Annotated in this window: 393 protein-coding genes, 4 tRNA genes and 12 pseudogenes (2 of these 409 cut by a window edge); 224 read left to right on the forward strand and 185 right to left on the reverse strand. The window is 62.7% G+C overall.

From position 1 onward, the window contains the following. From OVA12_RS20175 to OVA12_RS20200, 6 genes are all read left to right on the forward strand, one after another. On the forward strand, window positions 1-30 hold the 3' portion of the coding sequence (locus OVA12_RS20175; protein WP_268140438.1) for an acetyl/propionyl/methylcrotonyl-CoA carboxylase subunit alpha. The gene continues 1,743 nt to the left of window position 1, outside the view; only the last 30 of its 1,773 coding nucleotides appear in the window; the start codon falls outside the window, past its left edge; the stop codon is at window positions 28-30. After that, window positions 27-1,874, forward strand: coding sequence for an ABC transporter ATP-binding protein (locus OVA12_RS20180; RefSeq protein WP_442793903.1), 1,848 nt, complete (start codon window positions 27-29; stop codon window positions 1,872-1,874). The genes OVA12_RS20175 and OVA12_RS20180 overlap by 4 nt, the downstream gene beginning before the upstream one ends. 40 nt (window positions 1,875-1,914) lie before the next feature. Next, window positions 1,915-3,450, forward strand: a complete 1,536-nt coding sequence (locus tag OVA12_RS20185; RefSeq protein ID WP_268140439.1) for an ABC transporter substrate-binding protein — start codon at window positions 1,915-1,917, stop codon at window positions 3,448-3,450. 364 nt (window positions 3,451-3,814) lie between these two features. Continuing rightward, on the forward strand, window positions 3,815-4,738 hold the full coding sequence (locus tag OVA12_RS20190) for an ABC transporter permease (protein WP_106751809.1): 924 nt from the start codon (window positions 3,815-3,817) through the stop codon (window positions 4,736-4,738). Between the two features lie 5 nt (window positions 4,739-4,743). Continuing rightward, window positions 4,744-5,592, forward strand: coding sequence for an ABC transporter permease (locus OVA12_RS20195; protein WP_268140441.1), 849 nt, complete (start codon window positions 4,744-4,746; stop codon window positions 5,590-5,592). Window positions 5,593-5,596: 4 nt separating this feature from the next. Continuing rightward, complete coding sequence (locus OVA12_RS20200; protein WP_268140443.1) at window positions 5,597-7,336, forward strand: peptidase M14; 1,740 nt, start codon at window positions 5,597-5,599, stop codon at window positions 7,334-7,336. A gap of 87 nt (window positions 7,337-7,423) precedes the next feature. On the opposite strand, the gene OVA12_RS20205 is transcribed toward OVA12_RS20200, so the two are convergent. The 5 genes from OVA12_RS20205 to OVA12_RS20225 form a co-directional block, all read right to left on the reverse strand. Then, complete coding sequence (locus OVA12_RS20205; RefSeq protein ID WP_326493927.1) at window positions 7,424-8,290, reverse strand: sugar transferase; 867 nt, start codon at window positions 8,288-8,290, stop codon at window positions 7,424-7,426. 329 nt (window positions 8,291-8,619) lie between these two features. Then, window positions 8,620-10,755, reverse strand: coding sequence for a GumC family protein (locus OVA12_RS20210; protein ID WP_268140444.1), 2,136 nt, complete (start codon window positions 10,753-10,755; stop codon window positions 8,620-8,622). A 97-nt stretch (window positions 10,756-10,852) separates the two neighbouring features. After that, window positions 10,853-11,653 carry a metallophosphoesterase gene (locus OVA12_RS20215; RefSeq protein ID WP_268140445.1) on the reverse strand — a complete coding sequence of 267 codons (801 nt, stop codon included), beginning with the start codon at window positions 11,651-11,653 and terminating at the stop codon, window positions 10,853-10,855. Window positions 11,654-11,675: 22 nt separating this feature from the next. Then, window positions 11,676-13,112, reverse strand: coding sequence for an O-antigen ligase family protein (locus tag OVA12_RS20220; RefSeq protein WP_268140446.1), 1,437 nt, complete (start codon window positions 13,110-13,112; stop codon window positions 11,676-11,678). Window positions 13,113-13,145: 33 nt separating this feature from the next. Then, the gene (locus OVA12_RS20225; RefSeq protein ID WP_268140447.1) at window positions 13,146-13,850 is read right to left on the reverse strand and encodes a hypothetical protein; all 705 of its coding nucleotides are present in this window, start codon (window positions 13,848-13,850) and stop codon (window positions 13,146-13,148) included. 299 nt (window positions 13,851-14,149) lie between these two features. On the opposite strand from OVA12_RS20225, the gene OVA12_RS20230 reads away from it, so the two are divergent. Next, a complete protein-coding gene (locus OVA12_RS20230) occupies window positions 14,150-14,563 on the forward strand; it encodes a hypothetical protein (RefSeq protein WP_268140448.1) in 414 nt (137 codons plus the stop codon). Window positions 14,564-14,878: 315 nt separating this feature from the next. On the opposite strand, the gene OVA12_RS20235 is transcribed toward OVA12_RS20230, so the two are convergent. Then, complete coding sequence (locus tag OVA12_RS20235; protein WP_268140450.1) at window positions 14,879-15,508, reverse strand: transglutaminase-like cysteine peptidase; 630 nt, start codon at window positions 15,506-15,508, stop codon at window positions 14,879-14,881. Between the two features lie 303 nt (window positions 15,509-15,811). Here OVA12_RS20235 and OVA12_RS20240 point away from each other — a divergent pair, with 303 nt between their 5' ends. Together OVA12_RS20240 and OVA12_RS20245 are read left to right on the forward strand one after the other, a co-directional pair. Further along, window positions 15,812-16,825, forward strand: a complete 1,014-nt coding sequence (locus tag OVA12_RS20240; protein WP_268140451.1) for an NAD-dependent epimerase/dehydratase family protein — start codon at window positions 15,812-15,814, stop codon at window positions 16,823-16,825. Between the two features lie 156 nt (window positions 16,826-16,981). Further along, entirely contained in the window at window positions 16,982-18,982 is a 2,001-nt protein-coding gene (locus tag OVA12_RS20245; protein WP_268140452.1) for an O-linked N-acetylglucosamine transferase, SPINDLY family protein, read from the forward strand. A gap of 366 nt (window positions 18,983-19,348) precedes the next feature. Here OVA12_RS20245 and OVA12_RS20250 read toward each other — a convergent pair whose 3' ends face one another. From OVA12_RS20250 to OVA12_RS20445, 40 genes are all read right to left on the reverse strand, one after another. Continuing rightward, complete coding sequence (locus OVA12_RS20250) at window positions 19,349-20,350, reverse strand: tyrosine-type recombinase/integrase (protein WP_268140453.1); 1,002 nt, start codon at window positions 20,348-20,350, stop codon at window positions 19,349-19,351. 568 nt (window positions 20,351-20,918) lie between these two features. Then, the gene (locus tag OVA12_RS20255; RefSeq protein ID WP_268140454.1) at window positions 20,919-21,374 is read right to left on the reverse strand and encodes a hypothetical protein; all 456 of its coding nucleotides are present in this window, start codon (window positions 21,372-21,374) and stop codon (window positions 20,919-20,921) included. A 29-nt stretch (window positions 21,375-21,403) separates the two neighbouring features. Further along, window positions 21,404-21,607: a hypothetical protein gene (locus tag OVA12_RS20260; protein ID WP_268140455.1), complete on the reverse strand. Its 204-nt coding sequence runs from the start codon at window positions 21,605-21,607 to the stop codon at window positions 21,404-21,406. 86 nt (window positions 21,608-21,693) lie between these two features. Then, window positions 21,694-22,566: a matrixin family metalloprotease gene (locus OVA12_RS20265; protein WP_268140456.1), complete on the reverse strand. Its 873-nt coding sequence runs from the start codon at window positions 22,564-22,566 to the stop codon at window positions 21,694-21,696. A 413-nt stretch (window positions 22,567-22,979) separates the two neighbouring features. Beyond that, window positions 22,980-23,489, reverse strand: coding sequence for a hypothetical protein (locus tag OVA12_RS20270; RefSeq protein ID WP_268140457.1), 510 nt, complete (start codon window positions 23,487-23,489; stop codon window positions 22,980-22,982). Window positions 23,490-23,543: 54 nt separating this feature from the next. Then, a complete protein-coding gene (locus OVA12_RS20275) occupies window positions 23,544-23,759 on the reverse strand; it encodes a hypothetical protein (RefSeq protein ID WP_268140458.1) in 216 nt (71 codons plus the stop codon). 2,173 nt (window positions 23,760-25,932) lie between these two features. Next, entirely contained in the window at window positions 25,933-26,553 is a 621-nt protein-coding gene (locus OVA12_RS20280; RefSeq protein WP_268140459.1) for a DUF4214 domain-containing protein, read from the reverse strand. Window positions 26,554-26,935: 382 nt separating this feature from the next. Beyond that, window positions 26,936-27,238 (reverse strand): hypothetical protein, encoded by a 303-nt coding sequence (locus tag OVA12_RS20285; protein ID WP_268140460.1) that lies wholly within the window; start codon window positions 27,236-27,238, stop codon window positions 26,936-26,938. Continuing rightward, entirely contained in the window at window positions 27,235-29,079 is a 1,845-nt protein-coding gene (gene terL, locus OVA12_RS20290) for a phage terminase large subunit (RefSeq protein WP_268140461.1), read from the reverse strand. The genes OVA12_RS20285 and terL overlap by 4 nt, the downstream gene beginning before the upstream one ends. A gap of 66 nt (window positions 29,080-29,145) precedes the next feature. Further along, entirely contained in the window at window positions 29,146-29,463 is a 318-nt protein-coding gene (locus OVA12_RS20295) for a hypothetical protein (protein WP_268140462.1), read from the reverse strand. A gap of 191 nt (window positions 29,464-29,654) precedes the next feature. Then, window positions 29,655-32,015, reverse strand: coding sequence for a phage tail fiber domain-containing protein (locus tag OVA12_RS20300; protein ID WP_268140463.1), 2,361 nt, complete (start codon window positions 32,013-32,015; stop codon window positions 29,655-29,657). Window positions 32,016-32,070: 55 nt separating this feature from the next. Beyond that, the gene (locus tag OVA12_RS20305; RefSeq protein WP_268140464.1) at window positions 32,071-33,102 is read right to left on the reverse strand and encodes a hypothetical protein; all 1,032 of its coding nucleotides are present in this window, start codon (window positions 33,100-33,102) and stop codon (window positions 32,071-32,073) included. Beyond that, entirely contained in the window at window positions 33,062-35,299 is a 2,238-nt protein-coding gene (locus tag OVA12_RS20310) for a hypothetical protein (protein ID WP_268140465.1), read from the reverse strand. The genes OVA12_RS20305 and OVA12_RS20310 overlap by 41 nt, the downstream gene beginning before the upstream one ends. 46 nt (window positions 35,300-35,345) lie before the next feature. Continuing rightward, window positions 35,346-38,576 (reverse strand): cell wall hydrolase, encoded by a 3,231-nt coding sequence (locus OVA12_RS20315; RefSeq protein WP_268140466.1) that lies wholly within the window; start codon window positions 38,574-38,576, stop codon window positions 35,346-35,348. After that, entirely contained in the window at window positions 38,577-39,092 is a 516-nt protein-coding gene (locus tag OVA12_RS20320) for a virion core protein, T7 gp14 family (protein ID WP_268140467.1), read from the reverse strand. A 3-nt stretch (window positions 39,093-39,095) separates the two neighbouring features. After that, window positions 39,096-41,483 carry a phage nozzle protein gene (locus tag OVA12_RS20325; protein WP_268140468.1) on the reverse strand — a complete coding sequence of 796 codons (2,388 nt, stop codon included), beginning with the start codon at window positions 41,481-41,483 and terminating at the stop codon, window positions 39,096-39,098. Between the two features lie 2 nt (window positions 41,484-41,485). Beyond that, window positions 41,486-42,100, reverse strand: coding sequence for a hypothetical protein (locus OVA12_RS20330; RefSeq protein ID WP_268140469.1), 615 nt, complete (start codon window positions 42,098-42,100; stop codon window positions 41,486-41,488). Window positions 42,101-42,160: 60 nt separating this feature from the next. Continuing rightward, window positions 42,161-43,135: a hypothetical protein gene (locus OVA12_RS20335; RefSeq protein WP_268140470.1), complete on the reverse strand. Its 975-nt coding sequence runs from the start codon at window positions 43,133-43,135 to the stop codon at window positions 42,161-42,163. 73 nt (window positions 43,136-43,208) lie between these two features. Next, window positions 43,209-44,054 carry a hypothetical protein gene (locus tag OVA12_RS20340; protein ID WP_268140471.1) on the reverse strand — a complete coding sequence of 282 codons (846 nt, stop codon included), beginning with the start codon at window positions 44,052-44,054 and terminating at the stop codon, window positions 43,209-43,211. 3 nt (window positions 44,055-44,057) lie between these two features. Continuing rightward, window positions 44,058-45,629, reverse strand: coding sequence for a portal protein (locus tag OVA12_RS20345; RefSeq protein ID WP_268140472.1), 1,572 nt, complete (start codon window positions 45,627-45,629; stop codon window positions 44,058-44,060). Between the two features lie 166 nt (window positions 45,630-45,795). Beyond that, window positions 45,796-46,062 (reverse strand): hypothetical protein, encoded by a 267-nt coding sequence (locus OVA12_RS20350; RefSeq protein WP_268140473.1) that lies wholly within the window; start codon window positions 46,060-46,062, stop codon window positions 45,796-45,798. After that, the gene (locus tag OVA12_RS20355; protein WP_268140474.1) at window positions 46,062-46,502 is read right to left on the reverse strand and encodes a GNAT family N-acetyltransferase; all 441 of its coding nucleotides are present in this window, start codon (window positions 46,500-46,502) and stop codon (window positions 46,062-46,064) included. The genes OVA12_RS20350 and OVA12_RS20355 overlap by 1 nt, the downstream gene beginning before the upstream one ends. Beyond that, the gene (locus OVA12_RS20360) at window positions 46,499-46,774 is read right to left on the reverse strand and encodes a hypothetical protein (protein ID WP_268140475.1); all 276 of its coding nucleotides are present in this window, start codon (window positions 46,772-46,774) and stop codon (window positions 46,499-46,501) included. Before OVA12_RS20360 ends, OVA12_RS20355 begins: the two co-directional genes overlap by 4 nt. Next, a complete protein-coding gene (locus tag OVA12_RS20365) occupies window positions 46,758-46,925 on the reverse strand; it encodes a hypothetical protein (protein ID WP_268140476.1) in 168 nt (55 codons plus the stop codon). The genes OVA12_RS20360 and OVA12_RS20365 overlap by 17 nt, the downstream gene beginning before the upstream one ends. A gap of 33 nt (window positions 46,926-46,958) precedes the next feature. Beyond that, window positions 46,959-49,382, reverse strand: coding sequence for a DNA-directed RNA polymerase (locus tag OVA12_RS20370; protein ID WP_268140477.1), 2,424 nt, complete (start codon window positions 49,380-49,382; stop codon window positions 46,959-46,961). A 23-nt stretch (window positions 49,383-49,405) separates the two neighbouring features. Then, entirely contained in the window at window positions 49,406-49,792 is a 387-nt protein-coding gene (locus OVA12_RS20375) for an endonuclease domain-containing protein (RefSeq protein ID WP_268140478.1), read from the reverse strand. Window position 49,793: 1 nt separating this feature from the next. Continuing rightward, a complete protein-coding gene (locus tag OVA12_RS20380) occupies window positions 49,794-50,840 on the reverse strand; it encodes a hypothetical protein (protein ID WP_268140479.1) in 1,047 nt (348 codons plus the stop codon). Next, window positions 50,840-51,775, reverse strand: coding sequence for a hypothetical protein (locus OVA12_RS20385; protein WP_268140480.1), 936 nt, complete (start codon window positions 51,773-51,775; stop codon window positions 50,840-50,842). Before OVA12_RS20385 ends, OVA12_RS20380 begins: the two co-directional genes overlap by 1 nt. A gap of 106 nt (window positions 51,776-51,881) precedes the next feature. Next, entirely contained in the window at window positions 51,882-54,119 is a 2,238-nt protein-coding gene (locus OVA12_RS20390; RefSeq protein WP_268140481.1) for a DNA polymerase, read from the reverse strand. 42 nt (window positions 54,120-54,161) lie between these two features. Further along, window positions 54,162-55,028, reverse strand: a complete 867-nt coding sequence (locus OVA12_RS20395; RefSeq protein ID WP_268140482.1) for a hypothetical protein — start codon at window positions 55,026-55,028, stop codon at window positions 54,162-54,164. Further along, the gene (locus tag OVA12_RS20400; RefSeq protein ID WP_268140483.1) at window positions 55,021-55,377 is read right to left on the reverse strand and encodes a DUF4406 domain-containing protein; all 357 of its coding nucleotides are present in this window, start codon (window positions 55,375-55,377) and stop codon (window positions 55,021-55,023) included. Before OVA12_RS20400 ends, OVA12_RS20395 begins: the two co-directional genes overlap by 8 nt. Further along, a complete protein-coding gene (locus OVA12_RS20405) occupies window positions 55,328-55,936 on the reverse strand; it encodes a dATP/dGTP diphosphohydrolase domain-containing protein (protein WP_268140485.1) in 609 nt (202 codons plus the stop codon). The genes OVA12_RS20400 and OVA12_RS20405 overlap by 50 nt, the downstream gene beginning before the upstream one ends. Then, the gene (locus OVA12_RS20410) at window positions 55,924-57,573 is read right to left on the reverse strand and encodes a hypothetical protein (RefSeq protein ID WP_268140486.1); all 1,650 of its coding nucleotides are present in this window, start codon (window positions 57,571-57,573) and stop codon (window positions 55,924-55,926) included. The genes OVA12_RS20405 and OVA12_RS20410 overlap by 13 nt, the downstream gene beginning before the upstream one ends. A 1-nt stretch (window position 57,574) precedes the next feature. Continuing rightward, on the reverse strand, window positions 57,575-58,831 hold the full coding sequence (locus tag OVA12_RS20415) for an AAA family ATPase (RefSeq protein ID WP_268140487.1): 1,257 nt from the start codon (window positions 58,829-58,831) through the stop codon (window positions 57,575-57,577). Continuing rightward, window positions 58,743-59,654 carry a toprim domain-containing protein gene (locus tag OVA12_RS20420; protein WP_268140488.1) on the reverse strand — a complete coding sequence of 304 codons (912 nt, stop codon included), beginning with the start codon at window positions 59,652-59,654 and terminating at the stop codon, window positions 58,743-58,745. The genes OVA12_RS20415 and OVA12_RS20420 overlap by 89 nt, the downstream gene beginning before the upstream one ends. Then, window positions 59,654-59,830, reverse strand: a complete 177-nt coding sequence (locus OVA12_RS20425) for a hypothetical protein (protein WP_268140489.1) — start codon at window positions 59,828-59,830, stop codon at window positions 59,654-59,656. The genes OVA12_RS20420 and OVA12_RS20425 overlap by 1 nt, the downstream gene beginning before the upstream one ends. Window positions 59,831-60,232: 402 nt before the next feature. Continuing rightward, window positions 60,233-61,228 carry an N-acetylmuramidase domain-containing protein gene (locus OVA12_RS20430; RefSeq protein WP_268140490.1) on the reverse strand — a complete coding sequence of 332 codons (996 nt, stop codon included), beginning with the start codon at window positions 61,226-61,228 and terminating at the stop codon, window positions 60,233-60,235. Then, on the reverse strand, window positions 61,228-61,704 hold the full coding sequence (locus tag OVA12_RS20435; RefSeq protein WP_268140491.1) for a hypothetical protein: 477 nt from the start codon (window positions 61,702-61,704) through the stop codon (window positions 61,228-61,230). The genes OVA12_RS20430 and OVA12_RS20435 overlap by 1 nt, the downstream gene beginning before the upstream one ends. A gap of 77 nt (window positions 61,705-61,781) precedes the next feature. Then, window positions 61,782-62,195, reverse strand: coding sequence for a hypothetical protein (locus tag OVA12_RS20440; RefSeq protein ID WP_268140492.1), 414 nt, complete (start codon window positions 62,193-62,195; stop codon window positions 61,782-61,784). 289 nt (window positions 62,196-62,484) lie between these two features. After that, window positions 62,485-62,559, reverse strand: a tRNA-Thr gene (locus OVA12_RS20445). 219 nt (window positions 62,560-62,778) lie between these two features. Here OVA12_RS20445 and OVA12_RS20450 point away from each other — a divergent pair. The 13 genes from OVA12_RS20450 (at window position 62,779) to OVA12_RS20510 (ending at window position 75,846) form a co-directional block, all read left to right on the forward strand. Continuing rightward, window positions 62,779-63,030 carry a hypothetical protein gene (locus OVA12_RS20450; RefSeq protein ID WP_268140493.1) on the forward strand — a complete coding sequence of 84 codons (252 nt, stop codon included), beginning with the start codon at window positions 62,779-62,781 and terminating at the stop codon, window positions 63,028-63,030. A 177-nt stretch (window positions 63,031-63,207) separates the two neighbouring features. Continuing rightward, window positions 63,208-64,497, forward strand: coding sequence for a UDP-N-acetylglucosamine 1-carboxyvinyltransferase (gene murA / locus OVA12_RS20455; RefSeq protein ID WP_268140494.1), 1,290 nt, complete (start codon window positions 63,208-63,210; stop codon window positions 64,495-64,497). Between the two features lie 178 nt (window positions 64,498-64,675). Further along, window positions 64,676-65,116, forward strand: coding sequence for a DUF2948 family protein (locus OVA12_RS20460; protein WP_106751817.1), 441 nt, complete (start codon window positions 64,676-64,678; stop codon window positions 65,114-65,116). Window positions 65,117-65,193: 77 nt separating this feature from the next. Beyond that, on the forward strand, window positions 65,194-66,492 hold the full coding sequence (gene hisD, locus OVA12_RS20465; RefSeq protein WP_268140496.1) for a histidinol dehydrogenase: 1,299 nt from the start codon (window positions 65,194-65,196) through the stop codon (window positions 66,490-66,492). A 61-nt stretch (window positions 66,493-66,553) separates the two neighbouring features. Beyond that, window positions 66,554-67,075, forward strand: a complete 522-nt coding sequence (locus OVA12_RS20470) for a UPF0262 family protein (protein ID WP_268140497.1) — start codon at window positions 66,554-66,556, stop codon at window positions 67,073-67,075. Between the two features lie 5 nt (window positions 67,076-67,080). Beyond that, window positions 67,081-67,533: an arsenate-mycothiol transferase ArsC gene (locus OVA12_RS20475; RefSeq protein WP_268140498.1), complete on the forward strand. Its 453-nt coding sequence runs from the start codon at window positions 67,081-67,083 to the stop codon at window positions 67,531-67,533. A 230-nt stretch (window positions 67,534-67,763) separates the two neighbouring features. Next, window positions 67,764-67,982, forward strand: a complete 219-nt coding sequence (gene infA / locus OVA12_RS20480; RefSeq protein ID WP_019962913.1) for a translation initiation factor IF-1 — start codon at window positions 67,764-67,766, stop codon at window positions 67,980-67,982. A gap of 34 nt (window positions 67,983-68,016) precedes the next feature. Next, the gene (locus OVA12_RS20485) at window positions 68,017-68,658 is read left to right on the forward strand and encodes a Maf family nucleotide pyrophosphatase (RefSeq protein WP_268141457.1); all 642 of its coding nucleotides are present in this window, start codon (window positions 68,017-68,019) and stop codon (window positions 68,656-68,658) included. Window positions 68,659-68,665: 7 nt separating this feature from the next. Next, on the forward strand, window positions 68,666-68,887 hold the full coding sequence (gene yacG, locus OVA12_RS20490) for a DNA gyrase inhibitor YacG (protein ID WP_268140499.1): 222 nt from the start codon (window positions 68,666-68,668) through the stop codon (window positions 68,885-68,887). Between the two features lie 235 nt (window positions 68,888-69,122). Further along, complete coding sequence (locus tag OVA12_RS20495) at window positions 69,123-70,736, forward strand: bifunctional metallophosphatase/5'-nucleotidase (protein WP_268140500.1); 1,614 nt, start codon at window positions 69,123-69,125, stop codon at window positions 70,734-70,736. Between the two features lie 353 nt (window positions 70,737-71,089). Then, window positions 71,090-72,403, forward strand: coding sequence for a tetratricopeptide repeat protein (locus OVA12_RS20500; RefSeq protein ID WP_268140501.1), 1,314 nt, complete (start codon window positions 71,090-71,092; stop codon window positions 72,401-72,403). Window positions 72,404-72,414: 11 nt separating this feature from the next. Then, window positions 72,415-75,540, forward strand: a complete 3,126-nt coding sequence (locus tag OVA12_RS20505; RefSeq protein WP_268140502.1) for a FecR domain-containing protein — start codon at window positions 72,415-72,417, stop codon at window positions 75,538-75,540. Window positions 75,541-75,770: 230 nt separating this feature from the next. Continuing rightward, a tRNA-Phe gene (locus OVA12_RS20510) sits at window positions 75,771-75,846 on the forward strand. A gap of 67 nt (window positions 75,847-75,913) precedes the next feature. On the opposite strand, the gene OVA12_RS20515 is transcribed toward OVA12_RS20510, so the two are convergent. From OVA12_RS20515 to OVA12_RS20555, 9 genes are all read right to left on the reverse strand, one after another. Then, window positions 75,914-76,900 (reverse strand): tyrosine-type recombinase/integrase, encoded by a 987-nt coding sequence (locus OVA12_RS20515; RefSeq protein ID WP_268140503.1) that lies wholly within the window; start codon window positions 76,898-76,900, stop codon window positions 75,914-75,916. 99 nt (window positions 76,901-76,999) lie between these two features. Further along, window positions 77,000-77,236 (reverse strand): hypothetical protein, encoded by a 237-nt coding sequence (locus OVA12_RS20520; protein ID WP_268140504.1) that lies wholly within the window; start codon window positions 77,234-77,236, stop codon window positions 77,000-77,002. After that, complete coding sequence (locus OVA12_RS20525) at window positions 77,233-78,447, reverse strand: phage portal protein (protein WP_268140505.1); 1,215 nt, start codon at window positions 78,445-78,447, stop codon at window positions 77,233-77,235. The genes OVA12_RS20520 and OVA12_RS20525 overlap by 4 nt, the downstream gene beginning before the upstream one ends. After that, window positions 78,444-78,983: an HK97 family phage prohead protease gene (locus OVA12_RS20530; protein WP_268140506.1), complete on the reverse strand. Its 540-nt coding sequence runs from the start codon at window positions 78,981-78,983 to the stop codon at window positions 78,444-78,446. Before OVA12_RS20530 ends, OVA12_RS20525 begins: the two co-directional genes overlap by 4 nt. Continuing rightward, a complete protein-coding gene (locus tag OVA12_RS20535; protein WP_268140507.1) occupies window positions 78,980-79,252 on the reverse strand; it encodes a head-tail connector protein in 273 nt (90 codons plus the stop codon). The genes OVA12_RS20530 and OVA12_RS20535 overlap by 4 nt, the downstream gene beginning before the upstream one ends. Window positions 79,253-79,254: 2 nt before the next feature. Next, on the reverse strand, window positions 79,255-80,493 hold the full coding sequence (locus tag OVA12_RS20540) for a phage major capsid protein (protein ID WP_268140508.1): 1,239 nt from the start codon (window positions 80,491-80,493) through the stop codon (window positions 79,255-79,257). 189 nt (window positions 80,494-80,682) lie between these two features. Beyond that, window positions 80,683-81,276 (reverse strand): hypothetical protein, encoded by a 594-nt coding sequence (locus tag OVA12_RS20545; RefSeq protein WP_268140509.1) that lies wholly within the window; start codon window positions 81,274-81,276, stop codon window positions 80,683-80,685. 76 nt (window positions 81,277-81,352) lie between these two features. Next, window positions 81,353-81,610 (reverse strand): hypothetical protein, encoded by a 258-nt coding sequence (locus OVA12_RS20550; protein WP_268140510.1) that lies wholly within the window; start codon window positions 81,608-81,610, stop codon window positions 81,353-81,355. Between the two features lie 2 nt (window positions 81,611-81,612). Then, the gene (locus OVA12_RS20555; protein WP_268140511.1) at window positions 81,613-81,786 is read right to left on the reverse strand and encodes a hypothetical protein; all 174 of its coding nucleotides are present in this window, start codon (window positions 81,784-81,786) and stop codon (window positions 81,613-81,615) included. A gap of 91 nt (window positions 81,787-81,877) precedes the next feature. Between OVA12_RS20555 and OVA12_RS20560 the strand changes: the two genes are divergently transcribed. Both OVA12_RS20560 and OVA12_RS20565 read left to right on the forward strand, forming a co-directional pair. Then, window positions 81,878-82,117: a helix-turn-helix domain-containing protein gene (locus tag OVA12_RS20560; RefSeq protein ID WP_268140512.1), complete on the forward strand. Its 240-nt coding sequence runs from the start codon at window positions 81,878-81,880 to the stop codon at window positions 82,115-82,117. Between the two features lie 79 nt (window positions 82,118-82,196). Next, window positions 82,197-82,985, forward strand: coding sequence for a DUF4145 domain-containing protein (locus OVA12_RS20565; protein WP_268140513.1), 789 nt, complete (start codon window positions 82,197-82,199; stop codon window positions 82,983-82,985). 20 nt (window positions 82,986-83,005) lie between these two features. Here OVA12_RS20565 and OVA12_RS20570 read toward each other — a convergent pair whose 3' ends face one another. From OVA12_RS20570 to OVA12_RS20590, 5 genes and pseudogenes are all read right to left on the reverse strand, one after another. Beyond that, on the reverse strand, window positions 83,006-83,839 hold the full coding sequence (locus OVA12_RS20570; protein ID WP_268138618.1) for an IS5 family transposase: 834 nt from the start codon (window positions 83,837-83,839) through the stop codon (window positions 83,006-83,008). Window positions 83,840-83,949: 110 nt separating this feature from the next. Continuing rightward, window positions 83,950-85,578: a terminase large subunit gene (locus OVA12_RS20575; RefSeq protein ID WP_268140514.1), complete on the reverse strand. Its 1,629-nt coding sequence runs from the start codon at window positions 85,576-85,578 to the stop codon at window positions 83,950-83,952. Beyond that, complete coding sequence (locus OVA12_RS20580) at window positions 85,578-86,021, reverse strand: HNH endonuclease (RefSeq protein ID WP_268140515.1); 444 nt, start codon at window positions 86,019-86,021, stop codon at window positions 85,578-85,580. Before OVA12_RS20580 ends, OVA12_RS20575 begins: the two co-directional genes overlap by 1 nt. Next, window positions 86,021-86,815, reverse strand: a complete 795-nt coding sequence (locus tag OVA12_RS20585) for a helix-turn-helix domain-containing protein (RefSeq protein ID WP_268140516.1) — start codon at window positions 86,813-86,815, stop codon at window positions 86,021-86,023. Before OVA12_RS20585 ends, OVA12_RS20580 begins: the two co-directional genes overlap by 1 nt. Before the next feature lie 617 nt (window positions 86,816-87,432). Then, a pseudogene (locus tag OVA12_RS20590) lies at window positions 87,433-87,546 on the reverse strand (integrase core domain-containing protein); the annotation flags it as partial. 898 nt (window positions 87,547-88,444) lie between these two features. Here OVA12_RS20590 and OVA12_RS20595 point away from each other — a divergent pair. From OVA12_RS20595 to OVA12_RS20655, 13 genes are all read left to right on the forward strand, one after another. Further along, window positions 88,445-89,161 (forward strand): hypothetical protein, encoded by a 717-nt coding sequence (locus OVA12_RS20595; protein WP_268140517.1) that lies wholly within the window; start codon window positions 88,445-88,447, stop codon window positions 89,159-89,161. Continuing rightward, window positions 89,155-89,607, forward strand: coding sequence for a toxin-activating lysine-acyltransferase (locus OVA12_RS20600; protein ID WP_268140518.1), 453 nt, complete (start codon window positions 89,155-89,157; stop codon window positions 89,605-89,607). The genes OVA12_RS20595 and OVA12_RS20600 overlap by 7 nt, the downstream gene beginning before the upstream one ends. Beyond that, window positions 89,604-90,725 carry a cupin-like domain-containing protein gene (locus tag OVA12_RS20605; RefSeq protein ID WP_268140519.1) on the forward strand — a complete coding sequence of 374 codons (1,122 nt, stop codon included), beginning with the start codon at window positions 89,604-89,606 and terminating at the stop codon, window positions 90,723-90,725. Before OVA12_RS20600 ends, OVA12_RS20605 begins: the two co-directional genes overlap by 4 nt. A 156-nt stretch (window positions 90,726-90,881) precedes the next feature. Further along, a complete protein-coding gene (locus OVA12_RS20610; RefSeq protein WP_268140520.1) occupies window positions 90,882-91,199 on the forward strand; it encodes a hypothetical protein in 318 nt (105 codons plus the stop codon). A gap of 317 nt (window positions 91,200-91,516) precedes the next feature. Beyond that, window positions 91,517-92,830, forward strand: a complete 1,314-nt coding sequence (locus OVA12_RS20615) for a hypothetical protein (RefSeq protein WP_268140521.1) — start codon at window positions 91,517-91,519, stop codon at window positions 92,828-92,830. Further along, the gene (locus OVA12_RS20620; protein ID WP_268140522.1) at window positions 92,827-93,318 is read left to right on the forward strand and encodes a hypothetical protein; all 492 of its coding nucleotides are present in this window, start codon (window positions 92,827-92,829) and stop codon (window positions 93,316-93,318) included. Before OVA12_RS20615 ends, OVA12_RS20620 begins: the two co-directional genes overlap by 4 nt. A 67-nt stretch (window positions 93,319-93,385) precedes the next feature. Next, window positions 93,386-94,192 carry an insulinase family protein gene (locus OVA12_RS20625; RefSeq protein WP_268140523.1) on the forward strand — a complete coding sequence of 269 codons (807 nt, stop codon included), beginning with the start codon at window positions 93,386-93,388 and terminating at the stop codon, window positions 94,190-94,192. Beyond that, window positions 94,189-95,853, forward strand: coding sequence for a peptidase domain-containing ABC transporter (locus OVA12_RS20630; protein WP_442793905.1), 1,665 nt, complete (start codon window positions 94,189-94,191; stop codon window positions 95,851-95,853). Before OVA12_RS20625 ends, OVA12_RS20630 begins: the two co-directional genes overlap by 4 nt. Continuing rightward, the gene (locus OVA12_RS20635) at window positions 95,850-96,248 is read left to right on the forward strand and encodes a biotin/lipoyl-binding protein (protein ID WP_268140525.1); all 399 of its coding nucleotides are present in this window, start codon (window positions 95,850-95,852) and stop codon (window positions 96,246-96,248) included. The genes OVA12_RS20630 and OVA12_RS20635 overlap by 4 nt, the downstream gene beginning before the upstream one ends. A 9-nt stretch (window positions 96,249-96,257) precedes the next feature. Then, window positions 96,258-97,175 carry an HlyD family type I secretion periplasmic adaptor subunit gene (locus OVA12_RS20640; RefSeq protein ID WP_268140526.1) on the forward strand — a complete coding sequence of 306 codons (918 nt, stop codon included), beginning with the start codon at window positions 96,258-96,260 and terminating at the stop codon, window positions 97,173-97,175. Between the two features lie 627 nt (window positions 97,176-97,802). Continuing rightward, window positions 97,803-98,141: a hypothetical protein gene (locus OVA12_RS20645; RefSeq protein WP_268140527.1), complete on the forward strand. Its 339-nt coding sequence runs from the start codon at window positions 97,803-97,805 to the stop codon at window positions 98,139-98,141. Window positions 98,142-98,167: 26 nt separating this feature from the next. Next, the gene (locus OVA12_RS20650) at window positions 98,168-99,382 is read left to right on the forward strand and encodes a methyltransferase family protein (protein WP_268140528.1); all 1,215 of its coding nucleotides are present in this window, start codon (window positions 98,168-98,170) and stop codon (window positions 99,380-99,382) included. Beyond that, complete coding sequence (locus OVA12_RS20655; protein WP_268140529.1) at window positions 99,358-100,671, forward strand: cytochrome P450; 1,314 nt, start codon at window positions 99,358-99,360, stop codon at window positions 100,669-100,671. Before OVA12_RS20650 ends, OVA12_RS20655 begins: the two co-directional genes overlap by 25 nt. On the opposite strand, the gene OVA12_RS24020 is transcribed toward OVA12_RS20655, so the two are convergent. Then, window positions 100,645-101,091, reverse strand: a complete 447-nt coding sequence (locus tag OVA12_RS24020; protein ID WP_442793906.1) for a thiol-disulfide oxidoreductase DCC family protein — start codon at window positions 101,089-101,091, stop codon at window positions 100,645-100,647. The genes OVA12_RS20655 and OVA12_RS24020 overlap by 27 nt on opposite strands. Before the next feature lie 85 nt (window positions 101,092-101,176). Continuing rightward, window positions 101,177-101,815: a TetR/AcrR family transcriptional regulator gene (locus tag OVA12_RS20660; RefSeq protein WP_268140530.1), complete on the reverse strand. Its 639-nt coding sequence runs from the start codon at window positions 101,813-101,815 to the stop codon at window positions 101,177-101,179. A 115-nt stretch (window positions 101,816-101,930) separates the two neighbouring features. Between OVA12_RS20660 and OVA12_RS20665 the strand changes: the two genes are divergently transcribed. Further along, window positions 101,931-102,545, forward strand: a complete 615-nt coding sequence (locus tag OVA12_RS20665) for a hypothetical protein (protein ID WP_268140531.1) — start codon at window positions 101,931-101,933, stop codon at window positions 102,543-102,545. 40 nt (window positions 102,546-102,585) lie between these two features. On the opposite strand, the gene OVA12_RS20670 is transcribed toward OVA12_RS20665, so the two are convergent. The 3 genes from OVA12_RS20670 to OVA12_RS20680 form a co-directional block, all read right to left on the reverse strand. Next, window positions 102,586-103,602 carry a helix-turn-helix domain-containing protein gene (locus tag OVA12_RS20670; RefSeq protein WP_268140532.1) on the reverse strand — a complete coding sequence of 339 codons (1,017 nt, stop codon included), beginning with the start codon at window positions 103,600-103,602 and terminating at the stop codon, window positions 102,586-102,588. A gap of 166 nt (window positions 103,603-103,768) precedes the next feature. Further along, the gene (locus OVA12_RS20675; protein WP_268140533.1) at window positions 103,769-105,769 is read right to left on the reverse strand and encodes a copper amine oxidase; all 2,001 of its coding nucleotides are present in this window, start codon (window positions 105,767-105,769) and stop codon (window positions 103,769-103,771) included. A 124-nt stretch (window positions 105,770-105,893) separates the two neighbouring features. Then, window positions 105,894-106,541, reverse strand: coding sequence for a YitT family protein (locus OVA12_RS20680; RefSeq protein WP_268140534.1), 648 nt, complete (start codon window positions 106,539-106,541; stop codon window positions 105,894-105,896). 200 nt (window positions 106,542-106,741) lie between these two features. On the opposite strand from OVA12_RS20680, the gene OVA12_RS20685 reads away from it, so the two are divergent. From OVA12_RS20685 to OVA12_RS20700, 4 genes are all read left to right on the forward strand, one after another. Then, entirely contained in the window at window positions 106,742-109,477 is a 2,736-nt protein-coding gene (locus OVA12_RS20685) for a cation-transporting P-type ATPase (RefSeq protein ID WP_268140535.1), read from the forward strand. Window positions 109,478-109,666: 189 nt separating this feature from the next. Further along, entirely contained in the window at window positions 109,667-111,760 is a 2,094-nt protein-coding gene (locus OVA12_RS20690) for a 3-hydroxyacyl-CoA dehydrogenase NAD-binding domain-containing protein (RefSeq protein WP_268140536.1), read from the forward strand. Window positions 111,761-111,921: 161 nt separating this feature from the next. Next, window positions 111,922-112,686, forward strand: coding sequence for an enoyl-ACP reductase FabI (gene fabI / locus OVA12_RS20695; RefSeq protein ID WP_268140537.1), 765 nt, complete (start codon window positions 111,922-111,924; stop codon window positions 112,684-112,686). An 11-nt stretch (window positions 112,687-112,697) separates the two neighbouring features. After that, the gene (locus tag OVA12_RS20700) at window positions 112,698-115,130 is read left to right on the forward strand and encodes a DUF3141 domain-containing protein (RefSeq protein ID WP_268140538.1); all 2,433 of its coding nucleotides are present in this window, start codon (window positions 112,698-112,700) and stop codon (window positions 115,128-115,130) included. Between the two features lie 357 nt (window positions 115,131-115,487). Here OVA12_RS20700 and OVA12_RS20705 read toward each other — a convergent pair whose 3' ends face one another. The 3 genes from OVA12_RS20705 to OVA12_RS20715 form a co-directional block, all read right to left on the reverse strand. Beyond that, window positions 115,488-116,255, reverse strand: a complete 768-nt coding sequence (locus OVA12_RS20705; protein ID WP_268140539.1) for an ABC transporter permease — start codon at window positions 116,253-116,255, stop codon at window positions 115,488-115,490. Next, the gene (locus OVA12_RS20710; RefSeq protein ID WP_268140540.1) at window positions 116,252-117,043 is read right to left on the reverse strand and encodes an ABC transporter ATP-binding protein; all 792 of its coding nucleotides are present in this window, start codon (window positions 117,041-117,043) and stop codon (window positions 116,252-116,254) included. The genes OVA12_RS20705 and OVA12_RS20710 overlap by 4 nt, the downstream gene beginning before the upstream one ends. Before the next feature lie 86 nt (window positions 117,044-117,129). Then, a complete protein-coding gene (locus OVA12_RS20715; protein WP_268140541.1) occupies window positions 117,130-118,140 on the reverse strand; it encodes an ABC transporter substrate-binding protein in 1,011 nt (336 codons plus the stop codon). On the opposite strand from OVA12_RS20715, the gene OVA12_RS20720 reads away from it, so the two are divergent. Beyond that, window positions 118,139-118,450: a hypothetical protein gene (locus OVA12_RS20720; RefSeq protein WP_268140542.1), complete on the forward strand. Its 312-nt coding sequence runs from the start codon at window positions 118,139-118,141 to the stop codon at window positions 118,448-118,450. The genes OVA12_RS20715 and OVA12_RS20720 overlap by 2 nt on opposite strands. Here the strand turns inward: OVA12_RS20720 and OVA12_RS20725 are convergent. The 3 genes from OVA12_RS20725 to OVA12_RS20735 all read right to left on the reverse strand — a co-directional run bounded on the left by OVA12_RS20725 (window position 118,396) and on the right by OVA12_RS20735 (window position 121,944). Next, window positions 118,396-119,928, reverse strand: coding sequence for an alkaline phosphatase family protein (locus tag OVA12_RS20725; protein WP_268140543.1), 1,533 nt, complete (start codon window positions 119,926-119,928; stop codon window positions 118,396-118,398). The genes OVA12_RS20720 and OVA12_RS20725 overlap by 55 nt on opposite strands. A gap of 97 nt (window positions 119,929-120,025) precedes the next feature. Beyond that, complete coding sequence (gene phnX / locus OVA12_RS20730; protein WP_268140544.1) at window positions 120,026-120,811, reverse strand: phosphonoacetaldehyde hydrolase; 786 nt, start codon at window positions 120,809-120,811, stop codon at window positions 120,026-120,028. Beyond that, window positions 120,808-121,944: a TIGR03364 family FAD-dependent oxidoreductase gene (locus tag OVA12_RS20735; RefSeq protein WP_268140545.1), complete on the reverse strand. Its 1,137-nt coding sequence runs from the start codon at window positions 121,942-121,944 to the stop codon at window positions 120,808-120,810. The genes phnX and OVA12_RS20735 overlap by 4 nt, the downstream gene beginning before the upstream one ends. 490 nt (window positions 121,945-122,434) lie before the next feature. Here OVA12_RS20735 and OVA12_RS20740 point away from each other — a divergent pair, with 490 nt between their 5' ends. The 4 genes from OVA12_RS20740 (at window position 122,435) to OVA12_RS20755 (ending at window position 126,456) form a co-directional block, all read left to right on the forward strand. After that, window positions 122,435-123,538: an ABC transporter substrate-binding protein gene (locus OVA12_RS20740; protein ID WP_268140546.1), complete on the forward strand. Its 1,104-nt coding sequence runs from the start codon at window positions 122,435-122,437 to the stop codon at window positions 123,536-123,538. 205 nt (window positions 123,539-123,743) lie between these two features. After that, on the forward strand, window positions 123,744-124,616 hold the full coding sequence (locus tag OVA12_RS20745; protein ID WP_268140547.1) for an ABC transporter permease: 873 nt from the start codon (window positions 123,744-123,746) through the stop codon (window positions 124,614-124,616). Further along, window positions 124,613-125,395 carry an ABC transporter permease gene (locus OVA12_RS20750; protein ID WP_268140548.1) on the forward strand — a complete coding sequence of 261 codons (783 nt, stop codon included), beginning with the start codon at window positions 124,613-124,615 and terminating at the stop codon, window positions 125,393-125,395. Before OVA12_RS20745 ends, OVA12_RS20750 begins: the two co-directional genes overlap by 4 nt. Beyond that, window positions 125,395-126,456 (forward strand): ABC transporter ATP-binding protein, encoded by a 1,062-nt coding sequence (locus OVA12_RS20755; protein ID WP_268140549.1) that lies wholly within the window; start codon window positions 125,395-125,397, stop codon window positions 126,454-126,456. Before OVA12_RS20750 ends, OVA12_RS20755 begins: the two co-directional genes overlap by 1 nt. 67 nt (window positions 126,457-126,523) lie before the next feature. On the opposite strand, the gene OVA12_RS20760 is transcribed toward OVA12_RS20755, so the two are convergent. Then, on the reverse strand, window positions 126,524-127,429 hold the full coding sequence (locus OVA12_RS20760; protein WP_268140550.1) for an alpha/beta hydrolase: 906 nt from the start codon (window positions 127,427-127,429) through the stop codon (window positions 126,524-126,526). Window positions 127,430-127,781: 352 nt separating this feature from the next. On the opposite strand from OVA12_RS20760, the gene OVA12_RS20765 reads away from it, so the two are divergent. Next, window positions 127,782-128,486: a ParA family protein gene (locus OVA12_RS20765; RefSeq protein WP_268140551.1), complete on the forward strand. Its 705-nt coding sequence runs from the start codon at window positions 127,782-127,784 to the stop codon at window positions 128,484-128,486. Window positions 128,487-128,592: 106 nt separating this feature from the next. Here OVA12_RS20765 and OVA12_RS20770 read toward each other — a convergent pair whose 3' ends face one another. Continuing rightward, entirely contained in the window at window positions 128,593-129,225 is a 633-nt protein-coding gene (locus OVA12_RS20770) for a class I SAM-dependent methyltransferase (protein WP_268140552.1), read from the reverse strand. 94 nt (window positions 129,226-129,319) lie between these two features. On the opposite strand from OVA12_RS20770, the gene OVA12_RS20775 reads away from it, so the two are divergent. Continuing rightward, a complete protein-coding gene (locus tag OVA12_RS20775; protein ID WP_268140553.1) occupies window positions 129,320-130,213 on the forward strand; it encodes a LysR family transcriptional regulator in 894 nt (297 codons plus the stop codon). 12 nt (window positions 130,214-130,225) lie between these two features. Here OVA12_RS20775 and OVA12_RS20780 read toward each other — a convergent pair whose 3' ends face one another. Then, window positions 130,226-130,783 carry a DUF2585 domain-containing protein gene (locus tag OVA12_RS20780; RefSeq protein ID WP_268140554.1) on the reverse strand — a complete coding sequence of 186 codons (558 nt, stop codon included), beginning with the start codon at window positions 130,781-130,783 and terminating at the stop codon, window positions 130,226-130,228. A 244-nt stretch (window positions 130,784-131,027) separates the two neighbouring features. Between OVA12_RS20780 and OVA12_RS20785 the strand changes: the two genes are divergently transcribed. The 7 genes from OVA12_RS20785 to OVA12_RS20815 all read left to right on the forward strand — a co-directional run bounded on the left by OVA12_RS20785 (window position 131,028) and on the right by OVA12_RS20815 (window position 138,759). Further along, window positions 131,028-132,626 (forward strand): peptide chain release factor 3, encoded by a 1,599-nt coding sequence (locus OVA12_RS20785; RefSeq protein ID WP_268140555.1) that lies wholly within the window; start codon window positions 131,028-131,030, stop codon window positions 132,624-132,626. A 244-nt stretch (window positions 132,627-132,870) separates the two neighbouring features. Continuing rightward, the gene (locus OVA12_RS20790) at window positions 132,871-134,553 is read left to right on the forward strand and encodes a methyl-accepting chemotaxis protein (protein ID WP_268140556.1); all 1,683 of its coding nucleotides are present in this window, start codon (window positions 132,871-132,873) and stop codon (window positions 134,551-134,553) included. Window positions 134,554-134,628: 75 nt separating this feature from the next. Continuing rightward, the gene (locus tag OVA12_RS20795) at window positions 134,629-135,972 is read left to right on the forward strand and encodes a DUF2157 domain-containing protein (protein ID WP_268140557.1); all 1,344 of its coding nucleotides are present in this window, start codon (window positions 134,629-134,631) and stop codon (window positions 135,970-135,972) included. Further along, the gene (locus tag OVA12_RS20800) at window positions 135,969-136,556 is read left to right on the forward strand and encodes a GDYXXLXY domain-containing protein (protein WP_268140558.1); all 588 of its coding nucleotides are present in this window, start codon (window positions 135,969-135,971) and stop codon (window positions 136,554-136,556) included. Before OVA12_RS20795 ends, OVA12_RS20800 begins: the two co-directional genes overlap by 4 nt. Before the next feature lie 60 nt (window positions 136,557-136,616). Beyond that, on the forward strand, window positions 136,617-137,663 hold the full coding sequence (locus OVA12_RS20805; RefSeq protein ID WP_268140559.1) for a class I SAM-dependent methyltransferase: 1,047 nt from the start codon (window positions 136,617-136,619) through the stop codon (window positions 137,661-137,663). After that, window positions 137,660-138,361, forward strand: coding sequence for a pseudouridine synthase (locus OVA12_RS20810; protein ID WP_268140560.1), 702 nt, complete (start codon window positions 137,660-137,662; stop codon window positions 138,359-138,361). The genes OVA12_RS20805 and OVA12_RS20810 overlap by 4 nt, the downstream gene beginning before the upstream one ends. 98 nt (window positions 138,362-138,459) lie before the next feature. Next, window positions 138,460-138,759: a hypothetical protein gene (locus OVA12_RS20815; protein ID WP_268140561.1), complete on the forward strand. Its 300-nt coding sequence runs from the start codon at window positions 138,460-138,462 to the stop codon at window positions 138,757-138,759. A gap of 37 nt (window positions 138,760-138,796) precedes the next feature. Here OVA12_RS20815 and OVA12_RS20820 read toward each other — a convergent pair whose 3' ends face one another. After that, on the reverse strand, window positions 138,797-140,623 hold the full coding sequence (locus OVA12_RS20820; RefSeq protein WP_268140562.1) for an ABC-F family ATP-binding cassette domain-containing protein: 1,827 nt from the start codon (window positions 140,621-140,623) through the stop codon (window positions 138,797-138,799). A gap of 395 nt (window positions 140,624-141,018) precedes the next feature. On the opposite strand from OVA12_RS20820, the gene OVA12_RS20825 reads away from it, so the two are divergent. The 4 genes from OVA12_RS20825 (at window position 141,019) to OVA12_RS20840 (ending at window position 146,452) form a co-directional block, all read left to right on the forward strand. Then, window positions 141,019-142,605: a peptide ABC transporter substrate-binding protein gene (locus OVA12_RS20825; RefSeq protein ID WP_268140563.1), complete on the forward strand. Its 1,587-nt coding sequence runs from the start codon at window positions 141,019-141,021 to the stop codon at window positions 142,603-142,605. Between the two features lie 161 nt (window positions 142,606-142,766). Beyond that, window positions 142,767-143,690 (forward strand): oligopeptide ABC transporter permease OppB, encoded by a 924-nt coding sequence (oppB, locus tag OVA12_RS20830; RefSeq protein WP_268140564.1) that lies wholly within the window; start codon window positions 142,767-142,769, stop codon window positions 143,688-143,690. A 12-nt stretch (window positions 143,691-143,702) separates the two neighbouring features. Next, entirely contained in the window at window positions 143,703-144,830 is a 1,128-nt protein-coding gene (locus tag OVA12_RS20835; RefSeq protein ID WP_268140565.1) for an ABC transporter permease subunit, read from the forward strand. 11 nt (window positions 144,831-144,841) lie between these two features. Next, complete coding sequence (locus OVA12_RS20840; RefSeq protein ID WP_268140566.1) at window positions 144,842-146,452, forward strand: ABC transporter ATP-binding protein; 1,611 nt, start codon at window positions 144,842-144,844, stop codon at window positions 146,450-146,452. 110 nt (window positions 146,453-146,562) lie between these two features. Here OVA12_RS20840 and OVA12_RS20845 read toward each other — a convergent pair whose 3' ends face one another. Together OVA12_RS20845 and OVA12_RS20850 are read right to left on the reverse strand one after the other, a co-directional pair. Further along, window positions 146,563-147,330, reverse strand: coding sequence for a GntR family transcriptional regulator (locus OVA12_RS20845; RefSeq protein ID WP_268140567.1), 768 nt, complete (start codon window positions 147,328-147,330; stop codon window positions 146,563-146,565). 253 nt (window positions 147,331-147,583) lie between these two features. Next, complete coding sequence (locus OVA12_RS20850; protein ID WP_268140568.1) at window positions 147,584-148,654, reverse strand: dipeptidase; 1,071 nt, start codon at window positions 148,652-148,654, stop codon at window positions 147,584-147,586. 257 nt (window positions 148,655-148,911) lie between these two features. On the opposite strand from OVA12_RS20850, the gene OVA12_RS20855 reads away from it, so the two are divergent. Then, window positions 148,912-149,691, forward strand: coding sequence for a L,D-transpeptidase (locus OVA12_RS20855; RefSeq protein ID WP_268140569.1), 780 nt, complete (start codon window positions 148,912-148,914; stop codon window positions 149,689-149,691). Window positions 149,692-149,766: 75 nt separating this feature from the next. Here OVA12_RS20855 and trhA read toward each other — a convergent pair whose 3' ends face one another. Beyond that, window positions 149,767-150,417: a PAQR family membrane homeostasis protein TrhA gene (trhA, locus tag OVA12_RS20860; RefSeq protein WP_268140570.1), complete on the reverse strand. Its 651-nt coding sequence runs from the start codon at window positions 150,415-150,417 to the stop codon at window positions 149,767-149,769. A gap of 333 nt (window positions 150,418-150,750) precedes the next feature. Here trhA and OVA12_RS20865 point away from each other — a divergent pair, with 333 nt between their 5' ends. Further along, a complete protein-coding gene (locus tag OVA12_RS20865; protein ID WP_268140571.1) occupies window positions 150,751-152,238 on the forward strand; it encodes an ATP-binding protein in 1,488 nt (495 codons plus the stop codon). A 56-nt stretch (window positions 152,239-152,294) separates the two neighbouring features. Here OVA12_RS20865 and OVA12_RS20870 read toward each other — a convergent pair whose 3' ends face one another. Next, on the reverse strand, window positions 152,295-154,328 hold the full coding sequence (locus OVA12_RS20870; RefSeq protein WP_268140572.1) for a methyl-accepting chemotaxis protein: 2,034 nt from the start codon (window positions 154,326-154,328) through the stop codon (window positions 152,295-152,297). A gap of 175 nt (window positions 154,329-154,503) precedes the next feature. Further along, window positions 154,504-154,758 carry a hypothetical protein gene (locus OVA12_RS20875; protein WP_268140573.1) on the reverse strand — a complete coding sequence of 85 codons (255 nt, stop codon included), beginning with the start codon at window positions 154,756-154,758 and terminating at the stop codon, window positions 154,504-154,506. Between the two features lie 160 nt (window positions 154,759-154,918). Here OVA12_RS20875 and hmgA point away from each other — a divergent pair, with 160 nt between their 5' ends. The 9 genes and pseudogenes from hmgA to OVA12_RS20920 form a co-directional block, all read left to right on the forward strand. Next, window positions 154,919-156,235, forward strand: coding sequence for a homogentisate 1,2-dioxygenase (gene hmgA, locus OVA12_RS20880; protein ID WP_268140574.1), 1,317 nt, complete (start codon window positions 154,919-154,921; stop codon window positions 156,233-156,235). A 128-nt stretch (window positions 156,236-156,363) separates the two neighbouring features. Then, window positions 156,364-157,374, forward strand: coding sequence for a fumarylacetoacetate hydrolase family protein (locus OVA12_RS20885; protein WP_268140575.1), 1,011 nt, complete (start codon window positions 156,364-156,366; stop codon window positions 157,372-157,374). Then, window positions 157,367-157,882: a hypothetical protein gene (locus OVA12_RS20890; protein WP_268140576.1), complete on the forward strand. Its 516-nt coding sequence runs from the start codon at window positions 157,367-157,369 to the stop codon at window positions 157,880-157,882. Before OVA12_RS20885 ends, OVA12_RS20890 begins: the two co-directional genes overlap by 8 nt. Before the next feature lie 157 nt (window positions 157,883-158,039). After that, window positions 158,040-158,990 carry an MBL fold metallo-hydrolase gene (locus OVA12_RS20895; RefSeq protein ID WP_268140577.1) on the forward strand — a complete coding sequence of 317 codons (951 nt, stop codon included), beginning with the start codon at window positions 158,040-158,042 and terminating at the stop codon, window positions 158,988-158,990. Between the two features lie 124 nt (window positions 158,991-159,114). After that, a complete protein-coding gene (locus OVA12_RS20900; RefSeq protein ID WP_268140578.1) occupies window positions 159,115-160,725 on the forward strand; it encodes an FAD-dependent oxidoreductase in 1,611 nt (536 codons plus the stop codon). Window positions 160,726-160,741: 16 nt separating this feature from the next. Then, window positions 160,742-160,948 (forward strand): DUF2783 domain-containing protein, encoded by a 207-nt coding sequence (locus tag OVA12_RS20905; protein WP_268140579.1) that lies wholly within the window; start codon window positions 160,742-160,744, stop codon window positions 160,946-160,948. 99 nt (window positions 160,949-161,047) lie between these two features. Beyond that, window positions 161,048-161,590, forward strand: a complete 543-nt coding sequence (locus OVA12_RS20910; protein WP_268140580.1) for a VOC family protein — start codon at window positions 161,048-161,050, stop codon at window positions 161,588-161,590. A gap of 1,539 nt (window positions 161,591-163,129) precedes the next feature. Then, a pseudogene (locus OVA12_RS20915) lies at window positions 163,130-163,378 on the forward strand (HAMP domain-containing protein); the annotation flags it as partial. 433 nt (window positions 163,379-163,811) lie between these two features. After that, window positions 163,812-164,300: pseudogene (locus tag OVA12_RS20920) on the forward strand (methyl-accepting chemotaxis protein); the annotation flags it as partial. Window positions 164,301-164,390: 90 nt separating this feature from the next. Here the strand turns inward: OVA12_RS20920 and OVA12_RS20925 are convergent. Together OVA12_RS20925 and OVA12_RS20930 are read right to left on the reverse strand one after the other, a co-directional pair. Beyond that, window positions 164,391-166,058, reverse strand: a complete 1,668-nt coding sequence (locus OVA12_RS20925) for a methyl-accepting chemotaxis protein (protein ID WP_268140581.1) — start codon at window positions 166,056-166,058, stop codon at window positions 164,391-164,393. Between the two features lie 310 nt (window positions 166,059-166,368). Further along, window positions 166,369-166,445: transfer RNA gene (locus OVA12_RS20930), tRNA-Pro, on the reverse strand. Between the two features lie 278 nt (window positions 166,446-166,723). Here OVA12_RS20930 and OVA12_RS20935 point away from each other — a divergent pair. Continuing rightward, window positions 166,724-166,798: transfer RNA gene (locus OVA12_RS20935), tRNA-Gln, on the forward strand. A gap of 22 nt (window positions 166,799-166,820) precedes the next feature. Here the strand turns inward: OVA12_RS20935 and OVA12_RS20940 are convergent. The 3 genes from OVA12_RS20940 to vapB are packed head-to-tail and all read right to left on the reverse strand — an operon-like array spanning window position 166,821 to window position 168,088. Then, a complete protein-coding gene (locus OVA12_RS20940; RefSeq protein WP_268140582.1) occupies window positions 166,821-167,375 on the reverse strand; it encodes a hypothetical protein in 555 nt (184 codons plus the stop codon). Then, window positions 167,375-167,800, reverse strand: coding sequence for a type II toxin-antitoxin system VapC family toxin (locus OVA12_RS20945; RefSeq protein WP_268140583.1), 426 nt, complete (start codon window positions 167,798-167,800; stop codon window positions 167,375-167,377). The genes OVA12_RS20940 and OVA12_RS20945 overlap by 1 nt, the downstream gene beginning before the upstream one ends. 51 nt (window positions 167,801-167,851) lie before the next feature. Continuing rightward, window positions 167,852-168,088 carry a type II toxin-antitoxin system VapB family antitoxin gene (gene vapB / locus OVA12_RS20950; protein WP_268140584.1) on the reverse strand — a complete coding sequence of 79 codons (237 nt, stop codon included), beginning with the start codon at window positions 168,086-168,088 and terminating at the stop codon, window positions 167,852-167,854. Window positions 168,089-168,528: 440 nt separating this feature from the next. Here vapB and OVA12_RS20955 point away from each other — a divergent pair, with 440 nt between their 5' ends. The 3 genes from OVA12_RS20955 (at window position 168,529) to cysQ (ending at window position 170,267) form a co-directional block, all read left to right on the forward strand. Next, window positions 168,529-168,732 (forward strand): hypothetical protein, encoded by a 204-nt coding sequence (locus OVA12_RS20955; RefSeq protein ID WP_268140585.1) that lies wholly within the window; start codon window positions 168,529-168,531, stop codon window positions 168,730-168,732. A gap of 85 nt (window positions 168,733-168,817) precedes the next feature. After that, window positions 168,818-169,117, forward strand: coding sequence for a hypothetical protein (locus OVA12_RS20960; RefSeq protein ID WP_268140586.1), 300 nt, complete (start codon window positions 168,818-168,820; stop codon window positions 169,115-169,117). 256 nt (window positions 169,118-169,373) lie between these two features. Beyond that, window positions 169,374-170,267, forward strand: a complete 894-nt coding sequence (gene cysQ, locus OVA12_RS20965; RefSeq protein ID WP_268140587.1) for a 3'(2'),5'-bisphosphate nucleotidase CysQ — start codon at window positions 169,374-169,376, stop codon at window positions 170,265-170,267. A 6-nt stretch (window positions 170,268-170,273) separates the two neighbouring features. Here the strand turns inward: cysQ and galE are convergent, their stop codons facing one another. Then, a complete protein-coding gene (galE, locus tag OVA12_RS20970; RefSeq protein WP_268140588.1) occupies window positions 170,274-171,263 on the reverse strand; it encodes a UDP-glucose 4-epimerase GalE in 990 nt (329 codons plus the stop codon). A 69-nt stretch (window positions 171,264-171,332) separates the two neighbouring features. After that, entirely contained in the window at window positions 171,333-171,806 is a 474-nt protein-coding gene (locus tag OVA12_RS20975; RefSeq protein WP_268140589.1) for a YbaK/EbsC family protein, read from the reverse strand. A gap of 153 nt (window positions 171,807-171,959) precedes the next feature. Between OVA12_RS20975 and OVA12_RS20980 the strand changes: the two genes are divergently transcribed. Further along, window positions 171,960-173,438 (forward strand): hypothetical protein, encoded by a 1,479-nt coding sequence (locus OVA12_RS20980; RefSeq protein WP_268140590.1) that lies wholly within the window; start codon window positions 171,960-171,962, stop codon window positions 173,436-173,438. Between the two features lie 21 nt (window positions 173,439-173,459). On the opposite strand, the gene OVA12_RS20985 is transcribed toward OVA12_RS20980, so the two are convergent. After that, on the reverse strand, window positions 173,460-174,605 hold the full coding sequence (locus OVA12_RS20985) for an NAD(P)/FAD-dependent oxidoreductase (protein WP_268140591.1): 1,146 nt from the start codon (window positions 174,603-174,605) through the stop codon (window positions 173,460-173,462). A gap of 70 nt (window positions 174,606-174,675) precedes the next feature. On the opposite strand from OVA12_RS20985, the gene mnmD reads away from it, so the two are divergent. Then, window positions 174,676-175,461: a tRNA (5-methylaminomethyl-2-thiouridine)(34)-methyltransferase MnmD gene (gene mnmD / locus OVA12_RS20990; RefSeq protein ID WP_268140592.1), complete on the forward strand. Its 786-nt coding sequence runs from the start codon at window positions 174,676-174,678 to the stop codon at window positions 175,459-175,461. On the opposite strand, the gene OVA12_RS20995 is transcribed toward mnmD, so the two are convergent. After that, window positions 175,445-176,203 (reverse strand): SDR family oxidoreductase, encoded by a 759-nt coding sequence (locus tag OVA12_RS20995; RefSeq protein WP_268140593.1) that lies wholly within the window; start codon window positions 176,201-176,203, stop codon window positions 175,445-175,447. The two genes, mnmD and OVA12_RS20995, sit on opposite strands and share 17 nt — an antisense overlap. 181 nt (window positions 176,204-176,384) lie before the next feature. Between OVA12_RS20995 and OVA12_RS21000 the strand changes: the two genes are divergently transcribed. The 11 genes and pseudogenes from OVA12_RS21000 (at window position 176,385) to OVA12_RS21050 (ending at window position 188,245) form a co-directional block, all read left to right on the forward strand. Further along, window positions 176,385-177,797: an MHYT domain-containing protein gene (locus tag OVA12_RS21000; RefSeq protein WP_268140594.1), complete on the forward strand. Its 1,413-nt coding sequence runs from the start codon at window positions 176,385-176,387 to the stop codon at window positions 177,795-177,797. 157 nt (window positions 177,798-177,954) lie between these two features. Next, entirely contained in the window at window positions 177,955-178,821 is an 867-nt protein-coding gene (locus OVA12_RS21005; protein WP_268140595.1) for an FAD binding domain-containing protein, read from the forward strand. A gap of 11 nt (window positions 178,822-178,832) precedes the next feature. Next, window positions 178,833-179,342 (forward strand): (2Fe-2S)-binding protein, encoded by a 510-nt coding sequence (locus tag OVA12_RS21010; RefSeq protein ID WP_326493928.1) that lies wholly within the window; start codon window positions 178,833-178,835, stop codon window positions 179,340-179,342. Continuing rightward, window positions 179,339-181,759 carry an aerobic carbon-monoxide dehydrogenase large subunit gene (locus OVA12_RS21015; protein WP_268140596.1) on the forward strand — a complete coding sequence of 807 codons (2,421 nt, stop codon included), beginning with the start codon at window positions 179,339-179,341 and terminating at the stop codon, window positions 181,757-181,759. The genes OVA12_RS21010 and OVA12_RS21015 overlap by 4 nt, the downstream gene beginning before the upstream one ends. Window positions 181,760-182,077: 318 nt before the next feature. After that, complete coding sequence (locus OVA12_RS21020) at window positions 182,078-182,956, forward strand: AAA family ATPase (RefSeq protein ID WP_268140597.1); 879 nt, start codon at window positions 182,078-182,080, stop codon at window positions 182,954-182,956. Window positions 182,957-182,963: 7 nt separating this feature from the next. After that, window positions 182,964-184,169, forward strand: a complete 1,206-nt coding sequence (locus OVA12_RS21025) for a vWA domain-containing protein (RefSeq protein ID WP_268140598.1) — start codon at window positions 182,964-182,966, stop codon at window positions 184,167-184,169. A 70-nt stretch (window positions 184,170-184,239) separates the two neighbouring features. Continuing rightward, window positions 184,240-185,049 carry an XdhC family protein gene (locus OVA12_RS21030; RefSeq protein ID WP_268141461.1) on the forward strand — a complete coding sequence of 270 codons (810 nt, stop codon included), beginning with the start codon at window positions 184,240-184,242 and terminating at the stop codon, window positions 185,047-185,049. Window positions 185,050-185,095: 46 nt separating this feature from the next. Next, a complete protein-coding gene (locus tag OVA12_RS21035; protein WP_268140599.1) occupies window positions 185,096-185,650 on the forward strand; it encodes an SRPBCC family protein in 555 nt (184 codons plus the stop codon). Window positions 185,651-185,683: 33 nt separating this feature from the next. Beyond that, window positions 185,684-185,905 carry a hypothetical protein gene (locus tag OVA12_RS21040; RefSeq protein WP_268140600.1) on the forward strand — a complete coding sequence of 74 codons (222 nt, stop codon included), beginning with the start codon at window positions 185,684-185,686 and terminating at the stop codon, window positions 185,903-185,905. Window positions 185,906-186,138: 233 nt separating this feature from the next. Further along, window positions 186,139-186,403, forward strand: a pseudogene (locus OVA12_RS21045) (helix-turn-helix domain-containing protein). 81 nt (window positions 186,404-186,484) lie between these two features. After that, window positions 186,485-188,245: a SulP family inorganic anion transporter gene (locus tag OVA12_RS21050; protein WP_268140601.1), complete on the forward strand. Its 1,761-nt coding sequence runs from the start codon at window positions 186,485-186,487 to the stop codon at window positions 188,243-188,245. Between the two features lie 66 nt (window positions 188,246-188,311). On the opposite strand, the gene OVA12_RS21055 is transcribed toward OVA12_RS21050, so the two are convergent. The 3 genes from OVA12_RS21055 to OVA12_RS21065 form a co-directional block, all read right to left on the reverse strand. After that, entirely contained in the window at window positions 188,312-188,443 is a 132-nt protein-coding gene (locus OVA12_RS21055) for a hypothetical protein (protein WP_268140602.1), read from the reverse strand. A 262-nt stretch (window positions 188,444-188,705) separates the two neighbouring features. Continuing rightward, complete coding sequence (locus OVA12_RS21060) at window positions 188,706-190,016, reverse strand: adenylate/guanylate cyclase domain-containing protein (RefSeq protein ID WP_268140603.1); 1,311 nt, start codon at window positions 190,014-190,016, stop codon at window positions 188,706-188,708. 34 nt (window positions 190,017-190,050) lie between these two features. Beyond that, complete coding sequence (locus tag OVA12_RS21065) at window positions 190,051-192,228, reverse strand: malate synthase G (RefSeq protein WP_268140604.1); 2,178 nt, start codon at window positions 192,226-192,228, stop codon at window positions 190,051-190,053. Window positions 192,229-192,503: 275 nt separating this feature from the next. On the opposite strand from OVA12_RS21065, the gene OVA12_RS21070 reads away from it, so the two are divergent. The 3 genes from OVA12_RS21070 (at window position 192,504) to OVA12_RS21080 (ending at window position 196,661) form a co-directional block, all read left to right on the forward strand. Next, the gene (locus tag OVA12_RS21070; protein WP_268140605.1) at window positions 192,504-193,427 is read left to right on the forward strand and encodes a DMT family transporter; all 924 of its coding nucleotides are present in this window, start codon (window positions 192,504-192,506) and stop codon (window positions 193,425-193,427) included. A 145-nt stretch (window positions 193,428-193,572) separates the two neighbouring features. Then, window positions 193,573-196,128: a cation:proton antiporter gene (locus OVA12_RS21075; RefSeq protein ID WP_268140606.1), complete on the forward strand. Its 2,556-nt coding sequence runs from the start codon at window positions 193,573-193,575 to the stop codon at window positions 196,126-196,128. A gap of 134 nt (window positions 196,129-196,262) precedes the next feature. Then, entirely contained in the window at window positions 196,263-196,661 is a 399-nt protein-coding gene (locus tag OVA12_RS21080; RefSeq protein ID WP_268140607.1) for a (R)-mandelonitrile lyase, read from the forward strand. On the opposite strand, the gene OVA12_RS21085 is transcribed toward OVA12_RS21080, so the two are convergent. Both OVA12_RS21085 and OVA12_RS21090 read right to left on the reverse strand, forming a co-directional pair. Further along, window positions 196,658-198,109, reverse strand: coding sequence for an ATP-binding protein (locus OVA12_RS21085; protein ID WP_268140608.1), 1,452 nt, complete (start codon window positions 198,107-198,109; stop codon window positions 196,658-196,660). The two genes, OVA12_RS21080 and OVA12_RS21085, sit on opposite strands and share 4 nt — an antisense overlap. Then, window positions 198,106-198,843 (reverse strand): response regulator, encoded by a 738-nt coding sequence (locus tag OVA12_RS21090; RefSeq protein ID WP_268140609.1) that lies wholly within the window; start codon window positions 198,841-198,843, stop codon window positions 198,106-198,108. The genes OVA12_RS21085 and OVA12_RS21090 overlap by 4 nt, the downstream gene beginning before the upstream one ends. A gap of 225 nt (window positions 198,844-199,068) precedes the next feature. On the opposite strand from OVA12_RS21090, the gene OVA12_RS21095 reads away from it, so the two are divergent. The 3 genes from OVA12_RS21095 to OVA12_RS21105 all read left to right on the forward strand — a co-directional run bounded on the left by OVA12_RS21095 (window position 199,069) and on the right by OVA12_RS21105 (window position 202,367). Then, window positions 199,069-200,067, forward strand: coding sequence for an EF-hand domain-containing protein (locus OVA12_RS21095; RefSeq protein ID WP_268140610.1), 999 nt, complete (start codon window positions 199,069-199,071; stop codon window positions 200,065-200,067). Between the two features lie 600 nt (window positions 200,068-200,667). Next, window positions 200,668-201,798 (forward strand): type III PLP-dependent enzyme, encoded by a 1,131-nt coding sequence (locus OVA12_RS21100; protein ID WP_268140611.1) that lies wholly within the window; start codon window positions 200,668-200,670, stop codon window positions 201,796-201,798. Between the two features lie 11 nt (window positions 201,799-201,809). After that, window positions 201,810-202,367, forward strand: coding sequence for a GNAT family N-acetyltransferase (locus OVA12_RS21105; RefSeq protein ID WP_268140612.1), 558 nt, complete (start codon window positions 201,810-201,812; stop codon window positions 202,365-202,367). A gap of 9 nt (window positions 202,368-202,376) precedes the next feature. On the opposite strand, the gene OVA12_RS21110 is transcribed toward OVA12_RS21105, so the two are convergent. Both OVA12_RS21110 and OVA12_RS21115 read right to left on the reverse strand, forming a co-directional pair. After that, on the reverse strand, window positions 202,377-204,191 hold the full coding sequence (locus OVA12_RS21110) for an adenylate/guanylate cyclase domain-containing protein (RefSeq protein ID WP_268140613.1): 1,815 nt from the start codon (window positions 204,189-204,191) through the stop codon (window positions 202,377-202,379). A gap of 167 nt (window positions 204,192-204,358) precedes the next feature. Further along, the gene (locus OVA12_RS21115) at window positions 204,359-204,739 is read right to left on the reverse strand and encodes a hypothetical protein (RefSeq protein WP_268140614.1); all 381 of its coding nucleotides are present in this window, start codon (window positions 204,737-204,739) and stop codon (window positions 204,359-204,361) included. A 229-nt stretch (window positions 204,740-204,968) separates the two neighbouring features. On the opposite strand from OVA12_RS21115, the gene OVA12_RS21120 reads away from it, so the two are divergent. The 6 genes from OVA12_RS21120 (at window position 204,969) to meaB (ending at window position 210,443) form a co-directional block, all read left to right on the forward strand. Then, on the forward strand, window positions 204,969-206,150 hold the full coding sequence (locus OVA12_RS21120; protein WP_268140615.1) for an aminotransferase: 1,182 nt from the start codon (window positions 204,969-204,971) through the stop codon (window positions 206,148-206,150). Between the two features lie 34 nt (window positions 206,151-206,184). Continuing rightward, window positions 206,185-207,222 (forward strand): asparaginase, encoded by a 1,038-nt coding sequence (locus tag OVA12_RS21125; RefSeq protein ID WP_268140616.1) that lies wholly within the window; start codon window positions 206,185-206,187, stop codon window positions 207,220-207,222. A gap of 6 nt (window positions 207,223-207,228) precedes the next feature. Beyond that, window positions 207,229-208,005: a phytanoyl-CoA dioxygenase family protein gene (locus tag OVA12_RS21130; RefSeq protein ID WP_268140617.1), complete on the forward strand. Its 777-nt coding sequence runs from the start codon at window positions 207,229-207,231 to the stop codon at window positions 208,003-208,005. Then, on the forward strand, window positions 208,005-208,586 hold the full coding sequence (locus OVA12_RS21135) for a TIGR00730 family Rossman fold protein (protein ID WP_268141463.1): 582 nt from the start codon (window positions 208,005-208,007) through the stop codon (window positions 208,584-208,586). Before OVA12_RS21130 ends, OVA12_RS21135 begins: the two co-directional genes overlap by 1 nt. 184 nt (window positions 208,587-208,770) lie before the next feature. After that, the gene (locus OVA12_RS21140; protein WP_268140618.1) at window positions 208,771-209,382 is read left to right on the forward strand and encodes a DUF1131 family protein; all 612 of its coding nucleotides are present in this window, start codon (window positions 208,771-208,773) and stop codon (window positions 209,380-209,382) included. Between the two features lie 56 nt (window positions 209,383-209,438). Then, window positions 209,439-210,443, forward strand: coding sequence for a methylmalonyl Co-A mutase-associated GTPase MeaB (gene meaB, locus OVA12_RS21145; RefSeq protein WP_268140619.1), 1,005 nt, complete (start codon window positions 209,439-209,441; stop codon window positions 210,441-210,443). Here meaB and OVA12_RS21150 read toward each other — a convergent pair. Next, entirely contained in the window at window positions 210,440-210,727 is a 288-nt protein-coding gene (locus tag OVA12_RS21150) for a hypothetical protein (protein ID WP_268140620.1), read from the reverse strand. The genes meaB and OVA12_RS21150 overlap by 4 nt on opposite strands. Window positions 210,728-210,888: 161 nt before the next feature. Here OVA12_RS21150 and OVA12_RS21155 point away from each other — a divergent pair, with 161 nt between their 5' ends. After that, a complete protein-coding gene (locus tag OVA12_RS21155) occupies window positions 210,889-212,262 on the forward strand; it encodes a TIGR03808 family TAT-translocated repetitive protein (RefSeq protein ID WP_268140621.1) in 1,374 nt (457 codons plus the stop codon). Window positions 212,263-212,307: 45 nt separating this feature from the next. Here OVA12_RS21155 and OVA12_RS21160 read toward each other — a convergent pair whose 3' ends face one another. From OVA12_RS21160 to OVA12_RS21175, 4 genes are all read right to left on the reverse strand, one after another. Further along, entirely contained in the window at window positions 212,308-213,696 is a 1,389-nt protein-coding gene (locus tag OVA12_RS21160) for a dipeptidase (protein WP_268140622.1), read from the reverse strand. Between the two features lie 165 nt (window positions 213,697-213,861). After that, the gene (gene panC / locus OVA12_RS21165) at window positions 213,862-214,713 is read right to left on the reverse strand and encodes a pantoate--beta-alanine ligase (protein ID WP_268140623.1); all 852 of its coding nucleotides are present in this window, start codon (window positions 214,711-214,713) and stop codon (window positions 213,862-213,864) included. Further along, window positions 214,710-215,570, reverse strand: a complete 861-nt coding sequence (panB, locus tag OVA12_RS21170; RefSeq protein ID WP_268140624.1) for a 3-methyl-2-oxobutanoate hydroxymethyltransferase — start codon at window positions 215,568-215,570, stop codon at window positions 214,710-214,712. Before panB ends, panC begins: the two co-directional genes overlap by 4 nt. Window positions 215,571-215,719: 149 nt before the next feature. After that, entirely contained in the window at window positions 215,720-217,270 is a 1,551-nt protein-coding gene (locus OVA12_RS21175; RefSeq protein ID WP_268140625.1) for a helicase HerA-like C-terminal domain-containing protein, read from the reverse strand. Between the two features lie 169 nt (window positions 217,271-217,439). Here OVA12_RS21175 and OVA12_RS21180 point away from each other — a divergent pair, with 169 nt between their 5' ends. The 4 genes from OVA12_RS21180 (at window position 217,440) to OVA12_RS21195 (ending at window position 219,543) form a co-directional block, all read left to right on the forward strand. After that, complete coding sequence (locus OVA12_RS21180; RefSeq protein WP_268140626.1) at window positions 217,440-217,826, forward strand: DUF2267 domain-containing protein; 387 nt, start codon at window positions 217,440-217,442, stop codon at window positions 217,824-217,826. Between the two features lie 54 nt (window positions 217,827-217,880). After that, window positions 217,881-218,288, forward strand: coding sequence for a DUF4332 domain-containing protein (locus OVA12_RS21185; protein WP_268140627.1), 408 nt, complete (start codon window positions 217,881-217,883; stop codon window positions 218,286-218,288). Window positions 218,289-218,700: 412 nt separating this feature from the next. Continuing rightward, window positions 218,701-219,063 carry a hypothetical protein gene (locus OVA12_RS21190; RefSeq protein ID WP_268140628.1) on the forward strand — a complete coding sequence of 121 codons (363 nt, stop codon included), beginning with the start codon at window positions 218,701-218,703 and terminating at the stop codon, window positions 219,061-219,063. 33 nt (window positions 219,064-219,096) lie between these two features. Next, window positions 219,097-219,543, forward strand: a complete 447-nt coding sequence (locus OVA12_RS21195) for a hypothetical protein (protein WP_268140629.1) — start codon at window positions 219,097-219,099, stop codon at window positions 219,541-219,543. A 291-nt stretch (window positions 219,544-219,834) separates the two neighbouring features. On the opposite strand, the gene OVA12_RS21200 is transcribed toward OVA12_RS21195, so the two are convergent. Continuing rightward, window positions 219,835-220,536 (reverse strand): helix-turn-helix transcriptional regulator, encoded by a 702-nt coding sequence (locus OVA12_RS21200; RefSeq protein ID WP_268140630.1) that lies wholly within the window; start codon window positions 220,534-220,536, stop codon window positions 219,835-219,837. Between the two features lie 424 nt (window positions 220,537-220,960). Between OVA12_RS21200 and OVA12_RS21205 the strand changes: the two genes are divergently transcribed. Both OVA12_RS21205 and scpA read left to right on the forward strand, forming a co-directional pair. Continuing rightward, window positions 220,961-222,943 carry a methylmalonyl-CoA mutase family protein gene (locus OVA12_RS21205; RefSeq protein ID WP_268140631.1) on the forward strand — a complete coding sequence of 661 codons (1,983 nt, stop codon included), beginning with the start codon at window positions 220,961-220,963 and terminating at the stop codon, window positions 222,941-222,943. Then, entirely contained in the window at window positions 222,940-225,102 is a 2,163-nt protein-coding gene (gene scpA, locus OVA12_RS21210; RefSeq protein WP_268140632.1) for a methylmalonyl-CoA mutase, read from the forward strand. Before OVA12_RS21205 ends, scpA begins: the two co-directional genes overlap by 4 nt. A gap of 360 nt (window positions 225,103-225,462) precedes the next feature. On the opposite strand, the gene OVA12_RS21215 is transcribed toward scpA, so the two are convergent. The 10 genes from OVA12_RS21215 to OVA12_RS21260 form a co-directional block, all read right to left on the reverse strand. Then, window positions 225,463-225,753 (reverse strand): type II toxin-antitoxin system RelE/ParE family toxin, encoded by a 291-nt coding sequence (locus OVA12_RS21215; RefSeq protein WP_268140633.1) that lies wholly within the window; start codon window positions 225,751-225,753, stop codon window positions 225,463-225,465. Then, complete coding sequence (locus OVA12_RS21220) at window positions 225,746-226,021, reverse strand: type II toxin-antitoxin system ParD family antitoxin (protein WP_268140634.1); 276 nt, start codon at window positions 226,019-226,021, stop codon at window positions 225,746-225,748. Before OVA12_RS21220 ends, OVA12_RS21215 begins: the two co-directional genes overlap by 8 nt. Window positions 226,022-226,508: 487 nt before the next feature. Further along, window positions 226,509-227,102 (reverse strand): GNAT family N-acetyltransferase, encoded by a 594-nt coding sequence (locus OVA12_RS21225; protein WP_268140635.1) that lies wholly within the window; start codon window positions 227,100-227,102, stop codon window positions 226,509-226,511. A 122-nt stretch (window positions 227,103-227,224) separates the two neighbouring features. Then, a complete protein-coding gene (locus OVA12_RS21230) occupies window positions 227,225-227,680 on the reverse strand; it encodes a DUF1330 domain-containing protein (protein WP_268140636.1) in 456 nt (151 codons plus the stop codon). Next, window positions 227,661-228,344 carry a DUF2239 family protein gene (locus OVA12_RS21235; RefSeq protein ID WP_268140637.1) on the reverse strand — a complete coding sequence of 228 codons (684 nt, stop codon included), beginning with the start codon at window positions 228,342-228,344 and terminating at the stop codon, window positions 227,661-227,663. Before OVA12_RS21235 ends, OVA12_RS21230 begins: the two co-directional genes overlap by 20 nt. A gap of 257 nt (window positions 228,345-228,601) precedes the next feature. After that, window positions 228,602-229,096, reverse strand: coding sequence for a DUF4274 domain-containing protein (locus OVA12_RS21240; protein ID WP_268140638.1), 495 nt, complete (start codon window positions 229,094-229,096; stop codon window positions 228,602-228,604). Window positions 229,097-229,384: 288 nt separating this feature from the next. Further along, window positions 229,385-230,128 carry an imm11 family protein gene (locus tag OVA12_RS21245; RefSeq protein WP_268140639.1) on the reverse strand — a complete coding sequence of 248 codons (744 nt, stop codon included), beginning with the start codon at window positions 230,126-230,128 and terminating at the stop codon, window positions 229,385-229,387. A gap of 111 nt (window positions 230,129-230,239) precedes the next feature. Continuing rightward, entirely contained in the window at window positions 230,240-230,986 is a 747-nt protein-coding gene (locus tag OVA12_RS21250) for an imm11 family protein (protein WP_268140640.1), read from the reverse strand. Beyond that, window positions 230,986-231,852: a DUF4261 domain-containing protein gene (locus tag OVA12_RS21255; protein WP_268140641.1), complete on the reverse strand. Its 867-nt coding sequence runs from the start codon at window positions 231,850-231,852 to the stop codon at window positions 230,986-230,988. The genes OVA12_RS21250 and OVA12_RS21255 overlap by 1 nt, the downstream gene beginning before the upstream one ends. 280 nt (window positions 231,853-232,132) lie before the next feature. Beyond that, window positions 232,133-233,548, reverse strand: a complete 1,416-nt coding sequence (locus OVA12_RS21260) for an aminotransferase-like domain-containing protein (protein WP_268140642.1) — start codon at window positions 233,546-233,548, stop codon at window positions 232,133-232,135. Window positions 233,549-233,878: 330 nt separating this feature from the next. Between OVA12_RS21260 and OVA12_RS21265 the strand changes: the two genes are divergently transcribed. Then, entirely contained in the window at window positions 233,879-234,739 is an 861-nt protein-coding gene (locus tag OVA12_RS21265; protein WP_268140643.1) for a DMT family transporter, read from the forward strand. 169 nt (window positions 234,740-234,908) lie between these two features. Continuing rightward, window positions 234,909-237,086, forward strand: a complete 2,178-nt coding sequence (gene katG / locus OVA12_RS21270) for a catalase/peroxidase HPI (protein ID WP_268140644.1) — start codon at window positions 234,909-234,911, stop codon at window positions 237,084-237,086. Between the two features lie 67 nt (window positions 237,087-237,153). Here katG and OVA12_RS21275 read toward each other — a convergent pair whose 3' ends face one another. The 4 genes from OVA12_RS21275 to OVA12_RS21290 all read right to left on the reverse strand — a co-directional run bounded on the left by OVA12_RS21275 (window position 237,154) and on the right by OVA12_RS21290 (window position 240,342). Then, window positions 237,154-238,854, reverse strand: a complete 1,701-nt coding sequence (locus OVA12_RS21275) for a GGDEF domain-containing protein (RefSeq protein ID WP_268140645.1) — start codon at window positions 238,852-238,854, stop codon at window positions 237,154-237,156. A gap of 177 nt (window positions 238,855-239,031) precedes the next feature. Then, window positions 239,032-239,367, reverse strand: coding sequence for a hypothetical protein (locus OVA12_RS21280; protein WP_268140646.1), 336 nt, complete (start codon window positions 239,365-239,367; stop codon window positions 239,032-239,034). Window positions 239,368-239,510: 143 nt separating this feature from the next. Next, window positions 239,511-239,729, reverse strand: coding sequence for a helix-turn-helix domain-containing protein (locus tag OVA12_RS21285; RefSeq protein ID WP_268140647.1), 219 nt, complete (start codon window positions 239,727-239,729; stop codon window positions 239,511-239,513). 10 nt (window positions 239,730-239,739) lie between these two features. Further along, on the reverse strand, window positions 239,740-240,342 hold the full coding sequence (locus OVA12_RS21290; RefSeq protein WP_268140648.1) for a DUF2975 domain-containing protein: 603 nt from the start codon (window positions 240,340-240,342) through the stop codon (window positions 239,740-239,742). Between the two features lie 175 nt (window positions 240,343-240,517). On the opposite strand from OVA12_RS21290, the gene OVA12_RS21295 reads away from it, so the two are divergent. Beyond that, complete coding sequence (locus tag OVA12_RS21295) at window positions 240,518-241,222, forward strand: outer membrane protein (protein WP_268140649.1); 705 nt, start codon at window positions 240,518-240,520, stop codon at window positions 241,220-241,222. A gap of 222 nt (window positions 241,223-241,444) precedes the next feature. On the opposite strand, the gene OVA12_RS21300 is transcribed toward OVA12_RS21295, so the two are convergent. Both OVA12_RS21300 and OVA12_RS21305 read right to left on the reverse strand, forming a co-directional pair. Then, window positions 241,445-242,107, reverse strand: a complete 663-nt coding sequence (locus OVA12_RS21300; protein WP_268140650.1) for a haloacid dehalogenase type II — start codon at window positions 242,105-242,107, stop codon at window positions 241,445-241,447. 195 nt (window positions 242,108-242,302) lie between these two features. Next, window positions 242,303-242,731: a VOC family protein gene (locus tag OVA12_RS21305; protein WP_268140651.1), complete on the reverse strand. Its 429-nt coding sequence runs from the start codon at window positions 242,729-242,731 to the stop codon at window positions 242,303-242,305. A 185-nt stretch (window positions 242,732-242,916) separates the two neighbouring features. Between OVA12_RS21305 and OVA12_RS21310 the strand changes: the two genes are divergently transcribed. Beyond that, window positions 242,917-243,774 carry a branched-chain amino acid aminotransferase gene (locus OVA12_RS21310; protein WP_268140652.1) on the forward strand — a complete coding sequence of 286 codons (858 nt, stop codon included), beginning with the start codon at window positions 242,917-242,919 and terminating at the stop codon, window positions 243,772-243,774. Between the two features lie 14 nt (window positions 243,775-243,788). Here OVA12_RS21310 and OVA12_RS21315 read toward each other — a convergent pair whose 3' ends face one another. Then, the gene (locus OVA12_RS21315) at window positions 243,789-244,961 is read right to left on the reverse strand and encodes a YbfB/YjiJ family MFS transporter (RefSeq protein WP_268140653.1); all 1,173 of its coding nucleotides are present in this window, start codon (window positions 244,959-244,961) and stop codon (window positions 243,789-243,791) included. A gap of 141 nt (window positions 244,962-245,102) precedes the next feature. Beyond that, window positions 245,103-245,831 carry a thermonuclease family protein gene (locus OVA12_RS21320; RefSeq protein WP_268140654.1) on the reverse strand — a complete coding sequence of 243 codons (729 nt, stop codon included), beginning with the start codon at window positions 245,829-245,831 and terminating at the stop codon, window positions 245,103-245,105. A 317-nt stretch (window positions 245,832-246,148) separates the two neighbouring features. On the opposite strand from OVA12_RS21320, the gene OVA12_RS21325 reads away from it, so the two are divergent. The 3 genes from OVA12_RS21325 (at window position 246,149) to OVA12_RS21335 (ending at window position 248,674) form a co-directional block, all read left to right on the forward strand. Then, the gene (locus OVA12_RS21325; protein WP_106751928.1) at window positions 246,149-246,751 is read left to right on the forward strand and encodes a superoxide dismutase; all 603 of its coding nucleotides are present in this window, start codon (window positions 246,149-246,151) and stop codon (window positions 246,749-246,751) included. A 463-nt stretch (window positions 246,752-247,214) separates the two neighbouring features. After that, complete coding sequence (locus tag OVA12_RS21330) at window positions 247,215-248,174, forward strand: IS110 family transposase (protein ID WP_268134003.1); 960 nt, start codon at window positions 247,215-247,217, stop codon at window positions 248,172-248,174. A 74-nt stretch (window positions 248,175-248,248) separates the two neighbouring features. Further along, window positions 248,249-248,674 (forward strand): DUF1284 domain-containing protein, encoded by a 426-nt coding sequence (locus OVA12_RS21335; protein ID WP_268140655.1) that lies wholly within the window; start codon window positions 248,249-248,251, stop codon window positions 248,672-248,674. A 104-nt stretch (window positions 248,675-248,778) separates the two neighbouring features. Here the strand turns inward: OVA12_RS21335 and OVA12_RS21340 are convergent, their stop codons facing one another. The 3 genes from OVA12_RS21340 to OVA12_RS21350 all read right to left on the reverse strand — a co-directional run bounded on the left by OVA12_RS21340 (window position 248,779) and on the right by OVA12_RS21350 (window position 251,281). Next, window positions 248,779-248,979, reverse strand: a complete 201-nt coding sequence (locus tag OVA12_RS21340; protein WP_268140656.1) for a YgaP family membrane protein — start codon at window positions 248,977-248,979, stop codon at window positions 248,779-248,781. Between the two features lie 132 nt (window positions 248,980-249,111). Then, entirely contained in the window at window positions 249,112-249,783 is a 672-nt protein-coding gene (locus OVA12_RS21345; RefSeq protein ID WP_268140657.1) for a Crp/Fnr family transcriptional regulator, read from the reverse strand. Between the two features lie 208 nt (window positions 249,784-249,991). Continuing rightward, window positions 249,992-251,281: an esterase-like activity of phytase family protein gene (locus OVA12_RS21350; RefSeq protein WP_268141465.1), complete on the reverse strand. Its 1,290-nt coding sequence runs from the start codon at window positions 251,279-251,281 to the stop codon at window positions 249,992-249,994. Window positions 251,282-251,640: 359 nt separating this feature from the next. On the opposite strand from OVA12_RS21350, the gene OVA12_RS21355 reads away from it, so the two are divergent. The 4 genes from OVA12_RS21355 (at window position 251,641) to OVA12_RS24030 (ending at window position 254,458) form a co-directional block, all read left to right on the forward strand. Further along, the gene (locus tag OVA12_RS21355; protein WP_268140658.1) at window positions 251,641-252,498 is read left to right on the forward strand and encodes a DMT family transporter; all 858 of its coding nucleotides are present in this window, start codon (window positions 251,641-251,643) and stop codon (window positions 252,496-252,498) included. 163 nt (window positions 252,499-252,661) lie between these two features. Then, entirely contained in the window at window positions 252,662-253,882 is a 1,221-nt protein-coding gene (locus OVA12_RS21360; RefSeq protein ID WP_268141467.1) for an MFS transporter, read from the forward strand. Between the two features lie 43 nt (window positions 253,883-253,925). Further along, window positions 253,926-254,159 (forward strand): hypothetical protein, encoded by a 234-nt coding sequence (locus OVA12_RS24025; protein WP_442793907.1) that lies wholly within the window; start codon window positions 253,926-253,928, stop codon window positions 254,157-254,159. Beyond that, a complete protein-coding gene (locus OVA12_RS24030) occupies window positions 254,156-254,458 on the forward strand; it encodes a type II toxin-antitoxin system RelE/ParE family toxin (RefSeq protein ID WP_442793908.1) in 303 nt (100 codons plus the stop codon). The genes OVA12_RS24025 and OVA12_RS24030 overlap by 4 nt, the downstream gene beginning before the upstream one ends. A 60-nt stretch (window positions 254,459-254,518) precedes the next feature. Here the strand turns inward: OVA12_RS24030 and OVA12_RS21370 are convergent, their stop codons facing one another. Beyond that, window positions 254,519-254,902 carry a hypothetical protein gene (locus OVA12_RS21370; RefSeq protein ID WP_268140660.1) on the reverse strand — a complete coding sequence of 128 codons (384 nt, stop codon included), beginning with the start codon at window positions 254,900-254,902 and terminating at the stop codon, window positions 254,519-254,521. A gap of 175 nt (window positions 254,903-255,077) precedes the next feature. Here OVA12_RS21370 and OVA12_RS21375 point away from each other — a divergent pair, with 175 nt between their 5' ends. The 3 genes from OVA12_RS21375 to OVA12_RS21385 all read left to right on the forward strand — a co-directional run bounded on the left by OVA12_RS21375 (window position 255,078) and on the right by OVA12_RS21385 (window position 258,672). Further along, the gene (locus OVA12_RS21375) at window positions 255,078-257,162 is read left to right on the forward strand and encodes a S9 family peptidase (RefSeq protein WP_268140661.1); all 2,085 of its coding nucleotides are present in this window, start codon (window positions 255,078-255,080) and stop codon (window positions 257,160-257,162) included. 122 nt (window positions 257,163-257,284) lie between these two features. Beyond that, complete coding sequence (locus tag OVA12_RS21380; RefSeq protein ID WP_268140662.1) at window positions 257,285-257,734, forward strand: c-type cytochrome; 450 nt, start codon at window positions 257,285-257,287, stop codon at window positions 257,732-257,734. Window positions 257,735-257,754: 20 nt separating this feature from the next. Continuing rightward, a complete protein-coding gene (locus tag OVA12_RS21385) occupies window positions 257,755-258,672 on the forward strand; it encodes a c-type cytochrome (RefSeq protein WP_268140663.1) in 918 nt (305 codons plus the stop codon). A 36-nt stretch (window positions 258,673-258,708) separates the two neighbouring features. Here the strand turns inward: OVA12_RS21385 and OVA12_RS21390 are convergent, their stop codons facing one another. Beyond that, a complete protein-coding gene (locus OVA12_RS21390; RefSeq protein WP_268140664.1) occupies window positions 258,709-259,563 on the reverse strand; it encodes an NmrA family NAD(P)-binding protein in 855 nt (284 codons plus the stop codon). Between the two features lie 128 nt (window positions 259,564-259,691). Here OVA12_RS21390 and OVA12_RS21395 point away from each other — a divergent pair, with 128 nt between their 5' ends. The 11 genes from OVA12_RS21395 (at window position 259,692) to OVA12_RS21445 (ending at window position 269,202) form a co-directional block, all read left to right on the forward strand. Next, window positions 259,692-260,129, forward strand: coding sequence for a winged helix-turn-helix transcriptional regulator (locus tag OVA12_RS21395; protein ID WP_268140665.1), 438 nt, complete (start codon window positions 259,692-259,694; stop codon window positions 260,127-260,129). 284 nt (window positions 260,130-260,413) lie between these two features. Continuing rightward, a complete protein-coding gene (locus OVA12_RS21400) occupies window positions 260,414-262,804 on the forward strand; it encodes a putative monovalent cation/H+ antiporter subunit A (RefSeq protein WP_268140666.1) in 2,391 nt (796 codons plus the stop codon). Next, the gene (locus OVA12_RS21405; protein WP_268140667.1) at window positions 262,804-263,223 is read left to right on the forward strand and encodes a Na+/H+ antiporter subunit B; all 420 of its coding nucleotides are present in this window, start codon (window positions 262,804-262,806) and stop codon (window positions 263,221-263,223) included. Before OVA12_RS21400 ends, OVA12_RS21405 begins: the two co-directional genes overlap by 1 nt. After that, window positions 263,223-263,600 (forward strand): Na+/H+ antiporter subunit C, encoded by a 378-nt coding sequence (locus tag OVA12_RS21410; RefSeq protein WP_268140668.1) that lies wholly within the window; start codon window positions 263,223-263,225, stop codon window positions 263,598-263,600. The genes OVA12_RS21405 and OVA12_RS21410 overlap by 1 nt, the downstream gene beginning before the upstream one ends. Window positions 263,601-263,603: 3 nt before the next feature. After that, window positions 263,604-265,202: a Na+/H+ antiporter subunit D gene (locus tag OVA12_RS21415; RefSeq protein WP_268140669.1), complete on the forward strand. Its 1,599-nt coding sequence runs from the start codon at window positions 263,604-263,606 to the stop codon at window positions 265,200-265,202. Next, a complete protein-coding gene (locus OVA12_RS21420) occupies window positions 265,199-265,675 on the forward strand; it encodes a Na+/H+ antiporter subunit E (protein ID WP_268140670.1) in 477 nt (158 codons plus the stop codon). Before OVA12_RS21415 ends, OVA12_RS21420 begins: the two co-directional genes overlap by 4 nt. Continuing rightward, window positions 265,672-266,028 carry a cation:proton antiporter gene (locus OVA12_RS21425; RefSeq protein ID WP_268140671.1) on the forward strand — a complete coding sequence of 119 codons (357 nt, stop codon included), beginning with the start codon at window positions 265,672-265,674 and terminating at the stop codon, window positions 266,026-266,028. Before OVA12_RS21420 ends, OVA12_RS21425 begins: the two co-directional genes overlap by 4 nt. Then, entirely contained in the window at window positions 266,025-266,384 is a 360-nt protein-coding gene (mnhG, locus tag OVA12_RS21430; RefSeq protein ID WP_268140672.1) for a monovalent cation/H(+) antiporter subunit G, read from the forward strand. Before OVA12_RS21425 ends, mnhG begins: the two co-directional genes overlap by 4 nt. 532 nt (window positions 266,385-266,916) lie before the next feature. Further along, a complete protein-coding gene (locus OVA12_RS21435; RefSeq protein ID WP_268140673.1) occupies window positions 266,917-267,333 on the forward strand; it encodes a MucR family transcriptional regulator in 417 nt (138 codons plus the stop codon). A 640-nt stretch (window positions 267,334-267,973) separates the two neighbouring features. Beyond that, window positions 267,974-268,408 carry a helix-turn-helix domain-containing protein gene (locus tag OVA12_RS21440; protein WP_268140674.1) on the forward strand — a complete coding sequence of 145 codons (435 nt, stop codon included), beginning with the start codon at window positions 267,974-267,976 and terminating at the stop codon, window positions 268,406-268,408. Between the two features lie 146 nt (window positions 268,409-268,554). After that, window positions 268,555-269,202, forward strand: coding sequence for a DUF6456 domain-containing protein (locus OVA12_RS21445; RefSeq protein ID WP_268140675.1), 648 nt, complete (start codon window positions 268,555-268,557; stop codon window positions 269,200-269,202). On the opposite strand, the gene OVA12_RS21450 is transcribed toward OVA12_RS21445, so the two are convergent. Both OVA12_RS21450 and OVA12_RS21455 read right to left on the reverse strand, forming a co-directional pair. Beyond that, window positions 269,147-269,575 (reverse strand): SufE family protein, encoded by a 429-nt coding sequence (locus OVA12_RS21450; RefSeq protein WP_268140676.1) that lies wholly within the window; start codon window positions 269,573-269,575, stop codon window positions 269,147-269,149. The genes OVA12_RS21445 and OVA12_RS21450 overlap by 56 nt on opposite strands. 268 nt (window positions 269,576-269,843) lie before the next feature. Continuing rightward, entirely contained in the window at window positions 269,844-270,347 is a 504-nt protein-coding gene (locus OVA12_RS21455; RefSeq protein WP_268140677.1) for a DUF5330 domain-containing protein, read from the reverse strand. Between the two features lie 346 nt (window positions 270,348-270,693). Here OVA12_RS21455 and OVA12_RS21460 point away from each other — a divergent pair, with 346 nt between their 5' ends. The 3 genes from OVA12_RS21460 (at window position 270,694) to OVA12_RS21470 (ending at window position 273,824) form a co-directional block, all read left to right on the forward strand. Then, window positions 270,694-272,448 (forward strand): sensor histidine kinase, encoded by a 1,755-nt coding sequence (locus OVA12_RS21460; protein ID WP_268140678.1) that lies wholly within the window; start codon window positions 270,694-270,696, stop codon window positions 272,446-272,448. Between the two features lie 13 nt (window positions 272,449-272,461). Further along, window positions 272,462-273,346: a peptidoglycan-binding domain-containing protein gene (locus tag OVA12_RS21465; protein WP_268140679.1), complete on the forward strand. Its 885-nt coding sequence runs from the start codon at window positions 272,462-272,464 to the stop codon at window positions 273,344-273,346. 133 nt (window positions 273,347-273,479) lie between these two features. Continuing rightward, entirely contained in the window at window positions 273,480-273,824 is a 345-nt protein-coding gene (locus OVA12_RS21470) for a DUF1491 family protein (RefSeq protein ID WP_268140680.1), read from the forward strand. 28 nt (window positions 273,825-273,852) lie between these two features. Here OVA12_RS21470 and OVA12_RS21475 read toward each other — a convergent pair whose 3' ends face one another. Next, the gene (locus OVA12_RS21475; RefSeq protein ID WP_268140681.1) at window positions 273,853-275,022 is read right to left on the reverse strand and encodes a DUF2336 domain-containing protein; all 1,170 of its coding nucleotides are present in this window, start codon (window positions 275,020-275,022) and stop codon (window positions 273,853-273,855) included. Window positions 275,023-275,206: 184 nt separating this feature from the next. Here OVA12_RS21475 and OVA12_RS21480 point away from each other — a divergent pair, with 184 nt between their 5' ends. Together OVA12_RS21480 and OVA12_RS21485 are read left to right on the forward strand one after the other, a co-directional pair. After that, on the forward strand, window positions 275,207-275,440 hold the full coding sequence (locus OVA12_RS21480) for a hypothetical protein (RefSeq protein ID WP_268140682.1): 234 nt from the start codon (window positions 275,207-275,209) through the stop codon (window positions 275,438-275,440). A gap of 142 nt (window positions 275,441-275,582) precedes the next feature. Further along, on the forward strand, window positions 275,583-276,353 hold the full coding sequence (locus tag OVA12_RS21485; RefSeq protein WP_268140683.1) for a hypothetical protein: 771 nt from the start codon (window positions 275,583-275,585) through the stop codon (window positions 276,351-276,353). 15 nt (window positions 276,354-276,368) lie between these two features. Here OVA12_RS21485 and OVA12_RS21490 read toward each other — a convergent pair whose 3' ends face one another. Genes OVA12_RS21490 through OVA12_RS21500 form a run of 3 tightly spaced genes read right to left on the reverse strand, consistent with a single transcriptional unit; the run spans window position 276,369 to window position 279,822 of the window. Beyond that, window positions 276,369-276,950, reverse strand: a complete 582-nt coding sequence (locus tag OVA12_RS21490) for a DUF1254 domain-containing protein (RefSeq protein WP_268140684.1) — start codon at window positions 276,948-276,950, stop codon at window positions 276,369-276,371. Then, window positions 276,947-277,609: a DUF1214 domain-containing protein gene (locus OVA12_RS21495; RefSeq protein WP_268140685.1), complete on the reverse strand. Its 663-nt coding sequence runs from the start codon at window positions 277,607-277,609 to the stop codon at window positions 276,947-276,949. Before OVA12_RS21495 ends, OVA12_RS21490 begins: the two co-directional genes overlap by 4 nt. Next, complete coding sequence (locus OVA12_RS21500; protein ID WP_442793909.1) at window positions 277,606-279,822, reverse strand: transglycosylase domain-containing protein; 2,217 nt, start codon at window positions 279,820-279,822, stop codon at window positions 277,606-277,608. The genes OVA12_RS21495 and OVA12_RS21500 overlap by 4 nt, the downstream gene beginning before the upstream one ends. 87 nt (window positions 279,823-279,909) lie before the next feature. Here OVA12_RS21500 and OVA12_RS21505 point away from each other — a divergent pair, with 87 nt between their 5' ends. Continuing rightward, entirely contained in the window at window positions 279,910-280,422 is a 513-nt protein-coding gene (locus tag OVA12_RS21505) for a YcgN family cysteine cluster protein (RefSeq protein ID WP_268140686.1), read from the forward strand. A gap of 190 nt (window positions 280,423-280,612) precedes the next feature. Further along, window positions 280,613-282,175 (forward strand): methyl-accepting chemotaxis protein, encoded by a 1,563-nt coding sequence (locus OVA12_RS21510; RefSeq protein ID WP_268140687.1) that lies wholly within the window; start codon window positions 280,613-280,615, stop codon window positions 282,173-282,175. A gap of 131 nt (window positions 282,176-282,306) precedes the next feature. On the opposite strand, the gene OVA12_RS21515 is transcribed toward OVA12_RS21510, so the two are convergent. From OVA12_RS21515 to OVA12_RS21525, 3 genes are all read right to left on the reverse strand, one after another. After that, window positions 282,307-282,927 carry an alpha/beta hydrolase gene (locus OVA12_RS21515; protein ID WP_268140688.1) on the reverse strand — a complete coding sequence of 207 codons (621 nt, stop codon included), beginning with the start codon at window positions 282,925-282,927 and terminating at the stop codon, window positions 282,307-282,309. Between the two features lie 3 nt (window positions 282,928-282,930). Beyond that, a complete protein-coding gene (locus OVA12_RS21520) occupies window positions 282,931-283,863 on the reverse strand; it encodes a VOC family protein (protein ID WP_268140689.1) in 933 nt (310 codons plus the stop codon). Window positions 283,864-284,043: 180 nt separating this feature from the next. Further along, the gene (locus OVA12_RS21525; RefSeq protein ID WP_268140690.1) at window positions 284,044-284,589 is read right to left on the reverse strand and encodes a DUF3833 family protein; all 546 of its coding nucleotides are present in this window, start codon (window positions 284,587-284,589) and stop codon (window positions 284,044-284,046) included. A 505-nt stretch (window positions 284,590-285,094) separates the two neighbouring features. Between OVA12_RS21525 and OVA12_RS21530 the strand changes: the two genes are divergently transcribed. The 15 genes and pseudogenes from OVA12_RS21530 to OVA12_RS21600 all read left to right on the forward strand — a co-directional run bounded on the left by OVA12_RS21530 (window position 285,095) and on the right by OVA12_RS21600 (window position 295,728). Continuing rightward, window positions 285,095-286,579, forward strand: a complete 1,485-nt coding sequence (locus OVA12_RS21530; RefSeq protein WP_268140691.1) for a methyl-accepting chemotaxis protein — start codon at window positions 285,095-285,097, stop codon at window positions 286,577-286,579. A 389-nt stretch (window positions 286,580-286,968) separates the two neighbouring features. Next, on the forward strand, window positions 286,969-287,688 hold the full coding sequence (locus OVA12_RS21535) for a hypothetical protein (protein ID WP_268140692.1): 720 nt from the start codon (window positions 286,969-286,971) through the stop codon (window positions 287,686-287,688). Continuing rightward, window positions 287,612-288,894 (forward strand): annotated as a pseudogene (locus OVA12_RS21540) (DNA-packaging protein). Before OVA12_RS21535 ends, OVA12_RS21540 begins: the two are co-directional and overlap by 77 nt. Before the next feature lie 205 nt (window positions 288,895-289,099). Continuing rightward, window positions 289,100-290,356, forward strand: a complete 1,257-nt coding sequence (locus tag OVA12_RS21545) for a phage portal protein (protein WP_268140693.1) — start codon at window positions 289,100-289,102, stop codon at window positions 290,354-290,356. Next, on the forward strand, window positions 290,349-290,546 hold the full coding sequence (locus tag OVA12_RS21550; protein ID WP_268140694.1) for a hypothetical protein: 198 nt from the start codon (window positions 290,349-290,351) through the stop codon (window positions 290,544-290,546). The genes OVA12_RS21545 and OVA12_RS21550 overlap by 8 nt, the downstream gene beginning before the upstream one ends. A 131-nt stretch (window positions 290,547-290,677) precedes the next feature. Next, entirely contained in the window at window positions 290,678-290,878 is a 201-nt protein-coding gene (locus tag OVA12_RS21555) for a hypothetical protein (RefSeq protein WP_268140695.1), read from the forward strand. Beyond that, entirely contained in the window at window positions 290,875-291,303 is a 429-nt protein-coding gene (locus OVA12_RS21560) for an HK97 family phage prohead protease (RefSeq protein ID WP_268140696.1), read from the forward strand. The genes OVA12_RS21555 and OVA12_RS21560 overlap by 4 nt, the downstream gene beginning before the upstream one ends. A 52-nt stretch (window positions 291,304-291,355) precedes the next feature. Then, window positions 291,356-292,585, forward strand: coding sequence for a phage major capsid protein (locus OVA12_RS21565; protein WP_442793927.1), 1,230 nt, complete (start codon window positions 291,356-291,358; stop codon window positions 292,583-292,585). A 183-nt stretch (window positions 292,586-292,768) separates the two neighbouring features. After that, complete coding sequence (locus OVA12_RS21570; RefSeq protein WP_268140698.1) at window positions 292,769-293,338, forward strand: head-tail connector protein; 570 nt, start codon at window positions 292,769-292,771, stop codon at window positions 293,336-293,338. Next, window positions 293,335-293,658: a phage head closure protein gene (locus tag OVA12_RS21575; RefSeq protein ID WP_442793910.1), complete on the forward strand. Its 324-nt coding sequence runs from the start codon at window positions 293,335-293,337 to the stop codon at window positions 293,656-293,658. Before OVA12_RS21570 ends, OVA12_RS21575 begins: the two co-directional genes overlap by 4 nt. Beyond that, window positions 293,655-294,056, forward strand: coding sequence for a DUF3168 domain-containing protein (locus tag OVA12_RS21580; RefSeq protein ID WP_106751966.1), 402 nt, complete (start codon window positions 293,655-293,657; stop codon window positions 294,054-294,056). Before OVA12_RS21575 ends, OVA12_RS21580 begins: the two co-directional genes overlap by 4 nt. A gap of 100 nt (window positions 294,057-294,156) precedes the next feature. Then, window positions 294,157-294,570, forward strand: coding sequence for a phage major tail protein, TP901-1 family (locus OVA12_RS21585; protein ID WP_268140700.1), 414 nt, complete (start codon window positions 294,157-294,159; stop codon window positions 294,568-294,570). Between the two features lie 14 nt (window positions 294,571-294,584). Next, the gene (locus OVA12_RS21590) at window positions 294,585-294,929 is read left to right on the forward strand and encodes a gene transfer agent family protein (protein WP_268140701.1); all 345 of its coding nucleotides are present in this window, start codon (window positions 294,585-294,587) and stop codon (window positions 294,927-294,929) included. Then, a complete protein-coding gene (locus OVA12_RS21595; protein WP_268140702.1) occupies window positions 294,926-295,141 on the forward strand; it encodes a phage tail assembly chaperone in 216 nt (71 codons plus the stop codon). Before OVA12_RS21590 ends, OVA12_RS21595 begins: the two co-directional genes overlap by 4 nt. Next, on the forward strand, window positions 295,141-295,728 hold the full coding sequence (locus OVA12_RS21600) for a phage tail tape measure protein (protein ID WP_268140703.1): 588 nt from the start codon (window positions 295,141-295,143) through the stop codon (window positions 295,726-295,728). The genes OVA12_RS21595 and OVA12_RS21600 overlap by 1 nt, the downstream gene beginning before the upstream one ends. 22 nt (window positions 295,729-295,750) lie before the next feature. On the opposite strand, the gene OVA12_RS21605 is transcribed toward OVA12_RS21600, so the two are convergent. After that, window positions 295,751-296,005, reverse strand: coding sequence for a YdcH family protein (locus OVA12_RS21605; RefSeq protein WP_106751971.1), 255 nt, complete (start codon window positions 296,003-296,005; stop codon window positions 295,751-295,753). 96 nt (window positions 296,006-296,101) lie between these two features. Here OVA12_RS21605 and OVA12_RS21610 point away from each other — a divergent pair, with 96 nt between their 5' ends. The 18 genes from OVA12_RS21610 (at window position 296,102) to OVA12_RS21695 (ending at window position 314,322) form a co-directional block, all read left to right on the forward strand. Further along, window positions 296,102-296,740, forward strand: a complete 639-nt coding sequence (locus tag OVA12_RS21610) for a DUF2460 domain-containing protein (RefSeq protein WP_268140704.1) — start codon at window positions 296,102-296,104, stop codon at window positions 296,738-296,740. A 233-nt stretch (window positions 296,741-296,973) separates the two neighbouring features. Beyond that, complete coding sequence (locus OVA12_RS21615) at window positions 296,974-297,885, forward strand: DUF2163 domain-containing protein (protein ID WP_268140705.1); 912 nt, start codon at window positions 296,974-296,976, stop codon at window positions 297,883-297,885. Next, window positions 297,875-298,339: an NlpC/P60 family protein gene (locus tag OVA12_RS21620; protein WP_442793911.1), complete on the forward strand. Its 465-nt coding sequence runs from the start codon at window positions 297,875-297,877 to the stop codon at window positions 298,337-298,339. The genes OVA12_RS21615 and OVA12_RS21620 overlap by 11 nt, the downstream gene beginning before the upstream one ends. Beyond that, a complete protein-coding gene (locus OVA12_RS21625) occupies window positions 298,327-302,178 on the forward strand; it encodes a baseplate multidomain protein megatron (protein ID WP_268140707.1) in 3,852 nt (1,283 codons plus the stop codon). The genes OVA12_RS21620 and OVA12_RS21625 overlap by 13 nt, the downstream gene beginning before the upstream one ends. Then, a complete protein-coding gene (locus tag OVA12_RS21630) occupies window positions 302,171-302,896 on the forward strand; it encodes a DUF2793 domain-containing protein (RefSeq protein ID WP_268140708.1) in 726 nt (241 codons plus the stop codon). Before OVA12_RS21625 ends, OVA12_RS21630 begins: the two co-directional genes overlap by 8 nt. A 31-nt stretch (window positions 302,897-302,927) precedes the next feature. Beyond that, the gene (locus tag OVA12_RS21635; RefSeq protein ID WP_268140709.1) at window positions 302,928-303,842 is read left to right on the forward strand and encodes a glycoside hydrolase family protein; all 915 of its coding nucleotides are present in this window, start codon (window positions 302,928-302,930) and stop codon (window positions 303,840-303,842) included. After that, a complete protein-coding gene (locus OVA12_RS21640; protein ID WP_106751977.1) occupies window positions 303,839-304,051 on the forward strand; it encodes a hypothetical protein in 213 nt (70 codons plus the stop codon). The genes OVA12_RS21635 and OVA12_RS21640 overlap by 4 nt, the downstream gene beginning before the upstream one ends. A 98-nt stretch (window positions 304,052-304,149) precedes the next feature. Beyond that, window positions 304,150-304,548, forward strand: coding sequence for a VOC family protein (locus tag OVA12_RS21645; protein ID WP_268140710.1), 399 nt, complete (start codon window positions 304,150-304,152; stop codon window positions 304,546-304,548). Between the two features lie 6 nt (window positions 304,549-304,554). Further along, window positions 304,555-305,250 (forward strand): helix-turn-helix transcriptional regulator, encoded by a 696-nt coding sequence (locus tag OVA12_RS21650; protein WP_268140711.1) that lies wholly within the window; start codon window positions 304,555-304,557, stop codon window positions 305,248-305,250. Window positions 305,251-305,342: 92 nt separating this feature from the next. Further along, a complete protein-coding gene (locus tag OVA12_RS21655) occupies window positions 305,343-305,600 on the forward strand; it encodes a PepSY domain-containing protein (RefSeq protein WP_268140712.1) in 258 nt (85 codons plus the stop codon). Between the two features lie 64 nt (window positions 305,601-305,664). Then, the gene (locus OVA12_RS21660; protein WP_268140713.1) at window positions 305,665-306,327 is read left to right on the forward strand and encodes a response regulator; all 663 of its coding nucleotides are present in this window, start codon (window positions 305,665-305,667) and stop codon (window positions 306,325-306,327) included. Beyond that, the gene (locus tag OVA12_RS21665) at window positions 306,324-307,721 is read left to right on the forward strand and encodes a sensor histidine kinase (protein ID WP_268140714.1); all 1,398 of its coding nucleotides are present in this window, start codon (window positions 306,324-306,326) and stop codon (window positions 307,719-307,721) included. The genes OVA12_RS21660 and OVA12_RS21665 overlap by 4 nt, the downstream gene beginning before the upstream one ends. Before the next feature lie 274 nt (window positions 307,722-307,995). Next, on the forward strand, window positions 307,996-308,445 hold the full coding sequence (locus tag OVA12_RS21670) for a lipoprotein LipA (protein ID WP_268140715.1): 450 nt from the start codon (window positions 307,996-307,998) through the stop codon (window positions 308,443-308,445). Window positions 308,446-308,614: 169 nt separating this feature from the next. Continuing rightward, window positions 308,615-310,048 (forward strand): hypothetical protein, encoded by a 1,434-nt coding sequence (locus OVA12_RS21675; protein WP_268140716.1) that lies wholly within the window; start codon window positions 308,615-308,617, stop codon window positions 310,046-310,048. An 85-nt stretch (window positions 310,049-310,133) separates the two neighbouring features. Next, window positions 310,134-311,261: a c-type cytochrome biogenesis protein CcmI gene (ccmI, locus tag OVA12_RS21680; RefSeq protein WP_268140717.1), complete on the forward strand. Its 1,128-nt coding sequence runs from the start codon at window positions 310,134-310,136 to the stop codon at window positions 311,259-311,261. A gap of 74 nt (window positions 311,262-311,335) precedes the next feature. Then, complete coding sequence (gene ccmE, locus OVA12_RS21685) at window positions 311,336-311,785, forward strand: cytochrome c maturation protein CcmE (protein ID WP_268140718.1); 450 nt, start codon at window positions 311,336-311,338, stop codon at window positions 311,783-311,785. A 42-nt stretch (window positions 311,786-311,827) separates the two neighbouring features. Then, on the forward strand, window positions 311,828-313,813 hold the full coding sequence (locus OVA12_RS21690) for a heme lyase CcmF/NrfE family subunit (RefSeq protein WP_268140719.1): 1,986 nt from the start codon (window positions 311,828-311,830) through the stop codon (window positions 313,811-313,813). A gap of 11 nt (window positions 313,814-313,824) precedes the next feature. Beyond that, window positions 313,825-314,322 carry a cytochrome c-type biogenesis protein gene (locus OVA12_RS21695; protein WP_442793912.1) on the forward strand — a complete coding sequence of 166 codons (498 nt, stop codon included), beginning with the start codon at window positions 313,825-313,827 and terminating at the stop codon, window positions 314,320-314,322. Window positions 314,323-314,344: 22 nt separating this feature from the next. On the opposite strand, the gene OVA12_RS21700 is transcribed toward OVA12_RS21695, so the two are convergent. Further along, on the reverse strand, window positions 314,345-315,421 hold the full coding sequence (locus tag OVA12_RS21700) for a DUF2336 domain-containing protein (protein WP_268140720.1): 1,077 nt from the start codon (window positions 315,419-315,421) through the stop codon (window positions 314,345-314,347). A gap of 289 nt (window positions 315,422-315,710) precedes the next feature. Between OVA12_RS21700 and OVA12_RS21705 the strand changes: the two genes are divergently transcribed. From OVA12_RS21705 to OVA12_RS21720, 4 genes and pseudogenes are all read left to right on the forward strand, one after another. After that, window positions 315,711-317,237, forward strand: a complete 1,527-nt coding sequence (locus tag OVA12_RS21705) for a Do family serine endopeptidase (RefSeq protein WP_268140721.1) — start codon at window positions 315,711-315,713, stop codon at window positions 317,235-317,237. A gap of 209 nt (window positions 317,238-317,446) precedes the next feature. Next, window positions 317,447-318,127 (forward strand): annotated as a pseudogene (locus OVA12_RS21710) (response regulator transcription factor); the annotation flags it as partial. Between the two features lie 14 nt (window positions 318,128-318,141). Continuing rightward, window positions 318,142-319,563: a sensor histidine kinase gene (locus tag OVA12_RS21715; RefSeq protein ID WP_268140722.1), complete on the forward strand. Its 1,422-nt coding sequence runs from the start codon at window positions 318,142-318,144 to the stop codon at window positions 319,561-319,563. Then, window positions 319,550-322,540 (forward strand): bifunctional [glutamine synthetase] adenylyltransferase/[glutamine synthetase]-adenylyl-L-tyrosine phosphorylase, encoded by a 2,991-nt coding sequence (locus OVA12_RS21720; protein ID WP_442793928.1) that lies wholly within the window; start codon window positions 319,550-319,552, stop codon window positions 322,538-322,540. The genes OVA12_RS21715 and OVA12_RS21720 overlap by 14 nt, the downstream gene beginning before the upstream one ends. Before the next feature lie 3 nt (window positions 322,541-322,543). Here the strand turns inward: OVA12_RS21720 and OVA12_RS21725 are convergent, their stop codons facing one another. From OVA12_RS21725 to OVA12_RS21735, 3 genes are all read right to left on the reverse strand, one after another. Then, window positions 322,544-324,883 carry a sensor histidine kinase gene (locus OVA12_RS21725; protein ID WP_268140724.1) on the reverse strand — a complete coding sequence of 780 codons (2,340 nt, stop codon included), beginning with the start codon at window positions 324,881-324,883 and terminating at the stop codon, window positions 322,544-322,546. Window positions 324,884-325,063: 180 nt separating this feature from the next. Then, window positions 325,064-327,706 (reverse strand): aminopeptidase N, encoded by a 2,643-nt coding sequence (gene pepN / locus OVA12_RS21730; protein ID WP_268140725.1) that lies wholly within the window; start codon window positions 327,704-327,706, stop codon window positions 325,064-325,066. A 58-nt stretch (window positions 327,707-327,764) separates the two neighbouring features. Then, entirely contained in the window at window positions 327,765-328,832 is a 1,068-nt protein-coding gene (locus tag OVA12_RS21735) for an SAM-dependent methyltransferase (RefSeq protein ID WP_268140726.1), read from the reverse strand. 190 nt (window positions 328,833-329,022) lie between these two features. On the opposite strand from OVA12_RS21735, the gene OVA12_RS21740 reads away from it, so the two are divergent. The 7 genes from OVA12_RS21740 (at window position 329,023) to OVA12_RS21770 (ending at window position 339,019) form a co-directional block, all read left to right on the forward strand. Next, on the forward strand, window positions 329,023-330,189 hold the full coding sequence (locus tag OVA12_RS21740) for a CaiB/BaiF CoA transferase family protein (protein ID WP_268140727.1): 1,167 nt from the start codon (window positions 329,023-329,025) through the stop codon (window positions 330,187-330,189). Between the two features lie 129 nt (window positions 330,190-330,318). Beyond that, entirely contained in the window at window positions 330,319-332,190 is a 1,872-nt protein-coding gene (locus OVA12_RS21745; RefSeq protein ID WP_268140728.1) for an adenylate/guanylate cyclase domain-containing protein, read from the forward strand. 153 nt (window positions 332,191-332,343) lie between these two features. Further along, window positions 332,344-334,227: an ABC transporter ATP-binding protein gene (locus OVA12_RS21750; RefSeq protein WP_268140729.1), complete on the forward strand. Its 1,884-nt coding sequence runs from the start codon at window positions 332,344-332,346 to the stop codon at window positions 334,225-334,227. Beyond that, entirely contained in the window at window positions 334,224-336,131 is a 1,908-nt protein-coding gene (locus tag OVA12_RS21755) for an ABC transporter substrate-binding protein (RefSeq protein ID WP_268140730.1), read from the forward strand. The genes OVA12_RS21750 and OVA12_RS21755 overlap by 4 nt, the downstream gene beginning before the upstream one ends. A gap of 52 nt (window positions 336,132-336,183) precedes the next feature. Continuing rightward, window positions 336,184-337,209, forward strand: a complete 1,026-nt coding sequence (locus OVA12_RS21760) for an ABC transporter permease (RefSeq protein WP_268140731.1) — start codon at window positions 336,184-336,186, stop codon at window positions 337,207-337,209. Then, a complete protein-coding gene (locus tag OVA12_RS21765; protein ID WP_268140732.1) occupies window positions 337,206-338,378 on the forward strand; it encodes an ABC transporter permease in 1,173 nt (390 codons plus the stop codon). The genes OVA12_RS21760 and OVA12_RS21765 overlap by 4 nt, the downstream gene beginning before the upstream one ends. A gap of 47 nt (window positions 338,379-338,425) precedes the next feature. Then, window positions 338,426-339,019 (forward strand): class I SAM-dependent methyltransferase, encoded by a 594-nt coding sequence (locus OVA12_RS21770; RefSeq protein ID WP_268140733.1) that lies wholly within the window; start codon window positions 338,426-338,428, stop codon window positions 339,017-339,019. Window positions 339,020-339,109: 90 nt separating this feature from the next. On the opposite strand, the gene OVA12_RS21775 is transcribed toward OVA12_RS21770, so the two are convergent. The 5 genes from OVA12_RS21775 to OVA12_RS21795 form a co-directional block, all read right to left on the reverse strand. Next, complete coding sequence (locus OVA12_RS21775; RefSeq protein ID WP_268140734.1) at window positions 339,110-340,756, reverse strand: ABC transporter ATP-binding protein; 1,647 nt, start codon at window positions 340,754-340,756, stop codon at window positions 339,110-339,112. Beyond that, window positions 340,753-341,574 carry an ABC transporter permease gene (locus tag OVA12_RS21780; protein WP_268140735.1) on the reverse strand — a complete coding sequence of 274 codons (822 nt, stop codon included), beginning with the start codon at window positions 341,572-341,574 and terminating at the stop codon, window positions 340,753-340,755. The genes OVA12_RS21775 and OVA12_RS21780 overlap by 4 nt, the downstream gene beginning before the upstream one ends. Further along, complete coding sequence (locus OVA12_RS21785; protein WP_268140736.1) at window positions 341,571-342,518, reverse strand: ABC transporter permease; 948 nt, start codon at window positions 342,516-342,518, stop codon at window positions 341,571-341,573. Before OVA12_RS21785 ends, OVA12_RS21780 begins: the two co-directional genes overlap by 4 nt. A 213-nt stretch (window positions 342,519-342,731) precedes the next feature. Beyond that, complete coding sequence (locus OVA12_RS21790; RefSeq protein ID WP_268141472.1) at window positions 342,732-344,231, reverse strand: ABC transporter substrate-binding protein; 1,500 nt, start codon at window positions 344,229-344,231, stop codon at window positions 342,732-342,734. A 36-nt stretch (window positions 344,232-344,267) separates the two neighbouring features. Next, entirely contained in the window at window positions 344,268-345,539 is a 1,272-nt protein-coding gene (locus tag OVA12_RS21795) for an acetylornithine deacetylase/succinyl-diaminopimelate desuccinylase family protein (RefSeq protein WP_268140737.1), read from the reverse strand. Window positions 345,540-345,850: 311 nt separating this feature from the next. Here OVA12_RS21795 and OVA12_RS21800 point away from each other — a divergent pair, with 311 nt between their 5' ends. Further along, window positions 345,851-346,906 carry a DUF6030 family protein gene (locus OVA12_RS21800; RefSeq protein WP_268140738.1) on the forward strand — a complete coding sequence of 352 codons (1,056 nt, stop codon included), beginning with the start codon at window positions 345,851-345,853 and terminating at the stop codon, window positions 346,904-346,906. Here OVA12_RS21800 and OVA12_RS21805 read toward each other — a convergent pair. Continuing rightward, window positions 346,884-347,810, reverse strand: coding sequence for a pirin family protein (locus OVA12_RS21805; protein ID WP_268140739.1), 927 nt, complete (start codon window positions 347,808-347,810; stop codon window positions 346,884-346,886). The two genes, OVA12_RS21800 and OVA12_RS21805, sit on opposite strands and share 23 nt — an antisense overlap. Window positions 347,811-347,926: 116 nt before the next feature. On the opposite strand from OVA12_RS21805, the gene OVA12_RS21810 reads away from it, so the two are divergent. Beyond that, window positions 347,927-348,490 carry an AAA family ATPase gene (locus OVA12_RS21810; RefSeq protein ID WP_268140740.1) on the forward strand — a complete coding sequence of 188 codons (564 nt, stop codon included), beginning with the start codon at window positions 347,927-347,929 and terminating at the stop codon, window positions 348,488-348,490. On the opposite strand, the gene OVA12_RS21815 is transcribed toward OVA12_RS21810, so the two are convergent. After that, on the reverse strand, window positions 348,462-349,343 hold the full coding sequence (locus OVA12_RS21815; protein ID WP_268140741.1) for a LysR family transcriptional regulator: 882 nt from the start codon (window positions 349,341-349,343) through the stop codon (window positions 348,462-348,464). The genes OVA12_RS21810 and OVA12_RS21815 overlap by 29 nt on opposite strands. Window positions 349,344-349,537: 194 nt before the next feature. Here OVA12_RS21815 and OVA12_RS21820 point away from each other — a divergent pair, with 194 nt between their 5' ends. Then, the gene (locus OVA12_RS21820) at window positions 349,538-351,037 is read left to right on the forward strand and encodes a CoA-acylating methylmalonate-semialdehyde dehydrogenase (RefSeq protein WP_268140742.1); all 1,500 of its coding nucleotides are present in this window, start codon (window positions 349,538-349,540) and stop codon (window positions 351,035-351,037) included. A 365-nt stretch (window positions 351,038-351,402) separates the two neighbouring features. On the opposite strand, the gene OVA12_RS21825 is transcribed toward OVA12_RS21820, so the two are convergent. The 3 genes from OVA12_RS21825 to OVA12_RS21835 all read right to left on the reverse strand — a co-directional run bounded on the left by OVA12_RS21825 (window position 351,403) and on the right by OVA12_RS21835 (window position 354,301). Beyond that, entirely contained in the window at window positions 351,403-351,864 is a 462-nt protein-coding gene (locus OVA12_RS21825) for a glyoxalase superfamily protein (RefSeq protein WP_268141474.1), read from the reverse strand. Between the two features lie 400 nt (window positions 351,865-352,264). After that, complete coding sequence (locus OVA12_RS21830) at window positions 352,265-352,690, reverse strand: hypothetical protein (protein ID WP_268140743.1); 426 nt, start codon at window positions 352,688-352,690, stop codon at window positions 352,265-352,267. 324 nt (window positions 352,691-353,014) lie between these two features. Next, window positions 353,015-354,301: a DUF4214 domain-containing protein gene (locus OVA12_RS21835; protein WP_268140744.1), complete on the reverse strand. Its 1,287-nt coding sequence runs from the start codon at window positions 354,299-354,301 to the stop codon at window positions 353,015-353,017. Window positions 354,302-354,520: 219 nt separating this feature from the next. Between OVA12_RS21835 and cydD the strand changes: the two genes are divergently transcribed. The 6 genes from cydD (at window position 354,521) to cydX (ending at window position 361,052) form a co-directional block, all read left to right on the forward strand. Continuing rightward, window positions 354,521-356,326 (forward strand): thiol reductant ABC exporter subunit CydD, encoded by a 1,806-nt coding sequence (cydD, locus tag OVA12_RS21840; RefSeq protein ID WP_268140745.1) that lies wholly within the window; start codon window positions 354,521-354,523, stop codon window positions 356,324-356,326. After that, window positions 356,323-356,742, forward strand: coding sequence for a hypothetical protein (locus OVA12_RS21845; protein WP_268140746.1), 420 nt, complete (start codon window positions 356,323-356,325; stop codon window positions 356,740-356,742). The genes cydD and OVA12_RS21845 overlap by 4 nt, the downstream gene beginning before the upstream one ends. A gap of 6 nt (window positions 356,743-356,748) precedes the next feature. Further along, window positions 356,749-357,999: an ATP-binding cassette domain-containing protein gene (locus OVA12_RS21850; RefSeq protein ID WP_268140747.1), complete on the forward strand. Its 1,251-nt coding sequence runs from the start codon at window positions 356,749-356,751 to the stop codon at window positions 357,997-357,999. A 190-nt stretch (window positions 358,000-358,189) separates the two neighbouring features. After that, a complete protein-coding gene (locus OVA12_RS21855) occupies window positions 358,190-359,770 on the forward strand; it encodes a cytochrome ubiquinol oxidase subunit I (protein WP_268140748.1) in 1,581 nt (526 codons plus the stop codon). 4 nt (window positions 359,771-359,774) lie between these two features. Beyond that, window positions 359,775-360,929, forward strand: a complete 1,155-nt coding sequence (gene cydB / locus OVA12_RS21860; RefSeq protein ID WP_268140749.1) for a cytochrome d ubiquinol oxidase subunit II — start codon at window positions 359,775-359,777, stop codon at window positions 360,927-360,929. 12 nt (window positions 360,930-360,941) lie between these two features. After that, window positions 360,942-361,052, forward strand: a complete 111-nt coding sequence (cydX, locus tag OVA12_RS21865; protein ID WP_106754869.1) for a cytochrome bd-I oxidase subunit CydX — start codon at window positions 360,942-360,944, stop codon at window positions 361,050-361,052. Window positions 361,053-361,110: 58 nt separating this feature from the next. On the opposite strand, the gene OVA12_RS21870 is transcribed toward cydX, so the two are convergent. The 9 genes from OVA12_RS21870 to OVA12_RS21910 form a co-directional block, all read right to left on the reverse strand. After that, the gene (locus OVA12_RS21870) at window positions 361,111-361,656 is read right to left on the reverse strand and encodes a peroxiredoxin (protein ID WP_268140754.1); all 546 of its coding nucleotides are present in this window, start codon (window positions 361,654-361,656) and stop codon (window positions 361,111-361,113) included. A 187-nt stretch (window positions 361,657-361,843) separates the two neighbouring features. Then, a complete protein-coding gene (locus OVA12_RS21875; RefSeq protein ID WP_268140756.1) occupies window positions 361,844-363,127 on the reverse strand; it encodes a hemolysin family protein in 1,284 nt (427 codons plus the stop codon). Between the two features lie 103 nt (window positions 363,128-363,230). Further along, a complete protein-coding gene (locus OVA12_RS21880) occupies window positions 363,231-364,115 on the reverse strand; it encodes a MurR/RpiR family transcriptional regulator (RefSeq protein ID WP_268140757.1) in 885 nt (294 codons plus the stop codon). A gap of 35 nt (window positions 364,116-364,150) precedes the next feature. Then, the gene (locus OVA12_RS21885) at window positions 364,151-365,188 is read right to left on the reverse strand and encodes an ABC transporter ATP-binding protein (protein ID WP_268140759.1); all 1,038 of its coding nucleotides are present in this window, start codon (window positions 365,186-365,188) and stop codon (window positions 364,151-364,153) included. Further along, window positions 365,185-365,934 (reverse strand): glycerophosphodiester phosphodiesterase family protein, encoded by a 750-nt coding sequence (locus tag OVA12_RS21890; protein ID WP_268140760.1) that lies wholly within the window; start codon window positions 365,932-365,934, stop codon window positions 365,185-365,187. The genes OVA12_RS21885 and OVA12_RS21890 overlap by 4 nt, the downstream gene beginning before the upstream one ends. Window positions 365,935-365,951: 17 nt before the next feature. Continuing rightward, complete coding sequence (locus OVA12_RS21895) at window positions 365,952-366,788, reverse strand: carbohydrate ABC transporter permease (protein WP_268140761.1); 837 nt, start codon at window positions 366,786-366,788, stop codon at window positions 365,952-365,954. After that, entirely contained in the window at window positions 366,778-367,647 is an 870-nt protein-coding gene (locus OVA12_RS21900) for a carbohydrate ABC transporter permease (RefSeq protein ID WP_268140762.1), read from the reverse strand. Before OVA12_RS21900 ends, OVA12_RS21895 begins: the two co-directional genes overlap by 11 nt. Window positions 367,648-367,717: 70 nt before the next feature. After that, entirely contained in the window at window positions 367,718-368,974 is a 1,257-nt protein-coding gene (locus tag OVA12_RS21905; protein ID WP_268140764.1) for an ABC transporter substrate-binding protein, read from the reverse strand. A gap of 109 nt (window positions 368,975-369,083) precedes the next feature. Next, window positions 369,084-370,238, reverse strand: coding sequence for an ROK family transcriptional regulator (locus OVA12_RS21910; RefSeq protein WP_268140766.1), 1,155 nt, complete (start codon window positions 370,236-370,238; stop codon window positions 369,084-369,086). Between the two features lie 115 nt (window positions 370,239-370,353). Here OVA12_RS21910 and OVA12_RS21915 point away from each other — a divergent pair, with 115 nt between their 5' ends. From OVA12_RS21915 to OVA12_RS21945, 7 genes are all read left to right on the forward strand, one after another. Continuing rightward, entirely contained in the window at window positions 370,354-371,664 is a 1,311-nt protein-coding gene (locus OVA12_RS21915) for an extracellular solute-binding protein (RefSeq protein ID WP_268140768.1), read from the forward strand. Between the two features lie 64 nt (window positions 371,665-371,728). Beyond that, window positions 371,729-372,610 carry a carbohydrate ABC transporter permease gene (locus OVA12_RS21920; RefSeq protein ID WP_268140770.1) on the forward strand — a complete coding sequence of 294 codons (882 nt, stop codon included), beginning with the start codon at window positions 371,729-371,731 and terminating at the stop codon, window positions 372,608-372,610. Between the two features lies 1 nt (window position 372,611). Continuing rightward, a complete protein-coding gene (locus tag OVA12_RS21925) occupies window positions 372,612-373,499 on the forward strand; it encodes a carbohydrate ABC transporter permease (protein ID WP_268140772.1) in 888 nt (295 codons plus the stop codon). A gap of 1 nt (window position 373,500) precedes the next feature. Beyond that, window positions 373,501-374,550: an ABC transporter ATP-binding protein gene (locus OVA12_RS21930; RefSeq protein ID WP_268140774.1), complete on the forward strand. Its 1,050-nt coding sequence runs from the start codon at window positions 373,501-373,503 to the stop codon at window positions 374,548-374,550. A gap of 16 nt (window positions 374,551-374,566) precedes the next feature. Beyond that, the gene (locus tag OVA12_RS21935; RefSeq protein ID WP_268140776.1) at window positions 374,567-375,406 is read left to right on the forward strand and encodes a glycerophosphodiester phosphodiesterase family protein; all 840 of its coding nucleotides are present in this window, start codon (window positions 374,567-374,569) and stop codon (window positions 375,404-375,406) included. Next, window positions 375,403-376,236 carry an inositol monophosphatase family protein gene (locus tag OVA12_RS21940; protein ID WP_268140778.1) on the forward strand — a complete coding sequence of 278 codons (834 nt, stop codon included), beginning with the start codon at window positions 375,403-375,405 and terminating at the stop codon, window positions 376,234-376,236. The genes OVA12_RS21935 and OVA12_RS21940 overlap by 4 nt, the downstream gene beginning before the upstream one ends. A 162-nt stretch (window positions 376,237-376,398) precedes the next feature. Further along, a complete protein-coding gene (locus tag OVA12_RS21945; RefSeq protein ID WP_268140780.1) occupies window positions 376,399-376,617 on the forward strand; it encodes a hypothetical protein in 219 nt (72 codons plus the stop codon). Between the two features lie 209 nt (window positions 376,618-376,826). Here OVA12_RS21945 and OVA12_RS21950 read toward each other — a convergent pair whose 3' ends face one another. After that, a complete protein-coding gene (locus OVA12_RS21950) occupies window positions 376,827-379,472 on the reverse strand; it encodes a TrlF family AAA-like ATPase (protein ID WP_268140782.1) in 2,646 nt (881 codons plus the stop codon). 370 nt (window positions 379,473-379,842) lie between these two features. On the opposite strand from OVA12_RS21950, the gene OVA12_RS21955 reads away from it, so the two are divergent. Next, entirely contained in the window at window positions 379,843-380,463 is a 621-nt protein-coding gene (locus OVA12_RS21955) for a type IV toxin-antitoxin system AbiEi family antitoxin domain-containing protein (RefSeq protein WP_268140784.1), read from the forward strand. Window positions 380,464-380,629: 166 nt separating this feature from the next. After that, a pseudogene (locus OVA12_RS21960) lies at window positions 380,630-381,058 on the forward strand (nucleotidyl transferase AbiEii/AbiGii toxin family protein); the annotation flags it as partial. A 51-nt stretch (window positions 381,059-381,109) separates the two neighbouring features. On the opposite strand, the pseudogene thiC reads toward OVA12_RS21960, so the two are convergent. Further along, window positions 381,110-382,529, reverse strand: a pseudogene (gene thiC / locus OVA12_RS21965) (phosphomethylpyrimidine synthase ThiC); the annotation flags it as partial. A gap of 1,016 nt (window positions 382,530-383,545) precedes the next feature. Between thiC and OVA12_RS21970 the strand changes: the two are divergent. From OVA12_RS21970 to OVA12_RS21980, 3 genes are read left to right on the forward strand one after another with little or no spacing between them, the layout of a single operon-like run. After that, complete coding sequence (locus OVA12_RS21970) at window positions 383,546-383,743, forward strand: MbtH family protein (protein WP_268140786.1); 198 nt, start codon at window positions 383,546-383,548, stop codon at window positions 383,741-383,743. A 45-nt stretch (window positions 383,744-383,788) separates the two neighbouring features. After that, window positions 383,789-385,780: an AMP-binding protein gene (locus OVA12_RS21975; RefSeq protein ID WP_268140788.1), complete on the forward strand. Its 1,992-nt coding sequence runs from the start codon at window positions 383,789-383,791 to the stop codon at window positions 385,778-385,780. Window positions 385,781-385,820: 40 nt separating this feature from the next. Then, on the forward strand, window positions 385,821-387,134 hold the full coding sequence (locus OVA12_RS21980; RefSeq protein WP_268140791.1) for a condensation domain-containing protein: 1,314 nt from the start codon (window positions 385,821-385,823) through the stop codon (window positions 387,132-387,134). Here the strand turns inward: OVA12_RS21980 and OVA12_RS21985 are convergent. After that, window positions 387,063-387,896 (reverse strand): IS5 family transposase, encoded by an 834-nt coding sequence (locus OVA12_RS21985; RefSeq protein ID WP_268138618.1) that lies wholly within the window; start codon window positions 387,894-387,896, stop codon window positions 387,063-387,065. The genes OVA12_RS21980 and OVA12_RS21985 overlap by 72 nt on opposite strands. Before the next feature lie 110 nt (window positions 387,897-388,006). On the opposite strand from OVA12_RS21985, the gene OVA12_RS21990 reads away from it, so the two are divergent. The 5 genes and pseudogenes from OVA12_RS21990 to OVA12_RS22010 all read left to right on the forward strand — a co-directional run bounded on the left by OVA12_RS21990 (window position 388,007) and on the right by OVA12_RS22010 (window position 418,436). After that, window positions 388,007-403,060 carry a non-ribosomal peptide synthetase gene (locus OVA12_RS21990; protein WP_268140794.1) on the forward strand — a complete coding sequence of 5,018 codons (15,054 nt, stop codon included), beginning with the start codon at window positions 388,007-388,009 and terminating at the stop codon, window positions 403,058-403,060. Further along, window positions 402,957-403,607: a SagB/ThcOx family dehydrogenase gene (locus OVA12_RS21995; protein WP_268140796.1), complete on the forward strand. Its 651-nt coding sequence runs from the start codon at window positions 402,957-402,959 to the stop codon at window positions 403,605-403,607. Before OVA12_RS21990 ends, OVA12_RS21995 begins: the two co-directional genes overlap by 104 nt. A 1-nt stretch (window position 403,608) precedes the next feature. Continuing rightward, a pseudogene (locus OVA12_RS24035) lies at window positions 403,609-403,995 on the forward strand (hypothetical protein); the annotation flags it as partial. Between the two features lie 142 nt (window positions 403,996-404,137). Then, window positions 404,138-408,247, forward strand: coding sequence for an amino acid adenylation domain-containing protein (locus OVA12_RS22005; protein ID WP_268141476.1), 4,110 nt, complete (start codon window positions 404,138-404,140; stop codon window positions 408,245-408,247). After that, the gene (locus tag OVA12_RS22010) at window positions 408,237-418,436 is read left to right on the forward strand and encodes a non-ribosomal peptide synthetase (protein ID WP_268141478.1); all 10,200 of its coding nucleotides are present in this window, start codon (window positions 408,237-408,239) and stop codon (window positions 418,434-418,436) included. The genes OVA12_RS22005 and OVA12_RS22010 overlap by 11 nt, the downstream gene beginning before the upstream one ends. A 191-nt stretch (window positions 418,437-418,627) precedes the next feature. Here OVA12_RS22010 and OVA12_RS22015 read toward each other — a convergent pair whose 3' ends face one another. The 4 genes from OVA12_RS22015 to OVA12_RS22030 form a co-directional block, all read right to left on the reverse strand. Beyond that, on the reverse strand, window positions 418,628-419,341 hold the full coding sequence (locus OVA12_RS22015) for a thioesterase II family protein (protein ID WP_268140800.1): 714 nt from the start codon (window positions 419,339-419,341) through the stop codon (window positions 418,628-418,630). 2 nt (window positions 419,342-419,343) lie between these two features. After that, window positions 419,344-421,023, reverse strand: a complete 1,680-nt coding sequence (locus OVA12_RS22020) for a cyclic peptide export ABC transporter (protein ID WP_268140802.1) — start codon at window positions 421,021-421,023, stop codon at window positions 419,344-419,346. Between the two features lie 162 nt (window positions 421,024-421,185). Further along, window positions 421,186-422,484 carry an alanine racemase gene (locus tag OVA12_RS22025; protein ID WP_268140804.1) on the reverse strand — a complete coding sequence of 433 codons (1,299 nt, stop codon included), beginning with the start codon at window positions 422,482-422,484 and terminating at the stop codon, window positions 421,186-421,188. A gap of 87 nt (window positions 422,485-422,571) precedes the next feature. Then, a complete protein-coding gene (locus tag OVA12_RS22030) occupies window positions 422,572-423,309 on the reverse strand; it encodes a 4'-phosphopantetheinyl transferase family protein (protein ID WP_268140806.1) in 738 nt (245 codons plus the stop codon). Between the two features lie 89 nt (window positions 423,310-423,398). Between OVA12_RS22030 and OVA12_RS22035 the strand changes: the two genes are divergently transcribed. After that, window positions 423,399-424,655, forward strand: coding sequence for an ATP-grasp domain-containing protein (locus tag OVA12_RS22035; protein ID WP_268140808.1), 1,257 nt, complete (start codon window positions 423,399-423,401; stop codon window positions 424,653-424,655). Window positions 424,656-424,799: 144 nt separating this feature from the next. Here the strand turns inward: OVA12_RS22035 and OVA12_RS22040 are convergent, their stop codons facing one another. After that, on the reverse strand, window positions 424,800-425,870 hold the full coding sequence (locus OVA12_RS22040) for a site-specific integrase (protein WP_268140810.1): 1,071 nt from the start codon (window positions 425,868-425,870) through the stop codon (window positions 424,800-424,802). A gap of 144 nt (window positions 425,871-426,014) precedes the next feature. Between OVA12_RS22040 and dusA the strand changes: the two genes are divergently transcribed. After that, window positions 426,015-427,049, forward strand: a complete 1,035-nt coding sequence (gene dusA / locus OVA12_RS22045) for a tRNA dihydrouridine(20/20a) synthase DusA (RefSeq protein ID WP_268141480.1) — start codon at window positions 426,015-426,017, stop codon at window positions 427,047-427,049. A gap of 12 nt (window positions 427,050-427,061) precedes the next feature. On the opposite strand, the gene OVA12_RS22050 is transcribed toward dusA, so the two are convergent. After that, window positions 427,062-428,615, reverse strand: coding sequence for a sensor histidine kinase (locus tag OVA12_RS22050; RefSeq protein WP_268140812.1), 1,554 nt, complete (start codon window positions 428,613-428,615; stop codon window positions 427,062-427,064). A 148-nt stretch (window positions 428,616-428,763) separates the two neighbouring features. Between OVA12_RS22050 and OVA12_RS22055 the strand changes: the two genes are divergently transcribed. Then, window positions 428,764-429,396, forward strand: a complete 633-nt coding sequence (locus tag OVA12_RS22055; RefSeq protein ID WP_268141482.1) for a uracil-DNA glycosylase family protein — start codon at window positions 428,764-428,766, stop codon at window positions 429,394-429,396. Between the two features lie 154 nt (window positions 429,397-429,550). Next, window positions 429,551-430,036, forward strand: coding sequence for an Lrp/AsnC family transcriptional regulator (locus OVA12_RS22060; RefSeq protein WP_268140814.1), 486 nt, complete (start codon window positions 429,551-429,553; stop codon window positions 430,034-430,036). Between the two features lie 251 nt (window positions 430,037-430,287). Here OVA12_RS22060 and OVA12_RS22065 read toward each other — a convergent pair whose 3' ends face one another. The 6 genes from OVA12_RS22065 to OVA12_RS22090 all read right to left on the reverse strand — a co-directional run bounded on the left by OVA12_RS22065 (window position 430,288) and on the right by OVA12_RS22090 (window position 436,177). Continuing rightward, entirely contained in the window at window positions 430,288-431,169 is an 882-nt protein-coding gene (locus OVA12_RS22065) for an NAD(P)-dependent oxidoreductase (protein WP_268140816.1), read from the reverse strand. 51 nt (window positions 431,170-431,220) lie between these two features. After that, window positions 431,221-432,045, reverse strand: a complete 825-nt coding sequence (locus OVA12_RS22070) for an ABC transporter permease (RefSeq protein ID WP_268140818.1) — start codon at window positions 432,043-432,045, stop codon at window positions 431,221-431,223. Beyond that, entirely contained in the window at window positions 432,042-432,755 is a 714-nt protein-coding gene (locus OVA12_RS22075; protein ID WP_268140820.1) for an ABC transporter permease, read from the reverse strand. Before OVA12_RS22075 ends, OVA12_RS22070 begins: the two co-directional genes overlap by 4 nt. 135 nt (window positions 432,756-432,890) lie before the next feature. Continuing rightward, the gene (locus tag OVA12_RS22080) at window positions 432,891-433,670 is read right to left on the reverse strand and encodes an ABC transporter substrate-binding protein (RefSeq protein WP_268140822.1); all 780 of its coding nucleotides are present in this window, start codon (window positions 433,668-433,670) and stop codon (window positions 432,891-432,893) included. Between the two features lie 427 nt (window positions 433,671-434,097). Continuing rightward, window positions 434,098-435,222: a DUF4214 domain-containing protein gene (locus tag OVA12_RS22085; RefSeq protein WP_268140824.1), complete on the reverse strand. Its 1,125-nt coding sequence runs from the start codon at window positions 435,220-435,222 to the stop codon at window positions 434,098-434,100. 52 nt (window positions 435,223-435,274) lie between these two features. Next, entirely contained in the window at window positions 435,275-436,177 is a 903-nt protein-coding gene (locus tag OVA12_RS22090; protein WP_268140826.1) for a LysR family transcriptional regulator, read from the reverse strand. 133 nt (window positions 436,178-436,310) lie between these two features. Between OVA12_RS22090 and OVA12_RS22095 the strand changes: the two genes are divergently transcribed. Beyond that, the gene (locus OVA12_RS22095; RefSeq protein WP_268140828.1) at window positions 436,311-437,342 is read left to right on the forward strand and encodes an MBL fold metallo-hydrolase; all 1,032 of its coding nucleotides are present in this window, start codon (window positions 436,311-436,313) and stop codon (window positions 437,340-437,342) included. Window positions 437,343-437,359: 17 nt separating this feature from the next. Here OVA12_RS22095 and mobA read toward each other — a convergent pair whose 3' ends face one another. The 4 genes from mobA to OVA12_RS22115 all read right to left on the reverse strand — a co-directional run bounded on the left by mobA (window position 437,360) and on the right by OVA12_RS22115 (window position 442,663). Beyond that, the gene (gene mobA / locus OVA12_RS22100; RefSeq protein ID WP_268140830.1) at window positions 437,360-439,237 is read right to left on the reverse strand and encodes a molybdenum cofactor guanylyltransferase MobA; all 1,878 of its coding nucleotides are present in this window, start codon (window positions 439,235-439,237) and stop codon (window positions 437,360-437,362) included. Window positions 439,238-439,338: 101 nt separating this feature from the next. Then, window positions 439,339-439,791 (reverse strand): BLUF domain-containing protein, encoded by a 453-nt coding sequence (locus OVA12_RS22105; protein WP_268140832.1) that lies wholly within the window; start codon window positions 439,789-439,791, stop codon window positions 439,339-439,341. A gap of 129 nt (window positions 439,792-439,920) precedes the next feature. Beyond that, on the reverse strand, window positions 439,921-440,607 hold the full coding sequence (locus OVA12_RS22110; RefSeq protein ID WP_268140834.1) for an SDR family oxidoreductase: 687 nt from the start codon (window positions 440,605-440,607) through the stop codon (window positions 439,921-439,923). Between the two features lie 76 nt (window positions 440,608-440,683). Further along, window positions 440,684-442,663, reverse strand: a complete 1,980-nt coding sequence (locus OVA12_RS22115; protein WP_268141484.1) for a bifunctional 2',3'-cyclic-nucleotide 2'-phosphodiesterase/3'-nucleotidase — start codon at window positions 442,661-442,663, stop codon at window positions 440,684-440,686. 267 nt (window positions 442,664-442,930) lie between these two features. Here OVA12_RS22115 and OVA12_RS22120 point away from each other — a divergent pair. The 3 genes and pseudogenes from OVA12_RS22120 to OVA12_RS22130 all read left to right on the forward strand — a co-directional run bounded on the left by OVA12_RS22120 (window position 442,931) and on the right by OVA12_RS22130 (window position 446,496). Beyond that, a pseudogene (locus tag OVA12_RS22120) lies at window positions 442,931-444,119 on the forward strand (Mrp/NBP35 family ATP-binding protein). Window positions 444,120-444,306: 187 nt separating this feature from the next. After that, window positions 444,307-445,197: a DMT family transporter gene (locus OVA12_RS22125; protein WP_268140836.1), complete on the forward strand. Its 891-nt coding sequence runs from the start codon at window positions 444,307-444,309 to the stop codon at window positions 445,195-445,197. A gap of 60 nt (window positions 445,198-445,257) precedes the next feature. Then, window positions 445,258-446,496: a multidrug effflux MFS transporter gene (locus OVA12_RS22130; RefSeq protein ID WP_106754878.1), complete on the forward strand. Its 1,239-nt coding sequence runs from the start codon at window positions 445,258-445,260 to the stop codon at window positions 446,494-446,496. Here the strand turns inward: OVA12_RS22130 and moaA are convergent, their stop codons facing one another. Then, window positions 446,497-447,486 (reverse strand): GTP 3',8-cyclase MoaA, encoded by a 990-nt coding sequence (moaA, locus tag OVA12_RS22135; protein WP_268141485.1) that lies wholly within the window; start codon window positions 447,484-447,486, stop codon window positions 446,497-446,499. Between the two features lie 244 nt (window positions 447,487-447,730). Between moaA and OVA12_RS22140 the strand changes: the two genes are divergently transcribed. After that, a complete protein-coding gene (locus OVA12_RS22140; protein WP_268140839.1) occupies window positions 447,731-449,182 on the forward strand; it encodes a cryptochrome/photolyase family protein in 1,452 nt (483 codons plus the stop codon). Between the two features lie 29 nt (window positions 449,183-449,211). Here OVA12_RS22140 and OVA12_RS22145 read toward each other — a convergent pair whose 3' ends face one another. Next, window positions 449,212-450,237, reverse strand: a complete 1,026-nt coding sequence (locus OVA12_RS22145; RefSeq protein WP_268140841.1) for an FkbM family methyltransferase — start codon at window positions 450,235-450,237, stop codon at window positions 449,212-449,214. Between the two features lie 160 nt (window positions 450,238-450,397). Here OVA12_RS22145 and OVA12_RS22150 point away from each other — a divergent pair, with 160 nt between their 5' ends. Further along, window positions 450,398-450,757, forward strand: a complete 360-nt coding sequence (locus tag OVA12_RS22150; RefSeq protein WP_268140844.1) for a DUF971 domain-containing protein — start codon at window positions 450,398-450,400, stop codon at window positions 450,755-450,757. A gap of 282 nt (window positions 450,758-451,039) precedes the next feature. Here OVA12_RS22150 and OVA12_RS22155 read toward each other — a convergent pair whose 3' ends face one another. Next, window positions 451,040-451,633 carry a L,D-transpeptidase gene (locus OVA12_RS22155; RefSeq protein WP_268140846.1) on the reverse strand — a complete coding sequence of 198 codons (594 nt, stop codon included), beginning with the start codon at window positions 451,631-451,633 and terminating at the stop codon, window positions 451,040-451,042. A gap of 591 nt (window positions 451,634-452,224) precedes the next feature. Here OVA12_RS22155 and OVA12_RS22160 point away from each other — a divergent pair. Beyond that, complete coding sequence (locus tag OVA12_RS22160) at window positions 452,225-453,184, forward strand: IS110 family transposase (RefSeq protein WP_268140849.1); 960 nt, start codon at window positions 452,225-452,227, stop codon at window positions 453,182-453,184. Window positions 453,185-453,266: 82 nt separating this feature from the next. On the opposite strand, the pseudogene OVA12_RS22165 reads toward OVA12_RS22160, so the two are convergent. After that, window positions 453,267-454,121, reverse strand: a pseudogene (locus OVA12_RS22165) (FumA C-terminus/TtdB family hydratase beta subunit); the annotation flags it as partial. On the opposite strand from OVA12_RS22165, the pseudogene OVA12_RS22170 reads away from it, so the two are divergent. Continuing rightward, window positions 454,109-454,240 (forward strand): annotated as a pseudogene (locus OVA12_RS22170) (DUF3363 domain-containing protein); the annotation flags it as partial. The pseudogenes OVA12_RS22165 and OVA12_RS22170 overlap by 13 nt on opposite strands. A gap of 18 nt (window positions 454,241-454,258) precedes the next feature. Here OVA12_RS22170 and OVA12_RS22175 read toward each other — a convergent pair. Beyond that, window positions 454,259-455,125 (reverse strand): LysR family transcriptional regulator, encoded by an 867-nt coding sequence (locus OVA12_RS22175; protein WP_268140851.1) that lies wholly within the window; start codon window positions 455,123-455,125, stop codon window positions 454,259-454,261. Window positions 455,126-455,225: 100 nt separating this feature from the next. On the opposite strand from OVA12_RS22175, the gene OVA12_RS22180 reads away from it, so the two are divergent. Then, on the forward strand, window positions 455,226-456,611 hold the full coding sequence (locus OVA12_RS22180) for an MFS transporter (RefSeq protein ID WP_268140853.1): 1,386 nt from the start codon (window positions 455,226-455,228) through the stop codon (window positions 456,609-456,611). Between the two features lie 55 nt (window positions 456,612-456,666). On the opposite strand, the gene OVA12_RS22185 is transcribed toward OVA12_RS22180, so the two are convergent. Continuing rightward, window positions 456,667-457,293 (reverse strand): substrate-binding domain-containing protein, encoded by a 627-nt coding sequence (locus OVA12_RS22185; protein ID WP_268140854.1) that lies wholly within the window; start codon window positions 457,291-457,293, stop codon window positions 456,667-456,669. On the opposite strand from OVA12_RS22185, the gene OVA12_RS22190 reads away from it, so the two are divergent. Continuing rightward, window positions 457,283-457,741 (forward strand): transposase, encoded by a 459-nt coding sequence (locus OVA12_RS22190; RefSeq protein WP_268140855.1) that lies wholly within the window; start codon window positions 457,283-457,285, stop codon window positions 457,739-457,741. The genes OVA12_RS22185 and OVA12_RS22190 overlap by 11 nt on opposite strands. 82 nt (window positions 457,742-457,823) lie before the next feature. On the opposite strand, the gene OVA12_RS22195 is transcribed toward OVA12_RS22190, so the two are convergent. Beyond that, window positions 457,824-459,461 carry a fumarate hydratase gene (locus OVA12_RS22195; protein WP_268140856.1) on the reverse strand — a complete coding sequence of 546 codons (1,638 nt, stop codon included), beginning with the start codon at window positions 459,459-459,461 and terminating at the stop codon, window positions 457,824-457,826. A gap of 660 nt (window positions 459,462-460,121) precedes the next feature. Between OVA12_RS22195 and OVA12_RS22200 the strand changes: the two genes are divergently transcribed. Then, window positions 460,122-461,081, forward strand: a complete 960-nt coding sequence (locus tag OVA12_RS22200) for an IS110 family transposase (RefSeq protein WP_268139841.1) — start codon at window positions 460,122-460,124, stop codon at window positions 461,079-461,081. Window positions 461,082-461,267: 186 nt separating this feature from the next. Here the strand turns inward: OVA12_RS22200 and OVA12_RS22205 are convergent, their stop codons facing one another. Then, a protein-coding gene (locus OVA12_RS22205; RefSeq protein ID WP_268140857.1) for a YceI family protein crosses the window boundary here: on the reverse strand, window positions 461,268-461,373 show its final stretch. It continues 443 nt past the right edge of the window; the window shows 106 of its 549 coding nt (coding positions 444-549); its start codon lies off the right edge, out of view — the gene reads right to left on this strand; the stop codon is at window positions 461,268-461,270.

Consider the following 461,373-nt stretch of genomic DNA (forward strand, 5'->3'; position numbering starts at 1 on the left):
CGGCAGGAACCGGCGGAGACGCAGGCATGAGCACCATGACGCCCCCTGAGAAGACGCCCCCTGAGACGTCCACCCCGCTGCTCACCGTTGACGGGCTCAGCGTCAGCTTCGGCGGCAACCGGGTGATCGAGGATCTGTCCTTCTCCGTCCAGCCGGGCAAGACGCTGGCCATCGTGGGCGAGTCCGGGTCCGGTAAGTCGGTGACATCCCTGTCGATCATGCGGTTGGCCGACATGATGGGCGCGCGCTACGACGCAGGCCGGATCCTGTTCGGCGCCCGCAACCTGCTCACTGAGACGCAGAAGGACATGCGCGCGATCCGTGGCAAGGACATTGCCATGATCTTTCAGGAGCCGATGACTTCGCTCAATCCGGTCTACACCATCGGCGACCAGATCTGCGAAACGCTGATGCTGCACGAAAAGATGAGCAAGGCGGCGGCGCTGGCGGAGGCCATCCGGCTGCTCGGCATGGTGCGCCTGCCGGACGCGGCCGAACTGGTGAAGCGCTATCCGCACCAGCTTTCCGGCGGCATGCGCCAGCGGGTGATGATCGCCATGGCGCTGGCCTGCCGGCCCAAGGTGCTGATCGCCGACGAGCCGACGACGGCGCTGGATGTGACCATCCAGGCCCAGATCCTCAACATCATGCGCGAGTTGCAGAAAGAACTCGGCATGGCGCTGATTTTCATCACCCACGATATGGGCGTGGTCGCCGAGATGGCGGACGACGTGGTGGTGATGTGGAAAGGCCGGAAGGTCGAGGAAGGCAAGGTCACCGACATTTTCGCAAGCCCGCAGCATCCCTACACCCGCGCCCTGCTGTCCGCCGTGCCGAAGCTGGGTTCAATGGCGGGCGAGGACTATCCCAAGCGCCTGCCGCTGACGGTGCTGGAAGATGGCGAGCCGAAGACCGTGGGCGTGGAGCGGGTGCAGAACACCGCCCGCACCGACGGAGCGCCGCTGTTGTCGGTACGCGACCTGTTCGTGCGCTTTGACGTGCGCAAGACGATCCTTGGCAAGGTCACCCACCGCTGCAGCGCCGTGTCGAATGTGTCCTTCGACATCTATCCGGGCGAGACGCTGGCGCTGGTCGGCGAATCCGGCTCGGGCAAGTCGACCATCGGCCGGGCGGTGCAGCAGCTGCAGGCCGCCCACTCCGGCGACATCAGCTTCAAGGGCAAAAGCCTTGCCGGCATGTCGGCGGCCGAGCGCTTCGCGCTGCGCCAGAAGGTGCAATACATCTTCCAGGACCCGTTCGCCTCGCTGGACCCGCGCAAGACCGTCGGGTTTTCGATTGCAGAACCGATCACGACGCACGGGCTGATCAGCGACCGCAAGGCGATCCAGCGGCGGGTGGATGAACTCCTTGAACGGGTGGGGCTCACCTCCGCCCATGCCAGCCGCTATCCGCATGAGTTCTCCGGCGGCCAGCGCCAGCGCGTCTGCATTGCCCGGGCGCTCGCGTCCGACCCGGAACTGATCATCGCCGATGAGGCCCTGTCGGCGCTGGATGTGTCGATCCAGGCGCAGGTGATCAACCTTTTCATGGACCTGCAGGCCGAACGCGGGCTGGCCTATCTCTTCATCAGCCATGACATGGCGGTGGTGGAGAAGATGAGCCACCGCGTCGCCGTGCTCTACCTCGGCCAGATCATGGAAATGGGCAGCCGCCGCCAGGTGTTCGAGACGCCGGCGCATGACTACACCCGCCGCCTCCTGTCCGCCGTGCCGGTTGCCGATCCGACCCGCGCCCGCACCTCCGCGATGCTGGAAGGCGAGATCCCCAGTTCAACCCGGCGCGTGGGAGACGAGCCGGCTCTCCTCGTTCGCGAGGAAATCCATCCAGGCCACCTTGTCGCCAAGAGCGCCTGAACCCTGCGAAATCCGCAGTCATCAGCAGAGGAATGGGAACATGAAAACAAAGAAGTGGGGAATGAGCGCCGCCCTCGTAGCGCTTGCCATGTCCGGTGTCTCTTTTGTCGCCCAGCCGGCGCTCGCCGCCGGCAAGCTGACCGTTGCTTCGCCGCTCGATCCGGGCAGCTGGGATCCGATCGACACGTTCCTGGTGGCCTGGGCGGCCGTTTCGACCAACGTGTTTGAAGGCCTCACCTATCGCGGTCCGGACCTGAAGCTGGTGCCGGGCCTTGCCGAGAGCTGGGAAGAGCTGGACGAGGGCAAGCGCATCCGCTTCAAGCTGCGCCAGAACGTCAAGTTCCACAACGGCGAGCCGTTCAACGCCGAAGCCGTCAAGTTCACCTTCGACCGCCTGCTCGGCGAGCAGGGTGCCAAGGGACCGCAGCGCTCGAACTACACCGTGATCGACAGCGTCGAGGTCATCGACGAGAACACCGTCGACCTGAAGCTGAAGAAGCCGGATCCGGTGCTGCTGACGAAGCTCGCAGGCTATGGCGCGATGATCGTGCCGCCGAAGTACATCGCCGAGAAGGGCGAGGACCACTTCAACGCCAACCCGGTCGGCACCGGCCCGTTCAAGGTCGTGTCCTACGCACCGAAGGTCGACGTCAAGCTGGCGGCAAACCCGGATTACTGGGGCGGGGCGCCGAAGCTGGACGAGGTGGACTTCCGCTTCATTTCCGAGCCGGCAACGGCTGTCGCCGAACTGCAGTTCGGCCGCGTTGATCTCATCATCCCGCCGATCATCCCGATCGGCATGGTCGAGACGATCAAGTCGGATGCGAACCTCGAGATCCTGAGCGTCCCCGGCCCGACCGTCGACGCGCTGCGCTTCAACACCCGCGACGGCATCACCGCCGATGCGCGCGTGCGCAAGGCGATCATCATGGCTGTCGACCGCTCGGCCATCGTGCAGTCGATCCTGGCCGGCCACGCTTCGGAAATCGCGACCTTCCAGAGCGCGCTGTCCTTCGGCCATGACGAGACGCTGAAGCCGCTGCCGTTTGATCCGGCCGCCGCGAAGAAGCTCCTCGCCGAGGCTGGCGTGAAGCCGGGTGCGGCGCTGCAGATCGACGTGCGTGGCAATGACGCGACCATGAACGAAGTGGCCCAGGCCATCTCCTTCTACCTGCAGGCCGTCGGGCTCAATGCCACTGTGAAGCCGTATGAAACCAGCGTGCTGATTAACGACATCATCCCGCAGGGCAAGACCGGCGCCATGTTCCAGCAGAAGTGGGGTGGCTGGACCTTCGATTACGACAACACCGCCTACGCCATGTATCACACCGGCGAAAAGTGGAACCCGTATGACAAGGACGAAACGCTCGACAAGCTGCTGGAATCGCAGCGTCCGATGACGGATCAGGCGGCCCGCGAGAAGGTGCTGCAGGAGATCGGTGCCTATGTCGCGGACAAGGCGCTCGAGCTGCCGCTCTACAACACCAACGCCATCTACGGCATCAACAAGCGCGTGAAGGGCTTCGTTCCGGCTCCCGACACCCGCATCAAGCTGAACGAAGTCAGCGTCGACTGACCCGTACAAACAAACCCGCCCGGCGCGACTGGGCGGGGTTGTGACTTGCTGACACGACCAGAAGGCCGGCGTGACACGACGGACCATGCGTTTGCGCCTCTCCCCCCATGAGGGGGAGATGCCCCCGGCAGGGGGCAGAGGGGGGTATGCGGCGGTTCAATCGATCACCACGCAGAGTATGTCGAAGCGCTGTTGCCCCCCTCTGTCCGCTTCGCGGACATCTCCCCCTCAAGGGGGGAGAGGGGGCGTAGCGAAACCGGGCATCTGTCAGGGGCTAATCCCTGGCTGATCTTGGTGTGTCAGCAGTTTCAGGTTCCGCCCGGCATGGCCGGGCGGAGCCAATCCGCACCAGTAGGAGAAGAACGTGGCCGGTTTCCTCATCAAACGCCTGCTTCAGGCCATCTTCGTGGTCATCGCCATCACGCTCATCGTCTCGTTCGCCATCCGCCTCACCGGTGATCCGGCGGTGATGATGTTCCAGGGCGGCGGCAGCATGACGGAAGAGGATCTGATGCGGATCCGCGCCGAGCTTGGCACGGACAAGCCCTTCCTGGTGCAATATCTGAGTTTCATGCAAGGTCTGGTGACCTTCGACCTCGGCAAGAGCTTCGTTGGCGGAACGCCGGTCGCCCGGCTGATCGGCGACGCGCTGCCGGCGACCCTGATGCTGGCCTTCGTGTCGATGGCGGTTTCCATCGCCCTGTCGATCCCGCTCGGCATCAAGGCGGCCACCTCCCGCGGCAAGCTGGCGGATCAGGTGATCCGCGTCTTCTCGCTGGTTGGCTTGTCGTTTCCGAATTTCTGGCTCGCCACCATGTTGGTGCTGCTGTTTGCCATCACCTTCAACCTCTTGCCACCCAGCGGCATGTCGGGACCGGAGAGCTTCATCATGCCCGCCGTGACCATGGGCGTGATCCTGACCGCGACCAATGTGCGCCTGGTGCGCACGGCGATGCTGGAAACGCTGCAGTCGCAATATGTCATGGTCGCCCGGGCCAAGGGGCTGAGCGAGAGCAAGGTTCTCTACAAGCACGCCCTGCGCAACTGTGCCATTCCGCTGATCACCTATTTCGGCCTGCAGTTTGGCGGCCTGCTCGGCGGCATCGTCGTCATCGAGCGGGTGTTCAACTGGCCGGGCATGGGCACGCTCGCCTTCGAGGCGGTCGGTGCGCGCGACTATCCGGTGCTGCAGGCCGTGATCACCGTGCTGTCACTGATGATCGTCGGCATCAACCTTCTCGTCGATATCGCCTATGGCCTCGTCGACCCGCGCATCCGGACGGAGTGACGCTCATGGCCGCAAAGACCTCTCGCCCCTCGCAGTTTGCCAGTCTCGAGTTCATCCTCGGAGCCTGCCTGACAACCGTGATCTGCCTCGCGGTGGTGTTCTCGGACGTGCTGTTTCCGGGCGGGGCCGACAAGATCGACCTGATGGCCCGGCTGACCAAGCCCTTTGTCAGTGCAGCGCATCCGCTCGGCACCGACCCGCTCGGCCGCGACGTGCTGGCCCGTGTGGTGGCCGGTGGCAAGATCTCGCTGCTGGTCGGTTTTACATCGGTGATTGGCGCGGTCGTCTTCGGCGTGCTGATGGGGCTGATCGCCGGCTACTACCGTGGCTTCTGGGACATGGTGGTGATGCGCTTTGCCGACCTGCAGCTGGCCATGCCCTTCATCCTGCTCGCCATCACCTTCATTGCCATCGTTGGCGGCAGTCTGACCAACACCATCATCCTGCTGATCATCTCGCAGTGGGTGCAATATGCCCGCCTGGTGCGAGGCTCCGTGCTGACCCTGCGCGAGCGGGAGTTCATCCTCTCCGCCCGTGCCATCGGCGTGAAAGACTGGCGCATCATCCTGCAGCACCTGCTGCCGAACCTAATCGGCCCGGTGATCGTGCTGATGACGCTGAATGTCGCCAACAACATCCTGCTCGAAAGCAGTCTGACCTTCCTCGGCCTTGGCGTTGATCCGACGATCCCGAGCTGGGGCGGCATGCTGGCGGATGGGCGGACCTACCTGCAGACCGCCTGGTGGGTGAGCGTGTTCCCCGGTGTTGCCATCCTGCTGACCGTGCTGGGTCTCAATCTTCTCGGCGACTGGCTGCGCGACAGCCTCGACCCGACCGGACGAACCTCGAGGTAATCCGATGACCGTGCTTGTCGACCGCAGCTTTGCCCGCACGCTGGACCAGATTGCCGGTCTTGCCCGCCCTGGCGAGACGCTGGAGGTGTGGAGCTTCGATGACCGCCGCAGCCGCGAGGACTGCGAAGCGCTGCTGAAGCAGAAGGGCATCACGGCCCGCATCCGCAGCGCCTACAAGCCGCTGGTGCATGCCTTTCTGGAGGAGATCGATCTGGCCGGAGTGACGGCAATCGAGCTGCACTATCCGGTGCATCCGGCTGCGCCCGACAACCGGTTCCGACTCGAGGCCTATCCGCTGGCCGCGATGACCGGTGACATTCCGCTGCGCTTCGCGCCGAAAGCCGACGCGGGCCTGCAGTATGATGTCGTGCTGACCCGAGTGGACGGGACACGTGAGACCCTGGCCGTGCTTGCCCCGAACCGGCTGCATGTGGACGCGGCCGGCGAGACGAGCCTGTCGCCGACCGGCTGGGTCCGGCGATCCGGCGAGGAAGAGGGGGAGCGGATCGAGACGGACTTCGAGCAGCTGTTCGAGACGGCCATCGCCACGGTGAAGTCCGCCCCCTGGGGCACGCAGGAGCCCTATTTCGAGGAACTGCATATTGCAGCTTCCCTCCCGGCGAAAGATGCGCCGATGTCAGTCGGCGACGAGGTGATCAGCCTGCCCGAGGCCCTGCATGAGGACCTTTATTTCTCGCTGCTGGAGGTGTTCCAGAAGCGCTCGGGGCGTCCGCTGGGCGACCGGGGGCTGAAGCCGGGGCAGATCGTTCCGGCCGTGACGGGCGGCGCGGCGCGGTCCTCCCTGCGAATTGAACTCAAGGCCCTGTCGACCGGCTATATGGACGATCCACGACAGGATCTGGACCGGGCGGAGACGCCTCTGGCCGTTGCGCAGGTGACCGAAGAACTGGCAAGCCACGGCGGTGTTGCGTTCGAGGCAAGCACCCGGTCGGGCCGGACGGTGCGCGCGACCTATGTCGCCGGAACGGCTGCACCGGTGATGATCAGCGCCGGGCAGCATGCCAACGAGACGACTGGCGTCGTCGGTGCGCTTCGGGCCGCGCGGCGTCTGGCGAGACGTGAAGGGGCGCATTTCAGCCTGTCGCCGCTGGAAAACCCGGATGGCTATGCGCTGCACCAGCGGTTGCGCCTCGGCAATCCGCGTCACATGCACCACGCCGCGCGCTACACGGCGCTCGGCGATGACCTGGAATACCGCACACGCGAGAACTCGGGGGCGAACCTCCTTGAAAAGGAAATTCGCCTCAAGGCCGAAGCGCTGAGCGGAGCGGGGCTGCATGTGAACCTGCACGGCTATCCCGCGCACGAATGGACCCGGCCGCTGTCCGGCTATGTTCCGCGCAACTTCGCCATGTGGACTTTGCCGAAGGGCTTCTTCCTGATCCTGCGCCATCTGCCGGGCTGGGAAGCGGCGTCCGAAGCCCTGCTCGACAAGGTGACGCGCCATCTGGCGGCGATCCCGGGGCTCGTTGGCGAGAACAGCCGGCAGATTGGGCTGTACGAGGCGCATGCCGGGGAAACCGGCTTCCGCATGATCAATGGTTTCCCGTGCCTGTGCTCGCTGGATGACCGGCACACGGTGCCTGTGACCCTGATCACCGAGTACCCGGATGAGACCATCTACGGCCCGGCCTTCCGCACCGGCCACACGGCACAGATGGAAACCGTACTTGCCGCCTATGATGCCTGGCAGGAGATCATGACCGGACTTGGCATGGCGTGAGGCAGGGCTGCGGGAAAAATACGCAAATGAAAAAGGCCCCGGTTTTCCGGGGCCTCGTTCATATGATGGGCGGCGAGCAGGGCGAAGTCAGTATCCGGTGCCCTTGGTGAACTCCTTCCAGACGGTCTGGAACAGGATCTTGAGGTCACCGCGCGTCGACTGGCTGCGGATGTATTCGAGATCGTAATGGACGCGCATGCGGGCGTGGTACTCCTCGGTGGTTTCACCGCGGAAGCCGTTGACCTGTGCAAGGCCCGTGATGCCCGGACGGACCTGGTGACGATCCATGTAACGGGTGTCGAATTCCTCGTAAGGCACACCGGCGGCAAGCATCCCCGGGACATGCGGACGCGGACCGACCAGGGACATATCGCCCTTCAGAACGTTCCAGAGCTGCGGCAGCTCGTCGAAGTTGGACCGACGCAGGAAGCGACCGACTGGCGTGATACGCGGGTCGTTCTTGCGCGTCTGGGCGACACCGGTGGTGTCCTGTTTGGCGACATACATCGACCGGAACTTCAGGGTGTAAAACAGCTCGCCATTCACGCCATAACGCGCCTGGCGGAAGATCACCGGACCGGCACTGTTCAGCTTGATCGCAGCCGCAATGCCGATAAGCAGCGGGCTCAACAAGACAAGTCCAGCAGCACTGCCAACCACATCCATGGTCCGCTTGAGTGGCGGGCGGGCAACTGCGCGCAGTCGGGCAATCGCGCCTGCGTCAACAGCCAGTTCGGAAGCCGGTGCAATACCTGTGAACGCAGGATGGCTCAAGGCACCCCGCGGGTCAGCAATCGCGGCGCTGCCGCCCTGACGCCCCAATGACATCGGACCAACATGCCGGTCTGCTGCCAGATTGCGTTCGGAAAGTGATCTCGAAAAGAAAGCGATCCGCCGAAATCCGCGCTTTCCACCACGTGTATCGCGCTCACGATCAATATACTCGTGCACCATGACAGGCCCCAAAAACTAGGTTTTAAACGCGAGCCCAAAAGAAAAATGTCCGGGCCCGTACGCAGCACACCGAATTAGGTCGTTTCAATTTGTATAGAATTTTATCTTTTACGTTACCGGATTCCTAACACAGCTCTTGGTGCGCTGCAAATAGGATTCTTTGTGGCGGATTGCGCGAACTCAGGGGAAGGTGATGGCTTTCAACAGCTTGACCCTAAGTGGCAACGGCGTGGGCTGCCGAGTGCTAGATATCTGACTGCAGTATAGTTCATCGCAATAAATAAATTCCGCTGCCGCCAAAACTGCGGAGGCAGCGGAAGGGAAGTATCCTATTCCGAATAATAGTCGGAATAGGCTGTATAGTACCCGCTCTTGCCTTCTTGTTGGTTCAGAAGGGTCAAGATTCGGCAATGATCCGCCTTGGTTTGCGACAGTCGTTGCAGCGAATGCACGCAAAGACGCTGCGGGGTCTTCGCCCAGCGGATGACAAATGTGATCACATCGGCATATTTTGCCAGATACAGACCATCCACGACCGGCTCGATCGGTGGCGAGTCCAGCACGACATAGTCGAAGCGGGTCCGGGCGGTCTGGACCAGCCGGGCAAATCTCTCTTGCGTGATGAGCTGATCGGTTGGAACGTCCGACCTGCGAGCGCCAATCACGGCGGTCAGAGAAGTTTTCGGATCAGCCTTGACGATGTTCTGCAAGAGGTCATCGGAGCCTGTGTCGCCAACCAGGAAGTCGACAAGACCGTTCGACGGCTCAAGGTTGAGGTGACGCTGGATGCTTGGTTTGCGGAAGTCACAGTCGATGATCAGTGTGCTGGCGCCAGAGAGCGCAAGCGTGCGCGCCAGGGACAGGGACATAGTCGACTTGCCTTCGCCCGGCAGCGCCGAGGACATCATGATGACGAAGCCCTGACGCCCCCGTCCATCTGCCGGCTTTGGCACATTCGCCTGCAGGGTGTTGTCGATCGTGGCTCTGAGCCGGCGGATGGATTCCGCATACATCGACAATGGACTTTCGATCAGTGCATCGGACACAGAGAACTGCGCTGTCGTGGCCGAATGACGGGGCACCACGGTTGCCAAAGGCAGGCGCGTGATTGCCTGGACCTGCTCTTCGCTGGTGAAGCCGCCAATAAAGTTCTCGAAAATGAACGCAAGCGCAAAGCCGGCACCGATTGCGAACAGCGTCGCAACCGCAAGGATCAGCATCACCTTTGGCGAACTGGGACCGGTGGGAGGGTAGGCCGGTGAGACAACGCGGCTATCGGCGATCTGGAGCGCGCTTTCGGTTTCCAGGGTCTGGGAGCGGGCGAGCAGGGCCTGATACTGGGTCGCCGCGTTGCGCGACATCTGCTGCAGGCGATAGATCTGCGCCAGTGTATCGGCCGGGAGATTGCTGCCAAGAATGGCGGTATTCAGGTCACGTCGCAGCGTGCTCGCCTGCTTGTCGTAGTCGCCGATCGACGCCTGCAATTCACCTAGGGCCGTCTCTGTTTCTGTCGCAAGGTTGCGTTCGATTGCTGCAAGTTCCTGTCGGAGATTGACTGCGCGGGCTGACCCGGCGGCGACCTCTCCGAGTGCGCGCTGCAGATCGAGGCGCTGCTTGTTCAACGCGGCCACGGCCTCGTTTTCGAGCTCTGCGGCCAAGGTTTGATAATCTGCGCTCTGAAGCTTCTGGCGCAGGCCAGCGACGCGAGACTCGGCTGAAGTCCGTTCGGTGGTCAGCTCGTCAATGCGGTTGCGCATCTCGACAAGGTCGGATCTCCCGGTAGCATCTACGAAGGCATTGACGTTGCCAAAGATGTAATCATCGAACGCTTTTTCTGCGAAGACGACGGCCTTTTCCGCGTCCACAAGCTGGCGTTGGATGATGTCGCGCGATTCGCGGGTGGTCGAGGTCTTAGATTCAATCTGGCTGCGAATATAGGTTTCAGCGATCGCATTTGCGAGCTCTGCAGACCTTGCAGCGTTCTCCGACCTGACGGAAACGGCAATCAGATAGGTGAGACCCCGGCGAGAGACAGAAATGTTGTCCTTGAACCGGGACAGTACAATTCCAAGAGCTTCCTGACCGGTCGGAAGGCTCAATTCGCGAATTCGCAAGGCAGCCAGAATGCGGTTCTTGAGGCTGATCTTGATGCCGAACTCAGGGTCGGTAATGAGACCCTTGTCAGCGATGACCGACAGAAGCACGGCATCGGAATCAACGATCTCGACTTCGCTTTCCACGCGAGCACTGTCCGTCGCAGACGAGCCTGAGACGTTGGTCGGATCCAGCAGGTTCTTCCGGCTGGGATCAACGAGGATCAGTGTCGTGCCGGAATACATCGGCGTGATGGAAAACACGGCAATGATCGCGATTGCGAGAACGACCGCTATCGTGGCGGCAATGAGTTTGATCTGGCGGCGAACGATGCCGAAGAGATGACGAAAATCGATTTCTGTCTCGTCCATAAGCGAAAGTCTTTCCTAATGGATCCGCAGCGAAATGCACCGGGACATCATCGTAATCTATTGAAGAAATCCAAACTGGCTCCTCACATACCGGAGCTTACGCGGCGCGTCCAGCGCCGGTCTGGAGAAACGCCGGCCGCTGTCCCGGAGCCAGGCGAAGGGCGGTCAGGACGCCGGTTGCGTAAGCGCCGGTATCGATGGCAATCCGGTTGGGTCGGACTTCCGGAAATTTGACAATGCTATGCCCATGAATCACGATCATGCCATGATCGACGTCGCTGTCGAGAAACTCGCCCTTGATGCGCGTCAGGTCCAGATCGCTCTGCTCGGCTATCGGCGTCCCGGGTCGAATTCCGGCATGAACCAGCAGCAGGCCAGGATAGGCAAGGCCCGTGTCCAGCCCCTCAAGAAATGCGATGTGCTCTTCGGGGACATAAGATTTGAGAAGACTGGCTGAGCGGGCCGGATCGCGGCGAATATGCTCGATCTCACTTGCCTTCAAGCCATACGAGAACAGCGTTTCTGTTCCGCCGAAGTCGAGCCAGGCAAGGTTGGCCTTTGGCTTCTTCAGGAACCCCAGCATCATCAGTTCATGGTTGCCAGCCAGGAACTGCCGCGACCAACCGCGCGGTGCTGGACCCGTTGCCATGTCGAGCAGCTGCGCTGATGCTGGCCCGCGGTCTACAAGGTCACCGAGATAGACGACATGTGGCTGCAGCCCAAGCGATGTTGCGTCCTGATCAATCAACCGATGGAGCTCGTCGGTGAGATCCTTGCGCCCGTGAATATCGCCTACAACATACAGAAGATCCGGACGCCTTTCGACACTTCGGACCCTGTTTTTTTCTTGATTGTCTACGGATGATGATCCGAAAATGCGATCGAAAATCCTGCGCATTGCAAACTCTGCCCGGCCCGCATCACGAAGTCTGGTTTACCTGCTTTCGTCCGCGTTCGTGAGCGGTGGCAACGCCCATCGCAAGGAGCGTGACGAACAGGAAAGTGACCGCCTCAATCTCGAGGCTAAAGTCTACGATTGAATGAACAGCTGCGATCACTATTGCGGCCAGTGCTGCGCATATCTCAGTGTCACGCAGTCCCTGGCCGATGCGGCCTTGAAGAAGACGAAAGCCGATCAGGGCAATGATCAGGATCGGAACGGATCCGAAAACGACGCCAAGCTCACTCCAGTGGGTCAGATAGGTCGAATGGGCCTTGTCGAATGTAAACGCGCTGTTGGCCGGATCGGTGTCATAAAGCGTGAACGCGTATTCGAACGACTGCGCCCCAAAGCCGATGAGCGGGCGGTCAGCAATCATGTCGAATGTGTCTTCATAGAGCGTCAGACGCGAGTCAGAATCCCGTTCAACAGTGATCATCCGTTCAAGCGTGCCAGCACCATAAATCGACAGAAACGCCAGGCCACCGACGACGAGCGCCGCCACCGCCACCAGGCGTGAGCGCCAACTTGAGAGCCGGAGCAGCACTGCAGTCGTCACACCGCAGAACGTGGCAAACAGGCCCATGCGTGATCCGGTCGCCACAATGGCGGACAGCAGAATGAGCAGAGCGATCATTGCAAGGATTGTGTTCGATTTGATCGAAAGATCGAACGAACGCTTTCGCGAGCGTCTGCGGGGGCCAGCGGAGACACCCGTTTCCTCCAGCGGGGGGTTCGGCAGCGCAAGTAAGGCCGCGAGCACAGCGCCCAAGCCGAGATAGGTTGCGAGCGTGTTGCGATTGATGAAGGTGCCGGTTGCTTCGCCGAGGTATTGGGTCTTCTCGACCACCAAAACCTGATCAGCAAGATACAGCATCGCGACCAGGGCATAGGCAGCCTGTGCTGTTACGAAGATCAAAATAAACAAAGTCAGTCGCCGCGCGCGTTGCTTGCGCACGCTTGCCTGAAGTGCCAGGAAAAACAGGACGCCGTAGCTGAGCCAGCGCAGCAGGGCTAGCAAGGTGTCGCCTGGAGTCAGGCTGATGCTGGGAAAAGAAAAGCTGTAGCCTGTCGTAGATTGGACCTGCGGCAAGGGAATGACGCTGCCGATCGGGAGGACCTGCAGACCCATCCAGATGGCGACCAGAGCAAAAAGGATCGAAATGCCGGTAATGACCGAAAACGGAAGTCTGAGCCTGAGCGCATTTCGGTACAGCACAAAGCCATAGGCGCATAGAATGACCCCAAGCACCAAAGCCCAAAGGGCCCAGAAAAAAGGCCGATTGCTGCCAAGAGGGATCGGCGCCAGCATGAGCACGAACAGAACCGCGCGGCCTGTCATGTCATTGAGGCGAGAGGTGCTGCTGCGACCCGAAGCGGTCAGATCGTCCGATGCGGACGTAGGCGAAAAGCGCATGGGGCGTACTTTCTGGGGCGTCTGGATTCGCGTTCAGCGCAAGGACGTTGCCGTCCGGATCTCCGCAAGGACATTGCCCTTTGAGGCGTCGGGCAAGGTATCGAGGATCTGCAGCAGGACGTCGGGGCCTTTCTCCTTGCGCAAGTAAAGTCGCGCGAGCCAGGCGGCGCTTCGACGGGAGGAAGCAAGCACCGCAACGTCGGCAGCAATCGCTTTCTGCAAGGCGTCAGGAAGATCCATGTAGAGCGGCAACGCGAGACGAAGCCGGCCGTCGGCAATCCAGCCCTCCTGTGGCGCCAGAGCCTGCGACAGGCGAAGGGCGTCGATCATGCCGTCCCGGTTCTCGAGGAACGCGTATGCGTTCGCCTTCACCAGATAGGCGAGCCCATCCGTAGGCCTGCGCGCCAGGACGTCATCCGCCGCTGCGATGCAGCTTTCAGCGTAACTGCGGCGTACCGCTGATGGCTGCAGCCGTCCGAAGGTCGAGGTCAAGGCTTCGTCGCAATCAAGCATCAAGGTTCGGTTTGAGAATACCGACACGCCCGTCGTGTAAGTGCCGTTGGTAAGCGGAGCCAAGCGGGCGCCCCGGCCATCGCCGCTCTTCAGGAAGAGCGCAGCCTCGTTCCATAGAAGCACGCCACCGAGCAGGGCCAGGACTGCACCCAGAACGACGATTGTCAGCGCAAACGACCGATCTGATATGGTGCGATGGGTGGCGGTGTTGAGGGCAGGGGTCAACGTGGCATGTCCGCGATCAGGCGTTTATAGGGAGTTGCAGCGGCAAACGCGCGAGATGCCGAATATATCGCTGCTATTGACGTTGAGTGAATTAACATTAATTTGCTAAAAACAGGTGGTGTGAAGCGCCGGGCTCTCGCTGCTGTCGGGAGAGGGTTTTCGCCGTTGTCGCCTGAAGCTGTGGTTAAGGATACCTTTAAATTCATGTGACACGATAGCCGGTATATGGTAATCCTTCAACAAGGCTGCTCGTTTGAGCGCGATAGTTGCGTCGCATGTTTCATTTTCGGGAGAATATTATGAGCTTTTCCAACACCTTGAAGGTAGCGCTGGCCGCAACCGTCCTGTCGATTTCCGCGCCGGCATTTGCACAGGGCCTTTCCGTAGCGTCGGTCGTTGCAGCGTGCGGCGCCGGTTCTCCGTGCGCACCGCTGGTGACCGCTTACCTCGCAAGCGTTCCGGCCGCACAGCGCGCTGCCGTGGTTGCTGAACTTGCAGCTTCCCTCGCCGAAGTGCAGGGCGCTGGTGCAAACATTGCCGAGGGTCTTCGGGCGGCTGCAGCAGCTTCCCCGGATGCTGCCCAGGCTGAACAGATTTCCGCTCTGGCTGATTCGATCAGCGGTGGCGATGGCGGTATCGACACTCCGGTTGCCGCCGGCCCGGCAGCTGGTGACGATGCTCTGGACGGCCCGGATGGGGGCAGCCAGAACTGAGTCTGAGGCCAAACAGTCTCGATTGCTTTTTCAAAGCCCGCATACGTGCGGGCTTTGTTGTTTTTGGGCGGCCTTGATGCGCGCGGCGACTCAAAGCGCTGACCTGAGTGCTCAATCGAGCACGATGATTTCCAGAGTGTCGCGCGCCTAGACTTGGCCACGTGTCAGTTCAGCAATTCTGTTATCCGGTCAAGTGAGCGCTTCGCTTCCCGGACAAAGAGATGCCGCCTTGCGGCGGCATCAGGCCATTTGGGGCAGGTGATTTCGTTCAACACGCTGGCCGGGTCAGTCGACCCGGCGGGGCTGGCAGGACGCTTAAAGCTTCTGCCAGGCCGACGGGTTCTGGCTGGCGATCGCAATCCAGCGGTAGTCGGTCTGCTGGCGCGAGACGATGGTCTTCTTGATGTTGTCGAGCACCAGGTCGCCCTTCGAGGTCTTCACGACCAGAACCGCGTGACCTTCACCCTTTGAGGTTCGGACGACGGCCATGCGCAGGGCGCCAGCAGGAACGCCCAGCTGGATCAGCTTGCTGCGCTTGGTCAGGGCAAAGTCCTCGCAGTCGCCGCTGCTGCCACCAACGCGCCACACATCGCCCCGATCACCCGTCCAGTTGATGGCTCGGTTGACCTCGTTGTTGACACGGTTGAGCTTGGCCACCAGCTGCGGGCTGTAGGCTACGGTATTCGCGCTGCGGGTCGGCTTGCATTCGCCGGGATTGCGCAGGCAGAAGATCATGTAGGCGCGCGGCGCGCGGGACGAACCGCGGGCTTCGCTGTTGTTGCTGCGCGGCTGGTAGCGCTGTTCACTGCGCGAGACTTCCGGCTGGTAGATCTCCGGGTCGCCAAGCGCGCGGGTGTTGCCGAACCAGCCGGCGTCTGCATTTGTGGTCAGTCCACCGGTGAGCATCAAAGTCGCTGCGGCGGCTGCGATCAGAAACTTCTTCATAACCCCACTCCCTGTTTTACAGGTGCGATCCTGGCGTTGCGGCCTCGGCCGACTTGTCTCACCGGATCTTTCCCTCATCCTGGGATTGGTTTAGCAGGCCAACACCTGCGGCCCGTTTAAGTGGGAAAATACAATTTTATCGAATTGCCGTTTTTCGCGCGGTCCAGCCAGTTTTTGCGCTCGCAGATGGTGGCGGGCGGGTAGCTCATTCTCCACCTGCGGGCTTGGACGGGCTGTGCTGCGGTGCTAAGCAGGGCCGACTGGCCAGCCCAACGGTGGCGAGACAACAGGACGAGGCTCCCCTTGCGCAAGGCACTGGTTACCGGGTCGGCCGGCTTCATTGGCTACTATCTGTGCAAGCGGCTGATTGCGGACGGGTTCGAGGTGATCGGCCTTGATGCCATGACCGATTACTACGATGTGCGGCTGAAGGAACGGCGGCACCAGATGCTGCTGCAGAGCCCGAACTTCCGTGCGCTCAACGAACGGGTCGAGACGCCGGGATATCTGGTGGATCTCTTCGCCCGCGAGAAGCCGGATGTGGTCGTTCACCTGGCGGCGCAGGCCGGCGTGCGCTATTCGATCGAGGCGCCACGCTCCTATCTCGACAGCAACATTGCCGGCACGTTCGAGCTGCTGGAAGCGGCGAGAGCCACCCCGCCACAGCACCTCTTGATCGCCTCGACCTCGTCGGCCTATGGCGCCAACACGACGATGCCCTATGTCGAGACGGCCAAGGCCGACCACCAGATGTCCTTCTACGCAGCGACGAAGAAGGCCTGCGAGGTGATGAGCCATTCCTATGCCCATCTCTATGGCCTGCCGACGACGCTGTTCCGCTTCTTCACAGTCTATGGCCCCTGGGGCCGGCCGGACATGGCGCTGTTCAAGTTCACCAAGGCGATCCTCGCCGGCGAGCCGATCGACGTCTACAATCACGGCGACATGCGCCGCGACTTCACCTATGTCGAGGACCTGGTTCTGGGCATCCGGCTCCTGATCGATGCGGTGCCGCAGCGCCCCCTGGACGGGGAGGGCGTGCCGGAGGGCGACAGTCTGTCGCCGGTTGCGCCCTGGCGCATCGTCAACATCGGCAATTCGGCGCCGGTGCAGCTCACCGACTACATCGCCGCCATCGAGGCCGCCACGGGCCGCAAGGCGATCCGCAACCTGTTGCCGATGCAGCCGGGCGATGTTCCCGCCACCTGGGCCGACACCAGCCTCCTCGAACACCTCACCGGCTTCCGCCCTGCGACGAGCGTGGAGGAGGGCGTGGCGCGGTTCGTGGAGTGGTACCGGGGGTATTATGGGGGGTGAGTGCAGCGACAGCGCTTGTCCTATGCCAATCTGTCGTCCGCTTGAGACGATAAATATCCGCTTTGCGGCAAAGTATCGATAAGACAGGCCCGCGCAAGTTCAGCCATCTAGCTCTTCGATGTGAATCCAGGGACTGGAACCAGCGAGAGCACATCCATGAACCGCAAGCAGCGACGGGCATTGAATGCACGAGGCCAGGTGGACGCACGGTCCATGGCACGCAACCGTCTCCTGGAGGCTGCGGTCTGCGCGCATCAGGCCGGTCGTTTGGATGAGGCGGAGCAGCTGTACAGACGTGTGTTGCTTGGCGATCCGACCAATGCTGGTTGCTACCATCACCTCGGGCTGATCGCGCACCAACGTTCGGACCATTTGGATGCCGTTGAGCTTATAGGGAAGGCGATTGCCCTGCGTACGACCTACGCCGAGGCATACGGCAACCTGAGTATCGTTTTGGCGGCTGCCGGAGACATCAGGGCAGCCGTTGGCGCAGCACGTAAAGCGGTTGCGCTGCAACCTGACAATCCGCACGCATTTGCGGCGCTCGGAAGCCTTCTGCACAAGCAGGGGCGGGTGGATGACGCTCTCGAGGCCTATCGGACCGCGGTCCGGATCAATCCGCGTCGGGCGGAAACACACTTCCTGATCGGTGAGTTGCTTCGCAATGCGGGCAATGTGAAGGCCTCTGTCGAGGCCTACCGAAAGGCCATTCAGTTCGACGGGCGGCTCGATGGAGCGCACCTGAGTTTGGGCGAGGCCTATTCAGCCCTCGGGCTCCATGACGAGGCCTTGGCGGCTTTTGCGATTGCCCTTGAGATCAACCCGAATGACAGCGAAGCGTTGTTTGCTGAGGCCTACCTGAAACGGCAGGTCTGTGAATGGCCAGCGCCAATGCCCAACATCCCCGACCCTGAGTCCGCTGGAACAAAGCCGGTTCCGCCCTTCAGCGTCGTGGCAACAGGTGGTGACCTGCCGTCGCAAATATCATGGGCCAGAAAATGGTCACGCGACCTGGAGACAGCATGCGAGACGAGGTTCAAGCCGAAAGTCTCCTGCGATCGCAGCACAATCAGGATTGGTTATCTTTCCGGCGACTTCCACGAACATGCGACTGCCTATCTGGCTTGCGAGCTCTTTGAAAAGCACGACCGAAGCCGCTTTGAAGTCTATGGCTACTCGATTGGCCCTGACGATGGCAGCCCGATGCGCCGGCGTCTCGAAGCTGCCTTTGACCGCTTTGTCGATCTGCGTGACAAGTCTCATCGCGATGCCGCGCACTGTATCCATGAGGACGAACTCGACATTCTCATAGACTTGAAAGGCTATACGCGTGGGGCCCGGACGCAGATCCTCGCGTATCGGCCGGCCCCTATCCAGATCAATTATCTGGGCTATCCGGGAACGATGGGCGCTGATTACATCGATTACATCATAGCTGACGATACTGTCATCCCCGCAGAACACGAAGCCTTCTACCGTGAGACGGTACTCAGGCTTCAAGGGAGCTATCAGCCCAACAGCTTCCGGCCTGTCGATGAAGGCGAACAGACCCGCAGGATGCACGGTCTGCCGGAAGTCGGCTTTGTATTCTGTTGTTTCAACAACACCTACAAGATCACAGAAGACGTCTTCATGCGATGGATGCGCGTGCTGACCCGTGTCGAGGGATCGGTCGTCTGGCTGTTCGATGGCGGGGATCGCGCGCGGGAAAACCTGCGAAAAATGGCTGCCGCCTGCGGTGTCGCTCCGGATCGGCTTGTGTTTGCCCCCAAAATGCCATTCAGCGCCCATCTGGCGCGCCACGCGGTGGCAGACCTGTTTCTGGATACACTGCCCTACAATGCGCACACCACGGCCAGCGACGCGCTATGGGCAGGCGTGCCGGTTCTGACCTGTCCGGGCGAGACATTTGCAAGCCGGGTCGCAGCCAGCCTCAACCATGCTGTCGGATTGCCAGAGCTGGTCGTTGCCTCGCTCGACGCGTATGAAGAGTGCGCGGTTTTTCTGGCGCAAAACCCGGATCAGCTCGCAGCTTACAAGCAGCGCCTGGCGGACCATCGCAGCACCGCCCCGCTTTTCGACATCGAACGGTATGTTAGGGGCTTGGAAGAGGTGTTTGTGGGCGTTGTTATGGCGTATCGGCGTGCGCAAGCTTGACGCGGGAATCGTCCGTCTTGGTCATGTGCCATATTTACGCAGTGCAGCAGGCGCATTGACGGAACTTGCAGTCTGCCGCCTACATTCAGAACATGCGACATTGCGATCAAAACTCATGCTCTCGCCAAACAAGACAGAGCCTGCGCCTTGTATAACTGTATCATGTTGAAGAAAAATGGTGCTGCAAGAGAGGATTGAACTCTCGACCTCTCCCTTACCAACGAAGCGGGCGCTGGCTACTAAGCTGATGATACTACACATATTTTTTAACTCTCTCACCTGTTGTACACGCCATAGACCTGTGCACTGTGCAAATAAAACCCGGCGCTTGGCCGGGTCCGTATACTCTGCATGTGCCCATATAGGTTATAGTTTGTCTATGGTATGCGCTAGTTCACCCACATTTACGTGTGAGTATCTCTGCACCATTGCTAGAGATTTCCAACCACCAAGTCTCTGCAGAGAGAACAAGTCTCTGTTTGCTTGGTAGTGCCAAGTCGCCCATGTGTGGCGACAGCAATGCGGTGTAAAGGGTTCAACCTTAGCTCGCTTTACAGCGGTCTTAAAGGCTGTCTTGATACGTGTACCTGCTGACGTATCCCAGTCGTCCAGTACATCAGGTCGGGAATACTCTTTACCGGTGTTCGTGCGGAACACACTACCCGTCCTGTGCTTCAACGCGGACAAAGCTTCGACAACTCTACTATGGAGAGGCACGCCGCGTGCCTCGCCGTTCTTGGTCTGCACAAACTGGACCTCTCTGCGGTCAAGATCGACCTGAGACCAGTCCAGATAAAGCGCCTCTCCTGAGCGCGCTCCTGTGTAGAGCATAAAGATAATCAGTGGCTTCATATGGTCGGCAGCAGCCTCAATTAGACGGCCTGCTTCCTCCTTCGTGATCCACCTAGGAGCCCGGCTCGTGGCCTTGCTCACCTTAGGGTATGTGATCTGCGGGACGGTGCACAGTCCTCTCTTTGCAGCGTGCTGCAGGACTGCCATGACCGGCCCGTAAAACTGTCTGATCTGCGAGGATGGCTTCGTGTGGCTGTAGAGCTTGTGTGCGGCTGTGGAGATGCGTTGCGCATCTATGTCTTTCAGCAGGCACTCCCCAAGCTCGCGGATGATCGGTTCAAGGAAGCGGACTTCTCCACCGTCACGAACGTACTGTTCAATAGCGGTGGAGAAGCGCATCACTGAGCCAACGCCATGGATGGACGCCTTGAGGATCTCTGCTTCGCGTCTCTTTGCTGCTTCAAGCGCCGCTTTGCGGTCACTAGTTCCAGTGCTCTCGTAGACGCTTGTGCCCCGGACGGAACCGCGCATGTAGAAGTACGGCGACCTGTCACGTTTGATGAGCTTGATTGGCATGTAGACCCTCCGCGTAACGCATCGATTAGACTGTCGACATCGGCTTGGGTGAACTTGTATCGGTTTCCCGTCTTGAAATAAAACGGATAAAGAATGAGCACAGCTCTCAGCGTATCTCGGTCAATTCTCAGATATTCTGCGACTTCGTTGAGTGTTCGTATCAAGACGGTGTACCCCGGCCTTATAGCCTTCTCGGTATGCTTCTTGGAGAAGTGCGTTTAATTCTTCTGAAAGGAGTTTCTTCGCTTGCTCAATGGCTGCGCCAAGTCTGCAGCCCGGCTCGTACTTCATGTAAATGCCTTTATGAAGATGGTGCACGCGGCCCCTGTAGTTACGCCCAGGAGCCATATTGCGTGCATTTGGTAAGTGTCGCGCAAGCTTTGTCAGGCGGCCTCTACGGGCGCATCCTTGCTGACGAAAGGTTGGATCGAGACCCAAAGGTTTTTCGGGTCGGCCCGCATCTCAGCTTCAACACTGTTCGCCTCATGGAGGCTGAAGGCACTTCTACCGCACCGACCAACGTAAGTAGCACGCCCCCAAGAGCCGCCATAGGTAAGTGTGTACATAGTCATGCTGCGAATTTCTCCTGCAAATACTTGTGCATGAATGCGCGCTGATTTTTTGGGAAGTCGCCAGTGTATGCGAAGTACGCGGCTTGTCCGACAACCTCTGCGCGAAGCAGGGCGCAGGCTGCAAGGGTCGTTGCGTTGATGCCGTAATGGGTAACCAGCATCCGACACTGCATCTCGACGGCCTGTCTCTCACCCTCGGGTGAGAAGTCAAAGCCGCCTGTGTAGTGGCACCAGTCGTGCCAAGCCCGGAAGCAGACATTAGTCCATTCGGCCTCGTACACAGTGTCGTCGTTGCCACCATCGAAGATCAGGATCGGGCTGTCAGGTCCGAGGCCATTAATATGCTGTACGAGGTCTTCGTACGTGCCCGGTGCATCCGGGGACACAGCGATGGCACGCCTTCCCCACACATGCCGGGCCATGTTCTGGATCATGAGTTCGATATTGTACATCGGTACCTCCGAATGCTGGCGATAGACGATTAGGCGAGCAGTGCTTCCACGTTCTGGCGGATGCGCCCAGCCTTCGCGGCCTCGATCTGAGCGTTGTCTGCGGCGAGGGCGGCTTCTGCGGCTTCAGCACGCTTCACGTCGGCAGTGGCGAGACAGGCGGTCTCGTAAGACTGCAGGTCCTTGATTGCGACGGACAGCTTCTTGATGATGTTCGGGAGCTTCTTCGTAAGCATGTCTGTATTCTCTCTCTCGGTAGAAACGACTAGGCCCACACAGAGTTTACTGCGTGGGCCGTCGATTGGTTAGTCTTGTAGAGTTGTTACGAGAACCACAGCCCAGACGCGAACAGACTTGCACGCCGATTTGCCGCCTCGACGCTCTCAGCGAAGTCCTTCAAGATCTGTCCGCAGTTCTTGCCGGTGGCGATCCACGCATCGATCTCTGCAGAAGAACCCGACCGACCGAGGACGCGGGTGTACAGAGACTGCAGCCAAACGCGGCTGGGGGCATACGAGCCTGCCATTGCAGTACAGAGCGTAGCGAACGTGTTCGTATTGGTTGCAATCTGCCGGTACCAGTAGAACAGGTCATCATTGGATACGGTGATGTCGTATGCACCTTTGTAAGCAGAGTAAATCTGCCCAATGAGAGAGCCAGACCCGACTTTGGCCGAGAGGGATTTCGCAGCACCATGCGTTGCGGTGGCCAGTTGCCGGTCGTACGCGGTCGGCGTATCATTGCCGATACCGTTCATCACGCTGTCGGTAGTGTTGTGCAGCATACCAAATACTGCGTGACCCATTTCGTGAACGGTCACGGATAGCATATAGCCCGTCGCCAGAAAATTGATGTCGGTGGCGTCGCTATCGTACAGGATGTTGCCAGAGAATGGCAGGCCTCCGGGGGGAGTGGCGTTGGCGACAACATTCAGACCCGACGCGCCGTCGATGGGGCCGAGGAACATGCGCTGCATACCGACTGTACCCGCATTGATGGATACACCGGGGTCGGTGACCTCGCAGAATTCAACGTCACACACGTCAGCCCACTTGCGGCAAGCAGCACGCACTGCCGCCTTGTAGTCGAACGAACCGAACGCCGAAGACCACGAAACGGTCGGGCCTGCGGACTGCAGAAGGCCGTTGGTAGCAAGACCGCCCGGTGCAAAGCTGTAGCCAATAAGATGCGTCATATGTATTCCTTGTGTAGTTTGTTGGGTGTTCATGCAGTATCAGTTGATCTGCATATTGATGCAGTGCAGGTAGCGAAGCGCTGTAGGGGGGGTGGCGGCTCGCAGTCCTGTACTGCACTCTATGCAATCAAGCAGTTAGGTCCGTGCTAGAGCCTCTGTGCCAATACTCAGGTAACTGCACGGTGTATCTTTATGAGATGTAATTCGCGGAACGCTTTCGTGGCGTTTGGAGCGTGTACGATCCGGGGCCTAATCCGGTCATCAGGCTTGTTAAACCATTGCTTTTATTCTCCTAATAGGAGGGGTCTGTACTTGGTAGCGCTGATGTTGCAGTAGCGTCGATAACTGCGCGAGTGCAGCGCCTCTGTACGAAACGCTGCACACTGCTCAGGTACCTTCGCGGGGAACGGAGGTCAGTTTGCGACCTGAGCAAGCTCCACCTTTGCGGCCTGCAGGTGCGCCAGCAGGGCCGAGTGGTCGCGGCCCGTCTGCTTCGCATCCTTGGCGAGCTTGGAGAGGGCCTGATCAACGAATTTGGTCACGTCGAGCGGCACGTATGCCTTCTCGGGCTGGAAGCGCCAGAAGGGCTGCGCCATGGCATCGCCGAGCCGGGTCTTTCCGTCGCGCTGGTACACCGGCTTGTTGTCCTTGAAGGACACGGGGCCGAACGTCTCGAACCACTCACGCAGGGCGTTGATCCGGGCCATCTCGGGCATCGCATCGATCATACCGGCAACGAACCGGTCAACGACGCGGGTGTCGCCGTTCTTGCCGAGGTGCGCCAGAACCGAGCAGGCGAGGATGTGGATGTCCCGCTGCAGCGTTGCGCCACGGCGTTTCACGCTCTCAATGGCCTTGGTGATGTTGTCTTCGCCATCAATGAGCTTCAGAGCGGCGCTGACGGTGTTCTTCTCGGTTGCCATGGGTTTCTTACTCCTGAGTTGCGCGGGCCTCTCCGGCCTGCTTTTGGGATTGGATTAGGCGTAGATCGGCTGCGACCGCTTCAGGTCAGACCGGATACGGCCAGAGGTCAGGGCGGCGTCTTCAAGGTCGTCCGTGTAGTAGCTCGCAGCCTCACGTTCCTTGTTGGTCATACCGCCGTCACGCGGTGTCACCTTGTACTCGCCGTACGTAGTCTTCTGCAGGCTGCATCCGTTGACAGAGCAACGGTTACGTGCTTCGTTGAACGTCATGTTGAACATCTCTGCACCTCACTTGCGAGAGACAAACAGGGCGTAACCTGTAGTGACGAACAGAGCGCCGATTACGATAAAGGGCCACCCGATTATGACCATGTACCAGATGCCGATAGCTGACACTGCAACGCCACATGCGGAGGCGCAGATAAGCAGAAGGATGCTAAAGATGGTGTAGTAGTCCATTGGCTTCACCGTGTGTGTAGGTAGCTACTAGATACTCACTGGCTAATAATCGTTTGGGCCATCCCGTAGGACTGCTAGGCCAGTGGTCCCTTGTGTGTAGCAGGCACTAAGACGCGCGTTGGACACGTAGCGAGTGAGTACCAAGTAGCTACTGGTTCTTATGTGGGCTTAATTGGACACAGTTTGTCTGTACCCATCGAAGACCGCATGTTGTTTATTAAGAACGAAAACCGACACAGCCCGCTTTCCAGCAGGTCTGTAAATCCCGTGCGAGGTTCAGGTATCACTGTAAGACAGTAGTCGGGCCTGTACCGCTGGCGCACGTCAGACGCTCACTAGGACGCTGCTGTGCCGGTTTTCGTACTGGTAATGTGCAAGGCGCGAAACTTGGCGATTGTCATAGCGCCTATGCTGCACATAAACCCTGCGGACAAAGGGCCTGCCTCACTTGGACTTATCGCTAAGCGCATGTAGTGCGTATGGCGCACAGGTAGCGTTAGCTTACGCGATGGGTGAGTGGTTCCATCATATATCCGCAGATACTCCCTAGGCTCGCATTGTACCTCGCCCGGTTTCTACTCTGCACAGTGTGCATTTCAACCCGTAGTTTGGACGGCCTTCCGACCTAATCACAGCCCCTAGTGTGGAGAGCTAGTTATCGGCTTTCCCGACTTGCGCCCTAGCTAGGCTCGGTTTCCCGTGTCATTCCGTAATCTAGTCTGCACATCTAAGTCTGTATGTCAACTCAGTAGTGCGTATCTGCCCCGGTCCTGTGTGGTCCTTTGTGTACGTTAGGACCGGGTGGCCTAGGCAAGCCTTAGTAGGGAACCTAAGCCGGGTTATTGTGAAGCGTCTGGCAGGTGGCTAGGCAGTAGCCGTAGCGCTTGTTTGCTGTCTGCGTTCTCAATGTCTGTACACTAACGCTGTATCGTGACCAGATGCAAGATCTAAATGCAGATGCAGCCTACAGACCAGTAATCCGGATCAATAGGTATTCAGTACGTATATAGGGTGCAGAGAATGAGACTACAGAGCATTAGCTGTACTGAATATACAGTACATAGCTGTAATAATACGGATTAACATACTAGATATTAATACAGAATATATGCAATTAATTATATACTGGATAAATATATGTATATCATACAGGAGATAAGTACACAGTAGTATGTACTGATATATGTATACTAGGTATTATAGTACGTATGTATGCAGTATGTATACTAGGTACTATGTACTGTAGTATTGTACTAGGTATCTATATTGCTAGAGCTAGATAGCCTTCCGCCCTTCAGGCGTACTTGTCGACCGATACCGTTTTTGCGGTACCAGCTTTCTATATCTAATAGGAGGGGTAATTATGGATACTCTGTAGCTACCCTAAGATATATCTAAGGCTACCTCGTCAGTAGCTATGGAATGGCCGGGTAGTATGGTAGGTGTGGTGCTTGATAAGACAGCAGACAGATACCCGCCTGCATACGCCTAGTATCTAAGACAGCTTAGCCCTAGTTGTGTATCCTGTAGCCGTAGCCTAAGCCAGCGTATCCCTAGCTCTAGCCGCTGCATATATCTATGCGTATACCGGATTGACACATGGTCTGTATCAGTCTAGTATGCTGGGCATACCCTAGGGCTTATAGGAGGCATATGCTAGCTAGTACCCGGATCATACGCGCTATATATGGCAACGGCTGCACATGGCTGCGGTCGGTACCCCATGGGGGAAACTGCGCGCACGGTGGGGTTAGATACCCGCACGCAAAATTGTGCCATAAAATTAGGATGAGCCCTGTACTACGGTCTGTGCACTCCGTACAATCCGGCTTGGACCGGAGCGAGCCACAGGGAAGCCCACTGAGAGCGCCATCTCCGGCGCTGAAGGGATTGCCCCCGGAGAACGCAGAACGCTCTCAGGGGCCGTTTCTGTTGATCCTAGGCCGGTTCAGCCACGGCAAGCCGTTTGTCGACTAACCTGCAATCAGGCTAGATCATCCGGCGTCATGGAAATCGGTGCAATGTAATCTACAGCGACAGTCAAGGGGTCGTGTGCGGCTGACCAGCCGTATACGCTCGTAGCATACTTGCCTGCATCACCCTTGGCAGCGTCTATATGACCTTCCGCCTTGCTTCTGAACTCACTGCTTTCGCTGAAACCGATCAGTATCTCCGCCGTGCTGAGGCCGGTGGCCTTCCATGCAGCAATCTCGTCTGCAGACCCATCGCGCAGCAGTACGTTCTTGTACAGGGCTCCGATCACCTCATCGGTTGTGTCAGTAGCTCCGTATGTATTTAGCCACTCTTGAGACCCGACAAAGCCTTGCGCAATCTGCAGCAAGGACGCAGAGCCGTCACGAAGGTTGTCAGCCCAGTGGTCAATCCCAGCTACGTCAGGTTGGCGTTTAAGCCCTGCGTAGTACAGGCGGATAACAGGATCAACGAACTGCGTGGCTTCTTCTGAATTAATGAGTGCGTTCAGGACGGCCCACGTGGTGGTCTGATGAGTTTGGATCTGGGTTGTGTATTCAGCAAGTTCCGCTTCAGTTCCTTCCCGCTGTAGGACGCTAGTGTAGAACCGGGAAACAAGGTCCGTTGTCAACATAATTAACACCTCTGTACCGCTATGAATTAACCGACACGGTACGAGTGAGTATCGATAAATTTAATTTTCAATGCAAGTCGGGAGATACTTGGCGTTTATTTATGTAAATCTGCGGGTTGCATGCGGGTTGTGTAAATTAACGGTAAATATCCTATATTATATTTTTGGTCTTGTTGTTTCGATTTTCTATATGAGTGGTTGTTTTGTCACCAGAGGTGTAGTATAGCTTTTGTGCATTGTGAGATACACATCGGATCAGCCTGCTATGAGGCGTCTGATGCGCGGGCACGGGGCGGCTGAAAAGGTGATACATTGTGGAGCATAGCAAACCACAATCCTATATCGACCTACAGGCCCCGTGCCCAATCTATCTCTAGGTCAATCACGTGCAGGTGCGTTCCTCACGATCCTTTGCGAACCGTTGGATGTCATCAAGCTGCTTCTTCCGCGAGAGCTTGTCGCTTTTCATCCGGGCCTTGGCGTGGGCCAGAATGATCGACAGAGTGGTTGCGAACACTTCGTACTTGTCCGGGTCTGCAGCGATACGCTGAGCAGCAGCCAGACCAGCCTTGCGAAGGTCGGTGGTGAAGCCGTACACGTCGAGCGGGAACTCAACCTGCGCCGGGTTTGCGGACACATCCGCAGTCAGTTTTGCACGCACTTCTGCGTGGTCAGTCTTTGTCATCTCAATCCTCGTATGGTTACTCTGTTCATTGGCTTTGCGCCGATTTGCAGTTTGTTCAGTGCGTTTGGTACACCAGCGCCGGTCAAGCCGTGCATCTGGTTCCAGCCCGGTACAGGCCGTCCAGTACCAAGTGGGTTCTGCATTAATTCTCTGTAGCGGTCCTGCTGCGCCTTGGCCCGGACCTTCTCGTCATCCTGCGCCAGTGCTTCAGTCCAGTGGCGGCAGGCTGCAGCCACGGCATCAAGCCTGTCATCATGGATGAGCGAGCCCTTGTCTCGTGTTACGCGGGACATCTGCCAGAACAGGCTATAGGTAGAGCGAAGTTCCATAGGGTACTTCTGGATGCTCTCGTAGTCCTCGCGTAGGATATCCTCGTGCACCACGAACTTACCGCCGCCGATGATCGGCTCTAGCGTGTCGATGATGCGAAGCTCTTTCTGACCGGTTTCCCAAATGTCCTCAATCGAGCAGCGATGCTTCTTCAGGAGTGTGGGTTGCCACGTGGTCGATAGAGCGCCGTTGCCGTAGTTCTTCTCGATACCGATGCTGTCGGGCTTCCACCGCTCAGCAACCGCCGTCAGGGCGTTCAGGGCGTCCTCTGTGATGCCACCGGGTACACCGCCCACGGCGGCAAGGTAAATGCGTCCAGCGAGGAAGCCAGTGATGGCGTACGCGGTTTCGTCGCCATTGGTGCCGCCACCAGCGGGGTCAACATACATGTGCCAGCCAGTGATGCGCCCGAACTCGTCTGCGTTCGCCACGCGATACATCCGGTCCTTGTAGGGAGCACCGGGGATCGGCTCGATCAGACAGTTGTCTGTCCGGGCGAACTGCAGGAGCATTGGGGCGGATTTGTTCTCCCGGTCGAAAGCGAGCACGCGAAGCGATGCGAGCTTGAGCGGGAACCGGTTCTCGTCAGACAGCTTGGTCGACAGCATATGCTGTAGCTGGAAGTACGCGGCCCCTTGGTCGATCTCTTTCTTGATCAGGGCTGCATCGTCCAAAAGCACCGGGTCTGTCGGCTGACCTCGCTCGCCGGTCGGGCCTGCGCCCGATCCGAGCGAAGGATCACGGGCGAGCCTGACGGCTATGTACGGGGCGAGGTACTCGCCGTACTCAAGACGCTCCTTGGGCGTCGGGTACCGGCCCGGCCAAATACGAACGGAGAAACCACGGCCCGGCAGATCGTTGTACACGCTGTCGATGCTCTGCGGCGTCCCGAGATACACGACATCACCTTTCGAGCAGATGGACGTGAAATCTCGGGTCAATAGTTGCAGGCGTTCGCGCTGCGTCTGCGTCTGGCTGTTCTTCTGGCTTTCGATGTCATCGGCGATTAGAAGGTCAGCACGCTTACCCTGCATGTTCGACGTGATGCCGATACACCCGACAGAGGGTGACTTCTCAGGGCCTTTTAGGCTGTGGTGGATGTCGTACGCCTTGACGCTCTCGCGGTCACCAGCGCCCCGATCAGGACGCAAGCATTCAAGCTCAGGCATCCCGTTGATGATCTGGATGATCCAGTTCGCGATTTCGGTAGCCATGTCGCCACCTGCTGAGATGATCAGCACTCGCGTTGCGGGGTTGTGAATGATGCGCCACACTGCGTATGCAGCCGTGACCGTAGTCTTGGCCTGACCGCGCTGCGCCTGCACCATTCTGTATTGAGGTCCGTATGCAACATACTGGCCGATATCGATCTGCAGTTCAGTGCAGGTGAAGCCTAGGAGGTCTTCGATGACATCGATCAGGAAGTCTTCAAACTTGGCATAGTGTTCTTGCAGAAGCTCAAGCTGTTGCCACCGCGCTAGAGCCTCGTCTGCTCCTTCGCGGATAGACATGTTCTTCCTCTGTAGTATTTGATGGGTACACCTAGAAGCACCAGTTGGTGCCGATGCTCCTAGCGTTTACTCATCTGTATCGATGAATGGGACAACGTTGCCTACGCGGGCCTTGCGCTTTGCACGCTTGGCCTCTAGTGCGGTCTGCAGTTCAGACATGGTGTTCCCTTCTTCGGGTGCGCATGTCACATTGTTGTCCTTGACGAACTTGACCATCACAGAGAGAAGCGGTGCTGGTACCTCTGGCGGTACAATCGCATTCTCGTCTGCGGGGTCGTATGCTGCCTGTGCAAGCTCGATCTGTTCGAGCGCGGTCAGCATGATCTCTGTGATTTTGTTGTGCAGGTCGCCAATGCGGCCTACTTTTGCGGGTCCTTTAGCCATCGTCTTTATCCTTCTTATTTCGGATGGTCCGTACGAGGTTCACGACCTCCTGAGTGATCCGAAGCATCAGTAGCAAGAAGCCACCGAATGCCATCAGATCACCCATGTAGAGGCTGAAGAGGGAGATGATGTAACTAGTTGCTGCACCCAAGTAGTATTGAATAGTCTGCACGGGTGCAGCCTCCATTGGGTTACGGCTTGTAGAAGCCTGAGATGACAAGTTTCGCACCGTTTCCTGCCGGGTAGCTGTTGTCGTAGTTTCCGACGAGCGCCACACCGGAGTTCGTCGGTACGGTTACGTGCAGCACCTTGCCGGTCGTTGCAGTCTCGCGTCCATTCATCTGGAAGGGCACAGAGCCCGAGTTGACAGGAAGCGTGAACCGTACGTCGTTTGCGGCGGTGCCATTGGTAGTGACTGTGATTTCGACGTTCACGAACACCGTGTCTCCGTCGCGGCGATACCGGCCCGTAGCAGATACCGATCCGAACGATCCGCTCTGTGCAGTCACGGTCGGCGTATAGTTCCGCCATACAGGTGCCTTGATCGTGCCGGAGCCCGTGAATTTGTTGGTCGCACTGGTCTTCGGCTCAGAGAGCAGAACAAGCTCGTTTCCTGCGTCAACACCGAACTCGCCTGCACCGAAGGATGCAGCGTCGATTGCGACGGATCGGCTAGAGCCTACGACAACGCGGTTGCCTGTGCCGTTGATGGCGACGAGGGACCCGCTTGTGTATTGACCGTACAGGTCGCCAATATGGACATGAGAGTTCGTGCCGAGCAGCCACATGAATGCTTCGTTGGTGATACCACCAGCAGCGGCATTCGGATCGGATGCCATGTACAGGTGACCGAAGCGGAAGTCCGTACCGGCGTTGCCGGGGTTTGTCAGGACGCCTACGCCGCAGTTGTCTGCACCGAACAGGTCAATGCTGATCTTACTTGCGGCACCGGTCGGCAAGCTTCCGACTGCAGCCTGACTGTACGCGCTGAGTGCGCGGAATGCGCCCCACGAGAACAGACGCCCGATCTTCGGGTTGTCTACGCGACCGAACAGGTAGGCTGACAGGTTGTTTCGGATGTAGCTGATGACGTTCTGGTCAGCCGAGTAGAACGGCCACCAGTGGATCTGGTCGAGGTACAGACTGTCGAGACAGTGCGTAGCATCGATACCTACCTTGAATGGCTGACCCGTCACACGGTTCACGAAGATACGACCGCTGTTTGCGGAGTTAGACTGCCGACCCTGAATACGGATAGCCCGTGTCGGGTTGATGAAGTGGCAGTCCTCAATGAGGATGTCCTGTCCACCTTCGATCAGAACGTCGAAGCCGTGATCAGCCGGAGCCCAACCAGCGCCGACAGCAGGCTGCGTACGCTTGAAGTTCATGCCCCGGATGGACCTAGCGCCGACGTTATCGGAGTTCGTGATGCCAACGCCGGAGTGCGTGAAGTGCAGGGTGCTGTACTTGGAATAGCCAGCGCCAGCGGCCTTGCCGTTTCCGACGATATGTGCGCCTTCAGGCCACGTGATCGTGCTGCCGAGGGCAATGGTACCGCCCGGAATGTGCAGAGCTTCACCGACAGCGCCAACCTCGTTCAAGGCGGTCTGCAGGGTGCTTGCGTTGTCGTTCTGACCCGTCAGGTCAACGCCGCCCCAGTCCCGAATATCGGCCTGCTCAAAAAGCTTTTCCTTGAGGATGCGGGGGGCCTGCGAAGCCCATTTGCCAGCAATGGTGCTGTCCTGCTTCAGGAAGTCGGCGATTGCCGCAGTCACGGCGGTCGATACCGGCTTGTTCATGTCGGACGTGTTGTCAACGTTTGACAGACCAACCTCGCTTTTGGTATGCGTGTGGCCCGTGTTCGACTTGCCAGCCAGCGCCGTGTTTACGGCGGCTGTGTCAGCCTTTAGACCGAGCGCGGAATTCACGTCAGCCGTGTTAGCCTTCAGGTTCAATGCCGCCTGCTGCGGATTTGAAACCGGCTTGTCGGCGTCTGCCGTGTTGTCGACGTTAGCGAGACCGACCTGCTCCTTCGTGTGCGTATGCGCCGAGGGCGGGAACGATACCGGCTTGTCAACGACCTGCGACCAAGTAGGCGCGTCGATGACAGCGATTGCGTCGTTAACTGCCTGCTCGAATGCAGTGTAGTCTGTACGCAGTTCCTGTACGTCGTCTTGTAGTTCCGCAACATCAAGGTTGCGCAATTCTTCTGCGTCGAGAAGTTCGTGCAGTTTGTACCAAAGCTGAAGGTCAGCCCCGTCGAGATTGTCTTCTGTGATGACGGCTCCCGTAGACCAGTCCACGCGGCGCTCAACGTCAGAGACGCGCCTGCGGAATACAACTTCGTCACCGACGCCCGGAGCAGTTCCACCAACCTCAATGAGTTCGTTGGCAAGGATCGTGAAGGGTCGGTAGAGCGGAGCGCCCGTACCATCAAGCTCGTTCGCAACGCGGACTGTAATATCGTCCGCGCTCACGAAGCCCATAGCGAAGGATACGGAGAAGGTTCGGTTAGAGCCGTCGCCAATGCGTGTTACAGTGGCGAGTGCCATGGAATATCCCTTTCCTGTTATTTCTAATAGGAGGGGTCATGGCACTCGCTCTGTATCAGTCCTTCATTGCATTCCACATGTAGGAAAATCCGTACAGGTTGCCGACGATCGGCAGGGCTTGTAGGGCGTAGATGTCGCTGTTGCTATGGCGGTCAAGCTGCACCTTCTGCATGGCAGATGGGGCGTGCAGCATACGGTTCAGCGTAGGAAGTGCTGCAGGAACGGCGATGACGCCAGCGTCCACACCACGTGCGTACTCGTTGAACTTCAGGTTATCCATGCCGAGCATAGAGGCTACAGGATCGGTCCACATTGGTATCCAACCTGTCAGGTTCGACATACCGAATGCACGCTTCACTAGGTCTTCGCTGTCGCGTCCATTGATACCGTCCTTCGCAGCCACGACTGCACCGGCAGTGATCATCGACGCGATGAACGCGGCAACGGTTTCCTTGTCGGCAATGCGGGCATGGCGCATGAACTGCTTCTGGATGGCGAGCATCGGGAAGCTCTTTAGGTGCCACATGAGGGCCATCAGTCCGTTCTTGTGGAACAGGACCGAGCTTTCGCCAGCGAGCGCCCTCTGCACAACTTGGTTCATGTGCCTGTTGATCGCGTAGGTGAACTCGTCAACGTCCTTGTCGGACCACTTCTGGAAGTTCAGCTTGTGCAGGTGGTTGTCTTTGAACTCCACCGTGCCGTTAGCAACGTACGTCTCTAGCTTCTTCGCCAGTGCATCAGAGATGCCCCAGTCTGCAAAGCGGTCAGTAGACGCCTTATCGATGCCAGACAGGTGACGGAACAGTTTGTCTGTAGCAGAGGTGACAGCAATCCGCTGCTGAATGTTACGTACACTGTTGAAGCCAGACAGGTAGCCCTGCAGGCGCTGGCCCTTGTCGAGTAGGAAGTCTGTAGCGTCCCACACGGCACGCTTCTCTCCGACCTGCAGCCGGTCGCTGTCTAGGTCGAAGTCATCACGGAACAGGCGTTCTTCAGGCACCAGCACGTGCATGTGCTTGAGTTCCTGCGCAAGCGGGCTCTCGGTGTCATTCAGCAGGCGACGGAACTCCGTACCCGCATGACGCATCCACACGTCCCAACCTACAGCAGCGACCTGCACGCCGGTCTCTGCGATCTGCGTCAATCCAAGCTGGTTCAGCAGGGCAAGGTTCGTCAGCTTCTTGATCCGGCTGACTGCCGGGTCCAGACCGCCAGCGATTGGACCGCCCTCGAAATACGAGAACACCCCGTCCAGAAACTCCCGAGAGAGCTTGTCCGTGCCCCATGGCGTCCTGTTCGTCCAGCATGGCCTTTACAACGGCGTTCCGTGTCGCCTTGTCGGGAATACCCTTCCGGGCGAGCGCCGCCTGTCCTGCGGTCCTTCTGGCCCGGCGAGACAGCATGTGCTCAACGCGGAGGTCGACAAGATCGCGGATGTTGATACCGTTGCTCGCGGTGAAGCGTAGATCGATGTCAACGCGGTTCTTGGTCTGACCTGCCTGTCCACGCTCAGCCATTGCGCCGCTCAGCTTGTCGATGAGCTTCTTTGCCTCGTACTGCGACACGCCATTGGATGTCAGTGTTTCTTCGAGGAAGTCGCGACCGTCCTGCTGCAGGATGCCGATCAGGTTCGTATCCACGTCCTTGTCGCTGCTGCGTGCCCGGTTCACGACGGCACGTGCCCACTTCACAGCGTCCACGTCATCGAAGACGCCGGGCAGGGTGTGCTTGTAGCCGTCAGCGATAGCGCGGATCAGGTCGTCCTTCTTCACGCCAGAGCGCAGGAGCTTGGTCATCTGTGCGCCAGACCAGCGTTGTGGGAAATAGCCAGACTGGTGAGTAAGGTTCTCGTAGCCTTTGACAGAGGTCTCACCGGGCTTGCCCTTGCCGATCTCGATGTCGGTAGCAGACCAGCGGTCAACGGCATCAGCAGCGGCCTTGACTGCAGGGTGTACGGCACGCTGAGCATTTGCCCCGTCGTAGTAGCGAGCCTGTAGTTCCATCACGACTTCCGTGTCGAACTGTCTGCGGATGTCATCGCGTGCTTCAGCAGCCATGCGTCCAAAATTGTGGTGCTCTTTCGCCCACAGCTTGTACTGCGTCGGGTACTCGGTCATCACGTCAGCCAGAGCCTTACGCTCGTAGTGGTGCATGATCATTGCCCCTGACGAGTTGTTCCGTACGATGCCAGATGCGCTTTCCAGCATGTCGTAGGCGAACTTCTGCGCCGTAACGACGCCGGAACTCATCATCTTGTCGAAGTCGGTGTGCAAGCCGAGCTTGCCCTGTATGTTGTGGAAGTTAGCTGCAGCGTTCCCGAGGCCCTTGTTCTTCGTATACAGGTTCCCGAGGTCGCCGGAGTAGTCGCTCGGGATGCCGGTATCTTCCGCCCATTTGTAGGCCCCGTCGATCAGGTCTTGTGACGTACGCGACGCATAGTCTGCGATGTCGTCTACGAGGTTCGCAGAGGCCGTCTGTGCTGCGCCGACTGAGCCTGTACCTGCCTGTGCAAGCCACGGGTCGTCATTCGCGAAGGTCCGGTCGTTAGGATGCACAGAGGTACGCGGCGCACCGTCAGCCACGCTCTGTCGGAGTTCTTCCTTGGCTGCAGCGATACTGTCGTTCGCGGCCCTACCAGACTTGGCGAAGACGCCACCGACAGCGCCGAAGCCCATACCGGCGAGCGCGGCCATTGGGACGTTCTGCCAATCTCCTGTGGTGCTCACGCTCTCGCCGAGTGCCACAACACCAGTGCTGATAGCTGTACCGGCAGCAGCGCCCTTGGCGACCCGCATACCGAGGCTTGCGGCTTTAACCCCGGCACCGCCCATGAGGGCGAGCGGGGCGTCTACGTCAACGATACCGGCGATCAGCCCGGCGATGAATGGGCGCACGCCGGTCTGGCGGCTGATGCGTTCCTGCTTCTCCATCTGCTCCCGCATATCCATGAGGATCGCATCTGCCTCGTTCCGGTTGTCGGCGAGCATGAACTGCTTGCGGAACTCGTTCGGGATCAGGTTCTTGTGTTCTTCAATGTAGCTGTCTGCGTGGTACGCGGTAGGGTCGCCTTCTATCAGGCTCCGCTGACCGGCCTTGTACAGTTGGTACGCAGTGTTGTCTCCGCTTGTGAAGCGGTCTGAAACTTGTTGTCCGAAGCTGGCTGCGTTTGCGTCTGCGTCGGCCTGCACTTCGTGCGAGAGGGTCTGTCCACCGAAGCCGTCCTGTTCCGAAACCTTCATCAGTCCGGGGATCTTGCGCGGCTCCTGTACGATCTGTTCTTCCATCATGTCTCCTGTGGCCCGCCCATCCGTAGACAGGCGGGCCTTTGTGTCAGCGCTGGTCTCCCTCTGCCATGCGCTCGAAGCCGGAGCCGAGTACCGAGAGGCCGGTAGCCGTTCCGCTTACTGCGCTGTTGATCAGGGTGTCCCATGCACTGGGCTTGTTCATGTGCTCGACGTACGCCTTGCCGATCTCTGCGGCGTCCACGACCTGCGGTCTGCCGAGCGGCTGGCCGGGGTAGTCGGGGTGGTCGATGTCGAAGGTGAATGTGTTCATTACCGGGTCGTAGTCCGTGTAGATCCGCGAGGACCCGCCAAGCATGTCTTCTGACCAGAAGGTGCCGAACATCTGCGTGTCGTTTCCGTAGGTCTGCAGGAACCACTGTACCGCCTTGTCAGGGCCGAACTCTCCGTAGCCGTCAACACCCATGCGCCGCTCAAGCGGAACGCCGTCTGTGAGGATCAGTGAGCCTTGGACGAATGCACCGTTGCGCATCAGGTCCGTCTTCGCCCGCTCAATGGCAACCTTTGCCGGTGTGCCGGGATGAGCGGTGGCGTACAGGTCGGCACGCTCCTTGAGGTAAGCACCGGCCCGCGCGTGGTTCACTGGATCGGAGAACGCCTCGCTTGCACCGTCAGGACGCTGCAGCAGGTACGTAGCCACTGACGGCAGGGTCCGTTCCAAGTAGCCGGGCTCTGCCATATCTGCCATGGCCTCGGTAACGCTCGTGTTGATCAGGTCTCGGTTCTCCACCATCTTGGAAATCTTCTGTTCCGGGGTGTCGAACGGCTGGTTCATCAGGCTGTGTGCCCGGACAAGCGCCTGCTCTGCAGACATGTTTCCGCTGTCAAGCATGTACGCCGTCTCAAAGAAGTGCTCGACATAATCGTCACCGATCAGGCTCTTGATGTAAGACCTCGGAATATCAGGGGTCGTCTTGAGCACCTGCAGTGCCGAGTACGCTGACACTGCAGCCGGGTCCAGCTTGCCGGTTTTGTCTTGGATGTCGCCGAGCAGCGCACCACGTATCTGATCCTGCATCTGCGTGTCGACCACGTTGTGCTTTGACAGTTCCCTGTACGTGTCTCGTAGGATGCCTGCAGAGGCTTCCTCCTGCGACATGTTCTGCTCTGCGATCTGCTTAGTGTAGAACTCTGTCCAGCGATCCTTGACGACCTGCACCCCGTATTCCTTGGCGCTGATGCGCTCAGTCTGTCCAGAGGCGTTCTTGGTCTCAATGGTACCGGTCACGCGGTTCAGACCGACGCCAGAGGAAATGGCCTTGTCGACATCAGCAGCGATAGACGCATTGCGCTGCGCCTTCTCTGCGGCCGATTTTGCACCGCTACGCAGGCTGTCCTGATACGACTGGTCGAGTTGGAAGATGTCAGTCACGAGCTTCTGCACGTCACGCTCAGTAGCGCCGTACTTCTCAGCGAGTGCCTGACCCTTCGCAGCAGTCTTGGTGAAGTCAGTCAATGCTCCGCTCTTGATCTGCTGGTAGAGCATCCCGACCTCGCCGAGAAAGGCGGTGTTGTTGAAGACCGAGTTGTCCTTCTTCTCTCGGCTGCGGATAGTAGATGCTGCGGACGCGGCCAGCGACTGGGCTGCAGCGTCAGACAGTTCGTCAGATGCAACGCGCTTGTCGATGTCGGCCATCAGCACAGTGAGATCGTCGCCTTCCTCTGCACGCTTCAGGATGTCCGCTTTCCACAGTTCGCGGTCTGCGTCGAACTTGTTCAGGCGGTCGTTGTTCCATTTGGTCTGCGCGGCGTTGATCTTGGCGATTTCAGACGGGCCAGCTCCTAGGGCATTCAAGATGCCGTAGCCACCGGCGTCCGTGAACCAATCCCCATTGTCTGCAGCGAACTGAGATATAGCGGCTTGCACGAACACGTCGAGCTTGTCTTCGTTGCTCAACCCTTGGTATCCAGCCAGAAGCTCGTTAAGCTCTGTCGTGCCGCCCTGTGCGATCATAGGTGTATCGGCAACGCCTTCATCCACAGCGGCAACGTTGTCGAAGTCGCCTGTCTTGATCGTGAACAGGTCGAACGCTTGTCCGATGCGATCTGCGTTGTCGCTGCCGATGTCCAGCCCGAGGACATCCGCGAACTGCTGGACGTTCTCTGCGCTCTCGTACGGCTCCGGGCGGCGCTCGCCGCTGCGGTCTCCGTTCGTCTTACCGATGAACACATGCCCACCGATGCGGATCTCTCCACCGCTGCGCTGCTTTTCTTCCTCGTACCATGTCGGTAGCTTGTTCGACTGATGTCCTTGCTTGATCAACAGGTCCATACCTGCAGGGCTGAAGTAGTGCGTGGCACCGCCTGTCGGGTCGACGTGACGACCGGCCATCACTGTGTCGAAGATTTCACCGGCCTTGTCGTACAGCTTGCCTTCCTTGGTATCGACGGCATCATTGCCGCCTGCGCCGAGGTTCCAAGCAGAGAAGGCGTTCGGCTGCAGGGCCACGCCAGCAATACTGGTCGGCCACCGGCCATCAAGTGCCCGGTTTCGGAGAACGTGGGCTACAGCGGCCATGCCTTCTGCGCCTTCGGCTCCTGCCTCGCCGAGCATCGTCCTGATCGCAATGTCGCGGTCACGGGTGCTAGGCTGCATTACCGGGGCTACGATCCTGTCAGAGACAGCAAGATCGCTGCCAGCGGGCCTGTAAGAGGCGCTGTCGGATACGGTCCCGGTGGAGAGCAGGGTTTGCATGAAGGACGCCTTGCGGCGGTCACGGTTGTATTCGTTCTGCTTGACCGACTGCGTGTGCACGAGCTTCTGCATCGTGTCCTCAAAGGACGCAATGGCGATCTTCTTCGCGTCAGGGTCTGTGATGCCGTCAAGCATTGATGCACGCTGAGACTTCAACATCTCTTGGTACTGTACAGGGTCAGTAGACGAGTGCTCCTGCATGTTAATAAGCGATTGGCTGTACCAACTCTGCACCTTGTCTCGTGCTTCGAGCGTCCGGTATCCCTTCTCAGTGAACCTGTTCCCCGTAGCGAGCATGGCTTCTTCCGACACGCCCTGCATGTACATCATCTTGCCGTTCAGTACGGCATCGTCTTTGGCCTCCATCATTGTAGCAGAGGCGATCTCTTGTAGACGGCCTAGGCTCTCTTGGATGTTGGCGGTATGCGCGCCGATACCGGACAGGTTTGGTCTGGCCGGATCGCGTACGCCAGTCAGACTAAGCTGACGCTCCGGCAGGAGTTCCCTGCCGCTTTTCTGTAGCGGATCTTGGACGACTTCACGCCGTCCGGTATCGTTGTTCATTTACAGTCCTCGTTTGTAGTCTTTGTACGTAGCGCCAAGATCGGTAGTGAAGCCGAGCGCATACGTGGTTGCCTTGGGCATAGGGATAGGCGAGAAGTCGAGCGACTGTACTGCCTGCAGTGCGCTGTTGGAGCGCTGCTGTTCTCCTTGTAGTAGCTGCGTGTTCAAGTCTCGTACGCGGCGAGCTTGCGTCTCTGCTTCGTTCCGGTCGATTTCCAGAAGTACGGCGTTGACGGAGTTGCCGCTTGTTCCTGCTGCTGCAGCGGATGCCTCAGCCTGTGCCTTCGTAACCAGGGCGCTGCGTTGGATATCGTACGATTGGACCGTACTCCGTTCCTTTGCGAGCAGTTGGTTTGTGGTGATGGCGTTTTGGTTCTGCGCATCGGCAATGCGGACCATCTTGTTTGAATAGTCCTGCCATTGCCGACGCACCTTGGCTTCACGCTGTGCAGCAACGAACGAGACACCGCGACGAATGAAGCTGCCAACTCCACTCAGGGCTAACTCGTTCCACATTGCTTATTCTCCTGTGCTGATCCTGCGACCAGTCTTGTGGTACTTACCTACCCACTCAATATCCAAGATCGTCATGGGAGTGTGATCATCTGTGCTGAATTGTACAGAGGCGTGCTTCACGTCTTGCTTGACAGGCATCGAGAAGTATTGATCTACGAGAGGTTCCTTGCCGATCACGTTCTCGGCGAAGCCTACGCGGCGTCCGTTGAACTCTACAGGCGGGAACTCTGTGTACGGCGAGATGACGGTACCGACCATACGTACAGTCCTGCGCAGAGCGAGGATGAACTTGTTGATGATCAGCTTGCCTGTCGTAATGGCTACGCCATCCTTGTCCTTCACGAGCGGCATAGTCGGCTCGTATAGAGACAGGAAGCGGGTGCCTACGACGACGTTGCCACCTTCCATTGACTGCGGGAGCGTGCCGACGTAGCCCGTGCCGGGAACGTACGTGATCTCCACGTCACCAGCCCGCATACCGGGTGCCGGGCAACCTTCGCCCTGCACGACGACGACCTTCTCGGTGCCGAGTTCGGCGATGTAGTCGTACGGGAACACGAACTGCGTATCGCAGCCCTCGACATCAAAGCGGTTGTCAAGGAAGACTGTGTAGCCCATGCCCTGACTGTGTTGGATGTCCAATGATCCTCGCAACATCACGTAGCCTTCAGGTGTACGCATCAGAATGTACACACGGTCTTCATCGAAGAAGCTGTACTCGACAGGATAGTCGAACACCCATTTGTGCCATGCAGACTGCACCTTGCCCTGATCGCGCTCTCCCCAAATGTACTCGTACGGGTAGATCGTCTCACGCCCAGTGTTCGTATGTACGAGCAACAGTCCGTAGTTTGACGAGGCGGTCAGGTGACGACATGCGCCGACGAGGTACTGCTTCACATGCTCGGTAACAGGGCGGCTGTCGTTCCGGTCTGCAGAGCCTTCAGTGAAGAACTCGCGTATACCGGAGAAGCGGCCATGCACCGTGGCGAAGAAGACGTTACGACCGACGGCCACAGGCTTAGCGTGCAGATCTGCCTCGAATGTCGTACTGGGCTGCAGCGCAGAGTTCTGCGGAGTGGCCTTGGTCTTGTTCGAGAATACGAACTGGCTCTCACGAGAGAAGATCACGAGATCCTTGTTGTGAGCTACAGCCGTGATCAGAGTAGAATTGTCTGTGCTGCTGGATACGTCGATAGGGTCCGTTTCCGTGACTGCAGAGATAGTCTGTCGGAAGAAGTTGTCAGGCCGCTTAGTGCGGGACATGACAGCATTCGGCCCGGACAGGAACGCTAGACGCTCTTGGAACAGACCTGCGTCCTCGATACGCCGCCCAACGAAGGACGGGTCAGGTGCAGAGGTAAGTGTACCGACACCACGCTTCGCCCACGCCACAGGTCGCAGTTCCAACGAGCCTGCGTCGTACACGAGCACATGCGGTGCGTTGTCTGCTGTGAAGCCGAGTGGTGTGTTCGGAGCAATGCACTCCTGCCAATAGCCCTCTTGGCCGTAGCCGTCTCGGGTAGGCGTTCCGGTGTCGTGCTTCTCAGAGATGAACATGAAGTGCAGATCTTTGGTCTGGTCACTGTTCTCTGCGATCCGTGCCACGTAGCGGTTTGGTGCCGTCCTCGGTAGGTCGTCAACAGAGTTCACGACACCTGTCATGCACTTCATGTTCACGCCGCCGCTGTCGTCGTTGACAGTCAGGTCGAAGTCTGTGGCCTGCAGGTTCTCGATGAGGATGATATCGTCACGGATGTACAGGCCCCAGTTCTCAACGGAGAGGTTGCTGCGCATCTCGTTGTAAATCTGATCGGTAATCCACGTCGTCGCTACGTAAGGTGCATGCGCAGCTTGGGAGCCGTCAGGCACCGTGTAGGCGGCAACAGGGTTACCGTCGATCTTGACAGAGAATGTCCGACCGTATTGCCCGCCTAGCACTTGGATCATGCCGCACGGGTACGTCTCGTTGTTGTAGAAGGTCGCAGTCTCGGTAGAGCGCTGGACAACCCGCTGCGTGTTGATGACGTACGTGCTGTCATCCTCGGTTGTCACGAAGCGGAATGGACCGGCCCCGGCCATGTAGGCTGCGCCAGAAGGCGTGAGCGTGCACGGCAGAGGATTGGCGTTCAGGTCGAACGCATGTAGACCGTCGTCAGCGGCGATCAGTAGGATCTTCGTGCCGTCGCTGGCCTCGAAGTCATGGATACCGTGAACTGCTGTGAAGGTACCAAGCAGACCAACGAGGTCCGTAGGCGTGCGCCTAGATAGCGCGCGTACAGGATCGCAACTCATGTTGATCTGTTCACTACATTGGCCCGGCAGACGGTCACGTGCAGGTTGCTGTGAGACACCCTGCAGAAGGGATTTAAGTGCGCCGTCTACATCCACGGCTATCCTCCAATGAGGTTAGGGTTCCGCCCGCCGCTCTGATTGAATTGCATCCGGCGTGCAGCCGGTGTGTCGAAAGCGTTAGTACCGCGTGTGCGGATTTCCTCGATACGTAAGTTGTGCCATGCCTTGTCGGTACGGTCTGTCAGTAGGGAAATCTTTACTTGGTTCGTCTTGTCGACAACGTACATGTCCAGAGCGGCTCTGTGCTTCAGGTACGTGTACGCAGCGTGCGGAAGGTCATCGATAGGCAGGCGCAGCACCATGTCCACATTCACGGCCTTGCCGATCTTGAAGGTGCGTTGTTGCGTGTCGTAGAGGCGGTCGCCTCGCTGCACATACCGGGTGCGCTCACCCTGTGAATAGTTGCGTGCCGTAGACCTGCGAATGCTCAGCAGGTTCTTCGGCAAGTGGATCTCGCCGTTCTCGTCAGGGGAGAGCGGGAAGTCTGTTTCTGTGTTGAACCACCAGCCTGTGTTCGCGCCCTGTAGCTCTGCATTCAGGCCATCAAGGACCTGCAGTGCAGTCAGTACGTCGGGGTGCTTACTGTCGAGGCTGTTCGTGCTCGCGACTTCATTCGTCATGAGCATGTGGTTGATGATGTCTAGCTTGCTCATCGCCACCTACGAAAATAGGGCCACCCTTTGCAGAGTGGCCCTAGTTAGAGAGAGAGGTAGTTACGCCTTGAAGACGCAGCCGCACACGTCCGGGCGGTTCGGAGAGACGCCGAAGGCGAGGTAGCTGTCGATGAACCACTGCTTTTCTTCGCGGTTCCACCAGATGTCGCTGGTCAGCGGAATGGTTTCACCGGCCAGCAGCGACTTCGGGTGCAGCAGGACTGCAGCGGCCTTCGCTTCAGCAGCGGACACGTCGTATGCGTTGCCGTTCTCGGCATTGGACAGGAAGTGGTTCGTGATCGCGGTGTTCGGGATACGTGCCGACTTCTCGATACGGACGCCCTTGATCTCGCGGATGAAGCCACCGGCATAGTCGCCGTTGCCTGCGGAGTAGTCGCGGTTCACGAGCTTGCCGTGCTGCAGGAGCACGTCGTAAGCGGTCGGACGGACGAAGCAGACGAGTTCGTTGGTCTCGATTTCTTCTTCTTCCATAGAGACGATGATCGAGCGGATCGCGGCGTCCAGCTTGTCCGGGTCGTTCTCGTCACCGGCAGTGGTCAGCGTGGTGTTCTTGCCGGGGCCGATGGAGTTCTGAGCAGCGGTGCCGCCGAAGTCCGGGGCCGGGAGCTTGGAGCCCTTGATCGCCTGAATGAGGAAAGCCTGATCGAAGAACTTGCCGATTTCCTTGCCGTGGTCCTGTGCCAGTTCCATGCGGGCATCAAAGTCGATCTGAAATTCGTTCAGCATCGACCGGTTGTCACGGGCGAGGACAACGGTGTCGACGGTCAGCGAGACCTTGCCGAACGGGGTGTTCGAGGCGTCCGGGCGCACACCGGCCTGAAGCTTCTTCAGGGTCGTGCGGCCAACGCGACGGTTGACAATGGTGTCCGTACCGCGCACCGGGCGGATACGGAAGAAGTTGCGCATGATGGACGATTTGGCGAACTGGCTTTCGACTTCGCCGCCGTATTCATCGATCATGTCATCAGTCGACAGGTCCGAGAGATGGGCGCTGTCAGTAGGCAAACCTGCCATGTGAATGTTCCTTTTTGATTGCTTGGCCGTGTAGGCGTGTTATTTCTAATACGAGGGGTCTGTATACTCTGGCTTAGATGCCTGCAGTACGACCGGCTGCGCGCCGTGCTCGTAGTTGTGCGACTGCGCGTTCATCGCCCTTGGCCTGCGCTTCCTTGACTGCCTTCAGGTAGTCTGCGCGGCTGAGCGGGGTCTGGTCTGTGCCTGCGGTGTTCGTGCCGATGATCAGTGCGCCAGCGCCAGTACCGACGTTGTTCGGGTCTGCGTTGTACATGCGGTAGAGTTCCTGTGCGCCGAGCACAGCAAAGTTGCCGCCCCGGTCGATTAGTTCGCGAATTTCGTTGATCTTGGTCTTAGCCTTCGGGTCTGCAGCCTCGACGCGGTGCGCCCAGTCACGGATGGTCGCGAAGTTAGCCTCGCCGCCGACTGCCTCGTGGACAGCCTTGGTCTCGCGTTCGACCTTGGCGTTGGCGTTGTTGAAAGCCTGCGTAGCGTTCGCCACGATCAGGGCTGCACGGTCTGCACCGACGTTCGCAATGAGCATGTTCTGATCGACCTTGGACAGGTCGCCGGTCTCGAATGCCGTTGCGAAGATTGCCTGTGCAACGTTAGGGTCGACCTTGGCTTCCTGCAGGAGGTGCACGACGGTCTGTGCAGACGGGTCGTCATACTTGGCGTACGACTTGAGCGGGCCGCGATCCTGCTTCTGCTGCTCGACCTGTTCCGGGTGCGGCTGCTCTGCGGGCTTCGGCTGCTCCTGTTGCGGAGCGGGCTGCGGCGCAGGCTGAGCGGGCTGTGCCGGTTGTACCGGCTGCTCCTGTACCGGCTGCGGCTGCTGCACCGGCTGTGCCGGTACCTCAGATGTACCCGGCTGCGGTTCCTTGGTCCCGGCTGCGGGGACGCTGGACGGAGTGGTCACGTGTTATTCTCCTTTGATCGCCTGCTTACCGGCCTCTTGGGCTACGGCAGCGGCGGCTTGTTGTTGGGCGAGCGCACCATTCGCTTCCAGTGCGCGTGCTTGGTCTGCTTTAAGCTCGTCCTCGGTCTTCATGATCTGCTTGTAGTTCACCTGACGTGCTGCGCCTGTGAACTCTCCGTACCGCTCGATGCTGATACGTGCTCGTACGTCTTCCGGTAGCTGTTCAAGCAGGGCGAGGTCTGCAAGCCACATATGGATGTTCTCCATCTCGCCTTGGCGAGAGAGGCTGTCCATGCCGGTGATGATCTGAGGTTCGATGCCGTTCAGGCGGCTGTCGAAGCCGATCTGGTACAGCAGGATGTTGGCGGTCGGTACCTGCCACTGCATTGCCTGCTGCGAGTACATTCCGCCAAATGAGGTCTCAAGCTCGTACGCTTGCCTGCGGATTTCCTCTGCAGTAACTCGCTCTGCGTCACGTGTGACAGCGCTGTTCAGCATGAACACTTCGCCGAGGCGGCGTTCGTACCTGTCGATCTGGTTCTGTAGGAACTGCAGGTCGTTGTACTTGTCCAACGTGATCTGCGTTACGTCGCCCTCCTTGCCGGGGTGATAGCTGCCCGGTGGCGAGTTGTTCAGTTCCACCACGTCCAGATGACTGGCCGGGTTCACGAGGAACTTGATGTCGCTCACAACGCCAGCAATGGCGAGCAGCGCGTCTTCCAGAACGTTGATGCTGTGAAATGCCTTGGCGTACTCTGAAACGAGCCCATGGCCGTAATTGGCCCCACGGATGCGGTTCCAGACGAGCGGTATCCACGGGAGCAGGTGACGCGGCCAAGCTGCGTCGGCGAGCTTCAGGGCCACGCCGCCAGCTTCCTGCTTGGCGTGGTAGCGTCCGTCGTCTTCCAGAATGACCTGCGTATAGACCGTGATGTCGTCGGTCGCAGCGATTTCCTTCTTGTCGGCACGCAGCGAGCGGATCTGCTGCTGTACGTCGGGATGGAATGTCTCGAATGCCTTGCTCTCGCGGGTGATGAGTTCGATCACTTCGCCTGATAGGTCACGGATGATCACGTAGTCGCGCAGGCTGTAGACCTGCGGTGCGCCTTTCGGCGGATGGAACATCAGGGCGTTGCCGGTGACGATCAGGTACTTCGCGGCCAGCGTGGCGATAGGGCGGAACTCCACCATATCGAGATGCTCGATTGCCTCTTTCTCAAGGTCAGCAAAATCGCTCTCAAGCTGTGCGAACACCTTGTCTGCGTTCGAGCCTTTTGCCGCCTTGACCTTGCGGCGTGTGGCGGCGTCGAGACGGAGACGGAAGAACGGCCCTTGCGGTCGGAACATCGCGGTGACGACCTTGTTCGCAAGGTGGTTCACTCCGCGTGCGCCGATTGTCTCGGGCGGGTTGAGGATTTCTTGGTTGTCGGGTTGGTTGTGTTCCTTCGGGAACAGGTAGGGCAAGGTCCATGCGGCGTACTGTTCACAGTTGCGGAGTAGTGTCCCGCGCTTGCCGTCGTACTCGTTGAACCGTTGCTCGATGCTCTTGCTTTTCGATAACGGTTGGGGTTGCATATGCGTCCTTACAGGCCGAGGCTCGTAGAGACTTTGGTCTTCTTCGTAGAGCTAAGTCCTAGGTCCAGGGTCTTGGTGTTGGTGCTGGTCTTGTCTGCACCCTTGGGCCGGTCGTTCTGCGGCTTGCTGAACAACCGGCTGGATGTGGATTGCACGTTCTTCGTGCTCACAGGCTGAGACCACTCCGACCCAATCCGCCTAGGGCAACGCCGGACTTCCGGGTCTCCATGAACGGGTTGTAGTCTTCGCTTGCGGTCTGGTCCGTATTGAGCGTGTCGTCTTCACCGACGCGAACGTCTGCGCCGCTCTTGTGTGCGACTGGTGCCGGTATGGCCGGGGCCTTAGCCTCCGGTGCCTTGCTGTTGCCTCCACCGGCTAGACCGAGGATGCCAGACAGCGCCATGAGACCGGCAGAGAATGGATCACTCGCCATTATAACCTCTTGGTGACTGTTGGGGTCTTGGCTACGTAGCCAAGCCGTATGTAAAGATTGATTGTCCGCTCATCAGACATGCCTGTAGAGGCGCCTGCGGACACTGTGACTGCGCCTTTGCTCTTGGCGTAACGCTCGAACTCTTTGATGAGGCGCGCAGCAAGTATCCCGCCCCTGTGTTCAGGGGCGATGCAGAGGATGACCTCGTATGCTTGAACTGTGCGGGAGAACCAGTTGGGTGCGAATGCACCGATCATGAAGCCTCTGTACTCGTCGTCAATGAGGACGACTGCACCTTCGCTCTCTAGCATCTGCAGTAGATTGGCTTCGACGTAGAACTCGTCTACTGGTTCTTCAGAATAGACCGGGCTCTCGCTATGCAGCGTGTAGAGCAGGTCGATAATGGCGGGGATATCTTGCGGGGTTGCTTGCCGGATCATTCTCCGTAGCGGAGATTGACCGGCGTCTTTGGTTTGTCGTCGGGCTTCTCAGGCTCAGTACCGAGGACGCTACCTCGACTGGACCACTGCTTCAGGTACGCAACGACCTCAGCCTGTGCGGCCTGCCATATGGCTTTGTCCCGGTCGAAGCCGGGTTCAATGGTCGGTGCCGGGAAGGTCTTGGAAAGCTCGTCCAGAACCTCCTGAGAAATCGGCGGTAGCCGCCGTGCCTGTAGGGATGTGCCCACAAATGCGTTAGACCGGTTGGCCATGGAAACTCTCCTGCGGTTTGACGATCAGGTCGTAAATGCCCGCCTCCCGAAGGAACTCAACAAGCTCCTTCGGAAGTGGTTGGTTGTTCGCGACGAACCGGATAGCTAGTTCAATCCTGCCCTCATCGGACAGGTCTGTGTAGTCTGCCATCAGTGTTCTCCTATTTTCTAATAGGAGGGGTCACTAGCCGAAGAAGTACGGAGACCTCAGTACGTCTTCGATGTGCAGTGTCCCTTTCTCAGGGACGGGCGGCAGCTTCACACCACGCTTCTCGTGTGCATCCTTGAATTCCTCCAAGGGGCACCGGTCCATGTACATGGATACGAATGCTTCTCTGATGACCTTGTGCAGTACATCAGTGTCCGCAGCGTGTGTTCCGTAGTCGTCGTGGATAGTTGAGATGGAAGTCAGTCCAGCAGCCTTAGCTCTTCGTACAGTCTCTCGTAGATGGGCGGCGTCTTGGCTGTGTACGAAGCTAGGAGCAATACCGTTCCTCTGCTTCGCCTTGTCCAGCTTGTTCGTGATCCTACCGACACGCAGCCGGAAGCGTCCTGCAAGCTGTGTTTCGATCTGGACGCTCTCAACCTGACGGGACCCTTGGTATGCAACGAAGCCGTCGTTAGTCGTCCATGCAAGAGGCTTGTCCGCCTTGTTCATGGCCTTCGCACAAGCCTGCAGCCACGTCATCGCCTCACGAGCAGCGACGACAACCTCGCCGATGCTCTCCCACAGGTGCGGGGTAAGCCAGACGGCAGCGCTGAAGTTCGACGGGAAGCTATCCCGGTCGATATCAAGGATTGACGAGTACACGTACTGTGTACACGACTGTCGTGTTGAGCCGTACGGCAGTGTCATCACGGGTCGCTTAGACAAGCTGCGCGGGATCACGCCATTGCAGTTCTTGTCGAGGAACGCTCGCCAGCCGTAGCTGTACTCTGCGTCCTCAATCTGCATCAACTTCTTTGTGCAGACTGCAGCGACTTCAGCGTAAATGTCACTCGGCCTGTCAGAAGGTACGAGGTTAGTAGCTCGTCCACCGACCTCATCTCTGAGCATAGCCGAGAAGTTCTGCAGTCCGTTGCAGCTTCCATCAAGGCCGACAGGTAACTTACTGACAAATCGCTCAGGGTCCCCTCCGATGATCGCTGCTCTGTATTCGAGCAGGAAGGCGAGGAACTGGTACGGCTTGTCGGCATCAGCCCATACGGATCGATAGCTAAGTGGATCTTCAGCCGCTCGTAGGAACTCATCCCTGCGGTCGTTCACCCACTGCACTCTCTCGTCATAGGTACCTTTGTCGAAACCATACCGGTTGGCACCATGTACGCGAAGCCAGTACCAGCCTCGTTCTCCGAGTTCCTTACCTTCTGAAAAGCGGAGACAGCCTTTTGCAAAGTCAGGTCCCTGCGGGCTGAAGCCTGCCGTCGCGGTGTAAAGGCGACCTCGGAAATCACAGTACCAGACGTACCAGACATCAGCGAATGCCGCGTACTTCTCAGCCAGTCGGATGATCCGGCTGACTTGGAACGCCTTTCCGACGCGCTCCTTCTCTGCTGTGTAGACTTCTGCTGCTTCATGCTTCCAATCCTGTAGCCTCTCAAGCTCAGCCTCGTCGAGCGTTTCCTTATCGCGTCCCACGAACGGGGAGGGCGGTACCTCAAGAGGTTCCTTTGCAGGGATACCGATTGCGAGGTTGTTCGCCCACACGGCCTTGAGCACGTCGAGCACTTCACGGTTGACCTGCCAGCGAACGTGCTGCAGGTGGTTCACCGCATCCATCACGGAAGACAGGTCTGCGCCGCCAAGTACCCGAAGGTGCCGTGGGTTGCTCGTCTTCACGAACGGAGTGATGTTCCGTACCTCGGGGCTGTAGTAGCCACCCTGATTGAGTTCCGTCCAATCGTCGGGCTCAATGATGCAGGGCATACGGTCGGGGAACAGGAGCGCGGCTGCTTCCTTGTAATCGTTAATCCACTGGGTAGCCTCCTGCGTAGGGACGATACTAACGTGAGTACGTCCGTTCCGCTTGAACTCCCGCTTTTCAACGAGGTCTGTATGCGTGATGATCATGTCGATCAGCTTCATACCGACAAGGGCGCGCTCCTGCGTTGACCAGTTGATCCACTGATCGAAGTGCTTGTTCGCAGCATGTGTCAGTACACGGTGCTGGTAGCGATAGTCCTTAGTGCCTTTCCGCTTGAAGTCCTCTTTGATCTGTTTGTAGTAGTCGCCGTGCATTTCCTCGAAACGAGAGAAACGCACTTCGTCCTCGATCTGCTTGCCGATGGTGGTAGCCAACCAAGCGAGAGGCGTGTCCAGTGTGAAGTAGTTGAACAGGGTCTTCAGTGCGATGAAGGCAGCAGCCTCAACACCGCACCGGTTGAGCAGGACGCGGGCCTTTCCGCCCACGCCCGGCTTCGTATCTTCTACGAACTCGGTCAGTGCTTCCATAAGGGGCGAGAGCATCTCGTGCATCAGCCTCCTTGCGTAGCCTGTCTCTGCACCCCGGCTCTTTTCTTCAGCCCGTTCAGTCTCTCTGTTGAAGTTCTCAATTCCGCGAGCAACCATTTCTTGCTCAAGGGCTAGTTGATCCTCGATAGTAGCCAAGGTGAGTTTCCGTTCTCGTATTATTATGCTGACGCGGCCTTCTGTTCGGCGCGGCGCTGTCTTGCGCGCTTGTTCCGTAACAGACGTTTCTCGTCGTCGGTCTTATGCAATGGATGGTACAGACCGGTCTGATCGGTCTCGTGCTTGATCCAGTAAAGGATCAGACGACCGAGCCAGTCTTTCGTTGTGCTTGTTCTTTTTGCTCTGTTTGCAAGGTTGGCGACCTTACCCTCAATGCCATTACAATTACGGCAGAGTACGCCCCGTATAAGTCCTGATGAGTGGTTATGATCAAGACATGCTTGAACTAACGTCACCGGGATCTCACACAGGGCGCATCTGCCGCCTTGTTTCTTGAGGATTGCCGCCTTCACCACCACTACTTCTGTGGTCTTAATGCGGCGGCGCATTTCAGGTCAGTACCTCACTCCACCAGCGGACTACGCAGTTCGGATCGCCTGCGTTTCGCCGCATCCACAACAGTTGGGCTTCGGAGACGAAAGCTTTGTTCCAAGCTACGTCTTCGCCCGTCTGCCAGTGCCGGAAGCCGATGGTCTCGCCGTACGTCTTGTAGAGGGCCTTAACGACAGCGAAACATTGCTCGTTGTTCGTCAGGCCACCTAGAAGGTCATAGGCGGTCACAGGGCCGCAGGCACAGGCAGGGCGCTCATCAAGCGTCCGCTGCGCCTTGGCGCGCTTCTCCGGGCTACTGTTGGGATCGTCAAGGACGGCCAACGCCTTCGAGATGAGGGTCGTCGGTCGGATCTTGTTCATGACCTTGCCGGGAACTTTCGGAAGACCCGACACGTTGTCTACGGGGTCGCCCATGAGCATCTGTGCCCAAAAGAACTTTGCCCCGTATCCGACGATCTTCTTGGTCGAGCCCTCAACGAGTTCGATCCATCCGAAGTCATCCGTGTCTACGATCTCGCCTGTATCCCATACGAGATGCAGGCCCGGTACCATGTTCAGATCCTTGTCCTTAGAGACGATGATCGACTTCCCACGACGCCCCTCTGCGATTGCTCTGTACTGAGCCGTCGCCATACCATCATCTGCTTCGCAGTTCTGGTGCAGGGTGCCGGGGAACCGATCTACCAGCCAGTCACGGATGACGTGCAGGTATTGCGGCTTCTCTTGGTCCTTACGGTTTCCTTGATACTCCTTCAGTTGTGCAAGCTGTGCACGCTGGCCCTTAGTGCTCGTAGATGGCGTAAGGTGCAGGTGTACGTGTTCTGCTGCAGCCAAGCTCTTGAGGTGCTGTACAGCTTCCTCTGCATTGTGCTGCATGTCTTCGAGTGACTTCTTGTCAGAGCCGTCTGCTTTCTCAGCAGAGACCTGATACGCAAGGAAGTCGGCGTCGATGTGCGCAACCCGTCCGGGGACGACATCGGGTACCTGCAGGGCTGTCGCATGAGACAGCCCCGACAGGTCGATACCGGCGAACTCTGTGAGCATCAGAGGCCAAGTGCAGCCAGTGCCTTGTCACTGTCGCTGAGTGCGTCAGCCGGGTCAGCCTTCGGCGCAGCCTTGGGCTTCTCCTTCGGCTGACCCGGTTCAGGCTTCTTCGCGGTCGGGGTTTCATCCTCGTCCTCGTCTTCGGCCTCGACGTAGCCATCGGTATCGCTGGACGGCTCAACGACCGGTAGATCGCCAAGGTCTGCGAGCATGGCCTCAAGGGCCGAGCCTGAGAAGTTCGTCGCCGACAGGATGCGCTCCTGAAGCCAGTTCTTGGACACGTTGGTCACGGAACCGTCTTCGTTCTTGCGCTCCTTGGTGCCTTCGATGAACAGGCTTGCCCAAGTTTCCTTGGTCGGGATCTCGAACAGGAACAGACGCATTTCGCGGATGTTCGGTTTGACGTTCAGAACCTCGCTCTCGCCGGTCAGCGGATCGTTCTTGACCGGTGCGCCGATGCCGTATTCGCCGTTCTCGTCCAGATTGACGTACGTGAACTTCTTGCCTTCGCTCTCCTTCACATTGTGGAAGATCTGCAGCACGAACGCTTCGCCGAGCATCTGTGCCATGTGCTTGATGTCTGCACGGCCACGACGCATCTTCATGAACAGTTTCTTGTACTTGGCCTTGTCGCTGGTCTTGACAGCGAGGGTCAGCGCGAGGGTCTGCGACCGGATCTGCTTGTTCCCGGCCTCGTCCTGATACTCGGTCAGGTTCTTCGGGCCGAGCAGTTCAAAGACAATCCGCGCCACCAGTGCAGGCGGCTTTTCCTTGCCCTTATATGGCTTCTGCTTCTGCTTGCCGAACTCGATGTATTCGATCAACCGGCCAACCGTGAAGCCAGCGGGCGGGATGTCATCGAACTGCGGAGTGTTGTCCTGCGTCTGGTCAGACATGGTGGCGGCCTGAGCGGCCAGTGCCTTGAAGTCGATCATTCTTCTCTCTTTCATGTGCGGCGGCGCTCGTCCCTAACCGGGTGGCGACCGATACCGCTTTTGCTGGAATTGGTTATCTAATAGGAGGGGTCTGCACTGAGGTCTGTTAAGCAGCCTGCTTCCAGTGGTGCAGTTCGTTCATGTTGTTGCCGGTCTCGACCTCGACAGGGAATGGTACGTCGATCTGCATTCCGTACCGGTTGTTGAAGTATTTCGGGATGCTTTCCATGATCCTCTGTACGTCAGCGAACACTTCATCTCGCACCTCCTTCTTGCAATCGATCCAGATACAGTCATGCACGGTGTTCACTAGGAACGCCGAGTTGTTGTAGAAATCCCTCTGTACGAAGTGTCTCCACAGCAGGCCGATGATTGCCTGCACGAACTCACCGCCTGTGCCCTGAACCGGGTAGTTCTTCATCTCCGGTGGTGAGAAGCTGTCAGGCGTTCCGCGCTTCCGCATGAATGCGGGAGCATCGTATGAGCGCCACGAGTACCGGGTTCCTGTCGGCGATACCCAGTACCCACGTCGGTAGGTCTTCCAGACGCCGTTATCGTCCTGCGCTTGGAACGGCTCGGCGGTTTCAAGAACTGTCTTCTCGACACCATCGTTGAACGTGGTCACGCCGGGATACAGGGCTTCTTCGGCCACGATCAGGGCTTGGACTTCATCAAGGGACATTCCGGTGCTGTCGGCGATTGCCGGTGCACCTGCGCCGTATGCCCGCTGGAACGAGAAGTTCTTCGCCTTGGTGCGGATCGGCTTCCATTCCGGGTACTTCGGGTTGTCCTCGTTCTTGCACCACTCAACGGCTTCCTCGTACGTGCAGCCTCGGGATGCCGAGACGCGCTTGCAGTGGAAGTCGATCCGGTTCCGCAAATCCTCGCAGAGTTGTCGGTCGCCTGAGAGCACGCCCTGTACGACAACCTCAAGCTGGCTGTAGTCGGCCTCGCCTGTGCAGCCCTCGTCACCGAAGCGAGAGATGAACATGCGCTTGACCTCGGACTTGTCGCCGCGAGGGATGTTCTGCATGTTCGGGTTGTTGGAAGACAGCCGGGTCGTGACCGTCGTGGTGTGGTTCAGGCTGTGGTGCAGGATGTGGTCGTGCGGTTGCACGCAGGTCAGCATCCCCACGTGCTCTTTCTTCTTCTCGTCGTACTTGACGTAGTAGGTGCCGATCTCCTTATCGAGCGCCTGTTTCTTGCCAAGCGCCTTCAGGAACGGGATGTTGCGGCTGCTGATGATCTCGATGATATCGGAGCCCGTCCCGTAGATCGGGGCCTCTCGACCATCCACCAGCTTCGTGGCCCAGTCCTCATTGGGCTTGGTGTAACCCTTGAACTCGTAGAAGAAGTCGGTGTATCGGGTCTTGTACTCGCCGGGCACCTTGACCTGCTTGGTCTTGTACTCACCCTTGCGCTTACCTCCGGCGTACTTGACGCCGGGCTTCGTCGGATGCGTGCTCCCGTCCTCTTGGACGTAGTGCACTTCCGTCTCCTGCTTCCGCGCCCAAGTCCCGGTCTTCTCATCGAAGTACCGGGCCTGCTTCTGGTACTTGATCGTGCCGCCGAAGATGATGCAGGACTTGTGCGTCCCGCTGCCCCAGTTGAAATCGAATGGCAGATCTGCAGGTAGGTACGTATCAAGCTCAGCGGAGACCTCGTACAGGTCTTTCAGCAGGATCGCCATGCGCCGTTTGGCTTCAGCGACATCGACCTTGATACCTCGGAACTCCATGTCCGTGGTCGACGCCAGACCGTCCATGCGGTCTTGGATCATCTTGATCTGACCCTGCTCTAGGGCCTTCTTTATCTGACCGAGGAACACCAGTTCCGTGTTGCGGATGTCGCCGCCGTTCCGGTCTTCTTCTTCCGTGCCGACGAGGTAGTCGATCAACAGGTCTTCGTGGATGTCTGCCGTATGCACACCCTGTTCCCACAGGGCCTTCACGGCATCGATCTTGGTGGTGCCACCGTACTTCGGGGCGGTGTCGTTCAGGCTACACATCTGCGCTGACGGCACCTGCGCCCGGATCAGGTATTCGGCGTACTGGCAATCCCAAATCTTGCCGCCTCGCTTGAAGAAGGCGTGCAGCGTCGGGTTGCCTTGGCACATCTCCCACAGCAGATCGAACTTGATGTTGAAGCCGACGAGCAGCGTTACATCGTCATCGATCTGTAGGTATGTCGTGCGGTCATGTTCGGGGTGGTATGTGTAGGAGCAACGTACGTCGCCCTGTTTCTTCCAGCCACGAGCAACAACCCAGTTGCGCTGGTCGAATGGGTTGGCTTTACGCTTGTGGCTAGTGTGGACCTCTGTCTCAAGGTCAAACACCAGATACATGGTTACTTTCCGTAGTGCAGAGCTTCAGAGACGCGACCGGCGCTAAGCGTCTGGTTGCTGCTTGTCGTCCCGGAACCGGACGAAAGTTGCTTGTCGTAGTGCATTGTAGGTCGGGTCCTTCATGTACTTGATCTCGATAATGTCGTTGGGTTGTTCGCCAGCAACGAAGACTTCCCAAACGGAGCGCCGCTCTGCATGGGTCATCGCGCCGGGGCCGACGCCGATCACGGTGTCCTTGAAGTGCACGTTAATGCGCCCAACCATGCCGAGAGGTTCGCCCTCCTTGCTGATGGCTTCCTCGTAGCTGGCAACACGCAGGTCGATGGTCGGTGTCGGCTTGTGCTTCTGCGTGTCCCACAGCCGCTTGCCGGGCCGGAACGGCTTGGCCTCACTGTGGATGCAGACGCCCTCTGCAGCAGGGTTCTTGGCGAACACCTGCTTTGCGGCCTGCTCGACGTGATCTGCGTTGCCTACACTGACCATCGGGATACCACGCAGATACAGGATCTCACCATGTCCGTACTCGTGCATCACGCGCAGCCAGAAGGCTGCGATACGCCGTTGGTACGTCTGTTCGGGGTTGTTGGCGTGATCGGCATCGAAGACGTAGGCGATGAGCCGGTCAGACGGCTGCTTGCGCCGAACCTCACCGCTTATCTCCTTGAAGGGAACGCCGGGGATGTACAGTTCAGCGACGATACTCCCGCCCTCATCAAGCAAGGGCTCCACCACGCCGCAGATACCGGGCACAGAGAGCAATTCTTCGCCCTGCCGGGTGACGGCACTCACGACGCCGGAACGCTTCCAGAAGCGTGCCGGAACGCCGTCCAGCTTCTCAGACACGAACGCCGGGAAGGTCATCTTTCCCGGCGTCCACGGCTTCAGCAGTTCGATGGTCTCGTCACCCAAGGTAGATGAACTCCAACCCGAGTGCGGCGGCGAGGGCGTGTTCGGCTTTGCAGCCCTTGCTGTTCTCCCAACCGGGAAGCAGGGCGATGGTCGTGGCGTGCTCGCAGATGTAGGCTGTGTCGTCGCGGAGACACTGGCGCAGGGTCAGGCCATGTTCGGCCTCGGCCTGCTTGGGACAGCCGCTGACGTTGCCAGTGGAGATGTCAGTACCGTGGCGCTCGTTGTCCCGCTCAGCCGGGTTGAACACTTCGTGCCCGGCAGAGCGAAGGGCTTCCGCCGCCTTATAGAAGGCCGGGAAGTTAAAGAACGGCACGCCGGTCATCGGTCCTGCCAGATAAATCTTCTTCATGCTTTTCCTTCTGCCGTGCAGCCTGTGCCTCTTGAAGGCGGCGCACGACTGCTTCAGCATCCGCAAGCACCTGACAGGCGGCTTCGGACTTGGATCGGTTGTCGATGATGGTGCCGTTGGCTTGTGCATCCAGCAGGATCGCGCAGCAGGCCATGACTGCACCTAGGTTGTGTACGCCGGTGTCAAGCGTGTGCTCCTGGCCCTCTGCCCAAAGCTCAAGGTGCCGCATTGCAGCGTGCACGTAGGTCAGGGCCTCGACAGGGTTCTCCCGCCAGTTACGGAAGCCGTACTTGTAGTCGCCGTCCATGTGGGCGAGGGACTGGTGGATGCGACCGACAAGCGGGGTCTGTCCAAGGGCTGGCTTCTTGTCGCCGAACGCCTGCTTCGGGTTCGGTGCTGGCTTTTGTTCCGATCTTCGTGAGATCCTTGCGAGAATGCGTCTGTTTTCGCCCTCTGTAATCGATATGCGCGGTGTCTCGCCCTTCGTCCTGCGCCGCGTCTCTTCGGTACAGCGCTGCTTGCACGGGCTGTCCGTGTGTGGGCAGGTTATGCTCGCCATTTCTTGCCTCGTTGAGTGATCATTTGGCGCTTGCCGTTCGGCTGCGTGATGATGTGACTGCAGGACCACGAGGACGGGCCTTTGTTGTAGCCAAGGTCGTGCTTAGCGAGCAGGCCACCGGTCCACACGCCGTCGATAATTCCGGCTGTGTGCGTATGGTCTGTGTTCGCCTTGCGACCAAGCTGACGGAAAGCCTTCGGGTTGCCCCGTGCTCCGTTCGGTCCCCTGTGTCCGTGGATTGCGTGTTCGATGTCTCGCAGGACAAGGCTGCTGTCCTCGTGCACGAACTCAACGTTCGGGATCTGCACGTTCGTCTTGTCGGCGAGGTCTCGGATGACGTACTCGAAGATATGGTATTCAGCACCGTCTTCGATTGCCCGGTGGATCACTGCGTTGCACTCGTGCCAGAAGCGGGCGTTGATGCCGTCCATCTGGCCTGCAGGATCTTTCAGCCAGCGTTCAAGCGCTTGGTCGTGGTTGCTCTCGATCACATGCAGGTGCGTCGTAGGGTACTTCTTGCTCAGCGCCCCGAGGAACAGGACTGCAGAGATCAGGTCGTGCTCCACTCGCTTGTTCGCGGTTGCGTTCCCGGCGATGAAGTACGGGTCCTTGATGTTGTGGTGGTTGCGTGACTTGAAGTCTATCAGGTCATGCAGGAACACGCGGCTCGGGTTCAGAGCGTCCAGCATGGACAGTGCGCCCTGCAGCAGAACAGGGTCCATATGCTCGATATGGATGTCGCCAAGGGTGACGAATGGCTGACCTGCACCATGGTCACGGTACACGCCGTCAGGTCCGTACAGTGTCGTCAGGTCGTAGAAGAAGCCATTGTCATCGGCGATGAGCTGGCGGGTGAACCAGTCTCCGTCTTCATCGATCTCGACGTACAGGGCACCAAAGACATGGTGGAACGTGGCGACCTGACCGGCCTTGCGTTCGATGTAGTTCCGCAGTGTGCAGGCCCCAGTGGTGTACATGAACCGTGCCGGGTCGTGCTTCATGGTGGCAAGGCTGCTCATGTGCACCTTGGCGTGCGGAACAACGGCACTGTTCGGGCCGGTGTAGTTCTGCAGGGTGTTGAGCGGCATAGCTGCTGTAGGAAGGATGTCCAGTTCTCCGCAGAAAACTAGACCTTCGCAGACCTTGACTTGCTCGTCCAAGACGTACGGGTCAATGAGCGGGTCGTACCAAAGTCCCGAACCGCCGTCTGCATCTTTCTTGCTGATACCGCCGTGCTGCTTCCAACCGTGCTTGTTGTATGTGAACCGGGATACGATCAGTTCGGCCCCGGTGTCACCGCAGAAGTGCTGCAGGGCGCTCCAAAAGCCCCTGTGCAGGTATGTGTTGTTCTGTGCAGCCGTGAAGACGAAACGCTTGCCCGTGAGGCTACGTCGGCGTTCATCCGGTGCGGCGATTGTTCCACCGGCAAGGGGCCGGTCGTCTGCATCTTTCACGCCCTTTTCACGGGCGGTCGGCGGAAGGTCGTCCGCGAGGTCTGCAAGCTTCTTGCTGTACCATGCGTCAGTAAAGCGAAAGCCCCACTTCCGCAGCAGGGCTTTAGCATTTACGCGATGACCTCCCATCTGTGTAACGGCCTGTACGATTACGTTGTCGTTAGGCCGACCGTGGTCGGGCATATCATTCTCCAACAGGGATGTCTGTGTAGCGTGAGCGCACACCGTCGAAGATGACCTCTGCACGAGGATCACTCTTTCCGTCAGGGCGTCTTAGCTTGTTCTTGGGGATGCCGATGTAGCGCATACCCATAAGGTTCGGGTCGTTGCTTGCACCGATCATGATTTGGAAGTCGCAAGCACCTTGCTTGCCGGTCTTGCTGTCCTTCAGCATACCGAGTGTCGGGAACATCTCCCCGTCGCCCTCGTTGCTGATCTGACTTGTTGCGATGCCAATGCAGTCGTATTTCACTGACCTTTCACGACCCCACTGGTACATCTGCTCAAGGGCAAGGTCTGTACGGGCTGCATCGCCGAAACCCCTGATGTTGTCGATCATGTCGTAGACAACGATACCGGGGTTGTTTTCTTCAAGGATCGCTTCGACCTGTCCGACATTGCAGCCGTGGATGTCGAAGATCCGCACCTTATCGAGCCTGCCGCCGATGGCGTCTCGATAGGCCCCCACGAGCTTGCCCTGCTGGTGTAGCTCGGTCAGTTCGCTGACACGAAGGTTCAGTGCCGCTTGGTACAGGCGCGGAATGATCCGCTTGCCGAGGCCCTCGTTGTTCAGCCAGATGATGTTTCGGTCTTCCGGTAGCTGCGGTGCCATGTGGGTGATCTCGCTCGCTAGGAACGAGGTCTTGCCCTTGTCAGGGCGACCAGCAACGATACCGAAGTCACCGGGCCGCAGTCCGCGCATGGAAGCGTTCAAGCATTCCAGTCGCCACGATACGCCCGCGTCATCTACTTCATCCTGCAGGAGGTCGCCGATGGGCGTATCGATGTAGTTGGTGGCCCGTAGGCCAAGTCGCTTTCGGTACTTGTCAAGCGTGAGGGTCACAACCTCGTACGCATCCTCTACATCCCCGTCCTCGAATGCTTCTGCGAGGTTCGCAAGCTGCGTCATGAGGTCGATGGATGAGAGGTCACGCACAATGTTTCTGTACTGTTCCTCGTCGGGCTGCTCTGAGCAGGCGCGGAGTACAGAGACGAAGGACAGGTAGGTCTCGTCCTTCATCTTGGGATGCCATTGCCGGAAACGCGGGATGAACTCCTGCATGTCGATCTCGATATGGTTCGGGTGCAACTCGTAGTATTTCCCGAAGTCATCCAAAATCGCTTTGGTTATCTCATCCAGAGGCGTCTTCGGTATGATGTCCTTGAGCTTGAAGTAATCCGACCGACGACGCATTATCCGTAGTAATACCTTGTCGATCAAAGAGTATGCTCCTTATTTCTCTATTGCTGTACGCCTTCGGGTCACGATGTGTACGAATTGTTTGTACAGGGATGCCGATGAGATCGAGACGCCGAGACAGCGTTCGCCTCGCTGCAGCGCCAGCGGTGTCGCCGTCCATCCAGATGGCAGCGGAGTTGTTCTCGTGGTCTGGCTTGAGTTCCAGCGCCTGCGAAATTTTCTCAACTGATGCGCTTGTACCCAGCAGGGCACATGCCAGTTGTACAAGACGCCCAACTCGAATTGCCGACAGTACGTCTTCAACAATGACGAGAGCAGGTCGTATGCCATCCCCCGTAGAGGGTGCGGTAGGTAACCGCAGGCTTGGATCAGACCGAAATAGGCCCACTGACTGCGGGTCCATCTTGGATAGGTACCTAGGCTTTTCATCGAGGCTCCTTGCTATGTATCCGACGTACTCACCCCGTTCATACAAAGGTACGATCACCCGACGCAGGAACGGGCTGTAGCCAATTCCGTAGTGGCTGGCGATGTCATGCCGTACCCCGGCCCTTAAGAACCAAAGCGCTGCACTGTCTGGAATGTCGGTGGTGAAATCTCGGGGGAGAGAAAAGTCTTTCCCGGCAGCAATCGCGTTGAGCGCCTGTCTGCGTTCTCGTAGCTGCTGTATGCTGAAGGTTCCGTGCGGCGCAAAGTCTTTGAAGTTGCACCGAAAGCAGAAGGCTCCGTATCCTTTGGAATTGTCGCTAACGATCAACGATGCGTCGCTGCCGCAGCAGCGTATCTTTCGCTTGGCACCCGGACGCAGTGTCTTTGCTATCTGCAGCCAGTGCGGGTCTGCCATTACGTCTCCGTGATGAAGACGCCCTTGCCATTCTGCCTGATGGCCCGGTCAACCGGCGTGTCGTAGGAAACGCCTGCGTCGATCCACTCGTCGGCGGAACTGTGTCCGTCAGTGGTGCGGATCGGTACGAGGTACTCGTCGAACTCCGGTACCTCCGGTATCTTGGTTGTGGTCATGGTTCACCTGTTCGGAACCGCGCAGCCTTGTGCTGCTAGGCTCTCGTTGTTCGCGAGAAGCTCGACGGCCTCTGCATCCGAAAGTTGGTTGATATTGTCCGTGTGAAGTCGGGTCGCGGTCTGTGTGCATACGGGATCACCGCCTGGACCAGCGCTCACGCAACCAGCTACGAGCATCATCACCAGACATGGAACGAATACGCGCATCGATCTCAGCCCTTTCCTTGTAGGCACGAAGCTTGCGGCTTGCTTCCGCGTACTTCTGTTGGTTCCGTAGATCGGACTTCAGTACGGCCCGTTAGTACAGCAGCGCTGCTACGGTCGCGCCGCCTGCTGCCAAGGCGATCACTGCCTTGGCCCGTAGACCACCAAGCAGCGAGAGGATGTAGGTGAGGGCCGCGCTCATTTGCGCTTGCCCATGAGGTAGCGGATCAGGAAGAACGCTGCGATGCCGAGGGCTACAGCGAGCAGGAAGTACAGGGTCGGTGGGGTTGTGAGCGTCGTCCAGATCGGCGAGGATACGAGTTCCTTGACCGGCTCTGAGACCTGCTCGACTGTGTTCACCACTTCCTCTGCATAGGTGACGCCTGTCACCACAACGCCACCGCCGACGCCTGCAGCAGTGTTCTGCTTGACCTTCTTGGCCTTGGCTTCTGCCTCTGCGAGGGCGATGTGTTCGCGGGTGATGCGACCGACGATGCCGTCAGCGACGATGCCGCGATCCTTCTGGAAACGGTACACTGCATCACCGCCCGTGTAGCCAAGGGCTTCGAGACGAACGTACTCGTCAATGACGGCTATGGGGCCGGGGTTACTGTGCTTGCGTACCGCAGCGAGAGCCTTGGCGAACTTCCGGTGGTAGCCCCACTTCTTGTAGTTCTTGCCGTTGTACAGGAACGAAAAGGTGTTCACGTCCTCGTCTGCAATGGCCTTCATGATCCGCTTATCGGTCAGAATGTAGCGAAGCATGAGGTCGATCTGACCTTCACGGGTCTGTGCCCGCTTCCACATTTCCTGCACCGACGAGAAGCCGAGACGCTGCCAGTGGAAGCCCATGACCTGACCCACACCCATCGAGATGGCCTCAAGGGCTGCAGTGTCATCTACGGCCCGCCAGCGCTTCAGAAGCTCGTAGCGGTCGTGTGCAGAGTTCGGTACGGGGAGCTTGTTCGCCGACTTGTGCGCGAGCTTGGCGGCGACGGCTGCGGCTCGTTTGTTCGCGGGGAGCCGCTTGTAGAACCAGTGCGCCTCTTGCCGGATCGGCGGTACGCTGCGACCGCTGTAGGTCCAGAAGAAAGTGTCTGCACTCTCGACGGACGTGACAGCGAGTGCCCAGTCGCTTTTGATGCTGTAGCGATCCGCTAATGCGACCACTTCAGCACGCTGAATGTTGTTCATCAGTATTCCTTTTGCATGACGTACTTGGTGCCGTGTTCGAGGCAGTCAGTAACAAACTTTCGCTCATTGGTGGGGAAGGTGCCGTGCTTCGCCGCGTAGCGGGGTCCAAGCACGACGATGGCGTTGATCACTGCGAGCCAGCGAGCCGTGTCCTTGTCGTAGTCGAACATGTTCAGGACATCGGCGACCATTTGGGAAAAGAGCGGCTCAGGGCTCGCTTCGCCGGTCGCACGGTCGACGCAACGTATTGCTGCATAGGTGGCCCATGCGGTGAAGAACTCCTGCGTGTCGCGGTCGCAGAACACCTTGTCGGGGGTCTTCTGGTACTCGATGGCAATGCGACCGGTTCGCAGGAAGTGGCTGTGTGCAAAACCGGGCTGCACCGTCTGGTGCGTAGAAATCGGTGGGAGAACGTCTGCGATCTGTGCGATGGCTACGTTCAGGGATTGGTCAAGAGGGCTTTGAGTGTGTTCCACGGTATGTCTCCAGACAAAAGAAAAGGGCGGCTCCGAAGAACCGCCCTGTTTGGCTGACTGTAGTATGTAGCTTGCGCTTATTTAGGACGCTTATCCGTACGCAGGATCAGCACTGCGACGACGCTTCCGTCTTTCTGCTCGGTGCGGGTCTCGTAGTAGTTCGGCTCATTGCGCTCCTTGGCGGCGCGGTTGCGGTTCGTCGTTGCGGACTGCACAGAACGACGCAGCCGTTCGGTATCTTCCTTGGAGGCACCTTCAGGTGCCTTCACACGAATGAAGCTGAAGCCCTTGTCGCTCGGTGCTGCGAGCTTGTCGAATGCGTACTTGCTCGTACCACCACCACCACCGGAACGGGCCGAGGGCGGAAGCTCTGCCATTACGCCGGTCTCGATCTCGCCGACCTCAACAGCCTGCGGGGTGGTGACTGCTCCGGTCTCCGTAGCTGCTTCGAGGTCAACGTCCAAGTCTGCGAGCGGATCTTTCTTTGCCATGTATGTAGTCTCTCTTTGTTTGTTGTCCGTGGTAGAGCACTGCGCTCTGTGCGGGCATCATAACTGATGCACAGGCACAGCGCAGCGCTTTTATCTCTAATAGGAGGGGTAATTGTGGCAGGGCTTGCCGCTCGCCTCTGTATGGGGAGCAGCAGGCCACCTCAGGTGCACGGAAAGTGCACGGATTACCATCGGTTTTGTGCCGTTTCCGCACGCGCACGGCGGCGGTTACGGCGGCGACGGCTCCGAGTGGGCTGCGGATAAGTCGTTGTTTTCGCTGGGATTTGAATGGTGCTGCAAGAGAGGATTGAACTCTCGACCTCTCCCTTACCAAGGGAGTGCTCTACCACTGAGCTACTGCAGCATCTTTGGCGTGTTGGCCGGGTGGCCTGCCGGTGAGAGGCGATGAGGTGCCGCTCGTGTCCGCCGCGTGTTTTCGCTGCGAACGAGCGGGCTTGTGCCACAGTTGTTCGGGGATGGCAAGCGCTTATGCGCGGGAAATTGTAAGCCGCCTGTGGACAGGTGACAGACCGGGCAGGACCGCACTTGGCGGGCAGGGCGCCGCTGGAGTAGGTCTTGAACCATGGACGAGACTGCAGAGCACAGCAAGAAACAGCAAGGAAATGCTGGCGCCGGCGCGGCAAAGGCTGCGGCTTCGCCGAAGCCGGGCAGCCGTGAGGCGCGCCTTGCCGAAGCGTTGCGCCAGAACCTGAAGCGGCGCAAGAGCGCGGCACGACATCGGGCCGGGCGGGAGGCGGCGGACGTAGCGGATTCTGCCGATAACGCCGTACCGGATGACGCACCGGACACGCAATCGGACGGCGGCGGCGGCTGAGCCCGCAGCAAGCTGTGGACAAAGGGGGGCGCCGGCGTGCATCGGTCGGGATCGCAGTCGTGGCAGGGGCGATGCTGGCGGTCTGCCTTGCGCGCGCCAAACTCCGGGTGTAGACGCGGCTCGCGCAAGGGAACAAATCAATTTCAGGGCCGTTTGCGGCCGCAGCCAGGTGGATCCATGGACAGCATCAAGATCGTCGGCGGTTCTCAGTTGAACGGCGTCATTCCGATTTCCGGCGCCAAGAACGCCACCCTGCCGCTGATGATCGCCTCGCTGCTCAGCGACGAAACCCTGACGCTCGGCAACGTGCCGCGCCTGCGCGACGTGGCCCAGCTGAACCACATCCTGTCGAACCACGGCGTTGACTATTCCGTCGACGGCAAGCGCGTCGGCCAGGATGACCTGAAGGGCCAGACGCTGCATCTGACCGCCCGCACCATCGTTGACACCACGGCGCCCTATGAACTCGTCTCGAAAATGCGGGCGAGCTTCTGGGTGATCGGCCCGCTGGTGGCGCGCGAACGCCGCGCCCGCGTGTCGCTGCCCGGCGGCTGCGCGATCGGCACGCGTCCGGTCGATTTCTTCATCGAGGGCCTGACCAAGCTCGGCGCATCCATCGACATCGAGGCCGGTTACGTGGTCGTCGATGCGCCGAAGGGCCTGGTCGGCGCGCGCATCGAGTTCCCGAAGGTCTCGGTCGGCGCGACGCACACGCTGATGATGGCCGCGACGCTGGCCAAGGGCGAAACCGAGCTCGTCAACGCAGCGCGTGAGCCGGAAGTGGTCGACCTTGCCAACTGCCTCATCGGCATGGGTGCAAAGATCGAGGGCGCGGGCACGTCGGTGATCCGCATCCAGGGCGTTGACCGCCTGCATGGCCATCGCCATGCGGTGATCCCGGACCGCATCGAGGCGGGCACCTATGCCATGGCGGTTGCCATGACCGGCGGCGACGTGGTGCTGGAAAACGCCCGCGCGGACCTGTTCGAGAGCGCCCTCGACGTGCTGCGCCAGACCGGCGCGGAGATCACCGAGGTCGACGGCGGCCTGCGCGTTTACCGCAATGGCAATGGCATTGCTCCGGTCGACATCACGACGGAACCGTTCCCCGGCTTCCCGACCGACCTGCAGGCCCAGTTCATGGCGCTGATGACGCGCGCGGGCGGCCAGAGCCGCATCACCGAGACGATCTTCGAGAACCGTTTCATGCATGTGCAGGAACTGGCCCGCCTCGGCGCCCGCATCCGCATCGACGGGCACACCGCGATTGTCGACGGTGTCAGCACGCTGCGCGGCGCTCCGGTCATGGCGACGGACCTGCGCGCCTCGGTGTCTCTGGTGATCGCCGGCCTTGCCGCCGAAGGCGAAACGAACGTTAGCCGCGTCTATCACCTTGACCGTGGTTTCGAGCGGCTGGAAGAAAAGCTCAGCCGCTGCGGCGCCGTGATCGAGCGCATCTCGCACTAACGCCCAAAACACCGGCTGTGCCGTCTGGCCAATTGTCAAATCGGGCAGGACCGGTTAGGCAATCGCGGGAACGGCGTGTTCTGCGGCGGGCGTGATCGCCTGCCGGTCAATACGCCGGGCTGGACAGGCAGCATGTGACAGGTCCGGGACCCGGGCCGCAGGGACCTTGCGACGACCGATGGATCTCGTGAAACTCGCCGCTCTCGATCAGGACGACCTTGCCATCGTGTCCGCCCATGTGCAGGACGCGGTGCTGCTTGTCGGCGACATCCGCTTCCTGCCCCAGGAGGGCAAGGCGGTGTTTGTGATGAACCGTTTTGTCTGGGACAGACCGGTTGATCCGCGCAGCGGGGCGCATGAGCGCCGGCGCGCAGCCCTTGCCTTTTCCCGCGTCAGCGCCATGAAAGCAGCCGGGATCCGTCAGACGGTGAAGGATGCGGTGCTGTCGCTGCTGGCCGTGCAGTTCCATCAGGCCGGCGAGGGGCCGGAAGGCGAGGTCATGCTGTCGTTTTCCGGTGGCGGAACGATTGCGCTGACGGTGGAGTGCATCGAGGCACAGCTGACCGATCTCGGGCCCGCCTGGGGCACCGCGCATCGGCCGCAGCATCCGCTCGACTGATCCAGTTACAAAACCGAAAAGGCCCAAGGGGGCCGCTGGCGAGGCTGCGTGATCGCCGGCGACAAGGGAGATGACCTGTGCCGATCCGTCTTTCCATCGAGGCTGATGATTTCGAAACCCGCTTCCGCGCGTTGCTCGCCGGCAAGCGTGAAGTCTCCGAGGACGTCGACCAGATCGTGCGCGACATCATCGAGGATGTGCGCCAGCGCGGCGATGCCGCAGTGATCGACTACACCAACCGCTTTGACCGCCTGCAGGCCGTCTCGATTGCGGAACTGACGGTGACCGAGGCCGAGATTGATGCCGCAATCGCCTCTGTCGACAGTGCAACGCTGGATGCGCTGAAGCTGGCCCGCGACCGGATCCATTCGCACCACGCCCGCCAGATGCCGAAGGATGACCGCTATACGGACGCGATCGGCGTCGAGCTGGGGTCGATCTGGACGGCGGTCGAGGCGGTTGGCATCTACGTGCCGGGCGGTCTTGCAAGCTATCCCAGCTCGGTGCTGATGAACGCTGTTCCGGCGAAGGTGGCAGGCGTCGAGCGCATTGCCATGGTGGTGCCGAGCCCGGACGGGATCCTCAATCCGCTGGTGCTGGCCGCAGCCCGGGTCGCCGGTGTCACCGAGATCTACCGCATCGGCGGGGCGCAGGCAGTGGCAGCTCTCGCCTATGGCACGGACAGCATCGCTCCGGTCGCCAAGATCGTAGGTCCGGGCAATGCCTTCGTGGCTGCAGCAAAGCGGCGTGTGTTCGGCACGGTCGGCATCGACATGATCGCCGGCCCGTCGGAAGTGCTGATCGTGGCTGACGGCGAGAACAATCCGGACTGGCTGGCAGCAGACCTGCTGGCCCAGGCCGAACATGATCCGGCAGCCCAGTCGATCCTCGTCACCACCGATGCAACGCTCGCCGATGCGGTGGAAGCAGCCGTGGAGCGGCAGCTGCGCACCTTGCCGCGCAGCGACGTGGCAGGGGCGAGCTGGCGTGACTATGGCGCGGTGATCACGGTGCGCACGCTTGAGGAGGCACTGCCTCTGGTCAACCGCATTGCGCCGGAGCATCTGGAACTGGCGGTGGCCGATCCGGAAGCGCTGCTGAAGGGCGTGCGCAACGCGGGGGCGATCTTCATGGGCCATCACACACCGGAAGCAATCGGTGATTATGTTGGCGGCTCAAACCATGTGTTGCCCACGGCGCGCTCCGCGCGGTTCTCGTCGGGCCTGTCCGTGCTTGACTTTGTCAAGCGGACGTCGATCCTTAGGTGCAACGCGCAAAACCTGAAGGCGCTCGGGCCTGCGGCGATTGCACTCGGTGAGGCGGAAGGACTTGGCGCGCATGCGCGGTCCGTCTCGATCAGACTGAACCTCGGCTGACCTAGGGCTCAGTCGACACAAGGAGCGAGCCGGGCGTATGGGGTCAGACGGAGAGGCAGTCATGGGCGGCCACGACAATGCGGCCGCTCCGGCGGAACCGGGGGCAGGCGAGGCGATCCGCAGCAGGCTGGTCGACGTGATCCTGGATGAAAGCTCCATCTCCCGCTCAACGCCGGACATCGAGCATGACCGGGCGGTGGCGATCTACGATCTGATCGAGGAGAACACGTTCCACCCTGTCGGCCAGGCTCCGGGGCGCTACATCCTGCGGCTGTCGGTCATCGAGAAGAAGCTGGTGTTCGAGATCAGTGCCGAAGCCGGCCCGGCGGTGGCAACGCATGTGCTGTCGCTGACCCCGCTGCGCAAGATCGTGCGCGACTACGACATGATCTGCGAGAGCTACTATCAGGCGATCCGGCATGCGACGCCAAGCCAGATCGAGGCCATCGACATGGGGCGCCGCGGCGTGCACAACGAGGGGTCCCAGATCCTGATGGAACGGCTGGAGGGGAAGATCGAGCTTGACCTTGTGACCGCGCGCCGATTGTTCACGCTGGTCTACGCCCTGCACTGGAAGGGCTAAGGGGCATGACCGAGCCGGGCAAACGTCCGACTGCGGTCCTGTTCGCCTGCGGGATGAACGCAGTCCGTTCGCCCATGGCAGCCGCGATCGCCAGCGCCCTGTTTCCGGGGCGGATCTACGTGAAGTCCGCCGGGGTGAAGCGCGGCGACCGCGACCCCTTTGTCGATCAGGTCATGGCCGAACTCGGCATGGACACCAGCAAGCATCAGCCGAAGACCTTTGAGGATCTCGACGAATCCGGGTTCGATCTGGTGGTGACCCTTGCTCCGCAGGCCCATCACAAGGCGCTGGAGCTGACGCGCACCGAGGCCGTCGACGTCGAATACTGGCCAACCATGGACCCGACGCTGGCAACAGGCAGCCGCGAACAGATCCTCGATGCCTATCGCGCGGTGCGTGATCAACTGTTGATGCGCATCAAGAAGCGCCTGGACTGGACGCCACCCCCCAGTGGGTGATATGTACCGGACCCTGTAACGGTTCATGCAGCTTGCCGATGCTGGCCGGCGCTCGCACTTCAGCCCCTCGCATTTCAGCCCTCTGTCTGCGGCTGGGCTCTTGCAAGACGAACCTCTGTTTCCGCTTAGAGTGAGAAAAGCGCTCCTGCGCGGAAATTGTATTGTTCACATTCGCGGCGCGATCCGTTAGGTTCCGCGCACTTTCACGAACGGTTTGACCGGGATACCATATGGCCAAGGAAGAAGTTCTGGAGTTTCCGGGCGTAGTCACGGAACTGCTGCCCAACGCGACCTTTCGCGTGAGACTCGAAAACGACCACGAAATCATTGCCCACACCGCGGGCCGCATGCGCAAGAACCGCATCCGTGTTCTGGCCGGTGACCGGGTTCTCGTCGAGATGACCCCGTACGACCTGACCAAGGGCCGCATCACCTACCGCTTCAAGTAAGCGCAGTTCATCAGCAGGGGCGATGACGACCATCATGAGCGATGCTGCACAAGTTCCGCTGATCCTGGCGTCCGCTTCGCCGCGCCGACTGGCGTTGTTGCAGCAGATCGGCATCGACCCGCGTCATCTGATCCCGGCTGATCTGGATGAGACCCCGCAGCGCGGCGAAACTCCGCGCGCTCTTGCCATCCGGCTGGCCCGGTCCAAGGCCAAGGCCGTTCGGGACCAGGCGGACGGGCAGCCGGAGCTTGCGCCTTGCGTCGTGCTGGCTGCAGACACCGTGGTGGCTGTCGGGCGCCGTATCCTGCCCAAGGCGGAAACGATCGACCAGGCCGAGGCTTGCCTTGGCTTGCTGTCCGGCCGTGGCCATCGGGTTTATACCGGTTTGGCCGTGGCGTTGCCGGGCGGCGGTGTGCGGCACAAGATCGTCGAGACCCGCGTCCGCTTCAAGAAGCTGTCACGCCAGGAAGGCGATGACTATCTGGCTTCCGGCGAATGGCGCGGAAAAGCCGGCGGCTATGCGATCCAGGGCCTCGCCGGTTCCTTTGTCGTCAAGCTGGTCGGCTCCTATCCCAATGTTGTCGGCCTGCCGCTTTACGAGACGATGAGCCTGTTGTCGGCCGCCGGGATCGACGGACGGGCCCTGTGGCGCGATCCCTTGCGCCTGCCGGCATGAGGGCACAATGACCGACGCGGGCAACACCAATGGCGAAGGCAGCAACCGGACGGGCGGCGACAAACGCCTGAGGCCCTGTCCGGTGTGTTCCAAGATGTCGACCCCGACGGATCACCCGTTTTGCAGCGACCGCTGTGCCAAGGTCGATCTCAACCGCTGGCTTTCCGGCGGCTATGGCATCCCGGTGGTGGAGTTCGACGACCTGTCGGAAGGCGACGACCGGACCTGATCTGGCAGCATGTTTTTTAGCCGGCTTGCAAATAATCACTTGTTCTGAAAATTTTTTCGCACTTGAATGCATTGACCCGCACTTGACCCAGCGTCGAGCGGCCGCGTGCGACCACGACCTGCCACGTGCCTTGCGGCAATGATGAAGACGACGCGGCAACAAAAGCGTCGCAGTGCTGTGTTACGTCCCCATGATTGTAACAGGACCGACGAGTCCGTCTTTTGGCGAGGCGATCATGAAGAACATGCTTCTTGGCGCAACTGCCCTGTTTGCCAGTCTGGCGATGGGCGGTGCTGCGCTTGCCGATTATTCCGTCACCGTTTTGCATACGAATGACCTGCACAGCCGCATCGAACAGATCAACAAGTTCGACACCGGCTGCAGCGCGGATGAGAGCCAGAAGGGCGAGTGCTTTGGCGGCGTCGCCCGCGTGAAGGCCAAGATCGACGAGCGCCGCAAGGCTCTGGCCGCCGAGGGCAAGAACGTGATCGTGCTGGATGCCGGTGACCAGTTCCAGGGCTCGCTGTTCTACACGACCTACAAGGGCAAGGACTCGGCCGAGTTCATGAACATGATCGGCTATGACGCCATGGCCGTTGGCAACCACGAGTTCGACGATGGCCCGCAGGGCCTCGCCGACTTCATTGGCATGGTCAAGTTCCCGGTCATCTCGGGCAACACCGACGTCATCAATGAGCCGCTGCTGAAGGGCAAGCTGCCGGGCGCTGTCATCCTGGACGTCGGCGGCCAGAAGCTGGCAATCGTCGCCACGCTGGCTGAAGACACCAACGAGACCTCCTCGCCGGGCAAGGGTGTGCGCTTCATCAAGTCGGAAGACTATCTCAAGGGTGCAGTGGACGCCCTGGAGCTGGCCGGCATCAACAAGATCATCGCCCTGACCCACGTCGGCCTGCCGCGTGACAAGGAAATCGCCGCCAGCGTTGCCGGCATCGACGCCATCGTCGGGGGCCACTCGCACACGCTGCTGTCGAACACGAACGACAAGGCCGCCGGACCCTATCCGACCCTCGTCGCCAATCCGGCCGGCAAGGACGTCCCGATCGTCCAGGCCTATGCCTACAGCAAGTATGTCGGCGAAGTTGAACTGACCTTCGACGACAACGGCAACCTGATCTCCGCCAAGGGCGAGCCAATCCTGCTCGACAAGTCGGTTGAGCCGGACCCGGCCGTGGTGGCTCGCGTCGCCGAGCTGGCCAAGCCGCTTGAAGAAGTGCGTGCCAAGGTGATTGGTGCCTCGGCTGCAGCCATCGACGGTTCGCGCGATACCTGCCGCGCCGGCGAATGCCAGATGGGCAACCTGGTTGCCGATGCGATGCTGGCCCGCGTCAAGGATCAGGGCATCCAGGTCGCTATCCAGAACGGTGGCGGCCTGCGCGCTTCCATCGATGCTGGCGAAGTCACGATGGGCGAAGTCCTGACCGTCCTGCCGTTCCAGAACAGCCTCGCAACCTTCCAGCTCAAGGGCTCGGATGTGATCGCGGCGCTGGAAAACGGCGTGTCGAAGGTCGAGGAAGGCGCTGGCCGATTCCCGCAGGTTTCCGGTCTTCGCTACAAGTGGACCCGCGCAAAGCCGGCTGGTGACGGTCGCATCATCACCGTTGAGGTGATGGAAGACGGCGGTTGGAAGCCGATTGATCCGGACAAGATCTACGGTGTTGCAACCAACAACTACATGCGCTCGGGCGGCGACGGCTACGGCGTCTTCGCCAAGGCGGGAATCAACGCCTATGACTACGGCCCGGGCCTTGAGGAAGTGGTTGCTGACTTCATCGCCGGTGCCAAGGACTACACGCCTTACACCGACAGCCGCGTGACGGAAGTCAAGTAACGGCAATCGACCCTGAATTCGCCAGACAGGGTGAACGGGCGCGTCGGGAGACCGGCGCGCCTATTTTTATTAAAATTCAGGGGCTTGTGAAAAACGACGGTACGGCCGTGGCGATTCGTCCCTTGCTTGCAGGCAATTGCAATGCACAACGGCCTTTGCCAGCGCGGGCAAGCTCCTGTATTTGTGAACCATTCGGCAGGATTTACACTCGGTTAAGCAATTCCGTGCGTTGGAGTTTCGTTTTGGCATTCGTCAGTTCTAGGGCCAGCGACGCGCGCCGGATGGGCAGGCGCAATCGCGGTTCGGCAGTCTTTACCGGTCTGAGGCGTCTGGCATCCGTTGCGGGGCTCGCGATGCTGTTCGCTGCGCCGGTTGCGGCGCCGGCGTTTGCCCAAGGGGCTGTGTTCGGCACGACCGAGCTGAAAGCGCGACAGGCCGCGCTGCTCAAGGCCTCGCTGGCTGATCCGGCCAATCTCGACGCCGCATTTGAATATGCGATGGTTTCTGCGCAGGTCGGAGACCACGAGGCGGCGATCAGCACGCTGGAGCGGATGCTGGTGTTTGCGCCGGGCTTGCCGCGCGTGCAGCTGGAGCTGGGTGTCCTGTATCTCCGGTTGGGGGCGGAGGACGTCGCGGCGACCTATTTCGAGAGCGCGCTGGCAGCGCCCAACGTTCCGCCACAGGTGGCTGAGCGGGTCAATCTGTACCTTGCCGCCATCGCCAAGAAGGAAGCGCCGGCCAAGGTCAGCGGCATGCTGACAACGGGCGTGCGTGTGCAGTCGAATGCCAATGCCTCACCGGAAGGCCGGCGGATCCAGCTGAATGGCAACACCTTCCTGCTCGACGACACTTCGACCGGCAAGGCGGACGTCAATGGCTTCCTCTCCGGCAACGTGCACTTTTCCTACGATCTGGGCCTGCAGGGGGACACGCTGGAGGCCGATCTGGTCTTCTATGGCGCGCGGTACGGCAAGCTGGACCGGCTCAACACGGAAATGGCCGAACTGACCTTCGGCCCGACGCTGAACCTTGCCCGGATCGGCATCGACGATGCAAGGCTCGGCCTCTATGGCATCGCGAATGGCATCCGCCTTGATGGCGCCAACTACAGCGGCGCGATTGGCGCAGGCGTTCGTCTCGGCATGAAGGTCATGGAGCGCGACGAAATCAACGCGCGGCTCGAAGTCCGCCGGCGCTGGTTCAACGATACGGTCCGCTATCCCACGGCATCCGACCGGGCGGGTTACGCACTGCGCGCCGTCTCGACCTATCATCACCGGTTTACAGCCGCGTTTTCCGGACGGCTTTCCCTTATGCTCGACTATGAGGATGCACAGGTGGCCTGGAAGCGCAGCCTTGAGGCTGGCGTCTCGGCGGGTCTGACCTACCGGTTCAGCTCGCCGTTCGGGCCCGACGCCGGTCCGTGGTCCATCGATCTTGAGGCAGGCTACAGCCGCCGTGGCTTTTCCCGGCCTGATCCGCTTGTGAACCGCAGCCGCAGCCAGCGAGACAATGAAGCCTGGGCGCGCACGGTGCTGACCATGCCGGTCGGCAGCAAGGGAACAGCCGTTGCGCTGACCGGCGAACTGCGCCGCCAGCAGTCCAATTACGATCTGAACGATTACACCAATGCCCTTGGCATGGTGACGCTGATGCAGCGGTTCTAGGAGTATTGCCGGTGAACACGCGCCTTGTTGCTACTCTTCTTGCCCTGACGTCGCTGGGCGGCTTTGCCAGCCCGGCCATGGCCAATCAGGACGTCGGTGTTGCCGCCGCCGTCAACAAGCAGGCGCTGGGCACACCGCCCGGTCTGCCAACCCGCACGATCATTCTCGGCAATAACATCATCTACAAGGAACGCATCGAGACGGGAGGCTCCGGTCTCGTTCAGGTGCTGCTTGTCGATGGTTCGACCTTCACGGTTGGGGCTAACTCCAATCTGGTGATCGACGAATTCGTCTATGATCCGGCTGCAGGCACCGGCAAGCTGGTGGCGTCCTTCGGCAAGGGCGTTGCGCGCTTTGTCGGCGGCAAGCTGTCGAAGAACCAGGATGGCGTCAACGTGAAGACGCCCGTCGGCACCATCGGCATTCGCGGTGGCATTGCGAACATTGATGTGAAGGGCAACTCGGCAGCGTTTTCTCTGATCTATGGCAAGGAGTTGACCTTCACCGGGCGCGGCGGCGCGCGTCAGCGCGTCTATGAGGCCGGCTACACGATTGCTGTTGGCGAAGGCGGATCGGGCAGCGAGGTGCGCCGCACGACGCGCAACGATCTCGGCGGGATCCAGAACGCTCTCGGCGGTCGCCCTGGACAAAACGGTGGCATTCCGAAGCCACCGACCGATGAGCAGGTCGCAAGTTCCGGCATTCAGGGCGTGAATTCGGGGCTGGGCATCATCCGCGCGGTTCCCGTTCCCAAGCCGCAGGTCGTGCGCGCAACTGAGCTGGAACAGGTGGACAGCACCCTGATCCAGGTGGCGCAGCTGGACAAGGTTCCCGACGTCAAGAAGCCCGATCCCAAGCCGGAGCCGACCCCGGACCCGACGCCGTCTCCTGATCCGACGCCATCGCCGAACCCCACGCCGTCGCCAGATCCGACACCGGATCCGACTCCGGATCCCAACGAACCGACGAAGCCTGAGCCGACGCCAACTCCGACGCCGTCTCCTGATCCGACGCCCAACCCGAACCCGAACCCTAATCCCAATCCGACGCCAACTCCGACAACGGAGGAGGTGCAGGCTCGGGCGTTGTTCGGCAGTCCCGGGTTCTATGAAGTTCCGGGCGGATCGGCGATCGTCTCCAATCCGGGCGCGCAAGGCATCATTGGCAACAACGGCAGCACCACAGCTGACGTGACGCTGACGCTTCAATCGAACGCCAACGCCGCCATGTCCAGCGCGGCGACGACGGCGGGTGCCATCCTGCGCGGAACGGCAAATGGGGGGCAGGTGTCCGTTCCGGTGCCGACGTCCAGCGGGATGCATTATTTCCTGTCGGCCATCACCAGCACCGGCAAGCACTTCGGCGCGCTGGCAATCGACAGCGTTCCCGTGTTGCCGACAATCAACGCCTCGACGCAAGGCACGATCACCCATATCGGGCGCGGTGCCTATTACCGCGGCGCGCATAATTTCTTCGCGCTTGCCTATCAGGCGGCTTCTGCACCCGATTCAGAGCCGACGTTCGATGGCGATCTCGATGACATCATGTATCTGTTTGGTGGAACCCCCACGAGCTTCTCGTCGATGGTCGTGACCAGCGGGACGCCCAAGCTGCGCACCTACACGCTGGAAGGCGACATGCAGCAGGCGATCCGTTTTGGTGAGGACGAAAGTGGCGGCACGCTGCGGATCCTGAGTTCCAAAGCCCTGTTCATGAACCCGGTTGCAACCGAAGCACTTGGAATGGACTTCATGGCTGACGTGCAGAGTTCAGGCCTGTCGGTGCTGGAGGGGACCGGGTCAGCGGTCTCGACCAAGCCGCTTGCGCTGGCCTCATCGTTCCTCATTGAAGGCAAGGGCAGCCAGCAGAAGTCGCTTGTCAGCCTGTTTGCCGGCGAGGTGTTTGACGACACCGTGTCACTGAAGATGCAAGGAAACCGCCGCGGTGGCTACCGGTCGAGCAGCGTCGAGTCCTCTGCCAATTTCACGGGCCGGATCAAGTCTGTGGCCGGAACCGACGGCGCCCATGCGTTTGGAAACAACGCACAGAACTTCATCCTGAGCGCAGACCTCGGCAACCAGCCCTACCACGACAGCTTTGCCGTCGTGCCCTCCGGTATGCCGCTGTCAAAGCAGTTTGCAAGCTCGATGCATATCGCCAATCTGCTGAGCTATACCGACAGCACGACGCTGACCCGCTCGGATCGTGGCATTGCCGGCTATGGCGCGGGTGTGCTGCAACAGCCAGATGGCTCCGGCGGACTGAGCAAAACCGTTCTGACAACGGTACATCCGCTCGACATGTCGCTGGATTTCGATGCGACGCGCAAGTCGGTCAGCGCCAGCATGCGGCTGACCGAAACCGGCTATCAGGACGATCCGGTCAGCAGCACCGACCAAGGCAAGACGCTGGACATCAGTTTTGGCGATGAGTCGACGGCAATCGAAGATCCGCGCCGGTCGGTGTTCATCGATGACGACCGTTATGCAGCCCTGGAAAGCAACTCTAGCTCCAGCTCTCCGACACTGACCGACAATGCCGGAAATTCTTCGCTGGATGCCAAGGCAACCAGCTACTTCCTGCCCTCGACAATGGTGGCGAATGGCGATGCGGGTCTGTTCGCGCCGGGCCAGAAATGCACCTGCTCCTTCCTGGAGTGGGGCTACTGGGGCACAAGCATTGCCACGGACAATCCCGCACCATCGGCGCCAGACACGCTGAACCAGGTGCATCTGGGGACCTGGGCGGCCGGGCGGATTCTGGGGCCGGGCGACATGCCGACAACCGGCACGGCCACCTACACCGGCCATGCGGTCGGATCGGTGGTCAATGGCGGGGCGCAGTATCTGGCGGCCGGTGATTTCTCGATGTCGGTCGACTTTGCCGCCCGCAATGGAACCGCCGCCATTTCCGACTTCGACGGCCGGAACTTCACCTCGGCCCTTACGGCCGGAAGTCTGCTCGATGACAAGAACCGGCTCAGCGGCTCGATTACAGACGGCGCCACCATGACCGGCAGCTTCAATGCCTCGCTGGTGGAGGGGCCGAACAGCCCGATCGATGGTGTTGTCGGTGGCTTCTCGGCCTTTGATGGGGCCTGGTCGGCAACGGGTATCGTGGTTGGCGAGAAGCCCTGACCCTCGCCATCGCATGCAGCGAGAAGCCTTGAAAGACAGCGGCGGAGCGGGTCACCGGTCCGCCGCTAAGCTTTTGAGGACACGGAATAAACCGCGGCTCCGGACCCTTCGGGAAAAGAGTTTTCCCCAGGCCGAAAAGTTTTGCCGGGGTGCTGGACAAGGCCGGATTTGTCTCCTATAAGACCCGGGCTTCCGGCGGTTGCGGCCTCCGGACAGCGCCTTGAAGAAGTGCCCAGATAGCTCAGTTGGTAGAGCAGCGGATTGAAAATCCGCGTGTCGCTGGTTCGATTCCGGCTCTGGGCACCATTCTTCCTATTGATTTTCCCGACATTTTCCAAGCTAGTCACGGCGTCACCTTCTGGGTTTGACGTTTTCAGGCTGTCGGTTTGACACTTCCTGTTCGCCGGTTGTTCACTTCAGTCTCGAAAGCGGCTGCTACGCCGCCCATTTTCTTGCGAAGGCTCGCGCCCTTCGAGTAGTGGCGCGCCATGGCTTCCGTCTTCTGCCCGAGCGCATCCGCGATGGCGCGTTCATCCAGCCCGGCTTCCCGAAGGATCGTCGCCACGGTGTGCCGCAGGCCGTACAAGGTCAGGTTAGGTTGCACGCGCCCGGCCGCTTCCAGATCGCTGCGCAGCGTGCGCCAGCTCGCCCGGAAGCCGTCGATAGTCCAAGGACGCCCACGAGAGCTGGCACACAGCGTCACCGCGTCATGGGCCGGAGCGTCATCAAGGATCGCCTTCAGCGGCGCGATGACAGGCCAGGACACAGCAACGCCGGTCTTGTTGCGCCGGACTTCGATTGATCCGCCCTGCCAGCAGCCGCGCGGCAGGCTCAAGGCATCGCCAGGCGCAAGGCCGGTGAACATCATGACGGCCAGCGCCGGGCGCATGTGCGGCGGGGCAGCGGCAAGAACGGCATCCCGCTCGCCGTCGCTCCAGGGCCGGTTTGCGTCCGGGCGATCCTTGCGCCGCTTGACGCCCTTAACGCCCTTGGCGGGATTGTCCGCCACGAAACCACGTTCCCGCGCCCATCCGAACACGACAGACAGCACCGCCTTCACATACGTCCCGAACCGTTCGCCCTTTTGGTCATGTGCGCGATCACGCAGCTTGACGATGAAGGGCGTCGTGAAACGGGTCAGTTCCGTGTCGCGGATCGGGTGGAGGTAGTCGAAGATTTTCTGGTAATCCGCACGCGTGCGCGGCGCGAGGTCGAGGAAAGCGCGGCTGCCGCGATAGCCTTCAACGATCGCGGCCAGCGTGCCGGGCTTTACCGTGTCCGGCGCGTGCGCCGCGTCCAGTCGGGCGCATTCGGCATAGAATGCTGCTGTTGCGTGCGGGAACTTCACCAGGTCGACCATGACCCCGCTTTTGCGGTGCTGGCACCGTGTGCGGAAAGGTGGCTTATTGTCCACCCAGACGCGGAAGCCTTTGGGCCACCATTTCCCCGCCTTCATCGCTCACCCCAATCTGTCCAGAATGTCCGCGTCCGTATCCGCGGCATTGGCTTTGAGGCCGTCAATCCAGCGGTCCAGATCATGGACATCAAACACCCTCTTGCCGGTCGCATGCAGGATCGCCGCGACAGGGCATAGCGCCTCGAAACGCTTCGGCGGCAGGCCGCAATAGGCTGCTGCATCGTCGCGAGACAGAAGGCGAAACGGCTTCGCTTTCACTTCGATGACCGCGCGATTCATTCGCCCCGCTCCCCCTGTTCGGCCCCTGCCGCCGTCATGTTGAGAGGCGACAGGTAGTCGTCGCCGCCGTCGATCTTCGGCAGGTTTTCCCATGCCCGAACTTCGTTCACAGACAGCCAGCCGCCGTTCCGGCCCACGGCATAGGCCGCGTATCTGGCCGCCATATCGCCCCGCAGAAGCCCGGCAAGATCGTGTTCTATAAACAGGCTCTTGCGCGCGTCCGCCGTCAGCAACGCGGCGTTCATCGCCTGTTCGATCCGCTTGGCCATAGGCGCCAGGCAGCGCACGACGAGCGCCCGGCTTTCCTGATCGGTGTTGGAATAGGTCGCGTGGTCGGTAATGCCGACCACGGTTGGCGGCACGCCCCAGACCCGGCAAATGTCGAGGTTGGTCAGCTTGCGGCTCTCCAGAAACTCGGCATCCCGCGCGGAAAAGCTGAAGGACTTCCAGTCCATACCGTTATCGAGAACAAAAACGCCGCGCGTGCCATCGTTTGAATTTACCTTGGCCTCAAGCGTACGGATTAATTGTTCCCGCTGCTCGTGTTTAAGGAGCGAGGGAAACACCAGCGCGCCTTCCGGCTTGAACGAATTCGCCGCCTGTTTCGCGGCGGTTTCCTGCTGCGTCAGCGCCAGCGCGAAGGTTTCGCGGGCAATGGCAATGGGCGACAAGCCCATGACGCCGCTTCGGTCGAGGCGATAGCGCAAGTGAAGCATTTCATCCTGAAGCAGCACGTCGCTTGATGCAGCGCCGGTGCTGACGCGGTAACGCAGCCGCCCGGACGAGAGCCGCTCGACCGCGACCGAGCCCGGATCAATCGGCCACAGCGCCGCCACTTGGCCGCGCCCGTTCCATTCGATCCGGGCAAAAGCGTTGCCAGTGATCAGGAACGACGCCGTCATCAGCTCGCGCGCCTCGAAGGCCGTCATCTGCGGATTCGCCATGTCATGCAGCACGCCATAAAGCGGATGATCCGAAGCCCGCTCGCGTCCGCCATCGGCAGCGCGCCGGTACAGGTTCAACGGAACCCCCGCCAGGTTCTGGCTAATGCTGTTGATACAGGCATTGGAAACAGAAAGCCCACTGGCCCGCGCCGGATCGACAGCCGCGCCAAGGCCCGCGCGCTGGCCGAAAAATCCGGCCAGATAGGCGTCATCCGAACGGACGGCGGCGCGCTTTTCGCGATTAAACAGGCGGTCGAGGAAGCTCATTTTGTCAGCTCCAGAATGCGCAGCGTCCGGGCAATGCGGGCGCGCAAGGCGTCTTCCCGCTCCCGCGCGCGGGCTTGAATGACGGTGCCGTCATAGGCCGGCCACCCGAGAACCACGGAAACTTCATGCAATTCGACGGCCCGAAGTTCACGCCGGTCGCCGTCGCGCTGTTCGTCCAGTGCGGTGAAGCCGAAGGACATGCCGCCAATGTCGCCACGCTCAGCCAGTGCCAGCACGTCGCGGCCAGCCGCAGTGTCCGGAACGTCCAGATCAAACGCGAGGCCGCGGCTATCCTCGGCAAGCCGCAGCGTGCCGGAGCGTGTGCGCGCCAGGACGCGGCCCGGATCGTGATCGACAAGGGCGAGGATATCGCGCCCGGCGCGCAGGGAGCCCGCAAAGGCCCCCGGCGCGATGGTCTCAATGAAACGTCCGGCGATGACCGCCGGTTGCCGGAAGGTGGCGGCATAGCCCTCCAGCTTGCGCCCCTTGGCGCGCAACTCCAGCGCCGCGCCGCGCTTTTCAAGCGTGCTGGTCATATCCCGAGCCTCCGATATGGCGCGATCAGGCGATCAACGCCAAAGGCAATCGGGAAGGAGTCCTTGCCGGTCGCCTCTCTGTTTTCATAGAAATGGCCGAACAGCAGCAGCCACGCCTGTTTGACGGCTGGCGGCAGGGGATTGGCGTCGATATCGACGCCAACGGACTTCAGATGATCGCCCGCCGCCGCGACGGCCTGCGCAACGACAGCGTCTTCATCGTCGAAATCAATGCGGCTATGCGCCTTCGCCTCTGCGAGCGTCACCATGATCACACCTCCGCGTAAGCGAAGGCCTCGGGATGCCGGACGGCAACGTCCACATCCAGAAACACATGCATCAGAACGCCACCGTTGGAGGCCACATCCGGATGGTAGGGGTTCAGAAGGATATCGACCGCAGACCAGTACCCAACATAAAGTTCAGACCACTGACCATAGATCAGCGCCGACTTATCGTTGCCCGCGCCAAGGTCGTTCGGCACCTGCGTCGAGGTCTCGACACGGCCACCGTGGAACAGCTCGCCCATGGGCATAACGTGGCCATCCCCGTCTTTCAGCCCGCGCGCCATGCGCATGACGTTCGGATGCGTCAAGAAGGCCGTGGTCCCGGTCACGTCATCGCGCTCAAGTTCGGCCATGAGGTTGGCGGTCGTGTCCGAAAAGGCCGTCTCAGTGTTGACCTTGGCCACACCCGAAGTTGCCAGCAGGCCGCGCGGCTCTGCCCCGGTGCCGGTGCCAGCGATGGCCGCGCTGTCGAGGCCCTGCGCCAGCAGGAAGCCAAGATCACGGCGCAAAATGTCTTCGATGGCCTGACCGGATTGCAGCAGCAGGCGGCGGGACAGACGGTACTCAGCGGTAATCGTCTTCGGCCCCATCGAGACTTTCTCGAATGCCGCTGCCGACCGGGCCGCGTTGCCGTTTTCTGCCACCCAGGACGCGGAGCCGCTGGACGCAAGATTGGGCAGTTCGAGGAAGCCGGTCAGATTGCGCAGCACCGTCGCGCCCATCTGCTCCACCTTCAGCGCCGGGCGGAACCGGTCCGCAACGGCGGCAATCGTCGTCGGCACCATGAAGCCGCCCGCCGATGGTGTACCCACGGTCTGGCTTCGGGTCTCGGGAAGCAACACCTCAACCGGGATGGCCACGTGGATTCCAGCCTCGCCAGACCGGCTTTCACGGCCACGCTTCAGGTCGTCAGAAACCTCCCCTTCAAAGCCCGTCGGTCGGCCGGACGCCGCGCCCTGCACCAGATTAGCAACCTTGTAGCTGCGCAAGTCGCGGCCAAATGCGCCGCCGTCCACCCGCTCGCCGCGTTCATCTTTGCGCATGATCTCGGCAACGCGCTTCTCGCGGTTCAGCTTGTCGTCGAGGTCGATGACCTCACCCTGAAGCGTGTTGAACCGCTGCTCGTCGGCAGGGTCAAGCGCAGCCTTGGCATTCAAGGCCTTGATCTCGTCCCATGTGCGGTCGAGCTGGCTTCTCAGTTCAAGTTCCCGTTTTGTCGGCATTTTCTACACCTTTCGTTCCAACTTCGGCCACAATCGGCCCTTGCGTCATGTCGCGCCGCCTTGGCGCGTCCGGTGAATTGGTGCCAGTTCAGCCGCCTTGCCCGGTGTCAAATTCAAGCCCGCGCCCGGAGACAGCCTTTCCGTTGTTGGCCCACTGGCGAGGCCTCACAAATGCGCGCGGGAAGCTGTCTATTCGCTCTGCTCAAGCTCAAAATGAACAAGACCAACACCGGCGCGCCTAAGCATCATCAAGCCAAGTTCTTTGAGGCTCAGAACAACAACAGGACCGCACCAACGTTGATCGAGGACGCCGGAAGGATCGCTGGGAACAAGTATTCCCTCCTCAAAGGTTTTAGAGCCATCCGCCCACCAGCAAAAAAGATGAGCAGGGGCTGCATGATACCCATGTTGCGTCAAAAGCGTCTTGCGCAGCCAATCCGCCTTGACGGCCCATGGAATCCCGCCGGGAAATGCCACTGCATTCCATTCGTAAGCTCTGAGGTGATCACCTTCATAAGCCTCGACATGGGCAAGCGCGTTGTAGACGATACCGACGGCACAGGCCTTAGACACCTCAAGCCCTTCCTTCGGACCGATCCCCTTAGCCGCCAGCTCGTTCAAGACGAGCATTTCCGCCAGGTCGAAGGCGTTGAACCGGGCGTGCCCCTCGTTCTGGGGCAGGTATCCACGGCGGCGGTAGTCTCGTTGGGTCGCAAGCGCAATTCCCGAAATCCGCTCGGCTTGCGCGGGCGTGAAGGCTGTCAATGTCAGGGTGTATCGCATGATGCGCCTCTAAAGTTTCGTGATAGATACCACGATTTAAAAAGCGCGGCAAGCACCACGTTCTCCCACACTCCTATCAATGCCGCTTGAACTCGCGGAACGCTTCCTGCCTTGCCACATCAAGCGCCGCCTCGATCAACACCAGCTTGTCGCGGCAGGCGGTGACGATGGCCTGAAGCGCGCCCGCGCGGGGGCTGTCGAGCCCGTCCGCCAGCAGCGCGAAGGCGTCCAGCAGGCCGGAAAGGTCGATGCAATGGCCCTCGGCATCGACAAACGCGTCGATCCGGTGGCGCGGTCCGGTGGCCTCGTTCTGGTCGTCGGCAACGTCGGTCATGGTCATTCCTCCTCGTCGGTGTTGTGTGTTTTGGTGCGCGTTTCAGCCTCGCCATCCAGCACCCGCAGGAAGGCGGCCAGGTGCGCCGCAGCGCGCTCGATGTCGCGCCGCGCCCTCGGTTCGATGGTCAGCCACAACGGGGCATGACTCGGCTGTTCGCGGAAGGGCTCGCCCATCGCGTTGCTCCTGTGCTACAAAATGATTACGGTGTAATGTTTCGTGCGCTTGTGCGCGCGCGTCAAGTTAAATTTAGAGCGGTGTTATAAAATGATGCCTGTGCAATGCAAAATGGCTCGCGTGGCATTGGGGATAGGCGTCAGGGAACTGGCTGAGCTAGCAAAAGTCGCGCCCGCGACTATTTCACGCTTAGAGCGTGGCGACGAACTCAAACCACGCACGGTTGACGCGATCCGCGCGGCCCTCGAAACTGCGGGCGTGATCTTCATCGACGAAAATGGGGAAGGCCCGGGTGTGCGACTGAAGAAGATCAAAGGCACGTCAGCTTAAAGGCTAAACTCCACCGGCATCGTCGGGGTTACTACTCTACGTATCGTTGACTTTCAGTAGAAGCCAAAGGAATCCAAATATGTCGCCAAGCATCATTCCGCCAAGCGCTTCTAAGAGAGCTTTTACGTGCCCTTCATGCAATGTTACCGCACATCAAACATGGTATCGCGCCGCTGCACACACGATGGTCAATGCTATTACACTAGATCAACACCTCAGAAATCAATCAATCATAGATGCAAAGCAAAAACAAATTTACGACGATGTAATTGGCGAAAATAGAGCTAAGAGCCAGTGGATAGATCGGCCAATTCATCTTTTCAAATCTGATAGCCCCCTTGGGGACGGGCGATCCGTAAAGCATCTGTCGTTTTCCAACTGCGAGCATTGCGGATCAGTGGCTGTATGGTACAAAAATTCAATTATATTTCCAAAGTATAGCGAAATTCAGCCGCACCCTGACATGCCGAATGATGTAAAGGTTACATTTCTAGAGGCCGTCTCAGTACTTAAGACTTCTCCCCGCGCATCATCTGCACTTGCTCGACTGGGGCTTGAACAGCTATGTATTGCACTGGGCTTCAAGCAAAGTCGGCTTGATGAAAAAATAAAGGCTCTTGTTAAGTCAGGAATTTCGACCGACACACAGCAAATGCTTGATTATATACGATTAGCGGGAAATGACGCAGTTCATCCGGAACGCATTAATAGTGAAGATACCATAGAGAATTCGGAAATATTACTGCATTTCATTAATAGAATATGCCAAAGATTAATAACTGAACCCCGCGCGGCTGACGACTTGTATCAAAAAATCTCAGATAGGAGCAAAGCGGCCATCGAAAAGCGTGACTCGGCAGAAAGCTAAGAGTCGGACTCGAAAAGCCTTCAACGATAACCGTACCTTGCAAGTCGCCTTGTGATCAGGCGAATGTGGGCGATGATGATCCAAGCCTCTGATGAGGCGATGGACTTTTCGACATCCTTTGCCAATCTGCGGCATCTGCCGAGCCAGGCGAAGGTCCTTTCGACGACCCAGCGGCGCGGTAGGACTTCGAAGCCTTTCGCCTTGTCCGAGCGCTTGATGATCTCAACCGTCCAGCGCCCGATCTTCTTCAGCCGTCGCTTCAGCTTATCGCCCGCATAGCCGCCATCGGCGAAGACGTGCAGCAACCACGGCCACCTGTGGCGGATGGATTTCAGCAGATCGGGAGCGCCATCGCGATCCTGGATATCGGCCCCATGCACCATGAGGCCAACCATCAGGCCGAGCGTATCGACGATGATGTGGCGCTTGCGGCCTTTGGTTTTCTTCCCCGCGTCATAGCCCCGGATACCGCCGCTTTCGGTGGTTTTGACGCTCTGGCTGTCGATGACACCGGCCGTCGGTGAGGCCTCTCTGCCCTCCAGTTCGCGGGCTTCCATAACCAGATGGTGGTTGATGCGTGACCACAGCCCCAACGCCCGCCATTCATAGAAATAGCGCTGGACGGTCGAGCACGGTGGAAAATCCTTCGGCAGCATGCGCCACTGGCAACCGGTCGTAGCGATGTAAAGCAGCGCGTTGACGACCTCACGCAAGTCCGTGGTCCGCGGGCGACCCAGGCGGCGGGGCATGGGCAGAAAAGGCTCAACCAGTGCCCATTCCCGATCTGTCATGTCGCTTGCATAGCGTGCCGTCCGCCGGGCATAGTACCGACGGGTGATTTCGCTCCAGGCCATTCTGAACTCCATCGAATCTCGCAAATCCGAAGGAACCATAACCTGTTGAAATCACCCACCTCTTTTTGAGGCAGCCTCTAAGAAATTCCTAGACTACGGGTGACACCATGTCACCCGTCAAGGAATTGCGCCAGGCACGCCGGAAGAAGCTCTTCCTCCTGACGCCCGCTGACGGCCAGCGCCATGGCGAGCGCGACAAGCCCGTCAATCCTGCCGTTTGCCTTGCTCTTATCGAGCTTTCGGTTGCCCGCCGGATCGCGCGTCACCACGGCATTGGTGGCGCACATTTTGAGCACGGGGTTGCCGCCGTGTCGCAGCAGGCCTTCCGCGACGCAGCGTTCCAGAAGGTCCACCGCAGGGGCCATATCGCGGAAGCCTTGGCCGAAGGGCTCCAGCGGCAGCCCCGCGCCCAGCAAGCTTAGCTCGCGCCGCAGGTCTTCGATACGCCAGCGGTCATAAGCCAGCTTCTGCAAATCGTACGTGCTCGCGGCCTCGGCAAGCTCATGCGCGACAAAGCCGGGGTCGATGGTCGCGCCAGGAATGAGCGTGATGTACCCCTGCCGCGCCCATAGATCGTACGGCACGCGGTCCTCTTCGCTGCGTTCTTTCACCGCCGCCTCGGGGAAGTAGAACCGCGACACCACATCGAACATGCGCCCTTCACCAGGGAACACCAGAACGAACGCCGTCAGGTCGCGGCCTGCCGACAGGTCGAGGCCGCCGAAACACGTGCGGCCCCGCAAGGCGGCAAGGTCCGGCGCGGTGCCGCATTTCTCCCATTCGACCTTGTGAATGAAGCGGGATACAGCGGCCACGCGCTGGTTCAGGATCAGGTTGCGGAAGGCGGATTCCTTTGACGGCACCAGGCGCGCCTGTGCCGCCTGCCGGGTCACATCGTCGAGGCTGCGGAAGTCACCAAGCGCCGGGTTTGCCGCCTCCCAGGTCTCCGGTTCCCACGGATCAGCATCAACCGGCGCGGCATAGAGCGTCAGATGGAAGGACGGGTCATCCACATCGCCCGCCTGCACCTTCAGCCCGTAGTCGATCAGCTCGGAAAACACGTGATGGTCCGCCGCTGCCTGCGTTGAAATGCACATCATCAGCGGGTTGTCGCGCGCGCCGGTGGCCGTATCCAGCGCGTCAAAAAGGTCGCGGTTCGGCGCGCTTCCAAGTTCGTCATAGACGACAAAGGACGGGCTTAGACCCATCTTCGATCCGGCATCCGCCGACAGGGCGGCATAGATCGAACCAGCGCCATCACCGAACAACACCTCGACCTGTTTGCTGTGCCGGATCACGTTCGCCCGGTCATCAAGCTCCGGATGCGCTTGCAGGATCGCCGTCATCTCCTGAAACAGCTTGGCCGCCTGATCGCGTGTCAGCGCCGCCGAATACACCTCGCCACGCGGTTCGGCCTCCGGTCCCATCAGGTGACAAAGCGCCAGCCCGGCGGCCAGCTGCGTCTTGCCGTTCTTGCGGCCCATGGACAGCACCGCCGTCCGCACCGGCCGCCGCCCGTTTTCGTCCTCGGCATAGACTTCCTCAAGGAACGCGCGCTGCCAGGGGCGGATTTTCATCGTCGTCCCGGCAAGGCTGCCCGCCGTGATCGGCAGATCCTCGAGGAAGGCAATCACGCGGCCCGCCCGCGTCAGCCCAGGTTCCTCCCAGGGCTTCACCGTCCGAACGTCGATCTTGCCGCGTTCCGAAAGCGGCTTGGCCCCTATGCCCCGGACAGCCATCAGGCAAACCCCAAATCATCAACGTTGTCAGAGGCTTCATCCAAGTTTCTGGACGAAACTAAGTGCGAAAGTGACTTCCCGGACGGTATCCGGGCTTTCCCGTTCTGGTGATTTTGCCCGCCCCCGGCCCCCGTATGCCATTCGTCCGTGTCATCGAGCGGGTTGCCCTCAATGTCGAAGCCCTTCATGCGCCGCGCAAATGGCAGCGCGGTCTTGCGGTCAACGGCTGCGGTTTTGCTGTTGTGGCAGGGGATGCACATCGCGGTCAGCCCGTCGAGCGGCGGGAACGGATCGCCTCCGGCGTTGATGGCCACCTTGTGATCGACAACCGTCGCGGCCTTCACCACACCGCGCCGGGCGCACACTTCGCAGACGGGGCTTGCCGACAGCTTCGCAAGCCGCAGCCGCTTCCAGGTGGCAGTGTTGTAGGGCCAGCCGGGCATCAGCTCACCCCTTCCCAGCCATCGGGCAGCGCCGCAGACGCCTGCCGGTCGAGTTCGTCGAAGATGTCCAGAGCGAACGGGAAGCCCAGCTTGCCGTTGATCCTCACTTCGACCGGCGGCCTTTTGCGAATCCGTTCGTGAATGGCCGCAAGTGTCGGATAGCGCGGATCGTCAGTGGCGACGAAGTGCGCTTTCGGTTTGGGAAGTGGCTTCGGCTTGGAAGGTCCAGGTGCTGGCCTGCTGCGCTCCGGCAGGGCCTCGCGCGTGCCCGCGCCTTTGGTTTTTTTATTTATATTATTTATTCTAGTTAGGGGGCTGTTTTTGTCACCCTTTCGGGCAGGATTTGTCACCCTTTCACGGTAGCTTTTGTCACCCTTTCGTTCCGGTTCACGGTAACTTTTGTCACCCTTTTCAGGTGCCTCGACAGGGGCAGGGCCATCGGTCGGCAGCGGTGCAACATCGGCATCGACGGGCTGGAACGTGTAGACATTGCAGCTCCCGCGACCGCTCCCCTTCTCAAGCGACAGGTAGCCACGCGCCACCAGAGCCTTCAGGCCGCGTGTCACCGTCCGCTCGTTAAGGCCGGAGGCCTCGGCAAGGGTGGCGTGCGACGGCCAGGCGCGACCGTCCTGCGTGTTGATGTAGCCGGACAGGACAACAGCGATCCTCAGATCAGACGGGGTCAGCTCAAGGTCCGTTGCGACCTTGCCGATCCAAGCCAACTTGTCGCTGTACTGGATTGTATGCACGGCGGACGGACCGCGTTCGCGCCGGAGAGGAAGCACGTTTGTCATGCCGCCCCCCTTGCCGAAAGGGGCGCAAACCGGTTTGACAAAGCCCGGCTAAGCCATTGATTTTCCGTACCGGGTTTGACAGCGCATTCGTGGGTAAGGTGTTGCCCTAGCTGGGATACGCGATGCTTGAAAATCCGCGTGTCGCTGGTTCGATTCCGGCTCTGGGCACCACTTCCCTTTTCCAGCATATCGCCATAAGTCTGCTCAGTCCTCACGGGTCTTGTAACCCTATGGGGATATTCACGTTTTTCGGCGGCCTCGCATCCGCGCCGATCCGTATCCGTCCATGTCATACCGTCCCCAACCGATGTTTTTACAGTAGCAAAACGCAGTAGGTCACGGCCTCGTGCTAGCACTTGACCTGCCACAGGATTATCAACCAGCGGCGGTCGGAGCCTCCAAAGGTTTTACTCGTTGTGGTGCAGTTATGGCATCGGACGATCGGCGGAGCTCGCGGGTTCCGCAGCCGACCATCCGTTTGCGTGACATTGGCCGGGTGGGCAGCCGGCGTGATGTATCCGACCGCCGAATGTGGCGCGCTGTGTTGAAGCCTGTGACCTAAGCCGTGATCTTGCCCGAGCGTCCTCAAAATCAGAGAAGAGCGTCTTGTTTCAGGGATCGCGGCGCATGCGACCTATGACACACTCCACTAGGCCGTTCTGCATGGGCTTTCCGGGCGCGATGTGGCGCCAGTCGACATCGTTGTCGTGGTATAAAGCCAACATAGCGTTGCACGCGCCCGGCGCTCGCGCGCGGACGGCCCTTCATCGCTGTGAGCGAGCCGGTGGTTTCAGTTGAGGCCCGCAGGCTTTCCTTCGCGATCGAGCTGAACTAACAGCCGCCGATAGTCGAAGCACTGCCGAGTGGAGCAATAGCTTGGGCCCCGCGTCGCGGTCAGCATCTGCTGTGCGCTCTTCAAGCAGCAAAGCGGCACCGATCTGCCCACCGCCCCCGAGACCATCTCAATTCTGCTGTTGCTCGACACCCCCTCAACAGTAGCAGTCATCGCCCAAGACTGTTCAGCCGTCCCGTTGGACGCGGACGATAGATCGGACAGTTCCCTAGCGCACCGCACGACCAAGGCGCAATTAGAGCCAGAGAAACAATTCTAGGCTGAAAACGTGCTTGACGCCTACCTAGGCGTAGTGCATCTTACGCAAAGTTAGCATTGTTAATAATGACAATTCTGTAGGATTGTTATGCAGAATAGGTTTGAGTCGACAACAAAAGAATGGTTTAATTTCCATAACATGGATGAAGAAATCGTCTTGGATTGTGTTTTATTGATTGAGCTCGGTTTTTTTCCTTTTGAGCTTGAAATTAATACTATGGTTTTGCAGGGGGGGGGGTATCGGCGCAAGCTGTCGGTCAATCGAGTCTGCGCTCTACAGTTTGGTTTGCCCCTCACTTTCGCGCGCCCTTGGCATTGAGCTCAGTTTGGTTGCAGAACTTGTTGGAGCGATCCGTTGGAGCAATGCTGGCTTAGGTGAGCTGCCTCACACAGTCGACCACGGCATCGGTGTGCCGCCAGAGATCCGAATGGGTTGGCAGGGCTCGGAAGCCGATCTGATGTGCCTCGCACATGAAGTGGCTCACGCAGTCCAGCTGCAGCTATCAGGCGGGTCTTTCATGCCCCCTATCGCTCGCGAAACCTGCGCCTTCCTAGGCGAACTCGCGCTCATTGATTGGGCAAGACGAGACCACAGCGCATTGGCCGCAAGGCTCTCGATGGTTTGGCGCGAGGAAAACAAGAAGTACTTCAATGACGATTGCCGCCTGCTGAAAGGTGCCCTGACAGATCCCACAAGCACATACTCTTATCGGATGAACTATCCGCTGGCGCGCGCCGCCGCGGTTATGCTCTGGCAAGCTGGTTGTGACATCAAGCGGCTCTTCAGTGCTGGCGCGGGGGCAATGGCCCTTGTGCCGATATCCGCAATTGCGGATGCCGCTGGACGGGCCCGAAACTATCTTCCAGCTTTCCCGCCATCGGGGACGGCGCAGAATACCGTTGATGCCTATCGCGCAATCGGTGTGATGGCCTTGCTCGACATCGATTTCCGAAAGGGTGAATCGGAACGGCGGGTCGGGGACTACTATGTAGCCCTGTTGTCGCACCTGCAGAACCGGACCGCCTTTGTGGCGCTAGATGCGTTACGCCGCCCGGTTGGCTATGCGACTTGGTGCAAGGCGGCAGGCGACAACACAGTAACCTTGACGCGTCAAGCGGCGCCGTTTGGTGACCATCTGCTTTTGCAGACAGCTCTTGAGCGTCATCTGGGCCGGGACACAGATGTTCAGGCACACCACCCTCGCAGTTCGCGACAGGATCAAATGGCATGGTGAACATCGATTACTATGCCAGCGCAGGGTATGCGCTCGAGCTGCTCGCACAGTCCGAATACCATAGGCAACGCGCTCTTGGTAATTACTTCCGAGTAGAGATCATGCCTGCGCTCTGGCGCGGACAAGCGCGGTTCTATCTGACGCCAGAGGGCATTCCGACTGCGATGGTCACCTGGGCTTGGTTGAACATGGACGTTGAGCGCGACATCCATGCAACCGGGCGCGCCCTCAAGCGGGACGAATGGTGTTGCGGCGACCGGCTGTTCTTCAACGACTGGATCACCCCGTATGAAAACATCCGGGAGGTGTTGCACGACATGACCCACAACATCTTCCCAAGCGAGATCGCTACTAGCCTGCGCCGCAACGCGGATGGGACAGTTCGGCGCATCAGCCGCTGGACAGGCGTGAACCTACGCAAGGCCCAAGAGGAGGCCCTGGCATGAACGTCGCCTATCCGCGAAGCGCCTTTGACGCCGATGTTGCCGCGATTCAGGGGGTCGCTGATCTCATGAGCGGTGGGTTCGAGAACCCTGAAGGCATAACCGGTCAGGTCCGGGTCACGATCCCTGAGTATCCCGAGCAAAGCTTCATCGTCCGCTTTGCCGCAGAACTGCATGTCGAACACAATGACATGAACCAAATGACCGAAGCGAATGTCACCATCCCCATCGCGACGATCCGCCGGATGTTTGCCGAATTCGAAACGCTCGACTGGCGCGATCCCGGCATCATCGGCACGATCACCTTCACAGGCAATCTCGCACTTGCCAATCATCTGGCCAAATCCTGCGTACGGCCGAGCAACTGGACAATGGCGCGTTTCCGCAAGGCGGGGCGGCAGCATGCAGCTCTGGGGCATCGCAACCTGACCGCGGTTGAGTACCTGTATTGCCCGACCCAGAGACAAATCCTGGAGGCAATGGCAGAAAGCCGACCTGTCGTGGTGACCGGGCTGCAGCCGACACCGCCCTGCCGCGACTGGACACTTGACCTACTTGTCGAACGCTTTGGCGACTCCCTTGTTCGCGTCCGCTCAGCCACGCATCGCCAGACCATGGCCGACTTCGTGCGCGAATTGAAGGAGTTCGAAGCCAATCCCTACGACCGGATGATCGAAGGCTTCGTCAAGCCCTATACCGAAGGCGCAATCCTGCCCGAGGCGATGGAAGCGCATTTCGGACCGCTGTTTTTTGACCGTGAGGACTTCATCCCACCGCAACTCTGGCTTGGGTCTGTGCCCACGCATGTTCCCACCTCCAGCCTGCACCGCGACCCGCTGACCGGATTTCTGTTTCAGGTGATGGGGCGCAAACGGCTGGACCTTTACTCGGCCGATCAGGCTGACCTGCTTTATCCGATGAAGGCCTACAACCTGTATCAACCCTGCTGGTTCAAGCCCGAAGCCCCGGACTTTGAACGCTATCCGCTGGCGCGCGAGGCCAAGTGCATCTCGGTTACGCTGAACCCTGGCGAGTTGATCATCCAGCCCGCAGGCTGGTTCCATCAGGTGTATGCGCTGGACAGCCCGAACATGTCGGTCAGCTATTTCTGGCGTTACTGACGCCAAACAAGTTTCCCGCATGAATTGATCTGCGGGAAGTGGGTGAGGGAAGGGTTCAGCTTCCCCCACCCGATTGTGCCGCCGGGCAGGAAAACCCGGCAAAACGCAACGCGGAAAGGGTAGCAGACCCTGTCCGTTTCAGGAAGGACATACAAAATGTCACAAGCAATTTTGGCGGCTATGCACGATCTCCATAGCAACATCAGCTTTGGCGGAGGGGGCGATACAGGTGGAGGCTCTTCTGGTGGAAGCTCTTCTCATGAAAAAAGCGATCGAACCAGCCAGTATAAGGGCGAGATTCAAGCGCAGATTGATCGTGTTCAAGATCGCGCGTGGGGCCAGAGCGGCATGGGAGCATTGGTTGGTGACGCAGTAGCTGGGCCTGGTGGTGCAGTTGTTGGCGGGGCAATCGGATACTACGATAGCTTTTATGGTAACGAGCTTGGCGGCAAAGGCGACTTAGGCCCACGCTAACATCATAGCGCGGCAACGGTCTGAACTGGATCGTTGCCGCAGGAGGCTAGATTGCGCAAAATTCAAGCAGTATTAACAGGGCTTTTTGTTTATGCATTTGCAACGAATTTCTTAAATGATGCAAGTGCGTTTAATAATAAGCCGTATCTAGAGTTTACTGTTGTCGTTTCTGTTTGCTACGTTTCGCATTTTATTTCTGGTTTTGTTATAAGTATTGCGAGAAAAATAATAGAATATTTTTATTGAATTACAGTATACTTATGTTTTGTATTTTGTTGTTATAATTTTCGTCTCTAAATCTTAAAGGGGTGGTCGACTTGTTCTTGTTTTCTGGGTTCGTGGCTAGATGTCGTTTCTCTGTTGCGTCGACTTTGTCGCTCTATGGTTCTCTCGCAACGATTGCAGGTCTCACGAGTGTGTTGGCAAATGCGCAAGTTGGTGCGTTGCAGCACACAGATCAGCCGCCCACCATACACGTCATCTTTCCAGTGCCAGGCGGTGCGGATGTCCGGCATCATTATCTTGAGCATCTCACCTGGCTTAATGCTGTCGGAGATGATCGGGTTGGTTCCGGGCAGCACCATACAAACGCCTGGACCAATGACTATGCCATCGGCTACCGGCTGTCCGGCCCGTCCGATGACTTGGCGGACATGCTCCGGCGGTTGAAGAGGGTGTTCGAGCCCATTGAGGTACCGCGCGAGTTTGCCGAGCAAGAGCGCGATATCCTCGAACGGGAGTACGATCTGCGTACGGGCGGCACCATCAACGCCAATGCCGCGCTGGAGATGGAGGCGTTCCTTTACCAGGGCAACCAGATCGCAGGCGATCCTATCGGAACACCGGAATTGATCCGGGCCCTTAACTATGATGACGCCAAGGGCCTGCACGCCGAAACCCACCGCCCCGATCGCGCGCGTCTTCTGGTGATCGGCAACGTGTCAGAAACTCAACTGGCCAATGCAGTGGAAGAGGCGGGCTTCCCCGACCTTGACGTCAAGCGGGAAGACATCGGTCCGCCGCCATTCGCCCTGGCCTCGATTGAAACGCGCATCTTTCGCTATCCTGACCCGAATGCTGCCCCGCGGATGATCTTGCGTAAGGTCGTTGCCCTGCCGGAGCCCCTCGATTTTGACCTGCTTGAGGCGCAGGCCGCATTAGCCCGAAATATCCTCGATACCAATCTGCCAGGCGGGCTTGCAGGGCCATTGCGCTTTGATGCTTTCGTCACCAGGAGCTTTGGTATCTCCATCGTGCCTGTCGACGAGAGCCACATCGAGCTGATCTTCTCAGCTGAGCCTGACAAGGGCATTGGCTTTGCCGCCATGCAATCCGCCTTTGAGGGAGCTCTTAACAATTCCGCACGAGGCGTGCCTGCAACGACCTATGACCGTGTTCTCAAACGGTTCGAGGGCTTCTGGCCTGACTGGTCGAATGAGGAAAAAGTCGCCCGCTGGATGGCGGATTACACCTTGTCGCGCGTTTCCATACTTCGTGAGCCCAAGTCTGAGCGCCAGATGCGAAAGATTGGCACCCAGATCGATGCCGCAGACATCGACATCATTCTCGCGGCCCTTTCAGGCCCCGGTCGCACCGCCATCGCATTTATCGGAACGGACCCAAACCCATGAAGCACTTCGCCGTCGCTGCCTTTGCCATGATCCTGCTGGCAGGATGCCAGGAGGGAGAAAAGCTGGATGCCACCATCGAGACCAGTCCCGCTGGCATAGAATATGCGCGGCTCTACATCCCCGAGGCCGAGGATGTCGCAATCCAGATCGCCTGGCCAACCGACTGGGCCTTGCGCGACGATGTCAACCAGGCCGTGCCCTACATCGGGAAGGACCTGATCCTTGCAGGCGGAGCTGAGGGTTTTCCACCTGGAGAGGTTGTGGAGACCTTTGCGGACCTGAAGGCCAAGGGAATGCTGTCGGTGACTGCCGACTACCTGCATGGGCAACTGATCGTTCCAAAGGATAATCTCGACAAGGCTGTCGAAATCGCCACCGCTCACCTGGCAAACCCGACCATGGATCAAGGCTGGTTCGACCGGGTTCAGCAGAGCCTCGCCTCCAAAGTGGCTGAGCAGACCGTCACTGCCCGCCAAGCGCGGCTATGATGCGCTGCGTTGGGCAATCCTTGGGGATACGCCGCTGCGCCGGGCCTTGTCCCTCGATCCACCTGAAGTGATCACCAAGGCGACACGTGCCGACGTTGTGGAATGGCACCGGCAGACAGTGGTTCGCACGGACGCAAAAGTCGTGATTGCCGGAGACATCAGCACGGAGGTTGCGGGCAAGGCAGTTGACGCGCTGCTATCTGGCCTCCCTGAGGGCGTGCCGGCAAGTGCGTCTGCGGCAAGCGCTGACTTCACCCCAATACGCATCCTGCTGCATGTGCCAGAAGCCAGGACATCTGCACTTGTCTTCCTGGGACCGTTGCCACCGACGAGCCAGGGGAGTGAACTGGAAGACATTCTGCTAACCAATGCGCTTGGCGGCGATGACAAGAGCGTCCTGTTCGATGCCGTCAGAACTGGGTTGCGCGCCAGTTACGGCTTTGCAGCAGGCCTGGATGCCTACACGCGCGAGCTGCGTGTCGTGGCTTTGTCGGGCGAGGTTGAAACCGCCAAGCTCGCAGAGGCGGAAGCAGTCGTCCGAACGGCCTATTCCGGCTTCATTCACGCGCCGAGGATGGGCGACCTTGACGCGCGCAAGCGGCCCCTTGAGGCAATTGCTGAACAGACGAAAAGGCGCCCTGGCGCAGCGTCCTTCGCAGCCTTGATGGCCATGATGGACGGGCAGGATCCTAATTTCGCGCTGACATTGTCATCGCTTTCGAAAAAGGTCACCGAGGCAACCGTGCGGGCCCGAGCGGCATCGGCCTTCCCCAAAGCGGAAGAGCTGATCATTCTGGCAGTATCTCCCGACGCCAAAGCCCTGCCTGGTGCGTGCGTGATCACTTCCCCGGCGGAAGCAGCCAAGTGCCGATGAGAGTGCAAGACAAAGACAGGATCAGCGAGATTCCGCTTTCCTGGTTCGGAAAGACGCTGTGGAAGTTCACTCCACTCTACACAGAACTGGTGTTCCTTGCGATCTGCCTGCGTTTGATTGGCCTGGTGGAGCCCTTCATCTTCCAGGTCATCATCGACCGCATTCTGCCATTCCAGCGAGAAGCTTCGCTGGTCGTCGTCGTCGCGATCTTCGTGGCCGTCAGCCTGTTCCAGCTCGGCTTCGAAGTCCTGTCCCAAGTCCTTGGCATGCTGACGGCGAACCAAGTCACAAGGGAATTCGGCGCGCGGATTTTCGACCACCTCTTCAAGCTCCCCTTCAACAATTTTTTCAAATGGTCGGTGGGCGAGATCATTGCTCGGATCAGCGAGACAGACTCGATCCGTGCCTTTCTCGTCGGCACGACGACCGGCGTTTTTCTCGATCTGCTGTTCGTCGTCGTTTACGTAGGTGTACTGCTTACTCTTTCGGTTCCGTTGACCGTAATCATCTTGGCGGCAATGCCGCTTCAGATACTGATTTACATCGGCTTCGGTCCCTTCCTTCGTCGCCAGCTGCGTTTACAGTTTGATGCAGGGGCTGCACATCAGACTCAGATGGTCGAGAACATCTCAGGTATCGCCGCGGTAAAAGCGCTCAGTGCCGAAGGCCCAATGCTGGAGCGGCTTGACCGAACACTGTACGCCAACCTGCAGGCAAGCTACCGCGTCGGCATTTTGCACCTCTGGAATGAAAAGATGCTGTTCGTGCTCGATCGAGCGATCACGATCAGCATCATATTTTTCGGCGCACAGTTTGTGTTTGCCGGCCGGATGACACTTGGCGATTTAATCGCATTCCACTTGCTTGCCGCTAAAGTAACCGGACCAATCAGAAATTTTTCAAATCTTTGGGAAAGCTGGCAGAATATCCGGGTTTCGCGGCAAAGACTTGGCGATGTTGTCAACTGCCCCACTGAGCCTTTCGATGCATTGCCTAAACTTCCTGCAAATCTGAAAGGGCAGCTAAAATTTCATGCCGTCGATTTCTCCTATCAGCCCTCTGCACCGGTATTGAAAGGTTTCGACTTCGTGGCCGAGCCCAATTCCATGACACTCGTCATCGGGCCCTCAGGTGTTGGCAAGTCGACATTTGGTCGCCTTGCGTCTGGTATCGACGTGCCAGACTCCGGCGAGGTGACTTTGGACGGCGAGAATATCACGCGTTTCGAGCCGCACGATGTCAGAACCAGGATCGCTTACGTGCCGCAGGAACCCTACCTGTTCTCTGGTACCTTGCGAGACAACCTGACACTTGGCGTCGTCGGAGCCTCTGACGACATGATCGCAAGAGCACTGCGCATTTCGGCTGCCGATCGTCTGGTCGAGCAACTGCCGCTTGGCCTCGACACCTATGTCGGTGAACGCGGTTCCGCCCTCTCGGGGGGGCAGCGCCAACGTGTTGCCATCGCTCGTGCTCTTGTGCGGCGACCAAAGGTCATCGTTCTGGATGAACCGACCAGTGCGCTTGATGGAGCATCGCAACGTAGGATGGCGGCCGAGTTGCGGGCGCTCAAGTCCGAGGCAACGTTGATCATCATAACTCACAGCCCAGACATCTTTGCTGATCCGGATCAGATCATTGATTTTGAGGCCCTCAAATGACCGATCTTTCATCAAATGGACGCGTTGCCTCACCCACATTGCATGTAACCATTCTTTTTACGATTTGCGTGTTTTTCGCGATCCTTCTCATGTCGTTCATATTCAAAGTTGAAGTGGTGGCGCGCGGTCAGGGACGGGTGGTTCCGATAACCCGAGTTCAGGTCATCCAACCGGAGTTTTCCGGGCGGATCGCGGCTATTCATGTCCAGAACGGCATGACTGTCGGTAAGGGCGACATCCTAATTGAGCTCGACCGTACAGATGCCACGGCCGAGCTTGGAAAGGTGCAAGCCGAACAGGTCCGGCTGACCATCGAAAAGGCGCGCATAGATGCCATGTTCGCAGCATTGGCGCTGGTGCCTCAATCCGAGGATTTTCTTGCAACGGCTCAGTAGGGCTTTTTCTTGCCCGCGCCCTTTGCAAGCCACCCTTTCGCAGCCGACCAGCGCCGCCTTCTAGACACCGAACTGGAGGATTACCTTGCATCGCTTTCTCAACTGACCGCGCGCGAAGAAGCTAATCGAAAGTCGGAAGCCGTAACGTCGGCCAACATCGACCGCCTGGATGCAACTTTGCAAATCCAGGCCGAACGCCTTCGCAATGCCACGAAGTTGGTGCAGCAGGGAACCACCAGCCGCGCCGCCTTTCTGGATGTGCAGCAAACCTTCACCGAACTGGAGCTCCAGCGGGACGTCTATCTGGCGGAACTTGACCAGAAAGCCGCAGAACGCACTGCGCTGGAAAGCCAGCGACGCCGAACCGTCGCGGATCTGAAAAACACTCTGGCCGAGAGAAAGACCGAGATCGAAGCACGGCTTGCGACCCTGACCGAAGAAGCGAAGACCGCCTCGCGGCGATTGGCCTCGACCAGGCTTCTGGCCCCAACTGGGGGCGTCGTTGATAAGCTCTCGGTATTTACTGTTGGAGGGATAGCCGAAGCAGGCACCGAATTACTTCGAGTCGTGCCGACCGCATTTGCGGTTGAGATCGAAGGAACATTCTCGAACTCGGATATCGGTTTTCTGGTCGAGGGCCAGCAAGCCAATATTCGCCTCGATGCCTATCCGTCCGAACGCTTTGGCTTTCTGAAAGCAAGGGTTACAGACATTGCGGCAGACTCAACTGAGGTCACAGACAAACAATGGGCGTACATCGTCCGGATCACCCCGGATCAGGCATTCCTGACAGCGGGCGGCGCCCGTTTCTCGCTGCGCCCAGGTATGACCTCAATAATCGACGTTACCACCGATGAACGCCCGATCATCAGTTATTTCTTTGATCCTATCGTCCGTACAATCCAGGATGCTATGGGCGAGAGATGACAGGACGCCTTGAGCGCTTAAATATATTTGGATTTGCTGATTTTATTGCAGGGAAGGTCCAACTGCATTCGGCATTTCCTCCGCCATTATCCCTTAAAAAGACCATCTCCCGATCCGGCATAGGGCGGAGAATTGCGTTGTTTCCGGGGGGGCTGAATCTGATCAATGGCGCAGTCGCCAGGACGGCAGAAATCCATCTCTCAGGGCCGACATTCTCTGCACCTGGTGGCTCCGTCATTTGGTATCCAGATCGTAATGCCCTGCAATAGAATAGGTATCTGAGGTCAGTGTTCGGAGTTGGATCCCCGTCCGGTTTGTACGGCATGGAACAGCAATCGAACCGTTTCTGCTTGTAGCAAGCGATCAAGCCGAGCGGCAGGAAAGTGGACCCTAAGCATCCGCGAAGGTACGACGCCTTAGTGAACAAAGCAGACTGTCTTGCTTGGACTTTGACGAGCCTGGCGCCCAATCTTGGCGTGCGACGCCCAATTCGGCAAGACTGCCTTCGTCATCATCTGAGAAAGGCCGCTTTGGAACCCTTCCCAACGATGAGATCAGGATTGCCCTGTCGATTGCAAGGTGCAATCTAAGCGCATGTACAGATTAAAGTCACCCGTCGTCCAACTCATGGTTTTCCTCGCCTCAGGCCTAGTTTTCTTGCGAGGCTATTCGGCAGTTGCCGATATTGCCAACGGTGACCCGTCGGAGGTTCTGGCCTTTCCGCTCACCGTGATCATGCCCGGTCTCGCATTTGCATTCTTGGCCTTGCGCCGTGATGTGTCCACGCAAGAAGGCGCCCTCATGCAGATGGGCGCCATGATCCAGATATTGCTCATAATTGCTTTGCCCAGTTTCGGGTTGCATCTAGCGCTTGGTTTTCCGATCGTATTTCTGATCGTTGAAATCTTCGAAACAAGGATGCCTCTGATGATCAAGGTAAAAATTCTACAAAGACTGCTGAAATGATTGCGTTATCCCTGTCGGAACCATGGATGATCCTGTTACGGTGGGTCTTGTTGCTGGGCCCAGTTTGCCTGATGCTTTTGATGGTATTTCTGCGAAACCTGACGAAACGGGCACAAATCGCCGGCTTTTTCGCATTTCTCTACGGTGTTGCCGCGATCTTTGTCGGCCATTCCTTGGCTTTATGGAGCGGATGGTGGCACTATGGCTGGGATGCATTGATGGTGAACGGCTTGCCCGCCGACGTCATCATCGGGGGAGCGATCCTCTTCGGGCCGGGTCTGTACTTCTCTTTTCCGAACACCCGCCCGCTGATCCTGCTTCTTCCCGTCATCATCGGATTGCATGGAGCCATTTTCAGCTCATTGGAGCCTCTGGTATTCGCCGGCCCGAATTGGTTTCTTGGCGTCCTCTTCGTCTTTGCGACGGCGCATCTTCCTGCGATCTACCTAGCCAAATGGACAGAGACTGACACGCAGCTGCCGTTCAGATGCGCGCTGCTGGCCATCATGACGGGCGGCATGATCTTCGTCGTCATCCCCTCGCTCATCATGAAGGCCATGGGAGGCACATGGGATGTGCTCGACAGGCCGACATGGACCATAGTCCTTACGACGGGATTGCTTGCGATCACTTCGCTGATCGGGATCGCTGCCAACCAAAGCCTTTGCCTGCAAGGACAGGGCACCCCCATTCCGCTTGATCCAACGAAGCGGCTCGTGAGCACGGGAATATACGCCTATCTGTCTAACCCGATGCAGCTTTCTGCAGCATTGAGTTGGCTGGTCCTGGGAGCGTTCCTGCACAACATCTGGGTCATGGCTGCGTCCTTGATGGCCTGGGTTTTCGTTCAAGGGATGGTCCGGTGGCATCATCGGAATGATCTGTTGAAGCGCTTCCCCGTTGGGTGGCCCGATTACAAGGCGAAGGTTCCCGAATGGTTCCCGCGCTGGCATCCATCGCTGAAGACGTGCGCTACGTTGCACCTTGACGCATCATCCCGGCTGCATCGTCGGGTTGCGCTTTGGCTGTGCTCGGCGACCCAGCTTCGGATCCAGTGGTCAGATGACCCGCTTCCCCGTTATGAGAACCCAGACAATGTCTTTGATTTCGACCGCTCGTGTGCCATTGCCGCCGCAGCCATGCACAAGAACTTTGCCTATGCGCTTGTCGGTCATGCTTGGCTGTTGCTCGCTTTGCCCGCAAGGTCGTTGAGCGGATGGATCTTGAAAGGCCAGAGATGAACGGCCCATCGGCGCGGCTCCTCGGCATCGACACCCTGATCTGGATCAGGCGCGATCAACTTGGCTTTTACGCAGCGATGCGAAGCCGGTACGGGGATGCCATCCGCCTGCGGCTTGGTCCCTATCAGTCATGGTTGTTTTTTCACCCGGACCAGATCGAAGTGGTTCTCGCGACCAAGTCCGAAACCTTCATCCGCTTCGAGCGCATGATGAAGGTGTTGCGGCAATGGAATGGAGAAAGTCTATTTATCGCCGAGGGAAAAAGCTGGCATGACAGGCGCCGGAAGGTTCTCCCTGCCTTCGCTCAGCGCAAGATGCCGACCTATGAGGCCGTGTTCAGGCAAGTTGCGCTGGATTGGGTCCGGCGCCTGTCCGACCTGGCACGGGCAGATGGCGCAGTTCACCTTGATGCCGATGAGACTTTTGCGCAGATTGCCCTTGACGTCGCACTGCGGACCCTTTTCGGTGGTGGATTTTCGGAAGGTATGGACCAGGTGTCCCATCACATCAAGGTCTTGTCGGAGGTCGCCTTCAGCGAATGCGCAAGCCCGATCACCTTGCCGGATTACCTGCCGCTTCAAGGCAAGCGTCGGAAGAAGGCCGCGATGAGCTTCATGCGCGACCTCGTCCGGCGGTTGGTGGACGACAGGCTGAAAGGACCGCCCGGGGATGACCTCTTGCAAGTGCTGATCGAGACACATGGCGGCGACAGGCAAGAGATCTGCGACGATGCAATGAGCTTGTTGATCGCCGGTCACGAGACGTCCGGTGCTGCCTTGTCCTGGGTCTTTGCGCTCTTGGCGGAGCATCCTGGGACTCTTTCACGCTGCCAAAACGAGGTTGCCCAAACGCATGACGTACAACAGATGCCGTTTCTTCTGGCCTGCATCGAAGAAGCTCTCAGGCTTTTTCCACCCGGATATACCTTGTTTCTGAGGCAGGCGAAAAGCGACGTCGATGTTGCGGGCGTGCCCGTCAGGAAGGGGGACTTGCTTCAGATAGTTCCCTTCATGACAGGCCGTGATCCAAGGTTCTTCGATCAACCCGACGCTTTCAGACCAGAGCGGTTCCTGTCTGCCCCCACATGGCCCTTCTTTGCCAATATCCCATTCAGCGCGGGTCCTCGGGCATGCACCGGACATAAGTTCGCGCTGAAGGAGGTGTCGATAATCGCTGCCGAACTGCTTCGTGCCTTTCACCCCCGCTTGGTAGGGGCATTCCCCAAACCCGAACCGCGGTTTTCGCTTCGGCCCCAAGGCGGGTTACTGATGATCTGGGACAATCGTTGACCGCGGCGGCCCTTGAACGAACCGCTCACTTTGTCCATTTGGGGGCCAGAAGCACTGGTCTTTTCGCCCGAACCAACGGTAGCGATTGCGTGCCATGCGATCATAGAACCAGTCGCGCCACATCCGCGGTAGAAACCGTAAGGCGTTGGCCCACCGCCAAGGGGCGTGCAGCCGATCCAGTATTGCACGCGTGGCGTCGGATTTGATCAGGGGTTTTCCCTCTAAGACGACGAGGTAGGTCCGGTCCAGGCTCTCGGCCGTGAGGCCATGCTCTGCGGCAAGGGCAAGACCCGCTTTTGACCAAGCCGAAATAAAGGTCGAGGTCGGGTGTCGTTCATGGCGCAAAATGAAATGCACCCAACCCGAGCACATCAAGCAATCGGTGTCGAAGACCACGAGCATGTCATCTGCAGTTCCCATGTCCGAGTTATGCCCCTATTCCAACACATGCCAAGAGACTATCGGAAAGATAAAAGCTGACATTGGCTAAGGCAGGTCGACATGATCAAGGATGGCGCAGCAGCGAGATGAACAGGTCGAGCGTGCGCCGCATTGCCTCTTCGGGCGGGCGGGTGATGCGCCATTCCGGGTAATGCCCATCAATCCACATCCGCACCGTGCCATAGATGAAGGCGCGGGCCATGTAGATGAGATCCTCGGCCTCGATGTCGGGGCGCAGGATGGCGCGGATGCGCGCGTCCGCGATGAACTCGGCAATCAGCTCCCGGAGTGCCTCGTTCTCCTGGGTCAGGCGCTCCGACCCGTGAAAGTCGATCAGCGTGCGCGAGCTGATCACCTGAAAATGCGTCGGGTTGGCCAGCGCCCAGGCAAGATAGCCCTCACCAATGGCGCGAAGCCCGGCGAGCGGATCCGCCGCCGGCGCGCGGGCGAGCGCATCGGCCACTGACTGGGTCAGGCGCGAAATCGCCTGCTCGGCCACCGCGGTCAGCAACGCAGTCTTGGTCGGAAAATGCCGGAACGGGGCCCCGGGCGACACTCCGGCCTGTTTGGCCACCTCGCGCACGGAAACAGCCTCGACCCCACGCTCCTCGATCAGCCGGATGGTCGCGGCAATCAGGTCTTCGACGAGATTGCCGTGGTGATAGCTGCGCCGTGCCGGCGCCTTGGAGTCGGATTCAGTCATGACGTCACAGTAACAGGTCATCACGATCTTGTAATCACTGATTACATTCATTGCCTGAGCTCCGACGAAGTGTAATCACTGATTACATCGAAGTCTGGAGCCAATGGAGGCAGGAATGAACGGGATGGTGACGGGGTGGCGGCTGGTGGGCCTTCTGGGGCTGATGTTGACTGCGATGGCGGCGGTTTTGGCAATCGCCGCGTCGACGGACGTGGAGGCAGCGCGGCTGGTCATCCGATGGACCGCGCGCACCTCCCTTGTCCTGTTTCTTCTGGCATTCGTTGCCAGCGCGCTGGCTCGCCTGGCGCCAGGGGCCGGCAGCCAGGCCCTGATCGGCCGCCGCCCGGCCCTGGGTCTCGGGTTTGCGATCTCGCACGGCTGGCATCTTGCCGGCATTCTGGCGCTTGCGTACCTCGACCCAGTGCTCTTCGGTCAATTGACCAACCCGGTGACCATCGGCAGCGGCGTGATTGCCTATCTCTTCATCGCGGCCATGGCGGCAACGTCCAGCGACCGCGCGGTCCGATGGCTGGGGGCGGCAAACTGGCGGCGGCTGCATATGACGGGCAGCTGGTACCTGTTCCTGTCTTTCGTGGTCGCCTTCGGCAAGCGCGCTGTGGTCAACACGGATTATGTTCCGGCCATGATCCTGCTGGCGCTGGCCCTGGCGTTGAAAGTCGCCGCTGCCTACAAAACCCGCACAAATGCCCGCTGCGCCGTCGCCGAGTGAGGACGCAGGCCTGCGTGATCCCGAAGCCGTTCTTGCCCGACTAGCCCCGCACCGCGCCGGGGGCGGTGCCGAAGCGGGTGCGGAAGGTGCGGTAGAAGTGGGACAGGTCGTTGAAGCCAGTGTCATAGGCGATGGCGGCGATGGAGCTCATGTCCTCGCCGTCCTGGCGCGCCAGCAGCCGGTTGTGAGCAAGGTCGAGACGGGTGCGCAGGATGACAGCGCTGACCGTCTCGCCCATGGCCTCGAAATGCCGCTGCAACGAGCGGCGCGACAGGCCGAGGCGGCTGGCGAGACTGTCGATGTCGAGACCGGGTTCGCAGGCATGGCGGGAAATCAGGCGGCAGGCTTCGGCATAGAGGCTCTCGCGCTGGCGATCCTGCGGTGCGGACTGCCGGTCCCAATGATGGAAATAGGCGCCCAGAAGATCGAGAACGGTCTCGCCGAGCGAGGACTGGGCCGGCGCGTCCAGCGAGAGGAGCTTGGTCACGACCGCGCGCACGGCGACGCAGAGTGGGTCGGTGCGGTCGAGACCGACGCCGCCAAGACAGGTTTCGCCGAGCCGCCGGCGGGCGAGATCGCGCGGCAGGTGCAAGGAAATCTGCCGGGAGCGGCGGCCGTTGTAGATGAATTCGGACGGACAGGCGGAGTCTGCCAGATAGAGATCCCCGGCGCGCAGACGGACCTCCTGGTCCCCCTGGCGGATGCCGGACGTGCCGCTGTCCTGCAGCAGCAGGAACAGGTGCTCGGCCGGGTCCTGACGGATCATCCGGGCGGTGCGGGCAACCGACTGGGCGTCGAGCGAGACGATGGCGGTGTCGATGCCGCCGGCGGAGAGGAGCGTGATGTCGCCCTCGACGGTGGCCTCGCGGCGCGCGGCCGGCTCGACGGAAAAGGCACCGCAGACGGCCTGCAGGCGGGCGGCATAGGCATCGACCGGGATCGGGGCGAAACGGGCGGACGCGCGCAAGGGGCGCGAACCGGGGGGCGGCGAGACCTCGACATGACGGCTGCGCGGCATGCCAGCGGCCTGGCTGGACGGGGACTGGCTCCGGCCCATGCGTTCCTCCCTCTCTGGTCAGCCGGTAGCCTCTTTTCCGGGCCATTTCCGACCGTACGGTCAGACTATAGGCCCGCAAGGCGCCGCCGATCAATGGCTGAGGGAGGCACGCTCCGGGCCGGTCCCTTGCCTGTGCAGGCGAGGGGCCGGCTGGAGCGTTAGCTCGTCACTTGTCGTACTTGCGCAGGGTCATCGCCGGGTTGGTGGCAAAGAAGTTGTGCGGCATGATGTGCACAGTCTTCCACTCGGTCGACATGACCGGCCAGTTCTCCATCGCCGGGATGTGATGGAAGCCGGCGGTGAACCAGGTGACGATGTCCTGATGCATCAGCGGGCGGTCCTTCTTCACCCATTCGGCCAGCGTGTCCGATCCGTCGCTCTGCATGGCGAACTGGCCGCCGGCATAGCGCTGCAACGGATCGTAGACCGTGTTCCAGACGGAATACTCGATGTAGGCGTTGCGCTTGAACGGGGCATCGTTCTGGTAGTCGAACGGGCCGTAGGCGACATTGCCGTGGTGGATCATCCAGCCGGGCGTGTGGCCGAGGTAGCCTTGCCGCATCGGATTGGAGAGATGGAAGTAGCGCGGCTGCATGGCGCTCAGCTTGTAGCGGGCATCCATCTCGCTGTCGGGCATGGTGTGGCGCACGGTCCACATGGACTTGCGCGGGGCGGCCGGATCAAGCTCCGCCGGGACGATGTCCATGGTGGCGAAGTGGTTCACCGGCTGGTCGATGTCGAAGTCGATGCGGAAGTTGAAATAGTGGTCGTGGTTGGCCGCGACGAGGTTGGGGGCGATCAGCGTGCCCCAGCGGGTGTCCTCGGCCGCCGTCGGGTCCTGCATGCTGCGCGAGGCAACACCCTTGACCGCATCGAGCCCCGTGGCCCCGACCATGATGAAGATCTGGCCGTTCTGCTGCAGCCGGTAATCGATCAGATAGTCGTAGTTGCCGACTTCGGAGGCGGTGCGGACGACCAGCTCCGTCGCCGGCCGGCCTTCGGCGGGAACCGGCGTCTCGGGTGTCTGGGCGAAGACTTCGAAATGGCGCCAGGCCGGATCACCGGTGTCACGCTCGAAGATGCAGATGGCGTTGGGAATGGTCAGCGGCTTGCCGAAGTCGTCCGAGATCGTGGCCGGCAGCATGGTGGCATAGGCCGGACAGTCGACGCCCGGCGTCAGCGGGCTGAGGAACAGGCCGAAGCCGTACTCGCCGGAGTCCATGTAGGTGCGCCAGTACCAGCCCTCGCTCGGGTCCATGTAGGGCACGAAGACTTCCGACAGATGCGCCTGGTAGACCACCGAGCGCCAGGTGCCGGCGTCGTTGACATCAAGATTGGAGACGACGAGGCCGGGGCGCTTGTCGACGCGGAAATTGAAGCGCCAGATGTCCCATTCGACATGGCTACCGTCGAGCTTGAAGTTCGGTCCGCCCGGTTGGGTGAGCACGGCCGGATTGGTCTTCGGGCGCAGCGGCGCGCGTGCGGCGATTTCCTCTTCCGTGTAGCCCCAGGGATCCTGCGGGACCGGAACGACACCGGTGTCGATAACCTTCAGCGCCTCCTTCTTTTGCAGGTCGACGATGGCATAGAGGCCCTCGATCGGCTTGGCATAGAAGTTGGAGCCTTCCGGCAGCTTGTAGCAGGGCACCTTCATCAGCCTTGTGTCGCCGAATTCGGCCTCGAAGAAGTTGCCGACGGTGAGCGGCAGGCAGAACACCTCCTCTGGCTTCAGGTCGCGCTTGGCGAGACCGGCTACCATATCCGGGTGGCTGGTGGCGGCGGCAAGCGCGCCCATGAACTCGTCGAACAGCACCATGGGCTGGCCTCCGAGCGCGCTGGTGCGCTCGACCTTGCCCTCGGTGATGTTGACCACCGCTTCCTGGAAGCCGCTGGCCGAGGTGAACTGGACCGAGGCGCGGCGGGGCAGGGCGGTGCCCGGCGTCCAGGCCAGCACGTCGGCCTTCGCCGGTTCGATCAATTCGATCAAGGGGAACAGGGTCTTGTCGTCGATGGTGCCGGCTGAGCGCAGGATCTCGTTGATCCTGAGATATTCGTCGGCAGTGAGGCCATCCAGCGGATGGGCCAGGGCGGCTGTGCCCAGAAGTGTGCTTATGGCCGCTGTTGCAATGAGGCGTCTCAAGGTCAGGTCCTCTCCGGTCGGAAGCATGTCGAAGCCCAGTTTCTTCACCGCCGGTGGCGGGGTCTGGCTTCCTCATGCTGCGCCCGGGAGAAAGGCTTGTCTTGGTTTTTTGCGCCAGGCTTGGCAAATCGCGCCAGCCTTGGCGAATACGTCAGCGCGGGCGCGCGGTGGCCCCGCCGATCCGGCCCGTGGTCGCCTGATAGCGGCCGGGGCGGTGGTTGAAGGCGAGCACGAGATTGACGAGCACGCCGGTGAGCACGGACCAGGCGAGATTGGCCGGCGCGAGCACCAGGGCGGAGGCCAGAAGGACGCTGAGGTCCAGCGCCATCTGCACGTAGCCCGCGCGCAGGCCGAACCGGTTCTGCAGGAAAAGCACAAGGATGTTGAAGCCGCCGAGCGCCGTGCCATGGCGGAACAGCATCAGGAGCCCGGTGCCGGTGAGACCCCCACCCATGATGGCGGCAAACAGCGGGTGGATCTCGCTGATCACGATCCAGGACGAGATCGCCCGGGCCAGCAGGGACACCATGGCCACGGCTAGCAGGCTGCGCAGGGTGAAGGGCCAGCCGAGCACCTTCGGCGCGAAGACGAAGAAGGGCAGGTTGACGAGGGCAAAGAAGATCCAGAAGCCGGTGCCGGTCACATATTGCAGCAGCAAGGCAACGCCGGCGAGACCGCCCGTCAGCAGCTGGGCCTTCGCGCAGATGAGCATGCCGAAGGCAACGAACAGCGTGCCCATGACGAGGGCGAAGACGTCTTCATGCGAGCCGTGGCGGCTGGCGTCGTTTTGCGTGTTCATGCAAATGCGATCCGGAACAGGGAGATATCAGAAATTCTGATACAGGGCCTCACCTTCAACCGCGTTCAGGGCGAAAAGGAAAGAGCCAAGGCGTCGCATAGGTATTTCTGCAGTGCGCCGCAACATTTGCCTGTCATCGACACGCTGTTAGGGTTGGGACGGCGGCCCGATGGACGGGCAGGCGATGACGCGGAGGCTTCATGACCCTAGCTCCCCACGTGCACCAGGCTCCCTTCACTCCCCATGCCGAAGCGGCGGCGAAAGTTCTGGTGGAACTGGCTTCGCAGGAGGCGGGACTTGCAGCTGGGGAAGCAGAGCGGCGCCTTGCCGAACACGGTGCGAACCTGTTGCCGCAGGCACCGCAGCGGTCTGCCTTCCGGCGGTTCCTGTCGCAGTTCAACAACATCCTGATCCATGTGCTGCTGGCATCCGCCGTGGTGACGGCCGGGCTCGGGCACTTCATCGATTCTGCCGTGATCCTGGCGGTCGTCGTTGTCAACGCGGCCATCGGCTTCCTGCAGGAGGGCAAGGCCGAGCAGGCCATGGCGGCCATCCGCAATCTGCTGGCGCCCAAGGCATCCGTGATGCGCGACGGCATGCGCCAGACCATTGCCAGCGAAAACCTTGTGCCTGGCGACATCGTGCTGCTGGAAGCTGGCGACAAGGTGCCGGCGGATCTGCGGCTGTTGTGGGCGGGACGGCTGCAGATCGACGAGGCGCTGCTGACGGGCGAGTCGCTGCCCGTGGAAAAGGGCATTGCCCCGGTGTCGGTGGACGCCGCGCTCGGCGATCGCAGTTCCATGGCCTACAGCGGCACGATGGTGACACAGGGCACGGCCGGCGGTGTGGTGGTGGCGACCGGCAAGCACTCCGAGATCGGCCGCATCAGCCGGATGCTGTCCTCGGTCGAAACGCTGACGACGCCGCTTGTGGCGCAGATGGACCTGTTCGCACGCTGGCTCACCTTTTTCATCCTGGCGGTGGCCGCGCTCATCCTGGGCTTTGGTTCGCTTGTCCTGAACTACGATTTCACCGAGCTGTTCATGGCTGTTGTCGGCCTGTCGGTTGCGGCGATTCCGGAAGGCTTGCCGGCCGTGCTGACGATCACGCTGGCGGTTGGCGTCAAGGCGATGGCGCGGCGCAATGCCATTGTCCGCCGGTTGCCGGCGATCGAGACGCTGGGCGCCGTTTCGGTCATCTGCACGGACAAGACCGGCACGCTGACGCGCAACGAGATGATGGTGGCGAGTGTGGCCGTGGGCCGCGATGTGTTCAGCCTCGGCGGTGATGGCTACGCCCCGGATGGCGCGATCCATCTCGGCGACCAGAGCCAGCAGGCGCGCGATCACCGGCTGCTGCTGGATCTGGCCGAGGCGGCAGCGCTGTGCAATGACGCGGCGATCCGGCAGGTGAACGGAACCTGGCGCGTGGAAGGCGACCCGATGGAGGGGGCGCTGCTTGCCTTTGCCGGCAAGGCGGGGCTGGCACCGGAGGCCAGTCAGGAGGGTTGGCAGCGGCTGCGCGTGGTGCCGTTCGACGCCCGGCATCGCTACATGGCGACGCTCGATCAGCCTCAGGACAACCAGCCGGTGCTGCATCTGAAGGGCGCGCCCGAGGCCATTCTGGCGCTCTGCAGCCATGAACGGACTGGGGCTGGCGAAAACGTTCCACTGGAGGAAGCCTACTGGCATCAGGTGGCCAATCTGCTGGCCGCACGGGGCGAGCGCGTTCTGGCACTCGCCAGCCGGAGCGGGCTGACGGTGACTGCCGAGCTGGACCAGGCGGATCTGCTGCAAGGGGCGGATCTGATCGGCCTTGTTGGCCTGATCGATCCCCCGAGACCGGAGGCCGTGGCTGCAGTCGCCGAATGCCGGGCGGCGGGCATTTCGGTCAAGATGATCACCGGCGATCATGCCGTCACCGCGTCAGCCATCGGTCGTCAGGTCGGGTTGGAGCATCCGGACCGGGTGCTGACCGGGGCCGATCTGGACCGGATGAGCGAGCCGGAGATTGCCGCTGCCGTGCTGGAGACGGATGTGTTTGCCCGCACGAGCCCGGGGCACAAGCTCGCGCTGGTGAAGGCGCTGCAGGCGTATGGATTGACCGTGGCCATGACCGGCGACGGCGTCAATGATGCACCGGCGCTGAAGCGCGCCGATGCCGGGATTGCCATGGGGCAGAAGGGCAGCGAGGCGACGCGGGAGGCGGCAGAGCTGGTGCTCGCCGACGACAACTTTGCTTCGATTGTCGCTGCGGTGCGCGAGGGGCGCACGGTCTATGACAACATCAAGAAGGTGATTGCCTGGAATCTGCCGACCAGCACGGGCGAGGCCCTGACGATTGTCGTTGCCCTGTTGGCTGGTTTGACCCTGCCGGTGACGGCCGTGCAGGTGCTCTGGGTCAATCTGATCACTGCCGTGACCCTGGGTCTGGCTCTGGCCTTCGAGCCGACCGAAACCGGCACGATGGCCCGGCCACCGCGACCGCGTCACGAGCCGATCATCAATGGCCGGCTGATCTGGCACATCCTGTTCGTGTCCGGCCTGATGCTGGCCGGTGTGTTCGGCATCTTCACCTATGCCATCCGGCAGGGCTACTCGATCGAGCTGGCCCGGACGCTCGCGGTCAACACGCTGGTCGCGATGGAAGTGTTCCACCTGTTCAACGTGCGCAACCTGCATGGCACCTCGCTCACCTGGACGGCGATCCGGGGAACGCGGGTGATCTGGTGGACAATTGCGCTGGTCACGGTCGCCCAGTTCGCGATCACCTATCTGCCGCCGCTGCAGGCGGTGTTCGGCACCGCGTCGGTGCCGTTCCTCGACGGGGTGCTGGTGGTTGGTCTGGGCGTCGCCCTGTTCGTGCTGGTCGAGCTGGAAAAGCAGATCCGCTTTGCCTTGCGTCCTCTGGTTGGCGGGATGGTGCGCAAGGCGTGAACTGGCCTGCGGGGGTACCAGGCCATGGCAGCACTGGAATTGTCCGTCCGGTCGGTCTATGAATTTGTCCTGCAGTCTGGGTCGACGGCAGGTTGACAGGCCAACCGGCTCTCCCTAGCGTGCAGATAATATTTTAAACTTAAACCTTCTCTCGGAGAGTAGCAGGTTTATGGGGGAGTGAAGACGCCGATGACCGAGCCGCAAAGCGCCCACGCCGATGTCGTGACCCTGACACGGGAGGGTGATCTCGCCCTTGTGACGCTGAACAATCCACCCGTGAATGCGCTGAGCACGGCGCTGCGCGCCGGCATTGTCGCAGCGCTCGCCGAAGCTGCTGCCGACCCGGCGGTCAAAGGCATCGTGTTGACGGGGGGCGGACGCGGTTTCTGCGCCGGGGCTGACATCACCGAATTCGGCAAGCCGCCGCGCGAGCCGTTCCTGCCCGATGTCATCGCCGCCATTGAGGCCTGCCCGAAGCCGGTCGTTGCCGCGATCCATGGACCGGCGCTGGGCGGCGGACTGGAAGTGGCGCTGGGCGCCCATGCCCGCGTCGCTGCACCGTCCGCGAAGATGGGCCTGCCGGAGGTGAAGCTCGGCCTGATCCCCGGTGCCGGCGGCACCCAGCGCCTGCCGCGCCTGATCGGTCCGGCGACCGCGGTGAAGCTCATCGTCTCGGGCGAGCCGGTGGGCGGCGCCGAGGCGCTGAAGCTCGGCATCGTCACCGAGGTGGCCGAGGATGTAGTGGCGGCCGCCCGCGCCCTGGCGCAGCAGATGATTGCCTCCGGTGTGGCGCCGGTGGGTCTCTCCAGGGACGAAGCGCGGCTCGAGGCGGCGCGGGCCGGGCGCGACGCGTTCGAGGCAGCAGCAGCCGAGGTGCTGAAGGGCGCGCGCGGGGCGGAAGCCCCGGCGGCTTGCGTCGCCGCTGTGCGCAACAGTCTGGATCTCGACTTCGAGGCGGGCATGAAGGCGGAGCGCGCCGCATTCCTGTCGCTGGTGGCCGGTGACCAGTCGAAGGCGCTGCGTCATGCCTTCTTCGCCGAAAAGGCGGCGGCCAAGATCGACGGCCTGCCGGCTGATGCGGTGGCTCGTCCGGTGCGCTCGGTTGCGGTGATCGGCGCAGGCACCATGGGCGGTGGCATTGCCATGGCCTTTGCCAATGCCGGCTATCCGGTGACCCTGATCGAGACCAGCGCCGAGGCGCTGGCGCGCGGACAGGGCAACATCGACAAGAACTATTCCTCCACCGTCGCGCGCGGCCGGATGAGCGAGGCCGAGAAGGCCGAGCGGATCGCCCGCATCACCGGCTCGCTGGATCTGGCCTCCGTGGCAAATGTCGATCTCATCGTCGAGGCGGTGTTCGAGGACATGGGCGTGAAGAAGACGCTGATGGCCGATCTCGACAGGCTGGCCGGGCCGGACGCGATCCTGGCGACCAACACCTCCTATCTCGACGTGAACGAGATTGCCGCCGCCACCTCCCGTCCCGAGGCGGTGGTCGGCATGCACTTCTTCTCGCCCGCCAACATCATGAAGCTGCTGGAAGTGGTGCGGGCCGAAAAGACGGCGCCGGACGTGCTGCTGGCCGCCGTCGAAGTGGGCCGCAAGCTCGGCAAGATCCCGGTGGTGGTCGGCGTCTGCAACGGCTTCGTCGGCAACCGCATCCTCCGGGCGCAGCGCAACGATCTGGAGGCGCTGCTGGTCGAGGGCGCGAGCCCGGCCGAGGTGGACGCTGCCTGGAGCGGCTTCGGCTTCCCGATGGGGCCCTTCGCTATGCTCGATCTCGCCGGCCTCGACATTTCCTGGCGCGCCCGCAAGGCGCTCGGCCAGACGGCAGAGATCGCCGATCACCTGTGCGAACAGGGCCGCTTCGGCCAAAAGACCGGGCGCGGCTTCTACCGCTACGAGCCGGGCGAGCGCAAGCCGCTGGCCGACAGCGAGGTCGAGGACCTGGCCAAGGCGATTGCCGCGCGCGAGGGCATCACCCGGCGCAGCATCCCGGCTGCGGAGATCGTCGAGCGGCTGCTCTATCCGATGATCAACGAGGGTGCGCGCATCCTGGAAGAGGGCATCGCCCAGCGGCCCGGCGACATCGACGTGATCTGGATCTTCGGCTACGGCTTCCCGGCCTGGCGCGGCGGCCCGATGCACGCGGCCGGCAGCATCGGCCTTGCCAAGATCCGCGACGGCCTGCAGGCCCGCTTCGAGCAGAGCGGCCGGGCGGAGTTCAAGCCGGCGGCGCTGCTGGAACGGCTGGCCGCAGAAGGCGGCAGCTTCGCGGGGTGAAGCACGCGGGCAGTCGCAGAGGGTGCCAGATGGAAACTGAGGCCTCTCCGCTCCCCTCCGGTGAAATGCGCATTATGGCAAACCGTCACAAACCGGTTGCTGCAGTGCAATAGGCTCTCCTATGTTCGGTTCGTCCGTTCCGACACAGGGGAGTGCCAGAGATGTTCGATCTCACCGGTCAGAAAGCGCTGATTGTCGGCGTCGCCAACGACCAGTCCATCGCCTACGGGATTGCCGCGGCGTTGCGCCGCCAGGGCGCGGACTTGGCCATTACCTATCTGAATGAAAAGGCCGAGCCGCATGTGCGGCCGCTGGCCGAAGCGCTGGGCGCCGAGATCATCGCGCCGCTGGACGTGCGCAACGGCGACGAGACCGAAGCGCTGTTTGACGAGATCAGCCGGCGCTGGGGCCGTCTCGATACGCTGGTCCACTCCATCGCCTTCTGCCCGAAGGACGATCTGCATGGCCGGGTGATCGATTGCTCCTCCGAAGGCTTCGGCCTCGCCATGGACATCTCCGTGCATTCCTTCCTGCGCCTCATCCGCAAGTCAGAACCGCTGATGCACGAAGGCGGCACCTGCATGACCGTGTCCTTCTATGGCGCGGAAAAGGTGGTCGAGCACTACAACGTCATGGGCCCGGTGAAGGCCGCGCTGGAAGCGGTGACACGCTATGCGGCCGCCGAACTCGGCCCGAAGCGGATCTCGGTGCATGCGCTGTCGCCCGGACCGCTGAAGACCCGCGCAGCCTCCGGTATCGCCGAGTTTGACGATCTGCTCAACGCGGCGGCCGAGCGCGCGCCGACGCATCTGCTGGCCACCATCGAGGACGTTGGCGCCTATGCCGCCTTCCTCGCCAGCCGTGAGGCCGCCAACGTTACGGGCGGCGTCCATGCCATCGACGGCGGTTACAGCATCATCGGCTGAAGGGAACTCCCATGAGCAACATTTTCGATGCCCTGAACACGCCGAACGGCGATCTGCTGAAGTCCCTGCAGGATGCGACCGCCTGGTCGCCGAGCGAACGGATGAAGGTGTTCACCGCCCAGTTTGCCGAATTCTCGGCGATGAGCGAGATGATGCTGCGCGGCACGTCGCGCCATCTCGACGCGATGGCGCGCACGCACAACGCCCGCACCCGCAAGAGCCTCGACAACCTCACCAAGCTGGCGACAGACCTCACTGCCCGGCAGGCCGAGGGCACACTGGCCGATGACGTGAAGGCCTATGTCACCGATGCCAGCCAGCGCATGGTGCTGACGCTCGACACGCTGCGCCAGCGCGGCGACATCTTCCTGAAGCATGAGGCCGAGGGTTGCCCGCCGGTGCTGATCTATGACCACGAGGTGGTTGTCGACGGCAAGGACCTGCCGCATCCCTGCAACTACATGCTGCTGCGCATCCTGCCGCCGGCTGGCGTGACCATCGATCAGGCCAAACGCCCCTACATCATCATTGATCCGCGCGCCGGCCACGGTGCCGGTATCGGCGGGTTCAAGACCGACAGCCAGGTCGGTGTGGCGCTGAAGGAAGGCTATCCGGTCTATTTCGTCGCCTTCCGCCGCGCGCCGGAAAAAGGCCAGACGCTGGCCGACGTGACGCGGGCCGAAGCCGAATTCGTGCGCGAGGTGACGCGCCGCCATCCGGAAGCCCCGCGTCCGGTGGTGATCGGCAACTGCCAGGGCGGCTGGGCGACCCTGCTGCTGGCGGCCTCCAATCCGGACCTGACCGGCCCGATCGTGCTGAATGGCGCGCCGGTCGACACCTGGTCCGGTCTCGTCGGTGGCCATCCGATGCGCTACAACGCCGGCGTTCTGGGCGGCACGATGATGCCGATGATCCTGGCGGACATCGGGCACGGCGTCTTCGACGGCGCGCATCTTGTCTCCAACTTCGAACTGCTCAACCCGGCGCGCACGCTGTTCCGCAAATACGTCGACCTTTACGCCCAGGTGGACACGGAAGCCCCGCGCTTCCTCGAGTTCGAGACCTGGTGGGGCGGCTATTTCCTGCTGAACGAGGCCGAGATCCGCTGGATCGTCGAACAGCTCTTCGTCGGCAACCGGCTGGCGCGCAACGAGGCGCGGATCGAGCCGGGCCGCAATGTGGACCTGAAGGCAATCCGCGCGCCGATCATCGTGTTCGCCAGCCATGGCGACAACATCACCCCGCCGCAGCAGGCGCTGAACTGGATCACGGACACCTACGCGGACGTCAGTGAGATCCAGATCCGCGGCCAGCGCATTCTCTACATGGTGCATGACCAGGTCGGGCATCTCGGCATCTTCGTGTCTTCGTCGATTGCCAAGAAAGAGCACAGCGAGATGGCCTCGACGATGAAAACCATCGAGGCGCTGGCTCCCGGTCTCTACGAGATGAAGATCGACGATTATTCCGGCGAGGTGATGAACCGCACCTTCACCGTCTCGTTCCACGAGCGGACGCTGGATGATATTCTGGCGCTGGATGATGGCCGTGATGACGAGACGCCATTTGCGGCCGTCGCCCGCTGGTCGGAGCAGCAGGCCGAGGTCTATGACACGGCGATCCGTCCCTTCGTGCAGGCCGGCGTGACCGAAGCCAGCGCGGAAGCCGGCCGCGTGCTGCATCCGCTGCGGCTGCAGCGCGCCGCCTTCTCCAGCCGCAATCCGCTGGTGCAGCCGCTGCAGCAGATGGCCGAGAAGGTGAAGGCGGAACGCGCGCCGGCACCGGCCAGCAATCCGCTGATCGAGCTGGAGCGGCTGAGCGCCGACCTGATCGAACAGTCCATCGACATGGTCCGCGACCTGCGCGACACCTGGTACGAGATGGCCTTCTTCGGCATCTGGGGCACCCCCTGGGCGCGCTGGTATGGCCGCGGCCACGTGCGTCCGCGCACGCTCAAGCGCACGGATGAACTCAGGGCCTTGCCGGTTGTGCAATCGGCCCTGCGCCGCGTGGAGGAAGGCGGCTTCGTCGAGGCGGTCATCCGCATGCTGGTGCTGCTGGCGGAATCGCGCGGCAATGTGCGCCGCGACCGTCTGGAACGCTCGGCCCATGTGCTGACCGAGGACGAGCCGTTCCGTTCGCTCAGCGCCGAGGAGCGCGCGATCATCATCCACGAACAGACGCTGATCGTGGAATTCGACCGCAACGGCGCTCTGGCAGCCTTGCCCAAGTTGCTGAAGACCCGCAAGGAACGCGATCTGGCCGCACGCGTGGTGCAGTATGTCCCTGGCGCCATTGATGAAATGGCCCCGCATACGCTGGACATGCTGCAAAAGTTCCACGACATCCTCGACCTGCCGCCGATTTCCGGCGACGTGACCGAGGATCCGCTGGAGAAGAAGGCGATCAGCGGTCCGGCCGAGGTGATGGTGGCGGCGAAGTAAGGTCGCGCGGCGGGGGGCTGCCGGCCCTGGTTGGACGGGGCTGTCGTCCCTGAAATCCGACATCGGTTCGATGTGAAGGACTGGGCTCAGACAGTTCAACCTTGTCGCAGACTCTCCGCTCCCCTCCCCCTCGTGGGGAGGGGCTTGGGGGTGGGGGGAACCGACGTAAACCCAAGTTATAGACGTTCCTGACAAGGCGCAGTTCGGATGCCTTGTGATCTAACGGCCTCCCGTGCCCCCCACCCCTTACCCCTCCCCACGAGGGGGAGGGGGGCTGCGAGGCCTCAACACCGTCTGACCGCTCATGAGGATTGCACGGCCGCAAGGGGCTTGCCTCAGTTCTGGACTGAGGCGGTCTTACGCCCGGTTCTGGCCGGAGCGGTGGGCCCAGCCGGTCATGCGCATTTCCAGGAGTGCCATCAGCGCGTACATGACGATGCCGAGGACCGCGAGGGCAACGAGGCCGGCCCAGACCAGCGGCACGTTGAACTGCGACTGTGCCGCCAGCATCATGTGACCGAGGCCGGAGTTGGCGGCAACGTTCTCGGAGATCACCGAGCCGACAAAGGCAAGCGTGATGGCGATCTTCAGCGAGCCGAAGAAATAGGGCATCGAGCGGGGAATGCCGACCTTGAGCATGATGTCGAGCTTCCTGGCCCCCAGCGCCCGCAGCACGTCCTCCATTTCCGGCTCGATGGTGGCAAGGCCGGTGGCCACGTTGACGACGATGGGGAAGAAGGCGATCAGGAAAGCGGTAAGCACGGCGGGAATGGTGCCAATGCCGAACCAGATGACGAGGATCGGCACCACGGCCACCTTCGGGACCGAGTTGAAGCCAATCATCAGCGGATAGAGCCCGGCGTAGATGGCGCGGCTCCAGCCGACGGCCAGACCCAGCAGCAGGCCGCCGACGACCGCTATGGCAAAGCCGAGGACGGTGGTGAAAAGCGTCTGCAGGGCGTTCTTCCAGATCGCCGGCCAATATTGGTAGATCGCAACGGCGATATCGGACGGGGCCGGCAGGATGTAGACCGGCAGCTTGAGGGCGGCGACGGCCAACTCCCAGACCGCGAAGAGGCCGATGGTCCACAGGAACGGGGCAGCCTTGATCCAGCGGTCATTCATGCGGCAGCCCTCGCTTCGGCAATGTATCCGCGCAGCTCGTGCACGATGTCGTTGAAGCCCGCTTCATAGGTCAGGTCGATCGGGCGCGGACGGGGGAAGTCGATGTGCCGTTCCATGATCACCTTGCCGGGCCGGGCGCTCATGACGAAGATGCGGTCGGCGAGATAGACGGCTTCGCGCAGGTCATGGGTGACGAGGATGGTGGTGAAGCCCTTCTCCGCATGCAGATCCCGCATGACTTGCCACAGTTCCTCGCGGGTGAAGGCATCGAGCGCGCCGAAGGGCTCGTCCAGCATCAGGAGGGCCGGGTCATGCACCAGGGCGCGGCAGAGATTGGCGCGCTGCTGCATGCCGCCGGAGAGCTGCCAGGGAAACTTCTGACCGAAGCCCTTGAGCCCGACCAGGGCGAGAAGGTCTTCCGCCTTCTTCAGATAGGCCGCGCGCTCGCGCTTCAGACGGCTGCGATGCGGCTGAACGATCTCAAGCGGCAGCATGACGTTGTCGAGCGTCGTGCGCCAGGGCAGCATGGAGGGGTTCTGGAACGCCATGCCGGCGATCGACACCGGGCCGGCCACTTCCTTGCCCGCCACCTCGACCGTGCCGGCCTGGGGGCGCATCAGCCCTGTCGCCAGCTTCATCAGGGTGGACTTGCCACAGCCGGACGGGCCGACCACGGCAGCAAATTCGCCCTTGTTGACGGCCATCGTCAGGCCATCGAGGGCGAGGGTTCCGTCAGCCGTGCCGCCATAGGTAAGCCGCACGCCGCGCAAATCGACAAATCCGGTCACTGCCCCTCCGGTCGGATCTTCTTGAACTCAAAAAGCCCCTCCCGGCGCCCTTCGGCACTCCGGGAGGGTAGGAAGTCATGAACCGGTTACTTAACGGCGCGCTCGGCGGCCGGCGGCAGATAGGCCGGATCGAACACCTTCTCGGCGGCTGGCGGCGTGGCGCTGACACCCATCGAGGTCTGGAGGTATTCCATCGACTTGGAGAGCTTGGCCATGTCGACGCCGCCGAAGCCGTTGGCCTTCACCGCTGGGGTGGCGATGGACTGGGCGACCGCCATCTTGAGGCGTTCGATCTCGACGGCCTCGTTCAACACCTCGTTGCGCTTCATCACATGCGGGACGGCGGCTACCGGATCGGCAATCGCGTCGAGATAGCCCTTGGTGAGCGCCTTGACGAAGCCCTTGACGGCCTCCGGGTTGGCGGCGGCGAAGTCGGTATTGACCATGACGACGTTGCCGTAGAGGTCGAGACCCTTCTCGGCCATCATGATCAACGCGATGTCATCCTCCGGCACTCCCTGTGCCTTGAGGTTGATCACCGAGGAGAAGGAGAAGCCGAAGATCGCATCGACCTGGCCCTGGGCGAGCATCGGCTCGCGCACGGGGAAGCCGACGTTTTCGATGGTGATCTTCGAGGTGTCGAGACCGGCGACCTTGGCAAAGGCCGGCCACTGGCCGAAGGCGGCATCCGGGGGAGGCGCGCCGAGCTTCTTGCCTTCCAGCGACTTCGGATCGTCGGTGATGCCAAGGCTCTTGCGCCCGATGACGGCGATCGGCGGCCGCTCATAGGCCATCATCACCGCCTTGACCTTGAGGTCGGGCTGCTTGTCCATCAGCTGGATCAGCGAATTGATGTCGCCGAAGCCCATCTGGTAGGCGCCGGTTGCCACGCGCGGGATCGACTCGCGCGAGCCGGCGCCGGTGTCGATGGTCACCTCCAGCCCTTCGGCTGCAAAGTAGCCCTTGTCGAGCGCGATGAAGAACGGGGCAGCAGGGCCCTCGAACTTCCAGTCGAGTGTGAACTTGATTTCAGTGGCAGCAAAGGCCGATGACGCCGAAAGCGCCAGGCCCATCGCCAGTCCAAAAAGACGCCGCATGCTGTTCCCCTCTGGTTTTTATGAGGTTTCACAGCAGAGTGACGCTGATCTGCACAACCGGCAAGCAGGAAAAATTGCTGCGCAATTATTGTGCAGTGCACTGCATGCGTTGCACACAGCGCGCCAAAAGATAAAAGAAACCAAGGCGTTGGAGGAACGGCGCCAAGCAGTTCTGGTCGAAACGGGGTGGCTTGCCGACGATCGCGCCCCTGCGGGGCGCGAAAAATTCGTGCAGGGCAGGGGCTGGGAACCGGATCAATCGTCGCTGAAGGGCCGTGAGACAGGTCCCGATGCGGTCAGTTCGGTGTAGGCGAGCGTCTGGTCGAGGTGCTGCGTGCGCCAGTCCAGCAGGCGCTCGGCGCAGGCCAGCCGAACGGCCTGCCAGGCAGGGTCTTCCGCAAAGTTCCTGAGTTCGCCCGGGTCATTGACCATGTCGAACAGCAGAGGTGGCAAACCACCAGCGAAATGGACGTACTTGAACTGATCATCGCGCAGGACTGCCAGCGACAGCGCACGCGACGGCAGGCCAAAATGGGTCTCCTGCCGGCCGGACTTGATATCACGGAAGTCGAACTCCCACACGACCGCATCACGCCAGCGCGCTGGCGCGCGCGCCTCAAGGAAGGGGCGCAGGGACTGGCCGTCAGGGCCGGTCTGCGGGGTCACGCCGAGATAATCAGCCAGCGTCGGGAAGATGTCACAGGCGCTGGTAAAGGCGGTCACGGTCTCACCCCGTGCCCCGTCGGCACCGGGCAGCTTGACCACCAGCGGGATATGATAGCTCTGGTCGTAGAAGCCGCCCTTGCCGAAGCCCCAGTGGTCACCCATCAGCTCGGCATGGTCGGAGGTGAAGATGATCAGCGTGTTGTCAAAGCTGCCTGCAGCCTTCAGCCCGTCGAACAGACGGCCAAGCTGGGCATCCACCTCGCTGATCATGCCGTGATAGATGGCGCGGATGAGACCGTGATCCTCCGCCGACCACTGCTCGGTGCCGCCGCTCGCACCGGCGAGGAAATGTCCGGCCCCGACGCGGGCAAGTTCAGCGGCAACATAAGGATGGACATCTGCCTGTTCCGCACGGGTGCCGGGCCGCAGGAAGCCATCAGTGCGCGCCTCGTACATGGTGTTGTAGGGGGCCGGCACCACGAAGGGCGGGTGCGGGCGCAGGAACGAAATATGGGCAAACCACGGCCGCTCGCCCTCACGCTCCGACAGCCAGCGCAGGAACTCTCCCGTGAGGAAGGCGGTCTGGGTCTCGTCGGCGCTATAGACGGGGGCATCGCGGGTGACGGTGCCCGGCGCATGGCCGACCGGGACATGGATCGTCGACGGATCGTCAATCCGGTGGCCGCGCTCGCGCAGCCAGGACAGCCAGGCCTTCTCGTGCTCGGGCAGCAGCACGCGGGTCGTGAAGCCCGGCAGCACCCCCTCATAAGTGGTCAGGTCGGGATCTTGGCTGTCCCGGGTACGCGGATCGGGTGAGACGTCGGTGTAGCCGAACAGGGTCGGGTCATAGCCGGCGCGGCGGGCGAGCCGGGCAATGTTGTCGAGCCGATCGTCCATCGGGGTGCCATTGCGGGTCACCCGGTTGTTCATCTGGGCAAGGCCGGTGTAGAGGCACGCACGCGCCGGCGAACAGGGGGCAGCGCCGGCGAAATGCTGGCGGAACAGCACGCCCTCGCGGGCAAGGGCATCCACGTTCGGCGTCTTGACTTCACCGTGACCGGCACAACCAAGGGCCGCGCCGCGCCACTGGTCGGCGGTGATCAGGAGAACATTCGGCTTCATTTCCGTCCCTTTGTGCCAGGGCGCGATGCGGCTGCATCACGCCCTGAAGTTCCTCGAAGGGCCGGTCGTGCTGGTTGGCCGTGACTGCGCCTAAAGGTTACATGCCGGCTTCGAGACGTTCGATCAAGGCCGGAAGATCGGCCACCGTGTCAATGAGATAATCGGCACCGGCGGCCTTGAGACGCGCCCCGGCCTCGGCCCGGATGGCATCGATCTCGGCCGGCGAAAGCGCCGCCAGTTCTTCCGGCGTGCGGCCGGCGATGTTGCCCGACAGGGTGACTCCGACGGTAAGGCAGCCCGCCGCAACGCCTTCGCCGATGCCCGGCTCGGTGTCGTCGACCTTGATCACGGCCGCGGCCGGATGCACGCCGAGATCAATGAAGCACTGGTACATGCCGAGCGGGCTCGGGCGGCCTTCCTTGACCTCGTCAGCGCAGATGAGATTGTCCGGCGCATAGCCCTGGGCGGCGGCGACCGGCAGCACCCGGTTCATGATCGAGCGGGTGTAGCCGGTGGTGGAGCCGATCTTCAGGCCGCGTGCGCGCAGGCTGTCGATGGCCTCCCTCGCGCCGGGGACCAGCGTGGCGAACTCGGCCACGACTTCCTCGTTCATCGGCACGAAGACTTCGTAGACCCGGTCGACGTCGGCGTCGGTCGGGTAGGCCCCATGCGTGGCCTTCCAGCGCTCGGCGAGGGCGGGAGCCGTCATCATTGACTTGATGTGATCCCACTTGGCCATGCCCATCGGTGCGCGGGCCTCGGCAATGGTCGCCTCGACGCCGAAGCGGGCGAAGGCCTTGACGAAGACGCCCATCGGGGCGAAGGAGCCGAAGTCGATGACGGTGCCGGCCCAGTCGAACACGACTGCCTTGAACTTGCTCATGCGGTGATTTCCTGTCCGAAAAGGGAAGCGATGGTTTCCTCGCCGATGGCGAAGGCAGTAGAGGCGCCGCAGCCGGCGGTGACGACGACGATGCGGGTGGCGTCATCCGGCGCGTCCGTAAAGCGCCAGCGGTCATCGGCGCTCGCATAGGTGCCGATCCAGTGTTCCTGGATGGTACGGCCGGGCAAATCCAGCACCTGGTCCATCTCGTCGAGGATCAGGTCGCGGACGTCGACGGGGGCGAAGGGATCGGGTGTCGGCGCGTAGTGGTGGCTGTCGCCGACCACAAGCGAGCCATCGGCGGACTGCACCACGATCAGATGCACGCCATTGGCGCGATGCGCCGACTGTTCAGCGTCGAGCCGCGCCTTGAGGGCGGCGGCCTCCGGCAGGTCGGCATAGCCCTTGTAGCGGGCGAGACCGAGATCGGACATGACCGGGGTCTGGAGGGCGACGGGCCGTGCCGGCGCGACGCGCAGCATCTGCAGCTTGCAGCGAACCGGCTGGTATGTGCTGATCCGGTCCTGATAGAGCGACGTGAAATCATCTCCCGGACAGACAATGACCGTCTCGGCCGAGATCGGACCGCGCGACGTCTCCAGACTTGGGGTGTCGATGCCGGTGACAGCGGTCGACCAGAGGAAGGTCACGCCATGAACCTCGGCAAGCCAAGCGGCGAGCCGGGGCAGGGCTTCGCGGCTCTCGACCCTGAGTTCATGCGGCGAATACAGCGCGCCGGTGATCTGGTCACGGCGCAGCGCCGGAACAAGGCCTGCGGCTTCGTCCAGCGTGAGACGTCGGCAGCCGGCTGCCATGTCGGTCGCCAGGAAGGCGTCGATCACCGCTTCGGCTTCAGGCCGGCGTGCGGTCATCACCATGCCCCGCTGCAGCACCGGGATGCGGGCCGCCTCGGCCACCTCGGCCCAGATGTCGCGCGCGCGGCGCGCCAGCGTCCAGCAGTCGCCCGCTTCCTGGCCAGAGACGGTCACAAAGCCGAAATTTCGAATCGAGGCTCCGTTGGCCTGGGCATCGCGATCAATCACGACGACGGATTTGCCCCGGCGAACGGCGGCCAGCGCGTGGCCGAGGCCAACGATTCCACCGCCTACAATGGCAACATCATATTGAGTCAAGGGGTGTCCTTACGGGAGGGTAACCTGTCACACTTCGCTGTCACAATTGCAGCGCATAATGTCTATGCGTGACGCAGGTTGACGTTATTATGACGTTTATCCGATGGTATTTTTCAGGAAGGCGAGCCTTCATCAAACTGTCATAAAAAAGAAACCGAAGTGTCATCGGTGTCGGGTAATGGCGCAGGTCAGGGACTGGCCGGGGTCATGCCCGCGAGCGCTTCCAGGGGATTTGAGGTGTCAATCATGTGCTTCACTTGCCATGCGCGCCGAGGGCCGTCTCCGCAGCCCGGACTGGTCAGGACCGCTGGTTCGGCAGCCTAACGCCGATCGTGGTTCAGGGCCAAGAGCCGTCAAGGGATCCGGATCGCCCGGCTGGCCAGAAGTGGCTGCCGAAATTCCGGGAGGCCGTGCTGCTGCTCAAACGGCGGCATGTGGGAATTTTACCAGGAACCGATCCTTTCTGTATCGGGTAACTCAGGAGAAGTGCATGAGCATCAAGACGATTCTGGCGGCGACCACGAGTCTCGCTGTCCTGTTCAGCGCCACCGCCGCTTCCGCTCAGTCGATGGAAGAAATCATCGAAGGCGCCAAGAAGGAAGGCATGCTCACCACCATCGCCCTGCCGCATGACTGGTGCGGCTACGGCGGCATCATCGAGTCCTTCAAGAAGAAGTACCCGTTCCTGACCGTGAACGAACTGAACCCGGATGCAGGTTCGGCGGATGAACTCGAAGCCGTGCGCGCCAACAAGGGCAACTCGGGCCCGCAGGCACCGGATGTGGTGGACGTGGGTCTCTCCTTCGGTCCGCAGGCCAAGGGCGAAGGCCTGATCCAGCCGTACAAGGTGTCTGTTTGGGATCAGATCCCTGATGGCGTCAAGGATGCCGAAGGCTATTACTACGGTGCCTACTACGGCGTGATGTCCTTCGTTTCCAACAAGGATCTGGTGCAGAACCCGCCGAAGGAGTGGGAAGACCTGCTGAAGCCGGAATACGCTGGCCAGGTCGCCCTTGCCGGTGACCCGCGCGCTTCCAACCAGGCGATCCTCGGCATCCTGTCCGCTGGCATGGCCCGCGGCGGCAAGGCTGGCACCGAGTCTGGCTATGCTGGCCTGCAGTTCTTCAAGGAACTGAACGACAAGGGCAACTTCGTCCCGGTCATCGCCAAGGCTGGCACGCTCGCTCAGGGCACCACCCCGATCATGGTGATGTGGGACTACAACGCCCTGTCCGCTCGCGACAGCCTGAAGGGCAACCCGCCGGTGGAAGTGACCGTGCCGACCAAGGGCACCCTGGCTGGCGTCTACGTCCAGGCCATCAGCGCCTACGCACCGCATCCGAACGCTGCCAAGCTCTGGATGGAGCACATCTTCTCTGACGAAGGCCAGAACGGCTACGTCAAGGGCTATTGCCACACCGCGCGCTTCAACAAGATGGTCGCCGATGGCAAGATCCCGGACGAGCTGCTGAAGGCTCTGCCGCCGGCCGGCCCGTACGAGAAGGCTTACTTCCCGACGATCGAAGAGCAGAACGCCAACAAGGAAGCCGTTGTTTCCGGTTGGGACAAGGTTGTCGGCGCGAACGTCAAGTAAGCGTCTGAACCGTGAGAAGGGCCGGGGCACTCCCCCGGCTCTTCTTGCCCGGCTCGCGGGCACAGTCCGCCCGCAACAAGATCTGCGTCCGGCCGTTGCCGGAGGCAAAACAGAAGCCGTTCCAGCGGCCACAAGACAAGACCGGGCGGCCATCCAGGGGCGGATGTGACCGTGACCGGCCACCGGACGAGAGGGGCTTCGCCCGATGCCAGAACCCAGACCGGGTCCGCTCAGCCGTCTCAACCTGAACTGGTTGGGGCTGCTGCCATTTGCGCTGTTTGCGCTTTTATTCCTAATCCTCCCGACGATGAAGATCGTGGTCGGCGCGTTCCAGACGCCGGAGGGTGCCTTTACTCTGGATAACATCTATGGCCTCAACACTGAGTCCATTTTGTCGTCCTACTGGGTTTCGATCCAGTTGAGTCTGGTGACTGCAACACTGGGTTGCCTTGTTGGTTTCGCCATGGCGGCTGCGGTGATTTTCGGCAAGCTGCCGGGCAAGATCCGGGGTGGTCTGATGACCTTCTCCGGCGTTGCCTCCAACTTCGCAGGCGTGCCGCTGGCCTTCGCCTTTCTGGCAACGCTCGGTCCGGTCGGTCTGGTGACCATCTGGCTGCGCAACGAGTTCGGCATCAACCTGCGTGCCATGGGTTTCAACCTCCTGTCCTTCTGGGGACTGGTGGTGGTGTATCTGTTCTTCCAGATCCCGCTGATGATCCTGATGATTGCCCCGGCGCTCGACGGTCTGAAGCGCGAATGGCGCGAGGCGGCCGAGATCCTCGGCGCAACGGCCTCGCAATACTGGCGCCTGGTGGCCTTGCCGATCCTGTTTCCGGCGCTGCTCGGCACCTTTGCACTGCTGTTTGCCAATTCCTTCGGCGCCATCGCCACGGCCTTCGCCCTGACCGGACCGCAGCTCAACATCGTGCCGATCAAGCTGTTTGCCCAGATCCGCGGCGACGTGCTCGGCAATCCGCATCTCGGCTATGCGCTCGCCTTCGGGATGATCGTGATCACGGCGCTTGCCAATGGTCTCTATATCTGGCTGCGGGTGCGCAGTGAAAGGTGGCTCAAGTGACCCGTTTCCTTGCCTGGGGCACCCTTCTTTTCGGTTGCACCTTCTTCGCCCTGCCGCTGATCGGCATGACCGAGTTCTCCATGCGCATGCTGCGCGAGGGCTACTCCTTTGAGGCCTATCGCGTCGTGCTTCTGGACGAGCGGTTCCAGCAGACCTTTTCCTATTCGGTGCTGATGGCGCTGGCGACGATCGTCTTCGGCATGCTGCTCGTGGTGCCTACCGCCTATTGGGTGCGCCTGCGCCTGCCGTCGGCGCGGCCCTGGATCGAGTTCATCACGCTGCTGCCGCTGGTCATTCCGGCCATCGTCATCGTGTTCGGCTATATCCGGCTGTACAACACCTCGTCCTGGCTGCCGCTGACCGGCTCCTACACCGGCACCAACATCCTGCTGATGTTCGGCTACATGACGTTGTCGCTGCCTTACATGTACCGGGCAGTGGATACAGGTCTGCGGACCATCGACGTGGCCACCCTGACTGAAGCGGCGCTGAGCCTTGGCGCTGGCTGGTTCACGATCCTGACGCGAGTCATCCTGCCGAATGTGCTGGTGGCGGTGCTCTCCGGTGCCTTCCTGACCTTCGCCATCGTGATCGGCGAGTTCACCATGGCGGCGCTGCTCGACCGGCCGGCCTTCGGACCCTTCATGCAATTGCTCGGCGCGAACCGCGCTTATGAACCGGCGGCGCTGGCGGTGATTGCCTTTGGCATCACCTGGGCCTGCATGGCCCTGATCCAGCTTGCTACCCGCTTCTCCAAACACACACAGGCACAACGCTGATGGCTTATCTGGAGCTGAAAAACCTCAAGAAGTCCTTTGGCCCGACCACCGTCGTGCAGGACTTCAACCTTTCGGTCGGCCGCGGCGAATTCATCTCGCTGCTGGGTCCCTCCGGCTGCGGCAAGACCACCGTGCTGCGCATGGTCGCTGGCTTCGAGACGCCGACGGCCGGATCGATCGTCATCGACGGTCAGGACGTCACGCGGCTGAAGCCGAACAGCCGCAACATCGGCATGGTGTTCCAGGCCTATGCGCTGTTCCCCAACATGACGGTGGCGCAGAACGTTGCCTTCGGTCTCAAGATCAAGGGTATCGGCCGGGCCGAGACCGATGCGCGCGTCAACGAGATGCTGAAGCTGATCGGCCTGCCGGATCTCGGTGGCCGCTATCCGTTCCAGCTCTCGGGCGGCCAGCAGCAGCGTGTGGCGCTCGCCCGTGCGCTCGCCCCGCGCCCGCGCGTGCTTCTGCTCGACGAGCCGCTGTCGGCGCTGGATGCCAAGATTCGCGTCAGCCTGCGCACCGAAATCCGGGAGATCCAGCGCGAGCTGGGCATCACCACGATCTTCGTGACGCATGACCAGGAAGAGGCGCTGTCGATGTCTGACCGGATCGTCGTCATGTACGGCGGCGTGGCGGAGCAGGTCGGCGCGCCGCACGAGATCTACAATCGGCCGCAAACCCGGTTCGTGGCCAATTTCGTCGGGACCCTGAACACATTCGAGGCAACGGTCCGCAACGCAGACGCTGGCACGCTGACGCTGGCGGGCGTCGATGTCGCGCTGCCGGAAGGCGGGCTGCAAGCCAAGGCGGGGGAAAGCGTGACGGTGGCGCTGCGCCCCGAAGCCGTGCAGCTCGGCCGGCGCTCGGACGGTGACATCGTGCTGCCGGGCAGCATCGAGGACGTGCATTTCATGGGCTCGGTCATCCGTCTCAAGGTTGCCGTTGCCGGCAGCACGCTTTCGCTCGACACGTTCAACCGCTCGGATATGCCCCCACCTGCCGTTGGCGCGGCCATCGAAGTGGCCCTGTCGCCCAAGGACCTGATCGTCCTGCAGGGATGAGGACATCCGCATAGGCTCAAACGACAACGCCGGCCCCTTGGCCGGCGTTTCTTGCAAACCGGACGGTTTAGCCCCGTGACAGCATCCAGTTGAGGATCAGGCGCCAGTCCGTCATGCGGATCGGCGTGCCGTGGGTGCCGGTGTCGAACAGGGTGAAGCGGACCGGATAGGTGGGCGAAGCCTTGCGGATCTGCTCGAAGAACGCCAACTGCTGCTGCCAGTCATAGACATTGTCCCAGCTGCCATGGCCCATGTAGAGCGGCACGTGGTTCTCCGCCTTGCGCAAGGTCGCAGACTTCAGGAAGGCGTCGTCCTTCGAGGCGCCGAACAGCAGCACACCCGACAGCTTGCGGGCCTGAGCCGGGTCCTTCAGCAAGTTCCAGCACAGAATGCTGCCCATCGAGCCGCAGGCGACGAAGGTCTTGGCCCGCGGCGAGCGGGCCTGATAGGCGTCAATGATCGCGGCAACGTCTTCCGTGCCTTTGGCACCGAAGTCGGCAAAGCCTGCGGAGATATAGAGGCCGTTGTTGCGCGACATCAGGTTCTTGATGCGGTTGAAGTTGCCGCCGAACGTGAGGTCGTTCATGCCCTGAAAGCGGTTGCCGCCCTGACCGTGGACATAGATCACGATCATCGCCGCGCCGCCCTCGGTCTGACCGGCAGCCATGTATTTGACCGCACGGCCATTGGCCTTCAGCTCAAGGTCTTCCTGGCTCGACGTCGGATGGAACGAGACGTAGTTGCCCCAGACCTCGCGCTCAGGCTCCTTGTCGCGCTGGTGCAGGTCGCGCGCCTTGATGTACTCGACGACTTCGTAGCTGCCGTCCTCATTGCTGGAGATGAGGCGGGGATAGCCGAACAAGTCGTCCTTGTAGGATGGCAGGCTCTGGGCCATGGCCGGGGCGGCCAGCATGGCAAGCGCGGTCAGGCCAGCAAAGGCACTGCGCAGGCCGGCGGTAAGGTGAGATGACATGAGAGTGTCCCTGTGAGCCTGATTCCGGCAACTGCACCAGACATACCCAAGCCTGCGGAGGGGCGCAAACGGTCTGCTGTTCGTCGCGCTCCGGAAGGCAGTGTTGCCGCCTCGATGTCAGGTGTTAACGCCTCAGGGAATGCCGTTTCGGCAGCCTGTGGAAAAACCCCTTGGAAACCCTGTCAGTTCTGCCGCCAGATTGCAGCATTTCGCCCGGGTCTTGCTCGCAAATTATTACAGGTAAATGCAAAATGGCATCAGTTATCGATTTGTTAACCATGAACTATTGAAACTCTGAAGACGCGAAGCTGCCAGCAGAAGGCCACCGGCTTCCGATCTAGGAGACGCACCGATGCCCGTAATTTCCTTCGCAAACGCCAAAGGTGGTGCCGGCAAAACCACTGCGGCGCTGCTCCTGGCGACAGAAGTCGCCGAACGGGGGAAAACCGTCACCATCTTCGACGCCGATCCGCAGCGCTGGATTTCCAACTGGTCCGAGCTGCCTGGCCGTCATCCCAACATCATCGTGCAGAGCCAGCTGTCGCCGGCCACGATCACCGAACAGGTTCTGGAAGCTGCCCAGGAACGCGACTATGTCATCGTTGATCTGGAGGGTACGGAGAACCTGATGGTCGCCAATGCGATCTCGGTGTCCGACCTGGTCGTGGTCCCGATCCAGGGCTCGTCGATGGATGCAAGGGGCGGTGCCAAGATCCTGCGCCTGATCAGCAAACTGGAAGAAATCGTCAAGCACGAGATCCGCCATTGCGTGGTCCTGACCCGCACCAATGCGGCCGTGACCACCCGGGCGCTCAAGGCCGTGCAGGATCATCTGGCGATCAGCGGCATCGATGTGCTGCTGACCCCGATCATCGAGCGCGCAGCCTATCGCGACATGTTCGAATTCGGCGGCGGACTGGCCAACCTGGATCCGCGCACCGTGACCAATCTGGACAAGGCGCGCGAGAACGCGGCGATGTTTGCAGCTGAAGTGCTGGAGCGGGCGCAGGTGCGTCAGGCACGGCGCTGGTACGACTGGTTCAAGAAGGCGTCCTGAACCGGATCGTCATGGAATGAAAACGAGGCCCGGCCGGGGCAGGCCGGGCCTCGCTTCGTTTCGTCGGACCCCACGGGGCGTGTCGCATGGACTGCGGGTAGGGACATCAGTCCATGCGGCGGGCGACGACGAAATTGCGCGGTGGTTTCTTCGGGAAGTTTCCGGCCTCCAGAATGTGGAATCCGTGCGACCGGATCCGCTCCTGCAGCGTTTTCTGCGACAGGAACAGGACATGCGGGGCCTTGCCCATCCGCTTCATCAGCCCGAAGACGGGCTTGAGCAGAAGGAAGGGCGAGTCGGCCAGACAGACGGTCTTCGAGATGAAGAGACCTCCCGGACGAACCCGATCGGCGATGGCGGCCAGCGCCTGGTCGAGATCCCGGACCAGATGCAGGACGTTGAAGGCTGTCACCGCATCAAAGGATCCGGTGGGCAATGTCCCGGGTGACAGCGGCGCGATCTCGAAGCTGACATTGCGCGGCGCATCGGGCGCATTCAGCTTGGCGCGCGCAATGCCGATCATGGCCGACGACACGTCTGTTCCAACAATTTTCCCGGTCGAGGATGCCAGCTCCAATGCGGTTGATCCCGTGCCGCATCCAACCTCGAGCACGCTGCAGTGCGAGGTCAGATAGCTGCGGGTGCGTTCCAGCGTGTACTCGTAGGACGCCATGTCCTTGATCGGGTCACGGGCGTATTTCTCGGCGATCTGATCCCAGAACGCTGCGTCCCTGTGCATGCGTCTTCCTTGCGGTCATTGCTTGGCTCTTCAGTACCGTTATGCAAAAAATTTTGGAATTGCGTAATCTCGTAGAGATGATATGCAAAAATGCATGAATTGGACCAAGCTCGCTTTTGACTGGAACCAGGCCCGCGCACTTGTCGCCGTTGCCGATCTCGGCTCGTTGTCGGCGGCAGGACGGGCGCTGGGCCTCACGCAGCCGACCGTGGGACGGCAGATTGCAGCTCTGGAAGAGGAGTTGGGGCTGGTCCTGGTGGAACGGACCCGGCGCGCGCTGGTGCTGACCGATGCCGGACGGCAGGTTGCCGATGCTGCGCGATCCATGGCGGAGGCCGGGCTGCGCCTCAGTCTGGTCGCCTCAGGTCAGGCGCAGGACGTCACGGGCACTGTGAGCATCTCGGCGACTGACATGTATGCGCACTATGCCTTGCCGGGGATCCTGCGGCATCTCCACGCCATCGCACCTGGCCTGGAGATCGAGGTGATTGCCTCAGACGAGATCAGCGACCTCAAGCAACGCGAGGCGGATATCGCCGTCCGGCATGTCCGGCCCGCCGACGGTGAATTGATCGGACGCCTCGTCAGAGAAGTGACGGCGCATCTTTATGCTGCAAGCAGCTATCTCGATATCCATGGTCGTCCGGAATCCGTTGCCGATCTTGCGGGACAGAGCTTCGTTGCCTTCGGCAACAAGGCCGAGATGGTTCGGTATCTGCAGATGTTCGGCATCAACGCGAGCGAGCGTGACATTCGGTTCAGTTCGGCGAACGGGACAGTGGCCTGGGAGGGCGTGCGCAAGGGGCTCGGCTACTGCTTCATGGCCATGGACTTCGTCCGTTTTGCGCCAGAAGTCGAGGTGGTTCTGCCGGATGTGATCGATGTGAAGTTCCCGATCTGGCTGGTCACGCACCGCGAGCTGCACACCAGCCCGCGCATCCGGCTTGTCTATGACGTGCTGGCAAAGGCGCTGGCGGTCAGGCCCTGAGGCCCTCTCCGATCAGCCGCCGGATTGCCACGCCTTGATCGCCTCGAGCGGGTACAGCAGCATGATGACGTTGAGCGTGAGGTTGTCCCGGATCACCCAGAGGGCCGCGAGTTCGAAGACAATTGCGACAGCCACCGTCACCCACACGGGCATGCGGGCCGCGAATGCAAAGCCGGCCAGCATCCAGAGGATATCGGCGACGGAATTGATCACGCTGTCGCCGGTGTAGCCGACGGCAAACGTGGCCTCACGGTAGCGGTCGATGATCCAGGGGCTGTTCTCGACAATCTCCCAGGCAGCTTCGATGATGATCGCAAGCAGAGCTCGCTCGCCCACGGACCGGGAACGCAGCACAAGCCACAGGAAGCCGTAGAACAGCATGCCGTGGATGATGTGGGAGGGCGTGTACCAGTCGGCCAGATGCTGGGAGCTGCCCGAGACATCGGATGCAGGTGTCCAGAACCTGATCTCCCCGCATTCGCAGATCGGGATCCGGCCCATGCCAAGCAGAATGGCCGCAGTGAGGGCAATCAGACCAAGGCCAGTGAGCCAGACAAGACGTTGGGACAAAAGACGCACCAATCATACGAGAGGGAGGCAGGATTGATGAGCTTGGGCCAGACCGCAGCCTCTGGCAAGGCAGTCCGGCCCATCAACCACATCTGCGTTCGGGTAAAACAGTGCTGGCAAATCGGCGAGTTCCTGACTATTTCCTTGCGCCAGACCCGAACCTGACGATACGGCCCAGGCTGCGCGCCCGGCACATCCCTTGCCGGACATGCGAACAGGCGGCCTTGCCCCAAGGAGTTCCACAATGACCACGGCCGCTGCGCCCTATCTCGCGCGCCGAACCTTTGCGATCATCTCGCATCCGGACGCCGGCAAGACCACGCTGACCGAAAAGCTGCTGCTGTCGGGCGGCGCCATTCGTGCCGCAGGACAGGTGCGCGCGCGCGGTGAACGCCGCCGGGCGCGGTCGGACTGGATGAAGATCGAGCAGGAACGCGGGATCTCGGTGTCGTCCTCGGTGATGACCTTTGAGCGCCGTGGCATCATCTACAATCTGCTCGATACGCCGGGCCACGAAGATTTCTCGGAAGATACCTACCGCACCCTGACGGCGGTGGACGCGGCGATCATGGTGATCGATGCGGCCAAGGGCATCGAAACCCAGACGCGCAAGCTGTTCGAGGTCTGCCGCCTGCGCGACATTCCGATCATCACCTTCGTCAACAAGATCGACCGTGAAGGCCGGCATGCGCTGGAGATCCTCGACGAGATCCAGGAGGCGCTGGCTCTTGACGTCTCGCCGATGACCTGGCCGGTCGGCATGGGCTCCGACTTCTTCGGTGTCTATGACTGGAAAAAGCAGCTGTTCTGCACGTCGAACGGCGAGCGCGGCGGACCCTACACCCAGGCCAAGCCGGTCAGCGGGCTCGACGACCCGATCCTCGTCGACACCGTCTTCGATCGTGTTCTGGCGGAACTTGCCGAAAATGCCGAGCTTGGCGAGGCCGGATACGCCGCGTTCGATCGCGAAAGCTTCCTTGAAGGGCATCTGACGCCCGTGTTCTTCGGGTCCGCACTGCGCGACTATGGCGTTGAGGATCTGCTCGACTTCATCGCCGAGTATGCCCCGGCACCGCATTCCCAACCGGCAACCGGTGGCCGCGTGATTGCGCCGGACGAGCCCGATGTGACCGGCTTCGTGTTCAAGGTGCAGGCGAACATGGACCCCAAGCACCGCGACCGCATTGCGTTCGTGCGCCTGTGCTCGGGCACCTTCAAGCGCGGGATGCGGCTGAAGCATGTGCGCGCCGGAAAATCGATCGCGGTGTCTGCCCCGATCTTCTTCTTCGCTGAGGAACGCGAGATTGCCGAGGAAGCCTATCCGGGCGACGTGATCGGCGTGCCGAACCACGGCCAGCTTCGTGTGGGTGACACGCTGACTGAGGGCGAGGAAATCCACGTCACCGGGCTGCCCGCCTTTGCGCCGGAAGTTCTGCGCCGCGTTCGTCTGTCCGATACGATGCGTGTGAAGCAGATGCGCCAGGGTCTTGAGGATCTCGCAGAGGAAGGCCTTGTCCAGATCTTCAAGCCGGATCTGGGGTCGAACTGGATCGTTGGTGTCGTCGGCATGCTGCAGCTGGACGTGGTCATCGACCGGCTCAAGAACGAATACACGACAGAGATCGGTTTCGAGACCGTTCCCTACACCACCGCACGCTGGATCGAATCCGCTGATCCCTTGAAGCTGCAGAAGTTCATCGAGGCCAACCGCATGAGTGTGGCCCTCGACCGCGACGACAAACCGGTCTTCCTGTTCAAGAGCAACTGGGAAGTGAACTACGTCGGCGAAAAGAACCCGGACATCGGTTTCCGAGAAACCCGGGAAATCGTGCACACGCATTGATACCAGTTGGCTAGACCTGCGCCGCAAGGTGGCCGCGACCCCGTGTTGCGGCCATTTTTATTTAAAACCATTGTTCTTTCTCGCAGGGTTATTTTCGAAGGCAACAGAAAGAGGCGGGATTCGATAAAGTATGTTTGCTAAATAAATCATTTGATAACCATGTTGCTTAAGGATTGACCTCGGGTTGTGCATCTTTTGCGCCTTTGCATCAGGCACATGCATCATTCCGGGGGGCCTGATGAACATGTCTATTGGCAGGAAACTTCTCGCGAGCTTCGCGCTGATTGTAAGCGTTGTCTTCGGAGCAGGGCTCATCACGCATAACGCAGTCTCCAATCTCGGACAGAGCGGGCTCGAGCTCGGCGAGCGCCTTGCGCCGCTCAGCGATGCTGCGATGGAAATCAAGCTGACGGCGACGCATGCGCATCTGCTGTTCGAGGAGATCATGTCCGGTGACGAAGGCGAGGACATCAATCTGGTCTGGGAACTGATCGCCGAGAGCCGCTTCTATGCCAACGCGATTTTGTCGGGCGGCACCAATGATGAAGGCACATTCTATCCGACAAAGTCGGAGCCCGTCCGGCAGTCGATTGCCAAGGTTTTGAAGGGGCTTGAGATCTTCGAGCAGGTTGCGCGTGACCGGCACCAGAACATTGGCAAGGACGTCGCCGGAACGGATGCGGATGAGCGGTTTGATCAGGCCTTCGAGACCTTGATTGCGGAGGCCGACAAGGCAGAGGAGCAGGTCCATGATTATATGGATGCTGCCAATGACCATGTCCGCGCGCTGACCGACAACGCTGGGCTGATCCAGATGGTCTCTGTCGGTGTGACGATGATTGTCGCTGTTCTGGCCTGGTTTTATCTGAACGGTCGGGTCGGCCTGCGCGCTGCTGCGCTGGCGCGAACCGCAGAGGGGCTCGCATCCGGGAACGTTGATACACCAGTGCCGTCCTGGACCAGCACGGATGAACTTGGCCAGCTGCGCGACGCACTGGATGGCTTTCGCGTTGCCCTCAACCAACAACGGGCGCTGGCAGAGCAGGTGCGGGAACGAGAGCAGGCATCGCAGCGCGAAAAAACCGAGATGATGCACACGCTGGCGCAGCAGTTCCGAACCAGCACCGAGCAGTATTTTGTGGCCCTGGCCGACGCGTCGCGCCTGCTTGGCGATGATGTAACGGCGATGGACCGGTCCTCGCGCCACAACGCCGACACGGTCACCAGAACGGCGGACGCGGCGTCGGAAGCATCCAGCAATGTCGAAGCGGTCGCCGCTGCCTCGGAAGAACTGTCTGCCTCTATTGCCGAAATCAGTCGACAGGTGGCAACCACGGCCCAGGTTGTCGACACGGCGACCAACCAGGCCGAAGCGACCAATGCCAAGATCGAAAGTCTCGCAGCAACTGCCGGCAAGATCGGTCAGGTCGTAACGCTGATCCAGGAAATCGCCGAACAGACAAATCTTCTGGCACTGAATGCCACCATCGAGGCGGCACGGGCCGGCGAGATGGGCAAGGGTTTTGCGGTGGTGGCCTCCGAGGTCAAGCAGCTGGCGAGCCAGACCGCAAAGGCGACTGACGAAATCGCAAAGCAGATTTCGGCGATCCAGGCATCAACCGGCGAGGCCGTCGGTGCGATCGAAGCGATCACGCGCACGATGCGCGAGATTGACGAGCACACCTCTTCCATCACCCGGTCCGTCGAGCAGCAGGGAGCTGCAACGGGTGAGATCGCCAGCAATGCTCAGGTGACATCCAGCAGAACCTCGCAGATGGCGCAGGATATGGCCAAGATGCGCAGCAGCGCCGCCGAGGCCAGCCAGACGACGGATCGCTTGCGGGCATCGTCCCGGGCCGTGGCGGATCAGAGCGCGGCGCTGCGTTCAGCCGTCGATGGCTTCCTGAAGCAGCTGGCCGCCGCCTGAGGGCCAGCACTCGCCCTGCCGGCCTGACATTTGCCGCAAAGCGGCTTAATGTCGGGCGCGACAGGGGGAAACGGAATGTTCGACCAGATCTACCAGCGCCGGCTCAAGGCGGATATCGAGACGTGGATCGAACGCGGGTGGGTCAGTCGCGAGGCGGCCGGCCACATCCTGACTGACGTTCAGAACGGCGATGGCCGCAGCCGGTTGCCACTGGCCCTCGCAGCTGTCGGGGTCATCTGCGTTGCTCTGGCGATTGCTGCGTTTATCGCCGCCAACTGGGACGAGATCCCGCGCGTGGTCCGGCTGACCGGCATTGCTCTCACCGTGATCGCGGCCAATGTGTTTGCTGCCCGCGCCGCAGCCAAAGGGCGCTCGGGCATCGCGGATCTCGCGACGGCCTTTGCCGCCCTCGTCTTTATTGGCGGGCTGTCTCTCGTTGGTCAGATCTTTCACCTGCCGCAGGACTGGACGGGCGGAGCATTGCTGATCACCTTCGGCTGCCTCGGTGCGGCCTGGCTTGGCCAGTCGCGCCTGACGTTGGCGCTGGCCGCCACCTCGGCCATCACCTGGCAAATCCTCGCCGCTGAAGCACATCCACCGCTTGGATTTGCTGAAGGCGTGCTCAGCGTGGTGCTGATCCTGGCCATCGGTGCGCATGCGGTTGTCTTTCCGGCCCGGCTGTCGCGCTGGGGTGTCATCTTGCTTGCCTATGTCGTTTTCGGCCGCTGGCTGCTGCTGGCAGCCGAGCAGGGGGCCCGGGAAGAGGGCGTCGTCGCGCTCGGTCTGTCTGTTCTGCCGGCGGCGGTCATCCTGGTCAGCACGGCCATCAGCAGGCTCCGCCTTGAAGGCAGCGCCGCGCGCTGGCGCGACGGCGGGCTGTTGCTGCTGGCGCGCTCGGCCGCGGAGGCCTCGCTGCTGGTTCTTCTCAGCGTGCTCATCATTGCGCTGGTGTTCGCTCTCGACGGTGCAAACCCGCTACCGGCCTCTGCCTATCTGGTCCTGCCGGTCGTGGTGGCCCTGACGGCGATGGTCGCCGGCGCCGTCCTGCTGTTGCTCAACACCGGACGAGATCTTGCCAGCACTCTTGTGCTTGCGGCCGTGCTGGCGTCGGTCGCCAGCGTGATGATGGTCGTGTCCGTACCACATCTGGTGATCCTGATTTCGGCGCTGGGCCTGGCGGCGAGCATCGGCGTGGCCATGGCCGGCGTCGTGTCGCATCAGGGCTTCTGGACCCTGTCAGGCCACGGTGCCTTCACCGTTCTGGCACTGTGGCTGCTGTCAGAGACCATTGGCAGCTTGCTGGGGCAGGCGGTGTTCTTCCTTGTGGCCGGGCTGGTTCTGATCGCAATGGCACTCATCACCGCCCGCAGTCTCAAGGCAGCATCACGGCGCGAAGAGCTGAAGGCAGGTGCGGCATGAGCGCGACTGAAACGATGGCGGACGGCGGAGAGCGCAAGCCGCAGTCCACGGTTTATCTGCGCTGGGGCGTGATCATCCTGCTGCAGTTGGGGCTGATCGCGCTGCCGCTCGTCGAACGGCTGCGCGTCCATCTTCTTGGCCAGGAAGTGCGGCTCGAAGTGCGCCCCGTCGATCCGCGAGATCTCCTTCGCGGCGACTATGTCATCATCAACCTGGCAATCGCGCGACTTGATGCTGCCTTGCCGGGTCTCGAGCGCGTGATCAAGGCCGGAGATCCGGTCTATGTCGAGCTGGCGGCTGACAGCGCCGGTGTGTTTCAGCCGGTTGCCGTTCATACGGCGCCCGAAGCGGCCAAAGGCCCCGTCATCGCCGGAACGGCCCAGTCGTCGCATTCCGCCGGTGCAACGCTTCAGGTCGACTACGGCATCGATGCCTTTTTCGTTCCCGAAGGGGAGGGGCGGGCGATCGAAACCACCGCGCCGGAGCGCATCAATCTGGTCATCTCCCTCGACAAGAGCGGCCGCTCGGCCCCCTTGCGGCTGCTTGTGGATGGGCGCGAGATCCTGAGCGATGCAGGCTTTTGACCCGGCCGCCCCGGGACTGTATGAGGGGCGCCTGACCCTTGACCCGAGAGACTTGCCTTTATGACCGATCCGGTGCTTGAAACCCTGCTGCTGCCGCTGGAAAATGGCACCATCGACCTGCCACCCGCGCCGCAGCGCGTGCTGTTCCTGCGCGCACGCATGGGCAAGGACCTTGGTGTCTTCGACAAGTCGCAGCTTGATCTGGTGCAGAGCTTTGCCCCCGACCGCGAGGCGCTGGCCGCTGGCGGCTATGAGGCGCAGCCCGACATTCGCGGCGAGACCTATGGCCTCGTGCTGCTGCTGCCGCCGCGCCAGAAGCAGGAAGCCCGTGCCCTCATCGCCGAGGCCTTCCGCCGGGTGGCACCTGGCGGGCGCGTCGTGCTGTGTGCTGCCAATTCGGAAGGCGGCAAGGCCTTCGAGAGCGATCTGGCCGATCTCGCCGGAGCGCTGGAGGGCAACCAGTCCAAGGCCAAGTGCCGTGTGGCCTGGGCCTTTCGCGATGATGGAAGGCTGAACACGGGCCTGCTGGCCGAATGGCTCGAGGGTGACGCGGTGCGCCCGATCCTCGAAGGACGCTTTGTCAGCCGCCCGGGCCTGTTCGCGTGGGATCACGTTGACCCGGCGACCGATCTGCTGATCCGCACGCTTCCCGTCAATTTGTCGGGCCTTGGTGCCGATCTTGGCGCTGGCTTCGGCGTCCTCTCATCCGGCGTGCTGGCGCGTTGCCCGAAGGTCGCCGCGCTCGACCTCTATGAGGCGGAAAAGCGTGCCCTCGATCTTGCCCGCCAGAATCTTGCCGCTGAAACTGCGCCGCGCCGGCTGCAGTTCTTCTGGGCCGATGTCACCAAGGGCCTGGGACGGCCCTATGACTTTGTGGTCATGAACCCGCCGTTCCATCAGGCAACCAAGGCAGACCGGACCGACGTTGGCCAGGCCTTCATCCGCGCGGCGGCCAGAGGGCTGAAGCCGGGAGGTCACCTCTGGATGGTGGCAAACCGCCATCTTCCCTATGAGGGTGTCATCAACGAGCTGTTTACGGACCTGACCATGGCGGCCGACGAGGCCGGCTACAAGGTCATCCATGCGCGCAAGGTGCGTGGCAAATGAGACTGGTCAAGCTTCTGTCCAACATGGGCTATGGCACGCGCAAGGAAATCCAGACGGTCATTCGCAATGGCTGGGTGACGGACCGCGCAGGCAACGCCCTGAAGGCCGACGCCCGCAACGAGCACGACGACATCCTGTTCGACGACGAGCCGCTGGACCCGGCGCAGGGCATGGTGCTGCTGCTGAACAAGCCTGTCGGCTACACCTGTTCCACCAAGGATCAGGGCAAGCTGGTCTATGATCTCCTGCCCGACCGGTTCCGTTATCGTAAGCCGGTGCTGTCCACCGTCGGCCGGCTGGACCGGGAGACCTCCGGCGCTCTGCTGTTCACCGATGACGGCACGCTGCTGCACCGCATTATCAGCCCCAAGGCCGAGGTGCCCAAGGTGTACGAAGCCGTGCTGGACCGGCCGCTGAAGGGCGATGAGGCAGCGCTGTTTGCCTCCGGTGGCATGATGCTGGAGAGCGATGACAAGCCGCTGAAGCCGGCAGAACTGGAAATGCTCGGCGAGAAACACGCCCGCCTCACGCTGCACGAGGGCCGCTATCATCAGGTCCGCCGCATGTTCGCCGCAACCGGCAACCACGTGACGGCCCTTGCCCGGGTCAAGATCGGCAACCTCACGCTCGACGGCCTGGAGGAAGGCAAGTGGCGGCTGCTGGATGCAGGCGATCTGGCGAAGGTGTTCGGGGAGTAGGCGGAAGGGCCTTCATGCGCGGATTTTGAGCGGTTGAGGTCGATTGGCATTTGCCAATCGACGCGCGCTTCTGCATCCTTCAGTGCAGGAGGCAGGCGATGTCCCAAAGCACGATCGACCTTGAGTTTGTACTGCGCCAGCAACAGCAGGTGCTCGACGAACTGCGCCTCTTGCGCAAGGACGTGTCCGACATACGCTCGCTGGCGGTGCAGACCGTTGAATACAGCCGCCGAATTGAACGGCGAGTGAGCGAGACTCGCGATGACATCGAGGTCATGCTCAAGGCTGAGCTCAGCGGTCGGCTCGCACACCTCGAGACGACCATCGAAGGCCAGTTGATGACCTTGTCATCCCGCATCGACGAAGCGGTTGCCGGATTTGCTTCGCCGAACTCCTAACCCAGCGATCGTGCCAAGCCCGGCAAATGCCGGACTGTCACCCCTCCGCTTCTTCCTTCAGCATCTCCAGTTCGAGCCACTGTTCTTCGGCTGCGTCCTTTTCGCCGGTGAGCTTGGTGATTTCTGCTGACAGCTTGGCAAAGCGGTCGGGGTTCCTGGAGTAGAGCTGAGGGTCTGCCATTTCGCCCTGGAGCTTTTCCAGCTTCTTCGTCAGCGTCTCGATCGTGTCCGGCAGGGTTTTCAGGAGATGCAACTGGCTGAAGGACAGTTTCGTCTTTGCAGCCGGCTTTGCGGTCGTTGCGGCCGCGGATGACGCGGGAGCGGCAGCCTTGGCCGATTTTGCCTGTGCCTTCTCAGCCTTGCGGGCTGTCACACCCGCGCCGCGCTGGGCCACCATGTCGGAGTAGCCGCCGGCGTATTCCTGCCACTTGCCGTCCCCTTCCGACACGATGACCGATGTGGCCACCCGGTCCAGGAAGTCACGGTCGTGGCTGACGAGCAGGACAGTGCCGTCGTAGTCACTGAGCAATTCCTGCAGCAGGTCCAGCGTTTCGAGATCAAGATCGTTGGTCGGTTCGTCCAGCACCATGATGTTGGACGGGCTTGCGAGCGCGCGCGCCAGCATGGCGCGGGCCCGCTCGCCGCCGGAGAGCACGCCGACCGGTGTGCGGGCCTGTTCGGGCGAGAACAGGAAGTCCTTCATGTAGGCGATCACGTGCTTGGTCTCGGTGCCCAGCACCACGGTGTCGCCGCGCCCGCCGGTCAGGACATTCGACAGCGTGTCGTCCGGGTTCAGGCGCTCCCGCTTCTGATCGAGGGTGACCATCTGCAGGTTGGTGCCGAGGCGGACCGTTCCACTGTCCGGTTCCAGCTCGCCGGTCAGCATCTTCAGCAGCGTGGTCTTGCCCGCGCCGTTTGCCCCGATGAAGCCCACGCGGTCCCCGCGCTGGATCCGGGTCGAGAAGTTGGCAACGATTGCCCGCTCGCCATAGGTCTTTGAGGCGGACTTCGCCTCGACCACGAGCTTGCCCGAGGTCTCGCCCTCGGTCACGGTCAGTTTGGCCGAGCCTTGCGGGCCACGGTGGTTGCGTGCCTTGTCGCGCAGATCGGCAAGCTCGCGCACCCGGCGCATGTTGCGCTTGCGCCGCGCGGTCACGCCGTAGCGCATCCAGTGTTCCTCGCGCTTGATCTGCTGCGCGAGTTTCTGCTGGTCGCGTTCCTCCTGCTCGAACACCTCGTCGCGCCAGGCCTCGAAATGCTCGAAACCCCGGTCCATGCGGCGCGTGGTACCCCGGTCGACCCAGACGGTGGCACGGGAGAGATTTTCGAGAAAACGCCGGTCGTGCGAGATGAGGACGATGGCGGACTTCAATCCCTTCAGTTCGCTTTCCAGCCATTCGATTGCCGGCAGGTCGAGGTGGTTGGTCGGCTCGTCCAGCAGCAGGATGTCCGGCTCGGGTGCCAGCGCGCGGGCCAGCGCCGCGCGGCGTGCCTCGCCGCCGGAGAGGCTGCGCGGATCTTCCTTGCCGGTCAGGCCGAGGACTTCCAGCAGATAGGGCGCGCGATAGGGATCATCTCCCGGCGCCAGTCCATCGTTTACGTAGTCCAGAATGGTGGCATAGGCCAACAGGTCAGGCTCTTGCGGCAGGTAGCGCAAGGTGCGGCCGGGCTGCAGGAAATACTCGCCCTTGTCCGCCTCGATGAGCCCGGCGGCAATCTTCAGCAGGGTCGACTTGCCCGAGCCGTTGCGGCCAACGAGACAGAGCCGGTCCCCTTCCGAAACGCTGAGATCGGCGCCAGTGAGCAGCGGTGTAGAACCAAAGGTCAGGTGAATGTCGCGCAGGATCAGAAGCGGAGGAGCCATGGATGTCCGGACTTGAATGCTGATTTCGGGCGGGAGGCCGCTGGGTCGGGCCGAGAGGAACGCCATCTTGGCTCGCGTTGCAAGAGGCGCAGGGACGCCGCAGGAATGTTTTTTCTTTTTTATCTCGTCACAGGGCAGCTCAGGGGTTGTGGAAAACGCAGACTCGCCTCTGACTGCAACGGCAACCTGCAAATCCCGATTGAAAGATGGTTGTTCAGCCTGCGTTGGGGGTGAATATAATTTCCTGAATGAACCATTAACCGGATGAAAATCGCTTATTCACCTCAAAGGGCGGAAAGCGTCGTTGCGGCACGGTTGATCTCGAAACCGACGCGTGGAATCGTCGGCACCCTACCGGTACAGGTAGCCTTCAATTGCGAAGAGGGGAGACAACCATGTTCAAATCTGCCCGGATGTCCATTCTGGCGACGGCCCTGCTGGCCGCAACCTCGATGAGCACCATGGCCGAGGTGGTATACCACCGCGGCAATTCTGCTGACCCGGAAACCCTGGATCAGCACAAGACCTCGACCGTGTACGAGGCCCACATCCTGCGTGACCTTTACGAAGGTCTCGTTGCCTATTCCGCCGCTGGCGAGATCATCCCCGGCGTCGCCGAGGAGTGGACCACCTCCGCTGACGGCAAGACCCTGACGTTCAAGCTGCGCAAGGATGCCAAGTGGTCGAACGGTGACCCGGTTGTCGCCGGCGACTTCGTCTTCTCCCTGCAGCGCATCATGACGCCGGACACCGGTGCCAAGTACGCCAACATCCTGTACCCGATCCTCAACGCCGAGGAAGTGAACAAGGGCACCGCCAAGCCGGAAGAGCTGGGCGTGAAGGCTGTTGACGACCACACCCTGGAAATCACCCTGAAGGCCGCGACGCCTTATTTCGTCGACCTTCTGGCGCACCAGACCGGCCTTCCGGTCCACCCGGCAACCGTCAAGAAATTCGGCACCGACTTCGTCAAGCCGGAAAACATGGTCACCAACGGTGCCTATGTGCTGAAGGAATTCGTTCCGAACGCCCACATCAAGGCGGTCAAGAACCCGAACTTCCATGACGCCGAGAACGTCAAGATCGACACCGTCTTCTTCTATCCGACCGAAGACCGCGGTGCCGCGCTGCGCCGTTTCCAGGCTGGCGAACTGCACACCAACGACGACGTGCCGACCGAACAGGTCGACTTCATCCGCAAGGAACTGGGTGACCAGTTCAAGGTCGCTCCGTACCTCGGCACCTACTACTTCGCCGTCAACATGAAGGACGAAGCCCTCGGCAAGAAGGAAGTGCGTCAGGCACTGTCCATGGCCATCGACCGCGAGTTCCTCGCTGAGGAAATCTGGGGCGGCACCATGGTGGCGGGCTACTCGCTCGTTCCTCCGGGCATCAACAACTACGGTGAGCCGGCCTTCGCGTCCTACAAGGACATGTCGCAGATCGATCGCGAAGCCAAGGCTGCCGAGCTGCTGAAAGCTGCCGGCTACGGCCCGGACAAGCCGCTGAAGCTCGAAATCCGCTACAACACCTCGGAAAACCACAAGAACACCTCGGTCGCCCTGGCCGACATGTGGAAGCCGCTTGGCGTTGAAGTGTCGCTGCTCAACACCGATACCAAGACCCACTACGCGCATCTGCGTGACAAGGGGGACTTCGATCTCGCCCGCGCTGGCTGGATCGGCGACTACTCCGACCCGCAGAACTTCCTGTTCCTTGTTGAATCCGACAATGACGGCTTCAACTACGCGAACTACAATAACCCGGACTACGACAAGCTGATGGACGAGGCGGCCGCCACGACCGACCTCGAGAAGCGTGCCGAGATCCTGAAGAAGGCCGAGACGGTCTTCATGGACGACCTGCCGTTCATCCCGATGCTGTACTACGCGTCCAAGAACCTGGTTTCCTCGAAGGTCAAGGGCTTCGAGACCAACCTGCAGGACGTGCATCCGACCCGCTTCATGAGCATCTCGGAATAAGACACTAGCCAACAACCGGCCGCGCTGTTAAACGCGCGGCCGGTTTCTTGCGGATGCATTTCGCGCGGGCGGCAAACGCCACGCGCCAACCGATCTCGTCGACGGGGAAAAGATCGGACCGCAGCCAAGCTTGGGCTGAACAAACTCACAAGGGCAGGGCCATGTTGCGCTATGTGCTGGAAAGGCTGCTCGGGGCTATCCCGACGCTGTTCCTGATCATCACCATTTCCTTTTTCCTCATCCGCATCGCGCCGGGTGGACCGTTCGACCTCGAGCGGCCGCTGGAAGCGAAGGTGATGGAGAACCTCAACCGGATCTATCATCTTGATGAGCCGCTCTGGCAGCAGTACCTGATCTACCTGAAGAGCGTTGCCCAGCTCGATTTTGGCCCGAGCTTCTATTTCCGCGACTTCTCGATCAACGAACTGTTCGCAGCCAGCCTGCCGATCTCGATGCAGCTTGGCCTCACGGCCCTGGCGCTTGCGCTGGTCGTCGGCGGCATCCTCGGCGTCGTCGCAGCGCTGCGCCAGAACCATGGCACCGATTACTCGGTGATGGCGGCTGCAACGCTGGGCGTGACCATTCCGAACTTTGTCGTGGCGCCGGTGCTGACGCTGATCCTCGGGGTCTGGCTTGGCTGGCTGCCCGTCGGCGGCTGGAACAACGGTGCCTTCGTCAATACGATCCTGCCCGTCGTGACACTGGCACTGCCGCAGGTCGCGGTGGTCGCACGCCTGACGCGTGGCTCCATGATCGAGGCGCTGCGGTCCAACCACGTGCGCACCGCCCGGGCCTATGGCCTGTCGTCCTGGACAGTCATTGTCGTGCACGCCTTGCGCGGCGCGATCCTGCCTGTCGTGTCCTACCTCGGGCCGGCCGCTGCGGCGCTCCTGACCGGCTCGGTCGTGGTCGAGACCATCTTCGGTATTCCGGGGATCGGGCGTTACTTCGTGCAGGGCGCGCTCAACCGCGACTACACGCTGGTGATGGGCACCGTCGTGGTCGTTGCCTGTTTCGTGATCCTGTTCAACCTGATCGTCGACCTGCTCTACGCAGTCCTCGATCCGCGCGTTCGCTTTGATTGAGGAGAAAGCGTGATGAGTGTCTCCTCCGTTGAAACGGCAGCACTGCCGGTCAAGGGACGTTCCCTGTGGGACGATGCCCGCGACCGCCTGCTGAAGAACCGCGCCGCTGTGGTCAGCATGATCGTGCTGGCGCTGATCACCCTGATCTCGATCATCGGGCCCTGGTTGTCTCCCCATGGCTATGACCAGGTCTACCGCGACTACGTGAAAGTGCCGGCCAGCCTGACCGCCTATCCGTTGCCTGACCAGGTCGAGCCGGCGTTTCTGTCCGCTCTCAAGCGTGCGCGCCTGACCACCGAAGGCTATGCCCGCGAGGGTGACACGGTGTCCGTGCGCGTCTCGTCCAGCCGTGAGATCGATCCGCGGTCCGTGCAATATGTCGATCGCAGCGACATGTTCAAGAACGCGCGCTTCGAGGACTTTGCCGCCGACAAGAAGTCCGCGGTGATGAAGGCGGAAATCCGCCACCTGCACTTCTATTTCGGCACGGACTCCAACGGCCGTGACATGATGACCCGCACCTTCATCGCCGGGCGCGTGTCGCTGACCATTGGCCTGCTGGCGACCATCGTCGCCATCTCCATCGGCGTCGTCTACGGCGCGGCATCGGGCTACCTTGGCGGCCGCGCTGACCAGGTGATGATGCGCGTCGTCGACGTGCTCTATTCTCTGCCTTTCATCTTCTTCGTCATCATGCTGGTGGTGTTCTTCGGCCGGAATTTCGTGCTGATGTTCATCGCGGTTGGTGCGGTGGAATGGCTGGACATGGCGCGCATCGTGCGCGGCCAGACGCTGACCATCAAGCGGCAGGAATATGTGCAGGCGGCCGAGGCCATGGGCGTGTCGAACGGCGGCATCCTGCGCCGGCATGTCATCCCCAACACGCTGGGTCCGGTGGTCGTCTACATGACGCTCCTGGTGCCGAAGGTGATCCTGCTGGAGAGCTTCCTGTCCTTCCTGGGTCTTGGCGTTCAGGAGCCGATGACGAGCTGGGGCGTGCTGATTTCCGAAGGCGCGCGCAACCTGCAAGGGTCGGTGTGGATGCTCGTGTTCCCGTCGATCTTCCTCACGTCCACGCTGTTCGCGCTGAATTTCATCGGCGACGGCCTGCGTGATGCCCTTGATCCGAAAGACCGCTGAGGGAGATGGCCATGACCACCAAACGCGAAACGGTCCTGAAGATCGAGGACCTCAAGGTCGATTTCACCACCAACTCCGGCGCCGTCAATGCTGTGCGCGGCGTCAACATTCACGTTGAAGCCGGCGAAACCGTTGCCATCGTGGGCGAAAGCGGCTCCGGCAAGAGCCAGACCATGATGGCGGCGATGGGCCTGCTTGCCTCCAACGGCAAGACCGCAGGCAAGGTGATGTATGGCGGGCAGAATATCCTCGGCCTGCCGATTTCCCGCCTCAACACCATCCGAGGCAAGAAGATCACCATGATCTTCCAGGAGCCGATGACCTCGCTCGATCCGCTCTACACCATTGGCCGGCAGCTCGCCGAACCCATGGTGGAACATGGCGGCCTGAGCTGGGCGGCGGCGAAGGAACGGGCGCTCGAGCTTCTGAAGCTCGTCAACATCCCTGAGCCCGAGCGCAAGCTGAAGTCCTATCCGTATGAGCTGTCCGGTGGCCAGCGTCAGCGCGTCATGATCGCCATGGCCCTGTCGAACAACCCGGATGTACTCATTGCCGACGAGCCGACAACCGCGCTGGACGTGACCACGCAGGCCCAGATCCTGGAGCTGCTGGCTGATCTGCAGAAGCGGCTCGGCATGTCGGTCGTGTTCATCACCCATGACCTCGGCATCGTCCGGCGCATTGCCGACCGTGTGTATGTCATGCGCCAGGGCGAGGTGGTGGAAGAGGGGGAAACGGCGAAGATCTTTGCCGCGCCTTCGCATCCCTATACCAAGATGCTGCTGGATGCAGAACCGGAAGGGCACAAGCCCGCGGTCTCCGACAGCCGCCCGGCGGTCATCGAGGGCCAGAAGGTGCGCGTCGAGTTTGCGCTCGGCGGCGGGCTCCTGACCAAGCCCTTCATCCTGACGGCGGTCAACGATGTGTCGCTCGTGCTGCGCGAAGGCCAGACGCTCGGTATCGTGGGCGAAAGCGGCTCGGGCAAGTCGACACTTGGCCGTGCGCTGCTCGGCCTGCTGCCGGCTGAAGGCCGGGTGATGTTCAAGGGCCAGCAGATCAGTGGCAAGAGCCGGGCAGAGCTGCGCGGCCTGCGCAAGCACATGCAGCTGGTGTTCCAGGACCCGTTCGGGTCGCTGAGCCCGCGCATGACTGTTGGCCAGATCATCACCGAGGGTCTGTTGGTGCACGAGCCATCGCTCGACTGGGCCGAGCGGGATCGCCGTGCCTGCCAGGCTCTGGAGGAAGTGTCGCTGGATCCGGCCATGCGCAACCGCTATCCGCACGAGTTCTCCGGCGGCCAGCGCCAGCGCATCGCCATTGCCCGTGCCATGGTGCTGAAGCCGGAGCTGATGGTTCTGGACGAACCGACGTCAGCGCTCGACCGCACGATCCAGAAGCAGATCGTCACGCTGCTGCGCGACCTCCAGGCCGCCCATGGCCTGACCTATCTGTTCATCAGCCACGACCTGGCCGTCGTGCGCGCGATGGCCGACACGGTCATGGTGATGCAACATGGCAAGGTGGTGGAAGCAGGTCCCACGGAAGCCATCTTCGACGCGCCGCGTGAGGATTACACGCGCAAGCTGATCAAGGCGGCGATGCTGGAACCAGTCGCCGCCTGAACGGGCAGGCGACATGATCGGTGCATGCAAAACGGGCGGCCCATCGGGCCGCCCGTTTTTGTGTTGGCTGCTGTCTGCCTGACAGGCCGCGCGTCCTGTTGTCGGTCAGGTCAGTGCGGATCGAGCGCAAAGGCGGGGGCTGGCGACGACAGCACCAGCGAGAGGTCCTCGCCGAAAATTCGCTGGAACATCAAGGGTGCAAAGGTGCGGATGTTCGACATGATATGCTCGCGCATGCGCAACTGGCACATAACAGGATCGCCGTCTTCCAATGCCTCGATGATCTCGCGGTGAGGGTCGGGGCGCAGGTCGCGCCACAGATCCTGGCCGCGGCGCTGCGAGATCGTGTAGCGATGCAACTGCAGCAGGATGCGGCTGAGCATCGGCATCAGGTTCGGCATATCCGCCTGTTCGAACAGGCGCATATGAAACGCCCGGTCGAGCAACACCATGTTGTAGATGTCGCCGGAGGCTTGGACCATCCGGTATTCTTCAGCTGACCGGGTGAGAAACTGGCGAACGTCAGGATCCAGCCGCCGCGCGGCCCGATCAATTGCGGCGCACTCCAGTTCCAGTCGCAACCGAACGAAAGCTTCCGCCTCCGCTTCCGACAACTGTGTCACGTAGGTCCCCTGATAGCCCTTCCGGTCTACCAATCCGTCCTGCTCCAGACGCAACAAGGCTTCGCGGACCGTGCCTTGCGAGCAGGAATAGTCCTGGGCGATGGCCTGCTCTGTCAGGATGCTCGACCCTGTCAGTTCACCAAGAACCATGCGCCGCTTCAGGTCGCAATAAACGTGATTACTCTTGCGACCGCCTTCGATCGCATTGAGGCCCTGCAATGTTACAAGCTGGGCCGAGGATGACGTATCGGTCATGCCTCCTCCCCTGGCTGTACCGTCACCTCTTTGTCCGCACTGACGGTTGGTTCCTGCCAGGTCGGGCTAAAGGGTGGGTATGGCGCATCAAGTTTGCGGACAGAAAGGAAGTCCGCGTTGTTACAGATGAAAAATAAAAGCAACATCAGGTGGATGATACGCACCCGACACGGTTGCGCCATCCGCTTTATGGCTTAGTTCGGGCTCGGCAGATAACTTTTTCGCGAGGTGCTGACGGGGCCGGGCTTACGCTCTAAAGACCAGAGCGCTGGATAAGCCCCAGCCAGTTGCGCCATGCGATCTTTGCGATCAGTTCCTCGCCATATCCGGCTTTCCGGAAGGCTTCGATGAGCGCGGGCAGGCCTGCGACGTCGCCGATTGCGCGCGGGACGACGCAGCCGTCAAAATCTGAACCCAGTCCAACGTGGTCTTCGCCGAGGCGTTCGATCAGATGGTCCGCATGGCGAACGATCGTTTCCAGCGGCGTATCGGAATTGTGCTTCCCATCCTCGCGCAGGAAGGCAACGTGGAAATTGAGGCCGACAATCCCCTTGCTCTCGCCGATGGCATCAAGCTGGCGATCGGTGAGGTTGCGAGCGCTGGGGCACAGCGCATGTGCGTTGGAATGCGAAGCGACAAGCGGCCGCTCGCTGAGCGCGGCGACATCCCAGAAGCCCTTTTCCGTGATGTGCGACAGGTCAATCAGCAGGCCGAGACGATTGCAGTGCCGGACAAGGTTTCGGCCGTGGTCGGTCAACCCGTCGCCCGTGTGGGGCGAGGAGGGGAACGCCATCGGGACACCATCGCAAAAGATGTTGCGCCTGCTCCAGACCGGTCCGATCGAGCGCAGGCCTGCGGCGTAAAGCACCTCGAGTGCTGCAAAGTCCGGATCGATGGCCTCGGCGCCCTCGATGTGCAGCACCATCGCCAGCTGCCCGGCATCAAGTGCGGACAGGATGTCGGCGTGGCTGCGCACGATCCTGACGGCGTCGGGAGCTGACCGCTCCAGGCGATAGGCGCGGGCCATCATGCGCAGCGTGTAGTCAAGCGCGTCGACTTGCGACACGCGCCCGTAATGCCGCGGATCGGTATTCGACAGGGAGCGGATCTCGGCCTGGCTGCGGACCGATGGCACGAACATGGCGAACAGCCCGCCGACGAAGCCACCCTTGCGGGCACGCGGCAAGTCGATGTGATCCTCGACGGCCTCATCGAAAAACGATCTTGGCCGTCCGTCGTCCTCGCGCATCTCCAGTTTCAGCAGGGTGTCGTTGTGGCCATCGAAAACGGGGACGAGCGGCAGCGAATTCGGCGAATCAGTCACTGATCTGGCTCTCGGCTGAAACGGGGAGGGGGAGGGCGTATAGCAGGATGGGTCCTGCGACCATAAGACACCGCTCGCAAAGGGCTGGCAAGGGGTTGAGGCTGCACGCGTCACGCGCTTCTGTGGCGCGGATGTGACGGCCGCCACATCGTCGCGCGGTTTTGATCATGCCAGAGCAAAGGACCATTGCCTTTTGCCCGGTTCGCAGCGCAAAAGGAGCAATATTTCATGCCTCGTGGATTTCGAAGGTGACGTAAATGGCAGTCGATGGTGCTGACGATACCGCAATGACGCAAATGGCCATGAGCCGGCGGAGCTTTCTGACGGGAACGACCCTGTTGCTTGCTGGCGCTCTCGCCGGCTGCCAGACGGTTGGTGTGCCGACCGTTGTGGGTCTGCCCGGACAGCCGCCGCTTCCGGACGAGAAGTTCGACTATGCGCTCGCCTATGCGGCGCGCAAGGACGGCGAGTTCGAGATCCCGGCAATCAAGTATCAGAATTTCGACCGCAAGTTCTGGCGTCAGGTCGTGCACTATCCCAACGATCTGGATCCCGGTTCGATCGTCGTCGACCCGCACAACCATTTCCTCTACTGGACGCTCGGCCGCGACAAGGCGATGCGCTATGGCATCGGCGTCGGCAAGGCCGGCTTTGCCTGGTCCGGCGTTGCCGTGATCCGGATGAAGCAGGAGTGGCCGCGCTGGTTCCCGCCGAAGGAAATGATCGCACGCCGTCCGGAACTGAAGAAATACGACAAGGAGCCGATGGAAGGCGGGCCGAAGAACCCGCTCGGTGCCCGTGCGCTCTATCTCTGGCAGGGCAACGTCGACACGCTGTTCCGCATCCACGGCACCACCGAGCCGGACAGCATCGGCAAGAGCGTGTCCAGTGGCTGCATCCGCATGTGGCATCAGGACGTGATCGACCTGTACCAGCGCGTGCCGATGAAGACGCATGTCTTCGTCATCGGCGCGGATGGCTCGATCCCGAAGGCACCGCCGAAGCCGCAGGAGCCGCTTCTGACTATCCCGAACTGATCGGCTCGCGCCCAATCACGACAAAGGCCCCGCATTGCGGGGCCTTTTGCGTTTCAGGAGCCGGATCGGCTGTCGTCAGATGCCGGAGGCCGGGGCGAGCGCCACATCGGTCAGGATTGCGGCGAAATGGCAGATCGCGGCAGCCAGGACGAACCCGTGCCAGATGGCGTTCTGGAACGGCAGCGACTTCCAGACATAGAACGCGGTCCCGGCGGAATAGAGCGCGCCGCCGGCCACAAGCAGCCAGAAACCTGCAGGCGAGGCGTTCTCGATCAGCGGCTGATAGGCAAAGACAATGACCCAGCCGAGCGCCAGGCAGATCGGAACGGTCAGCTTGTCGAATTTTTGCAGGCGGATCAGTTTCAGGACGGCACCAGCCAGCGCCCCGGCCCAGACGACGGTCAGGACGATGGCGCCGGCCCCCCCGCCGATGACCATTGCCGCAAAGGGCGTGTAGGTGCCTGCAATCATCAGGAAGATCGCAGCATGGTCGAGCCGCCGAAACACGCTGGCGTGGTTGTTCTTGGCCAGCATGTTGTAGAGCGCCGAGCAGATGAGCATCGCCATGAGACAGGCGGTGTAGACGGAAATGCTGGCGATCCGTCCCGCGCCGGCCTCGGGAATGACCAGCGACAGCAGGATGATGGTGGCCGCCAACCCGAGCGCGATGCCGATGATGTGGACGGTGCTGTCGGCGATGTATTCAGCTTTTGTCTGCGCTCGCATGCGGGCTCCCCTCGAATTTCGCGGCAGATTACCGTTCACGTAAGGGGAAAGGCAACCGGGCCCCGCATGACAATTCGGATGATCGTGAAGGAGCAGCGCCGGTCATCGTTTTCCGTCCTGCGAAACAACCGGGATGTGGTGGAAAAGCCGCCTTTCCTGTGATGAAACACACCCTGTTCAGGTTCGCGGCAGCCATGGGGTTTTGACCTCGATCCCGAATCGCGGGACTGTCCGCACCGTGGTATTCCGGCGTGCACAGCCAGCTTGCCCGGCCGCACCTTGCGGCAAGGATGGGCCACAGAAACCGGCTGCGCACTGGCGACGGGACAGGGAATGACGATCAGCATCGATATCGGCGAAATGACGGGCGGTGCCCGGGCCCAGATGGACCTTGAGGAACTGCTGGCGACCCGCTTGCTGGTTCAGGGCAATTCAGGCTCTGGAAAATCGCATCTTCTGCGCCGCCTGCTGGAACAGTCTGCCGGCTGGGTACAGCAGGCCATCATCGACCCGGAAGGCGACTTCGTCACGCTGGCCGACAAGTTCGGCCACGTGGTGGTGGATGCGGTCGGCACCGAGCGCGATCTGCAGATGATCGCCGCCCGGGTGCGGCAGCATCGGGTCTCTGTCATCCTGAACCTTGAAGGGCTCGACGCCGACCGCCAGATGAAGGCGGCCGCGACCTTCCTGGACGGGCTGTTCGATGCCGACCGGGATCAGTGGTATCCGATGCTGGTTGTCGTCGACGAGGCGCAGCTGTTTGCGCCGGCGGCCGCCGGTGAAGTCTCCGAAGAGGCGCGGCGCCGGTCGTTGACGGCCATGACCAATCTGATGTGCCGCGGCCGCAAGCGCGGTCTGGCCGGGATCATCGCCACGCAGCGCCTGGCAAAGCTGGCAAAGAACGTGGCGGCCGAGGCGTCCAACTTCCTCATGGGGCGCACCTTTCTCGACATCGACATGGCCCGCGCGGCCGATCTCCTCGGCATGGAGCGCCGTCAGGCCGAAGCGTTCCGCAATCTCGACCGGGGTCATTTCGTGGCGCTGGGGCCTGCCATGTCGCGCCGTCCTGTGCCGGTGAAGATCGGACCGGTTGAGACATCGGGGCGGGGCGGTGGGCCGAAGCTGACGCCGTTGCCCGACCAGCCGGCCGAGGACGCCAAGGATCTCATCTTCACCCCCGCGCCGGATGAAGCCATCCGCATTCGCCCGCGTGCGCCGGAGCCCGTTTCGACAGCTGACATTCTCAGCCAGCTTTCTGCCGCCGGCCGTAGCGAGGCCGCGCGGAGCAACACACCAGCGCAGTCCGATGAGCCGGCCGTGGATCAGGCCGCCCGTGAGGCGGCCGTCGAGGAGATCATGACCGCGATCCTGGCCGAACCGGAGGCTGCCTTCCAGCCCGTCGCGACGCTCTACCAGGATTTCCAGGTTCGCTGCCGCATCGCCAAGGTGCCGGGAGGCGTGCCGGATCTGGCCTATTTCCGTGAGAAGCTGTCTGTTGCCCGTGCCGGTGTGGATGCGGGGGAGGTCGACACCGGCGACTGGGAGCGGGCGGCCCTTATTGCTGCCGAGTTGCCTGAGGACATGCGCGGGGTCTATCTGCTGCTGGCCAAGGCGGCGCTGGCCAAGGCGCCTTGCCCGCCAAATGCCGAGATCGCCAAGGCCTACGGGACCCGCTCGCCGGGCCGGGCGCGCTGGCTTCTGGCGCATATGGAGGAGCGCGGCTTCCTTGTTTGCGCCACCGACATGCGCGGCAACCGGATCGTCACCCTGACGGACCTTGGCTGGCAAACCGCCCCGGGTGATGCGGAAGCTGCCGCCTGAGCCAACAAAAAAGGGCACCCGCCGGGTGCCCTTCTGCTGTGTGACAAGATCTCTCCTCAGGCAGCGCGGACGCGGCTGAGGAAGTTCGCGATGGTCGACTGCAGAACATGCGCCTGACGCGAGACGTCCTGCGAGACGGACAACACGTCACTGGCCGACATGCTGGTTTCCTGCGCCGACTGCATCACGTTGCCGACGTTTTCGCTCATGTCGGTGGTGCAAGTTGCGGCCTTCTGGACGTTGTAGGTGATCTCGCGCGTCGCTTCACCCTGCTGCGAAATGGCCTCGGCAATGGTTGCGGTGAACTGGTTGACCTCGTTCATGGTCGAGGCGATTTCCTGGATGGAGGTGACAGCCTCGCGGGTCGAGGTCTGGATGCCGCCAATCTGGTTGGAAATTTCCTCGGTTGCCTTGGCAGTCTGATTGGCCAGTTCCTTCACTTCAGCCGCCACGACCGCGAAGCCGCGACCGGCTTCACCGGCACGGGCCGCTTCAATGGTGGCGTTGAGAGCGAGCAGGTTGGTCTGTTCGGCGATCGCCTGGATGAGGCTGACCACTTCACCGATCTTCTGCGCGGCACTGTCGAGACTTCCGACCCGTTCGTTCGACGTGGCAGCCGCCCGAGTTGCAACGCTGACCACGCCTTTGGTCTGGTCGACCTGGCGGCTGATCTCGGCGATCGAGGCCGACAGTTCTTCCGAGGCCGAGGCTACGGTCTGCACGCTGATCTGCGTGGTTTCGGAAGACGAGGCGACCGAAGACACCTTGCCTGAGGTGGCCTGAGCGATGGCGTTGAGGGAGCTGGCCGTGCGTTCCATGCGCTCTGTGTTGCCGGCGACCTGGCTCAGCGCCTGCTGAACATCGGCCTCGAACGAGCGGATCATTTCCTCGATGGTCTTCTGGCGTTCCAGACGCGCCCGCTGGGCCTCTTCGCTTTCACCCTGCAGCTTGGCCCGCTCGATGGCATTGTCGACGAACACGCCAAGGGCGTTCGCCATCATGCCGATTTCGTCCTTGCGCTCTTTATGGGCAACCGTGGAGGTGACATCGCCGTCGGCGAGCTGGCGCATACGGCCTGTCAGCTGCTGGATGGGCTTTGCAATTGCATTGCCGATCAACCACATGACACCCGTACCAAGGGCAACAATTGCCACAGCAAGCAGCATCGCAATGTTGCGGGTGCGATCAGCGGCAGCGGTAAGCTCGCTCTCCTCAACCGTCAATACGACATACCATTTCTGGTCCGTGTTCGACAGCTGAACAGTGCGGATCGCTTCGACCATTCCGTCTTCAGACTTGATGGCGAGCTCGGACGTGGTGTCTTTCAAGTGCTTGATCAAGGCAGCGTCCGCGCTCTTGCCGAGGAGGCTGGAGTCCGGATGGGAAACCCACAGACCGCTGCCGCTGAGCAAGCCGAGGTAGCCAGTCTCGTAAGGGTCGGTCGCGCCAACCATTTTCTGCAAGTCGGCGAGCGACATGTCGACAGTCGTCACACCGACCGCCTTGCCGGTCTTGTCCAGGATCGGCGACGAGGCCGTGACCATCATGACTTCGACGCCGTTGACGGGATAAAGATAGGGCTCGGTCACGGTGTCACTCTTCAGCTGCTTGGGCTTGTCGTACCACTCCTCCGAGCCGCTCGTGCCCCCAAAGACCAGCGGGTCGAAGGCAACGCCGCCGTCCTTGTTGTAAAGATACGGAATGAAACGGCCGTTGGCATCGTTGTAGCCCGTGCCCTTGTTGTCCGCATCAAGACCAGCAACATCCGGTTCCAGGCCTGCGCCATATCCGACGAACTGCTTGTTCTGTGCAGCGAGCTGACGCAGGAGTGCGCCATAGGCGTTGCGATCCGTAATGCCGGACTGCACCAGCCCTTCGATGGCATCGCCCGCACTTCGTGCCGCGAGTTGTGCCTCCGCGACGTCTTTGCTGACCTCGGATGCGATCGCCAATGTAACATCCGTGACCTGCTCACGCCCTGCCTCTTCGGCTGAGCTGCGCATCATCAAGGACACGACAGTGATCAGAATAACGAAGCCGACCAGAAAGATGGCGCTGGCTGACAGGAAAATGCGATTGCGCAGAGACATGGAGCCACTCCAGAGATGGGCATTACTTTGACCAAACTCTGAATGGCGGACGTAAAGTAAGAATTACCATTTCAAAATTTCAGCGAATTCAATCCCTGGGAAATTTAAGACAAAGATGCAACCGCAAGAATATAGAAAACATCAGAAACATATGAGGGTGGTATGGGGTGTAAGGTCACATGGCGCGCCGCATGCGCGTCACCCTTTGATCTTCCTTTGAGGAAATCGGGAATTCCGGGTCGGCAAGCAGGAACTTGAGCTGAGCCAGCTCAAGTTCAAGGCCTTCGATTGTTCTGCCCAGAACGCTGTCCAGATAACTGCCTGCTGGTGCATTGGCGCGGATGCGGCTCGCCTGGTTGAGGGTGGCGCGCAGATATCGGGCGATGTCCTCGACTTCAAAGCGGGTGACGCTGATCTCGTTCGGCTGCATGGCTTCTGCCTCATGAAGTTCTTGTTTTGTTCTATATCTGAGAGTCGCCCCCCTATCAAGAGGCTGTGTTGCAGCACGTGAAGCGCAGGTAAGCACTTGCGCGTAGGCGCTCTAATGGTTACATTTGCAACCAATGAATTGACGAGGAGGGATCGCGATCATGGCCGCGAATGAACTTCAGTACATGCCAGGCTTCGGCAATGACTTCGAGACAGAGGCACTGCCGGGCGCGCTGCCGCAGGGCATGAACAGCCCGCAGAAGTGCAACTATGGCCTTTATGGCGAGCAGCTGTCGGGCACGGCCTTCACTGCGCCGAGCCACCAGAACGAGCGCACCTGGTGCTATCGCATCCGCCCATCGGTGAAGCATACCGGCCGATTCCGCAAAATTGACATGCCGTACTGGAAGTCGGCGCCGAATGTCGACCCGGATGTCGTGTCGCTCGGCCAGTACCGCTGGGATCCGGTGCCGCACACCGGCGAGGACCTGACCTGGATCACCGGCATGCGCACCATGACGACGGCCGGTGACGTGAACACGCAGGTCGGCATGGCGAGCCACGTCTATCTCGTCACCAAGTCGATGCAGGATGCCTATTTCTTCTCTGCCGACAGCGAACTGCTGGTGGTGCCGCAGGAAGGCAAGCTGCGCTTCTGCACCGAGTTGGGCGTGATCGATCTGGAGCCGAAGGAAATCGCCGTGATCCCGCGCGGTCTCATCTACCGGGTCGAGGTGCTGGAAGGTCCGGCGCGCGGCTTCATCTGCGAGAACTACGGCCAGAAGTTTGAGCTGCCGGGCCGTGGCCCGATCGGCGCCAACTGCATGGCCAACCGCCGCGACTTCAAGACGCCCGTCGCCTGGTACGAGGACCGCGAGGTGCCCTCGACGGTGACGGTGAAGTGGTGCGGCCAGTTCCACACCTGCGACATCGGCCATTCGCCGCTCGACGTGGTTGCCTGGCATGGCAATTACGCGCCGGTCAAATACGACCTGAGGACCTATTGCCCAGTCGGCGCGATCCTGTTCGACCATCCCGATCCGTCGATCTTCACGGTGCTGACTGCGCCGTCGGGCGTGCCGGGCACGGCCAACATCGACTTCGTGCTGTTCCGCGAGCGCTGGATGGTGGCCGAGAACACCTTCCGCCCGCCGTGGTACCACCGCAACATCATGTCCGAGCTGATGGGCAACATCTACGGCCAGTATGACGCCAAGCCGCAGGGCTTTGTGCCGGGCGGCATGAGCCTGCACAACATGATGCTGCCGCATGGGCCGGACCGCGAAGCCTTCGAGCATGCTTCCAACATGGAGCTGAAGCCGCAGAAGCTGAACGACACCATGTCCTTCATGTTCGAGACCCGTTTCCCGCAGCATCTGACCAAGTTTGCCGCCAGCGAAGCGCCGCTGCAGGACGACTATGTCGATTGCTGGGGCGGTCTGGAAAAGAAGTTCGACGGAACGGCTGGCGTCAAGTGAGCGCCAGCGCTTGCCAAGCCAAAGAATGACGGTGACGGGAGGAGGCGCAAGGCGATAGCCTTGCGTCGTGCCTCTGGTTCCAGTCGGGCCAGACCATCACCGAAAATGACTAGTTCGAGGGAGATTTCATGAAACTCGCCACGCTCAAGGACGGCAGCCGCGACGGCAAGCTGGTGGTGGTCAACACGAGCCTGACCCGGTGCACGGAGGCGGCCCATATCGCCCCGACGCTGCAGGCGGCGCTGGACAACTGGGTAGCGGTCGCGCCGAAGCTTGCGGTTCTGGCCGAAAGCCTCGAACACGATGCCGTACCGTCCATGCGCTTCCACGAGCACAACGCCCATTCGCCGCTGCCGCGCGCGTTCCAGTGGGCCGACGGCTCGGCCTATGTCAATCACGTGGAACTGGTGCGCAAGGCGCGTGGTGCCGAACTGCCCGAGAGCTTCTGGACCGATCCGCTGATGTATCAGGGCGGCTCGGACAGTTTCCTCAGCCCACGCGATCCGGTCGTGATGGCCGACGAGGCCTATGGCATCGACATGGAAGGCGAGGTTGCGGTGATTGTCGATGACGTGCCGATGGGTGCGACCGTCGATCAGGCCCGCGCCGCCATCCGCCTCATCATGCTGGTCAACGATGTGTCGCTGCGCGGCCTGATCCCGGCGGAACTGGCCAAGGGTTTCGGCTTCTTCCAGTCCAAGCCCTCATCGGCCTTCTCGCCGGTTGCCGTCACGCCGGAAGAACTGGGCGAGGCCTGGGACGGCGGCAAGGTGCATCTGCCGCTGCGCGTTGACGTCAATGGCAAGCCGTTCGGCCGCGCCAATGCCGGCATCGACATGACCTTCGACTTCCCGACTCTGGTCGCCCACGCGGCCAAGACCCGGCCTTTGACGGCCGGCTCGATCATCGGTTCGGGCACGGTTTCTAACAAGCTGGACGGTGGTCCGGGCAAGCCGGTTGCCGAAGGCGGTGTCGGATACTCTTGCATTGCGGAAATCCGCATGATTGAGACTATCCGTGATGGCGCCCCCAAGACCCCATTCCTGCAGTTCGGCGACACCGTGCGCATCGAGATGCTGGATCGTGACGGCCATTCCGTGTTCGGTGCCATCGAACAACGGATCGAGAGACATGCTTAAGGCTGGTTTGATTGCCCTTGGACTGCTCCTGCCCACGGCGGCCCTGGCCGCCGATGTCCTGGCGCCGGTGCGCGAAGTGATGAGCGCAACGGAAGCCAACTGGCGGGAGGGGGCCAGCGAGTTTCAGGATGTGTTTGCCGAAGACCGGCTGGTCCGCCTCTTCAGCAAGGACTTCGTCGAGCGCTATCGCAAGGCGGCGAGCACGGAATATGCCAAGGAAGCTGGCTCGCCCTTCAGCTATGACGTTGTGGTCAACGGCCAGGACGGCTGCGCATTGCGCAACATCACCATCACCCCGGGCCCTGCCAAGGGCGGGGCGACCGAGGTGCTGGCGAAGTTCCAGAACCTGACCTGCTTCGGCAATGACCAGGAATACCAGGCCTTCACGGAAACTCGCTTCAAGGTGATCACCGAAGGCGGCAAGCCGGTCATCGATGACATCATCACGATGATGGATGGCAGTGCCTTGTCGATCAAGTCCGAGCTGGACGCTCTCGCGGCCCAATAAGGCCGGGCAGGGGACTTTACCGCCGCACCCCGTGCGGACTGAAGCACACCAGTCGCTGGTGTGAACAACTTTCTGCTGCCTTGGCTCATCCAGCCTTGCAGCGATGCCAGCCAAGTGGCCTGCTATTGCAGGCGATCGGAAAATGAGGGAGGACCCGATGTCCAAGCAATTCGCATCCGCCGGCGACATGGCCGAAAAGAAGATCTCCTTCACGGAGATTGGCCGTGACCTGTGGGCTTTTACCGCTGAAGGCGACCCGAACTCCGGCGTCATTATCGGCGACGACAGCGTCATGATCATCGAGGCCCAGGCCACGCCGCGCCTGGCCAGCAAGGTGATCGAGAAGGTGCGTGAAGTCACCGACAAGCCGATCTCGCATCTGGTCCTGACGCATTACCATGCCGTGCGCGTGCTTGGCGCCTCTGCCTACAACGCCCCGACCATCATCATGAGCGATGCCGCGCGCGGCATGGTCGAGGAGCGTGGCCAGGAAGACTGGGACAGCGAGTTCGGCCGCTTCCCGCGCCTGTTCCAGGGGCACGAGTCCATCCCGGGCCTGACCTATCCGACCACAACCTTTTCCGAGCGCATGACCGTCTATCTCGGCAAGCGCCGCGTTGACCTGATGCATCTGGGCCGGGCGCATACGGCCGGGGACATCGTGGCCTGGGTGCCGGACGAGGACGTCATGTTCACCGGTGACATCGTCGAGTACCACTCGGCCTGCTACTGCGGCGATGGTCACTTCAATGACTGGGGCGACACGCTCGACATGATCCGCTCCTTCGATCCGCGCGCAATCGCACCGGGCCGGGGGGACGCCCTGATCGGCTATGACATGGTCGAGGCGGCCATCGCCAGCACCCGCGACTTTGTCGAAAGCACCTACCGCCCGGTCGCCCGGGTCGTGGCGCGCGGCGGCAGCCTCAAGGAGGCCTGGGACGCCGTGCGCGCCGAGTGCGATCCGAAGTTCAAGGACTTTGCCATCTACGAGCACTGCCTGCCGTTCAACGTCGCCCGCGCCTATGACGAGGCGCGTGGCATCGACACCCCGCGCATCTGGACCGCCGAACGCGACCGCGAGATGTGGGCCAAGCTGCAGGGCTGAGGATCTGGGCCGCCGGGAGCCTCCCGAGCGGCCCCTTTTTTCAAGCGCGCGATCTAAGGGGTTGCGCGTACTTGCGTGGAATTGGTTGCAAATGTAACTAATAGATCGTTCATCGGGAGGAGAGATGACGAAGATCTTCGAAACGCCGCTGTATCCTTATGTGCGCAGCAGCGACCAGGATGCGGCCCAGCCAGTCCGGCACACGGTGGTGATCATCGGCGCCGGTCCTGTGGGACTTGCGGCGGCGATTGACCTTGCCCAGCAGGACGTGTCCGTTCTGGTGGTCGACGACAATGACAAGGTGAGCTTCGGCTCCCGCGCCATCTGCTTTGCAAAGCGTCCGCTGGAAATCCTCGACCGTTTGGGCTGTGGCCAGCCGATGGTCGACAAGGGCGTCCTGTGGAACCTTGGCAAGGTGTTCTTTGACGAACGCCAGGTCTATGGCTTCAATCTCCTGCCGGAGGATGGCCACAAGCGTCCGGCCTTCATCAATCTGCAGCAGTACTATTTCGAGCTCTATCTGGTCGAGCGCGTCCGTGCCCTGCAGGCCGAAGGCAAGGCGATCGAGATCCGTGGCGGCAACAAGGTCGTGTCCGTTGATCCGCGTGCCGATCATGTCGGCCTGACCATCGACACCGCAGATGGCCCTTATAGGATCGAGGCAGACTGGCTGATCGCCTGCGATGGGGCCAACTCGCCCGTGCGCCGCATGATGGGCCTCGATTTCGTCGGCCGCATCTTCGAGGACAACTTCCTCATCGCCGACGTCAAGATGACGGCCGACTTCCCGACCGAGCGTTGGTTCTGGTTCGACCCACCGTTCAACCGCAACCAGTCTGCGCTCCTGCACAAGCAGCCGGATGATGTCTGGCGCATTGATCTCCAGCTTGGCTGGAACATCGACAAGGAAGCCGAGAAGCAGCCGGAGCGCGTCATCCCGCGCCTGAAGGCCATGCTTGGCGACGACGTCGAGTTCGAGCTGGAGTGGGTGTCGATCTACACCTTCCAGTGCCGCCGGATGGAAAAGTTCCGTCATGGCCGTGTCCTGTTTGCCGGCGACAGCGCCCACCAGGTCTCGCCCTTCGGCGCACGCGGGGCAAACTCGGGCCTGCAGGATGCCGACAATCTGATCTGGAAGTTGAAGCTGGTCATCGACGGCAAGGCGGGAGAGGCGCTGATCGACAGCTATGATGCCGAGCGCATCCATGGCGCGGACGAGAACATCCTCAACTCCTCGCGCTCGACGGACTTCATCACGCCGAAGTCGGAGACGAGCCGCATCTTCCGCGACGCGGTGCTGGATCTCTCCGAGGGCTACGAATTCGCCCGGCCTTTCGTCAATTCCGGCCGACTGTCGGTGCCTTGCACCTATGACGGTTCGCCGCTCAACGGGCCGGATGCGGCTGGTCTTCCGGCTCGCACGCGTCCCGGCTCGCCGGCGGTCGATGCACCGGTAACCGGCGGCTGGCTGCTCGACCAGCTTGGCAACCGCTTCCAGCTCATCGGCATCAACGCCGATGTCCCGGCCGTCATCGAGGACCATGGCGTTCGCATCGAAGGGATGACGCTCTCCACCGCTGCAGACCCGAGTGGCGCGCTGGCGGCTCGCTACCTCGGTACCTCGGCTGCTGCCATCTATCTGATGCGTCCCGACCAGCATGTTGCCGCGCGCTGGACCGCCTTCGACGAAGCTGCGGTTCGCAAGGCGCTCGCCACTGCGCTGGCACGGTCGTGAAAAGAGGGAGCGCATCATGACGAAGCTGATCACGAAGGCCAACATCGCCGGCGCGGATGACTTCTACGCCGAACTTTTGGCAGCCCATGAAGGGCTCACCAAGGCTCAGAGCGACGCGCTCAACGCGCGCCTGATCCTGATCCTTGCCAACCATATCGGCGACCGGACCGTGCTGAGCGAAGCACTCGCGGCGGCCGCCGGTGCCGGCAAGGAGCATCGCTGACGCGTTGCCTGCGGGATGGATCCGTTGCGCCTGCAGGAAACGCTCCTGATGAAAACCTGAGACCGGCCTCTGGCCGGCCACAAAGGAGGAGGAGCTGGAATGAAGATCGAGCAGATCCATCACGTCGCCTACCGCTGCAAGGACGCGAAAGAGACCGTCGAGTGGTATGTGAAGAACCTGAACATGGACTTCGTGCTGGCCATTGCCGAAGACCATGTTCCCTCCACCCATGAGCCGGATCCCTACATGCACGTCTTCCTGGATGCAGGAAACGGCAATGTCCTCGCCTTCTTCGAGCTGCCAACCAAGCCGGAGATGGGACGCGACCCCAACACCCCGGTCTGGGTGCAGCACATTGCCTTCAAGGTGAAGGACCGCGAGACGCTGGTAGCCTTCAAGGAGCAGCTGGAGAAGAACGGCATCCCGGTGCTGGGCGTGACCGATCACTCCATCTTCCATTCCATCTACTTCTTCGATCCGAACGGACATCGCATCGAGCTGGCCTGCCCGGATCCGAAGGAAGAGGCCCTGCTGAAGCGCCTGGACGGCGTGAAGTGGGACATGCTGGAAGAATGGTCGAAGACCAAGAAGGCGCCGAAGCATGCGGCCTGGCTGCATGAAAAGGAACTGGCCGGCGTCTGAGAGGTCCGAGGCTGTCCCCTGCGCGGACCACCTGACAGACCTCTCGGCACGCGATGCGTGGAGCACATTTCCGGGCCCTTCGGGGCCCGGATTTATTTTACCTTGTCATTCTTGCTGAGTCAGTTGCGGAATCTTTGCCGGGTTCGTCAAGAAAACTCGTTGTTGGATCAGCTTTTTTCTTGTCCGTCAGAGTCTTGCGTCGACCTGATATTTATTTCGGATTCCGATTTTACACTTTGTTCATGCGGCTCTCTCGTAATCAGCACAATGATTATGGGGGGAAACATGGTTTCTTTCGTCAAGTGGATGTCTGATCTGCGGATTGCAGTGAAGGTGGGTGGTGGCTTTGCAGCAATGGTCACCTTGACCGCTGTCGTTGGCGGCATCGGGGCCTATTCCGTGCAAGGCTTGAGCGAGCAGACGCGCACCAGTGCGTCCGCAACCGCAGCCCTTGCGCAGTTGCAGGAAGTGACCGCAGCCAAGGAACAGTATCTCGACAGTCGCAGCGCGGCCGCGGCCCAGCTCGTGGCAGACGAGATCGATGCCTTGAAGCGTCAGCTCGCTGATCTGAAGCAGGCCGGAGCGGATCTGGCTGCCGTCAGTGCCGCTGACACGGCCGTCGACGCCTTTCTGACCGATTTCTCCGGCGTAACCTCCGCCATCGGTGAACAGCAGCAGCAAGTCAGCCGGCTCCTGTCTAGTGCGAGCAAACTGGAAAGCCTGTCGACCGAGATTGGCGATGTCATGGTGACCCAGCAGCGCAGTGCTACAGAGGAGGTGAAGACGGCAACGCGCACTCGTGATCGCGCTGACAAGGCAAGCCGTCTCCTGGCCGACGTGCAGCAACAGGCGCTGGAGATCCAGAATCTTCTGCTTCTGGCCAGCCGCGCTGGTGACGTCGAACTCTTGCAGCAGGCCAGAGATCGCGCAGCCGCCATGGCCGAGGCCGCCGCTGCTGCAGGCGCGGTCAAGGGCAGTGGCCTCAATGAGGCGGCCGTCGCCGAACTTGCCGCAGGTGCGACAGCCCTGACAGAGCGCCTGACGCCCATCGTTGCGATGCCGGATGCCTGGGGACGTCGTGCAGCTGCCATCGTTACGGCAAGCGATAGTCTGGCGACCCGTCAGAAGGCCGATGAACTGAATGGCGGTCTGCTGGAGACGCTGGATGCTGCCCGCAAACAGGCCGCCGGAGCCCAGAGCCGCCTCAGCATCGTGGAGCTGGTCAAGGTCAACGCAGACAAGTTTGCCCGGGCCTCGCTCGAACTGCGGGCGGCGACCATGGAATCCCTCGCCCAACCGTCCGGCTTCGACATGAAGCCCGTTGCCATGCGGGTCGACATGCTGCGCTCGTTGTCGTCAACGCTGGCTGCTGACGTCGCTGCTTTCCCGCAGATCACGGATACAGTTGCGCGCATCACTGCCGAGGTGGAGGCCTACGGGGTCGAACTTGCCGCACTGGCAAAGGCTGCCCAGAAACTCACCGAGACCCGCAAGGCCCTCGACGTTCTGTCGGTGGACGTCATGACGGGTATTGCAACCATGACCGCGCGCCAGAGTGATGCCACCGCCGCCGCGGCCAGTGCCGCATTGACGGTCATCGCCGGCGCTGTTCTGGCTGCGATTGCGCTTGCCACAGGTCTTGGTGTGCTCCTGTCGTTGCTGATCACCCGCCCGACGCGTCGCCTTACGGCGTTGATGGATCGCCTGGCACGTGGCGACACCAACGTCGAGGTGACCACGACTGATCGCCGAGATGAAATCGGCGACATGAGCCGTACAGTTCAGGTGTTCCGTGACAACGCGATCGAACGGATGCGGCTGGAAGCGGAAAGCCAGGCGGAGCAAGAGCGGACCTTGCAGCGCCAGCAGCGCATCGAAGCCCGCGTCCGTGATTTCCGCAGTACTGTCGGCAGCCTGACAGCTAAGCTCGGCCAGACGGCTGGCGGCATGGAAGCAACGGCGCGCAACCTGTCTGCCATCGCCGAGGAAAGCGCACGCAAGGCAAATGATACCCAGGCGGTCAGCGAGACAGCCACGCACAGCGTGGAAAATGTCGCCAGCGCCGCTGAGGAACTGGCCGCATCCATTGGCGAGATCGGGGCTCAGGTTCGCCGCACGAGCACCATCGTCAACACGGCCAGCCAGTCGGTCGAGGAAACCCAATCGCAAGGTCGAAAGCCTGGCGGAGGCGGCCCATCGGATCGGCGAGGTCGTGACCCTGATCCAGGCCATCGCGGAGCAGACCAACCTCCTGGCCCTCAACGCAACGATCGAGGCAGCGCGGGCAGGGGAGGCGGGCAAAGGCTTTGCCGTCGTCGCAGCCGAGGTGAAGGGGCTGGCCAACCAGACCTCCAGGGCAACCGAGGAAATCAGCTCCCAGATTGCCGCGATCCAGGCGTCTACCGGCGCTGCCGTTGCCGCCATCTCCGGCATTGTGCAGACCATGGGTGAGGTTGACAGCTACACCGCAGCCATTGCGGCCGCTGTCGAGCAGCAGGGGGCAGCAACGACTGAAATCTCTGGTAACGTGCAACGCGCAGCGCAAGGCACACTGGCCGTGAAGGCCAACATGGACGGTCTTGCGGGGACTGTGGAGGAAACCCAGTCGTCGTCCCAGTCTGTCCTGACCGCATCAGAGGAACTCGGGTCCCGGACTGCCGTCTTGCGTGAAGAAATCGACCGTTTCCTGGCGGACGTTGCGGCTGCCTGATTGCAGCATTGACGCAGATCAGGATCAGCAATGCGCAAAGGGCCTGCATCGCTTTCAGCAGATGCAGGCCCTTGTCTCTTCCAGGGCGGATTACGCCGCCCGGATGTTGGCAAAGAATGTGTCGAGCTTGGACTTCAGCACATGGGACTGGCGGGCCAGTTCTTGCGAGGACGACAGGACTTGGGCCGATCCGGCCCCCGTCTGTGTTGCCGCACCAGTCACCTTGGTGATGCTGGAGGAGACCTGCTGCGTTCCGACAGCCGCCTGATTCACGTTGCGGGCGATCTCCTGCGTCGCGGCGCCTTGTTCCTCGACAGCAGCGGAAATTGCGGTTGACGCCGCACTAATCCGCCGGATCACCTCGCCGATCCCCTGGATGGCAATGGCGACCTGGTTTGTCGCGTTCTGCATTTCCTCGATATGCGAGCCGATCTCTCCGGTGGCTCGGGCCGTTTGCGCAGCGAGCGTCTTGACCTCCGTCGCCACCACGGCAAAGCCACGGCCAGCCTCTCCGGCTCTGGCAGCCTCGATGGTTGCGTTGAGCGCCAGAAGGTTGGTCTGGCCGGCGATGTTGTTGATCAGTTCCAGCACGCCGCCGATGCGCGAGGCCGAGGAGACCAGACCATTCACGGTCGCCTCAGTTTCGTTGGCTGCGCGCAAGGCCTGATCGGAAATGTTGGCGGACATCTGCACCTGGTTGGAGATCTCGCCGATTGATGCGGCCAGCTCGTCGGACGCCGCGGCCACGGTCTGGACGTTGGCGGCAGCTTGCTCGGAGGCGGCTGCAACCGTTGTCGCCGTCTGGGCGCTGGTTTCTGCCGTCTGAGACAGGGATTCTGCTGTGGCTTCCAGTTCCGACGAGGCGGAGGCAACCGTACGCAGGATCATGCCGACATCCTCGTCGAGGGTGGAAACGAGTTCCTCGATCAGCAGGGCGCGCTTCTCGCGTGCGGCACGCTCCGCTGCCTGCTCAGCTTCCAGCCGGCGCCGCTCCAGACCGTTCTGCTTGAACACGGCAACCGCTGCCGCCATGCCGCCGATCTCGTCCTTGCGCTCGCTACCCGGGATGGTGACGTCAAAATCCTGATCTGCCAGACGCTGCATGGCCGCCTGCATTGCATGAATGGGCCGAAGAACGCTGCTGACGACAAAGTAGGCAACAAATCCGGCTATGGCTGCCGACAGAACGGCCAGGACCGCCATGATCGTCAGGGACAGCCGGTTCGTGGCCTTTGCAGCCTCATACTCTTCGCTGGCGACGGTGATTTGCAGGTCGACGAGTTTGGAGATCGGATCGCCGATCGGATCAATCGTCGGATAGAGGGATCCAGTGACGTAGGTATCCAGCGCTGCCTGATCCCGTGCCTGAAGAATGTACTCGAGGCGGGTCACCGAGGGCTTCGCCGCCGACATGGCTGCATAGACCTGATCCGCCAGCGCCTTTTCCGAGGGGACCATGTAGGTCACACTGTAGGCGGACCATTCCCTTTCAATCACCGAGAGTGCTTCTGAAACCGAAGATTGTCCTTGCTCCCAGGTCAGGCTGCCGCTGCGTACCTTGTGAGCGGTATCGACAATACTGACAGCATAGGAATCCGCGACCTTTTTAAGTTGTTTCATCGGCGTGACGCGGTCATCGACAATTGTACGGATAGATTCATAAGAGGCCGATAAGGCGAAATAGCCGCACAGACCCATGATGGCGAGCATCAGTGTCATGATGACAAGGCTGGACAGTATCCGGAACTTGATGGTCATCGAATTCCCCTAAGGAAAATTGCCGCATCAGTTTGCTCAAAAAAATGCAGCGGCATGACCGGGGAATGGGCAAATCAGGGTTATCAACAGGTTAAATACACGCAATGCGCGCAATATTCTCTTGTAAAGTAAACAGCGAGCGTGGGCGCAACCCTACGTGTGTCTGGTTGTATAGTTTGGTTGTCAAAATGAAGGATTGCGGAGCAGGAAACGACAGTCTTGAAGACTGCTTGACGCAAGCCGCGTTTGATTCGAAGGCGCGCGGCCCCACAAGGGGAGTGCTTTCCTCACTTGATCTGAAAAGGCTGGATGGTCGGAGTGGAGTGATTCGAACACTCGACCCCCTCGTCCCGAACGAGGTGCGCTACCAGGCTGCGCTACACTCCGATCCAGTCGTGTCGGTCTTTGGAGACCGCCGGGAACAGCGGGCGATGTGCGCCGCTGATGTGGCGCGTAATTAGCACCGCATTTTCCGGTCTGCAAGTGCGCAATGCGAAGAAGTCGAAAAAACTTCATGGATAAATGCCAAGCCGTGGATAACTCAGAATAAATTCCGAAAAACCGGCATTCTCTCAGGCGTTCGTCAGCGTGGGCGAGGTGCTTGCACCCTGCTGCATCAGGGGGTATACAGCGCCTCACCCAAGCGGTCCGCGCGGCTGCGATACTGGGGCGTCGCCAAGCGGTAAGGCAGCGGTTTTTGGTACCGCCATTCCCAGGTTCGAATCCTGGCGCCCCAGCCAAACTCTTCCTGCTATCTTGGATCTATCGCTCAAGGATTGCCTGAGACGCAGATCTTATGCGATCGGCTAATTGCGACACGTCGCAGTTTAGCTCACGCATTGCCCACTCAGCCAGATTGGCACCGGCTTCAATAGCTTCAAGACAAGTCGAAACATCCCAAGCGGTCTCGCCGGGCTTTGGATGCTCTATGGAATCGCGGATATCGACAAGCGTTTCCGCTCCCTGCTCATTATGTATGGATGAGGAAAGCGATTGCTTATTTTTTGTCAAATCAAGTAGTTTTCTCGTATTAAGTACAGAAAACCATTTCTTTGTTTCCTTTTCATCAAACTCGAGAGCCTGATCGAAGCCTTGTTTCTCTTGACGTTCTTTGATGTGCGTTACCAGCCTGTCTTTCATAGTATACGGTTGCCCCTCTTTCCAACCCTCTATGCTCCATAATTCTACAAGAGAACAATGCATGGCGTCGTGAGCGGCCCGGACGGCGTGCCGGATTTTCCGTTGATTGAGCAAGTCGCCGCAGTCCCTGAGCGCGTCGATCGCCAAGTTTTGCGGATTCCATTGGATCATTGTCATCAGTTTGAACCCGTTGCCCAGTCCTCGAAATGCAGCCCATCAACGCGCGCGAATTCCCGCGTGTTGTTCGTCACCAATACGCAGTCCGCTGACAGCGCATGACCGGCGATCATGATGTCATTGCCGCCGATCGGGGTCCCCTTCGCGGCCAGTTGCTGCTTGATGCGCGCGGCGTATTCCGCAGATGCTGCGTCCCACGGCAGAATGATGGAGAGCCGGGAGATGAAAGCGTCAACCAGTTGCGTATGCCGGGGCGAGGCGTTGCGGCCCACGGTTCCCAGCAGCATCTCGTAATAGGTGATGACCGAGATGACGATCTGATGCTGCTCGTTCACAGTTTGTTGCAGCCGTTCAAGCACGGAGGCTGGCCGCTCGCGCATGATGAACGAGCAGATGTTCGTGTCGAGCATGTAGACGACCGGCATTTGTTCCTTCCCCCGTCGCGCCTTGAGCGTCCCTTGCCGCGTGGGCTTGCCTTATTCATCGAGGGAGAACCTGCCTTCTTCAATGAGATCGGGCCGTTCGTGCAGGAAGTCGGCGTCGACGCGGGGCTCGTCCATGTATGACAGCCAGTCCGGTCGCACCGGTCGCAAAAGGATCGTGTCACCCTGTCGCTCGATGGTCAGTTCCGTGACACCTTGAAACTCCAGGTCCTTGGGCAGGCGGATCGCCTGGTTGCGGTTGTTGCGGAAGATGGACACGGTGCGCGGCATCACGAAACCCCACAATGGAGATGGTAGGTGCCATATGTCTAGCATATGCCTGAATGTTTCTCCACGATCAAATCGTCCGGATCGCTCGGCATCCGCCACAAGCGCCTTCTTTCCAACGGAAGAGAAAGCATAGAGAACTGCACGCGTCCTAAAGCCCAGCCAACACACGCTCCCTGTCGTTGCCGACTTTCACGTTCGTCTGGACATTGCGGGGATAAGTGACATCCTCTGGGTGAGGCGGGCGGTTCCTGCAAGCCTTGGGCAAGCTCGAGATGCCAAATCGGGCCTTCAGATCGCCTTCGTCAGGCCTCCTTCCTGCCAAAGGGTGGGGGTACCTGTCAGTGTGAGCACCGCGCCATTCTGGCACAGCATCTGGCGATGCGTTAACCCGCAGACTTTAACACTTGTTAAGCAGTGCAGCCTATTTTCAAGGAGGGATGGTGAGCAAGGAAGTGGACGAACCCATGTTTCGCGCGGCGCACCTGTCACGTCTGGAACGCTCGGCGGAAAGCCGGCGGCAGTGGCAAGCGTTTGGCAAGCGGTTCGCGGGCGTTCTGTTCCTGATCGTCAAGAACCTGCTGTTCTGGGGCTCCATGCTTCTCAGCGGTTACGCGCTTTATGCTCTGGCAGTCTGGCTGTTCTAGACCGCGAAGGCACGCTGTCCCATCGAACCCGTGAAGGACACAGCCTTCATGGGTAACCTTAACAGGTGAGCGGGAGCCAGAAGTCATGACCGGCGCAATGATCCTTATGTTTTTCGGCGCGCTGCTTTACGGTGTCGTGGCGTTGATGTTTCTTGCGTTTTCCTGTGCCGAACTGATCGACACCGGCCGTTCCAACCGCCTCCGACTGACCTTTGCGATCGCGGCTGCCGTGTTCTGGCCGGTTGCCTTGGTCGTCGCCAGCCTGGCCGCCGTCATGGCCGCCCGTCCGGTCCGTCCGTCGGTTGAAGCGGGCCGCTCGAATGGGCGGACAAAGGCCCAGCGGCCGTCGGATCAGCCCTTGCCAGCCAAGCGTCTGGCCGCCTAAGCGCCAAAGGCGAACGACACTTTCCCAATATGCAGTCAGATGGTGGCAACGGGACACTCCGTTGCCAGCCGCACTGCGCGCCTGCCGTCTAGCTTCAGGCGGAAATCATGCTGAAGCAGAAAAATATTCTGCGTCGCATCGCAAACTTGCCATGCAACCGTCTCTCCAGTTCCCTGCAACAATGCTAGAAGCGCTCATCAAAGGGATCCGCGTTTCTGGCTGGTCCAGCACATGAGCTTGCAGGAGTGAAGCGAACATGTCCGAGGCCGGCTCTCCGGGGCAAACCTCCACCAAGGCCGTCGCTGCCGGGCGACAGGATGCCGCGACTGAGGCTCTGTTGGCCATGGCCTTGGAAGCGGGGGCAGCCATCCTCGCCATCTACGCATCGAACACAGATTTCATCAGCAAGGGTGATGGATCGCCCGTGACCGCTGCCGATCATGCGGCGGAAGCGATCATCCTGCGCCGTCTGGCTGAGGCTTTTCCGGCATTGCCAGTCGTGGCCGAAGAGGCCGTGGCCGCCGGTCAGGTTCCCGTCAGCACCGAGGACTATATTCTTGTCGATCCACTGGACGGCACACGGGAATTCATCAGCCGCAACGGCGAATTCACCGTCAACATCGCCATTGTCCGCGCTGGACGGCCCGTACAGGGCGTCGTCTACGCGCCGGCGCTCGGCGAGATCTACTGGAACACGGCAGATGCCGCCTACCGGGCGCTGGTGACGGACGACGTTCCGGGATCGGCAGAGCTCATTCGGGTCCGGACTGCAACGCCGGGCGACCTGTCGGTGCTTGCCAGCCGCTCGCATCTCTGCGCGCAGACGCAATCCGTGATCGATGCGCTGGACGCGCCGCAGATCGCGTCCGTCGGCTCGTCACTGAAGCTGTGCTGGCTCGCTAGCGGCCGCGCGGATGTGTATCCGCGCCTGTCGCCCACCATGCAATGGGACATTGCCGCCGGACATGCGGTGCTGCTGGCTGCTGGCGGCAGTGTGCGCAACATTACCGACGACAGTTGGCCGGAGCTCTCCTACCGTGTCGCGGCCGGCTCCAATGTCATCGATATTCTGCGAAACCCGGGATTTGTTGCCTTTGGCGACATTTCCCTCGTCGAAGATGTCCGCAAGGGGCTGCAGGCCCGGGGCTAAGCCCGGTCAGATCCGGTTGCGCCGGGCAAGCGCTGCTTCCCAGTCGAGCGCGTGGCGCACGATCACGTTCAGGTCCTGGTGCTTCGGCTGCCAGTTCAGCTCCCGCAGGATGACCTCGTTTGCGGCCAGAACTTCCGGCATGTCCCCTGGGCGGCGCTCACCGAGGCGCACGTCGAATGTTGCCCCCGAGGCAGCCTGCACGGCATCGATAACCTGACGCACGCTCGACCCTTTGCCATAGCCGCAGTTCATCACAACGCTGCTGCCGCCGGCCCGCAGGCGCAGCAGGGCCAGACGATGCGCCTCGACCAGATCCCAGACATGGATGTAGTCGCGAACCCCGGTGCCATCGATGGTGGGATAGTCGGTGCCGAAGATCGTCATGTGATCGCGCTTTCCGAGCGCGGTTTCACAGGCGATCTTGATCAGGTTGGTGGCATTCAGCGTTGCCTGCCCAGTCCGGCCTTGCGGATCAGCACCGGCAACATTGAAGTAGCGCAGCGCCGTGTAGCGGAAGGGATGGGCGGCTGCCACATCCTTCAGCATCAGTTCCGTCATCAGCTTTGACAGGCCATAGGGCGACTGCGGCCGCAGCGGTGCATCCTCGCGCACAGGCACCTCGTCAGGATCGCCGTAAACGGCCGCCGTCGAGGAGAAGATGAACTTGTCGACGCCGGCATTGACGCAAGCCTCGATGACATTGCGCGAGACAGCCGTGTTGTTACGGTAATATTTCAGCGGGTTGGAGACGGACTCCGGCAGCACGACGGACCCGGCGAAGTGGATCACCGCCTCGACGGCGTGTTCCTTCAGGATCTGCTCCATCCGCGCGACGTCGCCGACATCTGCCTGGATGAAGGGCACGCCTTCCGGCACCAACCAGTCAAAGCCGGTGACAAGATTGTCGACCACAAGGGGTGTTTCCCCCGCGTCGAGCAGGCATTGCACCATGTGGCTGCCGATATAGCCGGCGCCGCCAGTGATCAGGACAGTCATGCGGTCTCCTCATCCAGTCATGGAGGCAAGACATACCCTGAAAAGATTGACGAGGCTTTGAGGCGGAGCTCAGTCTCCCTCCGGATCCTTGCAGACATCAACCCAGTCAGCCCCTGTCAGCGCCGCCATCCGGTCGGGCGAGAGGCAAACCGCGGCATTGACCGCGCCGGCGGCCGGATAGACGAGGTCAAACGCCTTAAGCGAGACATCGCAGCAGACGCGCAGCGGCCGGGCAAGGCCGAAGGGGCAAACGCCGCCGACCGGATGACCGGTTATGTCCTCGACCACATCCAGGCCCAGCATCTTCACCTTCGAGCCGAAGGTCGCCTTGGCCTTCTTGTTGTCGAGGCGGGCATCGCCGCGCGTCACGATCAGCACCACATCCTCTCCAGCCTGGATCGACAGGGTCTTGGCAATTTCCGCCGGCGTGACGCCCAGGGCGGCAGCTGCTTCCACCACCGTTGCGGTGCTCGCCTCCTTGACCATGACTTCTATGTCAGGCGCGTGTTCGGCAAAGAAAGCGCGGACACTGTCGAGGCTCATCTCTCTCTCCAGGATCAGGAAAACATGCGTACCGAACCGTTCGGTTCTGGTTCCAGCAAAGCAGGTCATGATGACCCTGTCCAGCCGTCGCGTCACAGGATCGGTTCGCCTGCGTCCCTTCCAGCTGAGAGCAGCCAGTTCCAGGGAGCTACCATGGCGAAGGATCCGATCATCATTTATGGCCGTGCCGTCCAGGATGCACGCAACCGGCTGCGGTCAGCCCAGATTTCGACCATGACCGATGTGCTGGTGGCCGAATTGTTCAAGCCGGGCACTTGGGATGGGACAGCCTTTGCCACTGTTTTCGCAGGCTGGGTCAAGAAGCTGCCGGCCATGGATGATACCGCGGGCAGTTCCCTCGACAAGCGCGCGGCGAAGGCGGCCAATCGGGCCCTCAGCGCGGCACAGGTCAGGGCGGACGACTTCGTCACGTCCAGTGGTGCGATCCAGGACATCTATGCCATCGGCGACATGCTGCGCTACGTCGGCGAGTATTTTGAGTTTGGCGGCGGCGGACAGGACGCAACCGTCAATGCCGTGAACCAGTTCCGCGACGGGCTGCGCAATCAGCTCGCCTTCAACAAAGCCAATCGTGCCCGGCGGCCGGTGACGGATTATGACCTTACCGAATGGCCTGATCTCGGCATCTTCAAGAACGAACTGCTCGACCGGTCCGTGGTCAAATACATGGAGCGCTTCTACGGCCCCTATATCGGCGCCGACATTTCCGGCACGACGACCGATGCGCTGGATGTGCTGGCGTATTATGTCGCCGGCGCGAGCGGAACCGGGAGCCTTTACATTGATGCAGGAGCTGCGATTGGTCTCGGCGAGGAGATGGTGCCGATTGCCACCATGGTCCTCCAGTATCACCACAGTTTGATGGAATGCGGACTGGCGTTGAGCTTGTCGAGCAAATCGATGCAGCCGTCATCCTTGACGGACGGAGCCGCCCTGAAGCGCTTCAACTTCTATGACTATGCGACCTTCACCAATAGTTCGACCATAGACCCCATCGCCAGTGTCATGACCCGCGGCAACCAGACGCTGGCCCGGGATCTGGCCGGGCGCGGGCTGGTCATTATCCGCGATGCCATCGACATCAACGACAATCCATACGCCGACACCGAAATCGCACTGCTGCTGGACGATCCGGCGAACAATCGCCTCTTTGACCTGAACAGCCAGTACACCCCCTTCGCCGAAAAGCGGCGGGAGGTGATGATGACCGAAGAAGGCTACTACCAGAACTGCAATCCCAGCCTCACGGCCTATGCGTCGCGTCAGTTCGGTAACCTGGCAGTGGCCGGCAAGAGCTACGACGATATCATCCGCATGAATTCCATTGACCTTGCTGCACTTAAGGCAACTGCTTCGACGCTGGTCTTCGACAACCTTGATGCTGCGCTGCAGCCCGATCGCCCCGGCGCGGTGCTCAACGCCCAGCAGGTGGCAGCGGCGCTGAAGCTGCCACCTCAGCCGCAATCCTCGGCCCAGCCAGCTTCCCAGGCGCAGCCCGCGTCGCAGCTGGCGCCGGGTGATGAGCCGGATGCTGATGAAACCTCCTTGCGCGGCATCGATCCGAACCGCCTGCGCAAGGCGCTCGCGATTGCCAGCCTGTTCGACAACTGAGGGAGGCGAATGATGCGTCGCTCAGGCGAAATGCGCCTCGGGGCGGAAGGAGGCGGGCAGGGGATGCTGCGGCGCCTCGTCCGCCAGCTCCGCCACAAGGGCGTCGGCGATGCGGTGCGCGAGACTGAAGCCGGTCTTGAAACCGCCCGTGGCGACGAAGCTGCGGCGCAGCCCCGGAACAGCGCCAACCAGCGGATCGCGCGCCTTCGGCTTCGGACGAATGCCCGCCCAGGCCTCGATGACGGGGCGTCCGGCGAGCTGGGGGCAGAAGCGGATGGCGCGGGCCACGAGGTCAGCCGTCGCCGCCGCTTCCGGCTCGGTATCGGTCACGCCGGCCAGCGCCGTGCTGCCGATGGCGATGCTGCCATCGCTGTGCGGGACAACATAGAGCCCGTCGCAGTAGACGGCGGGCATGTCGGCAAGACCCGCGCCATCGATCCGAAGCGCCTGCCCCTTCTGGCCCTCGCCAAGCGTCTGGCCAGTGAGGGCGGTCAACGCATCAAACGCGGCAAAGCCCTGCGCCAGGACGATGCGGCAGGCACTGATCCGGGTGCCGGAGGAGAGGGTGACCGCCCCCGTTTTGTCGTCCAGCTCACCAAATCCCTCGCCGAGGCGAAGTTCCGTCCGGTTCCCGTCCGCGCTGCGGCCGGTGGCGGTGAACGCGGCAGCGAGCGCTCCGAGATAGGCACGGGGCGCCACGCGGGCCGCCAGCGTTTCCAGGACAACGCCGAAGGGCGCCGCCTCGGGGGCAATCCAGCCGCCAAGCGTGCCGGCATCCTCGACCGCATAAGAAAATCCGGTGACCGGGGTCGCCCAGTGGGTCAGCGCCTCGGCCGCGCGCGCCTCGTGATGCGCCCGAAGGTCCGCCGTGGTGATCGGCAGAACCCGGCCGCAGCGGCGGTAGCCGCACTGAAGGCCCGTTTCGGCCTCAAGGGCGGCAATAAAGCCGGACAGGGAGGCAAGCGCCTCGAACTGAAACGCCTTTTTCGCGTTCCAGCGGGCCGGCATATGCGGCATCAGGGCGCCAAGAACGCCCCCGCTCGCCCCTGAGCCAATGGCCTTCTGCTCCACAAGCGTTACCCGCAAGCCCTTGCGGGCGGCGCTAAGCGCGACCGACAGACCAAAGACGCCAGCACCAATGACGAGCACATCCGGGGACTTGGACACGAGGCGCGGGCTCCGCTAGGAAGGAAAGGCATCGGGACACAGGCTGTGCCGCCTCAGCGGGTTCTATCGCATGGCTCAGGACGAACAAGGGAAATTGCCGCAACAGGTTGCCGCGCCAGAGCTTGAATGGCTGGACGATGGCGTGCCCCGCGCGCCGCGATTTGGCGACACCTACTTTTCGCGCGCCGGTGGCCTTGCCGAAACCGCTCATGTCTTTCACGCCGGCAACGGACTGCCATCGCGCTGGCAGTGCAGGGACCGGTTCGTGATCGGGGAACTCGGCTTCGGCACCGGACTGAACCTGCTTGCCACTCTGGCACTGCTGCGCGACGAGCGGGCGCCGCCGCACCTGACCTACATCACGGTCGAGGCCTTCCCGCTGTCGATCGCCCAGCTCGAGAGGGCCCATGCCGCCTTTCCGGAGCTGGGCCTGCTTGCCGGCAGTCTGCGGCAGCAGCTGGCAGCTGCCCGCATCGGGGAGGGTGCTGCTGCGGGCTGGCACCGGATGGAAATGCCGGGCGTGACACTCTGGCTTGGTCTTGGAGATGCCAACCGGCTTGTCCCCAAGCTGGTGAACGAGCAGGCTCCCATTGCCTTAAGATCCTGTCTTCCCGTGGATGCCTGGTTCCTCGACGGCTTTGCCCCATCACGCAACCCGGAGCTCTGGCAGCCGGGTCTGATGCAGGCGGTTTATGCAGCAACAGCCAAGGACGGCAGCTTCGCAACCTACACCTCCGCCGGCTGGGTTCGCCGCGCCCTGGCGCAGGCCGGCTTCACCGTCGAGAAGCGCAAGGGTTTTGCGGGAAAGCGTCAGATGTCGGTGGGATGGAGAGGCGAGGTTACCCCCGGCCGATAAAGGGCATCGCGGTGGCCATCACGGTCATGAACTGCACGTTTGCCTGAAGCGGCAGGCTGGCCATGTGCAGCACGGAGCTGGCCACGTGCTGGACGTCCATGACGGGCTCGGCGGCAACCGTTCCGTTGGCCTGCGGCACGCCTTTGCTCATCGCATCCGTCATGTCCGAGGCAGCGTTGCCGATGTCGATCTGGCCGCAGGCGATGTTGAAGCGGCGGCCGTCGAGCGACAGGCTGCGGGTGAGGCCGGTAATGGCGTGTTTCGACGTGGTGTAGGCAACTGAGCCCGGACGCGGCACATGCGCGGAAATCGAGCCATTGTTGATGATGCGCCCGCCCTGCGGCGACTGCCGCCGCATCAGCGCGAAGGCGGCACGGGCAATCAAAAAGGCACCGTTCACGTTCACGTCGATCACAGTCCGGAACTCCTGCGGACTGATCTCGTCGATTGTGCGCGAGAGAAGGCTGATGCCCGCGTTGTTGAAGACCACATCAAGCCGGCCAAACCGCGCCTCCAGAGCGGCAAACAGTCCATCGACGAAGGCCTCGTCGCTGACATCGCCGGCAAGACAAAGCGCCCGCGCGGCTGGCGCGCCGGAGAGGGCCAGCGTCTCATCGAGGGCGTCCAGCCGGCGCCCTGTCAGGACAACCTGTGCCCCGGCCTCAAGGAAGGCAATCGCAGTAGCCCGGCCAATGCCGGCGCTGGCACCCGTGACGAGAATAGTCTTTTCCGACAAGGACATGTTCGCTGGACCCGGTGTTGTGGTGGCGTTGGAATGGCGCGGAGAAAATAGGTTAGAGACCTCGTCCCGCCCATGCAATGGCTGGCGGGCTGTGGACATTTCACAGACTTTCCTTATCCTTACGGCAGTGCCGGGGAGGAGGCTGCGTTCATCGCGGTGCCGGCAGGAGGGAGACGCGAGGATGGGACTCACCCATGAGCCCTGGCTCGTTGCCTTGTCCGTTCTGGTTGCCTTCCAGGGCAGCTTTGTCGGATTGAGCATGGCCATCCGCGTGCGTGACGCGCGCGATGCACGCCGGCGCATGCTGCTGGCGGGCTCCGCATTGACCCTCGCCCTCGGCATCTGGTCCATGCATTTCGTCGGCATGCTGGCGGCACAGCTGCCGGTGGCGGTTGATTTCCTCGTGCTGCCGACGTTGCTGTCGTTTCTGATCTGCGTCCTGGTCGTCGGGCTGGCGGTGTTCACGGCAGCACGGCGAAGGGGCGGTCTTACGCGGTTGCGATTGCTCATCTCGGCCTTTGTCATGGGCGCGGGCATTGCCACCATGCATTACCTCGGCATGCTGGCACTGCATGCCTCGTCGCACATGACCCATGATCCGCGATTTGTGGGCGCCAGTTTTCTGGTGGCCTTTTGCGTATCCGGCCTGGCGCTCTGGCTTGCCTTCGGCACGGTTCGACGTCCACCCGTGCTGGTGTCGGCGCTTGCGCTCGCACTTGCCATCGCCGCGATGCACTACATTGCCATGGCCGGCATGTCGCTGATGCCGATGGACGGCGGCGGTACGGGCGCGCCGGCTGTATCGCCCGGCATTCTTGCAATCATCGTCTCGGTCGTCGCCTTTCTCGTTTCCGGCCTCTTTCTGCTGACCCTTGTGCCGGAAACCGAGGAGGCGGAGCCGCCGCTGCCGCTGTCAGCACCAACGCCGGCCGCGCAGCCAGGTCCTGCGACTGCCGCCAATGAAACCGCACATCCGGGAGAGGACGACGAGGCAGCGCAAATGACCAGCGTTGCCTCTCTGGCAGCGCTCTCGCCGGTGCCGGCACCCACGCGCGACGGTCTTGCCGAACCGTTGCGGCGCGCGGCGCTTGGCCTGCAGAGCGCGCCGGACGAAGCGCGCCTGCGGTCTCAACTCGCCGTGGGCGGCCTGTCCCTGCCCATCGAGCGCGATGGCGGCAAGGCGCGTCTGGCCGTGGGCGAGATTGTCGCCGTGCAGGCAGATGCCCATTACACCCGGGTGTTCGATCTGCAGCGCGCCTATTTCTGTCCCCTGTCGATCACCGAAGTCGAACGCCTGCTCGACGGGCGCCATTTCACGCGCGTGCATCGCTCGCACATCGTCAATCTCGGCCGGGTCCGCGCGTTGCGGCGGGCCGGGGACAGCGGAATGGTGCTGCTGGAAGGAAGTCACGGCCACAGCGCGCCGGTCAGCCGGTCCAAATGGCCAAGACTCAAGTCGCGCGTTGCCGGTGAGGCGGTCAACGCGGCCGAGTACACCGCACTCTCTCTGACAATCGAAAGGTCGGGTGACGCTTCGGAAGCGCCGCCGCCGGGACAGCGCATCTCCATGCGCCAGATGCGGCAACCCTGCTGACGCATTTCGTGCAACTCGCGCCGCATTTCGTGCAGAGGCAGCGCGAATGGTGCAGCTCCCGTTGTGCGTGCACCGCACACACCGCCAGCCTCCGGATCTGGAGCAAGCGGTTTGGCCCGGCATTCCCGAGCTGACCGCACCGGTGAGGGAGGAAGCCGTGATCCCAGGACAGTTCACCTATCACAGACCATCGACCGTACAGGAGGCGGTGGCCCTTCTTGCCAGCCACGGCGAGGAAGCCCGGCCGCTGGCCGGCGGCCACAGCCTGATCCCCATGATGAAGCTGCGCATGGCAGCGCCCGAGCATCTTGTCGACCTCGGCGGGGTCGCCGAGCTGAAGGGCATTCGCGATGACGCAGGCCATATCGTCATCGGCGCCACCACGACGCAGCACGAAGTGATCGGATCCGAGCTTCTTGCGAGCAAGTTGCCGATCCTGCGCGAGACCTCGCTGGTGATTGCCGATCCGCAGATCCGTTATGTCGGCACCATCGGCGGCAATGTCGCCAACGGCGATCCGGGCAACGACATGCCGGCGCTGATGCAGTGCCTGAATGCCAGCTACGTGCTCGTCGGCCCGTCGGGCGAACGTCATGTGGCGGCGCGTGAGTTCTACGAGGCGGCCTATTTCACGGCGCTGAGCCCTGACGAGATCGTGGCCGCGATCCGCATTCCGGTGCCGGCTGCCGGGCACGGCTACGCCTACGAGAAGCTGAAGCGCAAGGTCGGCGACTACGCCACGGCGGCGGCTGCCGTGATGCTGACCCGCAGCGGACATCAGATCACCTCCTGCGCCATTGGCCTCACCAATGTTGCCGACACGCCGCTGTTTGCCGAGGAGGCGGGCCGCATCCTGACCGGATCGTCCATGGAAGCCAATGTGGTCACCCGTGCCGTTGCTGCAGCCGAAGCAATCACCAATCCCGCCTCCGACGGCCGTGGGCCGGCGGAATACCGCACGCGCATGGCCGGCGTGATGCTGCGCCGGGCATTGGCCCGCGCCTATGACCGCGCAGCGGCCTGAGGGAGACAAAGATGAGCGAAATCGAACAGCATCCCCTGACCCTCACGGTCAATGGCAAGAAGGTGCAGCGCTTCGTCGAGCCGCGCACGCTGCTGATCCACTTCCTGCGCGAGGAACTGTCCCTGACCGGACCGCATATCGGCTGCGAGACATCCCACTGCGGCGCCTGCACCATCGAGATGAACGGCATGTCGGTGAAGTCCTGCACCATGTTTGCCGTCCAGGCGAACGGGGCGGAGATCACCACCATCGAAGGCATGGCCGCTGCCGATGGCACCCTGTCGGCATTGCAGGAAGGCTTCCGCCAGATGCATGGCCTGCAGTGCGGCTATTGCACGCCCGGCATGATCCTGCGCGCGCATGTGCTCTTGAAGGAAAATCCGAACCCGACCGAAGCGGAAATCCGCGCCGGCATTGCCGGTAACCTGTGCCGCTGCACCGGCTACCAGAACATCGTCAAGGCGATCCAGTACGCCGCCGCCAAGCTGGCCGGGCGTGACTTCCAGGAGGCAGCAGAATGAACGACATGACGCTGACCAAGGAGCAGCGCGAGGCCCGCCTTGAAGGCATGGGCTGCAAGCGCAAGCGCGTCGAGGACATCCGCTTCACGCAGGGCAAGGGCCAGTATGTCGACGACATCAAGATGCCCGGCATGCTGTTCGGCGACTTCGTCCGCTCACCCTATCCGCATGCGCGGGTGAAGAAGATTGATGCCTCGCGGGCCCTGGCCCTGCCGGGCGTGATCGCGGTGCTGACGGCGGAAGACCTCAAGGGCGTCAACCTCGCCTGGATGCCGACGCTCGCCGGTGACGTGCAGATGGTGCTGGCCGACGGCAAGGTGCTGTACCAGAACCAGGAAGTTGCCTTCGTGCTGGCCGAGGACCGCTATCTCGCCGACGACGCGATCCAGCTTGTCGATGTGGAATATGAGGAACTGCCGGTTCTGGTCGACCCGTTCAAGTCGATGGACCCGGATGCCCCGGTGCTGCGCGAGGATCTGGTCGGCAAGACCAGCGGTGCGCACGGCCCGCGCAAGCACCACAACCACATCTTCACCTGGGATGTCGGCGACAAGGACCTGACCGACAAGGCCTTCCGCGAGGCCGATGTCACCATCAAGGAGCTGATCTCCTATCACCGCACCCATCCCTCGCCGCTGGAGACCTGCCAGTGCGTCGCGGCGATGGACAAGGTGAAGGGCGAGCTGACGCTCTACGGCACCTTCCAGGCGCCGCATGTCATCCGCACCGTGGCCTCGCTGCTCTCGACGATCCCGGAGCACAAGATCCACGTCATCGCGCCAGACATCGGCGGCGGCTTCGGCAACAAGGTCGGGGCCTATCCCGGCTACATCTGCGCCATCGTCGCCTCCATCGTCACCGGCCGTCCGGTGAAATGGGTCGAGGACCGGATGGAGAACCTCTCCACCACGTCCTTTGCCCGCGACTACCACATGACCACCGAGATTGCCGCCCGCAAGGATGGCACGGTGACCGGCCTGCGCGTGCACGTGCTGGCTGACCACGGCGGCTTCGATGCCTGCGCCGATCCGTCCAAGTGGCCGGCCGGCTTCTTCAACATCGTCACCGGCTCCTATGACTTCCCGGTCGCCCATCTCTCGGTCGACGGCGTCTACACCAACAAGGCGCCCGGCGGCGTTGCCTACCGCTGTTCCTTCCGCGTTACGGAAGCTGCCTACTGCATCGAGCGGGCGATGGACATCCTGGCGCAGAAGCTCGGGATGGACCCGGCGGACCTCCGGATGAAGAACTTCATCCGCCGCGACCAGTTCCCCTACCAGTCTGCGCTGGGCTGGGAATATGACAGCGGCGACTATCACCTCGCCATGCAGAAGGCGATGGACACGCTGAACTATCGCGCACTGCGCGAAGAGCAGAAGCAGAAACAGGAAGCGTTCAGGCGCGGCGAGACCCGCGAGATCATGGGCATCGGCATCTCGTTCTTCACCGAGATCGTCGGCGCCGGCCCGTCCAAGAACTGCGACATCCTGGGCGTTGCCATGTTCGACAGCGCCGAGATCCGCGTCCATCCGACCGGATCGGTGATCTCGCGCATGGGCACCAAGAGCCAGGGCCAGGGACACGAGACCACCTGGGCCCAGATCATCGCCACCGAGATCGGCATCCCGGCCGAGAACATCATGGTGGAAGAAGGCAACACCGACACGGCACCCTATGGCCTTGGCACCTATGGCTCGCGCTCCACACCGGTCGCCGGTGCTGCCATCGCGCTGGCGGCCCGCAAGATCCGCGCCAAGGCGCAGATGATCGCGGCCCACATGCTCGAGGTCTCCGAGTACGATCTGGAGTGGGATGTCGATGGGTTCCAAGTGAAGGGCAACCCGCAGGCGCGCAAGTCCATGACCGAGATCGCCTGGGCCGCCTATCATCTGCCGCCCCCGGGCATGGAACCGGGCCTGGAAGCGGTCAGCTATTATGATCCGCCCAACATGACCTATCCGTTCGGAGCCTATTTCTGCGTGATGGACATCGATGTCGACACGGGCGTTGCAAAGACCCGGCGCTTCTACGCGCTCGATGACTGCGGCACCCGCATCAACCCGATGATCATCGAAGGCCAGGTGCACGGCGGCCTGACAGAGGCCTTCGCCATCGCGATGGGGCAGGAGATCCGCTACGACGAGGCCGGCAACGTCATGGGGGCGTCCTTCATGGACTTCTTCCTGCCGACCGCCGTCGAGACGCCGCACTGGGAAACGGACTTTACCGTGACCCCCAGCCCGCATCACCCGATCGGGGCCAAGGGCGTGGGCGAAAGCCCGAATGTCGGCGGCGTGCCGGCCTTCTCCAACGCGGTCAACGACGCCTTCGCCTTCCTCGGCTCCACCCACATCCAGATGCCGCATGACAGCTGGCGCCTCTGGAAGGTGGCAAAGGAGCTCGGCGCGACGGCCTGACACTGCCTGTGGCCGGGCGGAGCGCTTGCGCTCCGTCCGGGGCATGGCCAACACCCTGCTCACAAAGAGGGGAACTGGCGCGGGTAGACCATCCGGCGTCATCCCGGACGCAGCGAAGCGAAGATCCGGGACCGGAGGGCCGCGGCGCTCGATCGGGAGACGTCGAACCGTTTGGACTTCGGCTCTCCGGTCCCGGCTCGGCGCTGCGCTTGGCCGGGATGACGCAGGTGAGATCGGTGACGACCTCAACCGGCGTTCGAGTGCCGGAGCCATGGCCGTCTCCACTCGCTTCACCCCACACCAGGACCGGACTGATCCATGACCCGAACCAAGGACAGCATCGCCAAGGCCTTTGCCAGCGCCGGCTACATCGCCGACGAGGGATTGCTGACGGCCGTGCTGCTGATGGAGGTGCTGGCGCGGCCACTGCTGCTGGAGGGCGAGGCCGGGGTCGGCAAGACGGAGGTCGCCAAGGCGCTGGCAGCCAGCGAGGGCACAGACCTGATCCGGCTGCAGTGCTTCGAAGGGCTCGACCGCTCCGATGCGCTTTACGAATGGAACTATCAGCGCCAGCTTCTCGCCATCAAAGCGCATGAGGGGCAGGGCGATCCGGACGCCCTCGAGAGTGCCATCTTCTCGGAAAAATACCTGCTGCAGCGGCCGCTGCTGGCTGCCATCCGCAGTCCGCGTCCGGTGGTTTTGCTGATCGACGAGGTCGACCGGGCCGACGAAGAGTTCGAGGCGTTCCTGCTGGAAGTCCTGTCGGACTATCAGGTCTCGATCCCGGAGCTTGGCACCATTCCGGCCGCCAGCATTCCCCGCGTTGTGCTCACCTCGAACGGCACGCGCGAACTCTCCGATGCCCTGCGCCGCCGCTGCCTCTACCATTATGTCGACTACCCGGACGTCGGGCGTGAGGCTGAGATCCTGCGCGCCCGGGTTCCCAGCATCGACACGGCCTTCGCCCTGCAGATCGCCGAGCTGATGAGCCGGCTGCGCAAGGAGGATCTCGCCAAGGTGCCGGGCGTCGCCGAGACCATCGATTGGGCGGCCGCGCTGACGGGGCTGGGCGGCACCCATCTCGCCCGGGACCGGGAGCTGGTCTTCGATACGCTCGCCTGCGTCCTGAAGACCCGCGAGGACCGGTCCCGCATCACCCGCGAGGTGACGGACCGCCTCATCGGCAAGGTTGCGTGAGGAGGACATGAGCCAAACCGCTGCCTCCCAGACCGCCGAGTTTGAACCGGGTCCTGCCCTGCGCCTGACGCTGGCTGCCTTCGTCGCGCTGCTGCGCGACAAGGGCTTCCGCATCGGCCCGAGCGAGGCGGCGGATGCAGGCCGGCTGGTTACGGGTGCCGCCGGCCAGCGCGCGGCGACGTTGCGCCCGGCCTTGAAGGCCCTGTTCTGCGGCCGGCGCTCGGACTGGGTCGCCTTCGATGCGCTGTTTGATGCGCACTTCCTGCGCAAGGGCATGAAGAAGGCGGTGGCGCTCGCGGGCTCTGCAGGGGAGAGCGGCGGTGCCCGCACACTGAAGCAGATGCAGGACGAACAGGCCGCGCGCCGCTCGTCGCCCGCGCTGGACGTCAGCCGCGAGGCAGAAGCTCCCGAGGCCGGCGAGGAAGATCCGGCAGGCACCCGCGAGGGCGCAAGCCGGGCGGAGAACCTTGCCGAGACCGACTTCCGCAAGATCCGCGATCCGGAGCTGGAGGCCGAGGCGCATCGGCTCGCCGAACGGCTGGCGCTGGTGATGCGCCGCCGTCTCACCCGCCGCGACCGCATCCGCAGCCAGGGCCCGCGCCTCGACCTGCGCCGCACCTTGCGCAAGTCGGTGGCCCGCGGTGGCCTGCCGCTGGATCTGGTGCACAAGGGACCGAAGCTGCGCCAGCTGCGCCTCGTCGTGCTGCTGGATGCCTCGGGCTCGATGAACAACTACACAGGCGTTTTCGTGCGCTTCGTGCATGGTCTGCTGGATGCCTTCCGGCTGGCCGATGCCTTCCTGGTCCACACGCGGCTGGTGCATGTGTCCTCTGCGCTGAAGGAGCGGGATGCGGCGCGGGCGCTGGACCGGCTCGGGCTGATGGCCCAGGGCGTCGGTGGCGGCACGCGCATCGGCGCGGCGCTCGCTGACTTCAACCGCTGGCACGCGGCCCGGGTGCTGACCTCGCGCAGCTGCGTCATCATCCTCTCCGATGGCTATGACACTGGCCCGGCCGAGGACATCGGCGCGGAAATGGCCCGGCTCGCACGCCGCTGCCGCCGCATCGTCTGGCTCAATCCGCTCATCGGCAGCGACGGCTATGCGCCGGTTGCCGCCGGCATGGCAGCCGCGCTGCCCCATGTCGACCTGTTCGCGCCCGCCCACAACCTTAAAAGCCTGGCGGCGCTCGAACCCTATCTGGCCAAGGTGTGAGGATCAAAACATGACCCCATCGACCACCCCACAACCACCACACTGGGACGCCAGCGACGTCAACTCCGTCATGGACCGCCTGCGCCGCGAGGGCACGCCTTACGCGCTTGCCACCGTGGTTCGCACCGTGTCTGTCACGGCGGCCAAGGCCGGGGCGAAGGCGGTGATCGCGCCCGATGGCACGATGCTGGCCGGCTGGATCGGCGGCGGCTGCGCCCGCGGCGCCGTGCTGAAGGCCGCGCGCGAGGCGCTGGCCGATGGCAAGACGCGGCTCATCTCGGTGCAGCCCGAGGATCTCCTGGCCGAACAAGGTGTGGCAGCAGGGGATGAGCATCAGGGCGTACGCTATGCCCGCAACATGTGCCCGAGCCAGGGCTCGATGGATGTCTTTGTTGAACCGGTCTTGCCGCGCCCGCGTCTGGTCGTGCTGGGCGCAAGTCCGGTGGCGTTGGCTCTTGCCGATCTGGCCGGGCGTATGGGCTATGACCTCACGGTCTGTGCCGCACCGGAGGATCAGCTGGCGTTCCGACAGGCCGACGAGCGGATCGAGGGCTTTGCGCTGCCCGTGGAGGCGCCCGGCAGTCGCTATCTCGTCGTCTCGACGCAGGGACGTGGTGATCTGGCAGCACTGAAGGCAGCGCTCGCCGTCGAGGCCGAACACGTTGCCTTTGTTGGCAGCCGGCGCAAGGCGGAGGCGCTGACGCGCAAGCTGCAGGAAGATGGTATCGGATTGAACCAGATCGCCCGCCTGAAAGCGCCGGCCGGGCTTGACCTTGGGGCCATCACTCCGGAAGAGATCGCCTTGTCCGTCCTTGCGGAAATCACGCTGCTGCGCCGGCGGGGCCAGAGAGGCACCGCCCAAGACGAAGCGGCAACCTGACCAGCAATACCGCTCCTGCAGGATCCAGAAGAGGGAAATTCACGTCATGCAGATGGCCGACAGTCAACGAATTGAAGCCCCGCGTCAGAAGGTGTGGGAGGCTCTGAACGATCCGGACGTGCTCAAGGCCGCTATCCCCGGCTGCGAGGAGCTGATCAAGCATTCTGACACCGAGCTGGAAGCCAAGGTGACGCTGAAGGTCGGGCCGGTAAAGGCGACCTTCGGCGGCAAGGTAACCTTGAGCGAGCTGGATCCGCCGAAGGGCTACCGCATCGACGGCGAAGGTTCCGGCGGCGTGGCCGGCTTCGCCCGGGGCGGGGCCAAGGTCTGGCTCGAGGAAGACGGACCGGACGCCACCATCCTGCATTACGAGGTCGACGCCAATGTCGGCGGCAAGCTCGCCCAGCTTGGCGCGCGCCTGATCGATTCCACCGCCAAGCGTCTGGCGGGCGAGTTCTTCAAGAGCTTCGGCGACATCGTCGCTCCGCCGGCACCGGATGCCGAGGCGGCTGCGGAGCCGGCCGAGGGCGAGAAGAAGGGCTGGTTCGGTGGCCTGTTCGGCAAGAAGAAAGACGAACCAGCCGCCGAAGCTGACGTCTGATTTGGGAACCGTGATCTGGAGGAGGACTGACCCATGGCAAGCATGACCAACACTGCCTTTGCGCTGGCAGGGCATTCCGTCAGCACTGCATCAACAGAGACCTGGAAAGAGGCGATGGCCGATCCGTCGATCCGCCTGGCCCTTGGTACGGGTGCCATGCTGCTACTGGCCGTCGGGGCGGTGCATGCATGCTGTCTTCTGCCCTCCGTGGAGAGCTGGCATGGGCTGACGGTGCTCTGTTCGTCTGCCGGATGAAGATGAAGCACCGGATTCAATGCTGCACCTTGGCCTGACAAGCGGTTGATCCGACTCCAGGAATCCAGGTGCGACCGGCAAGCTGAGGCAACACTGAAGCGTGACCGTTCAGCGATGCCTCAGCTAAACGTGATCTTCCAGTGGAACCTTGGCACTTGCAGCTTTAGGCGCACTTATCATATGCTTTCGCTCAATAGTGATGTTTAAAGCATCACATTGGGCGATGGTACGACATGCTCACCTCAACTCAGCTCAAGGCCGCCCGGGCTTTGCTCGGTATTGATCAGAAGACCCTGGCCGAGATGGCAGGTGTCTCTGTTCCCACGGATCCAGCGCATGGAAGCCAGCAATGGCACGGTACGCGGCGTCATCGAGACACTGACCCGCGTTGTCGAGGCACTTGAAGGTGCCGGGATCGAACTCATCGGCGAGAATGCAGCGAGCCTGTCCGGCGGACGCGGGGTACGCCTGCGTGACCGCCCCCCGGCAGGCAGCTAAGCAGGTTGCTGCGGATTGACCGCTGCAGCCCCGGCCTGCGGTCAATCCCATCCAGCCTGAGCCGTGGGCCGTGAGGATACAATGTCGAGTGTATCGGCCTCCCAAACGCGGCCGTCGGGCGAGCCGACGACAGCCGAACTCTTCACGCCCAAACTCGTCACCGCCATCCGGGAAGGCTACGGCGTGGCCCGTTTCAAGGCCGATGCCATCGCCGGCCTGACGGTTGCCATCGTCGCCTTGCCGCTGTCGATGGCGATTGCAATCGCCTCCGGGGCCTCGCCCGGCGCAGGTCTGACAACCGCCATCATGGGCGGCTTCCTCGTGTCGGCGCTGGGCGGCAGCCGCTATCAGATTGGTGGCCCGGCGGGCGCGTTTATCGTGCTCGTCGCCGCCTGCATTGCACGCCACGGCATGGAGGGCCTGATCCTCGCCACGCTGATGTCTGGCGTGTTTCTCGCCCTGATCGGTGCCTTCCGGCTTGGCACCTACATCAAGTATATCCCGCATCCGGTGACGGTCGGCTTCACCGCAGGCATTGGCGTCATCATCCTGTCCAGTCAGTTCAAGGACCTGTTTGGTCTGACCCTGAGCGGACCGGAGCCAGGGCCTCTGGCGGAGAAACTGCCGGCCCTTGCTGCGGCGCTGCCAACTCTCAACGGTGTCACCCTGGCGCTGTCAGCCGGCACGATTGGTCTCATCCTGCTCCTGCGCCGCTACAGGCCGCATTGGCCAGGTCTGTTGATTGCAGTTGTGCTTGCTGCCGGTCTCACGGCCGGCCTCGACTTGCCGGTGGACACAATTGCCTCGCGGTTCGGTGGCATCCCGGCCGGCCTGCCGGCTCCCGTACTGCCAGACGTTTCGGCTGCGAAGATGCTGGCCGTCCTGCCGGAGGCAATCAGTTTCGCCCTGCTGGGGGCGATCGAGTCGCTGCTTTCGGCTGTGGTCGCTGACGGGATGACCGGACGGCGTCACCGGTCGAACTGCGAACTAGTGGCACAGGGCATTGCCAACATCGGCTCGGCGCTGTTCGGCGGGATCTGCGTGACCGGCACCATTGCCCGCACAGCCACGAATGTCCGCGCCGGGGCAACATCACCAGTCGCCGGCATGCTGCACTCCGTGTTCCTGCTGCTGTTCCTTCTCATCGCTGCCCCGCTCGCCGGATACATCCCGCTTGCAGCGCTCGCCGGTGTGCTGGCGGTGGTGGCCTGGAACATGCTGGAGCGGCATGCCATTGGCACCATTCTCCGTAACTCTCGCGCGGACACTCTGGTCTTTGCCGCCACGTTCTTCCTGACGCTGTTCCGTGATCTGACGGAGGCGATCCTCGTCGGTGTGGCGCTCGGCGCGGCCATCTTCATCGACCGCATGGCCAAGCTGGTGCAGGTCGAGCAGCACAAGCCGTTTGTCGGCGAGGACATTGCCGACAGGATGCAGGGGGATGACAGCGGCCTGACCTATCTGCGCGGCGAGCGGCCTTTCGAGCCGGGCCTTGCCAGCGATCCCGATCTGGTCGTCTACCGGCTGTCCGGTGCGTTCTTCTTCGGTTCGGCCGCAACCGTCGGGGCCGTGCTGGAACGGATTGCCGATCAGCACAGGGCGCTGGTGCTGGATTTCTCCGGCGTGGCCCTGATCGATTCTACCGCAGCCCTGACGATGATCGGCGTTGTGCGCAAGGCATCCGGACGCAACGTGGCGCTCTATCTTGTCGGAGCGAGCCCTGCCATTCGCGGCGCGCTGGCGACCCATGGCCTGAAGGATGGCGAAGTGCACTTCCAGCCTGATCTGGACACGGCTGTCCGCGCCGCCCGTATTGCGCTTGATGAGGCTCGCACCAGTTAAGGCCAAGAGGGACAAAGCAAAAGCCCCGGAATGACCGGGGCTTTCATGCTGTCCGCTTGGGATGCGTCAGGCTTTGCGATTGGCCTTCACCGCTTCGGCGAAGAGGCGATAGAGGCTCGACGGCAGCCAGGGCAGCCGGTCGCGGTTGTAGTCCTGCCGATGATCGATGATCAGGGCACGGGCAGTGTAGACGTTCATGGTCTTGTTCTCCTGCGTCTGGTGGTATGGGGCGCTTACGCGTTCTTCTTTCCGCTAAGGTATGTGCATTGAGTGCACATTTCAAGGCGTACCATGTGCGTTTTGCTCCGAATGTATAGATAACTAGACCAATATGTCGGTTTCACGACATTCGACCGTCGGTTGCGGAATAAATGTGCAACGTGCATTGCCGGCTCAGGTTCATGCGAAAAGGGCCGGACCCTTCGGTCCAGCCCATCAGTGATGTGCGATTGCTTGTGATTCAGGCGTCGCGCGGTCTGATCGGCGCGAACAGATCCATCGGTTCGGGCAGTCCGCGCAGGTTGTGGCGGCCCAGGCTTTCGACCGCGACCGTCGCCATCGCTGCAACGGCAACTGAATTGGCGACCGGCGCCGTCATGATGATGGGCTGTGCCAACGGCTTGGTAAGGCCTTCGACCCGACTGGCCGTGTTGACCGCTGATCCGATGACCGTGAAGTCCAGCCGGTTGGCAGCACCGACATTGCCGAAGAAGACGTCTCCGACATGCAGGCCAATGCCCGATTGGAGCGGCGCCCAGCCCACGATATCGGACACCTCATCGGGCGGGTTCAAGCCCAGTTCGGTGACGGCGATCTCCGCGTCCAGCGCCGCTGCAAGGGCTGCGGTGGCGGCATTTGCTTGGTCGTAGGTGCGCTCGAGCGGGAAGACCGCCAACAGGCCATCGCCGACAAACTTCAGGACATCGCCGCCATGTTGCGTGATGGCCTCGACCAACGCCGAAAAATACGCGTTGAGGATCAGCAGCATGTCGTCTGGGGCCAGCCGGTCGGACAGATCGGTGAAGCCGCGAAGGTCCGAGACCCAGATGACCGCTTCGATGCGGCTGCCCTTGCCGCGCTTGATGACGCCGTCGAGTACCGCCTTGCCGGCATCAGCGCCGAGATAGGTTGCGACCACATTCTGCGAGATCCGCACAGCAATGTGACGCTCGACATGCAAGGCGAGCAGGCGTAGCAGCGAGCGCAGAATCTCATGCTGCTCGGGCGAGAACCCGTCCGGGTGCCGCGTGGCGACGGTTGCGACATTGTGATAGTCGCCAGCTCCCAGGGGAATTGCGACATACTGGGTAAAGCCGGCCTGGCGCAGGTCGGCCATGATGCCGTATTGGGCAACGGTCGCGTCATCGCGCGGATCAAGCACGAGTTCCTCGCCGGTCCGGAAGACGACTGCCAGGGGACTGCGCAGGAACGCCGGGTCCTGCAAGGCCTCCTCGCTGACCTGAACCTCGTCGCAGAACCCGTCGCCTTCGCTCCAGTTCCAGGCAAAGCCCAGCAACTGGGGATGCAGGGTCCCGACATGCAGGCTCGCCCTGTGCAAGGGAACATCCGCAGCAACGAGATGCCAGCAGAATGCCTCGAACAGGGCATGCAATGTCGGAACCTGCCCGCCGTCTTCCAGCAGCCAACGCTCGATGTCGCGCCAGTCCTGCTTGCCCGGCACACGATCCCGGCCGCCGGATGACCGGGCCAGCAGCCGGACCATCGGCGGATAGACGCGTTCAGCAACCTTGGGCGTCTCGGGCGATTGCACTATGGACCTTCCTGTCAACGGGCACGTCGGCCGGTCAGTGAGCAGCGACCCCGCTGGCCTTGCGTGCCTTGCCTTCGCGCCGGCGGGCATGGAGCACGGGTTCGGTGTAGCCGTTCGGCTGGCGGGTGCCTTCAAACACCAGGTCGCAGGCGGCCCTGAAGGCGATGGAGCCGTCGAAATCGGCGGCCATCGGCTGGTACACCGGGTCGCCGGCGTTCTGGGCGTCCACCACGGCGGCCATGCGCTTCATCGTTTCCATCACCTGGGCCTCGCTGCAGACGCCGTGGCGCAGCCAGTTGGCGATGTGTTGCGAGGAGATGCGCAGGGTCGCCCGGTCTTCCATCAGACCGACATTGTGAATGTCTGGCACCTTGGAGCAGCCGACGCCCTGATCCACCCAGCGCACCACATAGCCGAGGATGCCTTGCGCATTGTTGTCCAGCTCCGCCTGGATGTCCTCTGCCGACCAGTTCGGACGGGTGGCCACCGGGATCGACAGGATGTCTTCCAGCTTTGCCTTCGCCCGGCTGGCGAGCTCGCCCTGGCGGGCCTTCACGCTGACCTTGTGATAATGCAGCGCGTGCAGCGTCGCGGCCGTCGGGGAGGGGACCCAGGCTGTGTTGGCGCCGGCCATCGGATGGGCGATCTTCTGCTCGATCATCGCCTTCATCAGATCCGGCATCGCCCACATGCCCTTGCCAATCTGCGCATGACCAGGCAGGCCGCAAGCCAGACCCACATCCACGTTGTTGGCCTCATAGGCGGCGATCCAGGTGGCAGCCTTCATGTCACCCTTGCGGATCATCGGCCCGGCTTCCATCGAGGTGTGCATCTCGTCGCCGGTGCGGTCGAGGAAGCCGGTGTTGATGAAGAACACCCGGTCCTTGGCCGCCCGGATGCATTCGGCAAGGTTCACCGTGGTCCGGCGCTCCTCGTCCATGATGCCCATCTTCAGCGTGTTGCGGGCCATGCCCAGCACATCCTCGATGCGGGCGAACAGGCGGTCGGCGAAAGACACTTCCTCCGGCCCGTGCATCTTCGGCTTGACGATATAGACCGAGCCCGCGCGGGAATTGGCCCGGCGGCCATTGGCACCGATGTCATGCAGCGCGATGGCAGCCGTCACCATGCCGTCGAGAATGCCCTCCGGCACCTCGTTGCCCTCGGCATCCAGAACCGCGTCAATAGTCATCAGGTGGCCGACGTTGCGCACCAGCATCAGCGAGCGGCCATGCAGGGAGATCATGTTGCCGTCAGTTCCGGTGTAGCTGCGGTCACCGTTGAGACGTCGTGTGACGCTCTTGCCACCCTTCTCGAACGTGTCGGTAAGGTCGCCCTTCATCAGGCCGAGCCAGTTGCCATAGACGACAACCTTGTCCTCGGCGTCGACGGCAGCAACGGAGTCTTCGCAGTCCATGATCGTGGACAGGGCTGATTCCAGAACCACGTCGGCAATGCCGGCAGGGTCCGTGGCGCCGATCGGATGAGCTCGGTCGATCCGGATGTCGAGATGCAGGCCATTGCGCACCAGCAGCACCGAGGCGGGCGCGTCCGGCGCCCCGGTGTAGCCCTTGAGCTGCACCGGATCGGCAAGTCCTGTCTCGCCCGCGTCATTCGTCACGCTCAGCATGCCTGCGGAGAGCTTCAGGCCCGTCACGGTGCGCCAGGATCCGGCCGCGAGGGGAGCCGCGTCATCGAGTACCTTGCGTGCGTGGGCGATGACCTCGGCGCCGCGTGCCGCATCATAGCCGCCGCCTGCAGGCAGGGAGCCCATCGCATCCGTGCCGTAGAGCGCATCATAGAGCGAGCCCCAGCGGGCGTTGGCAGCGTTGAGCGCGTAGCGGGCATTCATCACCGGCACCACGAGCTGCGGCCCGGCGACAGAGGCAATTTCCGGGTCGACATTGGCCGTGCCGACGGAGAAGCGGTCACCCTCCGGCACGAGGTACCCGATGTCCGTCAGGAAAGCCTTGTAGGCGGTCATGTCCGGTGCGCCCGGATTGGCCCTGTGCCAGGCGTCGATCTGCGCCTGCAACGCATCGCGCTTGGCCAGCAGCGCCCGGTTTTCCGGCGCAAGATCGGTCAGGATCGCCGCAAACCCGCCCCAGAACGCATCGGACGAAACGCCCGTTCCGGGCAGCACCCGGTCATTGACGAAGTCATGCAGTTCGCGTGCGATCTTGAGGCCATGCGCCTCGACCCGTTCTGTCATGCCGCTCTCCATTGCGTTGTCCGCGATCCTGCCGGGCAGGGGGACGATCCGTCTGATTGGCAATCACTCTTGTCAGCCCCGGTCATTTCGTCAATCACATGGCAGTCCACATGACCTTTTCCACCAGGGAAACAATCGCAGCCGATCCATCGCCAAAGGAGATGGCAGGACAGTCGCGGCTTGCCAGCATCGCATTTTCCGGTCACTGGTGGCGGCCAACGCGTTGCGCTGCGCACATGTCTGCGGCGCTCTCCCCGCCACAAAGGATTTCCCAGATGATCGAAGCTGCCCGCAGCCTCGGTGCTCGTCTCAACACCAGCCCGGTTCTTCTGCTGACATTGGCCATGCTGTTCTGGGGCGGCAACACCATCGCCGGACGGCTGGCCATCGGTGAAGTCTCGCCCATGGTGATCGTGTTCCTGCGCTGGATCATCGTGGCGGCGCTGATGGGCATGCTGATGCGCGGCCGGCTGGTCGAGGAGTGGCCTCTGGCCCGGCCGCACCTTCCTGCCATGATTGCCATGTCCCTGTTCGGCTTCGTCGGCTTCAACATCCTGTTCTACATCGCCGCCTATTACACCTCCGCGATCAACCTCGGCATCATCCAGGGCTCCATGCCTGCGCTGGTGCTGGCCGGCACGGTTCTGGTGTTCCGGGCAAAGGTGAAGCTGTTGCAGCTGGCCGGCATTCTGGTGACGATCGTCGGTGTCGCGCTGGTGGCGGCCCAGGGTGATTTCGCCAATCTGGCCAAGCTGGAGATCAATCCGGGCGACGGCATCATGCTGATCGCCAGCCTGTTCTATGCGGGCTATACGCTGGCGCTGCGCAACCGGCCGAAGCTGTCAGGCCTTGTCTTCTTCACACTGCTGTCGATCATTTCCGCCATCGCCTCCGTTCCGGCCGTCATCTACGAAATGGCTGCGGGCGCGGCGATCTGGCCCGGCCTCACCGGTTGGGCCATCGTGCTGTTCATCTCGCTGTTCCCATCGCTGCTTGCGCAGATCTACTTCATGCGGGGCGTCGAACTGATCGGGCCGGGACGTGCCGGGGTCTTTATCAATCTGGTGCCGATCTTCTCGGCGATCCTTGCCGTTGTGCTGCTCGGGGAGCCGTTCCGCTGGCATCACGCGGTGGCGCTGGTGCTGGTTCTTGGCGGCATCTGGCTGTCCGAACGAAAGAGCGCGGATCAGTTTCAGTAACTCCTTGTCCGGGAACAGCATTAGACGCTAGAAACGGGCCAAGGCTCAGGTCTGTTTTCCGTATTCCGCTCTGAGGTACTGTTCTCCGTCAGCGCCTTGTGGCACGCGCCGGAGGCATTTCCTCAGGCATCAGAAGGTCGGCGTCATGCACACACCGGTCGTCATCGCCGCCTTTGCGGTCCTGCTGATCGTCATTTCGCTGCTGCAGCCGCTGGCGCGGCGGCTCGACCTTGCGCCAAGCGTGTTGCTGGCCGCCGTTGGCGCGCTCATCGGCGCGCTTGCGGCCTATCTTCTGTATACGCCGCGGACGGATGCCCTGAACGCTCTGGCGCAGGTCTTCGTCAACCCGCCCATCGATTCCGAGACGATCCTTTACGTCTTCCTGCCGCTGCTGCTGTTCCAGACCACATTGACACTGGAGATGCGGCGCATCTTCGAGGATATCGGCCCGATCCTTGTCCTGGCCGTGGTTGCGGTTCTGGTCGCCACGGCCTTCATCGGGCTGGCACTCTATCCGCTCGCCGGTGTCTCCCTGGTCGCCTGCCTGCTGCTTGGCGCGATTGTTGCCACGACGGATCCTGTCGCTGTCGTCTCCATCTTCCGTGATATCGGCGCGCCGGCGCGGCTCGGACGGCTGGTCGAAGGCGAAAGCCTGCTGAATGACGCTGCGGCCATCGTGCTGTTCGTCATCCTGTTCGGCATGCTGACCGGTGCCCAGGCCCCGGAGATGTCCACCGCCATCATGACGTTCTTCCGCTCGTTTGTCGGCGGCGTGGCGTTCGGCCTCGTGGTTGGCCGCATCGCCATCGCGTTCCTTCCGATGATGCGCGACCACAAGCTGGCGCAGGTGACGTTCTCGGTGGCGCTGCCGTACCTGGTCTATGTCCTCAGCGAGCAGGTGGTGGGTGTTTCCGCCGTCGTTGCGGTCGTGTCCACCGGCATTGTCTTTAACCTGTACGGTCCAGCCCGCGTGACCCCGGACGCCTGGTCCTATTTGCACGATGTCTGGGAACAGATCGCCTTCTGGGCAGCGTCCCTCATCTTCGTGATCGCCTCCATCCTGATCCCGGAAATGCTCGACGGCTTCCGGCTGCTGGATGCGCTGCTTCTCGTGGTTCTGATCCTGGCGGCCTTTGTCGGACGCGCGGTGGTGATCTTTGGCTTGTTGCCGCTTCTCAGTGCCGTGCGCGTCGGCGAAGGGGTCAGCAACAAGTACAAGACCGTGATCCTGTGGGGCGGCATGCGCGGCGCTGTGACGCTGACGCTGGCCCTGTCGGTCACCGAGCACCGCAACATTCCGGACGACGTGCAGCACTTCATTGCCGTGCAGGCGACCGGTTTCGTGCTGTTCACGCTTCTGGTCTACGGCACGACCCTGAAGCCGCTGATCAAGATCCTGAAGCTCAACAAGCTGTCGCCGCTGGATGAAGCACTGCGCAACCAGTTCCAGGCCCTGGTCCTGTCGGATGTGCGCGACGGGGTCGACCAGATGGCGTCTGCCTATGCGATCTCGCCTGAGGTCGCCCGCAAGGTCAGCGACGGCTATGCGGCCCGTTCCGCCACCGCCACGGAAGCCAATGCCTTCTCCGAAGACATCATGGACAAGGAACGGGTGCAGCTCGGGCTGATCGCGCTGGCGGACCGGGAACGGGTTCTGGTTCTGCATCACTTCCGCGAAAACACGGTATCGAACCGGACGATTTCCGCACATCTGGCCATTGTCGGTGCGATTGCCGATCTTGCACGCACCAAGGGTCGCGCGGGCTACAACCGCGCTGCCCGCCGGCTTGTTGCCTTCGACACCAGTTTCCGCGCTGCCCAGTCGATCTTCCGCTGGCTGCGGACCGATGCCTTCCTCGGCCGCGTCGTCGCAGACCGGTTCGAGCGGCTGCTCCTGACGCGCATCGTCCTCAACGAGCTGATCCTGTTCAACGTCAAGCGCATTCGCCCGATGGTCGGCGACCGTGTTTCCACCATCCTGCACGAGGTGCTCGACGGGCGAAAGGACGACGTCCTGCAGCAGCTCGAGGCCCTTCGGCTGCAGTATCCCGATTACGCGGATGCACTGGAGCTGGAGTTCCTGCGCCGCACGGGCGAGCGCATGGAAGAGACGGCCTATGCTGAAGCCTACGCCCAGCGGCTGATCGCCTCGGAACTCTACAACGACCTGCAGCGGGAGCTGGCTGTCCACATGGGCGAGACCCGGCAGCGGCCGCATATCGATCTGGGTCTGAAGACGCGTGATCTCATTGCGTCCAATCCGCTGTTTGCGTCGCTCCCGGACCAGCAGCGTGAAACCATCGCACGCTTGCTGCAGCCACAGTTCGTGCTTCCGGGTGAGCACATCATCCGCAAGGGCGAAAAGGGTGACGCTGCCTATTTCATCTCCTCGGGTGCAGCCGAAGTGCGCACGGCCTTCGGCGTCCATCGCATGGGCCGCGGCGATGTCGCAGGCGAGATGGCGCTTTTGACCGGTCAGCCGCGCAGCGCCGATGTGGTGGCCATCGGCTACTGCACCTTGCTGGTTCTCTCGGCGGCAGACTTCCGCAACCTTATCCGGACCTCACCGGAATTGAAGGCCCATGTGGAGCATCTCGCCCAGACCCGTCTCGGCATGAACGCCGCAGAAGCTGCAGCTCTGGCGGAAAAGGCTGCGCAGGATGCGCAGGGAGCGCCAGGCGAGACCACCTCTCCCGCGTGATCCGCATGGGGGTGGGTATGCCACCGCGAACTGTTGGCCAACTGGCTGCCCGGCACTGGCAGAATGCAGCCTGACGCTTGAACTTTGCAGCCAGTTGCCGTCCCATGGCCTCCCATCAGCGAAGAGGACGACCCATGCGCATTCACAAGGCCGGCAGCCGCCCGACGCGACGGGCAAATCCCGATTATTTTACCGGCACCGTCTGGCAGGATGTCGTCGCCGAGCCGGAAGGCTCCGCCCGCGCTGCAGCGCTGTTCGTGCATTTTGAACCCGGCGCCCGCACGAACTGGCACACCCATCCGCATGGCCAGACGATCCATGTCCTGTCCGGCATCTGCCGGGCGCAGCTGCGCGGTGAGCCGGTGGTCGAACTTCATCCCGGCGACACCGTCTTCTTCCCGCCCGAGACCGAACACTGGCACGGTGCCGCGCCGCATTCTGCCATGACGCATCTTGCGATCCAGGAGGCAGAAGGCGGCGTGACGGCCCACTGGCTGGAGCCGGTCAGCGAGACGGATTACACGGCGATCTAGACCGGCAGCAGGACGATCGCCCTGAGGCCACCTTCGGCACGGTTTTCCAGGGTGATCGTGCCGCCATGGGCGTGGATGATCGAGCGGGCGATGGCAAGGCCAAGGCCGATGCCGCCGGTTTCGCTGGAACGGGAGGTTTCAAGCCGGACGAAGGGCTCGAACACGTCTGACATCCGGTCCTGCGGGATGCCCGGCCCGTCATCATCGATGATCAGGCGCAGCTGTCCGTCCTCGACGCTCTGGCTGACGCGGGCAACGGTGCCATAGCGCACCGCATTCTCGATCAGGTTCCGGATGGCCCGTTTCAACGCAAGCGGCCGGCAAGTGAGCCGGAGCGGTGACGTCGCGATCAGCCGCACATCGCGTCCCATGTCGATCTGGTCATCGGTCAGCGCAACCAGAAGGGCAGGAAAGTCGACGGTCTCCTGGCTTTCCTTCACCGCCTCGTCCCGGGCGAAGGCCAGTGTCGCTTCGGTCATCGCGGCCATTTCGTCGAGCGTCGCTATGAACTTCTCGCGGTCCTCGTCGTCCTCGATGAACTCTGCACGGATGCGCAAGGAGGTGATGGGGGTGCGCAAGTCGTGGCTGATGGCAGCCAGCATGCGCGTCCGGTCGCTGACAAACCTGCTCAGCCGCTCCTGCATGGCGTTGAAGGCCTGTGTCGTCTGACGTACGTCCCGTGGGCCAGCCACGGGCAGGGGCGGCACCGTCTCGCCGCGTCCCAGCCGGTCGGCTGCGGCTGCAAGCGCGCGCAGCGGCTGGCTCACCTGCCGGATGGTCAGGGCAACGATCAGGACGATGGCCGCTGCCATCAACGCGATCTGCATCAGCAGCGTCTGGAACGCCGCGCTCGGCGGCGCGCGATGGTTGGTCGTCACATTGAGCCAGTTGCCATCGGCCAGCGGCACCGAGAAGTTGATCGCCAGCAGCGTGCGGCGGATGCGTTCAGCCTGCTTTTCCTCCCGCTCGCGCTGGCGTTCGAGGCGCTTGCTGCGTTCGCTGCCGTCGTCCCCGTCGCCTGCCTGATGAGCGGACGTGTGCGGCTGTGCCGGTGCCTTGCCTCGTCCGATCAGCTGAACGCGAATGTCCTTGCCTGGTCCCAATTCTTCCGACAGCGCATCCTCCAGCCGGCGCTCCGGCGCCGAGCGCCCGGCCGTTGATACGACCGGCTCGGGTGCGACCCAGAACCGGGTGACCGGCGTGCTTGTCGCCTTGAGGATCTGGTCGCGCATTGGTCCGTCGGCGCTGTCGAGCAACGGTACAAGCGTTGCGGCACGCAGGATCACGCCATCGCCGATCGCCTCATAGATGGCGACCCGCCGCTCGCCGGCGAACATCCAGATGGCAAAGCCCTGGCTGGCGACAAGTGCAATGAGCAGCAAGGCAATCAGCTGACCGCCAAGGCTGCGGGGATAGAGCCGCAGGCGCGGCAGGCGCAGGCCTGTCATGGCGTCTCATCCCCCAGCGCCTTGACCTCGGGCGTGAACATGTAGCCGCCGCCCCAGACCGTCTTGATATAGACCGGCTCCTTCGGGTCCGGTTCGATCTTGCGCCTGAGCCGGCTGATCTGGTTGTCGATGGCGCGGTCGAACAGGCCCGGGGCCCGGCCCGTCGTCAGGTCCATCAGCTGGTCACGCGAAAGAACGAGACGGGGGCGCTTGAGGAAGGCGCAGAGCAACTGGAACTCACCGCTCGACAAGGCAACCAGCTCGCCCGCCGCATCGCGCAGTTCCCGCCGGACCACATCCACCGTGAAGCCCTCGAAGGACAGCCGTTCCTGTTCGATGGCGTCGCGGGCCTTCGGGACACTCGCGGTCCGGCGCAGCACGGCCTTGATCCGGGCCAGCAGCTCGCGCGGATTGAACGGCTTGGTGACATAATCGTCGGCACCGATTTCCAGCCCGATGATCCTGTCTGTGTCCTCGGCCATGGCGGTGAGCAGGATGATTGGCGGCGCATCGCCCTCGACCAGAGACCGGCACAGGCTGAGGCCGTCCTCGCCCGGCATCATGACGTCGAGCACAATCAGATCGATCACGGCCGCCTTCAGGGCCTTGCGGGCCTGCGCGGCGCTCTCAGCGGCCGTGGCGCGGAAGCCGTTCTTGACGAGATAGCGCGCCAGTGTCTCGCGGATGTCCTTGTGGTCATCAACGACCAGGATATGGGGGCTCGGCTCACTCATGCTTTCTGACCTTGGGGCGCATTCAGGGGCGCCCAGGCTCTAGGTAGCGCCATTTGCCGGGGCAGGGGAGGGCAAAATGTAACCGACTGTCGCAAGGCGGGGCAGCCGTCACAGCTGGCGACACTTGCGCCTGTTTCCGGTCCTAATTCGGCTGCGAACCGCTCGCTATGTTGGGGTCATCGCAAGCACAAACGCTTGGCGTGACCTCAACGAAGGAGACGTTCCATGAAGACGCTCAAGACCCTTGCCCTGACCTCGGTTGCCGCCACCCTCACTCTCGTGGCCGCAGGCGCCGCGTTCGCCGACGGCGACCGGATGGGATGGGGCGGCAAAGGTGGTCATGGCCCGCGCATGGTTCTCAACCAGTTCGATCTCGACAAGGACGGCGTCCTGACCCAGGCCGAAGTCACCGAAGCCGTCGCCGCCCGATTCGCGGCTGCAGACGCTGACAAGGATGGCAAGGTCAGCCTCGAGGAATTCCGCACCTATCGTCTCAGCGAAGCCGAGCCGATGCGCATTCGCGCCTTCCAGCGCCTCGACAATGACGGCGACGGCAAGGTAACGCGCGAAGAGTTCGACAAGCTGTCGGCCCGCATGTTCTCGCGCCTCGACCGCGACGACGATGGCAATCTCGCCATGATGCCGATGGGCGCGCAAGGCGAAGGCATGGGTAAGGACCACGGGAAAGGCAAGGGCGGTGAACATGGCCGCGGCGGCCCGGACGGTGAACGCGGCGGGCACGGCTTCGGCCCCGGTGATCGCGGCGCAATGATGCTGGGCCTTTTCGAACGCTTTGATATCGACAACGACGGCAAGATCACCCGCGAGGAATTCGACAAGGTGCGCGGTGACCTGTACGCCAAGGCCGACCCGAACGGGGCAGGCAGCTTCGACCTGACCGGATTTGGCGCCATCTTTGCTGAAATGGGCTCGCCGCGTCTCGTCCGCATGTTCCAGCAGCTTGATGCCAACGGTGACCTTGCCATCACGGCGGAAGAGAACTCGGCGCACACCGCGGACATGATCCAGCGACTCGATGCCAACAACGACGGCGTCGTCACCAAGGCAGACTTCAAGAAGATGAAGAAGGACGGCCGCCACGGCAAGGATGGGCGTGAGGACGGCAAGCGCCACGCCGAGGCGGGTGGCAAGGGCGAAGGCCGCCATGGCAAGGGCCCGCATCCGATGCAGCCGGGCGCCGCTGCCCCGACCACGTCCAACTGAGGCGCTGGAATCTCGCCTCAAACGTCCGGTTTCCTTCCCTGCCAAGCCCCCAACCCGGGGGAGGAAACCGCACCAGGGGCCGCGTTCGCGCGGCCCCTTTCTGCATTCAAAAACCCGTGGAAAGCTGCGGGATTAATGATGAATCCGAAGGCAGTGGCGTCTAGCGCATTTTTTATGCGCAGAGCACAAAAAACCGCTTGATCATGACGGCGAATGGATCCATTTAGGTCTTGCCCAAATTCGCACGTGCCCGTGGTCGTCCAAGAATTTCAGTGGCAGCTGATCGCAAACCCCACCACGCTCTTCGGGGGATCAGCAAAACCGGACGGCTTAAAGCAACGACGTAAGAGGGCTTTTTTGGTCTCTGTCGGGTTTCCACATCCCGACGTTACTGAAGAGGCACTTGTTACTTCATTGCCGGCCGTGCGGAGCGTTTTCGTTCCAAGCCAAGGCAGCTCACCCGGAACAGTTCGTAGCCACCGCTGCGCGCTCGACCGCCCGTCTGCGCATGTCGCCAGGCCTCCTTGTCCATATGGGAGGTGCCGTGGTGCCTGCGTCGACGCACCCTGCGCCATGACCTGTTGAACGGGAGACGCCCCGATGACTGACCGTATCCGCGAATTTCTCCGCCGACGCACCGAAGATGGTCCCTGTGTTGTGGTCGACCTCGACGTCGTGCGCGACAACTACGAAGCCTTCGCCCGCGCCCTGCCGGACACCTCCGTCTATTACGCCGTGAAGGCCAACCCGGCACCGGAAATCCTCAGCGCCCTGACCGAGCTTGGCTCGTCGTTCGATTGCGCCTCTGTCGGCGAAATCGAGATGGTTCTGGCCGCCGGTGCCTCTGCTGACCGCATCTCCTACGGCAACACCATCAAGAAGGAGCGCGACATTGCGCGTGCCTTCGAGCTGGGCGTTCGTCTCTATGCCGTCGACTGCGAAGCCGAAGTCGAGAAGATCGCCCGCGCCGCCCCCGGCGTGAAGGTGTTCTGCCGCATCCTGTGCGATGGCGCCGGCGCTGAATGGCCGCTGTCGCGCAAGTTCGGCTGCGCCCCGGAAATGGCTCCGGACGTGCTGGAAGCCGCGCACCGCGCCGGGCTCGAAGCCTTCGGCGTGTCCTTCCACGTCGGCTCGCAGCAGGCGAACCTTGGTGCATGGGACGGCGCGCTGGCGACCGTTTCGGGTGTCTTCCAGGAATGCGCCACCCGTGGCATCTCCCTGCGCATGGTCAACATGGGCGGCGGCTTCCCGGCGCGTTACCTCAAGGACGTCCCGGGCGTTCCGGCCTATGGCCAGGCCATCTTCCAGGCTCTGACCGATCACTTCGGCAACAACCTGCCGCAGACGATCATCGAGCCGGGCCGTGGCATGGTCGGCGATGCTGGCCTGATCGAGGCGGAAGTCGTTCTGATCTCGAAGAAGTCCGCTGACGACACCGTGCGCTGGGTCTATCTCGACATCGGCAAGTTCCACGGTCTGGCCGAGACCATGGACGAGGCGATCCGCTACCCGATCCGCACCCCGCGCGACGGCGATGCGACCGCCCCTTGCGTCCTGGCTGGTCCGACTTGCGACAGCGTCGACGTCCTCTACGAGAAGACGCCGTACGAACTGCCGGTCTCCCTGTCCATCGGCGACAAGGTTCTGATCGAAAGCTGCGGTGCCTATACGACGACCTATTCGACGGTCGGCTTCAACGGCTTCGCAGCCCTTGCATCCTACGTGATCTGAAAGACAAGGCCATGATCGAGATCGTGGACGAGGCTCCGGCTCACACCGGGGCCCGAGAGCTGCTGCTCGACCGGGCGTTCGGGCCGGACCGTCATCAGAAGACCAGCGAGCGCCTGCGCGAAGGGCGTTTGCCGGCGCTTGCCTTCGCCGCGATTGACGACGACGGCGCGCTGGTCGGCACCTTGCGCCTGTGGCACGTGGCCATCGAGGGCGCGCAGTCCGTGCTGCTGCTCGGACCGCTCGCCGTGGAAGCGGCTTGCCGCAGCGAGGGTCTCGGTGCGCGGCTGATGCGTCAGGCATTGAACCGGGCCGCCGTCGCTGGCTATTCGGCGGTAATCCTTGTGGGCGATGCGCCCTACTACATCCGCTTCGGCTTTTCCGCCGGGCTGACCACGGCACTTGATCTGCCGGGGCCGGTGGATCGCGCCCGGTTCCTCGGACTGGAACTCAAGCCCGATGCGTTGTCGGACGCGCGCGGCATGGTTCTGGCGGATGGGCTGTTCGATCCGGTGCTGGATCAGATGATGCCGATGACCGGTCTGCAGGGCTACGCCAAGCGGGCGGCCTGATCGGCGGACCTACACCGGTCCCATGCGCGGGGGCAGCAGCCGGACCACGTCAACGGGCATGTCCTTGCCCTTGATCCGGTGGCTGCCCAGCGGGGCAAACGGGCAGGATGGCGGCAGCTCCGATGCAACCTGTGCCGAGGCGAGAATGATCGTCTCGGCGTCCGGATCGATATCGCGGCCGAGCGTTTCCAGTCTGGAGGCGATGTTCACCGTATCGCCGATCACCGTGTAGTTCACCCGTTGTGGCGCACCGATGTCGCCGACCACCAGCGGCCCGACATGCAGACCGATGCGCAGGCGCACAGGCGGCAGGCCTTCGCCGGCGCGTCGCCGGTTGTCGAGAGCGATGGCCCGCGCAATATCGAGGGCTGCCTGTGCAGCCGGCGCTGACGGATGGGCAAGGGCTTCCGGCGCGCCCCAGAACGCCATCACACTGTCGCCGATATACTTGTCGATCGTGCCGCCATTACGTTCGACAGCCTCACCCACCAGCGTCAGATGTGCGTTGATGAAGGCTGCGGTTTCGGCTGCGCTCAGTCCCTCGCTGACCGGCGTAAAGCCGACGATATCCGTGAACAGCACCGCCACATGCCGTTCCTCCGGCTTCTGGCCCACGGCGCCGCTTGTCACCAGCTTCAAGACAAGGCCGCGCGGCACATAGCGCAGAAATGCCTTGAGCCCGACAGCCATGGCATTGAAACCGGCCGCGAGATCGCGCAGCTCGATGATCCGGCTGTCGGGGAGTGGCGACAGCCCGTCCAGATCGAGCCGCGCCACGGCGCGTGCGCCCTCCGCCGCACGCCGGATCGGCTGGGCTATCCGCCGTGCCAGCAGAACACTGCCAACGAGCGCGATTGCCAGCACCGCGAGTCCGAATATTGCGGCTGCGGTGATCCGGTCGAGTGGCTGTTCGATCAGGCTGGCGTGAAAATGTGCACCGACAACAACAGGCAGCCCGTCGACCTGGGTCGCGGTGCGTTCCAGCACGACAAAGTGACGTTCACCTGCTTCGTCCCTCGTCTCATGCATCGAGTGGGCTTCGCCCAGTGCAAACTGCGTTGGATCGACCGTCATGGCTGCCTTGAATCCGCGCAGCAACGGATCGGGTGCATCGGCGAGGTTGATCAGGTCATTGTCCTCAGACACGCCCGGAGGTGCTCCCTCCAGCGCGGGATGAGCCAGAAGTTCATCCGTGCCGTGCAGCAGAAACACGGTCATGCCGTTGCCAGACAGTTCCCGGGCGATCACGGACAGGCGATAGATCGATACCGACACAGCGGCGAGGCCAAGAAACCGATCTCCGGACCAGGCTGGCGCAACGAAGGTCAATGTCGTCCGGTTGCGGGTGCCGTCATGGGCGACGGGTAGCCAGAACGGCTGCGGGGATGCGGCGGCCCGGGTGGTGAGCGCTGCAGCAAACGGGTCGAGCGCCTGCTTCACACTCCGCGTCTTGTAAACGCCACTGGCGTCGCCACGCTCGACCTCAATTCCGTCCCCGGAGGCGCGCAGAACAGTGACAGAAAAAGCCTGCGGCGTGGCGGCGAGCGCACCATAGGAAAAGCTGGCCAGTGCGGTGTCGTCAGCGGGGTCAAAGCTCCCGCCCTTCAGGGATCGGGCAACGAACTGCGTCTGTTCTCGGATCGCGTCCACCTGGGCCGAAAATCGCCGTTCATAGGCATCCATCCCCAGATCAACCAGACGGCTGCCAAGATCTGTCACCACCTGGCGCGAGGCCCGGGTCTCGATCAGCAGAATGAGTGCCGCTGTCAGCAGCACAAAAGCGCCGATCACCGTGGCAAGCGTGGGGGTCAGACGAAAGAACAAGCGGGAACCGTCAGTTGTGACCAGCGTTACGTGATCCTAGACACGGAACGGCTACTGTCACAAGCAACAGGATCTTATCTGGCAGGCAAAAAGCAGGTGGATCTGCGCCGCAAACACAAAAGCCCGCGCGGACGCGGGCTTCAGGTCTATTGTCACTTCGCAGGTGATCAGTTGCACATCTGCTGATGGCCGACGACCACATATTGGCCAATATACGGGTCCCAGCGCTGGATCGGCGACATATAGCAGCGCGGTACCGGCGGCGGTGCATAGTAGACCGGTCCGCCATACTGCGGATAGGGCGGCGGGGGCGGGTAATAGGCCGGGGGAGGGCCGATATATTCCGGTCCGCTGTTGGCCGCGGCCGCGCCCAGCAGCGCGCCGGCGGCAAGACCAACGGCAGCACCGGCCGCCAGTGCGCCGTTGCGCCCGTCACGCGCCTCAGCCTGCGGCACCGACACCGCCAGAACGCTCAGCGCCATCACGCCGGCGAGGGCCGCTGCACCAACACGGCGCAAACCGGACCCCTTCGCAAAACTCTTCACCATCTCTTCGTCTCCGAAGCGCCGGATGATTCAACCGGCGATACATCACCATACCACACCCCGATCAGGGCAATGTGATGGCAGACACACACTTGGCATGGGCGAGGTTGCAACTTCGTTGCCCGCCTTCCACCCCCATCCCCCTCGACGGCACCGTCTGTCCCGTCTAAAACCGCAGCAAGGAATGGGCCGGGGATTGAGTCCCCTTGGGTGGCCTGGTGGAGGGTGTTGCATGAAGCCGACCAATCCGGTGTTCACCGGGCTCGAAACCACGATCTTCGAGACCATGTCCCGTCTGGCGCGCGAGCATGGCGCGATCAATCTGGGTCAGGGCTTCCCCGATGTTGATGGCCCGGAAGATGTGCGCCGTGTTGCCGCCGACGCCCTGATCGATGGCCCGAACCAGTATCCGCCAATGATGGGCATTCCGGAGCTGCGCCAGGCGGTGGCCGAGGCCAACAAGCGGTTCTACGGCCTCGATATCGACTGGGCCAACGAGGTGATGGTGACCTCCGGCGCGACCGAAGCGCTGACCGACTGCATCCTCGCCCTGGTCGAGCCGGGCGACGAGGTCATTCTCATCGAGCCGCTTTACGACTGCTACCTGCCGATCGTCCGGCGCACCGGCGGCATCCCGGTCCGCGTGCGCGTCACGCCGCCGACCTGGAGCCTCGACCTCGACGCGCTGGAAAAGGCCTTTACCGAAAACACCAAGGCGATCCTCCTCAACAATCCGATGAACCCGGCCGGCAAGGTGTTCTCGGAAGCCGAACTTGCCCGCATCGCCGAGCTTTGCGTCGAACACGACGTCTATGCCATCTGCGACGAAGTCTACGAGCATCTCCTGTTCGATGGCTCGGTGCACCGCCCCTTGATGAGCTTCCCCGGCATGCGCGAGCGCACCGTGCGTGTCGGCTCAGCCGGCAAGACCTTCTCGCTCACCGGCTGGAAGATCGGCTATGTCACCGGCGCGCCGAAGCTGCTCGACCCGATCGCCAAGGCGCATCAGTATGTCACCTTCACGACGCCACCCAACCTGCAGAAGGCGGTGGCGCATGGCCTGCGCAAGGATGACAGCTATTTCGACGGCCTGTCCGCCGAGCTTCAGGCCAAGCGGGACCTGCTGGCCGAGGGCCTGGCCGGGCTTGGCTTTGGCGTGCTGCCTTGCGAGGGCACGTATTTCCTCACCTGCGACATCACTCCGCTCGGGCTCGAGGGGCGCGACGTCGACATATGCAAGCGCATGGTGACCGAGGCGGGCGTTGTCGCCATTCCGGTTTCCGCCTTCTACATGGCCGATGCGCCAACGAATTACATCCGTTTCTGTTTCTGCAAGCGCGATGAAGTGCTGGCCGAGGCGCTGGCCCGGCTCGGCACCTGGCTCCGGCCGGCGCTTGCCGTCAGCAACGCCTGAACCAGTCGTCTCTTCACATCCCAAGCGAGGTTTCATGAGCAATCCGGTTCTGGTCGAAGTGACCCGCGGCGATGTGGTGGAAAGCCGCCATCGCGGTGCCATCGCCATCTTTGATGCCAATGGTACGCCCGTGCTGAAGATCGGCGACACCGGACGCCGGGTGTTCCCGCGTTCTGCCATCAAGGCGCTGCAGGCGCTGCCGCTGGTGGAATCGGGCGCTGCCGACGCACTGGATTACGATCCGGCTGAACTGGCGCTGGCCTGTTCCTCGCACAATGGCGAAGAGCGGCACGTCAACGCCGCCCGGGTCATGCTGATCAAGGCCGGCCTTGAGGATGATGCCCTCGAATGCGGGCCGCAGTGGCCCTCGCGCGTCGAGGACGTGGCGGGTCTGGTGCGCGCGGGGGAAACGCCCTGTGCCCTGCATAACAACTGTTCCGGCAAGCACGCCGGCTTCCTTGGCCTTGCCAAGGTGATGGGCGCGCCGACCCGCGGATATGTTCTGCCGGACCATCCGGTGCAGCAGGAAATCAAGGCCGTGCTTGAAGCCATGACCGGCGACACGCTGACGCCGGACATCTGCGGCATCGACGGCTGCGCCATCCCGACCTTCGCCACCCCGCTGGACGGTTTTGCCCGCGCCTTTGCTGCCTTCGGTACCGGCGAGAACCTGGAACCCTTGCGCGCCGAGGCCGCTCGCCGGCTTTATGACGCCTGCGTCGACAACGCCTTCATGGTTGCCGGCACGGATCGCTTCTGCACCCGCGCCATGGCCGGCTTCCGCCGCCGCGTCTTCGTCAAGACCGGCGCCGAGGGCGTGTTCTGCGCCACCATTCCCGAACTTGGTCTCGGCATCGCGCTCAAATGCGATGACGGCGCATCCCGCGCATCGGAAGTCATGATGGCCTCGATCCTTGAGGCCTTCCTCGACCTCAATGACGATGAGAAGGCGCTGCTGGAGGATCTGACCCGGCCGGCGATCAAGACCCGTCTTGACGTAAAGGCCGGCGTCATCCGCCCGACCAGCGACCTCCTCACCGACCTGAAACGCGCCGCCAGTGTGACTGCGTGACAGGCGATGGATGCGTCTCTCGATAGTCTCCGGCACGATGGTTTCGTCATCGTGCCGGATGCTGTTCCGCAAGAGCTGCTTGCCAGTCTTGATCTCGAAATCAATGCTGCGCTCGCCCGTGCGGCGGAGGGGCGGGATCAAGCTCTCCTTGCCGACTGCGTCTTCGAACGCGACCTTCCGGCGGCCAAGCGCGGGGAGAGGGTCGTCCCAGCCGAGTGTGGGGACGTCTTCATCCTTGGCAACCTAGCGGAACATGTTCCGTTGGTTCTGCAGGTGCTGCTGCTCGCAGGGGTTCAACATCTCGCCAGGACGTTGCTGGAGACAGACGCGGCTGTGCCGCATTTCGTCAATCTGACGCAAAAGTCCGCGCGAACCGGTAGCGGGATTTCCTGGCATCGCGACTATCCAAACCGTTACATCTGCCCGGTCGAACCGGTCATGATCCGGCTCATGCTGTGTCTGGACGGAATGGGCGAGGACACGGGAGCGACGCAGTTCATTCGCGGCTCGCATCACTCCATGCCGGACGGATCGCTCCCGGATGAACGGTCCGGCGCGGTGCCCGCCGTATGCGGTCCCGGGGCACTGGTTGCAATACATCCGCTCGTCCTGCATGGCGGCGCGCCGAATGCCAGTGCGATGCGGCGGCGTAACATCGTGATGCAGTGGGGACCTGCAGGAGCGGCATTGCAGCCCGGTCCGAGAGAACTAATCACGGGTCTTCTGCCAAGTAGCCTCGAAACGCTTTGGCGCAAGCAGCACACCGAAAGGGTTGCATCATGATCAAGTCAGTCTGTGTCTTCTGCGGATCGAGTTCCGGCACGGATCCGGTGTTTGACGTGGCCGCGCGGGACACAGGGCGCGTGATCGCCGAGGCGGGGCTGACGCTTGTCTATGGCGGCGCCAGCGTCGGCCTCATGGGCGCTGTGGCCGATGGGGCGCTTGCTGCAGGCGGGCGGGTCATCGGCGTTCTGCCGGAGGCCTTGAAGGCCAAGGAGCTGGAGCACAAGGGGCTCAGCGAGCTGCATGTCGTCGGCTCGATGCACGAGCGCAAGGCGATGTTCGCCGAGCTGTCCGATGCCTTCTTCACGCTGCCCGGCGGCACCGGCACGATGGAAGAGATCTTCGAGGTCTGGACCTGGGGTCAGCTCGGCTACCATGCCAAGGCCTTTGGCCTCCTGAACACCGGCGGTTTCTATGACGGCCTGATCAGTTTCCTCGATACGCAGGTCGACAAGGGCTTCGTCAAGCCGGCGATGCGCGCGATGCTGCAAGTGGCTGATACGCCTGAGGCCTTGCTGTCTGCCTGCGCGGCCTATGTTCCCCCGGCCACGGGCAAGTGGATCGGCCGCGGCCAGACCTGACATAGGCGCCTGTGTCCCCGGCAGGCTGGCATCCGGAAACCCGGTGTTAACCCTGTCCCCTGATGGTGGCCCCGCGGCGGTCAGCCCTTGCCGCAGCCTTGCCCCAATTGCCTGTCAGGCCGGTGCTGGCTAAGCTGGCGTGCCCGCCCGGCCCGCCCTGTTTGTGTCCGGAGTAAACTTGCCCATGCGTTTCTCGTCCCTTTGCGCCGTCGCCGGCCTGGCCATGTTGCTGGCCGCCTGTTCACAGACGGCGGACTATGTCGAGACCACGTCATCGGTGACAGGGGCCGTCCCGGCTGCCGTGCGCACGTCGAATGTGACGCTGGTGCAGATCACCGGACAGGGCGTCGGCGGCATCAATGCGGCAACGCCCTATTCCGCCAAGGCGATCCAGGCGGCCCTGCCCGGCTTTACCACCGACAGCATCCAGACCGCCGTCGAGATGACGACAGAAAACGCCATCGGCGCGTTCAACTCGGATGGCTTCCAGGTGCTGCAGATCTTCAAGAGCGGTGATGGCCGCATCCGGACCGTGCATGGCGTGACACATCATCTGGCCGGCCCCAATGGTGAGCGCATCGGCATGACCTTTGCCGAGGTCGGCACCCGCCGGTCCGATTGCCGCGTGGGCCAGGAACTCTGGCGCGGCATGGCCATCTGTTCGGCACGCGGCGTCGCCAATGTGCAGCTTGTCTATGCCATTCCGCAGTTTACCGGTCCGTGGGACCAGCTGCCGCCGGACAACCTGCTGCGCAGTGCCGCGATCCAGCGCATTCTCTGGACGCCAGCCTCCTGAGGTCTCACCCTTTCGCCGGGATGACGGATTGGGCGTAATCGGCTAAGCCTTGCTACATGACCGCTTCGCCTGCAGCCCCGAGCGCCAGCCTTGACCCTGAACACCTGGCCGCCGGCATTCTCGCCGGCAACCGGGCAACGCTCGCCCGCGCCATTACGCTGGTCGAATCGCGCAAGCGCGAGCACCGGGACGTCGCCCGGGCCCTGCTGACGCGCCTGATGCCGCACACCGGCAAGGCGCATCGCGTCGGCATCACGGGCGTTCCCGGCGTCGGCAAGTCCACCACCATCGACACGCTGGGCAGCAACCTGACGGCAGCTGGCCACCGGGTCGCGGTTCTGGCCGTCGATCCGTCGTCCACCCGCACGGGCGGCTCGATCCTCGGCGACAAGACGCGCATGGCGCAGCTGGCGGTGGATCCGCGCGCCTATATCCGGCCGTCGCCGTCGGCCGGCACGCTGGGCGGTGTCGCGGCGAAGACGCGCGAGACCATGCTCCTGTGCGAGGCGGCCGGCTTTGATGTCATCCTGGTGGAAACGGTCGGCATCGGCCAGTCCGAGACGACCGTGGCCGAGATGGTTGATTTCTTCCTCGTCCTGATGCTGCCAGGTGCAGGCGACGAGTTGCAGGGCATCAAGAAGGGCGTCCTCGAGATTGCCGATCTCATCGCCGTCAACAAGGCGGACGGGGACGGGGCAATCCGGGCTCGAAGCGCGGCTTCGGACTATCGCAGTGCCCTCCATATCCTGAGCCCGCGCTCGCCAACCTGGTCGCCGCCAGTGGTGACCATCTCGGGTCTTGCCAATGAGGGGCTGTCGGAGATGTGGGCGCAGGTGGAACTGCACCGCTCGAAGATGCAGGCCACCGGCGAATGGGCCAGCCGCCGCGCCAGCCAGCAGGTCGCCTGGATGTGGGACATGCTGCAGCAGCGCCTGATGGAGGCGCTGACCCGCGAGCCGGCACGCGCCGCCCGGATCAAGGCTCTGGAAGCCGACGTCCGCGAGGGACGTGTCCCCGCATCGGCCGCTGTCGAGGATATCGCAGGGCTGATGGGGCTTTAGAGCGCCTGCGGTCCACGTGTCCGTGGCGCGGGCCCGTGTTCCTTCAGGAAGTGCCGTAGTGCCATGAACAAGTCGCGCGCATGGGCCCGGTCTCCGCGGTCAAGCGCATCACGAATGTCTTCCTCGATCATCTGTTGCACCTTCTCCGCCCCACGCGGCAGATGCAGCAAATAGGCCCCGAGCGCTGCCGCAGCGATCTCCGGCAGATGCTCATGTTCGGCCAGCGCCCGAACCTCGGCTTCGTCGAGCCCGCAAAGGGCAATGCAATCTGTCAGGCTGATCATGGCGGGCCCTCCCAACTGGCACTGGCCCAGTGTGACGCAACGGGACTGCGTCGCATTGCGGTTGATCAATCGGCACGGCACTTGCTCCGAAGCGACGTGGAGCCCACGCCCTGTGCCCCTTTGGAACGAAAGCCGGTTGTATGCGGACGCGATCCCGACCGATGTTGTCACACCTCAGTCGCCGACAGTTTCTGGCCGCAGCCGCCCTGTGTCTTTCCGGGACAGCCGTCCAGGCCCAGACCCGCGTTGCCGATCTGCGCGGAACCATCGATGCTGCCGATCTGGGCGTGCTGCCTGACCGCACCGATGACCAGAGCGCCCAGATGCAGCGCGCGATCAACCGGGCGGTCGAGAAGGGCAGGGCGCTGTTCCTGCCGGCTGGAACCTACCCGGTCGCCAACCTGCGCCTGCCGTCAGGAACTTTGATTGTCGGCGTCCCCGGCCGCACCCGGCTCGTCTACCAAGGCGGCGGCGGCTTGCTGGCCACCGCCGAAGGGGCCTCGCGCATCGGTCTCGATGGCGTCGTCTTCGACGGGGCCAACAAGCTGATCAACGAGCATGCCTTCGGCCTCCTGCATTTCCTCGATGTCGATCACCTGAGCCTCGTCAATTGCGAGATCACCGGTTCCAGCCGCTCCGGTCTTGCGCTGGATCGCTGCGCTGGCCATGTCGAGCGCTGCCTCGTCTCGGGGGCGGCCGAAGCTGGCATCCGGTCTGTCGAGGCGCGCGGGCTGGTCTTCGCCGAAAACGTTATTACAGACTGCGCCAATGCCGGCCTGATGGTGATGCGCTGGCAACAGGCCGAGGATGGAACGCTGATCCGGGGCAACCGCATCGAGCGGATTGCGGCCCGCGCCGGCGGCACGGGGCAGAACGGCAACGGCATCAATATCTTCCGCGCCAACGGGGTGATGATCACCGGCAACCGGGTGGCGGACTGCGCCTTTTCAGCCATCCGCGCCAACACAGCCTCGAATGTGCAGATCATCGCCAACTCCTGCCTGCGATCCGGCGAGACCGGCATCTACAGCGAGTTTGAATTCGAGGGCGCGGTGATCTCGGACAACATCGTCGACGGGGCCACCATCGGGATCTCTGTCGCCAACTTCCTTTCGGGCGGCCGCATGGCGGTTGTCTCGGGAAATCTCGTGCGCAATCTCTCCCTGAAAAGCCCCTATCCGGAGCAGGGAGGCGCAGGCAAAGGTATCGGCATCTACGTTGAGGCTGACACCACTGTTACGGGCAATGTCATCGAGAATGCACCGAGGTTCGGCGTCATGGCCGGCTGGGGGCCCTACCTGCGCGATGTGGTGATCGCAGACAATGTCGTGCGTGACAGCGGCGTCGCCGTCTCTGTCAGTGCCGTGGAAGGCTCAGGCACAGCTGTCATCCGCGGCAATATCCTGTCGGGCTACAGGGAGGCGGCCATCGTCGGCTATCGCTGGCGCGATGCCGTCACCGGTGATCTCGCAAGCGGCGCTGCGGCTCCTGCCCACCTGACGATTTCAGGTAACGTCGTGCGCCCGGCAAGTTAGCCACTCCCGGAAAACCGGGAGCAGCCATTTCGGGGTGTGGTGTCGTCAGCCCTTGGCGAGTTCGGCGAGCACGCGGGCCCAGGAGCGGATGCCCTTGTGGAAGCTGCGCAGCTCGTACTTCTCGTTGGGCGAATGGATCTTGTCGTCCTCCAGACCGAAGCCGATCAGCAGCGAATCCATGCCGAGCATGCGCTTGAAGTCGCCAACGATCGGGATCGAACCGCCCATGCCGATCAGCGCCGCCGGCTTGCCCCATTCCGCTTCGAGTGCCGCCTGGCCCTTGGCCACCGCCGGCATAGTCGGGTCGAGTGACAGCGCCGGGCTGCCGTCCTTGGGCAGGAACTCGACGGTACAGTCGGCCGGGATCTTGGACTGGACATAGGCGCGGAAGGCCGCGCGGATCTTCTCCGGATCCTGCTCGCCGACGAGGCGGAACGTGAACTTCGCATGGGCCTCGGCCGGGATCACGGTCTTGGAGCCCGGGCCCTGGTAGCCGCCCCACATGCCGTTCACTTCGGCGGTCGGACGTGTCCAGATGTGTTCCAGCGGCAGGCGGCCCTTTTCGCCGCGCGGATACTTGAGGCCGATATCGCCAAGGTATTCCTCGACGGAGAAGCCGAGCTCCGCCCACATCTTCGCAAGGCTCTCCGGCAGCTCGGTCACGCCGTCATAGAAGCCCGGAAGGGTAATCCGGCCGTTCTCGTCATGCAGGCCGGCGATGATGCTGGCAACGATGTGGTTCGGGTTCTGCGCCGAGCCGCCGTAGCTGCCCGAATGCAGGTCGCGGCTTGCGGCCCTGACGATGATCTCGTCGCCGACCATGCCGCGCAGCATGATCGAGATCGCGGGCGTGTCCTTGTCCCACATGCTGGTGTCGCAGACGAGCGCCAGGTCGCAGGTCAGTTCATCCTTGTTGGCAGTGAGGAACGGATGCAGCGACGGCGAACCGGATTCTTCCTCGCCTTCGAACAGGATCGTCACGTCGACCGGAAGATCGCCGGTCTCGGCGATATAGGCGCGGGCCGCCTCGACGAAGGTCATCAGCTGACCCTTGTCGTCGGCCGAGCCACGGGCGACGATCATCTTCGAGCCATCGGCGCGGGTGACCAGGCGCGGCTCGAACGGATCGGTCTCCCACAGGTTCAGCGGATCGACCGGCTGGACGTCATAATGGCCGTAGAACAGCACATGCGGGCCGGGCTTGCCGGACTTGCGGTGGCCGACGACCATCGGATGGCCGGCGGTGTCGCGCACGCTCGCCTCGATGCCGATCGAGGTCAGCTCCCTGGCCAGCCATTCGGCAGCCTGACGGCAATCCGCCTTGTAGGCCGGATCGGTGGAGATGCTGCGGATCTTGATGAGGTCGAACAGGCGGGCAAGCGCGTTATCGAGATCCGCGTCAATGCGGGCGAGAACCTTGTCGATCTGGCTCAACGGAAAGCTCCTGGGCTTTGAGAATGCCCCCGCCAGTAAGGCGTCTTGGGCAAGGCAGGGCGGGGGGAGCATCAGGCTCCCCGGCTGGCCGCAGAATGCCGCCATCCGCCGCTCCGGGCAAGCGGCCAAAGCGCTGTCCTTGCATCGGTAAACAGGCCGTTGCAGCTAGCTTGCCGGAGCGACCGCGATATTGTCGATGAGCCGGACCCCACCAAGCCAGGCGGCGACCAGCAGCCGGGCCGGACGGTCGGTCCGCTCCAGCGGGCTGAGCCCATCTTCCGCGCGCAGCTCCAGATACTCGACCTCGGAAAAGCCGGCGGCCAGGATGTCGGCAGTTGCCGCAGCCAGCAGCGGTGCGGCCGCCGCGCCGCCGGCCAGCGCCTCGGCGGTTCGGGTCAGGATGGCCGCGAGCCTCGGCGCCACGGCCCGGTCTTCCGCCGACAGCCGGACATTTCGCGAGGACATGGCAAGCCCGTCGGCCTCGCGCACGGTCGGGCAGGGGACGATCTCGACCGGAATGTCGAGGTCTGCCACCAGCCTGCGCACGACCTGCAACTGCTGGAAGTCCTTCTCTCCGAAATAGGCCTTGTCGGCCCCGGTCTGCAGCAGCAGCTTGGCGACGACGGTGGCAACACCGTCGAAATGCCCGGGACGATGCGCCCCGCACAGTCCTTCGCTCACTCCGCTCACTGACACATTGGTGGCAAAGCCGGCCGGATAGATATCCTCCACTCCCGGCGCGTAGACCACATGCGTACCCAGCGGTGTCAGCTTGGCCGCATCCGCTTCCAGGGTGCGCGGGTAGGTCGACAGGTCGCTGGCGTTGTTGAACTGCTTCGGGTTGACGAAGATCGTCACGATCACCCGGTCGGTCTCGGCAAGCGCCCGGCGCACCAGGGCCAGATGCCCCTCGTGCAGCGCGCCCATCGTCGGCACCACGCCGATCTGCAAACCGTCCCGGTGCCAGGCGTCCACCATCGCGCGCAGCTCCGCGCGGCTGTGCAGGATCGTCGTCATTCGGCACCTTCCGGCTTCGGTGTGGCAAGACTGGAGAGATCCGCGCCATCGCCAAACACATGCTCGGCCGCCGGAAAGTCCCGGGCGCGCACGTCCTCGGCATAGGCAGCAACCGCCGCCTCGGCCGAGTGGCCAAGCTCGGCATAACGCTTGACGAACTTCGGCCGGAAGGCCGTGAACATGCCCAGCATGTCGTCAATGACGAGCACCTGACCGTCGCAGGCCGCAGACGCGCCGATGCCGATGGTCGGAATGGGAACTTCGGCCGTGATGCGCCGGGCGAGGGCATCGGGCACCTTCTCGAGCACGACGGAAAAGGCACCGGCTTCCGCAACCGCACGGGCGTCGGCCAGGATCCGTTCGCCGTCCTCGCCGCGCCCTTGCACCTTGTAGCCGCCGAAGCTGTTGACCGCCTGCGGCGTCAGCCCGACATGCGCCATCACCGGAATGCCGCGCCGGGTCAGGAAGCGGATGGTCTCGGCCATGGTCACGCCGCCTTCCAGCTTCACAGCCGCGCAGCCGGTCTCCGCCACCAGCCGGGCGGCATTGCGGAAGGCCTGCTCCGGGCTTTCCTCGTAGGTGCCGAAGGGCATGTCGACGACCAGCAGCGCCTTCTCCACGCCGCGCCGCACCGCCTTGCCATGCAGGATCATCATCTCGAGCGTCACGCCCAGAGTGGACGGCAAGCCATGCAGCACCATGCCGACGCTGTCGCCGACGAGGATGATGTCACAATGCCGGTCGGCAATCGCTGCCACCGGGGTGGTGTAGGCTGTCAGGCAGACAAGCGGTGTGCCGCCCTTGCGCCGTTCCACCATCGGCGGTGTCACGGACTTCACGGAAGCCGATGCACTCATGGTCAGTTCCTCCCGGGCGACCTGCCGCGCCCGGAAGGGGATGTTGCACAATTTCTCGCAAATGCGAAGTCACTTGTGCGCCGCGCAAAGATAAGCCGGCTAGAACTTTCGGCCCAGATTCCGGCCTAGTTCTCGGCTTGATTGCGGTCTCAGAACCCGCGCTTCAGCGAGCCCAGCACGCCGCGCACCAGCGCCCGGCCGAGCGACGAGCCGAGGCTGCGCGCGGCTGATTTCATGCCCGCCTCGACCACGCTGTCGCGGCTGGACGCCCGTGGCCGGCGTGCCGGTTCACGAGAGGGGCCACGCGTGTCGTCACGGCCAAAATCCGGCACCTGGAAGCCGCTGCGGGTGCGCCGCGTGCCGCTACGGGCTTCCTCGTCGGCTTCGCGTCCGCGCTCGCCCTCCTCGCGCTCCTGCTGCTTGCGCGCGCGCTCCAGGAGCACCTCGTAGGCGGATTCGCGGTCGCGGGTGCGTTCATAAAGACCGTAGATCGGGCTTGATTCGATGCAGTCGCGGCGCTCGGCCGGCGTCACCGGCCCCATCCGCGAGGCAGGCGGGCGGATCAGCGTCCGCTGCACGACCGACGGAATGCCCTTGCCCTCCAGCGTCGACACCAGCGCCTCGCCAACACCAAGCTCGGTGATCACCTGCGCCGTATCAAGATCCGGATTGGGCCGGAACGTCTCGGCCGCCGCCCGCACCGCCTTCTGGTCGCGGGGCGTGAAGGCGCGCAGGGCGTGCTGCACCCGGTTGCCCAGCTGCGCCAGCACCGTTTCCGGCACGTCGAGCGGGTTCTGCGTGACGAAATAGACGCCAACGCCCTTGGAGCGGATCAGGCGGACCACCTGCTCCACCTTCTGCAGCAAGGCCTTGGGGGCTTCGGTGAAGAGCAGATGCGCCTCGTCGAAGAAGAACACCAGCTTCGGCTTCTCCGGGTCGCCCACCTCGGGAAGCTCTTCGAACAGCTCCGACAGCATCCACAGCAGGAAGGTGGCGTAGAGCCGCGGCGAATGCATCAGCTTGTCGGCGGCCAGGATGTTGACGATGCCGAGCCCGTCGCGAGTCGTGCGGGCGAAGTCGGCAATGTCGAGCGCCGGCTCGCCGAAGAACTGGTCCGCGCCCTCGCGCTCCAGCACCAACAGCGCCCGCTGGATCGCGCCGACCGAGGCGGCCGAGACATTGCCATAGACCTTCGACAGCTCCTGCGCCCGCTCGCCCACATGGGCGATCATGGCCCGCAGGTCCTTGAGATCGAGCAACAGCAGGCCCTCGTCATCGGCGAGTTCAAAGGCGATGTTGAGGACGCCTTCCTGCGTGTCGTTGAGATCCAGCATGCGGGCGAGCAACAGCGGACCGATCTCGGAGACGGTGGCGCGCAGCGGATGCCCCTGCTCGCCGAACAGGTCCCAGAACACCGCCGGGAAGCCCTCGAAGTCATAGCTGTCGGCAATGCCGATCTGTTCGGCGCGCTTCAGCAGGAAGTCCTTCGGGTCTCCGGGCATGGCGATGCCCGACAGGTCACCCTTCACGTCGGCGCAGAACACGGGCACGCCCGCCTTGGAAAAGCCTTCGGCCAGGATCTGCAGGGTGACGGTCTTGCCGGTGCCGGTGGCCCCGGTGATGAGGCCGTGGCGGTTGGCCAGCTTCAGGCTCAGCACTTCGTCCTTGCCGCTTCCGCCGATGAAAATGCTCTCGCTCAAATCCCGAACTCCCGAAAAGTTCCCGCACCAAATATCCTGCACCCACTGATAAGCCACCAGCCTCCACTGGCAAAGCTGTCATCGACGTGCGATCTCCCTGGTGTGTATAGGCAATGCTGTCTGCGTCACATGTGACATAGCACGGCGTCCCAAGCTTCAGGAGATCCGGATGGAAGAACTCGCAGCGCGCATCATGACCGCAGCCGGCCTCAATGAGGAAACCGCCCGCACGGCCATCGGCATCATCCTGCGGTTTCTCGCCAAGGACGGCCCTCAGGATCTCGTGCCGCAGATCATCACTGCCTTGCCAGGCGCGGAGGCCATCATGGCCGAAGGCCAGCAGCAGGCCGGCGGTCTGTTCGGCTCCATCGCCGGCATGATGGGCGGCACGATGGGCGCCATGGCAACACTGAATGAACTGTCGAACGCTGGTCTCGACCTTGATCAGGTCAAGACAGTTGCGCGCGAGATCGTCGGCTTTGCCCGCGAACATGCTGGCGAAGAGGTCGTAAATGCGGCGATCGCCCGCATTCCGGGATTGAATCAGCTGGTGTGACCGCTAATCTGCCTGCGTGGGGCAGGGCCCGTCAGGCTCAATGGAGGTTTTGGAATGGCGTATCCGGTGATTGATATCGAAGGCATCGGCAAGGTTTATGCCGAGAAGCTTCATGGCATTGGCATCAAGACCACGGACGACCTGCTGGATCGCGCCAAGGACCCCAAGGGCCGCAAGGCGCTGGCGGAAGAAACCGGCATCGACGGCAGCCGCATTCTGAAGTGGGCCAACATGTCCGACCTGATGCGGATCAAGGGCGTCGCAGAGGAATATTCCGAGCTGCTGGAAGCCGCGGGCGTTGATACCGTGAAGGAACTCAAGCACCGCGTCCCGGCCAATCTTGCCGCCAAGATGGCCGAAGTGAACGAGGCCAAGAAGCTGGTCCGTCAGGTGCCGTCAGAAAAGATGGTCGAGAAGTGGGTCGAGGAAGCCAAGGTGCTTCCGGCGATCATGACCTACTGACCGCACGGCGGGCAGCAATGCGACCCAGGGCTCGCGGCACCGCGGGCCCCTTTTTGCTGGTTCAATGAAACGCATCGAGGAGGCGCGGCCGCAAACCGGTCAAGGCTGCTGCCTTCGTCTTCCCGCCCATGGTTTTCCGCCCGCACTCCCCGTCATCCCCGCGAAGGCGGGGAGCCAGTAACTTTTTGATTTCGTTTGTTGAGTGCGCGAAATCTGATCATTCAAACCGGGGCAGGTGACTTCCTTCCCGCGCTGTCCCGGCACAAGGCCGGGGATTAGGGCGGAAAGGTCCCAGCTTTGTCAGCAGTTAGGGAACCTGTAGCTGCTGCGCGTCCTTCTAATTGAGCTCCGACGCCTATACGCATGCGGCAGGGATCGAGAGCATAACTCTATCAGGTTTGGATGCAGTTTTATGGCGATAGAGTTGAAGGGGTATTGGATAGTCACCCCTTGCTTCAGAGATCTGACAGGTGAAACAGCCTTTACTGATATCTTCGCCATTCCTGATCATATGCATTCGTCGATGCTCATCATTTTGGATGTAGGTGACACGAATAGCAATGAAGTGATTGAGTTGCGTCTGTCTGTCGTGGTTCGCGAAGACAATGAAGACTATTTGACCACGTCAATTCGCCCAGGGCACTGGGTATTGGGGAAATTCGATCCGGATTTCATTATTCAGAAATTTAAGTTCCTTATTTCGAAATGCGACCAAGGAAGCTGTGCGGCGAGTGTGGATCTCCTGGGTCATTATTTTGATTACATCGATTATTGAACGAAATGACCTGCTCGATTTGGAAGAAAGGCAATGAAAGACAGTCTTCTGGGAGAGATAACTGACTGCTTGCATAGGCAGGCCACAAACTACACCGTCAGTCTTCAACTGATTGAGGCCCGTCCTGTTCAGTCAGAGAGCTCTTCAGCCCTCGTTCGCAGAATGCTTGGATTTCAGGCCGTTCTTGGCGGTATCGAAACGGTCGACGCGAACCGTGTTTGTGCTGAGATCTTGGAAGCGCTGCAATACGCCGGATTTGAGGGGGCGGGCCCAGGCGTAGAGGTCGCTCGCGATTCTGCATTTCAGGCTTTGATGGCTCAGCTTCAGGTGGAGCTTAGACGGCTGGCGAGCGCATCAATCAAGGTCGAGCGCTTCTGGCTCCAAGGCGGACATCCCGCATACCCGGTTTTCTGGGACTTTGCATTTTTGTTCCGTGGATCCGACAAGATCACTCTCTTTATCGGGTCCGCTTCCGACTAGCCGCAGAGCGGGTTGGGGAATCAAAAAGGGCTTGCGGTGCGCCACAGGCCCTCACACTGCTGACAATCCCTCGATTGTCATCCCGCGCGGCACAGCGGAAATCCGGACCGGTGAGCCTAGGTCTCTCCGGTATTCACTCACTGAAACATCACGGCCCCGGCGCTCCGGTCCCGGCTCGGCGCTGCGCTTGGCCGGGATGACTTCGGAGAGGTCGAGGCTCGTCATCAAACGTAAGGGCCTGCGGTGTGCCGCAGGCCCTGCCTTGGAGAGCGATTGTAAGGGTACGTCAGATCAGACGCGAATCTGGCCGTACCGCAGGGCCTCGACCACCGTGTGGGTCTTGTTCGTCGCGTTGAGCTTGACGCTGGCGTTTTGCAGGTGGGCGTGGACCGTGCGCTGCGAAATGTCGAGCACTTCGGCAATTTCGCTGGCGGTCTTGCCGAAAGCGGTCAGTTCGAGAACCTTGCGCTCGCGGATCGACAGGGCGCCCGGACGCTGTGCCGTCACGACGCCCATGTCCTGCAGCTTCGCGAAGACGGCATCCGTGAGGAGCTCGAGAGCAGCGAGGGTGCACTTGTCAGTCTTCAGGCTCGGACCTGCGCAATAGACAAAGGCCTGGAACGGGTGCAGTTCGGTCACCGGGATGATGACAACCTGCGCGCCTTCGCCAGCAGCTGCCAGCAGGCGGGAGTGCTCCATGTCGCCAGCGGTCACCGTCCAGACAGACGCGCGATTGGACGCAAGACCAAGGAACAGGGCGCTGTCATTGGCTGTCAGGCCAACATTCTCGACGCTGCCGCTGCGCGCATCCGGCCAACGGATCCGCTGAACCAGGCTCTCGATCGGACGCTTGGGCATCGGCAGTCCGGTCATCAGCACGTGGGTTGCGCCGATGCGGCGCAGATTAGATTCAAGAACGTCGAGGACAAGCTGGGCAGACCCGGCCTCTGAAATCGTACGCAACTGAGTGTTCAGTTCGGCTTCATCCAACATGTGTGCACATCCGTTTTTATCTGCAGCTCAAGACTGCTTTTGATGTTGCCCCTGGGTAAAGAGGCGGTTGACCCCGATGAGGTCGCGGATCCCGATGCCGTGTTGTTATGATGGGCGGCTGTCCGGATCCGTGTGCCCCGTTGCTCTGCGACAGATATCTGACCGGTCACTTTGCAACTTCGAGGCTTGCCGTTGCGGCAATTTCAGTTCTAGCGCATAAACCATAAAAATACCAACCGTATTATGTCCGGCTGTGTTGCCAAAACACGCCAAAATTTGGGACATCTATGGCAGGTTTTGACAATACCAGTGGGTACGGGGCTGGTTGCTGTAATGTCGTAACGCGCAATGCTCCCCCCTTTTGCCTAACTTGCACGGTTATGGCGGGGGTGGAATAAAGCGGTGATGCAAGGAGCGGACGACAGTGGCAGAAACTCAGTTCGACGGCGCCGCGGATGAAAACCGCTGGCATGAGGCGGTGGACAAGGCACTCAAGGGCGCGCCCCGTGACCGGTTGACCTCGCGCACCGAGGATGGCGTTGCCGTAGAGCCGCTCTACGCAAGGCGATCCGATGTCTTGCCGCAGTCTGCGCGCCGCGCCGGGGAGCCCTGGCGCGTGATCCAGCGCGTTGATCATCCTGATGTTGCCGTTGCCAACGAACTGCTGCTGGCCGATCTGGAGGGGGGCGCCGACGGTCTCGACCTCGTCCTCGCCTCCTCGTCGCACGCGCATGGATTCGGCGTTGCCGGCCAGGATGTCGCAGCCTTTGACCGGCTGTTCGATGGGGTCATGCTGGACCTCATCGAGATCCGGCTTGATGGCGGATACGAGACATCCTCGGCACTTGCCCTGCTGGTCGCTCACGCGGAACGGCGTGGTTATGATCCGGCAAAACTGCGGATCGTGTCCAACAGCGACTACATCGGCAAACTGGTTCACACCGGTGTCCTGCGCAGCGGCATCGACATGCTGCAGCGCCGGATGCTCGACCTTGTCGGCTTCTGCCGCAACCGCGGGCTGACGGCCTCGATCCTGAATGCAGACGGACGCCTCTGGCATCACCGGGGCGCCACGCAGGCGCAGGAACTGGCCCTCACAATGGCGACGGTCGTCACCTATTTGCGCGATCTGGAGGCGGCCGGGATCGACCATGCCGATCTGCCTGGTCTCATCGGCCTGACGCTGGTGGCTGATGCCGACCAGTTCGGAACCATCGCCAAGGCCCGAGCGGCCCGCCGGCTTTGGGCTGCGGTGCTGCAGGCCGCAGGCTTGCCGGATGTGCCGGCCCGCCTGCATATGGAGACGTCCTGGCGCATGATGAGCCGGGTAGATCCTTACGTGAACATGCTGCGCGCCAGCGTGGCCGCCTTTGCGGCCGGTGTTGGCGGAGCCGACAGCGTGACCGTGTTGCCCTTCACGCAAGCTCTTGGTCTTCCTGATGCTTTTGCCCGCAGGGTGGCGCGCAACACCCAGACGATCCTGATCGAGGAAAGCAATCTGCACCGCGTCGCCGATCCAGGTGCCGGGTCCGGTGCTATCGAAGCGCGTACTGAGGAGCTGGCAGCCGCAGCCTGGAGCCTGTTCCAGACGGTCGAGGCCGAAGGCGGCCTGATCGCAGCGCTGAAATCCGGTCTGCCGCAGCGGGCGATCAGCGAGGCACGGGCGGCGCGGGACAAGCGCATCGCCACCCGCCGCATGCCGATCACCGGCGTCAGCACCTTCCCCAACATCACCGAAGCCCCGGTGCGCGTTCTGGCCGTCGAAGCCGATGACGTGTTCCCGGCGTTCCGGCATATCGACCTCCCGGTGCCAGGGCAGGGCGAGCTGCTGGGAGCGGTGACCGAGGCCCTGAAGAAGGGGGCCAGCCTCATCGATATCACCGCGTCGCGCCCGCCGGTCGAGCCGCTGCGGATTGCCACGCTTCCTGTCTATCGTATTGCAGAGCCTTACGAAAAGCTGCGCGAGGCTGCTGCTGTGGCCGATCCCTCGAAGGCTTCGGTGTTCCTTGCAGCGCTCGGGCCACTGGCGCAGTTCACCGCGCGTGCGACCTGGACCAAGAACGTCTTCGAGGCTGGCGGCCTGCGCACGCCTGGCGGCGACGAAGTCGAGGATATTCAGGCGCTTGTGACCGCCTTCCGGACGAGCGGCGCCCGCATTGCCTGCCTCGTCTCCTCCGACCGGATCTATGCCGAGAGCGCAGTCGAGGCGGCGAGCCTGCTCAAGGACGCCGGGGCAGAGACCCTGCTGCTGGCCGGAAAACCGGGCGAGTTGGAGGCGAGCCTGCGCGCGGCCGGCGTCACGACCTTCCTGTATGAAGGCTGCGATGTCCTCGATCTTTTAAAAGACATTCACGCAAGGCTCGGCCTTGGCCTTGCCGCTCCTGAAGCCGGGGAGAGCCTGTCATGAGCCGCATTCCGGACTATTCCCGCCTGCCGCTGCCGGCCGTCTCCCGTCCGGCTGACCCGGCCGCCGCCAGCACCTGGACCACGCCGGAAGGCATTGATGTTGCACCGGTTATCGGCCCGGATGCGATTGCCGGGCTGAGCCATGCGGACAGTTATCCCGGCCTGCCGCCGTTCCTGCGCGGGCCCTATCCGACGATGTATGTGCAGCAGCCCTGGACCATCCGCCAGTATGCCGGCTTCTCGACCGCAGAGGATTCCAACGCCTTCTACCGCCGCAATCTGGCGGCCGGGCAGAAGGGGCTTTCGGTCGCCTTCGACCTTGCCACCCACCGCGGCTATGACAGCGACCACCCGCGCGTGGCCGGTGACGTCGGCATGGCGGGCGTTGCCATCGACAGTATTTTCGACATGCGCACGCTGTTCTCCGGCATCCCGCTGGACCAGATGAGCGTATCCATGACCATGAACGGCGCCGTCCTGCCGGTTCTAGCGCTCTATATTGTGGCGGCCGAAGAACAGGGTGTTGCCCAGAACCTCCTGTCAGGAACGATCCAGAACGATATCCTGAAGGAGTTCATGGTCCGCAACACCTATATCTATCCACCCGCCCCCTCGATGCGGATCATTTCGGACATTTTTGCCTATACCTCGCAGAACATGCCGAAGTTCAACTCCATCTCGATCTCCGGCTATCACATGCAGGAAGCCGGGGCGACGGCGGATCTGGAGCTGGCCTACACCATCGCCGACGGCATCGAATATGCCCGCGCGGGTGTGGCCGCCGGCATGGACATCGACCAGTTCGCGCCGCGCCTGTCCTTCTTCTGGGCCATAGGCATGAACTTCTTCATGGAGGTCGCCAAGCTGCGTGCGGCGCGCCTGATTTGGTCGAAGCTGATGGCGGAGAATTTCGCGCCAAAGAGCGACAAGTCCCTGTCCCTGCGCACCCATTCACAGACCTCCGGCTGGTCGCTGACCGCGCAGGACGTCTACAACAACGTCATCCGCACTTCCGTCGAGGCGATGGCTGCAACCCAGGGGCACACTCAGTCACTGCACACCAACGCGCTCGACGAGGCGCTCGCCCTGCCGACCGACTTCTCCGCCCGCATCGCCCGCAACACCCAGCTGTTCCTGCAGCAGGAGAGTGGCACCTGCTCCGTGATCGATCCCTGGGGCGGCTCGTTCTATGTCGAGAAGCTGACCAATGACCTGGCCCAGAAGGCGCTCGCCCATATTGCCGAGGTGGAAAGCCTCGGCGGCATGGCCAAGGCCATCGAGAAGGGCATCCCGAAGCTGCGCATCGAGGAGGCCGCCGCCAAGACCCAGGCGCGGATCGACAGCGGCGCGCAGACAGTGGTCGGCGTCAACAAGTTCAAGCCGGTCAGCGAGGAGCCGATCGAGGTCCTCAAGGTCGACAATGCCGAAGTGCGCGCCCGCCAGATCGAGAAACTGCAGCGCCTCAAGGCCGAGCGGGACCCGGCGGTGACCGAGGCCGCCCTTGCTGCCCTCACCGAGGCCGCCCGCGAGGGTGCCGGCAACCTCCTCGACCTGTCGATCAAGGCGGCGCGGGCCAAGGCGACGGTGGGCGAGATCAGCCTCGCCATGGAACAGGTCTTCGGCCGCCACAAGGCCGAGATCCGCTCGATCTCGGGCGTCTACAAGCGGGAGGCCGGCGCCATGTCGGACAAGGTCGCACGCGTGCAGCAACTCGTTGAACGCTTTGAGGAAAATGACGGCCGCCGACCGCGCATCCTGGTCGCCAAGATGGGCCAGGACGGCCATGACCGCGGCCAGAAGGTGATCGCCTCGGCCTTCGCTGACCTCGGCTTCGACGTCGACATCGGCCCGCTGTTCGCAACCCCGGAGGAGGCCGCGCGCCAGGCGGTGGAAAACGACGTCCACGTGGTCGGTGTCTCCTCGCTCGCCGCCGGTCACCTGACCCTGGTGCCGGCGCTGAAGGCGGCGCTCGCCGCTGAAGGGCGTGAGGACATCATGATCGTCGTCGGCGGCGTCGTCCCGCCGCAGGACTATGACGCCCTCTATGCTGCTGGCGCCACCGCCATCTTCCCCCCCGGCACCGTCATCGCCGAAGCCGCCATCGACCTGATCGCCAAGCTGAACGCCAAGCTGGGCTATGAGGGCAGCGAAGCGGCTTGAGGGCGACTGTTCCGGGAGCGAGTGGGCTGGTAGCCCGCACGGCGGTCATCCGCGCCTTGTGCGGGGATCCGGTACTCGTGGACAGGCCGTTGGTTGGCGCGGTGCTGCGGCATCTGGCGAAACGGCTGACACAGGAACAGGTCCCGGCTCAAGGCCGGGACGGTGGCGGATATTGCTCAACAAAGTCAGGTGGGTAGTGGATCCCCGCACGAGGCGGGGATGACGGGCGAGGGGGCGGCGCTTGATTGGGTGGCGCTTGGTGAGGTTGTGCCTGGGGAGGCGAGTGGCGCACGGCAGGGAGGGCCGGGTGGCAGGCATTGGGCGCGCAGTAATCGCGTGGTGTCTTTCTCAGGCCTTGTTTCAGGCAAGCCAGGTGTCCGCGTCGCGGGCGCCGTAGACAATTGCCACCACGAACACGCCGAAGTCTTTGGGTTCATAGATCACAATGTAGCGCCCCTCGATCAGGATACGGGCCGTTGCGCTCAACTCCGGACGGGCCGCCCCCATATGCGGATGCGTTGCGGCCAGTTCGGCCCGATTGAGGATACGAAGCAGCAGAGCGTCCGCCGCAGGCTCGTTGTCCGTGGCAATGGCCCGCCAGATATCCCGGAGGTCAGCCTCCGCACGCGGACTGAAGACGGCCCTAGCCACGTTCGCGGGCTTCCGCCTTCAGTTCTCCCAGCAGTGTCATACCGTCCAGCTCACGTCCCGCACCACTGGCCATACCTTCGTCGTAAGCTTGCTTGAGACGAGCGAGTTCAAGCAGACGCATTTCCTCGCGCTGTTCCCAAAGGCGCAGAGCGTCGCGGACGATCTCGCTGTTGGAGGCATAACCGCCATTTTCGACGGCAGCCTGCATCATCGCCGCCTGATGCGGTGTGAGGGAAACGGTCAGAGTGCGCATGGTGCTGGTTTTCATGGCCTCAACATTACCACGGCTCACAAGATCTAACAAATATTGTTAGGCAGGGTCGACGACAAAGGCGATGGCATCATCGCCGGGCATTGCCGGACTTCTGCCTGGCAAGGGCTGTGCCGGTTTCTGGGTACAAGGTTGACGGCGGCGCTGGGGACGGGCTGGGCCAGTCTCCAGAGGGTGAAGCTGGTTGGCCGGTGTCAAACTCCTGCCGAAGCGCTACGACTTCACTCCATTTAACCTCGGGAGAAACGTAGCGCAGACCCGGGGCCTGCTCGGTTCCATAGCAGTTGATTGCGCCCGCGTGCGGTGACCTGGCGCCGCTTGATATCACTCAACAAAGTCAGGCGGTTAGTGGATCCCCGCACAAGGCGGGGATGACGGGGAGAGGGTGCGGCGGCGCTTGGTGCGGCGGGGCTGGGTGAGGTGAGTGGCGCGTTGCAGGGAGGGCCGGGCGGCGCCAGGAGGGCAAGCGCCTAGCCTGGCGGCTTTAGCGTGGACCAGAAGGCGCTGAGCGCGCCGCAGTCCGGGAGGACCATTCCTCTGCCAGCAACCCGTAGATCAGAGAATCCCGAATGCCGATATGCGTCTGCCATTCGGCCCGCAGGTGTGCCTCCAGCGTGAAACCGAGCGCCGTCAGCAGCGCAATCGATGGCTGATTGTCCGGATCGGTATCTGCAAAAATGCGCCGATGTCCCTCGGCGAACAATTGGTCGATCAGCAGGGTGACAGCTTCACGCGCATACCCTTGCCCTTGTGCTTCGCGTGCAAGCAGATAGCCAATCTCGACTACGCCGTCGCGTTTCTTGCCTGCAGCCACAAAGCCAAGCGCAGGCTTTTCATCTGCCAGCTCATCTGCCAGTACAATCGTCCAAGAACGCCAGTTCGATTGATCGTCGTGGGCGAAGTACTTGCGCAGATCCTCGACACAGTCAAAGGGCGCGCGCGACCACCATCGCATCATGTCCGGATTGGACATCGTCGAGAACAGGGCATCGGCGTCCGACGGAGAACGTGGGCGCAGTATCAGACGGCCTGACCTTGTCGCCTCGCCAGAAAAAGTCGGTGCTGCTCGGATTTCCATTCTGAATTCCTTTTCTGCTCACGCATACCCAGCCAGGCCGTGACGCCTCGACAGTCAATCGGGTCTGCATCCGCCTTGGTGTTGTCCGAGGCGCGTTCGATGCCATTGACCATCTGCGATGATCATGACGTCGCTCCTGCAACGGGCAGCGCCATCTCGCTCATTGGCAGAAGCCGCGAGTCCTCAAGTGCTGCCGTCCGGTGACCAATTCCCGCGAGATACCCCTCGTGTCTGGCGAAGGAGAGAAAGGACGCGACATTGGCCTGCCTTACCAGCATCGCCAGATCCCAATGTTCCGTGGCGGGGCCGATCAAGAAGGGGCCACCTCGGCCAAGAAACAGGATGTCGCCGCCAGTCTCCCGCAAGAAGGGCAAGGTGTGCTCGATATAGCGATCAAACGCCGCGGCACCGCTGATCGGCGATGACGGGGCAAGGTCCGGGTGGCCGGAATAGTCGGCCACATCCCTGAAACGCAGCAAGTTCAGCATGACGAGCGGGCCGCTCAGATCGCGCTGAACGAAGCTGCGGCCGGCCTCATGTGTCGGTTCCAGATAGGCATCAGTCGTGGTGCTGGTCATCGGTGTTCCGTTGAATGGCGGGATCAGCGCTCTGGTTGTCGTGCGCACCAAATGCGAGACGCAGCGCATAGGTGCGGATGTCTTCGGGCCACGCCGCGATCCGGTGTTCCAATGAGGGTCGGTCGTCCGCAAAGAGGGCTCGGGTTGCCTCTTCATAGCCGGGCAAATCGCCGGCGATTGCCTGCATGAACTGATACGCGGCCTCTTGGGCTGCTCGCCTCCGCTGGCGCGGGCTCGTCGTCTTGCGCGCTTCCTCCACGAGGCGTCGAAGCGTTGCAGACGCTCCGCCGGGCTGGCTTGTCAGCCATTCCCACTGCCGGGGCAGCAAGGTCACCTCGCGGGCGACAACGCCCAGCTTTGGCCGGCCTCGCGTCTTCGGGCTTTGTGCTTCGCCCGATCCCCGTGGATCTGACACCACATCGGCTTTGGAGTGATCTCCGCCCTCGTCAATCGCAGGGTGCCGGGACATCCGATCAAGGATCTCGGCCTCACTGCCGCGCAAGTCGAGATCGATGACGCGACCCGTTGCGTCGTCGAACACGAGAACCGCGTCAGCCACGCCAGTGGATTGCCGGACAGCCACGGCGACTTCAGGCAAGGAGGCCGTGCATAGCAATCGGTGCCCGACAAATGCCGTGCAGATCTTGAGGGAGGGATCGGACATAGGGTGCTCGTTCAATCGATCGCCCTATTAATACCCGGATAAAATAACGAGTCAATTATACCCGGGTAATTTTACGCACTTGCCTTCGATGGACCCGAACCGGCGCGTGCGTTTTGCCTCGCGATCAAGCACGGATTGGGAACAACCTGCCGCCTCACCACAACCGGGCGCGGCCACCGGCATCTATCTTGCAGCATCGTCATCGCTGCACGAGGCGGGGATGACGGGGAGAGGGTGGGCCGGGGATCAAGAACGCTTCAATCCGGGAAGCCGCCGTTCAGGGCAAACTCGACTTCTTCCCTTTCTTTGTCTGTCAACATGGCATCAGAAAACGGCTCGCCTTCAGAAAAGATAAGGTGGGGCGATAGCTTCCAGTCAATCTTTCCTTCGTTGAAAGCACTTTCGATCGCTCTCTCTATATGTATATAGTCCGCGTTTCGGAAGGAAATTACTCCGGATTTATAGACTGAATTATACGCGTTGCGGCCAATCAGCTCGAACATTGCTTGAACATACGGATCTGAATCGTTCAACGCATCTAGGTCTTCCCCCAGATGCAACCAAACATCACAGCCATAGGTCGAGACCCAAAAGATAACCGCAACAGTTGCCGTGTAACTTTCCGGCTGGGCAGCAATCCACTCCAGCGGCTCGATATAGTCGTCCCAGTTCCATTGGCTTGCAATTGCATGCCAGACTTCCGGCCGCTGATCCGCCAGCCACTCGACGATGCCGGGATATGTCTTTTCCATCTTGATATCCTTTGCTGTTCGATAACGGGCCGTGTCGCGTGACCCCAAGTTATCCGGAAGAAAAACCGCCATGCGGCGAAACTGCTGACAAGGAAACGGATCCCGGTTTGAGGCCGGGATGGCGCAGCAATGGCTGGACTGGCGGCCGGGGTCTGGCACTGGTCCGGCGATGGTCACGCAACACGCACAGGTGGTCCCTGCAACTCCGCCGCCGCCCGGACGACGGCGAGAGAGGCAGCCGGCGGTCGGGGTGATGATCCGGGACTGAAGAGCCGCGCATGTTTCGAGCTATAATCCCAGACGTCCGCGATACTCGAGAACCTGATGCCGGACCTGCGATGTGTAGTACCAATCCTTCGGCTCGTGGCTGGCCTCCCAGTCGAGCATGGGCTGGATCTGCTCCTCGGCTATCCACGGGATATCCAGCTCTGAATGCTGCGCGATTTGGAAAAACCGGATCTTGCGCGCCTTCAATTCTGTGTAGAACGCGTCGGACACGAAAAGACGGCTACCCGCTCGAAGGTAGTGCAAACACCAGAGATGGCGGCCAGCGATTGCCGGCTTGCTGAAGACCAGCTTTGAGCTCGTGTCTATCGACGGAGACGGCCTCCCGGGAGGGCTAACGAACTGCCAAGTCAGGCCGCTCTCGGCCATCAGCACCGCGTCGAGTGAGACGAGGCAATTGAAGACGTAATAGGGCTGGGCCAAGGGCTCGCCACGCCTGTCTCGCAGCTCCAGCGGAAAGAACTGGTGCATTCCCGGCTCGAACTCTTCCACCAGATCCTTGAACCGCTGGCTGACCGCATTGCAGCCTGGCATGGGAAACACATCCGGCGCCGGTCTGCGGCCGATCTGATAACCCGAGGCCGGTACAGCCCTTGGGTGCTTCCAGTAGCCGCTGCTCAGTCCAAATGTGATCAAACCCATGTGCCCCAGCTCAAGGAAGATCTGCCGCATTTCTTCGACTGTTTGGTCGAATTCGAACCCAGGAGACGAATAGTCCGAGATCATAGTCTTCAGGGAATAGACCATCACGACCTCCCGCGTTTGCCAAAGGCGGGCTTCATTTTGATCAAATCAGTCATGCCCAAAACCCTCATCTTGCAATCGAACGAATAGAACCGGCGTCAACGTTTCTTCACGTCACAATCCGAGCCGCGCTCTGTATTCATGGACCTCGATCTTCGAACGGGTGTTCGAATACCAGGCCTTGGGCTCGTGACTGGCCTCCCAGTCGAGCATCGGCTTGATCTGTTCCTCGGCAATCCAGGGGATATCCAGCTCCGGGTATTGTTTGATCTCGAAAAACCGGATCTTGCGCGCCTTCAGTTCTGTGTAGAACGCGTCGGAGACGTAGATCTTGCCGTGCTGCCAGAGATAATCGCCAAACCAGAGATGATGCCCTGCGATGGCCGGACGGCTGAACACCAGTTGAGAACCGAAAGACATCGAACTCACAGGCCGTCCCTCTGGTATCTTTTCAGATCTCCAGGAGAGGCCGCTTTCGGCAACAAGAACAGCATCGAGTCTGGTGCGACAGTTGAAGATGTAATAGGGATCAGGGAGAGGAACGCCATTCTTGTCGCGCAGCGCCAGCGGAAAGAACTGGTGCACGCCAGGTTCGAACTCTTCCACCAGGTCCTTGAACCGCTGGCTCACCGCATTGCTCGCTGGCATCGGGAATACATCCGGCACCCGGCCGCGCTTGGTCTGATAGCCACTCTTGGGCATGAGGTCCGGATCTCTCCATATGCCACCGCCCCAGCCATATGCGGATGTTCCGACCGAAGAATACCTGGCCCCGTTTGCCCGCCGTTCGTCATAGGACATGTCGAATTCGAAATCTGGAACCGAATAGTCCGAGAACTTCAGCATGAGGGAATGGACCATCACGACCTCCCGCGTTTGCCAAATGTGGGACGGGGTGGCGGGGTGGAGAGACCGCTGCGGACGGGGAACGGTGTCATCGGTTCGGGCGGGGTCGGGCCGGTCCGGATACGGTTCACTTGCGCCGGGGGCGGCGTGGAAGCATCTGTGCTGGGCTGCGGCGTGGCCTGAGCTGCGTTTTGGGTTGCCGCTTGGGCTTGGGTTGTAGCCGGGGCTGCGGCCGGAGAGGCCGCCGGCACGGGGGTGTCGCGCTCCACGGTCAACTGCATGACAGGCTGGTTCACAGCAGTGCCGCGGGGGCGATAGTTGACGCGGATCCGTTCGTCGGCGCTTTCGCCGATCGTATCATTCTCGTTGATCACCGGATTGTGCATCAACATATAGTGCAGGAAATTGAAGACCTTGCCTGCAATCTCCACCGGCGAAAGCGCCGAGGGCAGCATCTCGATCTCGCGCCCCAGGAAGGCGCTGGCGCCGCAGGTGACCAGACCGATGCCGTCGTCGGCGCCTTTGACCCAGAGCAGGCTGACCCAGTCAGCAACTGGCAGCGACCGGCGTGTGATCGATTGCACCGCATCAAGCCAGCCAGCCTTCGACACCATGATGTCGCCCGTGCCCCACATCAAACCGAAACTGTCGGCTTCCAGCAGGACGGCAGCGGCGACGAAACTGGTGGCCATGGCCATATGCAGCGCCTGTTCGGGGCCGTCCGGTTCGATCAGGCAAATGACCGCGGCTGAGGCGCGATGGGCGGCATAGGCCTGCCGTGCTTCCGGCCAGGCCATTGATTTTTTCAGCGCGCTTTCCAGGGCTTCGGCTGGCACAAGGTCGTTCTGTGGTGCCACGGCAATCGGCACGCCGGCGACCATGACGATGATCGAGCGGCCGCTCTGGCTTTCCTTGTCGATTTCCGCAGATATCCCGACGGACGCAGTCAGATGTCGAAGCCTGTCAAGAAACTGCCCGGATGTGAAACGGGCAGGTGAACGCAACAGGACGACGCTGCTGAACTTTTCCGGCATGGTTGGCGTACCCTCGGTAAATCTGGCAATTTTTATTAGATGTAGCGCAGAGGGTCTTCAACTCAGAATAAGCTTGACGCCGCTCAGACTGGCAGCGTGGTGAATTGTCTCCTAACGATGACCAGACCTACGCCATTACCGCGGCCAGCCGCTCCAGCACGCCCGGCATCATTGTGTGCGGGGTGTTGAAGCGCATGTAGGCGTCGGCGGTGCGGGTGGGGCTGAAGACGTTGCCGGGGGCAAGGACGAGGGGCGTGGGGCTTGCCCGCGCGCGTTCGGCGAGCGCAGTGGCGGACGGGGCCCTGGGGTGGTCTTGTGATTGGCCATCTGATTGGCGTTCTGGAAAGCCCTCCGAAAGGCCTTCTGGCAGGCGGCACCAGAGGTAGAAGCCGCCGCGCGGCATCAGGGCGGGGGTGAAGCCGAGGCGGGCGAGGGCGTGGGCGGCGTCGCGGCGGCTGCGCTCGAGACGACGGCGCAGGTCCTCCACATGCTTGCGATAGGTGCCGCCGGTCAGGACCTCGGCAATCAGCTCGGCGGCAAGGGGGCTGGGGCCGCCGAAGCGGGTGGCGATCTGCAGGTCGGTCAGCGCCTCGATCCAGTCCGGCGGGGCGACGATGTAGCCGCAGCGCACCGAGGCGGACAGGGTCTTGGAAAAGCTGCCGATGCGGATCACACGCTTGAGGCCATCGAGGGCGGCGAGGCGGACGGAGGGCTCCGGCTCCAGATCGGCGAAGATGTCGTCCTCGACGATCGTCATGCCGGCCGCCCCGGCGGCGACGAGGATGCGGTGCGCCACCGCAGGAGACAGGGTGGCGCCGGTCGGATTGTGCAGGGCGGAATTTGTGAGATAGAGCCGGGGCTTCTCGGCGGCGAGCACCGCCTCGAAGGCAGCGGGATCCGGGCCGGTGCCTGTGTAGGGCACGCTGACAAGCCGCACCTGATGCGCCTTCAGCAGCGCCTGAAAGTTGAAGTAGCAGGGATCGTCGACCAGCACCGTGTCGCCGGGCGACAGCTGCAGCCGGCAGACGAGATCCAGCGCCTCGGTGCCCGATCCGGTGAGCGCGAGGTGGCCGGGGCCGACCTCCAGTCCTTCCTCGGCGAGGCGGGCGAGCAGCAGGCGGCGCAGCCGCGCCGAGCCCCGGCTGCCGCCATAGTCCGTGAGCACGCCGGTTTCGGCCCGGGCAAGCTGGCGCAGGCCCCGGCGGAGCGCGGCCTCCGGCATCCAGTCGGGCGGCAGCCAGCCGCAGCCAGGCTTGGGCACGCTGTCATCTGCCTCCAGCGCCAGCCGCGACACCCAGAACGGATCGACCGCCCGTGCTGCGGGAGCGGGGTCGGCGAGCTGCAAGGGCGGCAGGGCCTGCCCGGCGACGAAGAAGCCGGAGCCGCGCCGGGCGCGGATCAGCCCTTCGGCGGCGAGCCGGTCATAGGCCTCCACCACGGTGCCTGGCGAGACGGCGAGGGTCTCGGCCAGCCGGCGGATCGACGGCAGCCGCTCGCCCGGGCCAAGGCTGCGGGCAGCAATGCGCGCGCGGATGGTGGCCATCACGGTCTCGGTGCGGCTCGGGACGGGTGCCAAGTGTATGGTCTCTGATGCTGGTACAGTTTGACGGGATTGTATCAGTCTGTGTCTGGTCGAGGAAGGGGGAGGGGTGTTCTCTTGGGGGATGGTTGGTTGCGGAGCGGGCGTGCCGGGTTGCCTTGGGGTTCAGGGAGCTGGGGCCGCTTCCGGTGGGTTTGGGTTGATAGGTTGCAGAGGGGGTACCCCCACCCCCAGCCCCTCCCCTCAAGGGGGAGGGGGGCGGCAGGCGCCGTGCCTTGGAGTTAGGAGTTCTTCCAAAGGCTTGAAACAGTTGCGACAAGACAGGACACAGACATGCGCATGGGACTGGAAGGCTGGGGCAGCGGGCTTGTTGGGGTGGTGATCTTCAGCGGGTCGCTGCCGGCGACGCGGGTGGCGGTGCAGGGGTTCGAGCCGGTGTTCCTGACATCGGCGCGGGCGGTGATTGCTGCCCTCGTCGGGGCACTGCTGCTGGTCCTCCTGCGGCAGAAGCGGCCGCAGCGGGCGGATCTGGTGCCGCTGGCCCTCGTCGCGGGCGGGGTGGTGGTGGGGTTTCCGCTCCTGACCGCCGTGGCGCTGCGCTCGATCACCTCGGCGCACTCGATCGTGTTCATCGGTCTGCTGCCCCTGGCGACGGCGCTGTTTGCGGTGCTGCGCGGCGGGGAGCGGCCGAAGCCGCTGTTCTGGCTGTTTTCCGGTCTCGGCAGCCTGGCGGTCGCAGGCTTTGCCCTGACGCAGAGTGGCGGCGGGGCAATCGAGGGTGATCTCCTGATGCTGGCAGCGGTGATCGTCTGCGGCCTTGGCTACGCGGAAGGGGCGAAGCTGTCGCGGCGGCTGGGCGGCTGGCAGGTGATCAGCTGGGCGCTGATCCTGGCGCTGCCGGTGATGGCGGTGACGGGCGCGCTGAGCTTTCCCAAGACGTTTGGCGACGTGAGCGCTCCGGCCTGGATGGGCCTGGCCTATGTATCGCTGTTCAGCATGCTCATCGGCTTCATCTTCTGGTACCGGGGGCTGGCCATCGGCGGGACGGCGGCGGTTGGTCAGCTGCAGCTGATCCAGCCCTTCCTTGGACTGCTGCTGGCGGGACTGCTGCTCGGCGAAGCGGTGAGCCCGGCGATGGCGGCGGCAACGCTGGTCGTGGTGCTGTGCGTGGCGGGCGCGCGGCGGTTTGCGTGAATCAATCAGATTTTCTTATCAAGACTAGTAGAACTTCCGACTTAAGGTGATCGGCAGAACGGGCTAGTGTCATCTCAGCGGCGTGGTTCGGGTGCAGCATCCAGCTGGGACCGAGAGGGGACGACACCCTCGGGACTGCGCGCAAGGTCACAGATGATCGGAGAGGACAATGGACGCGATCGACACCGGCAAGTCCGGCAAATGCCCCGTCATGCATGGAGGTCAGACGACCTCGGGTTCGTCGAATGTGGAGTGGTGGCCGAATGCCCTCAACCTCGACATCCTGCACCAGCATGACAGCAAGACCAATCCGCTGGGCAAGGACTTCGACTATCGCGAAGCCGTCAAGACGCTCGATTTCGCCGCGCTGAAGGCAGATCTCAAGGCACTGCTCAAGGACAGCCAGGACTGGTGGCCGGCTGACTGGGGCCATTACGGCGGCCTGATGATCCGTCTCGCCTGGCACTCGGCCGGCTCCTACCGTCTGGCCGACGGCCGTGGCGGTGGCGGCACGGGCAACATCCGCTTTGCCCCGCTCAATTCCTGGCCGGACAACGCCAGCCTCGACAAGGCCCGCCGCCTGCTGTGGCCGCTGAAGAAGAAGTATGGCAACAAGCTGTCCTGGGCCGACCTGATCGTGCTCTCCGGCACCGTTGCCTATGAGGACATGGGCCTCAAGACCTTCGGCTTCGCCTTTGGCCGCGAGGACATCTGGCATCCGGAGAAGGACGTCTACTGGGGCGCGGAGAAGAAGTGGCTTGCGCCGTCCGACCTGCGCTACGAGGACGTGATGCGTCCGGAGACGATGGAGAACCCGCTGGCCGCCGTGCAGATGGGCCTCATCTATGTCAACCCGGAAGGCGTCAACGGCAAGCCGGATCCGCTGAAGACCGCAGCCCAGGTGCGCGAGACCTTCGCCCGCATGGCGATGAACGACGAGGAAACCGCAGCCCTGACCGCTGGCGGCCACACCGTCGGCAAGGCGCATGGCAATGGTGATGCCGGTGCCCTCGGCGTCGAGCCGGAAGCTGCCGGCGTCGAGAACCAGGGCCTTGGCTGGTCGAACCCGAACCAGCATGGCCGGGCCAGCGATGCCATCACCTCAGGTATTGAAGGTGCCTGGACCGCCAACCCGACCGTGTTCGACATGGGCTATTTCGAGCTGCTGTTTGGCTACGAGTGGGAGCTGACCAAGAGCCCGGCCGGTGCGCAGCAGTGGCAGCCGGTGAACATCAAGCCGGAAGACATGCCGGTTGATGCCACCGACCCGACCGTCCGCCGCATGCCGATGATGACGGACGCGGACATGGCCATGAAGATGGACCCGACCTATCGCGCCATCTGCGAAAAGTTCATGGCCGATCCGGAGTACTTCAAGGACACCTTCGCCCGCGCCTGGTTCAAGCTGACCCACCGCGACATGGGTCCGCGCGTGCGTTACATCGGTCCGGACGCCCCGAAGGAAGACCTGATCTGGCAGGATCCGATCCCGGCCGGCCCGAAGAACTACGACATCGGCGCGCTGAAGGCGAAGATCGCCGCGTCCGGCCTGTCGGTGGCTGACCTGGTCGCCACCGCCTGGGACAGTGCCCGCACCTACCGCGGGTCCGACATGCGCGGCGGCGCGAATGGTGCCCGCATCCGTCTGGCACCGCAGAAGGACTGGGAAGGCAACGAGCCGGCACGTCTGGCCAAGGTTCTGGCCATCCTGGAACCGCTGGCGGCTGAATTCGGCGCGAGCGTTGCGGATGTGATCGTTCTGGCCGGCAACGTCGGCATCGAGAAGGCTGCCAAGGCTGCCGGCTTCGCTGTCGAGGTGCCGTTTGCCGATGGCCGTGGTGACGCGACCGACGCCATGACCGACGCAGACTCCTTCAAGGTGCTGGAACCGATCCATGACGGCTTCCGCAACTGGGTGAAGAAGGACTACGTGGTCAGCCCGGAAGAACTGCTGCTCGACCGTGCCCAGCTGATGGGCCTGACGGCTGCGGAAATGACCGTGCTGCTGGGTGGCCTGCGCGTGCTCGGCACCAACTACGCGGGTGCAAAGCATGGCGTGTTCACGGCCCGCGAAGGTCAGCTGACGACGGACTTCTTCGTCAACCTGACGGACATGGCCAACACCTGGAACCCGACCGGAAAGAACCTCTACGAGATCCGCGACCGCAAGAGCGGCGCAGTGAAGTGGACGGCCACCCGCGTCGACCTGGTGTTCGGATCGAACTCGATCCTGCGCGCCTATGCGGAAGTCTATGCCCAGGATGATGCGCAGGAGAAGTTCGTGAAGGACTTCGTTGCGGCCTGGGTCAAGGTGATGAACGCCGACCGCTTCGACCTCGCCGCCTGAGTGGCTTAAGGGTCAAATCGTGACAAGGAACGCCGCGCCCGAAAGGGCGCGGCGTTTTTGTTTGGTGTCAGCCGATCCGGATGCGGTCGCGGCCGGCTTCCTTGGCAGCGTAAAGGGCAAGGTCAGCGCGGCGGACGATGTCTTCCCAGGGAAGCAGGGAACCACCCGCGATGCCGAAGCTGGCGGTCAACCGGATGACTGAGCCTTGCGGCGTCTCGATTTCAAGAGACTTCACCGCCTTGCGCAGCTTGCGCGCTACCCGCGCGGTTTCGGCCATGGTCTGACCTTCCAGCAGGATCGCAAACTCCTCGCCACCATAGCGCGCGACATGGTCGCCGGCGCGCAGGCTGCGCCGCAGGACGGCAGCCACTTCGCGAAGAACCTGATCGCCAACCGGATGACCGAAACAGTCATTGATCGCCTTGAAGTGGTCGAGGTCGGCCAGAATCAGATGTGGCACATCCATGCTGCGGGCACCAAGCGCAAGACGATGGCCGATATCGTCGACGGTGCGGCGATTGAGGAGGCCAGTCAGCCCGTCGGTCGTCGCCAGCGTGTGCAGTTCCTCGGTCAGACGGCGGCGCTCGGTCAGCTTCTCGGCGACGATTGCGAGTGCCGAGTGGACAAGCCGGATCTCGGCAACGTGACGGCGCGGACGGGTGGCCGGCGGGGTCTGGTCAAACGCAAGGGCAACGATGGCGCGGGACGCATCCAGCAAGGGGCTGAAAATGTAGTACTGCATGGCGAGCACTAGCGCGACCACCAGCCCGACGATGGTCAGCATCAGGATCAGCGACTGAACAAGCCCTGTCCAGGCTGCGTTTTCCCTGCGCAACTGGGTGAGTCGGATGTCTTCCATCAGCGCCGTCCGCAATTGCTCGAGCGGGCGCATCAGCGCGACATACTGACGGGTAAAGGTGATTGCATCGAGCCGCGGCCGGGTTTCCGTTGCATCGAGCCCAAGCTGCTGGTCGCGGAGCATCAGGCCCTTGACGAAAAAGTCCTGTCGCGTCGCCTCGAGCAGCTGTTCCAGCTCCGAGCCTGGCGTCAGCGAGGCGGCCAGCGGCTCGAGGAGCATCCAGGTTGCCAGGAGACGGCCCCGGACCTGCTGGCTTTCCAGAATATAGCGGCTGCGAATGGGTTCACCGGTCACGAGTGGCGGGATGACGAAAGAACCAAGCCGGCCAGCCTGCTCGCGCAGATCCGCCAGAGTAATCCCCTTGAACAAGGCGTCGACAAGCGCGGGATCCTGTTGCAGGGCGCCAGACATGCGCCAGCGCAGGACGGACTCATAATCGCTGTGGGCGGTAAACATGGCATCGATTGCGGCCTGGATATCGCCATAGCGCCGCTCAAGCCGCGGGCGTTCGCCGGCCCTTTCCACCAGGTGCCGGGCCCCCTTGAGCCGGGATATGACTGACTTCATCAGATCTTCGGGCACATGCGCGACGAGATCCGCCAATGCGGCGTCGGTTGCCCTTGTTGCCTGCTCCCAAGCCTCGCGATACTCGGTGCGAACGCCGTCCGGTGCCGCCATGTAGGAATTGGCCGGTCCGCGCTCGGCCGAGATCAAGGTGCCGGCCTCCAGATACCGCGCGAAGTCAGCGATGGCATCTGCCCGGGTCTTTGCGTCTTGAAGTTCCATGTAGGACGAACGCGCCGAAAGACCGGCGAACAGGATCGTGCAGCCGATCGCAAGGAGGGCGATGATCCACAGGTAGCCCCTTAGTCCGCTCGTCGCTGGCTGCGTGGGTATGTCATATTTCATGTAGCGTATTCTGCCGCTGGGTGAGACGAAGGTGAAGCGGCACTATTACGTTTCTGAAGAATAATTAACCAATGCGATTGCGGATGGGGAGATCTGACGCAGGCACTTGACTGAGAGTGAATAAGCGTATGTTTCGTATGGAAAAAATATTGACAAAATGCGACGCGTGCAGGGCGGTCAGTCGCTTTGGCGCAAGGCGCGCGCCTCGACTTCAAATAGGCTGGCACTGATTGGCATCGCTTCGAGGGCGATGGCCAGCTGCCGGTCCTGCCGCCACTGGATGCGGCACTCCGCAACCGTATGTTCCAGATCATCGTGCAACAGAAGGCGCGTTGGCAAGACCACCTGGGGATCGACGAGCAGCCCGACCCCGCCGTCCATCAGATCGTAGATCGTGCAATCCGCCAGCGGCTTGCAGTCGAGATCGGTCAGCCGGCCCCCGCGCATGCGCGAACGGTTGGCCGGACGAAGCTGGTTGGCGCGAAACGGCGCAGAAGCGGGTCGCAGCGACATGATTGGGTCCCGGCATGAAGACGCCGGAACGAGGGAAAGTCCGCCGGCACGAAGGGCCCCGATTAAGGTGCGAAGCTTGTGCGGGGCTTGCGCGGTCTGGCCGCCGGACTGGTTTCCAATGACGGATCGTCCGGGTCAGTCGCTCAGGTCGGGCTGTCCTCGTGGCGATAGATCAGGATGTCGCCTGGCTGGCAGTCGAGCACTTCGCAGATCTTTTCAAGGGTCTCGAAGCGGACGCCCTTGACCTTGCCGGACTTGAGCAGGGACACGTTCTGCTCGGTAATGCCGATCTTCTCGGCAAGCTCCTTCGACCGCATCTTGCGGCGCGCGAGCATCACATCCAGCTCGATGATGATGGGCATGTCAGCTCCTTCATACGAACTGCTGGTTTTCTTCATAGGCAAGAGCGGCCTCCCGCATAACCCAGCCAAACAACAAGGTGAGGGGTCCGAAGACCAGGAACAGGATCTGCCCGGCCTCGACCGCAAAGGTGATCGTTCTCTGACCTTCCGGCAGATCATAGGTCAGGATGAAGGTGCCGATCGGGTCTGCAACAAAGTCAAGCAACCCGAGCGCCAGGAGCCACCAGCCGGTCTCGACAATGAAGGAGAGCGTGCGGCTGGAAAAGAAATCCAGACGGCCAAACTGCGCGAAGATTTGCCTTAGTTTCCAGAGCAGCATCACGACAGCCCAGATACAGGCAGTCAGAAACAACGCAATCAGCATGCGTTGCCCCAGTCCGATGGTCATCAGTCCTCTGGAAACCTCGCCGATGTCGATCGTGTCCTCGGCTTCGAGCTGCACGAAACTCGGCAGGATCAGCACGAAGATCACCAGAAGCCCGCACGCGACACAGATCGCCGCCATGCCGGTCAAAAGCCACTTGAGCCACACGGCCATCGTGCTGATGCGTTTCAGCCGGCGGGTGCGTTCGTCGTTCGTCTCGGGGGACGCTGCAGAGTGTGCGGATATCATGATTGGCTTTCTGACAGTCTTTTCCAGCCTCGTCACTACCGGTCAAGCGGCGATTGATCAAGTCAGAAATATCGCGCTTGACAAAAAAATGCAAATTGGGCTTTCTTGAATTATCGTTTCGCAGTAAGAAATTGATGCGAGCGAAATTCACGAGATCCACGGAGACCCTCCTCCCATGCATTCCCATATCCGTACCCAGGCGAAGATCGCCGGCATCGTCGCCTCCTCGCTGGTGCTGCTCCTTGGCGTCTGGGGCAGCAGCGCCCAGGCGGCAGACCTCGCCCAGCCGCTGCCGGATTACGACAGCTCCAGCGTCATCGACGCGCCGCGCAAGCGGAACCCGTTCGAAGGGGCCTATTTCGGTGTTGAAGCGGGTGCTTCCGGCTCGGCAACCCGCACGGAATTCGGCTCGACCAAGAAGACCCAATCCCGCGTCGACGCGGCCTTCGGCGCCTTTGCCGGTTACAACTGGCAGGTCTCCAACGTGATCCTCGGTGTGGAAGGCTCGGCCCACTATCTCGGCAGCCAGTCCAAGGCCCAGGTGAGCGGCCTTGGCCAGGTGAAGTCGTCCTCGCCGTACAGCCTGGGCCTCAAGGGCCGCATCGGTCTGCCGATCGACAACTTCATGCCGTATCTGTCGATTGGTCTGGCTGCGACCCAGCACAGCTACCAGGTGCAGGGCTTCAAGGCCAAGAAGAGCATGCATCTGGGCACATCGGTCGGCGCGGGTCTTGAAGTGGCCCTGACTGACAATCTGCGCGCCCGCGCGGACTACACTCTCACCGCGATCGCGGCGGACAAGCACAAGTTCGGCACCAAGTCGGTGAAGGACTACTCCGCCAATCATCGCCTGATGTTGGGCGTGGCCTACGCCTTCTGACCCACCCCGAAAGGTCAGTGGCCACACCCCGCAGGGCCGTCAGTGCCGTGACGGCCCACCCTGTCCTGTCCCTGTTCCACCTGACATGCCCCGTGCTCGGGAGCGGGGGCAGGACAGTCTAACGTCCAGCGAACCTCGTGTCGAAAGACACGGGGTTCAGCTTTTGGGCCGGGATGACCGTGGTGAGGCCGAGGTAAATTGCAGCGCCCGGCCAGACCTGGCCTAGCCCAGCAGCGGCAGGCCGTTGAGGTCTGAGAGGACGGCTGCGGGGGCAAGATCCGGGTACTCGTCCGGCAATCCCGTCCGGTTCATCCAGACGGTGCGGAAGCCATAGGCCTTGGCACCGGCTACGTCCCAGCGGTTTGACGACTGGAACGAGATCGCCTCCGGATAGACACGGAAGTGGTTGGTCACCATCTCGTAGACGCGCGGATCGGTCTTGTAGGTGCGCAAGATGTCGACGGAGAAGATCTCATCGAGCAGCTCAGTGATCCCGGCCGCCTTGGCCGCAGCTTCCAGCATCGACGGCGTGCCGTTGGACAGGATGGCGAGCCTTGCGCCGGACTGTTTCAGGGTGGTGAGCACCTCTGGTACTTCCGGGTAGCAGTCCAGCGCCCAGTAGGCGTTGAGAAGATCGGCGCGCAGGCCCCTGTCAGCGTCGGGAAACAGGGCGAAGGCGGTGTCGAGCGCCTGTTCGGTCAGCTGCCAGAAATCCGCATAACGCTGCATCAACGCGCGGACCCAGGAATACTCCAGCTGCTTCTGGCGCCAGACAAAGGAAAACTGCTGCGCCTGTGGTCCGAGTTTCTCGGCATGTTTGCGCACAGCGGCATGAACATCGAACAAGGTGCCATACGCATCAAAGACATAGGCCGAGTGGGCCATCATGGGGCTCCGTCAGGAAAGAGGCAGTCTGCCGAAAGTTTAGGCGGCAATAGATGACTACCCACAGACCGTGACGTCAAGCGGATTGTGCATTGCACAAACAATTTTATGCGGAAAGCGCAGGCGTTCAACGCAATAAAATTACGCGCTGCACGTAAGCCGGACCCCACGCCTGACGCGTTTGCGGGTGTCAGTCTAGCCCGGAAGTTTGAGGCTGCCGTCCGCCGCGAGGGTCCAGAACGGGTTGAAGGCAAGTTCGAGGAGGTGGCCGTCGGGCGTGCGGACATAGGACGAGTAGCCGCCCCAGAAGACCTTTTCCGGCGGAACGACCGGTGTGGCCCCAGCCGCCAAGGCCCGGGCATAAGCGTCATCGACTTCGGCCTCGCTGGCCCCGTTCCAGGCGAGGGTGACGCCGGAGTGGGCACCGGCCGGGATTTCCGCTCCGATGTCGCGGGAAAGGGCCGTGCGCGGATAGAGGGCAAGTGCAAGGCCGGGCAACTGGTAGAAGGCGATGCCCTCCTGGCTTTCGCTGGAGGCGGTCCAGCCAAGGCCTTCCTCAAAGAAGCGGCGGCTGACGGCGAGGTCCTCGACGGCGAGGGTGATCAGGGACAGGCGTTGCTGCATCGCAGGACCTTCGAGACTGGTGTTGAAAATGTTCCCGATTGTAGCCGGATGGTCCGAACAAAAATAGAACAAATACCTGGCGGCGCACGAATTTCGCGTTTTTTGCCAAGGAGCCGGCAAAAGGTTGACCTTGGCGCGTGAAGGCGGTTTGGTCTGCGGCAAACAATCTGACCGGGAGAAACGCCGTGAGCGCCTTTAGCGAAACCTGGAACTATGTCGATGGCCGCTGGATCGAGGGCAATCCGCCGCTGATGGGCCCGCGCAGCCACGCCAGCTGGCTGGGGTCCACCGTCTTTGACGGCGCGCGCTTCTTTGAGGGTGTGTTTCCCGATCTCGACCTGCATTGCCAGCGCGTCAATGATTCGGCGCTTGCTCTGGGCCTGAAGCCGACCATGCAGGTGGGCGAAATGGTCGAGCTGTCGAAGGAAGGCGCTGCCAAGTTCAAGCCGGGCAGCGCCGTCTACATCAAGCCGATGTACTGGGCCGAGGGCGATGGCCCGGGCGTGATCGCCGCCGATCCGGAATCGACCCGCTTCTGCCTGTGCCTGTTCGAGGCGCCGATGGCTCCGGCCGGCAGCGCATTTTCCATCACCCTGTCGCCATTCCGCCGGCCGACGATGGAAACCATGCCGGTCAACGCCAAGGCTGGCTGCCTTTACCCGAACAACGCCCGCGCCATGGTCGAGGCCAAGTCGCGCGGCTTCGACAACGCCGTGGTTCTGGACATGCTGGGCAATGTGGCCGAGCTGACCAGCGCCAATGTGTTCATGGTCAAGGACGGCGTTGTTCATACGCCGGTGCCGAACGGCACGTTCCTGAATGGCATCACCCGCCAGCGCGTCATCAAGTTGCTGCGCGACGCCGGGCACCAGGTGGTGGAGCGGACCATCGGCTACGGCGAGTTCCTGACCGCTGACGAGATCTTCTCCACCGGCAACTACTCCAAGGTGGTGCCGGTGAACCGCATCGAGACACGGCAGATCGCGCCGGGTCCGGTGGCGGCCCGGGCGCGTGAACTGTACTGGACCTTCGCGCACGCCTGAGGGGCAAGCGCGGCTCAGCCCGCCTTGTCCGCCGGCCAGAGCATCAAGGCGCCGGAGAGGACAAGGCAGGTGGCGGCCGCCAGCGATGGCAGCAGGAAGCTGCCCGTTGCATCGGCGGCATAGCCTGCAAGGCTCGGTCCCAGCATCTGGCCGAGGCCGAAGCTCGCCGTCATCGCGGCGAGCAGGCGGCGCGGGTCTCCGGCCGCCTGCCGCCTGGCCTCGATCAGGCCGAGCGCGGTGATGCCCATGAAGGTGCCGCCGAGCAGTGCGGCCGCCAGGAGAATGCCAAGGGGCGAGCCGGTAGTCACCGACAGCACCACGCCGGCAGCCTCAAGTGCAGCTGCCAGGGCAAAGGCGCGGGCGGCCGAAATGCGGGCCGCGATGCGGTTCCAGATCAGGATTGAGGGCGCCGCCGACAGGCCAACGGCGAGCCAGACGAGCGTTTCAGCCGAGGCGAGCGCAGGATTGCTGCGGGCAATCACCGAGACAAACGTGGCGGTGACCACGTAGCCAAGGCCGAACAGGCCATAGGCAAGGATCAGCCGGATAACGGCCGCCGGCATCGGTGGTGCATCCGGGGCGCTGGCCGGACGGCTTGGCACCGCGCCGGCTCCGCGCCGAAGCAGGCCGACGGCCGCCAGCAAGGCGAGTGTCACGCCGCCGCTGAAGAGCCAGAGGCCGCGCCAGTCCGATCCGGCGGCGGAAAGGCCCGCGATCAGCAGGGCCGACAGCGAGATGCCAAGCCCGACGCCGGAAAAATGCAGCGCCGACAGGGACGGCCGGCCCGCGCGCGCGAGCCGGTCGAGCACCAGGGCGGTCGCAAAGACGAAGACAAAGGCGCTGGCCAGGCCGCTGACGAACCGCAGAACCGCAAAGGCAGCGATGCCGCCGGAGCCCGCCATGCCCATGCCGGTGACCCCGCTGACGGCAAGCGCCGCGAGAAGCCAGGTCCGCTGCTGACCTGGCAGACCCGGCAGCGCGGCCAGCAAGGCTCCGATCAGATAGCCGAGGAAATTCGCCGATGCGATCAACCCGCCTTCGGCCGGAGACAAGGGGACACCTTCGGTCATGAAGGGCAGGATCGGCGTGTAGACAAAGCGCCCGATGCCCATGGCCCCTGCAAGGGCAAGAAGCCCGCCAAGGGCCGTGGCAACGGGGGCATGTGCTGGCGGCAGGGGGCTGGACACGGGCGGGCTTTTCGCTGGGGACGGATGATCGCACCCTAGCGCCCTGCGCGCGCCTGCCAAGCCGGGAAAAGGGCTGAGCAGGAATTCTGCGGTTTCAGTCAAGTAACCGGATCAGCGCCGGTCGCATCGTATCGCCGGCCTTCACCTGGCGGCACGCCAACCGGCGGACAGGGCTTCCGCTTCGGTGCAGAACCAGCGTTCGCCCTGGCGGGCATCGATGCGGGTGCGGGAATAGGCGGGGGACCAGGGCATGTGGTAGATGCGCCCGGACTTGCTGATGTTGCCCTTTATGCGGCAATCCCCGGGAGGCGCATCCTTGTCGGCAGCTGCCCATTTGCGGGCGCGGAAATCCCAGGGTGCTTCGGCCGCGCCGGCGAAAAGCCCGGCCTTGTGCCGGCGTGCCTCTGTTTCCTGGGCGATGTAGCTCTGCGAATAGCGGCGGAAGGCGAAGGCGTGGCCCGAGAGCACCATCTCGGCATTCACATTGACCCCGGCCGCATGGCAGGTGGCCAGCAGCCGGCCATAGTCATCGCGGGTCTCGCCAATGCAGGTGACCGGACCGGCGGCAAGAAGACGGGTGAGCGCCCGGGCGGCCTCCTTGCCACACGGATAGGAGCGACCGGAGGGCAGGGCGCAGGTTTGCGCCAGCTCGGGCGCGTCAATGCCTTCCAGGCGCAGTTTTTCGCCTGCCAGTTCGATCGTGTCGCCATCAATGACCCTGGCGCCAGACATATCGGAGCTGGACTGCCTGGCCTGCGCTGCGGGCAGCGCAAAGCATGCAAGCGCCAGGAAAACCGGGCCGGCAAACAGCAGCGCGCGCGCAGGCCAATGATGGGCCGCGCCTCGAATCACCTTGGAAATCATGTTCATGGATTGAGGGTGCCAGCGATCTGCCGCCAGAAAAGCCCGGCCTTGCCTCACCTCGCCGTTTCATGTGGACAGTTACATGGGCAGACGCGCGGGCCGCCATTTTGTGAGGCTGTCTGTGCGAGGGGGGCGGGAAGATAATAAACGAAGAAAAATATTTTTTTATTGCGCTGATGGCATTGCCCGGCGATGGCAAGACGCCTATCTTGCGCAGCGACGCGGGGCGTAAATCTACGGATCCCCGCTGTGCTCTCCCCCCAGGAGGCGCAGACCCGATCGGCCTGTCGTCTTCTGATGATCCATTCTGAAGGAGAACTGCGATGTCGTTTGAACTTCCCGAGCTGCCCTACGCCTATGACGCCCTTGGCCCGTACATGTCCAAGGAGACGCTTGAGTATCACCACGACAAGCATCACCTCGCCTATGTCACCAACGGCAACAACCTGCTGAAGGACAGCGGCCTGGAAGGCAAGACGCTGGAAGAGATCGTCAAGGAGAGCTTCGGCAAGAACGCCGGCCTCTTCAACAACGCCGGCCAGCACTACAACCACATCCACTTCTGGAAGTGGATGAAGCCGAATGGCGGCGGCAAGTCGATCCCGGGCGCGCTGGCCAAGGCCATCGACAGCGACCTCGGCGGCTATGACAAGTTCCGCGCCGACTTCATCGCCGCCGGCACCACCCAGTTCGGCTCCGGCTGGGCCTGGGTTGCGGTCAAGGACGGCAAGCTGGTCATCATGAAGACCCCGAACGGCGAAAGCCCGCTGGTCCATGGCGCCGCCCCGATCCTCGGCGTCGACGTGTGGGAGCACTCCTACTACATCGACTACCGCAACGCTCGCCCGAAGTACCTGGAAGCCTTCGTCGACAGCCTGGTCAACTGGGACTATGTGCTGGAAATGTACGAAGCCGCGGCCAAGTAAGCGGTTCTGGACGTTTGATTTTGGAAGGCCCGGCGGAGACGCCGGGCTTTTCTTTTTCTCGTTACGGCAGCCACGCATTCCGTTGCCTGTCACCCCGGACGAGCAACGCGAGATCCGGGGTCTACTCGTTTCCAGAGGGGTGATGAGGGCATTGCGTTGCGCCGTAGCTGGATCAGCGAATTTCCAAGCTGGGACCTTGTTTGCCGCTCTGGGAGCGAGTAGGCCCCGGGTCTGCGCTTCGCTCCGCCCGGGGTTGTTTGTTGTCCGAGGTGCTAGGGTAAAGGGGAAGCTGCGACCCTTAACCCGCAGCTTCAGCGTCAGGCGACCGTCCCGGGGTCGGGTTTTCACCCGCTGTCATCATGGCTCCCTGACGCTTCCCTTTTCCCGCTTGGAGAGTTGATTGGGCCTCTGGTTGACACCCACGCCCGCAAACAATCCGAAGCACGTCAAGGATAGCACGGCCATGCCCGCCCTGCAGCAGCCTCCCGCCCATGTCTGCGGCTTCGATGTCGCCAAGGACAGCATCACCGCCTTCGACACCGCCACCGGCCGTGTCACGACCTTCCCCAACCGCTCCGCCAGCATCCGCAAGGCGCTGACAGGCCTGTCGGCCGACTGCCTGTGCGTGTTGGAGCCGACCGGCGGCCACGAGCGCCTGCTGGTGGGCGAACTGACGGCAGCAGGCCTTGCCTGCCACCGGGCCGATACCGTTAAGGTCAAGGCATTCAGCCGGTCCTTCGGCCGTCTTGCCAAGACAGACGCCATCGATGCCCAGGCTCTGGCCCGCTATGGCGAGGAGCGCTGGAAGACACTCGCCCTGTTCACGCCGACCGATGAGACCCAGAGCACACTCGCCAGCCTCAATGCCCGCCGTCAGGAGCTTCTCGCCCTCAAGGTGGCCGAGCAGAACCGCTCAAAGATCCCCGGAGAGGGACCTGGCATCGCGATCATCCGCCGCTCCTGCCAGGTCATCCTGCGGGCGATCCTGCACGAGATCGAGGCCATCGACGCCGCCATCGAGGCGCTCGTCGACGCCTCGCCGCAGCTCGCCCGCCGGATCGAGGTCTGCTGCTCCCTGCCGGGCGTGGGCAAGCGCACCGCCATCACCCTCGCCGCAACCATGCCGGAACTGGGAACGATGGACCGGCGCCAGGCCGCAAGCCTCGCCGGGGTCGCCCCTCATCCGAAGGACAGCGGAACCCTCAAGGGATATCGCCGGATGCACGGCGGACGCTCCACCGTCAAGCCGGCCCTCTTCATGGCCGCCTTGTCCGCAAGCCGCGCAAACGGGCCATTAAAGGAGGTCTATCAAAGGCTTATCAACAACGGGAAGAAGCCAATCCTCGCAATCGCCGCCCTCATGCGAAAGATCATCGTCATCCTGAACGCAAGGATCAGGCAAAACGCACAACAACAGAGTTGATGACATCGGAGAGGTCTTTCCCTGGCAAACGTTCCGACCGCTGACAGGCCTGGGAAAACAGGGTACGCAAGGATATGACCATCCGCCTGCGACCGCATCATTTCCTGTGTATGCTGACCTTTGTCGGCGAGGGCTACAGCCCGCGGTTTGTTGTCAATTATGGCCGCATCATCGACCGCATTCGCGCCGGCGAGCCCGTTATCATGGTCGAAGGGCCGGATGACATTTGCGCGCCGCTCCTCGGCACCGATGATCCGCATTGCCACAACGACAGCGTGACGCAGAGGGATGCGCAGGCGCTGGTGGATGTGGCGGCGTTGACGGGGCTGGCGCTGGAGAGCGGTGTGGAACTGGTGCTGGACGGGGCGCTGATTGCCCGGCTGCAGGCGGGATTTGCGGCAGGCGCGATCCGCAAGGCCTGCGGCGGCTGCCAATGGTCCGGCCTGTGTGATCAGGTGGCTGGCAACGGATTTGCCGGGACGCGGGTCCAAGGCGGCTGAAACAACCGGAAACGGAAAGCCGGACCATGGGGCAGATCCGGCTTCCCGTTCCGGATCAAGGCGCGGTGATGGAGTTGCTGCGCGCCTTGAAGCTCAATGCCGGATCAGGCCGCCTTGCAGGTCCGGATTCCGAGGAGGGTGTAGGCCGGGCACCAGCCGATGGCGGCGGTGAGCAGCGGCACGACGCCGATATAGCCGACCCATTTCCAGGCGATGTCTGCCGGGCCGAAGACGGCGAAGGCCAGAAGGGCCAGACCCAAGATGACCCGCAACAGCCGGTCGATGCTTCCCATGTTGACGCTCATGTTTCGTCCCCTGTTCCAATCCCTGACAGCGCAGATCGCGCTGAATGACCTCACTCTAGCGAGCGTAGGGGGAGGGGTCTGTGACTAGGTCACACTGAGATCCACTGTCGGAACAAACGGGCGGATGACGCGTCACTCCGCCGCAAGGCGGGCAAGGGCGGCGCGGTCGAGGATCGTGATGTGGCCGCGGTCCTTCGCCAGAATTCCCTCGTCCGCGAGGCGGCCAAGATGGCGGGCGATGACTTCGCGCGCCGAGCCAAGGTCGCTGGCGATGTCTGCCTGGGTGGCATCTAGCTTGCCTTCCGCATCGGCCCGCGCCAGCAGCAGGCGGGCAAGGCGCGGCTCGATCCGGTGGAAGATGGCGTCTTCCATGGTCTTGAGAATGGTGCCGATGCGCTGGCCGAAGCCTGAGAAGACGAGCCGGCGGAACTCCGGTTCGCTCTCCACCAGATGGAACACGGTGGAGGCCGGCAACACCAGCGCGGTCACGTCGGTTTCTGTCTGTCCGGTTGCGGCATAGGGCTCCTCGCCGAACAGGCAGGAGGTGGTGAGCAGGCAGCTTTCGCCGGGCTCGACGCGGTAGAGCAGGATCTCGCGGCCGGTATCGGCCGTCATCATGACGCGGACCGAGCCGGTTTCGACGAGGATCCAGCCGGGGCAGGCCTGGCCGGGCGAGAACACGGTGGTTCCGCGTGGCAGCACGATTTCGCGGGCACCACGGGCAAGCAGATCGGCGGAGGCTGGGCTCAGGTGCGACAGGCCGAGACGGCTGGCGATGTCTGGGTGGCGAGCCGGAATGCTCATGACGGGCTCCCTATTCGAAGTGGCTGCAGGGTGCCACGGCAGGGAGGCGGACGCCAGACCGGGGAGATGCGCAGGCTGGTGGTGAAGGGGGCTCGCGTGCGCTCGCGCTGATGCACTGGGTTCCGGATCTGCGGTTCGCGGGCGCTCACCTTGTCCGGAAGGGCGGGATGCAAGCGGCGGCCAATGGTCGCCGCTTGCCGGGTGAGGCTTACTTGGCCTTGAGGAAGTCGCCGACGTTCAGGAGGATGAACTCGTTGTTGTCGATGGCGTCAACAGCACGGCCCTTCGAGAAGGGGAAGTTGTTGTCGTTGGCGACGATCAGCGTGGTGTCATCGACCTTGTCGACGTTCTCGATGGTGAAGAACGGGAAGGTGAAGCGGGCATCGGCGCGCTTGCCGAGGCGGGCAACGCCCTTCGGGTCCTGAATGTTCATCAGGTCGATGTAGGCGATCTTGCGCACCGGCTTGCCCGGCTCGACGGCGAGGTCGACGAGGTAGACGCGCTTGAACTTGGCCGGGGACTTGAAGCAGCCGGTGGTGGCGCCGTCCTTGCAGGCCAGTTCCGCGTCGCCTTCGCCGTTGTCGCGCTCGATGATCAGGCCGCGGGTGGCGTCGATCATGTTGAAGTCGCCGATGGCGTGGCCGTTTGCTTCGAAGCGGAACAGCCAGGTGCGGCCGGTCCAGGCGTTGGAGGCGGTGTCGAACTCGAGGATCGAGGCGGCTTCGTTGCCGTCAACGGTCTCGTAGGCGGCCTTCTCGACGTTCCACATCGGGCCTTCGGCCAGAGCGTAGAGCTTGGAGCCATCGGGAGCTGCGGCAAAGCCTTCGTAGCCCTTGGAGCGCTTCAGGTTGATTTCCGGCAGCTTGCCATCCGGGTTCGGCACGTTGACGGCGAAATGATCCGGGGAGCGGACCTTGCCGCCGTTGGCCTCGGTCTCGTTGAACGACAGGAGCTTGCCGGTGGCGCGGTCGACGGAGATGACGTAAGGGCCGAATTCTTCACCGATGTAGAGCTTGTCGCCCACCGGCTGGAAACCCTCGAGGTCGAAGTCGGCGCCGGTCAGGTAGCGCGTGTCGGTCGCTTCACCGGAGATGACGAAGGGGACGACCTTGGACGGGTCAGACAGGAAGGTGGTCTTCAGGACGTCCACGGTGCCCTTTTCGAAGTCCGGCTTGACTTCGTGGAACATCAGCATCGCGTCCGGCGAGTTCAGCTTCGAGCCAAAGCCGTTGTCGGAGCCGACGAGGTAGGTGCCGTTGCCGAGCGCCTTGATGCCGGAGAAGCCCTGCACCGGCTGGCCCTTGATCGGCAGGGTCTCGCCCGTGCCGGCTTCCGTGGTGATGCGCACCGGGGTCTTGCCGGAGAACTTGCCCGAGGTCTGCAGGACAGACGGAGCGTCAGCCGGAGCGGCGACGAAGGTCTTGGCCGGCAGGACGGCGTGGCCGGTCAGCGTGGCGGTGAATTCCTGCTGCGCAGCGGCGCTGAGGCAGGTGGTCATGAGCAGACCGGCGGTGAGAAGAAGACGCAAGGAAGCCTCCCAGGCTTTGAGTGCGGGACGCAGGCAGCAAACGTACTCTCTGCGTTGGGCTTTGCTTAAGCCTTTGTTGCGACGGGGGAATTACAAAGCCAGATAAGCCGGGAAGGGCTTGAGGCAGCAGCGGTAAGCCAGTGTTTGGCAGCCTGGCATCAGATCCGTCCAACCTTTTGAAAGGACGGATTTGGGACACCTCAGGGCGTCACAAAAACTTCATACAGAGATCCAAGTCTGTTAATCTGTTCAGGAATTTTGAAAGTCGACGGTTCTGCGTCCGTCTGAACGCCCCGCCTGTCAACGTCTTCCGCGCCCTGAGGTCCCCAATGACGAGCCTAGGCCTTGCCCTGGTTCTGGCCGCCGCCTTCTGCCATGCCACCTGGAATGTGCTGGTCAAGCGCGTGGGAGGCGGGCCGGAGCTGGTGTGGCTGTTCTCCGTCCTCTCCGTCATCCTGTACCTGCCGGTGGCGCTGTGGGTGATCCTGGTGGAGCGGCCTTACTTCGGCCCCTGGCAGATCCTGTTCATCTGCGGCAGCACGCTGGTGCACATGGCCTATTTCCTGTTCCTGCAGGTGGGATATCGCAAGGGGGACCTGTCGCTCGTCTATCCGACCGCGCGCGCCACCGGGCCGCTGCTGTCGACGGCCTTCGCAGTTGTGCTGCTGGGTGAACAGGTCAGCCTGCAGATGGCGGCTGGTGCGCTGGTGATGGTGACTGGCGTTGCCTTCCTGACCAGTGGTGGCCGCAGGGACCGGGCCGCCGTGACAACGTCACTGCTGTTCGGGCTGGGCACCGGGGTGCTGATCGGCATCTACACCGCCTGGGACGCCTATTCCGTCTCGGTGCTGCTGATCCCGCCGCTGCTGCTGGACTATGTGTCGAGCTTCGGCCGGTCGATCCTGTTGTCGCCGCTGGCGCTGAAGCGGCGCGAGCTGATCGTCCAGCACTGGCGCAACCATCGCCTGTCGCTGCTCGCCATCGCCTTTTTCAACCCGCTCGCCTACATCCTGGTGCTCTATGCGCTGACCTTCACGCCGGTGGCCTTCGTTGCCCCCATCCGGGAACTCAGCGTGCCGCTGACGGTGTTGGCTGGAAGCCTTCTGCTGGGCGAAGGGCATCTGAAGCACAGGCTCGGCTGGTCGGTTGTCATCCTCGCCGGACTGTTGTTGCTGATCGCGGCCTGAAGCCGCGATGCCATCCGTCGCGGCGCGGCATCGTCCCTTTCGCCCGTCCTAGCCATTCCGTCTGGTGTGGCTCTTTGCCCGCTGACCGCCTATCCTCAACACGCCCGCCGCGCCAGATTTCCGGAGTGCCCCGTTGCCCCAGGCTGCCTTTACCGACGAACAGATGCGCCCCGATGGCGCCTATGCCTGGTTCCGGCTGGCGATTGCCATCCTGTTGTCGACGCTTGGCGGCGTCGGCATGTGGTCGGTGGTCGTGGTGCTGCCGGCGGTGCAGGCGGAATTCGGCGTCGACCGGGCCGAGGCGTCGCTGCCTTACACGCTGGCGATGGTCGGTTTCGCGCTGGGCAATTATCTCGTTGGCCGCTGGGTGGACCGGGTCGGTATCATCCTGCCGGTGATCGGATCGGCGCTGGCGCTCTCTGCGGGTTATGCGCTGGCGGCGGTGGCCCCGACCCTGTTGCTTTTTGCCCTGGCGCAAGGGTTCCTGATCGGCTTCGGCACGGCGGCGACTTTCGGTCCGCTGCTGGCGGATGTGTCGCACTGGTTCCAGCGCCGGCGCGGCATTGCCATTGCCTGCGCGGCCAGCGGGAACTATCTCGCCGGCGCGCTGTGGCCGACGATCATCAAATGGGGGCTGGCCGTCGGTGACTGGCGCAGCACCTATCTGACGATCGCGCTGATCCTGATCGTCACCATGGTTCCACTGACTTTGCTGCTGCGCGCCCGTGTGCATGGCGGGCCGCTGGGGGCGGACCTCAGCGCGGGCGGTGTCGCGAAAAGCCCTGGCACGCGCGATCTTGGGCTTTCACCAGCGGCGTTGCAGGGGCTGCTGGTTGTCGCGGGACTGGCCTGCTGCATCGCCATGTCGATGCCGCAGGTGCATATCGTCGCCTATTGCGTCGACCTTGGCTATGGCATCGCGCCGGGCGCGGACATGCTGGCGCTGATGATGGTCGGCGGCGTTGTCAGCCGGCTGATTTCCGGTGTGATCGCCGACCGGCTCGGCGGCCTGATCGCGCTCCTGATCGGCTCGGTCGGGCAGGGGCTGGCGCTGGCGCTGTACATTCCCTTCGACGGGCTGACCTCGCTCTATCTCGTGTCGCTGATCTTTGGCCTGTCACAAGGCGGCATCATTCCGAGCTATGCGGTGATCGTGCGCGAGTACCTGCCGGCCAGGGAAGCCGGCCAGCGCATTGGCTTCGTCATCATGGCAACGATCTTCGGCATGGCCATCGGCGGCTGGATGTCCGGCTGGATCTATGACCTGACCGGTTCCTACGCCGCTGCCTTCCTCAATGGTCTGGCCTGGAACCTCGTCAATGCAGCAGTCGTGATCTTCCTGCTGCTGCGCGACAGGAACACCCGGCGCGTTGCCATGGGTTGAGGATGCTCTGGTCCCGGGGGTGGGTTTGGTGTAGTGTTCAGATATGGATCACACGTCATCTGAAATCCAGATTCCTGTTTCTTCGCTGGTTGCTCCTGACCAGGAGGATAGACGTGTGCTTGAAGCCATGAGCGAAACGGCGAAGGCCGCGTTGTTGTCTGAGGCGTTGGTAAGTGGGCAACTTGGCTCTGGTGTTTCGTCATCGCTTGAACAGCGACTTGAGCGCGCGCGTCGACGCATCGATGTCATGGCACAAGCTGGCAGCCCCGTGCGGTGAACCCGGTCTGGGTCCTGAGTGAAGTTGCGGCACAGGACCTGGAAGACATCCTTGTTTTCGGTATTGTTAAATTCGGCGAGCACCAGGCATTGGCCTATCAGCTGTCGCTGGAGCAGTGCTTTGACCGAATAGCGAGCCTGCCTCGACTCGGGCGGATTTGCCCTGTCGCGCCTAACCTTCGCCAGATCAGACATCAGAGCCACATCGTGTTCTATCTACCTTCTCTGCCCGAACTCCGGATAGTCAGAGTCCTGCATGCGGCGGTTATGCCGGCAACACTCCTTTCAAAAAAGAGCTAGGGCACGCCCTGCATACCTGGAGCCATCTGGCTTTCCTAGGATAGGCAAGATCATGCCCATTTACCCCGCCTTCAGCGCGGCGACTGCGAACAGGGCGAGGGAGAGCAGGAGGAAGGCGCCGGAGAGGCGGGCGGACATGCGGGCCTTGTCGAACAGGGCGTCGCGCATGGCAACCGCGATCATCGCCCGTGCGACGGCCTTCTGCGGCCGCCGGTCCGGGGCAAGCAGCATCCAGACTTCCGTGTCCTCGACACGGGCGCGGCGGTGATAGGTGAGGCCATACCAGGCCATGAAGAGCCCTGTGATGCCGGCCCCAAGCGCCCCGAACAGGAAGCTGTAATGGGGATGCGACAGCGTGCCCATCATCACCATGAGCACCGCCAGCCCGCAGAAGCCCCAGGCCCGGGTCACGCATTCCTCGGCAAGTCGGGTGATCTCGTCCACGGCGCGCCTCCCGCCCTGAGCTGTCTCCTGCCCACAGTCGCAGAAACGCTGCGGCAGTCAATTTCCCTCTGGCGGCACAGGCTGCCGATCACGCAGGCGTGTTGGCCAATCTGCAGTGAGCTGTGTTGCTTTGGCGCCCCTTGCCAAGCCTCCCGAAACAACCTACCTCGGCTGAATGACACACTCCGTTCTTCCTCCGCGCGCGGAAGCGCGCCCCGTCACCCTGACCACCCACGGCATCACCCGCCAGGACGATTACGCCTGGCTGCGGGCTGACAACTGGCAGGAGGTCATGCGGGATCCTTCTGTCCTGGCGGACGACATCCGGGCCTATCTGGAGGCCGAGAACGCCTATCTCGAGGCGCAGATGGCGCCGACCAAGGCGTTGCAGGACACGCTGTTTGCCGAGATGAAGGGCCGCATCAAGGAAGACGACAGCTCCGTTCCGATGCAGGACGGGCCGTATGAGTATGGCCTGCGCTATGTGACCGGCGGCCAGCATCCGATCCTGACCCGGACCCCGCGCGGCGGCGGCGACGAACAGATCCTCATTGACGGCGACAAGGAAGCAGCGGGCAAGGCCTACTTCAAGCTGGCCGGTGCGACCCATTCCGACGATCACAGCCGTCTGGCCTGGGCCTATGACGACAAGGGCTCGGAGTTCTACACCCTCAAGCTGCGCGACATGACGACGGGCGCCGACATGGCCACCGTGATCGAGGACACCGCAGGCGGTGGCGAGTTCTCGGCCTGCGGGCGTTATCTGTTCTATATCCGGGTTGATGCCAATCATCGGCCGTCCAAACTGTTCCGCCACGAGATTGGCACCGATCCGGCGACGGACGTGCTTGTCTACGAGGAGGCGGATGCCGGCTTCTTCATGGGCGTTGGCAAGACCCAATCGGGCAGCCACATCGTCATCGACATCCATGACCATGAGACTTCCGAAGTCCATGTCATCCCTGCCGACGCACCGACCAGTGCCCCGCGCCTGATCGCGGCGCGCGAGACGGCGATTGAATATTCGGTCGATGAAAGCGGTGGCCAGTTCTTCATCCTGACCAATGCGGACGATGCCGAAGACTTCAAGATCGTCACCGCGCCGGTCAGCGATCCGGGGCGGGCGAACTGGAGCGATCTGGTGCCGCACAAGGGCGGCCGGCTGATCCTGTCGGTCACCGCCTACAAGGACTTCATCGTCCGCCTGGAGCGCGAGGATGGGCTGCCGCGCATCGTGGTGCGGCGGCTGGTGGATGCCGTCGAACATGCGATTGCCTTCGACGAGGAGGCCTATTCGCTCGGACTGTCGGACGGCTACGAGTTCGACACCAGCCTGATCCGCTTCACCTATTCCTCGATGACGACGCCGTCGCGCACCTATGACTACGATGTCGAGACGCGCCAGCGCACGCTGCGCAAGGAACAGGCGGTGCCGTCGGGCCACAACCCGGCCGACTATGTCACCCGCCGCCTGCAGGCCCGCGCGGCCGATGGCGAGCTGGTGCCGGTGTCAGTACTCTACCGCAAGGACACGCCGCTCGACGGCTCCGCGCCCTGCCTGCTCTATGGCTATGGCTCCTATGGCATTTCCATCCCGGCGAGCTTCAACACCAACTGCCTCAGCCTCGTCGACCGGGGCTTCGTCTATGCGATCGCGCATATCCGCGGCGGCAAGGAAAAGGGCTATGCCTGGTATTCGAAGGGCCGGCGCGAGTTCAAGCGCAACACCTTCACCGATTTCCTGGCTGCAGCCGACCATCTCGTCGGCGAAGGCTTCACCGCGCATGAGCGCATCGTCGCGCAGGGCGGTTCGGCCGGCGGCATGCTGATGGGCGCGGTGGCGAACATGGGCGGCGAGAAGTTCGGCGGCATCATCGCCGAGGTGCCCTTCGTCGACGTGCTGAGCACCATGCTCGACGACACGCTGCCGCTGACGCCGCCGGAATGGCCGGAATGGGGCAACCCGATCGCCAGCCGCGAGGCCTATGACTACATCGCCGGCTACTCGCCCTATGACAATGTCACGGCGAAGGCCTATCCGGCGATCCTGGCGGTCGGTGGCCTGACTGATCCGCGCGTGACCTACTGGGAACCAGCGAAGTGGGTGGCCCGCCTGCGGGCGGTGAAGACCGGCGACAGCCTCTTGATGCTGAAGACCAACATGGAGGCCGGACACGGCGGTGCCTCCGGCCGGTTTGACCGGCTGAAGGAAGTGGCACTGGTTCAGGCCTTCGCACTGAAGGTTGCAGGACAGGCTTGACGGCTCGATCAGGGTGCCTGCTCGCGCCCTGATCACTCGTCTGTGACTTCCGCTTTACCGGCAAATCCTCCTTCAATGGCGATGCGGATGGTGACGCGCCGTTTGCCGTGAGGGAGATGTTGATGAAGAAATTTGTTCTGGCCGCTGCTGCGGTCCTGTTTGTCATGCCGGCGGTGCAGGCAGCGGATGATCCGGTTGCCACGCGCAAGGCGATCATGCAGTCGGTTGCCGCAAGCGCCGGCCTGTCCGGCGGCCTGATGAAGGGCGAGATTGCCTACAGCCCGGCCGCTGGCAAGGCTGCCATTGCGTCGCTGAACGCAGCTGCGCTCTCCCATGGCTCGTTCTTCCCGGCCGGCAGTGACACCGCAGCCGGCACGACCGCCAGCCCGAAGATCTGGTCTGATGCAGCCGGATTTGCCGCTGCGCTGGCCAAGTTCTCGGCAGCCACCGGGGCCGCAGCCCAGGCGTCCGGCAAGGATGGCCCGGCTGATGCCGAAGCGTTCAAGGCCGCTGTCGGCCCGATCCTTGCCAACTGCAAGAGCTGCCACGAAGCTTACCGCGTGCAGAAATAACCCAACTGGAGTGCGCGGGGATGCGTCGCAAGATCCTGATAGGTGTTCTTCTGGCTGGCGCAGCCGTGGCTGCCGCCGGCTGGATGTTGACCGCCCCGCGCCCTCTCTCCTCCGCAACGTTGGCGGCCTTGCCCGATGGCGACCCGCAGCGGGGCGAGGTGGTGTTCCACGCCGGTGGTTGCACATCCTGCCATGCGGCACCAGGCGCAAAGGGCGAGGACAAGCTGAAGCTGGCGGGCGGGCTGAAACTGGCGACGCCCTTCGGCACCTTCGTCGCGCCGAATATTTCGAGCGATCCGAACGACGGGATCGGCGGCTGGAGCAAGGCCGACTTCGCCAATGCCATGCTGGCCGGCGTGTCGCCGGACGGCGCGCATTATTACCCGGCCTTTCCCTATACATCCTATGCCCGGATGACGCCGAGCGATGTGATGGACCTGCAAGCCTACATGCAGCAGCTGCCGGCAGTGGCCGGAAAGGCACCGGCGCATGAACTGGGCTTTCCCTTCAACATCCGCCGCGGACTGGGGCTCTGGAAGCTGGCCAATCTGGATCCGGCACCAGTGGTCACGGTGGCTGCTGGCGATGCCGTCCTTGAGCGTGGCCGCTATCTGGTCGAGGGGCCGGGGCATTGCGGCGAATGCCACACCCCGCGCGATGCCATCGGCGGCCTGGACCGCAGCCGCTGGCTTGCAGGCGCTGCGGCACCCACGGGCGAAGGCCGTATTCCGAACATTACGGGCGGAGAGGGCGGTATCGGCAGCTGGAGCGCTGCCGACATTGCCTATTATCTTGAAACCGGCTTCACGCCGGACTTCGATTCCGTCGGCGGCGAGATGGTTGCCGTGCAGGAGAACATGGCCAAGCTGCCTGCCAGCGACCGGGAGGCGATTGCCGCCTATCTGAAGGCTGTGCCGGCGCTGGCGGACGGGCGCTGAGGGCCTCCCAGATTTTACTCCGGGAGGCTTGGAGCGTCAGGCCTTGAGGGTGGCTGCGACGGCCTCGGCGAGCGTGACGGTCGGGCGGCCGATGAGGCGGGAGAGGGTCTTGCCGTCATCGAAGAGCTCGCCCCTTGCAGTGGCGGTGTCGGCATCGGCGAGAGCACCGGCAAACCCATCCGGCAGGCCGACCTGGATCAGCAACCCCTTGAATGCCTCTTCAGACATGTTCGTGTAGGCAACCGGCTTTCCAGACTGGCGCTCGATCTCGGCGGCAAGGTCGGCCTTGGTGAAGGACGTGTCGCCAGCAAGCTCGAGGACGGTGCCGGAGGCTGCACCCTTGCGCAGGAGTTCGGCTGCAGCTGCTGCGTAATCGGAGCGGGCAGCTGCGGATATGCGGCCCTCGCCCGAGGCACCGAAGACCGCGCCATGTTCAATGGCGGCCGGAACCGAGCCCATGAAATTCTCCAGATACCAGCCATTGCGCAGGAGAACATAGGGAACGCCGGAGGCGGCGAGAGCCTGTTCGGTGATCTTGTGTTCGGCGGCGAGGATCATGCCGGACTGCGGCGTGCGCAGGATCGAGGTGTAGATCAGGAGTTCGACACCTGCCGCCTTGGCCGCCGCAATGACCGCCTTGTGCTGAGCCGCGCGGCTGCCAACCTCCGAAGAGGAAATCAGCAACAGCTTGCTGACGCCCTTGAGGGCAGGGGCGAGGGTCTCGGGGCGGCTGTAGTCGAACGCGGCAACCTGAGCGCCGCGGGCGGCAAGGTCAGCGACCTTGTCCGGGCTGCGCACGAGAAGGCGCAGCGAGGCGGCAGGTTCGGTGGCGAGCAGGTTTTCAGCGACGAGGCGGCCGAGCTGGCCGCTGGCACCAGTAATTGCAATCATGATCAGGTCTCCTTCTGGGTTTGGATCGGGTTCGGGGTTCGATGGACCTGATATGCGCTTCAAACTTTCTTTTGGAAAGTACGCACTAATTTGTTAGTATCGCCTTTGTTGAAACGAGGATGCTGGCAATGGATGGCGCGGACCTTCTGGACCGGAAAGGCAGCGAGATTGAGGGGGAGGGCGCCCGGCAGCCCGAAGCGCTGTCCGGACTGCTGCAGCGCGGACTGGTGTTCAGCGAAGCCTGCCCGTCGCGCGAGATCCTGAAACACCTGACCAGCCGCTGGGGCGTGCTGGTCCTGCTGGCGCTGCTGGAAGGCATGCACCGCTACAGCACCTTGCGCCGCAAGATCGGCGGGGTGAGCGAAAAGATGCTGGCGCAGACCCTGCAGCAGCTGGAGGCGGACGGGTTCCTGACCCGCACATCCCTGCCGGTGGTGCCGCCGCATGTGGAGTACCGGCTGACGGAGCTGGGCCGGGAGGCGGCAGAACGGGTGCGCGTGCTGGCGGACTGGATCGAGGTCAACATGCCGCGGATCCTTGAGGCGCAGCAGGAAAAGAGCGACTGACCCGCGCGGCGCAAACTGATTCCCCCTGTGCAGACGCCAATCAAACCGCCTGTCAGCGGCGGCGCGATGCTTGATGCCTGGCCAAAAACTCAAGGCCGGATGCGGCTCTGATGCGGCGTTGACCTGACAATACGTAGAAACACGGGCGGGTTTGACGCTGGCACCTTGCGATTGCGGCCAGGAAGAACCAATTCAAACGAAAATTTTAACTTCCTCCTCCTAGCCTCGGGATCGGAGCCGTCCGGTCCGGACGTCAAGACCCCCAGACCAGCCGAAGAGTGAGCATGACGCCCGCCGCACCCGACATGACCATCCTCGCCGTGCTTGCGCCCTTTGCGGCTGCGGCGATCGCGCCCTTCGCCGTCAGGATTCTCAAGCACAACGCGGCCTGGCCGCTGGCGCTGGTGCCCTTCCTGATCTTCGCCCATTTCGCCGGCTTCGTGTCTGGCGTGTCGCAGGGGCAGACCTTCACGGTTGCCCGCGAGTGGGTGCCGGCCTACGGCGTCAGCCTGTCGTTCTACATCGACGGACTGTCGACGCTGTTCGCGCTGCTGATTTCCGGCATCGGCACGTTCATCATTCTTTACGCAGGCGGCTACCTGAAGGGGCATCCGCAGCAGGGGCGGTTCCTGTCGTTCCTGTTCCTGTTCATGGGCGCGATGCTGGGGCTCGTCACGGCTGACAACCTCATTACGCTTTTCATCTTCTGGGAACTGACCTCGATCACCTCGTTCCTGCTGATCGGCTTTGACCATCTGCGGGCCGCCTCGCGCCGGGCGGCGCTGCAGGCGCTGCTGGTGACGGGTGGCGGTGGTCTTGCGCTGCTCGCCGGGTTCCTGCTGATCATCCAGATCACCGGCGAGATCGAGATGTCGAAAGTGCTGGCGAGCGGCGATGTGCTGCGCGGCAGCGCGCTGTATCTGCCCGTTTTCCTTCTGGTCCTGGGTGGTGCCTTCACCAAGTCGGCCCAGTTCCCGTTCCATTTCTGGCTTCCCAACGCCATGGAAGCGCCGACCCCGGTGTCGGCGTTCCTGCATTCGGCGACGATGGTGAAGGCTGGCGTCTATCTGCTGATGCGCGTGCATCCGGTGCTGGGAGGCACGGACATCTGGATGACCGTGCTGCCGCTGTTTGGCGGTGTGACCTTGCTGGTGGGCACCTTGCTCGCCGTGCGCCAGACAGACCTGAAGCTGATGCTGGCCTATACGACCGTCGCCTCGCTCGGGCTGCTGGTCATGCTGACGGGCACCAGCAACGAGAAGGCACTGGAAGGCGCGGTGCTCTATCTCTTCGCCCATTCGCTGTTCAAGGGCGCGCTGTTCATGGTCGCCGGCACCATCGACCATGAGGCAGGAACGCGTGACGTCACCAAGCTGGGCGGGTTGCGCAAGGCGATGCCGATCACCTTTGCCGCGGCAGCACTCGCAGGCCTGTCCATGGCCGGCCTGCCGCCGTTCATCGGCTTCATCGCCAAGGAAGTTCTCTACTATGGCACCTGGGGCTTGCCGCAGGGGGCGATGCTGCTGACGGTGGTCGCCGTCATCGGCAATGCCCTGATGCTGGTGATTGCAGCTGCCGTCGCGATCAAGCCCTTCTTTGGGCCGGAAGTACACACGCCCAAGCATGCCCATGAAGGGCCCGTCCTGCTGTGGGTTGGTCCTGTGGTGCTGTCGCTTACCGGCCTTGCCGCTGCCATGATGGCGCATACGACCGGTGAACTGTTCATCGGGCCGATGCTGTCCTCGCTGAAGGGCACGCCGGCAATCGTCGAGCTGCATCTGATCCCGGGCTATATTTCGGCACCGCTGATCCTGTCGATCATCACCGTGGCGCTTGGCGTCGTGCTGTTCCTGCAGCTTGACCGGCTGCGCGGGATCATTGCCTCGATCCTGGCGGCGATCGGCTGGGGGCCGGACCGTGGCTTCGACCAGGTGGTTGCCGCGATTGTCTGGATCTCGGCCGTCGTGACGCGGCTGCTGCAGGGCGGCAAGATGCAGACCTACATGGTGCTGACCTTCGCCGTCACAGGCGCGGCCCTGCTGCTGCCGCCTTACCTGATGGGCAGCTTCCCGGCAGTTCCGGCTTGGCCGGAGTTCCGCTTCTACGAATGGGCGGTCATTGCCATTGCAGTGCTGGGCCTTGGTGCGGTGCTGGTGGCCAAGACCCGCCTGACGGCGATCGTCTCGCTCGGCATCCAGGGCTTTGCGGTGGCTACGCTGTTCATGCTGTTTGGCGCGCCGGACCTGTCCTTCACCCAGTTCATGATCGAAACCCTGTCCGTGGTGGTGCTGGCACTGGTGATGACGCGTCTCAACCTGTCGCCGCGTGACCATCGGCCGTTTGGCGCCAAGCTGGTCACGGGGATCGTGGCGGCGTCCGTGGGTGCAGGCTTTGCCCTGGTGCTGATGGCGGTGACGCAGTCCCCGTTCGACGCCCGCCTGTCCGAGTTCTTCACGCAGTACAGCCGTGCGATTGCCCATGGCCGCAACATCGTCAACGTCATCATCGTCGACTTCCGCGGCTTTGATACGCTGGGCGAGATTGCCGTGGTGGTGCTGACCGGCCTCGCCGTGCTCGGGCTGATCCGGATCCAGACCAAGACACATGCGGGAGAGGCTTCCGCAAAGACGACAAAGGCGGCCAAGTCTGCCCGCAAACCGGTGGAGGCCCGCTGATGCGCACGGTCATCTTCCGCACCTTTGCCCCGTTCATCACGGCGCTGATGGTGCTGTTCTCGATCTTCGTCCTGCTGCGCGGCCATAACGAGCCCGGTGGTGGCTTTATCGGCGGTCTGATTGCAGCCTCGGCGCTGGCGATCTATGGCATTTCCGCTGGCGTCGGGCCGGCGCGGCGGGCCCTGAAGGCCCATCCGATGAGCATTGCCGCATTCGGGCTGCTGCTGGCAGCGCTGTCGGGCCTGCTGTCGCTGTTCACCCGCCAGGCCTTCATGACCAGCCAGTGGGTGACCATCGATTTCCTCGGCGTTGCGGTCGATCTGTCGACGCCGATGTTCTTCGACATTGGCGTTTATCTGGTGGTGGTGGGCGCAATCGGCTCGATTGCCCTGGCCCTTGAGGAACGGGAGAGCGACTGATGGAAGCCGGGTTCTCGGTCCTGATCGGACTTTTCTTTGCCGTGGGCGTCTATCTGATGCTGTCGCGGCACATCGTCCACATCCTCATCGGCATCACGATCCTGGGCAATGCGGTCAACATGTTGATCTTTACCGCAGGACGGCTGACGCGCGAAGTGCCGCCGGTGATCCCGCCGGACCTGTATGTGCCGGCCGGGGCAACTGCCAATCCGCTGCCGCAGGCGCTCGTGCTGACGGCAATCGTGATTTCCTTCTCCTTCTTCGCCTTCTTGCTGGTGCTGGCCTTCCGCACCTATCAGGAACTGGGCACCGATGACGTCAACGAGATGCGCGTCGCCGAGCCCAAAGGCGAAGCTCTGCCGCCGCAGGGGTACTGATCCATGGCTGGTTCTTCCACTACTGTCGACATTGCGCAGGCGATGTTCACCGAGCCGGTCGCCTTCGCCGACTGGCTGGTCATTGCCCCGTCGATCCTCACCATCATCGGCGGCACGCTCTGCCTGATCACGCGCAAGCAGACAACGCTGGCGCCAAAGCTTGGCCTGTTCTTCCTCGGGCTGCTGGTGCTCAACAACGTGATGCTGCTGGCCGAAGTGCTGAAGCGCGGTGTCATCACCATGGTGATGGGCAACTGGCTGCCGCCGTTCGGCATCGCCTTCACCGTCGATGCGCTGGGGGCAACGCTGGCGCTGGTGGCGGCGATCGTCGCGTTTTCGGCCGGGCTCTATGCCTCGATCACGATCGACAGTTCCGGCAAGCGCTACGGTTTCTACCCGTTCCTGCTGCTGATGATGACGGGCGCGAACGGGGCGTTCCTGACCGGCGACATCTTCAACATGTATGTCTGGTTCGAGGTGCTGCTGATCTCGTCCTACGGGCTCCTGGTGCTCGGCAATGACCGTGCCCAGCTCGATGGTACGGTGAAATACGGCATCCTCAACCTGATCGGCACCAACCTGTTCCTGATCGCCACCGGTCTGCTCTATGGCCAGCTCGGCACGCTGAACATGGCCGACATCACGATGAAGGTGAGGGAAAGCGGCGTCAGCGGTCCGCTGATGACGATTGCCGTGCTGTATTTCCTGGCCTTTGCCATGAAGGCGGCCGCGTTCCCGGTGAATTTCTGGCTGCCCTCGTCCTATCACACGCCGCGCATCGTGGTGGCGGCGGTGTTTGCCGGGCTGCTGACCAAGGTCGGTGTCTATGCGCTGCTGCGCACGCTCGTCATGCTGATGCCGGCGGCGCGGACCGAACTGGCGGAAATCATCGCCTGGGTTGCTGCGCTGACGATGCTGACCGGCGTGATTGGCGCGCTGGCACAATCGGACCTGCGCCGGATGCTGGGATACCTCGTCATCTCGGGCATCGGCTCGATGCTGGCGGGCATTGCGATGGGCTCGGTGCTGGCTCTGTCCGGAACGGTGTTCTATGCCGTTCACTCGATCCTGGTGATGACCGCGCTGTACATGGCCGCAGGACTGATGGCCGCGATGGCCGGCAGCTACGACCTGCGCCGGCTCGGTGGCCTTTATGGGGCCAGCCCGGTGCTGGCCGGCGTGTTCCTGGTCCTGGCGCTTGCGGTTGCAGGCCTGCCGCCGTTCTCCGGTTTCTGGCCGAAAGTGATGCTGGTGGATGCCGCGCTGACGCTCGGCTGGAACTGGCTGGCCGCTTCGATCCTCGTGACCGGCTTCCTGACATCTTTGGCCGTTGGCCGCGTCTGGATCTATGCGTTCTGGCGCGGCGGCCCGGAGGGGACGGTTGATGGCGGTTCCGTCAGCCTGCCCGGCGGCGGCGTGCTGACGCTTGGCGCGCAGGGGCAGTCGACGGCGGCTGTCTGGGTTCCGATCGGCATCCTGACGGCGCTTGTGATCCTGTTCGGCCTGCAGCCGGAATGGATGATGGAAGTGTCCTCGCGCGGCGCATCCGGGTTGGTGGACCCGGTCGGCTATCTCAGATCTGTGTTCGGAGGCGGCGCATGACCGGTCTGTTCCTCATCAACATCCTGCTGGCCCTCGCCTGGGCCGCAGTGACGGGTTCCTTCTCGGTGGTCAATCTCGGCTTCGGCTTCGTGCTTGGGTCGGGCGTGCTCTACATGATCCGCGAGCAGATCGGCGGCTCGACCTATTTCCGGCGGATGGACCGCGTCATCAGTCTGGTGCTGCTGTTCCTGAAGGAGCTGGCGCTGTCGGCCTGGCGTGTGGCCCTGATGGTCAGCCGCCCGAAGCTGGAAGTCAGCCCCGGCATCATCGCCTTCCCGCTGACCGTTGACCGGGACTTCGAGATCGCGCTGCTGGCCAACCTGATTACGCTGACGCCGGGCACGCTGTCGGTCGACGTGTCGGATGACCGCAAGATCCTGTACGTGCATTGCGTCGATCTGCCGGACCCCGAAGGCACCATTGCCGACATTCGCGACGGCTTCGAGCGCAAGATCATGGAGGCATTCCGTTGAGCCCGTTGGAAACCTTTGCGTCCGGCTTCCTGGACGTCGCCATCCAGATCTCGCTGGCCCTGCTGTGCCTTGCCTTCCTGCTGACGGTGGTGCGCACCGTGCTGGGGCCGACGCTGCCAGACCGGGTGCTGGCGCTGGACATGCTGGTTGCAACCGTCATCGGCTTCATTGCCGTGATTGGCGTTGCCACCGACTTTTACCTCTACATCGACATCGCGATTACCCTCGGCCTCGTCGGCTTCCTGGCGACTGTGGCCCTGGCCCGCTTCATCCTCAATCGCGGCGCAGCTGGCGACCAGACGATTGCGGAAGAGGTGAAGGACAGCGTGGCGCGCAACAGGAGTGTGAAATGACCGCTCTCTTTGACATTGTGGTCGGCCTGACATTGCTGGTCGGCGCGATCTTCGCGGTGCTTGCCGCTGTCGGCATCCTGCGTCTCCCGGATGTTTACACCCGTATGCATGCGGCCTCGAAGGCGGGTACGGTTGGTTCGAGCCTGATGCTGATCGCGCTCGCGATTGACGCGGGACAGCTGGACGTGATCACGCGCGCTGTGGCGGGTGTCCTGTTCTTCCTGCTGACTGCCCCCATCTCGGCGCATCTGCTGGCCAAAGCAGCCTTTGCGGCGGGCTATCCGCCCTGCGCCAGCATGCGGCAGGACTGGGTGCGGGAGCTGCAAGGCAAGGGCACGGGCAAGCGCAAGGCCTGAATTGTAAAAAATACTAGGGATAATGTTCAGGTCCGGAGTGCTGGCACTCCGGACCTTTTTGTTGCGAAGTCATTGCCTCAGCGTCAGTTTTTTCGCTCGTTGGTTGACCGTCGTCGCGCAGTTCGCTGGTTGAAGACAGTCACACCGCGAATCCTGGCTTGCAATGCCTGTCGGAATGGGCAAAGAGGCAAGCGTCGATGCTGGATTGATGGTCGAGTCGTTACGGTATTGGTCATTGATTGCGCGTCAGAGCAATTTACTCAGTGGGATCTCCACAAATTCGACAAATTTGGTCACGACTGACTGTTGATGCAGCCAATTCCGCTTGAAGAATTACTTTTTCGTTGTTGTTCAGGGCTTGTCGACTGCCAAGGGCGCCTGTATAACGCGAAGAACGTTGCAAAAGCAGTAGAATCACATTTTGCAGTCGAACACCGCAAGCAAGACTTCAGGTTCTTGAAGGCGGGTGCCGGAGCGGGAAGCTTCGGAGCGACTTATGAGATCGACACAAGATATATGGAACGGATGAGATATGACTGACAATCCGGTAGACGCCAACCTGATCGACCTGACCGCTGAGATCGTTTCTGCTTACGTGAGCAACAACACGGTGGCTGCTACGGAACTGCCGGGTCTGATCAACGATATCTACAACGCTCTGCAGCGTACGTCCGGCACCCAGGCCGAGCCGGAGCCGGAGCCGCTGAAGCCGGCCGTTCCGGTCAAGAAGTCCGTCATGCCGGACTACATCATCTGCCTGGAAGACGGCAAGAAGTTCAAGTCGCTGAAGCGTCACCTGCGCACGCACTACGACATGACCCCGGAAGAGTACCGCGAAAAGTGGGACCTGCCGGCAGACTATCCGATGGTCGCCCCGAACTACGCCGCTGCGCGTTCGGAACTGGCCAAGAAGATGGGCCTCGGCCAGCAGCGCAAGCGCACCAAGTAAGCGCCAGCGCAAAACGTTCTTCCGTGTCAGCACGGATCAGGACCGTCCCGGTTTCCGGGGCGGTCCTTTTTGTTTGGTGCCCCGGCGGATGGGGCAGTTCTGACCGGAACCGGGCTTGCGGTGGATCTTTGAGCGCTCGGATTGCAGAAGACCTTGCCCCTAGGTCGTGCGACCGGTGCGCGCGCGGCAAAGGCAAGCTGTATCGCTGACAGCAGCGCCAGATATCGCGCCAGGCTGGCTGTCCAGTGCCCGGACCTGAGCCGTCCACGTTCACAGCGGCAAGCCCGCACAAGTGCACGAACCGTCTGACGCGGGACAGGCTGTCCAGCTGCCCAACCTTCCGGAAGCGCGGTTTCGCGCGCAAGCAGTCTGATGATCCGCCCACGTGTCCGGGCGCCGGCCTCACTGAGCGGCGCCGCCGTCTGACCCGTTTTCTTCCTTCCCAGGCCCATTATTTGTCCCCTCGGCACCTGTTCCTTGCTGCTCCAGTTTGCGGGCAACCCGGCAGGGCGGGGATAACTTTGGTTTGCACCCGCGGTTCCCCTGCAAGTTGATAGGAAACTTATCCCCCACCTCAAATTGAGCCCTTAGAATGTAGGAAAATAAGCCTACAAACCGGAAGATAATGTGGAGGTTTTCAATGCAAAACTTCGTCGTGGAGGTGCTTGGGGAAGTAAAGGGGCGGGTCAGGTGCCGGCTGGCCAGTGCCCGGGCGAACCCATTGTTTGAGCAACGTCTTGTCAGGGCGGAAATGATTATTGCTGCAAGCTTCGGGATTTCGCGCGAAGAGCTCTACCTGTCTACGCGAGGCCGCAAGACTGTTGCAGATGCAAGGCAGATCATGATGTATCTTGCCCATGTCACCTTTGGGTTCACGCTGGGTGAGGTTGGGCGGTTGTACAACCGAGACCGTTCAACGGTTGGCTATGCTTGTCGCAAGTTCGAGGACTTGCGCGACAACCCAAGGCATGACCACATGCTGGATCAGCTCGAGCGTGCCATCTGCGCGGGTGGGAACGTCGGCCTTGCGCCGATGGAACTCGTCGCCATCGCCCAAGCCGGCGGAGGCGCGTGATGCAGGACAGAGCGCTGCTGAAACGGTTGGCGCGGGGACCGCTGCCATCAACCGAGCTGGATGACGCGGTAGAGAGGCATGGGGCGCACACGCGGGCCATATGGAGGCGGTGGCTCGCAGATGGTGTGGTCGAGAACCGCAACGGAATGCTGCACCTGACCGACGCGGGGCGTTTGCGGTTGCGCCGGATGCTGGCAGGAGCCGAAGACGCTTTCCGCGCCCAGCATCAATTGCGCCAGGCATCCACCTCAGACATTTCCGGGACAGATGACCTTGCTGAGGTCACGGCACCGGCGGGATCAGGGTTGAACGCCAACCCCGTGGTGGATCTTGGCGAAAGCCCGCTGGCCTGGCTCGCGGCGCGCAAGGATGCAAAGGGCAGGGCGCTGCTAGACCGGCATCAGGTGGAGGCGGGAGAGCGGCTGCGGCAGGACTACACATTTGCTGGCTTGATGCCGCGCTTTGCCGGCGGCTGGCGGACCGAGCGGATCAGCGGCGGCCGCCCATCGACGGGGGTGGACCTGGAAGACCACATCCTTGCGGCAAGGCGCCGGGTCGAACTGGCCCTGAGCGCAGTCGGAGGCGGGCTTGCGCCGGTGCTGGTAGACGTCTGTTGCCTGCTGAAAGGGCTCGAGGCGGTCGAGAAGGAGCGGGGCTGGCCACCGCGCTCGGGCAAGGTGGTGCTTGGTCTCGCGCTGACCAGCCTCAGCGAGCACTATCGGATGGGTGTTCCCGGCGTCAGGCCGAAAGGCTCTCCGCAGCGTCCCGGCGAATCCGGTCGACCATCGATTTGAGGCCATTGGAGCGCTGCGGCGTCAGGTGGTCCTGAAGGCCGATGCGGGCGAAGATTGCATCAACGTCGGTTGCGAGGATCTCGCGGGCAGTCTTGCCGGAGAAGATTGCCAGTACGATGGCAACGAGGCCCTGAACGATCAGGGCGTCGCTGTCGCCCTCGTAGGTCAGGACAGGCTCGCCGGCGTTGTCGTGCGTGACGTGGGTGACCAGCCAGACCTGCGACACGCAGCCCCGGACCTTGTAGTCATCGGTGCGGCACTCGGCCGGAAAGGGCGGCAGGGCGCGGCCGAGGTCGATGACATACTTGTAGCGATCCTCCCAGTCGTCGAGGAACTCGAATCCGTCAAGAATGTCGCCAAGTGAGGTTGTCATGCCGGTGCCCGATGGGAACTGAAGGTGCCGCAGATATAGCGGCCTGCCGGACAAGTGCAAGCGCAGCCGGGGCCCGAGAAGGGCGGCACAAAAAAGAAACGCCGCAAGCGGAAAGGGCAGCTGCCCACTTGCGGCGTCGCGGTAAAGTCCGCGTAGTGTTTTCCGTCTCCCGAACCAGCCGCCAGAGAGGGCGGCACGGTCCGGTCATGCGGGGCGCAAACCACCGCGAACGATACGCAACGACACGATCGAACGCGGACAGCAGTGGTCAGACACGAGAGCCTGACCGGGGATTGGGCCGTGGCACCGGCCCAAAGGAGGCCTCCGGAGCGGAGGGAGCTTGAACGGGAGCAACAGCTGCGGCTCCTGGAATTGTTTCCGGCGCAGGCACGTGCCAGGCGGGAGCCGGGGCGGGTGCCAGAGTGCCGGCGTTGCCGACAGACCCGGTGAAGGCCGGTGCATCTGCGCTCACGCTGGCCTGCGGAGCGACGGGTGCGGTGCCCTCGACCGATTTGTCGAGAAATTCATAGACGATCCGTGCGCCGTCGCGGGCCTGGGCCCCGATGGCGACCAGGGCCTGCCCGCCGGTTTCGCAAGCCTGCGGATTGCGGTCGCAGAAGCCGGTGAGATCGGAAACGGTTGCCTGCGCTGCGAGCATTGCAGCGAGCGGATCGACGTCGATCCCCGTGGTGCTGTCCTTCTGCCCCGTGCCGAGCGGGATCAGCAGGAGGACCAGCGTAAGCCAGAAGGCTGTTCTGATCAGAAAAAACATGACGCTACCCTGTTGCAGTTCCTGAGGTCCGCCGTGCTCCGTGCCACGGGCCAGCGGTTTTCTTATGACGACGACTGTAACACCCACATGCAAAGGGCCGGTTCAGATGGCGACGGCGATTTTCGTCAAATGCTTCGAAGACTTGAGGAAAATACGCGGCAAGTTTGATTCAAATTTGAGCAATCTTGCGCCAACCGCTGGAAATGGCTGAGGTTCTGTCTCTTGCCATTTTGCCGATTGTGTATCGGCTTTCAGCGTTCCTTAAGCGGTCTGCGCAAAACTCACTCTGGAACAGATTCCGGGACGAACCGGATCCCTGCCGATCAGAGTGAGTGTGTTGCGTAGCGTGTCCAAAGTTCTGCAGGTGTTTGGCCAGACGTTGAGCCGCTTCATCGAGGGGCTGGTGCATCCATCGGCTGCTGCCGATGCCCTGCGTGCACCGCGCCACGCAGCTTTCATGACCGCGAGCCTTGTCGCCGGGTCGGCTGCCCTGATTCTCCTTCCCCTGCATCTCGCCCTTGCCGGCCCCGCATCGCTGCCGCTGACGCTGGCGCTCGGCTGGGCCATGGCGCAGTGGCCGCTTGCGCTGTTCCTGTCGCGCACCGGCTATCTCGTTCTGGCGCAGGCTGCCTCTGCCGCGCTGTTTGCCCTGTTCATCGGTGCGATCTGCGCCATCACCGGCGGAATTGCCTCCTTTGCCTTGCTGTGGCTGCTGCTTGCTCCACTGGAGGCCGCGCTGTCGGGTGACCGCAGGGCGGTGCTTTGGGTCACCGCACTGTGCGTGGTCGAAGCCGCGCTGTTGACCATGATGATGCCGGACGCACAGGCGCTGGCGATGGCGCCTGACGCCAAGACAGCGCTTGCCGTGTCCGCTGGCGCCGGTCTTGCCTATGCGGCGATGCTGGCCTTGCGCTTTGCCTTTGACCAGAGCCGCAGCGACGCGCTCATCGAGGTGCGCGAGCAGGATCTGCGCCTTGTCTGCGGGACACTTGGCGACCTCGTGCTGCGCCTCGGCGAAGGCGGCGACGTGATGACGCTGACGGGCCCGAGCGAGACGGTGACCGGCGTTCCGTCGCGCCAGCTGCAGCATCAGGGACTGTTCCAGCGACTGCATGTGGCTGACCGGCCCGCTTATCTGAAGGCCGTGTCTGACGCCGAGCGCGGGCTGGAGCCGGCGCGGCTGGATGTGAGGCTGCGCAGTGGCAAGACCCAGCCGGGCGAGGCCGGTGTTGCTGATTACCGCTGGCTTGACCTGACCTGCCGCCGGCTGCCGGACGGCATTGTCGTTGCCGTGCTGCGCGATGCCTCTGCCCGTATGGCCGAAGACGAGCGCCAGGCCTTTGCCCGCAGCGCCGCGGAAGCTGAAACTGCGGCCCGTAGCCATATGCTGGCAACCGTCAGCCATGAGCTGCGCACGCCGCTGAATGCCATCATCGGCTTCTCCGATCTGCTCCGGGCGAGCCCCGCGATGCTGACGGACGAGAAACGCAAGCGCGAATATGTCGAGCTGATCCACGAATCCGGCACGCATCTGCTGGAAGTAGTCGAGGGATTGCTGGATGTGTCGCGGCTGGAGAAGGGGCAGTACGACCTCACCATCGAGCCGTTCGACCTGACGGCCTGCCTTGAAAGCTGCCGCCACATGCTGGCAGGCGAAGCTTCGATGCGCGGCATCACCATCCGGACCGACATTTGCGCAGGGCTGAACGCTTTTCCGGCGGATCGACGCGCGTGCCGCCAGATCGTGCTTAATCTCCTGTCGAATGCCGTCAAGTTCAGCGCCGATGGTGCGGAAGTCGTGCTGGGTGCGCGCCTGACCGGCGATGCGGTGGAACTGTCGGTGCGCGATACGGGCCTTGGCATGGACGAAGCCGCACTGGCACGGATCGGCGAGCCCTATTTCCGTGCGGCACCCCAGGCAGCGGCCGGAACCGGCCTCGGGCTGTCGATGGTCAAGGCGCTGACTGAGCTGCATGGCGGAAGCCTGAAGGTCGAAAGCCGCAAGGGCGCGGGAACGCTGGTCAGCGTCATCCTGCCGCTGGCGCCGGCGCGTGACCACGATACCGCAGGGGCTCGATCGGCCCTGAAGACCGTCGCCTGATACGGGAGCTGAGATGGCCCGGCGGAAAGACGACTTCGATGACCTGCCAGAACGCGAGGGCCTGATTGCCCGCGCGGGCAGCGCCGCGCTGGACAATCCGCTGGCTGCTGGTGGATCGGTCGTCATGGCGCTCACCGGCTGCCTCATCATCGCCAATGCCATCAGCCTGCAGCCGCAACGCCATCCTGCACCCCTGGTCGTCTCGCGCGAGCGTCAGGTGGACGTGCAAGGCGGCGAGGAGCGCAGCGTCATCGCGCAGCCGGTGTCCACGCTCATTCTCGACATCCAGACCGAGTTGCGCCGGCTTGGCCTCTATGAGGGACTGCTGGATGGTCTGATCGGACCTGCCACGGAACGCTCGATCCGCCGCTACGAGCTTCTGGCCGGAATGCCGGAAACAGGGCAGGCGACGAGTGCGCTGCTGGCCCGGTTGCTGATGGAAACGGACGACATGGCGGCAGCCGCGCAGGCGGCGCTGCAGGCAGCCACCGGCGGTCATCCACAGACTTTGCCGACTGCGCATGTGCCCGTGCCTCGGCCCTCGCCCTTTGCCCGTCCGGCCCGCACGGCGGATGTGCTGGCCGCCCAGCCGGTGCCGCCGGCCCCGCCGTTCACCCCCGCTCCGCAGGTCACTGCCGAAGTACCGCCGACCCCGCCGCGCCCGGTTGGCGATCTGTCCGGATCGCTCGACATGGACGCAAGGCGGCTGGCGCGGGTGCAGTCGCTGCTGGCCGAACTGGGCTATGGCCCCTTGCGTGCCGATGGTGTCATGAGCCAGAACACCGTCAACGCGATTCAGCGGTTCGAGCTTGACCGTGGGATGGCAATCACCGGCCAGGTCTCGCCCGCCCTGATCCGCCAGATCGAAGATTTCACCGGTATCCCGTTCGAAGGCTGAGCCAAGCCCGGCGGGAGGCCCCGCCAATGTCACGGGCTTTCTCCAGGGGCCTTTGACGCTCACATTTCAAACAGTGATCAGCGATCGAGGAACGCCCGGAACCGGGACCATCGCAGATCCGGGGAGCCGGCCCTTGGCCAGACTGACCAGCCGATTTTACGTCAGCGCATTGATCCGCCGGGTGACCGGGGAGGGAGCTTTTGCGGCCATCTCCCGCAAGGGCGCCGAGGAAGCGGGCGCGATCTTCGTGCTGGTGGATCGTCTTGACGGGACGGTGGACCTCTATGGTCCGGCCCCGCAGGCGATCTTTGACACGCGGCCGGACGAACGCCTGTTCGAGACCCTGATCAGCAAGGGCAGCCGCGAGGACGCCGGCAACCGGCTTGAACGTGAAAAGCGGATGGATCCGGATTTCTGGGTTGTCGAGATCGACAGCCGCGACGGGACCACCGTGCTGCCGTTGATCCCGGAGAGCTGAGAGACTTAGGCCCGAGCGCCGCGGCCGATCAGGACGAGGCGAGGCGCTTTTCCGTCGCGGTTTCCTCACCCAGATGCGAGGTGTCGCTGCCGCGCAGGCCGGTGGCAGGGCCATCGGCCAGCACCGACTTGCGAAGACCGGCAACGGGCGCGGCCTGAACGCCTGCGTCGGTCCGCGAGGACTGCAGGGCTGCGCCGGAATGCTGCCGCCAGGTGGAGACGAGCAACTGCGCGGCCGCCAGAGACAGGGTGTCGTAGAGGCGCAGGGCCGAGCGCAGGCCCTCCAGCGACAGGCTGGCCCCACCGAGCCTTACGAGAATGGACGATGCGTCGACCTCGGGCATGCCGAGGGCCTTTAGCGAGACCATCAGGCTTTCGCCGCTCGCGTCCGAGACAATGGCGAGGCAGAAGTCGCCGTCGAGCCCGAGGATCTGCGCCAGTTCGGATGCGAAGTCCTCCGGGCCGCCGGAGAGGGCGATTTCCGTGAGCCGTTTCAGAAGCTGCGGCTTGAGGGTCGGGCGGACCGGCTTTGCCAGCGTCTGGCGCGCCTTCTCGGCCAGGGCCCGCAATCCGGCCGCCGCGAGCGCGCGCTGCCGGTTCTGCGGATCGAGCGTCGGAAAATTGGCCATCAGCAGGCTGCTGGGCAGGGCATTGCGTTCGGCAAGGCGAGGTCCGAGCCGGTCCATCACGGCTGGCCGGCTGCACAGGACTTCAAGGCAGGCATCCGGAAGATGCAGGTCCGGGCGGTCTGCCAGCGCAAACAACGTATCGGGTTCAGCGAGTTCCGCCAGAAGGACAAGCGTTGCCTCATCGAGGTCATCGCGGCGCAGCAAGGCCCGTCGCAGGCTCTCCGGGCCGCGCCGGGCAACAAGGGCGAGGGTTGCCGCGTCAATCGCTGCGCCATGCAGCAGGACGGGATAGGCGACGAGCGCATCCTCGTCGGCGGCGAACCGCGACAGGACGTCGACAGGTGCCTGCGGCGCGCGGGCAATCAGACAGGCAACGCGCCGACGATCAGCAAGCGAGGTGGCGTCGTAGAGATTGAGGGCGAGTTCCGAAAAGGCCCGCACTTCGCTGCGGTCGTGCCGTTCGCGCGCGCAAAACAGTTCGGTCGCTGCCAGAAGCAGACGATCCTTGCGGATGATCTCAGGATCAAGCGCTGGCCGGTCACGGCCATTACCGAACGGGACTGGGGACATGGATACGCGTCAACACAGCCAGATACACAAAGACGGACCGACGGATCCGTTGCCTAAACTTAGACGTAAACCGTTAGCAGGCTGTTAACCCTGACGGCGCGTAACATGAGGGTACCGACAGGAAACAGGCTGTGGGGCGTGCGGCCCGGCGTATCATCGGGCTGCTGAACAGGCGGAGACGACGATGGGTACCTTGCTGGATTTCGCAGCGGCCCGCAGGCCGCTGAGGCGCAGACCAGTCGAGACTGGTGCTGGGCCTGACCTGAGCGCTGAAAGTGCTGCTGACCGGGTTGTCCTCTTTCCTGGCGTGCGTATCGAGCGCGAGTCGCTTGATCTCACCCCGCGAATCGGGACCATCGGTACACCGGCCAAGGATGCGGCCCCCGAACACGATCAGGCGGCCCTGACTGACGCATGAGCCGCCGCGCGAGGTGACGCGCGAGGATGGCTGCATGAGCATGACACAGGCCTGGTTTGCAAAGGTCCGGACGTCCAGGATACCGGCCCATTGTGGGTCTACGCGGCCGCGTTTCGCCGCAAGCTGTCTTGTGGTGCTGGCTATGGCCGGCCTCGGCCCACTTGCCTGTTCCCGCCCAACCGGAGACTTCGACCGCGCCCGGCCATCGGTGGTGCATGATGCCCTGATGCCGGAGGCAGGCAACATGGCGGCGCGATTGCGCGAGGAACCTGTTTCCGAATTCCTGCTCACGGACGATGAAAAGCTGCTGCGCAACCTTGGCTGGGGCCTGATCCGGCCGCCGGCAACACAGGACTGGATCGGCGGCACCAAGGTGGAACTGGCGCGCACGCGGCTGCTGCCGGAGCGCGAGGGGCTGGTTCCCGTGACGAATTACACCGTGTTCCTTGGATCGGAACGGTTCCGCTCAAGCGAGGTGCGCTTTGACCGGATTTCGGCAGATGCGCGCGGAGATGCGGTGCTGGTGCCGCCGTTCTGCGAGGTGGCGACACGTGTGGCCAAGGCTGATCTCGACCGCCTGCGCGCCCTGTCGAGCCGCGACCTTGTCACGGTCGATACCTATGCCGGGGCCAATGCGCGGGTGTGGGAAAACCGGGCCTATACCGACTGGGTGGCGCAGGCGCTGCGGTTCCGCATCCAGGCCTATCAGACGGCGGTGGATCACTTCGAGATCGAGACGCCCTCCGGCAGCCGGGTCTGGGAAGCCAACCGGGCGATCAAGGAACTGGAAACGGTGATCCGGCTCACCGAGAAGGGCTGCGAGCAGACCAATCGCTATCAGTCAGCCATCGATGCCGAACGCTCGCGCATCTTCTCCAACTGGGGGCACGAGCGGCCGGCACCGCAGAAGTGAACTGCCTACCGGTCGTCAGCTGGACTTGGGCGCGCCGGTGCGCAGGGTCTCGCAGCGGGCACCGGAAAGGGCCTTGCTGATCAGCCCGGCGCTCGGCCGGTCCTGGACAAAGGCGCGCAGCAGCACGAAGCCTTCGGCCTGATCAGTCTCAATGACGATCAGCTCATCCAGATTATCGGGCGGATTCTCCCGCAGGATCGAGAGCTGCGGCGTTGTCAGAACCAGCATGGCCAGTTCACCGCTGCCGGAGGTTCGGTTGTTGAGGCTGTAGACAACCTCACCGGCGCCATTGAACAGCGCCATCGACCAGAACGGCGAGTTGACGGCAGCGCTAAGGCGGACGGGCCCGTCGCCGAGGCGGAACCAGCACAGGGCATGGCCCATTTCCGGATCGAGCATCGGCAGGGTTTCGGCGCCCGGAGCAACCGCCGGCAGGACGTGGAAGGTCCGGTCGGCGCCGATGCGAGCAAGGCGCGCGAAGGCTTCGGCACGGACATGACCGGGCACCGTCAGCACCACGAAAATGTGGATGATGCCGGCCAGCAGAAGGCTGGCCAGACTATAGAGCGCGATGCGGACGAGGTTCCTGCGGCTCATGGGCACCCCACGCGGGTAATGGCCGGCATGGTGAGGCCGACAAGCGACGCGCCGGTGGTGATCGGCGCATCATAGAGACGCAGGACAAAGGTGAGCCCGTTGCCTTCGCCGAGCGGCAGCCAGTTGCCCGGCTGTGGCCGCCGGGTGGCCGTGATGTCGAAGCTGCCATCAGCCAGACGCAGAAGCCCGGCACTCGACAGGCTGACCCGCCCGCCCGCGGTGGGCATCAGGTGTCCGTCGCGATCTGCCGAGTTCAGGGTCCACAGGCGCGCGGTCGGCGTCTGGCCGGAGATGCGGTAGGTGCAGGCCGGGGACAGTGGTTCGCCCGAGCTGTCCGTGGTGGCGACAAAGGCAACGCCCTCGCCATTGGCCAGCGGCACGCGGCCAGTCCGCGCGTAGATGGCGGCCGAGTAGGGATCTGCCTGTGGTGTGCCTGCGAGAGGATGCGCGCCCCAGACGCCGATGCGGATGGGCTGGAACAACTCCTCGCTCGTCAAGGCAAGATGCGCCGACCAGAGCCCCAGGACGACCGCCGTCGCAATCGTGCCGATCAGCGCCAGGGCGCGTGCGAGGCGTGACATGCGCGAGGGGCGCAGGATCTCCGGTGTCTCGGTTTTCTGCCAGTTGGTTTCAGGACCAAGCGGGAACGCGGATTTCATGGCTGGGCCACGCCTTCCCCGGCCGATGCCGTCTGGCCGAGTGCGTCGAGGGAGCGGCCGATGCGGCCTAGCACCTCGGCCGTGCGGGTGGACAGGATGCGCGGCTGTGTTGCCGCCGGGGTACCGTCGCCGGTGCGGGCAACCTGTGCCGGCTTGAGGCGGGCCGGATCAACGCCTGGCATCGGCGTCAGCTCGATGCCGGCATGGGCATAGGCCATCAGCTTTTGCCAGGCGAGGGCGGGCAGGGTGCCGCCGGTGACACGGTCGGTCGGGGAGAAGTCGTCGTTGCCAAACCAGACCGCACTGACGAAGTTGCCCGTATAGCCGACGAACCAGGCATCGCGGTAGGCGGACGTCGTGCCGGTCTTGCCGGCGACCGCGACCCCGTCGACCATGGCCCGGCGGCCCGTCCCGTTCTCCACGGCATTGATCAGGATGTCGTTGAGTTCCCCGACCTTGTCTGCCGGCAGGATCCGCTCGGGCTCAGGCTCGTTGCGGCTGCGGTCATAGAGGATTTGCCCAGCGGAATTGCGCACCTCCAGGATGGCGTAGGGCGTCGCCTTGAGGCCGCCGTTGGCAAACGCGGCGTAGCTGGCGGTCATGTCGATGACCGACACGTCCGAGGCGCCGAGCGGCAGCGACACGGTGTTCTGCAGCTCATGGGTGATGCCCATCTTGTAGGCCGTCGCGATGATCGCCGGGCGGCCAACGGCAATCGACAGGCGCACGGGAACGGTGTTGATCGACCGGGTCAGGGCCTCCTTGAGGGTGATGGGACCGGCATAGCCGCGCGAATAGTTGCGCGGGCTCCAGTTGCCGATAGACACAGGCGCATCCGGCACGACGCTGGCGAGCGAATAGCCGTTGAGGAAGGCGGTGATGTAGACGAAGGGCTTGAACGACGAACCGGGTTGGCGCAGCGCATCGACAGCGCGGTTGAACTGGCTTTTGCCATAGTCGCGCCCGCCGACCATGGCCCGCACGCTGCCATCGGGGACCATTGCCACGAGCGCGGCCTCGCGCGTGCGCCTTGCCTGTCCGAATTCCGTGAGGACGCTGTCAACGGACTGTTCGGCCTGACGCTGCAGCGCCGGGTCAAGCGTCGTGCGGACGGTGACGATGCGGTCGCGGGCAAGGGCCGGATTGCGCCGCGACAGTTTCTTGACCTCGTCGAAGGCCCAGTCGAGGAAGAAATCCGGGGCCTGGTCCTGGGACCGGTCCACGGCAATGGCCGGGTTGCGCCGTGCCCCGATGACCTGGCCCTCCGTCATGAAGCCGGACTGGACCATGTTGGTCAGCACTTCATTGGCTCGCGCCCGGGCGGCCGGCAGGTTGATGTGCGGCGCGTATTTGGTGGGGGCCTTGTAGAGACCGGCGAGCATGGCGGACTCTGCCAGCGACAGCTCGCGCACGTTCTTGCGGAAATAGAACTCGGACGCCGCCGTGACGCCAAAGACACCGCCGCCCATGTAGGCGCGATCAAGATAAAGCTTCAGGATCTGCCGCTTGGAGAGATTTGCCTCGAGCCAGAGGGCGAGGAATGCCTCCTTGACCTTGCGCTCCAGCGTGCGCTCGTTGGACAGGAACAGGTTTTTGGCGAGCTGCTGCGTCAACGAGGAACCGCCCTGGACGACGGTGCGTGCGCGCAGGTTCTCGACCATGGCACGCGACGTGCCGAAGATGTCGATGCCGAAATGCTCGAAGAAGCGACGGTCCTCGGTGGCGAGTGTGGCTTTGACCAACACGTCCGGGATTTCTTCAAGCGGGACTGTGTCGTTGAGAACGATGCCGCGCCGACCGACTTCCTTGCCGAAGCGGTCAAGGAAGGTGACGGCGAAGTCCTCGGTGGTCATCCAGTCGGCATTGCGGGTCGCCTCGAAGGCGGGCTGGGCAAAGGTGAGCAGGACCAGAAGACCCAGCAAACCGAAAGTCGCACCGTCCGATCCGAGTTCAGCGGCAGCGCGGCTGAAGCCGCGGACCTCGAACCGGCGCAGGAACCGGTCATAGGAACGCATGCCCTCGCCGATCGTGCGGCCAGCGCGCCAGAGCGCCGTGTCCACCCAGGCATCAGCCGACAGAAGACGGCTTGTCAGCGACCGATAGGAATTGCGCCGCCGCCTGGCCGGGGGCGTCGGGGCAGCCCCGGGCGCGGGTCCCTCGGTCTGCGCATGCGGGCGATCCGGGCCGCCATCGCCCTGAAGGTCGGAACTCACAGCGCTATCCGTCGTCTGAAGATGCTGTTAAAGGATCGACAGCATATCGATACTGCATCAGGGAACCCGAAACGGGCCACGAAATCAATGCCGGACGCCAAGAATCCCCCGATCGACTCCAGCAAGTCGGAACCCTACTGGCGCTTGAAGACGCTGGAGGAAATGACGACAAGCGAATGGGAGGCGCTGTGCGACGGCTGTGCCCGCTGCTGCCTCAACAAGCTTGAGGACTGGGACACCGGTCAGATTGTCTGGACCAACGTCGCCTGCCAGCTGCTCGACGATGCCAGCTGCCGGTGCAGCGACTATCCCAACCGGACGCAGAACGTGCCCGACTGCATCCAGTTGACGCCGGAGGAAGTGCGGACGCTGACCTGGCTTCCGGCGACTTGCGCCTATCGTCTGGTGCGCGAAGGGCAGGACCTCTACTGGTGGCATCCGCTTGTTTCCGGTGATCCGGACACGGTGCATCAGGCTGGTGTGTCGGTGCGTGGCCGGACTGTATCCGAGGCAGGGATCGAGATTGAGGACTACGAAGACCACGTGGTCAACTGGCCGATGCAGGTGCCACGCAAGGCACGGCGCAAGAAGGTGCCGTGATCGCATTGAAACAAATTTAGGCAGCTTACTAAGGGGCAGGGTGAGCTGATCGTCAACGATGCTTTGCATTCGTATTTTTACGATGCCGAATTTTATGTGAATTGCATTATTTGCGAAAGTCTGGCGTTCGAATTAACGGAATTTTCGCTCCGGCCCCTGACCATGTCGTCAGTTCAATTGAGGGCCTGACATGAAGTTCTGGCAAACAATCAAGTTCAAGACCATTGCGCCTGTCGTGGTTATTGTCGCCGGCGCATTCGCCGCGTTCTCCTATCTCACAGCAGCCGACCTGATCGACACGGTGGAAGATGCCTTCCATTCGGAGATCAAGCTGAGCACGGAACTGTCCAATCAGGCGCTGGGCAACGCGATCTGGGACTTCAACCAGGATCTTGCCAAGACGGTGCTGCAGCCGTTGACCGACAACGATCATTTCTCCTGGGCAGTGGTGCGCGAGGAGAATGGCGCGATCTTCACGACCGTCGCCAAGGCGGCAGTCGAAGGCAAGGACATGCTGGCGCTGCTGCCGGCGGAGGCGCTGGAGCCGAGCGATGAAAAGGCAACGCGGTTTTACGAGACAGATGCGTTCATGGTGGGCGTAAAGCCGATCCTGCGGGATGAAGCTGGTACGGTGAGCCGCATCGGCAGTGTGTTCATCGGTTTTGACCGTTCGGCGCTGCTTGTCGCCGAGCGTGACGCACAGATTACCGCCCTGGTCATGGTGCTGATCGCAATTGGTGTCGTATCTTCGGCGCTGATGTATCTCATCAGCCGCATCACAGGACCGATCGACCAGCTGTCCCGAACCATGCTCACCCTGGCCGATGGCAACCTCGAGGTCGCCGTACCTGGCACCTTGCGCCGCGATGAACTTGGCCAGATGGCAAAGACGGTGGAAGTGTTCCGCGACAACGGCCTGCGTCAACGCCAGCTTGAGGCTGACCAGCGTGCCGGCTTCGAGAAGGAACGGGATCGGCAGATGGCCCTGGAAGCAATGATCGCCGGCTTCCGTGACCAGTCCCGTCAGCTTCTGCAGCCTGTCGAAGAATCAACTGGTACATTGGCGCAGATTTCGACGGTTCTCCTTGACCTTTCGCGAGATACCACGGGCCGGACTGCGTCCGTTGCCGCAGCAACTGAACAGGCTTATGCCAGTGTCCAGACCGTCGCCTCGGCGTCGGAGGAACTGTCGGCGTCGATCGGCGAGATCTCCCGCCAGATCTCCGATACCAGCGCTGTTGTTGCAGCTGCGAATTCGAAGGCGGCTTCTGCCAACGAGCAGGTGGCCGGGCTTGCTGCCTCTGCACAGCGCATCGGTGCGGTGCTGCAGCTCATTCAGGATATCGCCGAACAGACCAACCTGCTGGCGTTGAATGCGACCATCGAGGCCGCTCGCGCCGGTGAAGCCGGTCGTGGATTTGCTGTCGTGGCCGCAGAAGTCAAGGATCTCGCCACCCAGACATCGAAGGCGACCGAGGAGATTTCGGCGCAGATCACTGCGATCCAGGATGCCTCGTCGGGCTCGGTTGCCGCGATCGAGGAAATCGCCAGGACGATGGTTCGGGTGAACGAGTACACGGCCTCGATTTCCCGCGCGCTGGAGCAGCAAGGGGCAGCGACGGCCGAAATCAGTCATTCGGTGCAGGAAGTCGCATCCGGTACCCGCGAGATTACCGTGAACATGACGAGCGTGAAACACGCCGTCGATGAAACCTCGGCCTCTGCCGCAGACGTTTCAACGGTCCTCGAATGACGTGGCTGACAAGACCCGTCAGCTGGCAGCCAGCATCGACGATTTCCTGCGCCGCGTCAGCGCGGCCTGACGTCGTCGCCGATCATCGCGCGAAGATCAGCTCCCACGGCAGTGCCGTGGGGGCTTTTTTATCAGTTCAGATGGTCCTGGCCAAAGCGGGCAAGGGCCTCGATCTCGGTCGGGCGCAGTTCATGGCCACCGTCGTGCCAGAGGGTCTGCGTGGCAGAACCCTGCGCCTCGAACCAACCCTGCAGGCGCGTCGTCAGGGGAGCAGGGCAAATGGGATCGCGGCGGCCTGCCGTGATCAGGACAGGCAGCCCTGCGAGAGCCGGGTTTGCGACTGGCTCGAACGGGATCAGCGGGTGCAGCAGGGCGATGGCGTCGAACAGATCCGGACGCTGGAAAGCGACGCTGGCCAGGATGTTGGCCCCGTTCGAATAGCCGAAAGCGAGCACCTTGCGGGGCCTAAGTTCCGTCTTCCAGGCGGACAGGAAGCTGGTCATCTTGTCTGTTCTGGCCGCGAGATCGGCCATGTCATAGACGCCCTCGCCAGTGCGGCGGAAGAAGCGTAGGGCGCCATGTTCCGACACATCGCCGCGCGGTGACAGCACGGTTGCGGCCGGAAACAGGCTGTCAGCGAGGTTGGCGAACTGGTGTTCATCACCGCCAGTGCCGTGCAAGGCGACCACCAGCGGGGCTTCGTCCGGCCCGGAGGCCGGACGAAGGTAGAGGGGGTAGCTGTCTTTCGCCATGGATCAGCCCTCCAGCTTGGGCAGGTGGGTTTCCAGATAGGGGCGCAGGTGCGCGTGCTGGCTCGGCAGCTTCAGCGCTTCGCCCAGATGGGCCGTGTCCTCATCCCGGTCGAAACCCGGTTCGTTGGTGGCAATCTCGAACAGGACACCGCCGGGCGTGCGGAAGTAGATCGCGTAGAAGTAATCCCGGTCGATCACCGGCGTGACCTGGAAGCCGGTGTCCATCAGGGCCTTGCGGACCTCGAGCTGGGCGGCCCGGTTCTCGACCGCGAAGGCCACGTGGTGCACCGAGCCAGCGCCAGAGACGCCGTGGGCGATGTTCGGCATGACCTCGACATCGATGACATGCGCGCCGTTGCCGCCGTCAATCTGGTAGCGGGTGAAGCCTTCCGCGGTCTCTGCCTGCTGGTAGCCCATGAAGCGCAGCAGCTCGCCCGTCGCTCCGCCATCCCGCAGGCGCAGCGTCGTCGAATGGAAGCCGCGGATTGCGACATCGGCGGCAACGTCGGTGCCAGTCCATGGCGCGCGGCTGTCGCCGGGCACTTCGAGGAGGGCAAAGCCGTCGCCGTCAGGACCGGCAAAATGCAGGCGCTTCTGGCCCAGAAGCGTGTCCTCCATCAGGCCGTCGACTTTGGCAGCCGTGAGCCGATCCTTCCAGTAGCCGATGGCGCCTTCCGGAACCGCGAAGACGGTGGTGCCGACTTCGCCGGTGCCGGGGCGTCCGCTGCGGGCGCCTGGGAAGGGGAAATAGGTCATGACCGAGCCGGGGGTGCCGACTTCATCGCCATAATAGAGATGGTAGACGTCGGGCGCGTCGAAATTGACGGTCTTCTTGACGCGGCGCAGCCCGAGGGTCTGGGTGAAAAAGGCATTGTTGGCGGCAGCGTCACCGGCGATGGAGGTGACATGATGCAGGCCGCGGATCTGGTTCAGCATGGGAAAATCTCCCGATCTGGCAGCCCCGGAGTGGGGCCGCTCTGTTTGATGCGCTGAACTTAAGGTGCGGTTGCGGATCCGGGAATGCCGCGAATGCTCGACTTGAAGTTCACTCTGATTGAACAATCGACCTATTCACATGGGAAGAACGAGCTAATCGTTGACGGTTGGCAAGGGCAATCAGGGGCGCTTGAAGGTCAGGTCCACGGTGCCCACGGTGATGCCATACTTGACCACCTTTGCCGTGTTGCGGACGGTCTTTGCGTCCACCGGCGTCAGGGTGTCGAGAAAGCGCAGGGCAATCGAGCCCTCGCCGACCGGCACCTCTGCGGCATAGGTGAAGACAAGGCTGTCGCCCTCGGGCGTGACATGGGTCGGTGCAAGCACGTCGGAGCGGGTCCCGATGTAGCGGCGGTCGCCGACTTTCTGGAAGAACCAGACCTTGGTGTCCTTCTCGCCATCCGCATAGACGAAATCCTCGCGCAGGCGGAGCGTGAAGGTCTTCGGGTTCCAGGTGCCCTCGAGATAAACCTTGAACTCGCGGCGGACGCCGGCGATGCGGCTTTCAAACACGCCCTCGGCCACCGTACGGCCGCGGAAGAACTCCTCGAGCACCAGCGGCTGCGCCGCGCGCGCAGGAACCATCAGCAGAACGAGCAAGGCTGCCGCGAGAGCAAACAGGAAAGGCGGAAGCAGAAGGCCAGACGGGCGGCGGGGCCGGGACATGAGAGGTCTCCTAACGGACAAATCACCGTTTTGCCTACGACGTGGATGGTCCGCTGGATCACGAGAGACGTTGAGCTAAGGAGGAAGTGGGAGATATTTCAGGCAATGCTTGAGCAATTGTTCAAATTCTTGGTAGTTACTTAAAGCGGTATTCAGCGTATTGGTTTCGTCAGGATCTATCAGTTGTTAATATTTTAGCGATTCATCAAATGACAAATAGTATATAACTGATTTAGATCAAAAGTTTAATGTATGCGTTATCAGTATAGGGCAATTTTCATCGTCATTCAGTGTTAATAATGTGTTTTTTGGCTATTATTGCAGAAATTGAACGCGTTATTATTTAATTTCGAGCTGATGTTAACTTTGCATTTGAAGATATAGTTGTGTCTTTATTTGGTTCACGATCTCGTGCCCGGGGTGAGGGTCGACGACTGTTTAACTTTCCAGCAACCGGGGTCATGCAGAGTACCCGGAAGATTCAGAAATTACGCTAGGTAAGTAAATGGGCGTACGAAGCTTTCTGGGGTTGGAACAGGCTGAGGTACTGAAGGCCTTCAGCCGTTCGCAAGCAATTATCGAGTTCACACCGGACGGGACCATTGTTCGTGCAAACCAGAACTTTCTGAAAGCACTTGGGTATACGACCGAGGAAATCGTCGGGCGCCATCATTCGATGTTTGTCTGCAAGCGGGATCTGGAAGGGGCCGAATACAGTGGCTTCTGGAAAGAACTGGCGTCTGGATCGTTCAAGGCCGGATCATGGTGCCGAGTGTCCAAGTCGGGTGAGGAAGTCTGGATCCAGGCGACTTACAACCCGGTGGTCAAAAGGAACGGCCGCGTTGCGCGTGTGATCAAGATTGCTTCCGTGGTGACCGAGGAGCGGCAACGCGCAGCCGAGCTGCAGAGCAAGCTGGATGCCATCAACCGGTCGAATGCGGTGATCGAGTTTGATCTCAATGGCACCATTCTGGATGCGAACGAGAACTTCCTCAATGCCGTCGGCTATCGGATCGATGAAATCCGCGGCAAGCATCACAGCATGTTTGTCGATCCTGCAGAACGGAACAGTGCGACCTATCGTCAGTTCTGGGAGGATCTTCGGTCGGGTGCATTCCATGCGGGTGAATTTCATCGACTCGGCAAGGACGGCAAGGATGTCTGGATCCAGGCGACCTACAACCCGATCTTCGATGCCAATGGCCGGCTGACCAAGGAAGTGAAGTTTGCCACGGATCGAACCGTACAGGTGGCGCGGCGCAAGCATCGCGAGGTGGTTCAGAAGGAAATCGACGCCGATCTCGCGCTTGTCACGTCCGAGGTGACCAGCACGAGCGCGCGGGCTGCTGACGTGTCGGACGCGTCCAGCCGCACCGCCTCCAGCGTTCAGATGGTGGCAACCGCAGCCGAGGAACTGGTGGAATCGATCGGCGAGATCAGCCGGCAGGTCACGACGGCGCTTGACGTTGCAAAGACGGCTGTGACCGAAGCGGACCAGTCGAGCCGGATCATGGCGCAGCTGAGCCAGGATTCGCAGCGCATCGGCGAGGTGCTGGAACTCATCGAAAGCATTGCCAACCAGACCAACCTCTTGGCGCTCAACGCAACGATCGAGGCTGCCCGGGCTGGTGAAGCCGGGCGCGGCTTTGCCGTGGTGGCAGCCGAGGTGAAGGAACTGGCCAGCCAGACATCCAAGGCCACCGAGGACATCACCGGCCAGATCGGGTCGATCCAAGCTTCGACCAGCAGCGCCGAAAAGGCGATCGAGTCCATCATTGGCATCATCCGCAACATCGGCGACATCTCGGCGACAATCTCCGACGCGGTGAACCGGCAGGCAGCCGTGACGCGCGACATCTCCGGCAACATGCACCAGGCCTCGGCCGGGGTGCAGGCCATCACAGAGAGCATCAGCGACATCTCGCGGGCGACGTCGTCCATCGAGAGCGCCACGCTCAAGGCGCGTGAGGCCTCGCGCAAGCTCGGCTGAGATCGGCGGTACACAAAGTCACTCCATCGCATGAGGGCTGGACCGGGCAACTGGTCCGGCCCTTTTTCATTGGCGACTAGGTGCAAGAATATAGGAAAATAATCCTTGACAGCGGAGCGCTGTTCGGGTAGGGTTTTGTCATGGTCGAAGAAGTGCGGCTGACGGCGAGTGCGGATGGGATGTCAATCTGGTCCCACGCAAGGAGCGTCGTCTGCAGGAGACAATGCACCCGGTGAACCCACCCGGGGACAAGTTTTCGGCCTTTCTGACAGAGATGGATTTTTGAACGGGCCATGACGGCTGGCGGCGCGGCAGCCGGCTGCGACGCGCAGCCACTGGCGTTGCCGTGCACTGACGAGACCTTTCAGTTTTTGCAGGAGAGCTTGGCCATGCAGGACACTGCCGGGGACGGGGATGGCTTGCCTGAAGCAACGAAGCCCTCTGCGAGGAAGGCTGGCGCTGGCAAGACACGGGCTCCAAAGGGCAAGACGACGGGCACGGTGGTGCCAGACCAGCCGGGTCCGGCGAAACCGCGTGGCCGGATCCGGCGGCCGGTGGTGGATGCGGGCAGCGACCCGGCGCAGGTCTGGCGCGAGGCGCGGCGGCTCTACGAGGAGACGGACCTGTCGCAGGCGATGATCGCGGCGCGGCTGAAGGTGACCACGAAGCGGCTTGCCTATCGCATCCGGCAGGAGGGCTGGATGCGGCGGGGCGAGGCGCTGGAGGGCTTTGCCGACGCTGAGCCGGATGAGCAGGCGCGGATGATCGCCAGGCTCTACCGGGCGTTCGAGACCCAGGTGGCGCGGCTCGAAGACCGGCTGGGCCGGCTGATGGCGGGCGAGACCGGGGAGGGGGGCAAGCTCTCCGACATGGATCAGGGCGCAAGGACGCTGGCAAGCCTCGCCCGCACGCTCGACACGCTCATGGACCTGCAGAAGAGCCGCAGCGAGGAGACGGATGACGGACCTGACCCCGACAGCCTGCGCGCGGAACTTGCGCGCCGCCTTGCTGGCCTTTGGGCAGGCGGGGCGGATGGAGGAGGCGCTGGACCGGCTGAGCCGGAGCGAGATGGCGTTCCTGCTGAAGGACTGGCCGACCTTCGCCCATGAGCATCAATTGCCCCCCGGCGGCGACTGGGCGGTGTGGCTGATGATGGGCGGACGCGGCGCGGGCAAGACCCGGGCCGGGGCGGAATGGATCCGTGCCCGAGCCCTTGGCCATGGCTGGACCGGCGAAGCGGGACCGGCGGGGCGCATCGCGCTGGTTGGCGAGACCTATCAGGACGTGCGCGAGGTGATGATCGAAGGGGTGTCGGGCATCCTGTCGGTGCATCCCAAAGCCGAGAGGCCGCAATGGAACCCGAGCCGGCGGCGGCTGGAGTGGCGCACCGGCGCGGTGGCGCAGGCCTTCTCGTCGGAAGACCCGGAGGCCTTGCGCGGGCCGCAGTTCGACATCGCCTGGGCCGACGAGCTGGCCAAGTGGCGCAATGGCGAGGAGACCTTCGACATGTTGCAGTTTGGCCTGAGACTGGGCGAGCGGCCGCGCCAGCTGGTGACGACGACGCCCCGCGCAGTACCGCTGCTCAAGCGCCTCATCGACATGCCCGGCACCACGCTGACCCGGGCCGCAACCCGGGCCAATGCGCTGTTTCTGGCACCTGGCTTTCTGGAGCGGGTGGTGGCGCGCTACGCCGGAACGCGGCTGGGGCGGCAGGAGCTGGACGGCGAGCTGATCGAGGACCGGCCCGATGCCCTGTGGCAGCGCAGTGACCTGGACGCCTGCCGGATCGCCGCCGCGCCGGATCATCTGACGCGGATTGTCATTGCCATCGATCCGCCGGCCACGGCAACGAAACGTTCTGATGCCTGCGGCCTGGTGGTGGCGGGCCTCGGTGAGGATGGGATTGCCTATGTGCTCGCCGATCACAGTCTGGCCCGGGCGCGCGGCCGGCCGACTGGGCCGGGCGGGCGGTGGCGCTGTGGCGGCACTATCAGGCGGACTGTCTGGTCGCCGAAGTCAATCAGGGCGGCGACATGGTGCGCGAGGTGATCGCCGCCGCCGATCCGGCGGTGCTGGTGAAGAGCGTGCGGGCGAGCCGGGGCAAATATGCCCGGGCCGAACCGATTGCGCTGATCTACGAGCAGGGCCGGGTGCGCCATGTCGGGGCGATGCCGGCGCTGGAAGACGAGATGGCGGATTTCGGACCGGGCGGGCTCACCTCGGGCCGCTCGCCCGACCGGCTGGACGCGCTGGTCTGGGCCTTGAGCGAACTGCTGTTGTCCGAACGGGGGACACCGCGGCTGAGGCGGCTGTGAAGGGGGCGGCATGGCTGCTGCGTTCAGCTCTTCGGTCTTCTGAGAGGCTGCTTACCCCCCTCTGCCCCCGACGGGGGCATCTCCCCCTCAAGGGGGGAGAGGGAGCGTGGGGCTCAGTTGTTGGCGCGCCGAGGCTGCCATGTGACTCAAGCTCTGAGGCCGTGGATTCAATCTCTTAAGTGATGCGGAAAAAGGATTCAGGATCATGGGGTTGGCACGGTTTCTGGACTCAGTTTTCAAACCGCGCGGGGCAGCGCTGGATGAGGAAAAGGCCTCGCGCACGGCGCCGCTGATCGCCTTTGCCAGCGGCGGGCGGCCCGTGTGGAGCCCGCGTGATTATGCGGCGCTGGCGCGGGAAGGCTACCTGCGCAACCCGGTCGTCTACCGGGCGGTGCGCATGGTCAGCGAGGCGGCGGCCAGTGTTCCGCTGAGCCTGTTTGCCGAGGCAGAAGAGTTGACGGAACACCCGCTGCTGCGCCTGCTGGCGCGGCCCAACCGGGGCCAGAGCGGGCCGGATTTTCTGGAGACCCTGTTCGGTCACCTGCTGGTGGCGGGCAATGCCTATGTCGAGCGGATCTATGTCAGCGAAGACGCGGATGCCCTGCCGGCGGAGCTGCATGTGCTACGCCCCGACCGGGTGAAAGTGGTGCCGGGGACGTCCGGTTGGCCGGAGGCATTCGAGTATCAGGTGGGCGGCAAGTCGCTCAGGCTGAGCGGCCTTGGCGACGTGCCGCAGGTGCGGCAGCTGACGCTGTTTCACCCGCTGTCGGACCATTATGGCTGCGCGCCGATCGAGGCGGCACAGGTGAGCCTCGACATCCACAATGCGGCCGCCGGATGGAACAAGGCGCTGCTCGACAACGCAGCGCGGCCCTCCGGAGCGCTGGTCTATGGCGCGGGCGAGGGGGCCAACCTGTCGCTGGACCAGTTCGAGCGGCTGAAGGCGGAACTGGAAGAGGGCTATCAGGGCGCGCGCAACGCCGGCCGGCCGCTGCTGCTGGAAGGCGGACTGGACTGGCGCCCGATGGGCCTGACGCCCAAGGACATGGATTTCATCGAGGCCAAGCGCGAGGCGGCGCGCGAGATCGCGCTGGCCTTCGGTGTGCCGCCGATGCTGATCGGCATTCCGGGCGACAACACCTTTGCCAATTATCAGGAAGCCAATCGGGCCTTCTGGCGCCAGACCGTGCTTCCGCTTGTGCGGCGGACGGCGCTGAGCCTGTCGAACTGGCTGGCCCCGGCCTATGGCGTGCCGCTGCGGCTGGAACCGGACGCCGATGCCATCGAGGCGCTGTCGCCGGAACGCGAGGCCCTGTGGCGGCGCGTGGGGGCAGCGGACTTCCTGTCCGAGGACGAGAAGCGGGCGGCGGTGGGCTATGGCCGCCGCGCTGGGCCAGACGAGGCAGCAGGGCAGGGCGAAACCGCAGGGCAGGGCGACGCAGCAGGGCAGGGCAATGTCTGAGGCGGTCCTCACCGCCGTCGTCGAACGCGGCGACCTGGCCCATCTGGCGCTGCTGCTGTGGGCGGGATCGGCCTCGGCCCTGGCCGCGCTGCTGCTGAAGGAGCTGTCCGCCTCAAACCGGCGCTTCAGCCAGTTCGTGGACGAGATTGAGCGCTTGAATCAAATCTTCAACGACCATGACGGCGGCTGAGGAGCCGGATCCAAGCGTTTCAGAAGACTCAAGAAACGGCGCCGCGTGACGTTTCGCGATGAAGCGCCGGGCTCGCCTGCCGCATGAAGCGGGCAAGCCGGACTCAGAACCTCGACAAGGAGAGCCAAGTCATGACGGACACAGGCCTTTTGGCCCGTGGCGGGGCGATGACGCCTGCCCGCAGCCTGACCTTGAACCTGAACCGCAGGACCGCGCCGCAGGCCCGGCCCGCGCGGGTGTTTGCCGCCTTTGCCGCAACGTTGCAGCGGCTGGGCCAGATCACGGGCCAGATCACGGACCAGACGCCAGGCCATCGGGATGCAGCGCGATGACCCGCTTTGCCGGATACGCCAGCGTGTTCCATCAGCCCGATGGCGCAGGCGACGTGGTGCTGCCGGGCGCATTTGCCCGATCGCTCGCCCGGCGCGGGACGGCGGCCATGCGGATGCTGTGGCAGCACGACCGGATGCAGCCCATCGGCATCTGGGAGAAGGCGCGGGAAGACGCACACGGCCTCTATGTGACCGGACGGCTGCTCACTGGTGTGGCTGCGGCGCTCGAGGCGGCGGAGCTGATCAGCGCCGGGGCGCTGGACGGCCTCTCCATCGGCTTTCGCGCCCTGGCGGCCGTGAAGGGTGCGGGCGGTGTCCGCCGGCACCTCACCGAAATCGACCTTTGGGAAGTGTCGCTGGTGACCTTTCCCGAACACCCGGCAGCGCGGCTGACGCCTCTGCCGGCGGAGACCGCGGCGCGATGAGCCGCCGCCCGAGATCATGCCCCTGCCCAACGCGGAGACAGCGATGAACGAGATGATGCTTGAGACCAAGGCCTATGGACTGGAGCCACGCCAGGCGCTGGACGACCTGCAGTCGGCCTTTGCCGCCTACCGCGATGCCAATGACACGCGGCTGGCCGAACTGGAGACGCGCGGCAGCGCGGATGTGGTGACGCTGGACAAGCTGAACCGGCTGGATGCGGCACTCGACAAGACGCAGCGCCGGCTGGACGAACTGACCCTGAAGGCCCGGCGGCCGGAACTCTCCGGCGAAACGTCGCGCGGCGGGGCCGGGCTGGAGCACAAGGCGGCGTTTGACGCCTACATGCGCGAGGGCCGCGACGACGGGCTGAAGGCGCTGGAGATGAAGGCGCTGTCGATCGGCTCCAACCCGGACGGCGGCTTCCTGGTGCCGGCGGAGACGGAAAGCGGCATCCTCATGCGGCTGGCGAACGTGTCGCCGATCCGTGCCATCGCCGGCAACCGGCAGGTGTCGGGCAGCGTGTTCAAGAAGCCCTATTCCCTGACCGGGCCGCAGGCCGGCTGGGTGGGCGAGACCGCCGCACGGCCGCAGACGAGCAGCCAGACGCTGGCGGAGCTGACCTTCCCGACCATGGAACTCTATGCCATGCCCTCGGCCACCTCGGCGCTGCTGGATGATGCGGCCGTGGACGTGGACGCCTGGATCGCGGAAGAGATCGAGATGGTCTTTGCCGAGCAGGAGGGCACGGCCTTCGTCAACGGCGACGGCATCAACAAGCCGACCGGCTTCCTGTCAGTGCCGCGTGTTGCCGATGCCTCCTGGGCCTGGGGTTCGCTTGGCACGCTGAACACGGGCGTTGCCGGCAACTTCGCCGCGACCAACCCTGGCGACAAGCTGATCGATCTCATCTATTCGCTGCGCGCCGGATACCGCCAGAACGCCCGCTTTGTCATGAACCGCCGCACCCAGGCGGCGGTGCGCAAGATGAAGGACGCCGACGGCAACTACATCTGGCAGCCGCCGGCGAGCGCCGGTGCCCCGGCGACGCTGATCAACTTCCCCGTCACCGAGGCCGAAGCGATGCCCGACATCGCCGCCAACGCCGCCGCCATCGCCTTCGGCGACTTCCAGCGTGGCTATCTGGTGGTCGACCGCCAGGGCGTGCGCATCCTGCGCGACCCCTATTCCGCCAAGCCCTACGTGCTCTTCTACACGACCAAGCGCGTCGGTGGCGGCGTTCAGGACTTCGCGGCGATCAAGCTGCTGGTGTTCGCGGTGTGAGGGAGGGGGGACCGCGCCTTGCCGAGGTGCAAGGCGCGATCACTTTCCGCAACCCGGGGTGCAGCACCCCCCTCTGTCTGCTGACGCAGACATCTCCCCCTCAAGGGGGGAGAGGGCGCCGAGGCCGTTCCGATGGCTGACGGGTGAATGAAAATAGGAAAAAATTCCTGAAAAGAGGTGGCCATGACACATTGGCTGACGAGCGTGCCGGCGGTGGAGCCGGTGACGCTGGCGGAGCTTCGGGCCCAGCTGAGGCTGGTGCAGACCGAGGAGGACGGATTGCTCGCCAGCCTGATCAAGGCCGCGCGCGAGCATGTGGAACAGGTGACGCGGCGGGCGCTGATCACGCAGGGCTGGCGCATCGCGCTGGACGGCTGGCCGGAGGGACGCATCCTGCGGCTGCCGCTGGCCCCGGTGCTGTCGGTGACGGCGGTGACTGTCTATGGCGCGGAAGGCATGCCGGTGACGCTGGCCCCCTCCGCCTGGACGCTCAGGCACGGCACGGAGCCGGCGCGGCTGGTGGTGGCACCGGACACGGCTTCTGGGGTGGAGCCGGTAAACGGGCTCGAGATCGACTTCACGGCTGGATATGGGGCTTCCCCCGCCGATGTGCCGGAGCCGCTGAGGCAGGCGGTGCGCATGCTGGCCGCGCATTGGTACGAGCACAGGGAAGCCGGGACAGAGCTTGCCATGGCAAGCCTGCCGTTTGGCCTCGACCGGCTGCTGATGCCGTTCCGGATGCCGCTGCTGTGAGCGGCGCGGGCGCTTATCGGCTGGCCGTCCGCCTGTGGCGGACGGAGCTGAGCGTGGCGGCAAGCGGGCAGGCTACGACAGGGTTTACCGACATCGGCTCGGATTTCGCGCAGCTGGCTGGCCTGTCGCAGGGCGAGGCCGTCGCGGCCGGGCGGCTCAGCGGCACGGCAACCCACCGCATGACCCTGCGCTTTCGCGCTGATGTGAGCGGCGGCTGGAAGGTGACGGTGGACGCCCGCAGCTTCCGGGTGCTGGCCGCAAGGGACCGCGATGGCGGCCGGCGGCAGGTGGAGCTGATGCTTGAGGAGGAACCGGCATGAGCCATGGGTTGAACCTGCGCAGCGCGGTCCTCACAAGACTTTCGGCGACGCCGGCGCTGCTGACATTGCTGGGCGGTGCCAGGCTCTATGACGGGCCGCCGCGCGGACAGCCGCTGCCCTATCTGACGCTGGAGGCGCTCGCAAGCCGGCTGCTGGGCGGAACGATCAGCGACGGCGAGGAGCACGAGCTTGAGCTTGCCGTCTATTCGCGCGGGGCGAGCCGCGACGAGGCGATGGAGGCTCTGGTGCTGGCCGTGACCACGCTGGAGACGACCACGTTGACCATTACTGGCGCCAAGATGGTCTCGGTGCGACGCATCGAAGTGACAAGCCGGCGCATGACGGACGGCCGAACGTGGCGGGCCGGCGCAAGGCTTCGCTGTGTGACTGAGCCGTAGGTGTTTCCTTCCCTTCGTCGCTCCTGCGCAGGCAGGAGCGACGAAGGAGGGGGCGAGACGATTGATGAATGACCACACCTAACAGACTGGGAGACAGGCCATGGCGGCGCAGCGTGGACGTGATCTGCTTTTGAAACTGGACCAGACCGGCAGCGGTTCCTTCATCACCGTCGCGGGTCTGCGGGCGCGGCGCATTGCGCTGAGCGCTCCGGCGGTCGACATCACCAGCGCCGACAGCACCGGGCGCTGGCGGGAACTGCTGGACGGGGCAGGGACGCGGGCGGCCAGCATTTCCGGCTCGGGGATCTTTCGCGATCTCACCAGTGATGCGCAGGCGCGCACTCTTTTCTTTTCCGGCGAGATCCGCCGATGGCAGGTGGTGGTGCCGAGCTTCGGCACCCTGGACGGACCGTTCCAGATCACGGCGCTGGAATATGCCGGACAGCATGACGGCGAGGTGACCTACGAGATGGCGCTGGAATCCGCTGGCGAACTGACCTTTACAGCAATCTGAGAAGGGAAACGGCGATGGTGAACCGCCTGCGCGGAGAGATTTCGGCCATGCTGGATGGCCGGGAATGGACGCTGGTGCTGACACTGGGCGCGCTGGCCGAGCTGGAGGCGGCCTATGCGGTGGAGGATCTGAACGGGCTCGTCGAGCGGTTCGGATCTGGCCGGTTGTCGGCCCGTGATCTGGTCAAGGTGCTGGGTGCCGGCCTGCGCGGAGCGGGCCATGTGGTGAGCGATGATCAGGTGGCCTCGATGCGGGCGCCGGGCGGCGCACCGGGCTATGCCGCGATTGCAGCCGACCTGCTCAGGGTGACCTTTGGCACCGGTGAGGCGGGCGAGGAGGACGCCGGCACGCGCCCTTGAGCAGGGCAAGGCCCGGATCGGCGGAGCCGTTTCCGTGGGACCTTGCCCTTTTTCTTGCGATGAACCGGCTGGGCTGGAGCCCGGCCATGACCTGGGCTGCGACGCCGCGCGAACTGGCGCTGGCGCTGGGGCTGACCCGGCGGGCGGCTGCCTTGAGCCGCAGGGATCTTGCCCGGCTGATGACCGATTTTCCGGATGAGGGAGTGCCGTGATGGACGACGACAGCGACAGCGGTCTGACCGGTGACATGGGCCGGATGAGCGCACAGATGCAGGACATGACCCGCTCGGCCGGCGAGTTCTCGCGCCTGATGAGCACGGGCCTGAAGGCGGCGCTGGTCGACGGCAAGGCGCTGGACAGCGTGATGAAGCAGATGGTGCTCAGCCTGTCCTCCCGCGTGCTGGGGCAGGCGCTGAAGCCGCTCGACACGCTGGTCGGGTCGATGGCGGGGGGACTGTTCGGGACAGACGGTCTGTCGAGCCTGATCAGCGGCGGCGTGACGGCCTTCGCCGACGGAGGCGTCGTGGCGCAGCCGACCTTCTTTGGGCATTCGGGCGGCCTGGGCCTCATGGGCGAGGCCGGAGCCGAAGCAATCCTGCCGTTGGCGCGCGGAGCCGACGGGCGGCTGGGCGTGGCCATGTCGGGGGCCATGTCAGGGGGCGGTGCTGGCCCGGGCGCAGGAAGCGGGCCGGTGGTGGTGAACGTGACAACCCGGGACGCGGAGAGTTTCCGCAGGTCAGAGGCCCAGGTGTCGGCGTTGGTGGCCCGCGCCGTCGGACGGGGACGGCGCGGGCTCTAACACCGGCTTGAAGAGGAGGGGCTCAGGAGCCGGTGTTTTCCTCGGCGGCGAGCATGGCCGCGATCTGGTCTTTCAGGTGAAGGCGCTGCTTCTTGAGGGCCTCAAGGGCTTCGTCGGACGCGGGCGCAATGTCGGTCTCGATGCGATGAATCTCGCGGTTTACCTCGTGATACTCGTCAGAAAGCTTGACGAAATGCGCGCTGGACAGCTTCAGCGCGTGCAGCGCGTTGGCAGCTTCCGGGAACTCTTCGTGCAATTCGTGGGGAACGTGACTCATGCGTCTTTACTCCTTGTTCGGACCGACCATGGCGGCAGCGGTCGTTCCGGTCCTTGAGACAGATCAAACCGCACGCGAGATCGATGGGGGGATGCGATGATTGCATTTCTGGACGAGAGCTTTCCCTTGCCGATTGCCTTCGGGTCCCGGGGCGGGCCGGAACGGCGCACCGAGGTGGTGACGCTGGCCAGTGGCCGGGAGACACGCAACGCACGCTGGGCCGACAGCCGCCGGCGCTATGACGCGGGCTCGGGCATCCGCTCGCTCGCTGATCTGCGCGCCGTCGTCGCCCTGTTCGAGCGGGCGCGCGGGCGGATGTCCGGGTTCCGCTTCCGCGATCCCTTCGACCACAGCTCGGCCCTGGTAAGCGGCGCGCCGGGGGCGCTGAACGTCGGGCTCGGCACGGGCACGGGCAGCCGAACGCGGTTCGAACTGGTCAAGGTCTATGGCAGCGGACCGGCCGCCTATGCCCGGGTGATCGACCTGCCGGTGGCGGGCAGCCTGAAGCTGGCGGTGAATGGCACGGAGCTGCCGCCGGGCGGCTTTTCCTTTGATGCGGCGACGCGCGAGGTGGTGCTGGCAACACCGCCGGCGACTGGGGCGGTAGTGACGGCCGGGTTCCTCTTCGACGTTCCGGTGCGCTTCGACACGGACAGTCTTGACTTGAGCCTGACCCATTTCGAGGCCGGTGAGGCGCTGCATATCCCGCTGGTGGAGATCCGCCTGGGCGGTTGAGCGGGGGCTGGGCCGAATGACGGGCGGACCAAGACGCCGTGATCGCAACCTCGCATCCCGTTGAAATATCGAACTTTCATCTCGGTGGCTCCGTTCCTCGGGCGAGGTGACGGCATGGATGCCATGATCAAGTCATGGCATGACGACCGGGGGGAAAGTGGGCGCAACCCCAAGCTTCGAGCATCGGCAGGCCGCAAAGCGGCAAAGCCATGGCGAATGCAGGACACAATCTCATGAAGACACTTGATCCAGGTCTGGCCGCCCATCTGGCGGGCCGGATGACGAGCCTTTGCGCGGTGTGGATCCTGACCCGCAGCGACGGGCAGCGGCTGGGTTTTACCGACCATGACCGCAGCCTGACTGTGGACGGGGTGGTCTGTCACCCGGCGCGCGGCATGGAGGCAAGCGCGGACACGCGCGGGCCGGGACTGGCGGCGGGCGGCGGCGAGGTGTCGGGCGCGCTCGACACAGACGGGCCGGTGCCGCTGGACGGCTTTGCCGAGGCGGACCTGGAGGCCGGGCGCTGGGACGGGGCGGAGGTGGCGGTCCATCTCGTCAACTGGGCCCAGCCGGTCGAGGCGGTGCTGCTGCGCCGTGCGGTCATCGGCGAGGTAACACGGGCTGGCCGCAGTTTCCGCGCCGAGCTGCGCGGGCTCGGACATCTGCTGGAGGCAAGGCGCGGCCGGGTGTTTGCCAGCCGCTGCGATGCTGATCTGGGGGACACGCGCTGCGGCATTGCGCTGACCGATCCGCGCTACCGGGCAGTGGCCACGGTGAGCTGGGCGGCGGATGCGCGCGAGCTGACGGTGACGGGTCTCACCGGCTTTGACGCCGGATGGTTCGACGGCGGGCGATTTGCCGTCCTGAACGGGCCGCTGACGGGTTTTGCCGGCGAGATCGCCCGGCATGCGAGGAGCGGAGCGGCGGCGACGCTGTCGCTGTGGCTGACCGCGCCGCAGCCCATCGGGGCGGGCACGCAGATCGAGGTGACGGCTGGCTGCGACAAGCGCTTTGCCACCTGCCGGGCGAAATTCGCCAATGCGAGCAATTTCCGCGGCTTCCCGCACATGCCGGGAACCGACTTCGTGCTGGCCTATCCGGGGCGCAACACCGGCGAGAACGATGGAGGCGCGCTTGTCGGCTGATCCCCTCGACCGGCGGGTGCTGCTGGCGGCGGCGCGGCGCTGGATCGGCACGCCCTACCGGCATCAGGCGAGCCTGAAGGGCGCCGGGTGCGACTGCCTCGGCCTCATACGCGGGCTGTGGCGGGAATACCTCGGCGATGAGCCCGAGCCGCTGCCGCCCTACGCGCCCGACTGGGCCGAGGCGGCGGACGGTCCGGAGGCCGAAACGCTGCTGGCGGCGGCGGAGCGCTGGCTGGTGCCGGTGTCGCTCGACCAGCGTCAGCCCGGCGACGTGCTCCTGTTCCGCTGGCGCGACGGGGCGCCGGTCAAACATGCCGGGATTCTGTCGACCGGCGCGCAGCTGATCCACGCCTATGAGCGCGTCGGCGTCATCGAATGCCCGCTCGGCACCGCCTGGGCGCGGCGCATCACCCATGTGTTTTCCTTTCCCGGAGCCCTGCCATGGCAACCTTGATCCTTGCGGCCGCCGGACAGGCGCTGGGCGGCCTTGTCGGCGCGGCCGGGCTTGGCGGCATTCTCGGCAAGGCCGCCGGGGCGGTGGCCGGAAACCTTCTCGACCAGTCGCTGTTCGGCGGCGGGCGCACGGTTGACCGGGGCTGGCTGGCCGACCTGTCGGTGCAGGCCTCGACCGAGGGCGCGCCGATCCCCTTCGTCTATGGCCGGGCGCGGCTGGCGGGGCAGGTGATCTGGGCGACGCGCTTTGAGGAAGTGGTGAGCGAGGAAAGCGCCGGCGGCAAGGGCGGCGGGCCGAAGCTCCGCAATTACAGCTATTTCGCCAATTTTGCTGTTGCCCTGTGCGAGGGCCCGATTGCCCGGGTCGGCCGGATCTGGGCCGATGGCAAGCTGATCGACCGCAGCGCGATCACGCACCGGGTCTATCCGGGCAGCCCGGACCAGGGCGTCGATCCCCTCATCGCGGCGGTGCAGGGGGCTGCTCCCGCCTACCGCGACACGGCGCATGTGGTGTTCGAGCGGCTGCCGCTGGAGCCTTTCGGCAACCGTCTGCCGCAGCTGACCTTCGAGGTGGTGCGGGTGGTGGACCGGCTGGAGCGGCAAATCCGCGCCGTGACCCTGATCCCCGGCGCAGGCGAGTTCGTCTATGCGCCGGTGCCGGTGACGGACACGCCGCGGCCGGGCGAGACGCGCAGCGTCAACCGCCACACCAAGCTGGCCGCAACCGACTGGACGGCGGCGCTGGACGAATCGCAGGACCTGTGCCCGGCGCTGGAAAGCGTGGCGCTGGTGGTGGCCTGGTTCGGCTCTGACCTTCGGGCTGGCCAGTGCCAGATCCGGCCCAAGGTGGAGGGCGCTGGCCGGCAGACCAGCGGCATGACCTGGACCGTGGGGCCGGTGACGCGCGAGGACGCGGAAGTCGTGTCGCAGCTGGAGGGCCGCCCGGCCTATGGCGGCACGCCCTGCGATGCCTCGGTGCTGGCCGCGATCCGTGACCTGAAGGCGCGCGGGCTGCGGGTGGTGCTCTATCCCTTCATCCTGATGGACATTCCGCCGGACAACAGCCTGCCCGATCCCTATGGCGGGGCGCGGCAGGCGGCCTTTCCCTGGCGCGGGCGCATCCGCCCGGGGGCCGCGCTTGCAAGCGACGTGACCACCTTCACCGGCACGGCCGCGCCGGCGGATTTCTCGCGGGCGGGCGATGTGATCGGCTATGCCGGCCCGGACGAGTGGTCCTACCGGCGGTTTGTCCTGCATCACGCGCATCTGGCGGAAGCGGCTGGCGGGGTGGATGCCTTCCTGATCGGCTCCGAGATGCGCGGGCTGACGCTCGCCCATGCAGGCGGCGGCAGCTATCCCTTCGTTACGGCGCTGAAAAACCTTGCGACGGCCGTGCGGACCGTGCTGCGGCCGCAGACGCGGGTGTCCTATGCGGCGGACTGGTCGGAGTATGGCGCGCATCAGCCGGCAGGCGGCGAGCTGCGCTTTCCGCTCGATCCGCTCTGGGCCGATCCGGCGATCAGCATGGTCGCCATCGACAATTACATGCCGCTGAGCGATGCGCGCGGACGGGAGACGTGTGACCCGCTGGATGTGGCGGCCTTGCGCGGGGCGATCCGGGGCGGGGAGTATTTCGACTGGTATTACGCCAGCGATGCGGACCGGGCGGTGGGGGTGCGGTCGCCGATCACCGACGGGGCCTATGGCAAGCCTTTCGTCTTCCGCGCCAAGGACCTGAAGGGCTGGTGGGAGTCCCCGCATGTGGAGCGCATCGGCGGGGTGGAAACCGGGCCGGCGACGGCCTGGGTGCCTCGGTCCAAGCCGATCTGGTTCACGGAACTGGGCGTGCCGGCCATCGACAAGGGTGCGAACCAGCCGAATGTCTTCGTCGATCCGAAGTCCTCGGAATCCGCGCCTCCCTACTTTTCCGGTGGCGGGCGGGACGATGCCGTGCAGCGGCGGGCGCTGGAAGCCTCGCTGAGCTTCTGGGACGACCGGCATCCGGACTGGCCGATGGGCGACAATCCGCTGTCGCCGCTCTATGGCGGTCGCATGGTGGACGGCGCCAACCTGCATGTCTGGACCTGGGATGCGCGGCCATTTCCCGCCTTTCCGCTCTATGGCGAGGTCTGGTCGGACGGGGGCAACTGGGAGGTTGGCCACTGGCTGAACGGGCGTCTCGGCGGGGCAAGCCTCAACGCGGTGATCCGCACGATCCTGGCCGATTTCGGCGTCCCGGACGGGCGGGTGCGGGTTGAAGGACTGGCTGAGGTCATCGACGGACTGACGCTGGCCGGGCCGCTGACGGCGCGCGAAGCCATCGAGCCGCTGCTGGAAGCTTTCGGCGGGCGGGCGCTGGACCGGGGCAGCGAACTGGTTTTGACCGGGGCGCAGACGGGGGCGGCATTTGCCCTGTCCGGCGAGGACCTGGTGGAGAGCGAGCCGGAGGCGGCACTGCTCACCCGGGTGCGCGGACAGGCGGGGGAATTGCCGGCCGAGGTGCGCATCGCGGGCGAGGACATCCAGCGCGACCATCGCCGCCAGATCGTCGCGAGCCGGCGGCTGGAAGGCGGAAGCCGGCATGTGCTGACGCTGGACCCGGGGGTGGCGGCGCCGGTGGCGCTGCTGGAGCGGGCGGCGGAAGCGCGGTTGCACCGCAGCTGGGCGGAGCGGGAACGGGTGGAATTCCTGCTGCCGATGAGCCACGTGGCGCTGGAGGTTGGCGATGTGGTGGATCTGGCGGCAACGCCCGACCAGAGCTTCACGCCGCCGCTGAAGATGACCATCGCCGTGATCGAGGACAGTCTTGTTCGCCGGATCGAGGCGGTGCGCAGCGAGCCGGCGGCAGCCATCGCAAGGGCGCCCACGCCGCGCGCGGACCCCTGGCGCAGCACCGATCCGGGACCGGCGCAGGCTGTGTTCCTTGACCTGCCGCTGCTGGAGGAGCGGGGCGCGACCTTTGCCCCGCATCTGGCCGCGCAGGCGCGGCCCTGGCCGGGCAGTCTGGCTGTCCTGCGCCAGCGGCCGGGCGGGGCGGGTTTTGCCGAGATTGCCCGCATCGAGCGGCCGGCCACCATCGGACGGCTGGTGACGCCGCTGGAGGCCGGGCCGCTGTGGCGCTGGGACCGGCAGAACCGGCCGGAGCTGGAGCTGTTCTCCGGTCACCTTCAAAGCCTTTCGGAAACGGCTGTGCTGGCCGGGGACAATGCGCTGGCCCTGCGCAGCCGGACGGGCGGTTTCGAGCTGTTGCAGTTCCGGCAGGCGGATCTGGTGGGTGAGCGGCGCTACCGGTTGACGGGTCTGTTGCGCGGACAGAAGGGCACGGAAGCCGAGGCGCTGGCAGGCGCCGATGCCGGAGCCGACGTTGTGCTGATGGATGCGAGCCTGGTGGCACTGCCGCTGGAGGCGGACCAGCGTGGGCAGGCGCTGTCCTACCGGCTGTTGCCACCCGGCGTGGCGCTCGATTCGGCCGCGCGCACTGACTTCACCGCGACCGGCCTGGGGCGCGCGGCGCTGCCCTTCGCCCCGGTCCATCTGACGGCCCGGCGCGAGGCGGGCGGGGTGCGGTTTGGCTGGATCCGGCGCAGCCGCATCGGCGGCGACGGCTGGGAGGCGGCGGAGGTGCCCGTCGGCGAGACACGGGAAGCCTACCGGCTGCAGCTCTTCTCCGGCGCGGCTGTCCGGCACGATGTGACCGTCGAGGCACCCGGCTACCTCTATCCGGCGGCGCAGGAGCTGGCCGATTTCGGCGCGCTGCAGACGGTGTTCACGGCCGAGGTGGCGCAACTGTCCGATCTGGCCGGACCCGGCCTCACTCTGAAGGAGATCCTCCATGTCTGAAACTGTCCGGTTGCGCCTGCCGCTGATCGCGGCCGCGCAGGCGCAGAAGCATGTAACCCACAACGAGGCGCTGGCCCGGCTGGACACGCTGGCGCATCTGCATCTCCTCACCCGAACCGGCTCCCCGCCCGGCGCGCCGCTGATCGGCGACTGCCATCTGGTGACGACGCCGGCAAGCGGTGCCTTTGCGGGCAAGGCGGATCATGTCGCCGAATGGACCGGCGCGGACTGGGTGTTCCATCCGCCGGTGACCGGACTGGTGGCCTATCTGGCCAGCGCCGGAACGCTGGTCGTCTGCACGGCCGCAGGCTGGCGCGACTACGGCGGGCTGTTGTCGCCATCGGCCGTGCTGTCGCGTTCGGCTGGCGGGGCGACCACGGGACTGGCGACGCTGGAAGCGACACTGTCCGGCCTCAGTGGAGCCTTCGTCGAGGCAACGGGGCTCATTCCCAACCGGGCTGTCGTCTTCGGCGTGTCAACGCGCACGCTCACAAGCATCACCGGAGCTGCGTCCTACGACTGCGGGCTTGCCGCCGAGCGCAGCAAGTTCGGCGGTACGCTCGGGAGCGCGGCCGGGTCCAGCAATGCGGGTGTCATCGGACCGACGGCCTTCTATGCGGCAACCGCCGTCCGGCTCAGCGCCAATGGCGGCAATTTCACCGGCGGCAGCGTGCGCATTGCGGTGCATTGCCTGCTGCCGGGGGTTCCCGATGCCTGAGCGGCGCAAACTCCAGGAAGGGAGCAGACGCATGGATGTCAGTCCGCAGGGGCTTGCCTTCATTGCCCGGCACGAAGGCTTTGTCGGCCGGGCCTATCTTGACCCCGCCGGGGTGCCGACTATCGGCTATGGGTTTACCGAAGGCTCGCGCCTGTTCCGCAGCTGGTGGCAGGCGCAGGGTCATGCCGGCCTGGTGCCCGGCCAGACCATCGATCCGATTGCGGCGCTGACGCTGCTGCGCAAGCTGCTGGATCACGAATATGGGCCGATGGTGACAGCAGCGCTTGGCGCCTTGCCGCAGCCTGTCTTCGATGCGGTGGTGTCCGTAATTTACAATCTCGGGCCGAGGGCGCTGGGCTGGCGCTGGGCCAAGGCGTTGAAGGCGGGCGACCTCGGCCGGGCTGCCGAACTGCTGGCACGCACGGGAACGACGGCGGGCGGACGGGTTCTGCCGGGGCTGGTCACGCGCCGCAGGGACGAGGCGGAGCTGATCCAGGACGGCACCTATGGCTTTGCGCCTGATACGCCGGCGCAAACGGATCCTGACGTGAAGATCGCCCAGAGCCACCTGCGGCTGCTTGGCTATCGACCTGGCCCCGTCGATGGAATTGAGGGCCCTCGGACGCGGCTGGCGACGCTGCGCTTCCAGTCCGACCACCCACCACTTGCCCCTGATGGCACGCTGGGACCTGCCACACGCGCAACGCTTGTCCGCACTGTTGCCGCGCGCAAGGGGCTTGCCGGATGCAGCGCGGGCGGGGCGGTGGCTGCTGGCAGCGCTGCAGCTCACGGCCATGCGCTGTGGACCTGTCTGCTGATCGCCGGCGGCGTGCTGGCGCTGGCCGGACTTGGCTTTGTGGCCTGGCACTACCGCGGGCGCATCGCTCTCGATATCGCGCGGTGGCGCGCAGATACCGTTCAATCACAACAGGAGAAGCTGTCATGAGTGGATGGAAGACACTGATGTTCAATGGTGGGCTGGGACTTGCGGTTCTGGTTGGCCAGGTGCTGGACCAGCTCTCGGTCGTGGACTGGGATGCCGTGCTGCCGCCGGAATGGGGGCCGGTCGCCCTTGTCATTGTTGGCGTGGTCAACGTGCTGCTTCGGCATGTGACCACCGGACCAGCCGGATGGCGCGGTCAGGTTTCCGAGTGAGCGAAAATCGACAGGCGCTGAATGGCTCCTGACAGAAGGCTGTCAGGAGGGGGGAGGTAGGGTTCAGCCGTTCCTTCCTCCTCCTGATGGAGACTGACATGAGCGCATCCACCACTTCCGCCCCCCGCAACAGCGTCGTCTGGTTCGAGATCCCGGTTCCTGATCTCGACAAGGGCGCTGCCTTCTACAATGACGTGCTGCAGGTCCAGCTGATCCGCGAGAACATGGACGGCATGGAAATGGCCAAGTTCCCGGTCGCGGATGAAATGAACATGCCCTCCGGCCATCTGTCTGTTGGCACTCCGGCTCCGGCAGGTCAGGGTGGCGTGATCCATCTGCTGTGCCCGGACGCACTGGAAGACAGCATGGAACGGTTGGTCAAGGCAGGTGGAAAGGTGTTGTCCGATCCGATCACCATTCCGTTCGGACGTTTCACCTATTGTCAGGATCCGTTCGGCAATGGCATTGGGCTCTATGTCGAGACCGGCAAGAGGTAAGACCACATGCGCCGCGCGGATCGCCTGTTCCAGATCGTCCAGCACCTGCGCGGCGGGCGTCTGGTGCGTGCGGCGCAACTGGCCGAATGGCTGGAAGTGTCCGAACGCACCATTTATCGCGACATTGCGGATCTTCAGGCGTCGGGCGTCCCCGTGGAGGGGGCGGCCGGCGTCGGCTATGTCATGCGGTCCGGTTTCGACCTGCCGCCTCTGATGTTCACCCGCGACGAGATCGTGGCGCTGGTGGCCGGTGCAAGGCTGGTCAGCGCCTGGGGCGGCGCAGCCATGGCACGGGCGGCGGCCGAAGCCCTGATCAAGATCGAGGCGGTCTTGCCGGAAAAGATCGCCGCCCGGCCCGGCGGCATCCAGATCCATGCGGTGGCACCGGGGATGACGCCGGCAGTCCGGGTCAATCTTGATCTGATCGAGACGGCCATTGACCGGCGGCAGGTGCTGGAACTCGATTACCTGGACCGCGAGAGTGCACCCAGCTGCCGCACGATCAGGCCGTTGGGGCTCTGGTTCTGGGGCAAGGTCTGGACGCTGGTTGCCTGGTGCGAGTTGCGGCAGGACTTCCGCATGTTCCGCATCGACCGAATCGCACGCGTATCAGCAACCGAGCAAGTGTTCCGCCAGGAACGGGGCCGGATGCTGGCGGATTTCTATCGCACCATTGAAATCGAAGGCCCGCATGTGCTCTGACATGCTGACAGGCGTGTTCATGTCCCATTCAGCCGCCGCAGCTTAAGTCTGTCCTCAAGTTCAAATCATGACCATTGAGGGAGCTGACCACGATGCGTACCCTGATCGTCCTTGCAGCACTTGTCGGCACAAGCATGCCATCCTCGGCGTCTGCGGCCTGTCTTTCGCAGGGCGAGGCACAGCAGGCGGTCTCCAGCGGGCAGGCGCAGCCGCTTGGCAGCGTCGCCGGGACCGTACAGGGCGAAATCGTCCGCGCACAGCTCTGCGAGGAGGGGGGGCGCTACATCTACCGGCTCTCTGTGCTGGAAAACGGGCAGGTCACGACAGTAGTGGTCGACGCAAGTCGCTGAATTTTGCCATGATCAGCCGCCAGACAGCGGCACCGACCCTTCTCCAGCCAGACCGGACCCATCCATGCGCATTCTGATTGTCGAGGACGACAAGGACCTGAACCGTCAGCTGAACGACGCCCTGACACAGGCAGGCTATGTCGTCGACCGGACCTATGACGGAGAGGAAGGGCATTTCCTCGGGGATACCGAGCCGTATGATGCGGTCGTGCTGGATCTGGGGTTGCCGAAGCTGGACGGCCTTTCGGTGCTGGAAAAATGGCGGCGCGGCGGGCGCACCATGCCGGTGCTGATCCTGACCGCGCGCGATCGCTGGTCGGACAAGGTGGCCGGCATTGACGCGGGGGCGGACGATTACGTGGCCAAGCCCTTCCACATGGAAGAAGTGCTGGCACGGGTCCGTGCCCTCGTCCGCCGGGCGGCCGGACACGCGTCCAACGAAATCGAAGTGGGCGACCTGCGGCTGGACCTGAGATCCGGCCGCGTCACCGTCGCTGGACTGCAGGTGAAGCTGACGTCGCACGAGTACCGGCTGCTGGCCTATCTGTTGCACCACAAGGGCAAGGTCATTTCCCGCACCGAGCTGGTGGAACACCTCTACGATCAGGACTTCGACCGGGATTCCAACACCGTCGAGGTGTTTGTCGGGCGTTTGCGCAAGAAGCTAGGCGGCGACTACATCGAGACAGTGCGCGGTCTGGGCTACCGGATCGGTGAGCCGTCGTGACGCTTGCCGGAAAGCCGGTACGCCGCCGGTCCCTGGCCGCAAGGCTTGTGCTGGTTGCCTCGCTCTGGTCGGTCACGGCACTGGCGGTCGCAGGTTTCATCCTGGTTGAGTTGTACCGGGATACGGTCGAGCGCGGCTTCGACAGCCAGCTGGAAGTCTACCAGAAGGCCATTATCGGCGCGATGGCACCCACCGACGGAGCGACGATCAACAGGCCGGAGAACCTCGGCGAGCCGCGCTTTTCCCTGCCGTTGTCCGGCTGGTACTGGACCATCGCCGACTGGCCGGAGTGGAAGCTGGTCTATGCCTCCGGCAGTCTTGTGGGCGATCCCCTGCTGGTGCCACCGCTGGCGTTCGGACAGCGCACGGGTGGCGGCTTTGCGACCGGTCCCGGCGGCGAGGAACTGCGGGTGTCACAGCGCATCGTCAGCTTTGACGGCAAGACCTATCTCATCGCCGTTGGCGGCAAGACGGAAGGGCTGCGCAAGGACCTTGCCGCCTTCACGGGGCAGGTGGTGCTGACGCTGGCGGTGTTCGGCATTGGCCTGATCGTGGCCGTGTTTCTCCAGGTCCGCTTCGGCCTGCTGCCGATCCGGCGGATGCAATACTCTCTGGCTGCTGTCCGAGATGGCGAGGCGAGCCAGATCGATGAGGCCGTTCCAATGGAACTGGCGCCGCTCGCCATTGAACTGAATGGCTTGATCCGGTCCAACGCGGAAATCGTCGAGCGAGCCCGCACCCATGTGGGCAACCTCGCCCATGCGCTCAAGACACCGCTCAGCGTCATCGCCAATGAGGCCGACGCGGCAGGCGGTCCCTTTGCTGGCAAGGTGCTGGAACAGGCGCGGCTGATGCGCACCCAGGTCGATCATCATCTGGAACGCGCCCGACAGGCGGCGCAGCGCCGGGTGATCGGGGTTGCAACGCCGGTGGAGCCGGCGCTGTCGCGGCTGCTGCGGGCCATGACACGCATCCATGGTGACAAGGATCTGGGTTTTGAGGCCGAACTGGACGCCAGCGTCCGGTTTCGCGGCGAACAGCAAGATCTTGAGGATCTTGCCGGCAACCTGATCGACAATGCCTGCAAGTGGGCGCGTTCGCAGGTCACTGTGACGGCGAGACTTCTTCCGACAGCTGCCGGCGATCGCACCCTGTTCGAGATCATTGTCGAGGACGACGGGCCGGGCCTGACGGCCGATCAGCGACGCGAAGCGGTCAAGCGCGGCAAGCGGCTGGACGAAAGCGTGCCTGGAACCGGGCTGGGCCTGTCGATCGTCGCCGATCTGGTTGCGCTTTACGGCGGGCAGTTCGAATTGTCGGAAGCTGCAATCGGCGGTCTTCGGGCACAACTGGTGCTGCCAGCGGCATCAACGGGCGGCCCCAGTTCCGGGTGAAATGTGACTGGCGTCACGTCGCGCCTCGTTGCATTGCAATAGTGTTATCCTAAGTTATCTGGCAAGGCATTGCTGCGGACCGGCAAGGGCGCGACAATGCTTTCGGATTCTGGACCGGAATGCGTCGGAGGCTGGGCCTGAAAATGGCCCAGTTCGGCCGTAGAGTCGGGATAAATTAACTGTAACAGTGAAGTATGGAACCTTGTCGGCGCCGGCGCGTTGTACAAGAGGTCCGAACGGTCGGACCAGCAGGCGCGCGGCGATGGAGTGCCAGATGCGGTGGGTAGCATTGTCTATGGTGGTGGCTGTTGCGGCCGGGCTGTCGGCCTGCAGTTCTGTGGGCGACACGGGTGGCGGCGTCGGGTTTTGGGGGACGGCATTCGGCCAGTCCGAGAAGTCGATCGCCGAAGCCGAGGCCAATGCCGCGATCAATCAGCTGCTCGACGGTACCCCGCAGCTCGGCCTTGAATCTAGCGACCGCAAGGTAGCTGCCGAAGCGCAGAAGCAGGCCCTCGCGACGCCCGGCGCTGGTGGGACGGTTCGCTGGGACAACCCGCGCACCGGACGCACTGGCGAGGTCCGCCTCGGGCCGCGCTATCAGGTTAACAAGACCGAATGCCGGGAACTGACTCATGCGGTTTCGTCCAAGGAAACGCCGGTTCCCGTTGTCGCGCGGTCGACTACCTGCACGGACGAAAAGGGAATCTGGCGGTCGATCAGCTGAGGCTCGATTGCCCGAAGCTTCTGTGATCCGAGGCGCGCCTGTTCGGCGCGCCTTTTGTATTTGTGGCAATCGTTAAAATGTGACGGATCCCGGCAAGGGTTCGGAAAGCATTGATTAAGTTTCCAGATGTTAAACAGGTATTGTTCCAGCTGGTGCAATCGCAACAGAGATGACAGACCAAGCGCTCCTGACTGCCAAGATCCAGACCTATCTGAAGGCTCTCTCGCCGCGGGCCGTGGAGACATTGGTGCGAGGTCTGGAGCGGGCCCGTCAGTCGGGCAAGGGCGACGAGCATCTCGATCTCATTCTGGCTGCGTCGGCTGCGATCCTGCGCGGCGAGGACATCAAGGCACCGGAGCCGCGCGACGAGACCCCGCTGCCTGCGATGACGCGCAAGGGGCATCTAGAGCGCCTGTTTTTTGCCCCGCTGGACACATTCCTCATCAATGAGCTTCTGCCGAGCAAGCAGGAAGGGCGTGTCTACCGGCCTCACCTGACAGATGTCTGGCAATGGCTCGAGCGGGACCTGCTGCCGCAGGAGATCAGTCAGGCGCGTCAGGACCTTGCCAGCAACAAGGTCGGCGCGGAGAAGGCGCATCAGCGCGTCGCCATGCTGCGCAAGACCGCGACCGATATTCTGGCCGATACCATGGAAAAGGCAGCTCAATCCGACCGGGAGCGTCGCCGGTTGACCATGGTGCTGGGCGGGGAGAGGGCACTCGCGGACCTCAAGGATATCGCCAAGCTGTTTCAGGCCGAGCCCTGGCTGACGCCGTTCCTCAAGCGCATGCCGGACAGCATCACCGAGCGCCGGCTGAAGCAGGACACGGATGTGCTGTCGCTGGTGGAAACCTATGCGCAGCAGCATCCTGACTATGTGCCTGTTCTGGCCGCTGCAGTGCTGGACCGGGCGGATGCGCCGTGGAGCCTTGGTACATTTGCGACGCGCCTTGCCGGAACCCAGAAGCCGCGCGAGATCCGCCGCAGCCGCTTTGCGCCCTTCGTCGACATGGTCATTTCCGAAGCCGAACGGCTGAACGTGCTGGCGCGCGACCAGCAGAAGCACAATCCCGATCCGGTGGCCTTCTCGGAAGCGGTGTCCAGCTATGCCAATCTCATGCGCGGGCTGGAGTTCGATATGGATTTTACAGGCTGTGACGAATGGCGTGGCCGTCTCTCCGAAACGCGGCGTGACATGTCGCGCATCGTAACGGGCGAATTGCAATCGGCCAGTGGTGCGGTTCGCCGCGCGCTGGCTGTGCCGAAGGTCGACCGTGAGGGGCACTGGCACAGCGACACCCACGCGCTGGACGAAGCTGTCCGGGCGCTCCGTGTCCTGGCCATGGCCCGGGGCACGGCGGAAACCCTCGCGGTGAACGAGGTCAGCAAGCGGACGCGGCAGACCGTCGAACAGACGCTGGAGATCATCACACGGTCGCTGCTGGCGGACCTGCGCAAGCACAAGGGGCCGGCGCGGGACGCGCATCTGTCGGCGGTTGATGCGGCGATCCTGTTGTCTGAAGTCTATTTCGGCGTGGATTATGCCGGACAGATCCGGCGTATGCGGCAGGCCGCGGCGGCCGGGGCTGCATCTGCGGCCTGATTGCGTCCCGTGATGCGCATGCGCGACCCAAGGTCACATACTTGGCAGTGGTCAGGGTGGGGGTTCCCGACATATATGTCATTGCATGACGCTCTGGATCCTGTTCGCCCTCATGACCGGCCTTACGGCCTTGACTGTTCTCATGCCGCTTCGCCGCGGTAGTGCTTCAGCATCTGACGCTGGCGCTGCCGACGAGGCTGTCTACAAGGCGCAGCTGGAGGAGGTCGACCGAGACTTGCAGCGCGGCCTGGTGGATGCGGCCCAGGCCGAGGCCGCGCGGACGGAAATTGCACGACGCTTGCTGGCCGCACACAAGCAGAACCAGAGAAACGGCAAAAGCGCAGCGACGGGCGCTGTCAAATGGGCCGCTTTGCTGCCTGCGCTGCTCCTTCCCGCTGGCGCGCTTGGCCTTTATCTCTGGATTGGCTCTCCCGATCTGCCTGACCAGCCGCTCGAAGCGCGGCTTCAATCCAATCCCGAAGGGCAACCCGTTGAAGTGCTGGTGGCGCGCGTCGAGCGGCATCTGGCTGCCAATCCGCAGGATGGCCAGGGCTGGGAAGTCCTTGCCCCCGTCTATATGAGCCTTGGACGCCCGCAGGATGCGGCGCAGGCCTATGCCAACGCGATCCGCCTGAATGGTGCGTCGGAACCGCGCCAGTCCAGTCTTGGTGAAGCGCTTGTCGTGGCGGCGGAAGGGCTTGTGACAGCTGATGCGCGCGCGGCCTTTGAACGGGCGGTCCAGCTTGACCCGGCCGCCGCAAAACCGCGCTTTTTCCTGGCGCTGGCTCTGGGCCAGGAGGGCAAGCGCGACGAAGCGATCTCCGCCTGGAAACGGCTGCTCGACGGGGCAAATCCGAACGAGATCTGGGTCCCGGCGGCGCAGCAGGAACTGGCTCAGCTCGAGGGTCGCCTGCCGCCGTCCTTGCAGCCACCGCGCGGACCGGCTGCGGCTGACGTCGAGGCCGCGGCAGCGATGAGCGAGGCTGAGCGTGGCGAGATGATCCGCTCCATGGTCGACGGCCTGAAGACACGGCTTGAGGCCGATGGCGGCTCGGTGGAGGAATGGGTGCGGTTGATCCGGGCCCAGATCGTCATGGGCGACAAGGATGCTGCGAAAGCCAGTTTGGCGAAGGCTCGCGAGACATTTGCAGCAGAGCCGCCGGCACTGGATGTGCTGCGACAGGCTGAAACGGACAACGGGCTCGGCTCCTGAGCCGGGCATGGGGAATGAAATGCACCGCGCGCCGAGGGGGCGCGCGGAGCTGCCACAGGGATGCAGGACGCGACATGACACGCAAGCAACGCCGGCTGACGCTGATCGGAATCGCTGCCGTGGTACTGGCCTCGGCTGCTGGTCTCATCCTGTATGCGCTGAATGACCAAATCGTGTTCTTCCAGACCCCGACGGACGTGGTGGCCAAGCAGATCCCTGCGGGCCAGCGGATCCGTCTTGGAGGTCTCGTCGAAGATGGCTCGGTGCAGCGTTCGGATGACGCGAAAGTCAGCTTCAGGGTGACGGATACGGCCAATACGGTTGCAGTCACCTATGTCGGCATTCTCCCCGATCTCTTCCGCGAGGGGCAGGGGGTTGTGACCGAAGGAATTGTCGGGCCGGACGGGATCTTCCGGGCAGACAGCGTGCTTGCAAAGCACGACGAGAATTACGTGCCCAAGGAAGTCGCCGATGCGCTGAAGGCGCAGGGCGTCTGGAAGGGCGACGGGGCATCTGCACAGTAGACGGAACCGGAAGACGCAAGCGACGCGCCGGGTGAGGGACCGATGATCGTAGAGACAGGCCATTTTGCGCTGGTGCTGGCCTTTGTGCTGGCGCTGATCCAGTCGGTGGTGCCGGTTTGGGGGGCGGTGACGTCCGACCGGCGGCTGATGGAAACGGCGGCACCCGTTGCCAATGCGCTGTTCGTGCTGGTCGCCCTTTCCTTTGCCGTGCTGACCTGGGCCTATCTTGCCTCCGACTTTTCGGTGGTGAACGTTTGGGAGAACTCCCATTCGGCCAAGCCGCTGATCTTCAAGATCTCCGGTGTCTGGGGCAACCACGAAGGCTCGATGCTGCTGTGGGTGCTGATCCTTGTTCTGTTCGGCAGTCTGGTGGCGCTGTTCAGCGGCAATGTGCCCGCTCCCTTGCGGGCAACTGTGCTCGGTGTGCAGGGCTGGATCACCGCGGCGTTTCTTCTTTTCATCCTGGCGACATCCAATCCGTTCGAGCGCATCCCGCAGGCGCCCATCGAGGGCAATGATCTCAATCCGCTGCTGCAGGATATCGGGCTCGCCATCCATCCGCCGCTGCTCTACCTCGGCTACGTCGGCTTCTCGATTACCTTTGCCTTTGCCGTTGCTGCGCTGATCCTTGGCCGCATCGATGCGGCCTGGGCGCGCTGGGTCCGTCCCTGGGCTCTGCTTGCCTGGGTGTTCCTCACCCTCGGCATCGCCATGGGGTCCTACTGGGCCTATTACGAACTGGGCTGGGGTGGCTGGTGGTTCTGGGACCCAGTCGAGAATGCCTCGTTCATGCCCTGGCTCGCCGGGACGGCCCTGCTTCACTCGGCGATCGTCATGGAGAAGCGGGAAGCCCTGAAGGTCTGGACGGTTCTGCTCGCCATCTTCACGTTCTCGCTGTCGCTGCTGGGAACGTTCCTGGTGCGCTCCGGCGTCCTGACGAGTGTGCATGCCTTTGCCGTCGATCCCGAGCGCGGCCTTTTCATCCTGGTAATCCTGTGCATCTTCATCGGCGGCTCGTTCACCCTCTATGCCTGGCGGGCTCCGCTGCTGAAGCAGGGCGGGCTGTTTGCGCCGATCAGCCGCGAAGGCGCGCTGGTTCTGAACAACCTGTTCCTGACTGCTGCCACCGTTTCGGTGCTCGTCGGTACGCTCTATCCGCTCGCCCTGGAGGCGGTGACGGGCGAAAAGATCTCCGTCGGCGCGCCGTTCTTCAACCTGACCTTCGGGCCGCTGATGATTCCGCTGCTCCTGGCCATTCCCTTTGGACCGTTGCTGGCCTGGAAGCGTGGTGACCTGCTGGCTGCAACCCAGCGGCTCTATGCCGCCTTCGGTGTGGCGCTGCTCGCCGCGCTTGCCGTGTTCTGGGCCTGGGGCATGAGACAGGTGCTGGCCCCGATCGGTGTGGGGCTCGCCGTCTGGATCATGGCGGGTGCCGTTGCGGAACTGTTGTCGCGCACGCGGATCACGGAAATCGGGTTGTCGCGCGGATTGTCGCGCCTGGTCGGTCTGCCGCGTTCGGCCTTCGGCACCATGCTCGGGCATTTCGGCGTCGGGGTCACGCTGCTCGGCATCGTCATGGCCACCGCATTCCAGACCGAACTGGTGCGAACGGTACGTCCCGGCGACACCTTCGACATGGCGGGCTATCAGCTGACCTTTACCGGCATCGCGCCGCGGCAGGGGCCGAACTATACGGAACAGGTTGGGCATCTGGTCGTGCGGCAGGGCGGGGCCGAGATTGCGGCGATGGATCCCTCCAAGCGCATCTATCCGGCCCGCGGCATGCCCACGACCGAAGCCTCGATCCTGACCTTCGGCTTCTCCCAGCTGTATGTGTCCCTGGGCGAGACGCGGGACGACGGCGCCGTTGATATCCGGGCCTATTTCAAGCCCATGATCACGCTGATCTGGCTGGGGACCCTGGTGATGTCGATTGGTGGCATCATCTCGATTACGGATCGCCGGCTGCGCGTGGGGGCACCCAAGCCCGCCCGCGCCAAGACCGCCGGTCTCAGCCCGGCTGAATGAGGATGGGGTCGATGATCCAGATGCGGCGTTTCATCCTTTTGCTGGCGCTGCTGGCGAGCGTGCTGGCACCTCTGACGGCAGTACACGCGCTTGCCCCGGACGAAGTGCTGGCTGACCCGGTGCTGGAGCAGCGGGCGAGGGCGCTGTCGTCCGAACTGCGCTGCATGGTGTGCCAGAACCAGTCCATCGATGACAGCGATGCACCACTCGCGAAGGACTTGCGGGTGCTGGTGCGTGAAAGGCTGGTTGCCGGTGATAGCGACGCACAGGTGATCGACTACCTGGTTTCGCGCTACGGCGAGTTCGTGCTTCTGAAGCCCAAGGTTGCCTGGCATACGCTGGCGCTCTGGATCGCCGGGCCGCTCGCGTTGATCGCGGGCATTGCGGGCCTGCTGCTCGCCCTGCGCCGGCAACGCAAGGCGCAACCTGTTGCCGCCGGCGGGCTGAGCGCGGCCGAGCAGGCCGAACTGGATCAGATCCTGAAGGGTGGGACGGGCGACAAGAGCTGAGCCCAGACGGCGATGGTCTGCCTCAGGCGGCCGTCGCCATGGTCGTCAGGCGAACCTTGATAAAACGCATCGTGCGCTGCGCTTCGACCACGGACAGAATGCGGAACTCGCCAACCCAGTGGTCCACGACGGCTGGGTTCGACTTTATCTGACGCGCCCGCGCCTTGCAAAGCGCGCCGAAAGCGGTCTCGCCGACTTCAAGTGACCGGCACAGCACAGCAATTGCCTCGATGTCCTGACGCACCATCACGTTGCGGACGAATTTCTCGTCCACGGCGCTGAGCTGAGCCAGGAGATACGACAGGTCATAGAGGTCGTTGGCGAGACTGTACTCGATGATCACCTCATCGAGCTGGCGATGTCCGTCGCGGATGTCCTTCAGGGCAACCTTGGTGTTCAACCGGGCCTTTCGCCGCTCGATCTTGGAATCATCCACCAGAAGGCTGGCTTCGCGGAACAGATCCCGTGCGACGCGCTCGTTGTTCTCGAAAATGTGCCGGAGTTTGGCCTGACGGTCCTGCGGCAGCATGGACAGCAGTTTTTCGAAGTTGGCCTTGTTCAGGTCGTGACGCTCGGTGAGCGACTCGCGCAGGGTCGTGTCGGTCTCTGCAAGCTTGACCAGCAGGCGCCCGCCCCAGTCGGACAGTTCGGCGCTGGGGTTGGCGGCCACCGACCGGCGGACCGGCTGTTCGCCGCGTTCCAACAGGACGTCGGTGACGCGGGACTGCAGCGCATCGCGCTTGGAAATTGCGAGCAGGTGATCCTGGCCCTTCGTCTTGGCGAGGGTATAGAGATCGTCGTCGGTCAGGACCGGAGAGTTTTCGAGGACGGGGGCAGCGACAGTGGCGGTATCGTTGGCGAGCTTCAGCACCAGTTCGCGCGGCGTCGTCTCGATCGCGCCAATCTGCTGCGACAGGGTCTGACGGCCTTCCGTATCGACCATGTCGAGAAGGTTGATCAGCACGTCGTTGAACAGCGAGAGCTCTTCGTTTGTGTAGCGTTCAGCGCCATCCACGAACAGTGTCGCGACATGGCCCATCAGCTCGCGACGCTTGTCGCTGCTGCTTTCCCGCGCCAGATCAACCAAGGATGCCAGCATGTCCGCCCCGACTGCACCGTTTCAACATGTCCCAGATCAGGAAACATAAGGCGAAAGGCTTTACAGACGGCTAAATGGATCGCTTAAAGTTGCGCCTCTATTGAAAAAGGTCGTCATGGATTGTGACCTTCAGGCACAAGACTAGTGAAAACTAACATTACAAAGGATTAATCCGCCAGACAGGCGGCTGTAAGGCACGGCTCTCCATATTGGCAGTGAAGGACAAGGGATGTGTCCCCGCGTTTCCCGGTCCCTATCGCTTTCGCTCCACGACCTCCAGGAGAGCCATATGTTTGAACGTACTGCCACCCAGAACAAAGTCCTCGGTTCACGCCGCTCGCGTCTGCTTGCCGGTGCCATGGCCCTCGGCCTTGCCGGTGTTCTGACCACTCAGACGATCCTGCCGGGACAGCCTGCCCTTGCCGAGGCTGTCCGGGTTCAGGCTGCTGCCCCTGCAGATTTTTCACAGGTTGTCACCGCCGTTCAGCCGGCTGTCGTCAGCGTACGCGTCAAGCAGGCCGCCGAGCCGCAGATGATGAATTTTGGTGGCCGCAGCCTGGACGGATCCGGTATTCCGGGTCTTGAAAACCTGCCCGACGGGCATCCGCTGCAGCGCTTCTTCGAGCGCAAGGGCGAGAGCCAGCGTGGCCAGCCGCGCGGCGAGCCGAAGTCTTTTGGCATGTCGCAGGGGTCTGGCTTCTTCATCAGCGAGGATGGCTATGTGGTCACGAACCATCATGTGATCGACAAGGGCACCGAATTCACCGTCATCGACAACGAAGGCAATGAGCTGGCTGCCCGCCTCATCGGCGCTGATCCGCGTACCGACCTCGCCCTGCTGAAGGTCGACGGCGACAAGCCGTTCACCTACGTCCGCTTTGCCGAGGATGGTCCTGCTGTCGGCGAATGGGTCGTTGCCATCGGCAATCCCTTTGGTCTCGGCGGTACTGTGACGGCCGGCATCGTCTCGGCGCGTGGCCGCGACATCGGCGCTGGCCCCTATGACGACTTCATCCAGATCGATGCGCCGGTGAACCGTGGCAACTCTGGTGGTCCGGCCTTCAACATGAAGGGTGAGGTGATCGGCGTGAATGCTGCGATCTTCTCTCCGTCTGGTGGGAACGTCGGTATCGCCTTCGCCATTCCGGCGTCGACCGCAACCGATGTCGTCACAGACCTGAAGGACACCGGGTCCGTGGTGCGAGGCTGGCTTGGGGTCCAGATCCAGCCTGTGACCGGCGACATTGCCGAGAGCCTTGGTCTTGCCAAGGCCGAGGGTGCGATCGTCTCCGATCCGCAGGATGGCAGCCCGGCCGACAAGGCAGGGATCAGGGCGGGCGACACGATCCTCAAGGTCGATGGCAAGCCGATCAAGGGCCCGCGCGACCTGTCCCGCCTGATTGCTGGCTATGCGCCCGAAACCAAGGTGAAGCTTACCGTGTGGCGTGACGGAACCGAGGAAGACATTTCGGTGAAGCTCGGCAAGCTCAACGAGCCGGAGGCCGTTGCCGAAGTGACCCCGTCGGTTGCCGGCAACACCCAGCTGGCCGATCTCGGCATCGAGGTCACCGGGGCCAAGCGGGCCGGGCTGGACATTGACGGCGTTGTCGTGACGGCCATCGACCCTGATGGTCCGGCGGCAGAGAAGGGCCTGCGTGAGGGCGATGTCATCGCCGAAGTTGCCGGCCAGAAGGTGACCTCTGCCAAGGACGTCGAAAAGGCCATCGCCAAGGCCGAGAAGGATGGCCGCAAGGCAGTGCTGATGCGTGTCTTCAGCGAGGATGCGTCGCGGTTCGTTGCCGTGCCGCTGGCCTGATCGTCAGTCGTTCCCCGTCATTGCCAGCAGGTCCGCTGCCTCGCGACTGGCAATGACCGGGCCGGAGTGCCGGATCGGGCAGGCAGCCCCCGCTGACAACTGCCCGACGGCGACCCGGAGGGTCCGCGATGCCAGCCACAGGTGTCGCGGACCCTGTGCCACCTGATCCGGTATTCCCACGGTGGCCACACCTCAGCTACAAGTGAGACATGATGCGGATTCTGATCATCGAAGACGACAAGCAGGCTGCGGCCTATCTTGCCAAGGGGCTCAAGGAAATCGGCCATATGGCGGATCAGGCGAGCGACGGCGAGGAAGGGCTCGATATGGCCTCGTCCGGGTCCTATGACGTGCTTGTCGTCGACCGGATGCTGCCCAAGCGCGACGGTCTGTCGGTGATCCAGGCCCTGCGAAAGGCCGGGAACCATACACCGGTGCTGATCCTGTCGGCTCTTGGCCAGGTCGATGACCGCGTCACGGGCCTGCGCGCCGGTGGTGACGACTATCTGCCCAAGCCCTTCGCCTTCACCGAACTGCTGGCCCGGATCGAGGCACTTGGCCGCCGGCCAAAGGCCGGTGGTGACGTGGAGACCATGTACCGCGTGGCTGATCTGGAGCTGGACCGGCTGGCGCATCGCTGCACGCGGGCGGGCAAGGACATTCCACTGCAGCCGCGCGAGTTCCGCCTGCTCGAATATCTGATGCAGCATGCCGGCCAGGTCGTGACGCGCACGATGCTGCTCGAGAACGTCTGGGAATATCACTTCGATCCTCAGACGAACGTCATCGACGTGCACATCTCGCGCCTGCGGTCGAAGATTGACAAGGACTTCGACACGCCCTTGCTGCACACGGTGCGCGGCGCAGGCTACACGATCCGCAGCGGTGCCGGCCGTGACAGCGCTTGGCTAGGCTTCTGCGCACCACGGCGTTCAAGCTGTCCCTGCTGTATTTCGCAGTCTTCACCGGCCTGTCCGGCTTCCTGCTGGTCTCCATTTCCCGCAACACCGATGCCCTGATGACCGAGCAGGTGGTGCAGACGGTGGACGCGGAAATCGAGGGGCTTGCCGATCAATATGCCCGTGGCGGCGCGCGGGGGCTTGTTTCGGCCATAGACGGGCGCGCCAGGCGGCCGGATGCGAGCCTCTATCTGTTTGTCGACTTTGCCGGAAACGTCCTGGCCGGCAATATCGCCCGCCTGCCGACGACGGTTCTGGAGGAGGCCGATGGCGGCGTCCGGCGGGTGAAATATGCGCGCGGCGAGGGCGAAACCGAACGGGAAGCCGTCGTGCGCACGTTCGAGGTGCCAGGCGGCTTCCGGCTGCTGGTCGGCCGGGATCTCGGCGAACAGACGCGGTTCCGAGATATCCTGGGTGGTGCCTTGCGGGTCTGGCTTGCGGTGGTCGTGGTGATGGCGGTCGTCACCTGGGCCTTTGTCAGCCGCCGTGTGCTCAAGCGCATTGACGCCATCGCCGCATCAAGTCGCCAGATCATGGACGGCAACTTGTCCCAGCGCTTGCCGGTTGCCGGCAATGGCGACGAGTTTGACCGGCTTGCGGTCAGTCTGAACGCCATGCTCGAGCGGATCGAACAGCTGATGCAGAACTTGCGAGATGTCACCGACAACATCGCGCATGACCTGAAGACGCCACTGACGCGCCTACGCACGCGGCTTGAGACGACGCTGCATGAGGCGCGGGGCGAAGCGGATCTGCGCGAGGCGCTGGAAGCCACCATCGAGGACAGCGAGGGCCTGATCCGGATCTTCGACGCGCTGCTGCGGATCGCCAGGGTCGAGGCCATGTCGCCGGACCGGGGGCTGGAACCCGTCGACGTTGCCGCCATCGCCGAGGAGCTGGCCGACCTCTATGGGCCTGTGCTTGAAGACGAGGGCGGCAGCCTTCGGCTTGACCTGAAGCCCGTGCCCAAGGCGCTGGGCAATCGCGAACTGATCGCCCAGGTGCTGGTCAACCTGATCGAGAACGCCCTGAAATATGCCCGTCGGGAGAATGGACAGCCCCTGGCAATCACCGTAATGGTCAGCCAGGAGAAGGACCGGATTCTGTTGTCCGTGGCTGACAACGGCCCGGGCATCGCGCTGAAGGACCGCGACCGGGTGCTCGACCGTTTCGTCCGCCTCGAACAGAGCCGGACGGAACCGGGCTATGGTCTTGGCCTCAGCCTGGTGCGTGCCATCGCCCGCCTGCATGGCGGGACGCTGGCGCTGCAGGAAGCCGGTCCCGGACTGAAGGCGCAGATCGACCTGATGGTTGCGCCGGCGGTCAGGCTGGGAGGTGATGCGCAAGATGGCAATGACAGGAGCTGAAGCAGGGGCAACCCTTTCCCTGAGCCACCGGATTGCCGTTGTGCCGCTGTCGATTGATCCCCCGCGCAGCGAACGCCTTGTCGGTGATCTGATCGAGCGCGCCGGGTCCAGTGACACGCCGGCTGCCAGGGCCGTGGTGGAGCTGCTGAACGGTAAGGAACGGTTGCGGCAGTTCCTGGGTGCTGTCATGGCCAACTCGGCCTATCTGCGCGATCTTTGCCTGCTTGATCCAGACCGGCTGGGGCGGATCCTCACGGCCAATCCCGACGTCTTTGCTGCCGACACCATCCTGGCCGGCCGGGAAGCGCGTGCGGAGAGCGAAGCCGATCTGATGCGCATCCTGCGCAAGCAGAAGCAGGAACTGGCGTTGTGTCTGGGCCTCGCCGACATTGCCGGCGCGGTTGATCTCGATGTGGTGACGCGCGGCCTTGCCGAATTCGCTGATGCCGCTCTGACCGCTGCCATCCGGTTCTGCCTGCGGGATCTGGCGGCGCGCGGCAAGTTCGAGATCGCCAACCCGGACCGGCCGGAGGAAAACTCCGGTCTCATCGTTCTGGCGATGGGCAAGCATGGCGCGTTCGAGCTGAACTACTCCTCCGATATCGATCTGATCGTGCTTTATGACCCTGCCATTACGCCAATGCGGGGCGGTGCGGAGGCGCCGGTTGAATTCGTGCGTCTGACCAAGCGGTTCGTGAAGATCATGCAGGAGCGCACCGGCGACGGATACGTATTCCGCACGGATCTGCGGCTGCGGCCGGATCCCGGGGCGACGCCCGTTGCCATGTCGGTTCCCGGTGCGCTCGCCTATTATGAGGCACTCGGGCAGAACTGGGAGCGGGCGGCGCTGATCAAGGCCCGTCCCTGCGCCGGGGACCTGAAGGCCGGTGACGCCTTCCTGCATGAGATCGTCCCCTTCATCTGGCGCAAGTACCTTGATTTTGCGGCGATTGCCGACGTGCACTCGATCAAGCGCCAGATCCACATGCACAAGGGCCATGGCAAGATCGCGGTGGCGGGCCACAACGTGAAGCTTGGCCGGGGCGGCATTCGCGAGGTCGAGTTCTTCGTCCAGACACAGCAGCTGATCGCCGGCGGGCGCAATCCGGAACTGCGGGGCCGGCGAACGCTGGACATGCTGGCACGGCTGGTGACCTCCGGCTGGATCGAGGAGGAGGCCCGCGTCGATCTGGAGGCGGCCTATCGCTTCCTGCGATCGGTCGAGCACCGCATCCAGATGCTGAACGACGAACAGACGCATCTGCTGCCGCAGGACGACGAGGGCCTGACGAAGGTCGCCTATCTGTCCGGTTTTCAGACGCGCGCGGCTTTTGAGGCCAAGCTTCTGGTGCACCTGCAGAAGGTTCAGCGGCACTATGCCGAGCTGTTCGAAGACGAGCCGGAACTGGCGTCGGAACTCGGCAACCTTGTCTTCACCGGCGACGATGACGATCCGGATACGATGCAAACCCTGTCCAGTCTCGGCTATCGTCAGCCGTCGGATGCAGCCAAGGTCATCAAGGCTTGGCACTTCGGACGCTATCCGGCGATGCGCTCTACCAAGGCGCGCGAGCGGCTGACGGAACTGCATCCGGTGCTGATTTCGGCCCTGGCCAAGACCGACAATGCGGACACGGCCCTGCGCGCCTTCGATGCGTTTCTGGCGCGGCTGCCGGCCGGGGTGCAGCTGTTCTCGCTGTTGCGCTCGAACCCGCACCTGCTCCACATGCTCGCAACCGTGATGGGCTCGGCGCCACGTCTCGCCGAAACGGTTGCGCGGCGGGTGCATGTGCTGGACGCGGTGCTCGACCCGGCCTTCTACGGCTCCATGCCGAGCCTCGAGGAATTCCGCACCGGGCTGGATCTGACACTGGCGCAAGCGCGTTACTACGAAGAGGCGCTGGACCGGGCCCGCATCTTTGCGCAGGAGCAGCAGTTTCTGATCGGCCTGCGCCTTCTGTCGGATACGTTGAGCGGCGATCAGGTCGGCTACGCACTTGCGCGTCTTGCCGAAGTCGTGGTCGAGCGTCTACTGGCGCGCGTCGATGCGCATGTTGCCGAAAACCACGGCCATGTGCCCGGTGGCGACTATGCCCTCATCGCCATGGGCAAGATGGGCGGCGAGGAAATGACGGCAACCTCCGACCTCGATCTCATCCTGCTCTACGACGTGCCGGAAGGGGCATCCCAGTCGGATGGCGCAAGGCCTCTGGCGGTCAGCCAGTACTACATCCGCCTGACCCAGCGTCTCGTCACCGCGCTGTCGGCACAGACGGCGGAGGGCACGCTTTATGAAGTCGACTTCCGGCTGCGTCCGTCCGGCAACGCCGGACCGCTTGCGACAAGCCTGACGGCTTTCGAGACCTATCAGAAGTCCGAGGCCTGGACCTGGGAGCATATGGCGCTGACCCGTGGCCGGGTGATCGCGGCCTCATCACCGGCGTTCTCCGACCGGGTGACCAGCTTCCTGCATGAAACCCTGCGCCAGCCGCGTGACCGCGCCAGGATTGCCGCGGATGTCGCTGCAATGCGGGCCCGGATCGAAAAGGAAAAAGGCACCAAGGACATCTGGGATCTGAAGCAGGTGGCGGGCGGCCTCGTCGATATCGAGTTCATTGCCCAGTTCCTGCAGCTGGTGGAAGGCCACAGCCATCCTCAGATCCTGTCGCAGAATACCGGTGAGGTTCTCGCACGGGCACTTGATGCCGGCGTCATCGATGCGGATGTCGCAGGCACCTTGTCGTCCGCGCTGCGGCTTTATCACCGCCTGACACAGGTTCTGCGCATGACGCTCGCTGGATCGTTCAAGGTGTCCGAAGCCCCGCGCGGCGTCGTCGATCTGCTGCTGACGGCAAGCGCTGCGCCCGATCTTGCCCGGCTTGAGCTGGAGATGGCCGATACGCAGCAGTCCGTGCGGCAACTGTTCGAGCAGATCATCGGGCCGGTCGCCCTGCCTGATGCGCCGGACGCGGGCTGACGATCAGGCGGCGTGGGCTTCCTGGGCGAGGGGCAGGGTGAAGGTCACAGTGGTGCCCTGACCCGGGATGGACTGGATCGCCAGTGCTCCGCCCTGCAGCTCGATGAGCGAGCGGGCGATGGCGAGGCCGAGGCCTGAGCCCTTGTGGGTCTTGGTGAACTGGTTCTCGACCTGGACGAAGGGCTGCGCCAGCCGTTCGATATCCGACTTGCGGATGCCGATGCCCGTGTCCTGGATCTCGAACCGGGCCATGCCGCCGCGCTGGCTCGCAACGAGGCGCACGTGGCCGCTGTCCGGGGTGAACTTCACGCCATTGGACAGGAGGTTCAGAAGGACCTGTTTGAAGGCGCGGCGGTCGGCGGCGACGACAAGACCCTGCGGCATCGAGCAGGTGACCTCGATGGACTTTTCCTGGGCCGGTGCGCGGATGATGCGGATGGCTTCCTCGACAACGGTCCCGGCGTCCAGTGCTGCAACGCTCATGTCCATCCGGCCGGCCTCGATCTTCGACATGTCGAGGATGTCGTTGATGACGTTCAGCAGATAGGTGCCGCTGTCATAGATATCGCGGCAATACTCAGCGTAGCGATTGGAGCCGATCGGCCCGAACATCGCCTTGTCCATGATGTCGGAGAAGCCGATGATGGCGTTCAGCGGCGTGCGCAGTTCGTGGGAAATGTTGGCCAGGAACTCGGACTTAGCACGGTTGGCGTTCTCGGCGTTGGTCTTTTCCTGAGCGTATTTCTCGGCCAGTTCGACCAGTTGCTGCGCCTGCATCTCGAGCGTCTGGCGCGATTTGCGCAGATCCGAGATCGTCGCGATCAGACGCCGCTCGCTCTCCATCAGCCGCTCTTCCTGCCGCTTCAGCGCCGTGATGTCCGTGCCGACGGACACGAAGCCGCCGTCCTTTGTCCGTCGCTCGGAAATCTGCAGCCAGCGACCGTCGTCAAGCTGTGCCTCGTAGCTGGCATTGACACCGGAGGCCGGGGCCGGACTGCGGGCGGGGATCGTCGTTATGTGCGAGTTGCGCGCGGCCGCCATCACCTTGGCGTAAGGCGTGCCTGCGCGAACGGCCGTTTCAGGAAGGTTGTGCAGCGACTGATAGTTGGAGTTGCAGATGACGAGCTCATTGTCGGAGTTCCAGAGCACGAAGGCTTCGGAAATCGTCTCGATGGCGTCGCGCAGCCGCAGGTCTGCGGTGCGGCTCTGCTCGGCCAGCACGTGCTGCTCGGTGACGTCGATGCAGATGCCGATGAGATGCGGCTCGCCGCGGCCCGGCTCGATCTGGACTTCGCCGCGGGCGCGCAACCACACCCAGGATCCATTGGCATGACGCATCCGGAACATGCGGTCGACCGTGGTCTCGCCAGACGTCAGCAGGCTTTCGGCCAGGGCATAGAGGTCGATGTCGTCCGGATGGGTCAGGTCGGAGATCTCGCCAAAGCCAAGGATGTCGTCCTTGGGCTCGCGGCCCAGCAAGTCGTAAAGGGACGCGGACCAAAAGACGCGCCCGCGCGCCAGATCCCAGTCAAAGAGGCCGCAGCGGCCATGGGTGAGGGCGGTGTCGATCCGGGCGCGTGTCGCCGCATAGATGTCATCGGCCTGCTCGGCGCGTGTCGCCTGCGAAAAGAAGCCATAGACGAGGACCAGCAGCACCGTCGCAGTGCCGACAAACAGCGTCACGTTTGCCGAAACATCGCCGCGCCACTCGGCGAAAATGTCTTTCTCCGGCTGCATGACGGCGACCATGCCGAGACGTCCGCTGAGATGATGCACTGTGGCAAGCGCCGGATTTCCGCCATCCTTGTTGATCGTGAGAACGCCCGCGCGTGCGCCGAAGACGGTCAATGGCTGCGAAGGTCCGAAGACCTCGCCGATCATCTGGCCTTCGTATTCGGTCTGGAGTGGGGCGCTGGCAACGATCAGGCCGGTTGGATCCGTCACCAGGATCACGCGTCCTTCGCCTGTTGCGCCGGCCGGCAGGGCGTCGGCCAGAACCCGTTGCAGCGCCGAGCGATAGCCGACGTCCGGCAACTGGCTCTCTTCCGAGCCGATGCGGGCCGACAGGACAGAGGCGATGAGCGAAATCTCGTCGCGGGCCTGCAGCTCGACGTCCTGGTAGTCATAGGACAGTTCGAGGACACGGTAGACGGCGAGGCTGGCGATGAAGACGAGGCAGAGGATCGGGATCAGGCGGCGGAACAGCGGCTCCGTGCGCAGCAGGCGCTGGTAGGTCGGCTGCGCGAGCAGGCGGATATGCCCGGTCAGCGTGCCGCTTTTCTTTCCAGCTGTGATCTGGGCAAGGCGTCGCATGGACGCGCTGCCGGCAAAAGCCCGCGCCATCGGTCGTGTCCCGATTGTCTTGAAAATGCTTGATCCGGTAAATGGTTACACCCGAATCAAGGTCATTTGAATCCACAGACTCCGTTTTGTCCAGTGGGCGCGCGGAAATTTTTGGTTAACGCGATCCGTTCAGTTTGACGGGTCGCGTTAACGTTTTGCTAAGTCCTTGAAAACGGACTCTTATGCCAGACAGCGCTCGACGATGTCGCGGGTGTCTCTCGACAGAATTGCTGATGCCGCAATTCGCGAGAGTGCAGCCTCGGCGAGGCTGGCGCGTCCGCGTTCCAGCGCCTGCCAGGAACGGAAGGCGGAGACGAGCCTTGCGGCGAGCTGCGGATTGCGCTGGTCGAGGCGCTCCACGACATCCGCCAGGAACACGAAACCTGCCCCGTCCGCCCGGGTAAACTGCGACTGGTTGCCCGTGGAGAAGGCCCCGATAAGGGCACGCACACGGTTCGGGTTGCTCCAGTCGAAGGCGGCATGGCGCGTCAAGGTGTCCACCTGCGTCAGCGTTGCGGCATGCGGGCTCGTGGCCTGAACGGTGAACCACTTGTCCATGGCAAGCGCGTGCCCGGCGTGGCGCGCTTCGAAGGCCGCGAGCGCATCATCAGCACCATCAAGGCGTTCGTGCACCAGCACGGTCAGCGCGGCCAGCCGGTCTGTCATGTTGTCCGCTTCGCGGGCATGGCGGGTAACGATTGCTGCGCGGTCGTTCTGTTCTGAGACAGCGAGGTATCCGAGGCAGAGGCCTTTCAGGGCCCGTTCGCCGGCATCCGCCGCGGAGGGGGAGAACGGTTTGCGGCCGAGGGTTTCGGCAAGGTCCGCAAACTGCCGGGCGTGGGCTGACCCGATCGCGGCGCGCAGCAGGCGGCGCGCCGCGAGGATATGGTCAGGCTCCACGTCCTTGCCGATTTCGCGTGCGAGATCTGCTTCACCGGGCAAGTTCAGCACCTGCGCGCGGAAAGCCTGGTCGAGTGCCTCATTGGTCAGCACTTCGCCGATGGCTGCAACCAGCGCGGTGTCGGCGGTGACCGCGTCCCCGCTCCGCAGGGCAGCGTAGAGCCGCATCAGTTCCCGTGTCGCCAGATCCTGAGCAGATTGCCAGCGGTTGAAAGGATCGCTGTCGTGCCTGAGCTGGAACAGGAGGTCGGCAGGCGACTGGGAAGCGTTGAGCGTGACGGGGGCGGAAAATCCGCGCAGCAGCGACAGAACCGGGCGTGATGGCAGCCCTTCAAAGGTAAAGGTCTGGCTTCGCTGGCTCAGCAGCAGGACGTCAGAGCGCACCTGGTCTGCGCCGCGCGGGCGCACCTCCAGCTCCTCGCCGTTGGCACCGATGAAGCCGATGCGTACGGGGATGAGCATCGCCGGCTTGTCCGGCTGGTTTGGCGTCGGCCCAAGCGTTTGCGTCAGGGTGAGGGACAAGGTGCCCGTTGCAGGATCATGCGCCGGAACGGCATCGATGCGCGGTGTGCCGGCCAGATCGTACCACAGCGCGAACTGGGACAGGTCCATGCCGCTGACCTCTGCGAAACAGGCCAGAAACTGCTCGATTGTCGCGGCGTCGCCGTCGTGCCGGGAAACGTAGAGGTCCATGCCGGCCCGGAAGTCCGCGTCGCCCAGAAGGGTCTTCAGCATGCGGACAACTTCAGCCCCCTTCTCGTAGACAGTGGCCGTGTAGAAGTTGTTGATCTCGCGGTAGGCGCGCGGGCGCACCGGATGGGCCAGCGGACCGGCATCTTCGGGGAACTGATGCGATTTCAGAAGGCGCACGTCGGCAATGCGCTTGACCGGACGCGAGCGCATGTCGGAGCTGAACTCCTGATCACGGAAGACGGTCAGCCCTTCCTTGAGGCAGAGCTGGAACCAGTCGCGGCAGGTGATGCGGTTGCCGGTCCAGTTGTGGAAGTACTCATGCGCGATGACGGCTTCGACATGGGCATAGTCCTGGTCGGTCGCCGTTTCCGGGTCCGCCAGCACGAACTTGTCATTGAAGATGTTGAGGCCCTTGTTCTCCATCGCGCCCATGTTGAAATCCGACACGGCGACGATGTTGAAGACTTCAAGGTCATACTCGAGGCCGAAAACCTGTTCATCCCAGGTCATCGAGCGTTTCAGCGAGTCCATCGCCCAGTCGCACATGCTCTCCTTGCCCGGCTCGACATAGATGCCGAGTTCGACAGCGCGGCCTGAGGCGGTGACAAAGCGGTCCTTGATGCTCGCAAGATTGCCTGCGACGAGGGCGAACAGATAGGCCGGCTTCGGGTGTGGATCATGCCAGACGGCGAAATGCCGCCCGGTCCCTTCGATCTTGCCGCTCTCCACCAGGTTTCCGTTGCCAAGCAGGACCGGAGCCTCTGCCGCATCGGCTTCAATCCGGGTCGTGTAGACGGACAATACGTCTGGGCGATCGAGGAAATAGGTGATCCGCCGGAACCCTTCCGCTTCACACTGCGTGCAATAGGTGCCTGAGGATCGGTAAAGGCCCATCAGTGCGGTATTGGCCTGTGGGTTCAGCCGGGTTTCAAGCACCAGCTCGAAAGGCGTCGACGGCGGCTCGTGCAACGTCAGGGACGACGGGGTGACGGCATAGTCGGATGCGGGCAGGGCTTGCCCGGCGATCTCCACGCGCTCCAGCTGCAGTCCGTCGCCGTCCAGCGTCAGCGGTGTTCCGGGTGCAGTGGCTGCAGCCCGATGGATTGCCAGTTTGGCCGTCACTCGGGTTTCGGCCGGGTGCAGGTGCACATCAAGCCCGACCGCATCGATGCGATAGGCCGGCGGCTGGTAGTCTTCCAGTCGCACGACGCTCTGGTCCTGGGTCGCCATGATGTACTCCTGCGGCAGTGTTCGGTCGGCTGTGGCTTATCCGGACTTATGACGCCCGTCATGCCCCCTTTTCGATGATCAGACCGAAACAGGTGGACGCGAACCCGTCGATCGACAGCTTCATGTGCGGAGCACCATCGGTCCAGCATTGGGTCAGGATCGTCGGCCAGTCGTTGACATAGGGCGGGATGTCGATGAACTGGTCCATCGGTGCCTTGCCGATATCGAAGTTCATCGGCCGCACGCGATGACCCTTTGCGGTGAGACGCGCGGCGAGGTCTTCGAAATGCCGGCGCTGGTAAAGAACCGTCACCCAGTTGTCGAGCGTCTCGCCGTCGTTCATGAAGTTGAACTCGGTCGTGTGGACGGCAAGACCGCCGGGCTTCAGCGGTTTCAGGGAGTTCTCGATGAAGTCGAGCCCGTGCTTCAGGCTGCCAAGGTGCTCGAGCGCACAGATCGACCAGGTAAAGTCGAAGCCGGTGAGGTCATCGGGGATGGCATTCATGTCGACATAACGAAGGCTGATGTGCTTTTCAAAGGCCTCGCGCGACACCAGTTCGGCGCGGTAGGCCTTTTCAACCGACGTCACATACTCGTTCGTCTTTGACCAGACTTTCGCGGCCTCATTGTCCGGCGGCAGATCGGTCACCAGCACGTCGACGCCTTCGCTGGCGAGGAACGAGGGGATCGGCTCCTCGCCGCAGCCAAAACCGAGGCCGCGCTTGCCGGGCTGGATCATGCCATGGTCATGGAACGCCTGGAGCACATAAACGAACTCCCAGAGCTTGCGATGGTAGAAGATCGGGATATGCAGACGGCCGGCCCAATAGGCGGCCCAGTCGGATTCCAGATCGGCCTGGGTGGATGCCTTGCACTCAAGACCCACCTTCATCGGCTTCAGATCCGTGCGAACGGGAAGCTCGGACGCCAGCTTGCGGGCCAGCGCATAGCCCATGTTCTTCACGTTGTAATGCAGGAACTCGATGTCCTTGGTCTTCGCCCACATCGGGTTGATGTTGGGCTGGCCGGTTCCTCGTGTCAGACGAAGGCGACCGTCGAACAGCAGCTCTGCGGTGCGCTCGACGAGGGAGCGGATGTCCTCGGTCAGGGTCGGTTTCTTGAACATGGCGAGGCAATCCGGATTGAAAATTGTGACAGGAGTAGCGTCAGGATAGCCCTACCAGAGCGGGTTGTTGCGGGGCAAGCCTGAACGCTGCGGCTGAACACGTGGTTTTGTTTGCGCGTGCGGACGCGGAAGGCTATCGCAACAGGAAGGAAAACTCGTGTCCAGGCAATGAATCGCGAAGGAGCACCCCGTGCGCGCACCTCTCGAAGGCATCAAGGTTCTTGAACTTGCTCGCATCCTCGCCGGCCCCTGGGCCGGACAGACGCTGGCGGATCTCGGCGCGGATGTCATCAAGGTCGAAAGCCCGCAAGGGGATGACACGCGCACCTGGGGCCCTCCCTTTGTCGAGGCCCTGGACGGCGGAAAGCCAGATGCGGCCTATTATCACGCCTGCAATCGTGGCAAGCGGTCGATTGCCGTGGATTTCACCACTTCGGAAGGACAGGACCTGGTCCGCCGGCTGGTGGCCGATACCGACATTCTCATCGAGAACTTCAAGGTCGGTGGTCTTGCCAAATACGGCCTCGACTACGACAGCCTCAAGGACATCAACCCGAAGCTGATCTATTGCTCGATCACCGGGTTTGGCCAGGATGGCCCTTATGCCCACCGGGCCGGATATGACTTCATGATCCAGGGGCTGGGCGGTTGCATGGACCTGACGGGCCCGGCCGATGGCGAGCCGCAGAAGGTCGGTGTTGCGATTGCGGACATCTTCACGGGTGTCTACAGCGTCATCGGCATTCTGGCGGCGCTGCGCCGCCGGGATCTGACCGGGGAGGGGGAGCACATCGACATGGCCCTCCTTGACTCACAGGTCGGTATTTTGGCGAACCAGGCCGAGAACTATTTCATTTCCGGCAAGGCTCCGCGCCGGATGGGCAACGCTCACCCCAACATCGTGCCATATCAGGTGTTTCCGGCTTCCGACGGGCATCTGATCATCGCCTGCGGCAATGATGGCCAGTTCCAGCGGCTTTGCGGGCTCCTGGGATGCGATGATCTGGCAACTGACCCGGCCTTTGCAACGAACAGTGCAAGAGTTGCATCGCGTGACACGCTCGTCCCGAAACTCGCCGCATTGACGGTGACACTGACACGCGACGACCTGCTGGCTCGTCTGGAAGCTGTTGGCGTACCGGCTGGTCCGATCAACACCGTTGCGGATGTGTTCGAGGATCCCCAAGTGCTGCATCGGGGCATGAAACTCGAACTGCCGGCCGAGGCTGCTGCGGCTGGCCAGGTGCCTTCCGTGCGCACGCCGATCCGCTTCCGCAATGCATCGCTTGTGCTGGAACGGGCGGCGCCTCGCCTTGATGAGGATGGTCCGGCGATCCGTGCCAGCCTCGACGTTTAGAGTGCCGCAATGACAGCCTGTTACAAGCAGGGTGGTTGCTTTGGTGGCCAAATCGGAACAACTCTCCAAGGACAGGTCGCCGGGTGGCCGCCTGTCTGACAGGAATGGCAAGAGAGGATAAGCAAGAGCATGGCAGCGCGTCCGCGCTTTCTGGGCCTTCGCCAGATTCCCCTCACGCGTATCGTCAGCCTCGGCTTTGGCCTATTGGTTGGCGTGGCGGTTTCGCTCGTTCTGTTCATGATGGTCCAGGCGAACATCCAGAACACGTTTTCGCTGCTGAATGACAAGGCAATCCTCATCATCCAGAGCATGGAACGTCAGGTTCGCGGCTATCTCGACCAGATGGAAGAGGCGGTTGCCGCGCTGAAGGTTCTCCTGGACGAGGGCAAGATCGACCTGGCCAACAAGGACAGCGTGCTTGCGGACCTCTCGGCAGCCGTTGCCGCAAATTCCCGCATTACCGTCCTTTTGATCACCGAGCCTACGGGCGACACCTACGGGGTCTACAAGGCGCCGAACGGCAAGCTCTGGCCGTTCCGCCGCGCTGCAGATGTTCCAGGAGGCATCAAACACGCGCTGCCGGAGATCATGCCCAGTTCGCGCCCTGTCTGGGGCCCTCTTGTCACCAACGAATCTGGTGTTTTCGCGAATGTGACCGTCCCGATCGTGCAGGGCGGCGAACCGGTTGCCTATCTGACCGCCGCAACGTCGATGAGCAGCCTCGGGGATGCGGTTCGTGCACTGGATGAAGGACCTGACGCGACAACCTTCATCATCACCGGTGAGGGCGATCTCATCGTTCATTCCGACCAACATCTGCTGCTGACCGGTGGTTCGCCCGGCAAGGGCGTTCCCTCGCCAGTCGCAGAGTTCGGCGATCCGGTTCTGGCCGGGATCGCGACCGGCGAACACTTCTCGACCTTCCAGAAGGCTGCCGATCTCGGGATCGAGGTCCTGGGCATCAATGCCAATGACGAAGAATTCATCCTGATGCGCGTGCCGATCACCGGCTACAGCAAGACGCCCTGGATCATTGGCCAGTACTTCCGCGGCACGTCCGTTTCGCGTGAGATCCGCCGCTTGTCGGGCTCGGCAGTGGTTGGGTTCGGCGCGATGGTTGTGGCTGTTCTGCTGGCAATCTGGCTCGGCCGCCGCGTGTCTCGGCCACTCCGGGATATCGCCCAGCAGGCGGAGCATGTCGGACGTCTCGCCCTCGATGATGTCACCCCCTTGCCGCGCAGTCGCGTCAAGGAAGTTGATCAGGTGGCTCTGGCCTTCAACGCCATGGTCATCGGTCTGAAGGCCATGAACACCTACGTGCCGCGCTCGCTGTTCCGCAAGCTGATGCGCCTTGGTATCGATCGCGCCGCCAAGGCACGCGAGGCTGAACTGACGATGCTGTTCAGCGACATCGTCGGCTTCACCGCCGTATCGGAGAGCCTGACGGCAGCCGAAACGGCGGAACTCCTCAACGAGCATTTCGCCCTGCTGGTCGAGGCTGTCGAAAGCGAAGGCGGCACGGTCGACAAGTTCATCGGCGACGGCATGCTTGCCTTCTGGGGCGCACCCGACGCGCGGCTAGACCATGCGGTTGCCGCTGTCAGGACAGCCCAGCGGATCAGTCAGGCCATCAAGACCTGGAACCAGCAGCAGCTCGCCGCTGGCCGCGCTGCCATGCGCCTGCGCATCGGACTGCACTCAGGATCGGTGGTGGTCGGCAATGTCGGCGCGCTTGATCGCTGGAACTACACGATCGTTGGCGACGCGGTGAACGTTTGCGAGCGTTTGCAGTCGCTGGGCCGTGAGGTTGCACCTCAGGACGAGGTGGTGATCCTGGCGAGCGAGGACACGATCACGCGTCTTCCGCCCGGCTGTGCCTGCGCACCGGTCGGCGTGCATCGCCTCCGTGGCCGTACCGGCGATGTCGAAGTCTGGAAGCTGGATGCGGACGCAGATCCTGACCTGCTTCAGGACACCTCCGGTCAAGTGGCTGCGGAATAGGCGTTTTTCTCCCCCAGCTCTGTGTGATACCGATCACAGAAGCGCCATTTCGCCTGTCGGGCGAACGGTGCGTCTGGTATTGGTTGTTGTGTCCTGGGCTTCTGCCGCGCTATTGCCTATTTCACCAACAGTCTCTTGGGGGAGGGACGAAGCGTGAATGTTCTTTCGATCAATGGTCTGACCGTTGATTTCCACACGGACGAAGGCGTTACCCGCGCCGTCGACAACGTGTCTTTTGTTGTCCCCCAGAACCGGACGGTTGCGCTGGTTGGGGAGTCCGGATCGGGCAAGACCGTGGTCTCACAGACCATCATGGGTCTGCTGCCTTCGGCTGCGCGCATTGCCGGCGGTGAGGTGATCCTCGCGGACCCGACCGGCAAGGATGGCCCGGTCGACATCGCCGCCCTCGACCGCAAGGGTGCCCGTATGCGCCACCTTCGCGGCAACAAGGTGGCAATCATCTTCCAGGAGCCGATGACGTCGCTGTCACCGCTCCACACCATCGGCGACCAGATTGGCGAGGCAGCCCGGCTGCATCGCGGCGTTGGCCCCGGCGAAGCGCGGGAACTGACGCGGGAGATGCTCCGGCTCGTCCAGTTTCCGGACCCGGCGCGGGCGCTCGACAATTACGCCTTCGAGCTGTCAGGCGGCTTGCGTCAGCGCGCGATGATCGCGATGGCGCTGATCTGCCGCCCGGCCCTTCTGATCGCAGACGAGCCGACGACGGCGCTCGATGTCACGATCCAGGCTGAAATCCTCAAGCTGATCAAGGATGTGCAGTCCGAGCTTGAGATGTCGGTGCTGATGATCACCCATGATTTCGGCGTCGTCGCCAACATGGCGGACGAGGTGGTGGTGATCTACCACGGCCGGATCATGGAAAAGGGCAGCGCCAGAGCGCTCTTCGAAAACCCCGGGCATGACTACCTCAAGGCCTTGCTCAGCGCCGTACCACGCTTTGCCATGGACAAGTCCGAGCGGCTCGTGCCGATCCGGCCGATCACCGTGGACACCTCGAGCATCCGCAGCGCCGCCACCGAGACGTCCACCTTGGCTCCCGGCGCTCCGCTCGTCGAAGTGAAGGACGTCTCCAAGCTGTTCTCCATCCGCAAGGGGAGCCTGTTTGGCGGCAAGGCCCGCTCGATGACCGCGCTGGACAGGGTCAACCTCACCATCCGCAAAGGCGAGTGCCTTGGACTGGTGGGCGAGTCCGGCTCCGGCAAGACGACGCTGGCCAAGGCGATCCTGCGCGCCATCCCGGTTTCCTCCGGCAGCATCCACTACAATGGCGGCAAGACTGCCTGCGACGTGGCCAAGCTCGAGGGGGACGCACTGATGGACTTCCGCCGCAAGGCGCAGTTCATCTTCCAGGATCCGTTCTCCTCGCTCAATCCGCGCATGACGGTGAACGAAAGCCTGTCCGAGCCGCTGCTGATCCACAACATCGGCACAGCTGCCGAACGCGCGGAGCGGGTGCGCGAGCTGATGCGCCTGGTTGGTCTCGATGCCCGCTACCTGCGCCGCTATCCTCATTCCTTCTCCGGCGGCCAGCGCCAGCGCATCGGCATTGCCCGCGCGCTGGCCCTCAACCCCGAGTTCATCCTCTGCGACGAGCCGACCTCGGCGCTTGATGTGTCGGTGCAGGCCCAGATCCTCAATCTGCTGCAGGATCTCAAACGTGACCTCGGCCTGACCTATCTGTTCGTCAGCCACAACCTGGCCGTCGTCGACTGCATCGCGGACCGGATCGCGGTCATGTGCCGTGGCCGGCTGGTCGAGCTGGGCGAGACGCGGGCGGTTGTCTCCAATCCGCTACATCCCTACACCCGCGCCCTGCTGGCCGCCGTGCCCGAGCCGAGCCTCGATACGCCGCTCGATTTCAACGCACTCGGCGCGCAGCGCGCATCCGACCCGTCGTCCTGGCCAGAGCCCTTCCGTATCGGTGAGGGGATTGCCCCGACGCTTGTCGAACTTGAACCCAATCATTTTGTCTGCGCGCCCGGCCTTGCCGGAGCCGAACAGGAGACTGCCGCATGAAACTCTGGTCGGCCGCTGGCTTGTCCGCCCTTGCTGTGGCGAGCCTTTTCAGCGCGGGGGCGCTGGCTTTGGACCTCAAGGAAACCTCTGGCCTCGATGCGCTGGGCTACGCCGGCCTGCCGCCGGTGGCTGAGCGCGTTCCCGCCGAGCCGTTGATCGTGGATCTGGAGTCCCGCGGCCGCAAGCTCGGCGTCGCCGGCGGCACGGTCAACACCCTGATCGGCCGGGCCCGCGATGTGCGCCTGATCAATGTCTGGGGCTACGCTCGCCTCGTCGGCTACAACGAGAAGCTGGAACTGGTACCGGACATCCTCAAGGATGTGAAGGTGGAAGAGGGCCGGATCTTCACCCTGTCCCTGCGCAAGGGGCACAAGTGGTCGGATGGCGCGCCCTTTACGGCCGAAGACTTCCGCTATTTCTTCGAGGACGTCGTCTCCAATCCGGACCTGACGCCATCAGGCCTGCCGCCGTTCCTTCTGGCTGGCGGCAAGGGACCGAAGTTCGAGGTCATTGACGAGACGACGGTGCGCTACACCTGGGAGCAGGCCAACCCGCTGTTCCTGCCGGAACTCGCCCTGTCGCGCCCGCCCTTCATCTATCGTCCGGCGCATTATCTGAAGCAGTTCCACGAAAAGTTCGGCGACGCGGCGGCCATCGCCAAGGGCGTCGAGGCGCAGAAGGTGCGCGGCTGGGCACCGCTGCACAACAAGATGGACGACATGTACAATGCGATGAACCCGGATCTGCCGTCATTGCAGCCGTGGGTTCGCCGCACCGCCGACAGCGACCAGCGCTTCGTCCTCGTCCGCAACCCGTTCTATCACCGGGTGGATCCGGCTGGTCAGCAGCTGCCCTATGTCGACAAGGTCATCATGACCGTGGCCGACGGCAAGCTGATCCCGGCCAAGACCCAGGCCGGCGAAGCGGAACTGCAGGCCCGCAACCTATCCTTCTCCGACATCACCGTGCTCAAGCAGGGTGAGGAGCAGCATGGCTACCGCACGCTGCTGTGGCCCAATTCAAAGGGCTCCGAGATCTCGCTGCTGCCCAACCTGACGGTCAAGGATCCGGTCTGGCGCGAACTGCTGCGCGATGCCCGCTTCCGTCACGCCCTGTCGCTCGGCATCGACCGCGACATGATCAACAACGTCCTGTTCTTCGGCCTCGGCCAGCCGGGCAATGACACCGTGCTGAGCATGAGCCCGCTGTTCAAGGACGAGTACAAGACCCTTTGGGCCGAGTATGACATCGAGAAGGCCAATGCGCTGCTTGACGAGATCGGCCTTTCGAAGCGCCGTGGCGATGGCATTCGCCTGCTGCCGGACGGACGCCCGCTCGAGATCATCGTCGAGACCAATGGCGAGAGCCAGACCGAGATCGACGCGCTGGAGCTCGTGGCCGAGACCTGGAAGGAAATCGGCGTCAAGCTGTTCTCCAAGCCCAGCCAGCGCGATGTCATCCGTGATCGTGGCATGGCCGGCGAGCTTGTGATGTCTGTTGGCACCGGCTTCGAAAACGGCATCCCGACCGGCGACATGCCGCCCACCGACTACGTTCCCGCGCGTGGCGACCAGCTGACCTGGCCCACCTGGGGCGACTATCTCGAAACCGCCGGCAAGGGCGGCGAGAAGCCGGACTGGGCGCCGGGCGCTCGTCTGTCGGAGCTGTATCAGGGCTGGTTCTCTGCTGCGGATTCGGCTGCCCGCGAGAAGATCTGGCAGGAAATCCTGCAGATCCATGCCGATGAAACCATCCACATCGGGCTCGTTTCTGAAGTGCCGCAGCCGGTGGTCGTGAAGGGGCTCGAGAACGTTCCCGAAGAGGCGATCTACGGCTGGGATCCGGGCGCACAGTTCGGCATTCATCGCATGGATGAATTCTGGCTCGCCAACGCCGCAAAGTGACTAGGCCAGGGTGACGGGACCTTCCCGTCACCTCTGACCCGTGGGGGACCCAATGCTCATTTACATCCTGCGCCGGATCCTGACGATGATCCCGACGCTGCTTGTGATCAGCTTTCTCATTTTCTTCATTATCGAGCTGCCGACCGGGGATTACATCTCCAACCAGATTGCCGTTCTGCGCTCGACCGGAGAGGCGTCCTCCATCGCCAAGCTGGAATTCCTGCGCGCCGAGTTTGCGCTGGACCGGCCGTTTTTCGAACGGTTCCTGATCTGGATCGGCCTGTGGCAGGGCCCGCACGGATTTGACGGCCTGCTGCAGGGCAACTGGGGCTGGTCGTTCGAGTTCGACAAGCCGGTGCAGGCTGTTGTCGGCCCGACCTTGCCGCTGACCATTGTGCTGAACGCGGCGACGATCCTGTTCGTCTATATCGTGTCCTTCCCGATCGGCATCTACTCGGCCACCCGGCAGTATTCCTGGGGCGATTACGGCTTCACGTTCCTCGGCTACATCGGCCTTGCAACGCCCAACTTCCTGCTGGGTCTGATCCTGCTCTACTTCTTCAACAAGTGGTTCGGCCTGTCGGTCGGCGGCCTGATGGCGCCGCAGTACATCGATCAGCCCTGGAGCGTCGACAAGGCGATGTCGGTGCTGGCGCATCTGATCGTCCCGACCATCGTCATCGGCACGTCGGGAACGGCCGCGATGATCCGGCGCCTGCGCGCCAATCTGCTGGATGAGCTGCACAAGCAGTATGTCACCACGGCGCGGGCCAAGGGCCTCTCTGAAGGCCGCCTTCTGATGAAGTACCCGCTGCGCATGGCCCTCAATCCGTTTATCTCGGACATCGGCAACCTGATCCCCTCGCTCGTGTCGGGCTCGGTCATCGTCTCGGTGGTGCTGAACCTGCCGACGGTCGGGCCGGTGCTGCTCAACGCGCTGCAGTCGCAGGACCAGTTCCTCGCCGGCTTCATCCTGCTGTTTGTTGCAGTCCTGACCCTGTTCGGCATGCTGGTGTCCGATATCCTGCTGGCAATCCTTGATCCCCGGATCCGGCTTGGCGGGAGGGCCTCGGTATGAGCGCGCCGCAGCAGCCCGAGCGTGAGGCAACGCATTTCGTCGATCCGACGCCGTTCAATCCGCATGTGACACGGGCTCTGACGCCCGAGCAGGAGCGGTACTTCCAGGCGTCACAGTGGAAGATCATGTGGTGGAAGTTCCGCCGCCACCGCGTTGCGGTCTGGTCGGCGGTGGTGCTGATCCTGTTCTACCTCTGCGTTCCCTTTGCCGAGGTCATCGCGCCTTATGAGGCGAACAGCCGCGACTCCAAGTTCCTGTTTGCCCCGCCACAAGGGGTGCACCTCTTCCATGAGGGGGCGCTGAAGACGCCCTTCGTCTACCCCTTCAAGGCGAAGATCGACATGAAGACGCTGCAGTGGACCTATCAGGTCGACGAGAGCAAACCCATGCCGCTGCGCTTCTTCTGTTCCGGCGACAAGTATGAGTTCTGGGGTCTGTTCAAGGCCGATTTCCATCTTGTTTGCCCGCCAAAAGGGGGTACGTTCTACCTGCTCGGCACAGACCGGCTTGGCCGTGACCAGTTCTCCGGACTGGTCTACGGGGCTCGTCTCTCCCTGACCGTCGGTCTGGTCGGTGTGGCGATCTCCATCGTGCTGGGCCTGTTCTTCGGCGGCATCGCCGGCTATTTCGGCGGTGTGGTCGACAGCCTGATCCAGCGTCTGATCGAGATCATGCGCTCGCTGCCCGAGCTGCCACTCTGGATGGCGCTCTCTGCCGCCCTGCCGGTGACCTGGAACCCGGTGTGGATTTACTTCGGCATCACCGTCATCCTCGGCCTGCTGGACTGGCCGGGCCTTGCCCGTGCGGTTCGCTCCAAGCTCTTGTCCCTGCGCGAGGAAGAATACGCGCAAGCTGCCGTGCTGATGGGGGCCAAGCCCTCGCGCGTCATTTCCAAGCATCTGCTGCCCGGCTTCACCAGCCACATCATCGCCTCCGCCACCCTGTCGATCCCCGGCATGATCCTCGGCGAGACGGCGCTGTCCTTCCTCAATCTCGGCCTGCGCCGCCCGTCGGTGTCCTGGGGCGTGATGCTGAACGAGGCGCAGAACATCTCGGTCGTGACGGTCTATCCCTGGCTGATGGCGCCGGTCATCCCCATCATCATCGTCGTGCTGGCCTTCAATTTCCTGGGTGATGGTTTGCGTGATGCAGCCGATCCCTATAAGTGAAACGGCAAATCAGGTTTGATCAGGCCGTCAGGGCCGTGGAGTGTGTCATGTCGAAGAATGCAAGCACCGCTGAAGGCTGGGATGAGGAATACGCAGCTGGCCGCTGGGCCTTCCTGCGTGACCTGCCCGAGAGCGGCCGCTATGGCATCATCGGCATGTGGCTGATGCTCAACCGTGCCTTCGACAAGGTTCTGGATATCGGCTGCGGCGAAGGTCTGCTCTATGAGCGTCTCGCCCCGCTGGGCCTCAAGCACTATGTCGGTGTCGACCTTGCCCCGAAGGCGCTTGAGATCGCCAATGTCGATCCGTCGATTGCCTCGCTGCGCGCGGGCGACATGCATACGTTCGAGCCGGCTGCGGATGAGCGCTTCAACGCGATTGTCTTCAACGAAGTGCTGCATTTCGCCGAGGATCCGGGTGCCGTTGTCGCCCGTTACATTCCCTGGCTGGCCGAGGATGGTGTCATCGCCCTGTCGATGTATTCGCCGAAGCGTCCGGAATCTGGTGCCAACAAGCTGATCGCCCGCCTCTGGGAGGCAACCGACGACACCAGCCGCTGGCAGGTCCTCGACGACTATCGCCTCGTCTCCGACAAGAAGGGCGTCACCTGGCGCATGCGTCTGGTCAAGCCCGTTCGCTGAGGCTTCCGGTTCCCGGCCAGGTCCGCTTTCGGTCACCAAGACTGCGTTTCAAAATCGCCGCAGCTTCGAGCCAGAAGCTGCGGCGCTTTTTCATGCGTTGACCTGTTCACGCGTGGCTCTCGCCGCCAGGACGGCGTCGAGCTTGGGTGCAGAGGCGACCAGAAGCCGCGTGTATGGATGCTGTGGTGCGTCGAAAACCGCACCGGTCGCCCCCCGCTCGACAATCTCGCCGGCATTCATCACCAGAACCGTGTCGGTGATCGCGCGCACCACGCTGAGATCGTGTGAGATGAACAGATAGCTGAGACCGTACTGGTCCTGCAGGCGTGCGAAGAGATCGAGGATCTGCGCCCGGATCGATACATCCAGTGCCGAGACCGGTTCATCGGCCACGATCAGACGGGGCTTTGTCACCAGTGCGCGTGCGATGGCGATGCGCTGGCGCTGCCCGCCGGAGAACTCGTGCGGATACTTGTCGCCGTCCTTCGGCGACAGTCCGACGGACACCAGCGCCTCACTGACCCTGAGGCGCTTCTCCGTGCCCGAGAGCTCCGGCAGCAGATACAGCGGTTCGGCGATGGCCCTTGCAACGGTCTGGCGCGGATCAAAGCTGCCGTATGGGTCCTGAAACACCACCTGCACCTTGCGCCGGAGATCGCGCAACGCCTGGCCGGTAAGACCATGCGGATCTTCCCCGTCGATGCGGATATGGCCGCCATTCGGCGATTGCAGGCCGAGGATGGTCCGGGCCAGGGTCGACTTGCCACAGCCGGACTCCCCGACCAGCCCGACGCTTTCACCGGCCCCGACTGTGAAGCTGACATCCGACACGGCGCGGAGCCGTCCTTGCCGGCCGGTCAGCTGGGCCATGAGGCCCTGACCGGACAGCTTGTAATCAACGACGAGCCGGTTGACCTCCAGCAGAGTATCCCGGGTCTGCGGCCGCACCCGAGCGGCCAGCCGGTCCGGAACATGGGCGGAAGCCGCCATCAGGGCGCGGGAGTAGGGTGCCTTGAAGCCACGGAACAGCGCTGTCGTGGGGCCACTCTCCACCTCGCGGCCGTCCTTCAGGATCATCACCCGGTCCGCCATGTCGGCAACGACCGCCAGGTCATGGCTGATCAGCAGCAGCGACAACCGGTCTTCGCGGACGATTTCCTTCAGAAGGTCGAGAATCTGCGCCTGGATCGTCACATCAAGCGCCGTGGTCGGCTCGTCGGCAATGATGAGGCGCGGCCGGCAGGCCATCGCCATGGCGATGACGACACGCTGTCTCTGTCCGCCCGAGAGCTCGTGCGGATAACGCTGCGGCGACACCCGGTCACCCGAAAGCCCGACACGCTCCAGCAGGCGTCCGGCCTCGCGCGCTGCATTGGCCCGGTCTTCCTTGCCATGCACCACGAGGCTTTCGGCGACCTGCGCGCCGATGGTCTTCACCGGGTTCAGCGCCGTCATCGGCTCCTGGAACACCATGGAAATGGCATTGCCGCGGATCGCGCACATCTGCGCTTCGCTCAAGCCCACCAGATCGCGGCCCTCCAGCCAGATCGCGCCGCTGAGCCTTGCCCCATGTGGCAGGAGGCGCAGGATCGACAGCGCCGTCAGCGACTTGCCGGACCCGCTTTCCCCGACGAGGCCGAGAACCTCGCCGGTTCCGATCGTCAGCGACAGGTCCGTCAGGATCGGCACGGCGCCGATTGACAGGTTCACCCGGTCCAGTTCGAGCAGCGGGCTCATGCCGTCCTCCGCCGCAGACGCGGATCCGTCAGGTCGCGCAGTCCGTCACCCAGGAGGTTCAGGCCGATCACGGTGATGATGATGGCAAGGCCGGGATAGAGCGCCAGCTGCGGCGCGAAGGCCATCATGGTCTGGGCCTCGTTCAGCATCCGGCCCCAGCTGGTCAGCGGCGGCTGCGCCCCCAGCCCGACATAGGACAGACCCGCCTCCGCCAGGATGCCGAGGGAAAACTGGATGCTCGCCTGCACGATCAGAAGGCTGGCGATGTTGGGCAGGATATGCTCGAGCGTCACTCGCACCTCGCCCTTTCCCGCCACCCGGGCGGCCATCAGATATTCGCGTGAGGACAGTGCCAGCGCCGCCCCGCGCGCCACCCGGGCAAAGACCGGAATGTTGAAGATGCCGATGGCAAGGATCGCATTGAACGCCCCCGGCCCCATCAGCGCCGTGATCAGAACTGCCGACAGCAGGGCAGGGAAGGCAAAGACCAGATCGTTGAAGCGCATCACCGCTTCATCAAGGACCCCGCCGCGCCGCGCCGCCAGCAGCCCGAGCGGCAGGCCGACGCCAAGGCCGATGCCGACAGCCACCAGCGCCACCGCAATCGAGGTGCGTGCGCCGACCATCAGCATCGACAGCAGATCGCGGCCGTACTGATCGGTGCCCAGAAGATGTTCGGCTGATGGCCCCTGCAGCTTGGCCGCCACATTGAGCGTGTCGATGGCATGCGGCGTCCAGACCAGTGAGACGGCCGCCGAAAGGGCGACAAGGCCGCTGATCACGGCACCGATGACGAAGGATGTGTGCGCCCGCGTCATGCCTTCCGCCTCAGTCTTGGGTCAACGAGCGCATAGGCGATGTCGACCAGGAACGTGACGAGAATGACCAGTCCGACCAGCAGCACCACGACGCTCTTCACCACGATCAGGTCTCGCTGGGTGATGGCCTGAAAGATCAGCCGGCCGATGCCGGGCAGATAGAACACGTTTTCGATGATGATCGTTCCGGTGATGAGAAAGGCGAACTGCAGCCCGAGAATGGTCAGCACCGGGATCAGCGCGTTGCGCAGCGCATGGCCCCACAGCGCTGCCCGCTGGCTGAGGCCCTTGGCCCGGGCGGTGCGGATGTAGTCCTCTCCCAGCGTGTCGATCAGCGCCGAACGCATCACCCGCGTCAGGATCGCCGCCTGCGGCAGCGCAAGGGCGATGGCCGGCAGCATCAGGGCCGTCAGCGCCGCTCCAGGCCCGGCCTGCCAACCGGGGAAGCCGCCGGAAGGCACCAGCCGGAGGGTCACGGCGAAAACATAGACCAGCAGCATGGCAAACCAGAAATTCGGAATGGCGATGCCGACCTGTGTCAGCGCCATCAGGCCCGTGTCGGTCGTCTGCCCGCGCCGGCTCGCCGCCCATACGCCGGCGGGCAGGGCCAGTGCGACGGCGAGGGTCAGGGCCATCAGCGCCAGCGGCAGTGTCACGGGCAACCGCGCCGCCACCAACTCGCGCACGGGAACGGAATAGGTGTAGCTGACGCCAAGATCGCCGGTGGCCAGCCCGCCGAGCCAGACGAAGAAGCGTTCGATGACCGGCCGGTTCAGCCCCATCTGCTCGCGCAGAGCTTGCACCGTGTCCTCGCGAGCCTCCAGCCCCAGCATCAGCCGTGCCGGGTCGCCGGGCAGGACTTCCAGCACGACAAACACCACCAGCGCCGCTAGCAGCAGCGTCAGGCCAAGACTGATCAGCCGGCGGATCAGGAAGTGCGCCATGCTGCCTCCCGCCGCCCGGCTGCTGTTGCGCACCCCGGGTTCCCCAAGTCCCTGCCCATGTCCTTGCCCAAGTAACTGCCCCAGTGCCTTTCAAGTCTCTTCCGCATCCCGTGTCTCGCCCCAGACCCGGATGCCCGCTCGGTTCGCGCACCCCGTCAGGCATCCGGCCAGCCACGCGGTGCCGGCCGGATGCGCCAGGGGCGGCGTCAGAATTCAGTCTTCCCAGTACACGCCGGTCAGATCGTTCGCCTGCACCGGAGCATTTTCCCAAAGTCCCTTCAGCTTGGCGTCCCACACGCCGGTCTTGGCGAGCTGGAACAGGTAGCCGTTGACGGCATCCTTGGCGATGATCTCCTGCGCCTGGCCATAGAGCTCATTGCGCGCTGCCGGATCACTGGTCGCATCGAGTTTCGCCATCAACGCCTTGAGCTCAGGGTTGCTATAATTGAAGTAATAGTCATCCCGGGCATAGATGTTTATGTCGTTTGCTTCGGTGTGGGATACGATGGTGAGGTCGTAATCCTTGCCCTTGAACACCTGCTCCAGCCACTGCGCCCATTCCAGCGGGATCAGCTCCAGTTCGATGCCGATCTTCTTGAGATCTGAGGCCAGGATCTCGCCGCCACGGCGGGCATAAGTCGGAGGCGGCAGCTTCAGCGTGGCCTTGAAGCCATTGGCCAGCCCTGCCTCGGCCATCAGTGCCTTGGCCTTTTCCAGATCCTGCGGATAGGTCGAGGTCAGGTCCTTGTAGGCAGGATGATGCGGGGCAAAATGCGATCCGATCGGCGTGCCATAGCCGAACATGGCCCCGTCGATCAGCGCCTTGCGGTCGATCGCATGGGCAATGGCCTGGCGCACCTTGAGGTTCGAGAACGGTTCGCGCGCGTTGTTGGTCGACAGGATGGTTTCGCCTTCCGTCGTGCCCACCACCACAGCAAAGCGCGGGTCAGCTGCAAATTGCGGCAGGTTTTCCGGCGCGTTGAAGATCGGGAACCCGTCCACGTCCCCGGCCATCATCGCCGAGAAGGCGGCAGCGTTGTCGGCAATCACCTTGAAGGTCGCCTTCTCCAACTTCACCGGCGTTCCCCAGTAGTCGGGGCTGCGCGTCAGGTCCACCTTGTCGCCCTGCACCCACTGGCCGAAGCGGAAGGGGCCGGTGCCGACTGGCTTGGCCTTGTTCTCGGCTGCCGTCTCCGGCGCCACCATCACGGCATCGCCAGTGCCGAGGAACGTCAGGAAGTCGCCAACCGGCTGTTTCAGCGTCACCTTGACTTCGGTCGGGCTGACCACCTCGACGGCTTCGATCTGCTCGAACTTGGCCTTCTGCGCATTGGCGCTGTCGGCGGCCTTGCCGCGCTCGAGCGAGAACTTCACGTCGTCGGCGTTGAAATCCGACCCGTCGTGGAACTTGACGCCGGAGCGCAGCTTGAAAATGTAAGTCTTGCCATCGTCAGAGATGGTCCAGCTTTCCGCCAGGACCGGCTTGACGGACCCATCCTTGTCGACCTGGGTGAGGCCCTCGAACAGGTTGATGAACACGACTTCGTCGATGGCTGCGGCAGCGCCCGCCGTCGGGTCGAGATGCGGTGGCTCCAGCCGCATACCCAGCGTCACGCTGGTCTTGGCAGCTTCCGCCGGGCCTGCGGCCAGAAGTGCCAGCACGGACAGGCCGGCCAGCGCCGCAGCACGCAGATGCGATCCTCGGTATTGCATCATGTCCTCTCTCCCCTCGGTTGGCCGGTCCGGCGTTCAGCCATGTCCCGACAACAATGCATGCGCGGCCTGCGCCATGACCCGGGCGCTGTCGACCATATCGTCGATCACGACAAACTCGTCCGGGCGGTGGGCCAGGTCCAGAATGCCCGGCCCATAAGCGATACAGTCATGCAGATGCCCGATCCGGGCAATGTGCTTCTGATCGTAGCTGCCCGGCGAAATCACATAATCCGCCGGCCGGTCCAGCACCGATTCAATGGCGTCTGCCACCGCCCGCACCACGGGTGCCTGCCGGTCTGTCATGGTCGGAATGACTTCCAGCAGATCCTTCAGCGAGTACTTGAAGCCCTGCCGGGTCGTGCTCAGCCGGTCGAGGATGGAGACAACCTCGCCCTTCACCTCGTCCAGGTGCTCCTCGATCAGGAAACGCCGGTCGATCACCATCCGGCAGCTGTCGGGCACGCAAGGGCTTGGCAGCCCCTCGAAGCCTTCCGGCTGGCCGCCGTGAATGGAGTTGATGTTCAGCGTCGAGGACTTCGCCCCTTCGGGCACCACAGGCATGGTGGTGTGTTTGGCCGCAAGCTTTGGGTAGAGCTCATGCTCGAAAGCGTCCATCACCGCGCCCATGTGGCGCACGGCGCAATCACCCAGAAACGGCATGGAGCCATGCGCGATGGAGCCATGCGTCTCGATCTCCGCCCACCAAACGCCCCGGTGACCAAGGCAGATCCGGTCCTTGTTGAGCGGTTCGGGGATGATCACGTGGTCGACGCGGGGCTTCGAAAAAAGCCCCATGCGGGCCAGATGCGCCACGCCGCCAAGGCCACCGGACTCTTCATCCACTGTGCCGGAAATTTCCAGCACGCCGTTGAAGTCCGGCCACAGCTCGATCAACGCTTCCACCGCGATGATTGACGCGGCAAGCCCACCCTTCATGTCGCAGGTGCCCCGCCCGTAGACCTTGCCATCGCGCACCAGCCCGCCGAACGGTTCCACCGTCCAGCCATGCCCGGCCTCAACGACATCGATGTGCGAGTTGAAATGGACGCAAGGACCTGGCCTTGCGCCAGCGCGCCGGGCAATCACATTCGTGCGCGGGTGGCGGTCGCTGTCGCCGGGGGTGTTCTCTGCCCGGATATAGGCAATCTCGAAGCCGCGCCGCCGCAGGCGTTCGCCGATCAGCTGCGCGCAGGGCGTGTAATCTTCGCCGGGAGGGTTGATCGTGGGGATGCGAACCAGATCCTGCGTCAACGCCACAAGTTCGGCGCGTTTGCCTTCGATCCTTGCATGCAATGCTGCCAGCATACCCCACCCCGGACCTTGCACCCTCGCAACTTTAACAGGAGTGTATCGGTTGCAGGGGCGAAGGGAAGCGCAATTTTGGCCAGTGTCTCGCACCTGTCTCACGCCGTTGTCCGGGCAGGGGGAGATGCCGCCGGTGCGCTGTCGTCTCAGTCGCATTTCTGCCGGTCTTGCGTGCGACCTGTGGCATGGGTAAGTCGGTGCATATCGGTCCGGTTACCCGGCCGGTTTCCTCGTTCGACAGTCGTGAGTGCATGAAAGAGCCGCAAAAACCCCGGCGACGCTATCGGCCGCTTGATCGGTTCCGCGCCTCCATGCGTGCCGACAAGCGCAAGCTGATCTGGGGAGACGCAGCGCCACCCGAACCCGAGGTACACCCGCGTCGCCGGCGGCGCTGGACGGCCCGCAGGCTTGTCCTCGCCGGCTTGCCGCTGGTCATCCTTTCGGGCGTTGCCGTGCTGGCGGCGGGTGTGGCGACAGACTGGCGGTTTCGTCCGGCCGAACCGCTTCCGCCGCCGCCGGTTGCATTGCCAGCTGATCCCCTGGCGCCTTTGCCCGGTGATGTGCAGGCACGCCTGATTGCGCCCGAGCCCGAGCTTCCGGCAGCCCTCAAGCTGAGCTTCTCCGGATCCCCGGCCGACCTTTGCGCAGAACTGGCCGGTCTGGGCCTGCCCAACACCGGGTGGAGCGCAGCGCCGTTCCAGACGGATCGCTGGCAGTGCAGTTCGGATCTTGTGGCGGTCGGTACGCCGGATGTCGACAGTGAGCCGACGACCTTGTTTTTCCTGATGCGCGGCACCTCAGACCGTGTTGACTACCTGCGTCTGAAGCTGAACGCGGCCAACCCGCGCACGGACGCAGAAGGACGCAGCATGGCGCGCAAAGTGCTCGATGCCCTGTCAAAGCGCTATGCCTGGGAGTTTCCGCAACCGGTCTTGCGGGCCATTTCCGACATGCGCGCGGTCGACATCTCTGAACGCGGCGTCCGGTTCAGGGTGTCGCCGGAGGATCCGAATCTGACGGGGGACGCCGCTGCGCGTTATCGTCTTAATGTGATCATCGAGTTCTCGCCGCCCGATCACATTCGCCCGGCACGGTTCGAAGGGGCAAAGGCAGCGCCGGCCGCGCCAGCAGAGGCACCTGCCCCCCAGCTTGAAAGCACGGAGCAGCCGAAGGAATTCGGGCCGATCGTGGTTGAACCCCTGATCGCCTTTCCGCCGGAAACCCCGGACGGCCAGCCCGCATCCGATGCGGGCCTGCCACCGCTCGACACCGCCTATCCACCTCTCGTCGGGATCACGCCGGACGGTAGCGAGCCGCCGTCCCCAACCGATGGCTCGGCGCTGGTCAGTCCGCCGGCAGCGGAATGAACTCGCTCTCGTCGCCGGGCACGATGTCGAAGCGGCCGCGGCGCCAGTCCTCCTTGGCCTGCTCGATCCGCTCCTTTGACGAAGAGACGAAGTTCCACCAGATGTAGCGCCGGCCATCCATCGGCGCGCCGCCCAGCAGCATGAACCGCGCCGGGCCGGTCGCCGTCGCCCGGATCTCCAGCCGGTCACCGGGCTTGAACACCAGAAGCTGCGCCGGCCCAAAGGTCTGGCCGGCAATCTCGATCTCGCCCTCTACAGTGTAAAGTGCCCGTTCCTCATGGCTGGCGTCGAGCGGGATGCGGCTACCTGCTTCCAGTGCGACATCGGCATAGAACAGCTCGCTCGCCGTGCGGGCCGGTGAGGTCTCGCCATAGAGTGAGCCCGCGATCAGCCGCACGGTGGCGCCCTGGTCGTTCAGGAGCGGCAGCCGGTCAGCGCCGTAATGGGCAAAGTCGGGCTCCGTTTCCTCCAGATGCGCGGGCAGGGCGACCCAGCTCTGGATGCCGAACAGGGGGCGTGGGGCCAGCTTGCGTTCCGCCCTTTCCCGCTCGGAGTGAACAATGCCGCGACCGGCTGACATCCAGTTCAGCTCGCCCGGCGTGATCAGCTGGTCGGACCCGAGACTGTCGCGGTGATAGATCTCGCCGTCGAAGAGATAGGTGACGGTGGCAAGGCCGATGTGCGGATGCGGGCGGACATCAACGCCGCCTCCAACCAGCAGTTCTGCCGGGCCCATCTGGTCGAAGAAGATGAAGGGGCCGACCATGCGCCGCCGCGACGAGGGCAGGGCGCGGCGCACTTCAAAGCCGCCGAGATCCGACGTGCGCGGCATGATGATCGTGTCGATCGGATCGCAGCTCGCCGCATCGCCAGGAATGGGATCGGGTGCAGTCAGCCAGCTCATTGTGTCTCTCCTCTCGAAACGTCCATCCAGTGTCACATTTCCTCTGCAAGGTGGCGCGCCTGAGCCTGACTGTCTATTGAACAGTGTGTTTCCCATCGCATCCTCTGAGAGTTCCAATGCAACGCGTGATGATCGTCGGTGGTCCCGGTTCAGGTAAAAGCACACTGGCCCGGGAGCTGGGGACGCGGACCGGGCTGCCGGTGTTTCATATGGACCAGATCCATTGGCAACCGGGCTGGGTGGAACGCAGCAAGGAGGACAAGGACCGCCTGAGCAGCGAGGTCCACCGGCAGGAGCGCTGGATCTTCGAGGGCGGGCATTCGCGCACCTATCCCGAACGGATCGCCCGGGCCGACACCTTCATCTGGCTGGATGTACCCGTAGCGCTGCGCACAATTCGCGTGCTGCGGCGCAGCTGGGTCTACCGCGGCCAGAGCCGGCCGGACCTGCCGGAGGGGTGCCCGGAGCAGTTCAACGGCCGGACGGTCGAGTTCCTGAAGTTCATCTGGGACACGCGGCATTCGTCGCGGGCGAAGCTTCTCGAGGTCTGGCAATCGCCACCGGCGCACCTGACCCTGCACCGCTTCACCCGCCTGAAGGAGGTCCGGCAGTTTCTGGCTTCGCTCGAGAAAGAACAGTTCGGACTGGGGGTTACAGGAACATCGCCCGGTCGCGGGTGACGAGGTCGCGCAGGAAATCCTGCACTGCCGCCACATGGCGCAGCGGCCGCGAGCTTTCGTGCGTCACCATCCAGTAGGCCCGGGTCAGCCGGATCTGCGGCAGGACAGGCACGAGGGAGGGGTCCTTGCGGGCAATGAAGGCATGCAGGATGCCGATGCCGGCCCCGGACCGCACCGCTTCGGTCTGGCCGAGCGCCGAGGCGATCTCGAACCGGGCCGACCAGTCGCGGACGATCTCGGCGCCATAATTGAGCGAGGGCGAATAGAGCAGGTCCTCGACATAGCCGACGAGATCATGGTCGCGCAGCTCCGAGGTCTGGCCGGGGAGCCCGCGTCTTTCGACGTAAGCCCTTGAGGCATAAAGGCCGAGGGCATAGTCGACGAGCTTGGCCGCGACCAGGCGCCCGGTGTCGGGCCGGTCGATGGTCACCGCGATGTCGGCCTCGCGCCGCGACAGCGAGAAGGAGCGCGGCACCGGCACCAGCTGGATCGTCAGGCCGGGATGGCGGGCGGTCAGTTCGCCGAGGCGCGGGGCGAGGAAGGCAACGCCGAAGCCGTCGGGCGCGCCGATGCGGACCGTGCCGGAGACGTCGATCTCCGTGTCGGTGAGCTCTGAGCGGGCGGCCAGGAACTCCGCTTCCATGCGTTCGGCCGACTGGAGAAAGCGTTCGCCGGCGACCGTCAGGCTGCAGCCGGTGGTGCCACGCTCGACCAGCGGGGTCTTCAGCGCCTCTTCCAGCGCGGTCAGGCGGCGGGCGACGGTGGCGTGGTTGAGGCCGAGACGGCGCGCCGCGCCCAGAATTTGGCCGCTGCGGGCGATGGCGAGAAACACCCGAATGTCATCCCAATCCACGACAAACTCCGGTCATTGCAGGACAATTTGCGACACAGCCGCGACGCGGCGGCCGGCTCCGGTTTGCACTATAATCCACGCACAACGGATGCGGAAACAGCGCCGTTGTCTTTGCAAAAAGAAAGGCGCAAGACAAGGGCCAGGCGAACAACGGGACCCACCTGAGGACCCGGCTCGCGCTCAGGAGGAAGCCCATGAAGAAGATCGGACATTTCATCGGCGGCAAGCACGTCGAAGGCACGTCGGGCCGTTTTGCCGACGTCTACAACCCGGCCACCGGTGAAGTGCAGGCGCAGGTTGCGCTCGCCACCAAGGCCGAGATGCGCGCCGCCATCGAGAACGCAGCTAGCGCCCAGCCGGCCTGGGCCGCCCAGAACCCGCAGAAGCGCGCCCGCGTGCTTATGAAGTTCGTCGACCTCCTGCACCGCGACATGGACAAGCTGGCCGAGGCCCTGTCCCGCGAGCACGGCAAGACCATTCCGGACGCCAAGGGCGACGTGATCCGCGGCCTGGAAGTGGCCGAGTTCTGCATCGGCGTGCCGCACCTGATGAAGGGCGAGTTCACCGAAGGCGCCGGCCCGGGCATCGACATGTATTCCATGCGCCAGGCGCTGGGCGTCGTGGCCGGCATCACCCCGTTCAACTTCCCGGCGATGATCCCGATGTGGAAGTTCTGCCCGGCCATCGCCGCCGGCAACGCCTTCATCCTGAAGCCGTCCGAGCGTGACCCGTCCGTGCCGATGATGCTGGCCGAGCTGATGCTGGAAGCCGGCCTGCCGGCTGGCATCCTCAACGTCGTCAACGGCGACAAGGACAGCGTCGACGCCATCCTCGATGACGAGACCATCCAGGCCGTCGGCTTCGTCGGCTCGACCGCCATCGCGCAGTATGTCTACTCGCGCGGTTGCGCAGCCGGCAAGCGCGTGCAGTGCTTCGGCGGCGCCAAGAACCACATGATCATCATGCCGGATGCCGACATGGACCAGGCCGTCGACGCCCTGATCGGCGCCGGTTACGGTGCGGCCGGCGAGCGCTGCATGGCGATCTCGGTCGCCGTTCCGGTCGGCGAGGACACCGCCAACCGCCTGATCGAGAAGCTGGCCCCGCGCGTCGAGAGCCTGAAGATCGGACCTTACACCGCCGGCAATGACGTCGACTTCGGTCCGCTCGTGACCAAGGACGCCTACACCCGCGTCAAGGGCCTGGTCGACAAGGGCGTCGAGCAGGGCGCCAAGCTCGTGGTCGATGGCCGTAACTTCAAGATGCAGGGCTACGAGAACGGCTACTTCATCGGCGGCTGCCTGTTCGACAACGTCACCAAGGAGATGGACATCTACAAGACCGAAATCTTCGGTCCGGTCCTCTCGGTGGTGCGTGCCAAAACCTACGAGGAAGCCATCGACCTGCCGATGAGCCACGAGTATGGCAACGGCGCGGCGATCTTCACCCGCGACGGCGACGCCGCCCGCGACTTCTCGACCCGCATCAACATCGGCATGGTCGGCATCAACGTTCCGATCCCGGTTCCGCTCGCCTACCACACCTTCGGCGGCTGGAAGAAGTCCGGATTCGGCGACCTGAACCAGCACGGCCCAGACGCCTTCAAGTTCTACACCCGCACCAAGACGGTCACCTCGCGCTGGCCGTCGGGCATCAAGAACGGCGCCGAATTCGTCATCCCGACGATGCGCTGAGGCCGTCATTCAAGATGTGCAAAGGGCGGCCACTGGCCGCCCTTTGTTGTTTTGTGTCGATAAAAATGCGCCCACAGCGGTCATCCCCGCCTTGTGCGGGGATCCAGTCTTCTGGCTGAGGGCTGCCGGAAATGTTCCACCTTTCCAAGGCGGTATGGATCCCCGCACAGGGCGGGGATGACCTCGGAGGTGGCGTTTTCTGAAGGGGCGGCCACTGGCCGCCCTTTGTTGTTTTGGGCCTCGCGTCGGAGATCACTGTCCATGCGGCGTCACCCAGGCGCGAGACTTCGACCGCTCTGCGAACGAGTAGGTCCCGGATCTCCGCTTCGCTTTCGTCCGGGATGACAGCCTTGCGGGCTGGCCGATCAGTCCGCCGTCTCGATCACCAGATGCGGCTGGCCATTCGAGGTGCGCTGGGGGGAGGTGCCGTTCTCGTCCACCGTTGCCCGGATGCGGCGTCGGAAGGCGGAGAAGCTGTCGAAGGTGACCACGTCGACCGGTTCGTCGAAATGGATCTCCAGCTTGTAGCGTCCCGAATTTCCGAGGCTCGAAACGGCAAGGACCTCACCGGTAAAGGGCTGGCCGAGATAGTGCCCGCCAACCCTGGCCCCCACCTGCAGGAAGGCGCGATTGGTCGCCGGCCGCGGTGCTGAATGCGGCAGGGCCGGGGTCCTCGCGGCAAGCGTGTTCCAGTCGCGCGCGCCATGGGCTTCGGCGATGAGTTCGAGGGCTCGCGAATGGGAAATGGGCGTGCCCTGGCTGGCCATGGCGCTGCGCAACCGCTTTGCCTGGGCCTTGTAGTCCCCGGTGGTTCCCGGGCCTGTCATGTCAGTCATCTTGATTGCCTTCATCAGCATCAGCATGCGTGAAAGCCACGGTTGCTCGCGTTGCCATGTGCGCATGCGCTGGTCAGGCATATGCTGTCACGAGGACTTCACCACGGGTTTCCCCTGCGAGCGGCCGGCGCCTCGAACCGGACGCAGATGTGGGCTGTGCGCCGGGGGATGTCAAGGGCCGGTACTGAAGGTCGCATTTGCCTTTTTTCTTGAAGAAACGTGCCGAAAGGCCTATGTTACTGCAGCGCATAAAGAGCATTTTGAGTTGGCGTCACCTGTGAATTGGCCAGCTCTTGCGGATGGTGAGCTTTGCAGGAAGCTCATTTGCAGGACACTTCGGGTGGTTTCCGAACCCTCAAAGCGCTAAGGAAACGCTGCTACTGCAACGCATTCAAGAGACGGCTCCTATCCGGGGGCCGTCTTTTCGTTTTCCCGAGTAGGCGGTCACGACAGACCACACGGTGTCGCCAAGGTAGGATTGCTGCTCGAGGATGGCCATGCCGGTGCTGGCTTGAACCGCAATGATGCGCGTCCGTCGCAAGTTGCCACCAGGAAAATGCAGCGGCGTTCCGACCCGAATGATGCTGGCCACGTAGGCAGGGACATCTTCTACCGCGCAAAAGTTTCGTTGACGCATTTCCTTGCTGTGCTCTGCCCAGATGTGCAGCGCGCCGAAGCCTTGATTGGGGCCGATATGCTTGCCCTTGCGCAGGTGAATATGTCCAGCGGGAACGTAAAGCGATCTGCTCTTGATCTCCGGGACGCGTCCGAACGAGATCTGACCGCTGAGCGGGTTGATGAGTGGAACGTTCGACATGCCGACACCGAGTGGATGTCGTTCAACTCTACTGTGATGCCGGAAAATGAAAAGTGCGAACCCTGGTTGCGCAATCAGAGGTTAATGGGCTCATGCTTTGTGCTGTCCGGCGCGTCAAGGTCGCGGGTGATCGAGATCGACGGCTTCTCGTGGACAAGATCATCGCGTCAGACAGCTGCCCCGCTTGCGCCGGACTGTGTTGCCCTGCGCCCGATGGGGAGGGGCCGAGCGTCGCCCCCCCACCCCCAAACCCCTCCCCACGAGGGGGAGGGGGGCTGAGAGGCTATGCGGGGGAAGGGGCTGAGAGGCCGCTGTTTGCGCTCCTCAGGCGCCGAGCCAGATGCCGTCTTCGATGGCCTGGCCGACGAGGGCCTTGTTCTCGCCGCTCTCGGAGAAGCCGAAGAGGACTTCCTTGCGGGTGGTGCCGCTGTCCATGCGGGAGAGCCAGCCGGAGAGACCGGCGGCGTCGGGGGCGCGGTTCAGGACGTTCTGGTACAGAAGGCTGATGAACTGGGTGTTGCTGACGTTATCGCCATAGGTGTTGCGGAACTCCTGGCTGCCGATGAAGGCATTGGCCATGTCGAAGATCGACAGGCCCTGATCCATCAGCTTGACGTTGTGGGCAAGCCCGACCTGGTCCGGCGTCCGCTTGAAGGCGGCCTGGTAGAGCCGGTAGGTCTGCCCGGCGGCTCCATCAAGATCGAGGGCCAGGGTGCCGTCGTTGAGTGTGATCCGCTCGATGTCCTGCAGCGTGTCGAGGCCTTCGATCCTGGTCGAGACTGTGAACTTGCCGCTGCCCTTGTTGTCGACGACGACATCAGCCCGGTTGCTGGCATAGATCGCCTTGTCGAAGCCGCTGCCGCCGTTGAGCGTGTCGTTGCCGCCGGCTCCATTGAGGTCATCATTGCCGCCGAGGCCGAACTGCATGTCGTCCTTGGCCGTCCCGATAAAGGATTCGGCCCCATTCGAGCCGCGCTGCACCGCGCCGCTGTTGCCGTAGCCGGTGCTGGCCGCCCCCATGATCTTGCCGACGCCATTCACCTCGAAATCGGCGATCTTTTCGAAGGCGGTTGCCCCGGACTTCAGCGCGTAGACGTCATTGCCGGCATAGGCGAACAACGTCTCGCCGTCGCTGTCCATGCCCCAGATGTCATCGATATTGGTGCGCAGCTTCAGCGTGGCAGCACCGGTGGCCGGGTTGATGACATAGATGTCATCGGTGTCGGCCGACATCAGCAGCTCGCCCTTGTGGAAGGCAAGGTCACCGGCCGCGTTCTTGCCGATCTTGCCGATGAGGGTGCGCGCGCCGTTTTCCAGATTGGTCTGGTACAGGATCTCCATGACACTGGACGCCGCATAGGCAACGCCGAGCGGATCAATCACCAGCGCATTGGCCGCCGGAACGTTATGCAGGGCGATACGGGTGGTCGAGGCATCGGACGTGCTGATGCGATAGAGGAAAAAGCTGTCCAGGCCATACAGCGTGCCATCGGGGGCAACTGCGATGTCGGTCATGGCGACGGACATCTTGCCGATCTTGACCGGAGCGTTGGGGCCGGATTCGTGGCGCCAGAGGACGGAATTCGAGTCCGAAAAATAAACGGTGGGCATTGGTTTTAAACCCTGAGCGGATGGTCCCTACCCGCAAAGTGTCGATGCCCCGACCTGTCAGGTCTTACAGGCCCCGCCGCCGGGTGTCAAACCGGGGGCGGGACTGGCAGATCTGCTCGTCCGCCCGCCATGCGACAATCGGCGAGTGCATTCGTCATTGTCAGGATCGGCTGGCGCATGTAACCGGGAGGAAAGGGGTGGCTCGAAGGACAGGAATCCTTGCGCAGGGACGAACGGACGGCTCGCAACGCAGACAAGACGACAGGCGGAGACGCCGCGGCAGAGGGGACCGCCGCGGGCAAAGCGCATCTGCGCCTGCTGGCTGACGTCGTTGCCGGCGAAAAGGCGCGCATTGCCCGCGCCGGCCGGATCGCCGCGATGGCGGATCTTCTCTGGATCGCCCAGGCCTATCTGCTTGCGCTGGCCATTGCCGGACTGGCGGCGGGAGATATGCAGGCGATGGCTGGCGCATCTTTGCTGAGCCTGTTCGCCCTGCCGGCGGTTGCGGCGAGCGTGATTGCGCTGATCGCGATCCTGCGCCTGATGCTGACGCTGCTGGCGAGCCGTCTGGCGACGGCGGCGGCCGAGCGCGTGAAGACGGATCTGCGCGACAGGCTACTTCGCGGGCTAGCCGGGGCTGCGCCTTCAACGGCGCTGCCGGGCGCCGGTGCGGTCGCGGCGGCCATTGCCGATCAGGTTGAGGCCATTGGGCCCTATGTGCGCCGGTTCCTGCCGCTGCGTCCGCGCTTGACGCTGGTGCCGCTTGGCATCCTGCTGGCCGCCTTCATTGCCAACTGGATGGTTGCGGTCATTCTGCTGGTGGCCGGGCCGCTGATCCCCGTCTTCATGGCGCTGATCGGCATGCGCGCCAAGGCTGCCGCCGACGGGCAGCACGGGGAATTGGCCCGGATGAGCGCTTTCCTCCTCGACCGGTTGCGCGGGCTCGACACGCTGCGGCTGATCGGGGCGCTGGAGCGCACGGACAAGGCTGTGGCCGAGGCCGGCGACCGGTTTCGCGTAGCGACGATGAAGGTGCTGAAGATCGCCTTCCTGTCCTCGACGGTGCTGGAACTGTTCAGCGCGCTAGGCATTGCCTTTGTCGCGGTCTATGTCGGCTTCTCGCTGCTGGGGCAGGTGAGCGGCGGCACATGGGGCACGCCGATGGACCTTTTCACCGGGCTGTTCGTGCTGCTGCTGGCGCCGGAGTTCTTCTCGCCCTTGCGTGCCTTTGCTGCTGCCTATCATGACAAGGCCAATGCGGAGGCCGCAGCCAAGGTGCTGCTGGAGCTGCCGCTGGCCGCAAGCGCAACGCCGGTTGCGGCAGTCACAGCGGCAGCGTCACTGCCGAAGACATCACCAGCGCTGACCTTCCGCGATCTGACACTTTCCCCCGGCGGGCGCGCGGTCATCAGCGGGTTGAACCTCGAGCTGCCAGCCGGACACAGGCTGCTGGTCGCCGGGCCGAGCGGGGCGGGAAAGTCGACGCTGATCGATGCGCTGACCGGACTGCGGCCGGTCGATGGCGGGGCGATCCTGATCGATGGCCTCGATCTCGCCGCCCTGGATCTGAGCCTGTGGCGCAGCCGCCTTGCCTTCCTGTCGCAGGAACCGCGCCTGTTCTTCGGTTCGGTCCGCTCCAATCTGGCGCGGGCAGAGCGGGACGCGAGCGAGGCCGAGATGTGGGCCGCGCTGGAACTGGCCGGCGCGCGCGCGCTGGTCGAGCAGATGCCGATGGGGCTGGCGACGCGGCTGGGCGAGGACGGATTTGGCCTGTCCGTCGGCGAAGCCCGGCGCATTGCGCTGGCCCGCGCGGCGCTGAGACGCGAGCCCCTGATGCTGATTGCCGATGAACCGACAGCGGGCCTTGACGACGAGACGGCGGCTGTGGTGATCGCCGGGCTGGAGCGGCTGTCGGCCGGGCGCACCAGCATCATCGCCAGCCACGACCCGAATGCGCTGGCGATGCGCGGGCTGCGGCTGGACATCACGCAGCAGCCGCAGCGCGAGACGGAGGGCGTCGCATGAGCCCGCTGCGCGCTCTCATCCGCCGCCAGTTCGCCGAACAGCGCGGTGCCTTTGTGCTGGGGCTGGCGATTGCGCTGGTTCCGGCGATCACGGGCCTGTTGCTGCTAGGCGTTGCCGGATGGTTCATCACCGCGTCGGCTGTAGCGGGGGCGGCCGGGCTCCTGATCAATTACTTCACGCCGAGCGCGCTGATCCGGGGGCTGGCAATTGGCCGCACGGCCGGGCGCTATGGCGAGCGCATGCTGACCCATGACGCGACCTTCCGTTTTCTGGCGCGGCTGCGCGGGGCCGTGTTCGCCGGCTTCGCCGCGAGCCGCCCGGCAACAGCGGGGCAAAGCCGCAGCGGCCTGCGCCTGGCGCGGCTGACGCTGGACATCGATCAGCTCGACCGGGCCTATCTGCGGCTGGTCGTGTAGGCCTTCGTGACGGGCGTCGTGACGCTGCTGGCCGGTGTCGCGGCGGTGCTGATTGCGCCGCTTGCGCTGGTGCCGCTGGTGTCCGGGCTGCTGCTGGTGGCTGCGGCGGCAGGACTGCTGTCGCAGCGCAAGCTGGCGCAGGCGGCGCGGCGGATGGAGGCGGCGGAAGAGGCGATGCGGATGCGCAGCGCCGATTTTGTCGCCGGGCGGCGTGATCTGGCGATCTATGGCGGGCTGGACGAGGCCGTCGACGGCATCCGGCAGGCCGGCCTGCGGCGGTCTGAGGCCGAGCGGCCGCTGGAGCGTAGCGCAAGCCTTGCCGAGGCTCTGGTGATGAGTGCGGGCCAGCTGCTGGTGGCGCTCGGGCTGGTGCTGCTGGCGCCTCAGGTTACTGGCGGGACCTTGTCGGCGGCGCTGGTGACGGGGCTGCTGCTGGTCGGTCTCGGTCTGACGGAGACGCTCGCGAGCCTCTTGCCGGGTCTTGCCGGCTGGACGCGGACCCAGCGGGCAGCCGCGCGGGTGATGCCGCTTGCGGAAATGGGTGCGGAAGCCGGGGCAGGGGCCTCCGGTTCGCACAGTACACAAATCACTGGCGAGCCTTTGCCCAATGCACCGGCGCTGGAACTGACCGGCGTGACGTTCGCCTATCCCGGTGCGCAGCGGGCCGTGCTGGAAGGCTTCGATTTCACGCTGGCACGCGGCGAGACGGTGTGCCTCGTTGGCCCGAGCGGTTGCGGCAAGTCGACGGTGCTGGCGCTGGCCGCGCGGCTCATGAGGCCGGATGCAGGAGCGATCCGGCTCGGCGGACGCGATCTGTCCGGGATCCCGGAAGTGGTGCTGCGGCAGCGGCTTGCGGTGATTTCGCAGAAGCCGGTGCTGTTCAACGACACGATTGCCGCCAACCTGCGGCTTGCTGTGCCAGAGGCGAGCCCGGAGGCAATGTGGTCTGCGCTGGAGGCGGTCGGGCTGGCCGACATGATCGCCGCGCGGCCCGAGGGGCTGGGCAGCCTGCTCGGCGAAGGCGGGGCAGGGCTCTCCGGCGGCGAGGCCCGGCGACTGACGCTGGCGCGGGCGCTGCTGATTCGGCCTGAGGTTGTGTTGCTGGACGAGGTGACCGAGGGCCTGGACGATGCAACGGCCGCCGGTGTGCTCTCCGCTCTGTCCGCGTTCCGCGATGAGGGTGCGAGCCTGTTGCTGATCTCGCACCGCGCCCGGGAACTCGCCATTGCGGACCGGATCGTGCGGCTGCGCGCCTAGGCCAGCTGCGACGCCGTGACGCCTGCGCGCTGCTGTCGCGCGGGCATCGGTCGCGCTCAAATGGCTGAAACGAAATAAAAACCTTCAAGAAACCATAGTAAGCTCCAGTCATCCGCATGGGGTCAAAGGCGGACGGCGCGGACAGGCTTGAGCTGTCCGCGAGCCAGACTCTCACGGCAGGAGATTTGCCATGGAACTCAACGTAGTGGATCTGTCGCGACTGCAGTTCGCGATGACCGCGCTTTATCATTTTCTCTTCGTTCCTCTGACCCTCGGTCTGTCGGTTCTGCTCGCAGTCATGGAAACGGTCTATGTGATGACCGGCCGTGAGGTGTGGAAGCGCATGGTCAAGTTCTGGGGCGTGCTCTTCGGCATCAATTTCGTGCTGGGCGTGTCGACCGGCCTGACCATGGAATTCCAGTTCGGCATGAACTGGAGCTATTTCAGCCAGTATGTCGGCGACGTGTTCGGTGCGCCGCTGGCCATCGAGGGGTTGATGGCCTTCTTCATGGAGGCGACCTTCGTCGGCCTGTTCTTCTTCGGCTGGGACCGGATGAGCGCCCGCGCGCATCTGGCCGCAACCTGGGCCGTGGCGATCGCGACGAACTTCTCCGCGCTGTGGATCCTCATCGCCAATGGCTGGATGCAGCATCCCATCGGCGCTGAGTTCAACATCGACACGATGCGCATGGAAGTGACGAGCTTCTTTGACGTGCTGTTCAATCCGGTGGCGCAGGCCAAGTTCGTGCACACCGTCTCGGCCGGCTATGTCACCGCCTCGATGTTCGTGCTCGGCATTTCGGCCTGGTACATGCTGAAAGGCCGTCATCTCGACATCGCCCGCCGCTCCATGGCAGTGGCTGCCGCCTTCGGCTTTGCCTCGGCTCTTTCCGTCGTCGTGCTCGGTGACGAAAGCGGTTACGAGGCCAACCTGAACCAGAAGATGAAGCTCGCCACCATCGAGGCGATGTGGGAGACCGAACCGGCTCCCGCCGCCTTCAACGTGGTGGCGATCCCCGATCAGGTGAAGCGGGAGAACCTCTTCGCCATCGAGGTGCCCTATGTCATGGGCCTGATCGCCACCCGCTCGCTCGATACGGTGATCCCGGGCATCAAGGAACTGGTGGAACAGTCGAAGGAGCGCATCCGCTCCGGCGCGATTGCCTGGCAGACGCTGCAGGACATTCGCGGCGGTGAGGACACGCCGGAGAAGCGGGCGCTGTTCAAGGCGCATGCTGCCGATCTTGGCTATGGCTACCTGCTGTTGCCCTACGCGCCCAAGCCCATGGAGGCGACGGAAGCACAGATCGACGAGGCGGCCTGGTCCACGGTGCCCAATGTCTGGCCGATGTTCTACGCCTTCCGCATCATGGTCGCCTGCGGCTTCTTCTTCATCCTGCTGACGGCCGTGTTTTTCTACCTCACCTCCGCCGGCAAGCTGGAACAGGTGCGGCAGAAGCAGCGCTGGCTTCTGCATATTGCGGTCTGGTCGATCCCGCTGCCGTGGCTTGCCTGCGAGATGGGCTGGTTCGTGGCCGAATATGGCCGCCAGCCCTGGATCATCGAAAGCATGCTGCCGACCTCAGCGGCGGTGTCGAACCTCACGGTTACGGAAGTTCTCCTGACCATGGCCGGCTTCATCGCGCTCTACAGCGTGCTGCTGGTGATCGAGGTGAAGCTGATGCTGAAGGCCATCGCCAAGGGGCCGGAAGAACAGCCGCAGCCTGAGCCGGGCCTCGCCCGGCGTCCATTCGCCATCGCCGCGGAGTAAAGCCATGATCCTCCATGAACTCATCGACTATTCGATCCTGAAGATGATCTGGTGGGCGCTCCTTGGCGTGCTGCTGATCGGCTTTGCCGTCACCGACGGCTTCGACATGGGCGTCGGCTCGCTGCTGCCCTTCGTCGGCCGCAATGACACCGAACGGCGGGTGGCGATTGCCTCCGTCGCCCCGACCTGGGAGGGCAACCAGGTCTGGCTGATCCTCGGCGGCGGCGCGATCTTCGCCGCCTGGCCGGCGCTCTATGCGGTCAGCTTCTCCGGCTTCTATCTGGCGATGTTCGTGGCGCTCGCCGCGCTCATCCTGCGGCCGGTCGCCTTCAAGTACCGCGACAAGAACCCGGATCCGACCTGGCGCAGCCGCTGGGACTGGGCGCTGTTCACCGGCTCCTTCGTCCCGGCGCTGGTGTTCGGCGTTGCCGTCGGCAACACGCTGACCGGCGTGCCCTTCACGCTGAACCGTGACCTGCGCATTGCCTATGAAGGCTCGTTCTTCGAGCTGTTCACGCCCTTTGCCCTGCTCTGTGGGCTCCTGTCGGTGGCGATGCTGGTGATGCATGGCGGCGCGTGGCTGGCCCTGCGCACGGAAGGTGTCGTGGCAACGCGCGGCCGGCGCTATGGTTCGTTTGCCGCGATTGCGGTCATCGTGCTGTTCGCACTCGGCGGCCTCGCCCTGTCCTATGGCTTTATCGATGGCTATCGCATTACTTCGGCGGTCGATCCGGAGATGCAGGCCAATCCGCTGGCCAAGACGACGGTAAAGGAAGCCGGATCCTGGCTGATCAACTACAGCATTCACCCGCTGCTGGTGGTCTTCCCTGCGCTGGGCTTCATCGGTGCGCTGGGGGCCCTGATCGGGCTCAATACACGGATGGAAGCGCTGACGTTCCTCGCCTCGAAACTCTCCGTGGTCGGCATCATCTCGACGGTCGGCGTGTCGATGTTCCCCTTCATCCTGCCAAGCTCGATCCAGCCGGAAGCGAGCCTGACGGTGTGGGACTCATCCTCCAGCCACTCGACCCTGTTCAACATGCTGGTGGTGACGGTGATCTTCCTGCCGCTGATCCTGGCCTACACCGCCTATGTCTATCGGGTGCTGTGGGGCAAGGTCAGCGAAGAGAGCGTCAACCGCGACGGCGCGCATTACTGAGGAGACAAGACAATGTGGTATTTCGCCTGGATCCTCGGCATGCCGCTGGCCTGCTGCCTCGCCATTCTCAACGCCATGTGGCTGGAGATGCGCGAGGACGACGCCAAGCTGAAGCAGCGCTGAGGCGCTGACCAGAGAACAGACAGATGCCCCCGGCCAGGTAATGGCCGGGGGCTTGTAATCAGGCGGCCTTGGCGTCTGCGTCGGACTTGAGCGCCGCAAGGATGTTCTGCGGCGACGAGGCGCCATAAGGGTCGGTTTCGCAGTTGTCGGAGAAGCCTTCCTCCTCGAACCACTTCGAGACGACGCCATTGTTGATGACGGCGGCATAGCGCCAGGAACGCATGCCGAAGCCGAGGTTGTCCTTGGCGACCAGCATGCCCATGCGCCGGGTGAAGGCGCCCGACCCGTCCGGAATGACCTGAACGTTCTTGATCTCCTGCGCCTTGGCCCAGGCGTTCATCACGAAGGCATCGTTGACGGAGATGCAGTAGATCGCGTCAATGCCAAGCGCCTGAAACTCCGGGAACAGTTTCTCGAAATCCGGCAGCTGGAAGGTCGAGCACGTCGGGGTGAAGGCACCCGGCAGGGAGAACAGGACAACGCGCTTGCCTGCGAAATAGTCTGCGCTGGTCTTGTCTTCCCAGCGGAACGGGTTGGGGCCGCCGATGCTCTCGTCGCGCACGCGGGTGCGGAAGGTCACGTCGGGAACTTTTCTGCCGATCATATGATGCTCCTGAAATGGCATGGCACGGCCGCTCCCCGAAGGGCGCGACCGGAAACGGGGGGAGGGAAACCCTCGATATGGGATGGCCGACTGCAGGGAGAAATGCAGCCGCTGATGACCGCGTAACGGAATTGCTGCGCTGCCGCAAGACCGTGTGGCAAAGGGTCCGTGCAGTGCCGTAGCGGCGTCAGTCGACCAGCCGGCTCATCAGCAGCTTGTCGATGCGGCGGCCGTCGAGGTCGACGACTTCGATGCGCCAGCCGCGGTAATCGAACACCTCGCCAACGACCGGAAGGTGATTCAGTTCGCTGAGAACCAGCCCGGCGACCGTTTCGAAGTCGGGATCCTTGTCGACCGGCAGGCCGAGCTTGTCGGAGGCTTCGTCAACCTGCATCCAGCCGGCGACCAGCCACGATCCGTCGGCGCGCTGGACGCAGGAGGGCTCGTCGTTGCTGTCCTCGTCCTGGAACACGCCGGTGATGGTCTCGAGGATATCGCCGGCGGAAATGATGCCTTCGAAGTGGCCGTATTCGTCAAACACCAGTGCCATGTGCAGCGTGGCGGCGCGCAGGGCCTTGAGCACGTCCAGGGCACGGGCACTGTCGATGACGACCGGGGCCGGGCGGACGAGGGCGCGCAGGTCCGGCTCGTCGCTTTCGGCATAGGCCTCGATGACGTCGCGCACGCGCAAGGCACCGATGATGTCGTCCGCCTCGCCATCCTGAACCGGCAGGCGGGTGCGCCGGGTTTCCCGGATCTGGGCGCGCAGGACATCATGGGGGTCGGACAGGTCGATGATCTCGACCTCGCGGCGCGGGGTCATCAGCGCGCGGGCCGTGCGGTCGGCAAAGCGCATGACGCCGGAGATCATGTCACGCTCGGCGCTTTCCAGCACGCCGGCGCTTTCGGCCTCGGCGATGATGGTCTTGACCTCTTCCTCGGTGACCTTTTCCTCGCTGGCCCCGCTCTGGCCGAGGAGCGACAGGACGGCCTTGCCGGAGATATCGAGCAGGAACACCAGCGGCGCGGCGATGCGCGAGATCAGCAGCATCAAGGGGGCAACACGCGCCGCGACGCCCTCCGGATTGCGCAGGGCCACCTGTTTGGGCACCAGCTCGCCAATGATCAGCGACAGATAGGTGATGGCCACGACGACGACGCCGACGCCGAATCCGTCCGCCAGCGGCTCGCTCACCCCTTGCGTGAGCAGGAAGGCGGACAGGCGCTCGCCGAGCGTCGCGCCGGAGAAGGCACCGGACAGGACGCCGACCAGGGTGATGCCGATCTGTACCGACGACAGGAACCGGCCGGGATCCTCTTGCAGCCGCAGGGCCGTTGCCGCTCCGCGTGATCCTGCCTCGGCCGCGACCCTCAGGCGCGCCGGACGGGAGGAGACGACCGCCAGCTCAGACATGGCCAGAAGGCCGTTGAGCAGGGTGAGGAGAACGACAATCAGAAGTTCGAGGGCCATGGTGTCCAGGGGGCTGCGGCAGGGATCTGCCTTCGCCGCCTGTGATAGCGGCAATGGCGGTCCAAGTCATCCCTGCGTGCTCCGGCCTGCGTGATCCGGCGGCCTAGAGCAGGTGGGCGGGCAGGCCGCTGGTGGCGCGGAAGGACTTGAAGGCGCTGAGGGCGCGCATGGACCGGCCGTTGTCGATGGCGGCAAGGTCCAGGATCACCGCATTGGCGATGGTCATCGGCACCACCAGGGACTGTGAGTCGCCCGGCTGGCCGCGCGAGACGGCGATGGTGAGGCTGGGGCTGGGCTCGATGCGCAGGCCGAGGAGATCGGTGAGCGCGAGGACGCTTGCGCCGCGCGCAGCCGCCAGGCGGCTGAGGTCATCGATCAGGGGCGAGGCACGGCGGAAAGCCAGCAGCCAGACCACATCTCCCGGCTCCACGGCAAAGAGCGCTTCGGGCAGCTTGTGCATCTGGCTGCCAAGGTCGACGGCATCATAGCCGGAGCGCAGCAGCCGCAGGGTAATGAGGGCCGAGAGCGAGGCGGAATGCCCCCGGCCAAACACGAAGACGCGGCGGGCAGTGCTGAGGGCCGACGAGAACGCGCGGATATCGGCATCCGACACGCTGGTGCGCACCGCGTTGAGGGCGGCAATCTCGCTGTCGAGCAGGGAGGCGAGCAGCCCGCCTTCCTCGGCCCGCACAAGCCGCGCAGCCATGCGGGCAGCCGGGCTTTCGAAATCCGTGCCGCCCTCGATCAGGTTCGACTGCAGGAAGCTCTTGAACTCGGGATAGCCCTTGAAGCCAAGGCGGCGGGCAAGACGCACGGCAGAGGCGGGATGCACACCGGCGCGGAAGGAGACCTCCTTGCCGTTTTCCATGGCGGCGCGGATCGGGTCCTGCACCAGCACATCAAGCAGGCGCGTGTCGGCTTCGGTCAGGCGGGCAGCATGGCGGTTGATCAGGTCGCCAAGCGCCTGGGGAAGGGAATCCTGCGTCAAGAAAACGGTCCTGTGCGAAGCGGGCGAAGGCGAGGTCAGGCGGCGCGGGGCCGGTCGACACGGGCTCCTGTCTGGGTATCAAAGAACAGGGCCCGGTCAAGGTCGCAGCTGATCCAGATCTGGTCCAGCGCCTCCGGGAGGCTCTGGCGCTCGCCGGTCAAGGTGAGCCGGCCGGCGGGCGTGTCGCAATGCAGGATCACCTCGGCCCCGGTCATCTCACGGAAGAGGACACGGCCGGCAAGAGCTGAGCCGGACGGGTTGGTTCCGTGCAGGGTGAGGGTTTCGGGGCGCAGGCCGGCGGTCAGGCCCGGAGCGTTGCTTACTCCGGGCAGGTGGGAGGCCTCGACGAAGTTGATCGACGGCATGCCGAGGAACCCGGCGACGAAGCGGTTGACCGGCCTGTCATAGATCGCTGCCGGCGTGTCGAACTGCTGCAGCACGCCATCCTTCAGCACCGCGACCCGGTCGGCCAGCGACAGGGCCTCGGTCTGGTCATGGGTGACATAGACCGTGGTGGCGCCAAGTGTCTGGTGCAGCTCGCGGATCTCGGCGCGCATGGCGACGCGCAGCGCGTTGTCGAGGTTGGACAGCGGCTCGTCCATGAGGAAGATCGCGCTCTGCCGTGCCATCGCCCGGCCCATCGCCACGCGCTGGCGCTGGCCGCCGGAGAGGGCGCCCGGCTTGCGGTCGAGGTAGGGCGTCAACTGCAGCATGGCCGCGACCTCTTCGGCGCGGCGGTTGCGCTCGGCCTTCGCCACCCCGCGCAGCTCCAGCCCGAAGGCGATGTTCTCGCGTACGCTCATGTGCGGATAGAGCGCGTAGTTCTGGAAGATCATGGCGATGTCGCGGTCCTGCGGAGCCAGATCATTGGCTCGGCGGCCGGCCAGTTCGATGTCGCCCGCTTCGCAGCGCTCCAGCCCGGCGATGAGGCGCAGAAGCGTGGACTTGCCGCAGCCCGACGGGCCGACGATGACGACGAATTCGCCCGGCGCAATGTCAAGCGAGACGCCCTTGAGCACGGCCTGGCCATTGGCATAGGCCTTGGTGATGTCGCGAAGGGTGATGCGGCTCATGCGGCCTGGTCCTTGTGCGTGCCATCGCGGATGGCAATGGCGAGGCTGGGACGGTCGGTGGTGAAGACCTTGACCCCGAGATCGAAGGCCTTGGTGATCTGCGCGGCGTCATGGGCGGCCCAGCAGCCGAAGGCGATGCCGGCTGCCGTGACGGCCGACATCAGCGCGGCGTCGGCGGTGTCGATGTGCACGCCGATTTCCGGGATGTTGTGGCGGCGGGCAAGACCAATGACGGCGCGCGTGCCCAGCTGGCGCAGCACGGCGGGGCTGACCAGCCAGAGGCAGGGCCGCGTCGTGGCCTCGCTAAGGGCGTCGAGGCTTTCCAGCAGGAAGGACGTGAAGGTGGTGCGCTCGAGCATGCCGTGCTGCGCCAGTTCGGCGACCACGCGCGGCACGAAGTCCGGATAGGGCCGGCCGGCATCATCCGGCTTGATCTCGCAGCGGAAATCGACCGGGCTGCCGGCGTAGAGAGCGCAAAGCTCGGACAGGAGCAGGGGATGCCCGCCGGCGCCGTAATTGATGGTCGCCGCCTGGACCTCGGCCCGCGTTAGCCGGGCAATCGGGCCGGTGCGGTCGGTGGTCCGGTCGAGCGTTGCATCATGATGCACGATGATGGCGCCATCTACGGTCGGATGGACGTCGAACTCGACCTCTTCCAGGGCCATGCGGGCGGTGGCGGCAAAGCCTTGCGGGCTGCTGTCGCCGAATTCGAGGGTACCGCCGCGATGGGATGCGATGCGTGTCATGTCGTGAGAGATCCCGGTTACTTGAGCGCGCCCATGGTGATGCCGCGGACGAGATTGCGTTCGACCAGCAGGAAGCCGAGGAGGACAGGAAGGATGGTGAGCGTGGAGGCGGCCAGCACCAGCGGCCAGTCGATCAGACCCTCGCCGGGATTGGCGCTGTAGAGCCGGGCAAGGCCGATCTGCAGGGTGAACAGGTCCTGCTTGCCGACGGCGACCAGCGGCCAGATGTAGTTGTTCCACTCGGTGATGAAGATGTAGAGGCTCATCGACAGGATCGCCGGCCGAGACAGAGGCACGATGATGCGCCAGAGCACGGTCAGCGGGCTGGCCCCGTCCATGTAGGCGGCCTCGTCCAGTGCCTTCGGGATGCCGCGGATGTACTGGCGCAGGAAGAAGGCGGCAAAGCCGTTCGAGACGGCCGGCAGGATCAGCCCGGCATAGCTGTCGAGGAGGCCCGCCTTGGCAAGGGTCAGATAGTTCGGGATCAGGCTGATGTGGCTCGGGATCATCAGCGTTGCCACGGTGGCCCCGAACAGGAAGTCGCCGCCGGGAAAGCGGTAGCGGGCGAAGGCAAAGGCCGCAAGCGTGGCGACCGAGATCGCCAGAACCGTGACCAGGCCCGAGACGATCAGGCTGTTCAGGAGATAGCGGGCGAAATTGTACTGGCTGACTGCCCGCGTGTAGTTGTCGAGGGTGAACTCGTAGCCGCCGGCATAGTAGGAATCCGCCGTCTGCAGCGACAGCCAGATCGAATAGAGCACGGGCGACAGGAACAGGAGCCCCGCTGCGAGCGCCAGTGCGGCCAGGAGCGGCTCGGCGAGCCGCAGGCGCGGGCGGATGTCATCAGGCTTCATAGTGCACTCTCCGGCCGATGACGCGCGACTTCACGATCGCCAGCGTCACAAGGAAAACGAACAGCAGCACGGCGAGCGCCGAGCCGCGGCCGATGTCGAAGAGGACGAAGCCGACCCGGTAGAGCAGGCTGACCAGCATGTCGGTGGCCCCGGCCGGGCCGCCGTTGGTCATGACATTGACGATGGTGAAGACCTGGAAGGCCTCGATCACGGAAATGACCAGCAGGAAATAGGTGGTCGGCATGACCAGTGGCAGCGTCACGCGCCGGAAGACATGGAACCGGCGCCCCCCGTCGACAGCCGCCGCGTCATAGAGTTCCTGCGGCACGGCCTGGAGGCCGGCGATGTAGATGACGATGTCATAGCCAAGCTGCTTCCAGGTGTTGACGAGGATCAGCACCCAGAGCGCCAGCGCCGGGTCCTGCAGCCAGGGCTGGCGGCCGAGGCCAAGGCCGACGAGCAGGGCGTTTACCGCGCCATAGTCGGTCGAGAACAGCCAGGAGAACACGACGGCGATCGACACCGTGGAGGTGACCGAGGGCAGGAACAGCGCGCCGCGCAGGAGCCGGGAGGGCAGGGCTTCACGCACCAGCCAGGTGGCGATCCCCAGCGCCAGCACCAGCCTGAGCGGAACGGACAGGACGGCAAAGATCGTGGTGACCCAGAGCGAGTTCCAGAATTCCCGCGAGGCCAGCAGGCCCTTGTAGTTGTCGAGACCGACAAAGGGCATGTCCGGCGACAGGAAATCCCAGTCGCGGACCGACAGGTCGAGGCTCATGAGGATCGGCACATAGGTGAAGACCGCCATGAACAGGACGAGGGGAGCGACGAACAGATAGGGCGTCAGGAAGCGAAGCATGGGCCGGATGTCCTGACCGGCCGGCGGGGCACTTGCCCCGGCCGGCCGGCCGGTTTCAGGAGATGCGGGATCAGTTGGAGCGCTGGGCTTCTTCGCGGGTCTGGGCGGCGAAGTCCTTCAGCGTGTCGGCGACCTGAGCCTGGCCGAGAGCCATGGCTTCCCACATCTTGTATTCCGTCGCGCGCATCCAGGTGACAACCGGCGGACGGGCGCGGCCATAGGCGTTGGGCAGCGAGTCGATGGCAACGCGGATACCCGGCTGGGTGGCAAGGGCTTCGGCCGCGACCGGCTTGGCAGCGCTGTTCTTGTTGATCGGCAGGTAGCCGGTGGCGGCAAACCAGGCCGCATTGGCGTCGGCGGAGGCGGCGTAGCTGATGAACTTGTAGGCCGCGTCCTGCACGTCCTTGGCCGAGGAAGCCAGAATGCCTATGCCGGCGCCGCCGATCGGCACGGAGCAGACCTTGTTGCAGGGCATCGGGCGGACTTCCAGCTTGTCGCCGAGCGCCTTCTTGGAGCCGGTGTAGTTGCCGGTCGAGTTCAGCATGATGCCGACCTTGCCGGCGAGGAACGCATCGCGGCCATTGTCTTCTTCGGTGACGCCATCGGCCGAGGCGACCTTGTGCTCGTGCACGAGCGAGGCCATCCACTGGTAGGCTTCGATGGTGTTCGGGGCGTCGAGCAGGATCTCGTTGGTCTTGCGGTCGATCAGCTCGCTGTCATTGGACATGACCAGACCCCAGCGGGCGAACTGGCCCGGGGCGGCGATGCCGGTGACGCCCTCGGCGCCAAGCTTGGCGGTGATGGTCCTGGACGCGGTCAGGATGTCGTCGAAGGTCTTCAGCTGCGGCTCGCCGGTAATGCCGGCGCGGGCGAAGATGTCCTTGTTGTAGTAGAGCACCGGCGTCGAGGAGTTGAACGGCACGATGTAGGTCTTGTCCTTGTAGACACCGACCTCACGGGCGTAGGGGTACAGCTCGTCCTTCAGCGCATCGGCCTCGAAATACGGCGTCAGGTCGGTCAGCACGCCGCGGTCGGCAAAGAGGCCGTAGCGGGTGACTTCGAGGATGACCGCATCGGGAGCCCGGCGCGCCGGGATGGCGGCCTGGAGCTTGGCGACGATGTCGTTGTAGTTGCCGACAAACTCGGCCTGGATGTCGATGTCCGGGTTCGCGGCTTCGAAATTGGCGACGATCTTGTCGAGCGCTTCGCCCTGGGCCTTGTTGAACGAGTGCCAGAAGGTGACGGTGGTGGCAGCCTGGGCTGGGGCTGCAACTGCGAGCAGGGCGATACCGCCGGCTGCGACGAGTGTGTGCAATTTCTGTGACATCGGACGCTCCATTGCAAATGTGATTGCATTCCGTGTCGTGGTCATATCCTCCCGGCCGCGTCAGTTTGTTGACGGCTGCAAGACGGTTTCATGTCAGGAGCCTGCCGGGTCAGAACACGCAGGTCTTGAAGGGCAGGGCGGCGGCGCCGATGGCGGAGGGTTCGCCTTCGAGGTCCGAGACGATGAGCTTGGGCGTCCGGCGGCGGTTGCCGTAGCGCGGACTGTTGTTGAAGGTGACGCGCTCGATCAGCATGTCGGCGAGCTTGCGCGGTACTTCACCGCCGAAGACGATGGCCTGCGGGTCGATCACCGACCAGATGGCATTGAGCAGCGTGTTGGTGAAGGGGGTGACGTCATCGACCCAGGCCTCGACGCCGGGCCAGTCGGGGCGGAAGTTGCGCCTCAGCCATTCCAGGCTCGGAACATGCATGCCTTCAGCCTCGAGACGGGCGATGAGCAGCTGAAGGGCCGGGCGCCGCTTGCCGCCCTCCACATCGACGATGCCGCTGAATTCGCCCGCATTGCCGTTCGAGCCGGCATAGAGCTCGCCGTTCAGGATCAGCCCGCCGCCGAAACCGTAGTTGAACGAGAGATAGGCAAAGCTCTGGATATGGCGGCCGACGCCCAGCATCGCCTCGCCGACGGCGGCTGTGCTGGCGCCGTTTTCCACCCAGACCGGGAGATTGAAGCGCCGCGCGAGCAGCGGCCCCAGCTCGATCAGCGACCAGTCATGCAAGGGCAGCGGCGCGTTGTAGGTTGTGCCTTCGATGCGGTAGCCGGCAATGCCAAGGCTGAGCCCCAGGATCTTTTCGGCGGCAACACCGCGCTGGTCGAGGAGCTGTGCGAGCCGGTCCTGGATGCGGTCGAGGCTTTCCGAAAGCCCCTGGCCGCCGATGTCGATGGACACTGTTTCTGACGGACCGGCGAAGGGCATCAGGCAAAGGCCGGCACGGTCGGTATTGATCGACAGACCCACTGTCCAGGCAAAGTCCGGGTTGAGGGACACGGTCGGGCTCGGCTGGCCGCGGCCGGTGCCGGGCCTCGGGTTGCCCAGCAGGATCAGGCCGCGTTCGGCGAGGGCGTCGATGATCCGGTGCACCGACTGCTGCGCCAGCGGCAGGCGTGCGGCGATCTCCGAGCGGGAATGACCCGGATAGGCCCGCGCCAGGCGCAAGAGGGCGCGCTCATTGTCCGAGACGATCTCGCACGGGTCGCTCGAGCGCAGGAACCGGGGCGAGATCAGGGAGACAGGATCATAGGTCATGGCCGGATTTAAAGCACAGGGCAGGCCGGCTGCAAAGGCGTCCCGCGTCACGGCATTGTCACACTTAAAGTGTAGTAATCCGCCTGCCTTCACCACCGCCCCATGAGGAGCCGTCATGACTGTTCGAGCCACTGCCGCCGCGCTGTGCGCGCTGGCCTGCACCGCCCTGTCCAATCCGGTCAACGCCGCCAATTTCGAGTTCTGGTATGGCAATACCGGCAAGATCGAAGAGGCAATCCAGGCCAACTGCGCCAGCTTCAATGCCGCCCAGAGCGAGCATAAGGTCACCTGCGTCGGGCAGGGCGGCTATGAGGTTGCCATGCAGAAGGCAATCGCCGCCTATCGTTCAAAAACCCATCCGGTGCTGATCCAGTTCTTCGACGCCGGCACGCTCGACCTGCTGCTGTCGAACGCCGTGGTGCCAGTCTCGGAGGTGCTGCCTGACGTCGACTGGAACAGCTACATCGGCGGCGCGCGCTCCTATTACGAGACGTCGAAGGGCGCGTTGTGGTCGCAGCCCTACAATGCCTCGACGCTGATCTTCTACGGCAACCGGGAGGCGCTCGCCTCGGTCGGCGTGAGCGAACTGCCGACCACCTGGGAAGGCGTGATCAAGGTCGCCACCAAGCTGCGCGATGCTGGCCATGCCTGCCCCTATGCCACCGACGGCCATCCCTGGCGCGTGCTGGAGCAGTTTGCGGCCCGTCACGGCGCACCGGTCGCCACCAAGGGCAACGGCTTTGCCGGCCTCGATGCGGAGTACGCCTTCAATGCCGGCCTGCCGGCCAAGCACATGGAAAACCTTGCCGGCTGGCGCAAGGACGGGCTCGTCCGTCTGGCGGCCGACACGCGCGCCGGCAAGTTCGCCGATGCCTTCAACGCCGGCGAATGCGCCATGATCGAGAACTCGACGGGCGGCTATTCCAGCCATCTCGCCGCGCTCGGCGACAAGCTGATGGTGGGTCTGGCGCCGATGTACGAGGGCGTCGAGCGGCGCAACACGCTGGTTGGCGGTGCCTCCATCTATGTGATGAAGGGGCATGGCGAGGACCAGATCAAGGCTGCGCGCGCCTTCCTCGACTTCCTGCGCGACCCGGCCCCGCAGCTCGAGTTCGTCAAGGCGACCGGCTACGTGCCGGTGACCCAGGCCGCGCTGGACCTGATCAAGACGACCGACCGGGCCTCGGATCCGGCCTTTGCGGTGGCCGAGCTGGGCGTCGGCTCGATGGACGTGGCCGGCAACGAGTACAGCCGCGGCATCCGGCTCGGCTTCTTCGTCCAGTTCCGCGACATCTTCATGGAAGAGACGCAGAAGGCCTTCAACGGCGAGAAGCCGATGCAGGCAGCCCTCGACAGCGCCAAGACCCGTGGTGACGAGCTGCTGCGCCGCTTCCAGGCGACCTATGCCGGCGTGACCCTGCCGTAAGCAGAGCGGCCCAGCCCCTGGCCATGCGCGTCAGGGGCTGGGCCTTTTCCCGGAAGGATCCTTGATGCTCGCCCTGTTTCCCCAGCGCTGGCTGGCCTTTGCTCTTATCCTGCCGCAGACGCTGCTGATTGCGCTGTTCTTCTATCTGCCGGTCTATCTCGCCTTCTACTGGTCCTTCACGCTGGAGCGTCCGTTCGGCGGGGGATCGGAGTTCGTTGGCCTGCAGAACTACGCAAGAGTGCTGGCCGACCCGGAGTTCTGGCGTTCGCTGCGCCTGACCTTTGTCTTCATGGTGATCGGCTCGACCCTGGCCATCGTCATTCCGCTGATCCTGGCGCTCGCCGCCGACCGGCACATCCGGCTGAGCCAGCCGGCGCGCAACATCCTGGTCTGGCCCAAGGGCGTGGCCGGGGCCTCGATCGGGCTTGTGTTCGTCTTCATCTTCAACCCGTTTCTGGGTCTGCTGGCGCCGCTCAATGCCGTGTTTCCGGGGATCTGGAACCCGCGCATCGACGGGGCGGACGCCTTCACGATGATTGTCGTGGCCCATGTCTGGGGCGGAATTCCGTTCAACTTCGTCGTGCTGCTCTCCGGCCTCCAGGCCGTGCCGCAGGTGCTGCACCGGGCGGCCGCGCTCGATGGAGCAGGCCCCTGGCGCCGGGTACGCGACGTCCAGCTGCCGCTGATCGCGCCGCAACTGTTCCTGACCTTCGCCCTCGAATTCACAGAGAGTGTCACCGGTGCCTTTGGCCTGATTGATTCAATGACCGAGGGTGGTCCGGGCGGGTCTACTACACTTCTTGTGTATAAAATCTACGTCGACGGCTTCCGTGGGTATGACCTGTCGGGTGCTGCGACCCAGACGGCCCTGCTGATGATCTTTGTCCTGATCCTGACGGCCTTCCAGTTCCTCGTTCTGGAACGCCGCGTGAGATACGAGCGCTGACATGGTCGAGAACACCAAGAGCATCGACCGCGTCGCCGGTCTCATTCTGGCGCTGGGTATGGGGTTCGTGCTGCTGCCCCTCGTTGTCGCGCTCGTCACGGCCACGCAGGCCTATGAAACCGTGCTGACCGGCGGCCTGAGCTGGCTGCCGGGCGATCAGCTCCTCGTCAACATCGCCCGCGTGTTCGAGGAGACGGCACTCCCCGGCCAGCTGGTCAATTCCTTCGTCGCGGCCATGCTGGTCGCGACGCTGAAGTGCCTCTTCGCCTTCATGACCGCGCTGGCGATCGTGTTCTTCCAGATCCGCTGGGGCGGGGCGCTGTTTGCCCTGACGCTGGTCACCATCATGCTGCCGCTCGACCTGCGGGTGATCACCACCTATCAGGTCGCCGCCGATGTCGGCATGCCGGTGAACCTCGTGCTGGACGTGTTCGGCATCGGGCCGCTGATGCGCCTTTCGGTGCTGGACACCTGGTTCGGTCTTGCCGCCCCGCTGGTGGCACATGGGACCGGCACCTTCCTGTTCCGCCAGGCCTTTCTGGCGATGCCGCGCGACCTGCCAAGGGCCGCCGTGATGGACGGGGCGGGGCCGGTCCGCTTTGCGCTCGACATTCTGCTGCCGCTGTCGCGCGCGCCGCTCATCGCCCTGTTCATCATGATGTTCCTCGGCGGCTGGACTCAATACCTGTGGCCGCTGGTGGCCGCCTCGCGGCCGGACATGCAGACGGCCGTCGTCGGGCTGTCCCGGCTGGCCAACGACATGCCGGGGGCGGTGCCGGACTATCCGCTGATCATGGCCGGTGCCCTCGTCGTCTCGGCCATCCCGCTGGCCATGGTTGCCCTGCTGCAGCGCTTCATCGTGCGCGGCTATGCCCTCTCGGAGAAATGACATGACACAAGCCGCTGAAATCGCGCTGAAAGGCGTTGCCAAGCGCTTTGGCACGACCGAGGTGCTGCCACCGCTCGACCTGACCTTCACCGCCGGCGCCTTCACCGTGATCCTGGGGCCCTCCGGTTGCGGCAAGTCCACGCTGCTGAACCTGATTGCCGGGCTGGAAGCGGTCTCAGGCGGGGAGATCGAGATCGGCGGACGAAAAGTGCAGGACCTGCCGCCGCGCGAGCGGGGCTGCGCCATGGTGTTCCAGTCCTATGCGCTCTATCCGCACATGACTGCGGGCGACAACATCGGCTATCCGCTGAAGGTCGCCGGGGTGCCGCGCCGTGAACGCATGGCCCGGATTGCGGACGCCGCGCGTGTCGTTGGCCTCGGCGACTATCTGGCCCGCCGCCCTTCGGAACTGTCGGGCGGGCAGCGCCAGCGCGTGGCGATTGCCCGCGCCATCGTGCGGACGCCGCAGGTGATGTTGTTTGACGAGCCGCTGTCGAACCTTGATGCGCTGCTGCGCCATGAAACCCGGGCGGAACTCGCCGACCTTCACCGCCGTATCGGCGCGACGACGGTCTTCGTGACCCACGACCAGGCCGAAGCGCTGACACTGGCCGACCAGATCGTCGTCATGAACTCTGGCCGGGTCGAGCAGATCGGAACCCCGGCTGACATCTACCACCGCCCGGCCACGCGCTTCGTCGCCAGCTTCATCGGCCATCCGCCGATGAGCCTCATCACGGCCACGGGCGACGGCACCTGGCTGCGGCTTGGTGATGGCTCGCCGCTGGTCGCCTCGGCGCATCAGGGGCAGGTGCTGGCCGGTGTGCGTCCTGAGGCGGCGGTTCTGGACGGCGGCGGTGCGCCACTCGTTCCGCTGCACCGTGAGGACTTCGGCTCGCATGTCGTGCAGGTCTTCCGCCTTCCCGATGGCCAAACGGTCGCCGTGCAGTCTCCGGCCGGACGGCCGGTTCCCGCCGAGGCCGGTCTCGGCATTCCCGATGGTGCCCTGCACCTGTTCGACGCCGAAACCGGCGTTCGCCTTGTCTCCTGATCGAAAGGAAACGTCCTTGTTGAGTTACCGTGACTTCGTTGCCCGCAAGAATCGCAAGCCGCTGATCGTGGCCCATCGCGGGGCCTGGACCGTCGGTCCCGAGAACAGCCTGCTGGCGATCCGCCGCGCCTATGACGCCGGGCATCAGATTGTCGAGATCGACATCCAGGAGAGCGCCGACGGGATCCTGTTCCTGATGCATGACGACACGCTGGATCGCATGACCGGCCAGTCCGGCGTCGCTGCCGACCAAACCATGGCAACGCTCGCCGGGCTGCGCCTGCGCGAGGGGGACGGGGGCGCGGATGCGCCGGTGTCGCAGGAGCCGGTGCCGACGCTGGCGCAGGTTCTGGCGCTTGCCGACGGGCGCGGCTATCTCGATCTCGACGTCAAGCATGCCAATCTGATGGAAACCGTGGCCCGGATGGCAGCGGACTGCGGCGCGGCTGAGCGCGTCAACGTGAAGTTCCCGCTCGCCACGGCCGAGGACCTGGCCCGGCTGCGCCATATCGAGGCGACGACGGGCGTCATGGTGATGCCAATGCTGCGCCTGAAGGCCGATACCTGGGCTGATGATGCTGCCCGCGTGCTGGAGAGCGGCGCGGTGATCACGGAAGTGAAATACGACAGCCTCGACACGCTGCGTCAGGCAGCCAGCGTGCTCAACGCCGGGGGCACCTCGGTCTGGGTGAACACACTGGATCCGGTCGCTTCGGCCGGCTTCCGCGACAGCCTTGCACTTGAGGACCCGGATGCCATCTGGGGTGTACTGGTGGAGGCCGGTGTGTCCGTGTTCCAGACCGACATTCCGGACCACCTGGCGCGCTGGATCAACCGGCAAGGGGAGGCGGCATGACGGCACCTTCGCCCAAGATCTGGGACTGGCTCATTGATGAGGTGCGCGCCGGCGCGGCAGAGGAAATCCTACCGCGCTTCCGGCGGCTGTCCTCCGACATGATTGCGGCAAAGTCCGCCCCGGATGACCTCGTGACCGAAGCGGACCGGCAGATGGAAGAGCGCCTGCGCGTGGCCTGCGCGCGTCTGATGCCGCAAGCGTTGTTCCTCGGCGAGGAGGCGGTCTCCGCCGACCGGAGCCTGCTGGACGCGTTGCCGCAGGCAGAACTTGCGATTGTCTGCGATCCGGTCGACGGCACCTGGAACTTCGCCAATGGCCTTGCGGTGTTCGGCGTCATCATCGCGGTGCTCAGGCGCGGCGAGCCGGTGTTCGGCCTGCTTTATGATCCGCTCGGCGATGACTGGGTCATGGCCGAGCGTGGGGCAGGTGCGTTCTTTGCCCGGCCGGGCAGCGAGCCGGAACGGCTGTCGGTACAGAATGGCCCGGCGGAGCAGGGCGTTGCCGGCTTCGTGCCGCTGTTCCTGTTTCCAAAGCCAGACCGGCCGCGGATTGCAGCTGGCATGGCTGAACTCGGCCGGGCGACGTCGCTGCGCTGCTCCTGCCACGAATACCGCCTGCTGGCGCAGGGCCGCGTCGACTTCAACCTCAGCGCCAGCCTGCAGCCCTGGGATCACATCGCCGGCGCCCTGGCGGTGGAGGAAGCCGGCGGCGTTGCGCGGCTGGCCGACGGTTCGTCGTATCGCGGGGCGCATGTCCCGAAGGGCCCGCTGGTCGCCGCGGTCTCGAGCGAGGTTCATGCCGAGGTGGTGCAGCGTTTGCAGCTCCGCTGACGCTCAGACCCGGCGCTCGTGCAGCCCTGCCTTGCACGGGAGCCGGGCCTCGGGCGGCATTTGGCTGGCCCTACACCCTGTAAATTCCCTGCGTCTCGTGATAAGCAGCCGCCTTCCCATCAGGTCGCCGCCGCGCTTGGGGATGGCTCTGGCCGTCCTCGCATGCCAGTGCGGCAGACCGACGGCGGCAGCGAGACGGAGATGAACGTGTCTTTCGGGACTGAGACCCTGCAGCAGGACAAGCTTTACACGGCCCCCGTCTTCGCCGTTGCCCCCATGATGGACTGGACGGACTGGCCGAAATTAGAACTGAAAATTCAAGGTGAAGCAGGGAATTTCGTGTACCAAGTACCAAAATTTCGCCCGATCGATTTCCGATAAGCAAAGCCGCTCGCGACTGTTCTGGTAAGGGGCCGACTTCGGGTATTCGAGTTCCGGACATTAGATCTGCGAAGCGGACATTTACATCGTTCAGGTCACCGAAAGATTCCGGCTCATACCTGCCTTCCATGTCACCGAAGATGCTGCAACGCAGTTTCCTCGCGCCGGCCATGCCCGAAGGACTGCGCCCCATTTGATTGTAGCCATCGTCAAACGGCACGTGCTTTCCAAATTTGATAGATCGTCTTGCGCCTTTCAAACGCTTCCGGGCCGCCTTCCATGATAGAGATAACGCTTGACTGACACGCTTTGTCGTCAATATTGCCGACCGATATAGCGATTTCATTATCGCTGGCGCTGCACGTGGTGATAGTTTCAGCATCGCCCAGCACCGGGAAATTCGCATTGTGTGTTGCGAAGATGAATTGCTGATTTGGCTTTAGCTTGCGAACCAGTTTCACCACTTCCTCATAGACGGTTTGGCTGTCGAGATCATCTTCCGGCTGATCGATGAGCAAGAGATCATTCCCCTCTTGGCTCAGCAGGAAGAGCATCATTGCAGAGGCACGCTGACCGAGAGAGTGTGATGACAGCGTCTTGCCATGATATGTCACCGTGTAGCTGTTTGGTACTTGGTAACCCGTAAGTGCGTCCAAGTTCGCCATGAAGAGCTTCTTGAACTCTTCGGACTTTCCCTTAGCGTTAGTGGAAGCTTTGTCGAGGTCTTTGAAAATCTCGCCAAAATCGATATAAGCAGCGGCGAGGGCCTCATAATATTCCTTGCGGAGATTTTTGCCGCGAAGCAGCCCATCAATGTGGTTCTTGAAGGCGCTGCGATCACCTTTGAACTCCGCGTCTACCCGCAACGATCCTTGCGATTCATTGATGATCCTCAACGCCGCCGCGATGAGCTTAAACTCATCATGCCATGCGCTATCCAGCGAAGCCATGGCAGTCAGAACTGCCTCAAGCTTGGATTTCTCCTTGCTGGTGCGCTTGGCCAGTTCGTCGATCTGCGCCTCAAGTTCCTGCTTGCGCTGCACGAGCTTGATATAGGCATCCGGCTGGATCGAGGTAACGCCTTGTTCTTCGAGCGCCTTAACCAAATTCCGTTCGGTCTCTGCAAATTCTTCCGATAGGCCATCGCGAATGCCTTCAAGTTCTTGGCGCAGCGCATGTAGATCGCCAGACTTGGATTTGATCATGGCAGCAAGGGTCTTGGCGGTTGCAACGGTTCCTTTCAGTTCCTGCAATTTGACCGCATAGCGTGTGAAGAAATCAGCGTTGTGATCGGATGCATGGGCTTCGATCAGCTTGAAGTCTTCTTCGGCTTGGGTCGCTGCATCATCAATTGCCTTCTGCCAGCCTTGCGCCGTCTCGTCGATGCCTTCGCAGTAGGTCAGGTCCTCGCTATAGGCTAATTGCTTTTCAAGCTTGTCCTTGACGCCGTGCTTGTCGAAATGCTCGAGATTAAACTCGACATCCTTGAGTTCATCCTCCAGCACCTGCTTGTCCTCGGCATCATTGCGGACCGAATTGAAACTATCTATCGCTGTTTTCAGATCGCCCGAGCGTTCTTCGATTTTTTGTCGGACAGCTTTCAGGCTATCCCCCATGAGCTTTTCGACAAGGTCGTGCCCAAAGCCTTTTCCGGCGGCAGAGAGGTCCTTCTGGCCAAAATACAGCGGCTTAGTAATGATGGTTTCCTTAATGGAAACGCCCGGACGCAGCTTGCCATCGACATAGACATTCGGCGATTGTCCCCAGATACGACTTACTTCGAACTGCCCACCATGCCTGTCAGTCGCCTCGACAATCACCTTGCCGCCACTTTTGAGGACATGAGGCAAGAGCTTGTCCTTGTACTCCTTGTCCTGTGCCTTTTCGCCAAAGGGGATATCGAGCGCATAGCGCACGCTCTCCAGAATGGAGGATTTGCCGCTGCCCTGGATGCCGATCAGGCAATTCAAGTGCGGAGAGAAGGTGACCCGCTTACCATCCAGCAATCCGCCTTCGAACCGAATGGCATTGATATGAGAATGACCAACCGGTGGGACCTCTGCCGAGACGCGGAATTTATGATCGGTCAGTGCGAATTTGACGGCATCAAAACCAAGATCGCCAAGTTTGAGATAGACCTTTTTGCCCTTGCCAATGTCGCCGATTGCTTTTGCGTCAGAACCCTCGACCTCGGCCGGATAGTGCTCGCGCCACCAGCCTTTGACCTTGGTGCGACATACGGCATCGGGTTTGTCGTGCGTCCGTACCTTCTGAAAACCAAGGGTGTATTTCTGGATCAAGGGCTCTGCAGCAAGCTCTCCCATCCGCCCCCCGCCGATTTCTTTCCACAATCCGCTATTGGCCTCGACATGGGCGAAAATGATAAAGAAATCCCGATTGTAGCCTTCCAGCTTTTTTAGCGTATCAACAAGATCAGCGTTGCTCCGGCCGTTTTCCTGCTCGTATTGCTCAGGGACCCTGCCGGCGAAGGCTACTCCCAGGAACTGGTTGATGTAATCCTGACCATCAGCCAGCCAGGAATCGGAGAACACGACCAGTGTATGTACGCCGTTCGCGCCGTCCTTGACCGACAGCTCCAATCCGGGCAGTACACCGATCCCCGACTTACGCGCTCGCTTGCGCAGGGCTTTGAATTCGTTGAGGTCAAACTTGTTGTGGTTGGTAATGACGGCGAGCCGTGTCCCGGCGGCTTCGAGCGCATCAATATAACTGGCGACGAAGCGATCCTCCTCGCCATCATAGTGAAATTCCTTATCGGCACGCGTGTGCAGGTGAAAGTCTGCTCTTACCCACTGCGCCCCATACTCGAAGAGTTCCTGAAGTGCCTCGCTCAATACCTACATCCATGCGAATAGTCAGTTTTTCTGGGTGAGTAGACCACACCCGGCAAGCATATGTACAGGCCGGAAGTAACGATCCAGAGGGCTCTGTACTTTGTTCATCGACGGTCGGTGCGGCTGCGAAGCTGCAGGGCGCAGCCGCATGTCGGTTCATCCGCCCAATTTAGCCCTTGGCTCGAGTTGCAATGAATGTCGGCTCCTAGGGGCTTCGTTGGATCAGCGCACCGTTCGATTGGGCTGGTGGAAAGTGGGTCTGTGCGTTACAAAACCTGGGTGTTGAATAGAATAGACCCAGGAATTGTCACGCGAGATTGTGTTACAAAACCTGGGTGAGAATCAAGTTAGACCCAGGATATGTAACGGCATGACCCAGGCAGGACGAACCCAGCGTGATCAGCTGTCGGCTCTTCTCCGATCAAAGCCGATCGTGCGCGCGTACGAGCTCCGCAAGGTGGGAATCGCCGGTCAAACGATCAAGCGCGCCGTTGATGACGGCGAGCTTGTTCGCATCTCCCGGGGTCTGTACCAGCGCGCCGACACCGATGTGGACACGGAACAGGCACTGGCCGAAGCAGCAAAACTGGTGCCGAAAGGGGTCATCGCGATGGTCTCGGCACTCGCCTTCCATGGGCTGACCGATCAGATGCCTCGGAAGATCTGGGTCGCCATCAGCACGAAGGACTGGGCGCCGGCGCCGGCTTATCCCCCGATCCGAATCGTCGAATTTCGCGACAAGTACATGCAGCAGGGAATCGAGCATCACCGGATATCAGGCGTCGACGTGCCCGTATTTTCGGTAACAAAGACGCTTGCTGACATCTTTCGCAACAGCAAGCTGGTCGACCGCTCGGTTGCCGTGGAGGGCCTTCGCGCAGCACTTGAACAGCGCAAGGCCACGCCTGGTGCGATCGCGGACGCGGCATTGGGGGCAGGGGCCTGGCGGATCATGCGACCCTATCTCGAGGCTTTGACGTCGAATGGGTAAAACGCCTCCGGCAAATCAGGCTGCATCAATCAAGCAAAGGTTGCTGAACCTCGCACGCAAGGAGGGGCGCGTGTACGAAGTCGTGCTCGTCCGTTACGCGCTCGAGCGACTGCTCTATCGCCTTTCGATATCGGATCACAACGACCGTTTCGTCCTGAAGGGCGGCATGCTCTTGACGCTTTGGATGGAGGGAGGCAACCGCGAGACACGGGATGCGGACTTTCTCGGGTTCGGGGACGCCAGCATAGACAACCTCAAGGCCACGTTTGCAGAAATCATGGCGATAGATGCGAACGATGGACTCATCTTCGATGCCGCAGCGCTGGCGGCAATGACGATCCGGGAAGACATGGAGTACGAGGGCGTGCGTCTGCGGACGACGGCATTTCTGGAGAAAGCACGCATCCCGGTCACGATCGATATCGGGTTTGGAGACGCGATTGCCGCCGGCGCACAGCCATTCGCCTATCCATCACTGCTTGGCATGGAAACGCCGAGAATACGGACTTATCCACCTGCAACGGTAGTCGCCGAGAAGGTCCAGGCGATGGTTGCCCTTGGCGTCGCCAACGGACGCATGAAAGACTACTTCGATCTGTGGGCGATCGCTAGGGCCGTTCCCGTTTCCGACGGTGAACTTGAGGCCGCGATCCGGAAGCCCGAGGTGCTCCTTGGGCGTGACGTAACAAAGCATTGCAGTCCCGAACCAGCCGATCATCGCAGCTCCTATGCCGCTGGTGATGTGGTCATAGCCAGGCGCGATGTCGGTTGCGAGCGGCCCAAGCGTATAAAACGGTGCTTCGCCGCAAGTCGCGAGTTGCTTGTCCATGTTGGCCTTGATCTTGTGCATCGGCACGTGGCCCGGCCCCTCGATCATCACCTGGCAGTCCCTGGCCCAGGCAACCCGGGTAAGTTCACCCAGGGTTTCCAGCTCGGCAAACTGGGCCTCGTCGTTGGCATCGGCGATGGAGCCCGGACGCAATCCGTCGCCGAGGGAAAAGCTCACGTCATAGGCGCGGGCGATATCGCATATGTCGTCGAAGTGTTCGTAAAGAAAACTCTCGCGTTCATGGCGCAGGCACCATTTGGCCATGATGGATCCACCCCGGCTGACGATGCCGGTCACCCGGTTCACGGTCATCGGAATCATATGCCGTCTCACGCCGGCGTGGATGGTGAAATAGTCCACTCCCTGCTCGGCCTGCTCGATCAGCGTTTCGCGGTAAATCTCCCACGAGAGATCTTCGGCGGCACCGCATACCTTTTCCAGCGCCTGGTAGAGCGGCACAGTGCCGATCGGTACCGGTGCGTTGCGGATGATCCATTCGCGGATGTTGTGGATGTCCCGGCCTGTCGACAGGTCCATGACGGAATCCGCGCCCCAGCGGATAGCCCAGACCATCTTTTCCACCTCTTCCTCCATTGAGGAAGAGACCGCCGAGTTGCCAATGTTGGCGTTGATCTTCACCTTGAAATTGCGGCCGATGACCATCGGCTCCAGCTCTCGATGATTGACGTTCGCCGGGATTATGGCGCGGCCCGCCGCAATCTCGTCCCTCACGAATTCAGCTGTGACAACGTCGGGCAGGCGCGCTCCGTGTCCTTCGCCATCGGTGCAATAAGCCTCCGTCCGGCCTTCGTTCTCGCGTAGCGCGACAAATTCGATTTTCGGGTGTGATGATGCCTGCCCTGGCATATGCCAGCTGCGTCACCGCGCGACCTCCCGCCGCTCGCAGAGGCAAATGCCGGACCGGAAATGCCGGCGTGCCCCGGTCACCGGAACCGGGATCGTTCCCGGCCAGTGCTGCCGGTAGGCTTTCGTAGGCTTCAACGTCTCCGCGCTCAAGCAGCCAGCGGCCGCGCCGCGGGAGCAATCCTCTTGAAATGTCGATCCGCGCACCGGGGTCGGTGTAGGGCCCGGAACTGTCATAGACAGTGAGCGGTGCTTCGTTGGAAACAGCGATTTCGCGAATGGGCACCTGGATCCCGTGTCTGTCTCCGGTCACATAGACCTTACGCGAAGCGGGCAGGGGACCCGTCGTGATTGCGGGAATTGTGTTTTTCATTTCGGTCTCCTCTTGCGACGAGACCCAAGTGGAAACATTCGGCAGAAAGGGACCGCATCGGCCCGGGGTTTGCGGCGCGCACAAAAGGCCTTTAGCGGCCCGAAAGGACCGCGCTCAACAAGTTGAGGTTTGCGGATGTGCCCTTCGGTCTTCCTACGCCAGCGTCAACTGGGTCAGGTTCAAAGGGTCGCATCACCAAGGTTTCCCCCTATCAGCCTCTCAGTCCCCTCGGTGGGACTCCCCTGACGTGCTTACATTGTTTGTGCGTTTTTCCGTGGCGTCAATCGCAAAAGTTGCAAAAAATCCCGTCACTCCAATTCCGCTTTTGTCCGCCGCCGGGTGGCGGCGGGCCCAAATGTGATCCGGCCCGGGGCTTTCGCAATGTGTAGAGTTGAAAAACACAGCCCGATCCGGTTTCGTGGACCGACTGTTCTCACCGCATCGATTTTGCGCTCCGGACCCGTATGAAATTGTCGATATGGTGCCCTGCCAGTTCCGCACCGTCTGGTGCGGCGTAGTCCAGTGAGGTCAACGACAGCTTTCAGCTTGTTTCCCTCTATTCGGTGGCTGACCTCCCGTTCCTGATGGCCTCTCGAAGCGGCTGATAGGCGGCTGCGGTAGCCGGTCTTTTCGCCTGCGAGGTTCGCTCCTGAAAGTAACCCTGGGTTTCAAATAAGGCCAAGCCAGCATTTGGAATTGAAAGAAAACAGGAAATAATTCTGAACATTTTTGATGGGCAATCGTGCGGTGTATGTATATTTTTCTTTAATCATTGCTTACTAAGTGTTTTAAAACATTTTTATTATTTTCTGATGCGTAAAGCAATGATGTTCTTGTGTAATTATTCGATATATGGCAAAAAATTTTGAAGTAAGTCTCTTAATAATATTATTAATCCATTTTAAATTGCATAATTTTGTCACAATCAAAAGAAAAATCAAATACCGGTTGACAGAAATATCAGTGTAGCTATTAGTAGCATTATACAACTTTAGATGGATCTGGGAAGCGTTTCGATGGACCAGGAAATTGTCTACAAGGTCGTGCTGAATCACGAAGAGCAATACTCAATCTGGCCTGCGGACAGGGAGATTCCCGAAGGCTGGAGAGCCGAAGGTTTCGAAGGGAAAAAAGCTGCCTGCCTGGATCATATTGACGAAGTCTGGACTGACATGAGGCCGCTGAGTTTGCGCAAGTCCATGGCGGAAACATGACCGCATGGTCAAGCGTAGCGCGAGTGCAGGTGTAGAGGACGTCAGATGGTAGAGCATGTGTTGACGCGTATCCTCAGGATTGCCGCTCATGAACCTGATCGCGTGGCGATCGTTTCTCTCGACAGTTCGGGTAACGAAACGTCCGAACCGATGACGTATTGTGATCTGGACCGGGGATGCCGGCATGTCGCGTCCGCGCTCATTGCATCCGGGTGTGTCGGTCGAACGGTCCTTTCAAGTGTTGAAGATGCTAAGAGGTTCGCATGCCTTTTTCTGGGGGCGCTGCGTGCAGGCGCCATACCCGTGCCGCTTTATGCCGCCGGGTCTCCGCGGAAAAAAGCGCTTCAAAATGCTGTCGTGAAAGATGCAGGGCCGGTTCTTCTGGTACATGGCGGCCAGCCACAGGCTGTTTCGGTGGACCAGGTTTGTGTTGACGAGCTTCTGTCGCATGAACTCTGCGATCTGCCGGCTGTTCCCCAGACTGTTTGCGAGGATGGCCTTGCCTATCTTCAATACTCTTCCGGTTCGACTGGAACCCCGAAGGGAATCATGGTTACCGCGCGGAACATTGCAACCAACGTGCTTGCAATCGCACATGCCGCGGGAATTTCCCAGCGATCCGTAATGGTGAACTGGATGCCTCTTTTCCACGATTTCGGGCTGGTGTTTGGACTTTTGACCCCGCTGGCGGAGGGCGCGCGCGTGATTTCGATCAGGCCCCAGGATGTCGGGCGCGATCCGGCCGTCTGGTTGAAGGCCCTGTCGGATCATCGAGGAACAGTGACGGGGGCTCCGGATTTTGTCTTTCGGGCGTGCACCCACGGCGTTTCGCAAGACTTCCTGCAGAGCCTTGATCTTTCGTGCTTGAAAGTCGCCGTTGCCTCGGCGGAGCCCAACCGTCAGTCCACTTTGGAAGAATTTGAACGCCGCTTCTCGGAAGTGGGGCTCGCCCCCGGTGCGTTGCGGCCGAGTTACGGGCTTGCAGAGGCGACGCTTGTCGTCACGAGCGACCCCGCCGGTCCATACGAAAACGGCAGACGCTGGCGCGTCTCCGGCCAGGATGAAACGGAGCTGCGTAACGGCGTGGTCAGTTGCGGCCGAGCCGCGCTTTGGACGGAGCTCCGAATTCGCTCCGGCGACCGAGACCAGCCTGACGGAGAGATCGGTGAAGTATATGTTTCCAGTCCTGGTGTAACTGCCGGGTATTTTAACCGTCCGCACGACACTGCGGACGCCTTTCTGGAATTGGAAGGCGAGGTTTGGCTGCGGACGGGAGACGAAGGTTTTCTGTCGGAAGGTGAGTTGTTTATTACCGGACGTGTGAAGGACATGATTGTCTTTGCCGGAGAAAACCACTTCGCGGAAGATATCGAAACAACCGTCGCTTCCCTTGATCCAGTGCTTGCCGCGTGCAGGGTCGTCGTATTTGGCGTCTCCGTCGGTGTTCAGGAACACGTCGTGGTTGCCTGCGAATTGCCGAGCAGGTTTCGCAGCCGGAGGCCGGAACTCGCAGCGCGGATCAGGCAAGCGGTGCTTAACGAGCATGGACTGATGGTCCACGAGGTCGTTTGGCCGCGCGGCAACCAGGTCGCGCGGACAACCAGCGGCAAACCGCGCCGCCGGGAAACCAAGAAGGATTATCTTGCAGGCAAATTGTCGGGCAAGCCTTCGGTGCAAAACGCATTGACACAAGGCGAGGATATCTGGGTTCCCGTACTGAGCGATTTGATCCGAGACATCGTAAGGCAAAATGGAGTTCAGGTACCCTCCGGCTTTGATAACAAAGCCACCTTTGCAGAGATCGGCGTCGATTCCTTGATCGCGATGCGCATCGCATCTGAAATTGCCGAGATTTTTGGGGTTTCGCTCCAAATCACCAAACTATTGGGCGCCGTGACCTTCGAGGCGGCGGCTGATGAGGTGGCGCAGCAAATACGGTCGAGCTTAAGTGACGACGATCAAGATCACGTGGCTCGAATAATAGCGAAGGCCGCGCGAGAGACGAAAAATAAAAATCGTTACGAGAACGCCCTCTGACCAGAGGGCATTTTTTTTGCTTAAAAGTCGAGCGTAGCCAATGTCTGAGTTGAACGGTAATGAATTTTCGACGCTCGAGCGTTTAAGGAAAGCGCGGCAGGAGTTGAATTTCGAATCGGGATCCTTTGCCGGACGACTCCCTCTGGAAATGAACGAATATGACTTGGCGCCTGGGCAGGAAAGTCTCTGGTTTGTTCACGAAGCACAGGGGGCAGGGGCGAGTTTCAACATCGGCGCAGCTTTCGCGCTGGATGGACCGCTCGACGTTTCAAGCCTGTTCAGGTCTGTCGACACGATCACTAGGCGCCATGAGCCGCTCCGCACGTGTTTTCCGGCAACACGCGAAGGGCCCAAGCAGCGTGTGATGCCTTGTGGCCCGCCCCTGGTGCAAACTGCGGTCAAACCTCAAGAGCTCGACATGCACCTGCAACGTTGCCTGTCCGAGCCATTTGAAATCGGTGACACCGTCCCTGTGCGTTGGCGGCTATTTCGTCTTGCTGAAAACAAGCATGTTCTTCTGCTTGCCGTGCACCATCTGGTGTCGGATGGCTGGTCGCTTTCGGTCCTGTGCAATGAACTGGCAGACCACTACAACGCTGGTGGAGACGATGGCCGGCCCGATATGCTGTTCAGATATCTTGACTATGCCCATCTGGCGAAAAGCGCCACCGCAAGCAAGGAGATCCGTGATCAGGTCGATGTTCTTGCCGGCCGGCTGAAACATGTGCCTGACAGTGTTTTGGTGCCGGGCCAACAGGTCACGCGGTCCGGTTTCTCAGGAAAAAGTGTTCGCTGTGAAATCGACGAAGGCTGTGCGCACAAGCTGCGCAGCCTTGCCGTAAGTCAGGGCACGACACTCTACACAGTGCTCCTGGCCGCTGTCGGGACGTTGCTGATGCGCTGCGGCGGCGCCAGTGAAATGACCGTGGGGTCACCGGTTGCCGACCGCAATTGGCCGGGCGTCCAGAAGCTTATCGGGTGTTTCTTGAACACGCTCGCTTTGCCTTTGAACCTATCGGGGGTGCAAAGTTTCCGGGACACGGTCGATGCCGCGAAGGAGGCGACGGGGCTGGCGCTCGCCTGTGCGGGCGCTCCCTATGACGCTGTCCTGGCGAAGGTGCGGCCGGGCAGAGCGGTTACGGACCCAGGTCTCTTCCGGACCATGCTGATTTTCCAAAATACACCGCCGGCTCCCATGAAGCTGGACGGGCTGAGCGTCAACCGGATTGACCTGGAAAGCCCTGGAGCGAAAACGGATCTTAGAGTCGGACTCGAAAAGCCTTCAACGATAACCGTACCTTGCAAGTCGCCTTGTGATCAGGCGAATGTGGGCGATGATGATCCAAGCCTCTGATGAGGCGATGGACTTTTCGACATCCTTTGCCAATCTGCGGCATCTGCCGAGCCAGGCGAAGGTCCTTTCGACGACCCAGCGGCGCGGTAGGACTTCGAAGCCTTTCGCCTTGTCCGAGCGCTTGATGATCTCAACCGTCCAGCGCCCGATCTTCTTCAGCCGTCGCTTCAGCTTATCGCCCGCATAGCCGCCATCGGCGAAGACGTGCAGCAACCACGGCCACCTGTGGCGGATGGATTTCAGCAGATCGGGAGCGCCATCGCGATCCTGGATATCGGCCCCATGCACCATGAGGCCAACCATCAGGCCGAGCGTATCGACGATGATGTGGCGCTTGCGGCCTTTGGTTTTCTTCCCCGCGTCATAGCCCCGGATACCGCCGCTTTCGGTGGTTTTGACGCTCTGGCTGTCGATGACACCGGCCGTCGGTGAGGCCTCTCTGCCCTCCAGTTCGCGGGCTTCCATAACCAGATGGTGGTTGATGCGTGACCACAGCCCCAACGCCCGCCATTCATAGAAATAGCGCTGGACGGTCGAGCACGGTGGAAAATCCTTCGGCAGCATGCGCCACTGGCAACCGGTCGTAGCGATGTAAAGCAGCGCGTTGACGACCTCACGCAAGTCCGTGGTCCGCGGGCGACCCAGGCGGCGGGGCATGGGCAGAAAAGGCTCAACCAGTGCCCATTCCCGATCTGTCATGTCGCTTGCATAGCGTGCCGTCCGCCGGGCATAGTACCGACGGGTGATTTCGCTCCAGGCCATTCTGAACTCCATCGAATCTCGCAAATCCGAAGGAACCATAACCTGTTGAAATCACCCACCTCTTTTTGAGGCAGCCTCTTAGCTTTGAGGTGAGCGAAAAGGTCAAGGGATTGAGCGTCCTGCTCGAATACTCGACGGAGCTTTATACCGACCACACAGCGCAAGATCTCGTGAAGGTTTTCGCGCAGTTGCTGGAAGCTGCAGCAGATACACCCGATATCCTCGTGACAGATTTGCCGCGCGCTGACGTCAGCCGCCAGGTGCCGCAAGTGCCGGTGCTAACCGGGGCCGGTGCGATCCGCGGCCGGCTTGATGTCCTGGTTTCAGAACAGGCCGGACAAACACCAGACGCTGTCGCATTGCGGCAGGACGATCAGGCGATGACCTACAGGGTTCTGGCGAAACGGGTGCGGGATCTGGCAGGAGCGCTGCATGCAGCAGGTCTGAAACGCGGCGATCACGTCGCCCTGATGCTTCAGCGGTCGGTAAATGATGTGATCGTTCCGCTTGCCGTTTGGCGTTGCGGCGCTGTTTCGGTTCCAATCGCTGCCGACGTTCCGGACCGGCGCCTGGAAACGCTTCTGAAGGCTGTCAAATGCCGGCTTGCCGTCGCGGATCATGGGATTGCCGATCGCCTGACGACATTTGGCGTCGACGTTGTTTCACCGGATGCACGTGGTCCGATTGCTCCCTTGGCGAGCGAAGATGACAAGGACGTTGCCTATGTCATGTTCACGTCTGGGTCGACGGGAGCGCCGAAAGGCGTTGTCGTGCCGCATTCGGCGCTTTGCAATTACGTGTCTTGGGCTTCCGAACACTTTAACGCCGCGCAAGGCGGGGCCCATGTTTCATCGTCGTCCTTCGATCTGTCGCTGACAAACCTGTTCACACCCCTAGTGAAAGGCGGGACAGTCGAAGTCATGCCGCATGGAATCGAGACGCTGGCAAATCGGCTGCAATCTGGTGCGCGGTTTGGCTTCTTGAGCCTGACGACAAGCCATCTGCGCATGCTTTCAGAGTTGCTGGACGGCTCTGGCTCGGGACGTGCTGATACCGTCGTGCTGGGCGCTGAACGTGTAACGCGATCCGACATTCGTTTGGCAGTTCGATACTGCAATGCGTCTTGCGTCGTGAATGAGTATGGCCCGACCGAAACGACCGTCGGCTGCAGCTTCCATGATGCCGACTTGCACGTCGCCGCGGACGATCACGATGTTCCCATCGGAGGTCCGATTTCTGGTGCGGCTATGCAGGTGCTGGACGACCGGCTCCAGCGCGTTTCCAGCGGCGCCATAGGGCGTCTGTATGTAGGTGGTATCGGCCTCGCTCATGGATATCTGGACCAGCCAGGGCTGACGGCGGCCGCGTTCCTTCCCGATCCGACGGGCAACGGGGCACGGATGTACGACACCGGCGACCGCGTATGCCGGTTGGCGTCCGGCGAATTGCAGTTTGTGGATCGTGCGGATCGGCAATTGAAGCTGCGCGGATACCGGGTCGAACCTGCCGAACTCGAAAAGGCGGCATGCGATGCGGAAGGTGTGACCGGCGCGTACGTGGCGCTCAGGTCCAATGCGGATGGCAGCGAAAGATTGTGCCTGTGGGTCAGCGGTTCCGCCGCCGAACCTCAGGTTCGCAGCGCGATAGCACAGCGGTTGCCTGCCTATATGACACCGGACCAGGTCGTCATTTTACCCGTCTTCCCACTAACGCCCAACGGCAAGGTCGATTTTGCCGCCCTTCGGCAAGTTCAAGTAGAGACGGAACTCCCTGAGCCTGTCCCGCAAACGATTGGTGAAAGCCGTGTCGCGGCAATCTGGGAAGCGGTGCTGGGACGAAGACCGGACAGAGCCGACGCGAACTTCTTCGAGGCCGGTGGCACTTCTCTCAGCCTGGTGCGATTGCTGGTTGGACTGAACGAGGAATTTGGAATTGATCTGAGTTTCCGCGACCTCATGCGTGAAGCGCGGTCTCTTCAAGGCCTGGTTGCTCTGGTGGAAAGTGCCGGTTCATTGCAACAAGGCGAGGCGCACGGCATGCCGACCGCAGCCGAGATCGCGGCCATTTGGACATCCCAGACCGGCCTGTCCGGACTTTCAGAAAACGTGGATCCTTTCGATTCAGGTGCATCATCGCTTGACGCCTCCCGCGTTTTTGCGGCCCTGCGCACGCGCGTGCCTGGCTTGAAGTTGCGGGATCTTTTCAACGAACGCACACCCGGCAATCTAGCGCGGCACATTGCCGGTCTTTCCAGAGACGTTTGCCCGGACGGCGGATATCCGGAAAAAAGGGAAGTCGGGGAGGCGCAGCTCACTCCGGCACAGCAGCGGCTGCTTTGGCTCTCTGAACTTTTTCCCGAAGACACAAGTTACCACGTGGTGGCCGCGTTCCTCTTGAAAGGCCCGTTCCAGTCCACGGTGTTCGAGGAGAGTGTGCGTGCGGTTCAATTGCGCCGCGACGTGCTCCGGATAGAGATTGAAATTGGTGAAACACCCATGCAGCGGGTGTCCGCAGGCGCTCCAACGCCGGTGGTCTTCCATGCGGAGAAAATCTCGCCGGAGGATCTGCAGGACCGGATTCAGCGCGCGGCCCGGAGGTCTTTCGCCTTGGAGGCGGTGCCTCTATGGCACCTTGACATTCATCCCGTTGACGAAGATGAGGGCGATACCCATCTCGTCATCCTTTGCATGCACCACATCGTCTCCGACGGCGCAACTGTTCGCATTCTGCTGGAGGAAATGGCGGAGCAGTATGCCGCCCGCCTGGAGCACCGTGCCCCTTTACTTCAGGAAGCTCCATCCTTTCTCGATTATGCCCGGACCAGGCAAATGTCCCCGGCGGAATATGAAGGCGGACGGGCCTACTGGCGGAAGCGACTTGAGGGGCATGCACAGCTCATCGACCTGTCGGACGGACCGGCACGCCCGCAAAAGGCTACGTTTGCGGGAGGTGAACGCCTTATCACGTTAAGTCCGAAGTGCGAGCTGCAGGTGCGCCAGACAGCCCGCCGCACCGGAAGCACCGTCAATTCGGTCCTTCTGGCGGCGCTTGCCGTTCTGGTCGGCAAGCTGAGCGGACAAGCGAAGTTCCTGATCGGAGTGCCGCATGCGGGCAGGCTGGACGCTGCAACGCAGAACCTTGCGGGTCTGCTCGTCAATACGGTCGCCCTCCCGGTCGAAATAGAACCGGCAACCGGCACGGATCTCTTCGTCAAGCAGGTATTCGAGAACCTTCTGGAGGCCTCGGACAAGCAGCATATCCCGTTTGATGCCATCGTTTCGGACATCCTGCTCCATCGGGATGTCGCTGTTCATCCGCTCTTTCAGATTGGCTTCAACGGACTGGGCGCGTTTCCCGAAACACTCGAATTCGGTCCTCTCACAGCATGCCATGTTCCGGTCTCTGACCTGACGTCGAAACTGGACTTGAACCTTTATGTGTCCGAGCCTGGCGGGCGTCTGAACATTGGTCTCGTCTGGAACAAGGCGCTCTTTTCCGACGATCGAATTGACGCTCTTGTGACCCAGTATGTCACGGTTCTCGATGCTCTCTGCGCAAATCAGGGAAGTGTTGCTTCGATCGCGCTTCCCACCGCTCCGGCAATTTCCGGTAGAGCTGCCACCTACGAACCCGGACTGCTCGACCTGATCAATCAGACCTGTGCTGCCCGCCCACACGCACCGGCTATTGACCACGACGACAAGAAGCTGAGCTATGGCGACCTTTCTGGCCGGGCATCGGCGTTGTCCGAGGCGCTTTCCCGAAGCGGTGTCGGATCCGGGGATAGGGTACTGCTTTTGGCGGAAAAGCACTGGCGGCTTCCCGTCGCGATGCTGGCTTGCCTGCGCCTTGGGGCAACCTATTGCGTGGTCGATGCCGCAGCCCCTGCTGCCTGGCTGTCCCGTCAGGCTGGTGTCTGTGCTCCAGATGCAGTCGTTCTTGCGGGCGGGGGTACTTCACATGCTGCCTTGGCAGCACTTAGCGATTTGCAGATGCGCTGCGGGATCTTCGACGACAGCCAGGAAGGCCTTTCCGAAGGGGCCTGCACCGTTGTAGCGACCTGTTCTCCGCTCCCGCGCAACGATCTCCCGGTCAGTGTCACTTTCACATCGGGCTCAAGCGGCCTGCCGCGCGGCGTCGTCATGCAACGCTCCGCCCTCGACGTCTTTGCCCATTGGTATATCGAAGAATTCGCACTGTCGGCGACGGACAGATCGGCGGTTTTATCCGCGTTGGGTCATGATCCACTGGTGCGGGATATCCTGCTTCCCCTGGCTGCGGGAGCATCGGTGCACTTTCCCTCGGCTCGACTTGGCAACATCGAGTGGCTGGCTCGCGCGGGCGTGACGCTGGCAAATGTCACACCCAGCCGCTGGCACGCCCTGGCGGAAGAGGCCGGCACGCAGGTCGAAAGTCTTCGTCTCCTGGTATTCGGCGGCGAACCTGCAAGCCCCGAAGCTGTCAAATCCGCTTATCGCAGCGCACCGAACATTCGGCTGTGCAATGCCTATGGGACAACGGAAACAGCTCAGATCGCGGCATTTGGAGACGCGGCCGACCAGGTGTTACCGATCGACGCTGCCGCCCCGGGTACAAAACTCAAGGTGCGTGGAATTCATGGTTCCCCGGCTGGTGTTGGAGAAGTCGGAGAGCTGACCGTGGAGGGTGCCAGCCTCGCCATGGGCTACACAGGCGATGCCGCGCAGACCGCGCTGCGTTTCGCGCCCGCCGAAAACGGGACGCGCGTGTTTGGCACCGGGGATCTTGCAAAAATCGAGGCGAACGGCCAGATCACCCTGCTCGGCCGGGCGGATGACGAGCTCAACCTGTTCGGTCAACGGGTTCACCCGGCCTCGATCGCGGCCATGCTCAAGGAGCTCGCCGAGGTCAAGGAGGTCTTTGTCGGCTCTGGACGCGCGAGCGACGGGCACCCTGTCCTCGCCGCCTGGATCGTGCCGGGCCGTCCTGACCTCTCGCTGGTCGATCTCAAGGGCGCGATGACAGGCGTGTTGCCTCTCCACCTGTGCCCTCAGCAGATCACTCTGGTCGACGAGCTTCCGAAGCTGCCGAACGGTAAGATCGACCGACAGAAGATCCTCCAGCGCGGGGCCGCCAATGTGTCCCGCAACGCTCCGAAGCGGAAGCTGACAGGGACCCAAGCTTTCGTTTCGGACCTCATGGAAAGCTGCCTTGGCCACCCGGTTGCTTCTGCGGACGACGACTTTTTCGCGCTTGGCGGACATTCGCTGATGGCAATGCGCCTCGTTGCCGGGCTCGAGCAGCATTTCGGGGTCAAGATACCGCTGCTGGCGTTGTTTCAGGACGCCAGCGTTCGAGGCATCGCGGCCCTGATCGCCCAGCCGGAATCACCCGAGGCAACCAAGGACAATGCCGATGCTGCCGATGCAACGGCACCGTTTCCGTTAACGGAGCTGCAGCAGGCGTATTGGGTCGGGCGCAGCGACGAGCTGAGCCTTTCGACCGGTGCGATCTCCTATGTAGAAATCGCCTGCGACCGTCTCGATCTCGACCGCTTTCGAAAGGCCTGGGCCAAGCTTATCGACAGGCACGACATGTTGCGTGCCGTCATCCTGGAGGATGGCACGCAAAAGATACTTGATCGGGTCAGCGATCTGCCCATCGAGGTGCTGGATGTTGCCGGCATGCCGGCAGCGGAAGCGAACGCGCGCATGCGCCATCTGCGCGAGGAGCTCGAACGCGGCGCCGGGGACCTGTCCCGATGGCCGCTCTTTTCCGTCGCGGTCACCAGAGACGGTGCGCGGGATACCATTCACTTCGGATGCGAGCTGATCATCGCCGACGCGCACAGCTTTCAAGTCATCGCTAGGGATCTTGTCTGTCTCTATCGGCAAGAGGACGACCTTCTCCCGCGAATCCGAACCTCGTTCAGAGAGTTCGTGCTGGAAAAACGAAGGCAGTCTTCCGGTCCGCACGGAAAAAGCGTCCGCGAATACTGGGCAGGACGGCTTGATGCGATGCCGGGTCCGATCGCGCTGCCCTATGCGGCGGAAACCGATCGTGCGGAAGCCGGCCATGAGCGGATCACGATCGCGCTGAACGCACGGGCGTGGAAGGCGCTCCGCAAAGCCGCAGCATCGCGCCGCCTGACACCGTCAGGGCTCTTGCTGGCCGTCTACTCGGAAGCGCTCGCCCAGCATGCGCAAGACCAACATTTCCTGCTTTCGCTCACGCTGTTCAACCGACCCCAATCGGTGGATGGCATCGGCGAGATCGTCGGCGACTTCACCTCGGTCAACGTCTTCGAAGTCGATGCGCGATTGGATGAAACCTTCCAGTCGTTTGCCGTTCGCGTTCAGCAACAGCTCTGGTCTGACCTGGATCATGCAGACTACAGCGGCGTCGCCGTTCAAAGAGACCTCGCGCGCGCACGCGGTACTCTGGAGGCGATTCCGGTCGTATTCACGAGCATTCTTTCCAATCTGGAACAAGACGCGGACGCGGATCTCGGTAACGTCCAATACCGTTCGGGTCGGACGCCGCAAGTCGCCCTTGACTGTATCGTCTATGAACAGGATGGCGGTCTCAACGTAGACTGGAACGTTGTCCGTGGTTTGTTTTACCCCGGTTTCATCGAGGGCGTTCAGGAGGTTTTCCGGGACCGTCTTGTGTCGCTGTGCGATGGCTCCGGCTGGGAGGGAGCCTTGCTCGAGACGCTGCCGGCGTCTCAGGCCGCGCGCCGGGATACGGTCAACGAGACGGGCTGTTCGATCCGGCCGCAGCGCCTTGAAGCCGGCTTTTTCGCCCATGCTGCGGCAGAACCCGGCCGCACGGCCGTCGCCGACGGCTCCGGTAGCCTGAGTTACGGCGAGCTGGCAGCGGCTGCCGGCGCGGTTGCGGCCGCGCTCGGCCCGTGTGAAGGCCGGATCGTCGGCGTCCAGATGGAAAAGGACCGCTGGCAGCTTGCCGCCGTTCTGGGCATCCTGGCAGCAGGCGGCACCTATTTGCCGCTCGCCCCCGACCTGCCGAAGCCCCGGCTTGAAGAGATTGTCGCGCAGTCCAGCCTGGATTGCGTCCTGACCCAAAGCCGGCTTGTCGGCGATCTGGCTCTTCCGGAGCATGTCGTCCGGCTTTGTGCCGACACTCTTGCCCCCGCCGCGCCTCCCGCGTGTTTGCCCACCGATACGTCTGCACTTGCCTATGTGATCATGACGTCCGGATCCACGGGGGTTCCAAAGGGCGTATGCATGAACCATGCGGCCGTCTGGAACACGATTGCGGACATCAACAGCCGCTTCGCCATCGGGGCGCAGGACCGCGTCCTGTCGGTGTCCGCGCTGACCTTCGACCTGTCAGTCTGGGACGTGTTCGGGCTCCTGTCGGCCGGGGGCTGTGTTGTCTTCCCGGCCATCTCGGAACGCCCTGATCCCGAGGACTGGCTGCAACGGATGGAGCAGCACCGGGTGACGGTCTGGAACGCGGTCCCGGCCCTGATGGAGATCTTGCTGTCGGAAGCGGCCGCTGGGGCGGGCGGGGGCCTGTCGGGCCTGCGCCTTGCGCTGGCCAGTGGCGACGTGGTTCCCGGCGACCTGGGCAGCCGCCTTTGCGGCTTTGCTCCGCAGGCGGAGCTGTGGGCGCTCGGCGGTGCGACGGAAGCGGCGATCTGGTCGAACGTGAAGGCGGCGGGCCGGACCGCGTCGTCCGGTGCGGTTGCCTACGGGCGTCCGCTGTCGAACCAGCGGTTCCACGTCCTGGACGATGCGATGCGTGCCCGTCCGGACCATGTTCCGGGCGAGATGTGGATCGGCGGCGCGGGCCTTGCGGACGGCTACCTTGGAGACGAACAGCGCACGGCGGAACGCTTCGTGGTCCATCCCCGCACGGGCGAGCGGCTGTACCGGACGGGCGATCTCGGCCGGTACCTTGGCAATGGCGATCTGGAGTTTCTGGGGCGCCGCGACTTCCAGGTGAAGGTCCAGGGGCACCGGATCGAGCTGGGTGAGATCGAGACGGCATTGAGCGCCCACGCCGATGTGGCGCGTGCGGTTGCCTGGGCTCCGGGCGCGGCGGGCGCGCGCCGCCTGCTGGCCTATGTGGTGGCTGAGCGAGGCGCCGCGCTGCGCGAGGAGGACCTGGTTGAGCATCTGAGACGGCAGCTTCCGGGCTACATGGTGCCATCAAGGGTGCTGCTGCTGGAGCGCCTGCCGCTGACCGCGAACGGCAAGGTCGACCGGGCGGCGCTTCCTGAGCCGGACATGCCCGCGCATGAGGCCGGCGCATCGGAGGCGAACAGGGCGGAGGCGACCGTGTCGCCGCTGGCGCGGAGCATCGCGCAGGTCTGGTCGGAGATCCTCGGGCGGCCGCTGGCCGCGGAGGAGAACTGGTTTGCGGCCGGCGGCGATTCCGTTGCCGCGGCCCGTGTGGCGACCCGGCTGCGGGCGCAGGGCACCAACACCAGTATCCGCGCCCTGTTCGAACATCCATCCGCCATCGAGCTTGCAAGGGCCCTGCGCCCCGCGTCCGCAGAAAACGGCAGCGCCCGGGAGACACCGGACCAGGATCTGCCGGCAGACCTCCAGCGCGCCGCCCTCATCCCGGTGCTCCGCGACGAAACGGAAAAATCCGGCTTCGCAAGCCGGCGGATTTCGCTGCGCCCGCGGGGTGGGATCTTTCCCCTCGCGCCGGCACAAGCCGCGATCTTCAACGCAGAGGCGATCGCCGACGATACCCGGCTCTATGTGATTTCAGTCGCGGTTCTGCTGAAGGGCCCGTTGCAAGCCGCACCGTTCAAACAGGCCCTGACCGAGCTTTGCGAGCGCCATGAAGCCCTTCGGACTGTCTTTGTGAAATCGGCAGGTCAAATTGTTCAGCAGGTAAATGCCGCGTGCGATCCGGACATCGTTTTCGATGATCTGCAGGCTCTTCCGGAAACCGAGAGGCAGGATCGTCTGGCGGCGATCAAGATCTCGGAGCAAAGCCGGGAGTTCGATGTCGCGGAAGCGCCGCCGCTGCGCTTCAGGATCGTGGGTCTGAACGCGGAAGAGCACTGGCTCTGCGTTACGGCCCACCATGCGATCATCGATGCATGGTCGCTGGAGATCATGCTGTCGGACCTGAACGAATTGTACCTTGCGGCGCAAGAAGACCGCGCATGCAGGCTCGCACCTGCGTCCCGGCAATTCGGGGACTACGCGGCACATCTGCAGAGCACGCCTGCCGGTGCGGCGCTGGACTCATGCGAAACATACTGGCGCACGACTTTGGCCGACTGTCCGGCGGGCACGGCGCTTCCGTTCGATCGCCTGCCCGGTCCGGTCGAGCACCGGACTGCTGCCTTGCAGTCATGCAGCGTTTCCGGCGACCTTCTGCGCCGGCTTTCAAGCCTCTCGGGCGAGCGGCACAGCAGCCTATCGATTTCTCTGCTGGCGCTTTGGTGTCATCTGCTGTGCCGGTATGGCAACACCGATGATGTCGTCGTTGGGCTTCCGGTGCACGGGCGCGACCATCCCGATGTCGAAGGCCTGGTCGGCTGCTTTGTGAATATGGTCGCAATTCGCGCCGACCTGTCAGGGGCACGCACCTTCGAAGACCTGTCTGAACGGGTGAAAACGCGCGTGATCGGAGCGCTGGAGCATGCGCTCATGCCCTTCGATCAGGTTGCGACGGCCTGTGATCTGCCGCGTGAGCGAAACCGGGCGCCCGGGTTCCAGACCTCCTTTGTTATGCACAACACGCCTGCAACCAGTCGCGGCATCGGCGACCTGCAGCTTCTGGCCCAGCCCCTGGAAACGGGAAGCGCGCGCACCGAGTTGGCACTGGTCGTGGTCCCTGACGGCGAAGGCGGTGCCGAGCTCAGTTTCAAATACGATACGGCGCTGTTCGATAGGGCCACGGTCGAACATATCGCCGCATCGTTTGACGAACTGATCCGGCAGGTCGCGACGCAACCTGAGTGCCGTCTGGCGGATCTCGTCCTGGCCGGCACGCGGCCCAAGACCCTCGTCGAAGCGGCCGCCCTCACGGTTCCGGAGATGGTTCAGTCTGTTTGCCGGAACCAGCCTGACGCGCTCGCCGTGAAATGCGGCGCTGAAGAGTTGTCCTACGGAGAGTTGGAGACAAGAGCCGCGTCGCTGGCCGCGGCCCTGCTGGATCTCGGCTGTCAGCGCGAAACGGTCGTCGGGGTCTGCCTGCAAGATCAGCTTCTGATCGCGGTTGTTCACTACGCGGTCTGGAAGGCCGGCGCGGCCTGGATGCCCCTGGACCCTACGCTTCCTGAAGAACGGCTGCAGCAGCTTCTCTCGGATTCGCGCGCCGCCGTTCTTGTTTCGGATTTGCCGGATCCGCCTTACGTCAGCGGATTGCAGATCCTGCATCCGGTGCACGAGCTACGAGAGAACCTGCAGCAGAACCTCCGCCCGTCTGCGCCCAAAGATCTAGCCTACGTGATGTACACGTCCGGCTCCACGGGGCAGCCGAAGGGTGTCGAGATCGAACACCTGAGCCTTGCGACCTATGTCACCGGCCTGTCCGGCAGATTTCCGGAGCTGATATCCCGCAAGGTTGGACTGGTTCAATCTTCCGCCGTCGATTCCAGTCTGACAACCATCTGGGGGGCGCTGGCAACAGGGCGGGAACTGCATATTCTCGATCGCGATTGCGTGCTGGACGCGGATAGTTTCGCGACCTTCATGTCCGGAAACGAGATCGACTTCCTCAAGATTGCCCCCACGCATTTGCGGGCCTTGCTCTCCAATGCGGTCGAACCGCGCCGGATCCTGCCTTCGCATGTGCTGATGCTGGGGGGAGAAGCTAGTTCCCAGGACGATATCGCCCAGTATCGCCGGATCAATCCCGATCTCAGGATCATAAACCACTATGGTCCGACCGAGGGAACCATCGGTGCTCTTGCAACCTGGTTGGAGCCCGATCGGGATCTTGGACACGAGCTGCTCCCCGGCGTGCCTCTTGGTACCGCGCTTCCCCATGCGCGGGTGGATCTGATCGATCGACATGGGCACCCGGTTCCACACGGCGCCATCGGAGAGATCGCGATTGGCGGTGTCGCCGCGGCTCGCGGATACCTGAGACAGCCCTCGCTCACGGCCGAACGCTTTGTGCCCGATCCACATATATCAGGCGGGCGATTGTACCTGACGGGCGATCTGGGCCGGAGGCAATCGGCTGGCAAGGTGCTTTTCCTCGGGCGCCGCGACCACCAGGTCAAGATCAGAGGGTACCGGGTGGAACCGGCGGAAATCGCCGGCGCGCTCGTTCAGCTGGACGGTGTCTCGCAAGCCTATGTGAAAGCGTTCGAAGAGCCCGATTCAACCTGGCTGGCCGCTTTCGTCTGCGCGCCGGAAAGCGATTTCGACGAAGGGTTGCTGCTCAAGGATCTGGCGAAAAAGCTGCCCCGGCACATGCTGCCCGCGCGCATCGTGTGGGTCGATGCCTTGCCGACGACCAATCACGGCAAGATCGACGCCAAGATGCTTGCCCGGCCTGAGCGCGGCGCCCATGTGTCATCGGAATTCGTGCCGCCGAGCGACTTGACCGAAAGGACGGTGGCCGGTTGCTTTGAACGCACGCTTGGTGTCGCGCGGGCCGGGCTCACAGACGACTTCTTTGCTCTTGGCGGACATTCGATCCTCGCGGTCCAGCTGCTTGCGAACTTGCGCGCGCTGTTTGCGGCTCCGCTCAGAATGCTGGACCTCCTGCGCAATCCGACCGTTGCCGGGATTGCCTCGGTCCTGCGGAGCCGGCAGTCCGACGGTGTGTCCCGGGATCTTGGGGCCGTCGCAGAGCACAATGCCGCCGAGCGATTTCTGCCGTTTCCGATGACGGAGATACAGCAGGCCTACTGGCTCGGCCGCACGGGCGAGTTCGAACTCGGCAACACCGCGGCCCATTCCTATTGGGAATTCAAGGCGGACGGACTGGAGATCGAGCGTTTCGGAGACGCCCTGCGGCGGGTCATCGAAAGACACGACATGCTCAGGGCGATTGTCCTGCCTGCCGGTGAACTGCAGGTTCTCGAAGACGTCAGTGCATATGAGATCGAGGTCACGGATGCGCGCGATGGCGGTGAGGAGGCGTTTGCCGAAGCGTGCGACGCGGTCCGCGAGGACATTAGCACGAAGGTCTTCGACCTTTCCAGATGGCCGCTGTTCGAGGTCCGGGCGGTGATTGGTGACGAGGGCAGACTGCGTCTGCATATCGGCGTCGACATTATCATCGGCGATGCCTGGAGCTTTATTCTCCTCGGTGACGAACTTGCACGTTTTTACCGCGATCCCGGTGAACCGGCAGCGCCGCTGGACTTCGGTTTTCGTGACTACGTCATGAAAATCCAGGATCTGCGGGCCGAAGAGGAGTATGCCGCGGCGCGCGACTACTGGTCGGAAAGACTGGACCGGCTGCCCGGGCCACCGGAACTGCCGTTCGTAAAAGACCCGTCTTGTATCGAGTTTCCGGAATTCGACCGCACGCGGATCACAATCGACGCCGAGATCTGGGCGAAGCTCAAGAAGCGTGCAGCGTCCAACGGCATCACGCCTTCGACACTTGTCTTGACGGTCTATGCCGAAAGCCTTGCCGCACATGCGGCCAGCGGACATTTCGTGTTGAACCTGACGCTGTTCAACCGCCTGCCGCTGCATCACGCTGTTAACCGGCTAATCGGTGACTTCACTTCCGTCACGCTGCTGGAGATCAACACCGGCGGAACCGAAAGCTTCCGCGACTTGGCGCGCGCGGTTCAGGAACAATTGTGGCTGGACCTGGATCACCGCACGTTCAGCGGTGTCGACGTCATGCGCGCAAAGACTAGTGCGCAGGACGGGAAGCGCTACCAGGCGCCGATGGTCTTCACCAGCGTGTTCGGCTCCGAAGACCTGTTGCCCGAAAGCGAGCGCCAAAGTCTCCCGGTCGAGCTGGTGGAGCGCGAGGGCCAGACCCCGCAGGCCTGGATCGACCATATGGTCGTGGAGGAAAACGGGGCGCTTCAATCGGTCTGGAACGTTGTCCGTGGTTTGTTTTACCCCGGTTTCATCGAGGGCGTTCAGGAGGTTTTCCGGGACCGTCTTGTGTCGCTGTGCGATGGCTCCGGCTGGGAGGGAGCCTTGCTCGAGACGCTGCCGGCGTCTCAGGCCGCGCGCCGGGATACGGTCAACGAGACGGGCTGTTCGATCCGGCCGCAGCGCCTTGAAGCCGGCTTTTTCGCCCATGCTGCGGCAGAACCCGGCCGCACGGCCGTCGCCGACGGCTCCGGTAGCCTGAGTTACGGCGAGCTGGCAGCGGCTGCCGGCGCGGTTGCGGCCGCGCTCGGCCCGTGTGAAGGCCGGATCGTCGGCGTCCAGATGGAAAAGGACCGCTGGCAGCTTGCCGCCGTTCTGGGCATCCTGGCAGCAGGCGGCACCTATTTGCCGCTCGCCCCCGACCTGCCGAAGCCCCGGCTTGAAGAGATTGTCGCGCAGTCCAGCCTGGATTGCGTCCTGACCCAAAGCCGGCTTGTCGGCGATCTGGCTCTTCCGGAGCATGTCGTCCGGCTTTGTGCCGACACTCTTGCCCCCGCCGCGCCTCCCGCGTGTTTGCCCACCGATACGTCTGCACTTGCCTATGTGATCATGACGTCCGGATCCACGGGGGTTCCAAAGGGCGTATGCATGAACCATGCGGCCGTCTGGAACACGATTGCGGACATCAACAGCCGCTTCGCCATCGGGGCGCAGGACCGCGTCCTGTCGGTGTCCGCGCTGACCTTCGACCTGTCAGTCTGGGACGTGTTCGGGCTCCTGTCGGCCGGGGGCTGTGTTGTCTTCCCGGCCATCTCGGAACGCCCTGATCCCGAGGACTGGCTGCAACGGATGGAGCAGCACCGGGTGACGGTCTGGAACGCGGTCCCGGCCCTGATGGAGATCTTGCTGTCGGAAGCGGCCGCTGGGGCGGGCGGGGGCCTGTCGGGCCTGCGCCTTGCGCTGGCCAGTGGCGACGTGGTTCCCGGCGACCTGGGCAGCCGCCTTTGCGGCTTTGCTCCGCAGGCGGAGCTGTGGGCGCTCGGCGGTGCGACGGAAGCGGCGATCTGGTCGAACGTGAAGGCGGCGGGCCGGACCGCGTCGTCCGGTGCGGTTGCCTACGGGCGTCCGCTGTCGAACCAGCGGTTCCACGTCCTGGACGATGCGATGCGTGCCCGTCCGGACCATGTTCCGGGCGAGATGTGGATCGGCGGCGCGGGCCTTGCGGACGGCTACCTTGGAGACGAACAGCGCACGGCGGAACGCTTCGTGGTCCATCCCCGCACGGGCGAGCGGCTGTACCGGACGGGCGATCTCGGCCGGTACCTTGGCAATGGCGATCTGGAGTTTCTGGGGCGCCGCGACTTCCAGGTGAAGGTCCAGGGGCACCGGATCGAGCTGGGTGAGATCGAGACGGCATTGAGCGCCCACGCCGATGTGGCGCGTGCGGTTGCCTGGGCTCCGGGCGCGGCGGGCGCGCGCCGCCTGCTGGCCTATGTGGTGGCTGAGCGAGGCGCCGCGCTGCGCGAGGAGGACCTGGTTGAGCATCTGAGACGGCAGCTTCCGGGCTACATGGTGCCATCAAGGGTGCTGCTGCTGGAGCGCCTGCCGCTGACCGCGAACGGCAAGGTCGACCGGGCGGCGCTTCCTGAGCCGGACATGCCCGCGCATGAGGCCGGCGCATCGGAGGCGAACAGGGCGGAGGCGACCGTGTCGCCGCTGGCGCGGAGCATCGCGCAGGTCTGGTCGGAGATCCTCGGGCGGCCGCTGGCCGCGGAGGAGAACTGGTTTGCGGCTAAGCGGCGATCCCGTTGCCGCGGCCCGTGTGGCGACCCGGCTGCGGGCGCAGGGCACCAACACCAGTATCCGCGCCCTGTTCGAACATCCATCCGCCATCGAGCTTGCAAGGGCCCTGCGCCCCGCGTCCGCAGAAAACGGCAGCGCCCGGGAGACACCGGACCAGGATCTGCCGGCAGACCTCCAGCGCGCCGCCCTCATCCCGGTGCTCCGCGACGAAACGGAAAAATCCGGCTTCGCAAGCCGGCGGATTTCGCTGCGTCGTCCGGCAACCGTGCCGTTGAACCTGGCACGGGACGCATTCTCGGAAGACGACGGGATTGCGCTGAAACGCAGAACCCACCGCCGGTTTTCCGGTTGTCCGATTGGCGGGAATGAGCTGCTCGGAATGCTTTCTCCGCTGCGTCGGCGCCTGTCCGGAAAATTGCGTTATGCGTCAGCCGGCGGCCTTTATCCGGTTCAGGTGTACCTGCAGGTCCGTCCGGCGACCGACGATCTCGCCGCTGTATCGAACATCTCGCCGGGAACCTATTACTTCCAGCCCGAAGAGGCGCTCCTTTACCCGGTCGCACCCTACGGACCGATACCGGCCGCCGCCTTTGGGGACTTCAATGCTCCCGTCGCCGCTGCCTCCTCCGTCTCGCTGTTTCTCGTGAGTGATCTGGAGGCGATCGCACCGCTTTACGGGGTGGATTCCCTGAGGCTTTCGCTGATCGAGACCGGCGCGATGGTCCAGCTTCTGGAGGAAGCCGCGGCGGATCTCGATATCGGCCTGTGCCACGTGGGTTCATTTGATTTCGAATCGTACAGGCAGACCCTCGGCCTCGGCCCAAACCAGGTCCTTATGCACACGCTCCTTGCAGGCAGGGCGGTTCCGACCGCGACGCCGGCCGGCGAAGCTTCGATTGTCGATGAAAGGCTGTAGCATGACGCATCCGTTGAACTTTCGTGCGCTCGCGGAGTTGATTGCCACCGCCGCTGCGAAGAATGTGGCGGTCACGGCCGACCAGAGCGACCTGCGCGTGCGATATGCACCCGGAGCGCTCGATGACGCGCTTCGCGGGGCCCTCAAGGACGCGAAGCAGGATCTGCTGGAGTATTTCAGGCAGGTTGAGCGCGTCGAGGCGGCCTCTCACGCGCAGCAGCGGTTGGGCCTTCTGGAAGAAATCGGCGGGCTCGGCGGCACCTATGTCATCTCCAAGGCCCTCCATATTGCCGGACAGATCGACCGGACGCGCCTTGAAGGCGCTTGGAAACAAACCGCTGCACGGCACGCCAGCCTGAGAACGATGGTCGTCCGGGTTGCAGGAACTTTCCGGCAGATGGTGCTGCGGGACTGCGTACCGCTCGAAGTTCATCAGTGTCAGAGCGAAAGCCAGGCGCGCGAGTTGCTTCAAGAGAGAATGACGGGGCCCGTTTGCGTCGTCAGCCGAAGCGCCCGTCAGGGCCTGCCTGCTGCAATATTCGGAGCGGGCATATTTCTTCGGCATCGCCCTGCATCATTCCATTGGCGACGCCTGGTCGCTGCAGGTAGTGGCACAGGACATTCTGCGCGCCTACGCCGGGACGGACGAGAACCCGGGACCGGCTTCCTGCTACAGCAGCTATGTCGATCTGGAGGCTGGTGCATCAACGCGCTGCGAGTACAAGCGTCTTGCGGGGTTCTGGCGCGACTATCTCGACGACGCGCTTCCGGCCTGCGATCTCATCACCGACTTCGAAAGACCCAGGGTCAGGGACCACCAGGGCAGTGCCGTGCAAATCGGGCTGCCTGGCGACACGCTCGACGGCCTGCGCGATCTGGCGCTGAGCAGCGGGGCGACGCTTTTCTCGGTCGTGCTTGCAGCTTTTCAGGTCTGTCTCGCACGCTGGTCCGGCCACGATGACGTATCGGTCGGCAGTCCGGTTGATATGCGCGATGCGCCCGGTCTGGAAGATGCGGTCGGCTATTTCGTGAACACGGTCGTCCTGCGTGCCCGGCTGCACGACAATCCCTCGTTCCTAGAGTTCGTGAAGCAGACCCAGGCGACAGTTCTCGATGTGCTCGATCACAAAGCACTTCCCTTCGATGTGATCGTCAAAGAAACCCGTGCGCAGCGCGATCCGGGGCGCACACCGCTCTTTGACGCCATGTTCGTCATGCATTCGGTCCTGGACAGTGCCGAAACGGTCTCCGGCGTGTCGCTGACGCCTGTGCATGTGGACGCAGAACACGCGCAAACGGATTTGCACTTGTCCGCGCATGTTGCGGACGGCCAGCTGAAGCTGCGGCTCGAATATGCGCGTGCATTGTTCAAGCGGGAGACGGCCACGCGCCTGCTGGAGGGACTGGTAGCCCTGCTGGCCGACGCAGGCCGGCGGCCGCAGACCCGGATCAGGGCGCTGGACATCATGTCCTCCGGTGAACGGCAGCTGGTGACCAGGACCTTCGCCGAAGCGCCTCAAGCATCGGACCCCGGCCAGCGCCTGGACGAAATCATCCGGGACCGCGCCAGAGAGGTTCCCGGCAACCGGGCGATCTCGTTCGGAGAGCAGAGCCTTTCCTACGGGCAGCTCTGGGACGCGGCAACCGAGATTTGCGAACGGCTGACGGCAGCCGGAATCGGACGGGCCGGCGTCGTCGGCGTGATGATGGAAAGAGCGCTCGAGCTTCCGGCCGTGCTGCTGGGCGTCCTGAGGGCCGGCGCCGCCTATCTGCCTCTGGATCCCGATATGCCGCCGGACCGGTTGCGCTACATGGCGACCCAAGCCAACGCTTCTGCCGTTTTCACGACAACCAAGTTCATGGACCGGCTGCCGCAGGGGTTCGCGAGCTTCTGCCTGGACCGAGCTCAAGATGATCCGCGCTCCGATCGGCCGACGAGCGACGCGCGTCTGTCGCTGGACGATCCGGCCTATGTGATGTTCACCTCTGGCTCCACAGGCAAGCCCAAGGGTGTGGTGACGTCGCATCGCGGTATTTCCAACCGAATGCTCTGGATGGAGCGCGAGTTTGGATTGTCCGACCAAGATCGGGGACTTCAGAAGACCCCCTTCACGTTCGATGTCTCGGTCTGGGAGATCTTCTGGCCTTTGTGCGTCGGGGCCGAGCTGGTCATTTCGGAGCCCGGGGGGCACCGGGACCCTGTCTATCTGGCAGCATTGATGAAGGCGCGCGGCATCACCGTGGTGCATTTCGTACCGTCGATGCTGCGGCAATACATCAAATTCGCCAGTGCTTGCGACAGCATCCGGCTTGTCGCCTGTTCCGGCGAAACCTTGCCGCCGGAGCTGCCGGGTCTTTCGGAGCCGGTTTTTCCGGACGCCGAGTTCGCAAATCTCTACGGCCCCACAGAGGCGTCTGTCGACGTGAGCTTCTGGCGCTGTGGACCGAATGACGCCTGTTTGCCGATCGGCCGTCCGATCGCGAACACCCAGCTTTACGTGCTGGACGATGGCATACGGCCGGTACCGGTGAATGTTGCCGGGGAGCTCGCGATTGGCGGAATTGGTCTCGCCCAGTGCTATGCCGCCGATCGGAAACAGACTGCCGACCGGTTCCGGCCGGATCCCTTCGGCAATGGCGGCCGACTGTATTTTACCGGTGACGTGGCGCATTGGCGAGACGACGGAGTTCTGATCTACCGCGGTCGTAGCGACGACCAAGTCAAAATTCGCGGCAATCGCGTCGAACTGGGCGAGATCGAGGTCGCAATCAATGCGGTTCCCGGCGTGCTGCAGTCCGCGGCGGCGCTAAAGTCCGGACCGGGCGGCGCACCGCTGCTCTGCGGCTATTTCACCGGTGAAACGTCGAAAGACGCCGTGCTTACGGCGATAAGAACCGTGCTGCCAGATTACATGGTTCCCGCTGCCATCGTTCAGGTCGAGGCGATTCCGTCGACAAGCAGCGGCAAGACGGATCGCAAATCTCTTCCCCTGCCTGACCTGGACGGTCTGGAGAGCGAGTGCGCGGAACCCGAGGACGACGTTGAGAAATTCCTGACGAAGGTGTGGTCACGGGTCCTGGGGCATGAGCGCATCGGACGGAATGCGAATTTTTTCGAACTCGGGGGCGACTCCATACTGGCCCTGTCGGTCGCAGCCGAGGCCACCCGGGAAGGATTTGCGCTTCCGCCGGCGCTGATCTTCGAACATCAGACAATCGCGGCACTGGCACAGGTCACAAGGCAGCCGGCGGAGAAGGCGCAGTCCGTCCAACCTGTCCCGACCGAAATACCCCTTTTGCCCGCGCAGAGCTGGTTCCTGTCGAGCCGTGCCTGCGAAAGCAGATGGTTCAATCAATCCGTCTTGCTGAAGCCGCTCGGGCTGGTTTCCGATGCGCTGATCGAAGAGGCCTGCCGGGGTCTGGTCGAGCGCCACATCTCGCTGCGTTCCGTCTTCAAGAAGGGCCGGGCGTGGGCAAGCGTTGCCGAGCCTTACGATCCTGTTGGTCCGGCGTGCAGCGATCGTGCGCTCGAGGCGGTGCTTGAAGAAACGCACGGCCGGATCAGCGTCGAAGAAGGCAGGTTGTTTGCAGCGACGCTCGCGACCTTGAGCGACGGAAGCCGCCGGCTGGTGCTGGCAGCGCACCATCTTGCCGTCGATGCAGTGTCCTGGCGCATTCTGGTGGCTGACCTTGAAAACTCCATTGCCGGACGCAACACGGTGAACGCCGGTTTCCTGCAGCCGGACTATGTCGCCGCCCTTCAGAACTGGCTGGAAACCTCGGACGGAAAGGCGGCGAGCCGATACTGGCAGGCTTTCCCGATGCCGGAAAAGCCGGTGAGCCAGGACGGAAGGGAGGGCCGGAAGACCCTGTACAGGGATCAGGTGACCAGTCGTGTTGTTATCGAGGCCCCGCAAACCGCGGCCATCTCGGCGAATGCGAACGGGCAGCTGCCGAACCTTGTCCTGGCAGCACTCACCCGCGCGCTCTGCTCGAGCGCGGACTGCAGGGACGCCTGTGTGATCCTTGAAGGCAACGGCCGCAGCCTTCCGGACACGGCGCTGGATCTCTCCCTGACCACAGGCTGGTTCACAAGCTTTCTTCCCGTGCATCTTTCCCCACCCTCATCGACGGGCGCCTCGGCGGCTGCGAACGCCATTGCCCTGCAAATCGCAGAAGCGCCCGGCGGCGGTGTCGGCTTCGGTGCGGTGAACGCAACCCGGACAAACGGTGCCGGCCCATTGGCCGACGCTGAGGTTCTGTTCAACTATTTCGGCCGGGCCGGCAGCGATCATGCGCTCGAGTTCTTCTCCATCGCCGAGGAGACAGACCCCTGGAGCCGCGATCCGGAAGGGACACGCCCGTTTCCAGTCGAAGTGAATGCCTATCTGACCGACGGGAGTCTCCATGTCCTTCTGAGCATGGCCGAGAGCGCTACCGCACCCGAATTCATCCAGGCCGTGCCGCTCGCGTTCGAGCGGCATCTTCGCGGCTTTGCTGAACAGGATGTGGAAACGCGGGACGGCAACGCCGGCTCCTCCGGACACAAGCGGGACAGAGCGCGGTCCGGTTTCGAGAGGCGGCTCAAGCGCCGGTTGGCCGTTCAGCAGAAAGAGGTAGTTGATCACAATGATTGCTGAAGATCCTGAACGGCCGATCGGTGCCGTCGAAACGATCACGGTCGGCCTGACCAGAACGCAGGAAAGCCTTCTGCACCAGACCCTGCGCGGCACATCGAATGATGCCTATCTGATTTCGGTGCGCGCCAAGGTCGAGGGCGAACTGGACACGGACCGGTTCGCCAGGGCCTGGGCCATGGTCTGTCAGCGTCACAGAATTTTGACAGCCGGCTTTATCTGGGAAGGGGTGCCAGAGCCGTTGCAGGTGCTGGAACCGGATGCGCATGTGGTTCCCGTGTTCCACGATCTGGCCACGCTGCCGCGCGCGCAGGCTGACGCCGAGTGGCAGCGGATTGCCGACGAGGCCCGTACCACGCCATTCGATCTGGAGACGGGTCCTCTGGTGAGGGTGCATGTCGCTCATGTCGCGGACGGACAACAGGACATCCTGGCGGTTTTTCATCATCTCATCGTCGATGGCTGGTCTCTCGCGATCCTGCTGGACGAGGTGCACGAAATCTACGTTGGGCTCGCCTCCGGCAATCCCTTGCCAAACATGCAGGAAGCGCCGGAATTCAGCGACTTTGTGGACTATGAAACGGCCCGAAAAGGCGATCCTGGAACGTTCTGGGCGGCCTATCTGGACGATCTAACCCCTTGCACGGACCTGCTGTGTCAGGCCGGCCATTCCGCCGTGCAGCCCGCCTCGCAGCCTGACTGGCGGCAGATCGACGCGGCGCCCGGATCCGGCACGGCCCCACGTCTCAAGGCCTACCTGTCAGGGAACGCGATTACCGTCAGCACGCTCGCGAATGCGGCATGGACGGCAGTCCTTGCCTGCCACGGAACGGAGGAAGCTGTTTACGGCGTGACTATGTCCGGCCGTCCGGCGGACCTGCCAGGTGTCGAGAAATCGGTTGGCCTCTTCATCAAGACCTTGATCGCGCGCAACAAGCCCGAGTGGTCATTGCCGGTGACCGGCTGGCTCAAGGCGCTTCAACTCGATCTGGCCCGGGCGCGCGAGCATGACCGGGTTGCCATGAGCGACTTGATTTCGCTGGCGGGCGCGGAACCGGGCAATGAACTGTTCGAGTCCATCCTGGTCGTCGAGAACTATCCCGTGCCTGCGCAGCGGGACCAGGACGGCGCCCTGGCGATAACGTCGTTTTCGATCGACGAAAGAACGCACTATCCGATTACGCTGCTGATCTCTCATAGCGACACGCTCCGGGTGCGTTTCATCTACGACCGCAACCGTTTGCCGGATGAAGACGCAGATGGCCTGGTGGCTCGTTTTCTGTCCGTGATCGGTTGTTTCGTGGACCATCCGGATAAGACCGTCGCCGACGCTTTGCGCCTGCTTCCGTCGACCCGCAATGACCCCGCGGGCCCGTTGCGTTCGGCAGCGACATTTGCGGGCGCCGAGGAGCGGATCGAGGCTCTGGTTCGCAAGCGGTCGTCTGTCTCGCCGCAGGATGCCGCGGTCATGTTTGAAGACCGGTGCCAGAGCTATGCCGATCTTGCGGCGGCTTCCGAAGCGGTTTCGGCGCGGCTGCGGCGGGCCGGTATCGGGCGCGGCGACATCGTCGGCGTTCTGATGGAGCGCGCGCTCGACCTGCCGGCTGTGCTGCTGGGCGTTCTGGGCAGCGGGGCGGCCTATCTGCCGCTGGATCCGGAACTCCCGGACAGCCGCCTGGCGTTCATGACGGAGGATTCCGGTGCCGTGGCGGTGCTGGCCCCCGAGGCGCTGGCGGACCGCGTTCCGCCAGGCGTGCGCAAGCTTGTCCTGGAGCGGCCGCAGGCGGACGGGCCGGACCAGCCTGCGGGCAAGCCGGCCGGCACCGCGGACGATCCGGCCTATGTCATCTACACGTCCGGCTCCACCGGCCGCCCGAAAGGCGTGGTGGTTCCGCATCGCGGTGTCGTGAACCGCATTCTGGCGCTGCAGGCCGATCACGGGCTTGAGCGGCAGGACCGGGTTCTGCAGAAGACGCCGTTCGGCTTTGACGTCTCGGTCTGGGAATTGTTCTGGCCGCTCATGACGGGGGCCGGACTTGTCATGGCACGACCCGGCGGCCATCGCGATCCTGCCTGGCTTGCGGCGGAAATCGCCCGCACCAATGTCACCGTGGTGCATTTCGTGCCGTCCATGCTGCGAGGCTATGCGGCCGTCGCGCCGGTCTCTCCCGGGGTCCGGCTGGTCGGATGTTCGGGCGAGGCGCTGGCGCCGGATCAGCCCGGTGCGGCAAAGGCGGTGTTTCCCAATGCGCAGATCCATAATTTCTACGGCCCGACGGAGACCTCGATCGAGGTGACGTCCTGGCGATGCGATCCCGAGGCGACGGGTCCCGTGCCGATCGGACACGCGATCGCGAATGTGAGCCTTCAGGTTCTCGATGAGGCGGGCCGGGTGCTTCCGGACGGGGCGGTTGGCGAACTTGTCGTCGGCGGTCCCTGTGTCGCGACGGGCTATCTCGGGCGCCCCGGACTGACCGCGGAGCGGTTCGTTCCGGATCCCGCCGGCGGGGCCGGAGCGCGTGCCTATCGCACCGGTGACCGGGTGCGGGTGGGTCGCGGCGGGGCCCTTTACTATCTGGGCCGCGGCGACGACCAGGTGAAGGTGCGCGGTCACCGGATCGAAATCGGCGAGGTGGAGGCGGCGCTGGCCGGGGTGCCGGGGGTTCGCGGAGCGGCGGCGGTCGTGCGTCAGGACGGCGGGGGGACCGCACGCCTGATCGGATATGTGGCAGGCGGTCCGGGGCCGAAGGCAGTCGCCGAATGTCTCGCGCGGGATCTGCCGGCCTATATGATTCCCGCGCCCATCATCGAACTCGACGACATACCCCTCACGAACTCGGGCAAGACCGACCGCAAGAAACTCCCGGAGCAGGATTTCGCGGCCCAGGAGACCGAACCCCTCCTCGGGGACACCGAGAAGATGGTCGGGAGCATCTGTTGCGACGTGCTCGGGATAGACACTATCGGCAGGAACATCGAGCTGACGGCTCTTGGGGCAAGCTCGATTGACCATATGCGGATAGCCGGTCTCATCCGGTCTCGCATGAACGTCGACATTGAACTGCGCCAGGTGTTTGAAGCAGCGACGGTTCAGGTGATCTCGGAACATGTCGTGAAGGCCGCAGCGTCTTCCGACGAAGCCCATGCAAACCGGGCAAAGCTGCCGCCTCTGATCAAGCTTGCCCATTCCCAACCTGTGCCCTTGTCCTTTGCGCAGGAACGTCTTTGGTTTCTCGACAAACTCGGCAACATGGGTAGTGCGTACAGTGTGCCGATTGCCTTTCGGATGACCGGTTCCGTCAATGAACGTGCTTTGGAAGAGGCAATCCGCCGGCTGGCGTCTCGACACGAAATCCTATCGACGCGATTTGAAGAAAAGGGAGGCGCGCCGGAGCAGTATTTCGATCCGAACGGGCGTGTTCGTTTGAAGCGGCACACCCTGTACACTGATCCGGATCCGGAGCTGTCTGCAAGAGCGATGCTTGAACAGCTGGCGGTCCTGCCTTTCGACCTCAGCAAGGACCTGCCGATCCGGGCGCATCTGCTAAAGCTCGCCGAGGAAGAATACATCTTTCTCCTGGTTCTCCAGCATATTGCGTGTGACGGCTGGTCGCTGGAAATCCTGACGCGAGAACTCAGCACATTCTACAATGAGGCGGTTGGTGGCCCTGAAGCGACACTGCCCCCGCTCGCGGTCCAGTATTCGGATTTTGCGGTCTGGCAGCGCGGCTGGCTGCAGGGGGCGGTGCTCGAGGAGCAGGTGGCGTATTGGCGTTCGCGTCTGGAAGGCGCACCGTCGCATCTTCCGCTTCCGGCGGACCATGCGCGTCCGGCCGTCCAGGACTACCGGGGCGGGAATGTTCCGGTTGCGATCGACGCGGAACTGAGCGAGGCGGTGCGTGCCTTCGCGGCCGCGCAGGGCGTGACGGTGTTCATGGTTCTTCTGGGGGCGTTCCAGGTGCTGCTTGCCCGCTGGTCGGGCCAGTGGGACGTGACGGTGGGCACGCCGATCGCGAACCGCCGGGATGGCCAGCTTGAGCCGTTGGTCGGTTTCTTCGCCAATACGCTTGCCCTGCGCGCGGAGATGGGCGCGGAGCAGAGTTTTGCTTCGCATGTGGATGAGGTGCGGGCGCGGACGCTGGAGGCGTTTGCACATCAGGATCTTCCGTTCGAGAAGCTTGTGGAGGAACTCTCGCCGGAGCGGGACCTGTCGCGGCATCCGGTGTTTCAGGCGATGCTGGCCTTCCAGGGGCGGGCGCAAACGGCTCCGTCCGCCCGGCTGGAAGGACTGAAGGTGCGTCCGGAAGCGGTCTCCGGAAGCTGGTCCAAATTCGATCTGACGCTGTTCGTGACGGATGCGGACGGTGCCCTGCAGGGGCGTCTTGAATATGCGAGCGCGCTGTTCGAGCGGGGAACGGCGGAGGAGATCTCGCGCTCGTTCACCAGCCTCTTGACGGACGCGATCCGGCGTCCCGATCACCGCCTGGCCGAACTGGTGCTCGCCTCCGGCCCGGCAGAGGACAAGCAGGCATCGGGGCTGGAAGCGGGGCCTGGACCAAGTCCGGAGCACGAGCAGGAGCCGGAGCAAAAGCCGGAGGGCGGGCCGCGGCTTGAGGATCTGTTCCGGGCCGCGGCCGGCCGCGCGGGATCCGCGCCGGCGGTGCGCTGCGGCGGGGAGGAACTGGCCTATGGCCGCCTGCTGGACCGTGTCGATGCGGTCTCGGCCCGTCTCGGCACGCTCGGCATCGGCCGGGGCGACGTGGTCGGTGTCCTGATGCGCCGCGGGATCGATCTTCCCGCCGCGGTTCTCGGGGTGCTGGGATCGGGCGCGGCCTATCTGCCGATGGACCCTGATCATCCGGTCGAGCGCCTGAGCGACATCGCGCGCGATGCCGGCGTCGGAGCCATCCTGACACAGGACCGGCTGCGGCAGACCGGAGAGGGGATCACCCCGCACGACGCGGCACTGCTGCTGATCGACCGGCCCGGGGAGGACCCTGTCGGCGGTCAAAGGGGTGGCGGCAGGACCGTTCCGCCGGACACGGCCTATGTGATCTACACCTCCGGGTCGACGGGGCGGCCGAAGGGCGTGGTCCTGCCGCATGGCGCGGTGGCGACCTATCTGCTTTGGGCCCGGGATGCCTATCTGGGCCAACGGACCGATTGGGGCGGGCGGGCGCTGGCTCTTCTGCATGGCTCCTTCGCCTACGACATGTCCGTGACGAGCCTATTCCTGCCGCTGATCTGCGGCGGGTGTCTGGAGGTTCTGCCGGATGGGGAGGACCTTGCGGTTCTGAGCAGGGTGTTCGCCGCCTCCGGAGCGCCGGTCGTGTTGAAGCTGACACCGGCGCATGCGCTTGCGATCGCCGATCAGTTCGACCCGGCCTGCGGGCCGGACGTCCTGGTGCTGGGCGGGGAAGCGCTGCCGGCGGCCGGTGTCGAGCGGCTGCGGGCCCGGCTTCCCGGGAGTTCCATTGTCAATGAATACGGCCCGACGGAAACGGCGGTAGGGTGTTCGGTTCACTGGTGCGGCAGCGGGGAAGCCGATCCGGTGGCCATCGGGTCCGCGATCAAGGGGGCGCGGCTGCGTGTCGCCAGCCCGCTGGGGGCGGACCAGCCGAAGGGGGCCGTCGGTGAACTGGTGATCGGCGGGGCGGGGGTGGCGCACGGCTACCTGGGACGCCCGAGCCTGACGGCGGAGCGGTTCGTGCCGGATCCGGCGGGCGGGACCGGCGCCAGGGCCTATCGCACCGGAGATATTGCCCGGCGGCGGGCCGACGGCCTGCTGGAGTATCTCGGACGAAGTGACGACCAGGTCAAAATCAGGGGATACAGGGTCGAACTCGGCGAAGTCGAAGCCGCAATCACAAACCTCAAAGGCGTCAAAAATGCCGCAGTCATAACCCAAATGGATGGCAAAGGCTCCGCCTCGCTTGTGGGGCATGTCGTTGTTGAGGAGGGCTTCACGCTTGAAGATCTCGAGACCTCGCTTTCCGACCGGCTTCCCGGCTACATGGTTCCGCGGCTGGTGGCGGCTGATGCGCTACCGCTTGATGCGAACGGCAAGGTCGACCGGCGATCGCTGGCCGAGCTTGCTCCGCCTGAGGACGCCGAGGAGGGGGCGCCGGCCCGGCCTGGTCTCGAACATGGGATCGCGTCGGTCTGGGGAGATCTGCTGGAGCGCGACCCGGTTGCGCGCGACGGCAACTTCTTCACACTGGGGGGCCACTCCCTGCTGGCCATGCGTGCGGTGACGGCGCTGCGGGCAAAGACGGGCCACAGCGTCAATGTGCGCACCATCTTCGAATATCCAACCCCGGAAAAACTCGCGGGCCATCTTCAGTCCAGGGCAGACAGCGGTGTCCCAGGTCTGGAGCTGCCCGCCCTGACGCGGCGGTCGGACCGCGGCCCGGCGCCCTTGTCCTTCGCCCAGGAACGGCTGTGGTTTATTGATCAGCTCGGCGTTACGGGAAGCGGTTACAATGTGCCGATAGCCTTGCGATTGACGGGCGCTTTGAGCTCACAAGACCTCGAGACTGCCATACGTGGTCTTGTCCAACGGCACGAGATCTTGCGAACCCGGTTCACTGAGACCAATGGAAAACCGGTACAACATGCCGGCCCGGAAGAAGCCGTCCACTTTGCGAAAACCGACTTTTCGAAAACTCTGGACCCGGAACAGGCGGTTCGCGAACAGCTTGAAGCCCTGGCGGGCGAGCCATTTGACCTCCGCCGGGAATACCCAGTCCGAAGCCATCTGTTCCGCTTGGCGGATGAAGAGCACGTCCTTGTTGTGATACTTCATCACATCGCTTGCGATGGTTGGTCCATGGGTATCCTCGCACGTGATTTGTCCGCGCTTTACAATGCGGTGGCCGGCAATGCGGCTGCTGCTCTTCCGCATTTGCCTGTGCAGTACTCGGACTTTGCAAGGTGGCAGAGAGAGGATGTACCCAAACGGCACTTCACCACGCGTCTTGATTGGTGGTGCCGAAACCTGTCTGGAGCGGAAACCCTCGACTTACCAACGGATCATCCGCGTCCTTCCATCCAGGACTTCACTTCTGACTCCGTCGGGTTTTCGGTCCCCCAGGACGTAGCGTCTGCTTTGGCAAGCCTTGGCCAGGAACATGGCGCAACTCTCTTCATGGTGCTGCTTGCTTCATTTGCAGTGGCACTCGGCGGCCGCAGCGGACAGAGTGACATTGTTGTCGGAACACCGGTTGCCAACAGGCACCCTGAGGAAACGGAAGAACTCGTCGGCTTCTTTGTAAATAGTTTGCCGTTGCGCGTGGAGCTTGATTGGGAGGCCAGCTTTGAAAGCTTGCTGGCTCAGGTTCGTGACACCGCATTGGCATCGTTGGAGCATCAAGAAGTACCGTTTGAACGGTTGGTGGAGACCCTGGCACCGTTGCGCGACCTTTCGCGCCATCCCGTTTTTCAGGTTTGTTTTATTTTGCAAACGAAGAGCAAGTCCCAAATTGACCTCAATGGTTTGCAAGTGAAGACGGTACCGATACCATCCGCCGGTGCGAAATTCGATCTGACGCTCACAATGACGGAAATGCCTGACGGACTGATCGGTTCGATCGAATATGCGGTGAGCCTGTTCGAACGCGAAACAGTTGCACGGATCGCGTCCGATCTTGGGGAACTGCTAAGCCAAATCGTACGTCGCCCTGCCGGAAATCTATCGGATCTCGCAGATGCGGTACGGCCTCCCGCTCTCCCGTCCGCTTGCGCTTTTGCCGGTGCCGCGCGCCGAATTGACAGTGCTGTTTTTGAACAGGTTTCGTTGGCTGGTTCAGGAATTGCCGTCTCGGACGGTTCTGTGTCTTTGAGTTACGCCGATCTCTGGTCGGCTTCGGGTCAGGTTGCGTCACGCCTAGTATCAGCTGGGGTTCCGGCGGGTTCTGTGGTCGGTGTTGTCCTGGAGCGGTCGGCGTGCGCGGTGATCGCGCAGCTTGGGGTGCTTCGTGCGGGCTGTGTTGTCATGCCGGTGGAGACGGATTACCCGGCGGCGCGTATCGCGTTGATGTTCGAGGCGGGTGCCGCGCGGCTGGTGATCACGGATGCGGAGCACGATGGATTTGTCGCGGATCTTCCGGTTCTGCGGATTGACGATCCCGTGCCTGCGACCGGTTTCGAGGAGGGAGAGCGCCGCGGTCCTGAGGACGCGGGTGCGCCGGCGTATCTTCTGTTCACCTCCGGTTCGACGGGGCGCCCGAAGGGTGTGCTGATCCCGCACGGTGCGGTGACGACGCTGATGAGCGAGCGTGAGGTGCTGTGCTTTGGGGCGCAGGACACGCTGATGCTGGCCTCGCCCCTGTCGTTTGACGCCAGTCTGCTGGAGATCTGGGGCGCGCTTTTAAACGGTGGCCGGATCGCGGTTCTGCCCGCCGGTCCGTTCGATCCCGATGCGATCGCGTCGTTTCTGCCGGAGGCCGGTGTGACGGCGGCGTGGCTGACGGCGGGTCTTCTGCGCGGGTTTCTGGATCGGGATCCTGCTCCCTTCGAAGGCCTTCGTCTTCTGGTCTCAGGGGGAGATGTCTTTCCGGTCCAGGGGCTGTCGCGCTTTATGTCGCGTTTGCCCGGTGTCCGGCTCGTCAACGGCTATGGTCCGAGCGAGAGCACGACCTTCACGACCCTGTACCGTCTTGAGGGGGCTCCGGAGCCCGGCGCGTCGGTTCCGATCGGTTCTGCGGTCGCCGGGCGCCGAGCGGTTGTTCTTGACGAGCGGCTGCGGCCGGTTCCGTTCGGAGCGCCGGGCGAGCTCCATATCGGAGGAACGGGGCTTGCGCTTGGCTATGCGGGGGCGCCGGGCCGGACGGCGGAGCATTTTGTGCCGGACCCGTCGGGAGGCGGCCGGCGCCTTTACCGGACGGGAGACCGTGTGCGCCAGCGCAACGAGGGCGTTCTTGAGTTTCTGGGGCGCGGGGACAGCCAGGTCAAGGTGCGCGGGTTCCGCGTCGAGCCGGGCGAGGTGGAGGCGGCGCTGTGCAGCCTGCCGGGCGTGCGTGATGGCGCGGTCGCGGTTCACCGCAACAGGGAAGGCTCCGCCTCGCTTGTGGGGCATGTCGTTGTTGAGGAGGGCTTCACGCTTGAAGATCTCGAGACCTCGCTTTCCGACCGGCATCCCGGCTACATGGTTCCGCGGCTGGTGGCGGCTGATGCGCTACCGCTTGATGCGAACGGCAAGGTCGACCGGCGATCGCTGGCCGAGCTTGCTCCGCCTGAGGACGCCGAGGAGGGGGCGCCGGCCCGGCCTGGTCTCGAACATGGGATCGCGTCGGTCTGGGGAGATCTGCTGGAGCGCGACCCGGTTGCGCGCGACGGCAACTTCTTCACACTGGGGGGCCACTCCCTGCTGGCCATGCGTGCGGTGACGGCGCTGCGGGCAAAGACGGGCCACAGCGTCAATGTGCGCACCATCTTCGAATATCCAACCCCGGAAAAACTCGCGCGCTTTATCTCAAAAGGCGGCCAGGAAGAGCAACTCTCGAGTACCTTCCTAGTTTCGCTCTCGAAGGGAAAAGTGCCTCCGATATACCTACTGCCACCGGCTGGTGGCGGCGTTTCGGTGTATCGGCAGTTGGCAGACAATCTCGTGAATCGCACTGTTTTCGGCTTCGTTGCGCCAGGGTTGGAACCTGGTAGCCAGGCCAGGAACTTTCTTTCGGAACTTGCCGAATTCTACGCATTCGAAATCGACAAGAGCAGTGGAGGATCGGCGGTGACATTGGGGGGCTGGTCGTTCGGGGCGATCGTCGCCCTTGAAGTAGCCCGCCTGCTCGGGGCGGACCAGGTCGAAAAACTCGTCCTAATTGATCCAGCGATCGTATCGGTCGGTCAGGTCGCGCACATTGGCTCCGATGGTGCGCTCCAAACCGCGTTCGATCAGGATCGCGCACAACTTCACAAACTGATCGGCACGGACCAAGGGATTGAAGATCAAGCGTCCCTGATCCGCGCGCGTTCAGTTTTCGAGTCAAACGTGAAGGCCTTAGAACGTTATGTTCTTGAGGACTATGAAGGAACGAGTGCGCTGATTTTTGCTGCTGACGGCGTGAACAAGCGTGGTGCCAGCCACTGGCAGGTCCATCTGTCGAATTCGGACTTCGCGGTCCTACCAGGTGATCATTATTCGTTGTTCGATGAAGAGAGCGTGCCTGACCTTGCATGCTTCTTTTAGGAAACGAAGACCTAGCGAATGCTGGGCGTCCTGGTGGACTGAAACCCGAACGAACCCGGTGACATCAAACGGTAGTCCCCGTGCTCAAGATGGGTTGGCAGGCTGTTTGCGGCATGTGATCAACGGCCTACGTCAAGGCTTTTAATCGGCTTCGCTGGCGGGGGCTGTTCCGGTTTCCTTTGCGAGGTCGGTTACGCGATTTCTCTGAACCGGCAGGCCTCCTCGATCATCTTCTCGATTTCACGGGCGGCTGCATTCCTGGCGTCGTTGAAATAGAAATGACCGCCTGGAAACAATTTCGATCCGAGGTAGGTTCTTGTGTGAATGGACCAGGCGTCCAGATCTTCTTCCGACACTTCCTTGTCGCCTCTTCCGCCCATGCAGATCACAGGAATGTCGAGCTGTTCCTGATGTTCAAACTCGTATGTTTCACAAGCTGCAAAATCGCGTCTTAGAGTGGGGCGGATCAAGTCCATCATCTCTTGCTCTTTGAGTATTTCTTCCGGTGTGCCGGAATAGGTGGCGATGGCATCATCGAATTCCTTATTGGACAAGAGATGCAAGGGCGGCCTGGCCAGCGGAAGGTGCGGGGCACGATGTGAAGAGAGTATCAGGAAATCGGGCTTGCGCTTGCCAAGCGATCGCAAACAGCGTGCTGCCTCGAATGCGACGAGCGCTCCCATGGAGTGGCCAAAAACAGCAAATGGCTGGTCTTCATACATCCACCGTTTGGCGAGCCGTTTGGCCAGGAGTTGTATCGTGAAAACCTCGGGCGGATCGACATATGGGCGACCGGTTACCGGGAAGTCGAAGGCCTGGGGGGCACAAACGTCCGACATCGAGTCGAGCAGACCGGAATAGGAGCGGGCAGCTCCGCCCGCAAAGGGAAGCAGGAAAAGGTTCATGGCTAATCTTCGTTGATAATTGCGGGGCGGCGAACAAGTTCACGCTTGTTCAGAACATCGGATTCAACATGACCATACCTGAACGTGATGATGCGATCAGAGACGGAAAAGTAGTCATCATCATGTGTAACCACGAGGACCACTTTCCCTTGTGCGGCGAGTTCCGGCAGAATTGAGGTGTAAAACTCAGCCCTAAAAGCGGGATCCTGATCGGATGCCCATTCATCGAAGACAACAACCGGTTTGTCATCGAGTAGGACGGTCAGCAATGCGAGACGTTTGCGCTGGCCGGTGGAAAGTTTGGTTGTTGTCGACAGTTTTTCGCCAGTCAGCTTAACGACATGGCTCAGATTGAGGCGATCCAGGTGCCCCTTGGCGTTCTCCGCGTGCGAGAAGGTCTCATTATTTGCATTGGGCGCGTAGGAGTCGAACACGTGATAGTCGCTGTAGACACCGGAGAAATGCTGCCTGTACCAATTCATGTTGTCTTTGGTGATGAGCTGCCCGTTCAGCTGAATTTTGCCGGTGTCAGCCTCATAGAGGCCCGTTATCACCTTCAGCGCGGTTGTCTTGCCCGACCCGTTGCCGCCAACCAGAAACACTATTTCACCTGGTCGGAACGACAGATTCAGGGGGCCGACATGAAATGAGCGGCCGCCATCGTGAGCAGACCGATGCTCATATTCGAGCGCCTCGACGGAAAGTGACTCTAACGGACCATGTTCCGCGATGTCCGGACTGGCGGGTCTGCGGTGGAGTTCTTTCCCCAGAACGCCGGTTTGCTCGAGCCTCTCAATCGAAATCTGCGCCGAAGCAAGTGTCGAGAAAAACTGCACGATACCCTCAATCGGGGCGGGCAGATACAGCACGATGACTGCGAATTTGGTCAGCACACCACTGTCCAGAGGTGTGAGCTGAGGGACGGCGAAAACGATCACGCCCAGACAGATGAAGTACAAGACCTGACTGAGCGTCAGGCCTGTCGTGGCGAAAATGGCACCGAGGAGTGATCTTTTGAAATGATAGTCGAGAGTCGTGGAGAAGGAGTCCTCAAAAAGATGGCGTTGCCGAAATGCGTTGAAACGCAGCTCTTTCACGCCGCGAGTCATACCGCCGGTGAGCTCGTAAAGATCGTCGCGCGCTCGCCTTGCATCTCTTTGCGCGTGCATGGCGAGAAGGAGAAGCCACCGGTAACCGAAAACACCCAAAACAAGGACGCCGACAAGTGCTACCAAGCCGTACAGGGAGACGAAGCCCAAGTATATCAGGCATCCGGCGAGCACGATCACGTGGCCCAGGAAATTCGGGAGTCCGGAGAGGCCGGCCCCGATACGAACAACGTCATCGAAGACAAGTGCCATGATCCGCGGAACGCCGAGCTCCTCGATCTGCTTCAGTGGGAGCCCGAGGATGTTCTGAACAAGATTGTACCGGATCTGGACGATCGCGCGCATGGCAAAATAATCAAGAAGATTGCGCGAAATCAGGCGGCTACCAATCAAAAGGGACACGGCACCGACGAAATAGAGGCCCATTGGAGTTCCGTCAGGAACTTCTCCGGACAGTTGTTGACCAACGAGCTTTAGCGCAAATACGGTTGCTCCGGCCGATAGAACAACCAAAAGTGTCAGAGGCAAAATAGCTGGACCACAAACCCGAAACAAAAGCCAGACTACGCGCATTTTACAAGATCCCTATGTTGAGAGTTGAATGGCCAGAAGCCTCGATCGGTGGTCATTGTGTCGATGTCATTCGTGCAGTAACAGCCGTTATCACGTGTCTGCCGCAGAGTATTGAAGGTATTCCAAGGGATTAAAGCTGTATGGCCGCCAAGAATTTCGGACCTAGACGGCAATTTCAACATCTTCGTTCTCTATGATCTCTGCTTCATTGAAAATGATGGGTCTCGTTACAAATTTATTGATGATGTCGTCTGGTTTATCAGGCTCTCGAGTCAGAGTGACCGTACCGTTATCTATTAGAAGCTCTGCGGGGAAACCGTGGCTGACGAAATAGACGGGTGAATGTGTCGGCCCGTAGGCTCCAGATTGATCGATCCGAACAAGGTCACTAGCGTGCAGGGCGGGCAACTGAACGTCAACGGCCAGTGTGTCGAGGGGCGTGCATAGTGGGCCGGTGACAGTGACTTTTGAAAGGGCACTTTGTTGCCCAACCTTACGTACCGGCCAGTTCTCGCGATGGGGGTTGCCATAACCGGCTGCCGAACTGTGGACATTTGCGCCGCCGTCGCAAACAGCGAAGATCTTGCCATGGCATTCCTTGACATAGCGCGCGCCGGTAACAAAGACGCCGGCCGGGCCGACGAGGTAGCGACCCAGCTCGAAAAAGACTTTAAGATTCGGATGGTTGTAAAATTCTCTTGACAGCTGCCTATTCAGCCCGTCCAGCAGACTTGCTATATCCAGGTCGGCCTGGCCAGGATGAACAGGGATCCCGAAGCCGCCACCAACATCCAGAATGTCGATTGTAACGCCGAAACGATTACGAATTACGTCTGAAAGCAGCAATATCTTGGAATATGCACGCAGTAGATGGGTGTAATCGAGGACGCGGTTTCCCAGGTAGACGTGCAATCCTCGAAATCGAAGCGCGTGCAGGTCCTTGAGTGCCAGGAATGCCCTGTCGAGCTGCGCTTCTTCGATTCCGAATTGGGTTGGCAACCCGGACATTTTGTATCCGTCGCCTTCCAGCTTGAATGCCGGATTGATCCTCAACGCAATATCCTGAATGCGCCCCACGGATGAGGCTATTTCGTTGATCTTTCTTATTTCTTCAATCGATTCCACAATCACGAGCTGGATTTCATTTAAGATGATTTCCCGGATTTCCTGTCCCGATTTGCTCGGTCCAACGAAAATTATGTCCTTGCTGCTTTGTCCCGCTTTTTTTGCGAGCCTCAACTCGGTGAGCGAAGTAACCGCGATGCCCGCTCTAAGTTTTCTAAATTCTTTTAGAACCTCAATATTAGGATTCGCTTTCGCAGAATAAAAAATGTATGCTCTATGATTAAGCTTTTCACGCAACTCTATATATCTCTGGCGGATAATTTGTGCATCGTAGCAATAAAAGGGCGTGTCTTGGATCTTCGCAATCTTGAAGATCAAGTCATCTGGGATTGCCATAACTGTTTGCTCCAGCCATGTTACCGAGTATCGAACCAGAAGTCAGGAGAGGGCCTCTGAATTGGAAAAGGGAGAGCCACCGTATCTTCAGGAGGCTCTGCAGGTTTCAAGAGGTTGCAGGGACTGTTCTTGACAACGCCAAGGTAAGTTTGAGGGGCTTACAAACTCCAGTATAGCTCCAGGGCGGTGCGCAACAGACACGATGTGAGAGCCCTCTAAGATGAACGTTTTAAGGTCAAAAAAGCGGTCTTCTTTCTGTCCGCTATGTGAATGGATCTGGACTTTGTGGCCCTCATTCTTCAGCACGTCATATTTTGTCAGATCGTCGGATAGCCCAGTTCCCGCCGCCTTCAAGAGTGCTTCCTTACGGGTCCAGAGTTGAAGGAATGCATTGCCACGGTCAGCGTCTGGTATTCTTTTGAAAGACTTTTGCTCGAGTTCTGAGAGGGTCAACGCATGAAGATCGTCGAAAGACGTTGCCGACAAACGTTCTGCGTCTATGCCGACGGTGTGATCGAGCGAAACGGCAATCGAAACTAAGTCTTCGGTGTTGCTAAGGTTGAAATGGATGGGCTCCCTTCCGTCAATATCTATGAAATGTGGTTTGCCTCGTGGTCCGTAACAAAAAGTTACTTTTGATGGATCAATATCTAATAAATAACCAATAATGTATCTGAGCAATGATCGTCCAAATTCAAAATACAATTTCAATTTTGTGGATTTGTAATTTTCTTTTCTTATATTTTCATCGCTAGATAAACAAACATGTTTTGGTAGCGACAAATTATTGCCGCCCTTTGTGGGAAAATTGTACACAATCACCACTATCAGACACTTTCAAATTGCAAAAATTAACATTCTCAATTTTAAGTATAGCACAGCTGGCATTTCAGGCAAGTTCAAGGGGAGGTGGTATGAGTTTCCGACGTAAAAGGTTGTTAATTGTCGGGCCGGGAACCGAGCTCTACAGAGGTTACATTCTGAAATCGTTGCGACAAAAATACGACCTGGTCATTCTGTCTGCGGACGAAGCTTCCTGGGCGCAGCCTTTTGCCGAAAAGGTTTGCTACTTCGACAATTCAAATCCAAACCAAAGTATTTTCAGCGTTTCAAGGGCTCTCGCTGCGGAATACAGGATCGACGGCGTGCTGACTTGTGAGGAGCGCTTTGTGGAATTTGCATCGGCCATTGCGTTTGAGTTGCGATTGAACGGCAACAGTTTGGAAACAGCGATGGCGTGCAGGGACAAGCACAAAATGCGTCAGCGGTTTGCTGCCGCCTCAGTGCCATCAGCAAAAAGCTTGCTGGCACGCACAAAAAAAGACATGCATGCCGCAGCTGAAGAAATTGGGTATCCAGTGGTCGTGAAGCCGCGAGACATGAGCGGGAGTCTAGGGGTTCAGCTGATCGACAATCAAGCTGAACTGGAGCTCAGCTATCAAATGATCCTCAAAATTGTCGGTGAGGAGGGCTTGGCCAGAAAAGGTGTCCTGATTGAAGAATACCTGAGTGGCCCGGAAGTCAGTGTCGAATGCGCTGTGGTAGATGGAAAAGTTGAAATAGTCGGCATGACGCACAAGGCGCTTGGATTTGCGCCGTTTTTTGAAGAGTTGGGACACGTGGTCTCCCCCAACAATTGCGTTTCGGAAGCCGCGGAGATCTCTGCGGTGGTTTGCTCGGCGCATGCTGCACTTGGTATCTGCACAGGTGTGACGCATGCAGAACTCCGGTTGACCGAAGCCGGGGCCCGCATGATTGAGATCGCTTTGCGACTTGGAGGCGATCGCATTCCGCAATTGGTTCATATTTCGACCGGAGTGGATCTTGCGTTGCTTTCAGGCGATATCGCCTCGCGAAGCGAAGCTGACTTCGTTGCGAAACGGGCCAGATGTGCCGCAATAAGATTTGTTTACCCTGAGTATGATTGCGTCGTGAAGAGCTTGCCGGAGAATAGATCTCTCGTGGATATCAAAGGAGTAACGGAGTTCTCGTGGTGCGCGGCTGAAAATAAGGTTCACTTGCTACCACCGAGGGGGTTCCTGTCGCGTTTGGCGTTAATCGTAGCGGAAGGAGAAACGGTGTCAGAATGCGAGGCCACACTTGAAGCAGCCATGAGCGTCCTGAAGATAGACGTTGAAGCTGTCAGGCAGATCGAAGAGCAACTGATTTGAGCGTCAATACTGGCTAACCCCTTTGACGCTCCTGAATAATACCGGGTCACTTTAGCTAAATCAACAAATCCCTTTGGGGCGTTGTCCGATGGCGGCAAGTATAGATGGTTGCGCGCTTCCGCAACAAATGTGCTCCTCGGGATCTCATGCACTGCTGATTGCGAGGTCTAAACCGCCCCAGTTGGCATATTTATCCCCGGATTCACGAATGTGGGTGTAGCGCTTGAGGCTAACCCACGACCGATGACCACTAACTGCCGCGACGTGCGGAATGTTCCAGCCCATCTCAAATAGGCGGGAAATGCCCTCGTGCCGTAGATCGTGGAAGTGCAAATCATCGATGCCAAGCAGCTTGCAAGCGCGGGTAAAATTCGCCGTTATGGCATCGGCCGAGTAAGGGAATATCTCGGCTTTATTTTGGGGCATGCTTTCAATGACCTGAATGGCTTCGACTGTGAGGTCGACCCACGTATCATTCCCGATCTTCTCACTAGGGTGCTTCATGTCGCGCACGAGCACGCGCTTGTGCTGGCTCTGGTAGTCGTCCCAACCGATTTGCGTGACTTCGGTTTGTCTCCGGGTCGAGAAGAGCGCGAACGCGATGACCTTGTGCATTGGCATGGCTTGGGGGGTCTTCTTGCGGCGTTCAATAAAGTGAGCCAGCAGCTTGTCGAGTTCTTCCAGAGTTGGTCGCCTATCGCGCTTAACGGATCGTGAAATGATGCCCATACGGCGTGCGACCGTAATCGCATCTTTCATTTCCCGATCATCTAGCCGGTAGTCCCACATCGGTCGCGCGATGGCGAAGATCGCAGCGAGATGACTGGCATAGTTGCCCACTGTCTGGGGCTGGCTCGTCAGCGATTGAAGAAATTCAATGATGTCCTTCGACTTGATAGTGGAGCAGGGCACATCGGCTATCGGGTAGTTCTTGATCGCTCTGAGCACCTGCGCCTTCGTTCGCCCAATCTCCTTAATGGATTCTAGGGTGTATCTGTCGATGGCCTTTGCTAGTGTCGGATCGGCAGTCTTGACTTCGTCGATGGCCCCTGGCTTCGCGAGCTCACGCTCCCTCTTTTTCATCCAAGCCGCCGCAGCCGGACGTCTGTCAAATGTCTCCGTCTCGTGATAGGTTGCGCCATCCCGCATAACCCGCACTCGCGCCATGTAGCCGACGCTGCCGTCTTTGCGCTTGCGCGCGGTAATTGTGCCCACTATCGCTTCCTCATTTGGTACGTGGGGATTTTATTTGGTACATTGTGCCAAGTCCAGCTTCGAAATCGGCGGATTTGGTACAAAACGAGCGTGAACAAGACGGAGAGAAAAGTGGCGCAAGAGCCTGATAAAAAAGGAAAAATAATATATTTCAAGGCTCCGATATTCGCCGTCGCCCCCATGATGGACTGGACTGACCGGCATTGCCGCATGTTCCACCGGCAGTTTTCGGCCCGGGCGCTGCTCTATACCGAGATGGTGACGACCGGGGCGGTGATCCATGGCGACCGGGAGAAGCTGCTTGGCTTCAGCGCTGGCGAGCATCCGGTGGCCTGTCAGCTGGGCGGATCGGATCCGCGCGAGCTGGCGGACGCGGCGAAGATCGCCGAGGACTGGGGCTATGACGAGATCAACCTGAATGTCGGCTGCCCGTCCGACCGGGTGCAGTCCGGCCGGTTTGGCGCCTGCCTGATGCTGGAGCCGGAGCTGGTGGCCGAGGGCGTGGCGGCGATGAAGGCGGCGGTGCGCGTGCCCGTCACCGTCAAGTGCCGCATCGGCGTCGACGAGCAGGACCCGGAGGAGGCGCTGGACCGGCTGGCCGACCGGGTGGTGGACGCCGGGGTCGATGCCCTGTGGGTGCATGCGCGAAAGGCCTGGCTGCAGGGGCTGAGCCCGAAGGAAAACCGCGATATCCCGCCGCTCGACTATGGCCGGGTGCACCGGCTGAAGGCGCGGCTGCCGGGGCTGTTCATCGGCATCAACGGCGGCATCGCGACGCTGGACGAGGCGATTGCCGTGATGCAGGGGCTGGACGGGGTGATGCTGGGCCGGGCCGCCTATCACGATCCGGCGCTGATGGGCGCTGTCGACCGGCGGATCTACGGCGAGACGACCGCGGATGTGAGCCCTCGGGCGGCCATCGAGGCCTATGTGCCCTATATCGAGGCGGAACTGGCGCGGGGCGTGCGGCTTGCCCATATCACCCGCCACATGCTGGGTGCCTTCACCGCTGTGCCCGGCGCAAGGCTCTTCCGGCGCATCCTGACTGTCGAGGGCGTGAAGCCGGGGGCCGGGATCTCCGTGCTGTTTGAGGCGCTGAATGCCATGGACGAGGCAGCGGCGCGGGCGGCGGAACAGGCAGAAGCCCGGCAGGGCGGCGAGGCTGTGGCTGAGGCCTGAACCTTTGAAAGGTCACGAGGCCTTGCGGCGCAGGGGAAGCTTGCGTGCCGGCAGGGTGTAGACTTCGTCCGGGTAGACCGGCAGCACGGTCAGCACACGGGCGGAGGGCAGGGTCACGGTGACTTCCGTGCCTTCACGCAGGCGCGACTTCAGCTCGAACGTGCCGCCATGCTGCGACACCAGCGCCTGGACGATGGACAGGCCAAGCCCGGTGCCGGGCTCCGCGCTCTTGATTGCCATCGAGCCCTGACCGAAGGCCTGCAGCACGATCGGGATCTCCTCCTCGGGAATGCCGGGGCCATTGTCCTTGATCGAGACATACTGGCCGCCCTCGGCCGTCGAGCCGATGCGGATCAGAACTTCGCCATTGGAGGGGGTGAACTTCACCGCGTTGGACAGGAGGTTCAGGATCACCTGACGGATGGCGCGCTCGTCCGCCCACAGGCGCGGCAGGCCCTCCTCATGGCTCTCGCGGATGGCAATGCCCTTGGCCCTTGCGCGGACCTGCATCATCGACTGGCAGTCCTCGACGATGTCCTTGAGCGTCACGGCTTCCTCGTTCAGCTCGTACTTGCCGGCCTCGATGCGCGACAGGTCGAGGATCTCGTTGATGAGGTTGAGCAGATGCTGGCCGGAGCCGTGAATGTCGGCGGCATAGCCGCGGTAGATCTTGTTGCCCATTGGCCCCATGACCTCGTCCTTCATGATCTCGGAGAAGCCGAGAATGGCGTTGAGCGGCGTGCGCAGCTCGTGGCTCATGGTGGCGAGGAAGCGGGACTTGGCGAGGTTCGCCTCTTCGGCGCGGCGGCGGCTTTCGTCCGAAACCGCGTTGGCCTGTTCCAGCTCGGAAATCAGGTGATCCTTCTCGGCGCGGTAGGCGAGCATGGTCAGTGACGCGTTGAGAAGCTGGTTGCCTAGCACCAGGAAGAAGCCCTGAGCGCCCACAGCCATGGCGGCCATGGCGTAGTGCAGCGGCGCATGGCGCTGCATCAGCGAGGCCGCGATGGCAAGCGTCAGCGGCAGGGTGCTGGCCAGCAACGCCCTGGGCAGGGTGGAGGCCTGCATCGTCGACATTGCGATGACGATCAGCATCGTCGCGAACTGGAACACCTCCAGCCCTTCGGTGGTGCCGCCGCTCGAAGGCAGCAGGAAGAAGGCCGCCCAGCACAGGCCATACAGAAAATCGCCGATGGTGAAGTGGCGGCGCCACGGATGGCTGGTCTGTTCGTTGCCCGACAGTTTCTGGAACCGGTGGCAGGTGGAGACCGTCAGCATCCAGATGCTGAAGGTGAAGAGCATCCAGATGCCGACCAGCAGCGGGTTCATCCAGATGAACGAGATGCTGGTAATGATCAGCAGGAACATCGGCACGGCAAAGGCCGCGCTGGTGCGCGCCTTGGCGAACAGCATCAGGAGATCGGTGTCGAAATCCGGCTGCGCGCCATCCTGGGCCGACAGGCGTTCGCGAACGCTGCGCACGGTCCGCGCCACCTCCCGGCGGCGCTGTGCGCGCTCGCGGTTGATGGCCGTCCTGTCGTCGCCTCTGGTGCGTGCGTCCTGGCCCATGCCGCCCCTGAACACTAAGGTTGTGACTTGATTGACGGAATGAATCCGGTTCGAGTGTTCTGGCTCATCAACCCTTAAGAAGCGGCTCAAGGACTTGGTTAACAAAGGGAAAACCGCACTGGAGACGAGCCCTGACACCACCGGGGTCGTGGGGCGGGGTGGTCTTTGCGGGCTGGCTGCCGAGATCAGCCAGTGCCGGATCTGCCGCGATCAACCGGCCGGCCCTGCACTTGCGCATGAGCCCAGACCCGTCGCCCGGCTGTCTGAGACGGCGCGCGTGCTGATTGCCGGTCAGGCTCCGGGCACCCGTGTGCATGCATCTGGCCTGCCGTTTACCGACCCCTCGGGCGAGCGGCTGCGCGACTGGATGGGGATCGGGCCAGAGGTGTTTTATGACCCGGCGCGGATCGCGATCCTGCCCATGGGGCTTTGCTTTCCCGGTCTTGATGCCAAGGGCGGCGACCTGCCGCCCCGCAAGGAATGCCGGAAGACCTGGCACGACCGCATCCTGGCGGCGATGCCGCAGGTCAGGCTCGTGCTGGCAATCGGACAATATGCGCAGGCCTACCATCTGGGTCCGTTGCGGCGGTCCGGACTGACGCAGACCGTGGCAGCCTGGCGCGACATCCTGGCCGAGACATCGGCCCGGGGCGGGCCAGAAATCCTGCCTCTGCCGCATCCCTCCTGGCGCAACAATGCCTGGCTGAAGCGGCATCCCTGGTTTGAGAGCGACCTGCTTGCCGACCTGCGCCGCCGCATTGTGCAGCAGCTTGGGCGATAGCGGCGCAAATCCGTTCCGGATCGTGGGTGTTTCAGGCATCGTCCTGCAAGCGTTTGGCGCCCGCAGGCTCTTGCTGGAAACAGAATTCTAATGCTTCTGTGATCGTCTGGAACGGACCGATTCACCGGCTTTCGACAAGCCCGGAGACGCAAGCATGATTGACCGCATCGACCGGCGTATTCTCTCCATCCTGCAGGAGGATTGCACCATTCCCGTGGCCGAGATCGGCCGTAGGGTCGGGCTGTCGACCACGCCCTGCTGGCGCCGCATCCAGAAGATGGAAGAGGACGGGGTGATCACCGGACGGGTGGCCTTGCTCGATCCGGCCAAGATCAATGTCAATGTGACGGCCTTCGTTGCCATCACCACCAACCAGCACACGGAAGACTGGCTGAAGAAGTTCGCTGACGTGATCCGCGAGTTCCCGGAAGTGGTGGAGTTTTACCGCATGGCAGGGCAGGTGGACTATCTGCTGCGCGTCACCGTGCCGGATATCGCCGCCTATGACGCCTTCTACAAGCGGCTGATCGCGAAGATCGATATCACCGACGTATCGACGACCTTCGCGATGGAGCAGATCAAGTACACGACCGAACTGCCGCTTGGGTATATTCCGGTGGAGAAGACACGGCCGGAGTGAGGGTGAGGTTATCTATCGCTCTGCCACTTATTCACGGGCCGTCATCCCCGCCTTGTGCGGGGATCTTCTTTTGGGCTGGCTCCAAGGTGGCGTGATGAGCGCTTGTCGGGGGGATACGCAGAATGGATCCCCGCACAAGGCGGGGATGACTTCGGAGGTAACCCAAACCACCGCGCTCAACTCCTTGTCGCCTCTCCCTCCGCAGGAGCGACGAGGGGCGCGGGGTTGGTTCCGGCCCCCCAACCCCATCCTCAGTCCTTCTTCACGCCATCGAGCCGCGCGATCAGGCTTGACGTGTCCCAGCGGTTGCCGCCCATGGCCTGGACGTCGCCGTAGAACTGGTCGACGAGGGCGGTCAGCGGCAGGCGGGCGCCGGTGGCCTTGGCTGTGCCGAGCACGATGCCGAGGTCCTTGCGCATCCAGTCGACAGCAAAGCCGAACTCGAACTTGCCCGCTGCCATGGTCTCCCAGCGGTTTTCCATTTGCCAGGACTGGGCCGCACCGCCGCGGATGGCCGAGATGACGGCGGGGACATCGAGGCCGGCCTGCTTGGCAAAGTGAATGGCTTCCGCCAGCCCCTGGACCACACCGGCAATGCAGATCTGGTTGACCATCTTGGTCAGCTGGCCAGCACCAACCGGACCCATCAGGCCGACGAACTTGGCAAAGCACTCGATGACCGGCTTCGCCTGTTCGAAAACGTCCGCGTCGCCGCCGCACATGACGGTGAGAATGCCCTTTTCCGCCCCGGCCTGGCCGCCGGAGACCGGTGCGTCGATGAAATGGGAGCCGCGTGCGGCAGCCGCAGCGCCGAGTTCCCTTGCGACTTCGGCCGAGGCCGTGGTGTGGTCGATGAACACCGCGCCGGCCTTCAGGCCATGGAACGCGCCATCCGGGCCGGTGGTGACGGCGCGCAGGTCGTCGTCATTGCCGACGCAGGCGAAGACGAAGTCGCAGCCCTCGGCAGCCTCACGCGGGGTCGCAGCCGCCTTGCCGCCATGGTCAGTGACCCATTTGTCCGCCTTGGCGCGGGTGCGGTTGTAGACCGTCACCTCGTGGCCACCGCGCGAGGCGAGATAGCCGGCCATGGGGTAGCCCATGACGCCCAAGCCGATGAATGCCACCTTGGCCATGATCAACTCCACATGTCTTGAGAGCCGGGCTCGCGTCCCGGCGATCGGGGATTATTCGCTGCGCACCAGATGCCGGGTCAGACGCTGTTCCAGCTTTTCCCAGACCTGGCGCAGGGCCTCCACCATGATCAGATAGATCACGGCGGCCCAGATGTAAGCCTGGAAGTCGAAGCTGCGCGAATAGGCGCGGCGCGTCTCGCCCATCAGGTCGAAGATGGTGACAATCGCCGCAATCGCCGAGCCCTTCAGCATCAGGATGATCTCGTTGCCATAGGGGCGCAGCGCCGTGATCAGGGCTTGCGGCAGGATGATCTTGAAGAAGATCACATTGCGGCTGAGACCCAGCGCCTGTCCGCCTTCCCACTGACCGCGCGCCACATTGAGCACCGCGCCGCGCAGGATCTCGGCCTGGTAGGCGGCCGTGTTGAGGGCGAAGGCCAGCAGGACGCAGTACCACGCCTCACGGAAGAACCACCAAAGGCCAACGGTTTCAAAGGCTTCGCGGAAGGTGCCGACGCCGTAGTAGAACAGGAAAGTCTGCGCCAGCAGCGGCGTGCCTCGGAAGAAATAGACATAGCCATAGGCAATGCCCGACAGGATCCGGTTCGTGGAATTGCGCGCCAGGGCGACCGGAACCGACAGCAGCGCGCCGGCGACAACCGAAATGACCACCAGTTCCAGCGTGATGAGCAGGCCGGAAAGATACTTCGGCGCATAGTTGGCGACGAACTCGCTGCCGATGTTGTTGAACAGATACAGCAGCAGGAAGGCGAAGGACACGATCCACAGCGCCATGAGCACGTGGCCGGTGATGCGGGCTGCCGTCCATGGGCGCGGCGGCACGGGCGGGCGGATTGCGGTGGACCCGGATGTCATCGTGCAGCCTCCCCACGCTTGGACCAGCGCTCGATGCGGGCAAGGCCGGTGGAGGAGATCATGGCCAGCACCAGATAGATGAGGCAGGCCAGGCCATAGAACAGGAAGGGTTCCTTGGTGATGCGTGCGGCAACGCCGGTCTGGCGCACAACGTCAGCGAGCCCGATGGTGGAGACGAGCGAGGTTTCCTTGAGCAGGATCAGCCAGAGGTTGGACAGCGCCGGCAGCGCCAGACGGATCAGCTGCGGCAGGATCACGTGGCGCATGGTCAGGAACTTGTTGAGGCCAAGCGCCTGGCTGCCCTCATACTGGCCGCGCGGGATGCCGCGAAACGCCGACAGGAAGGCCTCGCTGGCGTAGGACGAGAACACCAGCGTCAGCGCGATCATGCCGGCGACGAAACTGTTGACCTCGATCGTGAGACCGGAGCCCATCGCCTCGGCGAGGCTCTTCACCGCGATCTGCACGCCGAAATAGACCAGGAACAGGGTCAAAAGCTCGGGCAGGCCACGGAAGATTGTGGTGTAGATGCCCGCCGCCAGCCGCAGCGAGGGTTCGCGCGAGTTCTTGGCAAGGGCGAGCAGGAAACCGGCGACAAGCCCAAAGGGCAGGGTCGCAAGGCCGAGGGACACCGTGACGAGAATGCCGGATGCGATCTCGTCGCCCCAGCCGTCGGGTCCGAAGGAGAGAAGTGTCAGGACCTCGGTCATCGTATGAACTGGAAGCCATGGGTCTGGCTGGCAGCAGACGCCGCGCAGCACCGGAAATGCGACAACCGGACCTGCCCGCCAAGCCGCGGGCCGAAGCCGGCGGGTTGCCCCGCCGGCACCGGTCAGGTTTCAGGATTACTCGCCGCCGTAGACGTCGAAGGCGAAGTACTTGTCCTGCACTTCCTTGTACTTGCCATTGGCACGAATTGCCACGATGGCCTTGTTGAACATTTCCTTGAGGTCCTGGTCTTCCTTGCGGATGGCGATGCCGGCGCCTTCGCCGTTGATCACCGGATCGGACTTCAGGGTGCCGAGCAGCTTGCAGCAGGCGCCGTCAGCGGTGGCCAGCCAGTCGGACAGCACCACGACGTCATCGATGACGCCATCGATGCGGCCGTTGGCCACGTCGAGCTTGTACTCGTCCGGGGTCGGGTAGAGCTTCAGCTCGGCCGACTTCAGCTTGGCTTCGGCGTAGTTCGAATGGGTGGTCGAGGACTGCGCGCCAAGGGTCATGCCCTTGAGAGCGGCGTCGGTCGCCTCGGTGATCTTGCTGTCCTTCGGGACAACAATGGCCGGCGGCGTGTTGTAGTACTTGCTGGTGAAGTCGACCTTCTGCTTGCGCTCTTCGGTGATCGACATGGACGCGATGATGGCGTCGAACTTGCCGGCCTGCAGCGCCGGGATGATGCCATCCCAGTCAGAGGTGACGAACTCGCACTCGACCTTCATTTCGGCGCAAAGAGCCTTGGCGATGTCGATGTCGAAGCCGGTCAGCGTGCCATCGGAACCCAGCACGTTGAACGGAGGATAGGCGCCTTCGGTGCCGATGCGGACCTTGGACCAGTCCTTGGCTTCAGCACCGCCAAGGGCGGCCAGGGTCATGGCCGCGGCGGCGACCAGAGTGGCGATACGCATGAAGTACTCCCCTCGTCTTGGAGCGGGTGGCCGCAGGTTCCTGCCGTACCTTGCCCGATCCTGTTCGGTTTCATTGTCTTGCAGCCTCGGCAAAGCGAAGCCTGTGCGAAAGGCTGCGGTTGAACCACGAGCCTTTCCGGTCAATGTTCAAGGTCCCCTCGTCAGGACCAAGAACCTGACTGCCATATTCCCAACATATCTTGCGGGATTTCAACCACTCTTATGGAAATTCGGCAGCGTTTAGCAGGAAAAACCGGTTGGCTTTTCCTCCAAACAGCCCTTTGCCGGAACGCCTCCAGTCGCCTCGTGCCTTGCGGCCAGGCATGACGCAGGGTTTTGCTGGCGAGTGCCGGTGGTGGGCCCGCGCTGCCGGTCCGGGGACGGTCGCACGCGCGCGGGCGCACGGGCCGCCGGGCTGGGGATAAGCTCAGCCGAGCCAGATGCCGTTGTCGATCGCGGCACCGACGAGGGCCTTGTTTTCGGCGCTCTCGGAGAAGCCGAGAAGGACGTCCGGGCGTGACCAGGAGCCATCGGCGAGGCGCTGTTGCCAGCCGGCAAGACCAGCGGAATCAGGGCCACGGCCAAGGACGTTCTGGTACAGCGCGGTGATGAAGGTGGTGTTCGACGTGTTCTGACCGTAGCGGGCGATGAACTCGGCCGAGCCGATGAAGGCGGCGGACATGTCCTTCAGCGTCATGCCGCCATCGATGATCCGGGTGTTGTGGCCAAGGCCGGCTGTGTCCGGCGTGCGGGCAAAGGCAGCCTGGTAGAGGCGGTAGGTCTGGCCGGCGTTGCCATCAAGGTCAAAGGCGAGGGTGCCGTTGCTGAAGGACAGGCGCTCGATGTTGGTGAAGGTGTCGGTGCCGAGCCCAGTACCGGTGACGGTCAGAACCGCGCCGGCCTTTGCGATGGTCGCGGTGGCCCGGGTGGCGGCAATCGTCACCGTGTCGAGATTGGCGAGACCGTCGATCACGTCGTTGCCCGAGGTGGCCGCGAATGTATCACGCTGCGGTGTACCGACGATCGGAGTGGAAGCCGTGGCGGGGGTGCCGGTCGCGTCGGTATCCGGTGCGAACCAGACGTGCGCAACGCCCTTGTGAATGCCGACGCCAATCGCCTTCCAGCTGAACTGCGCCCAGATCTGCTTGTTCAGGATGACGTCATTGTGGCCGGGGGATGCCTTCCAGCCTTGCAGGGCTGCTGTCGGGTCGACATCAAAAACGGCAACATTTGTGCCGGAGAATCCGTAGCTGATCTCGTAGCTGTCGGTCTTGTAGCCCGTGCCGATGCGTTCGGGCGCGTCCCACATGTTGCGGTAGGTGGACTGGTTGGCGCTGTCATAGGGCGCATCTGACCAGGAGTGGCCGGCATAGGACCCGACGTTGTAGACAGTATCGAGTGCATGCCGTCCGGCTGTTGCGGTCAGGGCCTTTGACAGCGGAATGCTGCCCAGTCCGTTCGCCTGCCGATAGGCCATGATCAGGTTGTAAAGCTCAAGCTCCTGGGCATCGATGCTGTCTTCGGAGGTGTTCGTATAATAATTGATCGCCACAACTCGTCTCCCGGAAAACGCCAGTCCTAAAATATCGCGCTGCGGCACCTTGTCATGCGAAGGCGCCTTTTTCAGCTAAAAAAGCACGAAGGGCGTCGACGAAACGACGAACTTTCAGCGGAATATACCGGTTTGACGGGTAGACGGCATGAAACGGGTGGTCGTGATAGCGCCAGGCGGGCAGGATCTGTTCCAGCTCTCCCGCATCCACGTGATGCTGCACGATCCAGGTGTTTGACAGGCAGATGCCGAGCCCGGCGACGGCGGCCAGACGCAGGGCGGAGGAGTTGTTGACGATCATCGACGGGTTGATCCGCACCGACACGGTCTGGCCGTTGGCGTCGGTCAGGGGCACGCTGTCGCCGGTCCCGATCTTGCGATAGAGCAGGTAAGCGTGCCGGGCGAGGTCGATGGGGTGCTCCGGCCGGCCGGCTGCATCCAGGTAGGTCGGGGACGCAAACAGCGCGCGCCGGGCACTGCCGAGGTTCTTGACGATGAGCCGGTCATCGCGGATCTCGCCGAGCCGGATCGCCACATCCAGCCGGTCCCGCACCACGTCGACATAGGTGTCCGAGAGATGCACGTCGAGGATCAGGGCGGGCCAGGTCTGCTTGAAGCGGATCAGGAATTCCGCCAGCATCGCCTCGGCAAAGCCAACGGGCAGGCTGACCGAAAGGGTGCCGGACATCTGGGCCTCGGCGCTCTGTACGGACCGGTCCGCCTCGTCCAGCCGTTCGACGATGTCGCGGGCATAGGTCAGGTAGCGCTCGCCGGCGTCGGTGAGGGTGAGACTGCGGGTGGTGCGCGTCAAAAGGCGGGTACCAAGCAGCTCTTCAAGTGCGCGGATCTGCTGGCTGATCGCCGGCTGGGAGACGCCGAGATGGGCGGCCGCAGCGGAAAAACTGCCGAGATCCACGGCGCGAACAAAGGCGGCCAGGGCAGCAAGACGGTCCATAGGGAACTTCCTCGCTCATAAGCGTTGCTTCTAATTCATATAAGCCGAGCGCAACTTCAAAACCAGTGATGATGAATGCATGTCTAGCCCGACCGGCGCGCTCAGCGCCGCTGTGAAGGAAAGGCAGTCTCCCATGACCGATTTTGATCCCGCGTCCGCCGCACAGGCGCTGTCCCGCCGCACGTTTTTGACCGCAGGACTGACCGGAACGCTGGCAACCGGCCTTGCCGTCAGCGGCCTTGCGACGAGCGGACTGGCCTTCTCGAGCCTGGCCGCACGGGCAGGTGCACCGATGGTCGGCAGCGTGCAGCCGGGCGCGCTGCGCCGGCGGCTAGGCAAGTTCGAAGTCACCACCGTGCTCGACGGCTATCTTGAACTCTCGCCGGCGTTGATCCTCGGTTACGATCCGAAGATCGGCGATCCGCTGCGCGCGGCCGCCTTCGCGTCCGGTCCGTCGATCCAGGGCCCGGTCAACACCTTCCTCGTCAACACGGGCGAGAAGCTGGTGCTGGTCGATGCAGGCACCTCCGACAAGATGGGCCCGACGCTGGGCCATCTGCCGAAGGCGCTCGCCGCCGCCGGGGTGTCGCCGGACCAGATTGATGCGGTGCTGATCACCCACATGCATCCCGACCACATCTACGGTGTGCTGACGCCGGCCGGCCAGCCGCTGTTCCCCAATGCCGAACTGCTGCTGCCGGAACTCGACCGCGCCTTCTGGTATGACGATGCGGCGATGAATGCCGCGCCGGACCTGACGAAGAGCTTCTTCCTGGGAGCCCGGCAGGCAGCCGATGCCTATGCCAAGCGCCAGACCCTGTACAAGGCCGGCGAGGAAGTGCTGCCGGGCATCACCGCCATTGGCTTGCCCGGCCATACGCCCGGACACAGCGGCGTGCGCATCGACAGCGACGGACAGAGCCTGCTCATCGTGGCGGATCTGGTGCATGTTCCGGCCGTGCAGTTTGCCCGGCCCGAGTGGTCGGTCGCCTTTGATGTTGATCCGGCGCTGGCGGCGGCAACGCGCAAGCGGACGCTCGACATGGCGGCAGCCGATGGCTTGCTGATCGCCGGCATGCATCTGGGCTTCCCGGGGATCGGCAATGTGGCGCGGGATGGCGATGCCTTCCGCTATGTCGCGGCAAGCTGGCCCTACGCCTACTGAGGCCGTTTCGGGCCGGTTCAGGCTTGCACGCCGAGGGCGGCGAAGGACAGGAACGGAACGGGCGCTCCGAGTTGAACAGCGCCTACGTCCTCTGCCAGTTCGACGAGCCCATCCGCTGCGCGCAGGCTGGAAATGAGGCCGGAGCCCGAGCGGGCATAGAGGTCGGCAACAAGGGTTCCATCGGGGCCGGTGATGAGCCGCGCCCGGTGGAATTCACGCCGGCCAGTCTTGCGCGAGGGCAGGGAAAAGCCGGCTGCCACCATCAACCGGTGCGGCGGCGTGACCGTCGCACCGGCCCGGCGCAGCAGCAGAGGCCGGGCATAGAGCAGGAAAGAGATCATGGCCGCCACCGGGTTGCCGGGCAGGCCGATGACCTCGCAGCTGCCGATCCGCCCCAGGATCAGCCGGCGGCCAGGCTTGATGGCAAGATCCAGGATCTCGACTTGCCCGAGCGCGGCCAGCACCGAGACAAGATGATCCTCCTCGCCATGGCTCGCCCCGCCCGAGGTCAGGATGATATCTTGCGCCCCGGCCGCTTCCGAAAGGGCGATCTGAAGAGCTTCGCGCCGGTCGCCGCAGATGCCGAGATCGCTCACATCGGCGGGGTAGCTGGCCAGAAGGCTGGTCAGCAGAAAATGGTTGGCGTCATAAAGCGCGCCCGGTCGCAGCGCCGCCATGCCGGGACGCAGCAGTTCATCACCGGTCGACAGCACGCCAACACGGATTGGCGCGAAGGCGGTGAGGTCCGCGCGTCCAATCGATGCCAGCGCCGCAATGTCTTGCGGCCGGAGCCGGTCGCCTGCCTGCAGCAGCAGGTCGCCCGCCTTGAGATCTTCGCCGGCGCGGCGCCGGTTGCTGCCGCGAGGAAGGGACAGAGGCACCCGCACCTTGCGCCCATCAGGCTCTGCCAGGGTTTCGCAATCCTCCTGCATGGCGACCGTGTCGGCGCCGTCCGGCATGACGGCACCGGTAAAGATCCGTGCCGCTGCCCAGGGCGACAGGGGTGCCGAGCCGGGGTGACCGGCGGCAATACGCGCCTCCAGAGCGAACAGGCCACCTGCAGCATCGAGATCAGCATGGCGGAAGGCATAGCCATCGACTGCGGCCGTGTCGGCGGGCGGAACGTTTCGTGGGGCTGTCACGACTTCTGCCAGCACCCGGCCATGCGCCTTGCCAAGCGGCACGGTCACCCGTGCCGGTTCGGGGAGGGCGCGCGCAAGGATCCGTGCTTCAGCGGCCTCGTGGTTCAGCCGGAATGGATCCGGACGGAGGCAGTCGTTGATCTGCGCGGCCAGATGGCTGCGGGCGAGGGCCAGATCCTCCGGCGTGTTGATGTTGAAGAATGGGTCCAGCTCGCCGGGCGCTGCTGCAAAGCTGACCGACCTTGCGCCGGCGGCAGCAAGGAAGGCGCGGACGCGGCGGTTGTCCGTCTCCGCCAGGAACGCGGAAAGACCGGACAGAAGGTCCAAGGGCCAGAAGGCGACAGCAGGATGGAGGCCGGTGGCGCTCTCCGCCATCACGGGCAGGCGGCCACCGTCCGAGGCGGCAAGGAGCTGGGAGACCAGATTGGCCGGGATGAAGGGCGTATCGGCAGGGACCGTGACGATGCCGGAAACAGGTGGCGGCAGGGTGGCCGCGTAGGTCAGGCCTGCCAGGACGCCGGCCAGCGGCCCCGGATGATCCGGCAGCGTATCGGCGATGACGTCATGACCGAAGGCGGCGAAGCGGCCCGGCTCGCCATTGGCGTTGATGACGAGACGGGTCACCTGCGGTTCGAGCCGGGAGAGCAGGTGGCCTAGGACCGGCCGATGATCGAGCGGCAGCAGTCCCTTGTCTGCGCCACACAGACGCCGTGCCAGTCCACCAGCCAGCACGCAGCCAATGATCACGGTCACGGTTCGCAAGCTCCCTAGCGCTGCCGAAGCAGCCATCTGGAAGAACTAGCGTCCCGATGGCATCAGCGCCAGAGGGCATTGCCGGCGAAGCTTGACCCGGATCAACTGGCGAGCAGGGCATCCACGTGCCGGTCATCCTGGGTCAGGACGGCCAGAAGGGTTTTCATCTCGCGCGGGTGCAGGTGTCTCGACGGATTGTCGAAGGCTGCCCGGATCTCCTCGATCGCGTCGGCGCCAAGGGGCGAGGCGACACCTGCCGTCGCGAACATGTCGGAAAAGGCGCGCTCGAGGATCGGGCCCTCGCTCAGGACCCTGACATCGGTGTGCCGTGCATCGCGTGAAATCCGGCCGAAGGTCTCAAGGACATCGGCTTCGCTGCCTTCGAGCACCTGGAGGAAAACCTCACCGGTGAAGAGCAGGCAACCGCTCAGGCCGACTTGCGCGTTGTTGCGGCGAGAGTTCTGAATCAGCTGCTCCAAACCCGCCGCGATGCCTTGCGGAAACTCGGAGCGCTGCATCAGGCTCATGTAGCAGATATGATAGAGGTCCGACACGATAACAGTCCTCCTGTTAGTCTGACATATCCATCATAAATCATGAGTTCCATAGGTTTCCTGAAGCTGTCTTCGAAAATTCGAGACATTCCAGGAGTAACTCTGAAAGCTTGCCGCAGCGTCTTGCGATCAGAACTCGCGTTCTTCGCCGGTCCAGCGGAAGAAACGCCCCGTCCGCGACATGTCGAGATTGTCGGCCACATCAAGGATGCCGCTGGCGACGTCAGCAGCCGGCAGATCCGCTCCCGCGCCGCCCATGTCGGTGCGCACCCAGCCCGGGTCGATCACGGCAACGGCAATGCCCTCTGGTTCGAGGTCTGTTGCCAGGCCCTGCATCACCTTGTTGACCGCCGCCTTTGAGGCCCGATAGGCGAGCCGGTCGGATTTGGCGTAACCCATCCAAGACATCTGGCTGGAGATCGTGAGGATCCGCCCCTGGGGCGACTGGCGCAGGCGTGGCAGGAAGGCTTGTGCGACCGCAAGCGGGGCGAGGGTGTTGATCTCCAGCGTCTCGCGGAAGCCGGCAAAGTCCATCGCCAGGGCGCTCTGCCGGTCCGGCTCAGGGCCGATGACGCCGGCGTTGTTGATCAGGATGTCCAGCGGTGCGGAGCGGGAGGCTGCGACCTCGGCAACGCGTCCGTGATCGGTGACGTCAAAGACGAGGGCCGTGAAGCCCTTGCCCAGCGTGGATGCAAGATGGTCCGCCTGTTCCTGCGTCCGGCAACTGCCCTCGACGGTCCAGCCACGGGCAAGCGCGGCTTCCGCCATCGCAAGACCAATGCCGCGGTTGACGCCAGTGATGAGCAGGTTGGGCATTGTGAATTCCTGTCTTTGCGATGAAACAGGACCGCCGGGGTGTCCCCCGGCGGTCCGCAGTCCGAGCCGGACGAAATCAGAGCGTGATGCGGTAGCGGGCAAATCCTTCGGCACCATCGCCGGCCGGTTCAATCACGACACCCTTCACGTTGGCAAGATGTGCCTTGCCGCCAGGGCCTGTGTCAAACAGGACCGAGGTTCCGGGCATTGGCACGAACGACCAGTTCGCGTCAGCCGACGGGTTGATGGTGCCCTTGTCGACAATGTAACGCACCAGGACGTCGCGGTTGGTGTCGGGGCCGACGAAGACGACGACCTTGTCGTTGATGCCCGGGAAATTGCCGCCGCCGCTTGCCCGGTAATTGTTGGTCGCGACGATGAACCGGGCCGCCAGATCGATCGGCGCGCCATTGAAGCGCAGGTCGGTGATGCGGTTTGCATCGGCATTCACGACCTCACCCTTGTCGTTGTACTTCGAGGGTTGGGTCAGGTCGATCCGGTAGGTGACGCCGTCGATGATGTCGAAATTGTAGCTCGGGAAAGCCGGGTCGATCAGCGCCTGATCCTTTTCGCCCGCCTTCACCTGAAGGAAGATGCCAGCGGAGCGTTCCAGCCACTCCTTGACGTCCTTGCCGGTGATGGCAACGGCCCGCACGGTGTTCGGGTAGAGATAGAGGTCGGCGACATTCTTGATCGCCACCGCGCCGACGGGGACGTCGGTGTAATAGTCCGGACCGCCACGGCCACCGGCCTTGAAGGGGGCAGCGGCAGACAGGACCGGCAGGCCGGCCCATTCGGTGCCTTTCAGCATCTCGGAGATGTACCAGGTCTGGGCCTGCGAGACGATTTGCACGCTCGGATCATCGGCAACAAGCGCAAAATAGGAATGCAGCGGCGCTTCGGTCTTGCCAACCGGACGGCGGACATAGGCCAGGGTCGCTTCGTGGTCATCCTTCACCGCGTCCAGAACGTCCTGCTGGCTTTCGACCAGCGGCACGTTGTTGCGGCCGTCCTTCTTGTAGATTGGCCGGGCTTCGGTGGCAAAGCCGGTGATCTTCCAGCTGTTTCCGTCGCGGGCAAGCATCAGGTCGATGACGCCGAGATGCGAGCCCCAGAAGCCGCCCATGGCCGCCGGCTTGCCGAACAGGGTGCCCTTCTCGGCATCGACGCCGGCAAGGTTGGCATAGGCCGGACCAGGGAACACAAGGTGATGGTGGCCGCAGAACACGGCGTCGATGCCCTCGACCGCCGCCAGATGCAGCGAGGCATTTTCCATCCCGTCCGCATAGGCATCGGCGCTGATGCCCGAGTGGGACAGGGCGATGACGAGATCACAGCCCTGTTCGCGCATCTCCGGGACAAAGGCCTTTGCCGTCGCGACGATGTCGCGCGCATTGGCGCTGCCTTCCAGATGCTTGCGGTCCCAGTTCATGATCTGTGGCGGCACGAAGCCGATGAAGCCGAGGCGGATCGGATGGGTCTTGCCGGCACCATCGCGCAGTTCCCGGTCCAGGATGACATAGGGCTTCAGGAACAGGCTGTCCTGACGCGGGCTGGCCGTCAGCTGCCCCTTGACCAGGTTGGCGCAGACAAACGGGAAGTTGGCGCCTGCCAGAACCTTCGACATGAACTCGAGGCCATAGTTGAACTCATGGTTGCCGAGCGTTGCCGCGTCATAGCCAAGGACATTCATGCCCTTGATCACCGGGTGAATGTCGCCGTCCTTCAGACCGCGCTCGTAGGCAACGAAATCGCCCATGGGGTTGCCCTGCAGGAAGTCACCATTGTCGACGAGGACAGAGTTGGCGGCCTCGTTGCGGATCTGCCGGATGAGGCTTGCCGTGCGCGCCAGGCCGGCTGTGTCCATCGGCTTGTCGGAATAATAGTCATACGGGAACACGTGGACATGAAGGTCGGTCGTTTCCATCAGGCGCAGATGCGCCGTGCCTTCCGCTGCGCGCAGGGAATAGGGGTGCAGGACGGCCGAGAAGCCGGTTGCCGCCGCGCCAGCCAGGAAGCCGCGCCGGGACAGGGAAGGAAAATAGGAAGCTGACATGTCGGGTGTCTCCTTGATCCGCTGGCCACCCTTCACATGGTCCCCGGCCAGCCCGGTCATGGTCATTCGAATGACTGGGCAAAACAATCGAAAACTGGCGGGGCAACCGAGGGTCGCACTGCGACAAACACGCCATGTCCACATAACAGCCTGATGAACCTCGCCGTTCATGTGGATGATGCAATTGACGGGACGGTTCGACGGACTAGGTTAGGGCAACAGGCTGGCGTTGAGACCGGCTGCAAGACAACAGGGACCGGTGGTCGGATGAGCGAAGCAATCAAGGCGGCAGTACTCGAAGCGCTGGGACGGATTTCCGGCCCTGATGGAACCGGGAACCTCGTCAGTCTGGGGCTGGTGTCGGATGTCTTTGTCTCCGACGGCCGTGTGGCCTTCTCGATCACCGTTCCCGCCGACCGCGCCCGCGCGCTCGAGCCACTGCGCCTGGCGGCGGAGACGGCCGTGAAGGCCGTTCCGGGCGTTGAGAAGGCCATGGTGGCCCTGACAGCCGAACGTCAGCCGGGCAGCGCGCAGGCGGCAAGGCCCGCGGCAGCGCGCGGCGGCAGGGCAGGGGCACTCTCACGGGCACTCACATGGGCATTCGCACGCTCCCGCTCAGGGGCAGCGGGCCGGTGGTCCGACCAAGGCGGGCGTGCCGGGTGTCGCGCATATCATCGCGGTTGCCTCGGGCAAGGGCGGGGTCGGCAAGTCGACCACCACGGCCAACATCGCGCTGGGCATGAAGGCCAATGGCCTCAGGGTCGGCGTGCTGGATGCCGACATCTACGGCCCCTCGGTGCCGCGTCTCTTTGGCGTGTCCGGCCGTCCGGAACAGGTCGAAGGCCGCATCCTGAAGCCTCTGGAAGCCCATGGCATCAAGGTCATGTCCATCGGCTTCATGGTCGAGGAAGACACGCCCATGATCTGGCGTGGCCCGATGGTCATGTCGGCGCTGACCCAGATGCTCAGGGAAGTGGCCTGGGGCGAGCTGGATGCACTGGTCGTCGACATGCCTCCGGGCACCGGTGATGCGCAGCTGACCATGGCGCAACAGGTGCCGCTGTCGGGTGCCGTGATCGTCTCGACGCCGCAGGATCTGGCCCTGATCGACGCCCGCAAGGGCCTCAACATGTTCCGCCGTGTCGACGTGCCGGTGCTCGGCATCGTTGAGAACATGAGCTATTTCGTCGCCCCTGACACGGGCAAGCGCTACGACATCTTCGGTCATGGCGGCGCCAGGGCCGAGGCGGAACGGCTGGACATTCCGTTCCTGGGTGAAGTCCCGCTCGACATGGACATCCGCATCAACTCCGACAATGGCACACCGATTGTCGTGGCAGATCCGGATGGTGCGCATGCCGCTGTCTACCGCGACATCGCGGCAAAGGTCTGGGCGGAGGTGTCGCGGCCGCTGGGCGAAGTGCGCCGGGCGGCGCCGGCCATCGTGTTCGACTGAAACCGATTGCGGAAAAAGCGCCCGGACCAGCCGGTCCGGGCGCAAAACCGGCCTAAATCCATTGAAGAAACCGCGTCGATCGGGTTCAGCCCGGTTGACGGACGCCGCGAAAACGCGGAAAAGCGAGGGGTTCCTGCCGCCATTTGCCCTGTCCCCAGGCGGCTTTCTCCCTTTTCAGGATCCGACCGTGGACCTCAAGGAAAATGGCAAGGCCATTTTGGCGATGCTGGTGGCGATGGCTGCTTTCATCGGCAACGACGCATTGGTCAAGATCGTCTACGAGACGGTCCAGCTCGGCCAGATCATCGTGGTGCGCGGCCTGATCGCGATCATCATGATCATCATCCTGTCCTATGCGACCGGCGTCCACCGCGAATTCCGCCATCTGGCGAACTGGATGGTGTTCCTGCGCGCGCTGGGCGAGGTGGGGGCAACGCTGTGCTATCTCATTGCGCTGATGCACATGCCCATCGCCAACATCACCGCGATCCTGCAGGTGTTGCCGCTGATGGTGACAGGTGCCGCCGCCATCTTCCTCGGCGCACCTGTCGGGTGGCGGCGCTGGACCGCCATCGGCGTTGGTTTTCTCGGCGTCCTCATCATCGTGCGCCCCGGTGTCGAAGGCTTTGACCAGTGGTCGATCCTGGCCCTCGTCGGTATCCTCTTCATGGTGCTGCGCGACCTGACGACCCGGATGATGCCTGTTGAAGTGCCGACCTTCGGCGTGACGCTGGTCACCTGTGCCGGCGTGCTGCTGCTCGGCTTTGGCGTAGTCGGCGTCGAGGGCTGGGAGCCGATGACCCTGGTTGACCTTGCCTATCTGGCCGCGGCTGCCGCCTGCCTGCTCGCCGGATATGTTCTGCTGATCGTTGCCATGCGCATCGGTGACATTTCGCTGGTCTCGCCGTTCCGCTATTCGATCATCGTCTGGGCGATCATGATCGGCTACTTTGTCTGGGGTGATGTTCCCGATGCCCTGACGCTGCTGGGCACAGCCATCGTGGTCGCGACCGGCATCTACACGGTGCTGCGCGAACGACGCGTGGCTCAGCTTGCCCGATCAGAACAACCGCGCTGAGCCAGGCGTGCCGAACAAGGACGGGCAGCCCATGTGGCGCCCCGCAGTCAGGTCATTCGCATGAACCAGCAGATGCAGAAATCCGGAGAGCCTGCTGACCAGCCGCTGCCGCGGCCGTCAATGGCGATCCTGGTCGCCATTTCGACCGTCAATCCGCTGGCGCTGAACATCTATCTGCCGTCGCTGGCAGGGATGATCGCGGCCTTCAACACGACCTCAGCGCAGGTGCAGCTGACCATGTCGCTGTACATGGCCGCCGTGGGCGTCACGCAGATTTTCCTCGGGCCTTTGTCTGACCGCTATGGCCGCCGTCCGGTGGTCATCGGCGGGATGGCCGTGTTCGTGGTCGGGACGCTCATCTGCCTTGCAGCGCCCGACATCAACACCCTGATCGCCGGCCGCATCATCCAGGCCATGGGCGGCTGCGCCGGGCTGGTGCTCGGCCGGGCCATCGTGCGCGACCTGTTCGAACGGGAACGTGCCGCCAGCATGATCGGCTACGTCACCATGGGCATGGCCGTCGGGCCGATGTTTGCCCCCGCCATCGGCGGTGCGCTCGACGGGCACTTCGGCTGGCAGGGCGGGTTCTATCTCATGCTGGCCATTGGCGTGATCATTCTGGTGGCTGCCTGGTTCGACCTGCACGAGACGCACCACAACCGCACGCGCGGGCAGGGCTTTGGCGGGCTGGTCGCCAGCTACCGGGCGCTGGGCTCCGAACGGCTGTTCTGGGCCTATGCCGCGACCTCGATGTTCACGTCCTCGGTCTATTTCGCCTTCCTGGGCGGCGCTCCCTTCATCGCGGCCTCGGTTCTGGGCATGTCGCCCGTCGTCATGGGGCTATACTTCATGCTGGTCGCGGCCGGCTACATCGTCGGCAACGGCCTGTCCGGACGTTACGCGCAGCGCATCGGTGTGATCCGGATGATCACCGCCGGATCGCTGATGCCGCTCATTGCCGTCGTGCTGGTCGCAGCGCTGTTTGGCGCCGGCGTGGTGCATCCGCTGTCGCTGTTCCTGCCCATGCTGCTGGTGGGACTTGGCAACGGGCTTTGCCTGCCGAGTGCGATTGCCGGGGCTGTCAGCGTGCGCCCAGATCTCGCAGGCGCGGCCTCGGGCCTCGTCGGCAGCATGCAGATCGGACTGGGCGCTGTCTCGTCGGCGCTGGTTGCGTTCCTGCTGTCCGATGGCATGTATCCGGCAACCACCTGGCCGCTTGCCGCGGTCATGGGAGTTTGCGTCGTGATGACGCTGGTGGCCGTGGTGGCGGCCGCGATGCTGGAACGGCGCAGCGACTGATCAGCCGCCGGTGACGCTCATGTGGCGGGCGACGGCCGGTCTTTTTGTCCGCCGGTCGATGATGAAATCATGCCCCTTCGGCTTGCGGCCGATGGCCTCGTCGATGGCCCGTGCGATCAGCTCATCGCCCTCCGAAGCGCGCAAGGCCGCGCGCAGGTCGGCGCTGTCGTCCTGGCCAAGGCACATGTAGAGCATGCCGGTGCAGGTGACGCGCACCCGGTTGCAGGTTTCGCAGAAATTATGCGTCATCGGCGTAATGAAGCCGATGCGACCGCCGGTTTCCGCAACCTGCATGTAGCGGGCCGGGCCGCTGGTCTTGTACGGGATATCCGTCAAGGTAAAGCGTTCGGCCAGACGGGCCCGAACCAGGCTCAGCGGCAGGTACTGATCCGTGCGGTCGCCGTCGATGTCGCCCATGGGCATGGTTTCGATCAGTGTGAGATCGTGACCCCCAGCATGGGCCCACTCGAGCATGGGCACGATCTCGTCCTCGTTGACGCCCTTCAGCGCCACCATGTTGAGCTTGACCGCAATACCGGCCTCTTGCGCGGCGCGGATGCCGTCCATGACCTTGCCGAAATCGCCCCAGCGGGTGATTGCGCGGAAGCGGTCCGGATCCAGCGTATCAAGGGACACGTTGATGCGCCGGACGCCAGCCTCCGCCAGCTCGCCGGCATAGCGGGCGAGCTGCGAGCCGTTGGTGGTCAGCGTCAGCTCCTCGAGAGCTCCGGATTTCAGATGCCGGGAGAGGGAGCGGATCAGGTCAAGGATGCCCTTGCGCACCAGCGGCTCGCCGCCGGTCAGGCGAAGCTTGCCGACGCCCTTGGCAATGAAGGCCGTGCAGAGCCGGTCCAGTTCCTCAAGCGTCAGGATCTCGCGCTTGGGCAGGAAGGTCATGTCTTCCGCCATGCAATAGACGCAGCGGAAATCGCAGCGGTCGGTGACCGAAACGCGCAAATAGGACACGGCGCGACCGAAGGGGTCGATCATCTGGGGACGGACAGCCGGCTGGGGCGTCGCAAAGGACGGCACAGCTCGTGGCAGGATGATCTCCTCCATGCGTCTCTCCCTCATTCCCGGGGGCGTCGGTCCCGGGGTCACGTCGTTCTGTTCCACCAAACATATTGCATTTTTGCCGCCGGGCAAGGGCTGTGCTGGCAGGTGATCCTGAACTGTCGCACAAGCGTATCAGCACGAACACTGTCAAACCGACCTGCAGCAATCAGAGCCTCCCATGACCACCATCGTCTGGTTCCGCCAGGACCTGCGCCTTGCCGACAACCCCGCACTTGCCGAAGCGTTTGCCAATGGCCCGGTGCTGCCGCTCTACATTGTCGAAACGCCGGAGCAGGCCGCAGACAGCCATCCCATGACCGGGGCGAGCCAGTGGTGGCTGCACCACAGCCTCAAGGCGCTGGATGCGGACCTTGGCACCCTCGGCGGACGCCTCGTGGTGATGGAAGGACCAGCCGAAACGGCGCTGGAACGGGCGGTGGCGCAAAGCGGCGCAACGGCGATCCACTGGAACCGCTGCTACGAGCCGCATGCGATTGCCCGCGACAAGCACCTGAAGACCCGGTTCAGCGCCGATGGCCTCAGCGTACGCAGCTTCAACGCCAGCCTGTTGCATGAACCCTGGGACGTGGAAACCAAGACCGGCGGCCCGTTCAAGGTCTATTCGCCCTTCTGGCGGGCGGCCCTGACCCGGCCGGTCGCGGCGCCCCTGCCGCGCGCCAGTGGCCGCCTTGTCAGCCCGGACGGGCTGGGCCGGCCCCTGGACAGCTTTGGCCTGACGCCGAGCAAGCCCGATTGGGCAGCTGGATGGCTGGACCTGTGGCAGCCGGGCGAGGCCGGGGCCAGTGCGCTGCTTGGCACGTTCCTCGAGGAGGGGCTGAAAGGCTATGGCGAGTTGCGCAATCGCCCGGACCTTCCCAATGTCTCGCGCCTGTCACCGCATCTGCATTTCGGCGAGATCTCGCCGCGCCAGGTCTGGGCCGCAACCCGGCTCTACACCGACATGCATCCCGCGTTCGCCAAGGACGGCGACAAGTTCCTGTCCGAGATCGGCTGGCGCGAGTTTGCCTATCACTTGCTCTACCACTTCCCGACCCTGCCGGCGAAGAACTGGAAGCCAGCATTCGATGCCTATCCCTGGCGCGAGAGCGAGGCCGACCTGAAGGCCTGGCAGCGCGGCATGACCGGCTATCCGATGGTGGATGCGGGAATGCGGGAACTCTGGGCCACCGGCTACATGCACAACCGGGTGCGCATGCTGGTCGCCTCCTTCCTGATCAAGCATCTCCGGCTCGACTGGCGGCACGGCGAGGCCTGGTTCCGTGACACGCTGCTGGACGCGGACCTTGCCAACAATTCGGCCAGCTGGCAGTGGGTGGCCGGCAGCGGCGCTGATGCCGCGCCTTACTTCCGCATCTTTGCACCCGTCGGGCAGGGGCAGAAGTTCGATCCGGACGGCACCTATGTCCGGCGCTGGTGCCCGGAACTGGCGCGGCTGCCGATCGAATTCCTGCACGCCCCCTTCGAGGCTCCGGACCGGGTGCTGAAGGCAGCTGGTGTCGTGCTGGGCAAGACCTATCCCCGGCCGATCGTCGATCACGCCGCCGCCCGCGCGGCAGCGCTCGCCGGCTATGAAGCCGTTAAAGAGGCAGGTGGCGTCGCCGCCGAATAGACTTACCCGCGCGTAGCCACCGGATGGGTCTATTCAGCCGCCTGTGTGCGGGCGATGTCCGCCGGAATGCGGAAATCCAGCAGCGCGGCGAGGTCCCGCGCCTCCTGGCCGATGAGCTCGAATTCGGCCGAGGTGGCGAAGGTGCGCGCAAGGCTCCAGAAGTTGGGCTGGGCAAAATGCGGCTGCATCGCTGCAAGGCTCTCAGGTTCGCGCCCGAGCACAAGCCGGTAGGCCGCGCGGATCTCCGCTTCGCTGCGTGGTGCACCCGCCGGTGCCGACCCTTCCGGCAGCCGGCCGGTCAGCACCATCTGCGCCAGCGTGGCAAGGCCAGTGGCGCGGGCGGCCAGGCGCGACAGGGCCACGCTGGCGCCGCCGCCGTACCAGATGAAATCGTCGAACACATTGGCACCGAGACCAAACCGGTCGGCCAGCTCGCGGCGGGTCTGATGCAGGTAGAAGCGGTTGAGCCCGTCAAACTGCATCGCCGTGTAGCCAAGATCCTGCAGCTGCCGGTCCACCTCGTTTTCGGCGACAGACCCCTCGCTGTGGACGGTTGTCTCGATGGCCACGACCCACGGGCGCACGGGCGAGGTGCCCCAGCTCGCCAGCACGTCCTGTTCCATGCCCTCCACATCGATCTTCAGCCAGTGCACCTCGCCGGGGGCGGCATTCAGCACCTCGGCCAGGGACAGCGCCGGCACGGTCAGCGCCACGGCACTGTGACCGGCTGCGGCATGCGCGGCGGCGACATCCGCCCGGCCTGTCGAGAGCCCGCTGGTGCCATCGATGCGGTGGAAGGTGACGCTGCCCGGGCTGGTGGACAGGGCCACTTCGAACACCCGGTCACCAGGACGCGCGGCGCGGAGCGCTGCGGCCATTTCCGGCAGCGGCTCGACATGGAAGCCGCGCCAGCCCTTGCGATAGAAGCCGAGGGAAACGGAATCCTGCACCGGATGGGCGGCCCCCACGTCAATGTAAAAACCGGCCTCGACATCGCGCAGCACGCGCCAGAGAAGGACATCCTCAAGGTTCTGGAAAAAGGATTCAAAGCGCATCTGGCAGGTCCGGGCATAAATCTGGTGCGCAACTAATGATATCGCGTCGCATGTCTGGCAAGCGATATCGCGGCTGTGCTTGACCTGTGCACGCAAGACACTAGGTTCTGAAGCGATTTTGCATCGCTGCACTCCCGCCCCTTGCCTCTGGATTTTCTCCATGACCACGCCCTGGCCCACCGAACTTCGCCTCTCCAAGGACAAGAAGACCCTGACGGTCGCCTTCGACACCGGCGAGAAGCATGACTACAGCGCGGAATATCTCAGGGTCTGCTCGCCTTCGGCCGAGGTGCAGGGACATAATCCGTCGCAGAAGATCACGGTTCCGGGCAAGCGCGACGTGATGATCCTGAGCGTCGAGCCCGTGGGCAACTACGCCGTCCGCCTGCATTTCGACGACCTGCACCAGACGGGCATCTACACCTGGCCCTATTTCCTCGACCTCGCCCGCAATCCGGACAAGCACTGGGGCGTCTATCTGACGGAACTTGAGGCCAAGGGCCTGTCGCGGGATCGGTGAGGCTAGGAAATTTTACTCGTCGCTCCTGCGCAGGCAGGAGACCAGGAATCAGGTGTGACTTGTCTCCCTCGGACGTCATCCCCGCCTTGTGCGGGGATCAAGCGCTCGGGTCCGGCTGGTCTGGGATCTATGAGAGCGTCCAGGCAGAATGGATCCCCGCACAAGGCGGGGATGACCGCAAAGGGTAGGCAAGTCCGTGGCAAGAACCCGGGTGCGGCAATCGCGTTCGGCAGGCCGCTTGGACCGGGCCGGACGAGAGGGCTGGTGCCCTCTCTTGCGACCTTACCGCTTGACGACGACCGTCGCGCCGATGTCGACGTTTTCGTAGAGGTGCTCGACGTCCTCGTTGGCAAGGCGGATGCAGCCGGAGGACACGGCCGAGCCAATGGTCCAGGGCTGGTTGGTGCCGTGGATGCGGTAGATCGTCGAGCCGATGTACATGGCGCGGGCACCGAGCGGATTGTTGATGCCGCCGACCATATGCGCGGGCAGGATACGGCCCTTGGCGCGTTCGCGGGCGCGCATCTGCGGCGGCGGGGTCCAGCCCGGCCACTCGGCCTTGCGCGTGACCTTGTGCACGCCGGACCACTGCATGCCTTCCTTGCCGACGCCAACGCCATACTTCATCGCCCGGCCGCCTTCGCGCACGTGGTAGAGACGGCGCTCCTTGGTGTCGACAACGATGGTGCCCGGCGCATAAGTGCCGGAATAGCTGACCATCTCGCGCTCGATCGGCGAGCGGCCGGACCCGGTGCCCGGTCCGTAGCTTTCCCACTGCTTGGTCACCGGATCATAGAAGCGGCCCGCCTGGGCGCCTGCCGCTGACGTGCCAGCCACAAGTGCAACGGCGGCCAGAAGACCGATCATCTTGCGCATTGAAAGTGCTCCCCACACACAGCGCCACCCCGGCGCCTGTCTCCAAATCCCGCCGCAGACTAGAGCATGCGTCTTTCTACCAACTTAACGCAAGGGGATTGGGTTTTACGTCGGGTTTGACCGGCCTTGCTCGTGCTCAGAACTTTTTGCGTGTCAGCCGGTCGGGCGGAGCCGGAGCGTCGCCGAAGGATCTGCAAAACGACGCAGGGCCCCGGCGGGGCCCTTGATGTTGGTCATCAACCTCGGCGTCACCGGCGTCATCCCGGCCAAGCGAAGCGCCGAGCCGGGACCGGAGAGCAGAGGTGTCGATCGTACAATGAACAGGGAGCCGATAAGCTCAGGCTCTCCGGTCCCGGGTCTCCGCTGTGCTCTCGCCCGGGGTTGTTTGTTGTCCGAGGTGCTAGGGTAAAGGGGAAGCTGCGACCCTTAACCCGCAGCTTCAGCGTCAGGCGACCGTCCCGGGGTCGGGTTTTCACCCGCTGTCATCATGGCTCCCTGACGCTTCCCTTTTCCCGCTTGGAGAGTTGATTGGGCCTCTGGCTGACACCCACGCCCGCAAACAATCCGAAGCACGTCAAGGATAGCACGGCCATGCCCGCCCTGCAGCAGCCTCCCGCCCATGTCTGCGGCTTCGATGTCGCCAAGGACAGCATCACCGCCTTCGACACCGCCACCGGCCGTGTCACGACCTTCCCCAACCGCTCCGCCAGCATCCGCAAGGCGCTGACAGGCCTGTCGGCCGACTGCCTGTGCGTGTTGGAGCCGACCGGCGGCCACGAGCGCCTGCTGGTGGGCGAACTGACGGCAGCAGGCCTTGCCTGCCACCGGGCCGATACCGTTAAGGTCAAGGCATTCAGCCGGTCCTTCGGCCGTCTTGCCAAGACAGACGCCATCGATGCCCAGGCTCTGGCCCGCTATGGCGAGGAGCGCTGGAAGACACTCGCCCTGGTCACGCCGGCCGATGAGACCCAGAGCACACTCGCCAGCCTCAATGCCCGCCGTCAGGAGCTTCTCGCCCTCAAGGTGGCCGAGCAGAACCGCTCAAAGATCCCCGGAGAGGGACCTGGCATCGCGATCATCCGCCGCTCCTGCCAGGTCATCCTGCGGGCGATCCTGCACGAGATCGAGGCCATCGACGCCGCCATCGAGGCGCTCGTCGACGCCTCGCCGCAGCTCGCCCGCCGGATCGAGGTCTGCTGCTCCCTGCCGGGCGTGGGCAAGCGCACCGCCATCACCCTCGCCGCAACCATGCCGGAACTGGGAACGATGGACCGGCGCCAGGCCGCAAGCCTCGCCGGGGTCGCCCCTCATCCCAAGGACAGCGGAACCCTCAAGGGATATCGCCGGATGCATGGCGGACGCTCCACCGTCAAGCCGGCCCTCTTCATGGCCGCCTTGTCCGCAAGCCGCGCAAACGGGCCATTAAAAGAGGTCTATCAAAGGCTTATCAACAACGGGAAGAAGCCAATCCTCGCAATCTCCGCCCTCATGCGAAAGATCATCGTCATCCTGAACGTAAGGATCAGGCAAAACGCACAACAACAGAGTTGATGACGGATGGTGAGGTCGTTGGAAGTGGCGAAGGGCCCCGGCGGGGCCCTTCGAAATCAGCTGATCAGTTCAGGACTACACCTCATCCCAGGTTCAGTTCCTTGAAGAAGTCGTTGCCCTTGTCGTCGACGACGATGAAGGCCGGGAAGTCTTCGACTTCGATCTTCCAGATCGCTTCCATGCCGAGTTCGGGGTAGGCGACGACCTCGACCTTCTTGATGCAGTCCTGGGCAAGACGGGCGGCCGGGCCACCGATGGAGCCGAGGTAGAAGCCGCCATGGGCCTGGCAGGCGCGGCGGACGGCAGGGGAACGGTTGCCCTTGGCCAGCATCACCATGGAGCCGCCCGCAGCCTGGAACTGGTCGACATAGGCATCCATACGCCCGGCTGTGGTCGGGCCGAAGGAGCCGGAGGGCATGCCTTCCGGGGTCTTGGCGGGGCCGGCGTAATAGATCGGGTGGTTCTTGAAGTAGTCCGGCAGCGGCTCGCCGGCCTCCAGCCGCTCGCGGAGTTTCGCGTGGGCCAGATCGCGGGCGACGATCAGCGGACCGGTCAGCGACAGGCGGGTCTTGATCGGGTGACGCGACAGCTCGGCCAGGATCTCCGGCATCGGCCGGGTCAGGTCGATCTTGACGACGGCGTCGGAGAGATGGTCGTCGGTGATCTCCGGCATGTATTTCTCCGGATGCATCTCCAGCTGCTCGAGGTAGATGCCATCCTTGGTGATCTTGCCGACGGCCTGACGGTCGGCCGAGCAGGAGACGCCGATGCCGATCGGCAGCGACGCGCCGTGGCGCGGCAGGCGGATGACGCGGACGTCGTGGCAGAAGTACTTGCCGCCGAACTGCGCACCGACGCCGGTCGCCTGGGTCAGCTTGTGGATCTCGGCTTCCATCTCAAGGTCGCGGAAGGCGTGGCCAAGCTCGGAGCCATGAGTTCACCATGGTCCCGTGGCGGCCAATGATTGATCGCCAGCTTGGCCGTGAGGTCAGCGGCATTGTGCAAGGTGGGTCGGTATCGTGGCAGTTGGGAAGACAGAGGGGATTGGGCCTGTAACAGGCATCAACGGTCGTATCACGTTTTCAGGGACGGCTCCGCTGCGACGATCGTGGATACGAAATCCATCACTGCGCGTACAGCGGGCGTCTTGCGGAGATCGCGATGCACGGCAATCCAGATGTCGCGCGAGAAGGTCGGAGCGTCCGCTTCGAGACGAACGAGATCAGGATCGCGATCCCCGATGAAAGAAGGAAGTCCCGCGACGCCCGCACCCGCGCGTGCGGCGATCAGGTGCCCGCTTATATCGTTCAGTTCACAGGCCACAGGTCGGTCCCCGGCGATATCAAGCAGCCAGCCTTGTTGCGGCATATCTGCGAAGCTTTGGTCATAGGCGATGAACTGCCAATGATCCGGCCTTTCCAGATTTGCATAGGCACGGTGAGCATAGAGAGCGAAGTCCATCTTCCCGATCCTACGCGCCACGTTGCCCGTTTCGGTCGGGTGTACGAGCCGAACAGCAACATCGGCTTCTCGATGGCTCAGAGAGACTTGTTTGGCCTCGGCCGCGAGCGAAAGTCGGATATCGGGATACTCTGCGCGAAAACGAGGCAGGTGTCGCGCTAGCAGATGGGCAACCAGAACCGGTGGCGCGCTGAGCGTGACGCGACCGACAAGCGGGGCACGGGCAGCCATTGCCAAGCGAGCGATGCCGTTTGCTTCGGCCTCCATATCAGCCGCTCGCTCAAACACCTGATTGCCAATCGCTGTCAATCGGCAGGAGCGTGGCAGCCGATCAACAAGCCTCACGTCGAGCGCGGCTTCAAGAGCCGCAAGCCGACGACTGACGGTGGCGTGATCGACTTTCAGGCTTCGTGCTGCGCCAGAAAGCGTGCCGCAACGCGCTAGGGCAAGAAAGTGACGAATATCTTCCCAATCGGCCATCTGTGCAAAAACTCCGGCATCACTGGCAAAAATATAGAATTTTCGCACAGACGTGGCCAGCGTATTTCCAAGGCAAAGTCAGTTTTCTGGATTGCCGCACATGTCTTCGAACACCACACGATCAAATCTTACGCTGATCGGCTCAGCCATCGGCTTTGTCGTCGTTCTCCTCGATGTCAGCGTCGTCAACGTCGCTCTCGATGCCTTTCGCAGTCGTTTTTCGACCAATGTCGCCGGACTCGAATGGGTCGTTAACTCCTACACCTTGATCTTCGCAGCCTTGCTCCTGATGGCTGGCGCACTCGGCGACCGCTTCGGTGCCCGCAAGATCTTTCTCGCCGGCTTCATCCTGTTCACCCTGGCATCGGTCGCCTGTGGATTGGCGCCAACGCTGACAGCATTGATAGCGGCACGGATCGTTCAGGGCGCAGGGGCAGCACTGCTCGTTCCCAATTCGCTCTCGATCATCCAGCAGGCGTTTCCCGATCAGGAAGCACGCAGCCGCGCCGTAGGCTGGTGGGGAGCAGCGGGCGGTATTGCGCTTGCAGCCGGGCCAGTCGCCGGAGGTTTCCTCGTCGAGCATTTCGGCTGGCGCAGCATCTTTCTCATCAACCTGCCGATCGGGTTGATCGGTTTGGCGATGACACTCCGCTTTGCTCGTCCAAGCCCCGCCAATCCGCAACGCGCGCTTGATATGTTGGGAACGGCAACAGCTACCATCGCGCTCTCTGCTCTGGCGATGGCGTTGATGGACGCCGGCCACCTCGGCTGGACTCACCCGAGAATTGTCACCGCGCTTCTGGTCGCGATCATCAGCGCGGCAGCATTTTTCGCGATTGAGGCGAAGAAACCGGCGCCGATGCTGCCGCTATCCCTGTTCAAGACGCGAGCGTTCACGATTGCATCCGTCAGCGGCGTGCTCGTCAATTTCGCCTACTACGGTCTGATCTTCGTGTTCAGCCTGTTTTTCCAGTGGCAGATGAACCTGTCTCCGCAAATGACGGGCCTCGCGTTCCTGCCCATGACGGTTGTTCTGATGGTGATGAACATTCTCGCTGGCCGTCTCATCACGCGCCTGGGCGCCCGACGGCTGATGATTTTGGGGCAATCAGTTGCAGCGTTTGGATATCTGCTGCTCATTCCAGCTGTCTGGACAGACGCTTACGCGGCATTGATCGCGCCCATGCTCATCGCGGCAAGCGGCATCGCCTTGATGGTGCCAACAATGACGAACCTCACGCTGTCGTCGGTGGAAGCCTCTCGCGCGGGCATTGCGTCGGGTGTGCTTAATACAGCCCGGCAAATCGGCGGAATGTTGGGGGTCGCGGTCTGCGGTTATCTCGTTCGAGACAACACGCCGGCTGCATTTGCAGCGGGGATGTATCTGTCTCTCGTCAGCGCTGCCGGGCTTCTCCTATCGGGCGTCCTTCTGTCGTTCCTCGGGCTGAGTCCGAAACAAGCGCCCAACCGGATCTCCAGCCGGTAGGGAGATCACCGCCATGCGTCAGCGGTCCATGCGATCCATTGTTCAGGGGCGGATGTCAAACGCGAGGCTCGCCCGTCCTCAACAGGAAGTCCCGTACATAAACCACGCGCGGATGACGCAACGCCGGCTTGTTCCAGGCGAGATAGAGCGTGTTTTCCGGTGTCGCGCCCTGTGTCGGGAGCACGGCGAGTTGGCCGGCCTTGACTGCATCCGCGCAGAGATAGTCGGGCAGCACCGTCCAGCCTGCACCAGCCTTCGCCATTTCCAGCAGAAGGCGCAGGTCCGGCGCGGTTGCCGCTGCCTGCATCTCCGGAGTCTTGTCGAACACGCGCTGGAAGAACTCGCGCACCAGCGGCAGGGTCTCGCCATAGGCGATGCACGGCAGGCCGCACAGGAAGTCGGCCGTCACGCTTCTGGCCTTCGCCCGCTCGGCGAGGCTCGGGGCCGCCACCGGCAGCAAGCGTTCACGCCCCAATTCCGCGAACCCATGCGCCTTGCCTTCGGGTGGCGAGGCTGTGACGGCCAGATCGGCATGGCCCTCGTCGAGCGCGGCATAGATGCGCGCGCGATCCCCGGTCTGGATGCGCAGCCGCAAGCCTTCGCCGGTCAGCGGCGCGAGCCTCGGCGCAATCCGCAGCGACAGGTATTCAGCGGGGCCGACGATATGCACCGTGCCGCTCAAGCGGGAAGAGCGCGCCTGCGCCGCGCCCATCGACGCCGCCATCGAGGCGCTCGTCGACGCCTCGCCGCAGCCCGCCCGCCGGATCGAGGTCTGCTGCTCCCTGCCGGGCGTGGGCAAGCGCACCGCCATCACCCTCGCCGCAACCATGCCGGAACTGGGAACGATGGACCGGCGCCAGGCCGCAAGCCTCGCCGGGGTCGCCCCTCATCCCAAGGACAGCGGAACCCTCAAGGGATATCGCCGGATGCATGGCGGACGCCCCACCGTCAAGCCGGCCCTCTTCATGGCCGCCTTGTCCGCAAGCCGCGCAAACGGGCCATTAAAAGAGGTCTATCAAAGGCTTATCAACAACGGGAAGAAGCCAATCCTCGCAATCTCCGCCCTCATGCGAAAGATCATCGTCATCCTGAACGTAAGGATCAGGCAAAACGCACAACAACAGAGTTGATGACGGATGGTGAGGTCGTTGGAAGTGGCGAAGGGCCCCGGCGGGGCCCTTCGAAATCAGCTGATCAGTTCAGGACTACACCTCATCCCAGGTTCAGTTCCTTGAAGAAGTCGTTGCCCTTGTCGTCGACGACGATGAAGGCCGGGAAGTCTTCGACTTCGATCTTCCAGATCGCTTCCATGCCGAGTTCGGGGTAGGCGACGACCTCGACCTTCTTGATGCAGTCCTGGGCAAGACGGGCGGCCGGGCCGCCGATGGAGCCGAGGTAGAAGCCGCCATGGGCCTGGCAGGCGCGGCGGACGGCCGGGGAACGGTTGCCCTTGGCCAGCATCACCATGGAGCCGCCGGCGGCCTGGAACTGGTCGACATAGGCATCCATGCGGCCGGCCGTGGTCGGACCGAAGGAGCCGGAGGGCATGCCTTCCGGGGTCTTGGCGGGGCCGGCGTAATAGATCGGGTGGTTCTTGAAGTAGTCCGGCAGCGGCTCGCCGGCCTCCAGCCGCTCGCGGAGTTTCGCGTGGGCCAGATCGCGGGCGACAATCAGCGGACCGGTCAGCGACAGGCGGGTCTTGATCGGGTGACGCGACAGCTCGGCCAGGATCTCCGGCATCGGCCGGGTCAGGTCGATCTTGACGACGGCGTCGGAGAGATGGTCGTCGGTGATCTCCGGCATGTATTTCTCCGGATGCATCTCCAGCTGCTCGAGGTAGATGCCATCCTTGGTGATCTTGCCGACGGCCTGACGGTCGGCCGAGCAGGAGACGCCGATGCCGATCGGCAGCGACGCGCCATGGCGCGGCAGGCGGATGACGCGCACATCGTGGCAGAAGTACTTGCCGCCGAACTGGGCGCCGACGCCGGTCGCCTGGGTCAGCTTGTGGATCTCGGCTTCCATCTCAAGGTCGCGGAAGGCGTGGCCAAGCTCGGAGCCCTGCGTCGGCAGGGTGTCGAGATAGCGGGCGGAGGCGAGCTTCACCGCCTTCAGGCACATTTCGGCCGAGGTGCCGCCGATGACGATGGCAAGGTGATACGGAGGGCAGGCGGCCGTGCCGAGCGTCAGGATCTTTTCCTTCAGGAAATCGATCATGCGGTCGTGGGTCAGTAGCGACGGCGTGCCCTGGAACAGGAAGGTCTTGTTGGCCGAGCCACCGCCCTTGGCCATGAACAGGAACTTGTAGGCGTTCTCGCCCTCGGAATAGAGCTCGATCTGCGCCGGCATGTTGTTGGAGGTGTTCTTCTCCTCGAACATGGAAATCGGTGCCAGCTGCGAGTAGCGCAGGTTGCGCTTGAAATAGGCATCGCGGGCGCCTTCGCCGAGCGCTTCCTCGTCGCTGCCGTCGGTCCAGACGCAGCGGCCCTTCTTGCCCATGACGATGGCCGTGCCGGTGTCCTGGCACATCGGCAGGACGCCGCCGGCCGAGATGCTGGCGTTCTTCAGGAGGTCGAAGGCCACGAACTTGTCGTTGTCGGTCGCCTCCGGGTCATCGAGGATGGCCTTGAGCTGGGCGAGATGCCCGGGACGCAGGTAGTGGTTGATGTCGATGAAGGCCTGCTCGGCCAGAAGCCGCAGCCCCTCGCGCTCGACGACCAGCATTTCCTTGCCGTTGAAGCTGGCCGTCGAGACGTGGTCGGACGTCAGCTTGCGATAGGTCGTCTTGTCCTCGCCAAGCGGGAACATGGCGCTGTGACGATAGTCCGGAGCGGTGACAGGAGCGTTCATCGGGGTCTCTTTCCTGGCGGCCGTGCTTCGTGATTGGAACGGCTCAAAACGGGATGGCCTTCTTTACGGCAAAATGGCCGGTCCCGCCAAGCGGGTCCGGCCTCGGGTCGCTAACAAACCTTTTCCCTGTCATCCCGGCCCAGCTGAGCGTCAGCGAAGCGCCGAGCCGAGGTGACATCTCGGCCGGGGGCATTCACCATGCAATGGCACGCATTTCCTGGAAGCGGGCCCTCCCTCCGTGCGCGCCCGGCCCGAGCAACATCCTCTCCGTGTCACCCCGGCCGAGCATCGCGAGAGCCGGGGCCAACTCGCTTCCAGAGCGATGCGGTAATTGCAGCAGCGTTGCGGCAGGCATCGCGCGCCATCTCCGCAGCCTGTGGTGCGACCCTGCCAGTCTCTGCTGCTCTGCGAACGAGTAGGCCCCGGGTCTCCGCTGCGCTCCGCCCGGGGTTGTTTGTTGTCCGTGGTGCTAGGGTAAAGGGGAAGCTGCGACCCTTAACCCGCAGCTTCAGCGTCAGGCGACCGTCCCGGGGTCGGGTTTTCACCCGCTGTCATCATGGCTCCCTGACGCTTCCCTTTTCCCGCTTGGAGAGTTGATTGGGCCTCTGGCTGACACCCACGCCCGCAAACAATCCGAAGCACGTCAAGGATAGCACGGCCATGCCCGCCCTGCAGCAGCCTCCCGCCCATGTCTGCGGCTTCGATGTCGCCAAGGACAGCATCACCGCCTTCGACACCGCCACCGGCCGTGTCACGACCTTCCCCAACCGCTCCGCCAGCATCCGCAAGGCGCTGACAGGCCTGTCGGCCGACTGCCTGTGCGTGTTGGAGCCGACCGGCGGCCACGAGCGCCTGCTGGTGGGCGAACTGACGGCAGCAGGCCTTGCCTGCCACCGGGCCGATACCGTTAAGGTCAAGGCATTCAGCCGGTCCTTCGGCCGTCTTGCCAAGACAGACGCCATCGATGCCCAGGCTCTGGCCCGCTATGGCGAGGAGCGCTGGAAGACACTCGCCCTGTTCACGCCGGCCGATGAGACCCAGAGCACACTCGCCAGCCTCAATGCCCGCCGTCAGGAGCTTCTCGCCCTCAAGGTGGCCGAGCAGAACCGCTCAAAGATCCCCGGAGAGGGACCTGGCATCGCGATCATCCGCCGCTCCTGCCAGGTCATCCTGCGGGCGATCCTGCACGAGATCGAGGCCATCGACGCCGCCATCGAGGCGCTCGTCGACGCCTCGCCGCAGCTCGCCCGCCGGATCGAGGTCTGCTGCTCCCTGCCGGGCGTGGGCAAGCGCACCGCCATCACCCTCGCCGCAACCATGCCGGAACTGGGAACGATGGACCGGCGCCAGGCCGCAAGCCTCGCCGGGGTCGCCCCTCATCCCAAGGACAGCGGAACCCTCAAGGGATATCGCCGGATGCACGGCGGACGCTCCACCGTCAAGCCGGCCCTCTTCATGGCCGCCTTGTCCGCAAGCCGCGCAAACGGGCCATTAAAGGAGGTCTATCAAAGGCTTATCAACAACGGGAAGAAGCCAATCCTCGCAATCGCCGCCCTCATGCGAAAGATCATCGTCATCCTGAACGCAAGGATCAGGCACAACGCACAACAACAGAGTTGATGACTCGGAGCAAGGTGCATTCACCACGCAATGGCATATGCCGCATATGAGCAACACCTCTCCGTTTCACCCTGGGCTCGCGCGACGCTTGGCCGGGGTGACATCGGCGGGGGCAAAAACGAAGCGAAGGCCGGTCCGACAAGCGGGCCCGGCCTTCGCTATTCGTCGCGGGGACACGGCGTGTTGTCAGCGGCTGGCCGTCAGGTCCAGCTTGATAGTGACATCGTCGCCAACGGTGGCCGGCGGGAAGCTGGCGCCGACGCCAAAGGCGGAGCGCTTGGCAGTGGCTGTG

Origin of the sequence: Pannonibacter sp. SL95 (assembly GCF_026672425.1) — a bacterium.
GTDB lineage: Bacteria > Pseudomonadota > Alphaproteobacteria > Rhizobiales > Stappiaceae > Pannonibacter.

Coding starts and splice junctions, on each gene's coding strand:
- OVA12_RS20180 (WP_442793903.1), top strand. CDS start 27: ATGAGCACCATGACGCCCCCTGAGAAGACGCCCCCTGAGACGTCCACC.
- OVA12_RS20185 (WP_268140439.1), top strand. CDS start 1,915: ATGAAAACAAAGAAGTGGGGAATGAGCGCCGCCCTCGTAGCGCTTGCC.
- OVA12_RS20195 (WP_268140441.1), top strand. CDS start 4,744: ATGGCCGCAAAGACCTCTCGCCCCTCGCAGTTTGCCAGTCTCGAGTTC.
- OVA12_RS20200 (WP_268140443.1), top strand. CDS start 5,597: ATGACCGTGCTTGTCGACCGCAGCTTTGCCCGCACGCTGGACCAGATT.
- OVA12_RS20205 (WP_326493927.1), bottom strand. CDS start 8,290: ATGGTGCACGAGTATATTGATCGTGAGCGCGATACACGTGGTGGAAAG.
- OVA12_RS20210 (WP_268140444.1), bottom strand. CDS start 10,755: ATGGACGAGACAGAAATCGATTTTCGTCATCTCTTCGGCATCGTTCGC.
- OVA12_RS20215 (WP_268140445.1), bottom strand. CDS start 11,653: ATGCGCAGGATTTTCGATCGCATTTTCGGATCATCATCCGTAGACAAT.
- OVA12_RS20220 (WP_268140446.1), bottom strand. CDS start 13,112: ATGCGCTTTTCGCCTACGTCCGCATCGGACGATCTGACCGCTTCGGGT.
- OVA12_RS20230 (WP_268140448.1), top strand. CDS start 14,150: ATGAGCTTTTCCAACACCTTGAAGGTAGCGCTGGCCGCAACCGTCCTG.
- OVA12_RS20235 (WP_268140450.1), bottom strand. CDS start 15,508: ATGAAGAAGTTTCTGATCGCAGCCGCCGCAGCGACTTTGATGCTCACC.
- OVA12_RS20245 (WP_268140452.1), top strand. CDS start 16,982: ATGAACCGCAAGCAGCGACGGGCATTGAATGCACGAGGCCAGGTGGAC.
- OVA12_RS20250 (WP_268140453.1), bottom strand. CDS start 20,350: ATGCCAATCAAGCTCATCAAACGTGACAGGTCGCCGTACTTCTACATG.
- OVA12_RS20255 (WP_268140454.1), bottom strand. CDS start 21,374: ATGTACAATATCGAACTCATGATCCAGAACATGGCCCGGCATGTGTGG.
- OVA12_RS20260 (WP_268140455.1), bottom strand. CDS start 21,607: ATGCTTACGAAGAAGCTCCCGAACATCATCAAGAAGCTGTCCGTCGCA.
- OVA12_RS20265 (WP_268140456.1), bottom strand. CDS start 22,566: ATGACGCATCTTATTGGCTACAGCTTTGCACCGGGCGGTCTTGCTACC.
- OVA12_RS20270 (WP_268140457.1), bottom strand. CDS start 23,489: ATGGCAACCGAGAAGAACACCGTCAGCGCCGCTCTGAAGCTCATTGAT.
- OVA12_RS20275 (WP_268140458.1), bottom strand. CDS start 23,759: ATGACGTTCAACGAAGCACGTAACCGTTGCTCTGTCAACGGATGCAGC.
- OVA12_RS20280 (WP_268140459.1), bottom strand. CDS start 26,553: ATGTTGACAACGGACCTTGTTTCCCGGTTCTACACTAGCGTCCTACAG.
- OVA12_RS20285 (WP_268140460.1), bottom strand. CDS start 27,238: ATGACAAAGACTGACCACGCAGAAGTGCGTGCAAAACTGACTGCGGAT.
- terL (WP_268140461.1), bottom strand. CDS start 29,079: ATGTCTATCCGCGAAGGAGCAGACGAGGCTCTAGCGCGGTGGCAACAG.
- OVA12_RS20295 (WP_268140462.1), bottom strand. CDS start 29,463: ATGGCTAAAGGACCCGCAAAAGTAGGCCGCATTGGCGACCTGCACAAC.
- OVA12_RS20300 (WP_268140463.1), bottom strand. CDS start 32,015: ATGGCACTCGCCACTGTAACACGCATTGGCGACGGCTCTAACCGAACC.
- OVA12_RS20305 (WP_268140464.1), bottom strand. CDS start 33,102: ATGCGTCATGCGGGTACGGAGTTCCGTCGCCTGCTGAATGACACCGAG.
- OVA12_RS20310 (WP_268140465.1), bottom strand. CDS start 35,299: ATGGAAGAACAGATCGTACAGGAGCCGCGCAAGATCCCCGGACTGATG.
- OVA12_RS20315 (WP_268140466.1), bottom strand. CDS start 38,576: ATGAACAACGATACCGGACGGCGTGAAGTCGTCCAAGATCCGCTACAG.
- OVA12_RS20320 (WP_268140467.1), bottom strand. CDS start 39,092: ATGTGGAACGAGTTAGCCCTGAGTGGAGTTGGCAGCTTCATTCGTCGC.
- OVA12_RS20330 (WP_268140469.1), bottom strand. CDS start 42,100: ATGAGCAAGCTAGACATCATCAACCACATGCTCATGACGAATGAAGTC.
- OVA12_RS20335 (WP_268140470.1), bottom strand. CDS start 43,135: ATGGCAGGTTTGCCTACTGACAGCGCCCATCTCTCGGACCTGTCGACT.
- OVA12_RS20345 (WP_268140472.1), bottom strand. CDS start 45,629: ATGCAACCCCAACCGTTATCGAAAAGCAAGAGCATCGAGCAACGGTTC.
- OVA12_RS20350 (WP_268140473.1), bottom strand. CDS start 46,062: ATGGCGAGTGATCCATTCTCTGCCGGTCTCATGGCGCTGTCTGGCATC.
- OVA12_RS20355 (WP_268140474.1), bottom strand. CDS start 46,502: ATGATCCGGCAAGCAACCCCGCAAGATATCCCCGCCATTATCGACCTG.
- OVA12_RS20360 (WP_268140475.1), bottom strand. CDS start 46,774: ATGGCCAACCGGTCTAACGCATTTGTGGGCACATCCCTACAGGCACGG.
- OVA12_RS20365 (WP_268140476.1), bottom strand. CDS start 46,925: ATGGCAGACTACACAGACCTGTCCGATGAGGGCAGGATTGAACTAGCT.
- OVA12_RS20375 (WP_268140478.1), bottom strand. CDS start 49,792: ATGCGCCGCCGCATTAAGACCACAGAAGTAGTGGTGGTGAAGGCGGCA.
- OVA12_RS20380 (WP_268140479.1), bottom strand. CDS start 50,840: ATGCTCACAGAGTTCGCCGGTATCGACCTGTCGGGGCTGTCTCATGCG.
- OVA12_RS20385 (WP_268140480.1), bottom strand. CDS start 51,775: ATGATCGACTTCAAGGCACTGGCCGCTCAGGCCGCCACCATGTCTGAC.
- OVA12_RS20390 (WP_268140481.1), bottom strand. CDS start 54,119: ATGTATCTGGTGTTTGACCTTGAGACAGAGGTCCACACTAGCCACAAG.
- OVA12_RS20400 (WP_268140483.1), bottom strand. CDS start 55,377: ATGAAGAAGATTTATCTGGCAGGACCGATGACCGGCGTGCCGTTCTTT.
- OVA12_RS20405 (WP_268140485.1), bottom strand. CDS start 55,936: ATGGCGAGCATAACCTGCCCACACACGGACAGCCCGTGCAAGCAGCGC.
- OVA12_RS20410 (WP_268140486.1), bottom strand. CDS start 57,573: ATGCCCGACCACGGTCGGCCTAACGACAACGTAATCGTACAGGCCGTT.
- OVA12_RS20420 (WP_268140488.1), bottom strand. CDS start 59,654: ATGGCAGACCCGCACTGGCTGCAGATAGCAAAGACACTGCGTCCGGGT.
- OVA12_RS20425 (WP_268140489.1), bottom strand. CDS start 59,830: ATGACCACAACCAAGATACCGGAGGTACCGGAGTTCGACGAGTACCTC.
- OVA12_RS20430 (WP_268140490.1), bottom strand. CDS start 61,228: ATGAACAACATTCAGCGTGCTGAAGTGGTCGCATTAGCGGATCGCTAC.
- OVA12_RS20440 (WP_268140492.1), bottom strand. CDS start 62,195: ATGGCAAAGAAAGATCCGCTCGCAGACTTGGACGTTGACCTCGAAGCA.
- OVA12_RS20450 (WP_268140493.1), top strand. CDS start 62,779: ATGGACGAGACTGCAGAGCACAGCAAGAAACAGCAAGGAAATGCTGGC.
- murA (WP_268140494.1), top strand. CDS start 63,208: ATGGACAGCATCAAGATCGTCGGCGGTTCTCAGTTGAACGGCGTCATT.
- OVA12_RS20460 (WP_106751817.1), top strand. CDS start 64,676: ATGGATCTCGTGAAACTCGCCGCTCTCGATCAGGACGACCTTGCCATC.
- OVA12_RS20470 (WP_268140497.1), top strand. CDS start 66,554: ATGGGCGGCCACGACAATGCGGCCGCTCCGGCGGAACCGGGGGCAGGC.
- OVA12_RS20475 (WP_268140498.1), top strand. CDS start 67,081: ATGACCGAGCCGGGCAAACGTCCGACTGCGGTCCTGTTCGCCTGCGGG.
- infA (WP_019962913.1), top strand. CDS start 67,764: ATGGCCAAGGAAGAAGTTCTGGAGTTTCCGGGCGTAGTCACGGAACTG.
- OVA12_RS20485 (WP_268141457.1), top strand. CDS start 68,017: ATGAGCGATGCTGCACAAGTTCCGCTGATCCTGGCGTCCGCTTCGCCG.
- yacG (WP_268140499.1), top strand. CDS start 68,666: ATGACCGACGCGGGCAACACCAATGGCGAAGGCAGCAACCGGACGGGC.
- OVA12_RS20495 (WP_268140500.1), top strand. CDS start 69,123: ATGAAGAACATGCTTCTTGGCGCAACTGCCCTGTTTGCCAGTCTGGCG.
- OVA12_RS20500 (WP_268140501.1), top strand. CDS start 71,090: ATGCTGTTCGCTGCGCCGGTTGCGGCGCCGGCGTTTGCCCAAGGGGCT.
- OVA12_RS20515 (WP_268140503.1), bottom strand. CDS start 76,900: ATGGTCGACCTGGTGAAGTTCCCGCACGCAACAGCAGCATTCTATGCC.
- OVA12_RS20520 (WP_268140504.1), bottom strand. CDS start 77,236: ATGAATCGCGCGGTCATCGAAGTGAAAGCGAAGCCGTTTCGCCTTCTG.
- OVA12_RS20525 (WP_268140505.1), bottom strand. CDS start 78,447: ATGAGCTTCCTCGACCGCCTGTTTAATCGCGAAAAGCGCGCCGCCGTC.
- OVA12_RS20530 (WP_268140506.1), bottom strand. CDS start 78,983: ATGACCAGCACGCTTGAAAAGCGCGGCGCGGCGCTGGAGTTGCGCGCC.
- OVA12_RS20535 (WP_268140507.1), bottom strand. CDS start 79,252: ATGGTGACGCTCGCAGAGGCGAAGGCGCATAGCCGCATTGATTTCGAC.
- OVA12_RS20540 (WP_268140508.1), bottom strand. CDS start 80,493: ATGCCGACAAAACGGGAACTTGAACTGAGAAGCCAGCTCGACCGCACA.
- OVA12_RS20545 (WP_268140509.1), bottom strand. CDS start 81,276: ATGCGATACACCCTGACATTGACAGCCTTCACGCCCGCGCAAGCCGAG.
- OVA12_RS20550 (WP_268140510.1), bottom strand. CDS start 81,610: ATGACCGACGTTGCCGACGACCAGAACGAGGCCACCGGACCGCGCCAC.
- OVA12_RS20555 (WP_268140511.1), bottom strand. CDS start 81,786: ATGGGCGAGCCCTTCCGCGAACAGCCGAGTCATGCCCCGTTGTGGCTG.
- OVA12_RS20560 (WP_268140512.1), top strand. CDS start 81,878: ATGATGCCTGTGCAATGCAAAATGGCTCGCGTGGCATTGGGGATAGGC.
- OVA12_RS20565 (WP_268140513.1), top strand. CDS start 82,197: ATGTCGCCAAGCATCATTCCGCCAAGCGCTTCTAAGAGAGCTTTTACG.
- OVA12_RS20570 (WP_268138618.1), bottom strand. CDS start 83,839: ATGGCCTGGAGCGAAATCACCCGTCGGTACTATGCCCGGCGGACGGCA.
- OVA12_RS20575 (WP_268140514.1), bottom strand. CDS start 85,578: ATGGCTGTCCGGGGCATAGGGGCCAAGCCGCTTTCGGAACGCGGCAAG.
- OVA12_RS20580 (WP_268140515.1), bottom strand. CDS start 86,021: ATGCCCGGCTGGCCCTACAACACTGCCACCTGGAAGCGGCTGCGGCTT.
- OVA12_RS20585 (WP_268140516.1), bottom strand. CDS start 86,815: ATGACAAACGTGCTTCCTCTCCGGCGCGAACGCGGTCCGTCCGCCGTG.
- OVA12_RS20595 (WP_268140517.1), top strand. CDS start 88,445: ATGCCCCCTATCGCTCGCGAAACCTGCGCCTTCCTAGGCGAACTCGCG.
- OVA12_RS20600 (WP_268140518.1), top strand. CDS start 89,155: ATGGTGAACATCGATTACTATGCCAGCGCAGGGTATGCGCTCGAGCTG.
- OVA12_RS20605 (WP_268140519.1), top strand. CDS start 89,604: ATGAACGTCGCCTATCCGCGAAGCGCCTTTGACGCCGATGTTGCCGCG.
- OVA12_RS20610 (WP_268140520.1), top strand. CDS start 90,882: ATGTCACAAGCAATTTTGGCGGCTATGCACGATCTCCATAGCAACATC.
- OVA12_RS20620 (WP_268140522.1), top strand. CDS start 92,827: ATGAAGCACTTCGCCGTCGCTGCCTTTGCCATGATCCTGCTGGCAGGA.
- OVA12_RS20630 (WP_442793905.1), top strand. CDS start 94,189: ATGAGAGTGCAAGACAAAGACAGGATCAGCGAGATTCCGCTTTCCTGG.
- OVA12_RS20635 (WP_268140525.1), top strand. CDS start 95,850: ATGACCGATCTTTCATCAAATGGACGCGTTGCCTCACCCACATTGCAT.
- OVA12_RS20645 (WP_268140527.1), top strand. CDS start 97,803: ATGGTTTTCCTCGCCTCAGGCCTAGTTTTCTTGCGAGGCTATTCGGCA.
- OVA12_RS20650 (WP_268140528.1), top strand. CDS start 98,168: ATGATCCTGTTACGGTGGGTCTTGTTGCTGGGCCCAGTTTGCCTGATG.
- OVA12_RS20655 (WP_268140529.1), top strand. CDS start 99,358: ATGGATCTTGAAAGGCCAGAGATGAACGGCCCATCGGCGCGGCTCCTC.
- OVA12_RS24020 (WP_442793906.1), bottom strand. CDS start 101,091: ATGGGAACTGCAGATGACATGCTCGTGGTCTTCGACACCGATTGCTTG.
- OVA12_RS20660 (WP_268140530.1), bottom strand. CDS start 101,815: ATGACTGAATCCGACTCCAAGGCGCCGGCACGGCGCAGCTATCACCAC.
- OVA12_RS20665 (WP_268140531.1), top strand. CDS start 101,931: ATGAACGGGATGGTGACGGGGTGGCGGCTGGTGGGCCTTCTGGGGCTG.
- OVA12_RS20670 (WP_268140532.1), bottom strand. CDS start 103,602: ATGGGCCGGAGCCAGTCCCCGTCCAGCCAGGCCGCTGGCATGCCGCGC.
- OVA12_RS20675 (WP_268140533.1), bottom strand. CDS start 105,769: ATGCTTCCGACCGGAGAGGACCTGACCTTGAGACGCCTCATTGCAACA.
- OVA12_RS20680 (WP_268140534.1), bottom strand. CDS start 106,541: ATGAACACGCAAAACGACGCCAGCCGCCACGGCTCGCATGAAGACGTC.
- OVA12_RS20685 (WP_268140535.1), top strand. CDS start 106,742: ATGACCCTAGCTCCCCACGTGCACCAGGCTCCCTTCACTCCCCATGCC.
- OVA12_RS20690 (WP_268140536.1), top strand. CDS start 109,667: ATGACCGAGCCGCAAAGCGCCCACGCCGATGTCGTGACCCTGACACGG.
- fabI (WP_268140537.1), top strand. CDS start 111,922: ATGTTCGATCTCACCGGTCAGAAAGCGCTGATTGTCGGCGTCGCCAAC.
- OVA12_RS20700 (WP_268140538.1), top strand. CDS start 112,698: ATGAGCAACATTTTCGATGCCCTGAACACGCCGAACGGCGATCTGCTG.
- OVA12_RS20705 (WP_268140539.1), bottom strand. CDS start 116,255: ATGAATGACCGCTGGATCAAGGCTGCCCCGTTCCTGTGGACCATCGGC.
- OVA12_RS20720 (WP_268140542.1), top strand. CDS start 118,139: ATGCTGTTCCCCTCTGGTTTTTATGAGGTTTCACAGCAGAGTGACGCT.
- OVA12_RS20715 (WP_268140541.1), bottom strand. CDS start 118,140: ATGCGGCGTCTTTTTGGACTGGCGATGGGCCTGGCGCTTTCGGCGTCA.
- OVA12_RS20725 (WP_268140543.1), bottom strand. CDS start 119,928: ATGAAGCCGAATGTTCTCCTGATCACCGCCGACCAGTGGCGCGGCGCG.
- phnX (WP_268140544.1), bottom strand. CDS start 120,811: ATGAGCAAGTTCAAGGCAGTCGTGTTCGACTGGGCCGGCACCGTCATC.
- OVA12_RS20740 (WP_268140546.1), top strand. CDS start 122,435: ATGAGCATCAAGACGATTCTGGCGGCGACCACGAGTCTCGCTGTCCTG.
- OVA12_RS20745 (WP_268140547.1), top strand. CDS start 123,744: ATGCCAGAACCCAGACCGGGTCCGCTCAGCCGTCTCAACCTGAACTGG.
- OVA12_RS20755 (WP_268140549.1), top strand. CDS start 125,395: ATGGCTTATCTGGAGCTGAAAAACCTCAAGAAGTCCTTTGGCCCGACC.
- OVA12_RS20760 (WP_268140550.1), bottom strand. CDS start 127,429: ATGTCATCTCACCTTACCGCCGGCCTGCGCAGTGCCTTTGCTGGCCTG.
- OVA12_RS20765 (WP_268140551.1), top strand. CDS start 127,782: ATGCCCGTAATTTCCTTCGCAAACGCCAAAGGTGGTGCCGGCAAAACC.
- OVA12_RS20770 (WP_268140552.1), bottom strand. CDS start 129,225: ATGCACAGGGACGCAGCGTTCTGGGATCAGATCGCCGAGAAATACGCC.
- OVA12_RS20775 (WP_268140553.1), top strand. CDS start 129,320: ATGAATTGGACCAAGCTCGCTTTTGACTGGAACCAGGCCCGCGCACTT.
- OVA12_RS20785 (WP_268140555.1), top strand. CDS start 131,028: ATGACCACGGCCGCTGCGCCCTATCTCGCGCGCCGAACCTTTGCGATC.
- OVA12_RS20790 (WP_268140556.1), top strand. CDS start 132,871: ATGTCTATTGGCAGGAAACTTCTCGCGAGCTTCGCGCTGATTGTAAGC.
- OVA12_RS20795 (WP_268140557.1), top strand. CDS start 134,629: ATGTTCGACCAGATCTACCAGCGCCGGCTCAAGGCGGATATCGAGACG.
- OVA12_RS20800 (WP_268140558.1), top strand. CDS start 135,969: ATGAGCGCGACTGAAACGATGGCGGACGGCGGAGAGCGCAAGCCGCAG.
- OVA12_RS20805 (WP_268140559.1), top strand. CDS start 136,617: ATGACCGATCCGGTGCTTGAAACCCTGCTGCTGCCGCTGGAAAATGGC.
- OVA12_RS20810 (WP_268140560.1), top strand. CDS start 137,660: ATGAGACTGGTCAAGCTTCTGTCCAACATGGGCTATGGCACGCGCAAG.
- OVA12_RS20815 (WP_268140561.1), top strand. CDS start 138,460: ATGTCCCAAAGCACGATCGACCTTGAGTTTGTACTGCGCCAGCAACAG.
- OVA12_RS20820 (WP_268140562.1), bottom strand. CDS start 140,623: ATGGCTCCTCCGCTTCTGATCCTGCGCGACATTCACCTGACCTTTGGT.
- OVA12_RS20825 (WP_268140563.1), top strand. CDS start 141,019: ATGTTCAAATCTGCCCGGATGTCCATTCTGGCGACGGCCCTGCTGGCC.
- oppB (WP_268140564.1), top strand. CDS start 142,767: ATGTTGCGCTATGTGCTGGAAAGGCTGCTCGGGGCTATCCCGACGCTG.
- OVA12_RS20835 (WP_268140565.1), top strand. CDS start 143,703: ATGAGTGTCTCCTCCGTTGAAACGGCAGCACTGCCGGTCAAGGGACGT.
- OVA12_RS20840 (WP_268140566.1), top strand. CDS start 144,842: ATGACCACCAAACGCGAAACGGTCCTGAAGATCGAGGACCTCAAGGTC.
- OVA12_RS20845 (WP_268140567.1), bottom strand. CDS start 147,330: ATGACCGATACGTCATCCTCGGCCCAGCTTGTAACATTGCAGGGCCTC.
- OVA12_RS20855 (WP_268140569.1), top strand. CDS start 148,912: ATGGCAGTCGATGGTGCTGACGATACCGCAATGACGCAAATGGCCATG.
- trhA (WP_268140570.1), bottom strand. CDS start 150,417: ATGCGAGCGCAGACAAAAGCTGAATACATCGCCGACAGCACCGTCCAC.
- OVA12_RS20865 (WP_268140571.1), top strand. CDS start 150,751: ATGACGATCAGCATCGATATCGGCGAAATGACGGGCGGTGCCCGGGCC.
- OVA12_RS20870 (WP_268140572.1), bottom strand. CDS start 154,328: ATGTCTCTGCGCAATCGCATTTTCCTGTCAGCCAGCGCCATCTTTCTG.
- OVA12_RS20875 (WP_268140573.1), bottom strand. CDS start 154,758: ATGCAGCCGAACGAGATCAGCGTCACCCGCTTTGAAGTCGAGGACATC.
- hmgA (WP_268140574.1), top strand. CDS start 154,919: ATGGCCGCGAATGAACTTCAGTACATGCCAGGCTTCGGCAATGACTTC.
- OVA12_RS20885 (WP_268140575.1), top strand. CDS start 156,364: ATGAAACTCGCCACGCTCAAGGACGGCAGCCGCGACGGCAAGCTGGTG.
- OVA12_RS20890 (WP_268140576.1), top strand. CDS start 157,367: ATGCTTAAGGCTGGTTTGATTGCCCTTGGACTGCTCCTGCCCACGGCG.
- OVA12_RS20895 (WP_268140577.1), top strand. CDS start 158,040: ATGTCCAAGCAATTCGCATCCGCCGGCGACATGGCCGAAAAGAAGATC.
- OVA12_RS20900 (WP_268140578.1), top strand. CDS start 159,115: ATGACGAAGATCTTCGAAACGCCGCTGTATCCTTATGTGCGCAGCAGC.
- OVA12_RS20905 (WP_268140579.1), top strand. CDS start 160,742: ATGACGAAGCTGATCACGAAGGCCAACATCGCCGGCGCGGATGACTTC.
- OVA12_RS20910 (WP_268140580.1), top strand. CDS start 161,048: ATGAAGATCGAGCAGATCCATCACGTCGCCTACCGCTGCAAGGACGCG.
- OVA12_RS20925 (WP_268140581.1), bottom strand. CDS start 166,058: ATGACCATCAAGTTCCGGATACTGTCCAGCCTTGTCATCATGACACTG.
- OVA12_RS20940 (WP_268140582.1), bottom strand. CDS start 167,375: ATGACAATGATCCAATGGAATCCGCAAAACTTGGCGATCGACGCGCTC.
- OVA12_RS20945 (WP_268140583.1), bottom strand. CDS start 167,800: ATGCCGGTCGTCTACATGCTCGACACGAACATCTGCTCGTTCATCATG.
- vapB (WP_268140584.1), bottom strand. CDS start 168,088: ATGCCGCGCACCGTGTCCATCTTCCGCAACAACCGCAACCAGGCGATC.
- OVA12_RS20960 (WP_268140586.1), top strand. CDS start 168,818: ATGACCGGCGCAATGATCCTTATGTTTTTCGGCGCGCTGCTTTACGGT.
- cysQ (WP_268140587.1), top strand. CDS start 169,374: ATGTCCGAGGCCGGCTCTCCGGGGCAAACCTCCACCAAGGCCGTCGCT.
- galE (WP_268140588.1), bottom strand. CDS start 171,263: ATGACTGTCCTGATCACTGGCGGCGCCGGCTATATCGGCAGCCACATG.
- OVA12_RS20975 (WP_268140589.1), bottom strand. CDS start 171,806: ATGAGCCTCGACAGTGTCCGCGCTTTCTTTGCCGAACACGCGCCTGAC.
- OVA12_RS20980 (WP_268140590.1), top strand. CDS start 171,960: ATGGCGAAGGATCCGATCATCATTTATGGCCGTGCCGTCCAGGATGCA.
- mnmD (WP_268140592.1), top strand. CDS start 174,676: ATGGCTCAGGACGAACAAGGGAAATTGCCGCAACAGGTTGCCGCGCCA.
- OVA12_RS20995 (WP_268140593.1), bottom strand. CDS start 176,203: ATGTCCTTGTCGGAAAAGACTATTCTCGTCACGGGTGCCAGCGCCGGC.
- OVA12_RS21000 (WP_268140594.1), top strand. CDS start 176,385: ATGGGACTCACCCATGAGCCCTGGCTCGTTGCCTTGTCCGTTCTGGTT.
- OVA12_RS21010 (WP_326493928.1), top strand. CDS start 178,833: ATGAGCGAAATCGAACAGCATCCCCTGACCCTCACGGTCAATGGCAAG.
- OVA12_RS21015 (WP_268140596.1), top strand. CDS start 179,339: ATGAACGACATGACGCTGACCAAGGAGCAGCGCGAGGCCCGCCTTGAA.
- OVA12_RS21020 (WP_268140597.1), top strand. CDS start 182,078: ATGACCCGAACCAAGGACAGCATCGCCAAGGCCTTTGCCAGCGCCGGC.
- OVA12_RS21025 (WP_268140598.1), top strand. CDS start 182,964: ATGAGCCAAACCGCTGCCTCCCAGACCGCCGAGTTTGAACCGGGTCCT.
- OVA12_RS21030 (WP_268141461.1), top strand. CDS start 184,240: ATGGACCGCCTGCGCCGCGAGGGCACGCCTTACGCGCTTGCCACCGTG.
- OVA12_RS21035 (WP_268140599.1), top strand. CDS start 185,096: ATGCAGATGGCCGACAGTCAACGAATTGAAGCCCCGCGTCAGAAGGTG.
- OVA12_RS21040 (WP_268140600.1), top strand. CDS start 185,684: ATGGCAAGCATGACCAACACTGCCTTTGCGCTGGCAGGGCATTCCGTC.
- OVA12_RS21050 (WP_268140601.1), top strand. CDS start 186,485: ATGTCGAGTGTATCGGCCTCCCAAACGCGGCCGTCGGGCGAGCCGACG.
- OVA12_RS21055 (WP_268140602.1), bottom strand. CDS start 188,443: ATGAACGTCTACACTGCCCGTGCCCTGATCATCGATCATCGGCAGGAC.
- OVA12_RS21065 (WP_268140604.1), bottom strand. CDS start 192,228: ATGACAGAACGGGTCGAGGCGCATGGCCTCAAGATCGCACGCGAACTG.
- OVA12_RS21070 (WP_268140605.1), top strand. CDS start 192,504: ATGATCGAAGCTGCCCGCAGCCTCGGTGCTCGTCTCAACACCAGCCCG.
- OVA12_RS21075 (WP_268140606.1), top strand. CDS start 193,573: ATGCACACACCGGTCGTCATCGCCGCCTTTGCGGTCCTGCTGATCGTC.
- OVA12_RS21080 (WP_268140607.1), top strand. CDS start 196,263: ATGCGCATTCACAAGGCCGGCAGCCGCCCGACGCGACGGGCAAATCCC.
- OVA12_RS21085 (WP_268140608.1), bottom strand. CDS start 198,109: ATGACAGGCCTGCGCCTGCCGCGCCTGCGGCTCTATCCCCGCAGCCTT.
- OVA12_RS21090 (WP_268140609.1), bottom strand. CDS start 198,843: ATGAGTGAGCCGAGCCCCCATATCCTGGTCGTTGATGACCACAAGGAC.
- OVA12_RS21095 (WP_268140610.1), top strand. CDS start 199,069: ATGAAGACGCTCAAGACCCTTGCCCTGACCTCGGTTGCCGCCACCCTC.
- OVA12_RS21100 (WP_268140611.1), top strand. CDS start 200,668: ATGACTGACCGTATCCGCGAATTTCTCCGCCGACGCACCGAAGATGGT.
- OVA12_RS21105 (WP_268140612.1), top strand. CDS start 201,810: ATGATCGAGATCGTGGACGAGGCTCCGGCTCACACCGGGGCCCGAGAG.
- OVA12_RS21115 (WP_268140614.1), bottom strand. CDS start 204,739: ATGGTGAAGAGTTTTGCGAAGGGGTCCGGTTTGCGCCGTGTTGGTGCA.
- OVA12_RS21120 (WP_268140615.1), top strand. CDS start 204,969: ATGAAGCCGACCAATCCGGTGTTCACCGGGCTCGAAACCACGATCTTC.
- OVA12_RS21125 (WP_268140616.1), top strand. CDS start 206,185: ATGAGCAATCCGGTTCTGGTCGAAGTGACCCGCGGCGATGTGGTGGAA.
- OVA12_RS21130 (WP_268140617.1), top strand. CDS start 207,229: ATGGATGCGTCTCTCGATAGTCTCCGGCACGATGGTTTCGTCATCGTG.
- OVA12_RS21140 (WP_268140618.1), top strand. CDS start 208,771: ATGCGTTTCTCGTCCCTTTGCGCCGTCGCCGGCCTGGCCATGTTGCTG.
- meaB (WP_268140619.1), top strand. CDS start 209,439: ATGACCGCTTCGCCTGCAGCCCCGAGCGCCAGCCTTGACCCTGAACAC.
- OVA12_RS21150 (WP_268140620.1), bottom strand. CDS start 210,727: ATGATCAGCCTGACAGATTGCATTGCCCTTTGCGGGCTCGACGAAGCC.
- OVA12_RS21155 (WP_268140621.1), top strand. CDS start 210,889: ATGTTGTCACACCTCAGTCGCCGACAGTTTCTGGCCGCAGCCGCCCTG.
- panC (WP_268140623.1), bottom strand. CDS start 214,713: ATGACGACGATCCTGCACAGCCGCGCGGAGCTGCGCGCGATGGTGGAC.
- panB (WP_268140624.1), bottom strand. CDS start 215,570: ATGAGTGCATCGGCTTCCGTGAAGTCCGTGACACCGCCGATGGTGGAA.
- OVA12_RS21180 (WP_268140626.1), top strand. CDS start 217,440: ATGGAAGAACTCGCAGCGCGCATCATGACCGCAGCCGGCCTCAATGAG.
- OVA12_RS21185 (WP_268140627.1), top strand. CDS start 217,881: ATGGCGTATCCGGTGATTGATATCGAAGGCATCGGCAAGGTTTATGCC.
- OVA12_RS21190 (WP_268140628.1), top strand. CDS start 218,701: ATGGCGATAGAGTTGAAGGGGTATTGGATAGTCACCCCTTGCTTCAGA.
- OVA12_RS21195 (WP_268140629.1), top strand. CDS start 219,097: ATGAAAGACAGTCTTCTGGGAGAGATAACTGACTGCTTGCATAGGCAG.
- OVA12_RS21200 (WP_268140630.1), bottom strand. CDS start 220,536: ATGTTGGATGAAGCCGAACTGAACACTCAGTTGCGTACGATTTCAGAG.
- scpA (WP_268140632.1), top strand. CDS start 222,940: ATGAGCCGCATTCCGGACTATTCCCGCCTGCCGCTGCCGGCCGTCTCC.
- OVA12_RS21220 (WP_268140634.1), bottom strand. CDS start 226,021: ATGAAAACCAGCACCATGCGCACTCTGACCGTTTCCCTCACACCGCAT.
- OVA12_RS21225 (WP_268140635.1), bottom strand. CDS start 227,102: ATGGAAATCCGAGCAGCACCGACTTTTTCTGGCGAGGCGACAAGGTCA.
- OVA12_RS21230 (WP_268140636.1), bottom strand. CDS start 227,680: ATGACCAGCACCACGACTGATGCCTATCTGGAACCGACACATGAGGCC.
- OVA12_RS21235 (WP_268140637.1), bottom strand. CDS start 228,344: ATGTCCGATCCCTCCCTCAAGATCTGCACGGCATTTGTCGGGCACCGA.
- OVA12_RS21240 (WP_268140638.1), bottom strand. CDS start 229,096: ATGGAAAAGACATATCCCGGCATCGTCGAGTGGCTGGCGGATCAGCGG.
- OVA12_RS21245 (WP_268140639.1), bottom strand. CDS start 230,128: ATGGTCTATTCCCTGAAGACTATGATCTCGGACTATTCGTCTCCTGGG.
- OVA12_RS21250 (WP_268140640.1), bottom strand. CDS start 230,986: ATGGTCCATTCCCTCATGCTGAAGTTCTCGGACTATTCGGTTCCAGAT.
- OVA12_RS21255 (WP_268140641.1), bottom strand. CDS start 231,852: ATGGTCGCCGGCGTGCCGATTGCCGTGGCACCACAGAACGACCTTGTG.
- OVA12_RS21260 (WP_268140642.1), bottom strand. CDS start 233,548: ATGGCCACCATCCGCGCGCGCATTGCTGCCCGCAGCCTTGGCCCGGGC.
- OVA12_RS21265 (WP_268140643.1), top strand. CDS start 233,879: ATGCGCATGGGACTGGAAGGCTGGGGCAGCGGGCTTGTTGGGGTGGTG.
- katG (WP_268140644.1), top strand. CDS start 234,909: ATGGACGCGATCGACACCGGCAAGTCCGGCAAATGCCCCGTCATGCAT.
- OVA12_RS21275 (WP_268140645.1), bottom strand. CDS start 238,854: ATGAAATATGACATACCCACGCAGCCAGCGACGAGCGGACTAAGGGGC.
- OVA12_RS21280 (WP_268140646.1), bottom strand. CDS start 239,367: ATGTCGCTGCGACCCGCTTCTGCGCCGTTTCGCGCCAACCAGCTTCGT.
- OVA12_RS21285 (WP_268140647.1), bottom strand. CDS start 239,729: ATGCCCATCATCATCGAGCTGGATGTGATGCTCGCGCGCCGCAAGATG.
- OVA12_RS21290 (WP_268140648.1), bottom strand. CDS start 240,342: ATGATATCCGCACACTCTGCAGCGTCCCCCGAGACGAACGACGAACGC.
- OVA12_RS21295 (WP_268140649.1), top strand. CDS start 240,518: ATGCATTCCCATATCCGTACCCAGGCGAAGATCGCCGGCATCGTCGCC.
- OVA12_RS21300 (WP_268140650.1), bottom strand. CDS start 242,107: ATGGCCCACTCGGCCTATGTCTTTGATGCGTATGGCACCTTGTTCGAT.
- OVA12_RS21305 (WP_268140651.1), bottom strand. CDS start 242,731: ATGCAGCAACGCCTGTCCCTGATCACCCTCGCCGTCGAGGACCTCGCC.
- OVA12_RS21320 (WP_268140654.1), bottom strand. CDS start 245,831: ATGAACATGATTTCCAAGGTGATTCGAGGCGCGGCCCATCATTGGCCT.
- OVA12_RS21325 (WP_106751928.1), top strand. CDS start 246,149: ATGTCGTTTGAACTTCCCGAGCTGCCCTACGCCTATGACGCCCTTGGC.
- OVA12_RS21330 (WP_268134003.1), top strand. CDS start 247,215: ATGCCCGCCCTGCAGCAGCCTCCCGCCCATGTCTGCGGCTTCGATGTC.
- OVA12_RS21335 (WP_268140655.1), top strand. CDS start 248,249: ATGACCATCCGCCTGCGACCGCATCATTTCCTGTGTATGCTGACCTTT.
- OVA12_RS21340 (WP_268140656.1), bottom strand. CDS start 248,979: ATGAGCGTCAACATGGGAAGCATCGACCGGCTGTTGCGGGTCATCTTG.
- OVA12_RS21345 (WP_268140657.1), bottom strand. CDS start 249,783: ATGAGCATTCCGGCTCGCCACCCAGACATCGCCAGCCGTCTCGGCCTG.
- OVA12_RS21350 (WP_268141465.1), bottom strand. CDS start 251,281: ATGACCACCTGCCTCAGCGCCGCTGCGCAGCAGGAATTCACCGCCACG.
- OVA12_RS21355 (WP_268140658.1), top strand. CDS start 251,641: ATGACGAGCCTAGGCCTTGCCCTGGTTCTGGCCGCCGCCTTCTGCCAT.
- OVA12_RS21360 (WP_268141467.1), top strand. CDS start 252,662: ATGCGCCCCGATGGCGCCTATGCCTGGTTCCGGCTGGCGATTGCCATC.
- OVA12_RS24025 (WP_442793907.1), top strand. CDS start 253,926: ATGGATCACACGTCATCTGAAATCCAGATTCCTGTTTCTTCGCTGGTT.
- OVA12_RS21375 (WP_268140661.1), top strand. CDS start 255,078: ATGACACACTCCGTTCTTCCTCCGCGCGCGGAAGCGCGCCCCGTCACC.
- OVA12_RS21380 (WP_268140662.1), top strand. CDS start 257,285: ATGAAGAAATTTGTTCTGGCCGCTGCTGCGGTCCTGTTTGTCATGCCG.
- OVA12_RS21385 (WP_268140663.1), top strand. CDS start 257,755: ATGCGTCGCAAGATCCTGATAGGTGTTCTTCTGGCTGGCGCAGCCGTG.
- OVA12_RS21390 (WP_268140664.1), bottom strand. CDS start 259,563: ATGATTGCAATTACTGGTGCCAGCGGCCAGCTCGGCCGCCTCGTCGCT.
- OVA12_RS21395 (WP_268140665.1), top strand. CDS start 259,692: ATGGATGGCGCGGACCTTCTGGACCGGAAAGGCAGCGAGATTGAGGGG.
- OVA12_RS21400 (WP_268140666.1), top strand. CDS start 260,414: ATGACGCCCGCCGCACCCGACATGACCATCCTCGCCGTGCTTGCGCCC.
- OVA12_RS21405 (WP_268140667.1), top strand. CDS start 262,804: ATGCGCACGGTCATCTTCCGCACCTTTGCCCCGTTCATCACGGCGCTG.
- OVA12_RS21410 (WP_268140668.1), top strand. CDS start 263,223: ATGGAAGCCGGGTTCTCGGTCCTGATCGGACTTTTCTTTGCCGTGGGC.
- OVA12_RS21415 (WP_268140669.1), top strand. CDS start 263,604: ATGGCTGGTTCTTCCACTACTGTCGACATTGCGCAGGCGATGTTCACC.
- OVA12_RS21420 (WP_268140670.1), top strand. CDS start 265,199: ATGACCGGTCTGTTCCTCATCAACATCCTGCTGGCCCTCGCCTGGGCC.
- mnhG (WP_268140672.1), top strand. CDS start 266,025: ATGACCGCTCTCTTTGACATTGTGGTCGGCCTGACATTGCTGGTCGGC.
- OVA12_RS21435 (WP_268140673.1), top strand. CDS start 266,917: ATGACTGACAATCCGGTAGACGCCAACCTGATCGACCTGACCGCTGAG.
- OVA12_RS21440 (WP_268140674.1), top strand. CDS start 267,974: ATGCAAAACTTCGTCGTGGAGGTGCTTGGGGAAGTAAAGGGGCGGGTC.
- OVA12_RS21445 (WP_268140675.1), top strand. CDS start 268,555: ATGCTGCACCTGACCGACGCGGGGCGTTTGCGGTTGCGCCGGATGCTG.
- OVA12_RS21450 (WP_268140676.1), bottom strand. CDS start 269,575: ATGACAACCTCACTTGGCGACATTCTTGACGGATTCGAGTTCCTCGAC.
- OVA12_RS21455 (WP_268140677.1), bottom strand. CDS start 270,347: ATGTTTTTTCTGATCAGAACAGCCTTCTGGCTTACGCTGGTCCTCCTG.
- OVA12_RS21465 (WP_268140679.1), top strand. CDS start 272,462: ATGGCCCGGCGGAAAGACGACTTCGATGACCTGCCAGAACGCGAGGGC.
- OVA12_RS21475 (WP_268140681.1), bottom strand. CDS start 275,022: ATGTCCCCAGTCCCGTTCGGTAATGGCCGTGACCGGCCAGCGCTTGAT.
- OVA12_RS21480 (WP_268140682.1), top strand. CDS start 275,207: ATGGGTACCTTGCTGGATTTCGCAGCGGCCCGCAGGCCGCTGAGGCGC.
- OVA12_RS21485 (WP_268140683.1), top strand. CDS start 275,583: ATGGCCGGCCTCGGCCCACTTGCCTGTTCCCGCCCAACCGGAGACTTC.
- OVA12_RS21490 (WP_268140684.1), bottom strand. CDS start 276,950: ATGAGCCGCAGGAACCTCGTCCGCATCGCGCTCTATAGTCTGGCCAGC.
- OVA12_RS21495 (WP_268140685.1), bottom strand. CDS start 277,609: ATGAAATCCGCGTTCCCGCTTGGTCCTGAAACCAACTGGCAGAAAACC.
- OVA12_RS21505 (WP_268140686.1), top strand. CDS start 279,910: ATGCCGGACGCCAAGAATCCCCCGATCGACTCCAGCAAGTCGGAACCC.
- OVA12_RS21510 (WP_268140687.1), top strand. CDS start 280,613: ATGAAGTTCTGGCAAACAATCAAGTTCAAGACCATTGCGCCTGTCGTG.
- OVA12_RS21515 (WP_268140688.1), bottom strand. CDS start 282,927: ATGGCGAAAGACAGCTACCCCCTCTACCTTCGTCCGGCCTCCGGGCCG.
- OVA12_RS21520 (WP_268140689.1), bottom strand. CDS start 283,863: ATGCTGAACCAGATCCGCGGCCTGCATCATGTCACCTCCATCGCCGGT.
- OVA12_RS21525 (WP_268140690.1), bottom strand. CDS start 284,589: ATGTCCCGGCCCCGCCGCCCGTCTGGCCTTCTGCTTCCGCCTTTCCTG.
- OVA12_RS21530 (WP_268140691.1), top strand. CDS start 285,095: ATGGGCGTACGAAGCTTTCTGGGGTTGGAACAGGCTGAGGTACTGAAG.
- OVA12_RS21535 (WP_268140692.1), top strand. CDS start 286,969: ATGCAGGACACTGCCGGGGACGGGGATGGCTTGCCTGAAGCAACGAAG.
- OVA12_RS21545 (WP_268140693.1), top strand. CDS start 289,100: ATGGGGTTGGCACGGTTTCTGGACTCAGTTTTCAAACCGCGCGGGGCA.
- OVA12_RS21550 (WP_268140694.1), top strand. CDS start 290,349: ATGTCTGAGGCGGTCCTCACCGCCGTCGTCGAACGCGGCGACCTGGCC.
- OVA12_RS21555 (WP_268140695.1), top strand. CDS start 290,678: ATGACGGACACAGGCCTTTTGGCCCGTGGCGGGGCGATGACGCCTGCC.
- OVA12_RS21560 (WP_268140696.1), top strand. CDS start 290,875: ATGACCCGCTTTGCCGGATACGCCAGCGTGTTCCATCAGCCCGATGGC.
- OVA12_RS21565 (WP_442793927.1), top strand. CDS start 291,356: ATGATGCTTGAGACCAAGGCCTATGGACTGGAGCCACGCCAGGCGCTG.
- OVA12_RS21570 (WP_268140698.1), top strand. CDS start 292,769: ATGACACATTGGCTGACGAGCGTGCCGGCGGTGGAGCCGGTGACGCTG.
- OVA12_RS21580 (WP_106751966.1), top strand. CDS start 293,655: ATGAGCCATGGGTTGAACCTGCGCAGCGCGGTCCTCACAAGACTTTCG.
- OVA12_RS21585 (WP_268140700.1), top strand. CDS start 294,157: ATGGCGGCGCAGCGTGGACGTGATCTGCTTTTGAAACTGGACCAGACC.
- OVA12_RS21590 (WP_268140701.1), top strand. CDS start 294,585: ATGGTGAACCGCCTGCGCGGAGAGATTTCGGCCATGCTGGATGGCCGG.
- OVA12_RS21600 (WP_268140703.1), top strand. CDS start 295,141: ATGGACGACGACAGCGACAGCGGTCTGACCGGTGACATGGGCCGGATG.
- OVA12_RS21605 (WP_106751971.1), bottom strand. CDS start 296,005: ATGAGTCACGTTCCCCACGAATTGCACGAAGAGTTCCCGGAAGCTGCC.
- OVA12_RS21610 (WP_268140704.1), top strand. CDS start 296,102: ATGATTGCATTTCTGGACGAGAGCTTTCCCTTGCCGATTGCCTTCGGG.
- OVA12_RS21615 (WP_268140705.1), top strand. CDS start 296,974: ATGAAGACACTTGATCCAGGTCTGGCCGCCCATCTGGCGGGCCGGATG.
- OVA12_RS21625 (WP_268140707.1), top strand. CDS start 298,327: ATGGCAACCTTGATCCTTGCGGCCGCCGGACAGGCGCTGGGCGGCCTT.
- OVA12_RS21630 (WP_268140708.1), top strand. CDS start 302,171: ATGTCTGAAACTGTCCGGTTGCGCCTGCCGCTGATCGCGGCCGCGCAG.
- OVA12_RS21635 (WP_268140709.1), top strand. CDS start 302,928: ATGGATGTCAGTCCGCAGGGGCTTGCCTTCATTGCCCGGCACGAAGGC.
- OVA12_RS21640 (WP_106751977.1), top strand. CDS start 303,839: ATGAGTGGATGGAAGACACTGATGTTCAATGGTGGGCTGGGACTTGCG.
- OVA12_RS21645 (WP_268140710.1), top strand. CDS start 304,150: ATGAGCGCATCCACCACTTCCGCCCCCCGCAACAGCGTCGTCTGGTTC.
- OVA12_RS21650 (WP_268140711.1), top strand. CDS start 304,555: ATGCGCCGCGCGGATCGCCTGTTCCAGATCGTCCAGCACCTGCGCGGC.
- OVA12_RS21655 (WP_268140712.1), top strand. CDS start 305,343: ATGCGTACCCTGATCGTCCTTGCAGCACTTGTCGGCACAAGCATGCCA.
- OVA12_RS21660 (WP_268140713.1), top strand. CDS start 305,665: ATGCGCATTCTGATTGTCGAGGACGACAAGGACCTGAACCGTCAGCTG.
- OVA12_RS21670 (WP_268140715.1), top strand. CDS start 307,996: ATGCGGTGGGTAGCATTGTCTATGGTGGTGGCTGTTGCGGCCGGGCTG.
- OVA12_RS21675 (WP_268140716.1), top strand. CDS start 308,615: ATGACAGACCAAGCGCTCCTGACTGCCAAGATCCAGACCTATCTGAAG.
- ccmI (WP_268140717.1), top strand. CDS start 310,134: ATGACGCTCTGGATCCTGTTCGCCCTCATGACCGGCCTTACGGCCTTG.
- ccmE (WP_268140718.1), top strand. CDS start 311,336: ATGACACGCAAGCAACGCCGGCTGACGCTGATCGGAATCGCTGCCGTG.
- OVA12_RS21690 (WP_268140719.1), top strand. CDS start 311,828: ATGATCGTAGAGACAGGCCATTTTGCGCTGGTGCTGGCCTTTGTGCTG.
- OVA12_RS21695 (WP_442793912.1), top strand. CDS start 313,825: ATGATCCAGATGCGGCGTTTCATCCTTTTGCTGGCGCTGCTGGCGAGC.
- OVA12_RS21700 (WP_268140720.1), bottom strand. CDS start 315,421: ATGCTGGCATCCTTGGTTGATCTGGCGCGGGAAAGCAGCAGCGACAAG.
- OVA12_RS21705 (WP_268140721.1), top strand. CDS start 315,711: ATGTTTGAACGTACTGCCACCCAGAACAAAGTCCTCGGTTCACGCCGC.
- OVA12_RS21720 (WP_442793928.1), top strand. CDS start 319,550: ATGACAGGAGCTGAAGCAGGGGCAACCCTTTCCCTGAGCCACCGGATT.
- OVA12_RS21725 (WP_268140724.1), bottom strand. CDS start 324,883: ATGGCGCGGGCTTTTGCCGGCAGCGCGTCCATGCGACGCCTTGCCCAG.
- pepN (WP_268140725.1), bottom strand. CDS start 327,706: ATGGCGACCCAGGACCAGAGCGTCGTGCGACTGGAAGACTACCAGCCG.
- OVA12_RS21735 (WP_268140726.1), bottom strand. CDS start 328,832: ATGTTCAAGAAACCGACCCTGACCGAGGACATCCGCTCCCTCGTCGAG.
- OVA12_RS21745 (WP_268140728.1), top strand. CDS start 330,319: ATGGCAGCGCGTCCGCGCTTTCTGGGCCTTCGCCAGATTCCCCTCACG.
- OVA12_RS21755 (WP_268140730.1), top strand. CDS start 334,224: ATGAAACTCTGGTCGGCCGCTGGCTTGTCCGCCCTTGCTGTGGCGAGC.
- OVA12_RS21760 (WP_268140731.1), top strand. CDS start 336,184: ATGCTCATTTACATCCTGCGCCGGATCCTGACGATGATCCCGACGCTG.
- OVA12_RS21765 (WP_268140732.1), top strand. CDS start 337,206: ATGAGCGCGCCGCAGCAGCCCGAGCGTGAGGCAACGCATTTCGTCGAT.
- OVA12_RS21770 (WP_268140733.1), top strand. CDS start 338,426: ATGTCGAAGAATGCAAGCACCGCTGAAGGCTGGGATGAGGAATACGCA.
- OVA12_RS21775 (WP_268140734.1), bottom strand. CDS start 340,756: ATGAGCCCGCTGCTCGAACTGGACCGGGTGAACCTGTCAATCGGCGCC.
- OVA12_RS21780 (WP_268140735.1), bottom strand. CDS start 341,574: ATGACGCGGGCGCACACATCCTTCGTCATCGGTGCCGTGATCAGCGGC.
- OVA12_RS21785 (WP_268140736.1), bottom strand. CDS start 342,518: ATGGCGCACTTCCTGATCCGCCGGCTGATCAGTCTTGGCCTGACGCTG.
- OVA12_RS21790 (WP_268141472.1), bottom strand. CDS start 344,231: ATGCAATACCGAGGATCGCATCTGCGTGCTGCGGCGCTGGCCGGCCTG.
- OVA12_RS21795 (WP_268140737.1), bottom strand. CDS start 345,539: ATGCTGGCAGCATTGCATGCAAGGATCGAAGGCAAACGCGCCGAACTT.
- OVA12_RS21800 (WP_268140738.1), top strand. CDS start 345,851: ATGCGTGCCGACAAGCGCAAGCTGATCTGGGGAGACGCAGCGCCACCC.
- OVA12_RS21805 (WP_268140739.1), bottom strand. CDS start 347,810: ATGAGCTGGCTGACTGCACCCGATCCCATTCCTGGCGATGCGGCGAGC.
- OVA12_RS21810 (WP_268140740.1), top strand. CDS start 347,927: ATGCAACGCGTGATGATCGTCGGTGGTCCCGGTTCAGGTAAAAGCACA.
- OVA12_RS21820 (WP_268140742.1), top strand. CDS start 349,538: ATGAAGAAGATCGGACATTTCATCGGCGGCAAGCACGTCGAAGGCACG.
- OVA12_RS21825 (WP_268141474.1), bottom strand. CDS start 351,864: ATGACAGGCCCGGGAACCACCGGGGACTACAAGGCCCAGGCAAAGCGG.
- OVA12_RS21830 (WP_268140743.1), bottom strand. CDS start 352,690: ATGTCGAACGTTCCACTCATCAACCCGCTCAGCGGTCAGATCTCGTTC.
- OVA12_RS21835 (WP_268140744.1), bottom strand. CDS start 354,301: ATGCCCACCGTTTATTTTTCGGACTCGAATTCCGTCCTCTGGCGCCAC.
- OVA12_RS21845 (WP_268140746.1), top strand. CDS start 356,323: ATGAGCCCGCTGCGCGCTCTCATCCGCCGCCAGTTCGCCGAACAGCGC.
- OVA12_RS21855 (WP_268140748.1), top strand. CDS start 358,190: ATGGAACTCAACGTAGTGGATCTGTCGCGACTGCAGTTCGCGATGACC.
- cydB (WP_268140749.1), top strand. CDS start 359,775: ATGATCCTCCATGAACTCATCGACTATTCGATCCTGAAGATGATCTGG.
- cydX (WP_106754869.1), top strand. CDS start 360,942: ATGTGGTATTTCGCCTGGATCCTCGGCATGCCGCTGGCCTGCTGCCTC.
- OVA12_RS21870 (WP_268140754.1), bottom strand. CDS start 361,656: ATGATCGGCAGAAAAGTTCCCGACGTGACCTTCCGCACCCGCGTGCGC.
- OVA12_RS21875 (WP_268140756.1), bottom strand. CDS start 363,127: ATGGCCCTCGAACTTCTGATTGTCGTTCTCCTCACCCTGCTCAACGGC.
- OVA12_RS21885 (WP_268140759.1), bottom strand. CDS start 365,188: ATGAGCCGCATCACCCTTCGCGACATCACCAAGGCCTATGCCAATGGC.
- OVA12_RS21890 (WP_268140760.1), bottom strand. CDS start 365,934: ATGACACGCATCGCATCCCATCGCGGCGGTACCCTCGAATTCGGCGAC.
- OVA12_RS21895 (WP_268140761.1), bottom strand. CDS start 366,788: ATGAAGCCTGATGACATCCGCCCGCGCCTGCGGCTCGCCGAGCCGCTC.
- OVA12_RS21900 (WP_268140762.1), bottom strand. CDS start 367,647: ATGCTTCGCTTCCTGACGCCCTATCTGTTCGTCGCTCCCCTCGTCCTG.
- OVA12_RS21905 (WP_268140764.1), bottom strand. CDS start 368,974: ATGTCACAGAAATTGCACACACTCGTCGCAGCCGGCGGTATCGCCCTG.
- OVA12_RS21910 (WP_268140766.1), bottom strand. CDS start 370,238: ATGACCTATGATCCTGTCTCCCTGATCTCGCCCCGGTTCCTGCGCTCG.
- OVA12_RS21915 (WP_268140768.1), top strand. CDS start 370,354: ATGACTGTTCGAGCCACTGCCGCCGCGCTGTGCGCGCTGGCCTGCACC.
- OVA12_RS21920 (WP_268140770.1), top strand. CDS start 371,729: ATGCTCGCCCTGTTTCCCCAGCGCTGGCTGGCCTTTGCTCTTATCCTG.
- OVA12_RS21925 (WP_268140772.1), top strand. CDS start 372,612: ATGGTCGAGAACACCAAGAGCATCGACCGCGTCGCCGGTCTCATTCTG.
- OVA12_RS21930 (WP_268140774.1), top strand. CDS start 373,501: ATGACACAAGCCGCTGAAATCGCGCTGAAAGGCGTTGCCAAGCGCTTT.
- OVA12_RS21940 (WP_268140778.1), top strand. CDS start 375,403: ATGACGGCACCTTCGCCCAAGATCTGGGACTGGCTCATTGATGAGGTG.
- OVA12_RS21945 (WP_268140780.1), top strand. CDS start 376,399: ATGCCAGTGCGGCAGACCGACGGCGGCAGCGAGACGGAGATGAACGTG.
- OVA12_RS21955 (WP_268140784.1), top strand. CDS start 379,843: ATGACCCAGGCAGGACGAACCCAGCGTGATCAGCTGTCGGCTCTTCTC.
- OVA12_RS21970 (WP_268140786.1), top strand. CDS start 383,546: ATGGACCAGGAAATTGTCTACAAGGTCGTGCTGAATCACGAAGAGCAA.
- OVA12_RS21975 (WP_268140788.1), top strand. CDS start 383,789: ATGGTAGAGCATGTGTTGACGCGTATCCTCAGGATTGCCGCTCATGAA.
- OVA12_RS21980 (WP_268140791.1), top strand. CDS start 385,821: ATGTCTGAGTTGAACGGTAATGAATTTTCGACGCTCGAGCGTTTAAGG.
- OVA12_RS21985 (WP_268138618.1), bottom strand. CDS start 387,896: ATGGCCTGGAGCGAAATCACCCGTCGGTACTATGCCCGGCGGACGGCA.
- OVA12_RS22010 (WP_268141478.1), top strand. CDS start 408,237: ATGATTGCTGAAGATCCTGAACGGCCGATCGGTGCCGTCGAAACGATC.
- OVA12_RS22015 (WP_268140800.1), bottom strand. CDS start 419,341: ATGAACCTTTTCCTGCTTCCCTTTGCGGGCGGAGCTGCCCGCTCCTAT.
- OVA12_RS22020 (WP_268140802.1), bottom strand. CDS start 421,023: ATGCGCGTAGTCTGGCTTTTGTTTCGGGTTTGTGGTCCAGCTATTTTG.
- OVA12_RS22025 (WP_268140804.1), bottom strand. CDS start 422,484: ATGGCAATCCCAGATGACTTGATCTTCAAGATTGCGAAGATCCAAGAC.
- OVA12_RS22035 (WP_268140808.1), top strand. CDS start 423,399: ATGAGTTTCCGACGTAAAAGGTTGTTAATTGTCGGGCCGGGAACCGAG.
- OVA12_RS22050 (WP_268140812.1), bottom strand. CDS start 428,615: ATGGGCCAGGACGCACGCACCAGAGGCGACGACAGGACGGCCATCAAC.
- OVA12_RS22060 (WP_268140814.1), top strand. CDS start 429,551: ATGATTGACCGCATCGACCGGCGTATTCTCTCCATCCTGCAGGAGGAT.
- OVA12_RS22065 (WP_268140816.1), bottom strand. CDS start 431,169: ATGGCCAAGGTGGCATTCATCGGCTTGGGCGTCATGGGCTACCCCATG.
- OVA12_RS22070 (WP_268140818.1), bottom strand. CDS start 432,045: ATGACATCCGGGTCCACCGCAATCCGCCCGCCCGTGCCGCCGCGCCCA.
- OVA12_RS22075 (WP_268140820.1), bottom strand. CDS start 432,755: ATGACCGAGGTCCTGACACTTCTCTCCTTCGGACCCGACGGCTGGGGC.
- OVA12_RS22080 (WP_268140822.1), bottom strand. CDS start 433,670: ATGCGTATCGCCACTCTGGTCGCCGCCGCGGCCATGACCCTGGCCGCC.
- OVA12_RS22090 (WP_268140826.1), bottom strand. CDS start 436,177: ATGGACCGTCTTGCTGCCCTGGCCGCCTTTGTTCGCGCCGTGGATCTC.
- OVA12_RS22095 (WP_268140828.1), top strand. CDS start 436,311: ATGACCGATTTTGATCCCGCGTCCGCCGCACAGGCGCTGTCCCGCCGC.
- OVA12_RS22110 (WP_268140834.1), bottom strand. CDS start 440,607: ATGCCCAACCTGCTCATCACTGGCGTCAACCGCGGCATTGGTCTTGCG.
- OVA12_RS22115 (WP_268141484.1), bottom strand. CDS start 442,663: ATGTCAGCTTCCTATTTTCCTTCCCTGTCCCGGCGCGGCTTCCTGGCT.
- OVA12_RS22130 (WP_106754878.1), top strand. CDS start 445,258: ATGAACCAGCAGATGCAGAAATCCGGAGAGCCTGCTGACCAGCCGCTG.
- moaA (WP_268141485.1), bottom strand. CDS start 447,486: ATGATCGACCCCTTCGGTCGCGCCGTGTCCTATTTGCGCGTTTCGGTC.
- OVA12_RS22140 (WP_268140839.1), top strand. CDS start 447,731: ATGACCACCATCGTCTGGTTCCGCCAGGACCTGCGCCTTGCCGACAAC.
- OVA12_RS22145 (WP_268140841.1), bottom strand. CDS start 450,237: ATGCGCTTTGAATCCTTTTTCCAGAACCTTGAGGATGTCCTTCTCTGG.
- OVA12_RS22150 (WP_268140844.1), top strand. CDS start 450,398: ATGACCACGCCCTGGCCCACCGAACTTCGCCTCTCCAAGGACAAGAAG.
- OVA12_RS22155 (WP_268140846.1), bottom strand. CDS start 451,633: ATGCGCAAGATGATCGGTCTTCTGGCCGCCGTTGCACTTGTGGCTGGC.
- OVA12_RS22160 (WP_268140849.1), top strand. CDS start 452,225: ATGCCCGCCCTGCAGCAGCCTCCCGCCCATGTCTGCGGCTTCGATGTC.
- OVA12_RS22175 (WP_268140851.1), bottom strand. CDS start 455,125: ATGGCCGATTGGGAAGATATTCGTCACTTTCTTGCCCTAGCGCGTTGC.
- OVA12_RS22180 (WP_268140853.1), top strand. CDS start 455,226: ATGTCTTCGAACACCACACGATCAAATCTTACGCTGATCGGCTCAGCC.
- OVA12_RS22195 (WP_268140856.1), bottom strand. CDS start 459,461: ATGAACGCTCCTGTCACCGCTCCGGACTATCGTCACAGCGCCATGTTC.
- OVA12_RS22200 (WP_268139841.1), top strand. CDS start 460,122: ATGCCCGCCCTGCAGCAGCCTCCCGCCCATGTCTGCGGCTTCGATGTC.